Genomic DNA, 458,406 nt, shown 5'->3' with positions numbered 1-458,406 from the left:
GCATGCCGGAAATTGAGAGCGCCGATGTCATGGGAATGGCATTGGGAATCGCGGCATTGGCAGGAATGACGATGGAAGCGACGAGCGCTCCGGCAAAAGCCTGCAGGATCAGGATCGTGGCCAGTACCTTCCGGCTGCGTGATGCGCGCGCCCTGTTGGCTAGAAGGACGCCGGCGAGCATGAAATAGCCCGTGGCCGCGCTGGCATGATAAAGCAGGATGCGGGCGACCATATCTTCGCGCACGGGTGGCACGAACATTCCGGCGACCCACAGCAGGGCCGGAATTGCAATCCAGCCGCCGAGTTTACGCTGCTCGAAGCACAAGAGGCCCGCGAGCCAGAAACCGAAGGCGGAAAGCGCCAGCGTATTGCCGACCTGAATGGACAGAAAACTGGAAATATCTCCGCGAAACGCCACCATGACAGTGCCGAAGCCTGTGGCGAGGAAACCAGCCGCGAAATAGAGATTATGCCGGCGGGAAGGGCGGTGCAGCCACAGCGTTCCCAAAAGCACGGCAAGGGTGAACGTCTCCGCCGCCCATAGTAACGTGCTCGTCTTTGCATCCAGCATTGCAAAATCCTATCTGCGCCATCATGCGGTAAAAGCGGGTCCTTTCGCACAAGGTGCGTTATGCCCGCTGGAATTGTTGAGCTGCCATTTCGCCCGGATGGGGCCATCCCCTGACGGGAACCGGAAATTCGCTGGCCAGTATCAGCAGCAAATACTAACGAGTTCTTGCCGGTGAGAAGTTATATCTGTGCATGGCGGGCGATTTTTGCCCTCGTCGCGTGTCATAGTAAAAAAATGGTGGCGGTGAGGGAAAGAGGCCTGAGCAGCCCGCCCGGTTCGAAAGCGCCGCCAACGTCGGGCCTCACGGCCTGCAAACGCTGTTGAGCCGTTAAGGATATGCGGCTTCGTGTCTTGAAGTACGGGGCAGGGACACTCTATGTAGGGAGAATGAAGGTTAGAAGTGATTCCGGAGCGGTTTTCCGCGAAGGGCAGAGTTTGACAAAGGACGGACATGAAAAATCCAGTTGATACCGCCATGGCTCTGGTGCCGATGGTCGTAGAGCAGACCAATCGCGGCGAACGCTCCTATGACATATTTTCCCGTCTTCTCAAGGAACGCATCATTTTCCTCACCGGTCCGGTGGAAGACCAGATGGCCTCGCTCGTCTGCGCGCAGCTGCTTTTCCTTGAGGCTGAAAACCCGAAGAAGGAAATCGCGCTCTATATCAATTCGCCGGGTGGCGTCGTGACCGCCGGCATGGCGATCTACGATACGATGCAGTTCATCCGCCCTGCTGTCTCGACGCTTTGCGTCGGCCAGGCCGCATCCATGGGTTCGCTGCTCCTGGCCGCTGGCGAAAAGGGAATGCGTTTCGCTACCCCGAATGCCCGCATCATGGTGCACCAGCCCTCCGGCGGTTTCCAGGGACAGGCTTCGGATATCGAACGTCACGCCCGCGACATCATCAAAATGAAGCGTCGCCTGAATGAAGTCTACGTGAAGCACACCGGCCGCACGCTGGAAGAGGTTGAAAAAACCCTTGATCGCGACCACTTCATGGATGCAGACGAGGCGAAGGACTGGGGTGTGATCGACAAGATCCTGACCTCGCGCCAGGAAATGGAAGGCGCCGCCGCGAATTAAGGCGCGACGCTTTTTGACGTTTGTTTGACCCCGCAAAGTCATTTCGGGGCTTTCAACCGCAACAGAAAGCGATATTAGTGTATATAAAGGCTGTGTTGAATTTTTATGACGTGGCCTTTGGTTTGATGGGGAATTCGTTGCAGCCGGTTATCAGCTCATGTATCTGATACCGGTTAGTACCCCGGGAAACGAGGCGGATACGGCGATGCACCCCAAGGGCGGCCGTATCGGCGGGCGGTAAGTTGACCGCGATCCGTTTGGCGGACCTGCGGCGTGCTGGAAGGAAAGAGATATGAGCAAAGTCAGCGGCAGCAACGGCGGCGACTCTAAAAATACACTCTATTGTTCATTCTGCGGCAAGAGCCAGCACGAAGTCCGGAAACTCATTGCCGGACCGACGGTATTCATCTGCGATGAATGCGTCGAATTGTGCATGGACATCATCCGCGAGGAGAACAAGACGTCGATGGTGAAGTCGCGCGAGGGTGTTCCCACCCCGCAGGACATCATCAAGATCCTCGACGAGTATGTCATCGGCCAGAAGCAGGCGAAGAAGATCCTGTCGGTGGCCGTTCACAACCATTACAAGCGCCTCGCGCACGCCTCCAAGAATGGCGATGTCGAGCTTGCGAAGTCGAACATCATGCTCGTCGGTCCGACGGGTTGCGGCAAGACCTATCTTGCCCAGACGCTCGCCCGCATCATCGACGTTCCCTTCACCATGGCAGACGCAACGACGCTGACCGAAGCCGGTTATGTCGGCGAGGACGTGGAAAACATCATCCTGAAGCTGTTGCAGGCTGCGGATTACAATGTCGAACGCGCTCAGCGCGGCATCGTCTATATCGACGAAGTCGACAAGATTTCCCGCAAGTCGGACAACCCGTCCATCACGCGCGACGTGTCGGGCGAGGGCGTTCAGCAGGCGCTTCTGAAGATCATGGAAGGCACGGTCGCTTCCGTTCCGCCGCAGGGCGGTCGCAAGCATCCGCAGCAGGAATTCCTGCAGGTGGATACGACCAACATCCTGTTCATCTGCGGCGGCGCGTTTGCCGGCCTCGACAAGATCATCTCGGCCAGGGGTGAAAAAACCTCGATCGGCTTCGGTGCGACCGTCAAGGCGGAAGACGATCGCCGCGTCGGCGAAGTGCTGCGCGAACTGGAGCCGGAAGATCTGGTGAAGTTCGGCCTCATCCCGGAATTCATCGGCCGTCTGCCGGTTCTGGCGACGCTGGAAGACCTCGACGAGGATGCACTGATCCAGATCCTGTCCGAGCCGAAGAACGCGCTGGTCAAGCAGTACCAGCGCCTGTTCGAGATGGAAGATGTGGAACTGACATTCCACGAGGACGCCCTGCGCGAGATCGCCAAGCGGGCGATCACCCGCAAGACGGGTGCCCGCGGTCTGCGCTCGATCATGGAAAAGATCCTTCTGGATACCATGTTCGAACTGCCGACGCTGGAAGGCGTGCGCGAAGTGGTGATTTCCAACGATGTCGTCAGCGGCATCGCTCGCCCGCTTTACATCTATGCGGATCGTCAGGAAGAAAAGGCCAACGTTTCGGCTTGATTGGCTGATCCGTCGCTTTGATCAATTCGGAAGGCCCGCACCCGTGCGGGCCTTTTCCGTTGTGCCAGGTGCGAAACTTGCAGCTAACTTGGCGGAACCCGATTTTGCGTTTGGAGCGGATTGCGCTTTGCTGATAAAGTCTTAAAACTGATTTGCAGCGCGATATGACGGAAATGTGAATTACCGTCGGCGACCCGGTTCCTGATCCTTGGGGATAACCGGAAATGTCGGGAGTAATAGCCGGCGCTGGATTTTGTTTGAATTTCACGGCCGTGCCGGTGCGCGGGGCCGTCTCTTCCGGTGACTTGAAATCGGTGTTTCGAAACTCCACTTTCAGTCTCGAGAAATGAATATGCCGGACGCCCCAAGATGTTCGGCAAAGTGTCCCGAAAGGGACCATGAAAGGAAATGATATGACGAACATCACGTCTGCGGCATCCGGCGGTATCTATCCGGTACTTCCCCTGCGCGACATTGTCGTTTTCCCGCATATGATCGTTCCCCTGTTCGTCGGGCGGGAAAAATCCATTCGCGCGCTCGAAGAAGTCATGGGCTCGGACAAGCAGATCATGCTTGTCACCCAGATCAACGCGAGCGATGACGATCCGGCTCCGGACGCCATCCACAAGGTCGGCACGGTCGCCAACGTTCTCCAGCTGCTGAAGCTTCCCGACGGCACCGTGAAGGTGCTGGTGGAAGGCAAGGGCCGCGCCCAGATCGACGCCTATACCGACCGCGAGGATTTCTACGAGGCGTCTGCGACGCCGCTGCAGGAACCTGCCGAAGACCCGGTCGAGATCGAGGCGCTGTCGCGTTCCGTCGTTTCGGAATTCGAGAGCTATGTGAAGCTCAACAAGAAGATTTCGCCCGAGGTTGTCGGTGCTGCCGGCCAGATCGACGATTATTCGAAGCTGGCCGACACGGTCGCTTCGCACCTGTCGATCAAGATCACCGAAAAGCAGGAAATGCTGGAAACCGTCAGCGTGAAGCAGCGGCTTGAAAAAGCGCTCGGCTTCATGGAAGGCGAAATTTCCGTGCTTCAGGTCGAGAAGCGTATCCGCTCGCGCGTCAAGCGCCAGATGGAGAAGACGCAGCGCGAATATTACCTGAACGAACAGATGAAGGCGATCCAGAAGGAACTCGGCGACGGCGAAGATGGCCGTGACGAGATGGCCGAACTGGAAGAGCGCATCGCCAAGACGAAGCTCTCCAAGGAAGCCAAGGAAAAGGCTGAAGCGGAGATGAAGAAGCTTCGCCAGATGAGCCCGATGTCTGCGGAAGCAACCGTCGTGCGCAACTATCTGGACTGGCTGCTCAGCCTGCCCTGGGGCAAGAAGTCGAAGGTCAAGGTCGACCTTAACAGCGCCGAGGCGATCCTCGATCAGGATCATTTCGGTCTCGACAAGGTCAAGGAACGCATCGTCGAATATCTGGCCGTGCAGGCGCGCGCCACCAAGATTCGTGGCCCGATCCTGTGCCTCGTCGGTCCTCCCGGCGTCGGCAAGACCTCGCTCGCCAAGTCGATCGCCAAGGCGACCGGCCGCGAATATGTGCGTATGGCGCTGGGTGGCGTGCGTGACGAGGCGGAAATCCGCGGTCATCGCCGTACCTATATCGGCTCCATGCCGGGCAAGATCGTTCAGTCGATGAAAAAGGCCAAGAAGTCCAACCCGCTGTTCCTGCTCGATGAAATCGACAAGATGGGCATGGATTTCCGTGGCGACCCGTCGTCGGCTTTGCTGGAGGTTCTCGATCCGGAACAGAACTCCACCTTCATGGACCACTACCTTGAAGTGGAATACGACCTGTCCGACGTGATGTTCGTGACCACGGCCAACACGCTGAACATTCCCGGCCCGCTGATGGACCGTATGGAAGTGATCCGCATCGCCGGTTACACGGAAGACGAAAAGCGCGAAATCGCCAAGCGTCACCTGTTGCCGAAGGCGATCAAGGAACATGCCCTGCGTCCGGAAGAGTTCTCGGTCAGCGATGACGCTCTGATGATCGTGATCCAGCAATACACCCGCGAGGCGGGCGTGCGCAGCTTCGAGCGCGAGCTGATGAAGCTTGCACGAAAGGCCGTGACCGAGATCATCAAGGGCAAGGTCAAGTCCGTGGAAGTCACCGCAGCCAACGTTCCGGATTATCTGGGCGTTCCGCGGTTCCGCCACGGTGAGGCCGAGCGCGAGGATCAGGTCGGTGTCGTCACCGGTCTGGCATGGACGGAAGTCGGCGGTGAGCTGCTCACCATCGAAGGCGTGATGATGCCGGGCAAGGGCCGCATGACGGTTACCGGCAACCTCAAGGAAGTGATGAAGGAATCCATCTCGGCAGCGGCATCTTATGTCCGCTCGCGCGCCGTGGACTTCGGCATCGAGCCGCCGCGTTTCGACAAGAGCGACATCCATGTTCACGTTCCGGAAGGTGCGACCCCGAAGGACGGTCCGTCCGCCGGCGTTGCCATGGCCACCGCCATCGTCTCGATCATGACCGGTATTCCGGTCTCGAAGGATGTGGCGATGACGGGTGAAATCACCCTGCGTGGTCGCGTGCTGCCGATTGGCGGCCTGAAGGAAAAGCTGCTTGCCGCGCTTCGCGGCGGCATCAAGAAGGTGCTGATCCCGGAAGAAAACGCCAAGGACCTGGCGGATATTCCTGATAATGTGAAGAACGAGATGGAGATCATCCCGGTTTCGCGCATGGGTGAAGTCATCAGGCACGCGCTGCTTCGCATGCCCGAGCCCATCGAGTGGGACGGCAGCATCGAAACACCCGTTATCGCCACGGTCGATGGCGTTGACGAGGGCGGTCAGACGATCGCGCATTGATTGCCGCATCGTTGCGAAAGCCAGAATCGGTTTTCGCAACAGCAATGCATAGATTCAATGTGTTAGGTGCCGAAAGGCACTCCGCATCGCCGAAGCTTGCACAACTGGTGCGAAATTGGCACGTTTAACGGAAAGGCCGGCAGAAATGTCGGCCTTTTTTGTGAAAAACCCCGCAGACCCCTTGTTTTTCAGGCGATTCCAGCGCTTTTGAGTTGCTGCGCGCGGATACAGACGTATTCTGCGCCGGCTTAATTTGAGTCGTTTCAAACCATTGAAAGGGGTGGAAACATGAACAAGAACGAGCTCGTCTCTGCTGTTGCCGAAAAGGCTGGTCTCACGAAGGCAGATGCTGCTTCCGCTGTTGATGCCGTATTCGAAACCGTACAGAACGAACTGAAGAGCGGTGGCGACATCCGTCTCGCTGGCTTCGGCAGCTTCTCCGTTAGCCGTCGTGAAGCCTCCAAGGGTCGTAACCCTTCCACGGGTGCTGAAGTCGATATCCCGGCTCGCAACGTACCGAAGTTTTCCGCAGGCAAGGGCCTGAAGGACGCCGTCAACTCGTAAGGTTTCCGGAAAGCCGTGACGTCCGGCGGCGGGCGGGCGGCTTTTCAGGTTCACGAGGAAACATGTTTTGACGCCCTGACGCCATCATGCCGGCACGAAAACCGGGCGGCTTTTCGAAAAAGCATTTTTCGGATAGCCCAGTTTTTCAACCCGGCAAGATGTACTTGAAAGTAGGGGAACGCGCCTGTGTAGCCCCCATCCGGTCACACGGCGTTCCGATACGCGGAATGTGCGCACAAACAGGAAAGCCCGGCCTTTATGGCCGGGCTTTTTGATTCTCCCGACAGGAAATGTCATGCCGCTGTCACGTCCTTGACGCAGAAGCCATGGGGTACTTTTTTGGATCCAAGGGGGATTTATAATGGCGTTCCGATTTTCTCACATGGCTTTGACTGCTGCTCTGCTTACGTCCGCTGCCTTTCCAGCCGCCGCCGAGCCGGTTTTCAATCGCATCGCATCGTTCCCGGTTGTAAAGAACCTGCCCGCGGACAAGGACGCGAAGTCCGTCACGTCAGCTGAAATCGTAACCGCCAGCGAAGATGGCAAGACGCTGATCTATTCGGACAGCCCGCTTGGCGGCATTGGCTTCATTGACATCACGGACGCAAAGGCCCCCAAGGCCGGTGGCGCATTGCTGCTCGAAGGTGAGCCGACCTCGGTTGCCGTTGCCGGCGCCAAGGTTCTGGCAGGCGTCAACACCTCCGAAAACCGGGCCAAGCCATCCGGCAAGCTGGTAACGGTCGACATCGCCACCAAGAAGATCGAGGCGAGCTGCGATCTCGGCGGCCAGCCCGATTCCGTCGCAGTTTCCCCGGACAAGACCTTCGCCGCCATTGCGATCGAAAACGAGCGCGATGAAGAGGTGAACGAGGGCGCCCTGCCGCAGATGCCCGCCGGCTATCTGGTGACGGTCGGTCTGAAGAACGGCGTTGCCGACTGCGCGACGCTGAAGAAGATCGACGTGACCGGCCTTGCCGAAATCTCCCCGGAAGATCCGGAGCCTGAATTCGTCTCGATCAACGCCAACGGCGAGATCGCGCTCACCCTGCAGGAAAACAACCATATCGTCATCATCGACGGCAAGACCGGCACGGTGAAGACGCATTTCTCCGCCGGCACGGTCGATCTGGAAGGCGTCGACACGAAGACCGACGGCCAGCTCAAGTTCGCCGACAAGCAGGAAGGCCGCAAGCGCGAGCCGGATGCCGTGAAGTGGCTGGACAATGACCGCATCGTCATCGCCAATGAGGGTGACTGGCAGGGTGGTTCGCGCGGCTTCACCATCTTCGACAAGACTGGCAAGCTTCTTTATGAAGCCGGTGCCACCCTCGAGCACGCGGCCGCCAGCATCGGCCACTATCCGGAAAAGCGCTCCAAGGCCAAGGGTATCGAACCGGAAGGTCTGGAAGCGGCGACCTTCGATGGCCAGAAGTACTTCTTCGTCCTTGCCGAGCGCGCTTCTCTCGCTGCGGTCTACAAGGATACCGGCGCAAAGCCGGAATTGGTCCAGCTTCTGCCCTCGGGCATTTCGCCGGAAGGCGCTGTCGCCATCCCGTCGCGCAATCTTTTCGTCACGGCCAATGAGGCCGATCTCAACGAAGATGGCGGCGCCCGCTCGCATGTCATGATCTATGAGCGCGCAGAAGGCCAGATCGCCTATCCGCAGCTCGCTTCTGCCACCGTCGACGGCGCGCCGATCGGCTGGGGCGCTCTCTCCGGTCTGGTGGGCGACGCCGAAAAGCCGGGCATCCTCTACGCCGTGTCCGACTCGGTCTACAGCAACCAGCCGTCGATCTACACCATCGACGCAACGAAGAAGCCCGCCACCATCACCAGCGTCCTGCGCATCAAGCGCGACGGCATCGCAGCCCAGAAACTCGACATCGAAGGCATCACGCTTGACGGTAAGGGTGGCTTCTGGCTGGCCTCGGAAGGCGACAGCGCCAAGCTTGTCCCGCATGCGCTCTACAACGTCAACGCCAAGGGCGAGATCAAGGCTGAAATCGCGCTTCCGAAGGAACTGCTGGCCGGCGAAACCCGCTTCGGTTTCGAAGGCGTGACCATGATCGGCAAGGGCGACGACGCAACGCTGTGGATGGCCGTGCAGCGCGAATGGGGAACGGACGAGAAGGGCTTCGTCAAGCTCGTCTCCTACAATCCGAAGTCCAAGGAATGGGGCGCCGTGCGTTACCCGCTCGACAAGACCGAGGCAGGCTGGGTCGGCCTTTCTGAAATCACCGCGCAGGGCGAATATGTCTACATCGTAGAGCGTGACAACCAGATCGGCGACAAGGCCAAGATCAAGAAGCTCTACCGCGTCGCGATCGCTGACCTAAAGCCAGGCAAGATCGGTGGCGAATTGCCGCTGGTGGCCAAGCAGGAAGCGCATGATTTCCTGCCCGACCTCAAGGCCCAAACCAACGGTTATGTCGTCGACAAGCTGGAAGGCTTCACCTTCGACAAGGCAGGAAAGGCCTATGCCGTTACCGACAATGACGGCGTCGACGGTTCTTCCGGCGAAACACTGTTCTTCACGGTCGATTTGAAGGCGATCAACTGATCGCTGCGAATAGAATCGCAAAATGAGAAAAGCCGGGCAAAGCCCGGCTTTTTTATGTGGCGGAATGGCTCCATGCGCAGGAGGCCGATTCCGCACGGCGAGTCGCATACCAGCCGTCAAAGCCGGCGTGGCTGCTTCGTTATCGAATTACAGAGGGTTTTGTCCGGGGAGCGTCCGCAAAAGTGCTGCGGGCCAGATCGAAAAGGATCAGCGCCCCATGGAATTCCTGCTTTTGGGAGTATTGTCTTTTTCAGAGTCCTGCTGGACCCAGCGGAAAAAAATATAAACAGGCAGCGCAATAAGCGCGAGTGTTACAAACGCGTCGAGCGACATGGTTTCATCCATCATTTATACCGTTCATCATGAAACGGCTCGAAAACAATGCCTGAAATCTCTTTAAAAAGTCTAAATCTGCTTATTTTCCGGTATGTTGCGGGTTGGCACATCTATCGGGGCGGGGCTGTGTGAATGTGGAACAGAAGTACCGATCTGGCATAGGTGCAAGGAGGAACGGGCTGCTCGACCTGTCCGGGAGCTCAAGCAGGCGCTGAATACGGGGCAGGGATGTCTGATTCCCGATGCCGGAATTTACGGCAAAGCGAAACAATAACCGAAAGGCATTCGGCTCGTTGGTACTTTGATTTGAATGGTTTGGAAAATGGTGGGCGATGAGAGACTCGAACTCCCGACATCCTCGGTGTAAACGAGGCGCTCTACCAACTGAGCTAATCGCCCTTCGCGTCCTGCGGATCATGTCCGCCGCGTCGGTGGCCGTGATGTATTCGGATCGGAAAAAAACCGCAAGGGCTTTTGTGAAGTTTTTTGTATTTTTTTCCGGACGGCTTTGTCTGTTGCTGGATGTTACCGGCAAAAAGCCGGGAACTGCGGGCTTTTCGGTAAAAACAACGCCAGCCGTCATATTAGGTGGCGTGCGAAAATTGAGTTTTGGAGGCCGCGGCTGTGGACAAGTTTTTTGTTTTTGTTGGGAAAAGCCCGGAAAACCGGGCATTTGCCGTGGTGCCGGTAAAAGGCCTTTCGGTTTTTCCCGATCAAAATGAAAAAGCTTATTCTTTTGTCGTGAAACCTGCTTGACACCCCCGCACGAACGCCGTAGTTAGCCGCTCAACGAACAGCCGAGGCTGGTTCGTACGGCGGGACAAGGTCCTGTCCGTCAGGATAAGCGGGTGTAGCTCAGTTGGTTAGAGTGCCGGCCTGTCACGCCGGAGGTCGCGGGTTCGAGCCCCGTCACTCGCGCCATCCTGATCCTCGGAAATTACGCAGACGCAAGTCTGTGGAGCGCGGGTGTAGCTCAGTCGGTTAGAGTGCCGGCCTGTCACGCCGGAGGTCGCGGGTTCGAGCCCCGTCACTCGCGCCATTTCTCTTCATGAAATGACTCCTCAACGAAGTAAACAGGCACTGCCTGGCCACCTCGGCAATGGCGATTTCCTCGCCTGATTCCGGCGTCTTTGAGCGCGGTTTTTCCTGCTGTTTTCAGTCAAGTTTCGATATGTGAAGATCGTCACTTCGCGGCCATTTTGCCGTAAAATTCGTGTGACTTTTTTGCGGTTGCGTCGTTCATTCGATTATTATTATATTTTAGGGACTTAGCCCGGAAATGTGGCCCAAATTTGCGGCAATTCCGGCAATATTGTTGCCAATCAATGCGGCAGGTGTCTTGAAATGGTGCCTAAACTCTTGCAGAGAGAGCGCGGCTGCGCTAACCACTTTGGCGTTGCAACATATTTGTGCGCCTTGAGACTTGTCAGTCGCAAAGGCAGGTCCGGCACCCGGCCGGGCAGGGAAGAGACCATGACTGAACTCCTCAGTTCCTATATTCCGATCGCAATATTTATCGGTATCGCTCTTGTCATTGGCCTGGCGCTTCTCATCGCGCCTTTTGCTGTCGCCTATAAGGCGCCGGACCCGGAAAAGCTCTCCGCTTTCGAGTGCGGTTTCAACGCCTTCGACGACGCCCGCATGAAGTTCGATATCCGGTTCTATCTGGTATCTATTCTCTTCATCATCTTCGATCTGGAAGTCGCCTTCCTGTTTCCGTGGGCTGTGTCCTTCGGTGATATGGGCTGGTTCGGTTTCTGGTCTATGATGGTGTTCCTCGCCGTTCTCACCATCGGCTTTATCTATGAGTGGAAGAAGGGAGCGCTGGAATGGGCATGAGCCAGAGCGACACCGCGCTCGTTGCGCCGCAGCCGAAGGGGATCATCGATCCCTCGACCGGCAAGCCGGTTGGCAGCAACGACGCCTATTTCACGGACATCAACGACGAGCTGGCCGACAAGGGCTTTCTCGTTACCTCGACCGACGAGCTGATCACCTGGGCGCGTACCGGTTCCCTGATGTGGATGCAGTTCGGTCTTGCCTGCTGCGCCGTTGAAGGTCTGATGCAGGCTTCCGGTCCGCGTTACGACATGGAGCGCTTCGGCGTTGCCCCGCGCGCTTCGCCGCGCCAGTCGGACGTGATGATCGTCGCGGGAACGCTGACCAACAAGATGGCGCCGGCGCTGCGCAAGGTCTACGACCAGATGCCTGAGCCGCGTTATGTCATCTCCATGGGCTCCTGCGCCAATGGCGGCGGCTATTACCATTATTCCTACGCTGTCGTGCGTGGCTGCGACCGCGTTGTGCCGGTGGATATCTACGTTCCGGGCTGTCCCCCCACGGCGGAGGCGCTGCTTTACGGCGTGCTTCTGCTGCAGAAGAAGATCCGGCGTACCGGTACGATCGAGCGCTAAGGGCAAAGGACGGATTTAGGAATGAGCGAAGCTCTCAACGATCTTGCTGCTTACGTTAAGGAAGCACGTGGTTCTCTCGTGGTCTCGGCCGATATCGCCTATGGCGAACTGACGCTGAACACGACGACGGAAAGCGTTATCGCGCTTTTGACGTTCCTGCGTGACGATGTGCAGTGCGGTTTCGTCAACATCATCGATATCTGCGGCGTCGACTGGCCGCAGCGCGAGAAGCGTTTCGATGTCGTCTATCACCTGCTGTCGCCGCGCCAGAATCTGCGCGTGCGTATCAAGCTGCAGGTGGCGGAAGACGAGGGCGTTCCCTCGGCTACCCCCGTTTACATGGGCGCCGACTGGTTCGAGCGCGAAGCCTGGGACATGTATGGCATTCCTTTTGAAGGCCATAAGGACCTCCGCCGTATCCTCACCGATTACGGTTTTGAAGGCCATCCGCTGCGCAAGGATTTTCCGGTTACCGGCTTTGTGGAAGTACGCTACGATGACGTTCTGAAGCGGGTTCTTTATGAACCGGTCGAACTGAAGCAGGAATTCCGCAACTTCGATTTCCTCTCTCCCTGGGAGGGGACTGATTATGTTCTCCCGGGTGATGAAAAGGCCAAGCAATGAGCCAAGCCCCCGCGACAGAGCACGGACAATGTCTTTGCGGCGCCGTTGGCTTCAATGCCAGCATCGGCGCCCGCGAATTCGGCGTTTGCCATTGCTCCATGTGCCGCCGCTGGTCCGGTGGCACGTTTCTGGCTGTCGAATGCACTGATATCGCCATCGAGAACGAGGAACACCTCGGTGTTTATACCTCGTCGGAATGGGGTGAGCGCTGCTTCTGCAAGACTTGCGGCAGCACGCTTCTGTGGCGTTCAAAGGATGGCAAGCATTTTGCCGTTTCGTTGCAGGCTTTCGACAACCCTTCCAGTTTCCGTTTTGTGTCGCAGATTTTCACAGATGAGAAGCCTTCGAGCTATTCGTTCGCCGAAACCACACAGAACATGACCGGCCCCGAATTCATCGCCATGATCACCTCGGCGGAGCACTAGAATGACTGAGCATAACGTCCGCAATTTCACGATCAACTTCGGTCCGGAACATCCCTCCGCGCACGGCGTGCTGCGTCTGGTTCTGGAACTGGACGGCGAAATCGTCGAGCGCGTCGATCCGCATATCGGTCTTCTGCATCGCGGTACCGAAAAGCTGATCGAAACCAAGACCTATCTGCAGGCCGTTCCCTATTTCGACCGTCTCGACTACGTCGCGCCGATGAACCAGGAACATGCTTTCGCGCTCGCCGTCGAAAAGCTGCTCGGCCTCGAAATCCCGATGCGCGGCCAGCTGATCCGCGTGCTTTATTCGGAAATCGGCCGCATCCTGTCGCACATCATGAACGTCACCACGCAGGCCATGGACGTCGGCGCGATGACGCCGCCGGTCTGGGGCTTCGAGGAACGCGAAAAGCTGATGGTGTTTTACGAGCGCGCCTGTGGCGCCCGTATGCACTCGGCCTATGTCCGTCCGGGCGGCGTGCATCAGGATCTGCCGCCGGAACTGGTCGAAGATATCGGCAAATGGTGCGATCCGTTCCTGACCGTTCTCGACAATATTGCTGGCCTGTTGACCGACAACCGCATCTACAAGCAGCGTAACGTCGATATCGGCGTCGTCTCGCTGGAAGATGCCTTCGCCTGGGGTTTCACGGGCGTGATGGTGCGCGGTTCGGGCGCTGCCTGGGATTTGCGCCGCGCGCAGCCCTACGAGTGCTACTCCGATCTGGAATTCGATATTCCCGTCGGCAAGAACGGCGACTGCTATGACCGTTACCTGATCCGCATGCAGGAAATGCGCAGATCGGTGAAGATCATGAAGCAGTGCGTCGAGCTTCTGTCCGGCAAGCATCGCATCGGCCCGGTATCCTCTCTTGACGGTAAGGTGGTTCCGCCCAAGCGTGGCGAGATGAAGCGTTCGATGGAAGCGCTGATCCATCACTTCAAGCTCTACACCGAAGGTTATCACGTTCCCGCCGGCGAAGTTTACGCTGCCGTCGAAGCGCCGAAGGGCGAGTTCGGCGTCTACGTGGTCGCCGACGGTTCGAACAAGCCCTACCGCTGCAAGATCCGCGCGCCGGGTTATGCACATTTGCAGGCGATGGATTTCCTGTGCAAGGGCCATCAGCTTGCCGACGTTACAGCCGTTCTCGGCTCCCTCGACATCGTGTTCGGGGAGGTCGACCGCTGATGCGTCTGCCGCTGGCCATCCTGGCTTTTCTTGCTGCGGTGTCGACCTCCGTTCTCGCCCAGACGGCGACGGACGAGGGGGCGTATCGCTGTCAAGCAGTGGCGGTTCCACCATCAAGCAGCTTCTGTCATCGGGATACGAGATCAAGGCCTCGGTTCCGAACGGCAGCAAGTTCATCGTGTTCATGCAGAAAGACAAGGCGGCTTACGCCTGCGAATTCGTCACGGTGGCGAGATCGCGTTGTGAGACGTTAAACTGAAAAGGCGTGAGGAAGTATGTCCGTTCGTCGACTAGCCGAAGATCAGTTCCAGCCCGTGGCGTTTGCCTTCAACGCGGATAATACCGTTTGGGCGGAAAAGACGATCCAGAAATATCCAGAGGGACGCCAGCAATCGGCGGTTATCCCGCTGCTCATGCGTGCGCAGGAGCAGGACGGCTGGGTTACCCGCGCCGCCATCGAGAAAATCGCCGACATGCTGGATATGGCCTATATCCGTGTCCTGGAAGTGGCGACCTTCTATACCCAGTTCCAGCTGAAGCCGATCGGCACACGCGCCCACGTTCAGGTCTGCGGCACCACGCCCTGCATGCTGCGCGGCTCGGAAGCGCTGATGGATGTCTGCCGCAAGAAGATCCATCACGATCCGCTGCACACCAACGACAGCGGCACGCTGTCGTGGGAAGAAGTGGAATGTCAGGGCGCCTGCGTCAACGCACCGATGGTCATCATCTTCAAGGACGCCTATGAGGATCTGACGCCTGAACGCCTGGAAGAGATCATCGACACGTTCGAGGCAGGCAAGGGCGATACGGTCAAGACCGGCCCGCAGATCGACCGTCACGAGTCTGTCCCCATCGGCGGACTGACGACGCTGACCGAAGAGATCAAGCCTGATCGTTCCAATCTCGACAAGCCCGCTGAAGCGCCTGCCGCCGCAGCGCCGGCACCCGCACCATCTGAAGCCGCCAAGCCCAAGACGACTGCGCCGGAGGCTGATGCCAAGCTGAAAACGCCGGTAACCGCGCCCAAGGCTGCCGAAGCCAACGCCAAGGCCGCCGAGAAGGAAGCCACGGGTTCTTCGGAGGCGGGAAAACCGTCGCTCGAATCCGCGGATCGCCCGGCCGCCATCGAAAGGCCGGCGACACCTGACGACTTGAAGCTTATTGCAGGCGTCGGTCCGAAGATCGAAGGTACGCTCCATGAGCTTGGCATCTTCACCTTCGTGCAGATCGCCGGCTGGAAAAAAGCCGAGTGCGACTGGGTTGACGGTTATCTGAATTTCAAGGGCCGCATCGAACGCGACGAGTGGATCAAGCAGGCCGAGGCGCTCGCCAAGGGTGGCGAAGCCGAGTATATCAGGGTCTTCGGCAAGAAGCCGCGGTAAAGGGTGAAGCATGTTAAAAGATCAGGATCGCATCTTTACCAATCTCTACGGCCTCAAGGACAAGTCCCTGAAGGGCGTGAAGGCGCGCGGCCATTGGGACGGTACCAAGCAGATCATCGAAAAGGGTCGTGACTGGATCATCAACGAGATGAAGGCTTCCGGCCTTCGTGGTCGTGGTGGCGCAGGCTTCCCGACGGGTCTCAAGTGGTCCTTCATGCCGAAGGAAAACGACGGCCGTCCGCATTATCTCGTCGTCAACGCCGACGAATCCGAGCCCGGCACCTGCAAGGACCGCGAAATCCTGCGCAACGATCCGCATACGCTGATCGAAGGCTGCGTGATTGCCGGTTTCGCCATGGGCGCGCACACGGCCTATATCTACGTTCGCGGCGAATATATGCGCGAGCGTGAAGCCCTGCAGGCGGCCATCGACGAATGTTACGATGCGGGCCTGCTCGGCAAGAACAACAAGAACGGCTGGGATTTCGACATCTACGTCCATCACGGCGCAGGTGCCTATATCTGCGGCGAAGAGACGGCTTTGCTCGAAAGCCTCGAAGGCAAGAAGGGCCAGCCGCGCCTTAAGCCGCCGTTCCCGGCCAATATGGGTCTTTACGGCTGCCCGACCACCGTCAACAACGTTGAATCGATCGCCGTTGCGCCGACTATCCTGCGCCGTGGCGCTGCATGGTTCTCGTCGATCGGCCGTCCGAACAATGTGGGCACCAAGCTGTTCATGGTATCCGGCCATGTCGAGCGCCCCTGCACCTTCGAAGATGCGCTGGGCCTGTCCTTCCGTGAGCTGATCGAGCACCATTGCGGTGGCATTCGCGGCGGCTGGGACAATCTGCTCGGCGTCATTCCCGGCGGCGCATCCTGCCCCATCGTACGCGGTGAGGACATGAAGGACGCCATCATGGACTTCGACGGCATGCGCGAAGTGAAGTCGTCCTTCGGCACCGGCGGCATGATCGTCATGGACAAGTCCACCGACGTCATCAAGGCGATTGCCCGCATCGCGGCTTTCTTCAAGCACGAAAGCTGCGGCCAGTGCACGCCGTGCCGCGAAGGCACCGGCTGGATGTGGCGCGTGCTGGAACGCATGGTGAAGGGTAACGCGCAGAAGCGCGAGATCGACATGCTGTTCGAAGTGACGAAGCAGATCGAAGGCCACACCATCTGTGCGCTTGGCGACGCCGCCGCATGGCCGGTACAGGCGCTGATCCGCAATTTCCGTCCGGAAATCGAAAAGCGCATCGACCAATACACCTACAGGGCCATGGATGATGGCGCTGTTCTGGAAGCTGCCGAATAAGCTTTTCGCAGTTTGCATGCGGCGCGGGGATGATCCCGGCGCCGGAAAACCATGAAGCGCCTGGCCGACGAGATTAAGTGTCGGGCGCGATTAAGGATTTGTTGCGGACCGTGTGAGAGACACGGGACGAACAGGCAACAGGACGTAAGTAGAACCATGGCAAAGCTCAAGGTTGACGGTAAAGAGATCGAGGTTCCGGATCATTTCACGCTGTTGCAGGCGTGCGAGGAGGCTGGTGCTGAAGTTCCGCGCTTTTGTTTTCATGAGCGCTTGTCGGTCGCGGGTAACTGCCGCATGTGTCTCATCGAGGTGAAGGGCGGACCGCCCAAGCCCGCCGCATCCTGCGCCATGGGCGTTCGCGACGTTCGCGGCGGCCCGAATGGCGAGTTGCCGGAAGTTTTCACCAACACGCCGATGGTCAAGAAGGCCCGCGAAGGCGTGATGGAGTTCCTGCTCATCAACCACCCGCTCGATTGCCCGATCTGCGACCAGGGCGGCGAATGCGACCTGCAGGACCAGGCCATGGCCTTCGGTATCGCCGGTTCGCGTTACGCGGAAAACAAGCGTGCGGTTGAAGACAAGTACATCGGCCCGCTCGTCAAGACGGTCATGAACCGCTGCATCCACTGCACGCGCTGCGTCCGTTTCACCACTGAGGTGGCCGGCATTGCCGAACTCGGCCTCATCGGCCGCGGCGAGGATGCCGAGATCACCACCTATCTCGAACAGGCGATGACCTCCGAGCTTCAAGGCAACGTGGTCGACCTTTGCCCGGTCGGCGCGCTCACCTCCAAGCCTTTCGCCTTCACCGCCCGTCCGTGGGAACTGAACAAGACCGAAACCATCGACGTGATGGACGCTCTCGGTTCGGCCATCCGCGTCGATACCCGTGGCCGCGAAGTTATGCGTGTCATGCCGCGCGTCAATGAAGCGATCAACGAAGAGTGGATTTCCGACAAGAGCCGCTTCATCTGGGATGGTCTGAAGACCCAGCGTCTCGACCGGCCTTACGTTCGCAAGGATGGCCGTCTGCAGCCCGCAAGCTGGGGCGAAGCCTTCGGCGCGATCAAGCAGGCGGTTGCCGCCACCAGCGGCAGCAAGATCGGCGCGATTGCCGGTGACCTTGCTTCCGTCGAGGAAATGTTCGCGCTGAAGTCGCTGCTGGCGTCGCTCGGCTCGGCCAATGTCGATTGCCGTCAGGATGGCGCAGCGCTGGATCCGTCTTTGGGTCGCGCCAGCTACCTGTTCAATTCCACCATCGAAGGCATCGAGCAGGCGGACGCGCTGCTGATCGTCGGTGCGAACCCGCGCTACGAAGCGGCCGTGCTCAACGCCCGCATCCGCAAGCGCTGGCGCCGCGGTGGTTTCCCGATCGGGGTGATCGGTGAAGCCGGTGAGCTGCGCTACAATTATGAATATCTCGGCTCCGGCGCGGAAACGCTTTCGGATCTGGCCAACGGTTCGCACAGCTTCGTTGAGAAGCTGAAGTCTGCCAAGAACCCGCTGATCATCATCGGCCAGGGCGCACTGGCACGCGCCGATGGTGCGGCTGTTCTCGCTGCTGCTGCGAAACTCGCCGTTTCGGTTGGCGCTGTCAGCGAAGAATGGAACGGCTTCTCGGTGCTTCACACCGCCGCTGCCCGCGTCGGTGGTCTCGATATCGGCTTCGTGCCGGGCGAGGGCGGTGTTGCTGCTGCCGAAATGGTAACGTCCATGGACGTTCTCTTCCTGCTCGGCGCCGATGAAATCGACCTTTCGAACAAGGGCGCCAAGTTCACCGTCTATATCGGTAGCCACGGCGACCATGGTGCGATGCACGCCGACGTCATCCTTCCGGGTGCAGCCTATACCGAAAAATCCGGTATCTGGGTCAACACCGAAGGCCGCGTTCAGGTGGGTAACCGCGCCGGTTTCGCACCGGGCGAGGCCCGTGAAGACTGGGCGATCCTGCGTGCGCTTTCCGACGTGCTCGGCAAGAAGCTGCCGTTCGACTCGCTCTCGGCGCTGCGCGGCCAGCTTTATGTCGCGCATCCGCATCTGGCCGAAACCGACGAGATCGTTGCCGGTAATGGCAAGGATATCGAGGCTCTTGCCGCTCATGCGGGTAGCCTCAACAAGTCGGCGTTTGCCTCGACCGTAAAAGACTTTTATTTGACGAACCCGATTGCGCGCGCATCCGCCGTCATGGCCGAGTGTTCCGCATTGGCCCGCAACAATTTCCAGGCTGCGGCAGAGTAAGGGTAGGGGATTATGGAATCGTTTTTCTGGAGCTACGTCTGGCCCGCGCTGATCATGGTCGGCCAGTCCCTGTTGCTTCTCGTTTGCCTTCTGGTGGCCATCGCCTTCCTTCTGCTTGCCGACCGTAAGGTCTGGGCAGCCGTGCAGTTGCGCCGTGGTCCCAACGTCGTCGGCCCCTTCGGTCTGTTTCAGTCCTTCGCCGACCTTTTGAAGTTCATCCTGAAGGAGCCCGTCATTCCGGCGGGCGCCAACAAGGCGGTCTTCCTTCTGGCGCCGCTGGTTGCCGTGACTCTGGCGCTTGCCACCTACGCGGTCATCCCGTTTGCCGATGGCTGGGTCGTTGCCAATATCAACGTCGGCATTCTCTACATTTTCGCGATTTCCTCGCTTGAAGTGTACGGCATCATCATGGGCGGCTGGGCTTCCAACTCGAAGTACCCGTTTCTCGGCGCGCTTCGTTCCGCAGCGCAGATGGTGTCCTACGAAGTGTCAATCGGCCTCGTCATCGTCACCGTTCTGCTTTGCGTCGGCTCGCTGAACCTGACGGACATCGTTCTGGCCCAGCGCACCGGCCTCGGCACGATGATCGGCCTGCCTGCCTCGTTCCTTGACTGGCACTGGCTGTCGCTGTTCCCGATGTTCATCGTGTTCTTCATCTCGGGCCTTGCCGAAACCAACCGTCCGCCCTTCGACCTTCCGGAAGCGGAATCGGAACTGGTTGCCGGTCACATGGTCGAATACGGCTCCACGCCCTACATGATGTTCATGCTCGGCGAATATGCTGCGATCGTCCTGATCTGCTGCCTGACGACGATCCTGTTCCTTGGCGGCTGGCTGCCGATCGTGGATGTGTGGTTCCTGAACTGGATCCCGGGCATCGTCTGGTTCGCGCTCAAGGGCTGCATGGTTTTCTTCATGATCGCTCTGGTGAAGGCCTTCGTTCCGCGTTACCGCTATGACCAGCTCATGCGCCTTGGCTGGAAGGTGTTCCTGCCGCTGTCGCTCGCCATGGTCGTTATTGTTGCATTCGTATTGAAGCTGACGGGGTGGGCCGGTTGATGTCCGTACTCCTCGCTCAGAAATCTGGAGTTTGAGATGGCAAGCCTTTCCCAAGCCGTCAATTCACTGTTCCTCAAGGAGTTCGTCGGTGCGATCTTCCTGACGATGCGCCACTTCTTCAAGCAGAAGGCGACGGTGAACTATCCTTTCGAAAAGGGCCCGGTGTCTCCGCGCTTCCGTGGCGAACATGCGCTGCGCCGTTATCCCAACGGTGAAGAACGCTGCATCGCCTGCAAGCTGTGTGAAGCTATCTGTCCCGCTCAGGCGATCACCATCGAAGCCGGTCCGCGCCGCAATGACGGCACCCGCCGCACGGTGCGTTACGACATCGACATGGTGAAATGCATCTATTGCGGTTTCTGCCAGGAAGCCTGCCCGGTCGATGCCATCGTCGAGGGCCCGAACTTCGAATTCGCGACGGAAACCCGCGAGGAGCTTTATTTCGACAAGCAGAGGCTTCTCGACAATGGCGACCGCTGGGAGCGTGAAATTGCACGCAACCTCGCACTGGATGCGCCTTACCGTTAAGGCGCAACCGTCTTTCCGGGGAGACCCCGGGAAGCGAAGAAAGAGTAAAAGAGCCTGCACGGTTATCGCCGGCGGGGACGAAACGGGTAGAGCGCGCGATTGTGCGGTCTTTGCCCGGATGAGGACAAAAAGGCACCAACATGGGTCTGCACGCTGTATTCTTTTATATATTCGCTTTCGTCGCCGTGGCGTCTGCGTTCATGGTCATCGCATCGAAGAACCCTGTTCATTCGGTGCTGTTTCTGATTTTGACCTTCTTCAACGCAGCCGCGCTGTTCCTGCTGACGGGGGCCGAATTCCTCGCCATGATCCTGCTCGTCGTTTATGTCGGCGCGGTCGCGGTGCTGTTCCTCTTCGTCGTCATGATGCTGGATGTGGATTTTGCAGAGCTGCGTTCCGGCGTGCTGCAATATGCGCCGATCGGCGCGCTGATCGGTATCATCCTTGCGGCTGAACTGATTGTCGTGGTCGGCGGCAGCGTGCTTAACCCGCAGGCGGCCAAATCGATCACCATGCCGATCCCGTCGCCGGCCGTGCGCACCAATACGGCGGCGCTGGGCGATGTGCTCTATACCAACTACGTCTACTTCTTCCAGCTTGCCGGTCTCGTGCTGCTGGTGGCCATGATCGGCGCCATCGTGCTGACGCTGCGTCACCGCACCGACATCAAGCGGCAGGATATTTCCACGCAGGTCGGCCGTGACCCGAAGACCGCCGTCACCACGGTCAAAGTCAAGCCGGGCCAGGGCATCTGAAGGCGCGAACGGATCCAAGGAAACAGAATATGGAAATCGGTCTTTCCCACTACCTGACGGTCAGCGCGATCCTCTTCACGATCGGCATCTTCGGCATCTTCCTCAACCGGAAGAACGTCATCGTCATCCTCATGTCGATCGAGCTCATCCTGTTGGCGGTCAACATCAACATGGTTGCGTTCTCGGCTTTCCTGAACGACATCGTCGGCCAGGTCTTTGCACTTTTCATTCTGACCGTCGCAGCCGCCGAAGCGGCCATCGGTCTTGCAATACTCGTTGTCTTCTACCGCAACCGCGGATCGATCGCCGTCGAAGACGTCAATATGATGAAGGGCTGATAAGGCTATGATCTACAAGGCTATCGTCTTTCTTCCTCTGATCGGCTTCCTGATCGCCGGCCTGTTTGGCCGGTCAATCGGCGCCAAGGCCTCGGAATATGTCACCACCGGCCTGATGATCGTGGTCGCCATCCTGTCGTGGATCGTCTTCTTCAGCGTCGCGCTTGCCCATGGCGAGCCGGGCGAGGTGATCAAGGTCACCGTGCTGCGCTGGATCCAGTCCGGCGGCATCGACGTCGAATGGGCGTTCCGCATCGATACGCTGACGGCCGTCATGTTCGTCGTCGTCAACACGGTCTCGACGCTGGTGCACCTCTATTCGATCGGATACATGCACCACGATCCGCATCGTCCGCGCTTCTTCGCCTATCTTTCGCTGTTCACCTTCGCCATGCTGATGCTGGTGACTTCCGACAACCTGCTGCAGATGTTCTTCGGCTGGGAAGGCGTGGGTCTGGCGTCGTACCTGCTGATCGGCTTCTGGTTCAAGAAACCTTCGGCGTCTGCTGCGGCCATGAAGGCGTTCATTGTCAACCGCGTCGGTGACTTCGGCTTCATTCTCGGCATTTCCGGCATCTTCGTGCTGTTCGGCTCGATCAATCTCGAAACCATCTTCGCTGCCGCCGGCACCTATCTGCCGGCCGAAGGCGCAGCCTCGACCGAAACCGTCATCAACCTGTTCGGCATGCATCTTGACAAGGCCAATGCGATAACGGGCGTCTGCCTGCTGCTGTTCATGGGCGCGATGGGTAAATCGGCGCAGTTCCTGCTGCACACCTGGTTGCCGGACGCGATGGAAGGCCCGACCCCGGTGTCTGCCCTCATTCACGCCGCAACCATGGTTACCGCCGGTGTCTTCCTCGTCGCCCGCATGTCGCCGCTGTTTGAATTGTCGCCGACTGCGCTGACCGTCGTGACGCTGATCGGTGCCATCACCGCCTTCTTTGCGGCGACCGTTGGTCTCGTGCAGAACGATATCAAGCGCGTGATCGCTTATTCGACCTGTTCGCAGCTCGGTTACATGTTCGTGGCGCTCGGCGTCGGCGCCTATGGTGCGGCCGTGTTCCACCTCTTTACGCACGCCTTCTTCAAGGCCCTGCTGTTCTTGTGCGCGGGTTCCGTCATCCATGCCGTCGATGGCGAGCAGGACATGCGGTACATGGGCGGCCTGCGCAAGCATATCCCCATCACCTTCTGGACCATGACCGTCGGCACGCTGGCGCTCACCGGCGTCGGTATTCCGGGCACGATGATCGGCTTTGCCGGCTTCTTCTCGAAGGACGTCATCATCGAATCCGCTTATGCGTCCCATTCGGTGCTGTCAGGTTTCGCTTTCACGCTGCTGGTTATCGCGGCGCTGTTCACCAGCTTCTATTCCTGGCGTCTGGCATTCATGACCTTCTTCGGCAAGCCGCGCGCTTCGGCCGACGTGATGCACCATGTGCATGAATCGCCGATGGTCATGCTGATCCCGCTGTTCATCCTGACGGTCGGCGCGATCTTCGCCGGTGTGCTTTTCGAAGGCCATTTCTTCGGTGAGGAATATGCCGAATTCTGGAAGGGCGCGCTGTTCATGCTTCCGGAAAACGAAATCCTCGAAGAGTTCCACCACGTCCCGCTGTGGGTGAAGTGGAGCCCGTTCTTCGCCATGGCGCTTGGTTTCGTGACCGCCTGGTACATGTACATCAAGTCGCCGGAAACGCCGAAGCGTCTGGCCGAGACCCATCGTGGCCTCTACCAGTTCCTTCTCAACAAGTGGTACTTCGACGAGCTTTACGACTTCCTGTTCGTGCGTTCCGCAAAGGCGCTTGGCCGCTTCCTGTGGAAGAAGGGCGACGTGGCCGTCATCGACCATTATGGACCGAACGGCATTGCAGCGCGCGTGGTTGACGTGACCAACCGCGTGGTCCGCCTGCAATCCGGTTACCTTTATCACTATGCCTTTGCGATGCTGATCGGCATCGCGGCGCTTGTCACCTGGATGATGCTCGGGAGTGCGTTTTGATGACCGATTGGCCCATTCTTTCAACGGTCACCTTTCTGCCGCTCGTCGGCGTGGTGCTCTTGCTGCTGACCAACGAGAACGGCCCTTTCGGGCGCCGCAACATTCTCAACGTCTCGCTGCTGACGACCGTTTTCACCTTCCTGGTTTCGCTGTTCGTCTGGATCGGCTTCGATAATTCGAACCCCGGTTTCCAGATGGTGGAAAAACACGCATGGTTCGGCAATATCGCCGCCTATCATCTGGGCGTCGACGGCATCTCCATGCTGTTCGTCATCCTCACCACCTTCCTCATGCCCTTCTGCGTGCTGGCAAGCTGGCAGTCCGTTGAAAAGCGCATCAAGGAATACATGATCGCCTTCCTGCTTCTGGAAGTCGTCATGATCGGCGTCTTCGTGGCGCTCGATACGGTTCTGTTCTACGTCTTCTTCGAAGCGACGCTGATCCCGATGTTCATCATCATCGGCGTCTGGGGCGGCAAGGATCGCGTCTACGCATCCTACAAGTTCTTCCTCTACACGCTGCTTGGCTCGGTTCTGACCATGCTCGCCATCATGGCGATGTACTGGCAGGCTGGCACGACCGATATGACGGAACTTCTGAAATATGGCTTCCCGGCCGGCATGCAGACCTGGCTCTGGCTTGCCTGTTTTGCGGCCTTCTCGGTCAAGATGCCGATGTGGCCGGTGCACACCTGGCTGCCGGACGCCCACGTTCAGGCGCCGACCGCCGGTTCGGTCATCCTTGCCGGCGTCATGCTGAAGCTCGGCGGTTACGGTTTCATCCGTTTCTCGCTGTCGATGTTCCCGTTGGCATCGGATTATTTCGCACCCTTCGTCTTCACGCTGTCGGTTCTCGCCATCATCTACACCTCGCTGGTGGCAATGATGCAGGACGACATCAAGAAGCTGATCGCCTATTCCTCCGTTGCCCACATGGGTTACGTGACCATGGGCATCTTCGCCGCCAATGTGCAGGGCGTGCAGGGCGCAATCTTCCAGATGTTGTCGCACGGCATCGTGTCAGGCGCGCTCTTCCTCTGCGTCGGCGTCGTTTACGATCGGCTGCACACCCGCGAGATCTCGGCCTATGGCGGTCTCGTGAACAACATGCCGAAATATGCCGTCGCCTTCATGATCTTCACCATGGCCAATGTCGGTCTGCCCGGCACCTCAGGCTTCGTCGGTGAATTCCTGACGCTGATCGGCGTATTCCGCGCCAACTCGCTGGTCGCACTGTTTGCTGCAACCGGCGTCATCCTCTCGGCCGCTTATGCGCTGTGGCTCTACCGCCGCGTGATCTTCGGTGCGCTCGAGAAGGAAAGCCTGAAATCGATGCTCGATCTGTCGACCCGCGAAAAGATCATCCTTTACCCGCTGGTTGCTCTGACGATCTTCTTCGGCGTCTATCCGGCTCCGGTTTTCGATGCAACCGCCGCATCGGTCGATCTTCTGGTAAACAACTATACGGCTGCATTGCAGGCGGCGCAAAATGTTGCGCTTTCTATGAATTGACGACAGGACCCGTTGGACATGACCGCTGAAATTCTTTTTGCCAGTCTGCACATCGCGACGCCCGAGCTGATCCTTGCGGTCGGCGCGCTGGCGCTGCTCATGATTGGCGTCTTCTCGGGCGACAAGTCGACAACGACGGTCACGGGCCTTTCCGTGGCCCTGCTGCTCGTCGTCGGTCTCTGGATCGTCTTTGCTCCCGCTTCGGGAAAAGCCTTCGGCGGCGTTTACGTCGCCGATGCCTTCGGCAATTTCATGAAGATCCTGGCGCTGATCGGCTCGATCACCGCCATGATCCTTTCCGTCGGCCAGAGCCGTTTTGAACCGGTCGGCCGGTTCGAATATCCGGTGCTTCTGGTGCTGGCCACCCTCGGCATTCTGCTGATGATCTCGGCCAACAACATGATCTCGCTGTATATGGCGCTGGAGCTGCAGTCGCTGGCGCTCTACGTCATCTGCGCCATCAACCGGGAAAGCCTGCGCTCCACGGAAGCGGGCCTGAAATATTTCGTTCTCGGCGCGCTCTCCTCCGGCATGCTGCTTTACGGCATGTCGCTGGTTTACGGCTTTACCGGCAATACAGGCTTTACCGAAATCGCCCAGGTTCTGGCGTCGGAAACCCGCTCGCTCGGTCTGGTCTTCGGCCTCGTCTTTGTGCTGGCCGGTCTGGCGTTCAAGATTTCCGCCGTGCCATTCCACATGTGGACGCCGGACGTTTATGAAGGCGCGCCGACCCCGGTCACCGCCTTCCTGTCCGCCGCCCCCAAGATCGGCGCCATGGCGATCCTCGTGCGCATCGTCGTCGAGGCTTTCCAGCCGGTTTTCGCCGACTGGCAGCAGATCGTTGTCTTCATCTCCATCGCTTCCATGCTGCTCGGCTCGTTTGCGGCGATCGGCCAGAAGAACATCAAGCGCCTGATGGCCTATTCCTCCATCGGTCACATGGGTTACGCGCTGGTTGGTCTTGCGGCCGGCACCGAAGCCGGTATCTCGGGCGTCATCCTTTACATGACCATCTACATGGTCATGACGCTCGGCACCTTCGCCTGCATTCTTTCCATGCGCCGCAAGGAAATCGGCAATGTCGAAAATGTCGAGGATCTGGCCGGGCTTTCGTCCACCAACCCCTTCATGGCGGTTGTGCTGACGATCCTGATGTTCTCGCTTGCCGGCATTCCGCCGCTCGCCGGCTTCTTCGGCAAGTACTACGTCTTCCTCGCCGCCATCGAAGCGAAGCTTTATCCGCTCGCCGTCATCGGTGTGATCGGCTCGGTCGTCGGCGCGTATTATTATATCCGCGTCGTCAAGGTCATGTGGTTCGATGAAGCCAAGGGCAGTTTTGAACGTCCGGCCGGCGAACTGAAGATCGTTTATGCGCTCTCGGGACTATTTGTCGTAGCCTTCGTCGTCTTCGGCGGTGCGCTCGGCAATGCGGTCACGGTTGCGGCAAAGACGTTCTTTTGAGCAACACACAAAAGCATACGGGCCGGATGTCCATCGATGACTTCCGGCACGAGGCGATGGCGGAAACGCCATCGACCAATATAGAATGTTTTGCCCGGGCAAGGGCAGGCGATGGCGGCAATCTCTGGATCACCGCCATCCGCCAGACCGGCGGGCGCGGGCGTCGTGGCCGGCCATGGGTGTCCGAACCCGGCAACCTCTACGCCTCGCTTCTTCTCATCGATCCGGCTCCGATGGAGCGCATAGGCTCATTGCCGCTTGCCTTTGCGCTTGCCGTTTACCGCGCCATCCGCGCCGTTCTGCCGACGGGTGGCGAGCCGCTTGAAATCAAATGGCCGAACGACGTGCTGATCGGCCGCCGGAAGACCTGCGGCATTCTGATGGAAGCCGAACTTCTGCCGGATGGGCGGCGCGCCATCGTCATCGGCATCGGCATCAACATCGCCCATAAACCGGAAAACCCGCTTTATCCCGTCACCATGCTGTCCGAACACGGCGCGTCATGTTCTCCCGACGAGCTATTCGCGCATCTGTTCCGCGAAACGGCGGATGTGCTGCAAAGCTGGGATGAGGGCAGGGGCGTTTCCGGTGTCATGGCCGGATGGCGGGCAGCGGCCTGCGGTATCGGCGAACACATCACCGTCAATTTTCCGGATCGCTCGATCGGCGGGCGTTTCGTCGGAATTGATGATAATGGTTATCTTCTGCTGGATGAGGACGAGGGCGCAAGGCGCTCCATCGCCGCCGGCGACGTGTTTTTCGGATGAGGTGAAACGGTGCGGCTTTAAAGCCCCGCGCCGAACCTCTTCCCATAGGTTGGAGTTTTCCTGCAGCTCATGAAAAGCAGGGGTGACAGACTGGTTCCGCATCGGCCCGGTCGATCAGATGGTTTAACAGGTCCGATGCTCTAAACGGGCGGCTGGGCGCGGCATACTGCCGTCGCCAGCGCGCTCTCGTGAATGGATAAGAAGAACAATGGCTAAACAGGACGAACTGGTGTTTTTGCCGCTTGGCGGCGTCGGCGAAATCGGCATGAATCTGGCGCTTTACGGCTACGGACCGGAAAGCAAGCGCCAATGGATCATGGTGGATTGCGGCGTGACCTTTGCCGGTCTCGATCTGCCGGGCGTCGATCTGGTTCTGCCCGACATCAGCTTCATCGCCGAGCAGAAGAAGAACCTCAAAGGCATCATCATCACCCACGCCCACGAGGACCATTATGGCGCGCTGAACGACCTGTGGCCCGGCCTCAACGTTCCGGTCTATGCCTCGGGTTTCACCGCCGGCATGCTGGAGGCGAAGCGCGCCTATGAGGGCAGCCGCGCCGAAATTCCGATCACCCCGTTCAAGGCGGGTGACCGCATCAATGTCGGCCCCTTCGAAATCGAGGCCGTCGGCGTCAACCACTCGATCCCCGAACCGATGTCGCTGGTCATTCGCACGCCGCTCGGCAACGTCATCCACACGGGCGACTGGAAAATCGATGAAGCGCCGTCGCTCGGCCCGTTGACGGACGAGGCCCGCTTCCGCGCCATCGGCGAAGAGGGCGTGCTGGCGCTGATGTGCGACAGCACCAATGCGCTACGCGACGGCGTATCGCCATCGGAGCACGAGGTTTCCGAAGGTCTGCAGCAGATCATCGAAAATGCAGAGGGCCGGGTGGCCATCACCACTTTCTCCTCCAATGTCGGGCGTATCCGCTCCATCGCGCAGGCAGCGGAAGCGGCTGGACGTGAAGTGCTGCTGCTTGGCTCGTCGCTGAAGCGCGTCGTCAACGTCTCGCAGGATCTCGGCATCATGGAAGGCATCAAGCCGTTCCTCGCCGAGGACGAATATGGCTATATCCCGCGCAACAAGGTCGTCGTCATTCTCACCGGTTCGCAGGGCGAGCCTCGGGCGGCACTCGCCAAGCTTTCGCGCGACGAGATGCGCAATGTGGCGCTTGCTGCCGGTGACACGGTGGTGTTTTCCTCGCGTGCCATTCCCGGCAACGAAAAGGCGATCATCGAAATCAAGAACGGTCTGATAGAGCAGGGCATTCATATCGTTACCGACAATGAGGCCTTGGTGCATGTCTCGGGCCATCCCCGCCGCAACGAGCTTCTGCGGATGTACGAATGGACGAAGCCGGAAATCGTCGTGCCGGTGCATGGCGAGGCGGCGCATCTGGTGGCGCAGAAGGAACTGGCCGAACAGGCCGGCATCTCGCAAGTGCCGAAGGTTCGTAACGGCAACATCCTGCGTCTGGCGCCCGGTCCTGCGGAAGTCATCAATGACGCGCCGCACGGCCGCGTCTTCAAGGATGGCAACCTCATCGGCGACCTGGACGAGATGGGGATCAGTAATCGCCGCAAGCTTTCTTTCGCCGGCCATGTCTCGGTCAACGTGCTGCTGGACAGCCGTTTCGACTTCCTCGGCGATCCCGATGTCGTGCCTTTCGGCCTGCCGGAGTTTGATGACGAAGGCGAGGACATGGAAGATACGCTCTATGACGCCGTTCTCGGCGCCGTGGAAAGCATTCCCCGTGCCCGCCGCAAGGATCTGGCGCTGTTGCGCGAGGCAGTGCGCCGCGCGGTGCGTGCCGCTGCCAACCAGGCATGGGGCAAGAAGCCGATCGTGACGGTTTTCGTCACCAAGGTCTGAGCCGGAAGGCACCGAATTTTCAAGCTGTCATGTCCGGATCGTTCCGGGCATGACAGGAGAGCCGTTCCTTATCGCTCTCTCGCTTCTTCGCGGCTTTTTGCGCTTCTTGCAGGGAAGTGATTCCGGTTCGCGAATGAATGGGTTACAAGGAACGCATTACGCAGGAGGACGTCATGCCGCTTCTTTCGGTCTTCGCCATTTATTTCATCGTCTGGTGGACGGTGCTTTTCATTGTGCTGCCGATTGGCCTTCGCACCCAGGAGGAAGAGGGCGAGGTGGCACTCGGCACGGTCGCCAGCGCACCGTCCCGGTTCAGGGGCGGGCGGATCGTGTTGTGGACGACCCTGATATCGGCTTTGATCTGTGGGCTCTGGTACGGCGGAACCTGGTGGTTCGGCGTCAGCATGGACGACCTGCCGAGAATTATCCCGGTTTTCGACTGAAGCACATCGCGCAAGCCCGGCCTTTTACGGCACGCCGCAAAATCTTGCAGCGTGGCGGGCTTCGTGACGCGATTTAAGGCAACCTGCGGCGTGGCCGTATCGCGAACGGTTCGCCACAGGGCGGATCGGGACAGTCATATGGATGTCATATCTATCGTGCACACACCATAAGCGTGTCTGGTGGTCGATTCACGGCCATAATTTAACCGGAATAACGATCCGGAGTTGTGGTCGTGTGCAGAAAGCAAAAAAAAACAAGGCATTTCAGCCTTGTTTTTCAGGTTTCGCGTGATCTGTAACCGTTACCGGGGCAGCGACAAGCGCGCCTAAGACCTAATCCTCCCAAGACTGACCGCGAAAACGGCAAGAATTTAGACTTCCTGCCTCTTTTGTGAGCTAAAGTTAGCCCAATCACCCATGCTTGTCATCTCATTTTTTGCATATTTGTTACAGTCGGCAAAAAATTCCCTGTGGTGCAATTTGTCGCACCGGATCAAGAATAATATTCCGGCCAAAGCGTTTTGACGCGAATTAGCTATCGCGAAAATGCCACGAAATCGCCTTAGCCGCTCTTTGCATGGCGGGTTTTCTTCTTGGTCAGAAACGGCTATGTACGGCGCCAATATCCCTCTATTCGGGGCGATTCCCGCGCCTTTGCGCGTTGTCGCCCATACCAATGGAAGCCGTCATGCGTCTCAGCCGTTATTTCATGCCCATCCTGAAGGAAAACCCCAAGGAAGCGGAGATTGTCTCCCATCGCCTCATGCTGCGTGCGGGCATGATCCGGCAGCAATCGGCTGGCATTTATTCCTGGCTGCCGCTCGGCAAGCGCGTGCTCGACAAGGTCAACAGGATAATCCGTCAGGAGCAGGACCGCGCGGGCGCCATCGAGCTTCTGATGCCGACGCTGCAAACGGCCGAGCTGTGGCAGGAAAGCGGCCGTTATGACGATTACGGCAAGGAAATGCTGCGCATCAAGGACCGTCAGGATCGCCAGATGCTCTACGGCCCCACCAATGAGGAGATGATCACCGACATCTTCCGGTCCTATGTGAAGTCCTACAAGAACCTGCCGCTGAACCTCTACCATATCCAGCTGAAGTTCCGCGACGAGGTGCGCCCCCGTTTCGGCACCATGCGTTCGCGCGAGTTCCTGATGAAGGACGCCTATTCCTTCGATCTGACCAAGGAAGACGCGATCCACTCCTATAACAAGATGTTCGTGGCTTATCTGCGCACCTTCGAGCGCCTTGGCCTGCGCGCCATTCCCATGCGCGCCGATACCGGCCCGATCGGCGGCAACCACAGCCACGAATTCATCATTCTGGCCGATACCGGCGAATCCGAAGTTTTCTGCCACAAGAACTTCCTCGACCGTGCCATCCCCGCCGACGATACCGATTTCGATGATGTTGCGGCACTTCAGGGCGTTTTCAACGAGTGGACGACCGAATACGCCGCCACTTCGGAAATGCACGACGAGGCCGCTTATGATGCCATCCCCGAGGGTGAGCGTCTTTCCGCGCGTGGTATCGAAGTTGGCCACATCTTCTATTTCGGCACCAAATATTCCGAGCCGATGGGCGCCAAGGTGCAGGGTCCTGATGGCAAGGAACACCCCGTCCACATGGGTTCCTACGGCATTGGCCCGACACGCCTTGTTCCCGCCATCATTGAAGCATCGCATGATGAAAATGGAATCATCTGGCCGGCTTCGGTCGCTCCTTTCGATGTCGTCATTATCAACATGAAGGCAGGTGACGCGGCCTGTGATGCGGCTTGCGAAAAGCTGTATTCCTCGCTCTCCAACGCGGGCAAGGATGTTCTTTATGACGACACCGACGACCGTGCGGGCCAGAAATTCGCCACTGCGGACCTGATCGGCGTGCCGGTGCAGATCATCGTCGGCCCGCGTTCAGTTGCGAACGGCGAAGTCGAGGTGAAGGATCGCAAGACCGGCGAACGTGAAACCGTCACAATCGAAGCGGCAATGAACAAGGTGCTTGGCTAAGCGCGGAACGGTGAAAAGTGTGGAGCGGGTTTCGCCTGAAATCCGCTCCAGCTTTATGAGATCACGATCCGCAAAAACCGGGGTCGGTTTTTAAGGAAAACCGGCCTTGCAAGTCCAGATCAGGGAGACGACATGGCAAAAGCCGAGGTTGACAAGGGTGCGGCTCCTTCCGCCCGGGAAAAGACCGCCCGGCCGTTTTCCGCTTTCGAACGCATGGTGGCGTGGCGCTATCTGCGGTCGCGGCGCAAGGAAGCGTTCATTTCCGTCATCGCCGGCTTTTCCTTCGTCGGCATCATGCTGGGCGTCGCGACGCTCATCATCGTCATGGCTGTCATGAACGGTTTTCGCACCGAGCTGATTTCGCGCATTCTCGGCATCAATGGTCACATGATCGTTCAGCCGATCGATCAGCCCTTCAATAATTATGATGAGCTGGCGAAGAAATTCTCCGCCATTCCTGGTGTCACCATGGCTTTGCCGCTGGTGGAGGGCCAGACCTTGGCCTCCGGTCGCGGTGGTGCTGGCTCCGGTGCGCTGGTGCGCGGTGTGCGTCAGGAAGATATCGACAAGATCAAGGAAGTCGCCACCAACATCAAGACCGGCGATCTCGTCGGCTTCATGGCGGGCGACGGGGTTCTGGTCGGCTCAAGGCTTGCCGCCCAGCTGGGTGTGACGGCGGGCGACGATATCACCCTCATTTCGCCGGAAGGCGATGTGACGCCGATGGGCGTTAACCCGCGCGTCAAATCCTACAAGATTTCGGGCGTCTTCGAGATCGGCATGTCGGAATATGACGCGTCGATGATCTATATGCCGCTTTCAGAAGCCCAGCTTTATTTCAATGCCGAAGGCCTCGTGCAGTCCATCGAGCTTTACGTCAGTCGCCCTGATAATGTCGACGGCATCCGGCCGCTGGTGGAGCAGGCGGCCGAGCGGCAGATTTATATCACCGACTGGAGACAGAGAAACCAGACCTTCTTCTCCGCCCTGCAGGTGGAAAGAAACGTGATGTTCATGATCCTCACCCTCATCGTTCTGGTGGCGGCGCTCAACATCATTTCCGGCCTCATCATGCTGGTGAAGGACAAGGGCAGCGATATCGCCATCCTGCGCACCATGGGCGCCAGTTCCGGCGCTGTCATGCGTATCTTCTTCATGACGGGGGCGGCGATCGGCACGGTCGGCACCTTTGCCGGTGTGGCGCTCGGCGTCCTTGTCTGCCTCAACGTGGAATCCATCCGGCAGTTCTTCTCCTGGGTGTCAGGCACGGTGCTGTTTGATCCGCAGCTCTATTTCCTCAGCCAGCTTCCGGCCGAAATGGATATCAGCGAGACCATTACCGTCGTCATCATGGCGCTGACGCTTTCTTTCCTGGCAACCATCTTTCCGGCATGGCGGGCTTCCAAGCTCGATCCGGTGCAGGCCCTGCGTTACGAATAAGGACCGCTTCACAATATGGCAAAAAAATCAGTGCTGCGGCTTACCGGCGTCGAGAGGACCTATGGTCAGGGCGAGACGTCGCTCTCTATCCTGCGCAAGGCCGATTTCGAGTTGAAGAGTGGCGAGATGGTGGCGCTTGTCGCCCCCTCGGGCACCGGCAAATCCACGCTGCTGCATCTGGCCGGGCTTCTGGAACATCCAGATGCCGGCGAGGTCTTCATCAATGGCGCGCCGTGCAACGGTCTGCCCGATGAAAAGCGCACAGCAATCCGCCGCAGCGACATCGGTTTCGTCTACCAGTTTCATCATCTGCTGCCGGAGTTTACTGCGGTGGAGAATGTGATGATGCCGCAGCTCATCGCCGGTTTGACGCAGGGCGAAGCCCGCAAGCGGGCCAGCGCGCTGCTTGATTACATGCGCGTCGGCCATCGCGGCGAACATCGCCCGGCCGAACTTTCCGGCGGTGAACAGCAGCGTGTGGCCATTGCGCGCGCGGTTGCCAATGCGCCGCTTTTGCTGCTCGCCGACGAGCCGACCGGCAACCTTGACCCGGAGACCGCGCATTATGTGTTCGATGCGCTCGAGGCGCTGGTGCGCCAGTCGGGCCTTGCAGCATTGATCGCCACCCACAATCACGAGCTTGCCAACCGCATGGACCGCCGCGTGACGCTCGCCGACGGCAAGATCGTCGACTTCTGATCGTGCCGGTATAAGGCGATGACAGCGACGCCTTGGCGATCTGTTTTGCGGGTGAGTCTATCCGTTCTGCATTTCCCGCAAGACCACTCGTCCTTCCACAATTGAATTTTTTTACCGAACCCGGAGGTTTTTTACCTCCGGGTTTTTTCGCTTTGGAGTCAGGGGCTTGCCATTCGTGGAAACGGAACCCCAGCCGATTCTGTCGCGTTAGCAAGGGGAATATCAGTAAAAGCCTGTTGACAATCGAACGAAATGAGAACAAAAATAGAACATAACGAGTAAGGAGAGACCAATGACTGATTTCATCCGTGACGTTGCCGCTTTCGCTTCCATCGCTGTGTTTGTCGCCAGCTTTTCGGTGATCCTCACTGCCCTGTGAAGGGCGCGCCGGCGCAGAAGCCTGTATAGACGCCGCAAGGCGGTGGACTTTGAAGGCCGGAAATCGGAAAATCGCCCCCTCGATTCAGAATGACAGGATGACGATATGGGCGAGACGGCTGTGCGTGGAGAGACCTCTGACAAAACGCTGAAAACGCCCGGTTTTGTCCATCTGCGGGTTCATTCCGCTTACTCCCTGCTTGAGGGGCGTTGCCCCTCAAGAAGATCATGTCCAAGGCCGTTGCGGACGGCCAGCCGGCCATTGCCATTACCGACACCAACAATCTTTTCGTCGCGCTGGAGTTTTCCGAAAAGGCGCGCGATGAGGGCTTGCAGCCGATCATCGGCTGTCAGGTGTCTATCGACATGCAGGATGCGGCGGATGATCGCCGCAACCACAACAGCCACCTCGCCAAACTTCCCGCCATCGTACTTCTGGCTGCTGATGCCGAGGGGTACGAGCGGCTGGTAGATCTGATCAGCCGCGCCTATCTGGAAGGCGAGAGCGGCGGCCAGTCCGTGCATATTACCCGCGCATGGCTGGAGGAAGCCTCCAATGCCGGGCTGATCGCGCTGACGGGCGCCTCCGGCGGCCCGGTGGATATGGCCCTGAAAGAAGGGCACACGGCGCAGGCCCAAGAACGCCTGCTCGTGCTGAAATCACTCTTCGGTGACAAACTCTACATCGAATTGCAGCGCCAGTCCGGTTTCGACCGTGCCCATGAGCGGCGTATGATCGGGCTGGCCTATGAACATGATATTCCGCTCGTCGCCACCAATGAGGCGTTCTTCCCCTCGAAGGCCGATTACGAGGCGCATGACGCATTGATGGCGGTGGCGCATAACGCCATCGTTTCCGATGACAGCCGGTTCCGGCTGACACCCGACCATTATATGAAAAGCCGCGAGGAGATGACGGCGCTGTTTGCCGACCTTCCCGAGGCGCTCGAAAACACCGTCGAGATCGCCTTGCGTTGCTCGTTCGTGCTGAAGAAGCGCGGGCCGATCCTGCCGCGCTTCACCGGTGCCAGCGACGATCCCGAAGCGGCGCAGCGGGCAGAGGCCGAGGAGCTTCGCCGTCAGGCCGTCGAGGGTCTCGATCATCGCCTCGCGGCGCTCGGCATGGCGCCGGGCTACACCGAGCAGGACTATCGCGAGAGGCTGGATTTCGAGCTCGGCGTCATTGAACGCATGGGTTTTCCCGGTTACTTCCTGATCGTTGCCGACTTTATCAAATGGGCCAAGCTGCAGGATATTCCGGTTGGCCCCGGCCGCGGTTCGGGCGCCGGCTCGCTTGTGGCCTATGCGCTGACCATCACCGACGTTGATCCCCTGCGCTTCTCGCTGCTGTTCGAACGCTTCCTCAATCCCGAACGCGTATCGATGCCCGACTTCGATATCGACTTTTGCCAGGACCGCCGCGAAGAGGTGATCCGCTACGTGCAGCGCAAATATGGTCGCGAGCAGGTGGCCCAGATCATCACCTTCGGTTCGTTGCAGGCGCGCGCGGCATTGCGCGACGTCGGCCGCGTGCTGGAAATGCCCTATGGGCAGGTGGACAAGATCTGCAAGCTGGTGCCCAACAACCCGGCCAATCCGACGCCGCTGTCAAAAGCGATCGAGGAAGAACCGCGTCTGCAGGAAGAGGCGGACAAGGAACCGGTCGTCGCGCGGCTGCTGGATATCGCCCAGAAGATCGAGGGGCTTTACCGGCACGCATCCACCCACGCCGCCGGTATCGTCATCGGTGACAGGCCGCTGTCGAAGCTGGTGCCGATGTATCGCGATCCGCGCTCGGACATGCCGGTCACCCAGTTCAACATGAAATGGGTGGAAAGCGCCGGCCTCGTCAAATTCGACTTTCTCGGCCTGAAGACGCTGACGGTGCTGAAGGTGGCCGTCGATTTTGTTGCCAAGCGCGGCATCAAGGTCGATCTCGCCGCTATCCCGCTGGAAGACGCCAAAACCTACGAGATGTTGTCGCGTGGCGAGACCATCGGCGTATTCCAGGTGGAAAGTGCGGGCATGCGCAAGGCGCTGATCGGCATGCGCCCGGACTGCATCGAGGATATCATCGCGCTGGTGGCGCTTTATCGTCCCGGCCCGATGGAAAACATTCCGGTCTATAATGCCCGCAAGCATGGCGAGGAGGAGCTGGAATCGATCCATCCCACCATCGACCACCTCCTGAAGGAAACGCAGGGCGTTATCGTCTATCAGGAACAGGTGATGCAGATCGCCCAGGTTCTGTCAGGTTATTCGCTCGGCGAAGCCGATCTTCTGCGCCGCGCCATGGGCAAGAAGATCAAGGAGGAGATGGACCAGCAGCGCGAGCGTTTCGTGGACGGCGCCATCAGGAACAGCGTGTCGAAGCCGCAGGCCAACACCATCTTCGACCTTCTGGCGAAATTCGCCAATTATGGCTTCAACAAGAGCCACGCGGCCGCTTACGCCATCGTTTCCTATCAGACCGCCTATATGAAGGCGCATTATCCGGTAGAGTTCCTCGCGGCCTCCATGACGCTCGATATGGCGAATACGGAAAAGCTCAACGATTTCCGTCAGGATGCCGGCCGCCTTGGCATCGAGGTCGTGGCACCTTCGGTGCAGACTTCCTTCCGCCAGTTCGAGACGGGCGAAAACCGCATCTATTATTCGCTGGCCGCCATCAAGGGTGTGGGCGAGGGCGCGGTCGAACACATCGTTGCGGTGCGCGATGGCAAGCCGTTTGCGAGCCTTGAGGATTTCTGCCTGCGGATCGATCCGAAGCAGATCAACCGGCGTGTGCTGGAAAGCCTTATCAACGCCGGTGCTTTCGATTGTTTCGGTCGCGACCGCGCCGAGATGATCGGCGGTCTGGACCGTATCATCGGTTATTCGCAACGCGCGCAGGAAAGCCGCGTCACCGGCCAGTCGGATATGTTCGGCTCCGGCGGTGCGAGTGGCCCGGAAAAACTCCTCCTGCCTGCCTTCCAGACCTGGCTCGCCTCGGAAAAGCTGTTGCGCGAATATCAGGTGCTCGGTTTTTACCTCACCGCCCATCCACTCGATACCTATCGCCCCGTACTGGAGAAGTTGCGGGTGCAGAATTTCGCCGATTTTTCTGCGGCGGTGAAGCAGGGAGCGACCGCCGGACGTCTGGCTGGCACCGTCACCGGCAAGCAGGAGCGCAAGACCCGCACCGGCAACAAGATGGGCATCGTCACCTTCTCCGACGCGTCAGGCCAATATGAGGCGGTGCTGTTTTCCGAAGGGCTCGCCCAGTTCCGCGATCTGCTCGAGGTGGGTAAATCGCTTGTCATCACGGTGCAGGCGGAAGAACGCCCGGAAGGCATCGGCCTTCGTATCCAGACGGCGCAATCGCTGGAGGAGAAATCCGTGCAGATGCAGAAGGCGTTGCGCGTCTATGTGCGTGATTCCGGCCCGCTGAAAACCGTCGCCCGCCATCTCAACACCAAAGGTGACGGCTCGGTCTATTTCATCGTCATCAAGGATGAGGGCAGCCGTGAGATCGAGGTGGAGCTGACGGAGAAATACCGTATTTCCCCTGAAATCGCCGCAGCACTTCGCTCCGCCCCCGGCGTTGTCGATGTGGAGCTGGTGTAAGGCTTCTGGGCCTTCACACGTTACTCACACCGGCCCTTCCTTCGTCACGGTAATGAAGTCCGTTCCCGTGCCCGTCTCCATCTGGTGACTGAGGTCGGAGACGGTGATCGAGCTGCCGGTTGAGAGCTCCTTCTCGATACGGGAGCGAATTTCAGCCGGTATTTCGAGGCGGCTTAGCACCGCGCTCAGCTGGTCGAAGCCACCAGGGGCCTCGGTAACAGTAATACCAAGCCGTTTGCGGGCAGCCGTCGGCAGGTGGTTTTCCAGCGTCAAGCCGTTCCATTCGGCGGTTCCGGCGGCGCGGTTAACGGCAACCGCCTCGAAGAAATGGGTTCCGAGCGCCACCTCAGGATCCTTGATGTCGATCGCAGCCTCAAATAGTGGCTTGAAATCCTGGCGCACCATGATCTGGCCGCTCAGTGGATGGTCTTCGCCGGCGGAAGCGTAGAGCGCTGTTACGAAGTCGTCGGTCAAAAGCGGTCCGGTGGTTTTCAGCCCTTTCCAGCGCTTGAAACCGTTGATGGCGCTGGTCGTCATCTCGCCAGTGTAGCCGTCCGGTGAACCGGCATCGAAACCGAGACGGGTCAGTACGGCCTGAATATCCATCACCTTTTCCCGCTCACCGCGCCGGGTGATGAGAATGCGTAAGGGGGAGGGGTCCTTGCCCTTGGCCATCGGTTTGATGGATTGCGTCTTTTCATTAACGGCGACCTCGACCGTTCCCAACGCGGAATCGAAGGTCGCCGGGCGCAGCTCGACATCGGATAGAAGCAGCTTGCCATCATCGGCATCGCCGCGCGGCTCAAACAGGGCCGGATGCTGCACGAAGCGCAGCGAGACCGGCCGCTCGGTGATGATGACATGCACACCGTAGCGGGTCTCCCCGAACAGCGATTGCGCGAATTTCGGCGGCAGGCGTACACAGCCGTGCGAGGCGGGATAATTCGGTACCTTGCCCTCGTGCAGCGCGATGCCGGACCATGTCAGCCGCTGCATGAAAGGCATGGGTGCTGCCGAATAGATGTTCGATTCGTGGTATTTGCGCTTTTCCAGAATCGAGAAAATGCCGCTCGGCGTCTCGTGTCCGGCCTTGCCAGTGGAGACTTTCGATGTGGCAACGATCTCGCCGTTTTCATAGAGCGCCAGCGATTGATCGCTTTTCGAAACGACGATCTGTAGCGACTTGTTGTCGGCGGCAAGCGCCGGAAAGGCAAGAATGCTGGCCGACAGCATGCCGGTCAGAAGACGGAAGCGAAGAGACATGACGCAATACACCACATGCACAAAACTTCGTTTACTCAACCACGCGAAGTTTAATGAAGTTTAAGGATGCGGCGTCTGCCGCTTCACTAATTTGTGTAAGCGCTAAAATAAGGGGGAGGTGTTGCAGGCCAGCGGGTTTCCCGGAGTTCACGTGCGGCGGGGCTGCTATTTGCGCGTGCCGAAGGTGTAGCCAGTCTCGACGCTGCCCTTGCCGAATTTGTCGCGCAGCTTGTCCATGGCCGCTTCCGCCGCCGCCCGCCGTTCCGCCTGCCTGTCGACGAGATCGGGAGGGTCGGCAAGGCCTGCATCGTGCAGATCGCTGACCCCGATGCCGATCAGGCGGAATTTCGTGCCGTCGGTTTCTTTCTCCAGCAGTGAAAGGCCGGTGCGGAATATCCGGTCGGCAAGCTGGGTGGGGTCATCAAGCTTGCGGTTGCGGGTGCGGAGTTTGAAATCGGCCGTCTTCATTTTCAGCACCACCGTCTGACCGGAAATGCCGCTCTTCTTCAGCCGCCAGGCGACCTTTTCGGAAAGCGACCGCAGGATCGGCACGAGGTCCTCGTGCCGGGAAATATCGTTGAAGAAGGTGGTCTCGGAAGAGACGCTCTTTACCGGGTCGTTATTGTGCACATGCCGCTCGTCAATGCCGCGCGAAAGTCGGAACAGCCGCTGCCCCATCACGCCGTAGCGGCGCATCAGGTCGCCTTCCTCCATTTCCTGCAACTGTGCGATCAAGCGGATACCATCCGCCTGCAACGTGGCTGCAAATGCCTTTCCAACGCCCCATATGGTGGTGACAGGCCGCGTCGCCAGAAAGGAAAGCGCCTCCGCTTCGCCGACCACCGAAAAACCGCGCGGTTTTTGCAGGTCGGATGCGACCTTGGCCAGAAACTTGCAATAGGACAGGCCGGCCGAGACGGTCACACCCACCTCTTTTTCCACCCGTTTCACGAATTTCGCCAGCACCCGGGCCGGGGGATCGTGATGCAGCCTCTCGGTTCCGGAAAGATCGAGAAACGCCTCGTCTATGGAGAGCGGCTGCACGAGCGGCGTCAAATCCTGCATCATGGTTCTGATCTGGCGTCCGACGCGGCTGTATTTTTCCATATCTGGCCGGATGACCACCGCGTCCGGGCAGGCTTCCAGCGCCTTGAACATCGGCATGGCGGAGCGCACGCCCTGAATGCGGGCAATGTAACAGGCGGTGGAAACCACGCCGCGCTTTCCGCCGCCGATGATTACCGGTTTGTCGGCAAGCTCGGGATTGTCCCGTTTTTCAACGGAAGCGTAAAAGGCGTCGCAATCGATATGGGCGATACTGAGATCATAGAGTTCGTCGTGGTAGACAAGGCGCGGACTGCCGCAGGCGCGGCAACGCCTCAGGCCCGCTGGCTGGCCGGCCAGGCAGTCGCGGCAAAAACCGGGGTCATAATGGTGCGACGTGGACATGGACCGAAAACAAAACCAGAACGTCGCCGACCATACTCCGGCCGTGACCGTGGCTCAAGTGGCTGACCGGTCAATACTCACCCGAATCCAGCCCCGGGCCGGAAAAATGGTGCCAGGCGGCGGCCACCGTTTCGGGTGAGGTGTCAGTCGCCGTGCAGAAGGCCATAAGGTCGGGCTCGTGGCTCATCAGAAAATCGGTGAGCCCTGCTAGAAAACCGGGATCGTGGGCGGCCTGGCGCAGCATATTGGCCTGCAATCCGCTCAGCGCCAGAAAACGCGACAGCATGTCCGGTTCGTTTGCCAGCCAGCCAAGTATGGCGGCTGCCGTTTCTTGCGGATCTTTTCCGGCATTGCCTTTGTTTTTTGTGTCTCGCAGCATTTCTCTACCGAAGTTACCTATTTTGAAACCAAATCGTTCTAGCCTTGCGCAACAAATGGACGATGGAATCGGTTCTCTGACAACTTATATGTCTGGATGAAGGTTTCATAGCGAAACGGGGACTGCCCACCATGCCCAAACAGGTCATGATAGTCGAAGACAACGAGCTGAACATGAAGCTCTTTCGCGACCTGATCGAGGCGTCTGGTTACACGACGATCCAGACACGCAATGGCATGGAAGCGCTGGACCTTGCCCGCAAGCACCGCCCGGACCTCATTCTCATGGATATTCAGCTGCCGGAAGTTTCTGGGCTGGAGGTGACGAAATGGTTGAAGGAGGATGACGAGCTGCATGTCATTCCGGTCATCGCCGTCACGGCCTTTGCCATGAAGGGCGATGAGGAGCGTATTCGTCAGGGCGGATGCGAGGCCTATGTGTCGAAGCCGATTTCCGTTCCGAAATTCATCGAAATCATCAAGACCTATCTTGGCGATGCATAAGGCGGTTGGGGAACTGTTATGACGGCGAGAGTTCTGGTTGTTGACGACATACCCGCAAACGTAAAGCTTCTCGAAGCTCGGCTTGTCGCGGAATATTTCGACGTCGTCACCGCCGAGGATGGTTTCAAGGCGCTGGCGATCTGCGACCAGGAACAGGTCGATATCATCCTGCTCGACATCATGATGCCGGGCATGGATGGTTTCGAGGTCTGCGAACGGCTGAAAGCCAATTCGAAAACGGCGCATATTCCGGTCGTCATGGTCACCGCACTCGATCAGCCGTCCGACCGTGTGCGCGGCCTGAAAGCCGGCGCCGACGATTTTCTGACCAAGCCGGTCAACGACCTTCAATTGATCGCCCGTGTCAAAAGCCTCGTGCGCCTCAAGGCCGTCAGTGACGAATTGCGGCTGCGTGCCGAAACCGCGCGCGAGATCGGCATCGAGGAGATGCTGCGCAGCGACGGCCTCATGCAGACGCCGGGCCGCGTTCTGGTCGCCGATGGCCGCGCCAGCTCGCAGGAGCGTATCCTCAGGGCGCTGAAGCCGGTTGCTGAGGTCGATGTCGTCACCGAGCCGCAGGCGGCCCTGCTGAAGGCGGCGAGCAACCCCTTCGAGCTTGTCATCGTCAATTCGAATTTCGAAGATTACGATCCGTTGAGACTGTGTTCGCAGCTTCGCTCGCTGGAGCGCACCCGTTTCCTGCCGTTGCTACTGGTGGCGGAGCAGGGGGCGGACGACATGGTGGCGCGGGCGCTCGATCTTGGCGTGAACGATTATATTCTCCGCCCGATCGATCCTAACGAACTTGTCGCCCGGTCGCTCACGCAGATCAGGCGCAAGCGTTATAACGAGCATCTGCGGCTCAATCTTCAGCACACGATGGAGCTTGCCATCGTCGATGGGCTGACAGGCCTCAACAACCGCCGTTATCTCGACAATCATCTGAAGATACTTTTTGACCGCGCCGCTGTCCGTGGCCGCCCGATTTCCATCTGCATGACCGATATCGACCGCTTCAAGCTGGTCAACGATACCTATGGTCACGATGTCGGCGATGAGGTTCTGCGGGAATTTTCAGCGCGCATCCGCAGCACGGTGCGCGGCGCCGATCTCGCCTGCCGTTATGGTGGCGAGGAGTTCGTTGTTATCATGCCCGATACGTCGATAGAGCTTGCCGCAAGTGTTGCCGAACGCCTGCGGGCGATCATCGAGGACAAACCTTTTTACGTTCGCTCCATCGACCGTGAACTGAATATTACAGCATCGCTCGGCATTGCCACCAGCAGCGGGGCCTTCGGCGCGCCGGAAGAGCTTTTGAAGCAGGCCGACAAGGCACTTTATGAGGCGAAACACACTGGACGCAACCGCGTCGTGGCGGCGGCTGCCTGAAGACGCAGGTACATGACGCGGAAAATCCATGACGCCTATTTCGGACATTTGCCTGTTTCAATAGTCGCGTAAAGAACTCAAAGGGAATTGCGGGAAACGCCAAGTCCCTGACCTTGCCTGTATTTTATCCTATTGCAATGAAAGGGTGAAATTTAACAGGGTTAATAGAGTTCAAGTTGAAGAATACGTTGAATTCAATCTCCCATGGAACTATATTGTGCCAGCTTTGTATATTTAACCATATTTTCCAGGTGATGTATCTCTGGCTTAAGAATTTGTTGATTTTTATTTTACTTCTGCGCACACTCCCTATTGAGAGTAACAGTTCTTCCGGCGGTTTTTCCGTCTAGTGATGATGAAATGACGGCGGATGACACCGCTGCGATTTCGTTCGTCAGGGGCTGGTATTGCGTAGTTCGAATGCCCCATGATGCTCAGGTCCGCCGCATCTCCTGGATCGTGGGGTCGGTCGGCTGACGATGTCCGAATCGGTTCCTCGTGCCGTAATCACATCGTTGGCCGACCGCCTTATCTCCCGAAATCTTTTTTGCTTGTGCTGCCGCTTATGGCTGAGGACATCCGGCTGGGCGCTCATGCAACGTGTTTGCGTTGCGGTTGAGGCATCTGGCTGATGAGGCGCTGGTAGAGCGTTTTCCCATCGCGTCGACATGCATCAACTGGATTCCCGCTGAAGTGCCGGAACGGGGCGGGTGCGATTCGTTGGCCTGTGCCGCATCCTGCGAGGCCGGTGGTGCGAGAAATGCCATTGGAGACACCTTATCTCAGCACAAACAAAAAACGCGCCCATTGGGCGCGCTTTTACCGGAGAACCCGATCAAGAATTACTTGATCTTGGTTTCCTTGAATTCAACGTGCTTGCGTACAACCGGGTCGTACTTCGTCTTCGTCATCTTGTCCGTGAACGTACGGCTGTTCTTGGTGGTGACGTAGAAGGTACCGGTGTCGGCTGTCGACAGCAGCTTGATCTTGATTGTTGTAGCTTTCGCCATGGTCGTCCTGCCTTTAAACAAAAGAGAAGCCGCAGGCGCTTCTCACCTCGGCTAAATCTGGCGCGAAACTACGTATCACGCCCGAAAAGTCAAGTCTGTTTTGCCCGGAAAACAAAACGGAAGCCATAAAGCACCACGTAAAGCCCGAAAAACACGGCAAGCGCCCAGGCGAAACCATCGGTGCCCGCAACATCCATGGAAATGCCAACGGCCTGGGGTCCGGCAATCGTGCCCATGGCGTAACAGAAGATGAAGGCGGCATTGGCAGCAACCAGATCCGCACCTTTCAGGCGCGATCCGAGATGGGTGAGGCCGACGGTATACATGCCGGATACGAGGCCGCCCCAGAACAGGAGCAGGGCCGCCACGAGGATCCATCTGTCCACCAGCAGGGGCAGCGCCAGCGTGCCACAGACGCCCGCAAAGGCCATCAGCGCCAGCATCGTGCGCCGGTCCTTCATCCGGTCAGAAAGCAGGCCGATCGGTATCTGGAAGACCATGTTGCCGATGCCCATCACGGTGAGGAGAAGTGCGGCCTGCGATTCGTTGAAGCCTTCACGGGTGGCGTAGATGGGAAAGAGCGAGAGACCGCCCGCCTGCACCGCGCCAAACACGAAAGCCGCCGCAGACGCCATCGGCACCAGCCAGATATAACGGGCGAAATGGTGGTTCGGCCTTTCGCTCAGCTCCGGGCTTTCGCCGCGCGCCAGGAAGATCGGGATCGCGGCAAGCAGGATGATCGCGGCGCCAACCAGAAAGGGCATGATTCCCTCGCTGCCGACCACGGAAAATAACAACGGGCCGACAGCAAACCCGACCGCAAGGCCGGTGGCGTAGATGCCAAGAACCATGCCGCGTTTTTTCGGCGGCGCGGTCATGTTGATCCAGTATTCGGAAAGGATGAACAGCGTGGTGGTTGCGCCATGGAAGACTATCCGCAGCGGAAACCACATCCAGAAGGCGTCAGCGAAATAAAAGCAGAGCGCACTCAGCGCCGAAACGACGACCGCAATCAGCATCGTTCGCGCCACGCCGAAGTCATGGGCGATCTTGCTGGTCACCGAGGCGGCCATCATCGCCGCGACGCCGGCCATAGCCGAATTCACCCCGATCATGGTGGAGGAGATGCCGCGCTTCTCAAGGATGATCGACAGGAGCGGCAGGCCAAGACCGATAGCCACGCCGACCGCACTGATGGCGGAAATGGCGGCGATCAGTGAGGGCCAGTGAATGGCGTCCGCTTCGCATTTCATTTGTGACATGACGGCCTTTATACAAAGTCTCGAATGAATCGGCCGTGGCGCGTGAAATAGAGCCGCGCGGGGCTTTCAAAGGGCAGTGACGGATCACCTATCATGAGTTTTGTGACATCTTCGAGAACCGTGCGTGTGATTTTCGGCATGTTCAGACCGGAAAGCTCTGTCATGTCAAGCCATTGCACGTTGTTCAGCTCGTCGGAATCCCTGATTAGCCGGGTATCCAGCCGCAACTCGTCGGCATAACAGCAAAAGAATCGCGTGTCGTAGCGCCTGATATTACCGGGCGGGGTGATGGCGCGCGCCACATATCGAAAACGGGAAAGGTCCGGACCGCCCCCGTCCATACCCATATCCACACCGGTTTCCTCGACAAGCTCGCGCGCGGCGGCAAGCGCCAGCGCCCTTGCTCCGGCAGCGCTCAGGCGGCGCGCGGCAGAGGAGGTGAGGCTGTGCAGCACGGCGGGGTGCAGATCGCTGGAAAAGGGCAGGGCGTGGTCGCGCGGATCACGTTTGCCGCCGGGAAACACATAAGCACCGGGCATGAAGACATGGGCGTTGCTGCGCCGGCCCATCAGCACCCGAATGGCAGGGCCGGAGCGGTCGAACAGGATGATCGAGGCGGCATCGCGCGGCCGCAGGGGGCCGCCCGCTGCTTCGGCGTTCGTGGGAGGCTGGGACACCTGCAAGCTCCTGTCCGCCGTCAGTGGGAGGAGCCGTCTATCTGCGCTTTCGGCTGTTTTTCGTCGAAGCCGTGCATCCGGAGCGCCCATTGCAGGCCGATGACGCCACCCTTGATCGGTTGCAGCGTCAAAAGTGCGGCCAGAATGGTGATCGGCACCCAGATAGCGAAATGTACCCACATGGGAACGGAAAGGACCATATCCGTCATCATGAAGCCGCCAACGGCGATGTGGCCGATGATGACAATGGAAATATAGGGTGGCAGGTCATCGGAGCGGTGATGATGCATTTCGGCACCGCAGGCCGCACAGGCGTCCACCGGCTTCAGAAAGGCCCGGAACAAGCGACCGCTGCCACAGGCTGGACAACGGTTGGCCATGCCCCGCATGATCGAGCGGCCAAGCGGCCGCTCCGCGCTGTTGTCTCCGAAGGTGACTGTTTCCGAGCCCCGATTTGCACTCATCCCTGTAATCCTTCTCCCGTTCTTAACCGCTTGCCGCGGTCTTGTTACCGTCGTCCTCTCGGCGGTCGCGTTCCGGGCTTGGCGGAAGGACGTGATGTCCGCCGGCCTGCCTTGTGGAACGACCGCGCGCCGACCGGCATCTTGCGCCCGGGGCTCAGCATTTCAAAGCGTAATGCACCCGCCAGAGGCACCGCTTCCGCAAGCCGCACCTGAACCGTATCGCCAAGCTGATAACCGAGACCCGTCTTTTCCCCCGTCAGAGCCTGATGCGCCTCGTCGTAGAGGAAATAATCGGTTCCAAGTGTAGATATAGGAACAAACCCGTCAGCACCAAACTGCGGCAGCGCGACAAATAGTCCCGCCTTGGTGACACCGGCGACACGGCCATCGAACTCTTCACCGACGCGTTCGGAAAGATGGTGCGCGATCAACCGGTTGATGGTGTCGCGCTCGGCGGCCATCGCACGACGCTCGAAGGTCGAGATTTCGGCGGCGATATCGTCCAGCGTCGCCTCTTCCTGCGGGGTGATGCCACCTTCGCCGAGGCCGAGCGAGCCCACCAGCGCACGATGCACGATCAGATCGGCATAACGGCGGATCGGCGAGGTGAAATGCGCGTATTTCATCAGGTTGAGGCCGAAATGGCCGATATTTTCCGGACTGTAGATCGCCTGGCTCTGGCTGCGCAGCACCATTTCGTTGACCATGATCTGGTGCGGCGTGTCGAGTGCGCGTGCCAGAATGCCATTGAAAGAATTGGCGCGCATCGCCACGCCCTTGGCCATGGAAATGCCGATCGTGCCGAGGAATTCGCGCAGCACCTCCTGCTTGGAAAGCGTCGGGGCATCGTGCACGCGGTAGACCAGTCGCTGCTTTTTCTTTTCCAGCGTCTCGGCGGCGGCGACATTCGCCTGGATCATCATTTCCTCGATCAGCTTGTGCGCGTCGAGGCGTTCGGGAATGACGACCTTGTCCACCGTGCCGTCGGGCCTGAGCTGGATCTTGCGCTCCGGCATGTCGAGTTCCAGCGGCTGGCGGCGGTCGCGGCCGCGCTTCATCACCGCATAGGCGTGCCACAGCGGCTTGAGGATAGGCTCCAGCAGTGTGCCGGTCTTGTCATCAGGGTTGCCGTCGATGGCCGCCTGCGCCTGCTGGTAGGAGAGCTTGGCCGCACTCTTCATCATGATGCGATGGAAAGTGTGACCCGCCTTGCGGCCTTCCTTGGAGAAGGTCATCCGCACCGCAAGTGCCGGGCGGTCGACGCCTTCCTTCAGTGAGCAGAGATCGTTGGAGATGCGTTCCGGCAGCATCGGCACGACGCGATCCGGGAAATAGACGGAGTTGCCACGCTTCAGCGCCTCGCGGTCGAGCGGCGCTGCGGGCCGCACGTACCAAGACACATCGGCGATGGCGACGGTGACGATGACACCATCAGGATTGTCGGACGAGGGGTCCAGTTCGGCATAGACCGCGTCGTCATGGTCCTTGGCGTCGGCCGGATCGATGGTGATGAGCGGCAGGTCGCGCCAGTCCTCGCGATGCGACATGCTGGCGGGCTTGGCGGCATCCGCCTCGGCCAGAACATTCGGCGGGAATATATGCGGAATACCGTGGGCATGGATCGCGATCATCGAGATCGCCTTTTCCGAGGCCACGGAGCCGACGACGGACAGAACCTTCGCGCGTGTCAGGCCGTAACGGCCGCTGTTGCGCGAGGTTTCCACCTCGATCAGATCGCCATCCCTGGCATCGCCGACGCCATCGGGATCGATGACCATTTCTTCGCCGCGCCGGTCGATCGGCATCAGGCGTCCGCCGCCGCCTTCCGTCTCCTTGAACACGCCAAGCAGCGCGTTCTGGCGACGGTCGATCAGCTTGACGACACGGGCGGTGTAGGCCGGGCCGACGCTGTCCTTGGAGGGGAAGATCTTTGCCAGAATGCGGTCACCGAGACCGGCGGCAGGGGCTTTCTTGCCGCGATCCTGCGACGACTGGCGAATGAGCACGGCAGGAGCCGCGCCCTGATCCTCGGGCCATTCCGCTGGCCGGCCGATCAATTCGCCGTCCTTGTCGCGGGTGGTGATGTCGAGAACCGTCACCGGCGGCAGGCCACCCGGCCGCGTCAGCGACTTGCGGGTCTTCTGCACCATGCCATCGGTTTCAAGCTCCTTCAGCAGCGACTTGAGCACGATACGGTCGTCGCCCTTCAGCCCGAAAGCCTTAGCGATTTCGCGTTTGGAAGCCTGCTGCGGATGCTCGGCGATGAATTTCAGCAACACCTCGCGGGAAGGCACCTCGCCATGGATGATGCCTTCACCTTCGTTTGCCCGCTTGCCGCGCCCGGTACGTCCGAAGCCGTCGCTGGCGGAACCCTGTCTCTGACGCGGCGCCTTGCTCACGATTCTGCCTTCTTGGGTTTGGCTGCGGCCTTCGGCTTGGCAGCCGTCTTGCTTTTCGTTGCGGCCTTGGCTTTCGTTGCCTTCGGCTTTGCGGCGGCGTCGCCATCGGCCTTCTTGGCAGCTGGCTTCTTGGCTTTGACGGGCTTGCCGCCGGTTCCGGTCTTGGCGATGCGCTCGGCAATCAGCACCAGCGACTCGTCCAGCGTCACCGATGCGGGATCCTGCCCCTTCGGAATGGTGGCGTTGACCTTGCCCCAGTTGACGTAAGCGCCATAACGCCCGTCGCGCACGGTGATCGGGCCGCCATCGGGATGGTCGCCCAGTTCCTTCAAGGCCGCAGGCGTGCCATTGCGGCCGCGTCCCGGTCCCTTGCTCTGCTTTTCGGCAATGACGGTGACGGCGCGATTAAGGCCGATAGAGAACACATCCTCGATGCTTTCAAGGTTCGCATAGGAACCGTCATGCAGCAGGAAGGGTCCGTAGCGGCCAAGGCCGGCCGAAATCATCTTGGCCGTTTCCGGATGCTTGCCGATATCGCGCGGCAGGTTGATGAGCGCCAGTGCCTTTTCGTGGTCGATGTCCTCAGGCTTCCAGCCCTTGGGCAGCGACGAGCGCTTGGCTTCCTTGCCGTCGCCGCGCTGGATATAGGGTCCGAAACGGCCAGAGCGCAGGGTCAGTTCTTCACCGGTCATCGGATCGGCGCCAAGTGCTTTCGGCTCGTTCGATGCCGAGGCTTCCGCTTCCGAACCGTCGGAGGTGAGCTGGCGGGTGAAGTTGCATTCCGGATAGTTGGAGCAACCGACGAAAGCGCCGTATTTGCCGAGCTTCAGCGAAAGATTGCCGGTGCCGCAAACCTGACAGATGCGCGGATCGGAACCGTCCTCGCGCTTGGGGAAGACCAGCGGGGCCAGAACCTCGTTCAGCGCGTCGAGCACGTTGGTGACGCGCAATTCCTTGGTATCTTCGATTTGCGCGAAGAAATCCTTCCAGAAATCGCGCAGCACCTGCTTCCAGTCCAGTTCGCCCGCCGAAATGCGGTCGAGCTTTTCTTCCAGATCGGCGGTGAAGTCGTATTCGACATATTTGGCAAAGAAGCTTTCGAGGAAAGCCGTCACCAGCCGTCCGCGAGAATGGGGAATGAGCTTGCGCTTGTCGATGACGATATATTCGCGGTCGCTCAGCGTCTTCAGCGTCGCTGCATAGGTGGAAGGACGGCCGATGCCGAGTTCTTCCATCTTCTTGATGAGTGAGGCTTCCGAGTACCGCGGTGGCGGCTCGGTGAAGTGCTGGCTGGCGTTGATCTTCTGCTTGGCGAGGTTCTCGCGCGCATTGATCTGCGGCAGACGGCCTTCGTCATCACCGTCGTCGCTCTGCTCGCCATCTTCCTTCTGGTCGGTATAGGCGGCGATGAAACCGTCGAAACGGATCACCGAACCAACGGCGCGAAGCCCCGCCGTTTCGCCGGCCTTGTCTGCCAGGATTTCTACCGTGGTGCGTTCGATTTCGGCCGACGCCATCTGGCTGGCGATGCCGCGCTTCCATACCAGGTCATAAAGACGCAGCTGGTCGGGATCGAGGAAACGCTTCACCTGATCCGGCGTGCGGTTGAAATCGGTCGGGCGGATCGCTTCGTGCGCTTCCTGGGCGTTCTTTGCCTTGGTGGAATAGAAGCGTGCCTTTTCCGGCACATAGCGGTCGCCGAATTGCTCACCGATGGCGCGGCGTGCGGCATCGATCGCTTCCGGCGCCATCTGCACGCCGTCGGTACGCATATAGGTGATCAGACCGACGGTCTCGCCGCCGATGTCGATACCCTCATAAAGCTTCTGCGCCACCTGCATCGTCCGCGAGGCGGAAAAGCCCATACGCGAAGACGCGGCCTGCTGCAGTGTCGAGGTGGTGAAGGGCGGGCCGGGATTGCGCTTGACGGGCTTCGCCTCGACCGTATCGACGATATAGGTCGCGCCTTCCAGCAGCGCCTTCAGGCGGTTGGCATCATCACCGGTCTTGATCGAGCGGCTTTGCAGCTTCTTGCCATCGGCGGAAACGAGCTTCGCCTCGAACTCGTCACCGCGCGGTGTCTTCAAAAGCGCGCTGATGTTCCAGTATTCCTCGGAGACGAAACGTTCGATCTCGGATTCGCGGTCGCAGACGAGACGCAGCGAAACGGACTGCACGCGGCCGGCGGAACGGGCGCCGGGCAGCTTGCGCCACAAGACCGGCGACAGGTTGAAGCCGACGAGATAATCCAGTGCGCGACGGGCGAGATAGGCGTCGACCAGCGGCACGTCGATGTCGCGCGGGTTCGCCATGGCGTCCAGCACGGCCTTTTTGGTAATGGCGTTGAAGACCACGCGCTTTACCGGCTTGTCGCCGAGAACGCGCTTCTTCTTCAAGAGATCAAGCACATGCCAGGAAATCGCTTCACCTTCGCGATCCGGGTCGGTTGCGAGAAACAGGCCGTCGGAGTCTTTCACCGCATCGGCAATGTCCTTCATACGCTTGGCGGATGCGCTATCGACTTCCCAGGACATTTCGAAGTCCTGGTCGGGCAGCACAGATCCGTCCTTGGCGGGAAGATCCCGGACGTGGCCAAAGGATGCAAGAACCTTGTAGCCGGGACCAAGATACTTGTTGATCGTCTTGGCTTTGGCCGGAGATTCTACGACGACGACATTCATGTTTTTTTCTCTGGGAACTGGTCCGTTAATATAGCCGGATTGCAACCGAGTGTCGCAACAAGGCCTCTTTATAATTCGACATGGACAGGTAATGCGCGCTGGTCAAGAGGCAAGGCCGATTTTATCGCTACGTGCGACCTGCAACCAATGGTTTCTGCATGATTGTATTGCAATCTTTGGTGAATTAGTTATGATTGGAAACATCATTCAATTTCTACTCAAAGCTCTTCATTTCAGGCTGTATTCGCAGGATAAATATATGGTCCCCGACGTAACAAACAATAAGGCCTATAATGAGGGAACCCGGGAGAATTTAGCCTATATCCGGCAGATGCTCGCGGAACTGAGGCTCGTCGCCAATCGCGAGGGCGCCGATATGCTGTGTTACCTGATTGAAATGGCCTATGTGGAAGTTGGCGATATTCAGAGCGGGCAGCGCAAGCTTTCAATCCGCGAGGAGCGAAACCCGCCCCCCGGCATGCCGGTTTAGCCGCCCGGCAATATCGAGTTCCAGAAGCACCATGTGAACGGTGGCCGCGGAAAACCCCGTATGGCGAATGATATCGTCCGTTTCGACGGGCGAGTGACCGAGGGCGGCGGCAATGACGCTGCGCTCATCATCCCTGGGCGGTGACATCTCCGTGTCGGCTATTGGTTCCTCGACCGTGCGGTCAAGGGGCAATTGCGGTTCCATCAGCGGCCGCAGCGCATCGAGAATGTCGGCCGCACCCGTGGTCAGCATCGCGCCTTCCTTGATCAGCCGGTTGGTGCCTTCGCAGCGCGCGTCGAGCGGGGAGCCCGGCACGGCGAAAACCAGCCGGCCCGCTTCGCCGGCAAGCCGCGCCGTGATCAGCGAACCGGAGCGTTCCGCCGCTTCCACGATGACGACGCCGAGCGAGACGCCTGATATCAACCGGTTGCGGCGGGGAAAATCCCGCGCGCGTGGTTCCCAGCCGAAGGGCATTTCGCTGATCGTCGCGCCGCCCTGATCGTAGATGTCCTGCAAGAGCCCGAAATTTTCCTGAGGGTAGGGACGATCGAGACCGCCTGCCAACATCGCCACCGTGCCGGTTGCAAGGCTTGCCCGGTGCGCCGCCGCGTCTATACCGCGCGCCAGCCCGGAAGCGATCGTATAGCCCGCACGACCGCAGTCGCGCGCCAGCATCGCGGCAAATTTCGCGCCGTTGATGGAGGCATTGCGGGATCCGACGATGCCGACGCATGGTCGTGTTGCGGTGGACGCCGACCCCTTCACGGCGATCAGCGGCGGCGCGCCGTCCAGCTGTCGCAGGGCGGGCGGATAGTCCGGTTCACCGAGGCCGACGAAACGCGCGCCGAATTTTTCAGCCGTTTCGATTTCACCTTCCGCTTCCGCCTGCGTGGTGATGCGCGGACTGCGCGAGGAACCGCCGCGCCTTGAAAGCTCGGGCAGGGCATCGAGCGCCTTTTCGGCGCTGCCAAAATGATTGATGAGTTCGCGGAAGGTAACGGGGCCGATATTGTCGCTGCGGATCAGCCGCAGCCAGGCCAGCCGCTGCCGCGCGGAAAGCTCTATGCCCTGCCGTTTCGTTTCCTCATGCGGCATGGCATATCCTCGAAAACGGGCTTCAGCCCTTTTGCCCGATCCTGCTTTCCGTGCCCGCCAGAAGCCGCGCGATGTTTTCACGGTGTTTCCACCAGGAAATCACGCTCAGCACCGTCACCAGCAAGGCCGTTTTTTCAGGTCCGAGGATCCAGAGGGCCACCGGGATCACAAGCATTGCCAGCAACGCCGACAGCGAGGAATAGCGGGTGATGAAGGCGGTCGCGAGCCAGATCAGCGCAAAGGCCAGCATCATCAGGGGGGCTGCGCCAAGAAGTACGCCGATATAGACTGCGACGCCCTTGCCGCCCTTGAAGCCGAGCCAGACCGGAAACAGATGGCCGAGAAATGCGAAGAAACCCGCAACCAAGGACGCCTCGTAACCCCAGAGCGCATTGGCGACGAGCACTGCCGCCGTACCCTTCAGCGCGTCAAGCAGCAAAGTCGCAGCGGCGAGCTTCTTGTTACCGGTACGCAGCACGTTGGTTGCGCCGATATTGCCGGAGCCGATCTTGCGCACATCCCCCAGCCCCGCCATGCGGGTGAGGATGAGGCCGAAGGGTATCGAGCCGAGCAGATAGCCGATCAGCGCCGCAAGCGCGAGAAGGGCAGGCGCCGTTTGCCAGTCAGTCAAAACACTCATTCAACGTTCCCTCTGTCGCGCGCCCGCGTGATCCTGTGTCCGTGATCTTATGCCAAGGAATGCACCGCTTTGCCAGCCACATAAGTGGCGACAGCGCGACCGCTGAAACGGGCATCCTCGAACGGCGTGTTCTTGGATTTTGACACCAGTTGATCCTTCGCGACCAGCCATGGCTCGTCGAGGTCGATCAGGGTGATATCGGCCTTTGCGCCAACTTTCAGCGTTCCGGCATCCAGACCGAAGATTTTCGCCGGGCGGGTGGAAAGCGCATCGATCAGCCGCATCAGCGGAACCTCGCCGCTGTGATAGAGGCGCAGCGTCGCCGCCAGCATGGTTTCCAGCCCCACCGCGCCGCTTGCCGCATCCGAAAACGGCAGGCGCTTGGTGTCCACATCCTGCGGGTCATGCGAGGAGACGATGATATCGATGGTGCCTTCCTTCAGTGCCTCGACCATGGCCTTGCGGTCGTCTTCGGTACGCAGCGGTGGTGAAAGCTTGAAGAAGGTGCGGTATTCGCCGATATCGTTTTCGTTCAGCGTCAGATGGTTGATCGAGATGCCGCAGGTGGCTTTTACGCCCCGCTGCCGGGCAAGACGAACCGCTTCAGCCGATTCCGGCACGGAAATCTTGGCGGCGTGGTAGATCGCCTGCGTCAGACCGGCAATGCGCAGGTCGCGCTCCAGCGGAATGATTTCGGCTTCCTTCGGAATGCCTGACAGGCCGAGCCAGCTTGCGAAAAGCCCCTCGTTCATGTCGCCGCCGCCAATATATTTGTCGCGGGTCTCGAGCGCGATCACCGCACCCAGTTCGCGCGCATAGGTCATGGCGCGGCGCAGCACCAGCGTGTCGGAAAGCGCCTTGCGACCATTGGTGAAGGCAACCGCACCGGCTTCCTTCAGTAGGCCGATCTCGGTCATTTCCTCGCCGTTGAGGCCCTTGGTCAGCGCCGCTGCGGGATGGACGTTAACGAGCGCCTTGTCGCGCGCCGCCTTTTTTACATATTCGACCAGAGCTATGTCGTCGATAACAGGGTCGGTGTCCGGCATCACGATGATGCTGGTGACGCCGCCGGCCGCTGCCGCGCGCGAGGCGGATTCGATGGTTTCGCGGTGTTCGCCACCCGGCTCGCCCACGAAAACGCGGGCATCCACCAGACCGGGAACGGCCAGCAGTCCCTTGCAGTCGCGAACTGTCGCACCTTCGGGAGCGCCCTGATTGTGGGCATCCTTGCCGGAGGCCAGGATCGTGCCGTCGGCGCCGATGACGATGCTGCCGGCCTCATCCAGATTGCGGGAGGGATCAACGATGCGGAGGTTTTTGAGAACGGTCACGGCACTCATACGCGCTCACCCTGATTTTGCGAGACAAGCAGGGTTTCCATGACAGCCATACGCACGGCAACCCCCATTTCCACCTGGCTTTCGATGACGCTCTGTGGACCATCAGCCACTTCGGAGGAGATTTCCACGCCGCGGTTCATCGGGCCGGGGTGCATGACCAGCGCGTCTTCTTTCGCCGCCTTCAGCTTTTCGGCATCAAGACCATAATAGTGGAAATATTCGCGCACCGAAGGCACGAAGGAGCCGGACATGCGCTCGCGCTGCAGGCGCAGCATCATCACCACATCGGCGTTCTTCAGACCTTCCTTCATGTCGTGGAAGACTTCGACGCTCATGTCGCGGATGCCAGAAGGAAGAAGCGTGGCGGGAGCCACGACACGTACGCGCGCACCCATCTGGTTGAGCAGGATGATGTTGGAGCGGGCGACGCGTGAATGCAGCACGTCGCCGCAGATCGCCACCGTTATTCCCGACAGGTCACCCTTGGCGCGGCGGATGGTCAGCGCGTCGAGAAGCGCCTGCGTCGGGTGTTCATGCTGGCCGTCGCCGGCATTGACCACGGAGCAGGCGACCTTCTGCGCGAGAAGGGCTGCGGCACCGGCCGATGAATGACGCACGATCAGCACATCCGGGCGCATGGCGTTCAGCGTCATCGCGGTGTCGATCAGCGTTTCGCCCTTCTTCACCGAAGAATTGCTGACCGACATGTTCATCACATCGGCACCGAGACGTTTTCCGGCCAGCTCGAAGGAGGACTGCGTTCGCGTCGAGGCTTCGAAGAACAGGTTGATCTGTGTGAGGCCCCGGAGCGTCGAGGTTTTCTTCTCGCGCTGGCGGCTGATTTTCACCGCTTCATCGGCCTTGTCGAGAAGCAGGGTTATATCCTGATGGGAAAGCCCCTTGATGCCGAGGAGATGGCGATGGGGAAAATAGACCATGGAAATTGTCCTCCGGGTCGCAATAGTCAACGGGTCTATAAAGACAGGTGGCTTTGCGGGCAAGCATGCGATAAGCCGGGTTTTGGCATATACACGCAATAAAGCACGAATCCCGATAGAAGGATGCGAATGACAGGCATGAACCGGACAGAAGAATCGCTCGCCGAACTAAACCAGCCTAGCCTATGGTCCGGTATCAATGCCTATCGTTCCGATCCGCTGATCGTCGACCTCACCTCCGGCCTGTCACGCAATCTGAGGGACGAGTTCGACCAGCTCGGCCGTTACGTCACATCGCACGAAGCGCAGGAGCTGGCGCGCATGGCCAATCAGGGCGTGCCGCAGCTGCACACCCACGGCCCGCGCGGCGAACGTCTCGATCAGGTGGAGTTCCATCCCGCATGGCACGCGCTGATGCGCCGCTCCATGTCATCAGGTCTTCATTCCAGCGTCTGGGAAAATGCAGCCGAAACGCGTGGAAACGAACACAAGGCCCGCGCCACCAAATTTTATCTGACCTCGCAGCTCGAGGCCGGGCATCTCTGCCCGCTGACCATGACCAGCGCCTCCGTTGCCGCCATCATGACCTCGTCGCGCGTGCAGAAGGAATGGGTGCCGAAGATCCTGTCGCGGAAATATGATTCCTCGCAGAAACCGGCCTTGCAGAAAACCGCCGTCACCGTCGGCATGGGCATGACGGAAAAGCAGGGCGGCACGGATGTGCGCGCCAACCGCACCACGGCGGAGCGGGTGGGTGAGGGCATCTATCGCCTGTCCGGCCATAAATGGTTCCTCTCCGCGCCGATGAGCGATGGTTTCGTCATGCTGGCGCAGATGGGCGACGGCATGGGTTGTTTCCTTGTGCCGCGTTATCTGGAAGACGGTTCCGCCAACGGCCTGCATTTCCAGCGCCTGAAAGACAAGCTCGGTAATCGCTCCAACGCTTCTGCCGAAGTCGAGTTCACCGATGCTTTCGGTTATCTGCTGGGCGAGCCGGGCAGTGGTGTGCGCACCATTCTCGACATGGTGACGCTGACGCGGCTCGATTGCGCGCTCGCATCATCAGGCATGATGCGCGCTTCGCTGGCGGAAGCCGTGCATTTCGCACGCGGCCGTTCGGTGTTCGGCAAGACGCTGGTCAGCCAGCCGATCATGACGCGTGTTCTTGCCGACATGGCGCTGGACGTTGCAGCCGCGACGGCGCTGTCCTTCCGGCTGGCGTCGGCTTTCGACGCCGCCCGCAACAATGCCGCCGAGGCGGCCTATGCGCGAGTGATGACGCCCATCGTGAAATACTGGTGCTGCAAGATTGCGCCGGCGCTGATCTACGAGGCCATGGAATGCCTTGGCGGCAACGGTTACGTGGAAGAACGGCCGATTGCCCGCCACTACCGCGAAGCGCCGGTCAATGCCATCTGGGAAGGCTCCGGCAATGTCATGGCGCTGGATGTGCTGCGCGTTCTCCAGCGCGGCAAGGATTTGTTCGATCTCGTTTTCCAGACGCTGGAGCGTGACCTCGGACCCGCCGGTAAAAAGACCACCGACGTCCTGCGCGCCGCAATCGCGCTTGCCGAACGTGACGAAGGGGCGGCCCGCCTGCTGGTCGAGCAGTTTGCGCTTGCTGCCGCTGCCGCCGAGCTTTGCCGGCTCGGCGCGGGCAAGATCGCCGATGCCTTCCTCGAAACCCGTCTGGCGGGTGGCTGGCGGCATACTTACGGCATGCTCGATTCCCGCTTCGATCCGAATTATATAATCGATCTTCTGTATCCGCCCGCGTCCTGAGCGACAAAGGGCGGATGACGGTTGTTGCAATCCCTGCGGGAGGGGGCTCGGATTTGAAAAAAAGCAGTGGCGTGGGGCGTAGTTCTATCGGTCATGACATCTTCGCGTGTCGATGCGCGGCAACGAAGGGTGGCTGCCCATGCTGACTTTTCGTTCCGCCCGCCCCGAAGATGAGGACGCGCTTTACGCCATAAGCCTTGCGACCGGCGATGCAGGGCACGATGCGACCCCGCTTTATCGCGATGGCCGCATGGTCGGGCATATCTATTCTGTGCCCTATCTGCATTTGTGGCCCGATGCCGTTTTTGTGGCGGAGGACGAGGAGGGTGTCTGCGGTTATATCGCCGGCGCGCTCAACACGACCTTACATGACGAGCGGCTAGAACGGGAGTGGTGGCCGCATCTGCGCACCCTTTACCCCGACCCCGGTGGCGACCCGCAAACATGGAATGCCGACCAGCGCCGCGCCCATTTCATCCATCACCCGCGCCACACACCAACCTGGCTCACCGATCCGTTTCCGGCCCATATCCACATGAACCTTCTGCCGCGCACGCAGGGCAAGGGTGGCGGCACGCGGCTTTTGTCGCGCTGGCTCGATATGGCGAGACAAAACAACGTCTATGGCATCCACCTCGGTGCCAGCGAACGCAACGCAGCGGGCATGCGCTTCTGGGAAACCCGCGGCTTCAAACGTCTCGAAAGCCACGAAACACCCGGCACCGTGTGGTTTGGTATGGCGCTGGAATAGAACCCGAAGATGACGTTATCCGCGTAGCTTCAATATGGCCGCGGCGACCGCCACTTCGGTGCCGGCGAGGCCGGTTGAGCAAAAAAGGGTGGTTGTGTCGGCACTGCGTTGCCGCACTCTATTTTCTGAAATGATTGACGCCAGATCCTCGACCCGTTCTTCGTGGCTTGTTCCGGCAAGAAAGAAGGGAGAGGCGTAAGCGTGCATCTGTTCGGGAGAATCGGTCGCGATACGATGCGCCATTTCGGCGACATCCAGATCGATTTCATGTCCACCTAGTGTTTTGGGACCAACGGTGTTGATATGAACTCCTGGCTTCAAGTCCTTCGCGTGAAGAACGGGCATTGAACTGCTTGTCGCACAAATGACGATATCGGCACCACGAACGGCTTCTGCGACGCTGCCGACCGCTTCGATGTCGAGGCCCAGATGCCGCTGCATTTCTTCCACGAAAGCATTGCGATTTTTTGCGTTGCGGCTGTAGACCCGAACGCGTGAAAGCCGCCGGACCGCTGCCGCTGCGGCAAGTTGTGCCCGTGCCTGAAAACCGCTTCCAACAACGCCGACAGTGGTTGCATTCGCATCGCTCAGGTGCCTAATAGCGACGCCACCGATCGCGCCGGTGCGGATCGCGCCAAGTTTCTCGCCGATAACGATGCCTTCCAGCTTGGCGGTTTCCGTCGACCACACCGCGACGATTTGCGAGTGGTGATCGCCATTGAAAGTATCGTAGACGCGAAAGCCTGCAATCGGAGCGCTGCCCAGAACGCCTCCCACGGTGAAAACGAGATCGCCTTTGCCGGGAAAAGTGACGTGATGCCGTGGTGGAGAAATCATCCGGCCTTGCGCCTTTTGCCGGATGGCAGTTTCCACCGCATCGATGGCGACCGGCATGATGGCGCTGCCTGTCAAATCCTGATCCGTCAATATTGTCGTCATGGCGTTTCCTCTGGAATCGTCGCATCGTAAAATATTAAGCAAAGTTGAGGTCAAGCGGTCTGCCGGCAAAATTCCCTGTCGCCCGTGCGCTTGTCATCCACAGGAACCTTCTCTTCAGCCGCACCGCTGCATTGTCCTTGCCTTCACGCTTTGTTAACTCCTTGGGGAGGCCTTTTTAGAAAACGGGTAGAAAAGCATGCTGGCGACCGCAGAGGTGATTTCAGCCGACAGACCGGAAAAGCGCATCACGGATCGCGCTGCGACCGAGAAGGCGATTTTCGATGCGGCGCGGTCGCTTCTGGCTGAAGAGGGTTTTCAGGGTTTCGGCATCAATGCGGTGGCCCGTCGCGCCGGCTGCGACAAGCAGCTCATCTATCGTTATTTCGGCGGTCTGGACGGTCTGATCGAGGCGATCGGCGAGGATCTCGGATCCTGGGTGAAGGACCGTATTCCGGAAGACACCGGCGGCATGTTCCTTTTGACCTATGGCGATCTCATGGAAAAGCTGGCGCTTTATTTCATCGATGCGCTGCGCAGCGATCCTCTCGTCTGCAAGATCATCGCCTGGGAAGTGTCGGACGGTTCGCCGCAGGTGAGGCGGCTTGCCGAAGCTCGTGCGAAATCGCTCGGCAAATGGCTGGAGCGCATGCGCGGTTCGCTGGCAGCGCCGAAGGGTGTGGATACCGCTGCCGTCAACGCCGTGTTGTTCGCCGCCATCCAGCACCTCGTCATTTCCGCTGCAACCAGCGGCCAGTTTGCCGGCGTGCCGCTCAAATCGGACAAGGACTGGGACAAGATCATCACCGCCGTCAAAAGGCTGGTGCGCGGCGTTTACGGCTGAACCCCTTACAGGGAGCAGGCGAGACCGTTGTCTTTAATTGGCCTGCCGGCATTTAACGAAAAATTAGCCATGTTTTCACCCGCCCGGCAACCGTCCGGCGGGATTTTCCGTTGCCCTGACGAGGAGTTTTTCCACACCCCACCCAGCCGCGTTAACCATAACTCCAGCTTTCATTTGCGTCGCCAGGGCTGCGGGTCCAGTGTGAATTAACGAAGTGTTAACCATGCGCAATGACTGCGCACAAGGGAGCCGCAAGTGAGCCGCTGGACAGCTTTAGGCGTCATGATGACGTTTTTTGTGATGCTGCCGTTGGATATCGACGTGCCGGCGCTGAACCTTTGCCTAATGGCACTGGCGCGCTGGGCGGTGCTTGCTGGCATTCCCGATACGGTTTTTGTGCGGGGGCAGACGGCATGAAGTGGTTTTTGATCCTCTGGGCCGGTCCCGTCGCATTGCTGGGTAGCTGGTACTGGCTTTCCTATTACGACATGAGCTTCGGTTTCTACATGCTGACCCGCCAGACGCATGATCTGGTATTTGCGATTTACGGCAATATTCTCGGCCTGCCACCCGAAAGCCTGCCGCCGCTGGTGGCGCGCGCCATCGCGGTCGACAGCCTGATCGTTTTTGCTATCCTCGCTTTCCGCAAGAGAAAGCAGATTGCCGCCTGGTGGCTTGGCCCTCAGCCTGCCGAGCGGGCGAGGGTCGAAAGCCTGTCCAGCGCGCCCTGAAGAATGAAGCTTGCGGCTGCCGAATCGATGCGTTCGGCCCGTTTGGCGCGCGACACGTCCATTTCCAGAAGCACACGTTCGGCGGCGACCGTTGAAAGCCGCTCATCCCAGAAAATGAAGGGCAGGGCGGTTTTTTCACCCATGGTGCGAACGAAGGCGCGTGTTGCCTGCGCGCGTGGTCCGGCCGATCCGTCCATGTTTATCGGCAGGCCGATAATGAAGGCGGCCACCTTCTCCTTCTCGGCAAAGGCCAGCAGCACCGCTGCATCCTGTGTGAATTTTACTCGCTTGAGGACGGGGCGCGGTGTCGCGAAGCGCCGCGACAGGTCCGACATGGCAAGCCCGATGGTTTTCGTGCCAAGGTCGAGGCCGGCAATCGCCTGTGCGGGCTGGAGCGTTTCCGCAAGTTCCTCGATGGTGAGTATCGCCATGTCGCGTGCTGCCTCTTATCGTTTGCGGACGAATTCGGTGCGCAGCACCAGACCCTTGACCGCATCGTGTTTGCAATCGATCTCTTCCGGATTTCCGGTCAGGCGGATCGATTTGATGACGGTGCCCTGCTTGATGACCGTATTGGTGCCCTTGACCTTCAGATCCTTGATCAGCGTGACAGAATCGCCGTCCGCAAGCACATTGCCCGCCGCATCCAGCACTTCCGAAGCTTTCGCCGCTTCGGCGGCAATTTCGGAAGCCGGTCGCCATTCGCCCGTCACCTCGTCATACACATATTCGTCATCGTTTGCGGCCATTTTGGCTCTCCTGAAAATCTGTGGTGGGGTTGTCCGGCCGTCCTACTGCATAATTCCTTAAACCGGAATCGATTTAAGGACAAAATGTTGCGGCCTATGAAAGTTTTGCGGCGTCGCTTGTGTGTCGCGAATTGCACGCGGCACCCTGCGCCACGATATACCGGCAATACAAAGGAGTAGTTTCATGAAAATCACCTGGCTCGGCCATTCCGCCTTCCGTCTTGAAAACGGCGACGCGAAAATCCTCATCGATCCATTCTTCACCGGCAATCCCGGATTTGCCGGACAGGATGCGAAGACAGCGGCGCAGGGCATCACCCATATTCTCCTGACACACGGCCATGGCGACCATGTCGGCGACACCGTTGAGCTTGCCCGAGAAATGGGCGCGACCGTGCTTGCCAATGCCGATCTCGCCGCCTGGCTTGCCGCCAAGGGTGTCGCGAAGATCGATATGGGCAATACCGGCGGCACGGTGCATTTCGACGGATTTTCCGTCACCTTCACCAATGCGCTGCATTCGTCCGCCCAGATCACCGAGGATGGCGTGTCCCATTCGCTCGGCAGCGCCAATGGCCTGATGCTGCATTTCGAAGACGGCCCGGCCGTCTATCATATGGGCGATACGGATATCTTCTCCGACATGAAGCTCATCAACGAATTGCATCAGCCGGATATCGGCTTGGTGCCGATCGGTGACCGCTTCACCATGGGTGGTGCTGTGGCGGCACTGGCCTGCCAGCGCTTCTTCAAGTTCGGCAATGTCATTCCCTGCCACTACGGTTCCTTCCCGATCATCGACCAGACGCCGGAGAAGTTCGTGGCCGGCATGGAAGGCTCGGAAGCGCGCATCCATACGCCGAAGCCGGGCGATATACTGTCCTTCTGACATTTTGCTTTTAGGCATGTCGTTACCGCAAAAGCGCTTCACACTTTGACGCGACATGCTTTCTACCGTTGCGAATGGCGGGCATGGTGATTATAGCGGGTAGGAAAATTCCTACCGGAGTAGAACCATGTCCGTCGATCTCGCCACCGTAAAGCGCGTTGCGCGCCTTGCCCGTATCGCTGTCAATGAAGAAGAAGCACAAAATATGCTCGGTCAGTTGAACGGCATACTCGGTTTCGTCGAGCAGCTTTCGGAAGTGAATGTCGACGGCGTCGAGCCGATGACATCAGTGACCCCGGTGGATATGAAAAAGCGTGCCGACGTGGTGACTGACGGCAACAAGGCGGAGGACATTGTCGCCAATGCGCCTGCGACCGACCGGGACTTCTTCATGGTTCCGAAAGTGGTCGAATAGTCCGACCGCCGTTTGCCGCCCGATTTTTCCAAGATTTCGAAAGCCGTTGCCGACCATGACCGACCTGACGAGCCTGACCATTGCCGAAGCCCGCGAAAAGCTGAAGGCGAAAGAATTTTCCGCCCTTGAGCTGACCGATGCCTACCTCTCCGCCATCGACGCCGCCAACGGCGCGCTGAACGCCTATGTCGTAACCACGCCTGAAAAGGCGCGCGAAATGGCGAAAGCCTCCGACGGCCGCATCGCCGCAGGCTCTGCAGGCGAGCTGGAAGGCGTTCCGCTTGGCGTGAAGGACCTTTTCGCCACCCGTGATGTGCACACGCAGGCGTGTTCGCATGTTCTCGATGGCTTCAAGCCGAAATACGAATCCACTGTCACCCAGAACCTCTGGGATCAGGGCGCCGTCATGCTCGGCAAGCTCAACATGGACGAATTCGCCATGGGCTCGTCGAACGAAAGCTCCTGGTACGGTCCGGCCATCAACCCCTGGCGCGCCAATGGTTCCGAGCAGAAGCTGGTGCCGGGCGGTTCTTCCGGCGGTTCGGCCGCTGCCGTTGCCGCGCATCTGTGTGCAGGCGCCACAGCAACCGACACCGGCGGCTCCATCCGCCAGCCGGCAGCCTTCACCGGCACCGTCGGCATCAAGCCCACCTATGGTCGTTGCTCGCGTTTCGGCATCGTTGCTTATGCTTCCTCGCTCGATCAGGCGGGTCCGATCGCCCGTGACGTGCGCGACGCTGCGATCCTGCTCAAGACCATGGCGAGTGTTGACGCCAAGGATACGACTTCCGTTGATCTGCTTGTGCCGGATTACGAAAAGGCCATCGGCCAGTCGCTCAAGGGTCTGAAGATCGGTATACCCCGGGAATACCGCGTCGACGGTATGCCGGATGAGATCGAAAAGCTCTGGGCCAAGGGCGTCGAGTGGCTGCGCGATGCCGGTGCCGAAGTCGTCGATATCTCGCTGCCGCACACCAAATACGCGCTGCCTGCCTATTACATCGTCGCGCCCGCGGAAGCCTCATCCAACCTTGCCCGTTATGACGGCGTGCGTTACGGCCTGCGCGTCGACGGCAAGGACATTGCCGACATGTACGAAAAGAGCCGCGCCGCCGGTTTCGGCAAGGAAGTGCAGCGCCGCATCATGGTCGGCACCTATGTGCTGTCGGCCGGTTATTACGACGCCTATTACCTGAAGGCGCAGAAGGTTCGCACCCTCATCAAGCGCGATTTCGAAAACGTCTTCCATGAGGGCGTCGACGCCATTCTCGCACCGATCACCCCGTCTTCCGCCTTCGCGGTCGGCGACGAGGAACTCGCCTCCGACCCGGTGAAGATGTACCTTCAGGACGTTTTCACCATCACGGTCAACATGGCTGGTCTTCCCGGCCTTTCGGTGCCTGCCGGCCTCGACGGAAAGGGCCTGCCGCTCGGCCTGCAGCTCATCGGCAAGCCTTTCGAAGAGGAAACCCTCTTCAAGACGGCCCATGCCATCGAACAGGCCGCCGGCAAGTTCACGCCCGCCAAGTGGTGGTAAGTGGTCTAGCGGAACCCAGTTCCTGAATATTTGGCGGGCGGTAGCGATTGCTACCGCCCGCTTATTTTATCGATTATTCAGCTCACCTCGCACGAGTTCCAACCCACGCATGGTGATGCGGTAAGGCTTGCCGCCCGAAGAGGCGATGGCCCGCTTCCGTTTCAGTTTGCGGAAGGTGAGTAGATCGAGGCCGCTGAAAATCCAGCCGTCGCGCGTGTAGAGGGCGAGTTTTTCGATTTTGTGGTGGTCGTCTCGAACGAGTTCGATGCTGCCGCCCTGGGCGAGCAGGTGAAGAATGCGCTGTTCGGCGCGAGAAATGTCCATTTTCGGAAATCCGGTCGGCGTCATTTAGACGCGTGCAAACAAACCCGGGTGCCGTTAGGGCATCCGGCTCGGTTTCAGCATGGCCCGGCGCGCAAGAAACTTGCGGGCAGGGCCGTTACCGGGACTCCGATTGAGCGAACATAAAAACTCCTTGCGTACTCTTTTTGGTTAGCGGGAGAGACCGGCGCGGTCAAGTCCGGCGCACATCACCGGTCGGAGACTTTACGAGGGAAGAGCAGGGATGCGGTGCGGAAACCGCACTGGCCGAATCGCGCGACCGATGCTTTACTTCGGTCGGCCATGGAGGGTGCGGCTTGATCGTCATTCGCAATGCGCATGAGCAGGAAGCGGAGGTTCTGGCGGCCATCGGCCTCAGGGCATGGCGGCAGGCGACGATGGCGCTCGGCATCACCACACCGCTTTACGACAACGCTGCCAGCGCCTTTTCCAATTTCACCCGTTCATCCTGGGTTGCCATCCGGGTGGCGGAATTTGGCGGTGCGGTTGCCGGATGGGCGGCGCGGGAACATTTCAACGAGGCGATTTCCGATTTCTGGATCGATCCGGACTTTCAGCGTCGGGGTATCGGCAGTCTCCTGCTCGCGGACATCGAACGGCAGATATTGCAAAGGGATTTCGAAACCATCCGGCTTGAAACCCATGCGCAGAACGAACCGGCGGTCGCCTTTTTCAGGCACCACGGTTACAGCGTCCACTGGCTCTCCGTCTCCTATGCGCCGAAGCTTGACCGCGACGTGCAATCCGTCGGCCTGCAAAAGCAGCTGGTCGAGGTCGAGAGCGGCCTTTACGGGCCGGGGTTCTGAGACAGCCTCTGCAGGCCGTTCACAAGCCGTATCGGCCAGTCCGGCATGATGGCGAAGGAGGCGACAAGGCCTGCCTGCAATATCACGATGGATATCAGGATGCTGCGGAAGGGTTCCTTGCGGGTTTTGTGCCGCAGAAGTTGTTGCGCCGAGATCGCGCCCATGCTGCCGCCCACGAGAGCAAGCGATAACAGCGTGCTTTCCCGAATGCGCCAGCCGCCGTTTCCTGCCGCCCGCTTGTCCCACCAATAGACAAGAAAGACGAAAAGATTGAAGGCGATATAGGTCATGAAACAGAGAGCGATCATCGTCATGGCGTGAATTGAAATTCAGAACCGTAAAAAATACGTATGCAGCGCCGCCGAAAACCCGGCGCTTCGCGTGACAGGGCGCAAGATGTCTTGCGCCCGCGCGCCATATGTTCTACCCACCAGAGCCAAAGAACCCGTATTTCGTGAGCTTCAGATGACCCTTGTAGACGTGCGCACCCCCGACCCGAAACGCTTCATTCCCGGCGCCACCGGCGATTGGGAAATCGTGATCGGCTTGGAGGTGCATGCGCAGGTTCTCTCCAATTCCAAACTGTTCTCCGGCGCTTCGACCACCTTCGGCAATGCGCCGAACTCCAACGTGTCGCTGGTGGATGCCGCCATGCCCGGCATGCTTCCCGTCATCAACGAGGAGTGCGTCAAGCAGGCGGTGCGCACCGGTCTTGGCCTGAAGGCGAAGATCAACAACCGTTCGATCTTCGATCGCAAGAACTACTTCTATCCGGATTTGCCGCAGGGCTACCAGATTTCGCAGTTCAAGGCCCCGATCGTCGGCGAGGGCATCATCACCATTTCGCTCGGTCCGGACCGTCAGGGCAATTTCGAGGATATCGAGATCGGCATCGAACGCCTGCATCTGGAGCAGGACGCCGGCAAGTCCATGCATGACCAGCACCCGACCATGTCCTTCGTGGACCTGAACCGTTCGGGCGTGGCGCTGATGGAAATCGTTTCCAAGCCGGATATGCGCTCGTCGGATGAGGCAAAGGCCTATCTCACCAAGCTGCGCTCCATCGTGCGTTATCTCGGCACCTGCGACGGCAACATGGACGAAGGCTCGATGCGCGCCGACGTCAACGTCTCCGTGCGCCGTCCCGGCGAAGGCTTCGGCACGCGCTGTGAAATCAAGAACGTCAACTCCATCCGCTTCGTCGGCCAGGCCATCGAATATGAGGCGCGCCGCCAGATCGCCATTCTGGAAGACGGCGGTGCCATCGATCAGGAAACTCGCCTGTTCGACCCCGGCAAGGGCGAGACGCGCTCGATGCGCTCGAAGGAAGATGCGCATGACTATCGTTATTTCCCCGATCCGGACCTGCTGCCGCTTGAATTCGACGATGCTTTCGTCGAGGCGCTGAAGGTCGATCTGCCGGAGCTTCCCGACGACAAGAAGGCGCGTTTCGTGGCCGATCTCGGCCTGTCGATCTATGACGCCTCGATCCTCGTTTCGGAAAAGGCGATTGCCGATTATTACGAGGCCGTTGCTGCCGGTCGCGATGCGAAGGCTGCCGCCAACTGGGTCATCAACGATCTTCTTGGTGCGCTGAACAAGTTCGGCAAGGATATCGAGACGACGCCGGTTTCGCCGGAACAGCTGGGTGGCATCATCGACCTCATCAAGGCCGAGACCATTTCGGGCAAAATCGCCAAGGATGTGTTCGAAATCATCTGGAACGAGGGCGGTAACCCGGCTGAAATCGTCGAGACGCGCGGCATGAAGCAGGTGACGGATACCGGCGCCATCGAAAAGGCCGTGGATGAAATCATCGCCGCCAATCCGGATCAGGTCGAGAAGGTGAAGGCGAAGCCGACGCTTGCCGGCTGGTTCGTCGGCCAGGTCATGAAGGCGACGGGCGGCAAGGCCAACCCGCAGGCCGTGCAGGCGCTGGTGAAGGCCAAGCTCGGCATTGAGGACGAGTAAGAATTGTGAGCCGGGGTCACCCTCGGTAGGCGGTTGTGAGAGACCGGAGGTCTCTCGTCCGTCATCCTCGGGCTTGACCCGAGGATCTAACGACCCACAAGGTCGAACGTGCTTAGATCCTCGGGTCAAGCCCGAGGATGACGTCGAGTGCGGGGGTCTGACATCGCTTCTGCCGGGACGAGGTCCCGGCATTTCTGTTTTTAGACGGAGCCATCATGTTTTTCATTCGCACGGCAAGTCTGCGAGACATTGAGCCGGTACGCACCTTGCTCGCCACGACCTGGCACGCGACCTATGACGCGATCTACGGCGCCGACAAGGTGAACGAGCTGATTGCGGCTTGGCATTCGCCGCAGGCCATGAAGGACCGTGTTGAGAAAAAAGGTGGCGAGTTTCTGGTGGCTGATGATGGTAAGCGGATTGGCGGTATGGCCTATGGCTCCATGTCCACCAAAATGGTGAAGACGGCCCTGCTGCACCAGCTTTATGTGGCCCCGGAATTCCAGCGCCAGGGCGTCGGCCGCGATCTCTTTGCCGAACTCGAAACCTGCTTTCCGGATGCGGAAATCATGCGTCTTGAAGTCGAGCCTAAAAATACTGTCGCAATCGCCTTTTATGAAGGCGTCGGTTTTGCCGAAGTAGATCAGATCGAGCGCATGGCGGGCATCGAGGGTTTGCCCGGCATCGTAATGGAAAAGAGCCTGAAACGATGAATGCGACACTGGACAAGCTGATAATCCGCACGGCAAGGCAAGAGGATGTTCCGGCGCTCGCCGCCATCTATGCAGCCGACGAGGTCGGGGGCCATGGCGATACCGCCGACGGATCGGCGCAGCCGGATTATCTCGCGGCTTTCCGCGACATAGATGCATCGCCCACCGAGACGCTCTACGTGGCTGAACTGGAGGGGGAGGTCGTCGGCACATTTCAGACGGCCATCCTGACCAAGCTCATCGGGCGCGGGGCGAAATCCATGATGATCGAGGCGGTGCAGACGCGGTCCGACATGCGCGGCCGCGGCATCGGCGCAGTGATGATCAATTATTGCCTTGAGGAAGCGCGGCGCAGCGGTCTGAACGCCGTGCAGCTCACCTCAAACATGGCCCGGCTGGATGCGCATCGCTTCTACGAGCGGCTGGGTTTCGAGAAGCGGCATTTTGGCTTCAGGATGAAGCTGAAATAGCGCGGATATATCTCGAAATGCTGGACAATTGTCGCAGGTGGCGGCATAAGCTTTTCTTGTGCCGTGCGACTAGAAAATCGCTGCGGTGCATTCAAGCCCGAGGAACGCATAATGAAGACTCTCCTGACGCAAATCTTCACCTGGTGGAACGGCCAGACGATCGGAACGCGGTTTCACACCTGGCGTTTCGGCAAGAAGGTCGGACAGGACGAGTTGGGCAACACCTATTACGAAGGCGGCACGACCTCCTGGGGCATGCCGCGCCGCTGGGTGATCTACAACGGTTATGCTGAAGCTTCGGCCATTCCGCCCGGCTGGCATGGCTGGATGCATTACCGCACCGACGTGCCGCCGAGCCAGGAAACCTACGTTCCGCGCGAATGGCAGAAGGCGCACCAGACCAACCTCACCGGCACGTCCAAGGCCTATCGCCCTCAAGGGTCGTTGGCTGTGGCCGGCGAGCGCCCGCGCGTGACCGGCGACTACGACGCCTGGACCCCCGGCAACTGAGAATTGTGATGCGCGGTGTTGTGCAAAACGCCGCGCTTACGCCGGACCTCACCGGTTTTTGCCACATTCCGCCCTTACGCGTTGATCCGGTCGTCGTCTCGACACAGGCAATTTTTTGGAGACATATCGTATGAGGATATTCACGCGGGATCGCTCTTTGCGTGCGCTGACAGTGTCGCTGTTTGCGGCGGTCTCTGCCGTCATCCTCATTTCGCCCGTCTCCGCTGCCCGTCTGGAAAACCGCGTCGCGGTGTTTTCCGGTATCGACAAGATCACCGGCCGCATCACCTCTTTCGATGTCTATATTAACGAGACGGTGCAGTTCGGCGCGCTTCAGGTGACGCCGAAGGTCTGTTATTCCCGCGACCAGACGGAAACCCAGAAGATCGACGCCTTCATCGAAGTCGATGAAATCACGCTCGACCGCAAGATCCGCCGGATTTTCACCGGCTGGATGTTCGCCGACAGCCCCGGCCTCAACGCCGTCGAGCACCCGATCTACGACGTCTGGCTGACGGGCTGCAAGCAGGACTCCACTGTTCCCGCTCCCTCTACGGCAAAAAAATAACCTTACGTTATGATTTTTAGAGCATTTCCAGTAAAAGTGCGTAGCGGTTTTACGTCCGGAAAATGCGTAAAAACAAAAAGTTAGAGCACGTCTAGCGATTCCGTTTAAACCGGACGTGCTCTAGAACTGCAGGTTGGGCCGGTTGACGGCCTGATCGAGCATTTTCGCATATTGCTGCTTCGGCACGTCGATTGCGCCGAATGTCTTCAGATGCTCGGTGGTGAATTGTGTGTCGAGTAGCACGAAACCGCTCGCCCTCAGCCGTTCCACCAGATGCACGAGACAAATCTTGGAGGCGTTGGTGCGGCGGGAAAACATGCTTTCGCCGAAGAATGCGGCTCCGAGCGACACGCCGTAAAGCCCGCCGACCAGTTCCTTGCCGTCCCACGCCTCGACGCTATGGGCGTGGCCGATCTGGTGCAGCTCGGTGTAGAGCTTGCGAATGGTGGAATTGATCCAGGTGCTCGGCCTGTCCGGCGCTGCCGCAGCACAGCCCGCCATCACCGCTTCGAAAGCGGTGTTGAAGCGTATGTCGAACGGCTTCCTGCGCATTGCCTTGGTAAGGCTTTTGGAAATGTGGAAATCATTGAGCGGGATGATACCGCAGATCTCGGGCTCGACCCAGAAAAGCTCTGGGTCATCTGCCGAATCGGCCATGGGAAACAGGCCGGCGGAATAGGCGCGCAGCAATATATCGACGGTTATGCCGTTATTTCTGCTGCGCCGCCCAACCATATCGTCTTAGTGAGACGCATCACCGGCCAGGTACTTCTCCAGCCAGTGAATGTCGTAATTGCCATTGAGGATATCTTCGTTCTGAAGAAGATCCTGGAAAAGCGGTAGAGTGGTCTTGATGCCGTCGACGACGAACTCGTCCAGCGCCCGACGCAGACGGCGGATGCATTCGTCACGGTCGCGACCGTGAACGATCAGCTTGCCGATCATGCTGTCGTAATAGGGCGGGATCTTGTAGCCCTGATAGGCACCCAGATCGACGCGTACGCCAAGACCGCCCGGCGTGTGGAAATAGGTCAGCGTGCCGGGGGAGGGAACGAAGGTACGCGGGTCTTCGGCGTTGATTCGGCATTCGATGGCATGGCCATGGAATTCGATATCCGCCTGCGTGACCGACAGGCCCTGGCCTGAAGCGACCCTGATCTGTTCCTGCACGAGATCCATGCCGGTGATCGCTTCCGTGACCGGATGCTCCACCTGAAGACGGGTGTTCATTTCGATGAAATAGAACTCGCCGTTTTCATAAAGGAACTCGATGGTGCCGGCACCGCGATATTTCAGCTTGCGCATGGCGTCGGCGCAGATTTCGCCGATCTTCATGCGCTGTTCGACGGTCAGCGCCGGTGAATTGGCTTCTTCCAGCACCTTCTGGTGACGGCGTTGCAACGAGCAATCGCGTTCGCCAAGGTGAATGGCATTGCCTTCGCCATCGCCAAAAACCTGCACTTCGATATGGCGCGGCTTGCCGAGGTATTTTTCCATGTAGACGGCGTCGTTGCCGAAGGCTGCTGCCGCCTCGGAGCGGGCAGTCGCAACCGCCTCTTCCAGATCGGCTTCGGTCTTCGCCACCTTCATACCGCGACCGCCACCCCCCGCCGTTGCCTTGATGAGGACCGGGAAGCCGATCGTCCGGGCAATTTCGAGCGCGTTTTCAGGCTTCACTTCGCCATCCGAGCCGGGAACGACGGGAATGCCGAGTTCCTGTGCCGTCTGCTTGGCGGTGATCTTGTCGCCCATGATGCGGATATGTTCGGCGGTCGGTCCGATGAAGGTGATGCCGTGCGCGTCGAGAATATCGGCGAACTTGGCATTTTCCGACAGGAAGCCGTAACCGGGGTGAACGGCGTCCGCACCGGTGATTTCGCAGGCCGCAACGATCTGGTGGATGTTGAGGTAGCTGTCACGCGAGGGTGGCGGGCCGATGCAGACGCTTTCGTCGGCAAGGCGCACATGCATGGCGTCCGCGTCGGCCGTGGAATGCACGGCGACTGTCGGAATGCCAAGCTCCTTGGCAGCGCGCAGGACGCGCAGCGCAATCTCGCCGCGGTTGGCTATGAGGATCTTCGAAACCATGCTGAACCGCCTTTATTCGATGACCACGAGAGCTTCACCATACTCCACGGGCTGTGAGTCGTTGACGATGATTTCCACAACCTTGCCGGACTTGGGGGCCGGGATCTGGTTCATGGTCTTCATGGCTTCGACGATGAGGATGGTCTGGCCTTCCTTGACAGTCGCGCCCACTTCGATGAAGGGACGTGCGCCCGGAGCAGGCGACAGATAGACCGTGCCGACCATCGGAGAGGTGACGGTGTTGGCCGGGTTGCGGGCAGGCGCTGCGGAGGCCGCAGGTGCTACAGGTGCTGCAACAACCGCCGCTGCAGGGGCTGGCGCCGGTGCTGCGTAGTGGGCGGGCGCCGAGGCATAGACCGTGGCTGGCGGAGCGGCGCGGGAAACGCGGATGCGCAGGTCTTCCTGCTCCACTTCGATTTCCGAAAGGTCGGTATCGTTGAGGATATTCGCGAGCTCGCGGATCAGTTCCTTGTCGATACCCTGTTTCTTTTCAGACATGACAAACCCTATTCTTTGTTTCTTTTTATGCCGTGATGTTTTTCAGCGCGTGAAGCGCCATGATATATCCGTATGGTCCGAAACCGCAGACCATGCCCTTCGCGGCGGGCGATACCATCGATTTATGACGGAATTCTTCCCGCGCGTGGATGTTGGAAATGTGCACTTCCACGACGGGTGTGGAAATCGCACGAATGGCGTCGTGTAGCGCGATCGAGGTGTGGCTGTAGGCACCGGGATTGATGACGACGCCCGCCGCCCTCTCGCCCGCCTCATGCAACCAGTCCACGAGCACGCCTTCGTGGTTGGACTGGCGGAATTCCACTGCGAAGCCGAGATCGGCACCAGCCGCAAGACAATCGTTCTCGATGTCTTTCAGCGTCTTGCCACCATAGATACCCGGTTCCCTTTTTCCCAGCATGTTGAGATTGGGGCCATTGATGACGATGATGATGTTGCTCATTCGCGTTTCCATAAGAAAATCAGCGACACCTATAGACTGCGCAGCCGTCAAGGAAAAGCCCCCGAAAGCCGTAAAGAGCCGGGAGGCCCGGCATCCACAGGGAATGCGGGAGCTTTTTCGGCAATCAGGAGCAGGTGGCTTTTCCGCAGGTGCGCATATTGGCGATTTTTTCCTTCAGCGGGTCCGCACCAACAGCGCCGAAAACGGCCTCGTTGCCGACGATATAGGACGGCGTTCCGGTGATGCCGAGGCTGTTGGCGAGCTTGTAGGTTTCCTGCACCTGCGCGTCGTTGGGGTTTTCAGCCATCGACTTGCGGATGTCGGCTTCCTTGAGGCCAAGCGAGGTCGCGACTTCCATGGCGCTGTCCTCATTCGCCCGTCCGCGGCCGCCGAGCAGGGCGCGTTGGAACTCGGGATACTTTGCCGGGGCAAGCAGCTTGACGGCGTTGGAGACCCGATGGGCTGCGACCGATTCCGGCCCGAGGATCGGGAATTCCTTGAGGACGACGCGCACCTTCTTGTCGCTCTTCAGAATATTGTCCATGTCGCCCATGGCGCGTTTGCAATAACCGCAATTGTAATCGAAGAACTCGACCAGCGTGACGTCGCCGTCCGGATTGCCGAGCGCCAGATCATATTTCGATTCGAAGATGGTCTTCTGGTTGTCGGCAACCGCTTCCGCGGCCTTGGCGTTGCGGGTCGCATATTGCTTGCGTTCCAGCGCGTCCTGAACCTCAAGCATGATCTCGGGGTTCTCGATCAGATATTGCTTGATGAACTCGCCCATTTCCTTCTTCTGCTTCTCATCGAGAGCATGCGCGGGCAGCGAGACGAAAACCGTCGAAAGGGCCGTCACGCTGGCGAGAAGGGTTGAACGGAGAAGATGCGCCATATCGGTCCTCATACTGTGCGGCCAATGCCTCATGAATGTTATGATGCAATTACCTTACTTTAAGCCAAATGCCATACGGCAAAAATAGTTGTCCGCATTATGGTCGCACGATTGTGAAGAGTGTGATTCTGCGGCAAGTCTCTGAAATACGGTTCAGGAAAGAGCATACCCTTGGTAACAATGTCGAAGCGGAGCGCAGTCGAACCCTTTCATGCCATGGATATCCTGGCGGAAGCGAACCGGCGACGGCAGGCGGGGCGTCCCGTCATTTCCATGGCGGTCGGCCAGCCTTCCCACCCGGCACCGAAAGCCTCGCTGGCGGCTGCACAGGAGGCGCTGAAGCATGGGCGGATCGGCTATACCGACGCGCTGGGCCTGCGCGAACTGCGTGAAGCCATCGCCGGCCATTACCGGCTGCGCCACCAGATCGCTGTCGATCCCGCACGCATCGCCGTGACCACCGGCTCTTCCGCCGCCTTCAATCTCGCTTTCCTCAGCCTTTTCGATGCCGGCGATCACGTCGCGATCGCAAGGCCCGGCTATCCCGCCTATCGCAATATCCTGAAAGCGCTCGGCCTTAATGTCGTGGAAGTGCCTGTCACGGCCGAAACCGGTTATACGCTGACGCCAGCCAGCCTGGAGCGGGCGGAGACCAGAGCGGGCTGCAAGCTGAAGGGCGTGCTTCTGGCAAGCCCGGCCAATCCGACCGGCACGGTGACTGGTCGCGAGGCGCTGAAAAGGCTCGCAAACTATTGCGAAAGCCGCGACATGGCCTTCATTTCCGACGAGATCTACCACGGCCTTACCTTTGTCGGCGAGGAAACGAGCGCGCTTGAAATCACCGACAATGCCGTCGTCATCAATTCCTTCTCCAAATATTACTGCATGACCGGCTGGCGCATCGGCTGGATGGTCCTGCCGGAAAATCTCGTCCGTCCGGTCGAATGTCTGGCCCAGAGCCTCTACATCTCACCGCCGGAACTTTCGCAGCTTGCCGCGACCGCCGCCTTTTCGGCGGCGGAGGAGCTGGACGTCTACCGGGAAAGCTACCGCACCAACCGCGATTTCCTGATGGCGCGCTTGCCGGAAATCGGCCTGCCGCTCGCGTCTCCGATGGATGGCGCTTTTTACGCCTATGTCGATACCAGTCGTTATTCCAACGACAGCATGGATTTTGCCAAGCGGATGCTTGCGGAAATCGATGTGGCGGCGACGCCAGGCATGGATTTCGACCCGGAGGAGGGCCACCGCGCTCTGCGCATTTCCTATGCGGGTTCGGTGTCGGATATTGCCGAGGCCGTGGGACGTATCGCCGGCTGGCTGAAATAAGCCCCGATTCGTCTTTCCCTGTCGGGGATCAGGCGGGCGTGCAGCCGAAGGTGCTGGCAAACGCCTTTTCGCCCTTGGTGGTGAAGGTCAGCACGCGGCCGTTTCCGTGTCGTAGCCAGTCGCGCTGCTGCATGGCTGCAAGCAGCGATGCGCCAAGCCCGCCACCGAGGTGATGGCGGCGTTCGCTCCAGTCCAGGCAATGCAGACAGACCGGGCGCCGTGCTTTTTCCAGCGGCGAAAGGTCGATGCCAAAGCTTGCGAAGAAATCGCGTCCGCTATCCGTCAGCGTAGGGTCGTCGCCTGACGTCACAAACCCGTTTGCAACGATGGCGGAAAGCAGCGCCACGCCGCTTTCTCCGGCCAGATGATCGTAACAGATGCGCGCTTCGCGCAGCGCCTTGTCTTTTGGTCCGGTGCGCACGCGCACCGCGCCAGTGCGCTGGGCAAGCCCCATCAGCGCTTCCAGAACCTGTGCCACATCCTCGTCGGAAAGTCGGAAATAGCGATGACGCCCCTGTTTTTCCGCCTTCAGTAGCTGCGCGTCGGAGAGTTTCGCCAGATGCCCGCTGGCGGTCTGCAGGGTCACGCCTGCGGCTTCCGCAAGTTCGCTTGCCGTCAGCGCGCGCCCATCCATCAGCGCCGTCAATATGTTGGCGCGGGCAGGGTCGCCGATCAGGGCGGCGACATTGGCGATCAAGGGTCCGTCTTTCATAGTTCGATGATAGCCGAAGCATTGATGTCAGGCAATGGCGTAAACAGGAGAGGCAGAACACGAGGAGACTACCGATGCTGACCTGTTTCATCCGCTACGAGATCGACCCCTTCAAGGTCGATGCCTTCGATCAATATGCCCGCAACTGGGGCGAGGCGATACCGCGCTGCGGCGCCGATCTGATCGGTTATTACGCGCCGAAGGAAGGATCGAGCACAATTGCCTATGGCGTCTACAACATTGAGAGCCTCGCTGCTTACGAGGCCTACAGGGCGCGGCTTGCCGCTGATCCGGCAGGGGCGGGAGAATTATGAATTCGCCCGGCGCGGGCAGTTCATCCGCCGTGAGGACAGGCTTTTCCTACGGCTGGCGTCCGCTCCCCACGCGGGAGGCGCAAGATGATTGCCGTCATCTTCGAGGTCTGGCCGGCTGAGGGCGAGAAACAGCATTATCTCGATATTGCCGCCAGCCTGCGGGCCGAACTCGAAACCATCGACGGCTTCCTGTCCGTCGAACGATTTCAAAGCATTACCCATCCGGACAAGATGCTTTCCCTGTCGTTCTTCCGGGATGAGGAGGCGGTGAAGGCGTGGCGCAACACCGCGCCGCATCGCGCAGCACAGGCGCTGGGCCGGTCCGGCGTCTTTTGCAATTACCGGCTGCGTATTGCTTATGTGATGCGGGACTATGGTCTGCGGGAGAGGGAGGAGGCACCGCCCGACAGCAGACAGGTCCATTCGGCGGATGCGCAAGTGCAGTGCTGATAGCCTTCAGCATCAGTTTTTCTTCAAGCCGAGCCAAGGCTTTCTGGTTCGAACTCGCTGCCGAAACCGGCTATAGATAGGGTGGATTACGGATAGAGAAGGGTCGCCACGAGGCGGTTCGCCCGATGGGAACGGAGAAAAGAACAATGTCGGCAGAAAAAGTGGCGATTGTGACGGCAGGCGGCAGCGGCATGGGCGCGGCCGTGGCGAAACGTTTAGGCGCTGATGGTTACAAGCTTGCGATCCTGTCGTCCTCCGGCAAGGGAGAGGCGCTGGCGAAGGAACTGGGCGGTATCGGCGTCACCGGCTCCAACCAGTCCAATGACGACCTCAAACGCCTCACCGATCTCACGCTCGAAAAATTCGGCCGTATCGATGTGCTGGTCAACAGTGCAGGCCATGGCCCGCGCGCCTCCATCCTCGATATCACTGACGAGCAATGGCACACGGGTCTCGATGTCTACCTGATGAACGTCATCCGCCCGACACGGATCGTGGCTCCGTTCATGGTGAAGCAGAAGGCCGGTGCGATCGTCAACATCTCGACCGCCTGGGCTTTCGAGCCGAGCAGCATGTTCCCGACTTCCGCCGTGTTCCGCGCCGGCCTTGCCTCCTACACCAAGATTTTTTCCGATACCTATGCGGCCGACAATGTGCGCATGAACAATGTCCTGCCCGGCTGGATCGACAGCCTGCCCGCCACGGAAGAACGCCGTCAGGGTGTGCCGATGCAGCGTTACGGAACGAGCGACGAGATTGCCGCAACCGTGGCGTTCCTCGCCTCGGAAGGTGCGGGTTACATCACCGGCCAGAACATCCGGGTTGATGGCGGCCTGACGCGGTCTGTCTAAGGGGCAGGGATAACAAACGAGATATTCGTCTAAAGCGAAAGCGCCGGCTATATGTCGCCGGCGTCACGGTCGATGCCAGGCCTCCCCACATTCGACGTCATCCTCGGGCTGGACCCGAGGATCCATCCCGCAACCGGTCATGGGTCCTCGCCTCAAGGGCGAGGATGACGCAGGAGAGGGAGAGGAGTGCACCTTAAAGCAAAACGCCCGCAACATGGTTGCGGGCGTTTTTGTTTTAATGCGTTCTATCAGAAGAAGCCCTTGCGCTGCCACCAGCCGCCCTTGCGCGGCTTCGGCTCGTCGCCCTCAGGGTTGGCAGGCGTGCCCGAGGAGGTCACTACCGGCTCCGAACTCGAGACATTGCTGCCCCGGTTCGCACGAACCTTTTCCTCGCTCGCCGGCGCTTCGGCTTCCGGACCGAGATCAGCCGAGGCTTCACCCACTTCATCGAGCGCAACATCGACGACGGTTGCGGCAACGACTGCTGGCTCAACGATTACCGGCTCGACCGTCTCAACGACTTTGGCTTCTACTTCAGCCTGCGGCGCGTCTTCGGTCTTGGCCTTCGCCTTGCGGGTGCGGCGCGGTTTCTTCGGTGCTTCCGTTTCCACAACGTCGGCAACCACACCTTCCACCACTTCAGCGGCGGCAGGCTCTTCGGTTACGGGCGCCGGGACGGAAACCACGTCGCTTTCGCCTGCCGTTTCGCCTTCGTCGTCGGACTCGGTGCCTGCGGCATCGAGAGCCTCGTCTTCAGCACGGTTGCGACGGCCGCCACGCTTGCCACGACGGCGACGCTTGCGCTTGCCGTCTTCGTCAGAGGTTGCAGCCTCGTTTACGCCGTTTTCATCGGCATCGTCTGCGGCCTCATCGGTTTCGATGCCATCTTCGTCGTCCGCATCATCAGCTTCGGCGTCATCACCAGCCTGGGCATCAACTGCACCGTTCTGGTCGTTCTGTCCGCCCTTGCCACGACGGCGACGACGACGCTTGCGCTTGCGCTTGCCATCTTCACCATTGTCGCCCTGCGGCTGCTGCTGGCGCGGCTCGCCGGCCTGTGCCTTGACGATTTCTTCCTCGTCTTCGTCCTCTTCCACCTCGGCGACGAAATCGTCTTCCTCTTCCACGAAGCTCGGGAGCATCTGGATAAGGCTTTCGATCTTCACCGGATTTTCGACGGCCTCACCGCGATCGATGGCGAAATGCTGCGCGCCGACGCCGGAATCGGCGGCGATGATGATCGATACGCCGAAGCGGCCTTCATAATCGACGATCGTGCCGCGCTTGTGGTTGAGCAGGTAGAGCGCCGTGTCCGGCGTGCTGCGAACCGTGATGTTGTGGGTGGTGTTGCGCAGCAGATATTCCTCGATACCGCGCAGAACGTGCAGCGCGACGGAGGATTCCGAGCGAACATGGCCCGTGCCGCCACAATGCTGGCAGACCTGCGTGGTCGATTCCAGCACGGAAGCGCGGATGCGCTGGCGCGACATTTCCAGGAGGCCGAAATGCGAGATACGTCCAACCTGGATGCGTGCCCGGTCGTTTTTCAGGCAATCCTTGAGCTTCTTCTCGACGGAGCGGTTGTTGCGCTTTTCTTCCATGTCGATGAAGTCGATGACGACAAGACCGGCAAGGTCGCGAAGGCGCAGCTGGCGGGCCACTTCTTCGGCAGCTTCGAGATTGGTCGTCAGCGCCGTTTCCTCGATGGAATGCTCGCGGGTCGAACGACCCGAGTTCACGTCGATGGAAACCAGCGCTTCGGTCTGGTTGATGATGAGATAACCGCCCGATTTCAGCGTCACCTGCGGCTGCAGCATCCGGTCGAGCTGGGCTTCGATGCCGGAGCGCGAGAAGATCGGATGAATGTCGCGGTAAGGCTGAACCACCTTGGCGTGGCTCGGCATCAGCATCTTCATGAAGTCTTTGGCTTCACGGTAGCCTTCTTCGCCCGAAACGATGATCTCGCTGATATCCTTGTTATAAAGGTCGCGGATCGAACGCTTGATGAGCGAGCCTTCCTCGTAAACGAGGCAGGGCGCCGTGGAGTTCAGCGTCAGCGTGCGGACGTTTTCCCACAGACGCATCAGATATTCGAAGTCGCGCTTGATCTCGACGCGGGTACGGTTGGCGCCTGCGGTACGCAGAATGACGCCCATGCCCTGCGGAACTTCCAGATCGCGCGCGATTTCCTTCAGGCGCTTGCGGTCGGTCGGCTGGGTGATCTTGCGGGAAATGCCACCACCGCGCGCCGTGTTCGGCATCAGCACGGAATAACGGCCGGCAAGCGACAGATAGGTGGTGAGTGCCGCACCCTTGTTGCCGCGTTCTTCCTTGGCAACCTGTACCAGAAGGATCTGGCGACGCTTGATGACTTCCTGAATGCGGTACTGCTTGCGCGGCTTGCGCGCAATGCGATCGGGAACTTCTTCCATCGCGTCTTCGGCGCCAACGGATTCGATCACTTCCTTTTCGTGATGGTCGTCATCATCGTCGTCATCATCGTCGTCATCATCGTCATTGCCGCGGCGAAGACCTTCGACTTCCTCGGAAATCGTATCGGTATCGACCATCGCGGCCATTTCGCCGCCGGTGCTGCCGTCTTCGTCAGACGACGCTTCGGCGGTCTCGGAAACGGCTTCTTCTTCCGCTACCTTCTTCTTGGCGCGGGGGCGGCGGGTACGCTTCTTCGGTGCTTCTTCGGCTACAGCCTCGACGACCACGGCCGCTACATCCTCGGAGACCTCTTCGGCAACCGCAACGGTTTCCTCTACGACCACGGTGGCTTCCGCGGTTTCGCTTGCGGCAACGATGCCGACATCGGGCTGGTCCACCTGCGACAGATCAACAGCCGGCGCGCCCGGTTCAGGGGCATCAGCCGATTCGAAGTCGTCGCTGCGGCGATGGTCCTCGGCTTCCGCCTTCAAGAGGGCCTGACGGTCGGCAAGCGGGATCTGGTAATAGTCGGGGTGGATTTCCGCAAAAGCGAGAAACCCGTGGCGATTTCCACCGTAGTCGACAAAGGCCGCCTGAAGGGAGGGCTCAACCCTCGTGACCTTGGCAAGGTAGATATTGCCGCGGATCTGTTTCTTGTGCTCCGATCTGAAATCGAATTCTTCGATCCGGTTCCCACGGACAACGACTACGCGTGTCTCCTCTTCGTGGGAGGCGTCGATAAGCATTTTGTCTGCCATGTAAGCTGTGCTCCTCGGCGCAGCCTTGTTTTATACGAGAACAGGCCCGCCACACGGACGAGCCTTTCATATGAGTGCAAGGATGTGCCGGAAATGAAGTCTCCAGCCGGGCCTCTGTAAACTGGCAGCATCCGGACCGACGGCGAGGCGCTTGGCCTGCTCCTGGTATCCGGTTCATGTGAAAACTGCTGCGACATCATTGGCCAGGCGGAACGACAATAATATATAGACCCCTTGGGATCCGATGAATTTGCTCTCCTCAGAGCAGCGGTGGCATTGCCACCGGGTAGGTCTCCGGCCACGGCCGGAATTGATCCAGTTTCAGGATAAATGTAACGACGGCAGATGATTGCCCGTTTTGCAGCGCCAGCGTCTTTTTCGATTGGCAGCCGGCGGGCATCTATCCCGTCAACACTTTTAACCCTCATCCTTGTTGTATGTTTTCTCTGTCATAATAGCAATAGGCTGGCTAAATATGCCATATTATTGGTGGAATTTCCGGGTTAACAATTGGTTCACCAACGCCTGCGATTGTGGGGCGCAAACGCGCAAACACTCGTCCGGTGTGGTTGAAATTGCGACGTTCCCGGCAGTTTGCCGCACCATCTATGAAAAATGACAGAAATACGGAATTTCTTGAAGACCATGAATTTCACGCGCAGCGCAGCGATATTCGATGGGGTAGGGCCGCTCGGCGCGCAGATCGCGCGGCTCGCGGGTGCCCTTGTCTTGCCGGTCGTTTTTTCGGTCGTCGCATCCGTCTCCTCAATCCCGCAGGCCTTCGCCCAGAAGCCGCTCGTCGCCCATCAGGCGCGCATTGTCGGCGACGAAGCGCGCACGCGCATCGTTCTCGATTTTGCCGAGGAGCCGGAATTCGACATTCATTATCTCGATTCGCCCGCCCGCATCGTCGTGGACTTTCCGGCGGTGAATTTCACCTTCCCCGCATCCGATCTCAAGCCGACCGGACTTTTTTCGGACATCCGCTTCGGCAGCATGGGGCAAAACAGCGCCCGCATCGTGCTGACGGCAAAAAAACCGGTTCAGGTGACGGTTGCCGAAACGAAGAAGGGCGAGGACGGGAAATCTTTCCGTTTCGCGCTGGATGCGGAGATCACCACCAAGGCCAAATTCGCCGAACTGGTGAAAGAGCAGCAATGGCGGGCGCCTGCACCGGTCTCCACCGCCGCGATTACGCCTGACGACAAGACATCGCGGTCGTCCGAATTCGTCATCGCGGTGGATGCGGGCCATGGCGGCATCGACGCCGGTGCCTCCGGCGGCGTGACCGGCACGGAGGAAAAGGTCATTACGCTGACCTTTGCCAAGGAACTCGTTGAGCGGATGAACAGGGAACCCGGCATCAAGGCGTTCCTGACGCGCGATTCCGATACGTTTCTCGCCCTGTCCGAACGGGTGACTATCGCCCGGCAGAACAATGCCAACCTGTTCATTTCATTGCACGCCGATACCCTGAAGCAGAAGGGCATCCGTGGCGCCACCGTTTATACATTGTCCGACCGGGCCTCGGACCGCAGGGCGCAGGAGCTGGCGGAGCGTGAAAACAAGTCCGACCAGATCGCCGGTGTTGCCGCCTCCAGTGAGCCGCCGGAAGTCGCCGACATTCTTATGGATTTCACCCGCCGCGAAACGCAGGCCTTTTCGGTGACGCTCGCCGAAAACATCGTGTCATCCTTCGAGGGGCAGGTCGGCCTCATCAACAATCCGCATCGCTATGCCGGTTTCATGGTGCTGCGCGCCCATGATGTACCCTCGGTGCTGCTGGAACTCGGCTTTCTTTCCAATCCGGAAGACGAAAAACTGCTTCTCGACGGGGAATGGCGCAAGAAGGTCGCCGATACGCTGGCAACCGCGGTTGGACGATACCGCGCCAAAGCCATGGCGAACGGCGGCTGAAGTGTCGGGTGGGTGAGCGGCGATGCTGTTGCCGCCGTGCCCTTCGCGGCCGAAAAGCTGTTCAATTCTTGGGCCTTGCGGACGATTAGGGAGGAGAAGCCCTATTTTACTCACATTCGCCGCGTTACTGCGGAAGCGGATTCTGTGGCGATCCGCCATTGCGGCTGGAGCCGCGATTGCGGCAGTCGGCCCGGTAACATATCAGCGAATGCTGTCGTTCCGGCTTGTCATCGAAGGTATGGTGTGCAAAACGGCACGCGATATGCAAGGATGCGCCCGTATCATCGGGCGTTGATGGTTACGATCCGAATTATCGGTAGCTTGGTATGATCAGACTGATTGGATATTTTTTCGGCTTGGCGAGCGTGCTCTTCCTGTGCGCAGCCGGCGCCGGTGCGATTTATTTGCACGGCGTGACGAAGGACCTGCCGGATTACGCAGTTCTGAGCACCTATGAGCCGCCGGTGACGACCCGCGTGCACGCCGGCAACGGTGCGCTGATGGCGGAATACGCCCATGAAAAGCGCCTGTTCCTGCCGATCCAGGCTATTCCGGACCGGGTGAAGGCGGCTTTCCTTTCGGCGGAAGACAAGAATTTCTACAACCATCCGGGTGTGGACATCTGGGGTCTCGGCCGTGCTGTTCTCGTCAACCTGCAGAATATCGGCTCCGGCCGTCGTCCGGTCGGCGCTTCCACCATCACCCAGCAGGTGGCGAAGAACTTCCTGCTGACCAACGACCAGACCTTCGACCGCAAGCTCAAGGAAGCCCTTCTGTCCTTCCGCATCGAGCAGACCTATTCCAAGGACAAGATCCTCGAGCTTTATCTCAACGAGATCTTTTTCGGCCTGAATTCCTACGGTATCGCCGGTGCGGCACTCACCTATTTCAACAAATCGGTGACGGAGCTGACGATTGCGGAGACCGCCTATCTCGCATCGTTGCCGAAGGGCCCGGCCAACTACCATCCGATCCGTCGCGAAAAGGCGGCGCTGGAGCGTCGCAACTGGGTGATCGACCGCATGGCCGAGAACGGCTACATCACGGTCGGTGATGCGGAAGATGCCAAGAAGCAGCCGCTTGGCGTCAATCTGCGCCGCGGCGGCGCGCATATCTTCGCGTCTGATTATTTCGCCGAGGAAGTCCGCCGCCAGATCGTAGAGAAATACGGCGAACAAGCGCTTCTCGAAGGTGGCCTTTCGGTCCGTACCTCTTTCGATCCGCAGATCCAGATGGAGGCGCGCAAGGCGCTTCAGGACGGTCTGGTGCAATATGACGAGCGTCGCGGTTTCCGCGGACCCGTCGAAAAGATCGAGACGGCCGGTGATCGGACGGCGGCGCTCGCCAAGGTCAAGGGCCTGCGCGACGTTCCCGAATGGAAGATCGCGGTGGTCCTCGCCGTTGCTGCCGATGGCATCGATATCGGTGTGCAGGTCGACCCCGATTCCGAAGATGGCGACAAGCGCACGCGCGGCCATATCTCCGCTGAAAACATGCGCTGGGCCTATCGTGATGCAGCCGGCAAGAAGCCGACCGCCAAGTCGCCGGTTGGCGTTCTGGCGGCAGGTGACGTCATCTATGCACAGCCGCTTTCCAATTCCGGCAATGAATACCGCCTGCGCCAGCCACCCAAGGTGCAGGGCGGCATGATGGTGATGGACCCGCATACCGGCCGCGTGCTGGCCATGGTCGGCGGCTTCTCCTATGCGCAATCGGAATTCAACCGCGCCACGCAGGCGATGCGTCAGCCCGGTTCTTCTTTCAAGCCGTTCATTTATGCGGCCGCACTCGACAACGGCTATACGCCGGCATCGGTCATTCTCGATGCACCGATCGAGGTGGTTTCCGGCGGTCAGGTCTGGAAGCCGCAGAATTACGGCGGGGGTTCCGCAGGTCCCTCGACCCTGCGTCTCGGCATTGAAAAATCCCGTAACCTCATGACCGTGCGTCTGGCGCAGGACATGGGCATGAATCTGGTGGCGGAATATGCCGAACGCTTCGGCATCTACGACAAGATGCCGCCGCTTCTCGCAATGTCGCTGGGTTCCGGTGAAACGACCATCATGCGCATGGTCTCGGCCTATTCTGTCATCGCCAATGGCGGCAAGCAGATCAAGCCGACGCTGATCGACCGCATTCAGGACCGTTACGGCAAGACGATCTTCCGGCATGAGGAGCGCGCCTGCGAGGGCTGCAACGCGACGAGCTGGCAAAATCAGGACGAGCCTGTGATCGTCGATAATCGCGAGCAGGTTCTCGATCCGATGACCGCTTACCAGACGACCTCCATGCTGGAAGGTGTTGTGCAGCGCGGCACGGCAGCGGGCAAGATCAAGGTCGATCTGCCAGTTGCCGGCAAGACGGGCACCACCAACGATGAAAAGGACGCCTGGTTCGTCGGTTACACGCCGGACATGGTTGCCGGTCTTTATATCGGCTTCGATCTCGCCCGCACCGCTCGGTCGCGGCGGCACCGGCGGCTCGCTGTCGGCACCGATCTTCGGCGAGTTCATCGCGGATGCTGCCAAGCACCTGCAACCGAGCAAGTTCATCGTGCCTGAGGGCATGAAGTTCATCGCCGTCAACCGCAAGACCGGCATGGCAGCTTCGGAAGGCCAGCCGGACACCATCATGGAAGCCTTCAAGCCCGGCACCGGCCCGGCTGACACCTTCTCGGTGATCGGCGCGGATGGCATGTCGCAGGACGATATCCTGAAGACCTCGCCACAGGCGCAGCAGGCCATCACCGGCGGTGGCGGCGGTCTTTATTGATACCAGTCTTATGTTTGGCGGGGGGCGCGGGTCTTTACATCCGCGCCCCCCGCATTTATTTGAGCAACCAGTTTCAATGAAGGCGAAGAACCAGCGAAATGCGCAATGAAATTGTGAACGTAGTCGACGAAATCAAGCAGGCCATAAGCCTGCTGAGGAGGCATCTTTGACTGGGACCAGGCGATAAGACGACTGGACTGGTTGAATAACAAGGCAGAGGATCCGACCCTCTGGAACGATGCCACCGAAGCGCAAAAACTGATGCGCGAGCGCCAGCAGCTGGATGACAGCATCAATGGCGTCAAGGCGCTCGAGCAGCAGCTTAAAGACAATGTCGAGCTGATCGAACTCGGCGAGATGGAAGGCGACGACGAGATCGTCAAGGACGCCGAGGACGCGCTGAAGGCGCTGAGGAGCGAGGCGAACCGCCGTCAGGTGGAAGCCATGCTTTCGGGCGAGGCCGACAGCAACGATACCTATCTCGAAGTGCATTCCGGCGCCGGCGGCACCGAAAGCCAGGACTGGGCCAACATGCTGCTTCGCATGTATACCCGCTGGGCCGACCGCGAAGGCTTCAAGGTCGAAGTGCTGGAAGTTCATGACGGCGAAGAGGCCGGCATCAAGTCCGCGACGATCCTCGTCAAGGGCCACAATGCTTTCGGTTGGCTGAAGACGGAATCGGGCGTGCACCGCCTCGTCCGCATTTCGCCCTATGACAGCAATGCGCGTCGCCACACATCGTTCTCCTCCGTCTGGGTTTACCCTGTCGTCGACGATCTCGATCCAGATCGACATCAACGAGAGCGATTGCCGCATCGACACCTATCGTTCGTCCGGTGCAGGCGGCCAGCACGTCAACACCACCGATTCGGCCGTGCGTATTACCCACATACCGACCGGTATTGCCGTGGCCTGCCAGCAGGAACGGTCGCAGCACAAGAACCGCGCCAAGGCGTGGGACATGTTGCGCGCCCGCCTCTATGAGGTGGAGCTGCAAAAGCGGGAAGATGCGGCAAACGCCCAGGCCGCGTCCAAGACCGATATCGGCTGGAGCCACCAGATCCGGTCCTACGTTCTGCAGCCTTACCAGTTGATCAAGGACCTGCGCACCGGCGTGGAAAGCACCGCACCCGGCAACGTGCTGGACGGCGATCTGAACGAGTTCATGGAAGCGGCTCTCGCACACCGCATCAGCGGCGGTGCAGACGTGGACGTGGCGGATATCGACTAAGACGCTGCAATGCGTCGACTGGAAAAAGATCGCCCCTCGCAATTATCTTGCGAGGGGTTTTTCGTTGGAGGACATGCATGAAACAGGCGCTTCTTATCGTCGACGTCCAGCCGAGCTTCAACCCGCCGGCCTTGCTGGTGGCGGACATATCCGCACTGGCTGCGACCATGCCCAGCATCGCCACAGTCGAGCGCCATGATGAAAGCGTGACACCTTTCGAGCGGCAACTGGGCTGGAAGCCGGGCAGGGACGACTGCTCACTGGTTCCGGCGGACCGGATTTTCATCAAGCACGGTTACGCGCCGCCAAGGGAGGCGATCGACCATCTCCTGTCCCTGAAACTCGACAGGGTGCTGGTCTGCGGTATTCAGGCGGATACCTGCGTGCTGGCGGCCGGTTTTGCCCTGTTCGATGCGGGGCTTCATCCCACGCTTCTGCCATGGCTGACGGTCGGTTCCAGCCTTGACCGCAGCGGTGCACTCGGCGCCAGATTATGGAAACATCATTTTGGCGCGGTTCTCTCCGGGCCGCATGAGCTGACGGATAGCCAATAAGCCGCCATCCCGATCAGTTCGAGGCTTTTTCGATTTTCATATCGCCGAGTTCGTCGATCAGGATCGTCCAGCTTTCCGCTTCCCTGATCGTCGGGTCCGTTTTCAGATAGACGGTGACGAACAGGCCGGGTGAGGCGGATGCACCATTCGAGCTCTCGGGACGAATATCCGTGACGTAGGATTTCATCTGGTTGAACTCTTCCAGCTCGATATTTTCGAGAAGGTTCGGTCCGTCGGCAGTAATGGCGATGCGTTGCAGGTAGACCTTTGCGGTGCCATCGTCCTGGCGGATTGCAACCACCTTGTAATAACCGCGTGTAGGTGTCGCAGGTGGCGGCCGCAACTGGCCGTCAGTGCCCTTCACCGGCTCTAAACTATGATCTTCCCACATGCCGCTGCTGACAACGAAGATTGCCGAAACCGGCAACGTGTCGATCGCTTCCGTCTGCGCCCGTGCGGGAAGCACGGCGGCGGTAGCAAGAATGAGGGCAGCGAGGAGAGGTCTTTTAAAGTGCATGGCCATCGTCAGTGGTTGGCGTCAATTGTTGAATTGTTCAGCGAGAACCCGGTCGGACCAGGAGCGGTCCGGGTCCGAGAGAATTCTGGCCGTTCTGTCCTGCGATTGTGCAATTCGCACATGCCGCACGGATTTCACCTCGGTGTGGTCGGCCACCGCGTTTACCGGGCGTTTATCCCGCTCCAGAACGTGAATGTCGACCGTGACCTTGTTCGGCAAAAGCGCGCCGCGCCAACGCCTTGGCCGGAAGGCGCTGACGGGGGTGAGCGCCAGAAGTGGTGATTCGAGCGGCAGGATCGGCCCATGGGCGGAGAAGTTATAGGCCGTCGATCCCGCCGGCGTCGCCACCATCATGCCGTCACAGATCAGCTCTTCCAGCCGCATCTTGCCATCCACCTCGACACGAAGCTTGGCGGCCTGGTGCGATTGCCGGAACAGGCTGACCTCGTTCATGGCAAGTGCCGTGAATTCATCGCCGTCGGAATCCGTCGTTGTCATACGCAGGGGATGGAAGTCATTGCCGGTCGCCACCGCGATACGCTCGACCAGGCCGTCCACCCGGTAGTCGTTCATCAGGAAGCCGACCGATCCCCGGTTCATGCCATAGACACGCTTGCCGGAATTCATCGTCTCGTTGAGGATTTGCAGCATGAAACCATCGCCGCCAAGCGCCACGATCACTTCCGCCTCATCGAAGGGCGTGTTGCCGTAAACGCCTTTCAGCTCCTCCAGCGCCCTCTGCGCCTCCTCGGTTGCGGAGGCGACGAAGGACAGTGAACTGTTAGAATGCGACATCCGCTTCCCTCGACAACGACGCACACCGGAAGCGGCATGCGGACGATGCTGTAACCTGTTGAAGTGGCTCACAATCTCAAAACGTCGATAAAACGGTCGATCGCAAGCCACAAGACGCATCCTTGGTACATGAAGACGGCGGCAGGCGACAAGGCCTTTCGGGCGGGCAGGCGTTCCCTCCCGGCGTGTTTGCGCCGGGCCGGTCCACAGCTTCTTGGTTTCCGGCCCGCGACAAGGGTTGCGATGCGGAGCGGCGTGAGGCAACTTGCGCCAAACAAGCGGTATGACGAATGGCAGGAGACGGGCGTGGCGCTGAATTACAATATCTACGATGTCTTTACCGAGACCAAATTGGCGGGAAATCCGCTGGCGGTCATGTATGACGCGGATGGTCTCGACCAAGTGACGATGCAGGCGATTGCCCGGGAAATGAACCTCTCCGAGACCGTTTTCGTCAACCGTTCGGGCAACCCGGCCCATGCGGCTTCACTGCGCATCTTCACGCCATCAGGCGAACTGCCTTTCGCCGGCCACCCGACGGTTGGTGCCGCGATTGCGATTGCCGAGCGCAATCGTAAGGATGGCGATGACGACATCGACATGGTCTGCGTGCTGGAGGAGCAGGTGGGCCCGGTGCGTTGTGCGGTGAAGATACGCGCCGGTGCGGTCAGCTTCGCCGAATTCGACCTGCCGCGCAAATCCTCCCGTGTCACCCTGCCGCTCGATCACACCGCTCTTGCCGATGCGCTGGGTGTGAGCGAAGCTCATCTCGGCTTTGAAAATCACGTACCGTCGATCTGGACGGCTGGTGTGCCGTTCCTGCTGGTGCCGTTGCATAATATCTCGGCCGTTCGCGATATGGATTTCGACGCCAATCTGTGGCTGCGCACTGCGCCGTTGGTCGAAGGACGCCTGGCGGCGGCCTATATCTACTGTCGTGGCGGCGTCAATCACGCGGCGAAGTTCCATTCCCGCACGTTTTCCCCGGAAATGGGGATTTCGGAAGATCCCGCCACCGGCTCTGCGGCTGCGGCCCTTTCCGGCGCTATCCACCATTTCGACGGTCTGACCGACGGCCATTATCCGCTCTTGATAGAGCAGGGCGTGGAGATGCAGCGGCCTTCGCACATCCACCTGCGCATGGACATCAAGGACGGCGAAATCGCTCGCGCCCGCATCGGCGGCCACGCCGTCCGCGTTGCGTCGGGCACGTTCGAGATTTGAGACGAACCGCCGTTTGATTGTCCCGCACCATCCCGCGTCACACACCGGGATGGCCGTCCTTGACATATATCCCGACGAGGGTTTTAAATTCGCGCGCATCTCCGCGAACCGGCGGAGACTTGCGCACCAGATCATGGTTTTTAGCACATAGAGGTCCCAATGCGCCGAGTCCCTTCTCACGAAAATCACCTTGGAGTTTCTGAGAAGTTGAGGGTTCATGCGCACTTTGAATCTGGGCATCCTTGCCCACGTAGACGCAGGCAAGACTAGCCTTACGGAGCGTCTCCTTTTTGACACCGGCGTAATCGACAGGCTGGGCAGCGTCGATACCGGCAATACACAGACAGACAGCCTCGAACTGGAACGGCAACGCGGCATTACGATCAGAGCCGCTGTCGTGTCCTTTACGATTGGCGATACCGTCGTCAATCTCATCGATACGCCCGGCCATCCCGATTTCATTGCGGAAGTCGAGCGGGTATTGGGTCTGCTCGACGCAGCCGTGGTTGTGGTTTCCGCCGTGGAAGGCGTGCAGGCGCAAACGCGGATACTGGTGCGGGCGTTGCAACGTCTCGCAGTCCCATTCGTATTCTTCATCAACAAGGTCGATAGCCCCGGCGCGCGTTATGACGAGGTTGTGCAAAACCTCGCCGATCAGTTGAGGGTGCGCCCGATCGCCATGTCGACTGTCACCGGCGCTGGCGGCAAGTCCGCGCGGGTGGAGGCACCGGATGCGAGGAGCGAGCCATTTTTCTCCATCCTCTGCGAAATCCTTGCGGAGAATGACGAAGACCTGCTGCGCGACTATCTTCTGACGCCAGACCGTGTGGAACCCGTAAGGCTCAAGCGATCGCTCGCGCATCAGACCGCCCAAGGGTTGGTGCATCCGGCATTTGCCGGTGCGGCAATGACGGGAGCCGGCCTGCCGGCTCTGATATCCGCCATCGTCGACATGCTGCCTGGCCGTCACCCCGATCCAGAGGGCGAAGTGTCCGGCAAGATCTTCAAGATCGAGCGCGGATGGGGCGGAGAAAAGCTGTCATATCTGCATCTGACATCCGGAACCGTCCAGGTCAGGCAATATCTGCCTTTGCCGCAGGGACCGGCAAGAGTGACCGGAATACAGTTGTTCGAGGATGGTCATGTTCACAATTCGACGCATCTCCGTGCCGGTCAGATCGCCCGCGTCACCGGCCTTGCGAGTGCCCGGATCGGCGACAGGGTTGGCGCGGACGCGGTTGCCGACAGCCCGTTTCATTTCGCTCCACCCACGCTTGAAACGCGCGTCGTTTCCCGCCGTCCAGCTGAGCACGCGGCGCTCTGGCTGGCGCTGAACCAGCTGACCGAGCAGGATCCGCTTATCGGATTGCGAAGGAACGAGGAGACGAACGAGGTTTTCGTATCGCTCTATGGCGAGGTGCAAAAGGAGATCATCCAATCGGAACTGTTGACGGGTTTTGGCATCGAGGCTGAATTTGAGGACAGCACGATTATCTGCGTGGAAAGGCTGGCAGGTATCGGGCACGGACTTCAAACCATCTTCAAGGCACCAAACCCCTTTATCGCTACCGTGGGATTGCGGGTCGAGCCAAGACCGGATGGTGCTGGCAACAGCTTCGCACTGGAGGTGGAGGTGGGCCAGATGCCCGCAAGCTTTTATCGAGCGGTCGAAGAGACCGTATTCGAAACGCTGAAGCAGGGCATTTTCGGTTGGCGGGTGGTGGATTGCCATGTCGCCATGACGGCTGCCCGGCAGAGTGCACCGTCAAGCACGGCTGCCGATTTCCGGCAGCTGACACCATGGGTGCTGGCAATGGCGCTGAGCGAAGCGCAAACCTATGTTTGTGAACCGATCGATCACTTCCACCTTGAAGCGCCGGCGGCAGCGATGACACGCCTGAGCACCGTTCTCGCCAAAGCGGGTGCAGTCACCAGAAACGCCGTTATCTCCGGTGGCATGACAAGGCTTGAAGGGACGATAGCGTCGGCAATGGTTCAGGGTATTCAGCAGCAGGTGCCGGGGCTGACGGGTGGCATGGGCGCGATGGAAACGTCGTTCAGCCACTATGCGCGAGCGGATAATCCGCCGCCGCCGCGCCGGCGGTCGGGTGCTGATCCGTTCAATGAGCGCGATTATCTGCTGAGCCTGCGCCGAAATGCAGAATGACCGCCGCGGAAATCAAATATTCCGCGACGGTCATTTTTCATAGCAGACTTGAACAGGCAACGCGGAGAGGGATGCTCTCCGCGTGACCTCCTGTCAGTTGAACCGGCCCGCGGCATGGGCAAGCATCGTATAGACCTTGCCGGTATCGGAGGTGAGGTAGGACTGGGTGACTGTCCGGTCGCGATCCGTGCGGGCCACATCGGCAAGCAGCTTTTCGAAATCGGTGATGTAGCGGTCCACGGCGGTGCGGAACTCAGCTTCCCGTTCGTATTTACGCTTGATTTCGTCAAACGTCGTCTGGCCCTTCAGCGTGTAGAGGCGACGGGTAAAGACGTCGCGCTCGCCGCGCTGGTAACGGCGCCACAGTTCCACAGACGCATCGTGGTCGATGGCGCGGGCGATGTCGACGGAGAGCGAGTTCAGCGATTCCACCATGTGCCGCGGATTGCGGGTGTCGGCCGCACGCGTCGGCTGCTGTTCGGTGCTTGCGCGGGGTGCGGAAGCGGCAGTCGTTTCCTGCGAGGCGCCACGCAGAAGATCGCTGATCCAGCCACCGCCTTCTTCACGACGTCCGGCGGGAGCGGCAGCGGGAGCCGGGGCAGGTGCCTGACGGTTCTCGACCTGGCGGTTTTCAAGCGGCAGGGCGCCGCGCAAGGCAGGGGCAGCAGCAGGCTGCGGCTGTGCCGGGCGCTGTTGTACCGGAGCGGCGGCTGCCGGCTGCGGACGCGTCTCCACGCGGCGTTCAGCAGCGGGCTGGGTCGCGGCGATGGCACGGGCCACCGGTTCGGACACTTCCATCTGGTGGGTCGAACGACCGACAAGCTGGGAAATATCCTGCAGGGCCTTGATCTGCTCGGAAACGGCGCGGCGCATGGCGGCAGCGCTTTCCTTGGCCTCTTCCGGCAGGTCGAACGCGCCGCGCTTCAGTTCCGCGCGGGTCGCATCCAGCTCGCGGCGGATGTCGTGGCTGGAGCGGCGGATTTCGTCCGTCGCGCCGGCGAAACGGCTAACGGCTTCCTCGACGGCCTGACGCAGCGTTTCCTTGAGGTTGGCGGCGGCGGCATTCGATTTTTCCGAGGCGCTGCCCAGAAGATTGTCGACTTCCGAAAGCGAGGATTCGACACCGCCGCGCAGGCGGTTGACCAGCTCGTCGGAATATTTCTGCGCGTCGGACAGCGTGCTTTCGATCGAGCGGCTGGCATCCTGACCGGCGGAGAGCAGGGCGCCTCGCATGGTCTGTGCCGCCGTGCGGGCGCGCTGTTCGGTCTCGTCGAGCGAGCGGCCGATATCGGTGAAGGATGCCTGCAGGTTGTCGCGCAGATTGCCGGCAACGTTCTGCGAACGCTCCTCGGCTTCGTTGAGCGTGGTTTCCACGACGCTGACGACGCCGCGCATGGCGGTCTCGATTTCTTCGGAACGCTTGACGAGGCCGACGGACAGGCTGCGCAGCGCATCCTGACGTTCCTCCAGCGTGCCGACGAGGCTCGACTGCGCCGCATTGAGCAGCTCGGAGGCCTGGCTCAGCACCTTGGAATGTTCCTCGAAGCGTCCAACGATGCCGGCAACCTGTGCCAGTGTCTGGCCGGAAATATTCGACAGACGGTCGATCTTTCCTTCGAGCAGGCGGCTGGAGCTGGACACCATGTCGGCGGCCTGCGAGGCGGATTCGGAGAAGCGGGTCGCCGACGCGTTCAACGCCTCGTCTGCCGTGCCGAATTCTTGCGCGGCGCGCTCGACGGCGGTGTTGAAGTTGGTGGCCGACTGCTCGACGATCTCGGCCATGCTGTTATGGGTCTGCGACAGCATATCCGTGCTCTGGCGGGTGGCGGCGACGAGCTTGTTTGCCACATCGCTGCCCGCACGGGCGTATTTGTCGATACCCTGTTCAACGGCATCCGCCATGGCGGTATGGGTCTGGGACAGCATATCCGTGCTCTGGCGGGTTGCCGCGACAAGCTTGCTCGCCGCATCCGTTCCTGCCGTGGCGTAGTCGCTGATCGCCTGTTCCACCATGCCGACCATGCCGCTGTTGCTCTGCGACAGAAGCTCGGCGCTCTGCTGAGCGGCCGAAACGATTTTTTCGGCGGCTTCGCGGCCAATGGTGGCGTATTCGTCGACCACCGGCTTCGCTTTTTCTTCGATGAGGCGCGACAGTTCGGCGGAACGGCTGGCCAGCATCGAGTTGAGTTCGCGGGTGCGGTTGTCCAGCGCCGAGCGGATGGATTCGCCACGCGCATCGAGGGCGGATTCCACACCGGACAGGGTCTCGGAAATGACGCCGACCTGCGAACGCACGACGGCCTCAGCTTCCGCAACCTTGTTGACGATGATGTTGCCGGCTTCCGAGAAGGTCTGGGCGACGGCAGCCGCCTGACCGGAAAGACGTGTCTGCGCATCCGAGATGCGATTGACGATCTCGCCGGAGCGTTCCTCGATGGCCTTTGTGAATGCCTCGTTCTTTGCCTGCACCTGTTCGGCGAATTCCGAGCCGGTCTTCGCGAGCAGGGCCGAGGAGCGAGCTGCTTCTTCGTCAATGCTCTGGGTGGCGGAGATGACCGCGCCGCGCAGGCCGACGGCGAGATCGCTCGCCTTGCCTTCGATGGTGCGGTTGACGTTTTCAAGGCCGATCGTCAGCGCCCGGTCCATGGTGCCGAGGCGTTCGTCGATGCGGGCCGAGCCAGCATCGAAGGTTTCCGCCAGACGGTTGGTGCGGCTTTCGAATGTATCGGTGACGCGTATTGCCTGCTCGTCCAGAATGCCGGTGATGCGCTGAGCGGCATCATCGCTGGTGCGAGCAAAGGCGGCTGTCTTGTCTTCCAGAGCGTCGGCAAAGCGTCGGCCTGCATCCTCGATCGAGGTGTTGACGTTGCCGAGATCGCTCGAAACGCGCTCCTGCAGCGTACCGAGCGAGGTCTCGATGCGCGCGCCGGTCTCGTCGAGCCTGCCCGTGACGCTTCCGATCGAGGTTTCGATCCGCGAGGAGAGCGCATCGGTCGCGCCGCCGATTTCACGGGCGGCTTCACCGATCTTGACGGCGATATCGCCAGCGCTGTTGCGAAGACGTTCTTCCAGCGTCGCCGCACTGCCGTCGATGGCCTTCTGCAACGTTTCCTGCTGGGTTTCGAGCGAGAGTTCGAGCATGCTGGCGCTGGATGCGACGGTGGTGCCGATCATCATCGCCTGTTCGGAAAGCATGTCGCCCATCTGGGTCGTCGCCGAGCTCAGCGTCGCCGCCATATCCGCGTGGCGCTGGTCGAGCGCGGTGCGGATATCCTCATGCGATTGCGAGAGGTTGGTTTCGAGACGGGAGACGCCTTCTTCCACCGTCTGCGCAAAACGGCTGCTGCCGTCTTCCACAACACTTTCGATGCGGTTGGCTGCACCCGAGACGCTCTGTTCGATCAGGCCGCTGTTACGCTCAAGCGAGCCGGCGATGCGTTCAGCCTGCGAGCCGAGCATGGTTTCAAGCCGCTCGTGTCCGCTGGCAAGGGCGTTTTCAAGCGTGAAGGCGGTCGATTCCAGTCGCTGGCCGACGCCGGCCGCGGCCAGCGAAAGCGATGCGGTTCTGGCGTCCATAGCCTCGGCGATCCGTTCCTCAACACCCGAAATCGTCATATCGAGCGCCATGGTGCGGCTGTCGAGCGCATCGGCGATGCGTTCTTCGGCACCGGAGACAATGCCGGAAAGGGCAGCGGTGCGGCTGTCCAGAGCGCCGGCAATACGATCTTCAACCCCGGAAACTGCGGTATGAAGTGCTGCGGTGCGGCCGTCGAGGATGTCGGCAATCTTTTCCTCGACACCGGAGAAGCTCATGTCGAGCGCCATGGTGCGGCTGTCGAGCACGTCCGTGATCCGCTCTTCCGCGCCGGAAACGACGTTCTTCAGCGAATCCGTGCGGCTGTCGAGTGCGCCTGCGATACGGGTCTCGGCTCCGGCCACCAATTCGCCAAGGGCGGCGGTACGCGTGTCGAGCGCTTCGGTGATTTTTTCCTCGGCGCCAGAAAACGCCATGTCGAGCGCCATGGTGCGGCTGTCCAAGGCGTCGGCGATGCGTTCTTCCGCACCCGAAACGACGGCGTTGAGTGCAGCGGTGCGGCCATCCAGCGTTTCGGCGATACGGGTTTCGGCACCGGCGACCACGTCGCCAAAGGTTGCCGTGCGGCTGTCGAGCGCGCCGGCGATCTTCTCTTCAGCGCTGGCCACAATGCCGGTGAGGGCGGAGGTGCGGTTGTCGAGCGTTTCGGACAGTCTCTCCTCGACATTGGCGAATGTCATGTCGAGCGACAGGGTGCGGCTGTCCATCGTGTCGGCAATACGTTCTTCGACACCGGAAATCGCGCTGGAAAGAGCAGCGGTGCGGCCATCCAGCGTTTCGGCGATACGGGTTTCCGCGCCGGAAACAACGTCATGAAGGGCGGCCGTGCGGCTTTCCAGCGTGTCGGAAATGCGGTCCTCGATACCGGAAACAGCGCCGGTGATGGCGGCGGCCCGGGTTTCGAGCGTTTCGGAGAGACGACGCTCGACATCGGCAACGACGCTGTTGATCGCAGCTGCGCGTTCGTCAAGCATCGCGGCGAGACGTTCCGCCGTGCCGGAGACGGAGCCGGTAATCGCCAGCGAACGGCTGGCAAGCGCCTCGTCAAAACGGTCCTGGCTGGCCGAAAGCGCGCCGAACAGGGCATTGCTGCGTTCCGCCAGCACGCCGTCGATCTTCTCGTGCGAATTGGCGAAGGCATCGGTGATTTCAGCGGTGCGCTGGCCGATTGCGTCGCTGAACTCGCGGGTGCGGGTTTCCAGCGCGCTTTCGAGCATTTCCTGGCCGGTGCCCAGTGCGGTTGCGAGCGCAAGCGACTGATCGGTCATGGTGTTGCCGATGCGCTCAAGACCGCTTGTCAGCATGGTATCGAGGGCTTCGGAGCCGCCGGCAACGGTTTCGTTGATCCGGGCAAGGCTTTCCATCAGCTTGCTGTCGAGGCTGCCCGCGCGCTGGTCGAAGGCGCTGGCGAAGTCCGCCACATGTTCGTCGAAGGCCGAATTGACCTGGCCGACCGTCGCCTGCAGCCGTTCCTCGTAGAGGCCGGAGCGGAGATCGAGATCCATGATCGCATCGTCGGCCGTGCTTTGCAGGCTCTGGCGGAAGGAGAGGCCTTTTTCCTCAAGCGTCGTGGAGAGCTTGTCGAGCACGTTATCCAGCGAACCGCCGATGATCTGCTGGCCGCGATCGATATTGCGGTTGAGTTCGAGCGTGCGCGTCGACAGCGTCTCGTTGAGCTGGCGAGTGCGTTCCTCGAGCGCGCTATTGAGGCTTTCCGCACCGCTGTCGAGTGTCGAGGCGTGGATCGCGAACCGCTCGAGCAGGACTTCGCCGCGCTCATCCAGCGTCGAGGTGAGGTTGTGCAGGCGCATGTCGAATTCGCTGGAGAGCGTCGCGCCCGAGGAATTCAGTGCCTGAAGCAGGTTTTCGGTCTTGGCGGCGATCAGGCTGCCCATCGCTTCGGTCGATGCGCGCGATTTTTCAAGCAGCGCAGCCGAGCGTGTGTCGATCATCGAGGCGAAGGCCTCGCCAGTGGTGGAAAGCCGCATCGAAAGCTCTTCGCCGACGATGGAAAGCTCTTCCTTGATCTGTTCCTGCGCGCCAACGATGGAGGAGCGGATACGCTCTGCGTGGTTGACGATGGCGTCGCGCTCGGCGGTCAGTTCCTGCACGAGGCTGCGCACGCGCAATTCATTGTCGGCATAGCTGCGCTCAAGCGCGTTGACTTCCGAATGGACGAGGGTTTCGAGTTCCGTCGCGCGGGCAATGGTGCGCTCGATGCCATCATTCATGGCCGAGACTTCGCGGCGCACGGCCTGACCAACGGACATGATCCGGTCGGACGCGACCGTTTCGGGTTCGGCAAGGCGAAGGGCGACTTCGGCCATCGAGCGGGCAGCGTTACGCAGATCGCGGGCGCGGGCCATCATGATCGCGAAGGCGAAGAACAGCATGACCGGAACGACGATGCCGACGACGATCGCCATCAGGCCGGGAATTGCGGCGACGTCGGCGACCGAGCCGATATTCCACAGCGCGTTGCCATAGATGAGGTGGGCGATGCCGAGACCGCCGAGCGCCCAGATCACCGACATGATCGTCGCGTTTCTGAGCGCGCCGCCGATGGAGCCGCCTTCAAGCGATTTCAGGATCATGGCCGGGCTGCGCTTGGAGCCGTCATTGGCCGCTTCCAGATTGGGCGATTTGGGAGCCTGTTCGACAGGCGCTCGCGCAGCCTCGGGAGCAGGGGTCTGTCTGCTGGCTTCCTTCAATCTGGCCTCCGGCTGCTTTGGCGCTGCAGTTTTCCGCGTCTCCGGCTTGTCTTCGAAAGCACCGAGCTGCAAGGCGTCTTCCAACGCCTGAAATGCAGTCTCGTCGACAGAGTCGCTGATCTTGTTATTCGCCATGCGGTTACGCCTCGTTACACATACGCCCGGCTTCATGCCGTTTGACCACTTGCAACCAGCAAGCGGACTGCCGCCATCATGCCAGCGGAACATTATCCCGTTAAAGAGAACAATTCCGCCATTACCAAATCCCGAATTGCTGGTGGTCCAGCTTTCGGGCGAAATTACATCACTGTGCCGGAATAACAAAGCTTGAGCATAAGCCTTGTCGGAACGGCAGTACCGTAGTGACACATTTAGGTGTTCGAAACAATTAATGCGGGTTTGCCGCAGCAGCGAAGTGTCGGCTTTTTAACAGTTTTTAAACCTGAGTTTCGCGTTGAACGCCTTGTTTCGCATAAGTTTAACATAAATTAACCATAGCAGAAGATTTTCGCCCGCGTCACGCCGTAATTTAAGCCGATAGCACCGGCTTCAATGCGTAAATACGACACAGATGTGACACGAAACAGGAAACGGCGAGACAAAGGAATTTCAGACATGGCAGCGGTCAGTATTGCGTTCGAAGCTCCGGATAATTGCGGTGGTGCGCCGGCCGCCGGTGTAAAACCAATCGATTTCGATCATCTCGCCCGGCAGACGATGGGCGACAAGGAACTGGAAATCGAGGTGCTGCAACTCTTCAGCCGCAACGCCCGCGCTGCCCTGCATGAAATGGCCGGTGCTGACGACAAGACCGTCAAGGCGACCGCCCACCGTCTGAAAGGCGCCGCACAGGCAGTTGGTGCCTCCGCTGTTTCCACGGCGGCGGCAGCGGTAGAGGACAAGGGCAACGACAGCGCGGCGATCGCCAGGCTTGCCGCAGCCATTGTCGAAGCGGAAAACTTCATCCTCAAGCTCTGCCGCTAAGGCAAATCCAGTCAAATTCACCATTTTGCGGGGCCGGTTGCGCTTGGCGTCCGTGATAAGCGGGTTGCCAAGGCGAACCGGCCTTTCTATGTGTTTGTTTAGAACAGTTCTTAGACACCATTTTGGATTTCCGGCATGACAAAACTGACCATCGTTGCCTTTGACGGCACGCCCCATGAACTCGACGTGAGCAACGGTTCCACCGTCATGGAGAATGCCGTGCGCAACTCCGTACCCGGCATCGATGCGGAATGCGGCGGCGCCTGTGCCTGTGCGACCTGTCATGTCTATGTGGATGATGCATGGGCGGAACGCGTCGGTGGACCCGAGCCGATGGAAGAAGACATGCTGGATTTCGCCTTCGAGGTCCGCCCCACCTCGCGTCTTTCCTGTCAGATCAAGATGAAGGACGAGCTTGACGGTCTTGTCGTTCACGTTCCCGAACGTCAGGGCTGACAGCTCTCCCTACATTACGCGCCATAGAAAAAGCCCCGCTCACCTGGTAGCGGGGAGCGGGGCGAGGCGGGTACGCAGCATGCAAGCGAGGGAGGAAACACCTGCGAGCCTCAAGTGCGCACCGGGAGAACCGGAGGTGGTTCCAAACGCCAGACCCGCTGCGGGTTGCCACCGTTCTGAACCATACAAGCAAGCTACAATGAGTCTCGCCGACGGCACCATGACGAGAAGTCACGGGTGATATCGGACATGACGTAACGTCATGTTTACGTTGCGTTGTGCGTTTACGGGAAAATGCGGCGAGCGGCCGCTCAGCGCCGGTTCTGGCCCTGCTCGATCCGGTTCTTCAAAAGCCGGGTCATGCGCGCATCGAAGTTTTTCGATTCCACTATATCGAAGCGCAGCTGATCCTTGTCGTGCTCGTCCATGACGGTCTGGGTGATCTTGCCGACCATTCCCTGCAGGGTTTCACAATCTTTTTGCGGACGAAGCGCCGTCAATTGCCTTTCGAGCGAGCGGGCATGGGTGCGGGCGATTTCCGCGTGCCGTTCCTCGTGGCGCTTGATATCGGCAAGCAGCGTATCCCAGATGAAGGCCAGCTCCGCGGTGGTGCGACGACGGTTTTTCCATTGCGGCAGGAGGATACGGGTGTTCAGCAGCACCTTGGTGGTTCCGACGCTGCACATGCCGTTTTTCTCGACATAGGTGAGTTCGCCGCCAAATTTGATCTCGGTCGCACCTGGATGGCGCGCCCCGGTGTTGTGCGTCAGGGGGCCATGTTTGGAAAGCTGCCTGTCGAGGTCGGCGGCGGTTTTGCCGTTGATCGTAAAATAGGAATAGGTCTTGCGGACGATGGTTTCGGAAAAAGCCGATCCGGGCATGGAAAGGGCCAATACGCCAGCGAAAACGGCGCAAAGAGCACGTGAAGATATGGTCATGACCCGGCCTTCCGGTTGAACTTGAAAAACGTTTGCTGCATAGGCGGAGCGGAACTTATAAGAATTGGCATAACACTCCGTATATTCCCGAAAGGCGCGTGTTACGTGATAACAGCCGGCAGCAATGTGTGGCAAGCGGCCCATGGTCGCTCCCTGAAACTTGATGGACGTGGCCGTATTATGGCCATCGTCAATGCGACGCCCGATTCCTTTTCGGATGGCGGCCGTTATCTCGCCGTGGATGCGGCTTTTTCCCATGCGCTGACCTGCGTGGAAGAGGGTGCCGATATCATCGATATCGGCGGCGAATCTACCCGTCCCGGTGCGGCTGAGGTGACGGCAGCTGAGGAACAGGACCGGGTGCTGCCGGTCATCGAAAGGCTGCGCCGCGAGACGGATGTTCTGATTTCCGTCGACACCTACCGCGCATCGACGGCAAGGCTGGCGATCGAGGCGGGAGCGCACATCGTCAATGACGTGTTCGGCCTGCAGAAAGACGGGGACATGGCGGGTGTGATCGCCGCCGCACGCGCAGGCGTCTGCATCATGCATACCGGCCGCGACCGGCAGAAGCTTGCCGATGTCATTGAAGACCAGTTCGAATTCCTCAACCGCTCGCTCGAGATCGCCGAGGACGCAGGTATCGCCCGTGATGCCATTGTGCTTGATCCGGGCTTCGGTTTTGCCAAGGATGAGCGCGAAAATGTCGAGTTGATGGCACGCTTCGGCGAACTTGCCGCTTTCGGCCTGCCGGTTCTGGCCGGTACGTCGCGCAAGCGTTTCATCGGGTCGCTGACGGGCAGGGATGCGGCCCAGGAACGCGATATCGGAACAGCGGCGACCACAGCGATCCTCAGGCTGGCGGGTGCCGCGATTTTTCGCGTGCACAATGTCGCCGCAACACGCGATACGCTGGCAATTGCCGATGCGGTTCTTGCCAAAGCATCGGCAAGGCCCGATGCATAGATCAATAGATACCGGAGTGCCGCATGCTTCGAAAGAAGTCGGCTATTTCGGTAAAACCCCCGCCATGGAGGCGATGCGATGAGCCGCTACACCATCATTCTGAAAAACTGTTCCTTTTTCGCCCGTCATGGCCTTCTCGAGCAGGAGGAGGTGCTGGGCCAGCGCTTTTTCGTCGATGCCGAGATGGAAGTTGAAGCGGGCGACGCGCTGGAAACCGACGATATCGAAAATACCGTCGATTATGGCGTCGCTTTCGCTGTCATCGAAAAGATCGTTGTCGGCCAGCGCCGCTATCTGATCGAGGCATTGGCGAACGATATCGCCAAGGCGCTACGTGCGCGTTATCCGCAAATTGTCTGGCTGCGGATCACGGTGCGTAAACCTTCTGCACCGGTTCCCGGCATTCTCGATTATGCGCAGGTGAGTGTTGAACACCGTGCCTGACAGGATGACCGTTGCTGCATTGGGCCTTGGCGGCAATATCGGCGATCCGGCCGCCGCAATGGCCAGAGCCCTGCGCGAACTCGATGCGCATGGCGACTGCCGCGTGCTGGCCGTCTCCGGGCTTTATCGCACGCCGCCCTGGGGCAAGACCGATCAGGCGGATTTCTTCAATTGCTGCGCTTTGGTCGAAACCTCGCTTGCCGCTCCCGCGCTGTTGCAATTATGCCTCGACATCGAAAAGGGCATGAAGCGGGTCAGGACCGAGCGCTGGGGGCCGCGTACCATCGATATCGATGTGCTGACCTACGGTGATGAAGCTCTCGTTACGGAAAGCATCGAAGTGCCGCATCCGCGTATGACAGAGCGCGCTTTCGTGCTGATACCGCTTGCCGATATCGCACCCGATCTCGAAGTCCGTGGTAAACCCGTGCGGGAATGGCTGCAGCAGGCGGATAAAACCGGCATCATCAGCGCAGACGAAAAACGGGAGTGGTGGACACTCCCGCTTGGCGATGGCTGAAATGATAGTCGCTTTTACGGCTTGATCGAACCGACGGCGATCTGGTCGATATCGCGCGCGAGCGTCACGCCGATCACCGGGATCATCTGGTCGGCGACCTTGACGGAAATGGTGATGTTCATCGAATTGTCGTTCGAGACGCGGGCAACCATGGCGCCGTTGAGCTTGGCGCGATTGATGCCGACAACCACCTTGTCGCCGCTGACTTGCCCGGAAATGATGTCCAGTCCCTTGCCTTCGGCGCCATCGAGGAACTTGCCCTCGTAAGAGCCGCCCTTCTGGCTGATGACGGCGGACATGGGCTGGCTGAAGACTCCGACACGGCAGGTGCCGGCGAGCTTGATGCCGGTCTGCTTGTCGGCAAGCGGTTCGCCCGTCAGGTCGCAGGTGAATTTGGTGCCCTTGTATTTGCCGGCGACGATTTCGCCCGGGCCTTTCCAGCTTCCGGCCACGGAACGGAAAAACACGTCGTCGCGATCGCGCGGTGCGGCATGGACATCAGACAGGCCGAAGCCGCTGACGGACAATATGGCGGCAAGTCCGCCCACAAGCGAAAAGAAGCGCGAATACATGATACTTTCCCCGGCGAAGATGCCTGTTCGATAAGCGGCAATCTACCGGCGGAATGGTTAATGCTTGGTTTATTTCGGCCTAATTTGCGGCTTCGTCCGTAACCTTTTGATCCGCATATGCCCGGCCGATCAGGCTTTCTGACCGGTTTTTCCACCGCCGAGATCGGGCGTCAGGTCGGACATGAAATCACCTATCCCCGGTCGCTTCACCGCCTTGAACGGCAGCGGGCGGCACAGATCCATCGCCGCAATACCGATTCGCGCCGTCATCAGGCCGTTGATGACACCTTCGCCGAGGCGCGCGGAGAGTTTCGAGGCAAGCCCGTGGCCGAGAACCTGCTGGGCAAGCCCGTCGCCGACGGCGATCGACCCCGTGACGGCGAGATGGGCGACGACATCGCGCAACAGCTTGAGCATGCCGAGCGTGCCGGGACGGCCGCCATAAAGTTCCGCCATGGCCCGCACCAGCCGAGTTACCTCGAACAGCACATAAGCGAGATCGACCACCGCGCGCGGGCTGACGGCGGTGACAACGGAGACACGTTTGGAGGAATTGAGGATCAGGGCGCGGGCCTGCCGGTCAAGCGGCACTAGCAATTCCCGTTCGGCAAGCTCGATCAGATGCAGGCCGTCGATCACGTCGTTTTCGGTTTCCTTGAGTGCGGCGCGCCCCTTGGCGGTTTCGGCGCGGTGCGACAGAACCGCATTGAGACGGGTGATGATGGCGCGCGCGGGTTTCGGGTTTTTATCGAGGCTTGCCGTCTCCGCGTCGGCTTTCAGCGATTGCACGGCATTGAGCCGCATGATGCCGAAGACTTCACGCCCAACCAGAACGAGGACGGCAAAAAGCGCCACGAGGAGGGCGATGCTCGCCGTGTAACCCAGCCAGTCGGAGCGGGAAAACAGATTGCGGATAAGCTGATCTGCCCAGAGCCCGAAAGCGAGCGAGAACAGCACGCCAAGCGCACCGAGCGCGAGTTTGCCGAAGGAGAAGCGGCTCTTTTTCGGCACCGCCACTGGCAATGCGGCGGCATCGATCTCTTCAGGCGCGAAAAAGGGATCATCCTCATCGGGCGTCAGAGAAATTTCGGCATCGAAACTGCGCGGTGCGCGTTTCTGCGTAGCGGTCGGCCGCGCCGTCTCTTCGGTTTCTAGCGCGAAAGCGGCCGGGCGACGTGTCTGCGGATCGTTTGGTGTGGGAGCCTTCATGCGAGCTTGTCTCCAAACAGGAACTGCATGGCGCGGTCGAGCCTTATGTGGGGAACGGAAAGCCGGATGCCACCGCTGCCCGGCTCATCGATATTGGGCGGGCGGAAACGCACGACATTGACGTCGGGCAACGTTGCCTTGTCGCCATCCGTGTCGATGCTGCGGAAAAGCGGCTCCGGATCCTCCGGCAGGTCGCCGGGAAAGATTGCCGTCTTGCGATTGCCGTCGAATATCTCGCCGTTGATGGTTTCTCCCGCCATCGGCGTGCCGACGATGACCGGAAGCTCGTGACCGTCCTGTCGCACGCTTGCTTCTTTGGTGGCGCGCACGGAAGCCAGCGCCATGACCTCGATGCCCGCACCATTCATGCCGATGGTGGTGATGGCGCGGTCCACCAGACGGCGCGTCAGCCGCTCCAGCCGGTCATGGCTCTCGTGATGCAGATGGTCGGCCTTGGTGGCGGCAATCAGCACCTTGTCGATGCGCCGGCCGAGCAGCGATGACAAAAGGCTGTTGGTGCCGGGGCGGAAACAGGCGAGAACATCGCCCAGCGCCCGTTCCAGATCCTGCACGGCCTCGGGGCCGCGATTGACCGCCTGAAGCGTGTCGATCAGCACGATCTGCCGGTCGAGACGGGCGAAATGCTCGCGGAAGAAGGGTTTGACGACAATCGACTTGTAGGCGTCGTAGCGCCGCTCCATCATGGCGCGCAGCGACCCTTTCGGCGCTTTTTCGTCGGTTAGGCCCGGCAGCGGCGCGAATGTCAGCGCCGGCGATCCTTCAAGGTCGCCGGGCATCAGCAGACGGCCCGGTGGCAGCGTCGACAGAGAACGCTCGTCGGATTTGCAGGCGCGAAGGTAGGCGGCGAAGCTTTCTGAGAGGCGGCGTGCCGTCATCTCGTCAGCGGGGGCGTTGATATCGAGAGACGCGGCGATTGCCAGCCATTCCTGCGCCAGCTCGGCGCGGATACCGTTTTGCGCCAGTGCCACGGTATTGTCGCTGAACTGTTTGTAATCCTGCGAGAGCAGCGGCAGATCGAGCAGCCATTCGCCGGGATAATCGACGATATCGATGGAAAGTTTTCCGGCGGAAAACCAACGGCCCCAGCCGCTGGCGCTCTGGTAATCCAGCGTGATCCGGAGTTCCGAGATCGCCCGTGTCGAGATCAGGCCAGAGCCTGTCGCGCACCAGCGCCTGAATATGGTCCTCATACTGAAAACGGGGAATGGCATCGTCCGGCTGCGGCTCCAGCCGCACATTGGAGACGCGCCCCGACCGCATGGCTTCAAAAAGCGGCAGGCGGCCGCCATTCAGAAGGTTGTGGACGAGGGAGGAAATGAAAACCGTCTTGCCCGCCCGCGAAAGGCCGGTGACGCCAAGCCGCAATGTCGGATGGGTAAGGGTGCTCGCACGGTCGGCCAGATTGTCGAATGCGATAAGCGCACTGTCCGTCAGGGACGTAAGAGAAGGCGGCAATGGCAGTTTCCCAGCTGTTTTTCACGGTCACGGCTTCAATATAGGAAGGGGCGACTGCCCAAAAAGAAGCGCGACAGCGGATTTTCTGTGGGCCATCTTCGGCAACGTCTTGATCGCACGCCGCTGCGGTTATTTGCCGGGCGAGAGAAAATCGACCAGCCGCCAGCGATTCTTGCCGTTCCCGGCGCTGTCGTCGTGATCGAGCACTGCGAGACCCGATGTCGGAAAACCGGAGGGCAGGGCGGCGTGCAGCAGATCCTCGCCGATCATCGCCTCCAGCGTCGCCTCCATGGTGGGATTGTGCCCGACCAGCATCACCGACCCCACATCCGTTTGTGCGTCGATGAGCGAGAGATAGGTTTCGCTGCTCGCATTATACATCTCATCGATATAGACGATGTCGATGCCCTCATTGAAGGCCCGTTGCCAGGCCTGTGTGGTCTGCCGGCAGCGCGTGGCGGTTGAGGATAAAAGCACGTCCGGGCGGTAGCGCCGGTCGGCGGCAAGATCGGCGATGATCTCCGCTTCGGCAAAACCCGCCTCGTTCAATCCCCGGTCGAAATCACGCTCTCCCGGTGCCGCCCAGGCGGCCTTGGCGTGGCGCAAAAGATACACTCGGCTCGGAGAAGATGCTGTCAAGGGCGGGGACCGACGTTCGAATGGGAGGCAATGGAGGAATGCTACAGGATAGGGTTGCAGGACCGCAAGTCCTCTTTCCTGTTGGTAAGTCGCGTTTAAGTGATTCAAGAAGAGATCGCTTGAATACGAATAAAGGATAAAAATTAGTCATTTAGATGATTTTTGTGTCAGTTTTAAAAATGCCTGAAAACTGATCTGTAGACTTGAATCAGCCTATATCATTGGAGTATACACCGCCGCATTGAGATGTTCTTCGAGGAGAATCGCGTTGAGTGAGAAGATCGATCTTAGCAAATATGTGCTCTCGGAAGACGACGAGTTCATGAATGCAAACCAGCGGGCCTACTTCCGCGCGAAGCTGGTCGCCTGGCGAAACGACATCCTGAGAGAAGCGCGCGAGACCCTCGGACATCTCGCCGAAGAAAGCGCCAATCATCCCGACCTAGCGGACCGGGCATCTTCTGAAACAGACCGGGCGATCGAACTTCGCGCCCGCGACCGCCAGCGCAAGTTGATCTCCAAGATTGATTCTGCCCTTCAGCGGATTGATGACGGCACTTACGGTTACTGTGAAGAAACGGGCGAGCCCATCGGCCTCAAGCGTCTCGACGCCCGCCCGATTGCGACCCTGTCCATCGAGGCACAGGAACGTCATGAGCGTCGTGAAAAGGTCTACCGCGACGAATAAGGTGGTGCGTTGTTCCCGCCGCCACGGCGAACGGGTCAGCGAACAGACTGGAAATGACAAAAGGGCACGGAATTGTTTCCGTGCCCTTTTTGCTGCCTTGAATTCTTGTCCGCCGAAAGGCGTGAGCCTGTCAGCGGTCGCGGGTGACGGAAAGCTCACCGAAAATGCGCGCCATTTCCTTCTGCATGTCACCATCCGGTGTGGCGCCGGTAACGGGTGGTGAGACAGGTTCGGTTTTGGGCTTTTCCGCAGCGGTGGCAATTACCTGTTCGTTGTCCGCATCCTTGCTCTTGGCGATCTCCGCTTCGAGAAAGCTTTCGAAATCGATTGCGAGGTCATCGGAAAATTTCGGCTCGGCGTTGGCGGAGGCGACAGCCGGATTTTCGGACTTAGGCGCGAAGGGCGCAGGCGGCGTATCTTGCCCCGGTTTCAGGCCGGGCAGAACGCGCTCCCGCGCGGCGTCCAGAAAATCTGCGGCATTCGATTGGTCGATGACCGGTTCGCGCGCGGCAAAAACCGGCGGAGCAAGCACCGCAGGCCGTTCTTCCGGCACCGCTGCCTGTACAGGGGCAGGCGGCTGAGGAGCCGGCGCGAAAGGCTCGGCTCGGCGCTGTTCCTCTCGTTCGGCAGGCATATCGAGTGATGCGGCGGCAAGCGGCAAAACGGCAGCGGCCGGAGCAGCTGCAATGACCGGTGCCGGTGCTGGTGGTGGCACGGGACGAGCGATGTCCCTGTCCTGTACGGCTGGTCTTGCCGGTGCAACAGGCTCGCGTGCCGTCATGGGCGTGGATACGGGTTGCGGCGGAGCTGGCGGGCGCGATGTAGCGGGTGCAGGGGCAGGTGCCGGACGGGCAACCGGGGCGGGCGCTTCAGGCCGCTGTGGCTGCCTTACGGGCTCTTCCGGCACGGCAGCCGGGATTGCCGCTGCAAGTGGCTGCTGCGGCAAAGCGGGGCGGCTTTCCCGAGTAATCGACGGCTCGGCTCTTTTCGCTTCGCTTTCCTGACGCGGCAGCGCCTTCAGTTCCGCTTCCTGCGGTTCGCGCACTTCCCTGACAATCGGGATAGCGCCGATACCGCTCTCGATGACGATATCGGTTGGACCGCCGATCATGACCAGATGCTCGACATTGTCGCGGCGCACCAGCACCAGGCGGCGCCGGGCGTCTACGGCCGTCGCGTCGAGAACCTGCAGGCGCGGCTGCCGGTTACGGCCGCCACGGATAAAGGGGGCCGCACCGCCGCGCCTGCGCAGGATCCAGAGAGCGATCGCCAGAACGAGGAGGGCCACACCGACACCGACAACGGCGACGATGAGATTGTTTCCATAGGTGCCGATAAAATCTTCCATCATGGAGATCATCCCTTCAGATTTTTTCGAGCAATTAATATTGCCGTGGTTCTTATAGTGTGAACGTAAAGCAGGAAAAGACGATTTTTTTGGGCGAGACACAAGGTTTATCCGCCTTCATCCCATTGAAATGCAAAACCGGTTGGCGCGCTTTCGGTTCCCTTATCGCCTGAAAGGGCCGCGCATTGTGCTTTCAGGCCGTTTCCCTGTGCGTTTTTAAGCCTTTGTGTCGTGGCGGAGCTTTTTGATGGTCAAGCGAGTTGCTACAAGAAATTCTGCTGCCCGATTCCGTAAGGAGCCGTGGCTCACCGAATGACGACCTGCAGGACTGCGAGGCCAAGATGACACGGGTGCGCGAGACAAGCGACAACGACCTTCCGCTGGTGGACAGGCGTGCCCGTTCCGGCACGGTCTTACGCATTCTGCTTCTGGCGCTGGTGCTGATCGCGGCGGCGGCCGCCTTCGTCTATTTCAAGGATCAGCTGGAAAACGAAATCGTGCTCGGCATTCTCGGCGTGCTGGCGATGATGGGCATCTTCTTTCTGGTATCGTCGATCATCGGTTTCATCGAGGTTATGCCGCAGTCGCAATCGGACGGGCTTGCCCGCCGTTTCCTGTCGGCCCACCCGGATGGCACGCTGATCACCGATGCCAAGGGGCATATGGTCTACGCCAACGCCACCTATTGCCGCATGAGCGGCACCACGAAGGCGAGCGACATCCAGAGCCTCGAGACGCTGTTGTCGCGCAGCCGGGAATCGACAGAGGCGCTTTATCGCCTCATCAACGTTCTGCGCGAAGGCCGCGATGGCTACGAGGAGTTCCGGCTGCTGAAACCGCTCGGCGAAGCCGCTGCGACCGCCGGGCCGCACTGGTACCGGCTGAAGGGGCGGGTGCTGAAGGATGCGGGCGGTGAAGACCTGCACGTCTTCCAGATCGCCGACATCACGCCGGAGCGCGAGGACCAGGAGCGTTTCTTCCGCGAATTGCAGAACGCCATCGATTACCTCGACCATGCGCCGGCCGGTTTCTTTTCCGCCGGCCGCAAGGGGGAGATCGTTTATCTGAACGCCACCCTGTCCGAATGGCTCGGCATCGATCTGGCGCAATTTTCCCCAGGCTCGATGACGGTATCGGATATCGTCGCCGGCGAAGGCATGGCGCTGATCGAATCGGTTCATCCGCAGGGCTCGGCAAAGCGCACCGAAATCCTCGATCTCGATATGCGCCGGGTGAATGGCCAGAGCATGCCGGCCCGCCTCGTGCATCAGGTTACCGCCAAGGATGGTGCGCCGGGTGAAAGCCGCACCATCGTTCTGATGCGTCCCAAGGGGCAGGAGGACACGGAATCCTCCTCCGCGATGCGCTTCACGCGTTTCTTCAACAACACGCCGATGGCGATTGCGTCACTCGACGGGGAAGGCCGCATTCTGCGTATCAATGCGCCGTTCCTCAAGCTGTTCTCCGGCGTCGTCGGGCGTGACGATATCGATCGCGGCGTGGTTCTCGAAACCGTCCTCCATGACAATGAGAAACCCAGGCTCGAGCAGGCGCTGGCCGAGGCGAAGGACCGGCAGGGCGACATCGCGCCGTTCGATTCCCGCCACCCGAGCGACGAGGGCCGGCATTTCCGTTTCTACGTCAACGCCGTCATCGATCAGGACGACGAAGCCCCGGAAGAGGTGGCGATCGTTTATGCCATCGAGGTGACCGAGCAGAAGGCGCTCGAAACGCAGATGGCGCAGACGCAGAAGATGAACGCCGTCGGCACGCTGGCGGGCGGTATCGCCCACGACTTCAACAACGTGCTGACAGCCATCCTGCTGTCTTCCGACCATCTGCTGTTGCAGGCGCGGCCCGCCGATCCGAGCTTCGCCGACCTCATGGAGATCAAGCGCAACGCCAACCGCGCCGCGGTTCTGGTGCGTCAGCTCCTCGCCTTCTCTCGCAAGCAGACGATGCGCCCGGCGATCCTCAATCTGACCGATGTGATCGGCGATCTGCGCATGCTGGTCGACCGGCTGATTTCCGGCACCAATGTCAAGCTTGAGGTGGATTACGGCCGCGATCTGTGGCCGGTGAAGACCGACCTGTCGCAGTTCGAGCAGGTGCTGATCAATCTTTGCGTCAATGCGCGAGACGCCATGCCTGATGGCGGCAAGATCACCGTCCGGACGCGAAACGTCGAGGCGAAGGAAATCGCCGCGCTTGGCCGACCCGAATTCCCGGCGGAAGACATGGTCATGATCGAAGTTGCCGACAACGGAACCGGCATTCCGCCCGAGATCATGGACAAGATATTCGAGCCTTTCTTCACGACCAAGGACGTTGGCAAGGGCACCGGTCTCGGCCTGTCGATGGTCTATGGCATCGTCAAGCAGTCCGGCGGTTACATCTATCCCGAATCGGAAGTGGGCAAGGGCACCGCATTCCGCATCTACCTGCCGCGCCATGTGGTGGAAGTGGTACACGTTCCGGGCCAGCAGCCCGGCGAAGCGGCGCTCGCTCCGGTGGCTCTGCCAGAACCGGTGAAGGAAGAGCCGCTCGATCTGACCGGCAACTCTGCTGTCGTCCTTCTGGTGGAGGACGAGGAGGCGGTGCGGCGCGGCGGCAAGCGCATGCTGGAAACCCGCGGTTACACCGTTCACGAGGCGGGTTCGGGTGTCGAGGCGCTGGAAGTGATGGAAGAGCTGGAGGGCAAGGTCGATATCGTTGTGTCCGATGTCGTGATGCCGGAAATGGACGGTCCTTCGCTGTTGAGGGAGTTGCGCAAATCCTATCCCGACCTGAAATTCATCTTCGTTTCGGGTTACGCCGAGGATGCGTTTGCGAAAAACCTGCCGGCGGATGCCAAATTCGGCTTCCTGCCGAAACCCTTCTCCCTGAAACAGCTGGCGATCGCCGTTCGCGAAATGCTCGACAACAAGGAATGATGGCGCATCACGCGGGCGGTGGTGGCCAGTTCCGCTACCACCCGCGATTCCCATGCAGGCGCTTGTATCAAGGCTGAAATGACGTCGGGAAAGGCGGACATCACCATGCTTTCCCGCGGCACTATCGCAAGTTCCCCGTTTTTCCCGAGGTTTGCCTCTTCGCAAACGCAATAGTGATTGCACCGTTTCACAGGGGGCTTAAAATCGCATCTTAACGACCTAGATATGAAGAGGCGAAGTTCTCCCTCTGGCGATGAGCTGTCGGTTTGAGAACGGTTTGGAGAATGATGAAAGATGATCGCTGAGCCGATCTACATGCAGGGCGAGGGCGACGGGGAAGACGGCGGTACGAACCGCGGAACGTCCGTTATCACCCGCGTCAAGCCAAAGACGAAAAGACCGAATTTGTACCGTGTTCTTTTACTGAATGACGATTACACTCCAATGGAGTTCGTCATCCATATTCTGGAGCGTTTTTTCCAGAAGGATCGCGAAGCGGCGACCCGTATCATGCTGCACGTGCATCAGCACGGCGTCGGCGAATGCGGGGTGTTTACATATGAGGTCGCAGAGACGAAAGTAAGCCAGGTCATGGATTTCGCCCGACAGCACCAGCATCCGCTGCAATGCGTCATGGAAAAGAAATGAGGATCGCAACGTGCCAACTTTTTCCCCAAGTCTCGAGAAGGCGCTGCACCAGGCACTGACCTTTGCAAATGAGCGTCACCACGAATATGCGACGCTGGAACATCTCCTTCTGGCGCTGATCGACGACGCGGATGCCGCGGCCGTGATGGGCGCCTGCAACGTCGATCTCGATGCGCTGCGCAAGACCGTCAGCGATTACGTCGACAACGAACTAACCAACCTCGTGACCGGTTACGACGAGGATTCCAAGCCCACATCCGGCTTCCAGCGGGTTATCCAGCGGGCTGTCATTCATGTGCAATCGTCCGGCCGCGAGGAAGTGACCGGCGCGAACGTGCTCGTCGCCATTTTTGCCGAGCGCGAAAGCCATGCCGCCTATTTCCTGCAGGAGCAGGAGATGACCCGTTACGATGCGGTCAATTACATCTCCCACGGCATCGGCAAACGTCCGGGCACGTCGCAGACGCGCGCGCCGCGTGGCGCTGACGAACCGGAAAGCGAAAACAAGGCGAGCCGCAGCAATCCCGAGGAAGAAGGACCGTCCGCGAAAAAGCAGCAGGACGCGCTGAAAGCCTATTGTGTCAACCTCAACGACAAGGCGAGGAACGGCAAGATCGACCCGTTGATCGGCCGCCACGAAGAGGTCAACCGCACCATCCAGATACTCTGCCGCCGCTCCAAGAATAACCCGCTTTATGTGGGCGATCCGGGCGTGGGCAAGACGGCGATTGCCGAAGGCCTCGCCAAGCGCATCGTCGAAGGCAAGGTGCCGGAGGCGCTCGCCAATGACACGATCTTCTCGCTCGACATGGGCACGCTGCTTGCCGGTACCCGCTATCGCGGTGATTTCGAGGAGCGGCTGAAGCAGGTCGTCAAGGAACTCGAGGAGTTTCCGGGCGCGGTTCTGTTCATCGACGAAATCCACACCGTCATCGGTGCGGGTGCCACGTCGGGCGGCGCGATGGATGCATCGAACCTGTTGAAGCCGGCGCTGTCCTCGGGCGCGATCCGCTGCATCGGTTCGACCACCTACAAGGAGTACCGCCAGTTCTTCGAAAAGGACCGTGCACTCGTGCGTCGTTTCCAGAAGATCGACGTCAACGAGCCGTCCATCGATGACGCCATCGCTATCATGAAGGGCCTGAAGCCTTACTTTGAGGATTATCATCACCTGAGATATTCCAACGAGGCAATCAAGGCTGCCGTGGAACTGTCGGCCCGCTACATTTCCGACCGCAAGCTGCCGGACAAGGCGATCGACGTGATCGACGAAACCGGTGCGGCGCAGATGTTGCTGCCGGCGTCCAAGCGCCGCAAGCTGATCACCGAGCGGGAAATCGAGGCAACCATCGCGACGATGGCCCGCATTCCCCCCAAGACCGTTTCCAAGGATGACGAGATGGTTCTCGCCAACCTTGAAAAGGAACTGCGCTCGGTCGTTTACGGTCAGGACATCGCCATCGAGGCGCTTGCCACGGCCATCAAGCTGGCGCGTGCCGGCCTGCGCGAACCGAACAAGCCGATTGGCTCCTATGTCTTCTCCGGCCCGACGGGCGTGGGCAAGACGGAAGTGGCCAAGCAGCTTGCCGCCTCGCTCGGCGTCGAGATGCTGCGCTTCGACATGTCGGAATATATGGAACGCCATACCGTGTCGCGTCTGCTCGGTGCACCTCCCGGTTATGTCGGCTTCGATCAGGGCGGTCTTCTGACCGACGGCGTCGATCAGCATCCTCATTCCGTGGTGCTGCTGGACGAGATCGAGAAAGCGCATCCGGATATCTACAACATCCTGTTGCAGGTGATGGACCACGGCTCGCTGACCGACCATAACGGCAAGAAGATCGACTTCCGCAACGTCATCCTCATCATGACGACTAATGCGGGCGCTTCCGAAATGGCGAAATCGGCCATCGGTTTCGGCTCTTCGCGGCGCACGGGCGAGGATGAAGAGGCGATCAACCGCCTGTTCACGCCGGAATTCCGCAACCGTCTGGATGCGATCATTCCGTTCTCGCCGCTGCCGACCGCCGTTATCCACAAGGTGGTGCAGAAGTTCGTAATGCAGCTCGAGACCCAGCTCTCCGAGCGGAATGTTACCTTCGACCTGCACGAGGACGCGATCTCCTGGCTGGCGGAAAAGGGTTACGACGAAAAGATGGGCGCCCGCCCGCTGTCGCGCGTGATCCAGGAACACATCAAGAAGCCGCTCGCCAACGAAATCCTCTTTGGCAAGCTCAAGAAGGGCGGCGTTGTCAGCGTCACCGTCGGCAAGAAGGATGACGGCTCCGACGGTCTCATACTTGAGGTTCTGCCGGAGACCGCGCCCGTGAAGCCGAAGCCGGAAGCGGAGCTGAAGGCCGCCAAGTCTCCGGGCAAGGCGTCGAAGGCCAAGGCGAAACCTGCCTCGAAGGCGGCGATTGCCAATGAGGAGGCGGATGTCCTGGTCGCCGAGGCGGATAAGCCCGACGAGGAGAGCAAGCCGCGCCGTAAGGCCAACACGGTGCCGAAAGTGCCGAAGAAGAAATGATGGTGGTCTTTTGACCGATAAACCGGTGCCGGGCGAAAGCCCGGCATTTTCATGTATAGTGGATCAGCAATGCAGACTGCCGACAGCGATACCATCCCCCTGCGAGGCTGGTTTTTCAGGGGAATGCGGGGCATATTCTCGCTGCCCTCGCTCATTCTCATGACATCCTTCGTCGGTTTCAGCGCCTTCGCGCTGGAATCGGGCGTGGCACGCGGCGAAGCGGTCTTCATGACGCTGATGATCTGGGCTTTGCCCGCAAAGATGATCCTGATCGGCTCCATGGTCGGCGGCGCCAATCTCGCCGCCTGTTTTCTGGCGGTGACGCTGTCATCGGTTCGGATGATGCCGATGGTCGCCTCCATCGTTCCGGAAATGCGCGGCGCGAAGACGCCGACATGGATTTTGCTGTTTCTTTCCCATTTTGTCGCGATCACGGCCTGGGTCTTCGCCACGCAGAACCTGTCGAAGGTGCCGCGTGAGGCCCGCGCCGCCTGGTTCGCCGGGTTTGGCATCACGCTTACCGTCGTCAATGCCATCATCGTCGGCCTTTGTTACGGCGTCGTTGCCGCCTTTCCGCCGCTGGTCGCCGGCGTGCTGTTCTTCCTGACACCGGTCTATTTCGTGGCATCGATCTGGGCGACCGCCCGTCACTCCGTCGTCAAGGTCGCCTTCGTCATCGGGGTGATCGCCGGGCCTGTCTTTGCGGTAATCGCGCCCGAATTCGACATTCTTTACGCCGGGATCGGCGGCGGCACGGTGGCCTATCTGATCGACCGTTTCGTCTTCCGCCGTAGAATCACCCCCGTCTCACCGGAGAGCGAACCATGATGACCGAACAATGGTGGGCGCCCTATCTCTTCATCGCGATTGCCGGCTGGCTGGCGACCGATTTTTGGCGCTGGCTCGGCGTTCTCGCCGGCAATCGGCTGAAGGAGGATTCTGAGGCGCTTTATTGGGTGAGGGCGGTCGCCACCGCACTCGTCATGGCCGTCACCGCCAAGCTGATCGTCTTTCCAACCGGAACGCTTGAGGCTTCACCACTATGGCTACGCATCGGCGCGGCCGCACTCGGTTTCATAGCGTTCCTGGCCGCCGGCCAACGCGTCATTGTCGGCGTGGCCGTCCCGATCCTCATTCTCGCCGGCGGGTTGTTCGCGCTCGGTTTTTAATACTCGTCTTATCCGAATATTAAGCCCGCTGACCTAGCTTTCCGCTGACTGGAGCTGGGGACAATTCCATGAAGTTATTTATTGCGGAACGCTTTGTACTGTACGTCATTTTGATATTATTCATTGTCGACGTGGCATTGATTGCGATGAGAGGCATTGAGGTCGACTATGCCGGATATTCTCTGTGCCTGGCGGTGGGTGCCGGGGTTTTCCTTCTTGGCCAGTTCTACCGGGTAAGCGAGCGTGATCTTCGCATAGCAGCTGCACTTGTTTCCGCTGGGCTGTTCATCCTTTTCTCGCTGGCGGGCTCTGTGTTTAATTATATGTTCCTGCCGGTTCAGTTTCCGGCGATCGATCCCCTGTTGTTACGTGTGGATGCGGCGCTCGGCTATAATTGGCGGGATGTCGTTATCTGGGCTGCTACCCATCCGTGGATCGGCAAAACGTTATTCTGGGTCTACGCTACGTCGCTGCCGCAACTGCTGTTGATCGTCATCATGTTGGGTTTTACCGGCAAGGATCGGATGCTGCACCATTTTCTAGTAACTGGGGTGCTTGGCGCTCTCTCCAGCATCGTCTTTTGGATATTTTTTCCAACTTACGGCGCTAAAGCCTATCTGGATCTGCCACAATGGGTCACCGAGACAATTCCAATGGCGGTCAACCCTGCCTATGGACAGGAACTGATGCGATTGGGGCAGGAAGGCGTAAGCTATCTCACACCTAAAAACGTGCTGGGATTGATCGGCTTCCCGTCGTTTCACATCTTCATGGCGGCGATGTCCGTCTGGTTCGTTCCGCGTCACTGGCTGGTGGTAGCGGTGATTTTGCCGCTAAATCTCTTGATGCTGCCTGCCGTTCTCGTTCAGGGCGGACATCATCTCTCGGATATTTTTGGCGGCCTCGTCGCTTTTGTTATCGTTTGCGCAGCCTCGAGCCGTCTGCTCAACTGGCTGTCGGCAAAGGAACGGGCCGGCGAGGCGGCAGCCGTTCCTGCCCAGGTCTTCGCGGCGGAATAATCGCCCCGGTTTTCGTACTCGCGCGCCTCCGCAACAAGCCGGTCCGACAGAAGCCGGGCCGATGTGGTCATCTCGTGGAGGCATCGCCACTGTGGCTGCACATCGGAGCGGCGACATTCGGTTTCATCGCATTCCTGGCGACCGGCAATCGCGTCATCGTCGGCGTGGCCGCGCCGATCCTGCTCCCGGCCAGCGGGTTGTTTATAATACTTTCCTTATATGAATATTAAGCTAAATGCCCTACTTTCTCGTTGATTGGAACCGGGGCGGCAATTCCATGCGACTCTTTGCGGCAGAGCGTTTTGTACTTGGCTTTATCGCCATCTTATTCGTTATCGATACGGTACTGATCGCTGTCAAAGGTATCAGGGTTGACTACGCCGGATATTTATTATGCGGATCGATGGGCGCCGGCGTTTTTATTCTCGGTCAGTTCTATCGCAAAAGCGGGCGTGATCTTCGCATCGCTGCCGCGCTAATCGCAGGCGGACTGTTCATTCTTTTTACGCTTGTTGCCTCCGTTTTTAACTACATGTTCCTGCCTGTCGCTTTCCCGGCGATTGATCATGCGCTTTTCCGTGTGGATGCGGCCTTCGGTTATAGTTGGATGGGCATCGTCACTTGGGCGGCGACACACCCATGGATCGGAACGATCCTGTTTTTCGTTTATGCGACGTCGCTGCCGCAGCTTCTGGTGATCGTGATAACGCTAGGTTTTACTGGCAAGGCACGGATGTTGCACCACTTCCTGGTGATGGGGGTGCTGGGTGCATTTGCAAATATCGTCTTCTGGATATTCTTCCCGACATTCGGACCGTCCGCCTATGTACAGCTACCGCAATGGGTTTCGCAGGCCATCCCCTTGGCGGTTGATGATACGTACGGGGAGGAGTTGAACCGTCTTATAACGGAGGGTGTGAGCTATCTCACACCTAAAAACGTACTCGGTCTGATCGGTTTTCCATCATTCCATATCTTCATGGCGGCTATGTCGGTCTGGTTTGCACCTCGTCACCGTTTGGTGATAGTGGTGATTTTGCCGCTAAATCTCTTGATGCTGCCTGCCGTTCTCGTTCAGGGCGGACACCATCTTTCGGATATTTTTGGTGGCCTCGTCGCTTTTGTTATCGTCTGCGCAGCCTCGAGCCGTCTGCTCAACTGGCTGTCGGCAAAGGAACGATCCGGCGAGGCGGCAGCCGTGCCGGCTCAGGTCTTCGCGGCGGAATAATCGCCCCGACTTTCGCTCTCGCGCGCCTCAGCAACAAGCCAGTCCGACAGGAGCCGGGCCGATGCGGTCATCTCGTCCGCTTCCACCAGCCAGTAATATTTTTCCGTATCGGCAGCACGGTCGAAAAGCACGGTCAATTGACCATCGGCGATTTCGTCGCGAAGAAGTGCTGTCGGGCAAAGGCCAATGCCCTGTCCGGCCTTAAGAGCGGTCACCAGCAGGTTGAAATCCGCGAAGATGGGACCGGCGCCCTGTGGCAAGGGCATGCCCGCGGTTGCCAGCCAGTCCCGCCATGCCGTCTCGCTGTCGTCATGGAGCAATTCCGCCCGTAGCAGGCTTGCGACATCATCGAATGGGCCGGATTTCGTGGCGTAAGCGGGTGCGCATGTCGGGCGCGTCTCGGCACTGAAAAGCGCCACGGCTTTCTGCGCGGGGCGGGTGCCATGAACAATGTTTAGATCCGCCTCGGTTGCGTGATGCTTGCCGGAATAGCTGATCGACACCTGTATGTCGGGATGCAGCGCCCGAAAGCGGGGAAGGCGGGGTGTCAGAAAATGCGCAACCACTGAAGGCAGGCTGGCAAGGCGAACGACGGTACGGTCGCGACGCCGGCTGATCTGTTCCGCACCGGAAGCGATCTGTTGCAAACCGGACGAAACCGTCATGCCGAATTCCTGACCCGCCGCGGTGAGCCTCACGCCTCTTGCGTGGCGTTCGAAAAGCGGCACGCCGAGCCATGATTCCAGATTGCGCACATGCTGGCTGACGGCGGTTGCCGTCATACCGAGTTCCTGCGCGGCCAGAGAAAAACTTGCTCTTCTGGCGGCGGCTTCAAAAGCGCGGAGGGTGGCGACCGGGGGTAGTTTCATGATCCCGCGAGGCTAAGTCAGACTTGGCCTGAGCGCAAGAAAAACCCATCTTGTCAGGCAAGCATCCATGCCGCAATTTCGCTTCGACATCTCATCACCCCGAGGATCTCATGACCCCCATGCCTGTTGCCGAACCCGCTGATGCCGCTGCGCGCCGCGCCGTCCGTCCCGTCGTCGTTTATCCGAACGGCACACTTGAGACACCGGACCTTGCGCGTCTGGAACAGGCGAAAAAGGGCATGGTGAAGATCGACGAGGTCATCGTGCCACCGCGCGACGGCCGCACCTTCAATGTTCCGAAGGGGCACTTCTTCCGCATCGTCAGCATTGAAGGTCCGCAGGTGGGGGATTTGAACCTCTGGAACGCCCATGATCTGACGGAGCGTTTTTTCAGCGGCAAGACCCGCGCGCTGCATGCCACCCATGTTTCCGTCGGCAACCGGCTGTGGAGCAATCTGCCATCCTTGCGGCCGATGGCGACCATCACCCAGGATACGCTGTCATGGTACGGCTGGGACGAAGACGGCGGCGGCGTGCACGACGTGATCGGTACCCGCTGCGATCCCTATACCAACAAGCTTTTGAGCGGTGGCGATTACCACCATTGCTGCCATTCGAACCTGACGAATGCGCTTGCCTCGGCCAGGGGCCTGTCATTCGGTGAGGCGGAACCGCATGTGCAAGATGTTCTGAACGTCTTCATGTGCACGGGTTTCACCACCGACACGCATCAATATTTCATGAAAGCAAGTCCGGTGCGGCCGGGCGACTATCTGGAGTTTTTTGCGGAAATCGATCTCATCGGCGCGCTTTCCGCTTGCCCCGGCGGCGATTGCAGCGCCTCCCATTCCAGCGATACGGCAGCCTGTTATCCCTTGAAGGTAGAGATATTCCGCCCGGATATGGCGGCGCTTGAAGGCTGGCCGTGGCCGGAGAGAAATGCCTATCGCAATCCGGAATGATCGGTTCGAAGGTCTCTCCTCCGTCGTGCTCGGGCTTGTCCCGAGCATCTGCAAGCGTTTGATTTCACGATACGTGGTTGGATCCTCGGCACAGGGCCGAGGATGACGTCGCATGCGCGGCGGGATCAGGAAGCGAGCGCCGCCTTTATCTTCTCCGCATGGGCCTTCAGCACCTCGCCATCGGCCATCGCGCCGGAATGCGGCTTCAGCGGCTCGCCTTCCTTGCGCGGGATGACGTGGAAGTGCAGGTGGAATACGGTCTGGCCAGCCGCCGGTTCGTTGAACTGGGCGACAAAGACGCCATCCGCGTCGAAAGCTTCCTTTGCCGCGACCGCCAGTTTCTGCACCACGGGGATGGTCTTTGCCAGCACTTCCGGGTCTGCATCGAGCAGATTGCGTGAACCGATCTTCGGAACGACCAGCAGATGGCCGGGAGCCTGCGGCATAACATCCATAAAGGCCAGCGTGTGTTCGTCCTCATAGAGCTTGTGGCTCGGAATTTCGCCGCGCAGGATTTTCGCGAAGATATTGTTGTCGTCATAGGCGCTGGCCGTCATCGGTGGTCTCTCCTCATGCGGACTATTCGTCCGGTTCGTGTTCCTGTCGCTCGCCCTTGCGGAAGGGCGTGTGGTCTTCCAGATAGTCGCCGATATGCTCGACTTCTTCGCGCTCGCGCTGAAGATAGTCGGCAATGGCGCGGCGCAGACCCGGATGAACGATGAAATGCGCCGAATGGGTGGTGACGGGCACATAACCGCGCGCCAGCTTGTGCTCGCCCTGCGCACCCGCTTCCACCCGCTTCAAACCTTTCGACAGCGCGAAATCGATCGCCTGATGGTAACAGACCTCGAAATGCAAAAAGGGGTGATCTTCGATGCAGCCCCAGTGACGTCCGTAAAGTGCATCCGAGCCGATGAAATTGATGGCGCCGGCGATATAACGCCCCTCACGTTTGGCCATCACAAGCAGAACGTCGTCGGCCATGCGCTCGCCGATCAGCGAATAGAATTCCCGCGTCAGATAGGGTCGTCCCCATTTGCGTCCGCCGGTATCCATGTAAAAGGCGAAGAACTGGTCCCAGATGTCTTCGGTCAGGTCACTTCCGGTCAGCCAGTCGATCTCGATGCCGTTTTCCAGCGCCGCGCGACGTTCCTTTTTCAGCCCCTTACGCTTGCGCGAGGAAAGGGCGTCGAGAAAATCGTCGTGGTCGCGATAACCGTCATTGATGAAGTGGAACTGCTGGTCGGTCCTGTGCAGGAAATCGCGTGGCAGAAGGGCGGAAAGATCGTTCTCTTCGAGAAATGTGACGTGCGCGGAAGAGACGCCGATTTTTTCCGTCACCTGGGCAAGGCCGGAGGCCAGAAGCGGCTTGAAGCGCGTTTCATCTTCGGTTTCGGACACCAGCAGCCGCGGCCCACTTGCCGGTGTGAAGGGCACCGAACATTGCAGTTTCGGGTAATAGTGCCCGCCAGCCCGTTCGAAAGCATCCGCCCAGCCGTGGTCGAAGACATATTCGCCCTTGCTGTGGTTCTTCAGATAGGCCGGAATGGCCCCGACGAGCGCACCGGAAGCGTTTTCGAGAAGCAGATGGTGCCCAAGCCAGCCGGTCTTGGCCGTCGCCGATCCGGATTCTTCCATCGAGGAGAGAAATTCATGGGAAATAAATGGGTTGTACGGTTTTCCTGACGTATTGCGCGATGTTCCGGAAAGCCGTTTCCAGCTTTCCGGATCGATATCCCCAAGGGATTGCGCAACGCGAATGGAATAGTCTTCTGTCATGCCGAGGCGGACGGGTTCTCTCTGGGGTCGAAACCTTCGAATGTCATCTGGTCCGCATATTTATAGGTAGTCTCGCGCGCATTTTCATCCCTGACAGTCCAGGTAATCACCGGAAGCCCAAGTTTTCTTTGCGCCTCGATGAAACTGTTAGGCAGGTGACCCCAATGGTAGGAGATGAAATCGAGCCCCACATGCATTGCTTCGTCGTGTTTGAAGAAGTCTTCCGGCTTATCGCCCTCGGCGGTGAGGCCAAGCGGCCAGGGCGAACCCGCAGCCTTCAGGTCCCTGAGGAGATGATGGTCGAAGCTCATCAGGGCCACATGGCCCCTGTAGCCTTCGAGGTCCTCCAGCACCGCTTCGGCAAAGCCGTCATCGACGCCTTCGCCCTGGCGACCCTTCAGCTCGATCACCAGCGGCACCTTGCCGGCGCAGAGCGCCAGAAGCTGCTTTAGCGTCGGGATGCGGTCCTTGGTCTGACCAACGGAGAGGAGCGACAATTCAGCGGAGGTATGTTCGCGCACGTCGCCCTTGATGCCCGTCAGCCGGGCCATGTCGTCGTCGTGAAAAATCACCGGCACGCTGTCGGCCGCCAGCTGGACGTCGCATTCGATGGCGAAACCGGCATCGATGGCGCGGGAAAAGGCGGAGAGCGTGTTTTCCCAGGCCGCCTTGTTCAGATCGTGATAACCGCGATGGGCGACGGGCTCGGCCGTCAGCCAGGAAAGTTTAAGCGTCATACGTCGATTTCCACGATCGCGTCGATCTCGACGGCGGCGTTGAAGGGCAGGCAGGCCATGCCAACGGCGGCGCGCGCATGCTTGCCGGCGTCACCGAGAACGTTGGCGAGCAGGTTGGAAGCGCCGTTGATGACGAGATGCTGTTCGACGAACTCCGGAACCGAGGCAACGAAGCCGTTGAGCTTGAGGATACGACGGATTTTCGACAGGTCGCCGTTCAACGCTGCCTTGACCTGTGCGAGAATGTTGACGGCGCACAATTCGGCGGCGCGCTGGGCGGTTGCAACGTCAACATCGCGGCCAACGAGGCCCGTCACCGCAATCTTGCCTGATTCCATCGGCAGTTGACCCGATACATAAAGAAGATTGCCGCTGATGGTGAACGGAACGTAGTTTGCGGCAGGTGCTGCTGCTACGGGCAGAGTAAAGCCCAGTTCCTTGAGGCGGCCTTCGATGACGTCCGACATTTTCGTCTCCGGTTTTGTTGTAAATCCTTCAAGAATCCGGCATTCAGAAGATGTTGATCCAAAAGCCGGGCGGTTGCTTGTACAATATGAGCGGCGAGTCCAACAGGAGATATTGCATGTTTGTCAGGAAGCTTGGTTTCGTTGCCGCAACAGGGCTTATGACCGGCCTGTCGAACGGTGCCAATGCCTTGCCCGTCACGGTTCCGGATCTCGTTGCCCACCGCGCGGTCTATGATCTCGAACTCAAGGATGCGTCCGACCGCTCCGGCATCGAGGGCATGACGGGCCGCATGGTTTATGAGTTCACCGGCTCCGCCTGTCAGGGTTACAAGACGGACTTCCGTTTCGTGACCCAGATCAACACCGGCGACGCGGTTCGCATGACCGACCAGCAGACGACGACCTTCGAGGACATGGCGAAGAAGAAGTTCACCTTCGAGACCAAGTCCTACACCGACGACAAGCTGGACAAGGAAGTGCAGGGCGCCGCAATCGACAACAAAGAGGGCGTGAAGGTCGATCTGATCCGCCCGGATGCCCGTCAGGTCGATCTCGTCGCCAGCGAATTTCCGACGGAACATATGTTCCAGGTCATCGAAAATGCCAAACAGGGAAAGCGCATCTTCGAATCCCGCATTTTCGACGGTTCGGATGACGGCGACGAAAGCCTGATCACCTCCACGCTGGTCGGCAAGTCGCAGATGCCGAAGGACGGCGACGCAGAAGCCGGCAAGGCGGGCGAATTCGGCAAAGCCGCGTTCTGGCCGGTGACGATCGCCTATTACAACGACAAGACCGGCACCGATTCCCTGCCGATCTACCGCATGTCCTTCAAGCTTTACGACAACGGAATCACCCGTGACCTGACCATGGATTACGGCGATTTCGTTCTGACCGGCAAGCTTGCGAAGCTTGATATCCTCAAGCCGGAAACCTGCGAAAACAAGCCGGTTCGCTGAAAGGCGGGCCGTTTGCGCGGTTTTTTCGCATAAATGCTTGCTTTTTATCTGAGGCGACTGTATGCGCCTCACCATTCCACACGCGAAGCTTGGGATGTTCCGGGAGAAATCCGGTTCGTTCCGCCCGGTGGTGTCGATGAAAATCGGCGCTGTTCGCTTCGCGGGGGTTAAACCGGAAAAGGAGTAACTAGGCATGGCATTGCCCGATTTTTCTATGCGTCAGCTTCTGGAAGCTGGTGTTCACTTTGGTCACCAGACGCATCGCTGGAACCCGAAGATGAAGCCGTACATCTTCGGCGACCGTAACAACATCCACATCATCGATCTGGCTCAGACCGTTCCGATGCTGTCGCGCGCCCTTCAGGTCGTGTCCGACACCGTCGCTCGTGGCGGCCGCGTTCTGTTCGTTGGCACCAAGCGTCAGGCGTCCGAAATCATCGCCGACAGCGCAAAGCGTTCGGCCCAGTACTACGTCAACTCCCGCTGGCTCGGCGGCATGATGACGAACTGGAAGACGATCTCCAACTCGATCCAGCGTCTGCGCAAGGTCGACGAGATCCTGAACTCGGAAGGCACCGGCTATTCCAAGAAAGAGCGTCTGACCCTCGAGCGCGAACGCGAAAAGCTTGAAAAGGCTCTCGGCGGTATCCGCGATATGGGCGGCGTTCCGGACCTGATGTTCATCATCGACACCAACAAGGAAAAGATCGCGATCGAAGAAGCCAAGCGTCTTGGCATTCCGGTTGTTGCGATCATCGACAGCAACTGCGACCCGGATCACATCGACTTCCCGATCCCCGGTAACGACGATGCATCGCGCGCCATCTCGCTCTATTGCGACCTGATTGCCCGCGCTGCCATCGACGGCATCGCACGTCAGCAGGGCGCTTCCGGCCGCGACATCGGCGCTTCGGAAGAAGCTCCGATCGAGCCCGCGCTCGAAGACGAGGCTGGCGCCTGATTTAGGCCCTGTCAGGCGGCGATTTCTTAATCGCCGTCTCCTCGACCAGGATATGACAAGGCCGTCAAAGACCGTAAATGGGTTGACGGCCTTGTTCGTTTCAAACCGCTCCGTCAGGGCTTGCGTAAAGTCTCTGGCGTTTTGATGCGGATGAAATCCGGTGGCAGCCTTCATAACGCTGTCACACTTGAGCGGCACCCATCATTTCGATGTATGGAGACGCCGCAACACTTGGGAATACGCATGCTCCTTTCCTGAAATCGTCCCCGGTTTCAAAGGGTGTGCGGCCGGGTACACTCATCACCCAGAACTTCGGCACGGCGAATTCAGCCGGCTGACCGATCGAACCGATAAGAGGCAAACAATGACCGAAATCACAGCCGCAATGGTGAAGGAACTGCGCGAGAAATCCGGCGCAGGCATGATGGACTGCAAGAAGGCTCTTGCTGAAACCAATGGCGACATGGAAGCGGCGATCGACTGGCTGCGCGCCAAGGGCATCGCGAAGGCCGACAAGAAGTCCGGCCGCACGGCTGCCGAAGGTCTGATCGGCGTCGCCACCATGGGTCACAAGGCTGTTGTTGTCGAACTCAACTCCGAAACCGACTTCGTTGCCCGTAACGATGCGTTCCAGGATCTCATCCGCGGCATTGCCCAGGTAGCGCTCTCCACCAATGGCACCGTCGACGCTGTCAGCGCCGCCACCTATCCGGCAACCGGCAAGTCCGTTGCCGACAGCATCAAGGATGCGATCGCCACCATCGGCGAAAACATGACGCTGCGCCGTTCGGCTGCGCTCGAAGTCGAGCACGGCGTTGTCGCGACCTACGTGCACAATGCTGCCGGCGAAGGCATCGGCAAGCTCGGCGTTCTCGTTGCCCTGAAGTCGGTCGGCGACAAGGCCGTTCTGAGCTCCATCGGCCGCCAGGTTGCCATGCACATCGCTGCAACCAACCCGCTCGCCATCCGCGCCGAGGAAGTCGACGCAGCCGTGGCTGAGCGCGAACGCAACGTCTTCATCGAGCAGGCCCGCGGATCCGGCAAGCCGGAAGCCATCATCGAAAAGATGGTTGATGGCCGCATGCGCAAGTTCTTCGAAGAAGTCGCTCTTCTGTCGCAGGCTTTCGTCATCAACCCCGACATCACTGTCGGCGCTGCCGTCAAGGAAGCTGAAAAGGAAGCTGGTGCAGCCATCGAAGTGACGGGCATGGTTCGCCTGCTGCTCGGCGAAGGCGTCGAAAAGGAAGAAAGCGATTTCGCAGCAGAAGTCGCCGCAGTCGCCAAGGGCTGATTATATTTACCCAATCTAGGGAAAACGGGAGGGCATCGCGTGACAACGCGGTGCCCTTCGTGTATCCGCGTTTCGGTTACATTTCCGAGGAGTCATGATGTCTTCCAAGCCGATCTACAAACGTGTTCTTCTCAAGGCTTCCGGTGAAGCCCTTATGGGCGACCAGGGTTTCGGTATCGATGTGGCGGTTGCAGACCGGATCGCCTCCGATATTGCCGAAGCGAGGGCGATGGGCGTTGAAGTCGGCGTTGTCGTCGGCGGCGGCAATATTTTCCGCGGTGTCGCCGTGGCGTCCAAGGGTGGCGACCGTGTCACCGGCGACCATATGGGCATGCTGGCCACCGTCATCAACGCGCTGGCGCTCGCAACCTCGCTCCGCAAGCTCAGCATCGACACCGTCGTTCTGTCGGCAATCGCGATGCCTGAAATCTGTGAAAGCTTCTCGCAGCGCGCAGCACTCCACCATCTCGCGCAGGGCCGCGTGGTGATTTTTGCCGGCGGTACCGGCAACCCCTTCTTCACGACCGATTCTGCCGCAGCGCTGCGTGCCGCGGAAATGGGCGCCGAAGCGATCTTCAAGGGCACCCAGGTGGACGGCATCTATTCCGCCGATCCGAAAAAGGATCCGACAGCCACCCGTTTCGACGAACTGACCCACAGTGAAGTGCTCGGCAAGGGTCTGGCGGTCATGGATATCGCGGCTGTGGCGCTCGCTCGCGAGAATCACATCCCGATCATTGTTTTCTCGATCCACGAGAAGGGCGGTTTCGCGCAGATATTGACCGGCGGTGGCCGCAAGACCATCGTGCACGACAAATAATCAAAAAACGACGTCGCCCCTGTGGCGGATTCCGGCCGCCACGGCCGATAGAGATGGAGTATCAAGATGAGTGGTATTGACCTCAACGATATCAAGCGCCGCATGGATGGTGCCATCAATGCATTCAAGAGCGATATCGCATCGCTTCGCACCGGCCGCGCTTCGGCCAATATTCTCGATCCGGTGACTATCGAGGCCTATGGTTCGCGCGTTCCGCTCAACCAGGTCGCAAACATCACGGTTCCGGAGCCGCGTATGCTCGGCGTCAACATCTGGGACAAGTCGATGGTCAATGCCGTCGACCGCGCCATCCGCGATCCAATCTCGGCCTCAACCCGATCGTTGATGGCCAGAACCTCAGAATTCCGCTGCCTGAACTGAACGAAGAGCGCCGCAAGTCGCTCGTCAAGGTGGCCCATGACTATGCCGAGAAATCCAAGGTGGCGATTCGCCATGTACGTCGCGACGGTATGGATGGTCTGAAAAAAGCCGAAAAAGACGGCGATATCGGTCAGGACGAAAGCCGTGCCCAGTCGGAAAAGGTGCAGAAAATCACCGACGACACGATTTCGGAAATTGAGCGCTTGCTTGGCGAGAAGGAAAAGGAAATCATGCAGGTCTAGTATCGCTTGCGATAGACCTGTATTTTATTCGTTTTAATTCCGCGCTGCCTGTTACTGGATCGATATGCCGACGACGACACGTTCCTCAATACCCGAGCACGTCGCCATCATCATGGATGGAAATGGGCGATGGGCAAAACAGCGCGGTCTTCCGCGCGTGATGGGGCATCGCCGCGGGGTAGAGGCTGTGCGCGAAACCGTGCGCGCGGCCGGAGACTGCGGTGTCCGCTATCTCACGCTGTTTGCCTTCTCATCGGAAAACTGGCGCAGGCCCGAATCCGAGGTGAGCGACCTGATGGGGCTTTTGAAGGCTTTCATCCGGCGCGACCTTGCGGAACTGCACCGTGAAAACGTCCGTGTGCGCATCATCGGCGACCGACAGGGGCTGAAAAACGATATTCGCAGCCTTCTCGAAGAGGCGGAACATACGACGGCTGGTAACACCAAGCTGACGCTGGTGATTGCCTTCAATTATGGAAGCCGCGACGAGATTGCCCGTGCGACGATGGCGATCGCCCGTGATGTCGCCGACGGCCGGCTGGACGCGGCATCGATTACGCCGGAGATGATTTCGGCGAGACTCGATACATCAGGAATGCCGGATCCCGATCTGATCATCCGCACCAGCGGTGAGGAACGCCTGTCGAACTTCCTGCTCTGGCAGGCCGCCTATTCCGAGTTCCTGTTCGTTCCCGAATATTGGCCCGACTTCGACCGGCAGCGATTCTTTTCCGCAATAGAGCAATATGCAACGCGTGATCGCCGTTTCGGCGCTCTGGCCGAGCAGGTTGCCGTGGCAGGCGCCTGATGAGCCGTGAACTCAGACTGCGGATCGTGTCCGCAATCGTCATGGCGGCGGTCATATTGGCCGCGACCTGGTATGGCGGCATTCTGTTCCGCATCGTGGCCGGTCTGCTGGCGATTCTCATCTATTATGAATGGTCGACGATCACCCGCCTGTCGGAGACCAACTCCACCGGCAATGCCTGGGGCTGGTTTGCGGTCGCCGTCATTGCCGGCAACACGATTTTCGGCGAACCCTCGCTCGATCTGCCGCTGCTGTCAGGCTTTACGCTGACCGCTGCACTTTTCCCCGTTTTGCGCGGCAGGAACTGGTGGCTGGTGGGCGGTATCGTTTATGCGGGTCTGAGCGGCATATCGCTTGCCGCCATTCGTGGTGACGAGCTGACCGGTTTCGTCGCCATCCTGTTCATTTTCGCAGTCGTCTGGTCGACGGATATCCTCGCTTATTTCGTCGGACGCGCCATCGGCGGGCCGAAGCTTGCGCCGGCGATCTCGCCGGGCAAGACTTGGTCGGGTGCTGTCGGCGGAGCAGTTGCGGCGTTGATAGGGGGAGGCGCGGTGTCGTTTGCCTATCACGGCAGGATCAGCCTGCTGCTGCTTGGGCTTGCCCTCGTCCTTTCGATATTCAGTCAGATCGGCGACCTTTTCGGATCCTTCGTGAAGCGGCGTTTTCAGGTCAAGGATTCGAGCCATCTTATCCCTGGCCATGGTGGCTTCATGGACCGGGTTGACGGTCTTGTTTTCGCCTGCTTTACGGTATTCCTCATTGCTTTCGTGCATGCGGCGGCAACCGGCGACGTGCCCGGATCGGGCGGCGGCCTGTTGCCGGGCTTTTAAGCGGCGCGCAGGGTCATGAAATAAAGGGCAGATTGTCATGAACACAGTAATGGCGGCGACCGGGTTTTTGACCGGCTACATCGTGCCCTTCGTCCTCGTCCTTTCCCTGCTCGTTTTTGTTCACGAAATGGGCCACTACCTTGTCGGCCGCTGGAGCGGCATTCGCTCCACCGCCTTTTCCATCGGTTTCGGCCCGGAGCTGATCGGCTTTACCGACCGGCATGGCACAAGGTGGAAGATTTCCGCCATACCGCTCGGCGGCTACGTAAAATTCTTCGGTGACGAGGATGCCTCCAGCAAGCCGGATAGTTCCGGCCTGTCGCATATGTCACTGGAGGAGAGGGCGCAGACGCTTTCCGGTGCAAAGCTCTGGAAAAGAGCGGCGACGGTTGCCGCAGGACCTATAGCCAACTTCATTCTCGCCATTCTGATCTTTGCGGTGCTGTTCGGTGTCTATGGTCGGATGATTGCCGATCCCGTCGTGGCGGAAGTGCGTGAAAACAGCGCGGCCGCCGCAGCCGGTGTGCACCCCGGGGACCGCCTGGTGGCGATCGACGGTGAAAAGGTGAAGACGTTCGAGGATGTCCGCCGTTATGTCGGCATCCGGCCGGGCACGCCGATCACCGTGACCGTCGAAAGGGCGGGCGAGGAGCTGAAGTTGCCGATGGTTCCGACCCGCACCGAAACCACGGACCAGTTCGGCAACAAGCTGGAAATGGGCATCATCGGCATCGTTACCGACCAGAGCAGCGGCAATTTCCGTCACATCGAGTATTCGCCGTCTGAGGCGCTGCTCGAGGGCGTGCGCGAAACGGGCCATGTCATCACCGGCACTTTCAACTATATCGGCAACCTCGTGACCGGGCGCATGAACGCCGATCAGCTCGGCGGACCCGTCCGTGTCGCGCAGGCTTCCGGCCAGATGGCGACGCTCGGCATTTCGGCCGTCATCCAGCTTGCCGCCGTTCTTTCCGTCTCGATCGGTCTTCTAAACCTGATGCCTGTCCCGGTTCTGGACGGCGGACATCTGGTGTTTTATGCAATCGAGGCCATCCGTGGAAGACCGCTTGGCGCCGGTGCGCAGGAGGTTGCCTTCCGTATCGGCATGGCGATGATTTTGGGTCTTATGGTTTTTGCAACATGGAATGATATCAGCAGCTTGATTGGCTGAGGATAGTGTTTTAACGGTTTTGTTAGTTGGTTGTTTACCTTGTTTTTATCCCGAAGTGGCGAATGCGCCACTCTGGATCACGAAGTAAACAGAATTTAACGTTCTGACTTGCTTGTAGGGGAAAAGCAGGTAAAACGACGCACATGGCCGGAGTCGGGTTCCGCCCGCTGAGGGACAACGTAAAAAGGTAAGAATTGAAATGAAGGCTGGTTCAAGATTTTTGAACGCGGTGTCGGCGGTTGCGCTGTCTGCTGGTGTTTCTTCGGTTGCGGGCCTTGGCGTGCTTGCCTCTGCTGGTGTTGCGAATGCAGCCGTCATCAGCAAGATCGATGTTCGCGGGGCCGAGAGGTCCGGTGCGGACTCCGTGCGCTCCAACATCACCATTGCGCCGGGTAAGAACTTTTCCAATTCGGATATCGATGAATCGGTGAAGCGTCTTTATGCCACCGGTTACTTCTCGAATGTCTCCATGCGCGTTTCCGGCAGCACGCTGGTCGTGACTGTGAATGAAAACCAGCTCGTCAATCAGGTGGTGTTCAACGGCAACCGCAAGATCAAGGACGACAAGCTCGCTGGCATCGTGCAGACGCAGCCGCTCGGCCCGTTCAATCAGGCTATCGTGACTGCTGACATCGCCCGCATCAAGGAAGCCTATTCCGCGATCGGTCGCAGCGACGTCGAAATCACCACCCAGACCGCTTCCGTTGGTCAGGGCCGTGTGAACATCGCTTTCGTTATCAATGAGGGCGAGCGTACGAAGATCGGCCGCATCGATTTCGTCGGCAACAATTCCTACAGCGATGGTCGTCTGGCCGCTGTCATCAATACCAAGAAGTCCAACATGCTGTCGTTCCTGACGCGCAAGGACGTCTATAATGAGGACAAGCTGCGCGCCGACGAAGAGGCGCTGCGTCAGTTCTATTACAACCGCGGTTATGCCGACTTCCGGGTCGTGTCCTCCGACGCTGTGCTGGACGAGTCCAAGAACGAATACAACATCTCCATCACGGTTGATGAAGGCAAGAAGTACGACTTCGGTAACGTCGCAGTCGAATCGACTGTTCCGGGTGTCGACGGTTCTGAGCTTCAGGGTCTCGTGGCAACTCACCAGGGTGCAAGCTACAGCGCCAAGGAAGTCCAGCAGAGCATGGAAGCGATTTCCAAGCGCGTCGCCGGCGAGGGTTATCCTTTCGCCCGCGTAACGCCGCGCGGCGACCGCGACATGGCAGGCAACACCATCGGTGTGACCTACATCGTCGATCAGGGCGAGCGCGCCTATGTCGAACGCATTGAAATCCGCGGCAACACACGTACGCGTGACTATGTCATTCGTCGCGAGTTCGATATTTCCGAAGGCGATGCATTCAACCAGACGATCATCACGGCTGCGAAGCGTCGTCTTGAAGCGCTCGGTTATTTCTCGAAGGTCAACGTCTCGACCGCCGGCGGCAGTGCGCCTGACCGCGTCGTCATCGTTGTCGACGTGGAAGACCAGTCGACGGGTTCGTTCGGTATCGGTGCGGGTTATTCTCAGAACGACGGCGTGCTGCTTGAAGCCTCCATCGAAGAGAAGAACTTCCTCGGTCGTGGCCAGTACATCCGTCTCGCTGCTGGTGCGGGCGAAGACGATGCGCGCAGCTATACGCTGTCCTTCACTGAGCCTTACTTCCTCGGTTACCGTCTGGCCGCAGGTTTCGATCTGTTCAAAAACCAGAGCAAGAACGAAAGCTACTATAACTACGACGAGCAGGGCTTTGCACTGCGCGTGACGGCGCCGATCACCGAGAACCTCTCGACGACGTTCAAGTACACCTACAAGCAGATCAACTACGAAGGTAAGAGCGGTTACGACCAGAACGGTAATCTTGCTCAGCCATATGTTGATTTGATTGACAAGAATGGCGGCGACTGGACGCAGTCCATTATCTCGAACACGCTGAACTACAATACGCTCGACGACCGCAACATGCCGCGTGAAGGCTGGCAGGCTGCGCTGACGAACGAATTTGCCGGTCTCGGCGGTGATTCCGAATATTACAAGATCTTCGCCAAGGCGCGTTATTACTACACGCTTTCGGATGAATACGACGTCATCGGCTCGCTCACCGGTCAGGCCGGTCATGTCATGCCGACAGGCGACAATCTGCTGGTATTCGATCAGTTCAAGTTCGGCGGCCGTCAGGTTCGCGGCTTCAAGAACGATGGTATCGGCCCGCGTATCGGTACGGACTCCATCGGCGGCACGACCTACTTTGCGGCTTCAGCTGAAGTTACGGCTCCGATGCCTGGTATTCCGGAAGATTTCGGTCTTCGTCTCGCTGGTTTTGTCGATGCCGGTACGATGTATGGCAACAAGGTTTCCACAACGCAGACTGTCAAGGATGATAACTCCATCCGTGCATCCGCCGGTATCGGTGTGATGTGGGCGTCGCCGTTCGGCCCGATCCGCGTCGACTACGCGGTACCGATCGCCAAGGAAGACTATGACGAGGAACAGCGTTTCCGGTTTGGCATGTCCAACACTTTCTGATATCGGCAGTCCAGAACTGCAACTTTGAACGTTCTGGAGTTTCCGTCTGATGGAATACAACGCCTTTTTTCCGCCCCACGAGGGACTGCGATTGAGAGACATCGCAGACCGTTTTGGGGCGGAACTGTCTGATGACGCGGCGGGAGAGCGGATCATCAGGTCCGTAGCACCGGTCTACCGGGCAAAACCCGACCAGCTCTGCTATATTCTCTCGCGCAAGAACCGCGATGAGTTGCCGACCTGCGAGGCCGGCGCCGTCATTTGCGACGCGGCACTCGCGGATTTACTTCCGTCTCACATTCCGGCACTGATATCGAAAAACCCGCACACGCTTTTTGCGCAGGTGGGCGCCTTGTTGCATCCTGCCGCCATGCGTCCCGGTATGATTGTGGCGATGGAAGCCGAAATTTCCCATACCGCGCATGTCGATCCGTCGGCAAAACTGGAGGCGGGCGTGATCGTCGAGCCGCTCGCCGTGATCGGTGCTGGCGCCCATATCGGTGCAGGCACGCGGATCGGCCCCGGTGTCATCATCGGCCCGGATGTGCAGGTCGGGCGCGATTGCACCATCGCCGGCGGCGCGAGCATTCTTGCCACTCTCATCGGCAACAATGTGATTATCCACAACGGCGCACGTATCGGTCAGGACGGGTTCGGTTATGCGCCCGGTCCGCGCGGCATGCTGAAGATCGTGCAGATCGGCCGGGTCATCATTCAGGACAATGTCGAGATCGGCGCCAATACCACGATCGACCGCGGCACCATGGATGACACGGTCATCGGCGAAGGCACCAAGATCGACAATCAGGTTCAGATCGGCCACAACGTTCGCATCGGCCGCCATTGCGGCATCGTCAGCAAGGTCGGCATTGCGGGCAGCACCCGCATCGGCGACGGCGTGATGATCGGCGGCGCGGCGGGTATCAACGGCCATATCACCATCGGTGACGGCGTGCAGATCGCGGCAATGAGCGGTGTTGTCGCCGATGTTCCGGCTGGCGCGCGTTATGGCGGTACGCCTGCGCGGCCGATGAAATATTTCCTGCGCGATATGGCCGACATTCTGGCACGCGCTGAAGGGCGTGATAAAAAAACAGGAGAAAAAAACGATGACTGAAGAAACTAAGACGACGCTCGGCGCGGCTGACATTCTGGAAGTCATGAAGCTTTTGCCGCATCGTTACCCGTTCTTGCTTATCGACAAGATCATCGAGATCGATGGTAATAATTCGGCGATTGGCATCAAGAATGTGACGGTCAACGAACCGCATTTCACCGGTCATTTCCCGGATCGCCCGATCATGCCGGGCGTTCTGATCGTCGAAGCCATGGCCCAGACGGCTGGTGCGATTTGCGCCCGCAGCCAGGGTGAGGGTGGTTACCTGGTCTATTTCATGACTATCGACAATGCGCGCTTCCGCAGACCTGTCGTTCCGGGCGATCGTCTCGAAATCCACGTGGTCAAGCAGCGCCAGCGCGGCAATGTCTTTAAATTCCATTGTGAGGCGAAGGTTGATGGCGCGCTCGTGGCGGAAGCCGATGTCGGCGCGATGATGATCCCCGAGGGCCAGCAGCAATGAGCACGATAGCGGCCTCGGCCAAAATCCACCCGACGGCCGTTGTCGAGGATGGTGCGGTCATCGGCGAAAATGTCGTCATCGGTGCCCTGAGCTATGTTGGCGCGAAAGTCACGCTGCACGACGATGTCAAGCTGCACAATCATGCCGTCGTTTCCGGTCTGACCGTTATCGGCCGTGGTTCAGTTATCCATCCCATGGCAATCATCGGCGGTACGCCGCAGGCGGTTCGCCATGATGGCTCGGAAACCTCGCTCGAGATTGGCGAACGTTGTGTCATGCGCGAAGGCGTGACGATGAATGCCGGCAGCTCCGATGGCGGCGGCAAGACCATCGTCGGCGACGACAACCTGTTCCTCGCCAACTCACATGTGGCGCATGATTGTCTCCTCGGCAGCCATATCATCATGTCCAACAATGTGATGCTGGCGGGACATGTGACCATCGAGGACCGGGCTATTCTGGGCGGCGGCTGCGCCGTGCACCAGTTCACCCGCATCGGTCGTCAGGCCTTCATCGGCGGGCTGTCGGCGGTCAATTACGATGTCATTCCCTATGGCATGCTGAACGGCAATCCCGGCATACTCGGCGGCCTGAATGTCGTCGGCATGACGCGTGCCGGTATCGACCGCGCGGATATTCACAAGGTCAGGCGCGTCTTCAAGCAAATCTTCGAAGGCGAAGGCGCCATCCGCAGCAACGCAGCCGCGATTGACCGCGCAGAATATCTCGATTGCCCGCAGGTAATCGAGATCCTCGATTTCATTGGTGCGGACAGCGACCGCGCGCTCTCCTCGCCAAACCGGGGCAAGTGAGCCGTGGCAGGCGGCGGACGTCTCGCCATCGTGGCCGGCAGTGGCCAGCTGCCGCTCCATGTGGCGGCGGCGGCGCGCGAAATGGGGGAAAACCCCTTCATTGTACAGCTGCGCGATGATTCCCGGTTTGACTGGAGCGGTTTCGACAATGCCGTAATCAGCGTCGGAGACGTGGCCGGGCTTGGCCGACTGCTGCGCGAAAACCAGGTAGACCGCGTCGTGCTTTCCGGCGCCGTGGCGCGCAGGCCCGAGTGGCGGGAAATCCGCCCCACAATCGGCATATTGCTGAAATTGCCGTCCATTGTCCGCACCCTGCTTTCCAGCGGAGATGACGCGGTTTTGCAGATGGTCATCAAGGTCATCGGTACGCTCGGCGCAAAAGTCATCGGCGCCCACGAGATTGCACCCGGCCTGCTTGCTACGACCGGCGCTTTCGGTACGCATAAACCTGCCCAGGACGATCTGCGTGACATACGCAAGGCCGCGCAGGCCGCACTTGCGCTTGGCACGCTTGATGTCGGGCAGGGCGCGGTCTCCGTTGGCGGCCGTATCGTCGCACTGGAGGGCGTGGAGGGTACGGACGCGATGCTGGCACGCGTCGCGGCCTTGCGCGCTGAAGGCCGCATCTCGCCCCGCCGCAAGGGTGTTCTGGTGAAGCTCTGCAAGCCGCAGCAGGATATTCGCGCCGACTTGCCGACCATCGGCGTGGAAACGGTGGAGAACGCGCAAAAGGCCGGGCTGGCGGGTATTGCCGTCGAAGCCGGACGCGCGCTGGTGCTCGATCGCGATGAGATGTTGAAGGCGGCCGATCAGGCGGGCATATTCGTCTGCGGTATCGATACATCACTCGATGGAGACATGATGGGCGGAGGCATGACGGAATGACGGCAACGTTGAAAGTGGCGGTCATAGCCGGCGAGGTCTCCGGCGATCTTCTGGGCGCGGATCTGATCCGATCCCTGAAAGCCCGGTATGAGGGACCCATCGAGCTGATGGGCGTCGGCGGCGAGGCGCTTGAGGCGCAAGGGCTGGTCTCGCTGTTCGATTATTCCGAGCTTTCCATCATGGGGTTCACGCAGGTCCTCAAAAAACTGCCGAAGCTGATTTCGCGGATCAACCAGACTGCGCAGGCGATCATAGCCGCAAAGCCGGATATTCTGCTGATCATCGACAGCCCGGATTTCACCCATCGCGTCGCGAAAAAGTCCGCAAACAATTACCGCATCTGCCGGTCGTCAATTATGTCTGCCCGAGCGTCTGGGCGTGGAAGGAATATCGCGCCACCGCGATGTTGTCCTATGTCGATCATGTTCTGGCGTTGCTGCCCTTCGAGCCGGAGGCGATGCGGCGTCTCGGTGGTCCGCCGACAACCTTTGTCGGCCATCGCCTCAGCGTCGATCAAGACGTGCTCTCCGTGCGGCAGAGGCGGGCAGAACGGCCGCTTCCGGCACAAGGCGAACCGAAAACCATTCTGCTCCTGCCGGGGTCACGCTCCACCGAAACGACACGGCTGATGGAGCCGTTTCAGGAGGCCGCAAAAGCCTATGTCGAGCGCAATGGCCCGACGAGGTTTCTGCTGCCCACCGTATCGCGCCAGGAAAACCGCATCCGTGAGTTGGCAGCGGCATGGCCGGAAGATATCAGGCCCGAAATCGGCATCGATCCCGCCTTCAAATGGAATGCGTTTGCTGCAGCTGACGCCGCGATTGCCGCCTCCGGCACTGTCATTCTCGAACTCGCGCTCGTCGGTGTGCCGACCATATCGGTCTACAAGACCGACTGGATTTTCACCATGCTGAGCAAGCGGGTGAAAACCTGGACGGGCGCGCTTCCGAACCTGATTGCCGACTATGTCGTCGTACCGGAATATTTCAACGAGGTGGTGCGGGCAGGCTCGATGCTGCGCTGGGCCGAGCGGCTGTCATCCGACACCACCGAGCGTCGGGCAATGCTGGATGGTTACGCTCTGGTGCAGGAGCGTCTACGCACTGAGGTGCCCCCAGGCGAAACCGGGGCACTCATTCTTCTCGATGTGCTGAACAGCCGCAAACAGCAAGGTTGAGCCGGCAGCTATCCTGTCTGGCTCTTATTGGACGCCACGTCGGGCAGGGCGCATTTTCCTTCTCCGAAACAATATCCAACAAAAAAGGCCGGCGGATAAAACCCGCCGGCCTTTTGATATTGGACGGTTTCCCGACTTAGCGCTTGGAAACCGGAACGTAGTCGCGCTTGCCGGCGCCCGTGTAGAGCTGGCGCGGACGGCCGATGCGCTGCTGCGGGTCTTCGATCATTTCGTTCCACTGCGCGATCCAGCCGACGGTGCGCGCAAGCGCAAACAGCACGGTGAACATGGTCGTGGGGAAGCCGAGCGCCTTCAGCGTGATACCCGAATAGAAATCGACATTCGGGTAAAGTTTCTTTTCGACGAAATAAGGATCGGAAAGGGCGATCTTTTCCAGTTCCAGCGCGACCTGCATGATCGGATCGTCGGAGTTGCCGGTGGCTTCCAGCACTTCGTACATCGTCTTCTGCATGATCTTGGCGCGCGGGTCGTAGTTCTTGTACACGCGGTGGCCAAAGCCCATCAGGCGGAACGGATCGTTCTTGTCCTTGGCGCGGGCGATGTATTCCGGAATGCGGTCGACAGAGCCGATCTCGTTCAGCATGTTGAGTGCGGCTTCGTTGGCGCCGCCATGTGCGGGACCCCAAAGGCAGGCGATGCCCGCAGCAATACAGGCGAACGGGTTCGCACCCGACGAGCCGGCAAGACGCACCGTGGAGGTGGAAGCGTTCTGCTCGTGATCGGCATGCAGGATGAAGATGCGGTCCATGGCGCGGGCCAGAACCGGATCGACCTTGTACTCTTCGCAAGGCACGGCAAAGCACATGTGCAGGAAGTTGGAAGCGTAATCGAGGTCGTTCTTCGGGTAAACGAAGGGCTGGCCGATATGGTACTTGTAGGCCATGGCGGCGATCGTAGGCATCTTCGCGATCATGCGCAGCGAAGCGACCATGCGCTGGTGCGGATCGGTAATGTCGGTCGAGTCGTGATAGAAGGCCGAGAGAGCGCCGACCGTGCCGCACATCACGGCCATCGGATGTGCATCGCGACGGTAGCCGGTGAAGAAGCGGCTCATCTGCTCATGCACCATGGTGTGGCGCGTAACGCGGGTGTCGAAGTCCTTCTTCTGCGCAGCCGTCGGCAATTCGCCGTAGAGCAGCAGGTAGCAGGTTTCGAGGAAGTCACCCTGTTCGGCGAGCTGCTCGATGGGGAAACCACGATGCAGGAGAACACCTTCATCGCCGTCGATATAGGTGATCTTGGATTCGCAGGAGGCCGTCGAGGTGAAGCCCGGGTCGTAGGTGAAGGAGCCCGTGTGCTTGTACAGCGTGGCGATATCGACGACGCTTGGTCCAATCGTGCCTTCCCTGACCGGGAGTTCGACCTGTTTTTCGCCAAGTGTCACTGTAGCGCTTTTTTCCGTCATACTGATCCTCCGAAAACATGCGGGTGGGGGCGCTGAGACACGCCCCGCGGTTAAGCGTCTACCGATTAGCTATATGATCCTTGCGCAGATGCCAAGCTATCCGAAGGTCAAATTGTGCATTGCGGCAAACGCAATCCTGTTGCTTTGGGCATTCCCGACAGTAGCAATTCAATCTCGGTCAACACACCGTTAAAGTAAAGGATTGCAATCCCCAACGCTGGTCTGCAAACCTGTTCCCGGTGCGGCAAGGGGCGGTGGGGATTGCTCGGTCAAGGGGAAAAACAGCATTTCGGATATGCTGAAACGATGCAGGGCGAAATGCCCGGCACGCGGGAGATTCTGTTTCCTCTTCGCAGGACCAGCGATGCCGCGACATATGAGATGGCCGCCATTATTCCCGAGCGAAATCTCCTCAATGTCGTCGCGGAAAAAATCGCCGCATGTTTGGCCGAGGAGCGTGCATTCGGCCACGATTTTCTTTTCGTTCCCGTCTCTATCGGCTGCGGGGCGATACTCTGGTTTTCTCTCGATGCCGCGCCTTCTTCGCTCGTTCTGTTGATCGTATTTTTGCTTGTCGCGAGTCTGGCGCTCTATGTGAGATATAGCTCCGGTGTCGCGGCGGCGGCCTGCAGCATTTCCGCCTTTGTTTTGCTCGGCATGCTTCTGGCCGATTTCGAAACCAGGCGGGCGGGAACCGTGGTGCTGGATACCCCCGTCACCACCATCATCACCGGCACGGTGGTACGCCGGGAGGTCGATGCGCGCGGCTTCTGGCGATACGTGGTTGACCTGACTGCGACGGAAGGGCCGACATTGTCGCGTCCGCCGCAGAGAGTCTCGGTGCTTGCGCGCAGCGGCGGCGAGCCGGTCATGCTCGGTGCCACCCTTCGCGGCAAGGCGCGCCTCTCGCCGCCATCCGGCCCGGCCTTGCCGGGACTGAACGACTTCGCCTTCACATCTTATTTCAGAGGCATAGGTGCTACCGGCTATTTTTATAAGCCGCCGCAGACGCTTATCTCACCTTCAGGTGATATTGCCACGGAAAAAGGCTGGCTGGAATGGGCCGATATGCGGCTTTACAGCCTTCGCAGCGCAATTGCCGAGCGCATCCGCGCCACCATCGGCGGCGATGCCGGCGCTTTTGCCGCCTCTATCGTCACCGATGAGAGACAGGCCATATCGGGCGAGACCATGGAGGCGTTGCGACTCTCCGGCCTTGCCCATATCGTCGCCATATCGGGACTTAACATGGCGCTGGCGTCGGGCATATTCTTCGTTGGCCTGAGACTGGCCTTCAGCCTGTTTCCCGCCTTTGCGCAGCGTTGGCCTGTGAAGAAGATCGCGGCTTTTGCGGCGCTGCTGATGACGCTTGCCTATTATCTCATTTCCGGTTTCGCCGTGTCTGCCGAACGCGCCTGGCTGATGATGTCGGTAATGCTGATCGCGGTTCTTTTCGACCAGCCGTCGCTCAGCCTCAGAAACGTTGCCATTTCCGCTCTGGTCATTCTTGCTTTTTCGCCCTCGGAAATCATGGGGCCAAGCTTCCAGATGTCTTTTGCGGCCACCATAGCGCTCGTTTCGGCCTATGCGTTCTGGAGCCGGTGGCGCATCGATCGCGAGCGGCTGTTCATCGGGCACAAGCCCGCATGGATGAAGGTGGCGGAAACCGTGGGTGCAATCATTGGCGGCGTTGTCACGACGTCATTGATTGGCGGCCTTTCGACAGCGATCTATTCAGCCGAGCATTTCCATCGTGTCACCACCTATGGACTTTTCGCCAATCTGGCCGCGATGCCGCTGATGTCGCTGATCGTCATGCCTTTCGCTCTTCTCGCCATGCTGCTGATGCCCTTCGGGCTTGATGCGCCATTCCTGAAGATCATGGGTTATGGCATGGCTCTCGTCATTGAGGTCGCAAACGAGGTGGCATCGTGGGGCGGTAGTGCTGCGACCGGGCGTCCGCATGGCTGGTTCATCGGTGTCGCTTCGGCCGGTTTTCTGCTTTTGACATTGCTGCGCAGCCGGCTTGCGCTTCTCGGCATTCCGGTTCTGCTCTTTGCCTTCGGCCTCTCGGCGATCGTCGCCTATCGCGACCTGCCTGATCTGCTGGTCCACGAGGACGGTGAGCTGGTGGCGATGGTGGAGGATGGCAAGGTCTTTACCACAAAAGCACGGCCGCCGGGCTTTGTGTTCGGCCAATGGCAAAGAGCGCTCATGCTGCCGGAAAAAAACGTTCCGCCGGTATTTGTAAAAGGGGAGGGCATAACAAATAACGCTGGTTCAGGTTCCGGCTCGAAATCGAGACTGTCGCCCGAAGACATGACGGTGGTGGCGCGGGAGATGACAGCGGCTCTCAGAGACTCCAAGGCCGGTGTTTTCACCTGCAGGAAAGACATGTGGTGCGCGGCAAGCGCGGCAAGCGGCGAGTGGATCATCGTTCTGGAAGACGGCCGCTTTGCCGGAAAAGCCTGCGATATAGCCGACATTGTCGTCGTTTCCCGCAGGACCTCTTTTTCACAGTGCCGCTCGGGCGCGTTCCTGCTCAGCCGTGACATTTTGCGGCGTATCGGCTCGGTGGAGATAGATTTCGCGGATAAGGCGCAGGAAGGGGTCGTTGGTCGGCTGCGCGCCGCAATCTCCGGGACGGACAGGTCCTGGAGCCAACATCGTTATTACGACTGGAAAAGCGGACGTTTCGACCACGACCTGCCGCAATCCGTCATCCGGTTGCTGGCGGGGTCGTAGTGACCGCCGCCAGCATGAATTATCAAACCTTGATGCGCAGATCGGTGGTCAATTCGCCGATATCGCCGATTTCCTGTTCATGCGACGCGTCGCGCCAGCGCTCCTTCAAGCCGGCCTCGTACCACTCCTGCATGGCGGGCAGGGCGAGCAACCTATCGCAATAGGCTTTCGCCGCAGGCGAAAGATCCGCGCCATAGGTCTGGAAACGGAATGCGACCGGGCAGAAAAAGGCATCGACCGCCGTGAATTTTTGACCGGCAAGATAGGGCCCGCCAAATTTCGCAAGGCCTTCGCTCCATAGCGCATCGATGCGCTTTATGTCGGCCGCCAGCCCGGCATCGCCAACCTTCGGCTTTATCCTGACGCCGACCGACATGGGATAGAGATTGCGCAGCGAGGAAAAGCCGGCATGCATCTCGCTTGCGGCCGACCGTGACCAGGCCCTTGCCTTCGTGTCGCTTGCCCAGATGCCCTGGTGTCTTTCGGCAAGGTACTCGGCGATCGAAAGCGTTTCCCACACCGTTACACCATCGTCGACAAGGCAGGGCACCTTGCCGGTTGGCGAAAATGTGGTGAAGGCGACGCCTTCGCCGAATGGAACGAGCTTTTCATCGAAGGCGATACCGAGTGTGCGCATCAACACCCACGGCCGCAGCGACCATGAAGAATAGTTCTTGTTGGCGATATAAAGATCGTACATGGCGTATCTCCCGGATATGACGCGCATTTCTACACCTGCCAAGCGTTCACGGAATATCGAAAATATTCCATGGCACCCATAAGCGCTGTTGATGAGTGGTAAAACGGAGTACGGAGAGCTGCATCCTGCGATATGTCACCAGCGGGTGGCAATGAAGAACTCAGCGCACGACGAGATTGAACAGATTCGCGCAGCCTTGCCCAAAGCCCCTCGATCGTTCCCGCGCCGATGGCACCAGAAGCATGTTTGCCGTTGCGCTTACCGCGAAACAGAAACATTGAGGCGAAAGCCGCATCTGAATTTTACGGGGCACGGTAAGCCGATCCGCCGGGTGACACACATCTTCCGTATACCAGCAGACCGTGCCTCATTCGGCACCAGCCACACCCACTTGCACGAGTGTCATCTTCACAATGACACCCGTTACAAAAAGGGGTGACGGCCGGTTCCATTGGATCAATGGTAACGGCGGATCAGCCCCACCAGTTTACCCTGGATTTTCACCCGGTCCGGTCCGAAGATGCGGGTCTCATAGGCGGGGTTTGCTGCCTCGAGTGCAATGGACGCGCCCTTGCGGCGGAAACGCTTCAGCGTCGCTTCCTCGTCATCCACCAACGCCACGACGATATCGCCGGGATTGGCGGTGCTGCCATTGCGGATGATGACGGTGTCGCCGTCGAAAATGCCGGCCTCGATCATCGAATCGCCCTTGACCTCAAGAGCGTAATGTTCACCCGTGCCGAGCATGTCCACCGGAACGGCCACATCATGGGTGTTGTTCTGGATGGCGGAAATCGGCACACCGGCGGCAATGCGGCCCATGACAGGCACGGTGACGGCCCCGACGAGATCGTTGGCCGGCGTCTTGGGGGCAGGGGCCGCTTCCGGCGCCTTGGGCTTGCCAAGGCTGCCTTCGATGACGCTCGGCGAAAAGCCGCGCTGCGGCCTTGCGCCCGGCGTATAGGCCTCAGGCAGCTTGATGACTTCCAGCGCTCGCGCTCTGTTAGGTAGCCGGCGAATGAATCCACGCTCTTCGAGCGCAGTAATCAGCCGGTGGATGCCGGATTTGGAGGCAAGATCGAGTGCGTCCTTCATTTCATCGAAGGAGGGCGGCACGCCGGACTCTTTCATTCGTTCATGAATGAAGAGAAGCAATTCCTGCTGTTTGCGCGTGAGCATGAGGAAAACACCCTTTAGAATCGTCGTGGAAGTCGCGAAACAAATACAGAACGGACACTATATGTTCCATATGTGTTCCGCAATCCCCTAAAATTTCGTGAAGCTGCTATCTGTTGTTTTGATGATTTGCTTCTTTGCGCCTGATTGTGCTTTTCTGCGGTCCAAATCGTTCAGGCATGCCCGGACGGAGCGCCAGCGCAGGAAGCAGGTCATGATGAAATCCCATAACGTCGATCATCTCGTTCTGCCGGTACAGGATATCGGCGTTGCCGTGAAACGTCTTGCCAGCCTTGGATTTACGGTCGCACCGGAGGCTCTTCATCCCTTCGGCACGCAAAATGCCTGCGTTTTTTTCACCGACGGCACCTATCTGGAGCCGCTCTCAGTTGCTGATCCGGCTAAGTATACTGCCTCAGTGGACAAGGGAGATGTGTTCACCGGCAGGGATCGGGCTTTCCGGCAGCGCGACGGGCAGGAGGGTTTTTCTGCCCTCGTCGCCAGAACCGAAGACGCACTTGCCGACCATGACAGGTTCCTGACCTCTGGCGTGTCGGCGGGCGATGTATTCCAGTTTTCGCGGCCGGTGCGGATGCCTGACGGGTCGCAAAGCGAGGCGGCGTTCCGGCTGGCTTTCGCGGCAATCGGGGCTGCGGCGGATTTCTTCCTGTTCAGTTGCCAACGGCTGCAAGCATTGCCGGGCGATCGCACGGCGCTGGAGCGCCATGCCAACGGGGTCTCCGGACTTAGCGAAATTGTCCTGTTTTCCGGCGATGTTCCGAACGCGGCGCGCCTGATCGAAACGGTCTTTGGCTGTGAAGGCAATGTGTCTCCGAATGGTGATATGGTTTTCGCAACCGGCAACGCCCGTATCAGACTGACCGAAAAGCCGGCCTTCAGCGGACACGCCCTGAATACTCCGGATAGGGGCGACGGCGGATTGTGCGGTGCGGGCATCGTCTTTCTGTCATACGATCTTGCCGTGACAGAGGCTGCGCTTGCTGCTAATGGCGTGTCCTGCGCAAAAGCGGGCGGCCGTCTGGTGGTGCCTGCGGCACCCGGTCAGGGCGTTGCCTTCGCCTTCGAGGAAAAATGATGAGCGTTACGAACAATCTCAAAGTCACCGCCGGCGATGGCGCCAGCAAGGTTTCCTTCTCCAACGCCGAGCGTTTTTCGCTGATTGCCGGCCCCTGCCAGATGGAAAGCCGCGAGCACGCCTTCATGATTGCCGGCGTCCTGAAAGAGCTTTGCGACAGTCTTGGGATCGGGCTTGTTTACAAGTCCTCCTTCGACAAGGCGAACCGCACCTCGCTTTCCGGCAAGCGCGGCATCGGCCTTGACAATGCGATGGAAATTTTCGCCGACCTCAAGAAGGAATTCGGCTTTCCGGTTCTGACCGACATTCACACCGAAGAGCAATGCGCCATCGTTTCCGAAGTGGTGGACGTGCTGCAGATTCCGGCCTTTCTCAGCCGCCAGACCGATCTTCTCGTTGCCGCCGCCAAGACCGGCCGCGTCATCAACGTCAAGAAGGGTCAGTTCCTGGCTCCCTGGGACATGAAAAACGTGCTCGCCAAGCTCAATGAGAGCGGCAATCCGAATGTACTCCTGTGCGAGCGCGGCGCGTCCTTCGGTTACAATACGCTGGTCTCCGACATGCGCTCCTTGCCGATCATGGCTTCGCTCGGCGCGCCGGTCGTGTTTGACGCCACCCACTCGGTGCAACAGCCGGGCGGGCAGGGTGGCTCCACGGGCGGACAGCGCGAATTCGTCGAGACTTTGGCACGCGCGGCGGTCGCCGTCGGCGTGGCCGGCCTCTTCATCGAAACCCATGAAGACCCGGACAATGCGCCTTCCGACGGCCCCAACATGGTGCATCTGAAGGACATGCCGAAACTGCTCGAAAAGCTTCTGGCTTTCGACGCCATCACCAAAGCCTGAGGGCTGGCCGTTGCGGCGGGCACCGTTTGTGCCAATCGATTTTAAATGGCGGGCGGGCCGTTTCCGCCGTCCGCCGTCATTGTAATTTCTTCGCCATCGTCTAAGACAGGCGACGGAAAATATCTGTTCCATTCCCAAGGGAGAGACCATGACTGCCATTACCGATATCATCGCGCGCGAAATTCTCGACAGCCGCGGCAACCCGACCGTTGAAGTCGATGTCTATCTCGAAGACGGCTCCATGGGCCGCGCCGCCGTTCCTTCGGGCGCCTCCACCGGCGCGCATGAGGCGGTTGAGCTGCGCGATGGCGGCAAGCGTTATCTCGGCAAGGGCGTGGAAAAGGCGGTCGAAGCCGTCAATACGGAAATCTTCGACGCCATCGGTGGTTTCGACGCCGAAAACCAGATCCAGATCGACCAGATGATGATCGCGCTTGACGGTACGCCGAACAAGTCGCGCATCGGCGCCAACGCCATCCTCGGCGTATCGCTTGCTGTTGCCAAAGCTGCCGCTGAAGCCTCCGGCCTGCCGCTTTACCGTTATGTCGGTGGCCCGAACGCGCATCTCCTGCCGGTTCCGATGATGAACATCATCAATGGCGGCGCGCATGCCGACAACCCGATCGACTTCCAGGAATTCATGATCCTGCCGGTTGGCGCGGACAATATCCGCGAAGCCGTGCGCATGGGTTCGGAAGTGTTCCATACGCTGAAAAAAGAACTGTCCGCACAGGGCCACAACACCAATGTCGGCGACGAGGGCGGTTTTGCACCGGGTCTCGAAAGCGCACCGGCTGCGCTCGATTTCATCATGAAGTCGATCGAAAAGGCTGGTTACCGTCCGGGTGAAGACATGTTCATCGGCCTCGACTGCGCCTCGACCGAATTCTTCAAGGACGGAAAATACGTTCTCGAAGGTGAAGGCCGCACGCTGGAGCCGGGCGCGATGGCTGAATATCTGGCCGAACTGGTCGCGAAATACCCGATCATCTCCGTCGAAGACGGCATGGCCGAAGACGACTGGGATGGCTGGAAGGCCCTGACCGATCTCGTCGGCAACAAGTGCCAGCTGGTGGGCGACGACCTTTTCGTCACCAACTCCGCACGTCTTCGCGACGGCATCAAGATGGGTGTCGCCAACTCCATCCTCGTCAAGGTCAACCAGATCGGTTCGCTTTTCGAGACGCTGGATGCGGTCGAAACGGCGCACAAGGCCGGTTACACCGCCGTCATGTCGCACCGCTCCGGTGAAACGGAAGATTCCACCATCGCCGATCTCGCGGTCGCCACCAATTGCGGTCAGATCAAGACCGGCTCGCTTGCCCGTTCCGACCGGCTCGCAAAGTACAACCAGCTTATCCGCATCGAGGAAATGCTGGGCCCGCAGGCCGCTTACGCCGGCCGTTCGATCCTGCGCGGTTAATTCGCGTCTGGATTTGCGATATGGCCCGCCGCCTGGCGGGCTGAGGTTGGTGAAAGATGTGTCCACGCATGGGACGTCATCCTCGGGCCTGACCCGAGGATCCACCTTCCAAGCCGCCTATGGATCCTCGCCTCAAGGGCGAGGATGACGTGGTGGAGAGGAGAGCTCTCCTTGCAAACGCAGCCCGCCTCCCGGCGGGCTTTTTTGTGTCTATCTGTCGCCCGGAAATTAAGGTCAACGGATAGTTAAACAATCCGCATTAGTCTTGAGACTCACATTATGCGTTTTAAGGCTTCTCTCCGGCATGTGGACCAGACATCATAAAAAGAGACGATTCTGGCCGTTTGATCGTTCCGGCCATCACGATCGCTTTTCTTTCCTATTTCGGGTATCATTCCATCCACGGCGACTTCGGGCTTCAGGCAACGGAGCGGCTGGAGCGGCAGCGTTTGGCGAGAACGGCGGAGCTTGCCAAGCTGACGCAGGCGCGTGTGGCGTTGGAGCGGCAGGTGGAATTGTTGAGCGACGGCTCGCTGGAACGTGACATGATCGACGAGATTTCCCGTTATCAGCTCAATATGTCCCGTACCGACGAAATCGTCATCATGAACACCTACTTCTAATTAACTGAAATCAAGTTAATTAATCATTTGTGATTTATTCACAGCACCTTAGCGTGAATATGTGCCATGCGTTTAAAGCATTGCTGCATGGCATTTTCTTGCATATGGTACGCGCCACTCTATCCATTCAAACGGCAACTCAGGGAGGGATGAATGGCGCCGCGAAAACCAGCGACCGTATCCGGCCGAAAGACAACGGCAAAGGCTGCAACCGAATTCACCGGTAAGAACAGCCCGGAATTTACGAAGGAAGAAGAGCTTCACGCTTACCGTGAAATGCTCCTTATCCGCCGTTTCGAAGAAAAGGCCGGCCAGCTTTACGGCATGGGCTTCATCGGTGGTTTCTGTCACCTCTACATCGGTCAGGAAGCCGTTGTTGTCGGCATGCAGATGTCGCAGAAGGAAGGCGATCAGGTCATCACCGCTTACCGTGACCACGGCCATATGCTGGCCTTGGGCATGAGCGCGCGTGGCGTCATGGCCGAGTTGACCGGCCGCAAGGGCGGCCTGTCGAAAGGCAAGGGCGGCTCGATGCACATGTTCTCCAAGGAGAAGCATTTCTACGGCGGCCACGGCATCGTCGGCGCGCAGGTTTCGCTCGGAACCGGTCTTGCCTTCGCCAACCGCTATCGCGGCAATGACAGCGTTTCCGTGACCTATTTCGGTGACGGCGCGGCCAACCAGGGCCAGGTCTACGAGAGCTTCAACATGGCTGCTCTCTGGAAGTTGCCGATCATCTATATCGTCGAGAACAACCGTTATGCCATGGGCACCTCGACTGCCCGTGCTACCGCCCAGTCGAACTATTCGCTGCGCGGCCAGTCCTTCGGCATTCCCGGCATTCAGGTGGATGGCATGGATGTGCGCGCCGTCAAGGCCGCCGCTGATCAGGCGCTGGAACATTGCCGTTCCGGCAAGGGTCCGATCATTCTGGAAATGCTGACCTACCGTTACCGCGGTCACTCCATGTCCGACCCGGCGAAATACCGTTCGAAGGACGAAGTGCAGAAGATGCGCTCCGAACATGACCCGATCGAACAGGTCAAGGCACGCCTTGTTGAGCAGGGCTGGGCAAGCGAAGAAGAACTCAAGGCCATCGACAAGGATGTCCGTGATATCGTCGCCGACAGCGCCGACTTTGCCCAGAACGACCCAGAGCCGGATGCATCCGAGCTCTACACCGACATTCTGCTCTGATCGGGAAAGGGAAACCCATGCCAGTAGAAATTCTTATGCCCGCCCTTTCCCCGACCATGGAGGAAGGCACGCTTTCCAAATGGCTTAAAAAGGAAGGCGACAAGGTCACCTCCGGCGACGTGATTGCCGAGATCGAGACCGACAAGGCGACCATGGAAGTGGAAGCCGTGGATGAAGGCGTCATCGGCAAGCTCTTGATCGATGCCGGCACCGAAGGCGTCAAGGTCAACACGCCGATCGCCGTTCTCATTCAGGAAGGCGAAAGCGCTGCCGACATCTCTTCTTCTGCCAAGAAGGAAGAGCCGAAGGCGGAAGCTGCAAATTCCGGTTCGGACGCCGCAGGCGGCAAGACCCGCGAAGCAACTGAAGAGCCGAGCGCTGCCAAGGAAGCCGCCAAGGTTCCGGCAGCACCCAAGATCGAAGTCGCTGCCGATCCGGATATCCCGGCCGGCACGGAAATGGTGATGACGACGGTGCGTGAAGCACTGCGCGACGCCATGGCCGAAGAAATGCGCGCCGACGAAAAAGTCTTCGTCATGGGTGAAGAAGTCGCCGAATATCAGGGCGCCTACAAGATCACTCAAGGGTTGTTGCAGGAATTCGGTGAACGCCGTGTCATCGACACCCCGATCACCGAGCACGGTTTTGCCGGTATCGGCGTCGGTGCGGCGATGACGGGCCTGAAGCCCATCGTCGAATTCATGACATTCAACTTCGCCATGCAGGCGATCGACCAGATCGTCAACTCGGCCGCAAAGACGCTTTACATGTCGGGTGGCCAGATGGGTGCACCGATGGTGTTCCGCGGTCCTTCGGGCGCTGCTGCCCGCGTTGGCGCCCAGCATTCGCAATGTTACGCCGCATGGTACAGCAACATCCCCGGCCTCAAGGTCGTCATGCCTTACACGGCAGCTGACGCGAAGGGTCTTCTGAAGGCGGCTATCCGCGATCCGAACCCAGTCATCTTCCTTGAGAACGAAATTCTCTACGGCCAGAGCTTCGAAGTTCCGAAGCTTGACGATTTCGTACTGCCGATCGGCAAGGCGCGCATTCACCGCAAGGGCAATGATGCGACCATCGTTTCCTTCGGTATCGGCATGACCTACGCGATCAAGGCGGTTGCTGAACTCGAAAAGCTCGGCATCGACGTCGAACTGATCGACCTGCGCACCATCCGTCCGATGGATCTGCCCACCGTCATCGAATCGGTCAAGAAGACCGGTCGTCTGGTCACGGTCGAGGAAGGTTTCCCGCAGTCATCGGTTGGTGACTTCATCTCCAACCAGGTCATGCGCGCTGCTTTCGATTATCTCGATGCGCCGATCCTGACGATCGCCGGCAAGGACGTTCCGATGCCTTACGCGGCAAACCTCGAAAAGCTGGCTCTGCCAAACGTCGATGAAGTCGTTCAGGCTGTCAAAACCGTCTGCTACAAGTAAGGGGAGATGATTTTGAGTAAAATTAAACAAATCCTCCCGGCAACGGAAAACTGGTATCGCGTTCTGGGTTCCAAAGGGGCTCCTCAGTTCGAGCGTGTCGTCTTTTGGGCGATAATCAATGACGGTGAAGGCGATGTGATTGCTGGTGTCCCGCGTGAGTATATCGGCGTTATCGGCGCGGTTAGCGAATGGCTGAGCGATGTCGCCGGATATATCGAAGTCTCGCCGTCGCAGCTGGATCGGCTGGCGGAACATCCTGAAGAGTTGGAACAATATAATCTCGTTTGGGGGGACTAGTCATGCCTATCAACATCACCATGCCTGCCCTTTCTCCGACGATGGAAGAGGGCAATCTGGCCAAGTGGCTGGTCAAGGAAGGCGACAAGGTCGCACCCGGTGACGTGATTGCCGAGATCGAGACCGACAAGGCGACCATGGAAGTGGAAGCTGTCGATGAGGGCATCGTTGCCAAGCTCGTCGTTGCCGCTGGCACCGACGCGGTCAAGGTCAACGCCCTGATCGCCATCCTCGCTGCAGAAGGCGAAGATGTGGCCGAGGCGGCAAAGGGCGGCAATGCCGCTCCTGCTCCTGCTCCGTCTCAGGCCAAAGCCGAAGCGCCGAAGGAAGAGAAGACCGAAGCTGCGCCAGTCAAGGCTGAGCAGGTGGCTGCACCTTCCGCACCGGCGCCGGTGGCAAAGTCCGGCGAGCGCATCTTCGCTTCGCCGCTTGCCCGTCGTCTTGCCAAGGACGCTGGTCTCGATCTTTCAGCCGTGTCCGGTTCCGGCCCGCATGGCCGCATCGTCAAGACCGACGTGGAAAAGGCTGCCGCTTCCGGTGGTGCGAAGGCAGCTCCTGCCGCCGCAGCATCCGCAGGCGCACCGGCTCCGGCACTTGCCAAGGGCCCTTCCGAAGAAGCTGTTCTCAAGCTGTTCGAACCCGGCTCTTACGAGCTGGTGCCGCATGACGGCATGCGCAAGGTCATCGCCAAGCGTCTGGTCGGATCCAAGCAGACCGTTCCGCATTTCTACGTTTCCGTGGATTGCGAACTGGATACGCTTCTGGCGTTGCGCGCTCAGCTCAACGCGGCCGCTCCCGAAAAGGACGGCAAGCCGGCCTACAAGCTTTCGGTCAACGACATGGTCATCAAGGCGCTGGCTCTTTCGCTGCGCGACGTGCCGGATGCCAACGTCTCCTGGACGGAAAGCAACATGGTCAAGCACAAGCATTCGGATGTCGGCGTTGCCGTTTCCATTCCGGGTGGCCTGATCACGCCGATCATCCGCAAGGCGGAAGAGAAGTCGCTCTCCACCATCTCCAACGAGATGAAGGACTACGGCAAGCGTGCGAAAGAGCGCAAGCTGAAGCCCGAGGAGTATCAGGGCGGCACGACGGCCGTGTCCAACATGGGCATGATGGGCGTCAAGAGCTTCTCCGCTGTCATCAACCCGCCGCATGCCACCATTCTGGCGGTCGGCGCGGGCGAACAGCGCGCTGTCGTGAAGAACGGCGAGATCAAGATCGCCAATGTCATGACGGTCACGCTTTCCACCGACCACCGCTGCGTCGATGGCGCGCTCGGAGCCGAACTGATCGGCGCCTTCAAGCGCTACATCGAAAACCCGATGGGCATGCTGGTTTGATCGGAGAATAATATGGCGAAGTCGGTCCTCTGCTTTGGCGATTCCCTGACATGGGGACATGATGCGGAAAAGGGTGGCCGGCACAGCCATGACGATCTTTGGCCGAGCGTCTTGCAAAAGGCGCTCGGACCGGACGTGCAGGTGATCCATGAAGGGCTGGGCGGCCGCACCACCGCCTATGACGACATGACTGCCGATTGTGACCGCAATGGCGCAAGGATTCTGCCGACGCTTCTGCACAGCCATGCGCCGCTCGATCTGGTCATCATCATGCTCGGCACTAACGACATGAAACCGTCGATCCACGGATCGGCTATCATTGCCATGAAGGGCGTCGAGCGGCTGGTGAAGCTGGTCCGTAACCACGTCTGGCAGGTGCCGGACTGGGACGTGCCGGATGTTCTGATCGTCGCGCCACCGCAACTGTGCGAAACGGCCAACCCCGTGATGGGCGCGATCTTTCGTGATGCGATCGATGAATCGGCGATGCTCGCCCCGGTCTATCGGGATCTGGCCGACGAACTCGATTGCGGATTTTTCGATGCCGGGTCCGTTGCCCACACGACGCCGGTGGACGGCGTTCATCTCGATGCTGAAAACACGCGGGCCATCGGGCGCGGGCTGGAACCCGTCGTTCGCATGATGCTCGGACTTTGACAACAATTCTCGTTTCGGAACGGCATGCCGTGACCCGATAAGACAAGGTAGGAATCCTATGGCTCAATCTTATGACGTCATCATCATAGGCTCGGGACCGGGCGGCTACATCGCCGCAATCCGTGCAGCCCAGCTCGGCATGAAGGTTGCCGTCGTCGAGCGCGAGCACCTTGCCGGCATTTGCTCCAACTGGGGCTGCATTCCGACCAAGGCGCTGCTGCGCACCGCCGATGTCCTGCATACGGCTCAACACGCCAAGGATTACGGCCTGACGCTCGAAGGCTCGATCAAGCCTGATGTCAAGGCGATTGTCGCCCGTTCGCGCGGCATTGCCGCTCGCATGAACAACGGTGTCGGTTTCCTGTTCAAGAAGAACAAGGTCGATATCATCTGGGGTGAAGCAAAAATCACCAAGCCGGGCGAAATCGTCGTCGGCAAGTCCACCAAGCCGGTGGTTCAGCCGCAGGGTCCGGTTCCGAAGAACGCGCTGGGTGAGGGCACTTACACTGCCAAGCACATCATCGTCGCCACCGGCGCCCGTCCGCGCGCGCTTCCGGGTATCGAGCCGGATGGCAAGCTGATCTGGACCTATTTCGAGGCAATGAAGCCGGAAGAACTGCCGAAGTCCCTGCTCGTGATGGGTTCGGGCGCGATCGGCATCGAGTTCGCCAGCTTCTACCGCACCATGGGCGTTGACGTTACCGTCGTCGAGATCATGAGCCAGGTGATGCCGGTCGAAGATGCGGAAATTTCCGCCTTCGCCAAGAAACAGCTGGAAAAGCAGGGCATCAAGTTCCATCTGGAAACGAAGGTTTCCAAGGTCGAGAAGGCTGCGAATTCCGTCGCCGCGACGCTGGAGAAGAAGGACGGTTCGTCCGAGAAGATCACCGCTGACCGGATGATTTCGGCCGTCGGCGTTGTCGCCAATATCGAAGGCATCGGCCTTGAGGCTGTCGGCGTGAAGACCGATCGCGGTTTCATCGTCATCGACGGTTACGGCAAGACCAATGTACCTGGCGTTTATGCCATCGGCGACGTTGCCGGTCCGCCGCTGCTCGCCCACAAGGCCGAGCATGAGGCCGTCGTCTGCGTCGAGAAGATTGCCGGTCTGCCGAATGTTCACCCGACTGACAAGGCCAAGATCCCCGGCTGCACCTATTGCAACCCGCAGGTTGCCTCGGTTGGTCTGACGGAAGCCAAGGCGAAGGAACTGGGCCGCGATATCCGCGTCGGCCGTTTCTCTTTTGCGGCCAACGGCAAAGCCGTGGCGCTCGGCGAAGATCAGGGCATGGTCAAGACCATCTTCGACAAGAAGACCGGCGAACTGATCGGCGCGCACATGGTCGGCGCGGAAGTGACCGAGCTTATTCAGGGCTTTGTCGTCGCCATGAACCTCGAGACGACAGAAGAAGAACTGATGCACACGATCTTCCCGCATCCGACCATTTCCGAGTCGATGAAGGAAAGCGTGCTCGACGCCTACGGACGTGTGCTGAACGCATGATAGCCCCACGATACCCGGCATTGTCTAACTATGCCGGGTGTCCCATATGTCTCAACGCAGGTTCTTTAAGGGAGTGCGGGAATGGAAAATATCGGCTGGATTGCGGCAATCATCATCGGCGGCCTTGCCGGCTGGCTTGCCGGAAAACTCATGGATATGCGTTTCGGCATCTTCATGAACATCGTCCTCGGCATTGTCGGTTCGGTCGTTGCTGTTGCCGTACTTCGCACCTTCGATGTCTTCGTTCAGGACAGCAGGCTCGGCTATTTCGTAACGTCTTTCGTCGGCGCCAGCCTGTTGTTGTTTATCGCGAAGCTGGTCAGGCGCTGACAAGGCTGGTGTCCGGAAAGGGGCTTACGCTTTTTCTGGAATTGTTCTAAAGCATCGCGTCAATAAATGTGATGATCGCGGCAAGCGATAGAAGCAGGTTTCTTATGGTCACTATTCTCGACAGGACTTCGTCCGACGAAAAGCGCATCCGCCACCCGGAAAAGGTGCATCGGCCCGATACCGAGGTCATGCGCAAGCCGGAATGGATTCGCGTCAAGGCTCCGACGTCCAAGGGCTATCACGAGACGCGCGAACTGGTGCGCAGCCACAAGCTGGTAACCGTGTGCGAGGAAGCCGGCTGTCCGAATATCGGCGAATGCTGGGAGAAGAAACACGCGACCTTCATGATCATGGGCGAGATCTGCACCCGTGCCTGTGCCTTCTGCAACGTCGCGACCGGCAAACCCAATCCGCTGGATATGGATGAGCCGGAAAATGTCGCCAAGGCCGTTAAGCAGATGGGCCTCTCCCACGTCGTCATCACTTCGGTTGACCGTGACGATCTCGCCGATGGTGGTGCTGAGCATTTCGAGAAGGTGATCTGGGCGATCCGTGCGGCGTCTCCCAACACGACCATTGAAATCCTGACCCCCGACTTCCTGAAGAAGCCCGGCGCGCTTGAACGTGTCGTTGCGGCGAAGCCCGATGTCTTCAACCACAATATGGAAACCGTTCCGGGCAATTACCTCACGGTCCGCCCCGGCGCGCGTTATTTCCATTCCGTGCGCCTGTTGCAGCGGGTGAAGGAACTCGACCCCACCATGTTCACCAAATCAGGCATCATGGTCGGCCTTGGTGAAGAGCGTAACGAAGTGCTGCAGTTGATGGACGATCTGCGCAGCGCCGACGTGGACTTCCTGACCATCGGCCAATATCTGCAGCCGACCCGCAAGCACCACAAGGTCGAGGCCTTCGTCACGCCGGAAGAATTTAAGTCCTATGAGACGGTCGCCTATGCCAAGGGCTTCCTCATGGTCTCTTCCAGCCCGCTGACCCGCTCTTCGCACCATGCCGGCGACGATTTCGAGCGCCTGCGCGCAGCCCGTGAGAAGAAGCTTCTGGCCGCTGCTGAGTAAGTGCTGATCGGGGGCGGTTAGATTGCTCGCAAACGGCGCAATCTCTCTCCTACGTCATCCTCGCCCTTGAGGCGAGGATCCATAAGCGCAGAAGACGTCATCCTCGGGTCTAGCCCGAGGATGACGTCGAATGTGAGGTGAGGTTTGTTGTGAAGCCTCAACCTGATTTGCGGCGTTCACCTGAACTCCAGGCTGCAGCCTTCTCCGGCCGATGCGCCCGCATGCACAGGATGACGCTCAGTACCACCGAGCAGATCGCCACGATCTCTATGAGCGTCGGGCCGCGCCCCTCCCAGATGAAACCGTAAAGCAGCGCAAAAGCGTTTCGAACAGGATCATCTGCCCGACCATGGTGAGCGGTAGCAGGCGGCTCATGCGGTTCCAGAGGGCGTTGCCCAGAATGGACGCGGTGAAACCGAGGCCGGCGGCGATGGCCGCGAAGTGCAGCCAGTCCCCTGAACTATGACTTCCCCCGCCGAAGGCAAAGGCAGGGATTGCAAGCGCCAGAGCAAGCCCGCCGGTCACAACGCCGGTCATCATGTTCCAGTCGTCGGCACTGACATCGTGAAGGCGTGTCAGCCAGCGGGCATTGCCGACCGCAAAGGCCGTCCACGAAGCGAGCGCGCCAAGCGCACAGGCAAGTCCCACAAGACGCGAGACATCCAGCCCCGCATCGCTTTCCGTCAACGACTGCCACGAAATGCCAACAATACCGATGGCGCCAAAGGCGAGCGAAGGCCACAGTCGCCTGAGCGACACCGCGCCATGATCGCGACTGCCGATGATAGTAACGGCGACGGGCAGGAAACCGATGATGATAGAGGTGAAGGCGACACCGCTCAATTTCACCGCCGTCGATATGAAGACATAATAGGCGATGTTGCCAATCATGCTCAGCCAGCCGAGCGCAATCCACTCCTGTGCACCGAAATGGGCAGACACCTTTTTCAGGCGCGGTCCGATGATGATGAGCGAGATCAGCCCGTAGGTCAGGTAACGGGCCGTCGACAATTGCAGGGCGGAAAAATCCGGCACGAGTTTAGGGGCGAGAAAGATCGCTCCCCAGAGCGCGCCCGCCATTATGCCGTAAAAAACACCGAGGCTTGTCTTGTTCATGTCATCTCACATCCGCATTCACGATTGCCCGCGATGTGCCACAGCCCTTTGCAGCTGTCTTGACAAAAACTCCTGAGCGACGATGTCGGGTGGTTTCAGTGAACCCCGAAAGCCCGGCGATAGGCGGCGGGCGTTTCGCCCATCGCGTTGCGCATGGCACGCGTCAGCGCCGTCTGGTCGGAAAAGCCGGCCCGCAGGGCTATTTCGGCAATCGGCAGGGTGGATTGGCGCAGCAATGCGCAGACCTTGTCCAAACGCAGCTCCGCCAGCCAGCGGTGAGGGGAGAGACCGAATTCTTCGAGAAACAGCGCATGCAGGCGGCTGTCGCTGATCGCGGTACAGGATGCGAGCGTCTCGATGGTCCAGGGAAAAAACGGCTCCGCCCTGACGATCTCGCCGAGCGCGCGCAGGCGGCGGCGGGGATCGGTTCTTTCACTCGCAAGGCTGTCGACCAGCAGTGGCGCCCAAAGACCGGCAATATCCTCTCGTGGTCCATCCGACCCGATGACACCGCGCATATAGGCGATCAGTTGCCGTGTATCCTGCGCAATATCGAGAAACGGCATGCAAGAGAATCTCTCAAGCACCTGCTCAGGAACCGCACCTTCGTCGATATCGACGACCAGCGACCGGTTGATCGTCGTTGCTTCCTGGGTATGCGGTGCGTCGCGATGGATGAAGACCGCGCGCCCGGTGGACAACTCGTCCTGTCGTCCTGCGACATCGATCCGCAGACGCCCCGAGACCGGAAGAACGATCTGCACGAAGCTGTGCCGTTCCTTCGGTCTTTCCTGCGTATAGGTTCTGATATCGGCGGATGCGGTTATCATGAGATTGTCATTTCCATCGTGCAAAGAAACGGCCGCCTCGAAAAGCGGCCGGTTTCAGTCCTTGATTATGACATCGTCTTGAAGATTGGGCCAGCCGGCTTTATCGATCAGCATTGCTGGCCGGCGTCTAACATTCTTCCTTGGCGGTCGATTCGCCGCGTTTGCGCTTGCGCAGAACCGGCTTGTTCTCTCTCGCCTCGCATTTCGCAACGTCGATGAGATAGGCAAGCATCGGCATGCTGTTCATCGATGCGAGTTGCTTGGCGGATTCGAGAAGGTTGATGATGTTGGAAAAATCGTCCATCGGCTCACTCAGTGGCTCAAAGCGGTTATGTATCGGGTGTGAACCCAGAGATGAATACGCGGGGTGAAATTGGGAGCTACCGGCGCGTTTGCATCCAATGGGTGTAATATTAGTGGCAAATAAATAGCAATCCCTGTGAGGGAGTTGCAATAGTTAAATTTCCGTAATGGTCATGCGTAACAACAATATCGCTCCAGGGCGGATATCCGCGCGGCAGGACAATATTCCAACGGTTATGACGAGGTTTACGCTATGCCGCACTATCTTGATAGAGCCGAAGACGCAGCAAATATCATTGCCGTGGCGCAACGCATCATGGTCGTCGGCTGTTCGGGTGGCGGCAAGTCGACGCTGTCGCAAAAGCTCGCGTCCGCTTTCGGGCTTCGTTACATTTCCATGGATCGCGAGGTTTTCTGGTTGTCCGGCTGGCAGGCACGCCCGCGCGAAGAGCAGCGGCAGAGGATCGCCGTCATCGTTACCGAAGACCGATGGCTGATGGACGGCAGCAATCCGTCGTCGTTCGACATGCGCCTGCCGAGAACGGATATCGTTCTTTGGGTCCGCATGCCGCGCTGGCTTTGCCTGTGGGGCGCCATCAGCCGAATCATCAAGGGTTATGGCAAGGCGCGGCCTGAAATGGCGGTGGGTTGCCCCGAAAGAATGGACCTCGATTTCCTGCGTTATATCTGGAATTTCGAACGCCGCCACGCGCCGATCTTCGAGCAGAATTTCAAGGTTTATGGCCCCAACGTGCCGGTATTCCAGCTAAAAAGCCGAAAACAGCTGCGCCGCCTTCTTGATCTTCTTGTTATCGAGGATTAACTGCCGCTCATGCCACAGTTCGAAACGCATCGCCTTGTAAAACACTCGCCCGACCGCATGTACGACCTCGTCGCCGATGTGGAGAAGTACCCGCAGTTTTTGCCTCTTTGCGAAGCGCTGGTCATCCGTTCGCGCAAGGAGAGGGATGGCAAGGTGCTGCTGGTGGCGGATATGACGGTGGGCTACAAGGCCATCCGCGAGACCTTCACCACGCAGGTTCTGCTGAACCCGGCCGAGCGCGCTATCGACGTCAAATACATCGACGGCCCATTCAAGTTCCTCGACAATCGCTGGCGTTTCGAGGCTGCCGAAGGCGGCGGCTCGGCCGTTCACTTCTTCATCGACTACGAATTCAAGAACCGTCTACTCGGCGCGGTCATGGGCTCGATGTTCGACCGGGCCTTCCGCATGTTTGCCGAAGCCTTCGAGACCCGCGCCGATAAAATTTACGCGGACCCGGCCTGATCGAGGGCAATCAGCATCTCAAGCGCGGTTCTTATGGTCGCAAGACGGATTTCGGTACGACCGATCTCGCCGTAACGCATTTCGTGATGCAGGATTTTGCCGTTGCGCGCCATGGCGGCCAGATGCACCAGCCCCACCGGTTTATCGGTCGAACCGCCACCCGGACCGGCAATGCCTGTCACGGCCACGGCAAAATCAGCCCGTGAACGGAACAGGGCGCCATGCGCCATCTGCAACGCCGTCTGCCGGGATACCGCGCCGAAACTTGCCAGCGTTTCCGTGCCAACCCCCAGCATGTCCATCTTGGCTTCATTGGTATAGGTGACGAAACCGCGATCGACGACGGCGGAGGAGCCGGCGATTTCCGTCAGCGAACCGGCGATCAGACCGCCGGTGCAACTTTCTGCCGTGGAGACCATGAAGCCTTTGGCGGTAAAACCGGAAACGATCCGCCGCGCCAACTCTTCTATGTCAGCCGGAAACAGGCTCATAACGGTCTGCCCCTGTAAACGACGGTAGCGGTGGCGATCGCTGCGATGCCTTCCCGGCGACCGACGAAACCGATCGTCTCGTTGGTGGTCGCCTTGACGGAGCAGCGCTCAAGCGCAATGCCGAGTATTTCCGCCAGCTTCTCGCGCATGGCCTGCCGGTGCGGGCCGATGCGCGGCGCTTCGGCAATCAGCGACACATCCGCATTCATGATCGTGCCGCCATTGTCGCGGACTACTTTGGCTGCGTGTTCGAGAAAGATGCGCGAAGCGGCGCCTTTCCATTGCGGATCGGAAGGCGGGAAGTGATCGCCGATGTCGCCAGCACCACAGGTGGCAAGCAGCGCATCCGTCAGCGCATGCAGCGCCACATCGGCATCCGAATGGCCTTTCAGCCTCTGGTCATGTTCGATGAAGATGCCGCACAGCGTAACACCGTCTCCGGCCTCCAGCTGGTGTACGTCGTAACCATTGCCGGTGCGCACGTCAGGCATTGCATGAGAGAGCTTTTCATCGGCCATGGCGATATCCCGCTTCAGAGTGAGTTTCACATTGTCGACCGACCCTTCGGTCAGCGTCACCGGCAGGCCTGCCCATTCGGCGATCGATGCATCGTCGGTAAAATCGGTTTTTCCGGATTCGGCAGCGGCGCGGTGCGCGGCGAGGATTTTGCCATAACCGAAACTCTGTGGTGTCTGCGCCGCATAAAGCCCCTGTCTGGAAACGGTCTCCACGACAGAATCACCTGCGCCGCGCTTCAATGTGTCGGTGACGGGGAGAGCGGGGAGAACGCCACTCGCACCGGCCCGATGCAGAGCCACGATGCGCTCCAGCATGTTCATGGCGACGAAAGGCCGCACGGCATCGTGGATCATCACATGCGTCAGATCCTGCGAGGCAAGAGCTTCCAACCCGGCCAGCACCGATTGCTGGCGTGTCGCACCGCCCGTAACGGTGACGATCCGCTCACCGGCATTCAGCCGTTCGATGATCGGCGACAGCAGTGCCGTATCGTCGGCATGGATGACGACCACGATCGGGGAGGCATCGCCCCAGCCAAGAAAGGTCGACAGCGTATGCTCGATCACGGCTTTGCCGCCGATGGGGCGATATTGTTTCGGCCCTTCCTCGGGGGAGCCGGCTCTTTCTCCGCGTCCTGCGGCGACGATGACGATGCCGAGTTTCATAGTACTTTCCTGCATTGGTCTTATGCTTTGCACGCAACCCTCAATGGTTGACAGTCCTGCTCTAGCGTTTCAAAACCCGGATGGCCAGCCCGATAAGACGCGGTATCTGCCCTGCATGCTGCAGGATCGGTGGCCCTTGCTCATTCGAACCTGCACAAATTGCTGTCGACAGCAAAAGAGGCAGGCAGGCGCTTAGCAAATAAAAGATGCAACCCACTAAAAGTGCTTGGCAAGCGCGCAAACACTGTCTAAAAATAATGCATATAACCCTTCTGCACGAAAGATCATCAGTTGCCCCCTCCGGAGTTGTCAGAACCGTTTAGCATCGGCTCAGTTACGATCCGTAATCGCGCGGTGCTGGCGCCCATGTCGGGCGTGACGGATCTGCCGTTCCGGCAGCTCGCCTGGCGTTATGGCGCCGGCCTCGTTGTTACTGAAATGGTGGCAAGCCGCGAACTCGTCGCCAACCGCGGTGAGTCCTGGGCGCGGCTGAAAAACGCCGGCATGGTTCCGCATATGGTGCAGCTTGCCGGACGCGAAGCGCATTTCATGGCCGAGGCGGCAAAGATTGCAGCCGATAATGGCGCGGGGATCATCGATATCAACATGGGCTGTCCCGCCAAGAAGGTGACGGGCGGTTATTCCGGTTCGGCATTGATGCGCGATCCCGATCATGCCCTGTCGCTGATCGAGGCGACGGTCGGTGCGGTCGATGTGCCCGTAACGCTGAAGATGCGGCTCGGCTGGGACGAAAACACCATCAATGCCCCCGAAATTGCCCATCGCGCCGAAGCGGCGGGGGTTCAGCTCATCACCATTCACGGCCGCACCCGCATGCAGTTTTACGAAGGTCGCGCGGACTGGGACGCCATTCGCGCCGTGCGGGACGTGATTTCCGTGCCGTTGATTGCCAATGGCGATGTTGAGACCGCCGCGGATGCGCGCGAAATCCTGCGCCGTTCCGGCGCGGACGCCGTCATGGTTGGTCGCGGCGCACAGGGCCAGCCCTGGCTGCCGGCGGTTCTGGCAGGACATGCCGCGCCGCAACGCGACGAGATCGCCGGCATCGCTGTCGAACATTACGACATGATGCTGGAATTTTATGGAAGGGAAGCCGGTCTTCGGCATGCCCGCAAACATCTGGGCTGGTATCTCGACCGTTTCGCGCCGGAGATCACCACACCTGACAAGGCTCAAATCATGACATCGCGCGATACGGGGGAGGTGGCGGATCTGCTGCGCTCCGCCCTGTGCAAAAATGCGGGCGAAGCCGCAAGGAAGGCCGCATGAGCGCTGATAAACATAGCCCGGCAGACGCGGATCCGCTTGCCATGGCAGTTCTCAATGCGGTGCAGAACCCCGTCATTCTCGTGGATGCCGAAGGTTTCATCGCGTTTGCCAATTGGGAAGCCGAAGCCTTTTTCGGGGCGAGCGCCTCCCATCTCGCCCGCTACCGCGTCTCCACCTTCATTCCCTTCGGCAGCCCGCTGCTTGCGCTCATTGATCAGGTGCGGGAACGCCGCGCGCCGGTGAATGAATACCGGGTCGATCTGAGCTCGCCGCGGCTTGGACAGGACAAGCTGGTCGATCTTTATGTTGCGCCTGTTGTCAGCGAAGCGGGATCGGTGGTCGTCGTCTTCCAGGAAAGGTCAATGGCCGACAAGATCGACCGGCAATTGACCCACCGGGCGGCTGCGCGCTCCGTCACCGGCCTTGCCTCCATGCTGGCGCATGAGATCAAGAACCCGCTTTCGGGCATTCGCGGTGCGGCACAGCTTCTGGAGATGTCGGTCCCGGACGAGGACCGCGCCTTGACCCGACTGATCTGCGACGAGACCGACCGCATCGTCTCACTGGTCGACCGTATGGAAGTGTTTTCTGATGAGCGGCCGGTGGACCGCGTGCCGGTCAACATCCATTCGGTGCTCGACCATGTGAAGGCCATCGCCAAGGCAGGGTTCGCCCGCAATATTAAGATCTCTGAAAATTACGATCCGTCGCTGCCGGCGGTCTATGCCAATCGCGACCAGCTGGTGCAGGTTTTTCTCAATCTGGTGAAGAATGCGGCGGAAGCCGTCGGTAACCAGCCGGAGGGTGAGATTCTGCTGACCACGGCCTATCGGCCCGGCATGCGTATGTCGGTGGCCGGTAGCCGGGAGCGCATTTCGCTGCCGCTGGAATTCTGCGTGCACGACAACGGGCCGGGGGTTCCGGCCGATCTTTTGCCGCATCTCTTCGACCCCTTCATCACCACCAAGACGAATGGTTCGGGCCTGGGCTTGGCACTTGTCGCCAAACTCATCGGCGCCCATGGCGGCATTGTCGAATGCGACAGCCAGAACCATCGCACGACTTTCCGCGTATTGATGCCCGTCTCGCCGGAAGTGGCGCTGGACGACCGCATTTTGCCGAACACGACAGGAAATGACCTATGACAGCTACTATCCTCGTCGCCGATGATGATGCCGCGATCCGCACGGTACTCAACCAGGCGCTCAGCCGTGCCGGTTACGACGTGCGCATCACGTCCAATGCCGCAACGCTCTGGCGCTGGGTTTCTGCCGGCGAGGGCGATCTGGTCGTGACAGATGTCGTGATGCCGGATGAAAACGCCTTCGATCTTCTGCCGCGCATCAAGAAGGCCCGTCCGGACCTGCCGGTTCTGGTGATGAGCGCCCAGAACACCTTCATGACGGCGATCAAGGCCTCGGAGAAGGGCGCTTACGACTACCTGCCCAAGCCATTCGACCTGACGGAGCTGATCGCCATCATCGGCCGCGCCTTGTCGGAGCCGAAGCGCAAACCCGCCAAGCTGGATGACGACATGCAGGATGGCATGCCGCTCGTTGGCCGCTCGGCGGCGATGCAGGAAATCTACCGCGTTCTCGCCCGCCTGATGCAGACCGACCTGACGCTGATGATCACCGGCGAATCCGGCACCGGCAAGGAGCTGGTGGCGCGCGCGCTGCATGATTACGGCAAGCGCCGCAACGGTCCCTTCGTCGCCATCAACATGGCGGCAATTCCGCGTGACCTGATCGAGATCCGAACTGTTCGGCCATGAGAAGGGCGCCTTCACCGGCGCGCAGAACCGCTCGACCGGCCGTTTTGAACAGGCCGAGGGCGGAACGCTGTTCCTCGATGAAATCGGCGATATGCCGATGGACGCCCAGACACGTCTGCTGCGCGTGTTGCAGCAGGGCGAATATACGACGGTCGGTGGGCGCACGCCGATCCGTACCGATGTCCGCATCGTTGCCGCCACCAACAAGGACCTGAAACAGTCGATCAATCAAGGCCTCTTCCGCGAGGACCTCTATTACCGCCTGAACGTCGTGCCGCTGCGGTTGCCGCCGCTGCGCGACCGTGCCGAGGATATTCCCGATCTCGTGCGCCATTTCATCCAGCAGGGTGAAAAGGAAGGACTGGAAGGCAAGCGTTTCGAGACCGAGGCGCTGGAAGTCATGAAGGCCTATGCCTGGCCGGGCAACGTACGCGAGCTGGAAAACCTAATCCGCCGGCTGATGGCGCTTTATCCGCAGGAAGTCATCACCCGCGAAATCATCGAGCAGGAATTGCAGTCGGATGTTTCAGACAGCCCGCTCGACAAGATGGCGGTCCGCACCGGCTCGCTGACCATTTCGCAGGCGGTCGAGGAGAACATGCGGGACTATTTCGCAAGTTTCGGCGAAGGCCTGCCTCCTCCAGGTCTTTACGACCGTGTACTGCGCGAACTGGAATATCCGCTGATTCTCGCCGCGCTGACGGCGACGCGTGGCAACCAGATCAAGGCCGCCGATCTTCTCGGATTGAACCGCAATACGCTGCGCAAGAAGATCCGCGAGCTTGGCGTTTCCGTCTATCGCAGTTCCCGCCCCAGCTGAGAATGTTGACAAGGCCGCAGTTGTCGTTGCATTTTCGCCACATTGTGTTGCTTGGAAAACACTAGGATGGAGAGAGATTCGCCGGCACGAGGCGGATTCACCCATTTTCGCAAATGTGGTGCTGGCTAGTCAGCGATTGGGAGAAATGCATGCGGAAACCCGCCGCCGAAAAAGCCGTTGCCGAAGACGCAGCGGGAATGGTGGTAGCCGATCGCAGGATGTCTTTCGCTCTGCCGGGGCTGGTGCTTGCCGGCGTCGCCCTTATTTGCGCCATCCTCACCCTCTTCGTGCTTCTGGGCGTGACGCCGATTGCGCCGACATCGAATGTCGTCATCGCCTCTGTTGTCATCAACTCGATCTTCGTGATCGGGCTGATGTTCCTCATCGGCCGGGAAATCAACCGCCTGCTGAAGGCGCGCAAAAAGGGCAGGGCAGCTGCTCGCCTGCACGTCCGCATCGTTGTGCTGTTTTCCATCGTGGCGATCACGCCGGCCGTTCTCGTCGCCATCTTCGCCAGTCTGACGCTGAATGTCGGTCTCGACCGCTGGTTCTCCCTCCGTACCCAGTCGATCGTCGATTCCTCCAGCAATATCGCCCAGGCCTATATGATGGAGAATGCCGGTTATCTTCAGGGCCAGACCCTGTCGATGGCAACCGACCTCGACCGCAACCGCGCACTGTTCTATCTCGACCGCACTGGCTTCGTTGATTTGATGACCCGTCAGGCCAAGGGCCGTGGCCTTCTTGGTGCGTTTCTGGTGCAGGAAGACGGTGACGCGGTCGCGCAGGCCGATATCAAGACGGAAAAGCCGCTTCCCGCCATCCCGCACGATGCGCTCGAAAAGGCTGCTGCCGGTCAACCGACCCTTATTCCGCCTGGTATTACCAATCTCGTCGGTGCCATCATCAAGCTTGAGGGCATCAACGGCACCTTCCTTTACACCGTGCGCGCCGTCGATCCCAAGGTGATGGGCGCGATGCGGCTGATGGAGGAGAACCGCGCCGAATACAAGGCGATGGAAGCGGGCCGCGCGCCGCTGCAGATCGCCTTTGCGATCCTCTATCTCGGTTTCGCGCTGATCGTGCTTCTCGCGGCGATCTGGACGGCGATTGCTGTCGCCGACCGCATCGTGCGACCGATCCGTCTTCTCATCAGCGCCGCAGACAGTGTTGCTACCGGCAATATGCATGTGCTGGTTCCCGTTCGCGCCGTTGATGGCGACGTCGGGCGTCTGTCGCGCACCTTCAACAAGATGGTCTCGGAACTGCGCAGCCAGCAGGAGCAGATCATTGAGGCGAAAGACGATATCGACGATCGCCGCCGCTTTATCGAGGCGGTGCTGTCGGGCGTTACCGCCGCCGTCATCGGTGTTGACGAGAACCGCAAGATCACCATCGTCAATCCTTCGGGCGAAGAGTTCCTGGCGCAGACCTCCGAGCAGCTTATCGGCGCGGAACTGTCGGAGATTGCGCCTGAGATCGAAGAAGTCGTCACCGAGGCCAACACCTGGTCGCGTGGCAACTTCCGCAAGCAGATCAACATCATGCGACGCGGCAAGGAGCGTACCCTCAATGTGCAGGTGACGCGCGAGGATGCCCGCGACAGCCGCGACAGCTACGTCATCACGCTCGACGACATCACCGATCTCGTCATCGCCCAGCGCTCGACCGCATGGTCCGACGTTGCGCGGCGCATCGCCCACGAGATCAAGAACCCGCTGACGCCGATCCAGCTTTCCGCCGAGCGCATCAAGCGCCGTTTCGGCAAGCAGATCGATGAAAGCGACCGCGCCGTTTTCGACCAGTGTACGGATACCATCGTCCGGCAGGTTGGAGACATCGGCCGCATGGTGGACGAGTTCTCGGCCTTTGCGCGCATGCCGAAACCGACGAAGGAAAAGTCGGACCTGCGTTCGATTTTGAAGGACGCGGCATTCCTGCGCGAAATCAGCGCCGCCGACACGAAATTTACGACGGAGCTGGGTGACATTCCGCTGGAGGGCATGTTCGATGCCCGCATGCTGGGACAGGCCTTCGGCAACCTCATCAAGAATGCGACGGAAGCGATCGAGGCGGTGGAAGGCGAAAAGCGGCCGGGTAAAATCCTGGTGCGTGCATCCTTCGATGAAGCCAACTCCCGTTTCGTGGCTGATATCATCGACAATGGCCGCGGCCTGCCCGTCGAGAACCGTCACCGCATTCTCGAACCCTATATGACGATGCGGGATAAGGGCACGGGCCTCGGCCTCGCCATCGTCAAGAAGATCATTGAAGAGCATGGCGGATATCTGGAACTCCACGATGCCCCGCCGGAGTTCGACCATGGCCACGGCGCCATGATCAGAGTGCTGCTGCCCTATATCGAGGCGGTCGGCGGCAAAAATAACAAGGAAGCAGCATATGGCGTCTGATATTCTGGTCGTGGATGACGAAGCGGATATTCGCGAAATCGTGGCGGGTATTCTTTCCGACGAGGGCCACGAGACGCGTATGGCGTTCGACAGCGACAGTGCGCTGGCCGCCATTTCGGAACGCGTGCCGCGTCTGATCTTTCTCGACATCTGGATGCAGGGGTCGAAACTCGACGGTCTGGCGCTGCTGGACGAGATCAAGAGCCGCCACCCCGATATTCCGGTGGTCATGATTTCCGGTCACGGCAACATCGAAACCGCCGTCAACGCCATCAAGCGCGGTGCGTTCGATTTCATCGAAAAGCCGTTCAAGGCGGACCGCCTTATCCTGATTGCCGAACGGGCGCTGGAAAACTCCAAGCTGAAGCGCGAGGTTCAGGAACTCAAGAAGCGCACCGGTGATGCGGTTGAACTCGTCGGCGCGTCGCTCGCGGTTTCGCAGCTTCGCCAGACCATTGACCGGGTAGCGCCGACCAACAGCCGCATCATGATCCTCGGCCCCTCCGGTTCCGGCAAGGAACTGGTGGCGCGCATGGTGCACAAGAAATCCTCGCGGGCCACCGGGCCTTTCGTGGCGCTGAATGCCGCGACGATTACGCCCGACCGCATGGAAATTGCGCTGTTCGGCACGGAAGGCCTGCCCGGACAGCCCCGCAAGGTAGGCGCCTTGGAGGAAGCCCATCGCGGCGTTCTTTATCTCGATGAAGTCGGTGAAATGCCGCGCGAAACGCAGAATAAGATCCTGCGCGTGCTGGTCGACCAGCAATTCGAGCGTGTCGGCGGCGGCAAGCGGGTGAAGGTGGATGTACGCATCATTTCCTCGACGGCCCATCACCTCGAAAGCCTGATCGCCGAAGGCCAGTTCCGCGAAGATCTCTATCATCGTCTCGCCGTGGTGCCGGTGAAGGTACCGGCGCTGTCGGAGCGGCGTGAGGATATTCCTTTCCTCGTCGACATGTTCATGCGGCAGATTTCCGAGCAGGCCGGCATCCGTCCGCGCAAAATCGGCGATGACGCCATGGCCGTTCTCCAGACGCATGACTGGCCGGGCAACATCCGCCAGCTTCGCAACAATATCGAGCGGCTGATGATTCTGGCGCGTCCCGAGGGCGGCGAAGCGCCGATCTCGGCCGACATGCTGCCGGCGGATATCGGCGACATGCTGCCGAAGATTTCGGCGCAGGGTGACCAACACATCATGACCCTGCCGCTGCGTGAGGCGCGTGAAATGTTCGAGCGGGACTATCTGGTCGCCCAGATCAACCGTTTCGGCGGCAATATTTCGCGAACGGCGGAATTTGTCGGCATGGAAAGATCGGCACTGCATCGCAAACTGAAATCTCTCGGCGTATAAGAGACGAAGGCCAAGTCGCCGTAATCGATTATTCCGTCAGAGAGACAGTATGAAAGTTATCATTTGCGGCGCAGGGCAGGTGGGTTACGGCATCGCAGAGCAATTGTCGCGTGAGGATAACGAAATATCGGTGATCGATACCGCCGCGTCGCTCATTGCCGCCATCACCGAGACGCTGGATGTGCGCGGTTATGTCGGTCATGGCGCCCATCCCGACATGCTGGCGAAGGCTGGTGCGGATCAGGCCGACATGATCATCGCCGTGACCTTGCATGACGAGATCAACATCGTCGCCTGCGAGGTGGCGCATGCGCTGTTCAGTGTGCCGACCAAGATCGCCCGTATCCGCGACCAGAGCTATCTGAAGCCGGAATATGCCGATCTCTTTAGCCGCGAGAACATGTCGATCGACGTGACGATTTCGCCGGAAGTCGAAGTCGGCAAGATGGTGCTCAGGCGCATCGCCTTTCCGGGCGCCACCGATGTCGTGCGTTTCGCCGACGATACGATCTTTATGCTGGCGATCGAATGTATGGAGGACTGCCCGGTCATCAACACGCCGCTGCAGCAGCTTTCCAACCTCTTTCCGGACCTGATCGCGACGGTGGTGGGCGTCTACCGGAACGGCGTCCTCAAGGTCACGCATTCCTCCGAACAGTTGCGGGCGGGCGATCTCGCCTATGTGATCTGTCAGCGCCAGCATGCCCGCCGTACCCTCAGCCTCTTCGGCCACGAGGAACAGGAGGCGCAGCGCATCGTGATCGCGGGTGCCGGCAATATCGGCCACTTCGTCGCCCACAAGATCGAGGAGATGCAGCCGAAAACGCGGGTGAAGATCATCGAGGCGGATCGGGACAGGGCTGTTGCCGCATCCGAGCAGCTCAGCAACACCATCGTCATGCACGGTTCGGCGCTGGACCAGAAGATTCTGATGCAGGCCGACATTCAGGATGCGGACCTGATCGTGACGCTTACCAACAACGACCAGACCAATATTCTGGCGGCCGTGATGGCCAAGCAGCTCGGCTGCAAATCCAACCTTGCGTTGTTGAACAGCTCGTCCTTTCACGATGTCGCGGCATCGCTCGGTCTCGATGCCTATATCAACCCAAGGGCCGTCACCATTTCGCGTGTTCTCCAGCATGTGCGCAAGGGCCGCATTCGTTCGGTTTACGCCGTCCAGCGCGGGTCGGCGGAGGTGATCGAAGCGGAGGCGCTGGAGACGTCGCCGCTGGTCGGCCAGTCATTCCGTGACATCGATATGCCTGATGGTGTGCGCATCGGCGCGATCTATCGCGACGGCGTGGTGATACGCCCGGATGGCAGCACGAAAATCAAGGCGAAAGACCGCGTCGTGCTGTTTGCATCCGCCGATGCGGTGCGCGACGTGGAACAGCTTTTCCGGGTTTCGATACAATATTTCTGACTGTTTCGGATCGAAAAAGCGGGTCAATACTTGTACTCATTCGGCTGTTTTCGCCGTTGCGGAACAGGGCACGATTTGATACCAGAGGTGCTGGTCAGCCAAGCGGGGGACAAGACTTGGTCGGCTTATTATTGATTGATTATTTTCCGGTATCCCTGCCGGCAAAAAAGAAAGAAGCGGCGCCATGGCGGAACGTTCTCAAAACCTTCAGGATCTTTTCCTCAATACCGTTCGTAAGCAAAAGATTTCGCTCACGATTTTTCTGATCAACGGCGTCAAGCTGACGGGCGTTGTCACATCCTTCGACAATTTCTGCGTGCTTTTGCGCCGTGACGGTCACTCGCAGCTTGTCTACAAGCATGCGATCTCCACCATCATGCCCGGCCAGCCGATGCAGATGTTCGAGAGTGAAGAAGGCGCGGCCTGATCCGGCTCCCTCAACGGTATCTTCGACATAAGCTGACCCGGACCGGGAACATTTCCGGTCCTATCAGGTTAATCCCGATAGTCGCCCGCACCGATGCGGTCGGCTACAATTTCCTTTCTTGATAAGGCTGAGCCAATTACGACGCGCGACACCTCGAACGAATCGATCATTCCCGAGCAGGAAAAACACCGCGACGACATGCATGCGGTGGTTATCGTGCCTGTCCTCAAGCAGCAACGCGAAAGTCGCGATGCAGCCGTGGGTCCGGTTTCTCCGGTGCGGTCTGTCGAAGCCAAGCTTGAGGAAGCAAAGGGGCTGGCGCTCGCCATCGATCTTGAGGTGACTCAAGGGCTCATCGTGCCGGTCAACCAGCCGCGCCCGGCCACATTGTTCGGAACCGGCAAGATCGAGGAAATCGGTCATCTCCTGGATGAAACCAATTCCGGTCTGGTGATCGTCGATCATCCCTTGACGCCGGTGCAGCAGCGCAATCTTGAAAAACAATGGAATGCCAAGGTCATCGACCGGACCGGTCTCATCCTTGAAATCTTCGGCCGCCGTGCTTCCACCAAGGAAGGCACGCTGCAGGTCGATCTGGCACACCTGAACTACCAGAAGGGCCGCCTCGTCAGAAGCTGGACCCACCTTGAACGCCAGCGCGGTGGTGCGGGCTTCATGGGTGGTCCGGGTGAAACGCAGATCGAGGCCGACCGCCGACTGCTGCAGGATCGTATCGTCAAGCTGGAACGCGAGCTGGAGCAGGTGGTGCGTACCCGCCAGCTTCACCGCGCCAAGCGCCGCAAGGTGCCACACCCGATCGTGGCGCTGGTCGGCTACACCAACGCCGGCAAATCCACGCTGTTCAACCGCATCACCGGTGCTGGCGTCCTGGCGGAAGACATGCTGTTCGCCACGCTCGATCCGACATTGCGCCGCATGAAGCTGCCGCATGGCCGCACGGTCATCCTGTCCGACACGGTCGGTTTCATCTCCGATCTGCCGACGCATCTGGTCGCTGCCTTCCGCGCGACGCTGGAAGAGGTGCTCGAGGCCGATCTCGTTCTGCATGTGCGCGATATGTCCGATCCGGACAATGCCGCCCAGTCGGCGGATGTGCTGCGCATTCTCGGCGATCTCGGCATTGACGAGAAGGAAGCTGAAAAGCGCATCATCGAGGTCTGGAACAAGGTCGATCGTCTCGAACCGGAAGCGCATGACGCCATCATCGAGCGTGCCGAAGGCCGCGCCAATATTCGTGCTGTTTCAGCCGTTACGGGCGAGGGCGTCGATGCCCTGATGGATGAGATTTCGGGGCGTCTGTCCGGTGTCCTGACGGAAACGACCGTTGTCCTCTCCGTCGAGCAATTGCCGCTGATCTCCTGGGTCTACAGCAATTCCATCGTCGACAGCCGTGAAGACCATGAGGACGGATCGGTTGCGCTCGATGTGCGGCTGTCGGAGGCGCAGGCCACCGAACTGGAACGGAAGCTCGGCAAGGCAACCGTCCGCGAGCGGGAAGACTGGGAGCAGTAAGCGCTCCGAGAACGATGGCGGAGCTTACCTCACACTCGACGTCATCCTCGGCCTTGTGCCGAGGATCTGCCAACCTCTCGTAAAATCGATACGTCGCAGATGCTCGGGACAGGCCCGAGCATGACGACGGAGAGGCTTCGGCCTTCGTTACCAGTCTAGGGGAGCGCCGGGCGCTCTTACTTTTCCGGCATATCCAAGTGATCAGGACAAAACCGTGTCGAGCGAGCGTTCGATGCGTTTCGCCGCTTGCCACAGGTCTTCCATTCGCTCAAGGCTCGCCTCTTGCAGCGTCTCGCCATTTTCGGTGAGCGACGTTTCTATGTGATTGAAACGCCTGCGGAATTTCGTATTGGTGCCACGCAGCGCGTCTTCGGGGTCTGCCTTGACGTGGCGGCCGATATTGACGAGCGCGAAGATAAGATCGCCGAGTTCGTCCGAAACCTTCTCCGGTTTCCCCTCGGCCATCGCCTCGCGCAGTTCGGCTATCTCTTCCTCGATCTTGTCGAGAATGGGAGCGGGATCCGACCAGTCGAAACCGGCGCGTGCGGCCTGTTCCTGTAGCTTCAGAGCCTCGGTCAGCGCCGGCTGGCTGCGCTGCACGCCGCCCAGAAAACCGGCCTTGAAATCCTCGGTAATACCCCGGCGGGCGCGGCGCTCTGCCCGTTCGCGTTTTTCCTCGGCCTTGATCTGGTCCCATTGCAGCTTGACGCTCTCAGGCGTATCGGCACCAGAGACAGCGAAGACATGCGGATGGCGGCGGATCATTTTCGAGGTGACGGCCTCAACCACGTCGCCAAAGGCGAATTCGCCCCGTTCCTCGGCAATGCGGGAATGGAAGACCACCTGCAACAACAGGTCGCCCAGCTCATCGCAGAGATCGTCCATATCCTTGCGCTCAATCGCGTCGGCAACTTCGTAAGCCTCTTCGATGGTGTAGGGCTTGATCGTCTCGAAGGTCTGGACGACGTCCCAGGGGCAACCGGTTTCCGGCTGGCGCAGGGCTTCCATGATCTCGATCAGGCGGGAAATATCCTTCAAGGCTTCCATAGTGTCTCAAACCTTCATTCTTTGTTTTTACGCATTGTCCTGATGGAAAACCGCTACGCAGTTTTCCTGGTAGTGCTCTTAATTCAGCGGAATGTCGTTGCCGCTCTTTGACGACTGGTAGTTACGGGAAAGATCGTCATACGCGGCTTTGATACGGGCCGTCTGCGCCTTCAGTTTGCTTTTCAGCGGATCGTCCTCACTCTCCACCAGATCGGCGATGAAGAAAGAGTTCCAGAAGGCGTTGTTGCGGCGATATCCACCCGGCTCCAGCCCGAAAACTTCCTTGAGGATTTTCAGGTCGTGCGGGATGGCGAAAGCGTCGCGCAGATCCTCGTGGCTGAAAAAGGAGTAGAAATTGTCGAAGCCCGCCCAAGTGATGGCGGACATGCACATGGTGCAAGGTTCATGGGTGGAAAGGAAAATCAGCTCCTTGGTATTCGGTTTTTCGCCCAGTTCGTAAAACCGTTTCAGCGCATGCACTTCGCCATGCCAGAGCGGGTTTTCCAGCTCGTTATTCGTCTCGGCGATCACCAGCGACAGGTCGGATTTGCGCAGGATCGCCGCACCGAACACCTTGTTTCCAAGGCTGACGCCGCGCGCCGTCAAGGGCAGGATATCGTGTTCGATGACATCGAGAAGACGGGCGGCGATGGTGGAATTGGTCAAGGGTCTGATCCTTCGTGCCGCTTTACCGGAAGCGGTTTTCGCATGGAGAAATCGACGAAAATGGTCCTCTCTTGTTCGGCGCGAGGGCCTGGTTTGTCAAGGGATTCTCAGCGGATTCCCATGCCTCAGACAGGGGCGAAAAACGGCTGCCGGTTGGTTTTCCTCAAAAACAGGGGTCTTCGAGAAATAAAAATCCAGGTGCCGGAAAGGCTTGAATTTCTGTTTCTTCAATCTTGCACCGCAATGCGGGATATATGTCCAATGCACAACGAACATGATTTTTCCGCAGCTGGCGACCGCCTTTCTACCTTCCCCGCTTTCTTCCGGGTTGAGGGACGGCAGGTTGCTGTTTTCGGCAATGGCGACGAAGCTTTTGCGAAGGTTAGGCTCCTTGCCAACACCAATGCGCATATCGTTGCCTATGCCGACCAGCCGGAAACGGATTTTTCGCGCTATCTCAACGAAAATCGTATCGATCATCGAGCTCAGGGTTTCGCCAGCAAGTTGATCGAAGGCGCAACGCTGGTTTTTGCCGCCACCGGAGACGAGGCGCTGGACCGCGAGATCGTTACGGCTGCACGCGCGAAGAAAATCCCCGCCAATGCGGTGGATCAGCCGGAATTCTGCGATTTCTTCACGCCGGCGATTGTCGCCCGCGCGCCCGTCGCCATCGCCATCGGCACCGAAGGGGCAGGGCCGGTTCTTGCCCAGATGATCCGCGCGCGTATCGACCAGATGCTCTCGCCGTCGCTTGGCAAACTTGCGCGCCTTGCCGTGCAATATCGTGACGCCGCCGAGCAGAATGTTCCCAAGGGAGCCTTGCGGCGCAATTTCTGGCGGCGGTTTTTTTCCGGCGCTGTCGCGGATGCTGTTGCCCTCGGCGATACGCTTTCCGCCCGCGATGCCGCTGACCGTCTGCTGCAATCGCCCGAACGCAGCGAAGGCCGTGTCTGGCTTGTCGGCGCCGGTCCGGGTGCTGAAGACCTGTTGACGCTGCGCGCGCAGCGCGTGCTGATGGAGGCCGACGTCATCGTTTATGATGCGCTGGTGCCGCAGGCGATCGTCGATATGGGCCGCCGCGATGCCGAAAGGTTGTCTGTCGGCAAGCGCAAGGGCTGCCATACGAAGTCGCAGGACGAAATCAACCGCCTGCTGGTGCGTCTCGGCAAGGACGGCAAGCGCGTCGTTCGCCTCAAATCCGGTGATCCGCTGGTCTATGGCCGGGCGGGCGAGGAAATGGCGGCGCTGCGCAATGCCGGTATCGGCTACGAGATCGTGCCCGGCATCACCTCCGCCTTCGCCGCCGCTGCGGATTTCGAATTGCCGCTGACGTTGCGCGGTGTCGCCTCGTCGCTGATTTTCACCACCGGCCACGATCTGACCGGCGATGTCTTGCCCGATTGGGCACGTCTCGCCGTTTCCGGCGCCACCATTGCCGTCTATATGGGCCGCAGCGTTGCAGCCTCGGTCGCGACAAGGCTGATCGAGGCAGGTCTCGGCGTGGAAACGACTGTGGCCGTCATCGAAAATGCCAGCCGCGCGGATCGCCGCCTGCTGCATGGCACATTGAACGATCTGCCCGACCTCGAACATCGCGATGAACTGACCGGTCCGGTCATGGTCATCATCGGCGATGCGGTGGCGGGCGCCAATTTCGGCAGGTCCGAGGCGCTTGCGCTTGGCTCAAAGCCAGCGAACCTCAAACGGGAGTATGCAAATGGCTGACAAGGTTTTGACCGCCAACCGCCTGGGCGATGGTATCGCCGTCTGGCTCGACGCCAATGGCGAATGGACGGAGAACCTGCAGGGTGCGATCGTTGCGCGCCATGCGGAGGCCGTTGCGTCGTTCGAGGAAATCGGCAAGCGCGATTTTTCCGCCAACAAGGTCGTCGACGTGAATATCGTCGATGTCATTGAGGAGAACGGCAAGCTTTGGCCGACCCGTCTTCGCGAGCGCATTCGCGCCGCTGGCCCGACCATGCACTATGCCAACGGCTTCAAGCCGGCCGATGCAGCATTTATCGCAGTCTGAGGAAGAATATGTACCGTTACGACGAATTCGATCACGCATTTGTTGAAGGCCGCGTGGCACAGTTTCGCGATCAGGTAGAGCGCCGGCTGTCCGGCGAGCTGGCCGAGGACGCGTTCAAGCCGCTGCGCCTGATGAACGGCGTATACCTCCAGCTCCATGCCTACATGCTGCGCGTCGCCATTCCCTACGGTACGCTGAATTCCAAGCAGATGCGGATGCTGGCCCATATCGCCCGCAAATATGACCGGGGTTATGGCCACTTCACCACCCGCCAGAACATCCAGTACAACTGGCCGCGCCTTTCCGACACGCCGGATATCCTGTCCGAACTGGCGAGCGTGGAAATGCATGCGCTGCAGACTTCAGGCAACTGCATTCGCAACGTGACGGCCGATCATTTCGCCGGTGCTGCTGCAGACGAAGTCGCCGATCCGCGTCCCTATGCGGAAATTCTGCGCCAATGGTCTTCCGTACATCCGGAATTCTCGTTCCTGCCGCGCAAGTTCAAGATCGCGGTAACGGGTGCCGAGCGCGATCGCGCCGCCATTCAGGTTCACGATATCGGCTTGCACCTGAAAAAGAACGACAAGGGCGAGATCGGTTTTGCCGTTTATGTCGGTGGCGGTCAGGGCCGCACGCCAATGATCGCCAAGAAGATCCGCGATTTCCTGCCGGAAGAGGACCTCTTGTCCTACACCACGGCTGTGATGCGCGTTTATAACCTGCACGGCCGCCGTGACAACAAGTACAAGGCGCGCATCAAGATCCTCGTGCACGAGACGGGTGCGGAAGAGCTGGCCCGTCAGGTCGAGGTAGAATTCGCGGAACTGAAAAACACCGAATTGAAGCTGCCGGATGCGGATATCGCGGCGATCACCGCCTATTTCGCGCCGCCGGCATTGCAGGACCGCCCCGAGGGATGGGAAAGCCTGGCGCGCTGGAAGCGGGCGGATGAGGGTTTTGCCCGCTTCGTCGAGCAGAACGTTGCACCGCACAAACATCCCGATTACGGCATGGTGACGATCTCGCTGAAGCCGATCGGCGGCATTCCCGGCGACGCGACCGACGAGCAGATGGAACTCGTCGCCGACATTGCTGCGGAATACGCCTTTGACGAAATCCGCATCAGCCACGAGCAGAACATCATCCTGCCGCATGTGGCGCTGGCCGATCTCGAACCGGTCTATCGCGCGCTGGTGGGCGCGGGGCTCGCCACCGCCAATGCCGGGCTGATCACCGATATCATTGCCTGTCCCGGGCTGGACTATTGCGCGCTTGCCAATGCGCGCTCCATTCCGCTGGCGCAGGAAATCTCCACCCGTTTCGGCGCGCATGAGCGTCAGTTGGAAATCGGTGAGCTGAAGATCAAGATTTCCGGCTGCATCAATGCCTGCGGCCACCACCATGTCGGCCATATCGGCCTTCTGGGCGTGGAAAAGAAGGGTGCCGAACTCTACCAGATCACGCTTGGCGGGTCGGGCGACGAAAATACCTCGATCGGCGAGATCATCGGTCGCGGTTTCGAGCCGGAAAAAGTGACCGACGCGGTGGAAACCATCGTCGACACCTATCTGGGCTTGCGCCTTTCGAAGGAAGAGAACTTCCTCGAAGCCTATCGCCGTGTCGGACCGCAGCCTTTCAAGGATGCGCTCTACGGTTCCGCCGCTGAAGCCGCCTGAGGAGATCGACATGACGAAAATCTGGAACCGCGACGGCTTCGTGGAAAACGATCCGTGGGTGATTGAAACGGAAGAGGTGAAGGCTGGTGCTGAGCAAAAGCCGGTGCTGCAACTTGCCGATTTCCTTGTTCGCGCCGCCGAAAGCAACGATATCGGCCTCGGCGTTCTGATCGCGCCGGCCGACGATGTCACCCGGCTCGAGCCCTATCTCGACCGTATCGAACTCGTCGCCATCAGCTTTCCCGCTTTCAACGACGGCCGTGGTTTCAGCCACGCCTCGCTGCTGCGCAGCCGTCTTGATTTTGCGGGTGAGGTGAGGGCGGTCGGTGATGTGCTGATCGATCAGGTGCCGCTAATGCTGCGCACCGGCTTTACCAGCTTTGCGGTGACGAACGACACGGCGATCCGTCGTCTTTCCGAAAATCGCCTGCCGGAGATCCCGGTCTATTACCAGCCGACGGCTCGGCCGGCGAGTGGTGGTGAGGCCTATAGCTGGCGTCGCCGTGCGGCCCAATGACACGTTGCGTGGAAATATGAGTTTCGGATACATATTTTCCGCGCATGGCAGTATTGATATTCTCATGCCTTCAAACCGCGACAAAAATGGTATAATTGCCCGGTCGAAGAATGTCGCTTATCGAATGAATGGACGGAACCTGAAATGAACGCGCCAGCCAAGACGGAAGATTTCGCGATCAAGATACCTGATGGTGTTTACGCCGAGACGGTTTTGTCGGTGGAGCATTATACGGATCACCTGTTCCGTTTCCGCATGACGCGTCCGGCCGGCTTCCGTTTTCGATCAGGCGAATTCGCCATGATCGGCCTGATGGTCGGCGAAAAGCCGATCTACCGCGCCTATTCCATCGCCAGCCCGGCCTGGGATGAGGAACTGGAATTCTTCTCGATCAAGGTTCCGGATGGGCCGTTGACCTCCCATCTTCAGGCGATCAAGCCCGGCGATACCGTGCTGATGCGCAAGAAGCCGACGGGTACGCTGGTTCTGGATGCGCTGACACCCGGCAGGCGGCTTTACATGTTCTCGACCGGCACCGGCATTGCGCCTTTCGCAAGCCTGATCCGCGATCCGGATACCTATGAAAAGTTCGAAGAGGTCATCCTCACCCATACCTGCCGCGATGTGGCCGAGCTGAAATACGGTTTCGATCTGGTCGAGGAAATCCGGAACCATGAATTCCTGAACGAGATCGTTGGCGACAAGCTCAAGCATTACGCGACCGTGACCCGTGAGGATTACCCCTTCCAGGGCCGTATCACCACGCTGATCGAGAACGGCAAGCTGTTTGCGGATCTCGGTGTTCCCGCACTCAATCCCGAAATCGATCGCGGCATGATCTGCGGTTCTTCGGCCATGCTGAGGGACACCAAGGAACTGCTTGAAAAGGTTGGCCTTACTGAAGGCGCCAACAACAAGCCTGCCGAGTTCGTCATCGAGCGCGCTTTCGTCGGATAATCCGACGTCCGATTAGGTTTATGAAGGAGGCCGCAAGGCCTCCTTTTTTATTGCGCGTCACTGAGACGACGGACGTCACGATGCCCAGAAGTCCGGCGCTGGCGAGAAATATCTCTGCCCGTATCTGGTTGCATTGGCACGACAGAAACATAAGTCCTTCGATGTTTTGGTCGTTGCCGAACAGGCCGGAGGAACGTTTCGCGGTGCAAGCGAGTTAGTCTTCGTGGAAAAAAACGGATACTCGCCATGAAGACCAAGGCTCTCGCAATTTTATTTTCTGCCGGATTGCTCGGCGCACAGCCCGCACATGCGGATGAACGCGAATTCCTCTCGTCGCTGAAAGGCACATGGGCGGGCAAGGGAACCGTAATTACCCGGATCGGCACGCCGCCGATCAATGTGAATTGCACGCTGAATTCCAATGCGGGGGCATCGTCGCTCAACATGTCCGGCACTTGCCGGGGACTTCTCGTCGTAAGGCGCGCAATCGCCGCCGATCTCTCGGCGAAGGGTGGCCGCTATAGCGGTGCTTACACCGGCCCTTCCGGTCGTCCGTCTGCCCTTTCCGGCACAAGGCAGGGAAACGCAATCAACCTCACGGTTCGCTGGAACCGCGATATCAACGGTGACCGCGTCGCCGCCATGACCATTGAAAAGGTTGGCGACAACGGCCTGCGGCTGCGCACCACCGACAAGGATGGCAGGACCGGCAAAACGGTGGTGACGAGCGATATCCGGCTGGTACGCTGACGCAGCCGGTAGTGAATGACGGATGAGGTGCTCCGGGTATTTAGCTGAATTCGAGCAGCAAAGGGCAGTGATCCGAGACCTCCGGCTGTCTCACCACATGGAAGTGATCGACGTTCACAGCTGGATTGACCAGCATGTAGTCGGCATAACGGTTCGCTTTGGCATAATGCGAGGTCCGGGTGTCGGTAAAGCCTCGTGTCGTGACAAGTTCGATGAGATCCAGTTCCCTCAGCACAGTGAAGGTCTCGCTGTCAGGCAGGACATTAAAATCACCGCAGACGACGATCCGGTCGCCATCTTCAGCAATGTTTTTGACCAGTTGCACGAGGCGTTTTGCCTGCGCCAGACGGGTGGGGATATCGTGTTTGCCGTTGAGGTCGCGCAGCCCATGCATATGGGCGATGACGGCCGGCTGACCGGTGGTGAAGTCGAAAACCCTGATGGCGTGGCCCGTGCGTGACCGTGGATGATCGCCGTATCCGTCCGCAGAGAAATTGCCGTGCACGAACCCTTGCGCCTGCGCAACGATGGCGATGGACTTACGCACGAAGGTCGCCAGCCCCCATTGGGAAGGATATCTAGTCTCGCCGTGCCAGAGATCACCCTGCGCCGCCGGACAGAAGATCGCTAGATGATCCGGCAAGGCCTCGGCGATTTCGTGGAAGAAGTTCGCCCTCTGCGGCAAGTCGATGCCGTGATCGCGGTAGCTCAGCCAGTCCTGCAAGGCAGTCGGTGTGTGCACCACCTCTTGCAGGCAAAGAATATCGGGATCGGATGAGGAGATATAGGGAACAATCTCGTCATGAAGTTTTCCGCCCCAACCATTCAGGCAAATCAGACGCATTTACACTCCATACCCGCTTGATTGCGGCATCCGTTTTAGCATGGAACTTGTGACGATCAATCGTGTGTGGCGAGGTCGAGAAACGTTGCCATCGTAACGAAAAAGGCCCGGATCGCTCCGGGCCTTTGTATGTGCCAGTCGTCTGCTGTTTCGCTAAATTACATCTTCGGCAGCAGCACCTTGTCTATGACGTGAATGACGCCGTTGGATTGCTTGACGTCAGCGATGGTGACGTGAGCAACCGTGCCGTTCTCGTCCGTCAGGGTAATTTTACCCATGCTTTCCTTGGCCTTGAGCACGCAGCCGCCGACCGTCTTCACGTCATGCTCACCTTTGTCGTCCTTGATCATCTTTTCGATGGCGGTTGACAGTGCATTGGCGGCAACCACGTGGCAGGTCAGCACTTTGACCAGCTTTTCCTTGTTCTCCGGCTTCAGAAGATCGTCGACCGCACCCTTCGGAAGGGCCGCGAAAGCTTCGTTGGTCGGGGCGAACACCGTGAACGGACCTTTGCCTTGAAGCGTTTCGACAAGACCGGCGGCCTTCACCGCTGCGACGAGCGTGGTGTGGTCTTTCGAGTTCATCGCATTTTCAACAATGTTCTTGTTCTCGAACATCGCGGCGCCGCCAACCTTGGGGTTTGCGGCATAAGCGGAAACCATGCCGATGGAAAGAGCTGCGGCCAGCGTCAGGGCGCGAACAGAAACTTTGTACATCGTTATTCCTCCTTGGTGACATCCTCGCCCCGAAAGGTAGTCCTTCCAGTGGCCGCTATCGGTCATCCGTAGCAACACAAGAGACGGAAGTTGGCCCCGCGAAGTTTCAGGCAAGCCAGGAAAAATGATAAATAGCTGATTTTAAAAAGGATTAACTGCGTGCCTGTTACAGGCGACGCGCAGTACCCGAAGCCACGATCGGGCCGGTGGGAAGGCCGGTGGGCGAACCACCGAACGGCTCAAGGCTGACGGCGAATACGGAACCTTCACCGAGGCTACCCTGTATCTCGGGCGAAATGACCATGTCGGCATCAACAGCCGCATTGATTATACCGAGTGATTTTGGATTGCCCGCCGGTGGCACCAGCCACAGTTCGAGCGACCGGCGTTCGCCGCCATCTGCTGCAACGGGCGTGATCTTCAGGCGTCCGCTCGACGCGTCGTAGGACGCCACGAGATCGATCACGTTGCCGGGGGCGGTGAGGTTGGCAACGAGTGGTGCCGCTTGTCTGCCGCCCGGCGGAAGCAGACCCAATACAAAGGCTATCGCGACGACAGCCGCAAGCGACGAGACAAGCGATACGCCGCGCCAGAAGACGAGCGACTGCCAGAGCGAACCGGCGGCATTATCGGGGCGATCGGCGAACAGGCGCTTTTCGATGCGGTTGAACACCGCGGCATCGGGGGCAATCTCGCCATAGGCATCGTTGAACGTCGTGGTATCGGTCTGCCAGCGCTCCACGAGGCGCTGAAAGTCGGCATCATCAGCCATGCGCTTTTCGACCATCCGGCGCTTTTCCAGCGAAAGAAGGCCGAGCACGTATTCAGCCGCCAGGACTTCATCCTGCGGAGTGTTGCCATGACTATGTTCGCCAGATGTCATCGTTCCATGCACTCTCCTCAGTTTCAGCAGGCTGCGGCGAAGCCATGTCCGCACCGTGTTGAGCGGCGCATTCATCTCCTCGGCCAGTTCCGCATAACTCAAACCCTCCACATAGGCTCGCCGCACGGCAGCAGCCTGATCCGGCCGCAACTCCTCCATGCATCTATCGATCCGCCGGCCTTCATCGCGCATCACGATTTGCATTTCCGGGTCGGGGGTCGATTGGTCTTCAAGGTCCAGCACGGTATCGATGTCGTCGCTCACGGGCTTTCGCGCCCGGATGAGATCGATACAGTGGTTTCGAGCGACAGTGGCGAGCCAGGCCAAGGCATGCCCCGAACGACTTGCGAAGGAATTCGCTCTCTGCCAGATCCTGACATAGATTTCCTGTAGCGCCTCTTCCGCATCCGTCCGGTCTTTCAAGATACGGATGCAGATCGCAAAAAGTTTCGGGCTGGTTGCCTGATAAAGTGCGGAAAATGCGGAGCGGTCTCCGAGCGCAACGCGCCCGATCAGGACAGCAATTTCGTCGCCTTGCATCCTCGCACTCTCCATATCTTCCCTAAGTTAGACAAGCAGGATCGAAAAAACGCAAGCCCTTGCAGCGAGAAAGCCCGACAAGGCCCCACTGCGATTTCTTCAATGAAAAAAGGCCCGGATCGCTCCGGGCCTTCGTATGTTGGTTTGCACTGATGCCTTATTCAGCCGCTTCGGCATAAGCCTCCATCGGCGGGCAGGTGCAGATGAGGTTGCGGTCGCCGTAGACATTGTCGATGCGGTTGACCGGCGACCAGTATTTGTCGATGCGGAATGCGCCGGGCGGGAAGCAGCCCTTTTCGCGGCTGTAGGGACGATCCCACTCGCCGACCAGGTCTTCCACCGTGTGCGGTGCGTTCTTCAGCGGATTGTTGGTCTTGTCCGCACGGCCTTCCTCGATGTCGCGAGCTTCCTCACGGATCGCCAGCATGGCATCGCAGAAACGGTCGATTTCCGCCTTGGTCTCGGATTCCGTCGGCTCGATCATCAGCGTGCCGGCCACCGGCCAGCTCATGGTCGGCGCATGGAAACCACAGTCGACGAGGCGCTTTGCAACATCGTCCACCGTCACGCCGCAGCTGTCCGCTAAGGGCCGGGTGTCGATGATGCACTCATGCGCCACACGTCCGGTTTCGGACTTGTAGAGCACGTCGTAAGCGCCCTTCAGCCGCTCGGCGATATAGTTGGCGTTGAGGATCGCCACCTTGGTCGCCTGCGTCAGCCCTTCGCCGCCCATCATCAGGCAATAGCTCCAGGAGATCGGCAGGATCGAAGGCGAGCCGAACGGGGCAGCCGAAACCGCACCTTCACGACCGTCCGTCGTCGGATGGCCGGGAAGGAAAGGAGCAAGATGCGCCTTGACGCCAATCGGCCCCATGCCCGGACCACCGCCGCCATGCGGAATGCAGAAGGTCTTGTGCAGGTTGAGGTGGGAAACGTCCGAACCGATATCGCCGGGACGGGCAAGGCCGACCATGGCGTTCATGTTGGCGCCGTCGAGATATACCTGACCACCGTGCTTGTGGGTGATCTCGCAAATCTCGCGAACCGTCTCCTCGAACACACCGTGAGTGGACGGATAGGTGATCATGCAGCACGAGAGATTTTCCGCATACTGCTCTGCTTTTGCACGGAAATCATCGATGTCGATGTCACCATTGTCTCGCACCTTCACCGGCACCACTTTCATGCCGACCATCTGTGCGGAGGCAGGATTGGTGCCATGCGCCGAGGTGGGAATGAGGCAGACGTCGCGATGTGTGCCACCGTTGGCAAGGTGATAGTTGCGGATGGTCAGAAGCCCCGCATATTCCCCTTGCGCGCCGGAGTTCGGCTGCATGGAGAAGGCGTCGTAACCGGTGACCGAGCACAGCTTTTCGGAGAGATCGTCGATCATTTCCTTGTAGCCGAGCGCCTGATCGGCCGGCACGAAGGGGTGGATGTCGGAAAATTCCGGCCAGGTGATCGGCAGCATCTCCGCCGTCGCATTGAGCTTCATGGTGCAGGAACCGAGCGGGATCATCGAGCGGTCGAGCGCGAGATCGCGGTCCGAAAGACGACGGATGTAACGGGTCATCTCGCTTTCGGCACGGTTCATGTGGAAGATCGGATGCGTCATGTACTGGCTGGTGCGCAGCAGTTCCTTCGGCAGACGATATTCCGGCTCGAAATCCGAAATCGAGAAATTGCCGCCGAAAGCACGCCAGACGGCCTCAAGCGTCGCCGGGCGGGTGCGCTCGTCAAGGCTCATGCCGATCTTGGTCGCGCCGACCTTGCGCAGGTTCACGCCTTCCGCGACAGCCGAGCGCAGGATGACGCCCTGCATGTGGCCGACTTCGACGGTGATGGTGTCGAAGAAGGTTTCCGGCTCGATGACGTAGCCGAGCTTTTCCAGACCCTTGGCCATAAGCACGGCCTTCTGGTGGGTCTGTTGGGCAATCGCCTTGATGCCCTGCGGGCCGTGGAAGACACCGTACATCGATGCCATGACGGCGAGCAGCACCTGCGCCGTGCAGATGTTGGAGGTGGCCTTTTCGCGGCGGATATGCTGCTCGCGGGTCTGCAGCGACAGGCGATAGGCACGGTTTCCGCGCGCATCAACCGAAACGCCGACAAGACGTCCGGGCATGGAGCGCTTATGCGCATCCTTGACGGCCATATAGGCGGCATGCGGGCCACCGTAACCGACCGGAACGCCGAAGCGCTGCGAGGTGCCGATGGCGATATCCGCGCCCATTTCACCGGGTGATTTCAGCAGCGTCAGCGCCAGAAGGTCGGCGGCGACGGCGGCGATGGCGCCGGTCTGGTGCAGACGGGAAATCAGGCCGGAGAAGTCGCTGACATGGCCGTGGGTGCCCGGATACTGGAAGATCGCGCCGAACACGTCGACCGGATCGAGATCGGTGAACGGGTTGCCGATAATCACCTTCCAGCCGAGCGGTGCCGCGCGGGTTTCGATCAGCGCGATGGTTTGCGGATGGCAATTGGCATCCACGAAGAAGGCGGTTGCCTTGGATTTGGCGACGCGTTGGCACATGGCCATGGCTTCGGCAGCTGCCGTCGCTTCATCCAGCAGCGAGGCGTTTGCGACATCGAGACCGGTGAGGTCGCAGACCATGGTCTGGTAGTTCAGCAGCGCCTCAAGACGGCCCTGGCTGATTTCCGGCTGGTAAGGCGTGTAGGCCGTGTACCAGGCCGGGTTTTCCAGAATGTTGCGCTGGATGACCGGCGGCGTGATGGTGCCGTAATACCCCTGGCCGATCAGCGAGGTCAGGACCTGGTTCTTGTTGGCCGTCTCGCGCAGACGATCGAGCGCTTCGCGTTCGGTCAGCGCCGCACCCCAGGTGAGCGGCACCTTCTGGCGAATGGAGGTTGGAACGGTGGCGTCGATGAGCGCGGCGAGGCTTTTGTAGCCAACGACCTTCAGCATCTCTGCCATTTCCGACGGCGATGGCCCGATGTGACGCCGGTTGGCGAAATCATAGGGCTGATAGTCGGTGAAATGGAATTCCGTGGGCGTCGTCATTACGCGATCAGCTCCTTGTAGGCTGCTTCGTCGAGCAGCGTCTCGGCATCTGCCGGATTGGAAAGCTTCAGCTTGAAGAACCAGCCGGCGCCCTGCGGGTCCGAATTGACCAGTGAGGGATCGTCGACGATGGCCTGGTTGATTTCCACCACTTCGCCATCCAGCGGACAATAGACATCGGAAGCCGCCTTGACGGATTCAACGGTCGCTGCGTCACCATCCTTGGAGAAGGTGGCGCCCACTTCCGGCAATTCGACGAAGACGAGGTCGCCAAGCTGTTCAGCGGCGTGGCTGGTAATGCCAACGGTGGCGATATCGCCTTCGAACTTCAGCCATTCGTGTTCTGCGGTAAATTTCAGCATCGTATTCTCTCCGGAGATGGGATGAAGATTATCGTTTATAGGTGGGCTTGATGAAGGGCAGGGCAGCGACGGTGACGGGCAGATATTTGCCGCGCACTTCCGCAAAGATCGCCGTACCGGGAGCCGTGTAGGCCGTTGGCACGTATCCCATGGCGACGGGACCTTCGACCGATGGGCCGAAGCCGCCGGAGGTCACTTCGCCGATTTCCGTCTTGCCCTCGGCATCCGCGAAAAGCTTGGAATGGCCGCGCACCGGTGCCTTGCCCTCGGGCTTCAGGCCGACACGGCGGCGCGATGTGCCGTCTTTCAGTTCGCCGAGAATGCGTTTCGCGCCCGGAAAGCCACCTTCGCGATCGCCACCTGCGCGGCGCGCCTTCTGGATCGCCCATTCGAGCGAAGCTTCGATGGGGGAGGTCGTGGTGTCGATATCGTTGCCATAAAGACAAAGGCCAGCTTCGAGACGCAGGCTGTCACGCGCGCCGAGACCGATCGGCTCGCAATCGGGATGTTCGAGCAGGGCCCTGGCGATCTCTTCAGCCTTTTCGGCGGGCACGGAGATTTCAAAACCGTCCTCACCGGAATAACCGGAGCGGGAGACGATGCAGGGTACGTCGTGCAGCGGAATTTCCAGCACGTCCATGAACTTCATTTCCGACACGCCGGCCCACAGTTCCGCCAGAACCGCTTCCGCGCGAGGTCCCTGCAGCGCGATAAGCGCCCGGTCGTCAAGAAGGGTAATCTCGCAGTCGCCGGAAAGATGCGCCTTCATATGAGCGACATCGGCGTGTTTGCAGGATGCATTGACGACGACAAAAAGATGATCGCCGCGATTGGTGATCATCAGGTCATCCAGGATGCAGCCGTTTTCATCGGTGAAGAAACCGTAGCGCTGGCGGCCTTCCTTGAGGCCGAGAATGTCGACCGGCACCAGCTTTTCGAGCGCAAGTGCGGCATCGGCATTGTTGCCGGATTTCGCCTTCAGGATCACCTGGCCCATATGGGACACGTCGAACAGGCCGGCGGAGGTGCGGGTCTGAAGATGTTCCTTCAGAACGCCGGCCGGATATTGAACCGGCATGTCGTAACCGGCAAACGGCACCATGCGGGCGCCAAGCGAAAGATGCAGGGAATGCAACGGCGTGATGTCAAGCTCGGCGGTATCGTCCAAGGACGCCTCCAGGGTTGCGCGAAAGATCGCGCGGGCTCAGGTCATGACGCGAGAAACGCGCCGGGTTCAAGAGCCCCCTCTGTCCTTGTCGCCTGAGATTGTTATCCCTTCGGCGAGCCGTCCTTATGAAAGGTGGCTTCTCTCCAGAGTTCCGTCGTCACCGCTGGTCCTTTTGCCTGAGAGTTTCCGGGGCGGTTGCTCCTTCGGCACCGCATTGAAGCGGTTTCTCCCAACGATGATGCGACGCTCATTATCTTCGAAGGCCCATTATTGGCAAGGACGAAATGACGCATCTGAACAGATTTTTGCTCCATCTGCGCCATCGCCGGCGCGATAGGCAGTGAGTTTCATGGATTTGGGGCGGTGTCAGTTGGATTTTCTCTCCGGCAGGCCCTTCCGTTTGGTCGAGGCGAAATCCTCAAGTTCTTTTTCTGTCATGGACTTCTTCATGTTTCTTGAAGCACCTTGTAAGCTTGATTTCTTGATTTCACCGCGTTTGGCAGCCAGCGCCGCGCCCGCGGCTTTCTGCTGGGCTTTCGATTTAGCCGGCATGTCGGATCTCCTTCCGAAAAGGTTCTTATCGACAGGGAAATGCCGCCCTGTGGCGATTGTTCCGTTGAGCGGTTGGGCCTGCGGCAAATTTCCCCTTTGAAATCGGAAGGAAAGAGGGGTATCGCCAGAATATGGACGCAAATCGAAATCGACGGCTGACAGGGGTGGAGAGAATGCTTCGCATTTTCTGCGCGATGCTGATGTTGTCGCTGGGTTTTGCCCACAAGCCAGCGCTCGCCGCGGCACCTGCCGTTATTTTGGATGAGAGCTACCGGCTGCCGGATGGCACCTTTGCCGAAATCTGCCTCGGCCACAGCGGCGGCGTGAATGCCTCGCACGCCAAGGACGGCCCCGCCCATTCCGGCGACGCGATCCTGTTTTGCGAGGCGTGCCTGCTGGCGTCGTCCATTCTGTTGCCAGTGCCCGATGCGACGGGCTGGCTCAGAACCGAATTCGCCTGGCTCGAAAATCGCTTATCCGCGGAATGGAGCTTCCGCTCCGTCCTGACGATCCGCAACCCGTCCGCACGCGGCCCTCCATCGCTGTCCGCCTGATCTCTTCGTTTCACAGGATCATCGCCGCCCGTAGGTGGCACGGAGCGACTGTCGAGGCCAAATTGGCCGCAGTCGCAGGGACAAGACAAATGAAAACTACCAAGATCATCACCTGCACCCTGTTCATCGCCTCCGTCTCGACGGTGCAGGCCTTCGCCCACACGACCTTCGTTGACGGTTCGGCCGAACAGGACAGCACCATCGTTGCCGCACTTCAGGTGCCGCATGGTTGCGATGGCGGGCTTGCCACCACCGAAGTGCAGATCAAGCTGCCGGAAGGCTTCATTTCCGCCAAGCCGCAGCCAAAGGCCGGCTGGGAACTGGAAATCATCAAGGGCGACTATCAGAAGGCCTACAAGAACCACGGCCAGGAGATCAAAAGCGGGCCGGTCGAAATCCGCTGGAAGGCCGGCAACCTGCCGGACGAGTTCTACGATACCTTTGCCGTGCAGGGTAAAATCTCCGGCATAGAAGTGGGGCAGGATCTGCCTTTCAAGGTGACGCAGCTTTGCGGCGACAAAGGCAAGGTTTCCTGGGACGAGGTGGCGGCAGCGGGCGTCGATCCGCATTCGCTCAAAAGCCCGGCCCCGACCATCCGCGTCACCGCGAAGGAACATGCCGGCGGGCATGACCACTCCGCCATGAATATGGATATGGGCATGAACATGGATGTCGTGAAAGCCGGCGACCTCGAGCTTTCCGCCGGCGCGACGAAGGCCATGCTGCCCGGTCAACCCGTGGGTGGCGGTTATGTGACCATCAAGAATACCGGGTCCAGCGACGACAAGCTGATCGGCATCGAATCCTCCGCCGCCGGCCGCGCTGAAATTCACGAAATGGCCATGGTCAACGAGATCATGAAAATGCGCAAGCTGGACGACGGCGTCGTCATTCCCGCCGGTCAGACCGTGGAACTGAAGCCTGGCGGCCTGCACATGATGTTCTTCAACGTGAAGAAGCCCTTTGCCGAAGGCGACAAGGTGCCCGTGACGCTGGTCTTCGAAAAGGCAGGCAAGGTAGAGATCGTGCTGTCCGCAGGCTCAGCCAAGGGCGGCGACCACCAGCATAATTGATCAATGAAAAGCGGCTACCGGAACGCGTGACAGGTCCGGTAGCCGCAAGCTTTTCGTCTATTATATTGTTTTTCAGTGCCGTGGCGGAAAAGGCGTAAGGTCGACCGCCTCCGTGAGTTTTCCTGCATTCGGTCGGAAATATTTAGAAAATCAGGCTGACACCAGCCTGAAAGCTGAAGCCGGCTCAATACCGTGCCGTTCTTCAGAAATGAAATGAAAATATCTAGATATCAACTTGATCCAAAACGGTATTTTTTGATCGTTTTGTCGATCCGTTTTCCTCATATGCCTCGACGGCCTGCTCCAACGTCGCCTGTGGTTCCTGACGCTGGCTGGCAACGGTCAGGAAATAGAGCGTCAGAGCCGGCGGTTTAATCGCCGTCATGAAGGCTTTAACCTGGAAGTCGTCGCCCTGTTCGGCCTTACGCGCCAAGGCGTGAATAGCCTCTTCGACCTCGGTTTTACGCGGCACGCGCTGCGATGGCTTCACTGCTTCCAGCGCATAGGCTGCCGTATTCGCAGAAACGGAATAAACCTGTGTCATCCAACCTCCGGCCATCTTCGCCGACCCCGAAAAACTGGAGATTAGCACTCGCGTCTTGTCGGAAGGCTAAATCGCGGGCTTGCAATTTAACCGTATTTTAATGGATGAAAGCGCTGGGCAAAGGGGTTTCACCGGCGATTGCTATGGTCTAGAAATGCCTTGGACAGCCCGGTCCGACAATTTCCTCCGGAGACAATCCCGCAATGGTGAATATCGCTCTTGTCGCCACAGGCGGCGCAATCGGTTCCGTGTTCCGCTATCTGGTTGGCGTCTGGAGTGTGCGGCTGACCGGGCCGAATTTCCCTGGGGAACGTTCACCGTCAATGTGGTTGGTTCCTTCCTGATCGGCCTGCTGGTCGAGCTTGTGGCAAGGCGGCTGAACGCATCTATGGAAATGCGCCTGTTTCTGGTTACCGGCGTGCTTGGCGGCTTCACCACGTTTTCGTCCTTCTCGCTCGACGCGGTAGCGCTTTTCGAACGCGGCGCGCTCGGCCTTTCGGCGGTTTACATCATTGCAAGTCTGGTGGTTTCCATTGCAGCGGTTTTTGCCGGGCTGGCCTTGGGCCGCAGTTTGTTCTAAAGGCTTGCTCCAAACAGTGCGCCAGAGAACAGTGCGCGCGATCAAGACAGAGAGACTGGAAATTTCATGGCAGGTATCGAGCATATCAAGGTCGAGGCCGACGAGGCCGGTATGCGCCTCGATCGCTGGTTCAAGATTCACTATCCGGGCCTGGGGTTCGGGCAGCTGCAAAAGCTGCTGCGCTCCGGACAGGTGCGTGTGGACGGCGGCCGGGTGAAGACGGATGCACGGGTGCAGCCGGGACAGATGGTGCGCGTACCGCCGGTTGATTCCGACCTCAAGGTAAAAAGTGGGCCGATCGGATCGAGAGACCTCAAACATTCGGCAGACGGCGAGCTTCTGGCACGCATGCTGCTGCATGAAGACGACAAGGTTTTAGTGTTCAACAAGCCGGCCGGCATTGCCGTGCAGGGCGGTTCCGGCGTCAACCGCCACATCGACGGGCTTCTGGAAGCATGGACCAGCCCGAAGGGCGAAAAGCCGCGTCTGGTGCACCGTCTGGACCGCGATACATCGGGCGTGCTGGTTGTTGCCCGCACCCGAGGTGCTGCGCAGAAGCTGACGGCCGCTTTCCGTGAGCGCGACACCAAGAAGACCTATTGGGCGCTGGTTCGTGGCGTGCCGCGCAAGCATCAGGACAAGATTTCCACCTGGCTCGTCAAGGAACAGACCCCTGACGGCGACCGCATGCGCATCGCCAAGCATGGCGAGGAGGGGGCGGATCACGCCATTTCCTATTATCGTGTTATCGATACCGCCGCGCAGAACCTCGCCTGGCTGGAAATGGAGCCCTATACCGGCCGTACCCACCAGCTTCGCGTTCACGCGCTGCATATAGGACACCCGATCATCGGTGATCCGAAATATTACATCGACGATCCCAACTGGGATTTTCCGGGCGGCGTACAGAAGCGCCTGCATCTGCATGCCCGCCACATCGATATTCCGCACCCGAATGGCGGCCGGCTTCGCGTCAGCGCGCCTTTGCCGCCGCATATGGTGCAGACTTGGAACCTGCTCGGCCTCGACGTGGCCGATGGCGACAGGGAAGGCTAACAGCCGATGAAACTGGTTCTTTTCGATTGCGATGGCACGCTGGTGGATAGTGCGGGTCTGATCCATGCTGTCATGTCCGATACCTTCGCCGATTTCGGAAAGCCGCGTCCGGATATCTCCGAGACCAAGGCGATCATCGGCCTCACGCTCGACATCGCCATCGCCCGCATGCTCGGCAAGGCGCATGTGGACGACGAGGCGAGGGCGATGACGCAGCGTTATCGGGAGATCTACCATCCGATCCGCGCCCGCCCGGGCATGGTCGAGCCGCTTTTTGACGGCATCGCGCCCCTGATCGACACGCTCGCCAAACGCGACGACGTGCTGATCGGTGCGGTCACCGGCAAGGGCCGTCGCGGACTGACCCATATTCTCGAAACCCACGGTTTTGCCGAACATTTCATCGTGTCGCGCACGGCGGATGATTGCCCATCCAAGCCGCATCCGGCCATGGTGATGGAATGCTGCCATGAAACCGGCATGGTTCCGGCCGACACCATTGTCATCGGCGATGCGGTCTATGACATGCAGATGGCAAAGGCCGCGGGCGCAACGGCCATCGGCGTCGCCTGGGGATACGCCTCGGTCGATGACCTCTGGAAAGCAGGCGCCGACGCCGTTGTCAGCCACCCTCGCGAAATTCCGGCCTATGTTCCCGCCGGGATTTCTGGAGTGACTTTTTCTATTCGACTGATGAGGACCTGCCATGCGTGATCTCCTGAACGACCTTTCGGAAGGCCCTCAGCCACCCCGATCCGATCCTTCGCGCGCAAATCCAGATGCAGCGGCCCTTGCCGAAACGCTTCTACAAGGACGTTACCGTTGCTGACGTGGAAGACGGCGCTTTCACCATCCATCTCGATGGCAAGCCGTTGCGCACGCCCGCGAAGAAGCCGCTTGTCCTGCCGTCGAAGGCGCTTGCGGATCTGCTTCGCGACGAATGGGATGCGCAAAAAGAAGTGGTGAACCCGGTCGTCATGCCGGTCTCGCGACATGTCAACACCGCCATTGACGGTATCGCCAGCGATACCCAGGCGGTTTTCGAGGACATCCTGCGTTTTTCCTCCTCCGATCTCCTGTGCTACCGCGCAGGCCAACCGGAAGCGCTCGTGGAGCGGCAGGCGGACCATTGGGACCCGGTGATCGACTGGGCAGCCAATGTTCTCGGCGCCCGTTTCATTCTCGTCGAAGGCGTCATGCATCGCGATCAGCCCCGGGAGGCCGTTGCGGCCTTTGCGGTAACGCTCAGGAAATACGATACGCCGATCGCGCTTGCCGCCCTGCACACCATGACGTCGCTGACAGGCTCTGCCATTCTGGCGTTGGCACTGGCGGAAGGGCAACTGACGCTGGAGGAAACCTGGACGCTGGCGCATCTTGACGAGGACTGGACAGCCGAACATTGGGGTGAGGACGAGGAGGCGCAGGAGCGCCGTGCCACCAGGCTCATCGACATGCGGGCAGCACTCAACGTTCTGGAGGCGTTGAAGAGCGCTTCTTGACGCTTTTTTAACCCTGATGATCGAATATGCGGTTACCTCACGTTAGGGGAGCCGCAGATCATGAACACCTCGCTGAAACGCCTTGGCATTGTTGTGCTGGCGTGTTTCACGCTCATGTCTTTCAGGCTGGAACCGGAAGCGACCAGTGGCGACCGGCTGCTTTACGATGTGCGCGGTGCATTTGTTGCGGCACGGCCGGATGTCGCGCCGGCATTGATGCAATCCATCCATTCACAGCTACAGAACGCGATCAAGACGACGGCGCGTGGCGAAATCAGACCGCGCGTGGTGCTGACCATCCGCCTTGCATCCGTCACACGCGCGCCGTTCCTGTTCGGAGAACGGGCGTCTGCCAAGGTCATCGTTCGTGCCGCGGCGGTAGCGACGGGCGAGGTGATTGCCGAGGCGAAATTCACCGCCACTGTCGTCAGCCTCGACAATCAGTCGATTGAGCAAGATCTCGCTTATGGCGTTGCGGAGCGCGTGATCCGCGAGTTCAGGCTCAACCGACCCGGCCCGACGACGCTTGCGACGGCACTGTTTCCGTGAACAGAGGCGGTCCCCATATGGCGTTTAAACGGGTTTCATAAGCAGGCCCGTGGCCAGGGATTGGAAGGCTTCGACAGCCTTCGGCAGCACCTTCTCCGGTTCGTCGCTGGCGGCGATCCAGAGCGCGGCATTGAGTGCAGCGCCGCTTAAAAGCCGGGCCGCAGCTTCTGCGTCGACCGACTTGAGAACCCTTTGTTCGATGAGCCGTTGCACCGTTCGTTTGGTCGCCTGCAGACAGCTACTCTGGCTCGGCCATTGCGATGGATCACCCAACACCGCGGGCCCGTCGAGCAAAACGATGCGTTGCACTTCCGGATCAAGCGCCATCTCGATGTAGGCGGCTCCCTCGGCCAGCAAACCTTGCCAATTGTCCCCGGCCTGTGCCCCGATCTCCTGGGCGCGCGAAGCCATTTCAGAATCGATCTGATCGACCACCGCCGCCAGAAGCCCGCGTTTATCTCCGAAATTGTGGTAAAGCGCCCCGCGCGTCAGGCCGACGTCGGCGGTCAACTCGTCCATTGACGCGGCGGAATATCCCTTTTCGGCGAAAATCTTTCGTGCAGCCGCGATCAGCTTTACGCGATTTTCCTCCATCGTTTCGGCACGTCGTTTCGCCATCGTTCCCTCAATTTCACATACGTTGCGTATATGGGCTTGACATACGGCGTGTATGCTACCTATTTCAGATACGTACCGTATATCAAATAAGGCGAGGTGTGAAGCTCTCGAAGTGTCACGCACTTGGCCCTTTGGATGCCATTTCACCACGAAGAAGAGAGATCAAAAATGACGAAGCGTGAAGCAATCTTTCCCGCAAACAGACACGCTCTTTACGAGGAGCACGGCTATTCGGCCGCCATTCGATCCGGTGATCTTTTGTTCGTTTCCGGGCAGGTCGGTAGCCGTTCCGATGGAACGCCAGAACCCGATTTTGAGCGCCAGGTGCAATTGGCTTTCGAAAATCTCAGAGCCACACTGGACGCAGCAGGCTGCACATTTGACGATATCGTCGATGTGACGACCTTCCATACCGACCCCGAGAACCAGTTCGGAACAATCATGGCCGTCAAGCAACAGATTTTCAGCACGCGGCCTTACCCAAACTGGACCGCAATCGGTGTGAACTGGCTCGCTGGCTTCGATTTCGAGATCAAGGTTATCGCCCGCATACAGTGATGTCAGGTCAGGCCTGAAACGGCGGCGCCATAGGGCACCGCCGGTTTACTTCTTCATCCTTATCCTAGCCGCTCGGCATGCCACTTCAAATGGTCATCCATGAAGCTGGAGATGAAATAATAGGAGTGGTCGTAGCGATCGTGCATGCGCAGCTTCAAGCCGATATCGGTGCCTTTGATCGCCTCTTCGAACAGCCAGGGGCGCAGGCCGTTTTCGAGGAAACTGTCGGCGGTGCCCTGATCTATCAGGAATTCGGGAAAACGCGCGCCGTCTTCGACCAGCGAGCAGGCATCATATTGCCGCCATGCGGCCCGGTCCGTGCCAAGATATTTTTCCAGCGCCGGTTCAGACCAGTCGGCGGAGGAGGGGGCGACGATCGGGGCGAAGGCAGAGCAGCTCTTGAAGCGGTCGGGGTTCTTCAAGGCGATCGTCATTGCACCATGGCCGCCCATCGAATGGCCGAAAATACCCTGACGGCTCATATCTGCGCGGAAATGCTGGCCGACGAAGGCCGGCAACTCTTCCGTCACGTAGCTGTACATCTGGTAGTGTTCCGACCACGGCTCCTGCGTGGCGTCCAGATAAAAGCCGGCGCCCTTGCCCATCTGCCAGTTGGTCACTTCATCAGGCACATCGTTGCCGCGCGGGCTGGTATCCGGGCAGACGACGATCAATCCCAGTTCGGACGCCATGCGGCGATATTCGCCCTTTTCCATGACGTTGGCGTGGGTGCAGGTGAGGCCGGAGAGATACCAGACAACCGGGCAAGGCTCGCGGATAGCTTTCGGCGGCACATAGACCGCAAAGGTCATTTCGCAGTTCAGGGTTTCGGATGGGTGCGAAAATACGCCCTGCATGCCGCCAAAGGCGGTATTCTGCGAAATGATATTCATCAAGCCATTCCTTATGAAGAGTTTTTCGGTTCAGCCCGCAAGCGCGACCGCGGCGTTGACTGCCGCGGCCACCAGAACCGTGTTGAAGAAGAAGGAGACGATGGAGTGCAACAACGTGACCTTGCGCATCGGCGTCGTGGTCACCGCCACATCCGATGTCTGCGCCGTCATGCCGATCACTACCGCGAAATAGAGGAAGTCGTAACCGCACGGCTCTTTCGTCGCCGGAAAATCCATGCCGCCGCGGTGCTGGCGCTTGCCATCAACGGTTTCGGGACGCCAGTAGAGATGGGCGTAATGCAACGCGGTCATGGTGTGGATGGTCAGCCACCCGAAGATCACGGAACCGAAGGCTAGAAGCAGCGTCCAGACCGTTTCGCCGCTATGGTTGAGCGCCTGGAACAGCGAAACGACGGCGACACCGACGGCAAGCAGCGTAATAGCGATGATGGCCATGGCGGGCAGGTCGTCACTGTCGGCATGTGCTTTCAGGTGCTGCGCCGTCAATTTCGGAAGCCGGAAGGCCACCAATCCCAGATAGGTCAGGAAAAACAGAACGGCGGCAATTTCGATGGCGAGTGGCCGCGCGAATGCCAGTGCCAGACCAAGGCCGAGGGCACCAACAAGAAAAGCGACGACAAAAGGCTTATGGCGGCGATAGGCGTTGCTTTGCGGATTGACCGGGGTCATGGGCGGCACCTTGTCTGTTTGCACGGTCATTTTTTGACACGGCGGCAGAAACGGTCAAGCGTCTCCAGAAAAGCGGAACGGTCGCGCGGCGAAAAAGCCGCATTATATCCCTTGCTCTCACCGGTTTCGCGCAAATGTGCACCAAGGTCGCGCATCGCTGTCGCCATGCCGATATTGGTTTGGTCAAAAACGCGGCCGGTCGGCCCCGTCACCAGCGCGCCTTTTGCCACACAGCGTCCGGCCAGCGGCACATCGGCGGTGATGACGATATCATTTTCACCGGCGCGCTCGGCAATCCAGTCGTCAGCCGCATCGAAACCGGCCGATACGATGACGTTTTTCACCATGGGATCGCGCGAAGGGCGCAAACCGGAATTGGCAACAAAGGTCACTTCCAGCCCATGCCGTTCCGCCACCTTGAGAATCTCTGGTTTCACGGGGCAGGCGTCGGCATCGACATAGATTTGCGGGTTCTGCGACATGGGTACTCTTAGCGGATAATTTCTGCCACGCTTTTAAGGGCAAAAGCCGCGATTACCAAGCCCGCCATCTGCGAATTATGGCGTGACGCCAGACAGGGAGCGCACTTGCGACCACTGTGCAACTCGGATATGTTCGCTTTATGTTCTTTACGTGAGAGATGTCCGATGCTGGAAGAATTCATCGTGCAGGCCAAATCCGCCACCTATGTCGGTGGTGGCGACAAATCCGCGACGCCCACCCGCCTCGGGTCACACGACCTTGGTTATCAGAGTGGCGACTGGCATTATATCGACAGCTATTTCGGCGGAACCGACTTCATCGGCCAGGAGGTTGTCTGGCATCAGGGCGTTCCCAAGTGGGCCATGAGTTATTACGGCCGCATCATCCGCCCCGAGGCGATTGACGGCACGGTGGCGGGCAGGGTGATCCAGCGTTCGCTCTCCACGCTTTACAGGCAGGGGCGATTTCTCGGTGGCTTCACCCATCAGGTCGAAAACATGGTCTATGTCGATACCAATGAGGGTGAATTCCGGTCTTTTACCGGCGTCGAGCGGATTTATCGTGACGGCATCGAGGCATATCGGCTCGACTACCATGGCGGCTTGATAAAGGCTTAGTTGCTGTGGCCGGAAGGTTTGAGTGGGGACGATGATGCTTCATCGCCCCCTTTTTCGTTTCAGATCAACCGGGCTGCTTCGTCTTGCGCAGGTAAGGAAGAACCGTGTCATAGGAGCCGAAACGGGCAATGGCATCCTCGTTCGAGACCGCCGCGGTGATGATGACATCCTCGCCCTGCTTCCAGTTGGCCGGCGTCGCTACCTGATGTTTCGAGGTCAGCTGGATGGAATCGATCGCGCGAAGAATTTCATCGAAATTGCGGCCGGTGGTCATCGGGTAGGTGAGGACCAGCTTGATCTTCTTGTCGGGGCCGATGACAAAGACGGAACGCACGGTGGCGTTATCTTCCGGGGTGCGGCCTTCGGAACTGTCGCCAGCGCCCGCCGGCAACATGTCGTAGAGCTTCGCCACTTTCAGGTCCTTGTCGCCGATCAGCGGGTAATCGACGTTAAAGCCGGTCGCGGTGCGGATGTCGTTTTTCCACTTTTCATGGCTTTCGACCGGATCGACCGAAATGCCGATGATCTTGACGCCGCGTTTTTCGAATTCCGGCTGCAGGCCGCCCATCGCGCCAAGCTCCGTGGTGCAGACCGGCGTGAAATTTTTCGGATGTGAAAACAGGACCGCCCAGCCGTCGCCGATCCAGTCGTGAAAGCTCACCGGACCATGCGTGGTCTCGGCGGTGAAATCGGGTGCAATGTCGTTGATACGCAGGCTCATCTGGTGGTTTCTCCCTAATGATTTGAATTGAAATCCTGAAGGTTTTGGCAATCCGTGTCCGGCGCAGAAGCTTAGAGTTTCTGCGTGAAATGGCCAGCCATTTCCCAACTGATATAGGCCGGGCAAACGACAGGCCAATGACCTGTCATGGAAACGCGCGAGGATTGTTTTCGTTCGGGCAAGCGCCTATTCTGACGTGGTGCCTTTTCCTGCCGGTGCAAAAAGCTGACGCTCGACCATAATGAGCCAACAGTCTCCAAACAGATGCGATGGAGAACAGCAATGACGATCACCATTACCGCTTTTGAACGCTCGCCCGATGGTGGCAGGGGGCTGGCCCGTGACACGCGCGTCCGCTGGGCACTGGAGGAGGTGGGCCAGCCCTATGACGTTCGTCTTCTTTCCTTCAAGGCGATGAAGGAGCCGGAGCATCTGGCACTTCAGCCGTTCGGGCAAATTCCGAGCTATGAGGAGGATGATCTTGTCCTGTTCGAGTCCGGCGCGATCATTCTCCATATCGCGGAGCGCCATGCCGGCCTGTTGCCGCGGGATGCGAATGCACGGGCACGGGCAATAACATGGATGTTTGCTGCACTCAGTACGGTGGAACCGCCAATCGTCGACCGCTCGGTTGCACGGTTTCTGGAGGGTGACCGGAGTTGGTATGAGGAGCGCCTGACGATCGTCGATGAGCGTATCCGCACGCGGCTTGGCGAACTCTCCCGCTACCTGGGTGACGATGACTGGCTCGACGGCGCCTTCAGCGCCGGCGATCTTTTGATGATATCGGTGCTGCAAAGGATAAAAAGCTCGGGCATCCTCGACGAATATCCGAACCTTTCCGCCTATGTGGCCCGCGGCGAGGCGCGTCCGGCCTATCAACGTGCCTTTGCCGACCAGCTGGCGGTTTTCAAGGCTGCCTCGACCGTCTGAACGTCGCTCTATGGCGAGGGCCCGAACGTGCAGACCCTCGCCATGTTTCTACGGAGAACTGCTCGCCATCAAAGGCTCCCACAGCCGCTCGCGATCGACCCCGGTGTGGAGATCTATCACGACCCGAGTGCCGTTTTTAATTCGCCGCCGTAAAATGTCGGTACGGTCGGGATTTGCCCTGAGCGCACCGCCATCGTGAAGCGCCTGCAGCCGCGAGCGCGAAAGTCCCAGCTCTGACGCCAGCAGACGGTCAAGGCGGATGCTCGTCAGAAACGGCACCGCCAGATCGATCTCCGCCCTTGTACAATCGAGCCTCGTCCAGTCGGGAGGTGCGCCCATGATCGTTTTTTCGATATCGAATTCGGGGAACTCATCGACGCGTTGCGATTTGCGCCTCAAAGCCTCGATATTGAATGTCTCCGCCCGTATCCATAACGGATCGTTGGACTGCAGCGCCTCAAGGGCGGCAGGCGCTATATCGCGGACATTCTGTCGCTCGAAGATTGGTCGGTTCCAGGTCTTCTCGCAGGTCAGGCATCGGTAGATAAGCCAGGCGTCGAGTTTGCGGCCATTGGCGTTGAGCCGGATTTTACCGCTGGATTGAAAGGCCCTCAAGCCACCGCAACCGCTGCACGCTATCCATGGCTGGGGTGCCGTTCGGGGAATAATGGTCCATTGGACCCGAAGTGTGTCGCACATATCGTCTTGGTCTTCCGTTCGGAAGTCCACCAAGATGGTGCATGAGAAAACCCTTGCGGGACGGCGTGGCGATGTTGTGGGTGGCTGAAGAGCTTAAGGCAGCGGACTGCACAAGGCACATTTTAACAATGCCAGACCGGTCTCTTGCCACCACCCGATGAACATGATCATACGCCGACAGCATGTTGCTATCCGGCAGTACGGGGTGAAACTGGATTGAGACCGGTATTTACTTAGGCAAAGTCTACCTCGATGCGCCAACGCTCTTCGGTGCCGACGATAACAAATGATCCGCCCGAAATGGAGTCTCCTCCGTCTCTGGTAGCTGAAAACCGTTGCGCTGCGGTTTTTATGCAACTTCGGGTGATTGGCGCACTCTCCATCGCAAAGCGTATTCCGACCGATGTCTTCTTGATCGAAGCGGAAATCTGCGATATCGGTAATGTTGAGGTACGTACATCAAATTTCGAAAACCGCACAAATGCGGGCAAAACAGAACAACTGACAGGTGAGCAATATCCGGGCCGTTCTGTCCGGTGAAGCTGATGGGGAACAACAGGATAACGTCAAAAAAGGAGGGGTATAATGACGGCATTCGAACTCAATCCGGAATTCGCCATAACAGATGAGCAATCGCTTCGCGGGTTGTTCGAGGCGACCCATTCTCTGGCAATATTGAAGTGTCAGGATACCATTGGCGAGCATGCGCGGGAATTTATCAGGCGCTCCCCATTCCTGTGCATCGGAACGCAGAATCTGCAGGGAAGCGCCGACGTCAGTCCTCGCGGCGACCCTGCGGGCTTCGTCAAGATCCTTGATGAACGCACACTCGCAATACCGGATCGACCGGGCAATAATCGTCTGGATACGCTGACCAATATCATCGCCAATCCAAGCGTCGGGCTGCTGTTCGTCATACCGGGATTTGACGACACATTGCGTGTGAACGGGCAGGCGACACTGGCAACCGACCCGGAACTCCTGAAAAGCATGAGCATCAATGATCGTGCACCGAAACTCGCGATCGTCGTCCGGGTGAGCGAGGTTTTCATGCATTGCGCCAAGGCATTTCGACGGTCGCATTTGTGGAGCCCGGATCATTTTCAGGATCGCTCCGAGATGCCGTCCCTTATCAAGATCATTCTGGATGAAACGACAGGCGCGCCCAGCAACAAGGATGAGATGCGGAAAATGGACGACGATCTGGAAAAGGATTACCAGAGAACACTTTATTAGTCGCCGGCGCTCCGTCCGCGTTCACAAATTCCCTCGTCTATTTTCGAGGGGAGGTTGCTTCGCGCCTGTTATCCGTGGCTGCCAGATGGGGAACCATACGCCGAAGCGTCGGGTCCCTGCGGATGAAATGGTGCCACAGTGCCGCGATCACATGAAGAAGCACGATCACTGCTGCGAGATACGCCAGTGTAGCGTGAACGTCAGTCCAGAAAGCCTCGGCTTGATCGGAGATCGCCATGGGCAGACCCGGCACAACGATGAGATCGAAGACGTAACTGGGAATCTGTAAGGGAGAGGTTGATGCGACTGCCCAACCGGCGAGGGGAACGGCAAGGGTAAGGAACAGCAATGCAGCGTGAGCGGCCCGCGCGGCTAACCGGGAAACCAGACCTTCACCCTCAAGAGCCCGCGGTTTCCTGCTGAAAACCGACCAGATGACACGCGGCACGGCCAGGGCCAGCACCAGAAATCCTATCGACTTGTGATACTGAAAAAGGTCGAACTGAAGTACCGGATCGATATTGTCGCGGCTCATCAGGTATCCCAGCGCAAGCTGCGCGAGGAAAAGCACCGCGATCGTCCAATGGAAAGCGATAGCCACCAGTCCAAAGGAGACGGGGGTGTTGCGCCACTTCCGTTCAACCGCCGGTGCACTATCGAAATGATCCTCAAGATGTTGCATCGGTCAACTCAGCTGTTGATAGGTGTCTTTGGCAATGGCGTCCATGCGGTCGGACGGCAGGCTGCCGACCAGCGCACAGCGGATCGTTTCATCGTCCCAGGACACGGTTTCAAGCGACCCGACACTGGAGCGCCGCATGGCGCTGTCGCTCGAGTCCGCCGCAGCCACGATGTAAAGAGTGACACGCTGCCCGCCTTTGTCTTCATACATAAGCTGGGCGGCCGCACCTTCGGAGCTGGGGAGCACCCGGCCGCCGACAAGGGAGAGGCCATGGCGGGTGAGGTCGGGGATGTTCAGTTTACGATCCAGCCGCTTCGACAGCCATTTCGGCAGGCTCGCAGCGTTCTCGGCATCGGCCCGGATTTCCACCGGATGCAGAACCTCGCTTGCAAACAACTTATGTGCCTGCGTCGCATCCGCCACGATGGAATGGGCAGGTTCGGCGACCTGAGACACAAGTCCGCGTCCGAACCAGCCGCCCGTCAGCCCGACCGCCAGCACAAGAACGGATGCCGCCGCCATGTTGCGCCAGTTGGCGCGCTCCGCGCGCAAGCGCCGCTCGATGCGGTAAACATCGAGGCGCTCGGGTAAAACACCGGTATCAAGAGGGCTATAGAGAGCCGTCAGTGTCGCATTCTGCTGCTGCCACATCTCCACCTTGCGTGCATCGGCCGGATTGGAGGCGAGGTGGGCGCGAACGACATCGCGTCGCTGGTCTTCGAGCTGCCCGTCGACATAGGAGATCAGATCGGCTTCGGTTATCTGCGGCTCGCTGCCAGTCATTTTATCACCTTGAGATTGGGCTGGTCTTCTTGGGTCATTCGGGCCAGGGCCGTTCGGGCTCGCCCCAGACGGGACATCAGAGTGCCCAACGGAATTTCAAGAACATTTGCCGCTTCCGCATAACTCAGACCTTCGACGACGACGAGGAGCAGCGCCTCGCGGTGTTCGCCGGACAGTTTTTCGATGGCGCGGGCCATTTCGGCAAGCGCTACCCGACCCGTCTGCGCCGCCGGCACAAACAGCTGTTCCGCAACGTCGTCAATCGGGACTTGCGACGGCCGGCGATTGCGGCCACGCAGATTGTTGCGGTAGACGTTGACCAGCACCCGGTACAGCCAGGGGCGCAAAGGCCCCTGCGGTCGCCATAACGCCTTTTTACGGATAGCTCTTTCCAGACAGTCCTGGACGAGATCGTCAGCCGTGTCACGGTCGTGCGTCAGCGCATTCGCATAGCGTCGAAGCGCCGGTATGCTACTTGTAATCTCGTCCAGAAAATCCGGCATGGGTGCTATTCCTTGGCAACGTGCCAAACGCCGCCGACGCCATCACCAGTGACATCGCCTGCCTTCTTGTCCATCTGCCAGCGATATAGCGGCTTTCCGTCATGCGACCACTGCATCGTGCCATCCTTGCGGGCGATTGGTTTGTAGTCGCCATCCGCCTTGTCGGTTTTGGAAGCCGCGAGCGGCGGCCATTTCTTCGCACAGGCATCATAGCAGGCCGAAGAGCCGGCGGCATCATTGTCGAATGTATAAAGGGTCATGCCTTTGGCGTCAGTCAGGATCGTGCCCTTGGTCGTTGCCTTTTCAACCACCGCGCCACCGGCGTAGGGTTCGGCAAGGGCGGCGGTGGAGGCGAGCGCCAGAGCGCCGGCCAGAACGAGATGATGTACACGCATGGGGATAGTCCTTCGAGAGGTAACGGGCCGGACAACATGTCCGATATTAGACAGAACACCGGCCAGCGGCACTTAATCCCGCCTCACCGATTTTTTTTTGACGTTCCTTCGTTTTTATCTGACGCCCTTCAAATCGATGTCGAACGCGACCGTATTCGAATAGAGCGGCACACCGACACCCATGCCATAGGGCATCCGGGGCACATTGCCGGTGACGTGGAAGGTGACGGATCCCTTTTGCTGCTCGACGAATGTTGCGTGAAAGGTTTCGGGTCTGGAGACGCCTCTGGCTGTCAGGATGCCTTCGACCACCGCGCTGCGCGGTCCGTCCTGCGTAACGCGGTTGGAGCGAAATACGATCTGCGGATAGGTGGCAATATTAAAAACCGCACTGGATCGCAGGAAATTTTCCACCCGCTCCTGCCCCGTCTTGACGCTGGAAGGGTTCAATTTGATTTCCACGAAGGATTTGGACGGCTGGTCCGGATCGATATCGAAGCGGCCGGATATATCGGGGATTGTGCCCTTGATGCCCGGACCGGCAACCTGGTCAATTGAAAACGCGATGTGAGAGGCGGGGTCGATACGGTAACGTCCGGCTGCGGACGAGAACGGGCTGGCAGATACCGGCGTGCAAGCCAATGTCACAAGCAAGAGGGTGAGGGAATAGGGGTATTTCACGGCGCAGGCTCCTTTGTGAATACGTCGTCGTACTCAGGAGAACACCGCGGTAAACTATTTAATCCCACGCAAGTTGCGGCAGATCATCAAAATCCCTGCCGCCTGATCGAATGCGATGACCGCATTTGCCACCGCCAGCCGGCGCGTATGCCTTTCGACCTCATGCAAAAAGAAAAGCCGCCGATGATGCCTGTATCACCGGCGGGGTTGTCGGAATGATTACGGAGACAGTTCCTCGAGAGCCTTGCCTCTGGTCTCAACCGCAAACAGTGCCGTGATGATGGCGCCGACAACGAGGATGGCCGCGAAAATCACGAAGACATACTGGATGCCCATCGAAGCCATGGTGAAACCAACGACGATCGGGCCGGCCGAGGAGCCGAGGCGCAGCCACGCGCTGCCCGTTCCCGTTCCGAGCGCCCGCAGGCGGGTCGGATAGATTTCCGCTGAGTAGAGATAGAGCGAGAAGGTCACCGTCTGGACGATGGCATAGGCAAGACCGCCAAGCACCAGAACCTGCTCGGCCGAGGTGGCTCCCAGCCATGCGAGAACCAACAGAGGGATCGGCGCCAGAAGCAGGGCGCCCATGTACCAGCGCTTCCGCCCGACTTTGTCGATGAGGAGCGCGCAGATGATGGCGGCGATGACGCCTCCGACCGATGTCAGGAAACCGTAGAAAATGCTGGTCTGGAGCGGCAGATTGAAGACCTGACGATAAAGGGTCGGCAGCCAGGTGATCGTGCCGTTGGCAACCGTATAGGCGGTAAACCACATGGCCCAGATCGAAAGCGTGCGCTTCAGGTAGATGCCCTGGAACAGTTCCTTCCAATCAGATTGCCGTTTTACGGTCGAGGCAATGATCTTCGGCTCAGGCAATTCCTTGCCGGCGGCCAGAGCGCTTGCTTCCATTTTGGAAACGATTGCATTGGCCTCATCATAGCGACCGTTGGCCGCGAGCCAGCGTGGGGATTCCTTCAGGAACCAGCGTAACGGGATCATCAGGATTGCCGGAACGAGGCCAACGATGAACATCGCCTTCCAGCCATATACCGGCACCAGGAAGTAACCGATCAGGCCTGCACCGACGAGGCCGAGAAGGAACATGACCTCATAAAGCAGGAAGAAACGGCCGCGCCCCTTCGAGCCGATGAGCTCGTTGATATAGGCGCTGGCAACCGGCACTTCGCCACCCGTTCCGATGCCCTGCACGAAGCGGAATGCCATCATCATGCCGGCACCCGCGGCAAATAGGCAGGCGACATCCATGCTGACGAACAGAAGGATGGTGAACAGCAGGACCTTCAGACGTCCGATCTTTTCGGCGAGCCATCCGAACAGGATCGCACCGACCAACTGACCAAGATAACCCATGGAGAGGATCATCCCGGTCTGCGAAGGCGTCAGGTTCCATTCCTTGACGAGAACGGGCATGGCGTAGGCGATGGCGATCACGGTGTAACCGTCGAAGAAGGTCGCTGCACCGACGATATTGCGGGCCCAGAAGACCTCGCGTGTAATGGGAAGGCGCTCCAGACGGGCGCTGATATCGGCTTGAGGATCGGCAACGCGCGCCGTCTCAGCCTGCATGGGCTGCATGATGTTCAATATTTCCTCCATCCGTCGCTGGCGCGTTACTCTCTCCCGGCCAGGGACGTCCTCTGCTCGTGTTTATTAGTGTGTTTCAGGGCTTCCTGTCAGCGCAATGTTCTGTTTGTCGGTGAATGGAGCAAAAGGGAGCGTGTGTCGGCGCCGAAGACTGATCCGACTATCGAGCCGCAATGCAGTCGGCATCTGCTTCCCATGGTCTCCTCCCATCGGAAAATCGCCCCCGCGCTGAACGACACGGGGGCGACAACTGTCTTATTCGGCAGCGATGAGCTGCTGATCGACGCGACCGATACCGGCTGCGTCGAAGGCCGCGAAGATTTCCTTTTCGGCCTTTTCACCGAGGTTCTTCAGCGGCTCACGGATCGTGGCATGGTCGAGAATACCGCGGTGGACGAGACCGAGTTTGAGCGCAACGGTGCCTTCCATGTGCGAACCGCGATGATAAACGGCGCGGGTGACCGGTAGGAGCTGCTCGAAGATCTTCCGGGCTTCGGGGTAGTTCTGCGCCTTGCCGGCTTCGATGAGATCCACCAGAAGTTCCGGTGCGATATTGCCGTAACCGACCAACAGGCCGTCGACGTCGAACATTGTCGGCAGCAGCCATTCGTCATGGCAGGAGAGGACCTGCAGTTTCGGATTGGCCTTCTTGAGTTCGGGAATTTCAACGTACCAGCGCTTCATGTTGCGCACGCCGTTCTTGGTGGCGACCACGCCATCCTGCGTAGCGATTTCGAGCTGGGTGTCGAGATCGTAGCTGGCTTTCGTCACATCCGGATACTGGAACAGGATTTCCTGCAGACCGGATTCTTCCCAGATCGCCTTGTAGCGGCTCTGCGGCGCGCCTTTCTGATAACCGAAGCGCAACCAGCCGTGGTTCGGATAGACGAGAGCACCGGTCGCACCGGCAGCCTTGCACTTCTTGGCTTCTGCTGCCGCGACCTTGGTTCCTTCACCGGTAATCCCGGCAATGATCGGAATTTCGCCGTTCACGGCTTCAACATAGGTATGGATGAGGGCGAGCCGCTCTTCTTCCGTCAGGAAGGTTCCTTCGCCGGCATGGCCGAGAATGACAAGGCTTTTCACCCCCTTGATGGACACCAGCCATTTGGCGAGACGGGCGTTAGCCTTGTGATCGACGTTGCCGTCGCGATCGAAAACGGTGACGGGGGCGGGGCTCAGGCCGCGAAGGTCCATGGTGGTCATAATTTCTCCTCCTAAGATTTCGCCAATCACATTCAACCGGCGAAGGGAACGATATCGGGAACGTTCCCAATATTGATTTGATCGCTTCGGCTGTCAAGTGATAGAACAGAAAAATCAGGATGCGGGCCGGTGAGGGGCGATTCGATGAAAAGTGACAAACCCGATGTTATCTCGCCGTCGCGCGTTACGATCCTTGATGTGGCAAGGGTTGCCGGCGTGTCGAAATCCAGCGTTTCCCGCTTTCTGGATGAGCGCATGCCGAAGTCGGATAGCGAAACCGCGCGCCGGGTGCGCCAGGTGGCCGCCGAACTGGGTTACGTTCGGGACGTCTCGGCCTCATCCCTGCGGAGGGGCAAGACCGGCATGGTTGGCGTTATCGTCCCGCGTCTGACGGATACCGTCATGGCCATGCTCTATGAGGCGCTGGCGCATGCGGCCGCACGGGCAGGTCTCTTTACGATCGTTGCGACGACGGATGATGAACCGGGGGCGGATCTTCGGGCTGCCGAGGCACTTCTGCGTCGCGGTGTCGACGGATTGATCCTGTCCACCGCGCGAGACGGCGACACGATCACCGACGAACTCGTTGATCGCGGCGTTCCCTTCGTTCTCGCCTTGCGTACCGACGGCAAGTGTCGCTCTTCCATCGGAGACGACCATCTCGGCGGTTACCTCGCGACACGGCACCTGATCGATCTCGGGCATAGACACATCGGACTGATCGCCGGCCCGTCCTTTGCATCGAGCGCGCGAGGGCGCGTTGAGGGCTACCACAAAGCGATGTCGGAAGCCGGGATAGACGTACAACCGCAATGGATCAGGGAATCGACCTTCGGCATCGAATCCGGCGGTGAAGCCGCGCAAAGCCTGATGGCCCTTGCAGATCGGCCGACCGCGATCTTTGCGGTCAACGATAACACGGCCATCGGCGCCTTGTCCGCACTGACACGGCTGGGACTGTCCGTTCCCGGTGATGTCTCGCTGGTCGGTTACAATGACATCCCGATCGTAAGCCACCTGCCGACGCCGCTGACATCGGTAAAGGTGCCGTTCGAGCAGATCGCCACCGCGGCTTTCGAACTGCTTTCTGCAGAAAAAGTCACCGCACGCGACCGCATCCGCATAGCAACGCCAACACTCATCCCGCGACGGTCGACAGCAGCTGTTTAAGCGGGGCAGGGAGCTGTCTTCGGAGATGCGAGTTCCGCCCGCTATTCTATCGACGTCTCGACTGCCGGGCGGAATCCATAAACAATATAATGCGCCTTAGTACGCCGTCTGTCGTACGTTCCTGATTGTCGCTGCAATGGCCAGATCGCGCTGCTCGTCCTCACCATCCCCGTTCCACGCCGCCGAAAGACAACCGTAAGCGAATGCCTGATCAAGCAGGCGACGCGGATCGACATCCAGACTGCGGGAGAAGGCATCAGTCATCTTCACGATGCGTTGGGGGTCGAGACAAAGATCGTCCCTGTCAGCCGGATCATAGAACATGTTGACGGCGCCAAAGCCGACTTCACCAACGAGACCGACAGGATCGATCACCAGCCAACCACGACCGGAGAGCATGATGTTCTCGTGATGCAGATCACCGTGCAGCCCACCCAGCCGGGTGGCAGTGCTCAGCAATTGATCGGCAAGAATGGCCGCCTCGACATAGTCGGTTTGCAGACCTGCATTCTGGTCTTCACGCGCGCGTTCAAACAGGGCCTCGAAGCGGTCCCGAATTGGGAGGAGGGCGGAGGGCAGGGGCTCATTCGATGCGGAGTACAGTTCAGCCACGAGTTCCGCGGCAATCGCAGTCGCCGCATCGTCACCCTGCTCGGCAACGACGTGGGAGAGCATGCGACCTCCCGCATATTCGAGCAGCAGCATGTTGTCCTCACGGCCGAGCAGCCGCACGGCGCCTCTGCCATTGCGCCACGCCAGATAGTCGGCGCCACGCAACTCGTCAGCAATATCTTCTATGGGTTTCAATACCTTGACTATTGCTGTGGAACCATCCGGCATCTGAACTTTCCAGATGCGGCTTGAAAAGGTGTCCGCAATCAGAAGCGGTTGGGAAACATTCCAATCAGCGGGGAAATCAGACGGCATTCACATCGGCTCCAAGTCAAAGGGTCCAGTCGCAGGTCGACGGCGCCACGATTACGATCTGGTGGTGATCAGAATAGGGGAAATAATGCCTGAAGACTGTTTCCGCTATGGTTGTCCGATCAAAAAACTGCCATTTTTACGGATGACCAGTGCTCGTCATTCAATGAATGATTGAGGGTGTCCGTGACGAAATCCATTGGTTTGCTTGCAGGCTTCGCGCTGCTTACGTTTTGCAACGGGGCGTCCGCCGCAGAGAATTTCCTCTACACCAGCTCCGGCGAGCTTGAAGCCAACCAACGGGTTCTCGAGCGCGGGGATATCGGTGGCGTGCAAATCGTCTACAACTGGCGGAAGCTTGAACCGGAAAAAGGCAAATATGATTTCTCCGTCATCGAGAAGGACCTCGCCGTCACCGATCGCCTGAAGAAGAAACTCTTCATTCAGGTGCAGGATCGCTTTTTCGAGGCAACGGCCAGAAATGTGCCGGACTACCTTCTGACGGACCCCGCATATGGCGGCGGATTGGCGCCGCAATTTGATAATCCCGGCGAAAACAAGCCTGTCGGAGACGGGTGGGTTGCCATGCAATGGAACCCCGCATTACGCGATCGTTTCCAGAAACTATTGGCTGCACTGGCAGAAACCTTCGACGGCCGCGTCTATGGTGTCAATCTGCCCGAAACCTCGATTGATCTGGCAACCAACAACCCGCCAGCCGGCTTTTCATGCGACGCCTATTTCCATGCCGAGATGGAAAACCTTGCTTTCGCTCGACAGGCATTCTCCAAATCGAAAGTCGTGCAATATGTGAATTTCTGGCCCTGCGAATGGGATAACGACCATAAATATATGAGCCGGCTGTTTGATTATGCCGCCAAGAATAATGTCGGCCTTGGTGGACCCGACATCGTGCCGGGCCGCAAGGCGCAGATGAAAAACTCCTATCCTTTCTTCAATCAATACAAAGGGAAAATCGACTTTGTTGGCATGGCGGTTCAAGAGCCAACACTGACCTACAAAAACCCCAGGACAGGCAAGCCCTTCACCAAAGATGAGTTCCAGACATTCGCGGAAGACTTTCTTGGCGCCGATGTCATTTTCTGGAGCAGCGCTTCGCCCTGGCTTAAAAAGTAAGGCTCAATGGCATAGGGCACCGCAGAATCTTCATGAACGGCGAGGGCAGTGCCGTGTCTTTCAAGGGCATAGATCCTCGATCGTGCTATCTCAGCCTGCAGATCATATCCCAGCGATCAAGGCCCGGAGCGTAGGCATTCGGCGTGACCTTGGTTGGAGTGAAACCGAGTTTTTCGTAGAACCCTTTCGTATGTTGACTGGTGTTCAGCGTAATGGTCTCTATTTCGGGAATGCTTCTTGCCTGATTGAGCCGGGCTTCTGCGAGTGATCGACCAAGACCCTTGCCGTGGTAGTCGCCCGCAATCATTCCCCATGAGAAAAATGCCGTCTTTTTCTCCGCCATCACCTGCAGCCCTCCGCAGCCGACTATGGCATCGCGAGCCTGCAGAACGAGATAGAAATGCTCCAGGACAGGAGATGCAAGAAATTCAACATATTGCGATCGCTCATCAACGGCGAAAAAATGAGGAACATTGGAGTCGAACACGGCCAAACAGGCCGGTTCGTCTTTGATGGCATAAGGTCGAGATGTAATTGATAACACCGAGATAGCCCAAGTCATGTGTTGTTGAATCGTCGACCACGACATGATCATAAGCCGTGAGGAGAAGTCCAGTCACTGGCTGGCCAACCGGCTCTCCGGTTGCAAGGGAAGGGAGGGGATAGATCGCAGCCACCGTAACAACCGTGGAGAGCGGGACGCCTCATCATTCGAGATGGCAATCACCAGCATCTAGCTCCTAACCTATAAGCGATGGCGGCTTTGCGCCAACGCCGGACATTGCGGCCGGCGCAAAACTCCTTATTCTGCAATATCGCAAAAGCCGGAAAACAGTTCGCACTTTAATTCGGAATTTCGCGACTGACCAACGACCAGATTAGGTACACCAAGCGGCAGCCCATTAGGTGCCATACCGGAGATAAAGCATGTTCACCCATGTCATGATCGGCAGCAACGACTTGGAGCGGGCCAGAGCCTTCTACGATGCCACGTTCGCTGCGCTGGGAGGCAAGCCGGGCGAGATGGATGCAAGGGGCAGGCTAATCTATGCCCACGAGGGCGGTAGACTGATGATCACGAAACCGATCGACGGCAAGCCGGCGACAGCTGCTAACGGTGGGACTATCGGTATTGCCGCCGCAAGCCAGGACCGTGTTCTCGCTTGGCATGAGGCCGGTACAAAGCATGGTGGCACGGCGATCGAGAGTCCTCCCGCAGAGCGTCCAAACGGGTCTTTCGTCGCCTATCTTCGCGATCCGGACGGAAATAAGCTCACCGCCCGGTCTCAGCCGACGAAGTGAGATCGGCGTAAGCGGCACATAGTGGACAGCGTGGTCGATGCTAAGAGGCGAGTTAGGCGTGCCGTTCGGCCGACTTCTCTCATGGCTGTCGCGAGTGCGTTCTGTATCGGCGATAATGAAACACCGGGGGGGCTTTAGAGTTCTTCTTCGGCAACAGTAAGCCTCTCGCCTCGGCTGGCCTTTGCCAATTTGCCATCCTCGTCGATCTCAGCCAGTTCCTCGCCTTCGTGTCGCACACTCATGAAGGCGACGATCGCAACGATCGCTGCGAGAAAGATCGCACTCGTTATGATCGTGCCGAGGCCGAGGCCGCCATATTGCGCAGGCTGAGACATCAGATCGCCAAACGATGCACCCAGCGGCCTGGTCAGAATGTAAACGAGCCAGAAGCCGAGTATAGGATCGAGGCCAAGGAAGAAGTAGCCGAAGCTGAGCGAGATAATGACCGTGCCGAACAGGACGCCGGCCGCCAGATAACCCAACGCGAATTTCTCTGCGACCAGATCGCCGGCTGCCGTGCCGAGCGCGAAGGTGAACAGAATGGCGAGCCAATAGAAGGCCTCGCGCCGCCCGGTGAATATCGAGTGGATCGAAAGCGTCCGCTCCGTTTGGGACCACAGCAGGAAAGTCAGCGCCAACGCGATCGAGAAAGCAATCGTGGTATCCAGCAGCGGCGCATGGAAGTTGTCGACCAGATTGTCGGTAATCAACGTGCCAACAATGCTGATCAGTACCACGGAAAGCCAGTAAGAGGCGGGAACATATTTCTTCTGCGCAAATTGCCAGATCAATGCGGCAACCAGAACGGCGGACATGATCAGCGATGTCGCCGTCAGGCCCAGGCCCATTTGCACATTGAGATAATCGGCAGCCGTTTCACCCATGGTGACGGCCATCAGTTTGATGAGCCAGAAATCGGTCGTGACGCTGGGAACGCGATTGTAAACAGCAGCTTTGGTGGTCGGTGCAGACATGGCGAGTATCCTTGCATGGGCGTCGAAAGTCTCGGAGGGCAGTTCGGGCGAGGGTGACACTGTTCGCCGCCCGCCTATTGAGCAGGCTGAGCCGGATTGCTGAGAACCGTCATAAGAGCGGCTAGCGTTTTGCTGACTTTGTCAGCCGATGGAGCGGATTGACGCAGCGCTTTCAGCGCGGTGTCGGAGGCAGCGTCAATATTGCTCCAGTCGTGCTGGTTTAGCGGCCGGATTGCGGTCTCGGCCTGGTCCCATGCCGTTTCATAGTCGGTGATGCGCTTTGCTGCGCCGGCAAGGTCACCCTTGGACGCAAGGGTCTGGACATCGGCTATGATTGTCCTGAACGATGACAGATCGCCAAGGCCAACCGTTTCGGCCGGTGCGGTACTGGTGTAAAGTTCAAAACTCGTGAATGCCGCCACAGGAGCGGCAATGAGCGCGATGGCAAGCAGAATCTGTCTCATCAGCGGATTTCCCCGGAATTCTGGCGAGACGAGGAAGGCATCACTTCCACTCGCCGGTTGTACGGCACGCCTGCGGTAGCGCGATACGCTCGCTGCTTTGCCAGTGGCGTACGGCTGGCCTGCTTTGACTACACGGGTTCAATTAGCTGAGAATTAGAGCGGACGTTGGCGTGGCGCCGCGCGTCAGCCGGCTGCAAATTCCGCGTGAATGCGGCGGCCAGTAATGGTACCGGCCGCCGCCTTTTTCATTTCTGCGGGACCAGATGGGAGACAATCGCCTTGCCACCCTTGTCCGCGTAGGCCAGATGGACCTTCTCGCCGACACGCAGTCGGGTGCGGCAGGTGACATCAAGCACAGCACGGCCAATGCGGCGCATATGCGATAGCGGACGGTCATGAGCAATGCTCCTCTGCGAACTCGATAAAACCATGTGACGCCAGCAGAATTAGGAGGGTCTTAGATGATAGGGCTTAGTGCGGTCGGGCTGCACCAAAATCTGTGCAGCCGCACGCGTTTAGGTTATTCTGAAACATGCGTATTCTTGTAATCGAAGATGATGTCATGCTCGGTCGAGCCCTCGTGCAAGCCCTCGATGATGCAGGCATGTCGGCGGACTGGGTGCGAGACGGACAACTCGGGGATGAGGCCGTTGCCGTTGGCGGGCATGGTCTTGTGTTGCTCGACATCGGCTTGCCCGGCCGGTCGGGTCTGGAGATTCTGCGCTCGTTGCGGACGGCCGGTGACAAGAGGCCGATCCTGGTGATCACCGCCCGTGACGAACTCGATGATCGTGTCGCGGGGCTTGACCTTGGGGCCGACGACTACCTTGTGAAGCCGTTCGAGGTCAAAGAACTACTCGCACGCATGCGAGCGGTGTTGCGCCGAAATGGCGGCCAGGCGGTTTCTATCCTTTATACGAGCGAGATCGAACTCGATCTATCCAGCCATGAGGTAAAATATCGTGGGTGCTGCGAAGTGCTGCCAGCGCGCGAATTTGCACTGCTTCAGGCATTGCTGGAGCGCCCGGGAACCATTCTATCCCGCGCCCAGCTTGAGGAAAAGCTCTATGGCTGGGGCGAGGAGGTGGAGAGCAACGCCATCGACGTGCTTATCCATTATGTAAGACGCAAGTTCGACAAGGATATCATACGCAATGTCCGAGGGGCCGGCTGGATGGTTCCCAAGTGATAAACACCATATCGATCCGACGCACAGCGTTCTTATGGCTCGCGGGCTTGATGGCGATCATCGGTGTCTGCGCGGCGACTACGTCATACCTCCTCGTTCAGAACGAAGCATCCGACTTCCTCGACAATCAACTGCGGCAGATCGCACTCTATGTCGGAGATGCGCGTTTATCGCCAGCAACAGGCCCGGATAGCGTTGCGCTGCACGATCCCGAGGACGACTTCGTCATCCAGGTCTGGGATGTTGCCGGCAAGCCCTCGCGACTATCGCATCCTGCCGTTGATATTCCTCGGCAACAGGCGACCGGGTTTGCCGATATTTCGACCGGCAGCGACAATTGGCGCGTCTACACGCTGGCCGCGCCGGATCGAACGGTTCAGGTTTCTCAGGATACAAGCGTTCGGCAGGAGCTGGCGACCAATGCAGCGCTTCAGGCGGCGCTTCCGATCGCGGTTCTGATTCCATTGTCACTGCTGACACTGAGCTGGATCATCGACCGGATCATGGCGCGGCTCAATCGCCTGGCCGTCGCGGTCGCCTCCCGAGACACGACGGTGGACAGCCCTGTTCCGACCGACGACGTGCCCGCTGAAGTCATCCCCTTTGTCAGCTCGATCAATCTATTGCTCGCCCGGCTCCGCGCATTGCTGGAAAGACAGCGGCGGTTCATCTCGGATGCGGCCCATGAATTGCGCACGCCGCTCTCGGCGCTGCAAATTCAAATCGACAACCTTCGGCATGACGACCGGGACGGCCGATTTTCACAGCGTTTGACGGAGCTCGAAGCAGGAATCGGGAGGGCCACCAGCCTGGTGAGCAAGCTCTTGCGCCTCGCGCGCTACGACGCCCACGAGACCGCACCCGCGCCGCAGCCGATCGATCTCGTCCAGCTTGCTCTGGATACAGTCGCACGCTTGACCCCGCTTGCCGGGAGCCGGTCGATCGACCTCGGCATTACCCGCCAGGATCCGGCCGTCACGATCGGCGCGCTCGCCGATTTCGAGATCATTCTTGAAAATCTCGTCGAGAACGCAGTGCGCTATACTCCGCCAGGCGGAACCGTCGATGTCGCGGTGGAGGTTGCCGGGCAGGAGGCACGAATTGAGGTTCGCGACACCGTCCCCGGCATCGCGCAAGAAGAGATGCCCCGCGTCTTCGAGCGGTTCTTCCGCGCAAGCCCCCAGGATAGTGAGGGAAGCGGCCTGGGGCTGGCGATCGCGAAGGCGGCGGCCGAAAGACAAGGAGCAGGGCTAACACTTGCCATGCGCAGGGACGGAGCAGGCCTCGTAGCATGCCTCATTGTACGAATGGCTGTTGGAACAGCTGTCAAAGCTGATTAAAGACGCAACGTCTCTGGCCCGATAGAAATGCGACACTCGCTCATCGGATCAGCCCTGACAGAACCGGATTGCCCGTTTGCAAGGGGAGGGCGGATGACAGAATCCCTCCTTCGGCTTTAGCTTCTTCAGTCATCTGTCTGCATATCCCAGTTAACACTTCATTCAGTGGTTTTGTGAAATCTAAAATACGCAGGTTCCAAAGTTTCATCGGCGGGGCTGGTAGAACAAGTGGATCCAACGCGCCCTGCCTTATGGCGGCCCAGAACGGATATCCGCTTGTCGCTCTATGAGGAGGGGCACAGCTACCCGCGATGTTCCATTGTATGTTTCGCTGGCTTCCTGCGCGGACAGCTGGAGGAGCGCTTGCCCTGAGGCTATTCATGTCTTTCCTGAAGAATACCAAAATCAAAACCAAGGTCGTATTTGTCATATCACTGATGAGTTTGATGTCCCTTTCCGGGCTCAGCTACGTCAGCTTGCAGTATAAAAATACCGATAATGTTTACAGCGACTTCATCGCCAATGAGGCGCTTGCTGCGGTGCTGAACGCCCGGACCAGCGGCAATCTCAATGCACTCGGCATGCAGATGCTTCGCGCCAGCCTCAATGAACCGACGAGCAGCGATTTCGAGGCCGCCGTCAAAACCTTCAAGGCCGACCGGAAGCAACTCGAAGAACGGCAAAATAAAATCATGCAGCTGGTGCCGGCCCGCACGGATGCCGCTCGCGATATCCTCAAGGGCGTTGCCGAGGTCGAGGACATCGGCAATCAGGTCATTTCTCTCATGCAGGCGGGAAAAAGCGCCGAAGCACAGCAGATGGCGCTTAACGTCCTTCGGAAAATAACCGAAGTCTCCCCGAAAATCAGCGCGGGCAACGAGCAGCTCATCCAGGTCATGAATGACGGAAGAGAGCGCCTAACGGCCAGCACCAACACGACAATCTGGACGGCTCTGGTCAGCATAGCATTTGTTTCTCTGGCATTGATCGCACTCGGCCTGTTTATCTCCTCCCGTGGCATCACGACCCCGATTGCGCGGCTTCGCGAGCGTATGGGATCGCTGGCGGCCGGTGATACGGCCAGCGAAATCGCCGGAATGGATCGCAGAGATGAAGTTGGCCAGATGGCAGCTGCGGTTCAGGCATTTCGCGAGAGCGCAATTGAGCGCCTCCGGCTTGAGAATGAAACGAAGGCCAATCGGTCAACTTCGGAGAAGGACCGGATCGAGCGCGAGAAACAGAAGGCGAAGGAAGCTGCCGACGTGCAATTCGCCGTCGACAACCTTGCCGCGGCCCTTTCGAAGATCGCTCAGGGTGACGTTACCTACCGGATCGTTCAACCGTTCGTATCCAGCCTTGACGGCATTCGCGGTGACTTCAACAGGGCTGCGGAACAGCTGCAATCGACCCTGAATCAGGTGGCGCAGAACGCGCGCGGCATCGACTCCGGCGCCAACGAAATCAGGGCTGCGGCAGACGATCTGGCGAGACGCACGGAGCAACAGGCGGCAGGCGTTGAAGAGACTGCGGCAGCGCTGGAAGAAATCACCACGACGGTGAAAGATTCCACGAAACGGGCGCAGGAAGCGGGTCATCTCGTTGGCCGTGCAAAAGTTGGCGCGGAAAAGTCCGGAGAAGTGGTGCAGAAGGCTGTCGCCGCGATGGAGCAGATCGCGACATCCGCCAATGAGATCTCCAACATTATCGGCGTGATCGACGAGATCGCCTTCCAGACCAACCTTCTGGCATTGAATGCCGGCGTGGAAGCTGCCCGTGCCGGTGAAGCGGGCAAGGGCTTTGCCGTTGTCGCTCAAGAGGTTCGCGAACTGGCGCAACGTTCCGCCGGCGCCGCCAAGGAGATCAAGAATCTGATCACGACATCGAACGGTCAGGTTCAGCAGGGCGTGCAACTGGTTGGCGAAACCGGCAGGGCGCTGGAGTTGATCGTCACGGAAGTGCAGGAAATCAACCGGCACGTAGCGGCGATCGCGGAATCGGCGCAGGAACAATCCTCCGGCCTTCAGCAGATCAATACCGCTGTGAACCAGATGGATCAGGACACGCAGAAAAACGCCGCCATGGTGGAGGAAAGCACCGCCGCGAGCCACGGGCTGGCCCGCGAGGCGTCTTCGCTCAACCGGCTTCTCGCCCAGTTTAAACTGTCGGAAGGCGGTTATAGCGTCGCCTCCGCGTCGGTTCGTACGGCCTCTCCCGCCGACAGGCCTGCAGTTTCTCCCGCTCGTGCCCTCGGTGGAAAGATCAAGGCCGCGTTCTCGGGCAATGCTGCACTGAATACCTCCCCGGACAATTGGGAAGAGTTTTGATAATCGCGGATCTTTCACGTCTGATGTCGAGTGCGGGACTGAAAGCATTGTTGTAAACGCTTGTACCGGCAATTGGACGCTGATTGCCGGTACTTGCTGATGGGCGATGTACGAATGCATTTATTGCGGAGGACCTCAAGTTCGCTTCGCTTTCGGCATGGCGGCAGCCTGATCACGGCTGGTCTGCACCTAGTGTGGCATAGAGGTGGCAGGAGGGTTCATAATCTCTGATGTACAGCGTTTGCAATCCAGCCTGTGGTCGTTAGGTATCGGATATCTGCACGGTAACGTGCTCATGGCAACACTTCGACGCTGAGGTCTGATCTTTGTTGGGATTTTGCGACAACAGGCCGCGAGCGATGACAGATAGCATGTGAAGATAAAATCTACGCCTGGAATGGAGTGCAGATGGAACATCAAAGCAACAGCAGCAGACAGGTAATTTCCACTGTTCCGGACGTTTCCATCCTCCCTATCACACAAGCGACGGCGGCAACCTTCACCGATCTTTTTATCGGTCTTACATTTCTGTGCTTCATCCGCTCGGGCACGAAGAGAGTGATCTGTCCTGTTCAGGGTGAATTGATCGCCGGTGAGGGGGATCTATTGATTTTTCCTTCCGGTTCGATGGTCACGCTGGAAAATCGTCCCTTACCGAATGCCGATTACCGGGCGGATGGCGTGTATTTCGCAGATGACATGGTCGATGCGGTTTTCGCGCATCTGCCACGGTACAACACTTTACCGGGTATACAATTGCTGCGGGCGGCGTCTCATGGGCCGTCTGAAATTCTCGATCTTATCAGGGAAACTCTCGATAGGGACGACCTGCCGCCGCCGATTAGACGGCACCGGTTGCTGGAGCCGTTGATCTGGTTGCAACACAACGGTGTTCAACTGCCGATCCGGCAGGAAAACCAGCCATGGAGCAAATTGCGCAGCCTGATCGAAACCGATGTCAGCAAGCCATGGCGCATCGCGGAGGTCGCCCGACATTTCGCGACGAGCGAAGCGACCTTTCGGCGGCAGCTTGTCAAATCTGGCCTTGGCTTTGCACAGATCCTGCTGAACACGCGCCTTGAAAAGGGGTTGGCCCTGTTGCAGACGACACAGACACCCATTTCGCAGGTTGCGTTGGAATGCGGTTTCAAAACGCCCTCTCACTTTTCCGATGCCTTTCGTAAAAGGTTCGGAATTAAGCCTAAATTGATCAGATTAGCGGAGAATTGACCGTTTTTCGATAGTATTTGAGCGACAGCTGGAAGCGGTTCTTCGAACGGAGGGCTATTCCGTCGAGCATGATCAATCGTCCAGAAAGGGTACTCAATCATGCTGAAGACTGCATCTATTTCCGGTTTCCTGCTTGCCGTTGCCATGACAACAACGGCAAGCGCGCAGGATTTCAGATTATCCAGCAGTTCGATCGCGGAAGGTGCGCAACTCTCCACGGCCTTCGTTTTTACCGGGTTCGGTTGCAATGGCAGCAATCAATCTCCGCAATTGTCTTGGTCTGGCGCACCGGAGAATACAAAAAGTTTTGCGGTTACCGCTTATGACCCGGACGCGCCGACCGGCTCTGGATGGTGGCATTGGAACGTCGTCAATATACCGTCCTCGGTGACATCTCTGGACCTTAACGCAAGCGGCAGCCGGACAATGCCGAAGGGATCCGTCGAAATTGCCAATGACTATGGATCGGTCGGGTTCGGTGGCGCATGCCCGCCTCCGGGTGAGGTTCACCGCTATGTGTTCACCGTGCATGCTCTGGCGACAGAGCGTCTGGAGTTGCCTGAAAACCCGAGCAATGCGCTGGCCGGATTTATGATCGGCGCGAACACGATCGGAAGCGCCCGCATTACGGCAGTCTATAACAGATAATAAGCGCGCCCGAAGGCAGGCGGCCATATGCCGCCTGCGCCATTCCCCGCGTCATCATCACGGATAAGCCGTCGCACCGTCCGGCTTACGGGTAATCTTTCGCTCCCAATGAATATAGTCTTCATTCTGCAGCGCTTTTTCGTCGATCTCCAGACCCCAACCCGGTCGGTCGGGACGAAGCTCCATATGGCCGTCAACGGGCATATATGGATCGGTGGCCCATGGCGCGTGGACATGGGGCTTGAACTCCAGCAGCTTGAAGTTCGGCTGTGCGACGCAGAAGTGAATATTGACCGCGGTTGCGAGTGGACCCATGGGGTTGTGCGGCGCGATGGTGACGTAGTGCGCTTCCGCGATTGCTGCGATCCGTCGCATTTCGGTGATGCCGCCCACGACGCAAATGTCGGGCTGGATGATGTCAGCGCCGCGCGCAGACAGCAGGGAGAGAAATTCGAAGCGGTTATACAGCGATTCACCCGTTGCCAAAGGCACGTTGACCTTCGCCTTCAGCTCCGTCCAGGCGGGAATATGTTCGGGCCGGATCGGCTCTTCGTAAAATAGCGGATCGTAGGGCGCGATGGCTGCCGCAAGCTGGACCGCCTGATAGGGTTCGAAGATTTTGGCATGCGCATCGAAGGCGAATTCGAAATGGGACGGGGTCAATTCGCGGATCCTGCCGAACCAGTCGCCTGTTTCCTTGACAAGTTCGCCCCAGCGTCCGGCATGAAGGTCGCGCCGGTAAGGGCTCAGCTTGAATGCCGTATAGCCATAGGTTTCATTGAGCTCGAGTGTCTGGTCCCGTGCCGCTTCCGGATCGGGTGCGGTATAGACACCGCAATAGACCTTTACCCGGTCGCGTACATTTCCGCCAAGCAGCATGTAGACCGGAAGGCCGGCCGCCTTGCCGGCGATATCCCATAACGCATGGTCGATTGCCGAAATCGCGGCAAGGCCGAGTGCGCCAGGCGGGAAGCGGCATTGCTGGTTAAGCTTGAGGATAAGGAATTCAACCCGACGCGGATCTTCTCCCTCGATTTGGTGAAAGAGATACTCGAAAAGTGGCGGCAAGGCCCAGTCCGGGCCGTGATTGTAACATTCACCCCAGCCTGAAATACCCTCGCTTGTCTCGATTTTCAGAAGCAGGCGCGGCCGGTCGTCCACGCGCTGCATGTATGTCTTGAAACCTGTAATATGCATGAATGTTGGTCCTCAGGCCGCGCGGCTCTTTGCCGAGACATTGTCGACGATCGCCCGCAATTCAGCGTGCTCCGCTTCGGTAAGACGTTCGACGCCGGGAATGCGCACCGGGCCGACATCTGTTCCAAGCATGCCGAGCGCTTCCTTGACGACGGTGACATTGGCGCCGTTGTGATACTTCGTGCGAAGCACCTCGAAGCCGGCGATGTCGTCGATGAGGGCGCGTGCCGCTGCAAAATCGCCTTTTTCCAGCGACTGGTGGATCGCATGGGAAAATTCCGGGAAGACGTTCACGAGACCCGAGGTGAAGCCGCGCGCACCCAGAGCGTAGAAGGCGGGTGCCCATCCTTCTGCCAGACCGCAGACCCAGATCGCCGGTGCGTCCTTGGTCGTGCGGATCACCTCGGCAAGAAGCATCAGATTGCCCGAAGCAAATTTGATGCCGGCAATGTTCGGATGCAGCGCAAGTTTGCGAAAATCGGTCACAGAAAAAGTATCGCTGCGGACATAGGCGATGACGGGAACCGTCGAGGCTTCCGCCAATTCGAGAAAATATTTTGCCTGAAAGCTCGGGCCTGCAAAGGGATCCATAGGGTGATGACCCATAATGGCGTCCGCGCCTTCGGAAATGGCGTCGCGGGCCAGCGCCTTCGCCTCGGTCAGCGAACGGCCGACGGCAGCGCTAACGAGGGACCTTCCGTCGGCAGCCCTGATGGTTGCGGCATGAACCGCACGCACCTCTTCCATGGTGAGGGTGAAAAACTCACCGGTATTGCCGGCGGCCATTAGGTTGTGAACGCGGGCATCAGCAAGACGCGATATCAAAGCCGAAAGCTTGGCCGTGTCGATGCTGCCATCCGTTTTATAAGGTGTTACGGGTACGCCCGATATTCCGGTCAGGGCCGTGCGGATTTTTTCCATTGCCTCGGTCACGTCAAATGTCCTCATTTTTCTTGAATACGATGTCGAGATAGGTGTCGCCGGAACGCACGACGTGATCGCGCATAACCCGCTCGGCCTGGTCGCTGTCGTTTGAGATAATTGCCGCAGCAATCGCGGCATGTTCGGCCAGCGCCTTGCCGCGCTCGAGCGGATCCGAGTGGATGATGCGGCGGATACTGGCGTCATAAAACTGCTGGCGCTCGATCATGCGTGAGAGATATTGGCACCGCGAGGCGATATGGATCTGTTCGTGGAAGGTCTCGTTCAGCGTAATCAGATCGTCGGCAATGCCGTCTTCCGTTGCCTTGTTCATCTGCGCAACAATTTCCTCAAGCCTCCCTGCCTCGTCCCTGCCGATGCGCTTGGCCGCAAGATGGGCAATCATCGATTCCAGTGCTGCGCGCGCAAGGATCATCTCTTCGGCCCAACCGGCGTTGAAACGGATAAGCACGCCGCGACGCGGAAGGGTTTCCACCAACCCTTCGGTCTCCAGCTGACGCAATGCTTCCTTGATTGGGGTGGTGCTCACGCCAAGCTGCTCGGCGAGCTGACGTTCGTTGACCCGCTCATCGGGCGCAAAACGTCCCGAAAGGATCGCCGTCCTCAGCGACTTGTGCACGTGGTCGCGCAATGTTGTCAGAAACCGCGGGTCGATTTTTTCGATACGGTCCGCACCAATCTCTGTCGATGCCTCTTTTTGCATGCGCCGAAATTCCCCCGTTGACGACAAAACTGTTTTGTGAGATCTGGTATATCAGATTTCAGATCGATGTCGATATGAAAATTGCACACTGAACGACGTTCGGTGTGTCTCGGGGAGGAGAAACATGACTATGAAGAAACGTAGTTTCCTGATCGCTTCGGCCATGGTGGCATCCACTTTTCTGATGCCCGCTGGCGCGTATGCCGCAACGCCGGAAGACCAGCTTGTCATCGCGACGAATATGTCATCGATGCGTGGCCTTGATCCCAACGAGATCAACCAGCTGGAATCGGCTGAGGTTGTTGCAAATCTCTATGAGCGGCTGATCGTTCTTTCCGCCGAAGACATCACCAGGCCGCAGCCCGGCATTGCTGAAAGCTGGACGGTGTCGGATGACGGCAAGAGCTTCACCTTCAAGGTCCGTTCCGGGGTAAAGTTTCACTCCGGCAACCCATTGACGGCAAAGGATGTCGAGTGGTCGCTACGCCGGCTGGTCAAGCTCGGCCTCGCGCCTTCCGTAGATCTGCGTCAATGGGGTCTGACGGACAAGAATGTCGATGAGTTGGTCAAGGCGACGGACGATAAGACTGTTGTGCTGCAGACGCCGCAGGTATGGAACCCCAATCTCATCCTGTTTTCGCTTGCGAGCTTCTCGACCTCTATTCTCGACAGCAAGCTTCTCATTGGAAACGAGAAGAACGGCGACTTGGGCAGGGAATTTCTGCAGACGAATGATGCCGGCTCCGGCCCCTATTCGCTGAGAACCTGGCGCGTCAATGATCTGCTGATTTCCGATGCCTTTAAGGATTACTGGCAGGGCGCCCCGAAAATGCGCCGCGTGGTCCTGCGCCACATGCCTGAATCGTCCGGCCAGCGGCTCCAGCTCGAGGCTGGTGACGTCGATGTCGCGACACGCCTTTCGTCAACGGACCTTGCTGCGATCGAGGCGGGCGGCAAGGCCGACGTACAGAAGACGCCGGGCTTTGGTTTTTATTATCTCGCCCTCAATCAGAAGGACGAGATACTGTCCAATCCAAAGGTCCGCGAGGCGTTCCGGTATCTGATCGATTACGATGGCCTCGCCAATACCGTCATGAAATATTACGGTATCAAGCAGCAGACAATCATCCCGGGCGGTCTGCCGGGCGCAAGCAGCGAAAATCCCTATAAGCTCGATATCGACAAGGCAAAGCAGCTGCTTACCGAGGCGGGTTATCCGAACGGTTTTTCCAAGGTCTATTTTGCAACGCCAGTTACACCTGAATATGAGGTGGCCCAGTCGTTGCAGGCCAATGCGGCCAAGGCCGGCATCAAGCTCGACCTGCAGGGCGGCGACCATATCGGCAAGTTCCGCAACCGAGAATTCGAGATATTTTCGGCGCGCACCGGTGAACGTTTGCCTGATCCGCATGCCGTGCTCGCATCCTACGCTACCAATCCGAACAATGCCGATGACGCCAAGCTTTCGGGTCTGATGGCCTGGCGCACTGCCTGGGATGTCCCGGAGGACATTCAGAAAATGGTGACGGCTGCCGCCCATGAGACCGACCAGCAAAAGCGCACCGATCTCTATGCCAGGATCAACAAGGCCTATCTTGCGGCGTCGCCTGCGCTCATCACCTCGTTCCAGCGCACGGATGCGAAGGCCGTGCGCAAGGAGGTCAAAGGCTATGTCGGCCATTCGACCTGGCTGACCCGCTGGGACACTGTCTCGAAGGACAAATAAGCGTTCCGTTCAAGGAGAATGATGTGAGCATCTCACAAATATCCGCAGGCGCTCCGGCGAGCGCCGTGGTAGCGCTTGGCGCGCTGCGCAAGGTGGCGGCATCTTTTGCCGTCATTCTGACCACGTTGCTCGGCCTGCTCGTCATCACTTTCGTTGTCGGGAGAATGGTGCCCGCCGATCCGGTCATTGCCGTGATCGGCGATCAGGCCGACCATGAGACCTATGAACGCGTTTATAAGGAGATGGGGCTCGATCAGCCGCTTTACGTGCAGTTCGCAACCTACCTCGGCAACGTGGCGCATCTCGATTTCGGTCAGTCGCATGTCACCAAAAATCCGGTCGCCCGCGATCTTGCTCGCGTTTTTCCCGCAACGCTTGAACTTGCCACGCTGGCAACGATCATCGGCGCCGGTCTCGGCATCCCGCTCGGCATTGTCTCCGCCGTGCGAAAAGGTACGTGGGTGGACAATGTCGCGCGTATCGTCGGTCTTTTAGGCTATTCGACGCCGATCTTTTGGCTAGGAACCATCGTCATTCTCGTCTTTTATGCCAAGTTCGGGCTTATTCCCGGCAGTGGCCGCCTCGATGTCTACAATGAGGGGCTGGTTGAGGGCCCGACAAATTCCATTCTTGTCGATGCCGCGCTGGCAGGCGAATGGGAGGTCTTGCGGGATGCTCTGCGCCATATCGCAGCGCCGGCGCTTATCCTCGGTTATGCCGCCATGGCCTATCTCAGCCGCATGAGCCGGAGCTTCATGCTGGAGCAGTTGCGGCAGGAATATGTGCTGACCGCCAAGGCGAAAGGGCTTGGCCAAAGAGCAATCGTCTGGCGACATGCTTTCCGCAATATCCGCGTGCAGCTTCTCACTGTCGTTGCGCTTGCCTATTGCGGGCTGCTGGATGGAACGGTGCTGATCGAAACGGTCTTCGCCTGGCCGGGGCTCGGGCAATATCTCACCTCGGCCTTGTTCTTTGCGGATATGAACGCCGTGCTTGGCAGCGTGCTGCTGATCGGCATCATCTCCATTGTCATCAATCTTCTGTCGGACCTGACTTATCGGTTCCTCGATCCGCGTACCCGGTGACATCATGACGACACGTTATTTCAATGACCTGCACAATTGGTTGATCAACGAGGAATTCTCCTCGATGCGTCAGGCGCGGCTTCACAAAGCCTATGTCCTGTGGCTGAACCTGATTGCCAATCCGCTTGCTTTTGCCGGTTTTCTGGTGGTGCTGGCACTGGTTCTGCTCGCGACCTTCGCACCGCTCATCGCCAGTCACGACCCGGTGCTTCAGGATCTGACGATGACGCTGAAGCCTCCTTCCGCCGATCACTGGTTCGGGACGGACGAATTCGGCCGCGACGTTTATTCGCGGCTCGTCTACGGTGCCCGCACGACACTCTATATCAGTATTCTGGTGACCGTCATCGTCGCGCCGATCGGCTTCGCCGTTGGTGCGACGGCCGGCTATCTCGGCGGATGGGTCGATGTGGTCCTGATGCGCATTACCGATATATTCCTGTCCTTTCCGAGCCTGGTTCTGGCGCTCGCCTTCTCGGCGGCACTCGGTCCCGGCATTGAAAACGCGGTCATCGCCATCGCGCTCACTGTCTGGCCGCCGATTGCGCGTCTGGCGCGTGCCGAAACCCTGACGTTCCGCTCGGCCGATTTCGTTGTGGCGGCGCAGTTGCAGGGGGCGGGCATGGGCCGCATTCTCTTTCGCCACATCGTGCCGCTTTGCGCGCCCTCGATTGTAATCCGCCTTACGCTCAATATGTCGAGCGTCATCTTGACGGCTGCGGGACTGGGCTTCCTTGGACTTGGCGCACAGCCGCCGATGCCGGAATGGGGTGCCATGGCGGCCTCCGGGCGCCAATATCTCCTCGATGCCTGGTGGCTGACAACGGTTCCCGGCCTCGCCATTCTTCTGGTCAGTCTCGCCTTCAATCTGCTTGGCGATGGACTGCGCGACATCATGGATCCTCGCAATGCCTGAACAGCTAAAACCGATCCTCTCGGTCAAGAACATGTCGGTGCAGTTTCCGACGCTCTCCGGCGTGGTCAACGCGGTTAAAGACGTTTCGCTCGAAGTCGGCCGGGAAAAGGTCGGTATCATCGGCGAATCCGGCTCCGGCAAGAGTACGACGGGGAGGGCGATCATGCGCCTGCAGCCGGCGACTGCCCGTGTGGTGGCCGACGAGATGCGCTTTGAGGATGTCGATCTTCTCAGCGCCAGCGAGGCCGACATGCGCGCCATCCGTGGAAGCCGGATTTCGATGATCCTTCAGGATCCGAAATATTCGCTCAATCCCGTCATGACGGTGGGTGAACAAATCGCCGAAACCGTCATCCTGCATGAACGGCTTGGTAAAAAGGCGGCGCGTGAGCGCACGATCGCCATGCTGGAACGTGTCAACATCCGCGATCCGCAACGCGTTTTCGATCTCTATCCGCACGAAGTCTCGGGCGGCATGGGACAGCGCATCATGATCTCGATGATGCTGATTTCCTCGCCGTCCCTGATCATCGCCGACGAACCCACCTCGGCGCTGGATGTCACGGTGCGCCAGCAGGTCTTGTCCATTCTCGACGACCTGATCAGCGAGCGCAATATCGGGTTGATCTTCATCTCGCACGATCTGAACCTGGTGAAAAGTTTCTGTGATCGCGTCGTCATCATGTATGCGGGCCGTATCGTGGAAACTTTGCAAGCCTCAAGGCTCGACGAGGCAACCCATCCCTATACCCGGGGATTGCTCAATGCCCTGCCGAGCCTCGATCATCCGAGGGACCGGCTGGAGGTTCTCAAACGCGAGGCAAGCTGGGGGGAGGCGTAAAATGTCCATCATATCGGTCAATGATCTTGCTGTGTCCTTCGGTAGCGGGCGCGATTTCAGGCAAGTGGTGAAAAGCGTTTCCTTCGATGTAGAGCAGGGTGAAACCTTCGGTCTCGTCGGTGAAAGCGGTTGTGGTAAATCGACGGTTCTTGGCGCTCTCGCCGGCCGCATCAAGAACTGGACGGGTTCGGTCTCCATCGATGGGGAGATAATCGGCCCGACGCGGTCACGTTCGCAGCTCGCCCGACAGCAGATGGTGTTTCAGGATCCTTTCGGATCATTGCATCCACGCCATACGATCGGTCGCACGCTGCTTGAACCGCTCGAAATCCATGGCCTGGACAACCGGCAGGAGAGGGTGGAGCAGGTTCTGCGCGATGTCGGGCTTCCAGTTATCTTCCGGCACCGTTTCCCGCATCAGCTTTCGGGCGGTCAGCGCCAGCGTGTTGCCATCGCACGCGCGCTCATCCTCAAACCGCGCATCCTCTTGCTCGATGAGCCTACCTCCGCGCTGGATGTTTCCATTCAGGCCGAAATCCTCAATCTCCTCAAGGATCTTCGGGAGAGGGAGAAACTGACCTATATCCTCGTCAGCCACGATATGGCGGTCGTCGCCCACTTGTGCAATCGCGTTGCGGTCATGCAGGACGGTACGTTTGTCGAAGTGGCGTCTCGCGAGCAACTACTGACCGGAAATGTCCGGCATTCCTACACGAGCACGTTGCTGGACGGCAGCAGGGGATATGTTCCTTCGCGCAGCAGGTTGGCATCGTAAGCTGCGCCAAATGCGTTGGCCAGTACAGGCCAAGCGATCAGGACGAGCGTGAATTGCGGCTTTCGACGGAGCTGGAAACGAGGGCATGCTGCATGCGATCCAGTCCTTCGACCAGAAGACGACGGGGGCAGCCGAAGTTGAGGCGTATATAGTGCCCGTATGCCTCTCCGAATTCCGACCCGGCGCTGAAGCCAACCTTTCCGTGTTCGAGGAAAAAGGCTTGCGGGTCGGGTTTCAGGTCGAGAGCGGCGCAATCCAGCCAGGCGAGAAAAGTCGCTTCCGGTTTGATCATCCTGATACCGGGGAAACGGTTGGCAATTTCAGCCGAAAGAAAATCGCGATTGGCTTCGATATAGGCGAGCATCTCTTTTTGCCATTTTCCGGCTCGGGAAAATGCCGCAAGCGTGGCTTCAAGTCCCAATATGTTGACGCTGTCCACCATGCCGAGCCTTGAGGCGACGAATTTTTCGCGGATGGTCCTGTTGGCGATGATGGCGAATGCGGTTTTGAGGCCGGCGATGTTGTAGCTCTTGCTTGCCGCCATCAGTGTGATCGTTCGATCAGAGGCATCGGCTGACATCGTTGCGATCGGCACGTGGCGAAGGCCGTCAAAAAGCAGATCGCAGTGAATCTCGTCGGAGATAATCAGCGTATCGTGCTTGCGGCAGAGTTCCGCCATTACCCGCAGTTCATCGTGGGTGAAGACTTTGCCGGTAGGATTTTGCGGATTGCAGAGAAGGAAGGCTTTCGATCTGGCAAGTTCCGTCTCGAAAGCGTCAATGTCCATCGCCCAACCCTCATGAGCTGGGGTCAAGGGTGCCTCGCGGTGTACGAGGTTCCAGTGCCCGGCGGCATTGAGGATGGGCCGGTAAACCGGTGTCTGGACCAGAAGGCCGTCGCCTTGCCGCAACATCGCCTTCAGGGCCATGTTGAAGCCCGGCTCTACGCCTGGCAGGAAAACGATATGCTCGGGCGACACCGCCCAGCCATATTTCGCCTGCATGTCGGCGACGATCCGGTCACGCAACTCATCCGTGGCAACGCCGTAGCCGAGTAACGGGTGGTCCAGCCGCTCGCGTATGGCGTCGATGATTTCGGGTGCGGCCGGAAAATCCATGTCGGCAACCCACATCGGCAAGACGTCGGCGGGATATTTGCTCCATTTCGAACTGCCGGTTCCGCGACGATCGTATACAGCATCGAAATTGGTCATTTCCCTCAAATTCCTCTGATTATTCCGCGAGCGATGCGGATCGAAGATCCGGTTACGTCGCGTGCCCTGCTGCTGGTCAGAAATACGGTGACGAGATCGCAGCTTGTGCCCGAAACGAGGGCTTTCTTGCCGGAAATCGGCAAAGCCGTCAGTTCAACAGCTCCAGTTTGCGTGCCTGACGCTCGATCAGCTTCTCGACTTCTTTCACGGCAAGTGCGCCCAGCGCCGCGCCCGGACGGCGTTGGGCGGCGCTGGCAATGGCGCCCCGTTTTGCCAGAATGTATTTTCTCACGGCCAGCCCGAGACCAGGTTGCTGTTCGTAACGCATCAATGGCAGGTAGGCATCGAACAGATCCTGCGCGGCTTCGTATTTGTCCTCATTGCTGAGGCGGACCACATCGACCATCATTTCCGGATAGGCGAAACCGGTCATGGCGCCGTCGGCGCCGCGCTGCATTTCTTCGGTCAGGAAAACGCCGGCATTACCGCACAGGATCGAGGTGCGACGACGACCCCTCGCTTCCGCCTCACGCAGATCGGTGATCTTCTGCAGGCCCGGCCAATCCTCGTGCTTGAGCATGACGATGCTGGGATGGGCCTCGAAGATGGTGCCCAGCGTTTTCGAAGTGATCTGGACGCCGGTTGAGAGCGGGAAATCCTGCAGCACGACGGGCACGTCCGTTCCGACCGTCTCGACCACATTGCGGTAATAGGTGATGATCTGCTCGTCGGTGCGCAGCGAGGACGGCGGCGCGACCATGACACCGGCGACGCCCAGATTCATCACAGCCTTGGTCAATTCCCCTAGTGCGGCAAGGCCAGGCGCCGAGACGCCGACCACCACGGGTTTGCCTGACGAGCGTTTCAGCGTCAGCCGCGTGACCTCGATCGATTCCGCCTGTGTGAGCTTCGGCGCTTCCCCCATCATGCCGAGGATCGTCAACCCATCGGCACCCTTTTCATAATAGAAGTCGACCATGCGGTCGATGCTGGCGCTGTCGAGCGAACCGTCTTCGGTAAACGGGGTGCAGGCGATGACAAAGACGCCTTTTGTGCTGGAATTGATCAGGGTCATGCGATGTTCCTATTCGAACCAGTGGAATTGACCGCGGCGGACATAGTCTCCCGAGCCGGGCTCATTGACGATCTCGCGACCGTTCCAGGCAAGTCTGCCGCCCAGATAGGTACGGGCAACGGTGACGGTAAATTCGCGACCGTCAAAGGGGCTCCAGTTCAGTTCATCATGGGCCTTGGACGAATCCCAGATCTGACGTTCCTGTGAGAGAATGGCGAGATCAGCATCGGCCCCGATCCGGAGGGCACCCTTTTCAGGCCAGAGGCCGAAGAACTTCGCCGGGCGTTCGCATAATTGCTCCACGGTGATGGCGGCGGCATCGAGGCCCCGGCCGGCGGCAGCCGTATAAAATGCCGGCAGAAGCGTTTCCAGACCGGGCACGCCTGCGCCCGCATCGAAGATCGACGGGGTGAACTTGTTGTCGATCGGCCAGCTGGAATGGTCGGAGCTGACGAAGGCAACCCTGCCAGCCTCGATTTCTTCCCAAAGCGCATCGATCTGGCCGGGGCGGATCGGCGGGTTCACCTTCATTTTCGCCCCGAGTTCTGCACCGTCCCGGTCGGGATCGAACCACAGATAGTGCACGCAAAGTTCACCCGTCGCACGGAAGCCATCGGCCAGATAATTGTCGACCAACTGGAAACCGCGAGCCGTGGTGAGATGCACGATATGCGCATGGGCGCCGACGGCGGCGCCAAGTTCGAGGAATTGCGCCGTTGCGGCAAGTTCCGCAGCCGGCGGCCGGCTTTCGGAATGGGCGGCGATACCGTCGCGGCCCGCGGCTTTGGCGGCGGCAATATAGGCACGGACGATTTCCTGATCTTCGTTATGGACGCCGAGCGGGATGGTTGTTTCCGCCAGCGCGTTGAACGTGGCGAGTATCTGTTCGGATGCGATGCGGGGAAAACGGGTTGGGCTGCTTTCGAACGTGGAGATCTTGAACGCCACGACGCCGTTTTCGATCAGCGGTTCGATATCGGCGGTGGACTGGCCGGGCATGATCGTGCCGTAAAGCGCAACATTGGCGTGGGCATGTTCGCGAATTGCCGCGACCTTGTCTTCAAGGCGGGCAACGGTGTTGAGCGGGGCCGGATTGTCATAGGGCATGTCCACGATGGTGGTGACACCCCCGGCAATGGCCGAACGGGTCGTTGACCTTATGCCGGGCAGGCCGCCATAACTCGTCGCGTGGGTCTGACCGTCGATGACGCCGGGAATGACGAGGTCGCTGCCCGCGTCGAAGCTTTCCGCCGCCTCCGGCGCAATACCTGTTCCAATTGAGACGATCTTTCCGCCTTCAATGCCCAGCCAGGCGTTTTGCAGAGGGCCTTCCGGCAATATCAGCGTGCCGCGCACTGTCAGGTCGAGTGTCATCTGGCGGTTTTCCTATATCCCAGATCCAGGGTGGTGCAGGCCAGCGCCACGCCGGCCTGCACGGGGTCGATTACGGGTATGCCGAGACTGTCCTGGAGTGCCTCACGATAGGAACCAAGCCCCGCGCAGCCGAGGATCAGGACATCCGCACCGTCTTCGTCGCGAAGCTTCCGGCCGGTGCGGGACACGACGTCCACGACGTCGCTCGCCATCAGTTCCACGACCGTCTTGTCTATGGAGCGGTCTCCGGCCAGACGGCGATCGAGTTCGAGGACTTTGAGATACCGCAGGTGCCTGTCGATTGAGGATTGCCCAAGCGAGATGATGCCGAAGCAGCTGCCAAGGCCGAGTGCCGTCAGATAGGCGGATTCGGCAATGCCGAAGACGGGGCTTGCGGTGCACCTGCGCACTTCTGCTATGCCCGGATCGGAGAAACAGGCCAGAACGAATGCATCCGCAGATGAGGCCGTAACGGCCTCGATGATGTTGGGTATGACGGCTGCGACATGCTCATCCGTCTCTATGCCGGGGGGCGATTTCGAAAGCTCGATGCATTCGATCGTGTGGCGCGTTGCGGCGCGTACCGAACCGAGGCATGCTTCCATCGATTTCGTGACGGAAACGGAACTGTTGGGATTGATGACGAGAATCTTGGTCAAAAACGCACCCGTGAAATTGTCCGCGCAGGGACGTGTTGCGCGAATTAGATATATTACGTAATATATTACGAACCCGATGGTGTCAAAGTCTGTTTGGTGCGATTGGCGGGATCAAATTCCATGATAGAAGTCGAAATCTTCTCCTTCGTGTGACGGGGAAGATCCACGGGCAGGGGGACGGAGACGGATTTGGACAGAATGGAAAAACTGGCGGTCTTGCCGGAGAAACGTGGAAAATCGCTGACGGAGCAGGCCTATGCGATATTGCGCGAACGCGTGATCATGGGCGAGCTTGCGCCGGGTGTGGATGTCTCCGAACCCGAACTGGCCGAGCAGTTGCAGATGAGCAAGACGCCGGTGCGCGAAGCGCTGGCACGGCTGTGCGTCGAGGGGCTGATGGAAGCCTTTCCCCGCCGGGGCTATCGTGTGACCCCGGTTACTCTGAAGGACATGAATGATCTTTTTGCCATTCGCGGGGCGCTTGAAGGAACTGCGGCGGCGCTGGCTGCGCAGAACTTGACGGAGACGGAACTGGAAACGCTCGATGGGCTGGCTGACACCACCTATATCGTCGGCGAAAATGTCAGCACGAAAACCTTCGTTGCCTCGAACGAAAGGTTCCACTCGGCGATCGCAAGCGGTTCGGGCAATCCGCGCCTGCATTCGCTGGTCATGACCCATCTGGAAGAATGTGCGCGGCTTTTCTACATGGGAACGCGCGTTCGCGACATCAATCCGGAAACGACCAACGATCATCACCGCATCGTTGCATTTCTTCGCCAGCGCGACAGCGAGAAGGCGCGGCTTGCGATGATCGAGCACAACGAAAATACCCGCAAGGGATTGCTCGCCGCCATGGTCGCCAATCCGCAGTCGGGCATCTCGCTGTAACGGGCAGTGTCTCCGCTTCGTCAGTCGGTCTCCTTGAGCAGATGTCCCGGCGCGTATTCGCGGTAGACGGCTTTTGGCGGGATGTAGTCCGTAGGCCTGACGGCGCTGCCGATCTCCATACCCGTACGCGCCTTGCGCAGATGCCGCCGGGCGGGATCGGCGATTGGCACGGCATCCAGAAGGCGTCGGGTATAGGGGTGCTGCGGATCGCCGAAAATCTGCGCGCGCGATCCGGTTTCGACGATCTCTCCCAGATACATCACCGCAACCCGGTGGCTGACGCGTTCCACCACCGCCATGTCGTGGCTGATGAAGAGATAGGCGATTTTCAGGCGCTCCTGAAGCTCCAGCATCAGGTTGACGACCTGCGCTTTGATCGACACGTCGAGGGCGGAAACTGCCTCGTCGGCGACGATGAGCCCCGGGTTCAGCGTCAGGGCGCGGGCGATGCTGATGCGCTGGCGCTGGCCGCCGGAAAATTCGTGTGGGAACCGGCGTGCCATATCGGCTGTCAGCCCGACATTTTCCAGAAGCTCCACCGCTCTCGCTCTGGCGTCGTTCCCACTGGCCAGCCCATGCGCGATCATCGGTTCGGCGATCGCATCACCAACGCGCATGCGCGGATTGAGGCTGGAGAATGGATCCTGGAAGATCATCTGCATTCGCTGCCGCTGCCGGGTGAGATCGGCAGTCGACAGGTTGCGGATATCCTGCCCGTTGACGCGGATCGTTCCACCGACCGGTTCGACCAGCCGCAGGATCGAGCGGCCGGTGGTGGATTTGCCGCAACCGGACTCGCCGACGAGCGAAAGCGTTTCGCCTTTATTAAGATGGAACGAAACATCCTCCACGGCATGCACCCGGGCGCTGACGCGGCCGAATATGCCGCTCCTGATGTCGAAGCGCGTCACAAGGTTCTTCACCTCCAGCACTGGCGTCTGAAGAGCCGGCTGGACCTGCCGTTCCGCAAGGGCGACACCGGTTTCGACATCAACGAGCGGAAAAGTGGCGGGATTTTCCCGGCCGGCCATCGAGCCCAGTTTTGGAACGGCGGAGAGCAGCGCGCGGGTATAATCGCTGCCCGGCCGAGCGAAAATTTCCTCCGTTGCGGCCGTCTCCAGCGCGCGCGAGCGGAACATCACGACGGTTCTGTCGGCAATTTCGGCGACCACGCCCATATCATGGGTGATGAAGAGAACACCCATCTTCTCCTCGTCCTGCAGGCTTTTGATAAGCTCGAGGATTTCCGCCTGAACGGTGACGTCCAGGGCGGTCGTGGGCTCATCGGCAATCAAGAGGGTCGGGCGGCAGGACAATGCCATGGCGATCATCACGCGCTGCAGCGTGCCGCCGGAAAGCTGATGGGGATATTCATCGAAACGTTTGGCGGCGGACGGTATGCGGACGCGTTCGAAAAGGCGGATGGTTTCCGCACGCGCCTCTGCGGCGGTGACCGGGCGATGGCGGCGAATGGCTTCGGCGATCTGCCGTCCAACGCTCAGGACGGGATTGAGAGACGTCATAGGTTCCTGAAAGATCATCGCGATGCGGTTGCCGCGAATGTCCTGCATCTCGCGTTCCGGAAGGCTCAGCAAATCGCGACCTTCCAGTTCGATGCGGCCGCTGACGCGGGATGTCTTTTCGGGCAGAAGCCGCATGATAGACATGGCGGTAACGCTTTTGCCCGAACCGGATTCTCCGACGATGGCAACGGTTTCCCCGGCGTTCACCGCAAGGCTCACATTGTTGACGACAGGCTCCCACGCGCCCTTCCGCCAGAAGGATGCGGTGAGGTTTTGCACGGAAAGAACGGTCAATCGGATGGCTCCTGCAGGTCTGGCAAAAGAAAAATGGTACCCTCATAACGACGGTATTTGTAAGATACTACGTAAGATATTTCAGCTTGCCAAGGATGTTCCAATCAACGAGGATGATTTCAAAGATGGCAAAATTACCGGGAGATCAATGTCCTATGGGTGACGACATTCGCAAAGCCGTTCTTCTCACGCCGTTCGAATTGAGCGAGATGTTGAAGTCCGGCGCGGATGTGACGGTGTTGGCGGTCCATTCGATCAACCCCTATACCGGCCAACCCTCCTTCATGGGCCGGCGTATTGAGGGTGCAGTCGATACCGAAGCCTATAGCGACTTCCAGTCGCCGCCGTCCTTTGAAGGCGGGCAGCGCCCGCTTCCCGACATAGAGACGCTTCAGGAAAAGGCTCGTCGCTGGGGATTGCGCCCGCAAGCCACGATCGTTGTTTATGACGGCGACCGAAGCATGACGGCGGCGCGCGCATGGTGGGTGCTGAAATGGGCGGGCCTGAAAGATGCGCGTGTTCTGGATGGAGGTTTTCCCGCCTGGGTATCCGCCGGGCTGCCGACAACCGAGGCGGTCGTCGTGCCTCAGCCGGGCACGATTGAATTTTCGCCCGGCCATATGCCCGAATTCGGCGCGGATGATGCCTTGCTGCTTGCTGAGGATGGTGTGTTGCTGGATGCGCGCATCCGGCCGAATTATATCGGCGGCCCTGTTGCCGAGGGTCAGCCGGTGCGCGGCCATATTCCGCATGCCGTCAGTGCGCCGGCGCCGGACAATGTCACGGATTACGGCAATTTCACCGATAGCGCGACTTTGAGGGAGATGTATCGGGCGCTCGGTGTGGACGGCACCCGCAAGGTCGGGGTCTATTGCGGTGCAGGCATGTCTGCGGCGCACACGGTTCTCGCGCTCGCCGCCATCGGAGTATCTGCCGCCATGTATCCCGGATCGTGGTCGGCGTGGATATCGGATCCCTCGAGGCCGGTCGTCACGGGGGCGGATCCGGCTTGACGGTGTGATGCTAAATAGCCGGGCTTTCTTGGGGCAATATTTTCCCGCCTGGGCAAATGGTAGGCAAGATTTGCTTATTTGGCACAAAAAATATGCGTAAATACTCTTTGTCCAAATTCTCGCCACTCAGCTTTACAGTCAATGCCCTCACTGGTATATTTCGTAGTATATCAGATGAGGGCGGCGTTGCCGCGAGCGCGGAAAATTCGGGTGCTTCAAAAGAAGCCGACGGTCAGGGAAGGGTGGTAATATGAATATCTGGAAGGGTTTTGCAGCGGCTATGGTCGCGGTGCCGATCGTTGCGGCTGGTCCTCTTGCCCATGCGCAGGATCAGTCGAAAACGCTGGTTGTCGCGGTTCCTTCCGATCCGGTTGGCCTCGAACCCGGCGGCAACAAGGCGGAGCCGGTCGGCAGCGAAATCATCCTCAACGTGTTCGATACGCTCGTCGCGTGGACGGCGCCGGATTTCAAACAGATCGAAGGCCGGCTGGCCACGAGCTGGACGATCTCCGCCGATGGCAAGGAGTTTGACCTCAAGCTGCGTGAAGGCGTTAAATTCCAGGATGGCACGCCGTTCGACGCGGCTGCGGTCAAGTTTTCGCTGGAGCGCACTAAGACTGCCAACCCCTATGTCAAGGCCACCTTCGATCTGATCAAGGACATTACAGTTGTGTCTCCGACAGAGGTGAAGATCACCCTTTCGGCGGCATATCCCGCCTTCCTCTCCATTCTCGCGCAACCGCAATCGGCCATCGTCAGCCCAACTGCGGTGGCGAAGCTGGGCGACAAGTTCGCGACCAGCCCGGTTGGAACCGGTCCTTTCATCTTCAAGGGCGCGCAGGCCGACACCAATGTGGTGCTGGAGGCCAATCCGGACTATTTCCGCGGTGCGCCGAAGCTTTCTAAGATCATCTACCGCGTCATTCCCGATGCCTCCACCCGCCGCCTCGAGCTTGAAAGCGGCGGGGTCGATGTCGTCCAGCAGCAGGGCCAGCTTTCGGCGATCGCCGCAGAAGACATCGCGGCGCTGAAGACCAACAAGGATGTGAAGATTCTCGAAACCTCGAGCCAGATCATCCGCCAGCTAGAGTTCAACAACAGCAAGACGGACGGACCCTTCGCGGATATTCGTGTTCGTCAGGCCATCACGCACGCCGTCGATTACGACGGGCTGCTGCAGGGGGTCTTCGGCGGTACGGCCGAGCGTGTCTACGGCCCGCTGACCAGCAACAGCTGGGCGTTCAATCCGAAGATGAAGGAACTTGCTCCTAAATACGATCCGGAGCTTGCCAAGAAGCTGCTGACGGAGGCGAAGGTCGATCCGTCCAGCCTAGATCTGAAGCTTTACAGCTTCCAGGGTCCTCTGTGGGGTGCCGTCGCCACCTTCGTTCAGGCAAACCTTGCCGATATCGGCGTCAACGCCACCATCCAGCAGACGGAATTTCCGGCGCTGCGTGCATTGCAGACCTCCGGCCAGTTCGACGTGGCGCTGGACGGCCGTCAGCCTTGGTACAACGACCCGGATGCCCATATCACCATCGGTTACCTCTCCTCGCTCGCCAACACCGCCATGACGTTCCGCATGCCGCAGGACAAGGCGCTGGACGATCTCATCCTTAAGGCGCAGCAGACCTCCGACGCGGAAGCCCGCAAGCAGCTTTATTTCCAGGTGCAGGAAAAGATTGCCGAAAAAGTGCCCGGCGCTTACCTCTTCAGCCCGAAGCTCATCGTCTTCCTGCGGTCGAATGTCGAAGGCCTCGTGGTCAACAGCGCGCCGCCGCTCAATGAATATTGGTCCGTCTACAAGAAGTGACGGTCTTCTTATAAAATCGAGGCGGGCTGCCATTTAAGGCTGCCCGTTTCCGTGTTTGTTCGCCTCGGCGGCGGACGATCTGGCAAATGAGTTGGAGAGCATGGCGAGTTTCATCATACGCCGGCTGATCGCGCTGATACCGGTCCTCTGCATCGTGCTGGTGATCGTGTTTTCGCTGGTCAGGCTGATCCCGGGCGATCCGGCCGTGACGCTTCTCGGCCCGGGGGCGACGCAGGAGCAGATCAATGCGCTACGCGTCCAGCTCGATCTCGACCAGCCGATGGTCCTGCAATTCGTAAATTACGTTCTGGGCCTGTTTCACGGAGATATGGGCTTTTCCCTGAAATCTGGGGAGCCCGTTGCCCGCGAAATCCTCAGCCGTCTTCCGGCCACGATCGAGCTTTCGGTTCTCGCCACCCTCGTTGCGATCGTGTTCGGTATTCCGATCGGTGTGCTTTCCGCCGTGCGGCCCAACTCGATCTTCGATCACGTCACCCGCGTCGTTTCGCTGGTGGGCGTGTCCATGCCGGCTTTCCTGCTGGCGCTCATCCTGCAATTGATCTTCGCGACCTATCTCGGCTGGTTGCCGGTTTCGGGCCGGATGAGTTCTTTCGTGACGGCTGAGACTGTGACCGGTTTCGCCGTGCTTGACGGCATCATAACCGGCAATCCGGCTGCCGCCTGGAGCGCCGTTCAGCATCTCATTTTACCGACTGCGGTGCTGGCTGCCTTTCTCGCGGCGACGCTTGGCCGTTTCGTGCGCAACACCATGCTTGATGTGATGGGGGAAGACTTCATCCGCACGGCAAGGGCCAAGGGGCTTCGCCGCGCCGATGTCGTGCTCAATCACGGCCTGCGCAACTCGCTGCTACCGGCGATTACGGTCATCGGCCTGAAGTTTGCCGAAATGCTCGGCGGCGCAATTCTGACCGAAACGATCTTCGCCTGGCCGGGTGTCGGCCGTTACATGTTCGAGGCCATCAAAAACCGCGACTATCCGGTCATTCAGGGAACAACGCTTGTCTTCGCGCTGCTTTTCGTTCTGACCTCGATCGTGGTGGATTTGCTATATGGCGTTCTCGACCCGCGCGTCCGCAAGAAAATGAAGTGACCCATGCGTGAACTCCTTGTCTTTCTGCGACGCAACACGCTGGCCGTTGTCGGCCTTGCCATCCTTGCCGCGCTGGTCGCCATCATCACCCTCGGCCCCGTGTTTTCGCCCTACACACCGACCAAGCTCGACATTCTGCACAAGCTGGAGGGGCCAAGCTTCACGCATTGGCTCGGCACGGATGCCTTCGGCCGCGACGTGCTGACCCGCATCATGTACGGCGGCCGCGCGACACTGACGATCGGCGTCGGCGTGGTGGCTATCGCCTTCGTCATTGGCGTGTTTTTCGGAATGCTGGCGGGTTTTACCGGTGGTTGGCTCGATAGCGTCATCATGCGCATCGTCGATGCGATCCTCGCGTTCCCGGCGCTGGTGCTGGCAATCGCGCTTGCCGCCGCCTTCGGCCCGAACCTGCAGAACGCCATGCTGGCCGTTGCGATTACGCTTGCACCACAATTTGCCCGGGTGGCGCGCAGTCAGGCCTTGACCATATCCGTCAAGCCTTATGTTGAGGCCGCGATTTCCCTGGGGTTGCCCACCCACCGTATTCTGCTGCGCTATATCTTCGTGAACGGGCTTGGGCCGCTCCTCGTCCAGTCGACGCTGGCGCTCGGCAGCGCCATTCTCCAGACCGCGAGCCTCGGCTTTCTGGGGCTGGGCGCGCAGCCGCCGCTTGCAGAATGGGGTGCGGATGTCTCGGCCAACCTCCAGTATGTCCGCAGTTCGGCGTGGGTTGCCCTTGCGCCCGGCATGGCGATCCTGCTGGCCGTGCTGTCCTTCAACCTGATCGGTGACAGCCTGGCGGATTGGCTCAATCCACGTCGCCGCAGCGAACTCGAGTGAGGCCATCCGTGAAGACACTCGCCATCAGCCTCGAAAAAGTGGATTTCCTGCCGCCGACGCGGGTGACCGATGACACTAGCGTCCTGACATTGAAAAACCTCGTTTTTGAACCGCTGCTCAAATGGGCAGATGGTTTTGTTCATCCGGCCCTGTTCGACGGCTGGACCCACTCGCCAGATGGTCGTGAATGGCGTTTCACCATCCGCAAGGGCGCGGTCTTCCATGATGGCAAGCCGTGCGTTGCGGACGACGTCCTCGCCTTCATCGACGGAATTCTTGAGGCGGTGGATACTTTCGGCATGAAATGGTCCTATGCGCGTTACCTGAGGGATGCGCGGATCACGGCAGAAGCAAACGATGTCGTGCGTGTCGAAAACCCTGAGCCGATTGCCGATATTCTCGACATCTTCTCCGAATTTTATCTCTGCCGTTTCGATGCCGCAGGGCGTCCCATCCTCGGCACGGGCCGATACCGGGTCATGGAATTCGAGCCGTTGAAACACGCCGTGCTGGAACGGGTGAGGGACGAGCCCAGTCCCCTTATTATCACCGTGCTGGCGGAGAAAAGTGCCGATCTTCGCTACGACCAGTTGAAGGGTGGTCTCGTCGATGCCGCCCTTAATCTGGAGCGGGTGGAGGGACGGCTTGCCTTTGACGACGCCTTCCAGTGGGGCAAGGCGGTGAACACATTGTCCGTCATGTATTATCTGAATTGCAATGAGGGGATTTTCCGCTCGGCCAATGCGCGCCTCGCGGTCAACCATGCGGTGGACACGGTCGCCATGGCGCAGCAGATATTTCATGGTCTGGCCGTGCCGTCCTCGTCCATTGTCAGCCCTTTCCACCTGGGCATGGCCAAAGCGGATTTAACGCCGATCGCCTACGATCCCGAAAAGGCGAAACGCCTGCTTGATGGGGTCGAAACGGGTGGACGGATCAGGTTGCGTACGCCGACTTGCATGCCCGAGCGCGCGCCGGAAATGAGCCGCTTTGTGGCGGAAGCGCTGGAGGCTGTGGGCCTTGCGGTCGACATCGAAACGGAGCCGGACAGGCCGGAATATGCCCGCCAGATCGGCCGCAAGGACATGGGCGACATGGCGATTTTCGATTCATCGCCACATAGCACCTATCGCATCCTGAATGACAAGATTTCCAGCGAAACCAAAGCCGTCTGGTGGCAGGGCTATGACGATGCCGAGACGGAAACGTTGATCAAGACAGCGAATCGCGCCGTTAGCGATGCCGAACGGGAAGCCACCTATGCGCGCTGCCTGACGAGGCTTCACCGAGCCCCGCCCTGGCTATATCTCGTGCATCCGGTTGACGTATTTGCGGCGCGCAAGGGTATCGGCGGGCTTTGGATCGACCACAAGGGCACACTCAACATCCGCTGAGCCGAGGACAGGACAATGGAAAAAGACTATTCAATCACCTTCTTTTATTACGACGACATACATGCGGTCGCGCCGTTTTATGAGAGGGTGCTCGGTCTCGAACTGGTGCTGGATCAGGGCCTCGCCCGTATCTATCGCATCGCCGGCAAGTGCTATTTCGGCATCGTTGACGGCAATCGCGGTCATCTGAAACATCAGGAAAAAAGCGCCGTGCTTTTGACCATCGTGGCGCAGGATGTGGAAGGCTGGCACAAACGCATGCAGGAGGCCGGGGTAAAGGGTCTTTCCGGGCTGCTGCGCGGGACCTATTGCGAACACTTCTTTTTCGAGGATCCGGCCGGTTACGCGGTCGAGATCCAACGTTTCCACAATCCGGATATAGCGAAGCTGTTTTGATGACGAGCAAAGATCACACAGCACTGGCGGCATTGCGCGATCGGCTTCTATCCATGGCGCGAGAATTCGGGCGGACGGCGCTTTTTGCGTTGCCGGATGGCTCGGCCGTGAATTTGGAAACCGGTTATATTCCGCTGCTCGTCAATTTCAGCTTCGAGGATAAGGCCGCGAAGGGCCTGCGGAAGCTGAAGGATCAGAACGCACCGGAACCGCCGGTCTATTTTTCGGCGCTGGAAATGGTGCGGGACAATGCCGCACTGCTGCTGGCTGGTGAAACGGGAAGCGGTAAAACGAGCTTTGCCAAACATCTGGCGCTGCAGCTCGCCGAGGGCGGCCCGGTCGCAACAGCCTTGCCGCGAAACGATCTCGGCGCTGTGCATGAGGAACGTTTGGGGCTTGCAAACATCCTGCCGCTTTATATTGCCGTAACCGCTGGCAAAACCTTCGCTGAATTACTGGACGCGGCCTGCCCGGCTGCGGATGCCTTTTTGTCCGACAAGGCATATGCGGATTCCGAAACCTCCTGTCTGCTCATTCTGGATGGCATCGAAGCGGCGGGTGCCGATGATCCCGCGCTCATAGATCATGCGCTGGCCTTTCAGGCGCGCCATTCCCGTATCCGCCTGCTTGCGCTCGGCGAGATTTCCGTCGTCAAGGGCTGGGCGCTGCCATCCGCCATTGCGCAATATGATCTTCTGCCACTGCTCAGGGTCCAGCGCCGCGATGCGGCCCGACGGCTGGCCGGGCTTGATCTGGACGCCACGGGTATCGCCCTAGGTGATGCGGCTGCGAACCCCGCCCAATTCGCGCTTGCAATAAGCGCGGGCAATGCTGGCGATGTTGCAGAGGCCATCGTGGATGCATGGCTTGGCCGGATTGCAGGCGACAAGCAGACCGGCAATTTCTTGTGCGGGCTGGCTTTCGATGCGCTTGCCGGAACGCTCGACGATCCTTCGGTGCTGCCGGTCATGCGTGTGCGCCAGTTGCTGGCGGCCCGGCATCTGGCTTCCCGGCCGGTTGAAGAGGCCGTTCGGCCGTTTCGCGAACAGCCCGCGATCTGGACACCCGTGCTGAAGAGCCTTGCTGCGCGATTTTCCCGGCCGGAGAAGATCCATGCTCTCGCGGAGGCGCTCGTTTCCGGTGAAGGGGTGAAAGTGTTGCGCGGAGCGCTTCTCGCAGCCGATTTCGTTGCCGAACCCGGCGGGTTGCGCGAAAATGTTGCGAGCCACCTTCTGGAGATTGTACGTGAAGGCGCTCTTTCCGCGCGGGAGCGGGAAAAGGCGGGTCGCAAGCTTTCCATCTGGGGCGATCCGCGTAATCTGGAAGCTCTGGCAACCGTGCCGGGTGGCATATTCACCTTTGGCTCGCATGCTCATCTCAACTCAGCACCGCCGCATCAACTGGCAGTGGGCAACTTCCGCATAGGGCTTTATCCCGTGACGAATGCCGCCTACGGCGCCTTTATCAGGGAGACGGGGCAGCTCTGGCGTAGTCCCGACGGATTTGCCGAAGACAGGCGCAGTGCGCCGGCGACTGATCTGACCTGGCACGATGCGCGCGCTTATTGCCACTGGCTGACCCTGCGTTGGCGGGATGAGGGACGTATCGGAACTGACGAGATCGTCCGCTTGCCAACGGAGCCGGAATGGGAACGTGCGGCGCGCGGCGATCAGCCGGATGCTGGCGGCGACAGGATTGTCTATCCCTGGGGCAGCGTCTGGCAGGATGATGCCGCCAATTCGGAGGAGGCGGGGTTCAACAACACCTGCGCTGTAGGCCTTTTTCCGAAAGGCCGCTCTATTTACGGCTGTTACGATATGGCAGGTCAGGTCTGGGAATGGTGCACGACGCTTTGGGGCGAGGACATGGCAACGCCCAGCTTCAAGTACCCCTATCGCGACGATGGCCGGGAGGTCCCGGAAGCGGCCCCTTCCGTTCGCCGCGTGCTGCGGGGAGGTTGCTTTTCGAGCGGCTTGCAAAAAGCCTGCTGTACATATCGGGGTAGCCTTGAGCCTGACGGCTTCTGGCGGGGCAACGGCTTCCGCATCGTCGTTTCACAGGTACGGGGCCAATAGTCTTATGTATGGCACGAAGGCACTTTCGCGAGCGATCTTGTTGTAGGAGCTTCATGAAGGGTGGCGAAAAAGTGCCTGGACCCCATAACGGGCCTCGACCCGCTGTTGCGGAATGTCAGGGCTGATGATCGGGTCATCGTGTGAAACTCCGTAACGTTGGGAGTGGAGGGGAGGGACCAGTGACGCGGACCGGAAAGACCGTCAAAGGCGTATCATTTGATATGCTTCGCCAGCCCACCTGCCGAGCAATCTCCTACTCTTTCGCCATCGTTCAATGAAACAACATTTCCGGGTGGGTTCTGAAAGGAATGATCGTGAGATTTTCTTTCATCACGTTATGGGCCGGAGATGCGCAACGAAGATTGAGGGCGAATATATAATTCAGCACAATTTTTGGTGCCTCGCCGCATACGTAGCGAAATAAAATTCCGCAAGAAATGTTTTCTTTGATGGTCGAGAAGAATTTTCTTCTTAGGGACATTCCGTTTTGCCCCGATGCTTTCGCTATCGAAACGACGCTTCTGAACGGGGATTTTCATGACGATAGGACGCCGCCAGTTCAATAAAATGCTTCTTCTGGCAACCGCGGGAACAGCCCTGCCGGGTTCGGTGTTTGCTGCAAACACCAACACAGTCCGGCCCGTATCCGGGGGTACGCTCAAGCTGCTCTATCGTGTAGATCCCGGCAACGCTCTTTTCGCCATCAATACATCATCGGGTACCGGACAGGCGATCGGCCCGAAGATCGTGGAAGGTCTTCTGACATTCGATTTCGACCTAAATCCACAGCCTCTGCTGGCGACGGAATGGTCCGTTTCGGACGACCATCTGCGCTATACGTTCAAACTCCGCCCGAACGTGAAGTGGCATGACGGCGAAGATTTCACATCGGAAGACGTCGCCTTTTCGATCCTCCGGCTGAAGGAAGCCCACCCACGCGGCCGCATCACCTACCAGAACGTCAAGGAAGTGGAAACACCGGATCCCCTGACCGCCATCATCGTTCTGTCCAAACCGGCACCGTTTCTGATCGCTGCGCAATCGAGTTCGGAATCTCCGATCGTGCCGAAGCATATTTTTGAAAAGCTGAAGCCTGCCGATGGCCAGACGCTGCAAACCGCCATTGGCACAGGCCCCTTCAAGTTGACGGAATGGACGCCGGGCAGCCACCTGATCTTCGAACGAAACCCCAACTATTGGGACGCGGGCAAACCCTATCTTGATCGCATCATTCTTCGCATCATCACCGACCCGGCTGCGCGGGCGGTGGCACTGGAGACTGGCGAAGTCGATATCGGCGACAATCCGGTTCCGCTGGCGGATCTCGAACGGTTGAAGCAGAACCCCGATCTTGTCGTGGATACGAAGACCTATGCTTATGCCGGTCCGCAGCAACAGCTGTTCTTCAACTACGATAACGAGATATTCCGCAAGAAAGACGTGCGCCTGGCGATTGCAAAGGCGATCAATATCGATGAAATCGTCAATGTGGCGCTCTTCGGTTATGGGCAGATCTCACCGAGCCCCGTAAGCACCGCCCTGCCGAATTGGTATGATGCTTCGGTCAAGGCCCACGCCTATGACCCGAAAGAAGCGGAAAAATTACTTGATGCCGCCGGGTATCCCCGCAAGGGCGATGGCAAACGTTTTGCAGCACGGTTGACCTACAATTCATATCTGACGCCCGGCTATGCGGATGTCCTCCGCGGCCAGCTTGAAAAGATCGGTATTGCCGTCGAAATCCGCAAATACGACCTTCCGACCTATCTCAAGACTGTTTACACGGACCGCGCCTTTGATCTGGTCGTGGAATCCCTTTCCAACACATTCGATCCGTCGCTTGGCATTCAGCGGGCTTATTGGAGCAAGAATTTCAAGATCGGCCTACCCTTTTCCAATGCCGCCAACTACGCCAATCCAGAGGCGGATGCGCTGCTTGAGGCCGCCTCCATTGAGCCAGATCCAAAAAAGCGCTGGGTGTCCTGGAGCAGGTTCCAGCATCTCATCCATGACGAGGTCGCCTCCGTCGATCTTGTCGCGGCGGGAAGCCAGATCGTGGCGCGCAAGCGGGTCAAGAACTACGTCACGGGCGCGCAGGGTCTCAACTGGAGTTTCGGCGATCTGTGGCTCGACCCGACCGCTTGAAATTCGACCTAAAAATCCAAAATTGTCAGGAGGATACGGGATGTCCGCACAGTCCATAACCAAAGATCGTCTCATCGAATGGCTGGCAGACAGCAGGGAACTTGCCGTTCTCGACATTCGCCCCGCCGAAGAGGTGGGATATGCCTCACCGCTGTTTGCGACCAATCTTCCGGCTGAAAGGCTGGATGCGGAAATTGATCGCTTCATTCCGCGCTCTGTGGTGCGCACCGTTCTGGTGGATGACGGGGAAGGTGGCGCGGAGCAGGCGGCGGAACGTCTTGCCGCCAAAGGCTGGAGCGATATCCATTTTCTGCGTGGTGGCATTCCGGCCTGGATAGAGGGTGGTATCGACCGCTTGCCGACATTCGATGTTCCCGGCGTTCCTTTCGTTCAGAAGGTGCGGGGGGAAAAGAACACGCCCGTGGTTTTTGCCCGCGAACTGAAAGCGTGGCAGGAAGCCGGTGAGGATGTTGTCGTCATCGACACCCGCACGTTGCCCGAATATGAAAAGGCTCACGTTCCCGGCGCCATCGGCGTGCCGGGCGCAGAACTTCTATTGCGTTTTGCCGATCTCGTGCCTTCGCCCAAAACAAGGGTCGTCGTATCCTGCGCGGGGCTTCCGCGTGCCATTCTCGGTGCGCAGACATTGATCGACGCCGGCGTCGACAACGATGTCAGCTACCTGCACGATGGTACACGCGGCTGGACGGATGACGGGTTTGAACTGGAAACAGGGCTTTCACAGACATATCCGCTTGTCAGCGTTAATGCGAAAGACGTTGTAAAGACGCATCTCGAAGCATTCTCCAAGCACGATGACCTGCTTTTCATCGACCGTCCGACGACCGAGAAATGGCTGAAGGACACGGCACGAACGACCTATTTCCTTGACGTCAGAACACCGGAAGAGTTCGCGGCCTCCCATCTGCAAGGTTCGATCTCGTCGGAAGGCGGGCAGCTTCTTGGTGTCGCCTATCGCACCATTGCCGTGCGCGGCGCACGCGTCATTCTCGTGGATGACCTCTTGGGCGCCCGCGCCAGGGTGGTGGCCCATTGGCTGAAACGCCGGGGCTTTGAAATCGCGCTTCATCTGCACGACTTCGAACAGGGTGCCGAAGCTGCCGCCGCATAGCCCAGCCTGATATTCGCCAAACTGCTGCACAGACAGGAATTTGTAATGACCGATGCCAGCCAAGCCTGGGGTTCTGCGCCCAGCAAGCGTTTTGACACGATTGCCGAGACGTTTAGGAGGCTTTTTTCCGAAATTGGCAAAGACGCCATACGATACGATCTGGATCGCGAGCTTCGTTTTGATGACTATGAAGCTTTGAAAAAGGCTGGTTTTTCCAGGCTGCGCCTGCCGGAAAAATTTGGCGGCCTGGGTCTGACGCTTCCGGAGCTTTTTGGCCTGATCATCGAGCTGGCGGAAGCGGATCCCAACCTCACCAATGCTTACCGCAGCCACCTGGGGTTCACGGAGGATTTGCTCAATGCGACACCCTCCGCATGGCAGGATGGGTGGTTGGAGCGGATCGGACATGGCGAAACGATCGGCAGCGGCTTTTCGGAACTCGGAGATGCCCGGCTCGGAACATATTCCACCCAGCTCACCCGGGATGGTAGCGGTTGGCGGCTGAACGGTGAGAAATATTACACGACTGGCTCGCTCTACGCCGACTGGATTACGCTCGGGGCCGTGGATGGCGATGGCGTACCGGTTGGCGCGCTTGTGCCCACCAAGGCGAAGGGAGTTGAGATTCTCAACGACTGGGATGGTTTTGGACAGGCGCTGACGGCCAGCGGCACGGCGCGTTTCACCGACGTGGCGATTTCCGAAGAGCTCATCAAGCCCAGCGCACTTCGTTTCAGCTATTCAGGCGGTTTCTTTCAACTCGTCCATCTGGCTTCACTCGCCGGTATCGGCCGCGCAGCCGCCGCCGATATTGCCCGCCATGTGTCGGAACGCAAGCGGGTCTATCAGCGTAGCAACGCCTCGCGTTTTGCCGAAGACCCGCAAGTGCTTCAGGTCGTGGGACGGGTCAGGGGCGCGGCCTACAGCGCCGGCGTCATCGTGTTAAAAGCGGCAGAAGCTTTACAAGCGGCCTATGACGCCAATCTATCCGGAGATGAAGAGCGCATTGCTCTGGCAAACCGAAACGCAGACCTTGAAATCAGCCAATCGGTCACGGTCGTCAGCAACCTTATCCTCGATGCATCCACAGCCCTCTTCGATGCGCTTGGCGCTTCGGCGGCAAAACGCAGCAACGGTCTGGACCGCCACTGGCGAAACGCCCGCACCATAACCTCGCACAATCCCCGCATCTACCACGACCGCATCGTGGGAGATTTCGCCGTCAACGGCACCTCACCGGCTCCGCATGGAGGTGTTGGCATAGTACCGCGGACTGAGAGCGAAAAACAGACGCAAGAGCAAGATGAAACAATGACGGGACTCGATCAGGTTCGGCCATGGTTCAGATAGATATTCGGACGTGGCTCTCTCTTTCAAGCCTTCCATGCTCTCCCAACGACGCCAATCCGCAGGTGCATTTCGAGACGACCGGTCCGGAAATATGGCGGGATACCGAAGGGGACGTAGACATCCTTGTCGGCACGGTGGGTACGGGCGGCACGGTACCCTTGCTCTATCGTCGGCACCGAAACGCGCTTGTCGCGATCAATGGTGGTCTGGTCTATAACGGCTATCTCGACGTCGCCCACCGTTTCTTCCTGAAGGCCCACGACGATCCGCGTCATCCCCGCCATATCGAGCCGCCGGCCGATGCCGGGACTTAAGCGTTTTTTTGCTCCGAGGGCAGAAGATCAGCGTGATGGGCACGAGCGACATCAGGGTGCGAGCGCAAACGGCTCTTCAGGTGGTTCTGGCCTACTTCCCGGAAGATAGGGTTCAGCGGATCAACCGTGATGCCGCGTTCGGAGCGTTTCAGCTCATCCGGCAATTGGATGACCGGGATGGTGGCGTCATAGCGCGAGCCAAGGAAGAAGGCGACGGAGAAGCGCTCCACGCCCGCTGGAGGCGCCACGACATCATGCACGTCTGCCCGCACGAAGCCGTTGGTGGCGAGTTCCAGCAATTCACCGGTATTGATGATAAAGGTGCCGGGCACCGGCGGCGCCTCGATCCACTCACCCGTTTCGGCTTGTACCCGTAGCCCGGGCGTCGTGTCCTGAAGAAGCACGGTAACAAAGCCGCCGTCCTTGTGAGCGCCAACGCCCTGATCGGTTTCAGCGACATCTCGGCCCGGATAGCGGATGATTTTCAGAAGCTGCGTTGGCTGCGGCTCGTAAATCTCGGCAAAGACATTTTCCGGCTGCCCGAGAGCCTCGGCAATCGCCTTCAGGAGATCGATGCCGATCCGCGTCACCTCCGCCTGATATTGCAGCAGCAGAGGTTTGAGTTCCGGCAAGGCTTCCGGCCATTGGTTGGGTCCGAACAGCCGCTTCCACGGCGGGGAGTCGGGACCGATTTTCACCGGTTCGCCTTCGGTATTGATATCGAGCTGTTCGCGCCAGTCGCGCTCGCCGCGTGTGTGTTCCTGCCCGGCCCGGTTATAGCCGCGGAAATGCGGTGATTTCACCATCTCGATCTTGAGCTTTTCCTCGAGCGGCAAGGCAAAAAAACGCTTCGAGGTTGATACAACGTCTTCAAGCAGCCGTGGATCGACGCCGTGACCGATGAGATAGAAGAAGCCATGGTCATGCAGGACACCGCGAAGGTCGCTGACAAAGGCAGCACGCTCTTCCGGCGAATGGAAACGGGAAAAGTCGAGAGTGGGCAGCGAAGTCGTATTTTCGAGGGGCGCAGTGTGTAATGTCATGTCCTGTTTCCGGGTATTTTGAGTTTGCTCGTTTGGCCGGCATGCGGCGCTTACAATGGCCCCATCTATTTTTTCGGCTCGTCAGGCGGCCAGCGCCTGTCCTCCGCTCAGATGATCCCGGATCGCCGACGTCAGCTCCGTCACGCTGGAAAATTGCCGGTTATCCAGATCGATGACGTGGAATTTGACAGCGATAAACCGCAGCTTGTCGTCGTTCGGCACAGCGATGCCGACAGGCAGCCCCTGATATTCGATCGTTTGTCTTTGCATTTCGCTTCTCCGTATGGTCGGGTTTTCTCGGTTGGCTGGCGGCCCGTCTTTCGACAGGGCCCGCATTCGTGGCGGAGAAAAGCGACAACACGGTCCGGAGTTGCGGATACGATTTGATGTCGATGCAGACGAAATGGATGCAAAGGCCATATCCGAAATCCCTTAGCGTGATAATTTTCTACAAAAAATATATACAAACATGACGCAAAAAACCACCGGATTTGACGGAAAAATGGAAGAAAAATCTATATTTCTCAAAAATCGGGAGCATGCGTAGGCAACTATCTCAATAATTTCCATTAGGGGGATTATCATTCCTTCAGGCCGGGTTCTTTCGCAGAAGGCGCTCCAGCCACAGGCTATACCGGGACGCGCCAAAGCAGATGGCGAAATAGACGAGAGCCACAAGCAGATAGGCTTCGTTGTAAAATCCAAGCCAACCCGGATCGGTCGCCGCAGCACGGGCGGCGTTAAGCAGGTCGAAGACGCCGATCACGGCGAGCAGGGACGTGGCCAGCAAAAATCCGATTGCCAGATTGACCATGCCGGGAATGACGATCCGCAATGCCTGGGGCAAGACGACGAGATGCATGGTTCGCCAGTAACCAATCCCCAGCGCGGTCGCCGCCTCCTGTTGACCGGATGGTATCGCCTGCAGGCCGGCACGCACGACTTCCGCAACATAGGCGGCCCAGAATAGAGTGATCATGATCATCGCCCGGATCATCTTGTCGAACTGCGCATCCGGCAGCGCCATCGGCAGGATCAGCATGGCGACATAAAGGATCGCGACCATGGGCGTGCCGCGCATCACCTCAATGTAGACGATGGAAAGGGTGCGCACTCCTCCAAGTCTGGAGCGGCGGGCGAGCGCCAAAAGGATTGCGAGCGGCGTCGCAGCCGCAAAGCAGATGGCCCAGACGAAAAGTGTCACCGGCAAGCCGCCCCATTGGTTGGACGGAACAGGTGGGCTACCAAAACCGCCTGTCAGCAACATCCAGCAAACCAGAGCCGCGACCGGCCAGACCAGCAGCAACTCCTTGCGCCAAAAACGCGGGAGCGCGCTTGTGACGAGCAGGGCCGCAAGAATGAGGATGACGAGGGCCGGGCGCCATTGGAGTTCCGGCGGGTAGAAGGCAAACAGGATGAAACGCAGCTTGGCGGTTATGAAAGCCCAGCAGGCACCATCACGCATTGCGCAATCCGCTGATGTTCCACTCCATGTTGCGTCAAGCAGAGCCCACCGGGCAAGGGGTGGCAGAAGCCATGCCAATGCTGCCAGCGTCAGAAGTGTGACGATAGTGTTGGCAAGCGTGCCAAGGAGGCCAATTCGCAACTTGGTGAGTGGTGCCTGAACCGGCTGTCGGGGGATGTTTCCGGCGGACTTGGTCATCGTGTCGTTCCCTTCAGCGCAACCCGCCTGTTGTATTGATTCATGAGCGCGGAAACGATCAGGTTGATACTGAGATAGGTGCCGATGAGGATCATGAGTGCCTCCAGCGACTGGCCGGTTGTATTGGCGGTGGTGTTGACGATGCTGACGAGGTCCGGGTAACCGATCGCGACCGCGAGACTGGAATCCTTGGTCAGGTCGAGATAGCTTGATGTGGTGAGCGGTGTGATGACGCGCAGCGCTTGCGGAAGCACGATCAGCCGCATGATCTGCCCATTATGCAGACCAAGCGCGCGGGCGGCCTCCCACTGACCGCGATTGACCGACTGGATACCAGCCCGGACAATCTCTGCGATTGCGGCGGAAAATTTGACGATCAGACCCGTCAGCAGTGCTGCAAATTCCGGGGTTAGATTATATCCGCCTCGAATGTTGAAACCGGCCAATGCGGGCGTTTCAAGCGTGAAGTTCGCGCCTAGCGCGTGGAAAATGGCGAGGGTCGCAGCGAGAATGGCGACTATGCCGATGGTCATTGTGCGCCCGTTCAACCTTTTCAAACGCGACAATGCGAAGAGCGGAAGGCCGATGGCAATGACAAGGATGGCCAGAACGACCGGTCCGTTGAGCGGGAGACCCTCCATGGAGACCGTTGGCACGTAGACGCCGCGATTGGTCAGATAGATCGATCCGAGCAATGCGCTCGCCTGGCGCGGCGCCGGAAACGCCTTGGCGAGTGAAATCCAGAAGAACAGTTGCAGCAGGAGCGGCGTATTGCGGATCAACTCCACATACCATCGCACGAGGGAGGCGAGGAGCAGGTTTCCGGACAGGCCTGCAACGCCGAGGATCACACCGAGAATGGTCGCGAATATGCAGCCGAACAGCGCCACTTTCAGCGTGTTGAGCAGGCCAGCGAGCATGGCGCGAAGATAGGGATCGCCGGCAGCGAAAGCGATCGGGCTTTCGCCGATTTCGAAGTTCGCGGAACGCCAGAGGAAATCAAAGCCGGGTGAAACGCCGATGCGTGTCATCGTCGTCGTCACGTTAATCCCGAGATAGACGAGCAATACGACGAACGATGCGATGATTGCCAATTGAGCGATGGGGCGATGACCCCACCACATGAGGAGCCGACGATAAATGCCGGGCCTTCGAGGGCCCGGCGCTACAATTATGGACATCTGTGAAGGCTCGGCCGTCTCAGCGGAAGGGTGGCGAATAGAGTAGGCCGCCATCCGTCCACAGACGGTTGTAGCCACGATCCCAACCAAGCGGCTTCAGATGCCGGTCGAAGATTTCACCATAGTTGCCGACCGTCTTGATGATGTTGTAGGCCCATTTGGGATCAAGACCGATTGCTTCTGCAAGCGAAGGATCGACACCGAGGAAGCGCTGGATCGCCGGGTCCGGAGACTTCAGAAACTCATCGACATTCTTCGAGGTAATGCCCCATTCTTCAGCCTGGATGGTGGCGTTGACGGTCCAGTTCACGATTTCGAGCCAGCGGTCGTCACCGCCTGCAATAGCGGGCGCCAGCGGTTCTTTCGACAGCCGTTCGGGCAGGACGACATAGTCGTCGGGTTTCTTCAACTGGGTGCGCTTGCCGACCAAATCGGACGAATCCTGCGTGATGGCGTCGACGCGGCCGGACTCCAGCGCTGCGATAAACTGTCCCGTGTCCTCGATCGTCACCGGAGTGAACTTCTTGCCGGTCTTGCGGAAGAAGTCGGCGACATTGAGTTCGCCGGTCGTGCCGCTCTGAGCGCCGATGGTGGCGCCATCGAGATCGGCGGCCTTGGTGACGCCGAGGTCTTTACGAACCAGAATGCCCTGGCCGTCATAGAAAATCGTTGGGCCGAAGTGGAAGCCCAGTTTGAAGGCACGGGTAACGGTGACCGTGACGCCGGAAAGCAGGATATCGAATTCGCCGCTCTGCAGCGCTGGCAGGCGCTGCTGGGGGGAGGAGTTAGTGAATTCAACCTTGTCCGGATTACCGAAGACGGCGATGGACAGCGCGCGGCCATAATCGATGAAGAAACCTTGCCAGCGGCCATTGCTGTCCGGTGAAAAGAAGCCCGGCGTGGTGCCAACACCGACCTTGATCGTGCCGCGCTGATTGATCTTGTCGAGTGTCGGACCGGCATGAGCGGTCCCGGACAATGCTGCACTCGCAAGCAGTGCAGCAGCGATGGCCGACTTGATGAAGCCGCCGATAAATCCCTGAGATGACATTTAAAAATGCTCCTGATGATGATCAGGTTCACCGCCCGCCGATTGATCCCCCGGTGGGCCGAAACCTATTATCATAGTAATTTTATGGATTTTATAAACGAGGGATCGATTGCCCAGATTCCGGGCGTTTGGAAAAGGCAATTGCTTATTTTTCGGATTGTGAGCACGGAGTTACTCCGAGGCTCGTGTCATGCGCGCTCGATGGAGGCAAGGAGTGCCCAGCTCGAACCGGAACGGCAGCGACGCATTGGCGGTTTCGGTATCCGCAGTCGGATTGACCGAGGCATCGTCTCGTTTGATGTTGGCGAAAGGCTCCGCCCGACGCCGTCAAGGTGATTGAAAGCTCACGCTGGCTTCTGTGGTGTCTCTGCGCAGGATTGCCGCAGGATCACTTCTGTCGGCACGATGATCGAGCGCGCATCCTCGCCAATTTTTCCATCGATGCGGTGCAGTAGCAAATCGACCGATTGTTGTCCGAGAGCGGTCAAATCCCACCGGATTGTCGTAACCGGCGGCTCATGGGATTGCGCCACTTCGGTGTCTCCAAAGCTGACGACCGATATATCTTTCGGGATGCTCAGGCCGCGGGAACGGATGGCGCGCAATGCGCCGGAAAGTGCCTGACTACCGGGCGTCATGATGGCGGTCGGCGGCTCCGGGCTCATGAGGAGGGCAAGGGTTGCGGCGTAAGCTTCCGTGCTTGTGCGACACTCCGGACGAATGAGGCAGCCTGAAAAATCCAGCCCGGCTTCATTATAGGCCTGCTGCATGCCGGCAACCCGCTCAAGCCCCGGGCGCAGGTAACCCGCAGCGGTGAGCACACCGATACGACGATGCCCGAGACTGATAAGATAACGTGCGGCGGCATGCGTGCCACCGCGATGATCCACCGTGACGTTATCGATTTCTGCTGGCGCCTGACGATCCAGAATAACGACCGGCGCATCCAGAGCCTCAAGCGATTGGGCGAGATCGGGGTGGGTTTCTTCGCCAAAACAGATCACCGCACCATCGATGCGTTTTTCACGCAGCAGTGAAAGCAGCTCCTGCTCCCGTCGCGGATCTTCGCGGGTGCTGGCCATCAGCAGCGTATAACCGGCCTGCGCCAGCCTGGCTTCGGCACCAGCCACCACATGCACGTAGAGGAGATTGACAAAATCGCCCACAAAGAAACCGATCAGCCGGGTCGCTTCGAGTGATTTTGTCGGCGTGCGCCCGTGGGGCTGGTAATCAAGCTCTTTCACCGAGGCGAGGACACGCTTGCGCAGGGCATCGCTCACTCTGGCGCTACCGGCAACCACACGGGAAACGGTGCCAATGGAAACATTGGCATGTTTCGCCACGTCCTGAATTGTTGCCCGCTCCGGTCTGCCTGTCGTATCGTTCATGCGCGCCTTTCCAAGGGGTCGGTCAAACCTGTTCACCCGGTTCCCGGATGAAAATCAACCATCTTCCAGCGCGCTGGAGATACGCGCGAGAATATCGTCGCGCTGCGCGACATCGTACCAGCGCAGAACCACGACCAGATCCTTTGCCGAATCCGCGACCACGAGATTGGATATTCCCGAGCCCCATATCGCATCTGGTGAAAGACCGGGAATAGTACCACCCGCATTGGTCCACCACATCAAGCCGAAGGAGGGGTTGAGCAACGTGGGCACCGCGACCTGCTGAAACCATGCCTGCGGTAGAATGGTTTTGCCATTCCAGTCACCCTTGCGGGCATGAAGCAGCGCCAGACGGGCGAGATCGAAGGCAGATATGATCAGTCCTCCGCCCCAGTGGCCGCCACCCGCGACAACAGCGACCGTCTTTCCATCAATCTCGATGCTGGATGTGTCATATCCATGCCAGCGCCAATCGCTGGATGCGCCTATCGGATCCATTATTTCCCGACGAAAGACGTCTTCGAGATTTTCACGGAAAAGCAATGTCAGTGCGAAGGCCAGAACATTGACCCTGACGTCGTTGAACTCCCAGTAGCCACCCGGCTCGAATGTCGGTCTCGGTGTTCCCTTCTTCGGGGCATCGGCGCGCTTGGGCACAGCGCGGTTCCAGTCAATGCTGTCCGGGATACCCCAAAGCCTGCCGCGCCACTCGCTGGTCATGGTCAGAAGATGGCGCCACGTTACCGTGCCGTTCGGTGCTTCGGAAAAAGCTACGATATCGACCGATGCTGCGACTGTGTCGTCAAGCGATCGGATCAGGCCGCGAGACAGCGCCAGTCCGGTCAAAGCCGATAATGCACCCTTGGTAACACTGAAGGCCGTATCGGTGCGGCCCGGAGTTCCCCAATATGCAGCGATCTCGCCGTGGTGCAGGACGAGGCCTGTCGCCGGTCCACGCGGGGGTAAAGGCCCGGCCAGACGACCATGTTCGCCTTCCTCATATTCGATGAGGTTTTCGTCAAGCTTGAAGGATGCAATGTCCACCGGCAGATGCGTTTTCCATCCAGCCACGACATCGATGATCGGGCGAAGTCGGGGATCGGCAACGAATATTCCATTAGCCGGCGAACCGCCCTCCAAAGATTGCTGCAGAATGGTGGTGTCGGACATTGTTTGTCTCCCTTGGGCTTGCCTCCATTTGACGCCATTCCCGCACGGTACTGAAGGTACGGATGACGCTATATCTCGATCACTGGAAAAAAATTTTCCGAAATTTTCTGAAAAAATAAAACTTAATCTCTATAGAAATTGTCGAATTTTGTCATGCTTGAAAGGAGGAAAGATCTGTAATTCGCAGCTAAGGACATCACAGTGACGACAATCCTGATAACCGGGGCCAGCGGCGGCGTGGGCACACGCATGAGGCAATTGCTTCGCGGGCACTATGATCACATTCGGCTGACGGATATTCGGGAACCCGATAATCTCCAGCCCAATGAAAGCTTTGTTGCCGCCGACATATCGAATTTCGAGCAGGTGTCCCGTGCTGTCGAAGGTGTAGATGGCATTGTCCATTTCGGCGGTTTGCCGCTGGAATTTGCCTGGGATGATATGCTGCAGGCCAATATTGTCGGTACCTACAATATCCTTGAGGCCGCGCGCATTGCCGGTGTGAAGCGTTATGTTTTTGCTTCAAGCAATCAGGTCGTTGGTTTCTATCGCCGTGACCGGCGACTTGGCACAGACGCCGTTCTGCGCCCAAGTAGCCGCTACGGGGTCACCAAGGCTTTCGGTGAATCGCTTGCAGCGCTTTATGCCGACAAGCACGGTATCCGGTCTCTGTGCATTCGCATCGGGCGGGTGTGGGACAAGCCTGAAGATGTGCGTCGCCTGTCGATCTGGATCGCACCGGAGGATCTGGCGCAACTGGTGCGCATCGGCCTCGACCATCCCGATCTTCACTATGATATTGTCTATGGGGTCTCGGATAATGCCGCCAGCTGGTACGATAACCGTCGTGCAACGGAGCTTGGTTATCGACCTGCATTTCGTGCGGAGGATTTCCGCGAAGATGCGATTGCAGCTGAGGCGCTGAAAACGCTGGATCCGGTTGCCGACCATTTCATGGGCGCAAAACTTGCCGCGATCGATTTCGACGGCGATCTTGAGCGGGCAGGGCGATGATTTCGGTATCGCACCTCACCGCACTCGATGCGTCCCCTGAAGATTTTATCCGCCATGCGGCCGATGCCGGTTTCGATGGCGTGGGATTGCGGATCAACCCGCCAGCCCACACCCCCGACCAATGGCCGGTTGCGGGAGATATCAAGCGGGCAAAAGCGCTACGGCGCATTGCCGATGACCTCGGTATCGCGGTTCTGGAAGTAGAAACCTTCTCGATATGGCCCGATTTCGCGGCAGCAAAACTTTTGCCGGGGCTTGAGGCAGGAGCGGAACTCGGGGCGAGTTTTGTGCTGTCCGCCGGCATTGATGAGGATCAGCCTCGTCTTATCGAAAATTATGGCCAGCTATGCGATGCCGCCGCCGGGTTCGGCCTTACTGTTGGTCTGGAATTCATGCCGTTTCGGCCTATGGCGACGTTGGACCATACCTTGCGGACAATCGAGGCGGTCAATCGTCCAAACGCAAAGCTTCTGATCGATACGCTGCACCTCGACCGTTCCGGCAGTACCGTTGGCGATATCACAGGGCGGGTTCTCGATCAGCTCGGTTATGTCCATCTATGCGATGCCATCGCCGAACGGCCGTCACCGGAGAAATTTGCCGAAGAGGCGCGTAATGCCCGTTTTTACCCCGGGGAAGGGGCGTTGCAGCTCGCCGATCTGGTGAAGGTGTTGCCGCACGAAACCGCTTACAGCGTCGAGGCTCCCAATCCCCGTTACGCGCATCTGCCACCTGCCGAACGTATCCGGATTGCCGGCGAGAAAACCCGAGCCTTTTTCAACAACATCCGTGCGCAAGCGCCGGAAGAAAGAACAAGCCATGCTCTTTGAACTGCGTACCTATACGGCCGTGCCGGGTCGTCTTCCCGATCTTCTCAAGCGCTTTGAGACCATCACGCTTGGCATATGGGAACGCTTCGGCATTCGCCAGGTGGGTTTCTGGACGGTGCAGATCGGCGAGTCGAACGTGCGGCTCTATTACATGCTGCAATGGGAATCGCTGGCCGAACACGAACGCATCTGGAACGGCTTTATGGCCGACCCCGAGTGGCTGGCCCGCCGTGCCGAAACGGAAAAGAACGGCCCGCTCGTCGCCTCCGTGGTTAACGCCATTCTGGAACCGACCGCTTTCTCCGCATTGAAATAAAACCCTTTCACAAAACATATTCACCGAAGGAAATGCCATGACGTTTTCGAAAATTTCACTCATTGCTGCCGGTATTATCGGTCTTTCCGGCCTTTCTGCACAGGCTGACGAACTTGCGGATATCAAGGCTCGCGGAACGCTGGTCTGCGGTGTTATCGGCATCAGCGAGCCTTATGGCTACGTCAATCCCAAAACCCAGGAGGTTGAGGGCTATGAGGTCGATCTCTGCAAGAAGCTGGCTGAAAAGCTGGGCGTGAAGGCCGAACCCAAGGTCACTTCTTCCGAAGCGCGACTGCCCGAACTGCTACAGAGCCGCATCGATATCCTTGCTGCCCTGATTACTTACAGCGAAGAGCGCGCCAAGCAAATCGACTATAGCAACTCCTATCTGGTTGAGCCTTTCCGATATCTGGTACGCACGGATTCGGGCGTGAAGAATTTCAGCCAGCTTGAAACGGCCCGTATCGCCAATGTGAAGGGTTCGCTGCTGGAAAAAGTCACCAAACAGCGTTTCCCCGGTGCGACCAATATTTCGTTCGAAGACCAGTCCTCTGCCTTTCTCGCCTTGCAGCAGGGCAAGGCAGTGGCGCTTGCCGGCCGCGAGACGACGCTCAAGGCGCTTCAGAACCGCGCAGGTGACACTGCCGCCGCGACCGAATTTGTGGAAGAGCCGTTGCTTGTCCAGCGCACGGGTTTTGCCCTGCGCAAGGGCGAGGAAGGCCTGCTGAAAGAAGTCAACGCATTCCTCGCAGAACTGGAAGCCTCCGGTGAAGCGCAGAAGCTGTTCGACAAGTGGATCGGCAAGGACTCGGCCTTCAAGCTGACCCGTAGTTTCAAGGTTGGCGATCCGATCACCAACTGAAACGAACCATGATGCCCGGCCTGTCCGGGTCGGGCATCGACACATGACGAAAGCGATACGGGCATCATGGATTTCAGGACCATTCTGACAGGCGAATACGGCGAGTTCCTATTGGAGGGTGTGCGCCTGACGCTCATGCTGTTTGTGTCGAGCTGGGTGCTGTCGATATCGGTGGCGCTGCTGCTGACGTGGATCGGTAATCTCCAGCTGAAATCCGCCCGTTTTCTGGTTCTGGCCTATGTCGAATATCACCGCAATGTGCCGTTGCTGGTGCAGCTGTTCATCTGGTATTTCGCCATACCGCAGCTTTTTCCCGCAAAGCTCAATCTGCTGATCAACAGTTACAATGCCGAATTCTTCTATGCGCTAATCGCCATCGGTCTTTGTAATGCCGCCTATGTCTCGGAGGACTTGCGAAGTGGCCTCAGGGCTATTCCCAAGGTGCAATACGAGGCGGCGCGGGCCGCAGGCTTTTCCTATAGCGGATCGCTGATCTGGATTATCCTGCCGCAGGCGTGGCGGCTGGCGTTGCCGCCACTGGTCAACCAGTCACTCGTCCTGTTCAAATCGACGAGCCTTGCGGCCGTGATCGGCGTTGGTGAACTCAGCTATCAGGCCCGGCTGATCGAGAGCCAGAGCTTCCTGATCTTCGAAACGTTCACGGTGATCACTATCGCCTATCTGGCGGGAAGTATTCCGCTCATGCTGCTGGGTCGTCATCTCGGCAAAAGCAGCCGGTTTCAGGAGCGCTGATCCCTCATGATGGATATTCTCTCTGATTACGGACTGTTCCTGCTTCTTGGCGATTACAGCCGCGGCATCATCGGTGGCCTTGCGCTGACAATCCTGATTGCTGCGGTCACTCTCGCGCTGACATTTCCGTTTGCACTTGGCGTTGCCCTGATGCGCACCAGCGGCAACAAATGGCTATCGCGCGCTGCCGCCTGCTTCGTTTACGGCATGCGTGGCATTCCTCTCCTTATGCTGATCCTGTGGATTTACTTCTTTCTGCCTGTTGTGGTCGGCGATATCCTCAACCCATTCTGGACAATCGTTGTCGCTCTCGTGATTTTTCAGACGGCTTATCTCTCGGAGGTTTTTCGCGCCGGGATCGAGGCGATCCATCCGGGGCAGGGCGAGGCGGGTCTGGCATTGGGATTGCGGCGACCGGTCATTCTCATGAAGATCATTCTGCCGCAAGCGCTGGTCAATGTCATTCCGGGTATCATCAGCCAGTTTACGATGATCATCAAGGAAACCTCGCTCGGTTACGTCATCGCACTCAACGAGCTGACGTTTTCGGCGGCGCAGGTAAGCAGCACCCTGATGACGCGGCCAATGGAGGTCTACATCATTCTGGCGACCATCTACTTCATCGTATGTTTTGCAATGTCGTCCTGCGCACGGTTTCTCGAACACCGCATTGCTGCGAGACGAAGTGGCGGCCAGACGGTCGCGAGGGCAGCGGCATGATCGAGTTTCAGTCTGTCACGAAAAGCTTCGGCCAGTTCAGGGCGCTGGACGGGGTTTCCGGCATCATCGGGCGAGGTGAGGTGGTGACGATTTGCGGCCCGTCCGGATCCGGAAAATCGACGCTCGTTCGCACGATAAACCGGCTGGAGGAGATCGATACCGGTCTCATTCTGGTCGGTGGCGAAGATGTCGCCGCAAAGACCGTCGATATCGATGTGCTGCGGCGGCACATCGGTTTTGTTTTCCAGCAATACAATCTTTTTCCGCATCTGAGTGCACGCGACAATGTCGTGGTGCTGTTGCGCCGTATTCAGGGGCTTTCCCGCCGTGATGCCGAGGAAAAGGCAATGCAGCATCTGGCGCGCCTTGGGCTGGAAAGTTTTGCCGATCGAATGCCCGCAAAACTTTCCGGCGGACAGCAGCAGCGCGTCGCGATAGCACGGGCACTTTGCATGAACCCCGAAATTCTGCTTCTCGACGAACCGACAAGTGCGCTCGACGCCGAAATGTCGGGCGAGGTGCTGCAACTGCTGCGGTCACTTGCAGGCAGCGGCATTACCATCGTCTGTGTGACGCATGAGATGCGTTTTGCCAGGGACGCGGCCGATGCCGTGTGGTTCATGGCCGATGGAAAGCTGTTACAGGCTGCAAGCCCGCGCGAGTTCTTTGGCGGCCATGCGCATCCTCGCGCAAAAGCGTTTCTTCAATCCGTTTTGCAATCCTGAGAGCCGGCCTGACGCCAACTTCTTCAGGCAGGTGGAGATATTCCCATGAGTTATTTTCCGGACGGTCGCAGGCCGATTATCGCCATTCACATGAGCGACATTCAGGCGGAAAGGCTGCGCAGGCATTCATCGCAGCCGGTGGTGATCGAATATTCGAAGTCGACCGAGCCGTGGAATGTGCCGCCGGAGGCGGATTTCCTGGTCACATTCATGCGCGGCTGGGCAAAGGCCCCACGGACTGCGCCGCCGGGCTGGCCGCATGGGCTGAAATGGATTCAGGCGGGCTCGGCTGGACTTGATGCTTTCCCGAAGTGGTTTTTCGAGGGGGTTCCGGTGTCAAACGGGCGCGGTATCCAGGCCATCGGTATCGCCGAATATGTGCTGACCGCAATTCTTCTGCACGAAAAACGTCTCGACCAAACGATTGCCCGCTCTCCTGCCGACTGGCGCGAACACCCTCTGGGCGGCCTTGCAGGAAAAACGGTTGGTATTCTCGGCTTTGGTGCGATCGGCAGCGCTGTTGCACAGCGCGCCTTGGCATTCGGAACACGCGTACTCGCCTATCGCCGCTCGGCGCAGCCAGCCGATATGGCAGGTGTCGAACTGGCGCGGACGCTGGAGCAACTGGCGGCGGAAAGCGACCATCTGGTCGTTGCATTACCGCTGACACCCGACACGAAGCACATAATCGACAGCGGTTTTCTGGCGCATAGCAAGCCGGGACAGCATTTGATCAACGTGTCGCGTGGTGCGCATGTCGACCAGCAGGCGCTTCTGGCTGCACTGGACAAAGACACATCAAGAGCGGCCACGCTGGATGTGACGGACCCCGAACCATTGCCGGAGGGGCACCCCATCTACAGTCATCCCGGTATTCGCCTCACACCCCATACATCTGGCCAGACCGAGCGTTTCGAAGATCTGCTGACCGCAAAAATTTTCGCCAATCTCGACCGGTTTCTGGCCGGCCAACCGTTGATCGATCAGGTCGATCCGCAGAAGGGTTATTAAAATACCATGACAAACCGGATCGATCTCGAAGGGCGTTTTGCGGTTATCACTGGCGGGGCAAGCGGAATCGGTCTTGAAACCGCACGCCGTTTTGCGGCTTCGGGCGCTCATGTGGCGCTGTGGGACCTGAACGAGAAAGATGGCCGGCAACTATGTGCGGAAAACCCGGATTTTTCGTTCTATAAGGTCGATGTCAATGACGAGCATTCGGTCGACTCTGCCGCTGCCGCAACTGCGGAAGCGTTCGGCCGTATCGATATCCTCGTCAATTCGGCGGGCATCGGCAATTTTCGCCACACTGTCGCGGGTTATCCCGTCGACGCCTGGCGGCGGATCATCGACATCAATCTGACTGGCACTTTTATGTGCTGCCGCTCAATTGTTCCCTTCATGCAAGTCAACAATTACGGGCGGATTATCAACATATCCTCCATTGCCGGAAAAGAGGGACCACAATTCGCAGCGGCTTATTCCGCCGCCAAGGCTGGCGTGATTGCGTTGACGAAATCTCTTGCCAAGGAACTGCTGGAAACCGAAATCCGGGTGAACACCATCACTCCGGCGGCCGTCGAAACCGCTCTCTTCGCGCAGATGAGCGAGGAGTCACAAAATGCGTCCAGAAGCCGCATTCCACTCGGGCGCCTCGGCCAGCCACAGGAGGTCGCGGCAATGATCGCCTGGCTGGCATCGGAGGAATGCTCGTTTTCTACCGGCGCTGTCTTTGATCTTTCGGGTGGCAAGGCGACATATTGATTTTTTTGGAGAATCTTCCCCAAGTGCATCATGCCTGTTTTACAGGGTAGGGGATCAGGCCTCCTCCTGCAAATGGGCCTTGAAGGCTTCGGCCGGGGTTCTATAGTTCAGGCACTTTCTCGGCTGGTCGTTGAGAATGTGTGTGAGCTGGTTAAGCGTCGCCTGCCGTACCGCGATCAAAGGTGAAGCTCTGACGCGCGAAGGCGGGCAGGGAAGAGAATGCACGAATGATTTTGTCCATGATCGGACGCGAGTGCCGGCTCGGGTTCTTGATCAGAACGGTATAGCGGCTTTTGCGCTCAACGAGTGATGTGGCATTGGCATGGCCAAACGGACGCTCCAATATGATGAGGTCGCCCTCCCAATGACCAAACTGCGATCTGTTTCCAATGAAATCAGGCCTTTGGCCGATACGATGGCTTGCTGGAAAAACACCATCGCGCGGTTTTCTGGAGCGGAGAGGACGACGCTTGCGGCGCGCTTCCGGCAGATATTGATAGAGGCCGAGCGCATAATCTTCCTTGCTGTAAATGAACCGGTAGATCGTTTCGGCGGACACGCGAACAGGGCTTATTCCCTCCGACAGCAGACGCCCGGCGATCTGCTCGGGAGACCATCGAGCCTTGAGTTGACGGATGACGTCGGCTCGCAGATCCGGATGGCGTCGCAGCTTGCGCAAGCGTCTTCGTCGCTCGCGGGTCAGTTGATCAGCGATCGTCCCGAAGTAACCGGTGTACTGGGGAAGCTCACGGTCATGGAAGGTGTTGCGACGGATTTCGCGATAGATGGTTGAACGATGACGTCCCAGCCGCCGGGCCATCTCATTGATCGCGACTTTCTGATCAACGAGACGGTGAAGAAGACGACGATCGGCGAGTGAAATCATTGGCATGTCGCACTTGGAATTAGAATGTACCCCGCCACAAAACAACAATCGCATAAGATAGATTATGGAACCTGATGATCATTTCAGCTGTGTTGCATTCCGTGCCACAATGGCATTTTACGCCGTAATGACGTTTCGCGGTTAAATGTCATTATGACTGTTTCTTTTTTCAAACCTCCTGAGATGGTCCGTGCGCGGTTCCGGGAGATAGTCAATGCGTCCTTTCACTTGAAACGAAACATGCCGCTCAATCTCAGTTCTACATCGTTGCCTGATAGGATTCCTGGCTCATCTCCGAAACGAAGCCGCCGTCAGTCAGGTTGATAAGTCTTCGACATGGACATCGGCCGTGAGCTTCGCAACAGACATGCTGCGATATGCTGGGAACGCTTCGGGTGTTCGCGCGTCTGAGATCACGGTGCAGGGCTCACCCGTCGAGGACAATGCGCCCGCGACGAGCTCGAAACGATCGTCCAGCCGGGCGGCCATGCGGTGCACCGATGAAGGCGCACCCTCGCCTACCATGCCGCGCCGGTTTCGTGGTTGGCGGGTCTCACTTTCCGATGCCATATTGCTACTGAAAAATCGTTCAAACGGACGCCCTAAGTAGGTGGTTTCCACTGCTCCATTTGACTAAGAATTGATTGTTGCTCTTCGCCAATCGAGCGCTACGCGGAACCGCGTAGCGTCAGGGTATGTGGGAAAAAGCTGTGGCGATATGAGCGCCGACCGCTTTCGATCGACTTGCTGGTTATATTGTCGGCATCCAGCGAGGAATTTTGCCATGCCGAGAGTTGCAGGCTCTTGAATCCCACTTCGTGTGCAAATTGTGCCGTGTCTTCCGTATACTCGGCATAGAACCCAATCCGCATTTTTCTTTCCTTTCCGGTTGCGCATCCACTCAGGACGGCGGATTTGAAGAGGCTAGTCCCGGAGAGAAGGTCTGGTAACGTGCAAAATTCCTTGATTAGTGTGCAAAAAATGCTCACATGTTTTGATCGGGTTTGGGGTAGACTTTGTCGAAGTATACAGGCTCGTCGGACGCGGTGATACAATGACCCGTAATATACCTCCTCTGACTGCATTGAAGGCGTTCGAAGCAGCCGCACGCTTGGGCAGTCTGAACTCCGCGGCAGAAGAGCTGCAAATCCACCGAACGGTCGTCGGAAGACACATCCGCAACCTCGAGAGTTGGCTTGCCGTGAAACTGACAAGCAACTCGCACGCGGAAACCTTGCTAACGGTGGAGGGACGCCATTATCTGGAAAGGATCTCAGTTGCTCTTAGCGACATCGAGCGCGCCACTGAAGCGCTCCGCCCATCGGATATGCCTGAAATAAGAGTATGGTGTGGACCCGGGCTCAATAATCTCTGGCTCATGCCCCGGCTATATGAAAGCCGTGATAAATTCACCATGCGGTGCGTATTGCTGAGAACGATTGAGCTTCCAGATTTTCGCCGGTTCGATGCCGATGTCGCTATTCATTTCGGACGCGGTTACATGCCTGGCAGCAAAGCGGAGGAATTGGCTAGGCCGCGCATTCTTGCGGTGGCCTGTCCGGAATTTGTAGCGAAAGCTGGGCCGCTCAACTCTCCTGCCGATCTTCTTAATGTCCCTCTTCTGCATGAACAGTCCTCAGAATGGTGGACGAAGTGGTTCCAGGCGAACGGTATCCACGGGACGCCCAAGCTGCAGGGTGACCGCCTAGGCCATTCACACGTCGCGATTGAGGCTGCGGCACTCGGTCAAGGTGTGGCTCTTGCGAACGAAATCATGGCTCAATCCGGCCTTAGAAGCGGCCGACTTGTAGAAGTCGTGCCTACAAACACACATTTCGGATCGTATTATTTTTACGCGGCAAAGGACAGATGGTGGCAGCCGACGATTAGTTGGTTTCGCGACTGGCTCGCAACAGAAATGCAATCGACATTGTCGGGTAGGCGATGATGTTCGAAGTAAACCGAGCTTGAGCTGCTGGCCAATACAATTCGATGGGTTAAGGTCAGGCAATGGAATATCCGCCACCTCCTCGGCGTGGATCACGGTCATGCCGCTGTCGTAGGAGAATTCCCAGAGATACTCCGCCCCTCCCCGGATACGGAATCGAAACGCGAACGCCCGGACGTGAGCCACTTTGTCGACTGGCTCGTCGCAGAAGCCGGGAAAGCCACCGATTTTAGCAAGCGGCGCGTATTCTTGCCCTAAATCGGCGCTTTTCGAGAAGTGCCCCCGATCGTCTTAGTGCGGGCCAACGCATCCGCGAGATCGTTCCCTGAGATAAAGCAACAGGCGCGGCTCTCATGGCATGCAACAAATAGACTACGTGTTGCGACTGACGTCCTGCGAAAAGCAACAAATGAGCTCAGAGCCGCTATGCAACACCATATTTTAACTTGGTATGTTGAGAGCCTTGGTAGCAGAACGCATTCGGCCTACTCACTCACCCAGCTACAGGACCGAAACTGCACTCTTTGGAACTAAATGATCGATTGACTGACGCGTTTTCGCGCTACATCGACGCGCAACGCGTCCTTTCACCTGCAACGAAACATACCACTCAATCTCGGTTCGATATCGTAGCCGCTGGCCACAGAGACTATTCACCGGGCAACTTCACATTCATATCGTAGGAGCAGCCGATCAGCGTTTTGCCCGGGTGGCTGCTGACGGTCGAAATATTGCGTGTGATACGCGTGGTGATGGTCCAGCCGGTTTCCTGATCCTTTTCGGCCTTGTTTGTCAGCTCGCGCTCTCCAAGAAATTTGCTCGATCCTGGAAAGCTGTTCGGAATCTTTTCCTGACGCGCTAATTCGGTGGGATCGGCAACATCGAGAACCGCAAGCACGGCATTGGCGCTGAACACGATGGTACTGGTTTTATGGCCGGCAATTTCAATCGGAGACGGAAGCCGATATTGCGACAGGAGTAGGTTGTTGGATTCCTGTTTCTTCCAGCCTCTTTTTTTGAAGCCGCCATCCTCGTCACTCAGGGTTACGGAAAACCCCATATACTGGGGCGCGTCGAGTTTGCAGTTGATGGCATCAACGATATTTACGGCGTCCGGATCATACTCTTTTTCGGCTTGAGCCAGAGCCGTGGTCAGTATCAGGAATAGTCCCGTGAGCGACATGCGCGCTATCATTTTTCAATCTCCATGCTTTGAACCCACCCTGCACATTTTGAGATCAGCCGACAGCTATTTCAGCGATTTGATTAATGCGGGATCATCGGTAGTCTGTATCGGTGTTTTCGCTGTCCAAGGATGAGTCATGATTTTCAAGCGCATCATCGCAGGCATAGTCGATCTCATCCTGCTCTTCGGCGTGGCGTTTGCGCCGACATTGATCGCAGCAGAATGGCTGCCGCAATATATGGATGCTCCGGCGGGACAACCGCCGACGCCGCTTATGGGCATCACACTTTTATGGCTGGCATTGGTGTTGTTTTGTTATTTTCCAGCCTTTGAGAGCAGCGCATTGATGGCCACTCCCGGAAAACTTCTCATGCAGTTGAAAGTCGTCCGGCGCACTGGCGAAAGGCTGACTTATACACAGGCGCTGTACCGCATGGTGTTTGGTCCGCTCGCAATATGGTTCCTGCCCTGGTATCGCGACCAATATTCGGGAGGGGCCATAGTAAAGGACCGATGACCTCGTGAGGCGTCGGCGGCAGGTCAGGATGAAACGTCGGTAGACGAAGGTTCGCAGCCTGTTGCGCAGGTTAGTATTTTTCCGCTGTGCTCTGGCGATTGGGTCATGTGAGTGCAGTTCAATCGCGGTAAATCCGGCGGCGATCAGGAGCGGCGTCAGCATCTCGGGCCGCAACCCCTGCCCGAACGGAAGCGCCTTCATGATTGCGGCATGGTGGCTGCTCTGGGCACCGTCATAGTTCCTGTCGGGCCCCACCAGGCGATCGATGAGCCGGATCAACAGGCTTGCAACACGTCCTGCCGGTTTTGGCGTTGCCCAGTCGCCATCGAAAAACAGAAGGCTGCCGCCGGGACGGAGCAGCCTGAACCACTCGCGGAAAGTCGCCTCGGGCTCAGTCAACGTCCAGACCAGATGCCTGCAAATGATCGCATCATAGGATTGGTCCGGTTCCATGGTGTTTTCGGCATCCGCCATGATGAAACGCAGCCTTGGTTTCCCGGCATGTTTGGCCCGCGCGACGGATAACATCGCCTCCGAAAAATCGAGGGCCGTGACGTCGTGGCCGAGATCGTGAATGAGCCGCGTCACCTCGCCGGTGCCACAGGCCAGCTCAAGGATGCGTTTTGGCTCAGTGCCCACCAGATCCCGGATCGGTTTCTGCCATGCATTTGCCTCCGGGCCGGCTGCGATCTTATGTCCAAAAGCCAGATCGAAAGTCTCGGATCTTTTCGACCAATAATCGCGGATTTCCTCCTTGAGATCGAAATTGCCGCCATCCATCGGTTAGTCCTCTATGTATCGAATATTGTTGTAGAAATTCTCATTCGGAAGTGTCGAATAACGCATTGAGCGTTGCGACCGTCACGGCGATTGCGACACCGGGCCAGATCATCAGGCTTGGATGGTCGAAGATGAAAACGCGATATTCGAACAGCATGGAACCCCAGTCCGGTTTCGACGGATCCGCACCGAGGCCGATAAAGGCGAGCGAAGCATAGGCAGAGACGGCAAAACCCGCCTGATTGCCGCTATGGGTAACCATCAACGGCAGGATGTTTGGCAGAAGATGGCGAATGATCATCCTGAATGGTGGAACCCCCAGCGCTTCCGCCGCATGAACGAAGGTTTGTCCAAGCACGCGCTGGCTGAGTGAATGGGCAAACAGCGCCGTCGGTCCTATGCCGGCAAGGCCGAGCGCTACTCCCGCTGTCATCGGCGTCAGGCCGAAAACCGCTGCTGTCGTCAGCGCGATGATCAACGTCGGAACGGTGATGAAGAATTCGCAGCAGCGCAACAAAGCGCGCTCCTTCCAGCCACCCAGTACGGCAGCGCTGGTACCGAGCAACGTTCCTCCGGTAAAGGCGATGAAACCGACCGAGAAAACCACCAGCGCCGTACGCCATCCGCCCGCCATGATGCGGGAAAGAAGATCGCGACCAAGGTGGTCGGTTCCAAGCAGATGGCTCGCCGTCATGCCCGAATGGCGGGCAAGAATATCCACGGCATCCGGGTCATATGGCTGCCAGAAGAGGCTCGCAAGCAGGAACAGGAGCAATGCGGCAAGTGCGAAATACCGGATCATCGGGTGAGCCGGGGATCGAGAAAACGTTGAAGTGTCTGAACGATAAGGTTCATGACGAGCAGCCACAGCGCGATGACCATGACATAGGCCTGCAACACCATCTGGTCACGAACTGCGATGCTTTGCACGAGAAACTGGCTGAGACCCGGAAGATTGAAGAGAATTTCCATGGTCGCCGTCGAGCCGATCACCCAGCCCGCCTCGGAGCGCACCGCCGAAAGCAAAGCGTAAAAAGCGCCACGATGCGCGTGACGCCAGAGAGCTTGCCGGCGCGAAAGCCCCTTGGCGAGAGCGGTGCGGAAATATGGCTGCCGCATCGTTTCCAGCATGTCTCGCCGATAGACGCGTGCGAAAACGGCAGCCGAATGCGAGGCTATCAGGATGACAGGCAACACGACCGCGGTAGCGTCAGTCGCGAAGGGACGGATCCACCGTAGCTGGACACCGAGAACCCAGAGCAAAACGAGCCCGAGCCAGAAGCCGGGCACTGCCTGGACGAAAACTGAAAACGCGCGGCTGGCCCGGTCAAAAATTCCACTTGGTCGCGCCGCCGCAAAGAAGCCGATCGGCACAGCGACAGCGATGGCGATGAGCATGCCGGAAAGGCCGAGCATGAGCGAGATGGGAAGACGCTCGCGGAACTCCGCAAAAACGGGTTCGCCGGTGCGGAAGGACCGCCCCCAGTCACCGCTTACAAAATCCGCAAGCCAATGCAGATAGCGCAGAAAAAGGGGCCGATCGAGGCCCCATTCTTCCCGGAGCGCGGCCACGGTTTCACTCGTGGCCGTCAAGTTCCAGACCCTGATGGCAATTTGCACCGGATCGGCGGGCATCAGGGCAATAAGCGTGAAGGATGCGAGCGAAAGCGCAAGCATTGCCAACACCGAGCGTATGCCGAACCGGAACAATTGCATCAGAACTTACTTGGCCTCGCCAATGTCGGCTCGCAGGACGTAATAGTCCGAGCCCCAGGGTTCGTAATTCTGGAGCCGTTTCGAAAGACCGACATACCAGACCGGCGAAACCAGGAAGGAGGCCGGAACGTCCGTGAACAGTTTTGCCTGCGCATCGAGAGCGATTGCGGCCCGCTCATTAGCCTCACCAGCCGTGGCAAAGCGGTCGAGGATGGCATCGAAATCCGCAGAAGCATATTTCGCATAGTTGAGCGAAGCGCCGCTGCGCAGCATGGAGTTGAGGAAGAAGGCCGGATCGCCATTGGGCGCGGTGTGTTGCGCCCAGAGTGCGATATCGAATTCGCCGGCGGCCGCCACATCCTGAATGTTTTCAACGACCTTCGTGTCAAGCTGGATGCCGACCCGGGCGAGCTGCGCCTTCACCACAGGCAGCATGGTCACGAGATCGGGGCGCTGCGGATAGGTGATGGCGAGCAGGCGTAGCGGCACGCCATCCTTTGCGCGGTTCCCTGCCCCGTCCTTGACCCATCCCGCCTCATCAAGAAGCACTTCGGCTTTTTTAATGTCTGTCGGCCGGGGCTGCTTTCCGGCAAAGGGGAAGTAGGCTGCATAAGCGCCGGTTGCCGGCTCACCGCCGTTGATCGCGGCAGCCAGTTCCTTGCGGTCGAAAGTCAGGTCCAGCGCCTCGCGCACTTTGATGTCGGTGGTAATCGTCCGTTTCGTATTGAAGAAGGCGAGATATTGATAACCAACCGGGAAGGACTTGATCGTCAGGTCCGGATTGGCCTCCAGCCGCTTCACGACCTCCGAAGGTAGTCCGAAGGCGAGGTCCAGTTCGCCCGCTTCCAGCGCAAGGGTTATGCTCTGCGCGTCGCCGAACCTGCGGAAATCGACAGGAGACCGGGAACCTGCATCGGTAAAATGCGTATTCGGCGCCAGTTTAAGCGACGTATCCGCCTTGAAATCCGCGATCTGATACGGCCCGGTGAAAAGAGCCTTGCCATCGGCGGCAGGCGTATAGGCAACCAGCGGCCACTCCGCAAACAGCGCCTGCAGGAAGGAAACAGGCTTCTCCGTGGTGATGTTGAGCGTCAGCGCGTCGGCCGCTTTAAAGTCCAGCTTTCCACCCGTCGCGAGCGCCGCCTTGTTGGTTGCGAAAGTATGCTCGAAACCGGCAGCAAGCGCTGCTGCCGTTACCGGAGAACCATCGGAAAAGGCGCGGTCCGGTTTCAGCATCACGGTCCAGGTCAAATCGCCGGTACGTTCGGCTTTATCGGCAAGATCAGGCACAAGCCTGCCATCCTTGTCGACGGTAAAGAGGTTTTCACCCACGCCGTGACTGACGAGAGCCCAGCCGTTCGAGCCCTTTGCCGGATCAAGGCCGCTCGTGATGTAGGTGGCGCCAACGCGCAATGGTTCGGTGGCGAGGGCATTGGCTGCCGCTCCCGTGATGAAAGCCGCAAGCCCGGCTGCCGCCAGACGCGAAAAGCTCTTTGCCGACATTATGTTTCCTCTCATGCTATTCAGATAGATTGCGCAGCCGCTGTTTGCGGCCGGTCGGGTGATAGGCAAAATCGTCGACGACACACCCGCCAAGCAGGTGTTCGGCAACGATGCGATCGACAGCTTCCTCGGTAACACCGCCGTAATAGGTGCCTTCGGGAAAGACCTGCATGACCGGCGCAAGGTTGCAGGGGCCGAGACAGGTCGATTTGGCCGTCATGGTGCCGTCGCCGGTTACCCTGAGCTTCTGTCGTTCCTGCTGGTTGCGCAGATGACCCCAGATCACATCCGCACCCGCCGAATTACACGGGCCGCCCTGACAGACGAGAACGCGGCGTTTCTGCGCAGGCACCAGCGACCCCTCGCCCGCCGGACGCACTGAGGATGAAAGATCAAGCGCCTGCGCCGTTTCGGCGAGGTCTTCGAGAAGACGTACCATCAGGGCGCTGGAGGTGGGGTTGGCCGCTATTGAAAGCGATGGCCACGGGCGCGAATCCGCCGCCCGCCATCGTTTCAGGGTTTTGATCAGCCAGTTGTGAAAGCTCGGCTCCAAGGGCAGCATCAGCGGCACGAGGAGGACATCGCCGACATCCTCCTCGATAAGCTCGAACAGCGCTTCACGCAAAGACGGCGTGCCTTGCTCGGTGAACGCGAAACGAACGATTTTCGCTCCGCGCAGCTGGCCGGTAAGCGCTGCCAGACGCCGCATGTCCTGATGCGGTGCTGCCGCAAACGCCGATTTGGCGACAAGCAGCACGGCGTCGGGCGCGGATGGCTCTCGATTGGTTGGTTCGGTTTCGGTTGTCACAATGCCTCATTCACGAGGCGGCAACGAAAATGACGGGCCTCCAGCGGAATGCCGGAACAGCCATCATCCCCATGGCACCCCCCGACCACGGAATTACAATTTGTCAGGCAGGTCTCCTGGCTTGCGGGTCAAAGCCACCTCGCCCGTCTTCCCGGCATTGCTGCCAGTGACATCGTGGGCGATCGGCTCACCGCTTACAGTTGCGGGACAGCTCCGGGTTTTCACCGGATTCCTCTTAGCTTCCACCGGGTGGCGGAAGAACCATGACGGAGCGAACCTACACTGCCGCCGGTCGCTGTCAACCGCCTGCACGGGTAGTTCAACTTCGATATGAAAGACCTCTTCGTTTGCGTGACTGTTATGTTATAAAGTAACGTATACATAGCGCACATCACCAGTCAAGCCTCAGCTTTACGATGTGATGCCACGTCGGTTCACGCACCGTCTTCCCTGACGCAGAGGCCAACCACATAAAGGAACGTGACTCATAATAAAGTTATTTTATATCAATATATAAATAGAATTTTCTAATGTAATTTATAGCTCGCCGGACGCCTCCCGGCGTCTCTGCTCGAGTTCTTCGCTATAGCGCCTCAGCGTATGGCTCTCGGTGAGCAGGCCAACCGGGCGGTTCTCGATCTTGTCGTTGACAACGACCAGTGCTTCGCTCTCCGCTGCATCGAAGGCTGCCGCTGCCTGGCGCGCATTCATTGCCGGCAGCAATATGTCGTTCTTGTAGTGCAGATAGGTTTCGAGGCTGATCGTTGAGGGATCGCGATCCATCGGGTCGGCGTAGATTTCGGGTACAAGGACGATACCGGCATAACGCCCGTCATCATGGGTCATGATCACCCGTTGCGTCGAACCGAGCGGAAACTTCTCCTTGAAGGCCGGAAGACCCATGCTGACATTGGCCTTGCGAATATCGGCGCGCATCATCTTGCCCACCGTCAGGTCGCGTATCCAGCCGATATCATGGGCGCTGCGAATGCTTTCGCCCCTGAGGTGAAAACGCCAGGTCGCGAAGGAGTAACCGAAGGTCGTGCGCACCACCAATGACGTCGTGATCACGGCGGCAAGTACCAGAGCCGTGATCTGGAAGTCCCCCGTCAGTTCCAGCGCCAGAAACGTCATCGTCAGTGGACCGCCGATAATGGCGGCGGCAAAGGCGCTCATGCCGACCACGGCGTAAACAATCGGTGATGTCGAGCCGTAACCGATATAGGGCGCGCAGAGCGCGAAAATCTTGCCGATCAGCGACCCCATGAACAGCGAGGCGAAGAACAGGCCGCCGCGGAAATTCGAGCCGATGGAAATGGCGCTGGCCGCCGCCTTCAGCAGGAATAGCCCGGCCAGCCCGTATATCGTCAGGTCGGCATCGATGTTGAGATGCAACGCGCCATGGCCGCTCGACAGGACCTGCGGTGAAACCAGTGCAAGGCCACCCACCGCCACGCCGCCGATTGTTGGGCGCAGCCAACCGGGGATCGAGCTTTTGCGGGCCGTTTCCTCGATAAGCGATACCGTCTGCATCAGCACGATGCCGATTACCGCACACACCACGCCGAGAAAGATGGCCGGTACATAATCCGGCGGCGTAACACGGCTGGCATCATAGATATCGATCGACAGGCCGTGCCCGCCGATAAGCCCCGCCACGATGCTCGCCACCAGCGCCGACACGATGAGCGGCGCGAGCGTTACAACGGTATAGGTGCCGATGATGAGTTCTATGGCGTAGAACGCCCCGGTCAAAGGCGCGTTGAAGGCCGCAGCGATAGCGCCCGCAGCACCACAGCCGACGAGGATGCGCATGTCCCCTCGCCTCAGCTTCAGCTTGATACCGATCTTGGAGGCCACACCGCTGGCAATCTGCGTATAACCCGCTTCAAGCCCCACCGACGCGCCGAAACCGTTGGAGACGATGTTCTGTACGCAGACGATGATGCTGTCCGTCAGCGACAGACGGCCGCCATGCAGCGCATTCGCCTCGATCGGGTCGACCATCGGCTTTTTGCGGGTCCTCGAAAGAATGAACAGGATCAGGCCGAGCACGATGCCGCCGATGATCGGCCCGGAAAGCACGACCCAGCCGGACAGATCGCTGCTGCTCAGCCGCTCGACGCCGAAGACCAGCACATGCAGCGCCGTGCTTAGTGCGCCGATCAGCGCCACCAGAAGGCCCGCCGCAATGCCGATGACAACGGCGAGAGCCACCAGCCCCAGTTCGCCGCGCCGGAACATCGCCCGCAGGCGGCTGGCGCGCAGATTGTCGAAGAAGCTCGCCATACTGGGTGCACGGAAAGGCCTGGTCGACATGCTGTTCCTTTTCAGGCGGGATTAGGGCGCTTCGATCTCGATTTCGACTTCGAAACGCATCTGGTCGTAACCCGGTTCGACATGATCGGGCGTTTCGCGCATCACCGTGTCATAATCGAGCGGAATATGCATATGGGTCAAGATCGCCCTTTTGGGGGCTAATCTTTCAATCCATCCGAGCGCCTGTTCCAGCGAAAGATGGCTGGGGTGATAACGGTGCTGCAACGCATCGATGACGAGAACATCAAGGTCGGCAAGCTTGGGCAGGCTGTCGGCCGGAAAATCGCTGACATCGGTGCAATAGGCGACATCGCCGATGCGAAAGCCGAGCGAGTGCACGTCGCCGTGCTGCTGCATATGCACGCCGAAAGGTATCGGCCCGCCTGCCCCGTCAACGATCAGGGTCGCGTCGATATCGGCGATGACCCTCGGTTCGACGATGGGCGGATAGCTGCTGCCTGAAGGCGTTTCCAGGCAATAGGCAAAACCATCCCATATGCGCGCCATGGTGATGGGATCGGCATAGATCGGAATGCGGTTCTTCTGGATCGCGAAATAGATGCGCAGATCGTCAATGCCGTGCAGATGGTCGGCATGGGCGTGGGTATATAGAACCGCATCAACCGCCTCCACCTTCGCGGCAATCATCTGCTCGCGAAAATCCGGGCCAGTGTCGATGACGACAGTGGTCTTGCCGCCATCGGGTCCGATCTGCTCCACCATGAAGGCCGTGCGCGTGCGCCGATTTCTGGGGTTATCAGGGTCGCAGGCACCCCAGTCGCCGTTGATGCGCGGCACGCCGGGAGACGAAGCGCATCCGAGAACCGTAAAGCGGCGACGGTAGATTGCCACACCTACACCCTTGTCATCTTCGAAAAGCAGCGGAAGGCGTTCTCGGTAGTGATTTCCGCCATGCGCTCGAACGAGATGCCGTGTACCTCGGCCAGAACTTCCGCTGTGTTGACGACGTAAGAAGGCTCGTTGCGCTTGCCGCGCCAGCGCTTCGGCGCAAGATAGGGCGCATCGGTTTCAACGAGCAGCCTGTCCAGCGGCACGGTGGCGGCGATATCGCGGATATCCTGCGATTTCGGGAAGGTCAGGATGCCGGAAAAGGACACGTAACCGCCAAGTTCGACGCCGGCTTTCGCGAGATCGGGGCCGGCGGAAAAGCAGTGCAGGATGAAGGGAAATGCCCCCTTCTCACTCTCCGCGCGCAAAATCGCAGCCATATCGTCATCGGCGCTGCGGCTGTGGATGACGAGCGGAAGCTTGGTTCTCCTTGCCGCCTCGATATGGCGAATGAGACCGGTCTTCTGGTCTTCCGGCTTCTGCGTGTCGTAGAAATAATCCAGACCCGCCTCGCCGATCGCCACGATCCTGTCGTGGCTTTCCGCCAGCCGCACAAGGTCGTCGGCCGAAATGTCGAGTTCTTCGTCGGCATTATTGGGGTGCGTGCCGACCGAGCAGAAAACCGAAGGGTATTTTTCCGCAATCTTCAAAAGCTCGGGTAGGCGGCGCACCCGCGTCGAGATCGTCACCATCTGGGCAACGCCGGAAGCATGAGCGCGGGCGATGATATCGTCGCGCTCCGCTTCGAAATCGGGAAAATCCAGATGGCAATGCGTATCGATCAGCATGGGTGTCGCCTTCACGCTTCCGGTGCGACGTAACGCGGGAAGACCGGCTTCGGTGCCTCAAGCGGCGTGCCCGGAACGAGACGGCCGGCCTCACCGAGTGCAGCGAAGTCACGCTTGTCGGCGGCAGCCGCAACGAGATCGAGCAGCTTTTCGCAAGAGCCAGGCATGAAGGGCTGCAACAGGATGCCGATCTGGCGAACCACTTCCGCCGTTACGTAAAGCACGGTGCCCATGCGCTCGGGATCGGTCTTCTTCAGAGCCCACGGCTCCTGAGACGCAAAATAGCGGTCGGTTTCCGAGACGACGGCGATGATGGCCGCCAGCGCGCGGTGAATGAGCTGCTTGCCCATCTCCTCACGGCAGACCGCAAGCAGCCCGTCGGCGGAGGCGAGCATCGCCTTGTCTTCATCGGTGAATGCGCCGGGCGCCGGGATCTGGCCATCGCAATTCTTGACGATCATCGACAGGGAGCGACTGGCCAGATTGCCGATGCCATTGGCGAGATCGGCATTGATGCGGGTGGCGATGCCCTCTTCGCTGTAGCTGCCGTCTTGCCCGAAGGAGACTTCGCGCATGAAGAAATAGCGGACCTGATCGAGACCGAAATGGCTGACGAGATTGGCCGGATCGACAACATTGCCGAGCGACTTTGACATCTTCTCGCCCTTGTTCAGCACAAAGCCGTGCGCGTAAACGCGCTTGGGAAGCGGCAGCTTCGCACTCATCAGGAAGGCAGGCCAATAGACCGCATGGAAACGGATGATGTCCTTGCCGATGATATGCACGTCGGCAGGCCAGTATTTCGCCCGCGGACCGTTCTTGTCTTCGATGTAACCCGTGGCGGTGATGTAGTTGGTCAGCGCATCGACCCAGACATACATGACATGCTTCGGATCGTTTGGAACCTTGATGCCCCAGTCGAAGGTGGTGCGGGAAATCGACAGGTCCTTGAGACCGGACTTCACGAACGAGATGATTTCATTGCGACGCTCGGCCGGACCAATGAATTCAGGGTTCTCCTCGTAGAGCTTCAGCAGCTTGTCCTGATATTCGGAGAGCTTGAAGAAGTAGCTTTCTTCTTCCACCCACTCGACCGGCGTGCCCTGCGGCCCGTAGCGAACGCCGTCAGTGCGCACTTCCGTCTCGTCCTCGGCGTAATAGGCCTCGTCGCGCACGGAATACCAGCCGGCATAGCTGTCCTTGTAGATGTCGCCGTTATCGGCCATCAGGTTCCAGATATTGCGCGAGGTCTCGTGGTGACGCTCTTCCGTGGTGCGGATGAAATCGTCGTTCGAGGCGTTGAACAGCTTACCCATCTCGCGGAACTGGTCGGAGTTGCGCTGCGCCAGCTCTTCCGGCGAAATGCCTTCCGCCCGCGCCGTCTGCTGCATCTTCTGGCCGTGTTCGTCGGTGCCGGTCAGGAAGAAAACATCCATTCCATCCAGGCGCTGAAAGCGTGCCATGGCGTCCGTCGCGATCAGTTCATAGGCATGGCCGATATGCGGCTTGCCGTTAGGATAGGAGATCGCGGTGGTGATGTAGAATGGTGTCTTGTCTGTCATGACTGTCTATCGACTTTACAGGCTGTTTTTTTGGATAGACCGCTCTTAAACGATTGTTCGCAACAGCGAAAGCAAAAGCGTACGTTCTGTCCGATCTCTTGGGCCTCACACGCCGCGAATATCTTCCAGAATGGAAAGCACCATCTGCTTCTTGTCGAGATTATAGGCCTGCGCCACGGTGATACGTTCCGAAAGCGTCGAGGAAAGGCGTGCGTGTTTTTCCGCCATCGCGATATCGCCCGCCATTGCCGCCGCCCGTGCCCGCGCCATCAGCTCTTCCGTCACATGTTCCATGAAGAAGCCGAGAACGATGTCGCCATCCTTCTGCGCCAGAACCTCGGCGAGCTTGTGCATCTGCTTGCGTGCGCCGGGCCCGTCAGCCGCCATGACCGAGGCAAGCGCCTCGACGATGTCGGAACCGCCATAATTCATCAGCTTCAGCGCCTGCGCGACGCTGCCCTTGGAGTCGGCAAGCAGGGCATCGCGTTTTTCACCGCTGGCACTGATGCCGAGATGTTCGAGGGACCGCACCATATCCGCATCCGAAAGCGGCAGCAGCCGGAGCGGCATGCAGCGCGAGCGAATGGTCGGCAGCAACTTTCCCGGCGCATGCGACAGAACGAGGAACATCGCCCGCTTGGGCGGCTCTTCCAGTATCTTCAGGATGGCGTTTGCGGCATTGCGATTGAGATCGTCAGCCGGATCGATGATGACGATGCGCCAGTTGCCGGTGCCAGAAGTCTGCGAGAAGAAATGCCCTGCCCGCCGCACCTCATCCACCGTGATCGCCGATTTCACCCGGCCGGTCTTTTCATCGACCGGACGGGTCAGATGCAACAGATTATGCGATGCGCCGGAGGTAATCTGCCGGCTGACGAGCGATTCCGGATCGGGATCGGCCAGGAAATCCGGTGCTGAAGCAGGATCGGGATGGGCGAGCACATGGTTGGCGAAACGGAAGGCGAGCGTGGCCTTACCGATGCCTTCCGGGCCTTCGATCAGAATGGCGTGGTGTCCCTTGCCGGAGCGATAGGACTGCGCCAGAAACGCCTCCGCTTCGCCGTGACCGAAAAGCTTCGTGTTCTGCTGCGGCGCGATAGCGCCCTCGAGAACGCCCTGAACCTCACTCATGCTTGGTACTCGCCGCAGTCTCAAGCCGCTCAAGCATTGGCTCCACGAACGACATCACGTCTTCGGCAACCTTTTCTTCCGGCTGGTCGGCATTGACGATCCGACAGCGACGCGGCTCGGCAAGCGCGATATCCAGATAGGCTTCGCGCCGCTTTTCGTGGGTCTCGATTTCCTCTTTTTCGAACCGGTCCGGCGTAGCACCCTCATCCGCACGCTTTCTGGCGCGGGCAAGACCTTTTTCGGCGGCGATGTCGAAGATCAACGTCAGTTCCGGCACGACGCCATCGATCGCGACCCGTTGCAGCGTCTCGATGAAGTCCGGTTCCAGATTGCCGGTAGTACCCTGATAGACGCGGGAAGAATCGAGAAACCGGTCACAAAGCACGATCGCGCCCTTCTCCAGTGCCGGGCGAATGACTTCCTCGACATGGTCGTTGCGCGCCGCCGCAAACAGGATAGCCTCCATGCGCACGCCGAAGGATTCCGCAGCGCCCGACAGGAGAACATGTCGAACGGCCTCCGCCCCCGGCGAACCGCCCGGCTCACGAGTTACGACCACATCGAAACCACGGCTGCGAAGCACCTCGGCAAGCGTGCGAATCTGCGTCGACTTGCCGGCACCCTCGCCGCCTTCGAAGCTGATGAACAATCCGGTCTTTTCGGCCAATGTCACTTCCTGCGCGGGATTTCTCAAAATTCGGAAATGCCTGTTTACAGCATGGAACCGAAAAGTGTGAAGCGCTTTTCAGAAAATCCGGTGCATGAACAAAAGCATAGGGAAAGCCGTGGTTTGTCGGATAGGCCGTCAGAGCCAGAACAGCAGCAATTCCTTGAGCGCACCCGCGGCATTCTGGGTAAGTGTGCCCTTGCCGACTGCCGCCTTGGTATAAAGCGGCACCTCCCGCAATAGCCGTTCGCCCGAAAAGATCTTGAGCGTTCCGACATTCGCACCGTTATCGAGCGGCGCATTCAGTGGCCAGCGATAGACGATCCGCCCGGAAATTCGCTCCGGATTGTTGACCGGCACCAGCACGCTGATGTCTTCCCTCGGCGAGAGATCGATATGCGAGACATCTCCGCCATAAACGCCAACGGAACCAACGGCTTCATCCTTGGCAAAAAGGTGGCGTTTCTCGAAAGCCGTCAGCCCCCAGTCCACCACCCGGCGCGCCTCTTCCTGCCGCGTCTTGTCGTCAACGATGCCGCCAAGTGCCAAATAGACCCGGCGGCCTTCGCGCTCGGCCGAAACGACGGCTGCGAAACCGCTGCCTTCCGCAAAACCAAGCCCCAGACCGTCTATGCCGCTGCCCAGTAGCGTGTTCTTGTTGCGCTGGAAAATCCGGTTCCATTCGAAATCCGGCTTGGTGAAAAGCCCGTAGCGATCAGGATAGGTATCGTGCAGATGCTGCGCGAGACGCACCATGTCCTTCGCGGTCGTCTGGTTGCCCGGATCGGGCAGCCCCGTCGAATTGGCAAAAATGCTGCGGTTCATGCCAAGTTCGCCCGCCCGCACCGTCATGCGTTTGGCAAAAGCGGCGTCGGAACCCGCCATGCCTTCGGCGACGATGATGCAGCCGTCATTGGCGTTCTGCACGATAATCCCGGTCAGGAGATCATTGATGCTGACGGAGGACTTCAGCGCAGCAAACATCGTCGAGGTTCGTGATGGCGCGCCACCCGTGCGCCAGGCATATTCCGAGACAGGATAAGAGGTCTCAGGCGTCACCTGCCCCTTGACCAGCGCATCCAGCATCACTTCCACCGTCATCAGCTTGGCGAGCGAGGCTGGCGGAAAGGACTGGTTTTCATTTTGGGAAAGAAGCACCGTACCGGTCTCGGCATCGATCATATAGGCCTGTTCGGCCTTGGCGATGAATGGTGCTGCTTGCGAATACGCCGGGCCGTTGCCGAAAACTGCAAGGATTGCCGCCGCAACGACTGAACAAAAAGAGCGATGAATGGTCTTGCGCATGAAACCGCCCAACTTTGCCCTGCCGCAACCGGCCACTCGCACCGAGAGCGCGACGCGAGTAATCCTTCAACCTGTCAGCGCACAGCCTGCTGACGCTTGACATGGGCCAGTATGGACTGCTCGTTCAGCGCTCCACGATCGACGAGAACACTGTCGAAGGCGCGCGAGGTCTTGGATACCGTAGCAGATTCTTCGGAATAGGCCGCCGCATATTTGGAGGTCGGCGTCGGCACGCGCAGATAGTTGCCGCCTGGCGCTGCCGGTTCACGCATGAAATTGCCTTCCGGGCGTTCTGCCAGGAACGGGCCGATTTCCGGCAGAACCGCAAATTGCTCAAACGACGGCGCAGGACCATTGACCAGCGGCATTGCCTGAAGCGCCGCATTCCTCTTGGAACCGACGAGAGCCGTCTGGGTGGAGGCGCCATAGTTCCCGCCGGAAGCTGGAGCCGGAACGAATTTCGGCGAAGCTGAAGCCACCATCACACCGGTGGCGATCTGTCCTTCCGGCGCGACGCCCGGAGAGCGCGACCCCTTGGGAATATAGGACGCCATCAGATAGGGCATATCGTGTCCGTCAAGCGGCGCGCGACCGGCATATTGCACCCGCACATTCGCCGTTCCGGTTGCCTTCATGTCGAGAAGATCGGCCGTCTTGCTGGAAACGTCGATCAGGCGGCCTTCATGGAAGGGACCGCGATCGTTGACGCGCACCAGAACCGAAGCGCCATTTTCCACGTTGGTGATGCGCGCATAGCTCGGCAGGGGAAATGTCGGATGCGCAGCGGACAGATGTTCCTTGTCGTAGACTTCGCCATTCGCCGTCAGGCGGCCATGGAAGGCGGAACCATACCAGGAAGCGAGGCCGGTCTTGTTGTAACCCGGCTCTTCTTTCGGAAAATAACGGCGACCCTTGACGGTATAGGCATTGCCGAGAAGCTCGCGTCCGCCGCCTTTGGGGATGTTCTGTCCGTCGGCAACACGCGGGCTGGCTTTCACGCCATATTCCGATTCGGAGAAATATTCCTTGCTGCGCTTCTGCTTCGGCTTGGTCTCGGAGGTGGTGGAACACGAAGCTGTCGCGGCGCAAAGCACGGAAATTGCAAGCCACTTCACGCCTGATCTGGCGTTGATGCCGAGTTTCTTGACCGTAGATTTCAAATCGTCTGCCCCACGCTGCTTGCAGGCTCGAAGAACCGCACCCTCATTTGCCTCGATGCTTGCCCCTGCCATCGAAGCACCTAACAGTCGCTTAATCTTGTGCATAACGTGGCGAAAATGCGAACGACTTCTGCAAATTCGATAAAATTGTAACGAACGTGGTTAATGATTCATGTCTTTTCTGCGGTCGGGAGGGCGCAATTTACCCGCAAGCGGGCCTCTCTCCCGGCTTTCGTTTTCAAGGAACAAATGAAACGTGGCCGCGTTTTCTACCCGCAAACACACGAGCTCCGCCGGTTTTCGGCTGAGGGAGGGAACATGATTAAGTCGTTAAAAGCCGCCGGTCTCGCGCTCGGCATCGCGTTGGTATCGATCGCCGCGCCTATTCCGGCAGGCGCGCAGGACATGGAGCTGAGAATAGGCCCGGACGGCATTCGCCCTGTCATCCGCGACCGTGACCGCGACATGGACCGCCGAGACATGGATCGCCGAGGCCCACCCCGCATGCGCGGCTGCAGCGAACGCGAAGCCCGCGCCGCCGCCCGCGAATCCGGCCTGCGCGACCCCGAAGTCGTGCGCGTCACCCCTCGCCGCGTCGTGGTGGAAGGATATGGTCGCCGCGGACCCGAGCGCATCACATTCGCAAACGAACGGGGCTGTCCCGAAATCTGACTGGATCGATACATGGAACCCGCCGAGAGGCGGGTTTCTTCATTCTGGGCAGTCCCAGAACACGCACGAAGCCAAGCGACGACGCAACGAGCGCTCCGCTTTTTTAAATGATCATTTTTGAATTGATTGGCAGATGGGGTGGGATTCGAACCCACGGTACGCTCTCACGCACGCCGGTTTTCAAGACCGGTTCCTTAAACCACTCGGACACCCATCCTTCGGTGGTGAGGCTTTATAGCGGTTTGAAAATGGCCGTCAATCCCGCCGGAGCAAGCGGGCGCAACCTCTCGTTCCCGGTTTGCAGGTCATTGTCCGGGTGTCGTTACCGGCGGCAACAGAGACCCCTCGCCCGAAGGAAGTGCCGGGATTGGCTGGGGCGAGTCGATGAAGGCCAAGCTCAGGACGATTGCAACAAGCACCAGCAAAAGCGCCACGAAGAAGATTCCGGATTTATCCATGCGTCTGCTCATGTCCGGTTATGTTAGGGGCGAATATGTGCAATTCGAGGCAATAGAAAGAATAGAGCGGCATCCTGTCAAGTTGCCTGACAGATTTCGCCAGTTCATCCTCCCAAAATCTCCTCGCCTGAGCAAAATTTATGCGTCGGCGTACTGTTTGGGACGGAAGTGGCCTATCGCGTCAGCAATATTGTCATTTATATAGCCACATCGCTCCCGGGCATTGCCCAACTTTCCCCGAGCGATCAACCTTGCCCCGCCCGTTTGCGGGGCTTTTTTCTTTTATACTGCCGAAAAAATACGACCGCCACATAAAGGCTGATGCGTGAAAACCCGCGCCCGTTTACCGGCTTGATCGTTCAGACCCCGATACTCGGTCCGCCATCGCCATGTCGGCCGCCGCCCCGAAGAATATCTTCGAAAAGGTTCAGCAATGCCGGCGGCAAGGTGTCGGACAACTCAGTGATGATCTCATTGGCGCGATTATAGGAATAGATGGCGCTGAGTGTCAGCACCAGCAACACGATCCACGGCCAGATCGGTTTGCGCCTCGGCGGCGCTCCGTTCGGTTGTTGCGGTACAGTCATCACGGCACCTTCCGTTCAGGCCTTCACGCGCGGTTCGCCTCCCGGCGCATAGGCGGTTTTTTGCAGGAAGCGGAATATGTTGCCGCACTGGCCGCAGCGGATCATGAATTGCGCCGGATCGACCGAGGCGCGCTCGGTGCGAAAACCGCGCGGCATTTCATCAACGCGAAAATCGAGGTCGTGACGGCCCTTTTCATCCGATTCCGACACCTCCGCAAAACCCTGATGGCCACATTTGGAACATTCGAGTTTCCGGGAATATCTGTCGCGCGCTGCCATATGCCGTCCTTTGCTTGCACCTTATCAGGTAGCAGCGGCAAAACATCATTTCAATGGCGATCGCCGCAGGTTAAAGCTTTGCCTGTCTATTTCCAGTGTGGAAAACGCGTCCGGCGGCAAGAACGAATTTGGAAGCTCATGCAGAACGAAAGACCCCTGCTTTCATCGTCTCTGATACGGCGCGCCGCCATCTTCGCCGTCATTATTCTCGGTTTTGTCGCGGCCCTCAATATCGGCGTCAAATGGTACGGCGATCGGATCCTTCAGGCGGGCCATACGACGGCGACCGACGCGGTGGAGATCACAATCGGCAATGACCGGCTGAAACTCGCGAAAAACACGTTGCGAGTACCCTCGGAGCGTCATGACGGCGAACGCGAGCGGGCAGACCTTTATCTGACCTGGCCGGGTCTTAGGGGATACGAGGATGCCAATCGCGCGGTTTTCGACGATCCGGCACAGGCGGCAGGGCTGATCTTCATCCAGCTTTCGCAAAGCACCATGTCCGAGGACATGTCCGGCCGTTTCGCGCCGATCTATGCCCGGTTGACGGAAGGAGAGCCGGTGCCGCTGAAACACGGCCTCGTGCTGCACCGCCTGCGTGCCGATTCTGGCTACGGCAAGGAAGTCATACTGACCGGAAAGCGCGAGGGCGAAAGCGACTATGTGGTGCGCTGCCTTCTGCCGCAGACACCGCAAGAGGCGACAGGCAGCGACTGCCAGAGGGATATCCACGCCGGTCAGGACCTCAGCCTGTTCTACCGCTTTTCCGCCAGCCTGCTGCCGCAATGGCAAAAGCTTGATGCGGATGTGAAACGCTACATCGAGCAACGCCTCGTAAAAGACTGAAATCCGTGAAAAGGCGCGTGCCAGATTGCGCCTGAAAAGTCGCATTTTATGGAGCGTGGATACCTTTCATAAACCACTTGGTAACGCCATCCCGATAAAGTTTCTCCCCGGAGCACTCGGGCGGGGCGCGTCCGAGCGGAATAGAAATATGCGATTGAAGAGTTCAGCAGTGTTGAAAAGTCTATTTGGGGCACATTCGCGTAAAGCGGGTGCGACGTCTTTGGTAAGGTTTGTTGCGTTGACCCTTGCTGCAGCGTTCATAACCGCAACATCGGTTGGGACCGCACAGGCGGACCCGAAATATGCGGGCATCGTCATCGACGCCAAGACCGGCAAGGTTCTCTACGGCGAGGATCCGGACGGTCTGCGTTATCCCGCATCGCTGACGAAGATGATGACACTTTATCTGACGTTCGAGGCGCTGAATTCCGGGCGTATCTCGCTCGATTCCAAGGTGCCGGTCTCGGCCAATGCCGCCAAGGAGCCGCCTTCCAAGCTCGGCGTGCGCTCCGGTGGCAGCGTCACGGTCGAACAGGCCATTCTTGCACTCGTTACCCGTTCCGCCAACGACATGGCCACCGCGCTCGGTGAATATGTCGGTGGTTCCGAAGACCGTTTTGCCCGGATGATGACCGCCAAGGCCCGTGCGCTTGGCATGACCCGCACGACCTACCGCAACGCCAACGGCCTGCCAAACACGGCGCAGATGACGACGGCGCGCGACCAGGCCCGCCTCGGCATCGCCCTTCGTCAGCATTTTCCGCAATATTACGGCTATTTCTCCACCCGCACTTTCAATTTCGGCAAGCAGGTCATCGGCAACCACAATCGTCTCGTTGGAACCGTGCGCGGCGTCGACGGCATCAAGACCGGTTATACCCGTGCCGCCGGCAGCAATCTCGCAACATCGGCGCAGATCGATGGTCGCTCCATCGTTGCCGTCATTCTCGGTGGTCGCTCCAGCGCCGCCCGCGACGCCACCATGCGCAAGCTTGTAGCGACCTACCTGCCGCAGGCCTCGCGTGGCGGCAGCAGCAACCTGATCGCACAGACGCGGTCGATGCCGGTTGAAGAGCCCGTCGCGGTGGCCGTGGCTGCAACTGTTCCCTCCGTAGCAGTCGCTGCAACCGATTCCGGCCTTCCGCATGCCGGGCCTGTACCGCAGACCCGTTACGAGGACGCGCCGGTTACAGCCTTTGCAGGCTCCTCTTCCAATCCGGCCGTTAAGGCCATGGAAGCCGCCACCTGGCAGAAGGGCAAGGATCCCATTCCTCAGGTGCCCGTCGCGCCGGACCGTAAGTTGATTACCAACTCGACTAAGTTGGACAACATCACCACCGCATCCACGCCGGCATCTGCACCCTCCACCGCTTCTGTTTCGGCAAAAGCCGAGGCTCCGCAGGGCGGCTGGGTGATCCAGATCGGCGCATCGCCGGATGAAAACTCCGCGCGTGGCCTGTTGCAGAATGCACAGGAAAAAGGTGGCGCTGCCCTTCGTTCCGCAAAACCCTTCACGGTCGCCTTCAATAGAGATGGCTCCCAGGTCTACCGCGCCCGTTTCGGCGGCTTCGACGGCCAGAACGCCGCGGTAAATGCATGCAATGCATTGAAAAAGAAAGGCGTCAGCTGCTGGGCGTCACTCCAGTAATCGACGTTCGCGCAGGCGGTGGCTCACGGTTGAAACATCGCCTGTCTCCTCGAATTGTGTAATGTGTAGCGAGGCTTTCCAAGATGGCAGTTAACGAGAATTATTCGGACATTGCGTCTGGCAACGGGCAAAGCAGTCTGTCGGTTCTGCATCCCATTCACGAGGCGGCAATGCGTATTGCCGATCTCGGTCTCAACCGTTCCAAGGCAAAGACGCGCGATCTCGTCAGCCTGCTTCTGTCACATGGCGCCCGCGCCTGGCGCGCCAATCAGCCGGAAGCCAACATCCACCTTCACGTCGGCCGCCGCTCCGGGCGCGCGCCGGTCCATATCCGGATCCGCTGAACTAACCTGACCGGACAAGACAAAGAAAAACCCCGCGGAGCCTGTGCGCCGCGGGGTTTTCTGTTGATTGGCGATGGGGAAATGAGGCGGCTTACGCCTCGCTCTCCGGTGTTTCCGGTGTTTCCGGCAGATTGTCAGCCACATCTTCACCGTTGCCGTTTTCCGCCTCATCGTCGCCTTCCGGCTCGTTGATGCGTTCCACGGAAACCACCTTCTCATCCTTGGCGGTGGAGAAGATCGTCACGCCCTTGGTCGCGCGGCTGGCAATGCGGATGCCGTTGACAGGCACGCGGATGAGCTGACCGCCATCGGAAACCAGCATGATCTGGTCGCCTTCGTCCACGGGGAAGGCAGCGACGAGTTCGCCGATTTCCGTCGTCTTCGAGGTGTCGGTGGCGCGGATGCCCTTGCCGCCACGGCCCGAGGTGCGGAAGTCGTAAGAGGACGAGCGCTTGCCGAAGCCCTTCACGGAAACCGTCAGCACGAATTCTTCGCGCGCCTTCAGCTCCTGATAACGCTCTTCGCTGAGTTCGCCCTCTTCCGTCACTTCTTCGCCAACCAGTGCGATATCTTCCTCATCGACGCCTGCGGCACGCCGCTCGGCAGCCGAACGCTTGAGGTAAGCGGCACGCTCCCACGGTTCGGCATCCACATGACCCACGATGGTCATGGAGATGATGCGGTCGCCGTCGGCCATGTTGATGCCGCGCACGCCGACCGAATTACGACCGGCAAAGACGCGCACATCGTCCACAGGGAAGCGGATGCACTGGCCGAGTGCCGTCGTCAGCAAGACGTCGTCATGTTCAGTACAGGTCTCGACGGAGAGGATTTCATCACCCTCCTCGTCAAGCTTCATGGCGATCTTGCCGTTGCGGTTGACCTGCACGAAATCGCCGAGCTTGTTGCGGCGAACCGTACCGCGTGTCGTCGAGAACATCACATCAAGCGTTTCCCAGGTCGTTTCATCCTCGGGCAACGGCATGATGGTGGTGATGCGCTCGCCGGGTTCCAGCGGCAGCATGTTGATGAGGGCCTTGCCCTTCGACTGCGGCGTGCCGATCGGCAGGCGCCAGACCTTTTCCTTGTACACGATGCCGCGCGAGGAGAAGAACAGCACCGGCGTATGGGTATTGGCAACGAAGAGACGGTTGACGAAATCTTCGTCGCGCGTCGCCATGCCGGAACGACCCTTGCCGCCGCGACGCTGCGCCCGGTAGGTGGTCAGCGGCACACGCTTGATGTAGCCGAGATGCGAAACGGTGACGACCATATCTTCGCGGGCGATGAGGTCTTCATCGTCCATGTCGGGGCCGCCCTCGACGATCTCGGACCGGCGTGGTGTGCCGAACTCGTCGCGAACGGCAGTAAGCTCGTCCTTGACGATCTGCATGATGCGCAGGCGCGAAGACAGGATATCGAGATATTCGCTGATCTCAGCGCCGATCTTGTTCAGCTCGTCGCCGATTTCATCGCGGCCAAGCGCCGTCAGGCGGGCAAGGCGCAATTCAAGAATGGCGCGCGCCTGCTCTTCGGACAGATTGTAGGTGCCGTCTTCGTTGATACGGTGGCGCGGATCGTCGATGAGAAGGATCAGGCTTTCCACATCCTTCGCCGGCCAGCGCCGCGTCATCAGTTCCTCGCGGGCCGTAGCCGGATCGGGAGCGTGACGGATAACGCGGATGACCTCGTCGATATTGGCGACCGAAATCGCCAGACCGACCAACACATGCGCGCGGTCGCGCGCCTTGCGCAGCAGATATTTGGTGCGGCGGCTGACGACTTCCTCACGGAATGAGACGAAGGCGCGCAGCATGTCCAGCAGCGTCATCTGTTCCGGCTTGCCGCCGTTCAGCGCCACCATGTTGCAGCCGAAGGAGGTCTGCAGCGGCGTGTAGCGATAAATCTGGTTCAGGATGACTTCGGCATTGGCGTCGCGCTTCAGTTCGACGACGACGCGATAACCCTGACGGTCGGACTCGTCGCGCAGGTCGGAAATGCCCTCGATGCGCTTTTCCTTGACCAGCTCAGCCATCTTCTCGATCATCGTCGCCTTGTTCACCTGATAGGGAACCTCGGTGATGATGATCTGCTCGCGGTCGCCGCGCATCGGCTCGATGGTCGCACGGCCGCGCATGATGACCGATCCGCGACCCGTCTCATAGGCCGAGCGGATGCCGGAACGCCCCATGATCAGCGCGCCGGTCGGAAAATCCGGACCGGGAATGATCTGCATCAGTTCGAGCAGCTCGATCGCCGGATTGTCGATGAGGGCAATACAGCCGTCGATGACTTCAGAGAGATTGTGCGGCGGGATGTTCGTCGCCATGCCTACGGCGATGCCGCCTGCCCCGTTGACCAGAAGGTTCGGGAACTTCGCGGGAATGACCGTCGGCTCGTGCAGGGTGCCGTCGTAGTTGTCACGGAAATCGACGGTTTCCTTGTCGAGATCGTCGAGAAGCGAATGGGCTGCCTTTTCAAGACGGCATTCGGTGTAACGTTCAGCCGCCGGCGGATCGCCGTCGATGGAGCCGAAGTTGCCCTGTCCGTCGATCAGCGGCAGGCGCAGCGACCAGTCCTGCGCCATGCGCGCCAGCGCATCGTAAATCGCCGCATTGCCGTGCGGATGGAATTTACCCATCACGTCACCGGTGACGCGGGCGCATTTGACGTATTTCTTGTTCCAGTCGATGCCGAGTTCGGACATGCCGTAAAGAATACGGCGATGAACCGGCTTCAGACCGTCACGGACATCGGGAAGTGCGCGGGACACGATAACGCTCATGGCGTAATCGAGGTAGGACCGCTGCATTTCCTCAATGATGGAAATCGGTTCAATGCCTGGCGGAAGTTTTCCGCCGCCGGGGGGCTCTGGTCAGTCAAAACGGATCACATTCTCTGTTAAGAATCGGATGGATTTTTATAGCGGAAACAGCCACGTTAAGCCAATTTCCCGGCGAGTTTTGAACAGTCTTTTGCGTCATTTGCAAGACATACACCGCTTTTCACCATTTAGGTCGGCAAAAGCGCCGTCGCTCCCTTTTAAAGCGTGTACGACTTGCGTAGGCTCCGGCCTAAAAACAGAACAGGTGGGGAAATAATGGCCAGCAGCGAAACGCTCATCAACGCGCTTACCACACTTCTGGTCACGCTCGACCCGCCCGGACTTGCGCCCGTATTCCTCGCACTCACGGTTGGAATGACGCGCAACCAGCGCGCCCAGGTCGCGTTGCGCGGTTCAATCATCGCGTTTGGCATTCTCGCCGTCTTCGCCCTGTTCGGTCTTGCAATCCTCAACCTTCTCGGCATTTCGCTCGGTGCGTTCCGCATCGCCGGCGGTCTGTTGCTGTTCTGGATTTCCTTCGAGATGATTTTCGAAAAACGCCAGGAGCGCAAGGAAAAGACCTCCGAGATCGCCATCACGAAAGACCATCTGCACAATCTGGCGGTCTTTCCGCTGGCCCTGCCGCTGATTGCCGGACCGGGCGCCATTTCCGCCACCGTGCTTCTGGCGGGAACGATGAAGACCACGCTCGAAATGGTCGTGCTTATTCTCATCCTCGCCTTCGCCATGGCCCTCGTCTACGCCGCTTTGATCGTTTCGGAACGCATGGACCGATTTCTCGGCAATACCGGCCGCGCAATCCTGACGAGGCTGCTTGGCGTTCTCCTCGCCGCCCTTTCCGTGCAATTCGTGGTGGACGGCATAAAATCGGCCTTCGCGTTCTGACGGTCACATCCGCGCAACAAAATGCCGCGACCGGCCGATATAGCGAAAAATCCACCCTTTAAATCCGGCCCCCGTCTCGGTTAAAAGATGCGCATCTTTTCCGCACCAGAAAGCTTGCTCCATGCGATCCACGCTGCGCCGCCTCATCCCGGATGCCGCTCCCGTCAGTCACAGGGAAAGGCTGCGCACGGCTACCGGCGCATTCGTCGGTATTTTGCTGACCGGACTGTTGGGCAGCCTTGCTTTCCGCTTCGACCCGACCCTGCCTGCCATGATCGCGCCGATGGGCGCCTCGGCGGTGCTTTTATTCGCCGTGCCGTCCAGCCCGCTGGCGCAGCCCTGGTCAATCCTTTGCGGCAATCTCGTTTCGGCTTTCGTGGGCGTGACGGTGGCGCTTCTCGTTCCGGATATCTTCCTTGCCAGCGCGCTCGCCATCAGCCTTGCCATTGCCGCCATGATGGCACTGCGCTGCCTGCACCCACCGAGCGGCGCGGTAGCGCTGACGGCCGTTCTCGGCGGCCCCGCCGTGCATAGCCTCGGTTATGGCTTTCTCCTCTGGCCCGTCGCCGGAAACTCCCTGATCCTGCTTGCCGTGGCGCTCGCCTACAACAATGCCACCGGCCGCACCTATCCGCACGGTCTGCGGTTGGGGAAAGCGAGCCACGGCACGGCAGACCCGACGCCAATCCAGAAAATCGGCTTTTCTTCCGCCGATCTGGACGAGGTGCTGAAGGAATATGACGAGGTTCTGGATATCGATCGCGACCAGCTGGAGACCATTTTGCGCAGGACCGAACTACGCTCCTGGCGCCGCCGCGCCCTGCATCTCGATTGCGCCAGCGTTATGTCACGCGATGTGGTTGGCGTTGCTCCTGATGATAGCCTGCGCCACGCCCATGCCCTGATGCACAACCATCATTTCAAGGCGCTACCCGTCACCAATGACAGCGCCGAAATCGTCGGCATCGTCACCCAGACGGACTTTCTGGAAAAGGCGAGCTGGAGAAACGGCCGCCCCTCCATCGGTTTTCTGCAGCGGCTGCGCCTCATCCTCTCAGGTGCAAGCGCACCCAACGATACCGTCAAGGATATCATGACATCGCCGGTCAGAACTGTGCGGCCGGAAACGGCGATAGAGGAAGCGATTATCCGTTTTGCGGAGGAAGGGCTGCATTACCTGCCGGTGATCGACGCCAACGGCAAGATGGTGGGTATTCTGTCGCAATCCGACGTCATGGTTGCGATGCTGGCGGACAAGGCCGCGGCATAAGCTGCCGCAACCTTAAAATAAAACACTCTCGGTGCGCTTGTTCAGACCCGCTGACTATCGTCTGGCCTTCAAAAGGCGCTGCCACAGCGTGCCGCCGAAAAACCGCCCAAGCACGACGAAATAGGCGATGATCAGTGCGAAGGCGAAAAGGGCGGGCATGCCATTCAACTGGAAGCCGTTTGGTGTTCGTCCGCCCGCAACCGATGCGACGATGAATCCGGCGGCGAAAAACGCCGTCCAGAAATCGAGGAAAAATGCCAGTATGATGCGCCAGGTGGCAGGCTGTTTGGGTACCGTTTCGTCACTCATGCCCGTCTCCTGTTGCTTCACCCGTCATTTCCCGTCCGATCAGAACGGGATATCGTCGTCCATGTCGTTGGAGAAGCCACCGGAAGGCTGGCTGCCGCCACGGGAAGAAGAGCCACCGCGCGCTGCCGGCTGCTGGTCGTAACCGCCACCGTAGTTACCGCCGCCGCTGCCATAATCTCCACCGCCGATGTCACCACCGCTGCGGCCACCGCCGCCGCCTTCGCCGCGACCGTCAAGCATGGTCAGCGTGGAGTTGAAGCCCTGCAGCACAACTTCGGTGGAGTAACGATCGTTACCGGTCTGGTCCTGCCACTTGCGCGTCTGCAACTGGCCTTCGATATAGAGCTTGGCGCCCTTTTTCACATATTGTTCGACAACCTTGCACAGGCCTTCGTTGAAAACCACGACGGTGTGCCATTCGGTCTTTTCCTTGCGCTCGCCGCTGTTGCGGTCGCGCCAGGTCTCCGAAGTGGCAATACGCAGGTTGGCGATCGGACGGCCGTCCTGCGTCCGGCGAATTTCGGGATCGGCGCCAACGTTCCCAATCAGAATTACCTTGTTTACGCTACCAGCCATCTCGTCATCCTGTCCGCCGGCGATCATGACCGGCAATTGCATTTCAAAAAATTCCGCACACAATAACCATCGCCGCCCGTAAAGGGCACCGCAACCGGGAACAATCCACAGCGAATAATCCCGACATTCAAACAGCGTATATTCGCACTTGCAATTTGTTCCTTTTTTGTTCTATTGAATCGTGAAATTCGAGTCAAGTGAGCCGAAAAGCCATCGACCGATAGGGAATAAACCTCGACACGTCCGGTTGCGTCACTACATAAGGACGCGCCGCCATCAGGCCTGTTATTTTTGTCCGAGCTTTATCATGAGTGAATTGAAGACGATTTCCATCCGCGGTGCCCGTGAGCATAACCTCAAGGGCATTGATCTGGATCTGCCGCGTAACAAGCTGATCGTCATGACCGGGCTCTCCGGCTCGGGCAAGTCTTCGCTTGCCTTCGACACGATCTATGCCGAGGGCCAGCGCCGTTATGTCGAGAGCCTTTCGGCCTATGCGCGCCAGTTCCTCGAAATGATGCAGAAGCCGGATGTCGACCGTATCGAGGGTCTGTCCCCGGCGATTTCCATCGAGCAGAAAACCACCTCGAAGAACCCGCGTTCCACGGTCGGCACGGTCACGGAAATCTACGACTATATGCGCCTGCTGTTTGCGCGTGTGGGCGTACCCTATTCGCCGGCCACGGGCCTGCCGATCGAAAGCCAGACCGTCAGCCAGATGGTCGACCGCATTCTTGGCTTCGAGGAAGGCACGCGCCTTTATATTCTCGCACCGATCGTGCGTGGCCGCAAAGGCGAATATAAAAAGGAACTCGCCGAGCTGATGAAGAAGGGCTTCCAGCGCGTCAAGGTGGATGGCCAGTTCTACGAGATCGCCGACGTTCCCGCCCTCGACAAGAAATACAAACACGATATCGACGTGGTGGTGGACCGCGCCGTCGTGCGCCCGGATATGGCAGCACGCCTTGCCGACAGTATCGAGACCTGCCTCAAGCTGGCCGATGGGCTGGCAGTAGCGGAGTTTGCCGACAAGCCCCTGCCGCCGGAAGAGACTGCGGCCGGTGGCTCCGCCAACAAATCGCTCAATGAGACCCATGAGCGCGTGCTGTTTTCGGAAAAATTCGCCTGCCCGGTCTCCGGTTTCACCATTCCGGAAATTGAGCCACGGCTTTTCTCCTTCAACAATCCCTTCGGCGCCTGCCCCAGCTGTGATGGCCTCGGCTCGCAGCAGAAGGTCGATGAAAACCTGATCGTTCCGGAACCGGCGCGCACCCTGCGCGACGGCGCCATCGCCCCCTGGGCCAAGTCTTCGTCGCCCTATTACAACCAGACGCTGGAAGCGCTGGGCAAGGCCTTCGATTTCAAGCTGTCGAGCAAGTGGACGGACCTTTCGAAAGAGGCGCAGCACGCCATTCTTCAGGGCACCGACGACAAGATCGAGTTCAACTATCAGGACGGCGCGCGCTCCTACAAGACAGTGAAGAATTTCGAAGGAATCGTTCCCAATCTGGAACGTCGGTGGAAAGAGACCGACAGCGCCTGGGCGCGCGAGGAAATCGAGCGTTACATGTCGGCAGCCCCCTGCCCGGCCTGCGCCGGTTATCGCCTGAAGCCGGAAGCGCTCGCCGTCAAGATCAACAAATTGCAGATCGGCGAAGTCACCCAGATGTCGATCCGCATGGCGCGCGACTGGTTCGAAACGCTGCCGGAAAATCTGACCGCAAAGCAGAACGAGATTGCGGTTCGCATCCTCAAGGAAATCCGCGAACGCCTGCGCTTCCTCAACGATGTCGGGCTGGATTATCTCAGTCTGTCGCGCAATTCCGGCACGCTTTCCGGTGGCGAAAGCCAGCGTATCCGGCTTGCCTCGCAGATCGGCTCCGGCCTTACCGGCGTGCTTTACGTTCTCGACGAACCGTCCATCGGCCTGCACCAGCGCGACAATGCCCGCCTGCTCGATACGCTGAAGCACCTGCGCGACATCGGCAATACCGTGATCGTCGTCGAGCACGACGAGGATGCCATTCTGACGGCTGATTATGTCGTGGATATCGGCCCCGCCGCCGGTATCCATGGTGGTCAGGTGATCGCCGAAGGCACGCCGCAGGAGGTGATGGCCAATCCGAAATCGCTGACCGGCAAATATCTCTCCGGCGAACTCGGCGTTGCCGTGCCGGCCGAGCGCCGCAAGCCCAAGAAGGGTCGCGAGATCAAGGTTTTTGGTGCACGCGGCAACAATCTGAAAAATGTGACTGCGGCTGTGCCGCTTGGTGTCTTCACCGCCGTTACCGGCGTTTCGGGCGGTGGCAAATCCACCTTCCTGATCGAGACGCTCTACAAGTCGGCGGCCCGTCGGGTGATGGGCGCGCGCGAAATCCCGGCCGAACACGACCGCATCGATGGTTTCGAATTCATCGACAAGGTGATCGACATCGACCAATCGCCGATCGGTCGCACGCCACGCTCCAACCCCGCCACCTATACCGGCGCATTCACGCCAATCCGCGACTGGTTTGCCGGTCTGCCGGAAGCAAAGGCGCGCGGTTACGCACCGGGCCGTTTCTCCTTCAACGTCAAGGGCGGTCGCTGCGAAGCCTGCCAGGGCGACGGCGTCATCAAGATCGAGATGCACTTCCTGCCGGATGTCTACGTCACCTGCGACGTCTGCCACGGCAAACGCTACAATCGCGAAACGCTGGATGTCGCCTTCAAGGGCAAATCCATCGCTGACGTGCTGGATATGACGGTGGAAGAAGGCGTGGAATTCTTCGCCGCCGTGCCGGCGGTGCGCGACAAGCTGCAAGCGCTGTTCGATGTTGGCCTTGGTTACATCAAGGTCGGTCAGCAGGCCAATACGCTGTCCGGTGGTGAGGCCCAGCGCGTCAAGCTCGCCAAGGAACTGTCGAAACGCTCCACCGGCCGCACGCTCTACATCCTCGATGAGCCGACCACGGGCTTGCATTTCCACGACGTCAACAAGCTCCTGGAAATGCTGCAGGCTCTGGTGGATCAGGGCAACTCCGTCGTGGTGATCGAGCACAATCTCGAAGTCATCAAGACGGCCGACTGGATCATCGATATCGGCCCTGAAGGCGGCACGGGCGGCGGCGAAGTGGTGGCAACCGGCACGCCGGAAGACATCGTCAAGGTCGAGCGCTCCTATACGGGTCACTTCCTGAAGGAACTTCTCGAACGCCGGCCGGCCGGGAAACGCGAGGCTGCGGAATAGTTCGCAGCCTTTCCAGATAAGGGTTCGAAAGGCCAGCGGCCGGAGGAGGAACAGCATATGTCGACATCAGGCACGATCCGCACCGGTATTGGCGGCTGGACCTTTGAGCCATGGGAAGGCACGTTTTATCCGGAAAAGCTGCCAAAGAAACGCCAGCTCGAACATGCCAGCCGGCAGTTGACGGCAATCGAGGTGAACGGCACCTATTATAGCAGCCAGAAACCCGAAACCTTCGCCAAATGGGCGGCGGACGTGCCGGAGGATTTCATCTTTTCCCTGAAGGCAAGCCGCTTCGTCACCAATCGCAAGGTTCTGGCCGAAGCGGGTGAATCGATGACGAAGTTCCTGACGCAGGGCCTGACGGAACTCGGGTCCCATCTCGGCCCGATCCTCTGGCAATTCGCACCGACGAAAAAATTCGACGCGGATGATTTCGGTGCGTTTCTGGCGCTACTGCCAGAAAAACAGGACGGCATTAGCCTGCGCCACGTCGTCGAAGTGCGAAATCCGACATTTCAGGTGCCGGAATTCATCGATCTTCTCGCAAAACACAAGGTCGCTGTCGTCTGCGCCGACCATCACGACTATCCGATGTTGCCTGATGTAACCGCCGATTTCGTCTATTGCCGCCTGCAAAAAGGCGAAGACGATATCAAGACCTGCTACCCGAAAGCCGGGATCGACCATTGGGCGAAACGGGTCAAGACCTATGCGGCAGGCGGCGTGCCCGACGATCTGCCGCTGATCGCACCTGACAGACAAGTCGAAAAGACCCCGCGCGACGTCTTCGCCTTCTTCATCACCGGCGGCAAGGTCAATGCGCCGAACGGTGCGCAGGTGCTGCAAAAGGCGGTCTGAGCGGCTCTGACCGCTGCTCCCGATGGTCACGTCTTATTACCGTCATCTCGTAGCGGCTAGAATGCCGGCTAACATCTCAAGACCTCTATCGTCTTCAAAGGGTTGGCCGGAAATGACTGTGATTGAAACGGAACGCTTGCGCCTGCACCACTGGCGGGACGATCATTTCGAAGCCTTCGCCGCAATGCAGACCGACCCGGACGTGATGGCCGATCAGGGCGGGCCGGTGAGCCGCGATAAGAGCAGAGAGAAATTCGAGCGTTACCGCACGGCCGAGCGCGAGCACGGCATTGCCCGCTGGGCGGTGGAAAGTCCTGATGGCGTCTTTCTCGGTTATGCCGGTGTCATGCCGCGTCTAGCCGAAGATCATCCGCTTGGCAGACACCGCGAAATTGGCTGGCGGTTCATACGGCAGGCCTGGGGAAACGGCTACGCGACCGAAAGCGCGAGGGCTGCGCTGGCGCATGCGGCTGATGGCGCGTGTCTCGCCCGGATATTCGCTTATACAAGTCCCGAGAATATCCGGTCCCAGGCCGTTATGTCGCGCCTTGGCCTGATACGCGAACCTTCGCTGGATTTTTCGGCTCCCGGTCATATCGACAGGGAATGGCACGGGCTGGTCTGGGTTGTTCCCTGAGAGGCTTTCCATCGCCCGCGGGAACGCTGCCCGACACAACTTTGTCAGCACGAAAAATCAAACGAAGGCCGTTGCCAGCCTCAGCCCGCCATCTCTTTCGTCGGGTTGAAATCGATAGCCGCGAAAGCCGCCTCGATCACCTCGGTTCCGGCGCCCGGCCGGGTGGCGTCGCTGGAAAGGATCTGCCGGAAACGACGCGCACCGGGCATGCCCTGGAACAGGCCAACCATGTGGCGGGTAACGTGGTTGAGACGCCCGCCTGCAGCGATGTAGTCGGCGGCATAGGCCATCATGGCGTCACGTAGCCCCATCCAGTCCGGTTGCCGGGCCTCTTCGCCATAGATGCGATGATCAACATCGGCGAGGATGGATGTGTTGTGATAGGCGGCGCGGCCAAGCATCACGCCATCCATATGCTGCAGATGGTCACACGCCTGATCGAGATCGGCGATGCCGCCATTGATGCCGATGAAGACGTCAGGGTTCTCCCGTTTCATGCGATAGACGAGCTCATAATCGAGCGGCGGCACTTCGCGATTTTCTTTCGGCGAAAGCCCCTGCAGCCAGGCCTTGCGTGCATGGATCCAGACCGCGTCGGCGCCCGCCGCGACAACCCGCGCCAGAAAATCCGGCAGCACGGCTTCCGGCTCCTGATCATCAACCCCGATACGGCATTTCACCGTGACTGGCACCTTTGCAACGGCCTTCATCGCTACCACGCATTGCGCGACCACTTCTGGCTCGCGCATCAGGCAAGCACCAAAGGTGCCGGATTGCACCCGGTCCGAAGGGCAGCCGACATTGAGGTTGATCTCGTCATAACCGTAATCGCCGGCGATCCGCACCGCCTCCGAAAGCTTGACGGGGTCCGATCCGCCGAGTTGCAGCGCCACTGGATGTTCCTGATCGTGATAACCGAGAAGCCTGTCACGCTGGCCATGAATAATGGCGTCGGCGACGATCATTTCGGTATACAGCAGCGCACGCTTCGACAATTGCCGGTGCAGAAATCTACACCTCGTATCGGTCCAATCGATCATCGGGGCCACGGCGAAGATTTTTTCGCCGTTTGCAAGCGCTTGTCTGTACATGGATTAACCTCTTTGCGCCGGCTTCTACAGCAAAGGACCGCAAAAAGCCAGTTTTGCAATCGAAGCCATTTTGAACTGGAAATCGCCCCGGAATCGCGGGACAAGACTTGCACCTCCAGAATAATAGACGACAGGAAATCCCATGGCCGCCACCGTCATCCCCGCTCCGAAACCCGTTCTTCTGCCCGTGGAGGGCACAAGCGATATGTTCCCCGTGCGGCGGGTCTATTGCGTCGGCCGCAATTATGCCGATCACGCCATCGAAATGGGCCATGATCCCTCACGCGAACCGCCCTTCTACTTCCAGAAGAACCCGGACAATCTGTTGCCAGCGGGGCAGGATTTCCCCTACCCGCCGCTGTCGTCGAATGTGCATTACGAAGTCGAGTGTGTCGTGGTGCTGAAAAGCGGCGGCGCAGATATTCCGGCAAGCGAAGCGCTGAGCCACGTCTGGGGTTACGCCGTCGGCATCGACATGACACGCCGCGATCTGCAGGACGGCCTGAAGAAAATGGGCCGCTCCTGGGAAGGCGCCAAGGCGTTTGAATATTCCGCGCCGGTCTCCGCCATCGTTCCGGCGGAAAAGATCGGCCACCCTGCCACGGGCGCGATCTGGCTCGATGTCAATGGCGAACGCAAGCAGACGGGTGATCTTGGCCAGATGATCTGGAAGGTGCCGGAGGTGATTGCCGAGCTTTCCAAATTGTTCACGCTTGCCGCCGGCGATGTCATCATGACCGGCACGCCGGCTGGCGTCGGCCCAATCGTGCGCGGTGACAAGATCGAATGTGGCGTCGAGGGTGTCGGCACCCTATCCGTCACCGTCGCCTGATCGCCATCAGCGAATAATCCAGAGGGAGGAACCCGCCATGCCGCTTTATCGTCTTGCTGACCGGGTGCCGCAAACCCCAGCGCCGGATCGCTACTGGGTAGCACCGGATGCGAATGTCATCGGTTCGGTGACGCTCGGTGAGGATGTCGGCATCTGGTTCGGCGCGACCCTGCGCGGCGATAACGAACCGATCCGCGTCGGGCGCGGCACCAATATTCAGGAAGGTGCGATGGTGCATAGCGATCCAGGTTTTGCAGCTGTCATCGGCGAAATGTGCACCATCGGCCACCACGCCATCGTGCACGGCTGCAGCATCGGTGACAATTCGCTTGTCGGCATGGGCGCAACGATCCTGAACGGCGCGAAGATCGGCCGTAACTGCCTTGTCGGCGCCAATGCGCTGGTGACGGAAGGCAAGGAATTTCCGGACAACTCGCTGATCGTCGGATCGCCGGCAAGAGCCATCAGAACACTGGACGACGAAGCTGTCGCCGACCTTCGCCGCTCGGCGGAAAAATACATCGAGAACTGGAAGCGTTTTTCGAAAGATCTGGCGATCATCGAAAAATGACGGATGGCGGGCACCGATGCCCGCCCGCTACAAACGGCGCTAGGCCGCGCAGGCGGCACAGAGGCCGCGAATTTCGATGGTGGTCTTTTCCGCCTTGAACTTGCTGTCCTTCACCCAGCGCTCAAGGCGATGGTCGATCTCGTGATCGTGGAACTCGGTCACCTGCCCGCAGGATCGCAAATGGCAAACGCCACCGTTCCGTGATGGTGCGAGCAGCATTCAGCCTGCGTATGGGTGCAGGCAACAAAGGCGTTGAGGCTCTCGAGCCGATGCACAAGGCCGTATTCGACAAGCTTTTCCAGCGCCCGATAGACCTGCAACGGCGCGCGGAAACCATCGTCGCGCAGCTTGTCGAGGATGACATAGGCGCTGAGCGGCGCATGCGCATTCGACAGGGCATTCATGACCAGCGACTGGTTTTTGGTAAGGTTCTGCGCATTCATGACTTGCCTCCTTCATTCGCGGAGCGGGACAAACCCGGCGCCGGCAACAGGCTTATAACGAACAGGATCACTGCGGCAACCACGATGGATGGGCCGGATGGCGTGTCGTAGGTCAGCGATCCGAACAGGCCACCGACGACGGCAACCGCGCCGATCAGCGAGGCGACCACCGCCATCACCTCGGGCGTGGCGGAAAAACGTCTTGCGGTCGCCGCCGGTATGATGAGCAGCGATGTGATCAGCATGATGCCGACCACCTTCATCGCAATGGCGATCACAAGCGCCATCAACAGCGTGAAGATGAGCCTGGAGCGTTCCGGGTTCAGCCCCTCGGCCTCGGCCAACTCGGTATTGATGGTAGAGGCCAAGAGCGAGCGCCACAGGAAGACCATGGAAACTAGCACCACAAGTCCACCGCCCCAGATCAGCGCGATATCGCTGCGGGTGACGGCGAGAATATCACCAAACAGGAACGAGACGAGGTCGATACGCACCCAACTCATGAAGGCGACGATGACGAGACCGATAGCCAGTGCCGAATGGGAGAGTATGCCGAGAAGCGCATCGGAAGAAAGCGCCTGCCGACGTTGCAGAAAAATCAGCAGGATCGAAACGGCCGACGCCACCAGAAAGACGCTGACAATAAGGTTGAGCTGCAAAAGCAGCGACAAAGCGACGCCAAGCAGAGCCGAATGGGCCATCGTATCGCCGAAATAGGCCATGCGTCGCCAGACGACGAAGCAGCCAAGGGGACCGGCGGTGAGCGCGACACCAATGCCAGCGACCATGGCGCGAACGAAGAAATCGTCAAACATGCCGCTCTCCCTGCTGTTGGTTTGAAGTGGCATGTCCGTCATTGCCGTGGTCATGGTCATGGCCGCAACCGCATTCGCCGTGGTCATGCTGATGCTCATTATCATGCGCGTGATGATGATGACCGTCATCGGGGTGGCAATGTTCAGTCACCGAACCGTCCGCATGCTGCACCCGGCCATCGGGCAGATGGGTGTGATCGTGATTGTGGCTGTAAACGGCAAGGCCCTTGGCCGCAGCGCCACCGAACAGCCGCATATATTCGGGACTCTGGCTCACCATCTGCGGTGTTCCCCGGCAGCAGACATGACCGTTCAGGCATATCACGGTGTCTGTCTCAGCCATCACCACATGCAGGTCATGTGAGATTAACAAAATTCCGCAATTACTTGAATTTCTGATATTTTTTATCAGTTCATAAAGCGCGATCTCGCCGGAAAAATCGACACCCTGCACGGGTTCGTCCAGAACCAGCAGATCCGGCTTGCGCGCAATGGCGCGGGCGAGAAGCGCACGCTGGAATTCGCCGCCGGAAAGATGCTGTACTTCCGCATTGGCCAGATGCGCGATGCCCGTGGCGTTCAGAGCGGCGTCGATTTCGCGCGCGGGCAGCGGCCCGGTCAGCGTCATCAGCCGGCGTACCGAAAGCGGCATGGTCCAGTCGACCGAAAGCTTCTGTGGCACGTAACCGACCCTTAGACCGGCAATACGCGACACCTCGCCTTCGTTCGGCTTCAAGACGCCGATCGCCATTTTCGCACTGGTGGATTTGCCCGAACCGTTCGGCCCGATCAGCGTGACGATCTCGCCTTTGCTGACGGAAAACTCCACGCCGCGCACAAGCCAGCGGCCATTGCGCTGCACGCCGGCATTGGCAAGTGAAACCAGTATTTCGTTGCCCTTGTGGGCGGAATGAAGCATGGGATTGTCCGATCGGCGATGTTGATTACCGCTATCGCATACGTTATAGAGTTACGCAATAAATGTAATAACATAACTATACTTCTTCAAGTGGAGTGCATTTCATGAGATCGTTCGTGATCCCGCTCATGGCGTCGGTCGCAATAGCGGCGGCGGCCTCCGGCGCCACAGCCGCGCCCAATGTCGTGGTCTCGATCAAGCCTGTCCATTCCCTGGTCGCGGCGATCATGCGCGGCGTCGGCGAACCGCAACTCATCGTCGATGGTGCCGCCTCCCCACATACCTATAATCTGCGGCCCTCCAATGCGCGCACGCTGGAAAAGGCCGATCTGGTCTTCTGGGTCGGACCGGGACTGGAAGCCTTCCTGCAGAAGCCGCTGGAGGCGCTGACCAGCAAGGCAACTGTCGTGGAACTGGAAGACGCCAAGGGGCTGGAAAAGCTTCCCTTCCGCGAAGGCGGCCCTTTCGAAGCGCATGACCATGGCGAAGAAAGCCATGGGGAACATGCCGGCCACACGGACGGCGAAGGCGCTCACGATCATGGACACGATCATGCGCATGATGACGGCGACCACGAACACGGCGCATACGACACCCATCTTTGGCTCGATCCGGCCAATGCCAAGGCCATGGCCCAGACGATCGAAACCGCACTGATTGCTGCCGATGCCGGCAATGCCGAGACCTATCAGGCCAATACGAAAAAACTGATCGACGATCTCGATGCGCTCGACACCGAGCTGGCGGAAACGGTGAAACCGGTAAAGGACAAGCCCTTCATCGTCTTCCACGACGCCTATCAATATTTCGAGCACCGTTACGGCGTGAGAACGGCGGGATCGATCACCGTCAGCCCCGAAACCCTGCCCGGCGCGGATCGCGTCAAACAGATGCAGGAAAAAGTTCGCCAGCTTGGCGCGACCTGCGTTTTCGCCGAACCGCAATTCGAGCCGAAGCTGGTCTCGGTCATCACCGAGGGTACGGCGGCGAAATCGGCAACGCTCGATCCTGAAGCGGCAACGCTGACGCCTGGCCCCGATCTTTATTTTCAGCTGATGCGCGGCATTGCCGGTTCGCTGAAGAACTGCCTGTCCTGATCCGCGGATGCGATACGCCGTTTACGGCTTCGGCGCCATTGGGGACCAGACCGGACGGTTGATGCTCTGCAGCGTTTCCGGCGGCGCACCGTTGATGCGGGCCAGCAAAGCCTTGGCAAGCTCCCTGCCCGCAAGCTTGATGTCCTCGTTGACGGTATGGATTTGCGGCTGGATCCAGTTCAGAAACTCGGCGGATTGTTTCGATACAATGTCTATATCTTCGCCGATCCTGACGCCTGCGGCCTCGAAACCCGCGACAAGCGCAATCGTGCTGCTGCCGCTGATCGAGACAATGCCATCGGGACGATCGTCCGATTGCATCATGCGCTGACCGAAATCACGGATCTGGTCGAGCGGTGTCTCGATTGTGATGGTATCCAGCGGGAATTCGGAAACGCCGAAATCCCTTATCCCCCGATTGAACCCCCTGCGGGCGTGGTCGTGGAACGAAAACCGCGATGGCGGCACGATGATTGCGATCCTCTTTCGCCCCAATTGCGCCAGCCGCTGCACAGCCTCATAGGCATAAGTCTCATTGTCGAAATCATGATAGGCATGCTCGATGCCCATATCCGACCGCCCGTGGGTGACGAACGGCATGTTGCGCTCCGTCATCAGACGGACGCGTGCATCGTTCGGCTCGATCTTCGAGATGATGACACCGTCCGCCGAGCCGGTCTCCAGAATGTAGCGGATCGGCACCATGGAATCTTTGACATGGGTATGAGGGGTGACGACGAGGTGATATTGCGTCGCCGACAGGACCTCGGTGATGCCGAACACCATCTGGCTGGTGAAACCCATCAACTCCTCGTCGACGCTCAGCACCAGCGCAATCACATTGGTCTTGCCGGTGCGAAGGCGCACACCCGCCCGGTTCGGCTGGTAGCCGATCTGTTGGGCGATCAGCCGCACGCGCTCCTTGGTTTCGGCGCCGATGTCAGGTGCATCCTTCAGCGCCCGCGACACGGTGGTAATGCCAAGACCCGTCATATAGGCGATGGTCTTCAAGGTCGGGCGCTCGCCCATCGTTGCGGGTACTTCGCCCCTGCCGGATTTCCCAGTATCGTTCATGTCATTTCGCCACGCTTTACCGAACGATAATCATAGATAGCTTTTACCCTCTTGCAAAGGCAAACGTCGCCGGTGGCTGCTGAGCCGGATCCGGTGTTCGGTCATTTTCGCTATAACGATATAGGTCAGAAAAAATATCGCTCGCGGTTGGGTCGCGCGCCAGATCAGTCGACCCTGCGAAATGTCTGTTTTGGAGCTGCGATAATCTTTATTTATGAGATTAAAAAACTATATCAAATAACTGATATTAAATTATAAAATAAAAACGAATTGAGATTGATCAACTCTACGGGTCTTGGATGATACCTGCTTCCACTTTTTGCGCTGGAAGTTTCATCCCGAAGGCATGACGGAACGATTGTTTTACGGTAACGTTGCCGGAGGGAGGAGACAGAAAAGCCGAGTGAACCGGGCCGAGGCCGGTTTGCGGGCATCCGTCTTCCCCAGATTCTGACACAAGCCTGCATCATAATGCCGGCTCATCCAGTGAATTCATATATGCAGGGTCCGATCATGATTTCTTCTTCCACGCCCGAAACCGTCATCGATCTGGCCGGGCTCTGGCGCCTGGCGTCGGTGGAAGGAGACCATGCGACCGACATGCCCGTTCCGGGTGACATCCACAGTGCACTCAAAAATGCGGGCATCATCCCCGATCCCTATCACGGCGCCAATGAAAACGCGGTGCAATGGGTCGCGCAGCGGGACTGGATCATTGAGCGGACATTCATTCTCGATGACGCCGATGCCAGCTGGTATCTCGATATCGACTATCTCGATACCGTCGCCATCATCTTCGTCAACGATGTGCCAGTCCTAAGCTCCGACAATTGCTTCCGCCGTTACCGTCCCGATATCTCGCGCGCCGTGCGACCTGGTGAAAACACCATTCGCATCCATTTCCATTCCAACATCACCGCCGGTGCGGAGCGGCAGGCGCGTCAACCGTTTTACATTCCATACCACGAAGGCAATTCGCCGATTGCCAATGGCAACATGCTGCGCAAGCCGCAATGCCATTTCGGCTGGGACTGGAATATCGCCATTGCGCCGCTCGGCCTCTACGGCAAAATCCTGCTGAAGCGCCTCGATACCGCCCGCGTCGAACATGTCGTCACCTCGCAGCACCATGTCGAGGGTGGCGTCGAGTTGCATGTGGCCGTCACGCTGTTTGCCGAAGGCCCGGCAAGCCTGCCGCTCTATCTTTCGCTCAACGATGACAGGCTGCGGCTCGATTGCGGCGTTGGTGCCGGTGAGACGGTGGTGCGTCATGTCTTCTTCGTGGAAAATCCCGCACTCTGGTGGCCGGCGGGCAGCGGCGAACAGACGCTCTACACACTGACAGTGGATTTGCCGGATGAAACCGTCACCCGCAAGATCGGCTTCAGGACCATCGAACTTCTGACGGACAAGGATGAGGCCGGCAGCCGCTTCGCCTTCCGCATCAACGGCCGGGAAATCTTCTGCCGGGGCGCCAACTGGATTCCCGCCGATGCGCTCTATTCGCTGACGAGCCGGGAAAAGACCGAAGACCTCTTATGTTCGGCGGTCGAAGCCAACATGAACATGATCCGCGTCTGGGGCGGCGGTTTTTATGAGGAAGACTGGTTTTACGATCTCTGCGACCGTCTCGGCCTTCTGGTCTGGCAGGATTTCATGTTCGCCTGCAACCTGTACCCCTGCAGCGAGGACTTTCTCGACAATGTCGAACACGAGGTCGACTATCAAGTGAAACGCCTGTCCTCGCACCCGTCGGTCGCGCTCTGGTGCGGCGACAACGAGCTGGTGGGCGCGCTGACCTGGTTCGATGAGCCCCGTAACAACCGCGACCGTTATCTCGTGGCTTACGACCGCCTCAACCGCACCATCGAAAAGGCGCTGAAAAAAGCCGCCCCCGAAGCGCTCTGGTGGCCTTCCAGCCCGGCTTCGGGTTATCTCGATTATGGTGATGCCTGGCATGCGGATGGTTCCGGCGACATGCACTATTGGTCCGTCTGGCACGAGAACAAATCGTTCGACAATTACCGTTCGGTGAAGCCGCGCTTCTGCTCCGAATTCGGTTTCCAGTCCTATACCTCCATGCCGGTCATCCGCACCTATGCGGAAGACAAGGACATGAATATCGCCTCCCCGGTGATCGAGTTGCACCAGAAGAATGTCGGCGGCAACGAGCGGATCGCCGGGACTATGTTCCGCTATTTCCGCTTCCCGAAGGATTTCGAAAATTTCGTCTATCTCAGCCAGGTTCAGCAGGCGTTAGCCATCCGCACGGCTGTCGATTACTGGCGCTCGCTGAAACCCCATTGCATGGGAACGCTTTACTGGCAGCTCAATGACACCTGGCCGGTCGCCTCCTGGTCGAGCCTCGATTATGGCGGCGGCTGGAAGGCGCTGCATTATGCCGCCCGCCGGTTTTTCCAGCCGGTCTCGGTTTCCGCCATTCCCTCGGAAGACGGGCGCCGGTTGAGTTTCTCCATGGTCAATGACACGGCGGAAGATGTCGAGATCGACATGAACATCGTCGCGCTCACCATGGAGGGCAACCGCGTCCCGCTGAAATCCGCCAATGGCACATGCGTAACGGACAAGGCTGCGACACTGACCGAAATCGACATGGACACCCTGCCGGAAGGCTCCGTGCTTGCGTGGAACTTCATCGCCTCCAACGGCATGACCGGCGAAGGCCATCATGTACGCGACACCTACAAGGCGCTGGAGCTTCAACCTGCCGGACTGACATTCACCGTCAAGTCGTTGAAAAACGGCCAGTTCGAAATCGATGTCACGGCCGCCGGTCTTGCCCTCTTTGTCATGCTGGAGGCCGATCAGCCCGGACGTTATTCCGACAACCTGTTCGATCTCGCCGCCGGCGAGACGCGCCGCATTATTTTCACCCCGAAGACGGACAGCGGACAGCCGCAGTTCCGCATCTTCGATCTTCATACCTGCCAATCCTCGCATTGAAACCATGCGGCGAAAGGCTTAACCATCCTTCTTGAAACGGCAGGCGACGTCACGCCTGCCCTCATCTTTTAAAAGTTTGCCGGGTTCTCCGGCAACCATTCATCAGCAAGTGGAGGAAGACCCATGGTTTGGCAACCGGCCGAAAACCGATACACATCCATGAAATACAATCATTGCGGAAAGACCGGCCTGAAGCTGCCGGCGATCTCGCTGGGGCTCTGGCACAATTTTGGCAATGACACGCCGCACCAGACGAAACAGGCCATTTGCCGTCGCGCCTTTGATCTCGGCATTACCCATTTCGATCTCGCCAACAATTACGGCCCGCCGCCCGGCAGCGCGGAAACCGCCTTCGGTGAAATCCTGAAAACGGATTTTGCCGGATACCGCGACGAAATGATCATCTCGTCCAAGGCCGGTTACAACATGTGGCCGGGTCCTTACGGCGAATGGGGCAGCCGCAAATATCTGATCTCGTCCTGCGACCAGAGCTTGAAGCGCATGGGGCTGGATTACGTCGATATCTTCTATTCCCACCGTTTCGACCCCAACACGCCGCTTGAGGAAACCTGCGGTGCGCTGGACCAGATCGTGCGCTCCGGCAAGGCGCTTTATGTCGGCATTTCGTCCTACAACTCGAAACGCACCCGCGAGGCCGCCGCCATCCTGAAGGATCTTGGCACGCCCTGCATCATCCACCAGCCGAGCTACTCGATGATCAACCGCTGGATCGAGGAAGATGGTCTGGTCGATACGCTGGAAGAGCTGGGCATCGGCTCCATCGTGTTTTCGCCACTGGCACAGGGCATGCTCACCACGAAATATCTCGGCGGCGTGCCGGAAGGCAGCCGTGCGTCGCAGAGCAAATCCCTCAACCCGGCCTTCCTCAACGAGCGCAACGTCGAAAACATTCGCGCGCTCAACCGCATTGCCGAGCGGCGCGGCCAGACGCTGGCGCAGATGGCGATTGCCTGGGTACTGCGTGGCGGTCGCATCACCTCGGCGCTCATCGGCGCAAGCCGTGTCGAACAGGTGGAAGATTGCGTGAAGGCGCTCGACAATGCCGATTTCTCTGCCGAGGAACTGGCCGAAATCGACCGTTACGCCAAGGACGCGGATATCAACCTCTGGGCAAAATCTGCTGAGCGCGTTTGATGTTTGAAACAGGCCGGCCGGTTTCCACCGGGCGGCCTGACCACCCTATAACACGACACGAAATCTCCAACTGAAAGATTAACGTCCGCACCTAACCATTAACAACCATTACATAAATGTAATTTTAAGTTCAGTTTCCGTTCATTCGTTTATTCGTAAATTCTCCTCATCGAAACACGAGAGGAGACTTCCATGAAAAAGTTCGTCACCATTCTTCTGGCCGCCACCGTTCTCGCAGCTCCGTTGGCTCAGGCACAAAGCCGTTACGACGATCGCCATCGCGGCGTCACCATCGATCGTCAGATGCATACGAAAAAGGTCATCATCAAGAAGCATCGCTGGGATCGCGGTCAGCGCCTTTCGCCGGCAGAGCGTCGTCATTTTGTCGACCGCCGCGATTATCGCCGCTACCGTCTTGCCGAGCCGCGCCGTGACCAGCGCTGGGTGCGCGTCGACAACCAGTTCCTGCTCATCAACGCCGTCAGCGGCCTGATCGTCGGCCTCGCTGCCACTCGCTGAGTGAAGTCATCGGATGAAATGAAAAGGCCCGCTTGCGCGGGCCTTTTGTCGTTTATCGTTTCAGCCGATCAGAAAATGTCGGCGCCGCTGCCCCATGGGCCGTGCGGCTTGTCGACGCCGTCGGTGCGTTCGAAACCATGCGCGCCAAAGAAGTCGCGCTGCGCCTGGATGAGGTTGGCGCTGCCGCGGGCGCGGCGATAGGCGTCAAAGTAACCAAGCGCCGAAGCGAGTGCCGAAACCGGCAGACCCGACAGAACCGCGTAGGAAACCACACGGCGCAGAGCAGCGTCGGTGTCCTTGACGATGCCGGAGAAGGCAGGCGTCACGATGAGGTTGGCTACATGCGGATCCTTGGTGAAGGCCGAGGTGATCTCATCGAGGAATTCCGAGCGGATGATGCAACCGGCGCGCCAGATGCGGGCAATGGTCGGCATCGGCAGGTTCCAGTTAAACTCCTTCGATGCGGCAGACATGATCGCGAAGCCCTGTGCGTAAGCACCAACCTTGGCGGCCAGAAGCGCGCTTTCCAGATCGGCGATGAAGGCCTTCTTGTCAGCGGGCGTTGCTGCGACGGTCGGCAGGCCGAAGATCTTCTCGGCAGCTTCGCGCTCGTCCTTCTGCGAGGAGAGAATGCGGGCAGCCACGGCCGCCTCGATGGCGGTTGCGGCGACGCCCATGTTCTGCGCCTCGATGACCGACCACTTGCCGGTGCCCTTCTGGCCGGCCTTGTCGAGGATCAGATCGACCATCGGCTTGCCGGTGATCGGATCGGCGGCGCGCAGAACCTTCTCGGTGATTTCGATCAGGTAGGAGTTCAGGCGGCCCTTGTTCCATTCGGCGAACACGTCAGCGATTTCGACGGCGCTCATCTTCAGGCCGTCACGCAGGATGCCGTAGATTTCGGCGATCATCTGCATGTCGGCATATTCGATGCCGTTATGGATGGTCTTGACGAAATGGCCAGCGCCGTCATTGCCGAGCCATGCCACGCACGGATCGTCATTGTACTTGGCGGAAATGGAGGTCAGCACCTTTTCGACGCGCTTCCAGCTATCTTCGGTACCGCCGACCATGATCGACGGTCCGTGACGCGCACCTTCTTCACCGCCGGATACGCCCATGCCGATAAAGGTCAGGCCGCTGTCCTTCAGATTGTCGAAACGGCGGATCGTATCACGGAAGTTGGCGTTGCCGGCGTCGATCATAATGTCGCCGTTTGCCAGATGGGGTTTAAGGATTTCCATCTGCTGGTCTACCGGATCGCCGGCCTTGATCATGATGATGATCGGGCGCGGAGGGCGAATGGCGGCGACGAATTCCTCGATGGTTTCGCAAGGGATCAACTGACCCTGCAATTCCCCAGCTTCGGCGTAGAATTTTTTCGTCGCTTCAGGGGTTCGGTTGAATACGGCAATCTTGTTGCCCTTTTCCGCGATGTTCAACGCCAGGTTCGAGCCCATGACGCCGAGACCGATCAAACCGATTTCTGCCTGTTCCACGGATGTGCCTCCATCTTGCTTTTAGGTGGTCGTGTTGTGGCACTGTAATCACCAAACGGCAAGGCTGAGGGCGACTGAAACGATTAAATTTTGATGACGCAAATCAGCTTTGCATATTTGTATAAGGTCGAAGCAGGCTCGAAACGGAAACCGCGCCTTTTTTGTCTTATGAAGGCCGGGGCCTGTCATCGCCATCGTCCAGCGCCCGCCAGGCGGCCCCATCCATATCCTCATATTGCCCTGATCGCACCGACCACAAGAAGGCGAAAAGCCCGAGCGCACCGAGAAACAGGGCGACGGGAATGAGATAGATCAGCATGTTCATGCCGGTTGCGCCCCCTCGCCCGCAAATCCCGTCATCACCGCTTCGTTCTTTGAAACGGGCTCGGCCGCTCCCGCAAGGCGCAGGGCATTGGCAACGACGATCAGCGACGATGTCGACATGGCGATGGCAGCGATCATCGGCGTCGCATAACCGGCAATCGCAATCGGCACGGCGATGATGTTGTAGCCGATGGCAAGGGCGAAGTTCTGCCGGATGAGCCGCCCGGCCCGGCACGACGTCTCTATCGCGAAAGGAACAGCGTCGAGATCCTCATGCATGAACACGAAATCGGCAGCCTGCCGGCCGATATCGGCGGCGGTGGCAGGCGCCGTGGAAACGTGGGCTGCGGCAAGCGCCGGGGCGTCGTTGATGCCGTCGCCCACCATCAGCACCTTGCGTGCCTCACTCGCCAGCGCCGCACACCGCCCCGCCTTGTCTTTCGGCGACAGGTCCGCGTTCCATTTACCGATCCCCAGACGCTGTGCCATGGCTTTGACCGCGGCTGCACGGTCGCCGGACACGATTTCCTGCACCAATCCCCGCGCAGAAAGATCACGCAGTGCCTGCACTGCGCCGGGACGCGGATTGTCTTCGAAACCGAACGTCGCCAGATGCCGACCGTCGAGGGAGAGCACCACTTCCGACCGCGCATCGCCATCTTCCGGCAGTGTATCTTGCGGACAAGCAAACCGGCGGTTGCCGAGCCGGTATGTTCCCGCCGCCGTCAGAGCCTCGACGCCGGAACCGGGAATTTCTTGCACCGCGTCGTAGACCGGTAAAATTCCGGCATAGGTGGCATACAAAGCTTTAGACAGCGGGTGGCGCGAATGGGCGGCGAGGCCAGCCGCAATCGCCATAGTTGCGGGTTTCACGTCGCCGGTTTCCACCAGCCGAGGTTTTCCAACCGTCAGGGTGCCCGTCTTGTCGAATAGCACGGTGTCGATTTCGGCCAGTCGCTCCATCGCCGAACCTTCCTTGACCATGATGCCATGCCGGAAGAGCCGCCCTGCCGCCACCACCTGCACCACCGGAACGGCGAGACCAAGCGCGCAGGGGCAGGTGATGATGAGAACCGCAATCGCAATCAGCATAGCCTGCTTCCAGTCACCGCCAAAAATGCCCCAACCGAGGAAGGTCACGAGAGCAAGAAGATGCACGACGGGCGAATAATAGCTCGCGGCGCGGTCGGCGATGCGCCGGTAACGCGCCCTTCCGCCTTCTGCCGCTTCCATCAGCCCGATCACTTCCGAAAGAAACGAATCCTTTGCCGATGCGGTTACTCGTGCGGTCAATGAACCGGTGAGATTGAGCGTACCGGCCTGAAGCAGATCACCCGCCTCTACCCGGCGCGGCGCGCTTTCGCCGTTGACGATGGACATGTCGAGATCGCTGCTGCCGCTGATGACCATCGCATCTACGGCCACGCGGTCACCGGCGGCAATTGCTATCGCCATGCCGGGCTGGACATCGCCAAGCGGACGATATTCCCGCGTCCCGTCCTCACCGATAACGGTTGCGCCGCGTGGTGAAAGCCGGGCCAGGCCCGCAATGGCCGAACGCGCCCTGTCACGCATGATATGGTCAAGCGTGCGGCCAATCAGCAGGAAGAACAGCAGCGACACGGTCGCATCGAACCACGCATGTTCGCCATGATGAATGGTCTCCCACAGCGAGATTGCGTAAGAGAGCGTGATGGCGAGCGCAATCGGCACATCCATATTGGTGCGGCCATGCTTCAGCGCATTCCACGCCGACTGGTAAAAGAAGCGACCGCCATAGATCAGCGCCGGCGCGGCGATCAGCGCCGAAATCCAGTGAAACATGTCGCGCGTCGCCGCATCGGCCCCGGACCAGACGGAGACAGACAGCAGCATGATATTGGCGGAAGCAAAGCCGCAGAGTGCCACCGCCCGGATCAGTTGCGAGCGCAACGCGTCCGAGGCATCCTGTCCACTCGCGAAAAGATGCGTGGAATATCCCGTCGACAGAATGGCACGGGCGAGGTCGGCGGGGTCTGTTCTGATGCCGTCGATCTCCTCCCTCCAGACAATCGCCACCCGTTTGGAGGACAGGTTCACGCGCGCCTGCTCCACTTGCGGCAGACGGCGGAGCGCGGTCTCAACGGTGGTAATGCAGGCGCCGCAATAAACGCCGGGCACGCTGAGATCGGTCTGGCGCAACCCCTGCCCCAGATCGCGGCTTGCCAGCATCAGCTCCTCTGATGATGGCGGGTTAACCGGCTCGCCAAGTTGAAGCGATCCTTCCGTTCCGGGTGCGCAGCAACTCATTTTCGCCCCCGGATGACCGCGATCCGCGTGCCCTCATGCACAATGATCCTGCCGTCCTTGACGGCGGTGACCTCGACGATCCACTGGCCTGGCAACATGTCGTGCTTGGCCGTGAAGGCACCGGTGGAAACCGGCGTCAGTTCCATGTCGAAATTCTGGTGCTCGCCGACCGGACGGCGGAAATGTGCCGTTACCGTGTCCGTATCCACAGGACCGGTATCGGGATGAAACACTTCGTAGCGCACGGTTTTTTCATCCACCACCAGCCTGCCCTTGATGCCGGTCGCAGCCCTTGCCTTGGCGGCCTCGGCCTTGGCGTTGAACTGCTGGCTGGCGACGTAGGTATTGGGCACCACCAACCCGCTCCAGCTGGTAACGGCATTCCACGCCATCACCATGTTGACGGTAATGATGGTTCCGAAGAACAGCACCATCACGCCCAGCATATGCCAGCCAGTGAAAACAAAGCCGGACGTCTGGCGATTGGTCGTTGTCATTTTTTCACTCCCGGAGCGTTGAAGACGGCATCGTAACGGGCCGTTTCATGGCCACCCGTATCGCTGACGATGAATTCGAAATTTTCCGCAGCCCGCGCCACATCCCCGCCCGGCAGGGTGACGAAGACCTTCAGCGTCGTCGCCTCGTCCGGCTCCACCGTCACTTCGAAGGCGCGCGCGGCTGCGTCCGGCATGCCGTTGATCTTCATCACCGCATTCGGAATACCCTCGATCGTCAGACTTATCGTGCGCGGTTGCGGCACCATATTGAGGATGCGTACGGTATAACCGTTGCGGATCGACCCGTTCGATTCCAGCACATATTGCGGATTGCGGTCATGCAGCACATTGAGCGCCAGCCGCTCGCGCGTCACCAGCGCCACCAACAGGCCGATGCCGACGGCAGCCCAGATCGCCGTGTAAAGAAGCGTGCGCGGGCGAAAGACGATGCGCCAGTCGAAATGGCGAATGCTGTTTTTGAAACTGCCGTCCTCCTCGCGCACATTGGCGGGACGGATCGCGTGCCGGCCGTTGTCGGTCGCAAGCGCCATGTTGGACTGGTATTCGGACAGCGTTGCATAGGCGATCAGCCCTCGCGGCTTGCCGATCTTGTCCATCACCCCATCACAGGCGTCGATGCAGAGCGCGCAGGTGATACATTCCAGCTGCTGCCCGTCTCTGATGTCGATGCCCATGGGACAGACCGCCACGCAGGCGTTGCAATCGACGCAATCGCCGATGCTCTCCCCTGCCGCGGCTGCCTTTTTTGCATGCCGAGAACGTGGTTCGCCGCGCCAATCATTATAGGTCACGACCAGCGAATTCTCATCCAGCATCGCCGCCTGAATACGCGGCCAGGGACACATATAGGTGCAGACCTGCTCTCGCATCAGCCCGCCGAAAACGTAGGTCGTGGCGGTGAGGATCGCGACGGTGGAATAGGCGATCATCGGCGCCTGCCCCGTCATGAACTCCATCGCCAGCGTCGGCGCGTCGGCAAAATAAAAGATCCAGGCGCCGCCGGTCAGAACGCCGATCACCAGCCAGATCGCATGTTTCAGGACGCGTTTGCGCAGCTTGTCGAATGTAAAGGGCGCGGCATCCAGCTTCATGCGGGCATTCCGGTCGCCCTCGATCGCCCGCTCGACGACCAGAAACAAATCCACCCAGACGGTCTGCGGACAGGTGTAACCACACCATGCGCGCCCCACGGCGGAGGTGACGAGAAACAGCCCCAGCCCCGCCATGACCAGCAATCCCGCGACGAAAAAGAACTCCTGCGGCCATATCTCGATGAAGAAGAAATAAAAGCGTCGGTTGGCAATATCGATCAGCACCGCCTGATCGGGCGCGTAAGGTCCCCTGTCCCAGCGCAGGAACGGCGTCAGATAATAAATCCCGAGCGTTACGAGCATTACCAGCCACTTGAACCGCCGGAACCGGCCCTCGGCGCGCTTGGGAAAAATCTTCTTGCGCGCTTCATAAAGCGGCTTGCGCGTCTTTGCGGAATTGACGGCTTCCGCTTCCAGCCTTTCGACGGGCTGTTGCGGGCGGTCCTGTCCGGCGGGATAGATGTTCATGTTAAGGAGTCCGTTTTTATCTCCTTGCTTTCTCCCATCTCACCGGCAAAACATCCTTGACTTACATCAAGTGAAGACAAAGTGGCGCAGCAAGGGCCTTACACTGGAGCGGGGGCCTGCACCTGAACGGGGAGGATGAAATGCCTGTCATGCAGTCGAGAATCATTCATCTGTCGGTCGAAAAACCGTGGAGCCATGTCTATGATTTCACATCCGATCCGCAGACCATGCCACGTTGGGCCGCCGGTCTTGCGGGTGGCCTCAAAGCGGACGGCGAAGACTGGATCGCCGATGGCGGTCCGCTTGGTGAAGTGCGCGTCAATTTCGCGCCGACAAACGAATTCGGCGTGGTAGACCATGTCGTCACATTGCCCGATGGCCTGAAGGTCTATAACGCGCTGCGGGTGACGCCGAATGGCAGCGGCGCTGAAGTAAGCTTCACGCTGCTTCGCCTTCCGGGCATGACGGACGAAGATTTCGAACGGGATGCGCAAATGGTCCGGGCAGACCTCGAAACATTGAAGTCACTGCTCGAAACGGAATGATGGAGAAAACGATGACCACCAATACCAACGACCGGCGGATCGATTACGTCGAATTCAATGTGACCGATATCGAGCGCAGCAAGGAATTTTACGGTGGCGCTTTCGGCTGGTCCTTCAAGGATTATGGTCCACAATATTGCGAATTTTCCGACGGCCGGCTGACCGGCGGTTTCACCACCACCGCACCGGTCTCTGCCAAGGGCGGGCCGCTTGTCATTCTCTACGCCGCCGATATCGAGGATATGCAACGGCGCGTCGAGGCAGCCGGCGGACAGATCAGCATGCCGCTTTTCGAATTTCCGGGCGGACGGCGCTTTCACTTCACTGATCCGGACGGCTATGAACTGGCCGTCTGGTCGAAAAGCTGATCGGCAGGAGCCCCCCATGACTTTGACTACGCCGCCTTTTTCGTTGGTCGGCATCGATCATGTCGTCTTCATCGTCGACGACATGATGCGGGCGCTTGATTTTTACCGGAACGTGCTTGGGTGCAGGGATGGTTACTCCTACCCTGCTCTCGGGATGGAACAAGTCTGGTGCGGAAATGCCTTGATCGTACTGTGGGATGTCACACACCCCGGTGGCACAAAAGCTGCTCCGCCGGTCGCCGGAGGACGTAATGTCGATCACATCTGCATAGCGACCGGTCCTCTGAACCATGACGCGCTTCGCGCACATCTGGCGAAATTTAACGTTACGATAGAACAGGAAGCCTTTCACGGGGGTGCGAGAGGAATGGGACATTCGTTCTATTTGCGTGATCCTTTCGGCAACAAGATCGAGTTGAAAGGACCTGCCGAATATCCGGATGGACGGGCGGAAAACGCCTGATCTAAACAATAAAAAAGGGCGCCTCCTCGGCGCCCCTTCTTTACATTCCGCGTGCTTCACTCACCACCACCCAGCGAATGCACGAAGATCGCAAGCTGCTTGACGGTCGTATCGCCAAGCCGCGCGCCCCAGGCGGGCATGACGCCGTGCTTGGGCGAACGTATCTGCGCGACGATCCCCTGCTCGCCATTAGCTTTCAGCCAGATGGCATCGGCAAGGTTGGGCGCACCGAACTCGCGGTTGCCCTTGGCGTCATCGCCATGGCACGAAGCGCAATTATCGGCGAAGACCTGCTTGCCGGGTTCCACCAGCGCGGGATTGGAAGGCTTGCCCGTCAGGCTGACCACATAGGCGGCGACTTCGCGGATTTCGTCTGACTTGAGGATGTCGCCGAAGGCCGGCATTTCCGACAGACGCGTATCGGGGTCGTCGGCAAAACGAATACCGTGCTTTACCGTCGTATAGATGTCCTCGACACTGCCACCCCACATCCAGTCGTCGTCGTTGAGGTTGGGATAACCCTGCCCGCCTTCAGCGCCCGAACCGTGACACTGGATGCAATTGACCTTGAAGGCAGCGGCGCCACCAGACAAAGCAAATTGCCGTAGCGTCGGGTCGGCCTCGATCTCGGCAAGCGAGGAACTGGCGATCCTGTCGGCATAGACACTCTGCGCCTGCTTCGCGTCAGCCATATCGGCGGCGATCTCGCCACGGCTGCTCCAGCCGAGCAGCCCCTGCGTCGCACCACTGATCAGCGGGTAAGCCGGATAGGCAATGGTGTAACCGATTGCCCAGAGGATCGTGAAATAAAAGGTCCAGACCCACCAGCGCGGCATGGGATTGTTCAGCTCGCGAATACCGTCCCATTCGTGGCCGGTGGTTTCGACGCCGCTGATGTCATCGATGTGTTTTTCGGACATATCCTAGTCCTCCTTAAGCGGAATGCTGGCGGCATCGTCCGCGGCTTTTTTCGATCCGGGACGAAGGGTAAAAACGACGACACCGGCGAAGAACAGGGTCATGGCAAGTAGGCCCCAACTGTCGGCGAAGTGGCGCATGGCCGTGTAGGTTTCCATCGTTTCGCCTCCTCACCGATATCCGGCGGCATCGTCATAGGTCGAGAAATCGACCAGCGTGCCGAGCATCTGCAGATAGGCGACCAGCGCATCCATTTCGGTGAGCTTGGCCGGATCACCATCGAAATCACCGACCTTGGCCTTGGGATAGCGCGCTAGAAGCTCGGTCGTATCCGCGTTCGGATCGGCCTGGGCGGCAAGATCGACTGCGGACTTCTCGATCATCTCATCGCTGTAAGGCACACCGACAGCGCGGTTCGCCTTCAGCTCCATCGAGATATCCGTAATCTTCAGCGGCGTTGTCTTGAGGAACGCGTAGGACGGCATGATCGATTCCGGCACCACGGAGCGCGGATCGGCCAGATGCTGCACATGCCATTCGTTCGAATAGCGATCACCGACGCGGGCAAGATCGGGGCCCGTGCGCTTGGAACCCCACTGGAACGGATGGTCGTACATGGATTCCGCCGCCAGACTATAGTGCCCGTAACGCTCCACCTCGTCGCGGAACGGCCGGATCATCTGGCTGTGGCAGACGTAACATCCTTCGCGGATGTAGATGTTGCGCCCGGCCAGTTCCAGCGGCGTGTAGGGCCGCATGCCTTCCACTTTCTCGATGGTGTTTTCGAGATAGAAGAGCGGTGCGATTTCCACGATGCCGCCAATCGAGACGACCAGCAGCGAGCCGACCAGAAGCAGCGTGGCGTTGCGTTCGATGACGCCGTGTTTGTCGAGTATTGACATCGACCCCTCCTTATTCGGCAGGCTGCAGCGAAGGTGCGGCGTCGTTGCGGACGCCCTCCTCGCGTTGATGACCGAGGATGGTCATCGTGACGTTGTAGGCCATGATCAGTGCCCCGCTGAGGAACATCAGGCCGCCCAGCGCACGCATTACGTAATAGGGGAACAGGGCCGCGACCGATTCCGCGAAGGAATAGACGAGGAAGCCCTGGCTATCGTATTCGCGCCACATCAGCGCCTGCTGGATACCGGCCACCCACATGACGGCGGCGTAGATGACGATGCCGAGCGTGGCGAGCCAGAAGTGCCAGTTGACCAGTTGCAGGCTGTAGAGACGGTCCCTGCCCCAGAGTTTTGGCGTCAGGTAATAGATCGCGCCGAAGGTGATCATGCCGTTCCAGCCGAGTGCGCCCGAATGTACGTGGCCGATGGTCCAGTCGGTATAGTGGCTGAGCGAGTTGACGGCCTTGATCGACATCATCGGCCCCTCGAAGGTCGCCATGCCATAGAAGGCCACCGCCATCACCATCATGCGCACGATGGGATCGGTGCGGATCTTGTCCCACGCACCCGAAAGCGTCATCAGGCCGTTGATCATCCCGCCCCAGGACGGCATCCACAACATGATCGAGAACACCATGCCGAGCGTCTGCGCCCAGTCCGGCAGCGCCGTATAATGCAGGTGGTGCGGACCGGCCCAGATGTACATGAAGATCAGCGCCCAGAAGTGGATGATCGACAGTCGGTAGGAATAGACCGGGCGGTTCACCTGCTTCGGAATGAAATAATACATCATGCCGAGGAAGCCGGCGGTGAGGAAGAACCCGACGGCGTTGTGGCCGTACCACCATTGCGTCAGCGCATCCTGCACGCCCGAGAAAGCCGAGTAGCTTTTGACCCCGAGGAAGGACACGGGCACCGCCAGATTGTTGACGATATGCAGCATGGCAATGGTGACGATGAAGGAGAGGTAGAACCAGTTCGCCACATAGATATGCGGCTCCTTGCGCATCAGGATCGTACCGAGGAAGGTGACGAGATAGGCGACCCAGACGATGGTCAGCCAGATATCGACATACCATTCCGGCTCGGCATATTCACGACCCTGCGTGATACCGAGCAGATAACCGGTGGCGGCCATGACAATGAAGAGATTATAGCCCCAGAAGACGAACCAGCCGAGATTGCCGCCAAACAGGCGCGCGCGACAGGTTCTCTGCACGACATAAAATGACGTCGCGATCAGCGCATTTCCCCCGAAAGCGAAGATCACCGCAGAGGTGTGCAGCGGCCGCATCCGGCCGAAGTTGAAATAGGGTGCGATGTTAAGATCGGGAAAGGCGAGCTGAAGCGCCACCACGACACCGACCAGAAAACCGACGACGCCCCAGAACACGGTGGCGACGACGCCGTATTTCACCACCTCGTCGAAATATTCCGACTTGAGGCGGGCACGCGCGGCCGGATCGACAGGCGCGAAGGAGACACGGCGCAGCAGAAGCACCGTGCTGACCAGCAGTGTAAAGAACAGCACCCACATATGGGCCGCGAAAAGACTGTCATGGGCGAAAGCCGCCCCAAGCAACGCGAGAAAGGCCCCGAGGGCCACGATCGCGGTTTCTAACGTGTAATTCATTGTTGGTTTCCCCCAACGTGCAAGCCGACCGACGAAAGGCACGGCGCGCTTTACGAAGCGGAAACGGGCCTTTGCGTCGGTTGGAGCATTGCCACCGGCGGGGGGAAGCCACCTTGATCCAGATCAAGAAAGCCAAGCTGTCGCAGCGCCGGCAAAACCGCGCCGGGGTCTAGCGAAAACAATTGCGTTGGAGCAAAAAAAGAACGGGTGCTTCAGCCCTTCATCTTCAGGGGCAATCCCGCCGCAACGAAATAGACCTCGCCGACCACGGCAGCAACACGCTGGTGCAGGCGGCCGGCATGATCGCGAAACTCTCGCGCCATTCGGTTTTCCGGCACGATACCAAGACCGACCTCGTTGGAGACGACAATCAGCTTCGACTTCGTCGAAGCGATCGCTGCCTCGAGTGCGGCGAACGCCGTCTCTATGTCGGCCTCTTCCATCATGAGATTGGTGAGCCACAAGGTCAGGCAATCGATGAGGATGACATTGTCCGGCCCGTCGAGCCGCGCGAGCACGGCGGCGATATCGACCGGTGCCTCGTGGGTGGTCCATTCCTCGCCGCGCCGCGCCTGATGATGGTCGATGCGATCGCGCATCTCATCGTCCCATGCCCTGCCGGTTGCCAGATAATGCAGACGCCCGCCGGCATTGCCCGCAAGTTCCTCGGCAAAACGGGACTTGCCGGAGCGCGCGCCGCCAAGAATGAAAACGGAGCGGTTTTTATCTGTCATGAGGAACCTGAAAGAAAAGGATAAACGGACCGGCATCATTGCGATATCGCAAGCCAGAAGCAGCTGGTCATGAAGGGAACGATTCGTAGAAAAGGCGTCCCCCGGTTGTTCATGCCGGACTGCCGATGATACCGGGCCGGAGACAACAAGACCTGTCCGCACGATGCAGGACACATAACAGCCTTGGCAACCCCGGATGCCGGAAACACCGGTCCTGACAAAAGGCTAGGTGCGAACGGCCATTCTGTCAATCGACCGGTGATATCGACGGGAAATCAAAGCGGAACCGGTACGCAAAACCTGAACCCGGAACCGGCAGACCTTCGTCCGCGCCGGAATTGATAAAGCCACTTGGTTACCGGAACGTTAGCAGAAAGTGAAATGGCGAAGCTGCAACGCGGCGGGAGAATATGTGCCCATGGCGGCGGCCGCCATTGCCTTGCCATGGCCTTCAAATCAATATGCTTTCGAAGATCGCAAACAGCAAGGTGACCTGCCCGTGATGACCGTCATGGACTACGTATCGATCGTCGTTTTTATCGTGTTATGGGCTACCTATACCTACCTCACGACGGGAACGACGCTGTTTTCGAGAACCAGCCTCAATCAGGCCATGGCGGAGCGTCGTCGCGACTGGATTTACAATTCGCTCAAACGCGACCTGAAGATGATCGACACCCAGATCATGGCGGGCTTGCAGAACGGTACGGCCTTTTTCGCATCCACCTCGATCTTCGCCATCGGCGGCTGTTTTGCGCTGCTGGGGGCGACCGATCGGGTAGAATCGGTCTTTCGCGACCTGCCCTTCGTACATTATGCCGGACGCACGGCCTTCGAACTGAAGGTCATGGGGCTCACCTGTCTGTTCGGCTATTCGTTCTTCAAGTTCGGCTGGTCCTACCGGTTGTTCAACTATTGCACGATCCTGTTCGGCGCCATCCCCATGGTCCACGACGTCAATGCGGATCGCGAAGCCGCCGAGCGCGCCGCCGAAAACGTCATAAAGATGAACATCATCGCTGCTAAGAACTTCAACGACGGCCTGCGGACGATCTTTCTGTCGATCGGCTATCTCGGCTGGTTCATCAGCCCCTATGTCTTCATCGCCAGCACCGTCATCATCATCGTGGCGCTGTTGCGCCGTCAGTTTTTTTCCGAAGCCCGCCGCGCCATCATGGACAGGACCGGGCCTTGAAATAGCCGCACTTCACGGGCCAAGCCCTGAACGGACAACGGCTCCAGACAGCTGAAACAGCGGGAATTATGGAAACAATCACAACCGCAACCGATACCCGCCGCAAAGGCCGCATAGGCGGTCTCGATACACTGCGCGGGCTCGCCCTCATCGCCATGGCGTCCTACCACTTCACGTGGAATCTGGAATATTTCGGCTATCTCGATCCCGGTACGGCGACCACTGGCCTGTGGAAACTCTATGCGCGCGCCATTGCAAGCTCGTTCCTGTTCCTGGCCGGTTTCAGCCTGTTTCTCGCCCATGGCAAAGCCATAAACTGGCCGTCCTTCGGCAAGCGTTTTGCAATGGTGGCGGGTTCGGCGCTGCTCATTACCGTCGCCACCTATTTCGCCTTTCCGGACAGCTTCATCTTTTTCGGCATCCTGCACAATATCGCCGCCGCAAGCCTCGTCGGACTGTTGTTCCTGCGCGCACCTGCGCTGGTGACGCTGCTTTTCGCAGCACTTGCCTTTGCGCTGCCGCACTATGTCCAGTCCGATCTGTTCAACAGCAAGTGGCTGGCCTGGGTTGGATTTTCCACCATGCCGCCGCGCTCAAACGATTATGTGCCGCTCCTGCCCTGGCTTGCGCCGTTCCTCGCCGGGCTTGCTGTTTCGCAATTCGTTACGCCGCGCAATTGGCTGGACCGTTTTCGAAGCCCAAGCTCACCCCGCAATCTGATAGCAAGTGCGGGCCGTCACAGCCTTGCCTTTTACCTCATCCATCAGCCGGCCCTGATTGGCCTCGTCTATGCCGTGTCGCTCGTTGCGCCGCCTCCGCCTGTCGATCAGGTCGAGCTTTACAAATCGAGCTGCGAGAAAAGCTGTGTCGAACAGGCGAACGGTGTGGAATTATGCCAGCGCTTCTGCGGCTGCACGCTGGAAAAGCTGCAGGCGGAAAGCCTGTTCGACATCATGATGGAAGGCAAACTCAACACCGAGCAGCAGACGAAGGTAAGCGATGTGGCGCAGCAGTGCACGGTTGAGGCGCAGTAGCGCTTTTGGTCTGTTAGACTGGCCGACGTAAATGGAGCGTTACCGCCCCACACTCGGCGTCATCCTCGGGACAAGCCCGAGGATGACGGATGGAAAGGTTTCACCTTCCGCAGGCAATCTGAAAGCCGTCACGTCAAGCGCAATAGCGGGACCCCTTGATCAGGTCCCGACGCCGATTTCGGCAAGCCGCGTGAGGCAAGCTTCCTCGACATTGTCGAGTTCGGCCAGCGTCTCTTCGATGTCCTTGCGCTTTTGCCGGAGATCGGCGCGCTTTTCATCGACCTTCTTCATCAGAAGCACAAGCTGGCCCGATCGCCCGGCGGCTCCTTGTAGACGTGAATAATCTCGCGAATTTCCGCGATCGTGAAACCGATACGACGGCCACGCAGGATTTCCTGAATGAGACGCCGGTCCGCAGACCTGAAAAGCCTCGTGCGCCCGCGTCGCTCAGGGTGAATGAGGCCCTCATCCTCGTAAAATCGCAAGGTGCGGGTGGAAACACCGAATTCGCGTGTCAGTTCGGTTATGCTATAATACTTGTCCAAGGGCCTATCCGATTCATAACCGGACAATTATTATTTGACCTTCACGTAAAAGTCAATTTTTGCCCATCATTTTCGCCTCTTCGGCCTATCCGGAAATACCGTACCACCAGGTGGCGATGCCCAGAAAGGCAAAAAATCCGACAATGTCTGTCACCGCCGTCACGAAGACGGCAGAGGAGACGGCTGGGTCCGCCCCGAACCTGTCGAGAACCAGCGGAATGAGAATGCCTGCCAGCGCTGCCGCCAGCATGTTGAGACACATGGCTGTCGCGATGATGCCGCCAATATGGATATCCTGAAACCACACGCCGGCGACAATGCCGATGGCACAGCCGAACAGCAGGCCATTCAGGATGCCGACACCCGCTTCGCGCCTGATAATGCGGGCGGCGTTGTGAATATCGAGGCTTTTGGTGGCAAGTGCCCGAACGGACACGGTCATGGTCTGCGATCCGGCATTGCCGCCCATGCCGGCAACCGTCGGCATCAGGATCGCCAGCGCAATGATCTGCTGGATCGTCGCGTCGAACAGGCTGATGACGGAGGCGGACAGGAAGGCGGTAAGGAGGTTGACGGCAAGCCACGGCACGCGCGAACGCGAAGTGCTGGCGATGCTGTCAGACAATTCCTCGTCGCCCACGCCGCCAAGGCGCAGCAAATCCTCTTCGGCTTCTTCCTGAATGACGTCGACCACGTCATCGATGGTAAGCACGCCGACCAGCCGGCCGTTATTGTCGACTACGGCGGCGGACAGAAGGTCGTATTGCTCGAAAAGCTGCGCCGCTTCTTCCTGGTCCATTTCGGCCGGAATGGAGTGGTTGGTCTCGTGCATGATCGTTTCGATCTTCACCTGACGCTTGGCGCGCAGCACCCTGTCGAGATCAAGCGCCCCGACCAGCTTGAAGGTGGGGTCGATGACGAAGATCTGTGTGAAGGAGTCAGGCAATTCCTCTTCTTCGCGCAGATAATCGATGGTCTGCCCCACGGTCCAGAACGGCGGCACGGCGACGAATTCCGTCTGCATGCGGCGGCCGGCGGAACTTTCCGGATAATCCAGCGCCCGCATCAGCCGCACCCGTTCGGTGAACGGCAATTGCGAGAGGATGTCCTCGCGATCCTCGTCGTCGAGGTCTTCGAGAATATAGACCGCGTCGTCCGAATCCAGCTCGCCGATACCGGCGGCGATCTGCTCGTTCGACATCTGGTCAACGATATCGAGACGGATGCCCTCATCCACCTCGGTCAGCGCCGTCATGTCGAAATCGGAACCCAACAGCCGCACGAGTGCATGGCGTTGTTCCGGCATGATGGATTCGAGTACGTCGCCGAGTTCCGACTCATGCAGCCGCGCCACGTTCTTGCGCAGGAAAAGCAGATCGCGGTCGGCAATCGCCGCCCCCACCATCGCCAGAAAATCCGAGCGGACGGAGCCGTCCTCGGCATAGATATCGGATGGTGCCTCTGTCGGTTTCATCTCTTCGGGCGCGAGAAGATCGTCGTCACGGTCTGTCATCTGGCGTCCCCTTCTCTAAATGCCGCAGTGCACGAATTTGCAGGCAGAATGGCGTTAAAAAGTATATTGTCAACAACCGGATAGGCGAAAAACAACAGGCTCCGGAACTGCGACGGAAATGTCATGAACCGCCCCTTTGCGAGACCATGACTGAAGAGCGCAGCACTCAATGATCATGCGTCAGCGGGCACGGTGCCTCAATTCACACAACGTCCATGAAGCCGTTGCCGTTCCGTAAGGACCGGGAAGATAGAGATTGACATATGTCGCCCATAGACGATTCTGAAAGAGCTTTTTTTATATATGATCGGCCACCGCAAAACGGTATCCACCCTGCGGTCGATCAGAAAAATTTCAGGACAATCACGACAATGAGCAAGACGGATTTCATCGGCAAGGCATCCGCCGCCGCAGGTGGCTGGGGCGCGCTTAAAAGCGTTGGCAAACGGCTGATGGAGTCAGGTGCGCCGATTTCCGGTGCACGGGCGCTATTGAAGGCAAACCAGCCGGATGGATTCGACTGCCCGGGTTGCGCATGGGGCGATCCCGAACACGGCTCCTCGTTCGAATTTTGCGAAAACGGCGTCAAGGCGGTCGCGTGGGAAGCGACGGAAGCCCGGGTGCCGCCCGATTTTTTCGCCACCCGCACCGTCTCAGAACTGCGCGGCTGGTCTGACTATGAACTGGAAAAACAGGGCCGCCTCACCCACCCGGTGCGATACGACCGGGCAACCGATAAATATCTGCCGGTGTCCTGGGACGATGCCTTTGCCGAAATCGGTGAGGTCCTCAAAAGCCTCGACAGCCCGGATAGGGCGGAATTCTACACATCCGGCCGTGCCTCCAACGAGGCGGCCTTCATCTATCAATTGATGGTGCGGCTTTACGGCACAAACAATTTCCCCGATTGCTCCAACATGTGCCACGAGGCGAGCGGCGTCGGTCTCAAAGCGTCGATCGGCGTCGGCAAAGGCACGGTGCTGCTCGAGGATTTCGAACAGGCGGACGCGATTTTCGTAATCGGCCAGAACCCCGGCACCAACCACCCGCGCATGCTGGGCGACCTGCGCCGCGCCGCCCTTCGTGGCGCGAAGATTGCCGTCTTCAACCCGATCCGTGAAAAGGGTCTGGAACGTTTCGCCGACCCGCAGGACAAGATCGGGATGATCACCGGCGGCAACACCAAGATCGCCACCAATTATTACCAGCCGCGACAGGGCGGCGACATGGCTGCGGTGCGCGGCATGAGCAAGGCGATCTTCGCCGCTGACGATGCAGCAAGGAAGGCTGGAGAACCCGCCATCATCGATTACGATTTCATCGCCGAACATGCCGTGGAGTTCGAAGCCTACCGCGCCGCCGTCGAGGCAACGACGTGGGAAACCATCCTCGACCAGTCCGGCCTGACCCGCGCGGAAATCGAGGAAGCGGCCCTTATCTACATGAATGCCGGCTCGGTCATCACCACATGGGCAATGGGCGTCACGCAGCACCGCCACTCGGTCGTCATCGTCCGCGAGATCACCAATTTCATGCTGCTGCGCGGCAATATCGGCCGTCCCGGTGCCGGTCTTTGCCCGGTGCGCGGCCATTCCAACGTGCAGGGTGACCGCACCGTCGGTATTGACGAGAAAGCACCGCCTGCCCTTCTCGATGCGCTGGAAAAGGAACTCGGCGTTTCCATGCCGCGCAAGCCCGGCCACAACACTGTCGAGGCCGTTGCCGCCATGCTGGATGGCAAGGCGCAGACTTTCATTGCGCTCGGCGGCAACTTCCTGCGGGCGACGCCCGACAGCCCGCTGATCGTCAAGGCTTTTGAAAAGCAGAAACTGACGGTCAATATCGCCACCAAACTCAACCATTCGCATCTGGTGCCGGGCGAAACCTCCTTCGTGCTGCCCTGCCTGGGACGCACGGAGATCGACCGCAATTCGGCGGGAAAGCCACAGATCGTCACGGTCGAGGATTCCATGAGCATGGTGCATGGTTCCGGCGGCATCAACCCGCCTGCCTCGGACGAACTGCGCTCTGAAGTCGCCATCGTTGCCGGCATCGCGCAAGCGACGCTCGGCAATGTTCATGTCGACTGGAAGGCGCTTGCCGATGATTACGATCTCATCCGCGACATGATCGAGCGGGTCATCCCCGGTTTCGACAATTTCAACGAGCGCGTCCGTGTGCCGCGCGGTTTTCACCTGCGTAATGCCGCGGCCGAACGGGAATGGAACACGCCGGCGAAAAAGGCCACTTTCTATAGCGGCCCGCTGCCCGAACAGACCGAGCACCAGCAGGCGCTCAGCCGCAACGACCTTTTTGTGCTGCAGACATTCCGCAGCCACGATCAGTACAACACCACGATCTACGGCATGGACGACCGTTATCGCGGCGTCTATGGCGAGCGTCAGGTCATCTTCATGAACCCTGCGGATATGGAGGCGCTCGGCGCCCATTCCCGCCAGCGCGTCGATGTCATCGGGGAATTTGGTGACGGCGTGGAGCGCATTGCCGAGAACTTCCGGCTGGTTCCCTACAATATTCCGCGTGGCAGCGTCGGCGGCTATTATCCGGAACTGAACGTGCTGGTGCCGCTGACGAGTTACGGCGAAGACAGCTTCACGCCGACATCGAAATCGGTGCTCGTCTCCTTCCGTCTGCGTCCGGATGCGCCTTGATGGATGAGGAGCAATCCGCAGCTTCCTTCATGGCGGCAGTGGAGCAAATCGTGCAAGGGTCCTCGCAGGCGCTTAACGCCACGGGCGCGGCTATCGTGCTGGCAATCCAGCTGGATATCGCCACCGACAGCCGCAGCATCGCGAACCGGCTGGGGCTTGCGCACGCGCTCGTCCTGCGCGAAATCTCGGCCCTGTCGCCGCGTTTCGTGCGGGTGACGAAACGTGATGTCCGCACCCAGCGCAGCTTTCTGGAGGCGACGGCGGAGGGGCAAGCACTTGTCACGCCGCCCTCCCGGATTTGAAACGAACGGAGCATTTCCTTGGCAATCAGGCCGATCCTGCCCTACCCCCATGCCGGTCTCTCCGAGATCTGCGCGCCGGTGACCGATTTTGACGACCACCTGCAAACGCTGGTCACGGATTTGATCGACACAATGCGTGCCGCCCCCGGCGTCGGCATCACCGCGGCCCATATCGGCGTAAAACAGCGCGTTTTCGTGCTTGAGCTGACACCGGGAACCGTGCTCACCTACATCAATCCCGAAATTCTCGGCCAATCCGCGCAAACCATGCGGCATGTGGAAGGCAGCGTCTCAATGCCGGGCTTCACCGAAGAGGTGGAAAGGCCGTCCGAGATCGAGGTCAGGTTTCAGGACGTCTCAGGCATGGAACATCGGCAGAGCGCCGAGGGATTTCACGCCATCTGCATCCAGCACGAGATCGATCAGCTGGACGGCGTCTTCTGGCTGAAGCGCATCTCGAAGCTGAAACGCGACCGGCTGGCAAAAAAATGGGAAAAATCCCGAAAACCGTGATGATCAGCCGGTAATCGACAGCGTGAACTCCGCGTCGCCCTTCAGCGTGTTGCTGACGGTGCAGATATCCTCGGCCATATGCGCAATCGCCGTGCGGGTCGCCTCGTCGAAATCCCCTTCTATCTCGATCCGTATATCAAAACGAACGATCCGTGACGGCTCTTCATCCGCCTTTTCGCCGGAGACATCCACCGTGACCTTTTCGAACCGATCGAGCAGACCCATGCGGCTCGCCGCAATCCGGGCGCTGAGCGCCAGACAGGCGGCAAGCGACGAATAAAGAAGGTCGATGGGATTAAAACCCGGTTCTGAGGCCCCTGTCACCACCGTCAGCGCGCCACCGGTCGCAGTCATGACATCCGGGCGTCCGAGACGCCCAAGCATAACGACGGCTCCCGTGGGTCGCTTTTTAATCCTGAGCTGTTTCACGTCCTGTCCCATCTCTTGATTTCACCGCATGGAACCAAAACTAGCCTCGCGCTTTTACTCACGCAACGGTGAACGACCGTTGAGAATTGATTGAAAAGGGAGCTGGGACATATGGTTACATCTACGCTCGTCAGCATTCTGATCACCTTCCTGGTGATCGTGCTCGTCTTGTGGCTCATCGCACGACTGCCCGTGGGCGGCGGCGCGAAACAGATCGCGCAGATCATCGTCATCATCATCGGCATTATTTCGCTGCTGAAATATCTCGCCGTCTTCTGATGTCCCGGCAATGCGCGAACAAAAAAAGGCGGCGAAAGCCGCCTCTTTTTTGTGTGCAGTTTTCAAAGCCCCGAAGATTACTGGTGCGGCTCGAACTGGTAGGTTTTTTTAAGGGTGATATCACGAACGCTGCCGAGACCGAGAAACGGCGTATTGTCGGCATCGAAGATCGCCCTGCCCTTCGCCACGATCCAGCGGCTCGAACCGTCAGGCAGATTGACCTTGTAGCGCTGGTCGAAGAACACGCCAGTGGTGATGCTTTCGAAAATCGCCTGCGCCACCTGGTCGCGCATTTCAACATCGATTCTTTCGAGAATATCCTCGATCGTCACACCGCGCGATGCGACCGCTTCGGAAAATCCATGACATTCCGCGGTGATGGCATCCATGATCAGCCTGTTGTCGGAAATGCTCCACATATAATAGCCGAGCGCATTGTCTGAATCCGTTTTCTCCCCCATCACGAAAACCTCCAGACAATTTTTCCTGATAAACGCTAACATCAGACCTCTAATATTCCACCCCTTGTTTTAAGGGGGTATTTAACCGGCTACTACAACGTGCATCGATATCCACCGAAATTTATTGACGCCCGATCCGGATACCGGTCTCGAAAACACGATAAATTCCAGGAAGCCGTCGCAAAGCCAACCGCTTGCACCTACATGACTTTGTAAGGAAATTTCGAAGGAGGCTAATATGCTGCGAACCGCTCTTACTTTTGGATTGCTGTCGGCAACTGTCTTTCTCGCCGGGTGCCAGACGTGGGAAAGCCCTTATCGCGGGAACGGATGGCGGATGGATCAGGTCATGGATGGCGACCCCTATCGGGTCGGTGACGGCAATCATCAGGAAAACGGCACGGCTTCGAACATTATTCGCCGCTAGGGCAATTCCAGTAAAAGTGCGTGAAGGTTTCACGTCCTGAAAATGCGTGAAACTAAAGATAGGGAGCGCGTCCAACGGTTTTGTTTAAACCGGACGCGCTTCAGGTCGTCAAAAACGAATGACGGATTTCACCGGCGTCAAAGGTTTCTTCTTTTTTGGGGGAAAGCAAAGCCAAACCATTGGCAGAAAAAGAAAAAACCCGCCGAAGCGGGTTTCTTTTGGTGCGGTCGAGAAGACTCGAACTTCCACGGGTTGCCCCACAGCGACCTCAACGCTGCGCGTCTACCAATTCCGCCACGACCGCATCGTGGTAGGCGTCGACTTGCGCCGACGGGGGTGCATGTAGCAAAAGGATTTTCGGTGCACAAGAGCGTCGTGACAGTTTTTTGAAATTAAAAATCGCCCCGGCCCACCCTATATGCAGGAAGCCCGGAAATGCTGGGGTTGCGGCCTTGTCGTCATTTTGCGAGAAGGCTGTGGAAAGGACTTTTTCATGCTCACACGCACGGATATCGAGACAAATATGTTGCCGGTCGCCGGCTCGCCGCCCGTTCGCTGGCGAATCTCGGAAGGTCTCGTGCCTTACGAACAGGCGATAGAGGAGATGGAACGAGAAGTTGCCGCCATCGCCAACGGTGAGGCCGATGAACTCGTCTGGCTTCTGGAACACCCGCCTCTCTATACCGCAGGCACCAGCGCCGACGCTGTCGACCTCATAGAGCCGGATCGTTTCCCGGTCTTCGCCACGGGTCGCGGCGGTGAATATACCTATCACGGGCCGGGACAGCGCGTCGTTTACGTCATGCTCGACCTGAAGCGGCGGCGGCAGGATGTCCGCGCCTATGTGGCAGCGCTAGAAAACGTCATCATCCGCACGCTCGACAAGATGAATGTCCGTGGCGAGCGGCGCGAGGACCGGGTCGGCGTCTGGGTCAGGCGTCCGGAAAAACCGCTGCTTCCCGGTGGAGGCATGGCCGAGGACAAGATCGCCGCCCTCGGCATCCGCCTGCGCAAATGGGTAAGCTTCCACGGGCTGTCGATCAATGTCGATCCAGACCTCACGCATTTTTCCGGCATCGTTCCCTGTGGCATCAGCGCCTATGGTGTCACCAGCCTTGTCGATCTCGGATTGCCGGTTATGATCGGCGACGTCGACGTTCTGCTGAGTGAGGCCTTCGAGGAGGTTTTCGGCCCGGCAGTGCCCGAAGCCGGCTCCGGCGGCTGAACCCGCCGCAACCTTTGCCGCTATCAGGTGTTTCCAACATCGATCACCATAAGAGGAGGAACGACCATGTTCACAACGTCAGCCTATGCCTGCGATGACGGTTCTTCACCGATGAAGCTCGCGACCATCAAGCGTCGCGATCCCGGCCCGCGCGATGTCGAAATCGACATCGAATTCTGTGGCGTCTGCCATTCCGATATTCATACGGCCCGCAGCGAATGGCCGGGATCCCTCTACCCCTGCGTTCCCGGCCATGAAATCATCGGCCGCGTCGGCCGGGTGGGTGCGCAGGTTACCAAGTTCAAGGCGGGTGACCGCGTCGGCGTCGGCTGTATCGTCGACAGTTGCCGTGAGTGCGCAAGCTGCGCCGAAGGGCTGGAGCAATATTGCGAAAACGGCATGACCGGCACCTATAACTCGCCGGATAAGGCGATGGGCGGCGGCGCGCATACGCTTGGCGGTTATTCCGCCCATGTGGTCGTCGATGACCGCTATGTACTCAATATTCCCGAAGGGCTGGATCCCGCCGCCGCAGCACCGCTGCTCTGCGCCGGCATAACCACCTATTCGCCGCTGCGGCACTGGAACGCTGGTCCCGGCAAGCGTGTCGGTGTCGTCGGTCTCGGCGGCCTCGGCCATATGGCAGTCAAGATCGCCAATGCTATGGGTGCAACCGTGGTGATGATCACGACGTCACCCGGCAAGGCGGAAGATGCGAAAAAGCTCGGCGCCCATGAGGTGATCATCTCGCGCGACCCCGAGCAGATGAACAAGGCCGCTTCCAGCCTCGATCTCATCATCGATGCGGTTGCCGCCGACCACGACATCAACGCCTATCTTGCGCTGCTGAAGCGGGATGGTGCGCTGGTGCAGGTCGGAGCGCCTGAAAAGCCGCTATCGGTGCACGCGTTCAGCCTCATCCCCGGCCGCAAGACTTTTGCCGGTTCGATGATCGGCGGTATTCCGGAAACCCAGGAGATGCTGGATTTCTGCGCTGAAAAGGGCATCGCCGCCGAAATCGAGATGATCAATATCGATCAGATCAATGACGCTTATGAACGCATGATAAAAAGCGATGTGCGTTATCGCTTTGTCATTGATATGAAGAGCTTGCCGCGCCAGAAGGCCGCCTGACCTTTCGAGGAGGGGCGCCTTCTGGCGCTCCTTTTCCTCGTTGGACCTTTTGGTTGAAAGCGCAGCCCGATCCATGACCAGCCAGACCGGTTTCAACGATGTCGCCAAGGGCATGACCATCATGGCCGGCTGCATGTTCGTGCTGCCAATCATGGATGCCATTGCCAAATACATGGCAGTAAGCGGGGGGATGTCGCCGGCGCAGGTGACCTTTTACCGCTTCTTTTTCCAGCTTCTGTGCACCCTGCCCCTGCTGCTTCTGATGTCGCCGAAAGCGCTGTTCAGCGCTAAACGGCCGTGGATGAACTGCCTGCGTGGCGTGCTGCACGCAGCCGCCAGCCTGATGTTCTTCGCCGCCGTCAAATACATGCCGCTCGCCGATGTCTTTGCGATCTATTTCGTCGAGCCCTTCATGCTGACGATGATGTCTGCCCTCTTCCTCGGGGAGAAAGTCGGCTGGAAGCGCTGGATGGCGATTGTGGTGGGTTTCGGCGGTGCGCTGATCGTCATTCAACCGAGTTTCGAAATCTTCGGCTGGACATCGCTTCTGCCGGTCGCCTGCGCATTTTTGTATACGCTCTATCTGTTCCTGAACCGCGCCATCGGCGATGCCGACAGCCCGCTCGTCATGCAGACCATGTCCGGCATTGCCGGCACGGTGTTCATGGGCGTGGCACTGCTGGCCGGTCACGCGCTTGGCGACAAGGATTTCGCCGTCTCGCTTCCGCAATCCGGCTTTACCCTTTTTCTGCTCATCTTGCTGGGATCGATATCCGGCTACATGCACCTGCTCATCGTCAGGGCATTCAGGATGGCGCCGCTGTCGCTGCTGGCACCGTTCCAGTATTTCGAGATCATTTCGGCGACGGTTCTCGGTTACGCGCTGTTTTCGGATTTCCCGACGCCGTCGAAATGGCTCGGTATCCTCATCATCGTCGCATCCGGCCTGTTCATCATCTGGCGCGAACGCGTGCAGGCTCAAGCGAACCCGCCGCTCGACGGGCAATGACGCCCAGAACGCTTTCAGGCGCCCGAGGGCTGCGGCCCTTCGTCGTGATGGTCCTGCGCCTCCACGAGGCTGCCGAGCAGCCACAGCGAAACCTCGGCGGCCTCTCCGGCGGATTTGAAGCGATATGAGCCGCTATATTTCGGCGTATCGAAAAAGGTGACAACGAAACCGTCACCGCTTTCCAGACTTTCGACCCTTATCCGCTCGGGATCGATCATCAGGCACACATAATGGGATCCCATATTGCGCATGAAGCCGGCCTTGTTGTCGTGCAGCCGCACGAAGGCAGCACCACCATCCACCGTCATATGTAGGCTTCTGATCGCCTCATTGGGAAAAGCGCGGGCGAAATCCATGATCGCCTGCCCCACATCGTGGCTGTTATCCTCATCCGTCGCCCGCGTCATGCGCCAGGCATAAACAGCGAAGACCGCAAGCAGCACGAAAACGATAATCCAGATCGCAATACTCATCCGGGACGCTCCCTCAGCACCGAAACATCACGATTCGCGAATCGAAACGATGCGAACCCGGATCAGGGTCATAAAGGCCGAGGCTTGCGTGAAGTGTGGCTTCGCGAAAATGGCATAGATTCATCCACACCGCGCGTGGGAATCAGAAACGCTTGAGGAAAGACGCTCTTGCCAGCAGCCATTGCCGACGAAGCTGCGACAGTTGCACTTCGCCTTCGAACACGCCTGCCCCCGCCTTTCTGGCCGCGGCGATGACCGGACCGGACAAAGCGACGGGAAGATAGGCCGCAAAGATATTCCTGGAAATCTTCGCGCGTCTCGCCTTCTCGATATGATCCAGCGCATGCGTTGCGAAAATCTCGATGGCGATGCCGATGCGCTGCTTGTCGTCACCTTCGAGAAACGTCTCGCGATCGAGCCCGGCAGCCGCCAGCATGTCGGCGGGAATATAGACCTGCCCGCGACGCCGGTGCAGCGGCATCAGCAGCAGAATACCGGCCATGGCCTGCGCCACACCCGCATGTCCCGCCGCTTCCGCGCTGGCCGACGCATCTTCCGGTGAAAGCACAAGGCTTGCAAGCTGAATCAGCGCCGAGGCGGTCTCCCCGGCATAACCTTCAAGGGCGTTGCGATCCTCGAACAGGTCGTCATAGAGATCGAAGATACGCGCCTCGATCATATTGGAGAGCACCGTTCGCGGCAGGCGATATTGCTCGATCGTGGTCAAAAGTGCCGTGGCAACCGGGTGGGACTGGCTGTCGCCGTGCGCATTACCTTCCAGAAGGTCACGCCACCATTGCATGCGCACTTCACCGGGCAGCGCCTCGCGCACGGAATCACGGATACGGGCGATTTCGGCATTGAACGCATAAAGTGCTGCGAGTGCGGCGCGCCTGTCGGCCGGTGACAGAAGGCAGGCGAGATAGCGGTCGCGATCAGTGTCGCGCAGCGTCGCGAGGCAGACGTCGAGATTTTCTGTGGGTGCCATGGTTCCCCGCGCGAAACGTCCTGTCAGCCTTCGACCGCAATCAGCGCAGCAGCCACGGCGCGCGATTCCGAAAGCATGATGTTATAGGTGCGCACGGCAGCACCCGTACTCATCGGATCAACCGAAATGCCCGCTGCCCTGAAGGCCTCGCGCAATTCCTTCGGCAAGACCCGCATGCCATCGCCCGTGCCGATCAAAAGCACTTCGATATCCTGCGCATCGGCCAGAACCTTGTCGAAATGCGCAAGCGTAAATTCCTTCACATCGACAGGGCTCCAGCCGTGAATGCCCGAAGGCAGGCACAGAAGCGAACCGCGATGCGACATTTCGGCAAAGCGGAAACCGCCATTGCCATAGGCATCAATGGGCGCCCGGCCGGGAAAATGGGCCGGGCGTATTTCGATCCCGCCGGCCATCAGACGGCAGGCTTGCCGCCGATGGCGTTGGTCTTGTCGTCCTTCTCGTCTTCCGCATCCTTGTTATCGGGACGCAGCTTGAAGGCGATCAGCACCGGAGCGGCGATGTAGAGCGACGAGAACACACCGATACCGACGCCGAACAGCATGGCGAAGGTGAAGGAGCGGATGACTTCGCCACCGAAGAGATACAGCGACAGAAGCGCCAGAAGCACGGTCAGACCGGTAAGGATCGTACGCGACAGCGTCTGGTTCAGCGACACATCGATGATCATCGACAACGGCATCTTTTTATAACGCCTGAGGTTTTCGCGGATACGGTCATAGATGACGACGGTGTCGTTCAGCGAATAACCGATGATCGTCAGGATCGCCGCGATACTGGTCAGGTTGAACTCTATCCCGAGGAAGACGAACAGGCCGATGGTGAAGACCACGTCGTGCACCATCGAGATGACCGCGCCGAGCGCAAACTGCCACTCGAAGCGAACCCAGATGTAGACCATGATCGCCGCCATGGCGAGCAGAACGCCGATAGTAGACGTGACGGTCAGGTCACCCGATACGGCTGGGCCAACCACTTCCACGCGACGGAAATCATACTTGTCCTGCAGTTCGCCGCGCACCAGGGTGATGGCAGACTGCTCGGCATTTTCGCCACCGTCCTGCGCCTGAATGCGGATGAGAACGTCCTGCGGCGTGCCGAAATTCTGCGCCTGGATTTCACCGAGGTTCAGCTGGTTCAGACGCTCGCGGATGTCTGCGAGATCGGCTTCACCCTGCTTGGCGCGCACTTCGATGACCGAGCCGCCCTGGAAGTCGATGCCGAGGTTCAGGCCCTTGCCGATGAAGCCGCCGACACAGGCGAGCATGATGACGCCGGTGATCATGAACACCACGCGACGGTAGCGCATGAACGGAATGTCGCGGCCATCGAACATGGCGGTGCGAACACCCTTCGGCAGATGTTTCGGACGGCTGCGGCGAACCCAGTAGCCGAACATCCATGCCGTCAGCGTATAGGCCGTGAAGACGGTGGTGATGATACCGACCGCAAGCGTGACGGCGAAGCCCTTGACGGGACCGGTGCCCATGTAAAACAGCACGCTTGCCACGATCAGGGTCGTCAGGTTGGCGTCGATAATGGTCGCAAACGCTCGCGTGAAGCCGTTATCCAGCGACTGGATCAGCGGTTTGCCGCTCTTCACCTCCTCGCGGATTCGCTCATAGATCAGAACGTTGGAATCCACCGCCATACCGATCGTCAGAACGATACCGGCAATACCTGGCAAGGTCAGCGTTGATCCTATCACACTGAGGACAGCGAGCAGCATGACGACGTTGACGATGAGCGCAATGTTCGCGAGCAGGCCGAAGAAGCCGTAGAAGACGAACATGAAGATGAGGACGCCGACGGCGCCGATGACGCTTGCCGTCAGACCGGCGGTAATGGAGTCGTTACCGAGGCTTGGGCCGACGGTGCGTTCCTCAACCACGGTCAGCGTGGCCGGAAGCGCACCTGCGCGCAACAGCACTGCGAGGTCGTTGGCGCCCTGAACCGAGAAGCTGCCGGAAATCTGTCCCGAACCGCCGATGATCGGCTCGCGGATAACAGGGGCGGAGATGACCTGGTTGTCGAGCACGATGGCGAAAGGCTTGCCGACATTCTGCTGCGTCGCCTGCGCAAAGCGCTGCGCGCCGCGGCTGTCGAAGCGGAAGGTGACAACAGGTTCGTTGGTCTGCTGGTTGAAGCTTGCCTGCGCGTCGACGAGATTGTCGCCGGAAACGAGTGCGCGGCGTTCCACCAGATAGGGAACCGGCGGGTCGTCCTGCGAATAGAGAACCTCGGACGTTGCGGGCGGACGGCCGTTCATCGCTTCCTGCACCGGCATCGTCGTGTCGACCATGCGGAAGGACAGCTTTGCCGTCTGGTTGAGAAGCGATTTCAGGCGCTGCGGATCCTGAAGGCCCGGCACCTGCACGATGATGCGGTCGGAGCCCTGACGCTGGATGAGCGGCTCGGTGGTGCCGACTTCGTCAACGCGGCGGCGCACGACTTCGATGGACTGCGAAACGGCCGAGGACAGGCGGTAATCGACGCCTTCATCTGTCAGGTTGAGCCGCAGCAGATTGTCGCCGCCGTCGCTCATCGTCACTTCGGTGATGGAACCGCCGACCAGCGTTCCGGCGGACACCGGCAGCGTCAGATCGCGAAGTGCGGTTTTGGCCGCTTCGTATTGAGCGGGATCGCTGATGCGAACCTGAATCTGCTGGCCGTTGCCGGTCAGGCCCGAATAGCGGATGTTGGCATCGCGAAGCTGCGTGCGCACATCACCCACGATGGTTTCGAGACGTTCCTTGACGATGTCGGAACGCTCGATCTTGAGCATGATGTGCGAACCGCCCTGAAGGTCGAGACCGAGCGTTACCTTATTGTTCTTGTACCAGGCAGGCATGCTCTCCAGCTGTTTGTCCGAAAACAGGTTTGGAGAGGCGATGACGACGCTTGCCAGCACAAGCAGCCAGATGAAGACTGTTTTCCAACGGGAAAAATGAAGCATTTCGATCTCGGTCAGGGTTGGGGTTGCGCGATTGGCGCAACCCGTCAAACTTCGGAAGCGGGCGTTCGGTTATCCGGCAGGATCAGGAAGCGGCTTCCGTCTTGACCACTTCGCCCTTCACGCGCACTTCGGCAATGTATGCACGAGCGGCACGGATTTTCACGCCTTCGGCGATTTCGACTTCGAGTTCGTTGTCATCGATGACCTTGATCACCTTGCCGACGATGCCGCCGCCGAGAACGACCTGATCGCCACGGCGAATATTGGTCAGCGTTTCCTGGCGCTTCTTCATCTGCGCGCGCTGCGGGCGGATAAGGAAAAAGTACCAGACCACCATAAGCGGCGCAAACAGGAAAAGCATTTCAAGGCCGGACCCGAAGGCCGATGCGCTGCCCGTCGCGTCCTGGGCAAAAGCTTGACTAATGAACATATAAAACTCCTCAACGATTACAGCACGACCTCGTATGCCGCCCCAGCTTTCAAGCCGCCGGAATATAGTGGGGAACGCCGGGATTGCAACAGATGCAGGCCCCCCGCCGTACCGATTCCGGACCTCTTAACCTTTATGGGCTGGAAACGCCATGCTAGGCCGGGCCGAAAACATCGTTTTGAACACCAGATAAGCGGAAGAAACACCATGATTCGAGAAGAGACGGCCACCCTGCTTCTTGCCGAACTGCGTAGACTGAACGTTGCCGTGGAACGGCTCGCCGGCCCAGCACCCGCCATAAACGACTGGAATGCAGCGGATTGCTTCGTCTGGGTGCCGGTCAATTCCTTTTTGCAGCCGGTTTCCCGCCCGAACCGTATCGCGCTGAAACTCATTCGCGGCGTCGATCATGTGCGCGACATCCTGCACGAAAACACGCTGCGTTTTGCCGATGGTTTTCCCGCCAACAACGTGCTCCTCTGGGGCGCACGCGGCATGGGCAAATCCTCGCTGGTAAAGGCCGTTCACGAAGATGTGCGCGCCGCAAGCGGTGTTCCCCTGAAGCTGGTCGAGGTGCATCGCGAGGATATCCACACCCTGCCCGCTTTGCTCGATATATTGAAAGCCTCGGGTGAGCGCGTCATCGTTTTCTGCGATGACCTCTCCTTCGATCACGACGACACGGCCTACAAGTCGCTGAAGGCAGCGCTCGATGGCGGCATCGAGGGGCGGCCGGACAATGTGCTGTTTTACGCAACCTCCAACCGCCGTCATCTTCTTCCCCGCCACATGATGGAAAACGAGCAATCGACCGCCATCAATCCTTCGGAAGCGGTGGAAGAAAAGGTCTCGCTGTCGGATCGCTTCGGCCTGTGGCTCGGCTTCCACAAATGTGGCCAGGAAGACTATCTGACGATGATCGACAGCTATGCGGCGCATTTCGATCTCGGCCTCGATCACGACACCCTGCATCACGAAGCGCTGGAATGGGCGACCACACGCGGTGGCCGCTCGGGCCGCGTCGCCTGGCAATATATTCAGGATGCCGCCGGGCGCCTGAGAAAATCGATCGACAGATAACGCCACCGTGACATCAGGCGAGAGCCGGTGTCGTTGCGGCTATAGGCGTTGTCGTATTCCCGACCGCCACATCGCCCGCCAAATGGTTTGCTGCACATATCCGGCGTAACGCCGGGTATCTGCGGCGGGCGGTGATCAAGAGACAGGCGACGTTTGTCCAAACGCGCCGATTGCTCTTCTTTCCATCCCTTCGCCGATTGAGATTCCGCGCGAGCCGCATACCGGTTCGCGCATGAGTTTTGACGACACCCTGTCCGCGGAGGAGCGGGCCGGCATTGGTGTTCAACCCAAGGAGGAGATGGATATGAGCAAAAACAGAGGCGTCGTTTACCTGAGGCCCGGCCAGGTCGAGGTCCGCGACATCGACGACCCGAAGCTGGAGGCGCCGGATGGCCGCCGTATCGAGCATGGTGTCATTCTCAAGGTTATTTCTACGAATATCTGCGGTTCCGACCAGCATATGGTGCGCGGCCGCACCTCGGCGATGCCCGGCCTCGTCCTCGGTCATGAAATCACCGGCGAAGTCATCGAAAAAGGCGTCGACGTCGAGATGCTTGAAATCGGCGATATCGTGTCGGTGCCGTTCAACGTTGCCTGTGGTCGCTGCCGCTGCTGCAAGTCGCAGGATACCGGCGTCTGCCTGACGGTGAACCCCGCGCGTGCCGGCGGCGCTTACGGTTATGTCGATATGGGCGGCTGGATCGGCGGACAGGCCAGATACGTCACCATCCCCTATGCCGACTTCAACCTTCTGAAATTCCCCGACCGCGATCGCGCAATGTCCAAGATCCGCGACCTCACCATGCTCTCCGACATCCTGCCGACCGGCTTCCACGGTGCGGTCAAGGCAGGCGTCGGCGTCGGCTCCACGGTCTATGTTGCGGGCGCCGGCCCGGTTGGTCTCGCGGCTGCCGCCTCCGCCCGTATTCTCGGTGCTGCCGTCGTCATGGTCGGTGATTTCAACAAGGATCGCCTTGCACACGCCGCCAAAGTCGGCTTCGAGCCCGTCGATCTTTCCAAGGGCGACCGTCTGGGCGACATGATTGCCGAGGTCGTCGGCACCAACGAGGTGGACAGCGCCATCGACGCTGTGGGTTTCGAAGCACGCGGCCATGCGGGCGGCGAACAGCCTGCCATCGTTCTCAACCAGATGATGGAAATCACCCGCGCTGCCGGCTCTATCGGCATTCCGGGCCTTTACGTCACCGAAGACCCCGGCGCGGTCGATGCCGCGGCAAAGCAGGGCAGCCTGTCGCTACGCTTCGGCCTCGGCTGGGCAAAGGCCCAGTCCTTCCATACCGGCCAGACGCCAGTGCTGAAGTACAACCGTCAGCTCATGCAGGCGATCCTGCATGACCGCCTGCCCATTGCCGACATCGTCAACGCCAAGATCATCGCACTCGATGATGCCGTGCAGGGATATGAGAGCTTCGATCAGGGTGCTGCAACCAAGTTCGTCCTCGATCCGCATGGCGATCTGCTGAAGTCGGCCTGATAACGGCGGTTCAAGACCCACACTATTGGAAACACCCGCGACAACATTTGTCGCGGGTGTTTTTTGCCTGCATTCGCACTGTCACCACCAGGTGAAAATCATGGGTCGACCACAGGCATCGTCTCCAGCTCGGAGATAGCCAGCGATGAGAGGTAGGGCCGGAACAGGCTGGATACCTGCCGAAGCCCCCAGTCCAGTTGCTGCGGCCCGAACTCAGTAACGCCTTCCTGCAGGTTGAGGTAAGCCGCCCAATAGGTCGAGACGATCCATAGATTTGTAAGAAGCGCCGCCCGCTCGCTTTCTGGAATCTCTGCAAGCCCCGCCTTCTCCATCCGGCTGACGATTTCGGCGACGGCAAGGCGCATGGCCGCACTTATGTTGCGCACCGGCTCCACCAGCGCCGGGGCGGAGGAAACAAGACCGACAAGATCGCGGAACAGGAAGCGGTAGTTCCACACCAGCGAAAACCAGAACCGCAGGAAGCCGGCATATGTCGACGCGGCACCTTCGTCCTCTTCGTCGATCCTGGCGACAACCGCCAGCGCATCGGCCTCAAACAGGGCAAACAGAGCCAGCACCAGCGCCTCTTTGGTGCGAAAATGGTAATAGAGATTACCTTCATTGATATTCACCACTCTTGCGATCTCGGCCGTCGTCACATGATCAGGCCCTCGCTCGTTAAACAGTTCGAGAGCAGCGTTGAGAATTCTTTGCCGTGTGGGAGAAGGCCGCCCGGTTTCACTTTTCTTCATTGATCCTCGCCCCACTATTGAAACCTAAGGCATGCACCTTAAATGATTAAAATAAGGTACACACCTTAACAGAGAAGTTTGACTGTTCAACGCGAATATAAGGACCTGCATATGTCCGGCACCGACCTTCGCACGCCGCCCCCGGATACGTCCGGCGCGGTATCCGTCTCCAGATTTGGCACGGCGCGTCTCGCCCTCTCGCTCATCCGCAATCCGCTTAAGGCATTGCCACCGGCGATTTTCAGCGAACCGGCGGTCTTTCTCCGTCTGGGCGGCGGGATGCGGGTACATCTTGCCGATCCCGTGCTTATCCACGAGGCTCTGGTCAAGAACGCCCATCTGCTTGGCAAGGGCGAGGACGTGCGCCGGGCGCTCGGCCCCGCACTCGGGCAAGGTCTTCTGACCGCCGACGGCGATCACTGGAAATGGCAACGACAATCCGTTGCCGCCGCCTTCCGGCACGAGAAACTGCTGGAATTGTTACCCCTCATGGTCGAGGCGGCGCAGCGAACGGAGTTGCGCTGGCGCTCGTCACCTTCCGGCGACATCGATATCGGCCATGAAATGATGCGGACCACCTTCGACATCATTGTCGAAACCATGATGTCCGGCGGCAACGGGATCGATATCGGACACGTCGAGCAAAGCATTACCGACTATCTGAAACCGACCGGCTGGACCTTCGCACTCGCCATGCTGGGAGCACCGGAGTGGCTTCCCCATCCCGGCCGGCGCAAGTCCCGCGCCGCTGTCGATTATCTGCGCTCCAGCCTGTCGACAGTGATCGCGGGCCGGCGACAAAACCCCGTCGACAGGAACGATCTGGTTTCCATGCTGCTTGAGGCGAAGGACCCGGAGACCGGGCGCATGATGAGCGATAAGGAAATCATCGACAATCTGCTCACCTTCATCACCGCCGGTCACGAAACGACCGCGCTCGGTCTTGCGTGGACATTCCACCTGCTATCGCAAAACAGCGATGTGGAAAGCAAGGTCATCGAGGAAATTGGGACCATCACCGGTGGGAAGCCCGTCGCGGCAGAGCACATCGCCCAGCTGACCTATACCAGACAGGTGTTTTCCGAGGCGATGCGGCTTTACCCGCCTGCCCCGGTCGTCACCCGCACGGCATTGCAGGACTTCAAACTCGGCGACCATGATATTCCGGCTGGAACAGTTCTTTATGTACCGATCTATGCAGTCCACCGGCACACGGCACTATGGGACGAACCGGAACGCTTCGACCCTTCACGTTTCGATCCGGAAAAAACCAAGGCGCGCCATCGTTACGCCTATATGCCTTTCGGCGCAGGTCCGCGCGTCTGCATCGGCAATGCATTCGCGATGATGGAAGCCGTCGCTATCCTTACGGTGCTGCTACAGAACGTTCACCTCGAAAACAGATCTGCAACACTTGCAGAGCCGCTCATGAAAGTGACGTTACGGCCGCAGAACCGTCTGATGATGCGGGTCACCAACCGAAAAAACAAATCGCCCGCGACGTGAACCATCGCGGGCGATTATTAATTCTAAAAACTCAGTCGTCACCTGATGGTGACGATCACAGGTCGACGTCGAGGATCGCCATGGAGAAGTTGTACGAGCGGTCGCCGTCCTCGTCATCGATGTAGACAACGCCGAGGAACTCTTCGCCAAGATACACTTCGGCGGAATCGTCTTTGCGCGGACGCGCCTTGACAATCATCTTCTCGTTGAAGGTGCGCTTGAAATAGGCGTCGAGTTTTTTGATTTCGTCGGCTTTCACCACTATTCTCCTGTGCGGTTCGGGTTGGGCCGCTTTTGGCATGGGACAAAGGCCAAAGTAAAGTGAAAGCGGCGCATCATCCGTGTCTTCCACACGGACGAGCGCAATATTCACCACCTGTCAGATATCGGCTCCGATGACCTGATCCATCAGACGCGAGGGTTCCGAACACCCTGCTTCTCCCACCACGCGCGCCGGCACACCGGCAACGGTGGTCTTCGGCGGGACCGCTTTCAGCACCACCGAACCGGCGGCGATGCGCGAGCATGTGCCGATCTCGATATTGCCGAGGATTTTCGCGCCTGCCCCGATCATCACGCCGTTGCCAATCTTCGGGTGACGGTCTGCCCCCTCCTTGCCGGTGCCGCCGAGGGTGACGCCATGCAGAATGGAGACGTTGTCACCGATAATCGCCGTTTCGCCGACCACAAGCCCGGTGGCATGGTCAAGGAAGATGCCCTTGCCGATGCGTGCTGCCGGATTGATATCCGTCTGGAAAATGCTCGACGAGCGGCTTTGCAGATAAAGTGCCAGATCCCTGCGGCCCTTTTGCAGCAGCCAATGGGCAAGGCGATGGGTCTGGATGGCCTGAAACCCCTTGAAATAAAGGAGCGGCTCCATGAAGCGCGTGCAGGCGGGATCACGGTCGTAAACGGCCTGAATATCGACGCGCAGCACGCTGCCCCATTCCGGCCAGTCATCCAGCATGTCCTGGAAGGTCTGGCGCAGGAGAACGGCCTGCATGTCGGGATGATCGAGGAGTTCGCAGATGCGATAGATCACACATTCTTCAAGAGACCGGTGATTGAGGATCGTCGAATAAAGGAAAGCGGAAAGCAGCGGGTCCTGCGCCACGGCGCTTCGCGCCTCATGCAGCAGGCTGCCCCAGATCGGATCGACGATCGCCAGCTGTTCGGGCTGACGGGCCTCGGTACGTGCGACCATGAATGGTCTCCTCGTTTGCAGTGGTCGTTCTTTATACAGAAAAAGACGTGCATAAGAAATGGGATTCGAATGACGACTTTAAAGGCGGCAAGGCTTCAGTTTTTCTTCATGCAGCATGAAAAACCGTTTCTTGCCGCGCCCGCTCAAAGCGAGTGGTAAAACTCCAGAACCGCCGCCTTGAACACCCGGTCGCCAACGGCCAGCATATGGTCGCGGCCGGGGATGTCGATTGCCCGCGCATGCGGCATGATCGCCGCAAGTTCCGCACCGGACCCGGCGATATCGTCGTTGGTTCCGACCGCAATCAGCGTCGGCGCGTCGATCTTTTCCGCCTGTTCGCGTGTGACGAGAACCCGCGAGGTCTCGATACAGGCGGCAAGCGCCAGCCGGTCGCTTTTCGTCTGGTCGGCAAAGGCGCGGAACATACGGCCGCGCTCATGGGTGACGACATCGAGCGAGGGCGCCAGAAGCGCCTCGGCAATCGGATCCCAATCGCCCACGCCTTCCACCATGCCGATGCCGAGCCCGCCGAACACCAGCGAGCGGACACGCTCGGGATGGGCCATGGCCAGAAAGGCCGAAATGCGCGCACCCATCGAATAACCCATCACATGGGCCTCCGCGATGCCGAGATGATTGAGCAGCGCCACCGCATCACCGGCCATGACGGGCGGATAATAGGCTTCCGGATCATGCGGCTTGTCACTTGCGCCATGGCCGCGATTGTCGATGGCGATCACCCGGTAACCCGCATCACCCAGCGTTTTCAGCCAGCCGGGATGCACCCAGTTGACGTTGGCGCTGGAGGCAAAGCCATGAATCAACAGCACCGGATCACCCGCGGGATCGCCCTCGTCAAAATAGGCAAGGCGAAGGCCGTCATGGGAAAAATCGGAAAATTGCGGCGTGTTGAGATTCATCAAGGACATCCTTTTTGCCGGACCATATGGCAGGAAATCGCAATTTTGAACATGTTTTCCTGACGATTTTTATGGAGATGCAATGCGTTTGAGGCTACATATCCGCAGCAATGAGCCCATGCTCGATGACGATCTGCGGCTTAACCACGATATTGCATTTGGAGACAAGCATGGCCGGGCATTCCATTCCCCACTTCCAGAACGATGGCGGACACAGCGTAATCGAGATCGGCGTCAAGGAATTCATGTGCACCGGTGCTTCGGTGCCTTTCGATCATCCCCACATCTTCATCGACATGGGCGACGACAACGAGAAGGTCTGTTCCTACTGCTCCACCCTGTTCCGCTACAATCCGTCGCTGAAGGCCGAGCAGACCAATCCTCCGGGCTGCGTCTTCCATGTGAAGGCCGCCTGACCTTCCATCTATCCTGATCGGGGCGCACCATGCCCATCAAATCCGTAGCCATTGTCGGTGCCGGCATCGCCGGTCTCACCGCTGCCCTCTCTTTTGCCCGGCACGGCGTCGGCTGCGACATCATCGAACAGGCCGGCGAACTGGCAGAAGTCGGTGCGGGCCTGCAGGTGTCGCCGAATGCCGCCCGCATCCTCGCCGAACTCGGCGTGCTGCCCGAGATCGAGGCACGCTGGACCGAGCCGGTCAGCGTTGATCTCGCCGACGGAAAATCGCTTGCCACGCTGTTGTCCCTACCCGTGGGCGCTGCGGCACGCGCACGCTGGGGCGCACCCTATGGCGTTCTTCACCGCTCGACACTGCAAAGCGCGCTTCTCGATGCGGTGACGCGCAATCCGCTCTGCCGCCTGCATCTCGGCAAACGCATCGAAAACGCCACAGCGGATATTATTGCCGCTACCACGTTCCGCGATCATGACCTGATCGTCGGTGCTGATGGTGTCTGGTCGGTCGCCCGTTTTGCCGTCCCCTCCGCTCCCGTCGCCACTTTCTCCGGTAATGTCGCCTGGCGCTTCACCGTTGCCGCAAAAGATGTGCCTTCAGCCATCAACAAAAGCGCAGTCACGGCCTATCTCGGTTCGGGCGGCCATATCGTCGCTTATCCGCTGAAGGAAGTCGGCGGCTTCAACATCGTCGCCATCGCGCTTGGCGCCGATCCCGGTGCAACATGGCGAGCCGAATCGAGCGGTCAGCAGAAGGCCATGCTGTTGGAACAGTTTCGTGGCTGGAGCCCGGATATCGTCCGGCTGCTGGCATCCTCGGAAAATCCGACCTTCTGGCCGCTTTATCAGGCCGGTCCCGGACGCTGGCACAATGGCCGCGATACGGTGCTGATCGGCGACGCCGCCCATGCGATGATGCCCTTTGCCGCACAGGGAGCGGCCATGGCCATCGAGGACGCATTCGAACTGGCAGGCAAGCTGGCCGGCACATCCTTGCCCGCGCCGCAAGCCCTTGCCGCCTTCGAGGCCCTGCGCCTTCCGCGCATAGAAAAGGCCCGCAAGCGGGCCTCTCTCAATCGTTTCGCTTATCATGCCACAGGCCCTGCCCGTCTCGCCCGGAACTTCGTCTTTTCGACGCGTCCGACGGAAGCCTTCCTGAAAGACTTCGACTGGCTTTACGGCTACCGCGCCAAGGGCTGAGGTTAAATCTCAGCCGCGGCGGCAAATCCGGCCTCAAGATCCTTCTTGAGGTCGGCGATATCTTCAAGCCCGACCTGCAGGCGGATCACCGGTCCCTCCGACGGGCCCTTGGCGATGGTCCTGTCGACAAGCGATACCGACACGGCAAGCGATTCGTATCCGCCCCAGGAATAGCCGAGCCCGAAGAAGGTCAGCGCATTCAGAAAAGCTGCCGCCGTCTCTTTGTATTTGCCTTCTTCCGCCTTCAGCACGAAAGAAAACACGCCGCTTGCACCCTTGAAATCGCGCTTCCACAGATCGTGTGTCGGAAAGCTCGGCAGGGCCGGATGCAGAACAGTCACCACATCGTCGCGGCTTTCCAGCCAGGTGGCGATATCGAGGGCGCTTTCCTGGTGGTGCGCCAGCCTGATTCCCATGCTGCGCATGCCGCGCAGGATCTGATAGGCATCATCCGGCGTCACGCAGATGCCGAGATTGGTGTTGGCCTGATAAAGCGCCTTCCAGTGCTTTTCATTGGCCGAGACGAACCCCATCAGCACATCGGAATGCCCGGAGGGGTATTTGGTCGCGGCGTGAATGGAGACGTCGACGCCGAAATCGAGCGGCTTGAAATAAAGCGGCGTCGCCCAGGTATTGTCCATCGTCACCACGCAACCGTGCCTGTGGGCGATTTCGGTGATCAGCCGGACATCCTGAATCTCGAACGTGTTGGAACCCGGTGCTTCCAGATGCACGAGCCTCGTATTCGGCCGGATGAGAGCCTCTATGCCGGCGCCGATCGCAGGATCATAATACTCCACCTCCACACCGAGCTTCTTTAGCATCGTATTGCAGAAGCGGCGCGTCGGAAAATAGACCGAATCGACGATCAGCGCGTGATCGCCTGCACCAAGATAGGCCAGAAACGGCACGGTGATCGCCGCAAGACCCGACGGCACGAGGATCGTTCCGGCGGACCCTTCCAGCTCGTTGACGAGATTGCACAGCGCATCGGTCGTCGGCGTGCCGTGGGTGCCGTAGGTGTATTTCTGATTTTCGGTCGAAAGCGTCTCGGCGTCGGGGAAAAGCACGGTGGAGCCGCGCACGATCGGGGGATTGACGAAACCGAAACAGTCCGCGGGATCGTTGCCGCCATGGGTCAGGCGCGTATTCACACCTGCGGCGGAAAGCAGGTCATTTGTCTTGGTCATTTCAGATCAGCTTTCGAAGGGATATTGACGCGAGCGACAATGCGGAGAGCCGAAGGCAAGGTCAAGTCCCGAGAACCATCCGCCAAACCAGCAATTGATCCACTTCGTAACAGCATACAAGAAGTATACAAAAATCGTGCAAGTGCAATTTTTCGCAAAAATATGCTTATATTTTCACCCTTTGCACACTTCCCGACCAAAAATTGGAAAATTCCGTTTTATAGGCACAATTATTGCCAGCACGTCTTGACCCCGCTGCCAATTACGATTGTGATAGAAAAAGCGGATCGAAAAGATCTTGCTGAAGGGGGGAGCTGGGGCAAAAACAATATGCCGGTCCTCTTCCGATTGACGATAACAAACAAAGGTTGGGAAAAATGAAAAAGGCAATTCTGTCGGCCGTTATCGGCGCAGCAGTTTTGGGAGGAGCCTCGGTCGCTTCGGCTGCGACGCTTCAGGACGTGAAGTCGAAAGGTTTCGTCACCTGCGGTGTGAGCGCCGGCATTCCGGGATTTTCCAATCCCGATGACAAGGGCGAATGGTCCGGCATCGACGTGGACTATTGCCGTGGTATTGCCACTGCGGTTTTCGGCGATCCTACCAAGGCTAAATTCGTCGCTCTTTCGAGCAAGGACCGTTTTCCGGCGCTCCAGTCTGGCGAGGTCGACGTTCTGACCCGTAACACCACCTGGACGATCAGCCGCGACACCTCGCTCGGCTTCAACTTCCGCACCGTCAACTACTATGACGGCCAGGGTTTCATCGCCAAGAAGGGCCTCAACGTGAAGTCCGCTCTCGAGCTTTCCGGCGCCGCCGTCTGCGTTCAGACCGGCACGACCACCGAGCTCAATCTTGCCGACTATTTCAAGACCAACAATCTGCAGTACAACCCGGTCGTTTTCGAAAAGGAATCCGACGCGACGTCTGCATATGACTCCGGTCGTTGCGACGTTTACACCACCGACCAGTCCGGTCTTTACGCCATCCGTCTCAAGCTGAAGAACCCGGACGACAACGTCGTTCTGCCTGAAGTCATCTCCAAGGAGCCGCTTGGACCGGCCGTTCGCCAGGGCGACGACCAGTGGTTCGACATCGTCAGCTGGGTTCACTACGCGATGGTCAATGCCGAAGAACTGGGCATCACCTCCAAGAACGTCGACGAGCAGAAGAACAGCGCCAACCCCGATATCAAGCGTCTGCTCGGCACTGAAGAAGGCACCAAGATCGGTACCGATCTCGGCGTAACGAACGACTGGGCCTACAACATCGTCAAGAAGGTCGGCAACTACGGCGAAGTCTTCGACCGTAACGTTGGCGCCGGCTCGCCGCTGAAGATCGAGCGTGGCCAGAACGCGCTGTGGACCAAGGGCGGCCTGCAATACGCACCGCCGGTTCGTTGATCGGCCCCATCGTTGGCTAAAGACTGAAGGGAGGCTGGGCAATGCCCGGCCTCCACTTGAAATTATACAATAAGCTCGCAAAGAGCATATAAAAGGGAAAGGTGCCTATGGCAGGCAACGCGGTCAGTTCGCAACGATCGCGCGCGCAAAGCGCGTCGTCATTTATCAACGATCCACGTATACGCGGAATTTTCTATCAGGTTCTGACAGTCGTCATCCTGGCCGCCTTCGTCTGGGTCATAGTGACGAATACGATCACCAATCTTCAACGGTCAAACATTTCGTCCGGCTTCGGCTTCCTCAACGGAAGAGCCGGTTTCGATATCGGCCAGTCGCTGATCGCTTATACCAGCGACGCGACCTATGGCCGGGCATTGCTCGTTGGTATTCTCAACACGATCCAGGTCGCATTTTTCGGCATCATCGCCGCCTCGATCATCGGTTTCATCGTCGGTATCGCCCGGCTGTCCAACAACTGGCTGATCTCCAAGCTGGCGCAGGCCTACGTGGAAATCTTCCGCAACATCCCGCCCCTGCTCGTCATCTTCTTCTGGTACAAGGGCGTCATCTCGGTTCTGCCGCAGGCACGCGATTCACTGGTGCTTCCGCTCGGAAGTTACCTCAACAATCGCGGTTTCTTCTTTCCCAAGCCGCTTTGGGGAGACGGTACGTGGCTGATACCGCTCGCCTTTCTGGTCGCCGCCGTCATCAGCTTCTTCATTTACCGCTGGGCAAAGGCCAGGCAGGAGAAAACCGGCCAGCAGTTCCGCACCGGGATCACGGCCACACTTCTCCTCATCGGCCTTCCCGCCGCGACATTTCTCGCGCTTGGCTCGCCGCTGACCTTCGATTACCCGATTGCCGGACGGTTCAACCTTGCGGGCGGCGCGGTCGTTGCACCTGAATTCATGTCGCTGTTTCTGGCGCTTTCCTTCTACACCGCCTCCTTCATCGCCGAGATCGTTCGCGGCGGCATCAAGGCCGTGGCGAAGGGACAGACCGAGGCAGCGGAGGCGTTGGGTCTTCGCGCCAGCACGACGACACGTCTCATCGTCGTTCCGCAGGCGATGCGCATCATTATCCCGCCGCTGACAAGCCAGTATCTCAACCTGACCAAGAATTCCTCGCTTGCGGTCGCTGTCGGTTTCGCCGACATCGTCTCCGTCGGCGGCACGATCCTGAACCAGACGGGTCAGGCGGTCGAAGTTGTCGCTATCTGGCTCGTTCTCTATCTCTCGCTGTCCATTCTCACGGCCTTGGTCATGAACTGGTTGAACGCGAAAATGGCCCTGGTGGAGAGATAACAGATGACAACAAGCAATCACGCTTTCGTGCGCCACACCATTGAAGAAGCCAAACCCGCGCCTTCAAGCGCGGTTGGCATCGGCCATTGGCTGCGCACCAAACTTTTCGCCACGCCGAAGGACACCGTCCTTACGGTTCTTGCCATCGCGTTCCTCGCCTATCTTCTGCCGCCAATCTTCAAATGGCTGTTCGTAGACGCGGCATGGACCGGCACGGATCGCATCGCCTGCCTGACCGCCTCCCAGGGCGGCGCGCTTCCCGATGGCCAGTCGGGGGCCTGCTGGGCCTTCGTCTCGGCGAAATTCGGCCAGATCATGTTTGGCCGTTACCCCATCGACGAGCGCTGGCGGCCTATCCTCGTGATGGTGATGTTCACCATCCTGTTGATACCGATGCTCATCCCGAAAGCGCCATTCAAGCGGATCAACACGCTGGCGCTTTTCATCGTCCTGCCGGTCATCGCGTTTTTCCTTCTCATCGGCGGCGTCTTCGGCTTGCCGGTGGTGGAAACGCAGCTCTGGGGCGGCCTGATGGTCACCCTGATCCTGTCGTTCTTCGGAATAGCAGTATCCCTGCCCTTCGGCATTCTTCTGGCACTCGGCCGGCGGTCGAACCTGCCTGTCATCAAAATGCTGTGCGTGCTTTTCATCGAAGTTATCAGAGGCATTCCCCTGATCACCGTGCTGTTCTTCGCCAGCATCATGCTACCGCTGTTCCTTCCTGATGGATGGACCTTCGACAAGTTCCTGCGCGCTCTGGTCGGCGTGTCGCTCTTCTCCTCGGCCTATATGGCAGAGGTGATCCGTGGCGGCCTGCAGGCCATCCCGAAAGGTCAATATGAAGGGGCGGATTCGCTCGGCCTGAACTATTGGCAAAAAACCCGACTGATCGTATTGCCGCAGGCGCTGAAGCTCGTCATTCCGGGCATCGTCAACACCTTCATCGGGCTTTTCAAGGACACGTCGCTGGTCTCGATCATCGGCATGTTCGACCTGCTCGGTATTGTCACACTCAACCAATCGGATGCGAACTGGGCGACACCCGTCACCGCGATGACGGGCTATATTTTCGCCGGGTTCATATTCTGGATATTCTGCTTCGGCATGTCGCGTTATTCGCTGTTCATGGAACGGCACCTCGACACCGGGCATAAACGATAAGGGACGCTCAAAATGGCAGAAACCCAAACAAAAAAACTGGCCGTTTCGACAACGGACGTGGCGATCGAACTCGTCGGCATGAACAAGTGGTATGGTGACTTCCACGTCCTGCGCGACATCAACCTGAAAGTGATGAAAGGCGAGCGCATCGTCATTGCCGGCCCTTCGGGGTCGGGCAAATCGACCATGATCCGCTGTATAAACCGGCTGGAAGAACATCAGTCCGGGCTGATCAACGTCGATGGCATCGAGCTTACCAACGACCTGAAAAAGATCGACGAGGTGCGTCGTGAAGTCGGGATGGTGTTCCAGCACTTCAACCTCTTCCCGCATCTGACGATCCTCGAGAACTGCACGCTGGCACCGATCTGGGTTCGCAAGATGCCCAAGAAGGAAGCCGAAGAAGTGGCGATGCACTATCTGAAGCGCGTCAAGATCCCCGAGCAGGCGCACAAGTACCCCGGCCAGCTTTCCGGCGGCCAGCAGCAGCGTGTGGCGATTGCCCGCTCGCTGTGCATGAAGCCAAAGATCATGCTGTTCGATGAGCCGACCTCGGCGCTCGACCCGGAAATGGTCAAGGAAGTGCTGGACACCATGGTCAGCCTTGCCGAAGACGGCATGACGATGCTGTGCGTAACCCACGAAATGGGTTTCGCCCGCCAGGTCGCCAACCGCGTCATCTTCATGGACCAGGGCCAGATCGTCGAACAGAACTCGCCTGCCGAGTTCTTCGACAACCCGCAGCACGAACGCACCAGACTGTTCCTCAGCCAGATTCTGCATTGATCATTTAACAAACGTCTGGAACGAGCGTTTTTCAACTTGCGAACTCAAAAACGGGACCTCACGGTCCCGTTTCTTTTAGGAGACTAAACGGAAGACCGCAAATGAAGCCGGGTTATCTTTATTTTTTGTTCCGATCCAAGCAACAATACTTGAAATTATAATTGGCTATGTCGATATATTTGTAGCGACGATTTGATCGCGGCCTTGGATATATTATGAAATGGATGGTTTGCTTGTATTTCTAGGAGACGTATTAAGCGGCATGATATCCAGCAGTCCCTCGAAATCAATTTTTGTGCGGTGGATCGCATACGCGATCAATGCAATCATAGTGATACTCATGGGTCTTTTGATTTATGGAAAATACCTGACTTGATTTTCGCTGGCCGACATCAAAGAGAAACCACACGTTTCGCAAAGCAATTGATGCCGAGCCATATTGCTTAAGAAAAACAGCACTACTCCAACCGATTAACCATCTGTTACGAAACAAGAATCCTTGTTTTGCAGGGCTTCTAGCGGCCTATGTCATTTTTTTGTCAAATCATGCATTTTTCCGCTTGCGGACCACGGGGAGCCTGACTATAAGGGCGCCACACCACAAGCGCACGCGCCCTTCGTCTATCGGTTAGGACGTCAGATTTTCATTCTGAAAAGAGGGGTTCGACTCCCCTAGGGCGTGCCACTTGCTTTCGTGTACTCTTCCCCAAACTGCCCATACTGCTTGAAAAGCACTCATCGTTTTCCGTTTGGGTCACAGCTCTTGCCGTTACGGCGATGGATTGCCCGAAACCAATTTCCCTGTCGCATCCCGAACCATCAGCTCCGTGGCTTGCTGACGCCGGCTAAGGCTTCGCAAACCGCTGACATCCGTTCGGCACGGTAAAAGCCCCGCTTTTTCGGTAGACGATAGGGGCGTTATTTCAAAGTCTTGGCGCTTCCATCACGGTTTTCCACAGCCCTCAGGCCTTGCTTAAAAAAACTCGCCGGGAAGCAAGAAAAATCGATTTTTCCGCTTGCGGACCACGGGGAGCCTGACTATAAGGGCGCCACACCACAAGCGCACGCGCCCTTCGTCTATCGGTTAGGACGTCAGATTTTCATTCTGAAAAGAGGGGTTCGACTCCCCTAGGGCGTGCCACTTGCTTCTCCTTGAAAATCAGTACTCTGCATTAAAATCTTCACGCGATGCGTGAGAATGAAGACGCATGCCGTTTCCGACCGTCCGTAAGCTTTTCCCGTAAAATACAAGTTTGATCCGCAGCCCCGTCAGGGTGCGAAAGCCGCGTCCAGAACGCGCAGCTGCACACGCCTCTGGCCCTGCCATAGATCGGCGCCCACGGTGCCTGCGACGTGGATGGACCTCCCACGCGCATTCAGCAGCATCTGCCCCAGAGGCGCCTCTGCGGCGCGGAATGCGATGCCGTCCAGCCGTGAGCCATCCATGGCCTCCAGCGTGATCTTGACGTGGGCCGTGCCGACGAGACGCACATCACGCAGCCGGTGGGCAGGCACGGCGAAGATCGGCTGCGAATGGCCCGATCCGTAGGGACCGGCCTGTTCCAGCTGGTCGACAAGCTGCAAGGTTGCACCGGACGCGCCGATCGCGCCGTCGATCTTCAGCACGCTGCTTTCCACCAGCTCGCTCACCGTCTTTACGGCGGCCTCCTCGAAGAAGGTCCGGAGTTTGCCGAGATTGGCGCGTTCCACCGTCAGGCCGGCGGCCATGGCGTGACCGCCGCCCTTGACCAGCAATCCCGCATCCACGGCAGCGCGCACCATCCGGCCCATATCGAAACCGTTGATGGACCGGCCGGAGCCGGTGCCCTTGCCGGAGGGATCGAAGGCAATCGCGAAGGCCGGGCGACGGAAACGATCCTTAAGCCGTGAGGCGAGAAGACCGACGATACCCGGATGCCAGTTTTCCCGGGCGGTGACGATGACGCCGGCGCCAGATCCGTCACCATATTCGTAAAGCGCCTCGGCTTCGGCTTCCGCCAGCATCGCGGCTTCCATCGCCTGGCGCTCGCGGTTCAGCTCATCCAGCTTTTCGGCAATCACGTCCGCCTGTGAAGAATCGTCAATGGTGAGCAGGCGGCTGCCGAGTGCCGCATCGCCGATACGTCCGCCGGCATTGATGCGCGGCCCGATCAGGAAACCGAAATGATAAGGCGTCACCGGCCCACCCAGCCCCGCCTTCTTGAACAGCGCGGCAAGCCCCGCATTGTTCATGTGGCGCGCGGCAATCAGCCCCTTCACCACATAGGCGCGGTTCAGCCCCTTCAGCGGCACCACGTCGCAAACAGTGGCAAGGGCAACGATATCGAGAAGCGCCAGCAGATCGAGCGTGAAGGCCTGCCTGTTGCGCCTGTCCTTCAACAGCCGCAACGTCGCAACCAGCACCAGAAACACCACACCAGCGGCGCAGAGATGCCCCTGCCCCGAAAGATCGTCTTCCCGGTTGGGATTGACCAGCGCCACCGCCGGCGGCAGTTCCGAACCGACCTGATGGTGATCGATCACCACCACATCGGTTCCCGCATCCCTGGCGGCATGCAGCGATTCATGGCTGGTCGAGCCGCAATCGACGGTCACGATCAGGGTCGCGCCATTGGCGGCAAGCTGCTGCATCGCCGCCGGGTTCGGCCCATAGCCCTCGAAAATCCGGTCGGGAATATAGATTTCCGGCGTCAGCCCGAAATGCGCGAGAAAACGATACATCAGCGCGGAAGAGGCTGCGCCGTCGACATCGTAGTCGCCGAAGATCGCGACCTTCTCTCCCGTCTCGATGGCGCGGACCAGCCTTTCGGCCGCCTTCTCGCAATCGGTCAGCATGTGCGGATCGGGCATCAGCGAGCGGATGGTCGGATCGAGGAAGGCCAGAGCCTCATCCACGCCCACCCCTCTCCCGGCCAGCACCCGTGCAATCAGTTCGGGAATGGCGTGGATCTGGGACATGGCCAGCGCACGGTTCTGTGCGGCCTGATCCAGCCGCGAAACCCAGCGTTGCTCTGTCGCCGACCGCTCCACGCTCAAAAACGCGCGGGCCACGGTATCGGCCGGCTCCATCATTGCCATCCTGTCCATCGTCCTGTCATACGAGTGCGCATCCGCGCCTTGTCATGACAACGGGCTAAATGGCGATGGCGCCTTTTTCAAGCAAAAACGCCCGTATGGGCTTTCACACCGAAAAAATCGAGAAAAACGGGCTGACGATCGAAACGGCGCCGACCAGCAGCAGCAGGGAAAACACCGCGAGTGAACACCAGTTGCGCTCATATTCGGCAATATCGAATTCCATGCTTCGAATATTGTCGTTGGCATTGTGGGGCCGTGCCCGATGATGGGCGGCCAGAACGCCTTCGCGCTTGCTGTCCTTGAAAAGGATAATCGATGTCACGGCCACGCCTCCCTCGCTTGGTGAACATGATTAACCATAGAGCCGAATCGCGTTGTTTTCCAGCGGTTCTGCGGCCTTGCCCTCAAATTTTATGGCGACCGTGTGACGAGCGTCGAAACAGGTGTTTCAAACAAGAAAAGACCGCGCCTCCATGTGGAAACGCGGTCTTCGGGTTCAAAAAAGGTCTGAAACGTCTCAGGTCCGCTCGATGCGGATGACCTGCGGTTCGCTGACCAGATATTTCTCGTTCTTGATTGCCTTGACGGCCTTGCGGATCGCATCTTCCATCGTCGCATGGGTGACGAGAATGATCGTCTGCGGCGCGCCTTCGACATGCACACGCTGGCGCTGCACGATGGATTCCAGCGAGATGTTATTGTCAGCCATGCGGCTGGCGATGGAGGCGAAGACACCCGCCTGATCCTTTACCGTCAGACGGATGAAATAACCGCCCTCATGGCTCTTCATCTTGGCACGACGATAATCGGCAAGCGATTTCGCCGGACGGCCGAGCACCGGAACCTGCTGGGCGCCGGGACGGCTCTTGGCGATATCGGCGATGTCGCCGAGCACGGCGGAAGCCGTGGCATTGCCGCCTGCACCCGGACCGACCATCAGCAGCTCGCCGAGAATATCGGATTCGATCGCCACCGCATTGGTCACGCCGTCAACCTGCGCGATGACGGAATCGAGCGGCACCATGGTCGGATGCACCCGCTGCTCGATGCCGGATTCGGTCACCTGCGCCACACCGAGAAGCTTGATGCGATAACCGAGATCGGCAGCCGCCTGAATGTCCTCGCTGGAGATATTGGTGATGCCTTCGAGATAGATATCGTCGGCCGAAATCTTGTTGCCGAAGGCAAGCGTGGTCAGAATGGCAAGCTTGTGGGCGGTGTCGTTGCCCTCGATGTCGAACGCCGGATCGGCCTCCGCATAACCCAGCCGCTGCGCTTCCTTGAGACAGGCCTCGAACGACAGTCCTTCCTTCTCCATCTTGGTCAGGATGTAGTTGCAGGTGCCGTTCATGATGCCGTAGATGCGCGACACATTGTTGCCGGTGAGAGATTCACGCAGCGCCTTGATGACGGGGATACCGCCGGCCACGGCAGCTTCGAAATTGAGCAGCGCTCCCTTGTCTTCGGCAATCGTCGCCAGTTCGACGCCGTGCTTGGCAAGCAGCGCCTTGTTGGCTGTCACCACATGGAGACCGCGGGAGAGTGCGGCGCGCACGGCCTTTTCCGCCTGCCCGGAAGCACCGCCGACCAGTTCGACCAACACGTCGATATCGGCTTCGTTCGCAAGCTGCTCCGGCGTATCGAACCAGGCAATACCCTTGAGATCAATGCCACGGTCGCGCGAACGGTCGCGCGCGCTCACCGCAATAATCTCAATCGCGCGTCCGCAGGTGTTTGCAAGTTCGTTGCTTCTCTGCTGGAGGATGCGCACGAGCGAAGCGCCGACAGTGCCGAGCCCCGCTATGCCGATTCTCAATGAATCTGCCATGGGTATGTTCCTGATTTGCTGGTGATGGTGACGGCCGGGACCCGGCCGTCTTCGGTTGCCCTTATCTGTGGGCATTGAGCGAAACGACATTGTGCATCGTTTCGTCAGCGCTCGACAGGAAACGCTTCAGATTGCGCGCTGCCTGACGAATTCGATGCTCGTTTTCCACGAGCGCGAGGCGGACGTAGTCATCGCCCATCTCGCCGAAGCCGATGCCGGGAGCAACGGCGATATCGGCCTTCTCGACCAGAAGCTTGGAGAACTCCAGGCTGCCGAGATGGCGGAATTTTTCCGGGATTTTCGCCCAGGCAAACATCGTAGCAGCCGGCGGCGGAACCTCGAAACCGGCCTTGCCGAAAGTATCGACCATGACGTCGCGACGGCGGCGATAGACATTGCGCACTTCGGCGATGTCGGAGCCGTCACCGTTCAGGGCGTGCGTTGCCGCAACCTGGATCGGCGTGAAGGCGCCGTAATCGAGGTAGGACTTCACACGGGTCAGCGCCGCGATCAGCCGCTCGTTGCCGACGGCAAAGCCCATGCGCCAGCCGGGCATGGAGAAGGTCTTCGACATGGAGGTGAATTCCACCGCAACGTCGATTGCACCGGGAACTTCGAGAACCGAAGGCGGCGGATTGTTGTCGTCGAAATAGATTTCCGAATAGGCAAGGTCGGACAGCACGATGAGCTCGTGCTTCTTCGCAAATGCGATCACGTCCTTGTAGAAATCGAGCGAAGCCACATGCGCCGTCGGGTTCGACGGGTAGTTGATGATCAGCGCCAGCGGCTTCGGGATGGAGTGGCGCACGGCGCGCTCCAGCGGTCCGAAGAAGCTGTCATCCGGCTCCACATTCATCGAGCGGATGACACCGCCCGCCATCAGGAAGCCGAAGGCATGGATCGGATAGGTCGGGTTCGGACACAGGATCACGTCACCAGGCGCGGTGATGGCCTGCGCCATATTGGCAAAGCCTTCCTTGGAGCCGAGGGTCGCGACGACCTGCGTATCGGGATTGAGCTTCACACCGAAACGGCGAGCATAATAGGCGGCCTGCGCGCGGCGAAGGCCGGGAATGCCCTTGGACGAGGAATAACGATGGGTACGAGGGTCCTGAACGACTTCGCAAAGCTTGTCGACAATCGCCTTTGGAGTCGGAAGGTCGGGATTGCCCATGCCGAGATCGATGATATCGGCCCCGGCCGCTCGCGCGCTCGCTTTCAAACGGTTGACCTGTTCGAAGACGTATTGCGGCAGACGCCGGACCTTATGAAACTCTTCCATCACTTTCCTCATGGAAATGGACCGGTTCTGCCGGCCCATAACGAAGTTCGTTCTTGTTCTCAAACGCCGCCGACACGAACCGATCCGGCAGGCGCTATTCATTGTACCGCAAAGCACTGGAAAACCTACAGGGGTTTTCTCGGTCCGTGCGGCATCGCGATCATCCGCCCTGTGCTTCCGGCAAGGCCTTTTCAGCCACCCGGCAGGGCGGATCGCGCAATATGTTCAGGAAACTTGCATAACGCCAGATTCTTGGAAAATGCAAGGCAGACCATGCTCAAGAACGGCCATTCCGGCCGTTCAGCCGCGCTCGCCCTTCACAATTGCCGCGCGGATGACCGAAAGCACCCGCTCCGGCTTGATATCCGTGCAGATCAGCTGGCTCGGATGCCCGTCCCAGTCGCCCGGCGGAAAGGCGCGTCCATCAGGCTTCTGAATGGTCTGGCCATCGGCAAGACCGCCGCAGACGACGCGGATCGGCCCGCTGCGGGTCTCGAACAAATCAGGCGCGACGAGATAGACGCAGGCGCAGCTGTCATGCACGACCATGCCGTCGCCCGTGCGGGTCTTGTAGAAATCGATGTAGAATTGCGACAGATCGGAGAGCAGCTGCACCGGCTTGCCGCCGGCTTCTGCCATCTCTGCCATGAAGGCGCTGGTCATCACCGTTTTCGTCGTCACGTCGAGGCCGACGACGACCACACGCCAGGGCGCGGTGAAGACCAGATCAGCCGCTTCCGGATCGCCGTGAATATTGGCCTCGGCCGCCGGCGACACATTGCCGTTGATGTCGAAGGCGCCGCCCATGACGATCACCTGCTTTACCAGTGCGGCAAAATCCGGCTCTTCGCGCAGCGCCAGCGCCAGATTGGTCATGCGGCCGACGGCGATCAGCGTTACCTCACCGGGATGAGCCTTGACCGTCTCGATGATGAAGCGATGCGCCGGACGCGGATCGAGCGGCAGGTCGATGGTCTCGGGGATATCGATATCGCCGAGACCGTTTTCGCCGTGAATGAATGTCGGCCAATGGCCTTCCTTGCGGGCAGGATCGAAGGTCACGCCGGCGCCTTGCGCAACCGGTGCCGTCATCTGCCATTCCCGCTTGAGGAACAGTGCATTGCGGGTGGTGATATCGATGGGCGCGTTGCCGAAGACGGTGGTGACGCCGATCAGATCGATATCGGGGTGGCGATGCAGGAACAGAAGCGCCATGGCATCATCTACACCGGGGTCCGTATCGAATATCACTTTATGCATAATGTCCTCATCCTGATGTCTCGCCATCGCCTCTCCTGGCGACACGCCACGGAAACATACCCATAAGCGGCAACACCGCAATCCCCCTTCCCGCCGCAGATCGGAGAGAAAAATATTGCGTGGTGATCTTTTCGGTGAAAGAAGAGGCCCTCTCCCCACCGCCTGCTCGGACATGCCAAGTGCAAGACATCGCCCTCAACGTTTTTCTCGTTCTCTTCTGCGTCGCCATCTTTGCCGGATTTATCGATTCCATTGCAGGCGGCGGTGGTCTCATCACCATTCCGGCAATGCTGATCATGGGGATTCCGCCGCTGGACACGCTCGGCACCAACAAGCTGCAATCGCAGTTCGGCTCAGCTTCAGCCACCATCGCCTATGCCCGGCGCGGCCACGTCAATCTCAGGGAACAATTGCCGATGGCCATCATGGCCATGCTCGGCGGCATGCTCGGCGCGGTCACCGCCGCCTTCGTGCCGTCCGATCTCCTGCGCACCATCATGCCGTTCCTGTTGATCGCCATCGCCCTCTATTTCGCCTTCAAGCCGCAGCTCAGCGATACCGACAGCCATCGCCGCATCACGCCGTTCGTGTTCGGCCTTAGCGCCGCACCGCTGGTAGGCTTTTATGACGGCGTTTTCGGCCCCGGCGCGGGTTCGTTCTACATGCTGTCCTTCGTGGCGCTTGCCGGTTTCGGCATGCTGAAGGCAACCGCTCACACCAAGCTGCTGAACCTCGGTTCGAACTTCGGCGGCTTCGTCGTTTTTGCGGCTGGTGGTGCGGTTCTCTGGAAGCTCGGCCTTGCCATGGGCGTCGGCCAGTTCGTCGGTGCGCAGATCGGATCGCGTTTCGCGATGAAAAACGGCGCGAAGATCATCCGCCCGCTCCTGGTTCTTTCCTGTCTGGCAATGGCGACGAAGCTTCTCGCGGATGCATCATCCGCCTGGTCGATCGCAACGATCTGGGAAACCATCTTCCCTAAATGACAAGAGGATAAAACGGCTCGACGCCTGGCGTTCGAGCCGTGGACCTTACGCCGTGGCGCGGCGGCGTCTGCGATCGGCGATTTCCCGGATGACCACCATTGCGCCAACCAGCTTGTAGTTGGAGGAGTAGCAGGGTGACATTTCGAGAGACTTCACGATCGTATGGCCGTCATGATCTTCGGCATAGGTATATTTCGACGTGCCGCCCTTGAAGCAATTGTCGAGCCGTTCCCGCAGGTCGTTCTGAAAACGGTGCACACCGACAAGCTCGGCGATATGGCACCCTAGAAGCCCTTCCGACGAATTACGTGGAAACGCTTCGAGACCATTGGCGAAGGACACCCGGTAGCCGGGAGAAACAACGACCACAGGCTCGTCGAGGTCGTTCAGCATATCCTCATCGAGAATGAGATGGCGGTGATGCCACTCCAGACTGTCCTCGTCCTCGTCGCCGATGACCTTTGCCTTTAGCGGCATGCCGACATAGCGATCGACAAGTGTTCTCAGAAGCTCGGAATTGCGCTGCACGCAGCCGAGATCTTCCGCCTCGTGGTTGAGGAGATCGATGGCGAAACGAAACTGCTCGCGAATGTCCTCGGAACTGCCGGTCTGACGCCCGATAACCCGGTCAAGCAGCAGCTCCAGTTCACGCTCCAGCACTGCGATCTTGTCGGCCTCGTTCTTGCCAACGGCTGATTGCAGTTCCGTATAACGCAGCCAGAACAGCTCAATCAAATCTTTCAACCCAACTCTCCCTGAACGGGCAAACAGCCCGCTCCCAATCCGAATGGATAGACACTTATCCCCTGATTATAGCGTCTGTGCATTTAAAAATGACGTAACGACACGCAGGACCGCCGCAGGGATTACTCTCTAAAATATCATAGCTGCCGCTATTTTTTCAATTTCGATAATCCATGAACGAAAAATGAGGTTCCACTAATATGGAAAAATACCGAAATACACAAATTCACGACCGATTTTTGTAAATGATCACGAGAAATCCGGCCGCGTGGCAAATGCCTCAGATCTGGTGTTTCACGTCCCAGCGGTCGTGATACCACAGCCATTGTTCGGGATATTCGCGGACCCAGCTTTCCACCTTGTCGTTCAAAAGCTGCGCCGTCGCCTGAATATCGACATTGCCTTTTTCATCGCGCGGGATATCGACCTTCGCCTCAATCTCCAGCCGGTAGCGGTTGTCCGGCAGGCGCACGCAGCGGGCAGGATAGACATCGCAGTTGAACTGACGCACCAGCTTGGCAAGCAGCGGGTTGGTGCGAACCTCATGGCCGAAGAACTTCGTCGTCAGCCCCTTGCTGAACTTCTGGTCGACGAGCACGCCGACACCGCCGCCCCTTTCCAGCTGCCGCGCAAGCGCGAAGGAAGAACCGGCATGTGAAGGCACGAGATTGCCCATGCGTTCCTTGCGGAACTTGAACACCTTGTCAGCCACGAAAGGATTGTTCGGCGGACGGAACAGCACCGTCACGTCAAGACCGAAGGCGGAACTGGCCACCGGCAGCAATTCGAAATTGCCGCTATGGGCGGTAAAGACGATGAAGGGCCGCGGATTGTCGCGCAGTTCGAGAAAGGTCGGAATACCCTCGACGCGAATACGACCCGGCTCGCTATTTTCCGGATCGAAATCGAACAGCCGGTCGAGAAAGACATATTCCGCCGCAAGCCGCCCCATATTGCCCCAGCTGTCCATTGCGATGGCAAGGCGCTCTTCTTCGGATTTCTCCGGAAAGGCGCGCGCCAGATTGTACAGCATCAGCCGGTGGCGGCCGGTTTTCGGCCCCACGAAGCGCGCCAGCCTGTCGGCGGCGCGAATTCCCGCGTCAGCAGGAAATATCTTCAGCAGGTTGAGAAGGCCGAAGGCAAACGTCGCGATCAGCCATTGCCGGAAATGGTCCAGCTTCAGGACGATCCGCGTAATGAACAGTTTCAAGGCGTCAATCCATCCGCAGAACGATTTTGCCGAACACCTGGCGGGTTTCCATGCGTTCCAGCGCCCGGTCGATATCCTCGAAGGTGACTTCGGTGTCGATAACCGGATGAACGATGCCACGCGCCATCTTCTGCATGGCGTTGGCCATGTTTTCCATACGGCAGCCAAAGGAACCGAGCAGCTTCAGCTGCTGCTGGAACAGCATCATCAGGTTGATGTCGGTGGACACGCCTGACGTGGAGCCGCAGGTGACGAGACGGCCGCCACGCTTCAGCGAGAACATCGAGGCCGCGAAGGTGTCCTTGCCGACATGTTCGAATACGACGTCGACACCTTTCTTTTTCGTCAGCTTGCGCACGACGCCTTCGAAACGGTCGGTCCGGTAGTTGATGACGTGATCGGCGCCGAGAGCCTTTGCCCGTTCGATCTTGTCGTCCGAACCGACTGTCGTGATGACGGTGCAGCCCATCTTCTTGGCAAGCTGGATCGCCGCAGTGCCGATGCCGGAACCGCCCGCATGCACGAGGATCGTTTCGCCGGACTCAAGCTTGGCATTGTCGAACAGCATGTGCTCGACCGTGCCGAAGGTCACGGGTGCAAGCGCTGCGCCGATGGCGTCGACGCCATGCGGTGCGGGAACGAGCTGGCGGGCCGGAATATTGATCTTTTCCTGCGCAAAGCCGTCGAGATGGAAACCGTGCACGCCCTGAACATGTTCGCACAGATTGTCACGGCCTTCACGACAGGGCTTGCAAATACCGCAGGTGCGCGCGCCATAGATCGCAACGAGCTGGCCCGGCAGCACATTCGAAACGCCGGGACCGATGGCCTCCACCACGCCGGAGGCCCTCAGCACCGATGGTGAGCGGCATCTTGCGCTTGGCAAAAGCCATGCCGCGCCAGCCCCACACGTCGATGTGGTTCAGCGCCACGGCCTTGACGCGCAACGTCACCTCACCCGGTCCCGGTGCATCCGGTTCGGGCAGGTCCACTTTTTCGAGCTTCCGGTCGTCGACGAGTTGAAGAGCGCGCATATTTTTAGTCCTTCGCCCGGAGGCGTTTATCTCAAAAGTAATTCCAGCAAAACTCTGTAACGGTTTTGCGGTCGGAATGCGTAATCAAACAAGCGAGAGCGCTTCCGGAGCTTCGTTCAGGCCGGAAACGCCTCTGTTTTCTGGCGGAGCTGACTAGGCCGGTTCCCGCGTCATGACAAGGCTTGCATTCTGCCCGCCGAACCCGAAGGAGTTGGAGAGCACGGCGTTCACCGTCGAGTCCCGCTTCACATTCGGCACCACGTCGAGCGTGATGGTCGGGTCGGGGTTGTTGTAGTTGATCGTCGGCGGCAAGGTGCCGGTCAGCATGGTCTGCAGCGAGAACACGGCTTCCACCGCGCCGGCCGCCGTCAGCGTATGGCCGATCATCGACTTGTTGGACGACAGCGGAATGTCTTTCAGACCTTCGCCGAAGACAGCGAGCATCGAGCCATATTCCATCTTGTCATTTTCGGGCGTCGAGGTGCCGTGGGCGTTGATGTAGCCGATATCGCTTTCAGCCACGCCTGCATCGGCCAGCGCCGCGCGGATCGTCGCAATAGCCGGGCCGCCATCGGGCGAGGAGCGCGTGCGGTGGAAGCTGTCAGCCTTTTCACCGGCGCCCTTGATGATGCCGAGAACCTTTGCGCCGCGCGCAATCGCCGATTCCAGCGATTCCAGCACCAGCGTTGCGGCACCTTCGGCGATCACGAAACCGTCGCGATCCTTGCTGAACGGCTTGGAGGCCTTTTCCGGCGGCTCGTTTTGGGTAGACAGCGCCGACAGCAGCGAAAAGCGGATCAGCGCCTCGGCGCTGACCGAACCGTCGGTCGCAACCGTCAGTGCCCGCTCGGTGCGGCCCTGACGGATCGCCTCGACGCCGAGCTGGATTGCCGTTGCACCCGAAGCACAGGCAGTCGAGAGCGTGACCGGCAAACCGCGCGTGCCAAAACGGTCGGACAGACGCTCGGAAATCGCGCCGAAAAGTGCCGCTTCCTGAAACGCCGGATCGGGACGCTGACGGAAAGCCGTCAGGAACCGCTCATAGGCGTCACCCGGCTGGGCGGCCGGCGGAGACCGGTCGGCAAGCTCGAAACGGGCGCTCCATTCAGGCTCGATCGGTGGCGCGGCCAGAAACAGCGGGCCGTCGAAATCACCAGAGATGCCGGCCTGCGCCAGCGCCTCGATGGTCGTCTCGCGCGCAAAGGCATAGGAGCGCTCGACGGAATTCGGAACCGGGATGTCGATGAAATCGACCGTGCCGCTGATGCGGGTGGAAAGGCCTTCGGTCGGGAAGCGGGTGATCTTGTGGATGCCCGATTTGCCAGCCGTCAGAGCCGCCCAGTTATCGGCAAGCCCCTGGCCCAGCGAAGTGATGATGCCCATGCCGGTGACGGCGACGATCGGGCGACCGAGATGATCCTTGAAATTGGAAGTCATGGTCTTTTCTCCTCACACGTCACGGGACAGAACGGCGACACCTTCGCCGCGCACATGGCCGACGGTGGTGACAACAGCTTCGCTGGCCGCCTCGCCCATTGGCTTTTCCTGAGCCGCATCGAAAGTAGGCACCTTCGCGCCGCTTTCAAGCGTCAGGGCCGCAAGCGCGAGGCCAAGCGGAAACTGCGCTTCAAGTCCATGGCCGGTGATACCGCCGAAACCACGGATGGCAGCCTGCGGCAGGGTTTTTTCGAGAATATTCTTTTCGCGCCGTGTGACGTCGTCATAACCGCTCGCACCGGAAAACACGACGGTCGCCGCACTGTCCTTTGCGGGGGCAAGCAGGCGCTCCATGCGCTTTTCCATCTTGCCCTCATCGCGGCTGCCGCGATCGCCCTCGATGGCGTCGATGCGGGCATAGATGCGCGCGCCACGTTCGCTGGCATGCTTGCGCGATTCCAGCACCAGGAAGGCGCCCAGAGAACCGGAAATCATGCCGCCGCCGTCCTGGCCGCCACGCGACCACAGCGGCTGCCAGTCGCCCTGCGCATGCGCGCCGATGGCTTCAAACAGCAGGATCATGTCCGGACGCTCGGCCGAGAAGGCGCCGCCCACCAGCGCATGGCTGGATTCGCCGGAACGGATGCGGTGGAAAGCGGTTTCAACGGCGGAAATACCGGCCGCTTCTTCGCCCATGAAGGTGCGGGAGGAACCGGTGACCTTGTGCACGATGGAGATATTACCCGCCATCAGATTGGAAAGCTGGGCGAGAAACAGGGTCGGGCGCAGTTCCGTCGTCAGCTTCTCGTTGAGCAGCACTTCACGGTCGTTGCGCTTCAGCGCCTCGTCAACGATGAGTGTGTCAACATTGATGTCGCGCTCACCGCCGCCGGCAGCGACGATCATGTCCATGGTGGCGCAGGCTTCAGTGTTTTCCTTCAACCCTGCATCGTCGAGCGCAAGACCGGCGGCGAATACGCCGAGACGCTGCCAGTTTTCCATCTGGCGCTGATCGCCGCGCTTGGCGATCTGCGTGGACCAGTCGATCTCCGGCATGGGATGGACCGGATAGGGTTTGAACTTTTCGGTCTCGACCACCGTTTCCGGCGCCGCAGTTCCCGAAAGAAGCGCAAGATGCGCCTGGCTGCCGACGCCGTGACAGGTCACGATGCCGACCCCTGTTATCACCACATCATTGTCAGATTTCATCGTCTGTCATCCTTTGCAGCCGGACCGTTCAAGCGGTCACGGCTATCCAACAGCGGTCGCAAACGACCACTCCATGCGTTGCGGAATAAAGCGCGCGATGCGGATTGGCAATGGTGAAGGCCCGATCCGCCGGCACAAGCCCACGATTTTCGTGCATCAAAACCGGGTCGAGGGGAAAAATGCCCTCTCGCGGCATCAGCGGAAACGCTTATTTCTGCGCATCCGCGGCAATCGCCGCCATCAGGCCGACTTCCTCAGCCCGCTTCTTGACGATAGGCGCCAGCGGAATTTCGCTGAAGGGCATCGTCCTGAGCTTCAGCTGCGCGTCACAGACCTTCTTGCCTTCGCAAGTGATCTTCGCCTTGGTGACGGCAAAACCGGAACCGTCATGCTCCAGCACGGCCTCGATATCGAGAACCGCACCCGGTTCCACGAAGGTGCGCATCTTGGCGCCATCGACCGACATCAGGAACGGCATGGACGAAAAATCGCTGAACGCCAGAACCAGCATGCCGGAAGCCTGCGCCATGGTCTCGATCAGAAGCACGCCCGGAACCAGCGGCATGCCAGGGAAATGTCCCTCGAAAACCGGGCTCTTGTCGGGAACGATGGACTGCGCCTTCAACGTGCGCGTCGTCATGTCCACGGCCTCGACCTTGTCGATCATCTGAAAATATTCAAGCAGCATCCGTCCGGCCCGTCTCTGGTCGGTTACGACCCGCCTTGAAGGTCAGGTCCAGAAAAAGAAATGCCCGCTCGAAGCGGGCATTATCGCCTCAGCCCTTGGCTGCGCGCAATTCGTCGATCTTGGCGCAGAGGTTCTTCAGCACGAAATATTCTTCGGTGGTAACCTTGCCTTCGTTGACTTCCTGCGTCCACTGCTCGAGCGGAATCTTGATACCGAATTCCTTGTCAATGGCGAAAACGATATCCAGAAAGTCGAGGCTGTCGATGCCCAGATCGTCGATCGTGTGGCTTTCCGGCGTAATGGTTTCGCGGTCGATTTCGCTGGTTTCGGCGATAATGTCGGCAACCTTGTCGAATGTAGCTGTCACGCCCATAATCCTTATTGTCGTTCGTATTAAATATCTTGTCTGACGCACCACATAGGCAAGTCGCACAAAAAAGCCAATGGTTTCGTGACGAGAGTTTGAAATTTGCCTTAAAACTGTTGCCTAAACAGCAACCGAATGGCGGCCACGCCCACTGCCGAGATAGGCATCGAAGGTTGCCGCAATATGACGGACAAAGGGTTTGCCCGCCTCCGTCACGGCAAAAACATCGGCATCCAGCCGCACCACACCGTCTCTGTCGCCCCCTGCGAAAAGCTGCGCCTGCACGCTGACCGAATGGCTGGCCCTGCCGAAGCGTTGCTTCAACTCGCGCAGATCGAGCGAAAAATCGCACATCAGCCGCTCGATGACATGCGAGCGCAGATGATCATCCTCGGACAGTTCTATCCCCTTGATGACGGCGAGACCGCCCTCGTCCACCATCCGCTGATACTCCCCCGTCGCCACCATGTTCTGCACGTAACCCTGCGGCAACCGGCCGATGGAGGATGCGCCAAGCCCGATCAGGGCATCGGCCGTATCGGTTGTATAACCCTGAAAATTCCGCCGCAGCTCCCCTGCTTCGGCCGCCTGAGATAAGGTGTCGGTGGACTTGGCGAAATGATCGATCCCGATTGCCCCGTAACCAGCCTTACCAAGCATCTCTCCCGCCATCGTCATCTGGCGGTAGCGCTCGGCAATATCAGGCAAAGCCTGTTCAGGGATCATCGACTGGTGTTTTTTCATCCACGGAACATGCGCATAACCGAAAAGTGCCACCCGGTCCGGATCGAGCGAGATGATCTGGTCGACCGTCTTTTGCAACGTCTCGCAGGTCTGGAACGGCAGGCCGTAGAGAATGTCGCAATTGACCGAGTGAACACCCCTCGCCCGCACGGCGTCCACCACCGATTGCGTCTGCGCGAAGGTCTGTATCCGGTTGATGGTTTTTTGCACTTTGTCATCAAAGTCCTGAACGCCGAGGCTTGCCCGCGTCATGCCGATGGCGGCAAGCGCATCATAACGGCTGTCATCGAGATCGTTCGGGTCCATTTCCACGCTGATTTCAGGTGCCAGCCCGAAGGTGAAATGGCCCTTCAGACAGTCCATCAGGCTGACCATGTCCTCAGGCTTCAGCATGGTGGGAGAACCGCCGCCGAAATGTACGGCACTCACCACGGCATCCGGTGAAACGAGCGCGCCAACGGTCGCAATTTCCCGTTTAAGTGCTTCAAGATAAACGGCAATCGGCTCGTATTTCAGCGTGTGTTTGGTGTGGCAGGCGCAGAACCAGCACAGCCGGTCGCAATAGGGAATATGCAGGTAAAGCGATATCCGGTTCCGGTGGCCGAGATCGCCGAGCCAGCGGCGATAGGTGCCGTTATCGATTCCTTCGTGAAAGTGCGGCGCGGTAGGATAGCTCGTGTAACGCGGCACGGCGCCCGAATATTTGCGAAGAAGTTCGGTATTCATCACCGGATTTGCCTTTTATCAAGAAAATGTCGATTTCCTCTCTTTCAGTAACGGCTGCGACAGTTTGCAACTTTGACTTCAATCAAATCGCACCTTAAGTTCTTGCTAAAGTAGACGCGGGGGCGACGACTACGCGGCGCAAGCCTTCGAAGATACCGGATTTTACACCTCCGGTCGCATTCGTCCCTTAAAGCCAGCATCGGAAAAGGCTTATGGACACGCTGCAGAAGACCATCCACAATTCGGAATATCCCGCCGTATGCCGCTCCTGCGAGGCGCGCCACGGCGGTCTTTGCAGCACGTTGACGCCACAGCAACTCTGCGACCTCAACCGTCATTCCAGCCGTAAAAAACTGGAAGCAGGCAATGAGCTGCTTGCCCAGGGGGAGCTTGTCAGCTCCTACGGCAACATTCTCAACGGCGTGGTGAAACTCTCGAAGATGATGTCGGATGGCCGCCAGCAGATCGTCGGCCTGCAATTCGCACCGGATTTTCTCGGCCGCCCGTTCATGGCGGAAAGCAAGATGACGGCGGAAGCCGCAACCGATGTGGAAATCTGCCTTTTCCCGCGTCGCATTGTCGACCGCATGGTTTCCGAAGTGCCTGACATGGAGCGCAAGCTGCACAGCCAGTCGCTGAAGGAGCTGGATGAAGCGCGCGACTGGATGCTGACGCTCGGCCGCAAATCGGCACAGGAAAAGGTTGCCAGCTTCCTTTATATGATCGCCACCCATATCGACCCGGCAAAAGACGACAAATCGTCCTTCGACCTGCCGCTGTCACGCGCCGATATTGCCGATTTCCTCGGTCTCACCATCGAAACAGTTAGCCGGCAAATGACCAAGCTGCGCAAGGAAGGCACCATCCGCATCGAGAACAACCGCCATATCACGGTGCCGGACCTCGATATGCTCAACGAAGCCGCCGGCAACGACTGACCGACCGCTTTCGCGCTGCCTTCATTGTCCCTGCAGCGCGGATTTACCAGAATAAATATGCGGCGCCCTCGCCTCGGCGGGCACGAGCGCAAAACCGGCAAGAACCAGCAGAGCGGCGATGCATTTCATGATATTTCACCCTGTCTCCCGCTTTTTCAGCGGCCTGTTTGTTATGCCCGCATCATAAGCGGCAAACCGCATCCATCCGCTTAAGATCTTGGGTAAGCGGATGGTTCAGAGGCAGGGTAAAGAAGGGGTTATGAGAGCGGTTGGGAACACAACGAAGCCCAAGGATCTAAACACGTCGATAAAATCAAAACGTTGCAGATCCTCGAGACAGGCCCGAGGATGACGTAGGAGTGTTTGGCGAGGGTCACCATCAACTTCCATATCATAGACGGTGTCCGGAAATTTAAACCGAATAGCCGTGGGACAGGCCAGAGAATGGCGAACGGTAGGAACTTACTGCGGTGCGGGTGTCGCGACCGGCTTCTGGTTTTCGGCAAGCGCCCGCAGTTCCGCGACGCGGCGCTTGTATTCCGCTTCCGAAATCTGGCCGTTGCGGCGTGCAGCGCCGAGGCGCGACAGGTTCGATTCCATTTTGGACGCCTCGTCGTCGCCCATCTGGCTGCCGGCAGCCGTCATCGGCGCTGAAAAGCTTGGATAGGTGCCGGTGTCGCGTCTCTGGCTCACGGCATTGTCGCTGACGGGGCGCGGGCCGACGATTTGGGCTTGCGGATGGGGCATATGGGCGGGAGCGACGATAGGTTCCGGGGTCTTGCAGGCGGCAAGCACGCTGACGAGCATGACGCCGGAGAGCGAAAGGACAGCGATTCTCGCGGCGTTTTCCGCATATGTTCCCCATGTGCCCATGTGCTTGCCCATCGTCATGTTCCGCCTGTAAAGATATCGCCGATATCGAATTCGACTGCGGTTCGGCCCTTTGTGGCCTCCCCTTGCTGGTGGAACTTGTATTCGTTTTCATGCAGAATGTGCAAACACAAATTTGGTGGAGGACGGCGCATGGCAGGTGTTGACGGCGGGGCAGAGAAAAAGGGTGGCAAAACGCCCGGTTTCGACGCTACTTCCGCCGAGGCTTACCTGATCCGCGATCCGGAAACCTTCGCGATCAACATCGCTCGTGCGCTCGAAAACCTCGGCAAGGCCGCATCCGAATGGCTGGCACCCCGCGAACGCGGTGAAATTCCGCAGGCCAGCACCGATCCGATGACCGATCTCGTCAAGACGCTGTCCGATGTCGCCGAATACTGGATGGCGGAACCGAAACGCTCCATCGAAGCACAGACCCACCTGCTTTCCAGCTATTATGATCTCTGGGCAAAATCGGTGGCGCAGTTTTCCGAGGATGCCGATTCGTCCTCAGCAAAGGCTGCTGAGGACCGGCCCTGCCGAGCGCAGGAACAGACGTTTTGCGGATGCGGACTGGCAGGCCAATCCGTTTTTCGATTTTCTCCTCAAAGCCTATCAGACCACCGTCGGTTTTGCCGACCGGATGGTGATGGAAGCCGAAGGGCTGGACGAGCACACCCGCACCAAGGCCCTGTTTTACATGCGGCAGGTGATGGAGGCCCTCTCACCGGCCAATTTCGTTTTCACCAACCCGCAAGTGTTCCGCGAAACGGTCGCCTCCAGCGGCGCCAATCTCGTCAAGGGCATGGCGCAACTCGCCGAAGATGTTGCGGCCGGTCATGGCCACCTGAAACTGCGCCAGACCGATTACAGCAAATTCGTCATCGGCCAGAACATTGCCGTTACGTCAGGCAAGGTGGTTGCCAGAAGCCCGCTCTGCGAGATCATCCACTACGCGCCGACGACGAAAAAGGTCTTCAAACGTCCGCTGCTCATCGTGCCGCCATGGATCAACAAGTTCTACATTCTCGATCTCAACCCGCAAAAATCCTTCGTCGGCTGGTGCCTCGATCAAGGCCATAGCGTGTTCATGGTCTCGTGGATCAACCCCGATGCGCAACTGGCCGACAAGGGCTGGGAGGACTATATCCGCGACGGCATCGACTTCGCCCTCGACACGATCGAGGAACGGACCGGTGAAAAGGAGATCAATGCCATCGGTTATTGCGTCGGTGGCACGCTTTTGTCCTCGGCGCTGGCCCTGCATGCGCAGGAAGGCGACGGGCGCATCCGCAGCGCCACGCTTCTCGCCGCCCAGACGGATTTCATCCATGCCGGCGACCTCAAGGTCTTTATCGACGAGGGCCAGCTTGCAGCGCTCGACAGGCACATGCAGGCGGTCGGTTATCTCGACGGCTCGATCATGGCCACCGTCTTCAACATGCTGCGCGCATCCGATCTCATCTGGCCTTACGTGGTCGACAATTATCTGCGCGGCACAGAACCCCTGCCCTTCGATCTCCTGTACTGGAACTCTGATTCGACCCGGGTGACAGCCGCCTGCCATTCATTTTATCTGCGCAATTGTTACCTCGAGAACAATCTCGCCCGCGGGCTGATGCGCGTGGCGGACAAGCGGATCAATCTCGGCGACATCAAAATCCCGGTCTACGATCTCGCCACCCGCGACGACCATATCGCGCCGGCCAAATCGGTCTTCACCGGTGCTGCACTGTTCGGCGGGCCGGTGGAATTCGTGCTCGGCGCCTCCGGCCACATAGCGGGCGTCATCAACCCTCCGGAACTTGAAAAATACCAATATTGGACAGGCACATCACCATCCGGAGACTTCGATGCCTGGCAGGCCTCCGCCAACGCCCATAAGGGCTCCTGGTGGGTACACTGGCAAAACTGGATCGAAGCCCAGGATGGTGAAAAGGTGAAGGCGCGAAAACCGGAAGACGGCAAGCGCCCGGTGCTCGGCGACGCGCCGGGAACCTATGTCCTCTCCTGACGAAATCTGCCCGCCCTCACCTCTCACCTTTCAGGCCACATGCTCTTCACGCCCCCGCTCGTTCCCGCCACGCTGATCGCCCGCTACAAGCGTTTCCTCTTCGATGCCGTTCTGGAGGACGGCACGGCGATCATCGGCTCATGCCCCAATACCGGCTCCATGCGCGGGCTGACTGCGCCGGGATCACGCATCTGGATTTCCGAACATGACAGCCCGACCCGCAAGTATCGGCACATGCTGGAAATGGTCGAGGCCGATGGCACCGTCGTCGGCATCAATACCGGCATGCCGAACCGGCTGGCGGAAGAAGCCATCCTCAATGGCCGCATCCCGCAGCTTGGCGGTTATTCGACGATCAGGCGCGAACAGAAATACGGTCGCAATTCCCGCATCGATTTCCTGCTTTCTGAAATCGGGCGACCGGACGCCTATGTGGAAGTGAAGAACGTGCATTTCATGCGCGAAAAGGGACTGGCTGAATTCCCTGATACCGCCACCAAGCGTGGGACCAAACATCTGGAGGAGCTGGGCGACGCAGCAGAGGCCGGTCACCGCGCGGTGATGCTTTACCTCATCCAGCGCGACGATTGCGACCGGCTGCGCATCTGCGACGATCTGGACCCGGTCTATGCGCTGGCGTTTCAGCGGGCCATGGCGCGCGGCGTGGAGGCCTATGCGGTGAAATGCAGCGTTTCCCCGGCACAAATTTCGGTCAGCGGAACGGTTGCGATGGACGAATGGCGTCCGGCTGCATTATGAACGGAGATGTAAAAAGACAGAAAGCACTATCATGGTCACCTATATCGAAGCAGCCTCCGCCCCGTTGAAGAATACTGGCGTCATCCGCCTCTATACCGCGGAAGATTTTGACGGAATGCGCAAGGCGTGCCAGCTGACGGCGCGTTGCCTCGATGAATTGGCGGCAATCGTCAAGCCGGGCGTGACGACTGACGCCATCGACCGTTTCGTGTTCGAGTTCGGCGCCGATCATGGCGCGCTGCCAGCAACGCTGAATTACCGTGGTTATACCAAATCCGTCTGCACCTCGATCAACCATGTGGTCTGCCACGGCATTCCGGATGCGAAGCCGCTGCGCGAAGGCGAAATCGTCAATATCGACGTCACCTATATTCTGGACGGCTGGCACGGCGATTCGAGCCGTATGTATCCGGTCGGCACGATCAAGCGCGCCGCCGAACGCCTGATGGAAGTGACCTATGAATGCCTGATGCTCGGCATCGCGGCGGTGAAGCCGGGTGCGCGCACCGGCGCGATCGGTGCGGCAATACAGGCCTATGCGGAGGCGGAGCGCTGCTCGGTGGTGCGCGATTTCTGCGGCCACGGCGTCGGACGCCTGTTTCATGACACGCCCAATATCCTGCATTACGGCCGCCCGGATGAAGGCCCGGAAATCCGCGAAGGCATGATCTTCACCATCGAGCCGATGATCAATCTTGGCAAACCGCATGTGAAGGTGCTCTCCGATGGCTGGACGGCGGTAACGCGCGACCGCTCTCTGTCCGCGCAATACGAACATGCTGTCGGCGTAACAGCCACCGGTTGCGAAATCTTCACGCTGTCGCCGGGCGGCTTTGACCGTCCGGGTCTGCCGCCACTCGCATAAGGCCAGACCGCCTATGGCAAAACGCCCCACCCCGCCTCCCGCCGATCTTTCCTCAATCTCCGGCTTTCAGGCGGGAAAGGGCGAGCTTTTCGACGGACCGGATGAGCGTGGATTTTTTGCCGAACCGAGAAGTGCTGTAAAAAAGACCACGGAACGCCCCGCAATCATTGCGGAGCCGGAAGCGGAGATCGCCCACTATCACGGTCACCGGGACAGGTTGCGGACACGTTATCGCGATGGCGGCGATGCCGCCCTTGCCGATTACGAATTGCTGGAATTGCTGCTTTTCCGGTTGATCCCGAGGCGCGATACCAAACCCATCGCCAAGGCGCTGATCGCCCGCTTCGGAACGCTTGGCGGCGTGCTCGGCGCGCCGTTGCCGCTGTTGCAGGAGGTGAAGGGCGTGGGCGAGGCCGTGGCGCTCGATCTGAAGCTTGTCGCCTCCGTTTCCCAGCGCATGCTGAAAAGCGAAATCCGCAACAAGCAGCTTCTCGGCTCCTGGTCCTCGGTCATCGAATATTGCCACGCCGCCATGGCCCATGAAACGCGCGAACAATTCCGCATCCTGTTCCTCGACAAGCGCAACGTCCTGATCGCCGACGAGGTACAGGGTCAGGGAACCGTGGACCACACCCCGGTCTATCCGCGTGAAGTGGTGCGCCGCGCCCTCGAACTTTCCGCTACAGCCTTGATTTTAATCCATAATCATCCGAGTGGAGACCCGACCCCTTCGCGTGCGGATATCGAGATGACCAAAACCATCATCGATACGGCAAAGCCGCTCGGGATCGCGGTTCACGACCACATCATCATCGGCAAGGACGGCCACGCAAGCTTCAAAGGGCTTCGGCTGATCTGAAATCCAGCGGTGCCGAGGTGAAGGATTTTCCCCGCCTGCAACCCATAAGAGCGGCATCAATACAAAATTAACACCTATAAATTAGCATTTCCGAAAATAAGAATAAAGGCATCGGACCTTGATGCCTAAAGGAACGGGGGTGCTTTATGTTTAATGGAGTGCGTTTCTTTCGTGATCGATCCGGCTCGTCTGCTGTCGAGTTCGCCATCGTCGCACCGATATTCTTTCTCGTCCTGCTGACCATGATTGCCTACGGCATCTATCTGATGGCTGCCTATTCGGTGCAGCAGATCGCCGCCGACGCGGCAAGAACGGCGGTTGCCGGGCTGAATACGACCGAGCGCCAGCAGCTTGCCAGGGATTTCATCACCAAAAGCAACCTCAATTACGCTTTCATGGACAAGACGCGTTTCACGGTCGATGTCGCCACCGATCCCGCCAATGCCAACCAGTTCACGGTCAAGGTCGAATATGACGCCCGCGATCTGCCGATCTGGAGCCTCTACAGCTACACCCTGCCCGAGCCGGTCATCCGGCGTTTTTCAACCATCCGGATCGGAGGAGCATGACATGCAAACTATCTCTTCTTTGCTTCCCCGTTTCCTCAAAGATCGCAGGGGCAACATCGCCATCTCGGCGGGGCTCACCGCACCGCTTTTCATCGGCATTCTGGCGCTCGGCGTCGATTATGGCTACCTGACCCTGCAGAAGCGGCAGTTGCAGCAGACCGCCGATCTTGCGGCCATCTCGGCGGCGGCCAGTGCCGCCGACCCCGAAAAGGCGGTCCAGCAATATTTTGCCCTCAACGGCATGAATCTCGGGGTCAAGACACCGAACGGTCTCCTGACCGTGAACGGCCTTGTACCTTTCGACCCCTTGAACGAATTTGCCAAAAGTAACGGTTACGCTGAGGTCGTCAAAGGTCACTACGAGCCAGACGCGACCCTTCCGGTCGGCCAGCGGTTCGTCGAAAACGCGCTTCCAACCAATGCGATGAAAGTGAACATCGTCGAGAAGGGCCAGATATTCTTCGCTTCCGCCTTCACCACGCCACCCAAAATTTCGGCGATCGGCACTGCCTCATCTCAAAAGATCGCGGCATTTTCGGTGGGATCGCGACTGGCAAGCCTCGATGAAGGAATTTTGAACAGCCTGCTTGGCGGCCTGCTCGGCACCACGGTTTCGCTCAAACTCATGGATTACCAGGCGCTTCTCGCAGCCGATGTCAACGCGCTGCATGTCGTCGAAGCGCTTGCCATCGATCTCAACCTGACAGCCGGCACCTACAAGGATGTTCTGAAGACGGAAATCACCTACGGCAAATTCCTCGACGCGCTGACGAAGACCACAGGTCTGCAGCCGGCGGTCGCCAACATTCTGAAAACGCTGGCAAAAACCGCCAACAAGAGCAACATCACGCTCAAGCTTGAGGAAATACTCAATCTCGGCCCGTTCTCGGACAAGCTGATCGGTAGCGGCGAAAACCTCAAGGTCACCGCGGGCGTTTTCGATCTTCTCAACGCCGCCGCCGTGGCGGGCAATAGCGGCAACCAGCTGGCACTCAATCTCAACGCCAATCTTCTCGGTCTCGCCTCGGTCAAGACGACGCTCGCCGTCGGAGAGCCGCCTGTCGAGACGCCGTCGCTCGCCGTCGGTGGTCAGGGCACCGTGGTGCGCACCGCACAAACCCGGCTGGCGGTCAGTGTCGTGGTCGACGGGCTGCAGGCGATTGCCGGCCTCAAGGTCAATATTCCGCTCTATGTGGAAGTTGCCCATGCCGAAGCACGGCTTGCCGACATTCGCTGCACGGGTGGCGGACAGGGAACCGTCGACGTCGAGGTCGTTCCCGGCGTCGTCGAAATCGCACTCGGCAATGTCGACACCTCGGCCTTCGCCAATTTCGGCAAGGACCCGCGTGTCACCAAGACTGCAATCGTGGACTCGGCCCTGCTCGCCATCAATGGCAGCGCCATGATCAATGCCACCAACATGGCGAAAACCAAACTGACCTTCACGCAGTCGGATATCACCCAGGCGAAGATCAAGAGCGTCTCCACCAAGGATACCGTTACCACTCTTGTCAGTTCACTGCTGAAGAACCTCAATCTGGATATCAGGCTTCTCTTCCTCAATCTCGATCTGGGAGGTCTGGCGGGCATCCAGTCAGCGCTTGCCAACACGCTTTCGTTGGTCACCGCACCGGTCGATCAGCTGCTCTACAACGTGCTGCTGGTACTCGGCGTCAAGATCGGCGAAGCCGATGTGCGGGTCACGGATGTTCGCTGCCAGCAGCCGGCGCTGGTGCAATAATCAGTCCGACAGCCACAAAAAAGCCGCCAGGAGATATCCCGGCGGCTTTTTTGTTTGATCGGTCTTTATATCAGGCGGTGGCAATCGCCAGACGCTTCTCGTCCCGGCCGCTCTTCATGCGCTCGGACAGAAGGAAGGCCAGTTCCAGTGCCTGATCGGCGTTGAGACGCGGATCGCAATGGGTGTGGTAACGATCCGACAGCAGATCCGCCGTCACGGCGCGCGCGCCGCCGGTGCATTCCGTCACGTCCTTGCCGGTCATCTCGATGTGGATGCCGCCCGGATGCGTGCCTTCGGCGCGGTGGATCTGGAAGAAGCTTTCGACTTCCGACAGGATGCGCTCGAACGGACGCGTCTTGTAGTGGTTGAGCGTGATGGTGTTGCCATGCATCGGATCGCAGGACCAGACAACCTTGCGGCCCTCCTTCTCCACAGCACGGATGAGCTTCGGCAGGCTGTCCGCCACCTTGTCGTGGCCGAAACGGCAAATCAGCGTCAGGCGGCCCGCCTCGTTTGCCGGGTTCAGCGCGTCGATCAGCTCGATCAGATTGTCAGGCGTCAGCGACGGTCCGCACTTCAGGCCGATCGGGTTCTTGATGCCGCGGAAATATTCCACATGCGCGTGGTCGAGTTGACGCGTGCGGTCGCCGATCCAGATCATGTGGCCGGACGTGGCATACCAGTCGCCGGAGGTCGAGATCGACGCGGGTCAGCGCCTCTTCGTAACCGAGCAGCAGGGCCTCGTGGCTGGTGAAGAAATCGGTTTCGCGCAGGCTCGGATTGTTCTCCGCGCTGATGCCGATCGCCTGCATGAAGTTCATTGTCTCGGAGATACGATCCGCAAGCTTGCGGTAACGGTCCGCCTGCGGGCTGTCCTTGATGAAACCGAGCATCCACTGGTGAACGTTTTCAAGGTTGGCGTAACCGCCCATCGCGAAAGCGCGCAGCAGGTTGAGCGTCGCCGCCGACTGACGATAGGCGTCGAGCTGGCGCTCCGGGTTCGGAATGCGCGAGGCCTCGTTGAATTCGATGCCGTTGATGATGTCACCACGGTAGGACGGCAGCGTCACGCCATCAAGCACTTCCACGTTGGAAGAACGCGGCTTGGCGAACTGGCCGGCAATACGGCCGACCTTCACGACAGGCAACTGCGCGCCATAGGTCAGCACGACAGCCATCTGCAGGAAAGCGCGGAAGAAGTCGCGGATATTGTCCGCGCCATGCTCGAGGAAGCTTTCGGCGCAATCGCCGCCCTGCAGCAGGAAGGCGTTGCCTTCGGCCACATTGGCGAGCTGCTTTTTCAGACGGCGGGCTTCACCGGCAAAAACGAGCGGCGGATAGGTCGCAAGCGTGGCTTCCGTTGCCGCAAGCGCTGTCGCGTCAGGATATTCGGGAACCTGCTGGATTGGCTTCTGCCGCCAGCTACCGGGGGTCCAATTCTGTGCCATGTTCTTACCCTTTTCTCGCCCGCGCACTTTTGCGCGACCGCCTCGAAAAATTGAGCGGCTTATAGCTCCAAGCACAGGCTTTGCATAGCCGATGTCAGGGCCATCCGGCCCATTCCGGCCGTTTTGGGCGCTCAACGCGCATAAAAGTCAATTCAAACGATTTAACAAACCAACCACCACCCGAAAAACATCGGTTTTCAGGTGGTGGCAGGCAAATTCGGAGACGCGATTATATCACGGCTGCGACGGCGCTACACGCGCTCACCGTTCACCACGCGGTAGCTCGGCGAATACATCGTCACCAGTTCCTCGGCAGCCGTCGGATGAACCGCCATGGTGCGATCGAAATCATCCTTGGTGCAGCCGGCTTTCAGCGTGATGCCGAGAAGCTGCGCCATCTCGCCCGCCTCGTGGCCGAGAATATGCGCACCGACGACCTTGCGGTCGGCAGCGTTGACGATCAGCTTCATGATCGTCTTTTCCTGACGGCCGGAAAGCGTCGCCTTCATCGGGCGGAATTGCGCGCGATAGACTTCCAGCTCCGGGTACTTCCGGCCCGCTTCCTCTTCGGACAGTCCTACCGTGCCGATTTCCGGCTGCGAGAACACCGCTGTTGCAATCAGCTCGTGATCCGGCTTGGTTGGGTTGTTCTTGTATTCGGTCTCGATGAAGCACATGGCCTCGTGGATCGCCACCGGCGTCAGCTGTACCCGGTCGGTGACGTCGCCCAGCGCGAAGATATGCGGCACGTTCGTGCGTGAATAATCGTCGACGATGATTGCGCCACGCGCATCCACTTTCACACCGGCATTTTCAAGACCGAGGCCCTTGGTGTTCGGGTCGCGGCCAAGCGCCAGCATCACCGTGTCGACGGCAAGCGTGCCATTGTTCTTGGTGCGGGCCTGCAGTGCGCCCTCACCCTTCGTCACTTCCTCGATGATATCGCCCAGCAGGATCTTGATGCCCTTGGCTTCCATCGCTTCATGAAGGCCCTTGCGCATGTCGTGGTCGAAGCGCGAAAGGATTTCCTTGCCGCGATATATCAGTGTCGTTTCGACGCCGAGACCATGGAAGATATTGGCGAATTCCACGGCGATATAACCGCCGCCGGCAATCAGGATCGATTTCGGCAGCTCTTCCAGATGGAAAGCCTCGTTGGACGAAATCGTCAGCTCATGGCCAGGCAACGCCTTGTGTTCGTTCGGCGTGCCGCCGACGGCGATGACGATGCGCTCGGCGGTGAAGGTCTCGCCGGTCTTCGTCAGCTTCACGGTATGCGCGTCGACGAGTTCCGCACGGCTGTCGAAAATATCGGCCTTAGCGTTATCAAGACCCTTGCGGTAAAGCCCTTCGAGACGGGTAATTTCCTTGTCCTTCGCCGCGATCAGTTTTTTCCAGTCAAAGCTGCGCTCGCCGACGCTCCAGCCGTAACCTTCGGCATCCTCGAAATGTTCAGGGAATTGCGAGGCATAAACGAACAGCTTCTTCGGCACGCAGCCGCGTATGACGCAGGTTCCGCCGTAACGGTATTCCTCGGTGATCGCCACGCGCTTGCCGAGCGAAGCCGCCACGCGGGCGCTTCGCACACCGCCGGAACCGCCACCGATGACGAAAAGATCGTAGTCATAAGCTGTCATAGTCAAAACCCCTGATCAAACCACACGCCATCGGCCTCAAGACGGGCTGCGGCGCATTCAAGGCACATATAGGTGCTGCGACGCACAAATGAAAAGCCCGACCTTGCGGCCGGGCTTTGAATATTTCTGAACCTGAGCGTTTTGGGCCCAATGCTCTATGTCCCGCACTCAGGGCTTGTGAGCAGGAGCGCCGCCCGTATTGCTCTGATCGGCCGGAAGTGGCTTCAGATCGGCGCCAGCTACCTTCTGCAACTCAGCCATGCTGGAGGTGTTGAGGTCACGGTTGATGCCGGCGGCCCATATGTCGGCGGCCTTCATCAGTTCGCGCGTGGCGATCGGGCCGTCCTTCAGAAGCTTCTTGCCAGCTTCGCTGCTGTAGAAGGTGGAAATGGCCTTCAGCTCTTCAACAGAGAAGGCACGCGCATAAGTGAGTGCTGCTTCGCGTTCCAGATCGGCGCGGCGCGGTGCAAGCTCAAGCGCCTTGGCGTCGACAGTCGCGGTGATCGCGTCCTGCACATTCGGCGAAGCCTGAATGAGTTCGGCCTTCAGACGCTCTGCCAGACCCGGCAGAATATCGTCGAAACGGTCTGTAACGCCAAGAGAGGCGATCGCCTGCCGTGCGGCGGCGATGTGCGCTTCCGAAATTTCCTGAGCGCGTACGGCAGTACCGAACACGATGCCGGAAATGAGGATCGAAGCAGCGGCAGCTTTGCCCAGTCCCGCTAGTTTGATCATGAAAATCTCGCTCCTGTTATACTGCCTGCATCACGCGGGCGCCTTCAGGACCCGCGATGATGGCAAGCGATGCCAAATTTATGAAAAGTCCGTGCTCGACAACACCGGGAATCGTGTTCAGCTCGCGTGCAAGCGCTTCTGCATCAGGAATACGGCCAAAAGATGCGTCGAGAATGAGGTGTCCGCCGTCCGTCATGAAGGCGCCGTCGCCCGACGAACGCATCGTCAGATCGCCCGACAGGCCGGACCGTGCCGCCAGTTTTTCGATGGCGATCCGCGTCGCCACCTGACCGAACGGATTGATTTCGATGGGAAGCGGAAAGGCGCCAAGCGTCTCCACAACCTTGCTCTGATCGGCGATGACGATCATGCGGGCGGATGCCGCCGCCACGATCTTTTCGCGCAACAGCGCGCCGCCGCCACCCTTGACGAGCCGCAGCCCGTAATCCACCTCGTCCGCGCCATCGACGGTCAGGTCCAGTTCCGGCAATTCGTCGAGGGATTTAAGCGGCACGCCAAGCTCCACGCACAGACGTGCGGTACGCTCGGATGTCGGTACGCCCTCGACCCTCAACCCTTCGGCAACCTTTTCCGCCAGAAGCCTGACGAATTCCTCTGCCGTCGAACCCGTGCCGATACCAAGCCGCATCCCGTCCTGTACATGGGACAATGCGGCCTCGGCGGCCTTGATCTTCATCTGGCGGGCATCCATGTGCCTGAAACTCCGGTAGCTTTGTCGTCGCCGTGCTGTTTACACGGGTCGAAAGCCAAACGAAAGCCTTTTTCAAGGCAACGAACAGAACGTTGTGGTGCGGTTGCAAAGCGAAAGCCGTTTGCCTAGGCTTGGCCGCAACGAACGTACCGATACCAACGCCAAAAGCATTCTCCGAGAGGCCAGTTCCCGTGACATCCCGCCCGCTCTCCCCGCTCGCCATCTTCGACCTCGACGGCACCCTGGTCGACACCGCCGCCGACCTCGTTTCGAGCCTGAACCACACCATCGCCGCCGCCGGCCTTGCTCCCGTCACCTATGACGACCTGACGCATCTCGTCGGCCAGGGCGCGCGCGTCATGATCAAGCGGGCCTTCGCGCTTAGGCAGACGGAATTGCCGGAAGCCGAACTCGAACCGCTCTACGAGCGCTTCATCACCCACTACCGCGCGGAAATGCCGGGCGAAAGCCGCCCCTACCCCGGCATCGTCGACACGCTGGATGCGCTCTCGGCAGCCGGCGTCACGCTTGCGGTCTGCACCAACAAGACCGAAATCCTCGCTTTGCCGCTGCTCGAAAAACTCGATCTCACCCGATATTTCGCCGCCATCACCTGCGGCGATACCTTCTCCTTCCGCAAGCCCGATCCGCGCCACATTCTCGGCACCATCGAAAAGGCCGGCGGCGACCCGCAACGCTCGGTCATGGTCGGAGACAGCATCAACGACATCCTCGCCGCCAGGAACGCCGCGGTGCCGTCGATCGGCGTTACCTTCGGTTATTCGGATGTGCCAATGACCGAACTCGAACCGGACGTCGTAATCAGCGATTTTGCTGTACTGACGCCGGAACTGTTCGAGCAGCTGGTCGCAAAGGGCGCCGCTGCGGCCTGAGACGGCAGACCGGACCACAAATGAAAAAGCGCCGTTTCCGGCGCTTTTTTATTGATGAGATTTTGATCAGATCGACGCGGCCCGCGCCTTCGTCGTTACCGCAAACGCCTTCTGGACGTAGCTGTCGCGGTCGTAGACGTCGTCGAAGAACTGCACCTTGCCGTTCTTGTCCGGCCAGGCGGTGAAATAGGCAATGTAGACCGGTATCTTCACCGGCACCTGCACCGCGCGGTTCTTGCCCGCTGCAATCTGCTCATTGACCTTGTCGACGCTGGTGCCGAGAACGGCGGCGGCCATGCGGCGCGGATCGACCAGACGGATACAGCCATGGCTCAGCGCCCGCATGTCGCGGTTGAAGAAGCTCTTGGCCGGCGTGTCGTGCATGTAAATGGCATGCGCATTCGGGAACAGGATTTTCAGGTCGCCCAGCGCATTGTCGCTGCTCGGCGGCTGGCGCACGGAAACGGCGTTGGTCGAGCCGAACCAGTTGACGCTGGTGGAAGAGACCGCGCGGCCACCCACCTGAACCTCGTAACCCAGCCGGTCGAGATAGGACGGATCGCGGCGCAGCTTCGGCAGCATCTCGTTGACGATGATCGACTGCGGCACACCCCAATAGGGGTTGAATTCGACGGTCTGGATTTCGTCCTGGAAGAAGTAGGTCTGGTTGGCCTTGGAGCCGACCACCACCTTCATGCCGAACTGTTCCTGTCCGTCATTGTGGTAATAGGCCATGAAGGCGGGCTGGTTAATCAAGACGTAGCGCTGGCCAAGGTCGGCCGGCAGCCAGCGAATCTGCTCCATCGCCACCTGCACCTTGGCAATACGGGCATCGTTGCTTTCGCCAACCATGGCGCGCACGGTGGCGCGGCCGATGACACCATCAGGCTTCAGGCCGTTTTCACCCTGGAACGCCTTCACCAGATCAACGAGATCAGGTGTATAGTCCGGCGTCTGCTGGTAACCGGAAATGATCGCCGCATGTTCCGCCTTGAAGGCAGGCGAAGCGCGATGTTCGATAGCCTTGACGACATTGGCCATCTCCGCGCTGCTATTGCCGGGTTTCAGCACCAGATCGGCGGGAACCTTGACGGTGTGGGCGGGATCGCTCTCACCGCACAACTGCGCCAGCTCGGCCTTCAGCGCCAGATATTCGGCGTTCGAAGGTTCGCGGCTGCGCAGGTAAGCGGCAACATCGGGGCTGAGGCTCGCAAGCTTCAGCACGGATGCAAGGTTGACCGTCTTGCGCTTGAAATCGTGGTAACCGGACAACCGGTTCGGATCGACGCGGCCGCGGATCGTGTCCTGCACATAAGCCAGAACCTTGGCGGAAAGTGCCAGCTCGAACTGCATCTGCGCACGCTGATAGGCGTCGGAGGTCGATGCGGAGGCCACTTCCACCGGCGTACCAGACGCATTCGCGCCGGCGCTGATGCTGGCGGTCACATCCTTTGCGGGCACTGAAATGCTGTAATCGGCCGGATCGAGACCGCTTTCGCCAACCGTCTCGAGAAATGCGATGACGGCATTCGCGCGCGCAGTCAGTTCGCCTTCCGAAACCCACAGCGTCTTGCCGCCGGCGCCGTAGTAAGCCTCGAGCGCCTTGCCGATTTCGGGCGTGGCGCTGAACTTGATATTGGCGAGACCCTCGCCGAAATTGGCGGTGTTCACGGCGCGTGCGGTATCGGCCTTGTAGTCGTAATAACGCGGGCCGGAAACACGCGGCAGAGGCTCGGGATCGGATGCATCGGCGCTTGCGCTCGGTGCCGCCCTCGACGGCGAGGTGACGATACCGGCCGGCGGCAATTCACCGCGATCGCGCGCAACCTTGCCAGGCCCGCCACGCAAAAGGTCCATCAGCGTTACCGCTCCGGCGCTGCCGGGAAGAGCGGCGGAAACGGAAAGACCGAGAGCCAGCACCAGCGCTGCCGATGTTTTTCCAGATGTGACTTGCAATTTGATCCTCGTAGCACCCAGCGCCGCCAACGAAGACGGAGCATCCAGTTTCATGCTTGTCTAGCCGATAGACGGCCCGTTGAAAAGAAAACGCCCGAAGTCCAGAACAGGACCGAAATGAACCTCATGATACGGCCAAAGCCATAAAAACGTAATTTCCAGAATTGGCGAGAATGGTTAAATTTCTATTTATTTCATTCACTTTGCCGTGCTTGGCCGCCCCGCCCCACCCTCACAAAACCCCGGTTCTCCGGCCTTTTGTCGACGTAGTAAAAATGACACGCCAAGGTCTTTTTCTCCACCGGGCAAGTTGAACGCCCAAATCGCCTTGTGGGGCGGGAAATATCTGCCCAGCAGGCCTCGCAGCGCTTTCATTGCCGGCGCGATGATTCTATATATCGGCGCGCGCAAGGCGGGCGAAGGTGCCGTTTTGGCGGAGGAAAACGAGTAAAAAGGCAAGACTGATGACAGCCACACGGACGGAAACCGATACATTTGGACCCATTGAAGTTCAGGCCGATCGCTATTGGGGCGCACAGGCGCAGCGCTCGCTCGGCAACTTCAAGATCGGCTGGGAAAAGCAGCCCGCTTCTGTCGTTCGCGCGCTCGGCATCGTCAAGCAGGCAGCGGCCCGCGCCAACATGGCCCTTGCCGGCCTCGACCCCAAGGTCGGCGACGCCATCATCGCGGCCGCACAGGAAGTCATCGACGGCAAGCTGACTGAACATTTCCCGCTCGTCGTCTGGCAGACCGGTTCCGGCACCCAGTCGAACATGAATGCCAATGAGGTGATTTCGAACCGGGCAATCGAAATGCTCGGCGGCGAAATGGGCACCAAGAAGCCGGTTCACCCCAACGACCACGTCAATATGAGCCAGTCCTCGAACGACACCTATCCGACAGCGATGCACATCGCCTGCGTGGAAGAGATCGTTCACCACCTGCTGCCGGGCCTCAAGCACCTGCACAAGGCGCTGGAAGCCAAGGTCAAGCAGTTCGAGCACATCATCAAGATCGGCCGCACCCACACGCAGGATGCGACGCCGCTGACGCTCGGCCAGGAATTTTCCGGTTATGCCGCGCAGGTCGCCTCGGCTATCGCCAATATCGAACTCACCCTGCCGGCACTTTCCAAGCTCGCCCAGGGCGGCACGGCAGTTGGTACGGGCCTCAATGCCCCCATCGGCTTTGCTGAAAAGGTCGCCGACGAGATTTCCAAGATCACCGGCCTGCCCTTCGTGACCGCGCCGAACAAGTTCGAGGCGCTCGCCTCGCACGATTCCATGGTCTTCTCGCATGGTGCGATCAACGCCGCAGCCGCAGCGCTGTTCAAGATCGCCAACGACATCCGCTTCCTCGGTTCCGGCCCGCGCGCCGGTCTCGGCGAATTGTCGCTGCCGGAAAACGAACCCGGCTCGTCGATCATGCCGGGCAAGGTCAACCCGACCCAGTCCGAAGCGCTGACGCAGGTTTGCGCCCATATCTTCGGCAACAATGCAGCGCTCTCCTTTGCCGGTTCGCAGGGCCACTTCGAGCTGAACGTCTATAACCCGATGATGGCCTACAACTTCCTGCAGTCGGTTCAGCTTCTGGGCGACGCGGCAGTCTCCTTCACCGACAATTGCGTCGTCGGTATCGAGGCCCGCGAAGACAACATCCGGAAGGGCGTCGAAAACTCGCTGATGCTGGTGACCGCGCTGAACAGCAAGCTCGGCTACGACATCTGCGCCAAGATCGCCAAGACCGCACACAAGAACGGCACGACCCTGCGCGACGAGGCCGTCGGCGGCGGATACCTCACCAACGAGGAATTCGACCAGTATGTGCGCCCGGAAAACATGATCGGGCCGAAATAAGCCTGTCAGAGTTTATCGCTGGAATAGAGAACGGGCCTTCGGGCCCGTTTTTTGTTTGTTCGATTGACGGATGAGCAATGAGACCGTGGTGTGGGGCCAAAACATAGGGATGTCCCAGTACTGACCGCTCTTGGTGTTTTTAAATCGTCCTCGTAAACTGTTCGTCCGCAGAGAATGCCGAAACCAGGTGCGCGATTGAGGATGACATCATGATTTGCCGTCGCAGCCTGCTTCTAGGTGGCGCGTTCCTCGCCACGGCCATGAAAGTCCCAAATCTGTTTGCGCAAGGCGATCGGCCCCGGATTTCGCTTTGGCCCGGCCCGCCTCCGGGAGGCGGTGGTCCGAACGGCGTCCCGGATATCAGCAAAAAAGGCGCTGTCACCAACATTGCCGTACCGAGCCTGGAGGTGTTCGCTCCCGCAAAGCCAAATGGTTCCGCAATGATCATTGCAGGTGGCGGTGGATATAAACGCATCGAGGAAGGCAAGGAGTCCTATCCCGCCGCACGCTGGCTCGCGGCTAGAGGCATTTATGCTTTTGTCCTCACCTACCGTCTTCCGATTGAAGGATGGGCTGCTGGACCGCTGGCGCCGCTTCAGGATGCGCAGCGCGCATTTCGTCTGGTGCGTGCACGCGCTTCGGACTGGCAGATCGATCCGCACAGGATCGGCGCACTTGGCTTTTCTGCAGGCGGGCACTTGATGGGGCTGGCCGCCGCCCGCTCGGCTTTTGCGCCTTACGAAGCAGTCGATGACATCGACAGGCAATCAGCCCGGCCGGATGTTGCGGCCCTGATCTATCCGGTCATCACGCTTGCAGCACCCTATGACCATACATCGACCCGGAGGTCGCTTATCGGCAGGCACCCGACAGACGAGGCAACACGAGAGTGGTCAGTGGAAAGCCATGTGAGCAAAGATTGCCCTCCGGTCTTCCTCACGCAGGCGGATGACGACCGGATTTCCGATCCCGCCAATAGCCGTATCATGCGAGAGGCCTGTGAAAAGGCTGGTGTGGATGTCGAGTTTCATCCAATCGCATCCGGCGGCCACGGCTTTGACATGGGCAAGGCCGGCACCCCGACAGAGGAATGGCCAAACTGGTACGAGGTGTGGTTGCGGAGACAGAACTTTCTGGCATGAGGTATCCCGGCGATCCACCGCACCGTGCATCTTCGGACTAGTTGTACCCTCTCCTCCGTCATCCTCGGGCTTGACCCGAGGATCCATAACCGCCGAGCAATGGATCCTCGGGTCAAGCCCGAGGATGACGGAACAAGACGCATCGTCGAAACTTTGGCGGCGAGTGCGTGCACCAAAAAAAAGGGCCGCTGTCGCGACCCTTTTCATATTCTTCAAACCGTCAAACCAGCCGGCTCTGCTCCACCGCTGCTTCAACGAAGCTCGCAAATAGCGGATGCGGATCGAGCGGGCGGCTCTTGAGTTCCGGGTGATACTGCACACCGATGAACCATGGGTGGTCAGGATATTCCACCGTTTCCGGCAGGACACCATCAGGAGACATGCCCGAGAAGACGAGGCCGCAATTCTCCAGCCGGTCCTTGTAGTCCACATTCACCTCGTAGCGGTGACGGTGGCGCTCGGAAATATCCGTGGTGCCGTAGATTTCGGCGATCTTGGTGTCTTTCTTCAGCGCCGCCTTGTAAGCGCCGAGACGCATGGTGCCGCCGAGGTCGCCCTTCGACGAACGCTTCTCCAGCTCGTTGCCCTTCACCCATTCGGTCATCAGACCAACGACGGGTTCCGCCGTCGGGCCGAATTCGGTGGACGAGGCATTTTCGATGCCGGCCAGATGACGGGCTGCTTCCACGACCGCCATCTGCATGCCGAAGCAGATGCCGAAATAGGGCACGTTACGCTCACGCGCAAACTGCGCCGCCCTGATCTTGCCTTCGGAACCGCGCTCGCCGAAACCGCCCGGCACGAGAATACCGTTGACCTTTTCGAGATAGGGGGTCGGATCTTCCTTTTCGAAGACTTCCGACTCGATCCACTCCAGCTTGACCTTGACGCGGTTGGCAAAGCCACCGTGATGCAGCGCCTCGATCAGCGATTTATACGCATCCTTGAGGCCGGTATATTTGCCGACGATCGCAATCGTTACCTCGCCTTCCGGCGTGCGGATGCGGTTGCAGACCTCTTCCCAGTCTTCCAGACGCGGCTTGGGGGCAGGCTCAATGCCGAATGCCGCCAGTACCTCGTCATCAAGACCTTCGCGGTGATAGGCAATCGGCACGTCGTAGATATTGGCCGCATCCAGCGCCTGGATGACGGCGGAAGGACGCACGTTGCAGAACAGCGAAAGCTTGCGGCGTTCCGCTTCCGGGATTTCCCGGTCGGCGCGCACAAGCAGAATGTCGGGATGAATACCGAGAGCCTGCAGTTCCTTCACGGAATGCTGGGTCGGCTTGGTCTTCAACTCACCGGCTGCCGGAATGTAAGGCATCAGCGTCAGGTGAAGATAGATTGCGGTGCCGCGCGGCAGGTCGTTGCCGAGCTGGCGGATCGCCTCCATGAACGGCATCGCCTCGATATCACCCACCGTGCCACCGATTTCGCAGATGACGAAGTCGTAATCGTCATTGCCTTCGATCACGAAATCCTTGATCTCGTTGGTGACATGCGGAATGACCTGAACGGTCGCGCCGAGATAGTCGCCGCGGCGTTCCTTGTCGATGATGTTCTTGTAGATGCGGCCAGTGGTGATGTTGTCTGTCTTGGTCGCGGAACGCCCCGTGAAGCGTTCATAGTGGCCAAGGTCGAGGTCCGTCTCGGCACCGTCGTCCGTCACGAACACTTCACCGTGCTGGGTCGGGCTCATGGTGCCGGGATCAACGTTCAGATAGGGGTCGAGTTTGCGAAGCCGCACCCGATAACCACGGGATTGCAGCAATGCTCCGAGTGCCGCGGCCGCGATGCCCTTACCTAGAGAGGAGACCACGCCGCCTGTGATGAATACATATCGCGCCATGGGATTCACCGGATACCTTTTTACCTCTGATTCCGCCAGCCCAAATTTCATGCTGTTGCAAATTCGCTGTTGACGAATTCACAATTCAGCTGGCCGGAATACGAACAAAAGAAAACCGGCAGGCTTTTGGCCTGCCGGAGCGTTAAATCATAACCGGGCTTATTGACCGGTCGGAACTGCGTTCGGATCGGCGGGCTTTGCCGCTGCCGGAGCGGGAGCCGTTGCGCCAGCAGTGGCCGGAGCCGTCTGCGCAGGTGCTGCAGCGCCGCTGTTGGTCGGAACGCCATTTTCAGCCGGAGCCGGTGTTGCCGGCGTCTGTGCCGGGCCGAGCGTGTCGAGAATGCCGTTGCCCTGGCCTTGCGTGGCCGGAATACGGTTCAGAATATCGGTCGGGCGCGCTTCGTACCGGGTCAGAAGACCAAGTCCGAGCGACGTCACGAAGAACAGCGCGGCGAGGATACCCGTCGTGCGGGTCAACGCATTGGCCGTTCCGCGAGCGGACATGAAGCCCGAACCGCCGCCGATGCCGAGGCCGCCGCCTTCGGAACGCTGGATCAGAACCACGCCGACAAGCGCCAGCACGATCATGAGGTGAATAACAATCAAAACGGTCTGCATGACAATCCATTCCATGCCCCGCGCGGAGCACTACAAAGAAGGTTTCGCGGCTCTTTACATGAGGCGAAGGCTTATTCCAAGCCCCTTTCCCGCCACTGTGACAGGAAAGCTTGTCTCAAGCCGTCAGTTGCTCGTATGCCGCATAGATGGAAAGGAAGTCGGAGGCTTTCAAGCTCGCGCCGCCGATCAGTGCGCCGTCGACATTCTCGACGCCCATCAGTTCGAGTGCATTGGCAGGCTTCACCGAGCCGCCGTAGAGAATACGCATGGTCTTGCCTTCACCGCCGAAGCGCTTGACCAGCTCGTCGCGCATGAAGGCATGGGCCTCGCGCACATCCTGCGTCGTCGGCGTCAGACCGGTGCCGATCGCCCAGACAGGCTCATAGGCGATGACTGTGTTTTCAGCGGTCGCCTCATCCGGCAGCGAGCCGGCAAGCTGGCGCTTGAGAATGTCGAGCGTCTGGCCCGCCTTGCGCTCATCCGCCGTTTCGCCGATGCAGACGATGGCGATGAGATCGGCCTCATGCGCGGCAACGGCCTTGGCGCGAACCAGATGATCCGTTTCGGCATGGTCTGTGCGGCGCTCCGAATGGCCGACGATGACATGGGTGCCGAAGCAATCGGCGATCATCTCGGCGGAAATGTCGCCCGTATGCGCGCCGGAAACATTCTGGTGGCAATCCTGCCCACCGATCATCAGCGGGCTGTCGTCGCACAGCGCGGTTGCCACATAGAGAAGCGTCGAAGGCGGGCAGATCAGCGCATCCACCTTCTCGGAAAGCGCGCCCTTGACGCCCTCAGCCATGGCCTTGATCTGATCGAGCGACGAACGGGTGCCGTTCATCTTCCAGTTTCCGGCAACAAGCGGTCGAACATTCGGCGTCATGCGTATCCCATTCCCTTTGTCTCGGAGAGCCGCTTGCACGGGCACCCCTTCCCTCAACCGCTCCGCGGCCCCTAATCGCGACAGAAACCCTGCCGGAAATCCCGGACTATGTCTTTAAACGCAGCCGGTAACAAATGGTACAAAAAATCGGCCCAGAGGTTCAAAACGACGGTCAATTTGCCGAAATGAGCTTCTGTCGGGCAAAAAAAAGCCTCAGCGGCTCAGGATCCAGTTCAAAACCGTGCGCCAGTCGGTCATGCGCACCGGCGTTCCGTGGCTGCCGGTCTCGAAAAGCGTGAAGCGCACCGGTTCACGCGCCTTCAGCAAGGAGCGGAAGATCGTCGCTTGGCTGTCGGCGGAATAGACCTTGTCGGCGCTGCCATGCGTGAACCAGACCGGCTTCTTCGCTTTCGCAAAGGCGCTCTTTGGAAAATCGGGATCGACCGCGCCGCCGAGGATCGCCATGCCCTTGAGATTGTCGACGACGGCCTTCTCTCGGCTGATGCCGTAGCAGATGAAGCTGCCCATCGAGGCGCAGGCCAGCACCACCGGCTTGCCGCCGGATTTGCGGGCCGCATCGGCAATCAGCGCGGCAACATCGGCAACGCCCTTTTCGTCGAAGGACCGCACGCTTGGCACGTAATAGGTACCGCCATTGGCAACAGCGAGATTTTTCAGCCGGTTGAAATTGCCGCCAAACGTATAGTCGTTCATGCCGAGACGCCGGTCGCCACCGCGCCCGTGGATGAAGATCACGGTAAAGGCCTGACCGGATGACGGCCCGACGCGGCCGACCTCAAGCGCCCTGCCCTCAACCGTCACGGTTTCCAGTGCCTGCGCGTTCTTTGGTGCCATATCCACATATTGCCGTTTCACCCGGCGCTCCGGCACCTCGTCGCGGCCGTTGATGTCGCGCATCTCCTGATAATCGATCACCTCAGATGCGCCGCCATCAGCGGTGGAAAGCACCGTCTGGCTGGAAAAAAGCTCGTCCTTGAACGGCCGCAGCGGCCCGTCCGCCGCCCCGGCACCGCCCGGCATCGCCGCAACAGTCAGGCAGAAAAGAGTACAAAACGTGAAATGAGCTGTGGACATGACTTGGTTAACCGTTCATTCGTGGCTGCGAGACTTGCCATTGCAAGGGCGGCAGCGCAATCCTCCTGTTGCGAAACCCTGACATAGTCGTGACATAGGGTGCGCCGCGTTAGGCCATACGCCTTACACGTTTGGCGCTATAATCGCCCCTATTGGCATACTGATTCGCTTGGCGAAATTCTGACGACACGATTTTTGAACCTTGGACATGATGGACGACAGCAACGATCTCTTCTCCGGTCTTCCGGCAGCACGAAACAGCGAAACGGAAACGAACGATGACGCGGTCAAACCCGTGAAGGCCCCGGTATCCGCAGCCGCAAACGTGAACGTGCAGCCGATACCCGCAACCGTTGCGGCCGTCACGACGCCCCCGCCTCCGGCGCCCGTGTCACCTTCCGGTGATGACTACGGCGCGTCGTCGATCCGCGTGCTTGAAGGGCTGGAGCCGGTGCGCATGCGGCCCGGCATGTATATTGGCGGCACCGATGAAAAGGCGCTGCACCACCTCTTCGCCGAAGTCATAGACAACTCCATGGACGAGGCCGTCGCCGGCCACGCCAATTTCATCGAGGTCCATCTCGATATCGAAGGTTTCCTGACAGTCACGGACAATGGCCGCGGCATTCCCGTGGAAAACCATCCGCAGGTTCCGGGCAAGTCCACACTCGAAGTCATCATGACCAAGCTGCATGCCGGCGGTAAATTCGACGGCAAGGCCTATGAGACCTCAGGCGGCCTGCACGGCGTCGGCGTTTCCGTGGTCAATGCGCTGTCCGATCTTCTGGAAGTGGAAGTCGCCCGTAACCGCAAGCTTTACCGCCAGCGCTTTTCGCGCGGCGCGCCGATCGGCGGACTGGAAGAACTGGGCGACGTGCATAACCGTCGCGGCACCCGCGTGCGTTTCCACCCGGACCCGCAGATTTTCGGTGATCATGCCAAGTTCGAACCGGCCCGCATCTTCCGCATGGCCCGCTCCAAGGCCTATCTCTTCGGTGGCGTCGAAATCCGCTGGAGCTGCGATCCCGGCATGGTGCCGGCGGGCGGTGAAATCCCCGAAAAGGCCGTGTTCCATTTCCCCGGCGGTCTGAAGGATTATCTTGCGGCCACGCTCGGCAAGGAATTCACCGTTACCCGCGAGATTTTCTCGGGCCGCACCGAAAAGACCGGCGGCCATGGCGCGCTGGAATGGGCTGTCACCTGGTATGGCGGCGACACGCAGGTCCATTCCTATTGCAATACCATTCCAACCCCCGAAGGCGGCACGCATGAGGCCGGTTTCCGCATCGCGCTCACCAAGGGCTTGAAGAACTATGCGGAGCTGACGCAGAACAAGCGCGCTAAGGAAATCACCACGGACGACGTGATGATTTCGGCAGCGGGCATGCTCTCGGTCTTCATCCGCGAGCCGGAATTCGTCGGCCAGACCAAGGACAAGCTCGCAACCGTCGAAGCCCAGCGCATCGTCGAAAACGCGCTGCGCGATCCCTTCGACCATTATCTCGCCGGCAATCCGGGTGAAGCGGACAAGCTGCTCGACTGGGTGATCGAACGCGCCGAAGAACGTCTGCGTCGCCGCAAGGAAAAGGAAGTCAACCGCAAGACGGCGGTGCGCAAGCTGCGTCTGCCCGGCAAGCTGGCAGACTGCTCCCAGAACACGGCTGAGAATGCCGAGCTTTTCATCGTCGAGGGTGACTCGGCTGGTGGCTCGGCCAAGCAGGCGCGCAACCGCGCCAATCAGGCCATTCTGCCGCTACGTGGCAAGATCCTTAACGTCGGTAGCGCCAGCCGTGAAAAACTCTCGGCCAACCAGCAGATCGCCGATCTCATCCAGGCGCTCGGCTGCGGCACGCGCACGAAGTACCGCGAAGAAGATCTGCGGTACGAGCGCATCATCATCATGACCGATGCCGATGTCGACGGCGCCCATATTGCCTCGTTGCTCATCACCTTCTTCTATCAGGAAATGCCGGAACTCATCCGCGGCAACCATCTCTATCTCGCCGTGCCACCGCTCTATGTCATCCGTCAGGGTGCCAAAAGCGCCTATGCACGCGACGACGCCCACCGCGCCGAATTGATGGAAACCATGTTCAAGGGCAAGAAGGTCGAAATCGGCCGCTTCAAAGGCCTTGGCGAGATGATGGCGGCGCAGTTGAAGGAAACCACCATGGATCCGGAAAAGCGCACCCTGCTGCGTGTCGAGATTGATGATGTGGATTTCGAAGGCACCCGCGAGGCGGTGGACAATCTGATGGGCACCAAGGCGGATGCCCGCTTCCGTTTCATTCAGGAACGTGCGGCCTTCGCGGATAATCTGGATATCTGAGGGTCAATCTTTGCCCATTTGTCCCGGCCAGTCATAACCGGCCGGGACGTTTTGACTCACGCCGCAGCCACATGGTCGCGAACGCTCAGAATGCGGTCGATCAAACCCCATTCCAGAGCCTGTTCAGCCGTCATGAAGAAATCCCGGTCCATGGCGGCTTCCAGCTTTTCATAGTCGCGCTTGCAGTGCTCGGCATAAAGCCGCGTCATGCGATGTTTCGTCTGCCGCATTTCCTCGGCATGGATGAGCATGTCCGAAGCCTGCCCCTGAAACCCGCCAAGCGGTTGATGAATATGGATACTGGCATTGGGCAGTGCGGCACGCTCGCCCGGCTCTCCCGCCATCAGCAGGAATGACCCCATCGAGCGGGCCGTTCCCATGCACAGCGTGTGAACCGGCGCGCGGATGTAGTGCATGGTGTCGTACATTGCGAGACCGCTCGTCACGACGCCACCCGGCGAATTGATGTAGAGATGGATCGGTTTCTTCGGATTTTCCGCCTCGAGAAACAGCATTTGTGCGCAGACCAGCGCCGAAACCGTGTCGTTCACCTCGCCGTTGAGAAAGATGATCCTTTCCCGCAGCAGCCGGGAATAGATGTCGAAAGACCGTTCTCCCCTTGAGGATTGTTCGATTACCATAGGGACGAGTTGCATCGCTTCGCGCATGGCGAACTCCTGTCGGTTGAAAATGTCGGGAAAACGCGCCTGATCAGGCGGCGAGTACGGGTAGCGAACCGTTGTTGTTTGCGGCAGCCTTGGTCATTCGGCCGGTATTCACGACATCCATATCGTGGATGATCCTGAGGCTGGTGCCGCCATTTGCGTTCGGTGCGATCCTGAAGGTGACTGTGCTTTCCAGAAATGGCGGAACATCGTCGCGCATCCTGTAACAAACCTCCCGCCCCGGCGTGACATTGATCGCCTCGGGTTCGGCCAAAGCCTCCTTCGGCAACCAGTGTTCACGGAACGCCGGAATGCTGATCGCCCGCCAGACCTTTTGCGGCGGCGCATCAAGATCATATTCAAGCTCGATACCGGGTTTTGGTGCTGTGGGCATTTCCCTGTTCATTGATCCATATCCTTCAGCAAGAGCTTGAGTGCTTCTACGCGTTGCGGCCAGTAGGCGCGGTATTTGCCAAGCCACGCCGCAATCCGTGTCAGTCCGTCTGGATCGACCTCGTAATTGACGAAACGACCCTGCCGCCTTTCAACCACCAGCCCGGCACCCCGCAGCACCGCCAGGTGTTGCGACATGGCCGGCTGGCTGATGTCGATGCCTTGGCGCAAGGAGGAGGCGTTCATGGCGCCATCCGCCAGCTTTTCGAAAATGGCGCGACGTGTCGGATCGGCGAGCGCCCGGAAAATATCATTCTCTGTCATGGCAACACATAAGCACAGACTTATACGATTCGCAAGCCTCCTGTTTTCGTTCGGCAAGCCGGCTTCAGCCCGGCCCACCTCAAATAATACTTGTCCTACTAAGTATTACCGCCAGAATTACAGCCAGCCTTATCGATTCTTAAACGTTCAACCAGTAACTCATATACCTGCGCGAAATGGTCTCGCTGTCTCTCGCCGGCCGGTCCGGCATGTCCTTCCATCCCCCTATGAAGCAATTGCTAGCGCCGTGCTCCGATGCCGGTGTTTTGGAGAATGAGGATGTTTTTGAAAACCGCTACCGCCCGCAACATGTTCGCCATCGTTTTCGCCGGAGTTTTGACGACCGTCGCGACTGCCGGTGTGCTTTTATGGCTTTCCTATCGGGCGGTGGAAGAACGCTCGATCTCCGAGATGCACAACGCCGCCAATACCAGCGCCGCCAATGTCGAGACCTTCTTCGCGCACGCGACGACGCTTGGCGCGAACATGCGCTCGGCACTTCATACCGAGAAGGAAACCGGCAATCCGAACCGCGCGGCCATCGACCGCCTGTTCAAACGGCTTCTCGAAGACAGCCCCTTCGCCGTGGGCATCAGCACCGGCTGGGAACCCAACGCCTTCGACGGCAAGGACAAGGAATTCGCCAACACACCGGGCCACGATGCGACCGGCCGTTTTGTACCCTATTACGCGCGCAAGGATGGAAAGGCGGTCCAGGAGCCGCTTGTCGACTACGAGACGCCCGGAGCGGGCGACTACTATCTCGTGCCGCGCCGGACCGGCAAGGACCTGATGACCGAACCTTACGTCTATCCCATCAACGGCAAGGACGTCTTCATGACGTCGTTCATGGCGCCGCTGATGTTTAACGGCAAGTTCGGTGGCGTGATCGGTGTCGATATCGCGCTCGATTCTCTTTCGTCCGACCTCGCCAGGCTGAAACCGCTCGGAGAGGGATATATCGCACTTCTCAGCAAAGACGGCAGTATCGTCAGCCACCCCGATGCCGGGACACATGGCAAAGCCCTGAAGGATTCCGGTCTGGATGCGACCGCATGGCAGGCCATGATCGACAATCCGGGTGTTGCCCGCGAACTGACGGATGCCGCCGGCGTCCGCCACATGATGCTGGCCGTGCCCGCCCATGTCCTGCCGGATACGACCTGGTTCACCATCGTCTCGGTGCCGAAATCGATACTTTTCGCGCATCTTTCGACGCTCGCCCTCACCTCCATCGCCGTCATCGCCATCGCCACCGGGCTTATGGTCGCGATAGGCTGGCTGCTTGCCGCCCGCTTCGGCAAGCGTCTCAACAGGGTCATATCCGCAACCAGCCAGATCGCGGAGGGACAGACGAACGTGGATTTGTCCGAAGCCCGTCACCGCGACGAAATCGGCGAAATGACACGCTCGCTTGCCGTATTGCGCGATGCGACGATCGCCAAGGTGCGCCTTGAAGACGAGGCCGAGCGCAACCGGGCGCTTACCGATGAGGAACGGGCAGAACACGCCGCGGAGGCCGCCGAACGCGACCAGCAGACGCGCAATGCGGTGGAGGCGCTGGCCGAGGGCCTGCAGAAGCTCGCCGACGGCGACATGACCCACCGCATCGAAAAGACCTTCGCGGGATCGCTCGATCAGGTTCGCCATGACTTCAACGCCTCGCTCGAAAAATTGCAGTCGGCACTTCGCGCCGTCAACAGAAACGCCGAGGCCATCCGGTCCGGCTCCGAGGAGATCCGCACGGCGTCCGATGATCTTGCCAAGCGCACCGAGCAGCAGGCCGCTTCCGTGGAAGAAACGGCGGCTGCGCTGGAGGAGATAACCACGTCTCTCAAGGACGCGACATCGCGTGCCGACGAGGCAGGCCAGCTTGTCGAGCGCACCCGCGTCGGGGCAGCAAAATCCGGCGAGGTCGTGCGCCGCGCTGTCCAGGCGATGAGCGGTATCGAAAGCTCGTCGCGCGCGATTTCCAACATTATCGGCGTCATCGACGAGATTGCTTTCCAGACCAATCTGCTCGCACTGAATGCGGGCGTGGAAGCAGCGCGGGCGGGGGAAGCGGGCAAGGGTTTCGCCGTTGTCGCCCAGGAGGTGCGCGAGCTGGCGCAACGCTCCGCCAATGCCGCCAAGGAGATCAAAGCGCTCATCACCAAGTCCGGCGAGCAGGTCCACATGGGCGTCACCCTTGTCGGAGAGACCGGCGCTGCGTTGGCGGAGATCGTTGACCAGGTGCAGGAGATCGACCGCAACGTGACGGCGATCGTCCGCTCATCGCGCGAGCAGACGACCGGGCTGAACGAGATCAGCTCGGCCGTGAACTCCATTGATCGGGGCACGCAGCAGAATGCCGCCATGGTTGAAGAACAGACGGCGGCCAGCCACGCGCTCGCAAACGAGGTGGCGGCACTGAACCGGCTGATCGCGCAGTTCCGGTTGAGCGAGGGTGAGGTCACTCAGGTTCGACCTGTCCACGCTGAAGAGGCAAACCAGCGCCCTGCTCTCTCAGACGCCCGCGCCCTGGGCAACAGGCTAGGCAGGGCTTTCGCCGCGAAATAGACTTGCCGGAGCTGCCAGAGACCCAAAGGCGTTGCTGGCGGCCTCCTCTGGCATTCTGCATCCGTGTGTGAACGCTTTATGCCCTCGCGCGTTTTCACCCGGCCTGATAATCTTCGGGCCGGGAGTGATCAAAACAAGTGACTGCATTTACGGTCTTTATCGTCATGGTGCTGCTGGTCGTCGGACCGAGCCTGTTTGTTGTCATCAGCAAGCAGCGGGAAAAGGCCATTCCCAAACGTCCCTCAACCGCCCTGCCCGTTACCGAGGATGCCACCAGGCTCGATCGGCACTGGCAGTCGATTAGGAACGGCTGGAACGAGAAGAACGCGCTCTGCCTGCTGCATTCCAATCTTGATGCCTTTGCGGTGCGCGTGGCGGCGGCGCGGGCGGCGGGGCGCAGCCTCGATCTCATGTATTACATGTGGAATGCCGATCTGACCGGGCGGCTGATGATGCGCGAAGTCATTGCCGCCGCAGACCGCGGCGTGCGTGTGCGGCTGCTGCTGGACGATCTCGGCGTCTCCATCTCCGACCGCATCTTCCACGCCATCGACAGCCATCCCAATATCGAGCTGCGGCTGTTCAACCCCACGCGGGCGCGGGAAAACATCCTGTACCGAAGCCTGGAACTGGTCCTCAGGTTCCGCAGCGTCAACCGGCGTATGCACAACAAGGCGTGGATCGCCGACGGGCGGGCCGTGATCGTCGGCGGCCGCAATATTGGCGATGCCTATTTCGATGCCGCCGAACGGGCGAATTTCCATGATTTCGACATTCTCGGTTTCGGCAGGATCGTTGCCGACGCCACCGAAATCTTCGACGATTACTGGAACAGCGCCGTTTCCGTGCCGGTGCGCTCGCTTCTGGCGCGCAGGCCGAGCAAGCTTGCCAGATTGCGGCGCGAGCTTGCTGCGCTACCGAAAAGCGAGGCCGCCAAACCCTATCTGGAGCGCGTCGAAAGCCAGTATGGCAGCGGCCATTTCCTGATGTCGGATCGCCTGCACTGGGTTGATGAGGCGGACGTGCTGGCAGACCCGCCCGAGAAGGCGGCAGGCAAACGCCGCAACGGCCATAATTTCCTGATGGAGAGCCTGCTGCCGTTGCTGCAGGCGGCAAGCGACAGCCTGCACATCACCTCCCCCTATTTCATTCCCGGCAAACAGGGCCTGGCTATTTTCCTGAATCTTGCCGAGGGCGGCGTGTCGGTCGCGATCCTCACCAATTCGCTGGCTGCGACTGATGTGGCCGCCGTTCACGCCGGTTATGCCCGCTATCGGAAACCGCTTTTGCTGGGTGGGGTGCGCCTGCATGAGTTACGCGCGCAGGCGGACCAGCCAAGCTTCACCCTGCGCGGTTCGGGACAGGCGAGCCTGCATACCAAGGCCTTCACCCGCGATGGCAAGACCGGCTATATCGGCTCGCTCAATTTCGATCCGCGCTCCGCCTCGCTCAACACGGAAATGGGCGTTGTTTTCACCTCAGCCCCGCTGGTTGCCCGCATGGACGAGATATTCAGCGAACAGATCCGCCGCTCGATGAGCTTCGAACTGGATATCGACAACGGCAACCACCTCCTCTGGATGACGGAGGAACAGGGACAGCCGAAAACATACCGGCGCGAACCGGACGCTGCCATCAGCCGCCGGATCGTCGCGGGCATCATGCGTTTCCTGCCGCTTGAATCGCAGCTCTGACCTATCGCAGTTTTGACGAAGAGAAGTCGGCTCAGGCCGCCGGTCTCACCCCGGCCTTGGCCAATTGTATCTGCACCAGCGTATCAAGGTTCTGGTTGACGCGGCAATAGAACTCCTCGTCGATGAAGGGCCGCAGCATGAAATCGTTGCCACCCGCCTTCAGGAATCGCGCCGACAGCAGCCGGTTGGTGGAGGAGGAAACGCCGATGATACGCAGCTCGTGCGACCCACGCACGGTGCGGATGCGCCGTGTCAGTTCGAAGCCGTCAATATCGGGCATGTTGTAGTCGGTGACCACCAGCCCGATATCGGGATTGGCCTTCAGGATTTCGAGCGCCTTTGCGCCGCTATCGGCAAGGCTGACACGGAAATTATAACGCTTGAGGCGGCTGGAAAGCAGCGCCCGCGCCGTCGGGCTGTCATCAACGATCAGCACATGATGGCGGTGGTTGGTGAGGAACCGGCAGATGGATTCCGTCAGCATGTCCACGGCGAAGATATTGTCTTTCAGAATGTAGTCGACCACATTCTTGGCGATCAGCGTTTCGCGGGTCGCCTCGTGAAAGGTGCTGGTGAAAACGATGGTCGGGATCGAAAGATCGATCAGATATTCCAACGCCTCACCATTTTCCGCCCCCGGAAGGTTGATGTTGGAAATAGCAAGCGTCACGGGTTCGGCGGAGTGTTCGTAACACGCCTGCAACTCCTCGAAGTTGCGGCACACCTCCACGGAAACCCCCAGCAGCTCCTTCAGGCGCAAGCTCACCATCTGGGTGAACACATTGGTATCTTCCGCCAGCAAAATGCGGCAATTGGTAAAAGGCACACCCGAATATTGCATGCCCGTAATGCCTAGAAAATTCATTTTGTCCCCAGTCCCCCGTCGTCCTTCAGGGGAAATTAGCAGGCGTATTTTTCAAATTAATTAATAACACTTTTGCCGGAAAACAGTTGGCGCACATGCTTACCCAAAAGAAAACACGGCCCCCAAAAGAGGGCCGTGTTTTAAATGCGGACAGGAAAATGTCTCAGGCGCGCAGCAGCGCGTTTTCGGTGTCGAAGGGGCTTTCTTCCACCACTTCGGCATCATAAAGCGTGCCGAGAATGCGGATTTTCAGCTTCGTACCGATCGCCGCATATTCGGGTTTCAACATGGCAAGCGCGATGGACTTGCCGACGCGCCAGCCGAAACCACCGCTGGTGACGCGGCCGGCAAGTGCGCCGTTTTCGTCGGAGATCGCTTCCGAACCGCGCGCATCCACATCCGTATTGCCCGATACGGTCAGCGTCGAGAATACCGACTTCAGACCGGCCTCCTTATAGGCCACCAGTGCATCGCGGCCGATGAAGCTCTTCTCCGGGCGCAGGAAACGGTCGAGACCGGATTCATAGGCGTTGTATTCCACCGAAAGCTCGCGGCCCATGTTACGATAGGACTTTTCGAGCGACATCGACACCATGGCCCGGATGCCGAACGGCTTGATGCCGAATTCAGCGCCCGCTTCCATCAACTGGTCGAAGATGTAGTTCTGCATCTCGATCGGATGGTGTAGTTCCCAGCCCAGTTCACCCACGAAGTTGACGCGCAGCGCATGCGCCGTCGCCACACCCACGGAAATCTGCTTCGCGGTCAGCCAGGGGAAATCCTTGTTCTCGAGGCTGGTGCGGGTCAGCTTCTTCAGGAGATCGCGCGACTTCGGACCGGCAAGCACCAGCACGCCGTATTTCTGGGTGATCGGCTGCAGCACGACTGAACCGTCGGTAGGCGCAAGCCGCTGAAGCACATCATGATCGTGCGCCTCAAGACCGCCGGCAGACACCAGATAGAACCGGCCCGGTGCCCATTCATAGACGGTGAATTCCACCTTCACCCCGCCATTCGGCGTCAGAAGATGCGTCAGCGCGATACGACCGCGCTTCTTCGGCACGATATTGGCCAGAATGCTGTCCAGCCAGGCGCGTGCGCCTGGGCCGGATACTTCCATCTTGGCGAAGGCCGACATATCAAGCACGCCGACATTCTGGGTGACGTTCTTCACCTCGTTGCCGACATGTTCGAAATAGTTCGAGCGGCGGAACGACCATTTCTCGACGATACGGCCATCATCAAGCGGCGGCGCGTAGTTGTGGCTGGTGATGACATCAGCACCGACGCCGAGGTCTTCCTCGCGCAGTGCATAGCCTTCCGGCGCATACCAGTTGGCACGCTCCCAGCCGTAAACGGAGCCGAACACGCCACCGAGCTTCTTCAACCGGTCGTAAACCGGTGTCGTCTTCAGCGGACGGGCGGCAGAACGCTCTTCATCGGGATAATGCATGGTGAAGACGTTGGCATAGGCTTCCTCGTTCTTGGCGATGAGGTAGCCTTCCGTTGCGTGAGGTCCGAAGCGGCGCGGATCGACACCCATCAGATCGAGCGTCGGCTCGCCATCGACGATCCATTCGGCAAGCTGCCAGCCAGCACCACCGGCAGCGGTGATGCCGAAGGAATGGCCTTCGTTCAGCCAGAAGTTCTTCAGGCCAGGTGCCGGACCAACGATCGGGTTACCATCGGGCGTATAGGCGATAGCGCCATTATAGACCTTCTTGATGCCCACTTCGCCAAAGGCCGGAACGCGCACCATCGCCGTTTCGATATGCGGCATCAGACGGTCGAGTTCCTCCTGGAACAGCTCATATTCGCTGTCGTCAGAGGGACCGTCGACATAACAGACCGGCGCGCCGACTTCATAGGGACCGAGGATAAGGCCACCGGCTTCTTCACGCATGTACCAGGCCGAATCCGATTCACGCAGAACGCCCATTTCCGGCAGGCCCTGACGGCGGCGTTCAAGAATGGCCGGATGCGGCTCGGTGACGATATATTGATGCTCGACCGGAATGACCGGAATGTTGATGCCAACCATCTCGCCGGTCTTGCGGGCAAAGGAACCGGTGCAGGAGATGATATGTTCGGCGATGATTTCGCCCTTGTCCGTCGTCACCTTCCAGTGACCGTCCTCGAGTTGCTCGATGGCGGTGACGGTGGTGTTGCGGTAGATGGTGGCGCCATGGTCGCGCGCGCCCTTGGCGAGCGCCTGTGTCAGATCAGCGGGCTGGATATAACCGTCATCCGGATGCTGGATCGCACCGAGCAGGCCGTCGGTCTCGCACAGCGGCCAGATTTCCTTCACCTGTTCCGGCGTCAGCATGTTGACCCGCACACCGATGGTCTCGGCAATACCGGCATAATACATATATTCGTCCCAGCGATCCTTGGTGCGGGCGAGACGGATGTTGGAAACCTTGGAGAAGCCGACATTCATGCCGGTCTCTTCCTGAAGCTCCTCATAGAACTTCACGGAGTATTTGTGGATCTGGCCAACCGAGTAGCTCATGTTGAACAGCGGCAAAAGACCGGCCGCATGCCAGGTGGAACCCGACGTCAGCTCCTTGCGCTCGATAAGGACGCTGTCGCTCCAGCCCTTCTTGGCAAGATGATAAAGCGTCGAGACGCCGACAACGCCGCCACCGATCACCACCGCCCGTGCATGTGTCTTCATTTACAGAACCCCTAAAAAGCGCCGGCATTGCCTGTCGTGCTGCCAAATCGATGGGAGGGAATATGAAGCGCTCGGCGGCCGTTCAGCCGCCTGATTGCGACATGGCCATAGGGTGCTGCGACAGGGGAGAAAATGCTGTTGCCGGGGTTGGCTTTTGAACTGCTGCTATCCTCTTTTGGAGATGGCAGCAAAGATATCGGAAAACATTCGGCGGGAACGGATCGGGTATTTGACCCGTAAAGCACGCGACGGGCCGGGCTTGCGGACTATCTGTTCTGTAACTGCATCTGCAGCCCCCGCACATCCGGACCATCCAGTTTCAAACCCTTGAGGACGTCATTGCCGGGAACGATGATCGAGTCCTTGAAGACAGGACCACCTGGCAGATTGTGTATTCCGCCACCCCCACCGGGCGGTGGCGGTGGCGGTGGATAACCACCGCTGCCACACGGCGGAATGCGATAGATACAATCGACAGTGAATTGCTCAAGTCCACCTGCAGCCATAGAAGGGCGGACGGCGTCCTGTGCACCTGCTAAAGAAGGGAAAAACATACCGAAGAGGAAAATGGCCAGTCTCATTTCGCAACCTCCAGCGAAGACGCACATATCTTGGCGCGATCTTTCACGTCCTTGCCGGCAGCAGCTTTTGCCGCTGCATCCAACCACGCGGGCGTACTGTTGCGCATACCTATGGAAACACTGTTGAAACCTACGACAAGCGGCCTTGCAAACTGGCGATCGGAAAAGAGGCCGGAACTGTTGGTGCGGCGGAAGGAACTCTTATTGTCGGCGATATTTTCAGGCTCCGGCAGCTGGCCCTGCGGGCTTGTGGTCGCAGCCGTGGCCGCGCGATCCATATCATTCTGAAGGTCGCCCTTGTCGCCTCCTGCATCAAGGAAAGCCAAGCGACCCCGACCGTTGGTGACCTTAACCCCGCGTGTCAGAAACGCCTGACGGACAACAAACAAGCGAATGTCGTAAAGATAGCGTGGACCACAATCCTCAGTCTCCGCAGTTTCCAAAATGTCGCGCTTGAGAATATATGACAGTTTCGCCCGAAGATATTCGTCGGCACAATAGACCTCCGTATATTCATCATTGCAAAACGCCATCAGCGCATTTTGCGCATGGAAGGCGTTGATCGCGTAGGTCTGAACATTCTGAAGTTCGATTTCCTCGACATCCGCTCTTGCCCCACCGAAAGCAATATTGCGAAGAAGCCCCACTATGCCCTCCTTGCGTTCTATCTTGATGACGGGAAAAAGCGCATCCTTCACCTCCACACCGGAGGCTGTTCCATCCGTTGCAACCTCCACACGGGGTTGAGCAGCGGAGAGTGTCCTCTTATCATCCAGCCAGACACTGTCCCCGAAGTAAGGCGCCTCCGACTTCACCCCAAAATAGCCCCTTAAATTTGGTATTTGGGTTATCTTGACGTATCGGCCAATGAAGGGCGAATCTTTCACAAGGACGGGTAAAGACTTGAATTTGTGACCTGAATCGACAATTTCCGCGATAATGTCTCCCACATAAATATCCTCCTGCGGAGGATATACCGGCTCGATGCCCAGCCTTTGAATGGATCTCGTTCCAGCGCTTCGGCAGGTAGTCATTGGTCACGTCCGTCTCGCCCATCAGGAAAAACAGACCGGCCGAGCCGATAACCGCGCCTGCCGTCAGAAGGGATAGTCTGGCGGCATGGGGCCGCAACCACGTCCAAAAGCCCGTCAGCTTTTCGCCGAGCGATGTTTTCGCAGAAACAGGGCCCGGAGGTTGGGCAGGTTGGGCATTTCCATCAATTGGATCCGACATATGAACCCCGAAAGAAAAAGAAATAAACTAAACAATAACCGCAATATATCAACTTGAGGTTTAAGCGACAATACAGTCACAGCGGGAATTTCTATTATATTTTTACGACAACAGGCTTGCGGATACCAGTTTCACGCAGCCGAAAATTGCGGACAAAATCATCATCCGCCGCCGCCGGGCCGGGTCCCGCACCCACCCCACGCCGACCATTTTAGGCAGGGCTGCGGCGCAGATCGCCGCAGCCGCAGCCAGTCAGTTATCCTTGGTCGCGTTTTTTGCTGTCGCCTTCGTGTCCGGAGCGATCTTGTCGCCCGCTTTTCCGGCATCCTTTTCCGTCCTCGTCCCGGCATCCGCCGATGCCGCACCCGTATGTGCCACCACCGCCTTGTCGCCCTCTTCCGAAAGCAGCGCTGCCAGCATGTGCGGGTTGGTATCGCCTTCTACGTGGATATTGAGGTTGCGCTGCGGGAACGGGATGGCGATCCCTTCCTCGCGGAAGCGCTTGAGGATCGCGATCCTCAGTGCGTTTTTCACGCCAAGCCCGGTGGAGAGATCCGCGAGGTGGAAACGCAATTCGAAATCCAGCGAGAAATCACCGAAACGGACGAATTCCACATGCGGTTCGGGGTTGCGCAGCACCGGCGGCTGGGTGCGTACCAGTTCCAGCAGAATATCCATGACCTGCTGCGGATCGGCCTCATAAGACACCGAAACCGGAATTTCCGCGCGCATGATGCGATTGCGGTGCGTCCAGTTGCCGACAGAGGAATTGATGAGTTCCGAGTTCGGCACGATGATCGACTGGCCACGGAAGGTTTCGATCTCGGTTGCGCGCACGGAAAGCCGCTTGACGGTGCCTTCCGTCGTGCCCGTCACCACCCAGTCACCCACCTTGAAGGGGCGCTCGACCAGCAGGATGAGGCCGGAGACGAAGTTCGAGACGATGTTCTGCAGGCCGAAACCGATACCGACGGACAGGGCAGACGCAACCAGCGCCAGGCTGGAGAGGTTGAGGCCGGCGGACGAGACGCCGAAAATCGCCGCAACCGCGATGCCGAGATAACCGATGCCAGTCTTGACCGAGTTGCGCACGCCGGCATCCACCTGCCCGCGCGCCATGACGTTGCTGTCCAGCCACTTCTGGAACCAGCGCGTGATGATGTAGCCGATGGCGAAGACGAGAACGCCGCCGAACAGGCCGATCAGCGAGATGGAGGCATTGCCGACGGTGATGCCCGTCAGCAGCCGGTAGGCCCAGCTTTCGATGTCGCCCGGCTGGAAACCCCACGAAAACAGGATCAGCGGCACGCCGAAGGCAAGCGCGATGACATAGATGCCGAGCCCCGCGACAAGACCCGCCTGATCGAGCGCAACCGGACCGAGACCGTAACGCCGCCCGAGATAACGACCCGCCAGGGATTCGGAAAAAGGCGCCCTGCCTTGAAATCGCCTTGCCCGAGAGAATGCCGATATACATCGTCGCCAGCACGGCGCCGGTGGCGACGATCTGCGTGGCGAGGAAGCGTGCCAGTCCCACATAACCCGTCAGGCAGGCGCCGATGAGAACAAGCCCGCCGACCCTGAGCAGAATGACGAGCCAGCGCGGCAGGCGCTGGTTGCCGGTCTCGTAATCCTGCCCTTCGCCGATAACCGGGCGCAGGAATGACACGGTGAGCAGGATGATGCCGATAATGATCGAGGCGACGAAACTCTTGGCAACGGTGACGATCAGCGGCGAATAAAGCGTCTCGCTGATTGTGCCGAACAGATAGTCCAGACCGTTGACGAGCGCCATCAACAGCACCGCCGAAGACAGCGTATGTGCGCCCTTGTTGGAAACCTTCAGCAGTCGCCATTCCGGCTGCGTTGGCGCAAAGATCGCATAGCTCAGCCGCGACACGAAATAGACGAAGCCCGTGATCGCCATGGCCCCGAACAGGATCGGCGCTATGTCGGAACGCAGCACGTTGAAATTATCGAGGAAAAACGCCGAAGTCACCAGGAACAGGAAAAGCGACAGCGACTGCACCATGGTCGACCAGAACGCCACCGAAAGCCGCCGCAGATAGGATGGCTCGCCCGTAAAGGCCCGCCTTTCCATGCGGCTGCCGAAAAAGCGGTAACCGCCCACCAGAAACAGCAGCGCCGCCATAATCGACAGCATCACCGCCCCGAACATCGGCAGGCGTTTGTAGTTCCAGACGAAACTCGTCCAGCTGCTGAAGGCGTTGTTGAGGTTGGTCAACTCGCTCAGGAAGGCGGAAGTGGCGTCGCCCAGCGTCTGGCCGGAGACTTCGGTGCGCTTGAACAGCGTGGCGGCGAAAAGCGCCCGGCGAACCGCCGTGATGTTGTTGGAAATCTGCGCGGCATTGGTGGCGGTGCTCTCCACCTCACCGGCAATCGCATTGACCTCGGCGCGCTCCGCCGTCAGCCGGGAACGCTCCTCCGTCACCATACTCGCTTCCGGTGGCTGGCCGTCCGCCGGGGCAGCACCAAGCGCGTCCAGACGTGTCTTGATCTGGTCGAGACGGGTCCGCAGCTTGGTGTTGGCGGCGGCCGCATCGGCAGCAATGGTGTCGGCGCGTCCCTTCAGGTCCACCAGCTGTACATCATCGCTGCGGCCCGCCTCCATCTGTCTGGCAATCGCCGAAACATCTGCCTTCCATTTTTCGAGATCCGTCCGCGCCTGCTCGATGATGGACGCCTGGATCGCGACCGGGGCGGGCGTTGTCGCGTCCTGCGCCGATGCCAATGTTGCGGACGACAGAAAGCCGCCAAAGAGGGAGAGCAACATGACCATTATCGCGGCCATGGCGGCCTTTCGCCGCCGGCCGGACTCCAGCCCGCTGAACACCCGCCTACCGTCAATCAATCCGCCAAACATCAACCGCACATCCATGCCTTTCGCCTCTTAACTCCGCATCAGGCTATTTACCGCCTGCAGCGCGGAAAACCACCCGCAAAAAGCGAGGTTTTCGGGAGTTTACCTTGCTTTTCACCCAGAGAATCATCACCTTCGATAGTGCAGCAATCATGGGAGGAAATCATGGAATCTGCTGGTATTGGCTGGTTCGCAGCTATCATCATCGGTGGTGTCGCCGGGTGGCTCGCCGAACAATTCATGAAAAGCAATATGGGTGTTTTCATGAACATCCTTCTTGGAATCGTCGGCGCCATCGTCGCCAACGCTATTCTCTCGGTATTCGGAATCGTTTTGACCGGTTGGCTCGGTTATCTCATCGCCGGCTTCATCGGCGCCTGCATCCTCATCGTTATCGGCAGAGCCTTCCGACGCGGGTGAGTAAAAAACAAAATCCGTAAAACCCCGGATTTCCAGGCTTTTCCAGCGCGGCTGAAATTTTTTCGTCACAAAAATCGAAGAAATTTCATTTCCGCGCTGGACAACCCAAAACTTCCCCTTTATATGCCCCCTCACACCGCCACACGGTGTCGGTCGGGTGATTAGCTCAGTTGGTAGAGCAGCTGACTCTTAATCAGCGGGTCGTAGGTTCGAGCCCTACATCACCCACCAAATTCTCTTAAAATGACAAGACGTTGCGGTGCTAAGTTAAAGCATCGCATCAGCGGCGGGGACTAGAAAAAATAGTCCGCCTTCGGCAACGCCGGGCCGCGTATCCGCGCCAGCGGACCTCCCTTCCCAGACAATCTACAACTTCGTTTTCGGTGCGCTTTCCGCCCCGATAAAACGCGGCCCCAATGGCCGCCCGGCAATACGGCTTCCGAATTCCTCGGTAAAAGGAACAGGCGCTGCCCGCTTCACCGCTTCGATGGCAGAATCGATGAACGCCTGCCGTCTCGGGCTATCCTCCTGTGGGCGCACAGCGGTAACGACCACCTTGCCCCGTATCTGTCCGTCCCTGTGCAGAATGAACTGTAACGTCACCACAAGCCCCTCCGTGTCTTCCGGCGGCACCCAGCATGCGTAGATCGCATCGAACATTTCGTCGAGATTGTTGGCCGGGGTCGGATCTTTACAAGCCCGCGACTGGCCTGAAGCCTGCGTCAGAAAGCCTGCGAACACGATGGCGAATGCCACAAGACCCGGCAGCCTGAAGCCGCGGAAAACCGAAAACGAACGGTTGATCAAATCCAGTATCCTCTATCGGAAAGAAATCCGCCTGCCTCACCAACTAGTCAACACCATTTTTACGAGTTGATTTCGTCAGTAGAAACTATCGGGATAGTTGTTTATTTCGATAAACATAAAATACGATATTCATCGCAACAGCGAAACATCCACAAACATATCCATATAAAATTGAGTAAAAATAACAACAACAATTAAAATAATCAAAAATACGAAATACAATAAATATAAATATACTTACATACCACAAACAAAACTTGGAATGGTGGTAAAAATTGCCATGTGTTTAATTATGCATTCCTAATTATCGAAATATATTGGCCGACACGAAAAAAACTCCGCATAATCACACCTTCGCCCTTTAACCAATACCGGCAGTTTGCATTGCAAACCGCCGGTTTGGCTGTATGCATTGCCCGGCCAGAACATTGGCGTAATGGGGGATATCATGACATCAAAATGGGTAGTGGCGGCATTTTTCGGGGCTGCGCTGACGGTAGCGGGTGCAGCACAGGCGGACGACCTGGTCTTTACGCTGAAGAATGGCACAGGCTCCGTTCTCAACGCCTTCTACACCTCGCCGGTGGGCGTCGATAACTGGGAAGACGACGTTTTCGGAAAGAAGGCGCTTGGTCCGGGCGAAACGATGGAAATCACCATCGCCGATGGTCGCCGCGTCTGTAAATACGACATGCGTTTCGAATTCCAGGGCGATGCGCTGGAAGACCTCGAGGATACGCAGAACCTGTGCGAACTCGGCGAATACACCATCACCGAATAATAAGCCGACAATAACGGCCCTGCCCGATCAAGGCGGGGCCAGCACCCACGAGCGGCCTTCAAAACATATCTGCCGCTGTGGCAACACCGGTTTCTCGCCAGAGCGGCCGAAACTGCGAAATATCAGCGTGGCAATGCCACCCGCTCCGCAAAGCGGTCTCAATCATCCTTATGATTGGCGCGATGAGATTAATCGTCAACATATTGCTTTTCGTTCTCGGCGCAGTCGGAAGCGGGGTATGTGCGTTTTTACTGTCGGGGACGCTTGCCGATTCCGGACTTCTCGGCTCCTGTTTCGAGGGAAGCTGCGCTTATGCAGCGCTTTTTATGGTGCTGCCCGTCACATGGTTCGTGCTTTTTGCGCTTTACGTCATGGCGCTGCTGGTCTGGAGACGGAAACCTTTCCGGAACGGAAGGCTCTGAAAAGCGCGCATTGGTGCCGCCGCTACCGGGCGTTCGTTGACAGCCATCGAGACTTGCCGTTAACGTCCCGCCTGCTGGGGGATTCGCTGCCAGTGATATGTGGGCCTGCCCGATATCACCGGCCTCTGAATGTGCATGTTTCCGACTTGCGCTTCGTGTAACGACGGGCATGACGGAAAACAGGGAGACCAAACGATGCGGGCCGCAATTAATTCTCCATCGCTTTCTATCGACACCATGGACTATCAGGCCGAGTGCCAGTTCGCGCTGGAACCTTCCATTCAAGGGCTGATCGAAAAAGCAGAAGACGCCGGCTGGAACCGCCAGCAGGCCGCACTTGCCATCGTCGCACTCGCCAGCGAACATTTGAGCGACATGCTCCCGGGCCTGACCGTACCGGATCACCGCCCCCTGTCCTGATCCCCTCCTTCCGGTCGGGCCTGATCAACGCCCGGCATCATCCCCACAAATCGATTGAGCCAGCCGGAGCGCCTACCGTCGCGCCCGCAAGGGCGTTCGACGCCTCCGTGGCGGGGCCGCACAGGGTGGAACCGCTCTGCGCGCCACATTGCTCTCCTAGATTGATCGCGCGCCTCACCGGTCGTCCCTGAGGCATTTCGGCTGCCCTGGCGGCAACGCTGCCATAGTGTTGACATACACAACTAATAATGAGAACATAAAGTGAACATTATGGAGGTCAGCGATGAACGCAGCAGACGCAACCATAGAAAATGCCCTGTCCGTGGTCGCCCGGTCCCGCGATATGCGTGAGCGCGCACTTGAGCGGCGACGGGAATTGCAGCGACGAACGGAAGTCATCATCGCCCGGCCGCTCTACGTGCTGAAAAAGAACGAAGGGCCAAAGCAATTGTCGCTGAAACTCGACAGCTAGTTTCTGACAGGAAGCCTGCGGGAACGGGTGACAAGCGGCGGATCGCGAGAGCGAAGATCACTGGTCCGAGCTATTCGCCAAAAGCAAAATCCCGTGCGGATCACCTCGCGCACGGGATTTTCAGAATGAAGAGATCATTGTCTTGTCTATTGCATGCGTTGCATTGCGGCTTCGGGTTCGCCGGTCGTCGCAACCGTTGCCGCCGGAAGGCGATCGGTCTTTTTCAGGATGACGATAGGCTTCTCCACCGGATCCGTCGGCGGAACGATGCTTGCGGTTTTGAATTCACGGTCGACAGCAGGAACGGAAGCGTTGATCCTTTCATGACCCATGCATTCCGCGAACGCTGCACTGGCGGAAAAACCAAGGACAGCGGCGATAATGAGAACTGATTTCATGTCATTCTCCCTTCGCTTTCGTGGTGATCTCCCAGAATAGGGGGAGACGGTCCGGATTGAAAATCACACTTTAGAGATATCTAAAGTTGTCGATCATTGCGGCAGTCGTCGTCATCGGTGGGCAATGGCGCGATGTTTCAGGCGTATCGCCGTTATTTTTTCCGCACATCCAGCGGATTTTGGCAAAGAGGCCTGCGGAATATCATCGCCACATAACTTCCCTTGAGGGAAATGAGGCTTGGCTTGTAAGTCGTTGCCTTTGCCGCGTTGGCGGCGTTTATCGTTCTTGCGTCAGAGGAATTATGCTGCATGGCACGCCTCCTTCCATAAGCGATAACGAAAAAACACCGTACTTGTTCCCGAAGCGGTTCCTGTGGCCCGAGGGAGGGCAAGGCGCCGCCGCGTGTTTATTCTCCCCGCCGGGGAGAGCGTGGCCCGAAGGGTCCGATTAGGGGAACCCTCACCGAATATCGCGGCCTTACTCCCTCAACCCGCTGCCGCGACCTTCTCTCCGGCGGGGAGAAGGCGACACGCCTCACCCTCCCGGCACCTATCCAGTACCCACGCTTGAAATTTTCGCCCGAAACCTCTATATGACGGGGCGAGAGGACGACCTCGGCCATTTTGGCGACAGCATGCGGGACGGCCCGGTCACATACCGGAGAATAAATTGCGTTCCCTGCCCGATCGTATCCGCCACGCTCTCAGCTTCGAAATCATCGGCCTTATGCTTATCGTGCCGCTGGGCGCATTCGTATTTCACATGCCCATGGAAGACATCGGCATAGTCGGCCTCGTCAGCGCCACGCTCGCGACCGCCTGGAACTATCTCTACAATCTCGGCTTCGACCATGCCATGCAGCGCCTGAAAGGCACGACGCTGAAGACGCCCGCCATCCGGGTCGCACATGCCCTGCTGTTCGAACTGGGCCTGCTGATCGTGCTGATGCCCTTCATCGCCTGGTATCTCAACATCAGCCTTGCCCAGGCGCTGGTGATGGATATCTCGTTTGCGCTGTTCTACGTGGTCTATGCCTTTGTGTTCAACTGGGGCTACGACCGGCTTTTCCCGCTGCCCGAATGGCAATCGCAGGACGCCGTCTGACCGACGGCGGCCCCGGCACATGACGGCTGCGTTTCAGCGCAGCGAAGCCTTGAAAAAGCGGATGACTTCGCCGTTCAATCGCCGATGGAACTCGGTCCGGTCAAACCCCGGAACATCGCCGCATATCTGGGGCAAGGCTTTTTCCATCTCGGCAGGGCAAGGCGTTATGAACGAAAAATGCCCTGCCCCATTCACCGTCTGATAGTCCGGCTTTACCGGAAGATCGTCGCGCAGCCCTAAAATATCCTCCGGCATAACACCGTCGCCGCCGCGCTCCGAACTCCAGAGCTGGACGGGGATCTTGATATTTCGCAGATCATCCGGCCCCGGAAAGGCATTCAAGGGGTCTGCGACGACCACAGCCTTCACCCGCGCATCGTGAACCCGATCCTCAGGCGCAGCGGTTCTTTCCAGCATCTGCGCACAGACCGCCGCTTGCCCGTCCGGGCACGGCAATCTGGTGTTTGGAAAATCTGGAACGCCACCGGCGAGCACCAGTGCCGTATAACCACCGCGCGAAAATCCGAAGACCCCGATGCGCCCGGCATCGATGAAACGGGCATCGCTCCAATTTGCCAGCATATGGTCGAGCAGGCGGACGATATCGGCCGGTCTTTCGGTCAGCGCGGAAAGCTCGCCTGCCCGCTTCATATCAATGGCATTGTCGCCGGGATGATTGATTGCTGCGACAATGAAACCGGCATCGGCCAGCGCCGCCGCCGTATCCCGGTGGCTGAAATAGGTGCCGCCGAAACCGTGGGAGATAATGACGAGCGGATATTGCCCGTCAACAATAGGGCAGTCACGCACCGCAGGCAGAACGAAGGGACCGATACGGGTCTCCACTGGTGCAGCCGCGCAGGGCGACCAGACCGCCGCCCTTAAGGAAGCCTCGCCGCCAGTGGATGGAACCTCGATCAACCGAAGACCGGCTGCCAAAACGGTGCCCGTCCCGGACAGCGCAGAAACAAGCAAAAGGCAAAGCAACACCAGAAATCGCATGACGGACTCGCGGATCGAACACATTGAGCACAAGACCGTTATCAACCGGCCTCGTCAGGAACTTAGGGCAATCTCGTGTAGCGGCAATGACCGTCGTGAAGGTTTGGAGTGTTTTCGCTTTTCCTAGAGTCGCAAAAACACTCTAACTCTTTGTTTTGTCGTATTTCCGGGCAGAAAATCCGAGTCCATTTTTCCTTGGAATGCTCTAAAGCGACTTCAGCGTCCAGGCCACGATGTCACGGGTGGCGGCGGCGAAGGCCTGGTCCAGCGCCTTCACGAAATTGGCGTTGCCGGAACCGCTGACGCGGGCGCTGGCACGGAACACTTCCTGCGCCTTCACCGAGCCGTTGCGGTCGTTCAGAAGCTTCACCGACATTTCGATATTGGCGATGTTCTTGCTCGTATCCACCTCGAAGGCGCGGATATCGGTCACGACCTGATAATCGATCGCCAGCCCCTGCCCCGGACGGCCGACGCCACCGAGCTTGCCGGTATCCTCGAAGGCTTCCACGAGCTTGGATTGCACCATGCGCGGCAGGCGGTCGCTCCATTGCGAATTGCCAAGATATTGCACTTCAGAGCCGGAAAGGCGCACCACGATGTTTTCGCTGTCCAGCGCCTTCAGCGCCGTCGGATCGGCGATCAGCAATTGCCGGCTTTTGAGCGAAGGCCCGTGCGTCACGGTCGCCGAAGACACGGAGAGATCGAACGTGTCGTTCGAAGGGGTTCCCGCGCAGCTCGCCATCGCAACAGCAAGCAGCGGCGCCAGAAGCAGGGCACGGCGCCTTTGGCCGTTCATCAGTCGTGTCATAGGCCCATACCCCTTTTAACGTCTTGTTCTGCCGTCATATTGTTTCACGGTGTCGCCGCCGAAAATCAACCGCTGCGGATCGCGGTCAAGATTGGTGATGGCATTGTTTAGATTGTCGACCGTCTGCCGCGTGCTGCCGATCAGCGCCTGGAAATCCTTCAGGCCCGAACCGGAGAAGCGGGTGAGATTGTCGGCAATCGGCCCGATCCGGGCATTGAGATTGTCGGCCACGGCCTTGAACGAAACCAAAGTCTCCCGCGCCTTGGCAAACAGCGAATTGGCATCGTCGGTTCCAAGCATGGTGTCGACCTTGACGAGAATGCCGTCGACACGGCTGGAGGCGAGGTTCAGCTTGCGGCCCATGTCGGTGAAGTCGGAAACCGCCTGGTCGATATCGGCGCGGCGGGCGCCGACGTCGTCGGCGATCCGCTTGAAGTTCGCCACCGCATCGCGCGCATCGGCGGTCGCTGCGGAAACATCGTTGACCACGGTGCCGACCTTGGCGGGATCGACGGAGGCCAGAAGCTCATCCGCGCGCTTCACCACGGTCTGCACCTGCGTGCTCGCCGCCTCGAAATTGCGCGTCGTGCTCTGCACCGTCTCCATGATGCCCTGGATATCGCTGGAAGCGGAAGCAACGTCCTTCGTCACCTTGTCGACATTCGACAGGATGGAATCGATCTTGCCGGCATCCACCGCCTTCACCAGATCCTCGATCGCAGTCAGTGTACCGTCGAGGCGCACCGAAACCGATTGCACGGTGGTGGAAAGCGAGCTGAGGCTGGCGATGAAGCTCTTGATGCCGTCGGAATTGGCGGCCAGCGCATCGGAGAATTTCTCGGCATTGCGCACCGTCTGCGTCAGCGGCCCACGGGCATCCTGCACGAAACCCTGCAATTCGCCGATGGCGCCATCGGCGCGTTTCAGGATCTTGTCGGCAGTGGCGAGAAGGTTGGTGACGCTGGAAAGATCGGCCGTCAGCTCGGCCGGAACGCCGCTCTCGACGGCTTTCTGCAGGATACGCTCGTCAGCCTTGTTGCCGCCGGAAAGCTCGATATAGGCAGCGCCCGTCAGGCCCTGGATTTCAAGCACGGCGCGCGTGGAAGGGAACACCGGCGCATCTGCCTGTACCTCGGTAAAGGCGATGGAATAGGCCGGATCGTCGCGGTCGATGGCAAGGCCGCGCACCGTACCAACAGGAATGCCGTTGAAGCGCACCGGAGAACCGACGGACAGGCCGTTTGCGGAGCCGGGAATACGCACCACGAGCTGCGCTGTTGGACCACCACGGCCGAATTCCGCCATCCAGTAGACGAAGCCGAATGCGGCGGCGATCACGATCAGCGTGAAAATTCCGACTATGGTGTAGTTCGCCTTGGTTTCCATGCTTCTCGTTACTCCACCGGATTTTCGTGTCTGCCGTCCGGAAGAACAACAGAGCGCGCCCGTTTGCCGCGGAAATAGGACTGCACCCACGGGTCGTCACAGGCAAACATGTCCTGCAGCGTCCCTTCCACCAGCACCTTCTTCTGCCCGAGAACCGCAATACGGTCGCAGACGGAGAACAGGCTGTCGAGGTCGTGCGTCACCATATACACGGTCAGGCCGAGCGGATCGCGCAAGCGCGAAATCAGCATATCAAATTCCGCAGCCCCGATGGGATCGAGACCGGATGTCGGCTCGTCGAGGAAGACGAGATCGGGATCGAGCGACAGCGCCCGGGCAAGGGCAGCGCGCTTGATCATGCCGCCTGACAGTTCCGACGGGTATTTATCGCCCGCATCCGGCTTCAGGCCCACCATCTCGATCTTCAGATAGGCAAGCTCGTCCATCAGCTTTTTCGGCAGGTCCAGATATTCCCGCATCGGCAACTGGATGTTTTCCTTCACCGTCAGGCCGGAAAACAGGGCACCCTGCTGGAAAAGCACGCCAAGGCGCGTGTCGAGCATCACCCGCTCCTCCTCGCTCGCCTTGTCGTAATCCGTGCCGAGAATGCGGATCGCACCCGCCTGCCGCGGCAGAAGCCTCAGAACGGTGCGCATCAAAACCGACTTGCCGGAGCCGGAAGGGCCGATAAAGCCCAGAATTTCGCCGCGATAGACATCGAGGTTGAGATTTTCGAGCACATTCGTGCCGTTGAAACCAACGGTCACGCCCTCGACGGAAAGCACCACCTCGCGGCCGTCTTTTGCGGTTTTGGTCTGCTGCTGTGTCTGGTCCAGTGTTTCCAACGCGCCCTCCCTAGAAATCGATGGCTGCGTAGAAGATGGCGAAAAGGCCATCCACCAGAATGACGACGAAGATCGATTTGACCACCGACGACGTGACGTGTTTGCCGAGCGATTCCGCCGAACCGCCCACTTTCATGCCTTCAACCGCGGCAACGATGCCGATGATGAGCGCCATGAACGGCGCCTTGATCATGCCGGCGGCGATGGTCGATTCCTCGACCGCACCATGCAGGCGCGACAGGAACACCTCAAAGGTGATGCCGGAATAGAGAAGCGTGACGATGGCCGCGCCGAAAAGTGCGGCGAAATTGGCAAGGATGGTCAGAAGCGGCAGCGCGATCGTCAGCGCGACAAGACGCGGAAACACCAGCACGCCGACGGGGTTGAGACCGATCACCTTCAGCGCGTCGATCTCCTCGCGCATCTTCATCGAGCCGATTTCCGCCGTGATCGCGCTGCCGGAGCGGCCGGCAATCATGATTGCGGTCAGGAGAACGCCGATTTCGCGCAATTGCAGAATGCCGACCAGATCGACGACGAATACTTCCGCGCCGAAATAACGCAACTGGAAAGCGCCCTGCTGGGCGATGATGGCGCCGATCAGAAACGACATCAGCATGATGATCGGCACGGCGCGCACGCCCATATGGTCGATCTGGTTGACGATGGCCGCCGGCGACACGCCGCGTCCGCGCCCGAGCTTCATCTGCGCGCCGCGCACCGCGGAGCCGAGAATATACATGCCCGCCAGAAAATCCGCGCCGTTCTGGACGACGGCCTGACCGACCGGCGCGAAGATGCGCTCGACAAGTCCCACCTTGGCGGCAGGTTCGCCCTCCATCGTCGCCTTGTCCGGCAATTGGCCGATCAGATCCTCGATGCGCTTGTTGCCGGTGAGCGTGACGGTTACGCCATTCGCCTCCAGGTCGCCGCGCAATCGCTGGATGACCCACGCGCCTGTCGTATCGATTGCCTCGACGGATGAAAGATCGATCTCGACAGGACCGGTGGCCCTGCTTTTCTCGATCTTTTCGAGGCTTGCAAAAATGCCGGAAAGATTGCTGTTGCGCCAGGAACCGGACATGACATACCGCTGGCCGCCGCCGGAGACGGCGCCGTCTTCGGTGATTGCGGCCGGGTTCGCCTGTTGCCGTGTGTCCTGATCTTGCATAATGCTCCGAGCGAGTGCAGCCGTCACGAGATTCTTAAGGGTTTCATAACGTTTCGGTCTTCGGCAAGCCACAGTGACGGCCGACAATTCGTGATAAATTTGGCGTCATGTGTCGTTTGTCGCCCAATCGGAAGTGAAAAAACATGCCCCGTTACCTTCAAGCCACAACAGAACGCTTTCCCGTCGCCGGCAGCTTCACCATCTCACGCGGCACCCGCACGCATGCGGATGTCGTAACGTGCACCATCCACGATGGTTCCTTCGCCGGCATTGGCGAATGTGTGCCCTATTCGCGTTATGGCGAGAGCATCGAAGGCGTCGTTGCCGATATCGAGGCGATGGCTGAGCGGATCGCCGCCGGCCTGACGCGGCAGGAATTGCAGCAGGTGATGAAGCCCGGCGCCGCCCGCAATGCGGTGGATTGCGCGCTCTGGGATCTGGAAGCCAAAATGAGCGGCAAAAGCGCTGCTGAACATATTTTCGGACAGGCGGCAAAACCGCTCGTCACCGCCTACACCATCTCGCTTGCCGATCCCGAAACCATGGCCGCCAAAACGGCGGAAAACGCCGCACGCCCGCTGCTGAAGATCAAGACCGGAACGACGGATGACGAGGCAAGCCTGCGGGCCGTGCGCGCCGCAGCCCCTGAGGCACACATCATCATCGACGCCAATGAAGGCTGGAACGACGACAATATCGAATATTATCTGAAGCTTGCGGCGGAGCTGAACATCGCGCTTATCGAACAGCCGCTGCCCGCCGACAAGGACGCCATTCTCGCACGCATCGACCATCCGGTCCCGATCTGCGCCGATGAAAGCGTACATTCCACCAAGGACTTGGCAGGCCTGCGTGACCGCTACGATGCGATCAACATCAAGCTCGACAAGACCGGCGGCCTGACGGAAGCGCTTGTCATGAAGGCGGAGGGAGAACGGCTCGGCTTCACCATCATGGTCGGCTGCATGCTCGGCACCTCGCTCGGCATGGCCCCCGCCGTGCTCGCCGCCCAGGATGCGGCCTTTTCCGATCTCGACGGCCCGCTGATTCTGATGCAGGACCGGCAACCCGGCCTCGTTTACGAGGGTTCGCTGGTTTATCCGCCGCGGCCGGAATTGTGGGGGTAAAAGCCGTCGTTCGGGTTTCGCGCAGAATTGGGGACACCGTGGCTGTATTCGCACCATCTCTCAAGTGTCTGGCAACGAAGTCGCTGAGAAAGGTCTAAAACCTCGCCCCGTCATGCCGGGCATGACCCGGCATCCAGCCACGGCGCGTCTGCGCCGTGAGAAGAGTCTTACGCGATCAAAGACTCGATCGCGCTGGATCCCGGCTCAAGGCCGGGATGACGGCGTGCGGATAATGCCGCCTCACCAGACGCGTCGTTGCATGAAGGCTTGCCATCCGCACCGGCCAGCCAACCCCAATCAGGCCGCGTGCTTGCCGATCAGCCCCGGAATGTCCACCGGTTCCATCTCATCCGATGTGCGCTCGGAGGCGTCGCTTGTCTGCATCCAGGTGATCAGCTCGAAAGTGCCATCGGCATTTTCGGCAATCGCCGTGCAGCTTTCCACCCAGTCGCCGGTGTTGATGTAACGGATGCCGTCCATGTCTTCCATGACAGCATGGTGAATGTGACCACAGATCACGCCGTCGACATTGTTGCGTCGTGCCTCTTCGGCAACCACGCGCTGGAATTCGCCGATGAAGTTGACGGCGTGCTTGACCTGCAGCTTGGCCCAGGCCGAGAACGACCAGTAAGGCAGGCCGATGCGGCGGCGCACGGCGGCAATGGCGATGTTGATCGCAATCGCCGCGTCATAGGCCCAGTCACCGAGATAGGCGAGAAGGCGGGCATTGCGCACCACCACGTCGAACTCGTCGCCATGGATGACCAGATATTTCTTGCCGTCGCCCGCCTCGTGGATCATGCGCTCGGCCACTTCGATGCCGCCGAAATGCATGCCGGGAAACTCGCGCAGGAACTCGTCGTGGTTGCCTGGAATGTAAACGATGCGCGTTCCCTTGCGGGCCTTGCGCAACAGCTTCTGCACCACGTCGTTGCAGCCCTGCGGCCAGTACCAGCTGCGGCGCAGGCGCCAGCCGTCGATGATGTCGCCGACCAGAATGATCGTCTCGGCTTCGTGATGTTTCAGAAAATCGAGCAGGAAATCCGTCTTGGCCGCCTTGGAACCGAGATGGACATCCGAAATGAAAAGCGTTCTGAACTGTCTGGTTTCAATTTGACCGGCCACGGATTTCATCCCCCTGTTCGGTTGCGTCCCTGCGGCTTTCTTCCCTCTCAGAACCAGACTCGTGTTGCAGCAACATGACAATGGCCCGTTTTTATACGGAATATGACTGATGGCATCACGAAAACGCGAATAAGCCATGCCCGCATTTGCATAAGGAGGCGGCAAATAACGGCTGTACCATGGGAAAGTTTGTTGTATTCAGAGGGCCGGAATTGAACCAGACATGACGGTGGAAGACATGACCTCTCACGATAAGAACAACACGCCCGCCAACACGGCAAAGGCCGACATCGAGGAACAGGCGCTCTTTTTCCACCGCTACCCGCGCCCCGGCAAGCTGGAAATCCAGGCCACCAAGCCGCTCGGCAACCAGCGCGACCTGGCGCTTGCCTATTCACCCGGCGTCGCCGCCCCTGCCTCGCCATCCATGAAAATCCGGAAATGGCGGCGGAGTATACCGCCCGCGCCAATCTCGTCGCGGTCATTTCCAACGGCACGGCGGTGCTCGGACTCGGCAATATCGGCCCGCTCGCATCCAAGCCTGTCATGGAAGGCAAGGCCGTCCTCTTCAAGAAATTCGCCGGCATCGACGTTTTCGACATCGAGATCGACGCGCCCGGTATCAACGACATGGTCTCCACCATCGCCGCGCTGGAACCCACCTTCGGCGGCATCAACCTTGAGGACATCAAGGCGCCGGAATGTTTCGAGGTGGAACGCCAGCTGCGCGAGAAGATGAACATCCCCGTCTTCCACGACGACCAGCACGGCACGGCGATCATCGTCGCCGCCGCCGTTACCAATGCTTTGGAACTGGCCGGAAAATCGCTTTCGAGCGTCAAGATCGTTGCCTCCGGCGCCGGTGCGGCAGCCCTTGCCTGCCTCAACCTGCTCGTCGCCATGGGCGCAAACAAGGACAACATCTGGGTCCACGATATCGAGGGTCTCGTTTATGAGGGCCGTAACACGCTGATGGACGAGTGGAAGGAAGTCTACGCCCAGAAGACCGACAAGCGGGTTCTGGCCGACTCGATCGACGGCGCCGATGTCTTCCTCGGCCTTTCGGCGGCGGGCGTGCTGAAGCCGGAACTGCTGGAGCGCATGGCGGAAAATCCGCTGATCCTCGCTCTCGCCAACCCCAATCCGGAAATCATGCCGGAGGCGGCCCGCGCAGCGCGTCCGGATGCGATGATCTGCACCGGCCGTTCGGATTTCCCGAACCAGGTCAACAACGTTCTCTGCTTCCCCTATATTTTCCGCGGCGCGCTGGATTGCGGCGCAACCACCATCAACGAGGAAATGAAGATGGCCGCCGTGCAGGCCATCGCCGAGCTTGCCCGCGAGGAAGTCTCCGAAGTCGCCGCCAAGGCCTATAGCGGCGAGACGCCGATCTTCGGCCCGAACTACCTCATTCCCTCACCTTTCGATCCGCGCCTCATCCTGCGCATCGCGCCGGCTGTCGCCCGTGCCGCAGCGGCAAGCGGCGTCGCCGCCCGGCCGATCACCGATTTCGAAGCCTATTTCGACCAGCTGAACCGTTTCGTCTGGCGTTCCGGCTTCATCATGAAGCCGGTCTTCAATGCCGCCAAGGCGGCCGAAAAGAAGCGCATCATCTTTGCCGAAGGCGAAGACGAGCGCGTGCTGCGCGCCGCCCAGGTGCTGCTGGAAGAAGGCACCGGCATCCCGATCCTCATCGGCCGTCCGCAGATCATCGAAACGCGCCTGAAGCGCTTCGGCCTGCGCATCCGCCCGCATACGGATTTCGCCGTGGTCAACCCGGAAGACGATCCGCGTTACCGCGACTATGTCGATGATTATTTCGCCCTCGTCGGCCGCGCCGGCATCAACCCGGAAGCCGCCCGCACCATCGTGCGCACCAACTCCACGGTGATCGGCGCCCTTGCGGTGAAGCGCGATGAAGCGGATGCGCTGATCTGCGGCCTCGAAGGCCGTTATGACCGGCACTTGCGCGACGTGAACCAGATCATCGGCAAGCAGGAAGGCGTGCGCTCGTTTGCGGGTCTCAGCCTGCTCATCACCCAGCAGGGCGCGCTGTTCCTCACCGACACCTTCGTCAACAACGATCCGACCTCCGAGGAAGTGGCGGAAATGGCCATTCTCGCGGCCAAGGAAATCCGCCGCTTCGGCATCACGCCGAAGATCGCACTCGCCAGCCATTCCAACTTCGGCTCGCGCGATTCGAAAGCGCCCGCAAAATGCGCCGCGCCCTGAAGATCGTGCAGGCGGCGGCACCGGAACTGGAAGTGGATGGCGAAATGCAGGGCGGCTCCGCACTTTCGGAAGCGCTGCGCAAGCGTGCGATGCCGAACAGCGTGCTGACCGGTGAGGCAAACCTTCTGGTTTTCCCGAACCTCGATGCCGCCAACATCACGCTCGGCGTCACCCGCACGCTGACGGAAGGTCTGCATGTCGGCCCGATCCTGCTCGGCAGCGCCCTGCCCGCCCATATCCTGTCGCCCAGCGTCACCTCGCGCGGCGTCGTCAACATGGCGGCATTTGCCGTCGTGCAGGCATCGCACCCTTCGGTGTGATGTTGCCGGCGTATTAACGCAGTTTTGAACATGCTGTTGCCGCATTGCGGCAACAGCTTATGTTATCTTCCTGAAACATGGATTTCCCGAAGCATAACACCCTCGCCCTGACGCGCGGGATATCGAACGGATCGAACAATTGACCCGGCGCCGCAGCCGCATCATCGGCTTTCTGCTTCCCCTTGTTTTTGTCGCGCCGGCCGCCGCTTTCGCGGACGAGGTCTGCGATACACTCTATGCGCAATTGCGCGAGCCGCCGCGTGTCATCGGCAACACGGCCGAGGTGCGGCGTTACGCCAACGCGCTCACCCGCCAGAACATCGAAATCCGCAAAATCAGGAACGATTTGCGCCGCTACGGCTGCTCATCGGCAAGCGTCACCGTTTATGGCAACCCCAATGCCGATCTCTGCGCGCAGATCAGCGACGCGATGGCGGATGCGCAGAGCGAACGCGACGCCATCATCCGTGACCGTGACGATGCGATGGCGGCCCAGAGCAGCGATGATGGTGACATCCGGCGCCAGCGCATCCTCGCCGCCCTCGATGCCAATGGTTGCGCCGCCATGCCGGACGCAGATACGCAAGTGCCGCCGGCCTCCAACGTGACCCGTTATCCCGAAGCCTTCGGCCAACCGGGCAATCCACAGGGACAGGCAGGGCTTTCGCCCTACCCCAATGCAGCAGCTGAAGGTGGGCTGAGAACGCTGTGCGTACGTACCTGCGATGGCTCGTTTTTCCCCATTGCCTCCAACGCATCACCACTCGATTTCCGCGCCCAGGCAGAACAATGCCAGAAGATGTGCCCCGGCACGGAGACGGAGCTTTATTTCCACTCCATGGCGGATCAGGAAACGGCCGACATGATCTCGGCCGAAACCGGAAAACCCTACAAGGACCTGCCGACCGCCTTTGCCTATAAGAACGCCTCGACAAAAGCGCCGAACTGCGCCTGCAACATGGCCGCTTATCACGAGGAGATGAAGGAGCAGGAGAGCGCCCGGCCGGAAGGTGGAAAACCCTATTCCAGCATCACGACCATTCCGTCACCACAGGGTGACAAGACTGACAAACCCGCTGAGCAGCAGGCCGCAAAGCCGCCGGAACAACCGGTTCCCGAACGCGACTACGACCCGAACAACAGCAACGTCCGCGTCATTGGCCCGAAATTCCTGCCCGACCAGACAGGCCGGATCGACCTGAAGAACCCGGCGCTGAAGGGCATACAGCCGCAGCAATAACGGCGCGGGTGTGCACCCGTTACGAAGCGAGTGAGCACGAAGCTCCCTCATGGTTTGATGGCAAGGTTGGAAAATCTCTCCTTCGTCATGCTCGGGCCTGTCCCGAGCATCTGCAACCTATCGTTTTTTATGACATGTTGGCAGATCCTCGGGACAAGCCCGAGGATGACGTCGAGTATGGATGGAGGTGTGAGCCGTCTAAGGAGCAGGGTTACCCTCCGCGCGCCTTACCGCCCGCCCCAGCGATTGCGAAACACCAGCTCCTCCAGCGGCACCCGCTGCCGCCAGCCCTTCACCGCCAGTTCCGGTTCGGTGTAAAGCGCATCGACGCGGCCGAGGCACAACCATGCGACGATTTCGATGTGGTCGGGAATATCGAGAATGGCGCGAATGTCGCTGTCGTGGAAAATGCTGACCCAGCCGACGCCTATGCCTTCGGCGCGCGCCGCAAGCCAGAGATTCTGGATGGCGCAGACGGTGGAATAGACATCCGTGCGTGGATTGTGGGTGCGGCCCAGCACCACCTTGCCACCGCGTGTCGGGTCGCAGGTGACGCAGATGCTGAGCGGCGCCTTGCGGATGCCCTCCAGCTTCAGGCTGCGATAAAGTGCCTGCTGCTCCCCCTCGAACATCGCCGCCGCCTCGCCATTGGCACGGGCGAACGCAACCCAGGCCGCCTGCCTGACGGCACCATCCGTGATGAGCGTGAAATTCCACGGCTGCATGAAACCGACGGAAGGCGCGGAATGCGCCGCCTTCAGCAAACGCTCGACCACATCGTCCGGCAATGGATCGGGCAGGAACTGGTCGCGCACATCGCGGCGGGTTTCGATGACACGGTAGATCGCCTCGCGCTCCTCCTCGGAAAACGGGCGAGCGGGCGAAAGCGCATAATCGAACGCATTGGCATCGAGTGAACTGGTCGCGAGCGGATCGGTCGGCATCGTCTATCCCCAACAATGCTGGCGCGCCGCCACGAAAACCGGCTCCGGTTTCCGCCTGCACGACACGCTTCTTCAACAACCTGCCGCCGTCCACGCGGGCCAGTCTATCCTGTCAGGCCGGTCTTCTGACTCGGCATCATCCGCCCGCTTTCGCCTTCCCGAATTGCTTCAGTGGCATCAGAAAAAGGGCATCCGCCTCACAGCGCTGGGCACGTTCCGGTTTCGCACCGGATTCCCGATTCTCCCGCCGCAAATGGCGGGCACCTGACGCAAGAACCTATGGGCAAGAAAGCTTGCGAATACAAGCATATTGCAGAGCGATGCGGCAATGTGACCATGGCGAGCCCCCTCCACCTCCGTCATTCCGGCCTTGAGCGGAAATCCAGCCAGCCCAAGTCCTTGGGCTGAAAAGAATCCTTTCGCCGCGCAGACGCGCGTCGGCTGGATGCCGGATCAAGTCCGGCATGACGGAAGCAGCACTCCTTATCACATCACTCCACGGGGAAATAACGCACATAGGCGAACTCGTCACCATCGGGTGACCAGTTGGGCGAGTTCATCGTTCCCTGCCCGCCAAACAGCTCGAACAGCGTTTCGACATTGCCGCCATCCAGGTCCATCAACCGCACGCGTACATCAAGATCGCGCGGATGGTCGAAGACATCGGCGTCATAGGAGACGAACACCACCTTGTCCCCCTTGGGAGACGGATGCGGGAACCAGTCGCCATAGGCACTGTCGGTGATGCGCTCGACGGCCGAGCCATCCACCCGCACGCGCCAGATCTGCATCAGGCCGGTGCGGCTGGAATTGAAATAGATCCACCCGCCATCCGGCGAATAATCCGGCCCGTCATTGCGGCCCTCACCACGGGTAAGGCGCGTCTCAACACCGCTGTCTATGTCCATGGAATAGATATCGAAAACCTGATCGCGAATGCCGCAATAGGTGAAACTTTTCCCGTCCGGCGACCAACCGTGCCAGTAGGAAGGAAGGTTCTTCGTCATCAGCCGCGGCGTGCCGCCCGTGGACGGTAAAAGATAGATGGCGCTCTTGCCGAACTCCACCTTGTCGGAAATGGCATACAGCGAACCATCAGGCGAAATGCCGTGGTCGTTGTTGCAGATCGTAGCAAAGCCGGTATCGACCTTCTCCGGCGAAGTATCACCGGCAAGAGACAACCGATAGAGCAGCCCTTCAGCGTTCAACAGCAGATATTTTCCGTCCGGCGACCAGTTCGGCGCCTCGAACAGCGCAGGCGTCTGCCAGATCACCCGCATCTGTCGGGTGCGGATGTTGAAGATTTCGATGGAACTGCGCATGCTGCCTCCCCGGCCTGTCGATAGTCTGGATCGGGACGTGACGCAGATATTCCATTTGCATCCACCGCCGCCGTGATTATGATCCTATTGCCGCAGGCACCGTCCTGCAAATTCAAATCGGAAAAAACAGCAGCGTTCCGGCACCGCCCGCGCCCCTGCCCGTTTCTCCCAGATCCGAGGTTCCGCGATGAATAACATCGCCGATCACGGCATCCGGTTCGGCCGGATCGCCGCAATGCTTCCTGTCAAGAATATCGAAAAAGCCCGTGATTTTTATGTCGGTGTGCTCGGCTTCGAAAAGACCTTCGAAAACGGCAATCCCGTCGGTTTCATGATCCTGAAACAGGGCAACGCCGAGCTGCACCTGACATTGCAGCCCACGCACAAGCCGGCGCCCTTCAATGTGGCGCATATGCTGGTCAGCGACGTCGACGCGCTGCACGCGCTTTGCAAGAGCCACGGGCTACGCATCATCAAGGGCCTGCAGGACAAGGATTACGGCCTGCGTGCCTTCGTTTTCGAAGACCCGGATGGCAACCGCATCGATGTGGGGCAGGTTATTTGAGACGAGGAAGCGGCGCGGCGCGTCCCCGCCATTGATGGGGACGCCAAGAGGCTCCTCACACGCGACGTCATCCTCGGGCTTGACCCGAGGATCCACCGTTTCAACCGCGTATGGATCCTCGCCTCAAGGGCGAGGATGACGGAGAAAAAGAATTAATCTCGCCTTCCAAAGGCGAGACCCCTTCGCGCCACCCTTCGACTACCTGTCCCGAAACCGGTTGGTGATCGGGTAACGGCGGTCGCGGCCGAAGTTCTTCTTGGTGATCTTCACGCCGGGTGCGGATTGGCGGCGCTTGTATTCGGCGAGATAGAGCAGATGCTCGATCCGGTGCACCGTCGCCACATCATGGCCACGTGCAAGGATTTCCTCGACGGACATTTCCTTTTCCACCAGGCACTCCAGAATGTCGTCCAGCACCGGATAGGGCGGCAGCAGATCCTGGTCGGTCTGGTTGGGACGCAATTCGGCAGACGGCGCCTTGGAGATGATATTGGCGGGGATCACCTCGCCGGAAGGCCCGAGAGCGCCCGGCGGCACATGGCCGTTGCGCCATCTGGAAATGGCGTAGACCTGCATCTTGTAGAGGTCCTTGATGGGGTTGAAGCCGCCATTCATGTCGCCGTAGAGCGTGGCATAACCCACCGACATTTCCGACTTGTTGCCGGTTGTCACCACCATCGAGCCGAACTTGTTGGAAACGGCCATGAGGATGGTGCCGCGTGCGCGGCTTTGCAGGTTTTCTTCGGTGATGCCCTCTTCCGTGCCCTCGAAAAGCTCTGACAGCGCCGACATGAAACCGTCCACCGGCTCGGCAATCGGCACGATATCGTAACGGCAGCCGAGAGCTCTCGCGCAATCGGCGGCGTCCTTCAACGAATCCTCGGAGGTGTAACGATAGGGCAGCATGATGCAACGCACCCGCTCCTCGCCCAGCGCGTCTACCGCAAGTGCGGCGCAGATCGCCGAATCGATGCCGCCGGACAGGCCGAGAACGACGCTCTTGAAGCCATTCTTGTTGACGTAATCGCGAAAGCCCAGCATGCAGGCGCGGTAATCCGCTTCCTCACCATCAGGAATTTTCGAGAACGGTCCGCTTTCGCAGCGCCAGCCTTTTTCCGTGCGTTTCCAGTCGGTGACAGCAAGTGTCGCCTCGAACTGGCTCATCTGGAAGGCGAGCGACTTGTCGGTGTTGAAGGCGAAGCTCGCGCCGTCAAATACCAGCTCATCCTGTCCGCCAAGCTGGTTGGCGAAGACCAGCGGCAGGCCGCTTTCGATAACCTGTCTGAGCGCCACCTGATGGCGCACATCCAGCTTGCCGCGATAATAAGGCGAACCGTTCGGCACCAGCAGGATTTCCGCCCCGCTTTCGGCCAGCGTTTCGCACACGCCCATATCGTTCCAGATTTCCTCGCAGATCGGAATGCCGATCCTGATGCCACGGAAATTATAGGGACCGGAGATCGATCCTTCGGCGAAAACGCGTTTTTCGTCGAACTCGCCATAGTTCGGCAGGTCGATCTTGTCGCGCAGCGCAATGATCTTGCCGCCATCCAGAAGCGCCACCGAATTGTGCCGGCCCGCCTCACCCTGACGCGGAAAACCGATGACAATGCCGGGTCCACCATCGGCGGTCTCCGCAGCCAGTTCTTCCACCGCCTTCAGGCAGGCCTTCAGAAAAGCCGGCTTCAGCACCAGATCCTCAGGCGGATAGCCGGATATGAAAAGCTCGGTCAGAAGCAAGAGATCGGCGCCCTGCGTTGCCGCATCTGCCCGTGCCTCGCGCGCCTTGGCGAGATTGCCCGCCACGTCGCCAACTGTCGGATTGAACTGCCCGACGGCAATTCTGAGATGGTTTTTGATGTCGTGTCTGTCGCTCATGACTTTTCAATACCGCGCCCGTGGCCGCTCCGCAACGCGGCAATTGCATGCCGCGCCGCCTCGGCTCATTCAAGCCGGAAGGGACGCGTTCAAACCGTGGTTGGCGTTCACACGAAGGTTATCGCCGCGCCTGTCAGATTCCGCAAAGTTCATGTCGCGTTCATCGCGCTTATGTGACAGTTACATGACAGTTTTGCGACGCCCCGATTCACCCTCCCGAATTGCGCGGCGCCGCCTCGCAATACCGGAGTATGAGTTTGAGACATTCGGCGCCAAAAACAACGGCTTCCGAGAAGGATGAGTTTGCCTTTTCGCCTGCATGGACGCGGAGCCTTTCCAAGCTTTCGGGCACGGCCTACACGCTCGCCAATCTGACGTTGTCGTCGGTCGTACTGGTCGTGGCGCTGGAATGGATCGCCCGCGGCTCTCTGGGTGATGTCGGTGCTTTCCTCACCTCGTCTGCCCGCCCCGGCGTGACCACCATTGCCGCCGTCCTGCTCATTCTCGTGGCGCTGGACTCAATCCTCGGCCGTCGTTACCTGTCGCTCATTGCCGTTGTGCCGCTCTGCGCGCTGACGGGGCTGATTTCCGCCCAGAAACAGACCTATCTCTCCGATCCGCTTTATCCCTCCGACCTGCTGTTCGGCCGGCAGATCCTCGAGCTTTTGCCGACCATGCTCAAAGCCCAGCCGCTGACGGCGGTGCTGGTCGGTCTTGGCCTTTTCATGACTATTGCGACTGTCGTCGCCCTCTGGCTGCTGGCGCGGCGCCACTCGCCGGTGTTGCGCTGGCGTGAACGCGCCGCAGGTCTTGCGCTGGCACTACCGCTTCTGGCCGGCCTCGCCTCGCTGATGGATTATTCAAATTACTCGTGGGTTCGAGATCGCCTCAACATCATTCCCATGATGTGGGATCAGCAGGAGAATTACCGCCACAACGGTTTCCTGCTGGCCTTCACCTTCAACATTCCGATGGCGAATGTCTCCGCACCTCAGGGCTACGGCCAAAACATCATTGCCGACCTGACATCGGAACCCGCCGCCTTCGCCGCCAACAAGGGTGACTATCCCGACATCATCATGTTGATGAGCGGATCGCTGTGGGATCCGACGCGGCTCGAAAACGTGAAGCTCTCCGCCGATCCGATGCCGACCATCCGCGCCAAACAGTCCGGCAATGTGTTCTCGCCGGAATTCGGCGGCATGACGGCGAATGTGGAATTTGAGGCGCTGACCGGTTTTTCCAACGCCTTCCTGCCCTATGGCAGCATTCCCTACCAGCAATATATCCGCCGCCCGGTGCCCTCGCTTGCCAGCTTCTTCCGCGGCGAAGGGTATTCGGCCATCGCCATGCATCCGTTTCAGGAATGGTTCTGGAACCGCAAGGAGGTCTACAGGAATTTCGGCTTTGAGGAATTCCGCTCGGAAGAGACATTGCCGCCGATGGAAAAGCGCGGCAACTTCGCCTCCGACGACGCGCTGATAGACGAAATCATGGCAACGACCGAGCAGGCGCGCAACCCGCTCTTCCTCTTCGCCGTCACCCTGCAGGGACACGGGCCTTACGAGGCAGGCCGTTATGCCAGCGACACCATCGGCGTGGAAGGCGATCTTTCGCCTTCGGCATCGCAGGCGCTCGCAACCTATTCGCAGGGCGTGGTGGAGGCTGACGACGCCCTTCTGAAACTGATGCGCTGGGCAAAGAAGCGCGACCGCGAAACCATCATCGTCCTCTTCGGCGATCACCTGCCGCCGCTTGGCCAGACCTTCGTCGAAAGCGGCTACATGCCGGGCATGGTGGCCAGCCGCCGCGCACCGCTGAAGGTGATGAAAAAGGAACACGAGACGCCGCTCGTCGTCTGGTCCTCGAAGAAGGGTGTGCGCAAGAATATCGGCACCATCAGCCCCGCACTTCTGCCCTATCACGTGCTGAAGACAGCCGGATTCTCCGACCCATTCTACACGGGAACACTTGGCGAGGTTCAGCAGGCGTTTTCCGTCATCGACCGGCATATGCTGGTGGCAACGAACGGCAAGGCCCTGCCCGACTGGTCGATTGCCCCGAATTCCATTCCCGACGTGGTGCGCGACTACCGCCTGCTGCAATTCGACATGATGTTCGGCAAGCAATATGGCCGCGAGCGCTTCTTCCCCGGCTTCAACTGGCTGAACGAGGCCGCACCCTCCGCCTGATGCTTCGCAACGCCTGAACCACATGGCGGTGAAAATCGTTTGAATTTCACCGCCATGCGGGTTTATCTCGATAAAGGCCCGCACAGAACCATCAGCAACCGGAGACATACCGTGTCTGATATTTCCGACTATATCGTTTCGCATTTCAAGCGCTCCTCCCGCGAAATCGGCGAGGTGGAGCAGCGTATTCTGGAACTGGCGCAACAGAAAAAACTGATCTCCAGCGACATCAATGCCGAGTTTTCCGCCGGCGCGAGCCTTGGCGACCGTTTCGCCGACAACATCGCAAAGGTCGGCGGCTCCTGGGGGTTCATCCTCAGCTTCTGCTTTTTCCTGGTGGTCTGGGCCATCGTCAACACCATCGTTCTGACCACCGGCGCCTTCGACCCCTACCCGTTCATCTTCCTCAATCTTCTGCTCTCCATGCTGGCGGCCATACAGGCGCCGATCATCATGATGTCGCAGAACCGGCAGGCCGCCCGCGACCGTTTCGAGGCCGCCAAGGATTATGAGGTGAACCTGAAAGCCGAGCTTGAGGTGCTGTCGCTGCATGAAAAGATCGATGTGAAGGTGCTGGCCGAACTGGCTGCACTGCGCCAGGATCTCGCCAGCCTTCACCGCCACGTCACCCGCAAAGAAGACTGAAGCGGGAAACTCCATCCCCGCTTTTCCCCGCCCCGTTGCGCGCTGTTATCTTGAACGCAGTCCTGCCGGGTGGATGCCAGACGTGGCAAAAACCGAAGGACGGTTCTGATGGGGACGGTGGCGCGTTCGTGACGACAGAACCATCTCGCAAAGTGCGGTGCACGGCCTTTGCGAGATACGGCACTCTGGAAAGGCCCGGCTGCGCAACGCATCCGAACTACACCAACCTCAACTAAAGCGCCGCCGGGCAATCGCCCGACGCCCTCTCCATCCATCCCCCCGCCCGGCAGCGCCGTGCGGGATGAAGCTGTTGGGTTTTTAGAGCATGGTGGACGGGCGCGCGTGGGGCTTACCCCCTCTGCCCTGCCGGGCATCTCCCCCACAAGGAGGGAGATCGGCAAGAGGCGCTACCACCGCTTCACGCGCAAGCTTCGAGATGGGCGAGACCTTGCCGCATATCGATCTCCCCCCTTGTGGGGGAGATGCCCGGCAGGGCAGAGGGGGTGGCCCCAAGCGCCTTAAGTCCACTGCGAATGGACAAACTGCTGAAAGTTCACACACAGTTACAGATCCGTCAGATTATTGCGCTACAGATTGACGCAGGCGTTTGTTGCATTGCACTCTTGCGGGCAAGGCTGACAAGGGAATCACTTCCCCTCGTCAAAATGGCATCACGACCATTTCGCGGCAGCGCCACACCGGATGCAACATCCGGTTATCGCAATGCATTCTGTTCCGGGGTTTTCATGTACCAGTACGATCTGATTGTTATCGGCAGCGGTCCGGCGGGAAGACGAGCCGCCATCCAGGCCGCCAAGCTCGAAAAGAGGGTTCTGGTCATCGAGAAGGGCAGCCGCGTCGGCGGCGTTTCCGTGCACACCGGCACCATTCCTTCCAAGACATTGCGCGAAACGGCGCTCAATCTCACCGGCTGGCGCGAGCGTGGCTTTTACGGCCGCGCCTACCGCGTCAAGCAGGAGATCGACGCCGACGATCTACGCCGTCGCCTGCTCATCACGCTCGACCACGAGGTTGAGGTGCTGGAACACCAGTTCGCCCGCAACCGCGTACAGCACGTTCGCGGCACGGCAAGCTTTGTCGATGCCAACACCATGAAGGTGGTGAAGAGCGACGGCGAAATCATGAACGTCACCGGCGCTTCCATACTTCTCGCCATTGGCACACGGCCCTACCGGCCGCCGCATATTCCCTTCGATGGCGAAGCGGTGCTCGATTCGGACGAGATCCTCGAGATCAAGGAACTGCCGCGCTCCATGGTCGTCGTTGGCGCAGGCGTCATCGGCATCGAATATGCCACGATCTTCAGCGCGCTGGACACACAGGTGACGGTGGTGGAACCGCGCGAGACCATGCTGGAATTCATCGACAAGGAAATCGTCGAGGACTTCGCCTATCAGCTGCGCGACCGCAACATGAAGCTGATCTTCGGACAGAAGGCGGAAAAGGTGGAACGCGACGAAAGCGGCAAATGCCTCGTTTCGCTCAGCAACGGACGTGTCCTGAAAGCCGAGACCGTGCTGTTTGCCGCCGGCCGCGTCGGCGCGACTGATACGCTCAACCTTTCGGCCTGCGGGCTGGAAGCCGACAGCCGTGGCCGCCTGAAGGTCGACCCCGAGACCTTCCAGACAACGGTGCCGAACATCTACGCCGCCGGCGACATCATCGGTTTCCCGAGCCTTGCCTCCACCTCCATGGAACAGGGCCGCATCGCCGCACGTCACGCCGTCGGCGCGCCGGCCGGCGAACCACCACAGTTCTTCCCCTACGGCATCTACGCCGTGCCGGAAATCTCCACCTGCGGCCTGACGGAAGAGGAAGTCACCGAACGCGCCATTCCCTATGAATGCGGCATCGCCCATTTCCGCGAAACCTCACGCGGCCATATCATGGGCCTCGACAGCGGGTTGTTGAAGATGATCTTCTCGTTGAAGACCCGCCGCCTGCTCGGCGTCCACATCGTCGGTGAAGGCGCCACCGAACTGGTGCATATCGGCCAGGCCGTGCTGAACCTGAAAGGCACGGTGGAATATTTCGTCGAGAACACCTTCAACTACCCGACCCTTGCCGAAGCCTACAAGATCGCGGGGCTGGATGCCTGGAACCGCATGGGTGAGTTGAAGAAGGATTGACGTTAGCTGTTACGGGTGGAGGAGATGGCGACGATGCCAAGCGATTGCTTGTGGCAAACTCGTAGCATCCCCACCCCGTCACCCCGGACTTGATCCGGGGTCCAGTGCGATCAAGTCCTTGATCGCGAGAGACTTTCTTTCACGGCGCAGACGCGCCGTGACTGGATGCCGGATCAAGTCCAGCATGACGGAGGAGAGGCTTTCCGCTCCGACACTTCACCGTGCAAACTAGACCGCCGACGGATACAAAAACCTCTCCGTTGTCACCCTCGGGCTTGACCCGAGAATGACGACGATCTTTTTGCAGTCCCGACGTAGACCGAACAACCAACTCACCATCGAATACTATACCGCGCACTCACTCCGGGCCGGAACTGATCGGCATACCCCTGATCGAGCGTTCCGCGCACCGTCAGGTGATCGCCGATCTTCTGCTCCACTGCCACGCCGCTGCTGAATTCGTTGAAGCTGTTGCGGCTTGCGCCCGTCAGCACGAAGGCGGTGCCGGTTTCCGCGCGGGAAAGACGCAGCGACTGCGAAACGTCGAGGCCGTTCCATTGCTGCGCCGTGCCATCATAACGCACGGTGAAATTGCGGTTCGCTTCGATATCCAGTTCCGGCGTGACGATACGTTTCTGCCGCGTGGTCATGGAAACGCTGCTCGAACCCGTCAATGCGTTGAACAGGACCCCGACATCGCGGGCAAGCGAGACACCCGGCAATTGCTCCGCCAGAAGTGTGACATTGCCCCACAACCGTACCGGCGTATCCACCAACTGACCGGTCTTCGAGGCACTCATACCCATTTCCAGCCCCGCCCTGATCGGCGTGTCGACCGGCAGCTTCGCGCCGATGCGCGCCGTATAGGAACGATCGGAATTCTTCACCGGCTTCCAGATCAGCTCGGCCTCATCTGCATGGGCGGCAGTACCAAGCGCGGTGAACAGAGAAAACAACAGGGCAGAGCCCGTTCGTGGCGACATATCTTGTCCCCTGGCAAATTAAGGGCGCACCGGGAGAACCCGGCAAGCACGGTAAAAGCGGAGGCCAATAGTTTTTGGCAGCGATGACAGCCGCGCGACGGCGGCCCCTATTTCCTGCACGGCCGCATCAGGCGGCCGAGGCAAATCATGCTGCGCAGGGTGCCAGATGAACGGGAGATGAACAAGAGCAGATGCAGCAAAAAATCATGCTGCACCGCATTGTGATCAAAACGAAGGTTACGGAACGCGACGGCTGCTATTTGTCTACGGCCGGGCCGACACAACGGGCCAAAACATCATCCACCACCGCGCCTAGAGGCCTCGATGTGTCAACAACAGTTGCATTGACGGGAAGGTCTTCTTTCGTCGCATGCAGTTGCAGGACAAATTGCCGTTCGGCCGCGTTTCCGCCAAACTCGTCCTCTGGCCGCTCCGCGAGCCGCCTCTGCAATGTGACTGAATCGACGTCCAGAACGAAGACGTCATCGAACACATCGATGAAACGGTGAAAATTTCTCGAACCGCCACAGAAGAAGGTCACCGGGTAACTTTGATCCGCCGCAAGCAAATGAACTTTTCCGACATTCCAAAGATGGTGCCGATGATGGAAAGCCGCGTCCAGATTGTCCGGTAAATACAGGCTGAGATCGAGCGGCTCGCCGGTTTCAGGATCACCTTTGTATGCCAGTTCACGGTCGCCATGAATGACGTGGTAGCCGCGCCGCTGCAGTTCGGTGGCAACCGAAGTCTTGCCGGCTCCAGAGACGCCCTCGATCAAATAGTTTCTGACGCCCATGGCACTCCCGTTCGACATTTCCCAGGTTCGTGTGGCGATGTTACCAATGCCTTCTCACCCGGCGGCCACGGTCTCGAACGATAATAATGGAGGATGACGCAACGATGTCGGAAGGTTCAAACCTTTGGCATAAGCCGGGCATCCCTGTTGCAAAACGCCACACGGCCCAAACAAAAAAGGCCGCAGCTTTCGCCACGGCCCTTCAATTCAATCAGCTTCCACTGAAGAAGATTATTCGGCGTCGCCTTCGGCGGCCTTCTTCTTGGCCGGAGCCTTCTTCTTCGGAGCGGCTTCTTCGCCTTCAGCAGCGTCGTCAGCCTTGGCAGCAGCCTTTTTCTTGGCCGGAGCCTTCTTCTTGGTGTCTGTTTCTTCTTCGCCGTCGTCAGCCAGAAGCTCTTCCTTGGAAACGGTCTTGTCCGTTACCGAGATTTCGGAGAGCAGCTTGTCAATGACCTTTTCTTCGAAGATCGGAGCGCGCAGCGAAGCGGAAGCGCCGGGCGTGTTGCGGAAGAAATCGAGGATTTCCTTCTGCTGGCCGGGGAACTGCTGCAGCTGCTGGAACAGCGCGCGCTGCATTTCTTCTTCGGTCACTTCAACACCGGCCTTTTCGCCGATTTCGGAGAGAACGAGGCCGAGACGAACGCGACGTTCAGCAAGCTTGCGATATTCTTCGCGGGCTTCTTCTTCGGTCGTGTCTTCGTCAGCGAAGGTCTTGCCGGACTGGGCGAGATCGGTGTTGATCTGGCGCCAGATGTTGTCAAACTCGGCGTCAACGAGGCCAGCCGGTGTGTCGAACTTGTACATCTCGTCGAGCTGGTCGAGGATCTGACGCTTGACCTTCTGGCGGGTGACGTTGCCGTACTGGCTTTCGATCTGGCCGCGAACGATTTCCTTCAGCTTTTCAGCCGATTCGAGACCGAGCTTGGTTGCCAGTTCGTCGTTGATTTCGACTTCGGCGGCAGCAGCAACTTCCTTGACGGTGACGTCGAAGGTGGCGTCCTTGCCAGCAAGGTTCGCAGCCGGGTAGTCGGCCGGGAAGGTCACGGTGATGGTCTTTTCGTCGCCGGCCTTGACGCCAACGAGCTGGTCTTCGAAGCCGGGGATGAAGCGGCCAGAACCGAGAACCAGTTCAGCGTCTTCAGCCGCGCCGCCGTCGAAGGCAACGCCGTCAACCTTGCCGAGATAGTTCATGGTGACGCGGTCGCCGTCGGCGGCCTTGCCCTTCTTGGTCTCGTAGGTACGGGCGCTTTCAGCGATCTTGAGGATCTGCTCGTTGATTTCGTCTTCGGAGACTTCAACAACTTCGCGGGTAACCTTGATACCGTCATTGGCCTTCAGTTCGATGGCCGGGATGATTTCGTAGGCAACGGTGAATTCGAAATCGGTTTCGGCCGAAAGGATCTTTTCGGCTTCCTGCTCGTCTTCGGTCATGGAGATCGCCGGCTGCGTTGCAGACTTCTCGCCGCGGCTGGAGAGGATTTCGGAAGGCTTTTCACGAACCAGCTCGTTGACGAGGTCAGCCATGATGGACTTGCCGTACATCTTCTTCAGATGGCCCATCGGCACCTTGCCGGGACGGAAGCCGTTGATGCGAACCTTGTCCTTGGCGTCAACCAGGCGCTCGTCCAGACGGGCCTTCATGTCGGCAGCCGGAATAACGACCTTGAGTTCGCGCTTCAGGCCTTCAGCCAGCGTTTCGATAACCTGCATTTTCTCAAACCTTCACATCATGGCGGCGGTGCTCAGACAGCCGTTGGTTTACTTTCGAGCACTGCGCCGGAAACATCGTTCCCCGGCCGTGGCTTCCATTATTTCTTCACACAAGCGCCTGCCGGACAAAATTGCGCTCGCGCCCGAGACAAGGGCGCGAGGGGGATGATGAACCCCGAAGCTCCCTGCATCACTAAAGATGCACTCTGGCACAAGCGTGGCACAGCCATGCTTTGCTTGTGGTGCGGGTAGAGAGACTCGAACTCCCACGCCGAAGCGTTGGTACCTAAAACCAATGCGTCTACCAATTCCGCCATACCCGCACGTTGGGCGGCGGTATGTCACAATGTTCTGGAAGGGTCAAGCACGCCTTGTCCCCTGCCTTTCGTTTCATCAGGACTTTTCTTACCGTCCGCTGCGGCGACAAAAGACGACGAGCACGCTTTTGCCAAACCGCGCCCGGGCAAAAGGCAATAGCGCGGCCGCAAAGCCCTGCCAAACAAGGGCCGGAGAATGACAGGCCCGCCTCTATCTTCCCCGCCCGGCCACATGAACCCTCGATAGGAGAAGCGCGCAACATTTATGCGGCTACATGACATTATATATAGGACGTCCCGCCTGTCGTTTTGCGAGAACATTGCGCCTTCGACCGAATCCCGTACGCGAACGGCCTTTGCACCCCGCTCTCGCCCTGCCCGCCCGTTCCATTCGGCCGGACCGCACGGCTGGGTAGCGGCAGATGCCGGCGAGTTCACCAAAAGCACACAAATTGGTCACAAATTATGCATTAATCGCCGCAATTGGGGTCATTTACCGGCTTGCATTGCATTTCATGCATAGGTGGCATCTTGCTTTGTCTGTTTTTGTTTTGATTAAACCGATTATATTCATGGTCATACAGAGATCGAGTTCAGCCACCGACCCAATCCTCCCAAGACGGGCCGGAGATGCTGGACAGCACGAAGAGGAAGATGACAATGAACATTACACGCTCGCTGACCAACTGGCGCAAGTATCGTCAGACCGTAAACGAACTCGGCCGCATGACCGACCGCGAACTGAGTGACCTCGGCATTGGCCGTCAGGACATCCGCCGCGTTGCACGCACCGCCGTCGGCATCTAATACGCTCCGCCGCTTGAATGCGGCGGATGTGAGACGACCCTCCCAAAAGGCCAGAGGCTCCCCGCCTCCGGCCTTTTTTTCGTTTTGGGCATCCTCTCGGAATAGAGCCATTCCGCCGCATCTGCATGCGCGCGTGACAAACAGATGAAAAAAGCGCCGATCAGATAGGTCGCTACTGAGACGCGGAGGGAGGCAGACAGCCCTTTCAGCACCGTTCAGGGCAGAAAAAGCCGGCTCGACACCGCCCAAACCTGCAAAATCCCTCAAAACCGCCCGAAAGACAGGCATTTCCGCTCATATTTTGCCCATACGATACTCAAAGCCGTAAAATTAGCCGACATAGTGCACAAATGCATGGCAGTAGCCTAAAATCTGCACTGCACAACATGGCTTAATGTCTATATATAAAACCTCAACAGCCGAGAGCACAGAAACACTGAGCCGGCCGACGAAATCAAAGAAAGATTGAGGACACGATCATGAACCCTATCCGCATCGCAAAGAACTGGATCTCCTACCGCCGCACGATCAACGAACTCGGCAGCCTCTCCAACCAGGCCCTGAGCGACATCGGCCTGACCCGTTACGACATCCGTAACGTAGCTTCCCGTTCGTTCCGCTAAGGCGTAAACGATCGTCCCGCTGCCCGACCTCCAGGGCGCGACGATTGAGCGACAGGTAAAAGAAAGCGGCGCCTCTGGCGCCGTTTTTGATTCTGGCGGTATCTGCGGGAGTGAGTCTTCCGTTGCGGCCTATAACGAGCGCCAAAGGCGACCGATAAAGTCTCGGCGGCGCGGCACATTTCTTCTCCCCGCCCGGGGAGAAGGTGGCCCGAAGGGTCGGATGAGGGGGGCAAGCTCTCCGCATCTCACAACCCTTGCCCCCTCATCCCGCTGCCGCGACCTTCTCCCCGGCGGGGAGAAGAAAGCAGGACGCAACCGCTCGTTCCACAGACACCCTACGACAATCCCCATCAGCCCCCCACCCGCAAAAACATTTGGCTGTCGCGGCCATGCGTGGTAGTGCATCGCCCTGAAAAACGCGTCCTTCGGGACCTGCGCGGAACAATCACTCGAAAGACAGCCGCCGGACGGGGCCTCTGCCCCCGCGCGGCCTATGGACGCCAGTATGCAAGACAAGACCTATTCTCCCATTCACGTCGTGGGCGGCGGACTGGCCGGTTCGGAAGCCGCCTGGCAGATCGCTGAGAGCGGCGTTCCCGTCATCCTGCACGAAATGCGCGGCGTGCGTGGCACGGATGCGCATAAGGGCGATACGCTGGCGGAACTGGTCTGTTCCAACTCCTTCCGCTCCGACGATGCGACTGCGAACGCTGTCGGCGTTATCCATGCCGAAATGCGGCTTGCCGGATCGCTGATCATGGCCTGCGCCGACAGGCATCAGGTGCCGGCCGGCGGCGCGCTTGCCGTCGATCGCGACGGATTTTCGCAGGCCGTGACGGATAAGCTCGAAAGTCACCCACTGGTGACGATCCTGCGCGAAGAAGTAACCGGCCTGCCGCCGAAGGAATGGGGCAGCAGCATCATCGCCACCGGCCCGCTCACCTCGCCGGATCTGGCGGCGGCGGTTCAGGCGCAGACGGGTGAGGATGCGCTGGCCTTTTTCGACGCCATTGCCCCCATCGTGCACCGCGACAGCATCAATATGGATATCTGCTGGTACCAGTCGCGTTACGACAAGGTCGGCCCCGGCGGCACGGGCAAGGATTACATCAACTGCCCGATGGACGAGGAACAATACAACGCCTTTATCGACGCGCTGATCGCCGGCGACACGGTGGGTTTCAAGGAATGGGAAGGCACGCCCTATTTCGACGGCTGCCTGCCGATCGAGATCATGGCCGAGCGCGGCCGCCAGACACTGCGTCATGGCCCGATGAAACCGATGGGGCTGACCAATGCCCATAACCCCACCGTCAAGGCCTATGCCGTGGTCCAGCTTCGCCAGGACAACGCGCTCGGCACGCTCTACAACATGGTCGGTTTCCAGACCAAGCTGAAATACGGCGCGCAGGCGGATGTGTTCCGCATGATACCGGGTCTCGAAAATGCGGAATTCGCAAGGCTGGGCGGCCTGCACCGCAACACCTATATCGATTCCCCCATCCTGCTCGATCCGTCGCTGAAGCTGAAATCGCGACCGGACCTGCGTTTCGCCGGCCAGATCACCGGCTGCGAGGGTTATGTGGAAAGCGCATCCGTCGGGCTTCTGGCCGGCCGTTTCGCCGCTGCTGAACGGAAAGGCGAAGCCCCGAGCCTGCCGCCCGCAACCACCGCGCTTGGCTCGCTTCTCAACCACATCACCGGCGGCCACCTCTCCTCGAACGACGAGCCGGGCAAACGCTCCTTCCAGCCGATGAACATCAATTTCGGCCTGTTCCCGGAACTGGAACCGGGCTCCATCGTCAAGCCTGATGGCGTGAAACGTTTTCGCGGCAAGGACAAGACAATTATGAAACGCCAGCTGGTTGCAGCAAGGGCATTGAAGGATTGTGCGGAGTGGCTCGGCGGAAACAGGGACGAGACACACGCGCTTTGAGGCCGCTCAGTCGGCTTTGAATGGCGAGCGTTTAAGATTCCACTTTGCAAAATCCGATTTGCCGCTCTGGTACGGATATCGCTGGGAAAAGAACGGGTTAACAGCCGCAACATATTCGAATTTGAGCGTGATATCGGCGAGGACCGAGATCAGCGGCTGGTAGCTGTAGCGACCGGAGACGACGATGACAGCCTCCTGAGCAACGAAACCGTTGGCAATCACGGTTTTCTCCCACGGCACATCTTCGGCAGAGCCCAGAAAATTGTGGGCGGGAAATTGCAGCCGGGCGACCTTATCCACCAGTTTGACGCTTCTCAACGTCAGGTCGAGTTTGCCCGTCTGGAGAATGCCGCTGCCGGAAAGCACGACGAAACTCGGAACCCCCGTGCGCACCCTTTCCTCGAATTCAGGAAATCTTGCCGCCCAGCGCGCTGAATTGTCGACGATCGTCATGAACCGGTCATAGCTCAGCCAGCCCCGCCCGATCTCAATGACCACCGCAAGCATAAGGACGAGCAGCGGTGCCAGAAGCCCCATTTCCACCGCCGCAGCGCCAGAGCGGCAACGGCCAAAACCAGCAAGACGCAAAAACCGTGTCGTCTTTTTCATTCGGTCACCCGCACGGCAGTGATCGCCAGGGAAATGTTGCGCAACTGATGAATGCCCCCCGTGTCCGGCACGAGGATACGCGTCGTCGGCATCAAAAAATTCCAGTTGTAACCGATCGCCAGAATGTACTGCCCGGCGGTATCGGCGAGCGGGCGGAAATCGTTCGCGATCGGTGTGGGCACCTTGGCTTCGGCAATATCGTCGTCGGGAATCGGCAAAAGGGCAATCTTGAGATTGGTTTCGTCCGTCCCTCCAATGAAATGGGAGGCGATTGCCTTACGCAGCGCAATCTCGGTCGCCGGCCTGCCGTCGGCCGCCGCCTTGCGGAGATACTCGATGCCCGCATTCGAGGCAAAAGAGAGATAGAGATAATAGAGCATCAACAGGCCGATTTCGAGCGTCCCGAAAATCAGTCCAAAAAACAGCGGCAACAGCAGCGCCGTCTCCACCGCCGTTGCCGCCTTTCGGTCGCCAAACAGCCGGTAACATGCCCCATGCGTGAACCGGCATCCGCGCGGGTCACCGCAGCTTTTATCCTGACGCGGGGAAAGAAAAGACTTCATCTCAGCCTTCTTCCATTCGATCCACATAGATAAGCTGGAAGCCCGTGATGATGCCGCCGAAGCTGTCGCTCAGTCCGGTAGCCTCGATCGTCACCCGATAGATGGAGTAAGCCTTGACCCTGAAACTGTAATCCCTCGGCGTCCAAGCGATATTGTTTTTATCCTGAGCCATTTCCCACACCTTCTGCTGAGGTTTCAGGGTGGGGAGCCGTTGCTGTAGCGAAATCTTGATTCCGTTCGTTTTTTTCGACGTCCTCGACGGCCCGGCGCCCATTATACCAAACCATGATCTTATATATCCCGGGGTGAAGCTCGACATCCTTGTAGATCGAGCTATTGGCTTCGATATTTTTTTTCTTGCCGGGCGCCGGCGGTCCCCAGTCGCTGTCGAGTTCCATGACATAACGGGTTGGCAATGAGAGCTCGGTGCCCGCCTTCTTTTCAATTTCGTTCTTGTCGGTGGTCTTTACCTTATTGGCCTCCTTCAGCGTGCAGGCCAAGTCGTTCGCGGTGGGGGCCCCGTTGAGTTTCTTGCTCTCCATGCCCGCCGGATAACCCTGCCAGTTGTGATTGCGGCGGCAGCAGGGGCTGCTCCAGTCCTGCAACTCGACGCCGGGTCCGGTCCCGCCATCCCATCCGATTTCCGAATATGGATAGACACCCCAGCAGCCGCCGGGGGTTTCCTTGGTGACGCCGTTTTTCAGAACTCGCTCGACGCCGAGAGCGTTGCTCTCGAACATATTGTCGATGATGACCGCATCGTCCTCGGGATAGGGCGGGATGCCTTCGCAGGACTCATCTAGGCGATATTTCAGCTTATCGAGATTGAACATCTCCGAGAAAATCAGACCGTAACTGAACTCAGCCTTGATCTTCGTCGTGGTCCAGTCCACCTCCACCTGGCGCGAGAGGACCTTTTGCTTGGTGGATTGAATCATGGCATCGAAGGCCGCGGCCACATTGTCACGCCTGACGCGGTCAAGCAACGTATAGGTGCGCGTGGGCTTGGTGGCTCTTTCGCACGCCATCGCCATGACCCGCTTGGACTGGCTGTAATATGCCAGCGCCCTGCCGCCTTCAAAAAGCAGCCCAAGCAAAATGATGAAGACCGGCAGCAGCAGCGCGGTCATGATGGCGAAGGTGCCCGCGCGATCTTTGAGGAACGACGAAAACGGCGCCCTTTTCGATGCTGCTTTTGTTATCCATCTGCTCGTCATCAAAACACCGTCTCATGTCGCTCATCGCCATGGGAAAGGCGCGCTTTGAAAAGCGGCAGCCCTGGCTTTCTGCGACGTTTAAAAATACCCGGCTGACGCCGGTCGCTTGAAAATTGCGCGCTGGTCGCCGACGGGGCTGCTTTTCGAGCAACCTCGCCTGACCACTGAAAATACAGGGGTCAATTAACACGCAAACCGTAAATCAAAGCTCAACCGGAACTCAAAAATATGAAGCAAATTCATATTCTTAATTTATTTATTAATAAATTAGCGAGTATCTAAAGGGGCATGTGACCGACTGACGGCAGTGCGGGATTTCATTTCACGGCCACTTCCGAAAACACAAACTTTGGCTCGCCCCTTGTCCCTCCAGCCAAGCTCGGGCAAAACAGCCCTGTTCAATCACAAGACAATGCCAGGAGATAAGATATGGACGTTCGCGCCGCAGTTGCCATTCAGGCCGGAAAGCCGCTTGAGGTCATGACCGTTCAACTCGAAGGCCCTCGCTTCGGCGAAGTGCTGATCGAGGTCAAGGCGACCGGCATCTGCCACACCGACGATTTCACGCTCTCCGGTGCCGATCCGGAAGGCCTGTTCCCAGCCATCCTCGGCCATGAGGGCGCCGGCATCGTCGTTGACGTTGGCCCGGGTGTTACCTCGGTCAAGAAGGGCGATCACGTCATTCCGCTCTATACGCCGGAATGCCGCGAGTGCTATTCCTGCACCTCGCGCAAGACCAATCTCTGCACCTCCATCCGCGCCACCCAGGGCCAGGGCGTGATGCCCGACGGCACCAGCCGCTTCTCGATCGGCAAGGACAAGATCCATCACTATATGGGCTGCTCGACTTTCTCGAACTTCACGGTCCTGCCGGAGATCGCCCTTGCCAAGATCAATCCTGACGCCCCCTTCGACAAGGTCTGCTATATCGGCTGCGGCGTGACGACCGGCATCGGCGCCGTCATCAATACCGCCAAGGTAGAGATCGGCTCGACGGCAATCGTCTTCGGTCTCGGCGGCATTGGTCTCAACGTTCTGCAGGGCCTGCGTCTTGCCGGCGCCGACATGATCATCGGTGTCGATATCAACAATGACCGCAAAGCCTGGGGCGAGAAGTTCGGCATGACCCACTTCGTCAACCCGAAGGAAGTCGGCGATGACATCGTGCCCTATCTCGTCAACATGACGAAGCGCAATGGCGACCTGATCGGCGGTGCGGATTACACGTTCGACTGCACCGGCAATACCAAGGTCATGCGTCAGGCGCTGGAATCTTCGCATCGCGGCTGGGGCAAGTCGGTCATCATCGGCGTTGCCGGTGCCGGTCAGGAAATCTCCACGCGTCCGTTCCAGCTGGTCACCGGCCGCAACTGGATGGGCACCGCATTCGGCGGCGCGCGCGGCCGCACCGACGTGCCGAAGATCGTCGACTGGTACATGGAGGGCAAGATCCAGATCGATCCGATGATCACCCACACCATGCCGCTCGAAGACATCAACAAGGGCTTCGAGCTGATGCACAAGGGCGAAAGCATTCGCGGCGTTGTGGTCTATTGATCGACTAATAACAATAGCAGGCGCGCGCGCCGCGCGTCTGCCATTCATGCAAATATGACTTGATGCAAATATGAACAGCTTCGCACCTTGCAGCCGTACCGATTAACGGGACGGTAAATCTATCGTCGTATGCCAATATTGCGCGGTGGAGTTGAAAAACCTCTCCCCGCCCGAAACGACGCCAGATAGCGGGAGCGACCTCTGAGAACCGTACCGATCGACAACGGAAATCGCGTCGCTGCCGTTGCCCTTCTGACGAAAGGTTTTCCGGAAAAGAGCGAAGCCTTCTGGGCGCTCGGGATATCCCTGATAAGCGACCATCACCAGCGGCAGAACCTCGGCGCCATCGGGCAATTGCTGATGAAGGGCGACGATGCCGTGGGCGTTCTCTTGACGATCCGAAGCCGCCTGCCCGATACCGACAGGACAGTCGTCAACCTGTCCAGCTGGTATGTCGAGCCATCCAGCCGTTGGTTTGCACCGCGTATGCTGCAAATGGCAACATCCTCCGACGAAGACATCTTCACCGATCTCACCCCATCGTCCGAAGCCTGCAAGCTGAACGAGAGACTGGGGTTTGCAACGGTAACGAATTACACGCTCTTTTATCCCTTACCGTTAAGGGCGTTTGGCCCGGCTGGCGCGCGACTCCGCCCGCTTGCCGAGGTGGCGCAGGGCACGCTTTCCGCCGCTACGCGCGACATGCTGGAGGATCACGCGCGTTTCGGCTGTATCGTCGCGGTCATGGAGACGGATGGCCGCCATTATCCGCTGGTGTTTTTAAAAACCACGACCAAGAGACTGCCCTCCGCGCGCCTCATCTATTGCGAGGACCGGCAGGTCGCGCAAAGGCACATTTCGGCAATCGCCCGCCATCTTCTTGGCAAGGGCCGGCTTGCGGTGACCATAGCGGCTTCCGATCAGGAGCGAGACGCCGGCGGGTTTGCCATACTCAAATCCTCGCCAATACAAGTAAAGGGCGCATGGAACCCACGGTTTATTAACGAAACATACTCAGAATTGGTGTTATTGCCACCCTGGGTATTGGGACGCACTTGAAAAGCCAGCGTTAAAACCTTGCCTGCAAAGAAGAAAATGCGCTTCGGCCAGGATTTGTCCCGAACGCGAACGAGCGGAGAATGAGCATGCTTTCAGCCAAACTTAGGGAAGTCGATGTCTCGGAGACCGTTTACTCCTATCTCTCGCAGCGTTTTCCGGCACACGCCCCTTTTGCGGCCGATACGCAATTGCTTGAAGGCGGCGTGATCGATTCGCTCGGTTTTCTGGAATTGATGATCTTTCTCGGCGAAGGTTTTGGCATCATTCTCAATGACGAACATTTCACCCCGGAAAATCTCGGCACGCCGGCCGATCTGATCGCCTTCGTTTTGCAGGAACGGCGGAAATGACACCCCACGTCCTGCTGCACCACCTGCTCACCGCGCGGGCGGAAAGCGGCGATGAGGCGCTCGTCTACAAGGAAAAATCGCTGAGCTATCGCGAATTTTCCGAAGCGGCGGCGCGTTGTGCTGCGGCATTGCGGGAAGCGGGAACGGAACGCGGCGACCGGGTCGTCATCTTCCTGCCGCGCGGCATCGAGGAATGCTGGTCGATCTTCGGCGTGAGCATGGCATCCTGCGTTTTCGTGCCGGTCAATGCACTTTTGAAGGCGCAGCAGATCCGCCATATCATCAGGGATTGCGGCGCGAAAATCGTCATCAGCAACGCTTCGATGGTGGACGAGCTGAACGTTGCGCTGGAAGACCTGCCCGAGGTCAAGGTGTTGCTGGCGGAAGACATCGACAGCCGCTCGATGGCACCCGCCAAAGCCTCGACAGCGATCGGCGAAGACCTTGCGGCGATCCTCTATACCTCCGGCTCCACCGGCTCGCCCAAGGGCGTCATGCTGTCGCATCGCAATCTTCTGGCCGGAGCGCGTATCGTGCGCACCTATCTGGAGATCACCGGCAAGGACCGCATTCTCTCCATCCTGCCCTTCAGTTTCGATTATGGCCTGAACCAGCTGCTGACGGCGGTGGAACAGGGTGCAACGACGATCATCTCCACCTTCCGGCTCGGCGACGACATCGTCCGGGATCTGCGCGACCATGCCATTACCGGGCTTGCCGGCGTTCCGACCGTCTGGGCAATCCTGACGCGAGCAGCGCCGTTGCTGGCGAAAACGCCGTTGCCGCAGCTGCGCTACATCACCAACTCCGGCGGGCGCGTGCCGCAGGAAACCGTCAGGGCGTTGCGTGAAAAGTTGCCGGACACGAAAATCTACCTGATGTATGGCCTGACCGAGGCCTTCCGCTCCACCTTTCTGCCACCGGAAGAAATCGACCGTCGCCCGACCTCCATCGGCAAGGCCATTCCGGAATGTGAAATTTTCATCGTCACCGCTGAGGGACAGAGGGCAAAACCGGGCGAACCCGGCATTCTCATCCATCGCGGCCCGACCGTTTCGCTGGGTTACTGGAACCGGCCGGAAGATACCGCCAAGGTGCTGCGCCCTCACCCTTTCATTCCGGCTGAACGCGGCGGCGAAACCGTGTGTTATTCCGGCGATCTGGCGGTGGAAGACGTGGACGGCTTTTTCAGCTTCGTTGCCCGCAACGACGCGATGATAAAATCATCAGGCTATCGCATCAGCCCGACCGAGGTGGAAGAAAGCCTGATGTCGACCGGCCTCTTCCAGCAGGTCGCCGTCATCGGCCTGCCGGACCCGTTTGCGGGTGAAAAGGTGCATGCCGTGGCAACCGCCGCCAACGAGAATATCGATGTTTCGGCAGCGCTCAAGAAAGCCGCCGAAATGCTCGCCCCCTTCATGATCCCGCGCGCCATCGAACTGGTCGACCGGCTTCCGGTCACGGCCAATGGCAAGGTGGATTACCGCGCGCTGGTGCGTGAACGGACAGACAATGGCGCCCACGGATAAACCCCAAAGCCACGGCCCGGCCCTTGCAGCCGCGCAATTCACGGTCAACGAAAACGATCTTGTCATCGGTGGCCTTGCGGTGCGCGATATCGTTGCCGAGACCGGAACGCCGTGTTTCCTTTATGACGCGAGCACCATGCGCCGCGCTTATCGGAATCTCGCAACCGCGCTCAGTGGTTTTGCCGATATCTACTATTCGGTGAAAGCAAATCCCCTGCCCGCCATCATCTCCCTGTTCCACGAAGAGGGTGCCGGTGCGGAAATCGCCTCCGTTGGTGAATATCGCGCCGCCATCAAGGCCGGTGTCGCGCCGGGAAAAATCATCTTCGCCGGCCCCGGCAAGCGCCAGGCTGAATTGCTGGAAGTGATCGAGGGCGGCATCGGCGAAATCCATATCGAGAGCGCCGAGGAAATCGCCCGCATCGAAGCCATCGGCAAGCCGGTCAAGGCCTCGATCCGCATCAATCCGGTGCCGGATGCCCAGGCCGGCGCCATGCGCATGGGCGGCAAGGCCACGGCCTTCGGATTCGACGAGGAAGAGCTGGAAAATATCCTGCCGCTGTTCAGGGGCACCAGGCATATCGATCTCGTCGGTGTCCATATTTACGGCGGCACGCAGATCCTCGACGCCGACATGCTTGTCTCCCAATGGAGACACTCCATTCTGCTTGCGGCGCGCATGGCCGAAATGCTTGGCAGGCCACTTGAAACCATCGATCTCGGCGGCGGCCTCGGCATCCCCTATTTCACCGGAGAAACGCCGCTCGATCTAGCAGCAGTCAGCGCCGCCATTCCCGCTCTCAAGGCCTTGATGCAGGCGCATCCGCTGATTGCCGATGCCCACGTCATCGTCGAACCCGGCCGTTTCCTTGCCGGTCCCGGCGGTATCTACGTGGCGGAAGTGAATTCGGTAAAGACCTCGCGCAGCACCACCTTCGTGGTGACGGATGGCGGCATGCACCACCATCTGGCAGCCTCCGGCAATCTCGGCCAGATCGTCAAACGCAACTACCCCATCATCGCACCGGCCATGATGCAGGCGGATTACGACGAGACGGCAACCATTGTCGGCCCGCTCTGCACCCCGCTCGACACACTGGCCCGCAACGCCGCCCTGCCGAAGCTTAAGGCCGGCGATCTCCTCGCCATCCTGCAATCGGGAGCCTATGGCGCCAGCGCCAGCCCCGTGGGTTTTCTAAGTCATCCGGCGGCGAAGGAAGTGCTGGTTGAGGATGGTGCGTTTGAGGTGATCGGGCGCTGATCACCCCCGCAACAACCTGTCGCCTACCGCGAATTTCGACTTCAGCAGACACTCATCATATTCCGCCTCGGCATCGGAATCGAACACAATGCCGCCGCCGACATTGAAGACCGCGCGGCCACCGTCGAACAGGGTCAGCGTGCGGATTGCCACCGAAAAGCGCATCTCACCATTCGGGGACATGAAGCCGATCGCGCCGCAATAGGCGTCGCGCGGCGTCTGTTCCAGTTCGCGCAGTATCTTCATCGCCCACATTTTCGGCGCGCCGGTAACCGAACCGCAGGGAAACAGCGCCGCGAAAATACCTTCCACCGTCACGTCAGGCAAAAGCTTCGCCCGCACATGGCTGACCATCTGGTGCACGGTGGGATAGGTCTCGATATCGAACAGTCGCGGCACGTCGAGACTGCCGACCTCGGTGATGCGGGAAATATCGTTGCGCAGGAGATCGACGATCATGCGGTTTTCGGCGAGCGTCTTTTCATCCTCAAGCATCGCCGCGATAATCGCGCGGTCCTCTTGCGCATTCGCGCCGCGCGGCGTCGTGCCCTTCATCGGATGGGTTTCGATAAAACCTTGCCCGTCGACCGAGAAAAACAGTTCCGGCGAGCGTGACAGGATGACAGGTCCGCCAAGATCGACCAGCGCGCCATATTTGACCGGCTGGCGCTCGACCAGCGACCAGAAGGCCGTGAGCGGATCGCCGCTCCAGCGCGCATGGACCGGCATGGTCAGATTGCCCTGATAACAGTCGCCCCGGCGCAGATGCCCGTGCAGCCGCTCGAAGCGCTGGCAATATTCTTCTAGGCTCCATGCGGGCACAGGATCGGAAAGAAATGCATCCGCATCCGGCAGGTCTGCGGGACGCGCAAACCACCCCTCATCCGGCTGCGGGCCGGAAAAGACGCCGAAGCGAAGGAACGGCACGTTGCGCGGCTCGGTCGCAAAAGGCGCAAGCTTCGGCTCGAACAGGAAACCGGCCTCGTAGGACATATAGCCGGCAAGGTATTTCCCGGCGCGGCGCAGCTGCTCCATGCGCTTCAGGGCGGCAAAAAACGCCTCCGGCTCGTCCGCGACGATGATCTCTTCCGGCTCGGTGAAGGCTGTCACCGTGCCGGTCGTGTCATCCCGGAAAAGAACGTAAGGCGCATGTGCCAAGGAAAGCGTCCGAAACAGGAGAAAGGTCGGGAAATGTCAGAGCGGGTCGATATCGCCCCGCGCCCACATCTCGATGGTTTCCGCATAAAAATCGGCGAAACGGCCTTCCTCAATCGACTTGCGGATACCCTGCATCAGCTCCTGATAATAGGCAAGATTGTGCCAGGAGAGCAGCATGCCGCCCAGCGCCTCGTTGGAGCGCGTGAGATGATGCAGATAGGCGCGGGAATAATCACGCGAGGCCGGGCAGTTGGATTGCTCGTCCAGCGGGCGCATATCCTCGGCGTGGCGGGCGTTGCGGATATTGACCCTACCGCGACGGGTAAAGGCAAGCCCGTGGCGGCCGGAGCGCGTCGGCATCACGCAGTCGAACATGTCGATGCCACGCGCCACGGATTTCAGGATATCGTCAGGCGTACCGACGCCCATCAGGTAACGCGGCTTTTCGGTGGGCAGAACCGGCAATGTGATGTCGAGCATGCCCAGCATCACATCCTGTGGTTCGCCGACGGCGAGACCGCCAACCGCGTAGCCCTTGAGATCAAGCTCCTTCAGGCCTTCGGCGGAACGAATGCGCAGATCCGGCTGGTCGCCGCCCTGCACGATGCCGAACATGGCCTTGCCAGGCTGTTCGCCGAATGCGACGCGGCAGCGCTCCGCCCAGCGCAGCGACATTTCCATGGCGCGCTCGATTTCCTTGCGCTCGGCCGGCAGCGCGATGCATTCATCGAGCTGCATCTGGATGTCCGAATCAAGCATGCCCTGAATTTCGATCGAGCGTTCCGGCGACATATGGTGCAGCGAACCGTCCACATGGCTCTTGAAGGTCACACCCTTCTCGTCCAGCTTGCGCAGGCCGGAAAGCGACATGACCTGAAAACCACCGCTGTCGGTGAGGATCGGATGCGGCCAGCGGATAAGCTCATGCAGGCCGCCGAGCCTTGCCACACGCTCCGGGCCGGGCCGCAGCATCAGGTGATAGGTATTGCCGAGAATGATATCGGCCCCCAGTTCGCGCACCTGATCGAGATACATGGCCTTGACGGTACCAACCGTGCCAACAGGCATGAAGGCGGGCGTGCGGATGACACCGCGCGGCATGGCGACTTCGCCGAGGCGCGCGCCGCCACTCGTGGCTTTCAGGGTGAAGGTGAATTTGTCGTGCATCAGTTCTTCCGGAACAACAGGCTGGAATCGCCATAGGAATAGAAGCGGTATCCGGTTTCGATGGCGTGCTTATAAGCGTCACGCATCGTTTCGAGACCGCAGAAAGCCGAAACGAGCATGAACAGCGTCGATTTCGGCAGGTGGAAATTGGTCATCAGAATATCAACCGCGCGGAACTGGTATCCGGGCGTGATGAAGATGCCGGTCGCGCCGGACCATGGCTGAACGACGCCATTTTCGTCGGTGGCGCTTTCGATCAACCGCAGCGACGTGGTGCCGACAGAAACGATCCGCCCGCCGCGCGCCTTGACCGCATTGAGCTTAGCGGCCGTTTCTTCGGAAACATGGCCGATCTCGAAATGCATCTTGTGATCGTCGGTATCGTCGGACTTCACCGGAAGGAAGGTACCTGCCCCTACGTGAAGTGTAACGAAGTGCCGTTCGATTCCGGCCTTGTCCAACGCCTCGAAAAGATCAGGCGTGAAATGCAGCCCGGCGGTGGGGGCGGCAACGGCACCCTTCTCGCGGGCGTAAATGGTCTGGTAATCGGTCTGGTCCTGCGCATCTTCCGGTCGTTTGGCGGCGATATAGGGCGGCAGGGGAATATGACCAACGGAGGCAATCGCCTCATCGAGCACCGGGCCGGAAACGTCGAAAAGCAGCGTGATTTCGCCCTCCTCGCCCTTTTCCTCGACGGTGGCTTCGAGATGCGCAAGGCCGCAGGCATTGTCGCGCTCGTAACCGAAACGGATGCGGTCACCCTGCTTGATGCGCTTGCCGGGCCGCGCGAAAGCCTTCCAGCGCGACTGGTCGGCACGCATGTGCAGCGTGGCCGAAACTGCCGTTTCCGGCGCGCCTTCACGCAGCCGCACCCCTTCAAGCTGGGCGGGAATGACGCGGGTATCGTTAAACACCAGCGCATCGCCGGGTTTCAGAAATGATATCAGATCGAAGACGCGATGATCTTCCATGCGGTCCACATTCGGATCGACCACCAGCAGGCGCGCACTATCGCGCGGGTTCGCCGGGCGAAGGGCGATATTCTCCTCGGGCAGGTCGAAATCGAACAGGTCTACACGCATGAAACGGGCTCTCGAAAATATCAAAACCCGCCCTGCATGGCATGGGGCGGGTGAAGGCTGATGACGGCGGAGAGGTTCGATACCTTCTCAATATTCAGACCGCTCCGCAGTCGCCTGCGGAGCGGTCTGATGCATTGTCCCCTCAGGCCGCAGAAGCAAGCTTGATGGAAACGATCAGATCGGGATCCTTCACAGGCTCGCCGCGCTTGACCTTGTCGATGGCTTCCATGCCTTCGATGACCTGGCCCCAAACGGTGTACTGCTTGTTCAGCCAGGGCGAGATCGGTGAAGCAGATGAAGAACTGCGAGTTGGCGGAGTTCGGGCTCTGCGAACGGGCCATGGAGCAGGTTCCGCGAACGTGCGAAATGGCGGAGAATTCGGCCTTGAGGTCCGGCTTGTCCGAGCCGCCCATGCCGGCGCGGGCCGGATTGAAGCTTTCCGAACCCTTCTTGCCGAACTTCACGTCGCCCGTCTGGGCCATGAAGTCTTCGATGACGCGGTGGAAAACGACGCCGTCATAAGCGCCTTCCGAAACGAGTTCCTTGATGCGGGCAACGTGGCTAGGGGCAACTTCCGGCAGCAGCTGGATCACGACCTTACCGGTCGTCGTTTCCATGATGATGGTGTTTTCCGGATCCTTGATCTCGGCCATGGTTATTCTCCTCTGTTCGGGCTCTATTGCCCTACCTTACTTTTTGCCGACGGTGACCTTGATCATCCGGTCGGGGTTGGAAACTTCGCCGTTGCCGCCGGCGCCGCGCTTGATCTTGTCCACGGCTTCCATGCCGGACACGACCTTACCGACCACGGTGTACTGACCGTTCAGGAACGGACCGTCGGCAAACATGATGAAGAACTGCGAATTGGCGGAATTCGGATCGCTCGAGCGGGCCATGCCGACCGCGCCGCGCGTGAACGGCGTCTTGGAGAATTCGGCCGGAATATCCGGCAAGTCCGAACCGCCAGTGCCGGCGCGCTGGGCGTTGAAGCCCTTCTCCATGTTGCCGTATTGCACGTCGCCGGTCTGCGCCATGAAACCGTCGATGACGCGGTGGAAGGCGACATTGTCATAAGCGCCCTTTTTCGCCAGCGCCTCGATCTGCGCAACGTGCTTCGGCGCAACATCAGGCATCAGCTCGATGACAACAGGGCCGTCCTTCAGCTGGACAGTCAGGAATTCGGCGGCCGACGCGAAGGTGCTGGCGGCAAGCGCGCCCGCAAACAGGGCGCCAGCAAAGGCAAATCGAACGAGTTTCATCGGATTGGCTCCAGAATGTAGGGCTGAAGTCAGCGCTTCAGCTTGGCGTTGAGGGCTTCAAGCACGGCTTTGGGAACGAAGGCATCCACATTGCCGCCCATGGCGGCGATCTGCCGGACCAATGTGGCTGTAATGGGTCGCGACGATGTGCCCGCCGGCAGGAACACGGTCTGTATATCAGGCGCCATCTGGCGGTTCATGCCGGCCATCTGCATTTCATAGTCGAGATCGGTGCCGTCGCGCAGGCCACGCAGCAGAAGACGCGCACCATGCTGGCGGGCGGCATCCACGACCAGATTGTCGAAGGAAACAACCTCCATGCGCGCCACCTCGCCCGGCAGGCTTTCGGAAAGCGCCCGTTTTATCAGCGCCGACCGCTCCTCGAAGCTGAACAGCGGTGCTTTTCCGGGATGGATGCCAACGGCGACGATGACTTTCGACGCCACGTTCAGCGCCTGGATAAGCACATCCAGATGTCCGTTGGTCATCGGATCGAAGGATCCTGGATAAAAGGCAATCGTCATATCGCTCTCAGGTGGTGGGCGTTATGTGCCGCCTTTTGTCATGGAGATGGGCGCGGCGCAAGACTTTTGCAACCTGAGTCCCCACCCGGCGCGGTCTGAACCACGGATGAATGCGCCGTTCAGTGCGGTTTCAGGGCTCATTTATATAAATACACACCATCGGGAAACCGAAACGCCCCTCACCCGTTAAGCCTCCGGAGAAATGAAAATGCTGGCCTTTATGATCGTCTTTTCGGTCATCGCATCATTCGCAGCCGAGTATCTTTTCCTCGAATGAGGCCAGTCGCCGGTTTCCTGAACGCCAGATGAACAAGCCATTCAAGGAAGTTTCACAGGCGCGATGCTAATCGATTTTTAAGGTTGACGCGGAACATGATCAGACGTGGCGCGTTAATATCAAACCAAAGGAACAGACAGATGTTTGTAAGAGAAAAACAGTCTACTTCGGCGAAAATCAGCGTCATCAGCACCGCCTGGACAGTACTGGTCATCGCAATGGTAGCAACAACGTTTAGCCTTTATGAGCAAAAGCCTGCCGCACAGGGACCGGACTATCCGCAGATGACTGCCCGCTACCAGTCCATGACCTATTACTGATAGAGGACTAGGATTTCCTCGCCACTCACGGAGACGATATCATGTTCACATTTCTGACTCTGCTTCTCGCCCTGATCAGCATTATGTTCGTAACATCGATGATCTCCGCCGTTGCCGAGATGCGACGGGAAGACGAGGAGTTCAAGGACACGGTCAGGCGCAACCGCGCCTTCTGACCGCGCCGTTTAACCGCGATTGACCGGCTAACCGCTTTTCAGAAGATGATTCTCCGCAACCGCCTGGGCGCTCCGGGCGGTTTTATTTTGCCGCCTTACGGGCCGGCGCGGCGAAGATGACGGCGCAAAAACTTGCGCCCAATCACACAAGCGTTTTCAAAACCCCGTTTTTCCAAGGCAAATTCCCTTCAATTTCCCTTTGGATTGATTTAAGGAACGCCGATACGTTGCGGGCCGGACGGCTGGCGACCGCAATGACGTTCCTGTGAGGTTTGCATAACGATGCTCGATTCCCTGAGAAATGCTTCTCGAACCATGGCAGCCAAACTGCTGCTTCTCCTGCTTGTTGTTTCGTTTGGCGTCTGGGGCGTCTCCGCATCACTCGTCACCGCCAATTCGCACGCGGTCATGACCGTGGGCGACCAGACGGTCAGCCCTCAGGAATTCCGTCTCGCTTATCAGCGTCAGGTTTCCGATCTCAGCCGCCAGTTCGGCACGAGACTGACGACCGAACAGGCCAAGGCATTCGGCATCGACCGGCAGGTGTTCAGCCAGCTTGCGGCGGGTGCCTCGCTTGACGAACTGGCCTCGAAGATGAATCTCGGCCTTTCGGAAGACCGCCTCGCCAATCTCATCGCCGAAGACCCGGCCTTCAAATCGGTCAACGGCCAGTTCGACCGTAACCTGTTCAGCGAACGGCTGCGCAATTCCGGTCTGCGCGAAGACGACTACATCAAGGAACGCAGCAAGGTTGCGGTCAGAAGCCAGATCGTCGAAGCCGTTTCCGATGGTTTCAAGGCGCCGCAGGTGCTGGTGGATGCGCTCAAGCAATATCGCAACGAGCAGCGCTCGGTCGATTACGTCATCCTGTCCAACGCCGTCATCCCGCCGATCATGGCGCCGGGCGACGACGTGCTTGCCCCCTGGTTTGAAACCAACAAGGCGAAATATCGCGCGCCTGAATTCCGCAAGTTCACCTATGTGAAGCTGGAACCATCAGACATTGCCGATCAGGCTTCGGTGACGGATGCGCAGATCGCCGATTATTACAACAGCCACAAGGACAGCTTCCGCACTGCCGGTCGCCGCACCGTGGAGCAGCTGACCTTCCCGGACAAGGAAATGGCCGAAGCCGCCGCCGAGCAGATCCGCCTCGGCAACACCACCTACGATCAGGTGGTGAAGGATCAGGGCAAGACCGCCTCCGACGTGACGCTTGGTGAATTCACCAAGGACACGATCCCCGACCATTCGATTGCCGATGCGGCTTTCGCCGTCCAGAAGGATGGCGGCGTGTCTCCGGTCGTCGCCGGCTCCTTCGGCCCGGTCATCCTGCGCATCACCGGCATCAAGCCGGAAACGACCCGCACGCTGGACGAGGCGAAAGAAGACATCCGCAAGGACCTCGCAACCGCCGCTGCCGCCGAAGAAGTAACCAATGTGCACGATCGCTATGAAGACCTGCGCGCCGGTGGTTCCTCGCTCGCCGATGCGGCAAAGCAGCTGAACCTCAAGCCCGTCACCATCGACGCCATCGATACCGCTGGCCTCGATGAAAAGGGCGACGCCGTTCAGGGCCTGCCCTCACCGCAGCTTGCACAGGAAGTATTCAAGACCGAACCCGGCACGGAAGCGCTGCCGATCAATCTCGGCCGCGAAGGTTACATCTGGTTCGATGTCGACCAGATCATTGCCGCCCGCGACCGCACGCTTGCCGAAGTACGCGACGATGTCGTGGCCGACTGGACGGCGGAACAGCAGCGTACCGCGCTTGCCACCAAGGCCGACGAGCTTAAGGCACGCGTCGAAAAGGGCGAAACGCTGGAAGCCGTTGCCGGCGAACTCGGCCTCGCCGTCGAGCAGAAATCCGGTCTTCGCCGTACCAGCGAAGATGCGATCTTCGGCCGTCAGACGATCACGGCGGTGTTCTCCGGTGCTGAAGGCATGACGGGCACTGCGGCAGACGCCGACGGTTCCAGCCGCATCCTCTTCAAGGTCACGGCAGTCGACACCAACGCGCCTGCCGATGCGCTTGCCAATGACGATCAGCAGTTCGCCGCCATTGCCCGCGCGGCCGGCGACGACATGCTCGACCAGATGGTCAACCGCCTGCAGAACGACTACGGTGTGACGATCAATCAGGCCCTCGCCGATCAGGCGATGGTCGGCTTCTAATCCGGGGGGCGGAAACAATGGCCGAACTGAAGCCGCTGATCGCCAAGGTCGCAAACGGGGAAAGCCTGAACCGCGAGGAATCGCGGGCGGCTTTCGACATTCTGATGTCGGGCGAAGCCACCCCGTCGCAGATCGGCGGTTTCCTGATGGCACTGCGCGTGCGCGGCGAGACGGTGGACGAGATCGTCGGCGCCGTCTCCTCCATGCGCGCACGCATGCTGCCCGTTTCGGCTCCCGCCAATGCCATCGACATCGTCGGAACCGGCGGTGATGGCATCGGCACCTATAATATCTCGACGCTGGCCTCGATCATCGTTGCCGGCACGGGCTTGCCGGTTGCCAAGCATGGCAACCGGGCGCTGAGTTCCAAATCCGGCACGGCCGATGCGCTGTCCGCACTTGGCGTGAAGCTGGATATCGGTCCTGATCTCATCGCCCGCTGCATCGCAGAGGCGGGTCTCGGCTTCATGTTCGCGCAGCTGCACCATTCGGCCATGCGCCATGTCGGCCCGAGCCGCGTCGAACTCGGCACACGGACGATCTTCAACCTGCTCGGCCCGCTGTCCAACCCGGCGGGCGCAAAACGGCAGTTGCTCGGTGTATTCTCGCCGCGCTGGCTGGTGCCGCTTGCCGAAGTGCTGCGCGATCTCGGCTCGGAGAGCATCTGGGTCGTGCATGGCGACGGCATGGATGAGGTAACGACCACGGGCGTGACCCATGTGGCGGCGCTGGAAGATGGCAAGATCCGTACCTTCGACCTGACGCCGAAGGATTTCGGCGTTGAACCGGCCCAGATGAACGACCTGAAGGGCGGCGACGGCATTGCCAATGCGGCA

413 protein-coding genes, 9 tRNA genes, 26 pseudogenes and 3 riboswitches (2 of these 451 running past the window's edge) are annotated in these 458,406 nt (G+C 59.1%); of the genes and pseudogenes, 244 read left to right on the top strand and 204 right to left on the bottom strand.

Translation table 11 applies throughout. The features are described from left to right. A protein-coding gene (locus RBH10_RS16660) for a diguanylate cyclase (protein ID WP_045015945.1) crosses the window boundary here: on the bottom strand, positions 1–571 show its beginning. Its footprint begins 677 nt before the window's first position; the window shows 571 of its 1,248 coding nt (coding positions 1–571); its start codon is at positions 569–571; its stop codon lies beyond the left edge, outside the window. Positions 572–1,022: 451 nt separating this feature from the next. Between RBH10_RS16660 and clpP the strand changes: the two genes are divergently transcribed. The 5 genes from clpP (at position 1,023) to RBH10_RS16635 (ending at position 9,180) form a co-directional block, all read left to right on the top strand. Next, positions 1,023–1,655 (top strand): ATP-dependent Clp endopeptidase proteolytic subunit ClpP, encoded by a 633-nt coding sequence (gene clpP, locus RBH10_RS16655; RefSeq protein ID WP_003496491.1) that lies wholly within the window; start codon positions 1,023–1,025, stop codon positions 1,653–1,655. Between the two features lie 292 nt (positions 1,656–1,947). Then, positions 1,948–3,225 (top strand): ATP-dependent Clp protease ATP-binding subunit ClpX, encoded by a 1,278-nt coding sequence (clpX, locus tag RBH10_RS16650; protein WP_045015946.1) that lies wholly within the window; start codon positions 1,948–1,950, stop codon positions 3,223–3,225. A 413-nt stretch (positions 3,226–3,638) separates the two neighbouring features. Continuing rightward, on the top strand, positions 3,639–6,056 hold the full coding sequence (gene lon, locus RBH10_RS16645; RefSeq protein ID WP_045015947.1) for an endopeptidase La: 2,418 nt from the start codon (positions 3,639–3,641) through the stop codon (positions 6,054–6,056). A 288-nt stretch (positions 6,057–6,344) separates the two neighbouring features. Further along, positions 6,345–6,620, top strand: coding sequence for a DNA-binding protein HupB (gene hupB, locus RBH10_RS16640; protein ID WP_003496481.1), 276 nt, complete (start codon positions 6,345–6,347; stop codon positions 6,618–6,620). Between the two features lie 361 nt (positions 6,621–6,981). After that, on the top strand, positions 6,982–9,180 hold the full coding sequence (locus tag RBH10_RS16635) for an esterase-like activity of phytase family protein (RefSeq protein ID WP_281036458.1): 2,199 nt from the start codon (positions 6,982–6,984) through the stop codon (positions 9,178–9,180). Positions 9,181–9,387: 207 nt separating this feature from the next. On the opposite strand, the gene RBH10_RS16630 is transcribed toward RBH10_RS16635, so the two are convergent. Both RBH10_RS16630 and RBH10_RS16625 read right to left on the bottom strand, forming a co-directional pair. Continuing rightward, positions 9,388–9,528, bottom strand: a complete 141-nt coding sequence (locus RBH10_RS16630) for a hypothetical protein (protein WP_281036459.1) — start codon at positions 9,526–9,528, stop codon at positions 9,388–9,390. 311 nt (positions 9,529–9,839) lie between these two features. Next, a tRNA-Val gene (locus tag RBH10_RS16625) sits at positions 9,840–9,915 on the bottom strand. 17 nt (positions 9,916–9,932) lie between these two features. On the opposite strand from RBH10_RS16625, the gene RBH10_RS16620 reads away from it, so the two are divergent. From RBH10_RS16620 to dnaE, 26 genes and pseudogenes are all read left to right on the top strand, one after another. Next, positions 9,933–10,238 carry a hypothetical protein gene (locus tag RBH10_RS16620; protein ID WP_306180710.1) on the top strand — a complete coding sequence of 102 codons (306 nt, stop codon included), beginning with the start codon at positions 9,933–9,935 and terminating at the stop codon, positions 10,236–10,238. A gap of 122 nt (positions 10,239–10,360) precedes the next feature. Beyond that, positions 10,361–10,437, top strand: a tRNA-Asp gene (locus tag RBH10_RS16615). Positions 10,438–10,478: 41 nt separating this feature from the next. Beyond that, positions 10,479–10,555: transfer RNA gene (locus tag RBH10_RS16610), tRNA-Asp, on the top strand. A gap of 434 nt (positions 10,556–10,989) precedes the next feature. Continuing rightward, complete coding sequence (locus RBH10_RS16605) at positions 10,990–11,355, top strand: NADH-quinone oxidoreductase subunit A (protein ID WP_003512653.1); 366 nt, start codon at positions 10,990–10,992, stop codon at positions 11,353–11,355. Beyond that, a complete protein-coding gene (locus tag RBH10_RS16600; protein WP_281036461.1) occupies positions 11,346–11,930 on the top strand; it encodes an NADH-quinone oxidoreductase subunit B family protein in 585 nt (194 codons plus the stop codon). The genes RBH10_RS16605 and RBH10_RS16600 overlap by 10 nt, the downstream gene beginning before the upstream one ends. Positions 11,931–11,951: 21 nt before the next feature. Next, positions 11,952–12,554, top strand: coding sequence for an NADH-quinone oxidoreductase subunit C (locus tag RBH10_RS16595; RefSeq protein ID WP_045015950.1), 603 nt, complete (start codon positions 11,952–11,954; stop codon positions 12,552–12,554). Further along, positions 12,551–12,979: a GFA family protein gene (locus RBH10_RS16590; RefSeq protein ID WP_281036462.1), complete on the top strand. Its 429-nt coding sequence runs from the start codon at positions 12,551–12,553 to the stop codon at positions 12,977–12,979. Before RBH10_RS16595 ends, RBH10_RS16590 begins: the two co-directional genes overlap by 4 nt. Before the next feature lies 1 nt (position 12,980). Beyond that, positions 12,981–14,171: an NADH-quinone oxidoreductase subunit D gene (locus RBH10_RS16585; RefSeq protein ID WP_306180709.1), complete on the top strand. Its 1,191-nt coding sequence runs from the start codon at positions 12,981–12,983 to the stop codon at positions 14,169–14,171. Further along, a pseudogene (locus RBH10_RS16580) lies at positions 14,171–14,430 on the top strand (hypothetical protein). The gene RBH10_RS16585 and the pseudogene RBH10_RS16580 overlap by 1 nt, the downstream one beginning before the upstream one ends. 16 nt (positions 14,431–14,446) lie before the next feature. Further along, positions 14,447–15,556, top strand: a complete 1,110-nt coding sequence (locus tag RBH10_RS16575) for an NADH-quinone oxidoreductase subunit E (RefSeq protein ID WP_281036464.1) — start codon at positions 14,447–14,449, stop codon at positions 15,554–15,556. A gap of 10 nt (positions 15,557–15,566) precedes the next feature. Further along, positions 15,567–16,871, top strand: coding sequence for an NADH-quinone oxidoreductase subunit NuoF (nuoF, locus tag RBH10_RS16570; RefSeq protein ID WP_020810944.1), 1,305 nt, complete (start codon positions 15,567–15,569; stop codon positions 16,869–16,871). 156 nt (positions 16,872–17,027) lie between these two features. After that, positions 17,028–19,109, top strand: coding sequence for an NADH-quinone oxidoreductase subunit NuoG (gene nuoG / locus RBH10_RS16565; RefSeq protein WP_281036465.1), 2,082 nt, complete (start codon positions 17,028–17,030; stop codon positions 19,107–19,109). 12 nt (positions 19,110–19,121) lie between these two features. Next, a complete protein-coding gene (gene nuoH, locus RBH10_RS16560) occupies positions 19,122–20,168 on the top strand; it encodes an NADH-quinone oxidoreductase subunit NuoH (RefSeq protein WP_013635951.1) in 1,047 nt (348 codons plus the stop codon). 36 nt (positions 20,169–20,204) lie between these two features. After that, positions 20,205–20,696 (top strand): NADH-quinone oxidoreductase subunit NuoI, encoded by a 492-nt coding sequence (nuoI, locus tag RBH10_RS16555; protein WP_003512679.1) that lies wholly within the window; start codon positions 20,205–20,207, stop codon positions 20,694–20,696. Between the two features lie 140 nt (positions 20,697–20,836). Beyond that, positions 20,837–21,451, top strand: a complete 615-nt coding sequence (locus tag RBH10_RS16550; protein WP_045015955.1) for an NADH-quinone oxidoreductase subunit J — start codon at positions 20,837–20,839, stop codon at positions 21,449–21,451. A 29-nt stretch (positions 21,452–21,480) separates the two neighbouring features. Next, complete coding sequence (gene nuoK / locus RBH10_RS16545) at positions 21,481–21,789, top strand: NADH-quinone oxidoreductase subunit NuoK (protein ID WP_003496445.1); 309 nt, start codon at positions 21,481–21,483, stop codon at positions 21,787–21,789. Positions 21,790–21,796: 7 nt separating this feature from the next. Beyond that, on the top strand, positions 21,797–23,794 hold the full coding sequence (gene nuoL / locus RBH10_RS16540; protein ID WP_281036466.1) for an NADH-quinone oxidoreductase subunit L: 1,998 nt from the start codon (positions 21,797–21,799) through the stop codon (positions 23,792–23,794). Next, entirely contained in the window at positions 23,794–25,305 is a 1,512-nt protein-coding gene (locus RBH10_RS16535) for an NADH-quinone oxidoreductase subunit M (protein WP_281036467.1), read from the top strand. Before nuoL ends, RBH10_RS16535 begins: the two co-directional genes overlap by 1 nt. 18 nt (positions 25,306–25,323) lie before the next feature. After that, entirely contained in the window at positions 25,324–26,766 is a 1,443-nt protein-coding gene (nuoN, locus tag RBH10_RS16530; RefSeq protein ID WP_045016436.1) for an NADH-quinone oxidoreductase subunit NuoN, read from the top strand. 26 nt (positions 26,767–26,792) lie between these two features. Beyond that, entirely contained in the window at positions 26,793–27,533 is a 741-nt protein-coding gene (locus RBH10_RS16525; RefSeq protein WP_281036468.1) for a biotin--[acetyl-CoA-carboxylase] ligase, read from the top strand. Between the two features lie 208 nt (positions 27,534–27,741). Next, positions 27,742–29,409: a ribonuclease J gene (locus tag RBH10_RS16520; protein WP_045015959.1), complete on the top strand. Its 1,668-nt coding sequence runs from the start codon at positions 27,742–27,744 to the stop codon at positions 29,407–29,409. A gap of 137 nt (positions 29,410–29,546) precedes the next feature. Then, positions 29,547–29,852, top strand: coding sequence for a DUF1467 family protein (locus RBH10_RS16515; RefSeq protein WP_045015960.1), 306 nt, complete (start codon positions 29,547–29,549; stop codon positions 29,850–29,852). A 688-nt stretch (positions 29,853–30,540) separates the two neighbouring features. Next, on the top strand, positions 30,541–31,863 hold the full coding sequence (gene proS / locus RBH10_RS16510; RefSeq protein WP_045016437.1) for a proline--tRNA ligase: 1,323 nt from the start codon (positions 30,541–30,543) through the stop codon (positions 31,861–31,863). Between the two features lie 132 nt (positions 31,864–31,995). Continuing rightward, positions 31,996–33,303 carry a lipoprotein-releasing ABC transporter permease subunit gene (locus tag RBH10_RS16505; protein ID WP_281036469.1) on the top strand — a complete coding sequence of 436 codons (1,308 nt, stop codon included), beginning with the start codon at positions 31,996–31,998 and terminating at the stop codon, positions 33,301–33,303. Between the two features lie 15 nt (positions 33,304–33,318). Beyond that, the gene (locus RBH10_RS16500) at positions 33,319–34,002 is read left to right on the top strand and encodes an ABC transporter ATP-binding protein (protein ID WP_045015962.1); all 684 of its coding nucleotides are present in this window, start codon (positions 33,319–33,321) and stop codon (positions 34,000–34,002) included. A 526-nt stretch (positions 34,003–34,528) separates the two neighbouring features. Then, positions 34,529–37,986: pseudogene (dnaE, locus tag RBH10_RS16495) on the top strand (DNA polymerase III subunit alpha). 24 nt (positions 37,987–38,010) lie between these two features. On the opposite strand, the gene RBH10_RS16490 reads toward dnaE, so the two are convergent. The 3 genes from RBH10_RS16490 to RBH10_RS16480 all read right to left on the bottom strand — a co-directional run bounded on the left by RBH10_RS16490 (position 38,011) and on the right by RBH10_RS16480 (position 41,077). Next, the gene (locus RBH10_RS16490) at positions 38,011–39,249 is read right to left on the bottom strand and encodes a L,D-transpeptidase family protein (RefSeq protein ID WP_281036471.1); all 1,239 of its coding nucleotides are present in this window, start codon (positions 39,247–39,249) and stop codon (positions 38,011–38,013) included. Between the two features lie 165 nt (positions 39,250–39,414). Beyond that, the gene (locus RBH10_RS16485; RefSeq protein ID WP_281036472.1) at positions 39,415–40,698 is read right to left on the bottom strand and encodes a DNA polymerase IV; all 1,284 of its coding nucleotides are present in this window, start codon (positions 40,696–40,698) and stop codon (positions 39,415–39,417) included. A gap of 70 nt (positions 40,699–40,768) precedes the next feature. Continuing rightward, positions 40,769–41,077: a DUF3572 domain-containing protein gene (locus tag RBH10_RS16480; RefSeq protein WP_045015966.1), complete on the bottom strand. Its 309-nt coding sequence runs from the start codon at positions 41,075–41,077 to the stop codon at positions 40,769–40,771. Between the two features lie 131 nt (positions 41,078–41,208). On the opposite strand from RBH10_RS16480, the gene RBH10_RS16475 reads away from it, so the two are divergent. After that, positions 41,209–41,580 (top strand): response regulator, encoded by a 372-nt coding sequence (locus RBH10_RS16475; protein ID WP_003496409.1) that lies wholly within the window; start codon positions 41,209–41,211, stop codon positions 41,578–41,580. A gap of 18 nt (positions 41,581–41,598) precedes the next feature. Further along, positions 41,599–42,969, top strand: coding sequence for a PleD family two-component system response regulator (locus RBH10_RS16470; protein WP_045015967.1), 1,371 nt, complete (start codon positions 41,599–41,601; stop codon positions 42,967–42,969). Between the two features lie 842 nt (positions 42,970–43,811). Here the strand turns inward: RBH10_RS16470 and rpmG are convergent. From rpmG to topA, 6 genes are all read right to left on the bottom strand, one after another. After that, positions 43,812–43,979, bottom strand: a complete 168-nt coding sequence (rpmG, locus tag RBH10_RS16465) for a 50S ribosomal protein L33 (RefSeq protein WP_003496403.1) — start codon at positions 43,977–43,979, stop codon at positions 43,812–43,814. An 89-nt stretch (positions 43,980–44,068) separates the two neighbouring features. After that, positions 44,069–45,232 (bottom strand): MFS transporter, encoded by a 1,164-nt coding sequence (locus tag RBH10_RS16460; protein WP_281037362.1) that lies wholly within the window; start codon positions 45,230–45,232, stop codon positions 44,069–44,071. Positions 45,233–45,249: 17 nt separating this feature from the next. After that, the gene (locus tag RBH10_RS16455) at positions 45,250–45,876 is read right to left on the bottom strand and encodes an NUDIX domain-containing protein (RefSeq protein WP_372339806.1); all 627 of its coding nucleotides are present in this window, start codon (positions 45,874–45,876) and stop codon (positions 45,250–45,252) included. 62 nt (positions 45,877–45,938) lie between these two features. After that, positions 45,939–46,382, bottom strand: a complete 444-nt coding sequence (locus RBH10_RS16450) for a DUF983 domain-containing protein (RefSeq protein ID WP_281036474.1) — start codon at positions 46,380–46,382, stop codon at positions 45,939–45,941. A 44-nt stretch (positions 46,383–46,426) separates the two neighbouring features. Then, positions 46,427–48,781, bottom strand: a complete 2,355-nt coding sequence (gene rnr / locus RBH10_RS16445; protein ID WP_281036475.1) for a ribonuclease R — start codon at positions 48,779–48,781, stop codon at positions 46,427–46,429. After that, positions 48,778–51,462: a type I DNA topoisomerase gene (gene topA, locus RBH10_RS16440; RefSeq protein ID WP_281036476.1), complete on the bottom strand. Its 2,685-nt coding sequence runs from the start codon at positions 51,460–51,462 to the stop codon at positions 48,778–48,780. The genes rnr and topA overlap by 4 nt, the downstream gene beginning before the upstream one ends. 259 nt (positions 51,463–51,721) lie before the next feature. Here topA and RBH10_RS16435 point away from each other — a divergent pair, with 259 nt between their 5' ends. Then, positions 51,722–51,952 carry a hypothetical protein gene (locus RBH10_RS16435; RefSeq protein WP_045016448.1) on the top strand — a complete coding sequence of 77 codons (231 nt, stop codon included), beginning with the start codon at positions 51,722–51,724 and terminating at the stop codon, positions 51,950–51,952. On the opposite strand, the gene dprA is transcribed toward RBH10_RS16435, so the two are convergent. Genes dprA through RBH10_RS16415 form a run of 4 tightly spaced genes read right to left on the bottom strand, consistent with a single transcriptional unit; the run spans position 51,908 to position 55,965 of the window. Next, positions 51,908–53,047: a DNA-processing protein DprA gene (dprA, locus tag RBH10_RS16430; RefSeq protein ID WP_281036477.1), complete on the bottom strand. Its 1,140-nt coding sequence runs from the start codon at positions 53,045–53,047 to the stop codon at positions 51,908–51,910. The genes RBH10_RS16435 and dprA overlap by 45 nt on opposite strands. 22 nt (positions 53,048–53,069) lie before the next feature. Further along, positions 53,070–53,687, bottom strand: coding sequence for a glycerol-3-phosphate 1-O-acyltransferase PlsY (gene plsY / locus RBH10_RS16425; protein ID WP_281036478.1), 618 nt, complete (start codon positions 53,685–53,687; stop codon positions 53,070–53,072). Positions 53,688–53,734: 47 nt separating this feature from the next. Next, positions 53,735–55,027: a dihydroorotase gene (locus RBH10_RS16420; protein ID WP_281036479.1), complete on the bottom strand. Its 1,293-nt coding sequence runs from the start codon at positions 55,025–55,027 to the stop codon at positions 53,735–53,737. Then, the gene (locus tag RBH10_RS16415; protein WP_003512724.1) at positions 55,024–55,965 is read right to left on the bottom strand and encodes an aspartate carbamoyltransferase catalytic subunit; all 942 of its coding nucleotides are present in this window, start codon (positions 55,963–55,965) and stop codon (positions 55,024–55,026) included. Before RBH10_RS16415 ends, RBH10_RS16420 begins: the two co-directional genes overlap by 4 nt. Positions 55,966–56,094: 129 nt before the next feature. Here RBH10_RS16415 and RBH10_RS16410 point away from each other — a divergent pair, with 129 nt between their 5' ends. After that, positions 56,095–57,747: an acyl-CoA dehydrogenase family protein gene (locus RBH10_RS16410; protein ID WP_045015975.1), complete on the top strand. Its 1,653-nt coding sequence runs from the start codon at positions 56,095–56,097 to the stop codon at positions 57,745–57,747. Positions 57,748–57,886: 139 nt separating this feature from the next. Beyond that, complete coding sequence (locus tag RBH10_RS16405; RefSeq protein ID WP_281036480.1) at positions 57,887–58,498, top strand: GNAT family N-acetyltransferase; 612 nt, start codon at positions 57,887–57,889, stop codon at positions 58,496–58,498. A 15-nt stretch (positions 58,499–58,513) separates the two neighbouring features. Here the strand turns inward: RBH10_RS16405 and RBH10_RS16400 are convergent, their stop codons facing one another. After that, complete coding sequence (locus tag RBH10_RS16400; protein WP_281037363.1) at positions 58,514–59,437, bottom strand: ornithine cyclodeaminase family protein; 924 nt, start codon at positions 59,435–59,437, stop codon at positions 58,514–58,516. A gap of 196 nt (positions 59,438–59,633) precedes the next feature. On the opposite strand from RBH10_RS16400, the gene RBH10_RS16395 reads away from it, so the two are divergent. From RBH10_RS16395 to RBH10_RS16385, 3 genes are all read left to right on the top strand, one after another. After that, positions 59,634–60,278, top strand: coding sequence for a TetR/AcrR family transcriptional regulator (locus RBH10_RS16395; RefSeq protein ID WP_306180708.1), 645 nt, complete (start codon positions 59,634–59,636; stop codon positions 60,276–60,278). A 255-nt stretch (positions 60,279–60,533) separates the two neighbouring features. Beyond that, positions 60,534–60,695 (top strand): hypothetical protein, encoded by a 162-nt coding sequence (locus RBH10_RS16390; RefSeq protein ID WP_281037404.1) that lies wholly within the window; start codon positions 60,534–60,536, stop codon positions 60,693–60,695. After that, a complete protein-coding gene (locus tag RBH10_RS16385; protein WP_281036482.1) occupies positions 60,692–61,009 on the top strand; it encodes a DUF6105 family protein in 318 nt (105 codons plus the stop codon). The genes RBH10_RS16390 and RBH10_RS16385 overlap by 4 nt, the downstream gene beginning before the upstream one ends. On the opposite strand, the gene ruvX is transcribed toward RBH10_RS16385, so the two are convergent. Then, positions 60,961–61,440: a Holliday junction resolvase RuvX gene (ruvX, locus tag RBH10_RS16380; RefSeq protein WP_281036483.1), complete on the bottom strand. Its 480-nt coding sequence runs from the start codon at positions 61,438–61,440 to the stop codon at positions 60,961–60,963. The two genes, RBH10_RS16385 and ruvX, sit on opposite strands and share 49 nt — an antisense overlap. A gap of 15 nt (positions 61,441–61,455) precedes the next feature. Beyond that, a complete protein-coding gene (locus RBH10_RS16375; RefSeq protein ID WP_281036484.1) occupies positions 61,456–61,758 on the bottom strand; it encodes an alkylphosphonate utilization protein in 303 nt (100 codons plus the stop codon). A gap of 184 nt (positions 61,759–61,942) precedes the next feature. Here RBH10_RS16375 and RBH10_RS16370 point away from each other — a divergent pair, with 184 nt between their 5' ends. The 3 genes from RBH10_RS16370 to gatA all read left to right on the top strand — a co-directional run bounded on the left by RBH10_RS16370 (position 61,943) and on the right by gatA (position 64,599). Next, a complete protein-coding gene (locus RBH10_RS16370) occupies positions 61,943–62,647 on the top strand; it encodes a metal-dependent hydrolase (RefSeq protein ID WP_281036485.1) in 705 nt (234 codons plus the stop codon). Between the two features lie 127 nt (positions 62,648–62,774). Next, positions 62,775–63,062: an Asp-tRNA(Asn)/Glu-tRNA(Gln) amidotransferase subunit GatC gene (gene gatC, locus RBH10_RS16365; RefSeq protein WP_045015982.1), complete on the top strand. Its 288-nt coding sequence runs from the start codon at positions 62,775–62,777 to the stop codon at positions 63,060–63,062. Between the two features lie 55 nt (positions 63,063–63,117). Next, positions 63,118–64,599 carry an Asp-tRNA(Asn)/Glu-tRNA(Gln) amidotransferase subunit GatA gene (gene gatA, locus RBH10_RS16360; RefSeq protein WP_281036486.1) on the top strand — a complete coding sequence of 494 codons (1,482 nt, stop codon included), beginning with the start codon at positions 63,118–63,120 and terminating at the stop codon, positions 64,597–64,599. 66 nt (positions 64,600–64,665) lie between these two features. Here gatA and RBH10_RS16355 read toward each other — a convergent pair whose 3' ends face one another. Continuing rightward, complete coding sequence (locus RBH10_RS16355; protein WP_281036487.1) at positions 64,666–64,923, bottom strand: YjhX family toxin; 258 nt, start codon at positions 64,921–64,923, stop codon at positions 64,666–64,668. A 314-nt stretch (positions 64,924–65,237) separates the two neighbouring features. Between RBH10_RS16355 and RBH10_RS16350 the strand changes: the two genes are divergently transcribed. Next, a complete protein-coding gene (locus RBH10_RS16350; protein ID WP_281036488.1) occupies positions 65,238–65,747 on the top strand; it encodes a GNAT family N-acetyltransferase in 510 nt (169 codons plus the stop codon). Here the strand turns inward: RBH10_RS16350 and RBH10_RS16345 are convergent. Further along, positions 65,729–66,061: a DUF1294 domain-containing protein gene (locus RBH10_RS16345; protein WP_281036489.1), complete on the bottom strand. Its 333-nt coding sequence runs from the start codon at positions 66,059–66,061 to the stop codon at positions 65,729–65,731. The genes RBH10_RS16350 and RBH10_RS16345 overlap by 19 nt on opposite strands. A gap of 151 nt (positions 66,062–66,212) precedes the next feature. Here RBH10_RS16345 and gatB point away from each other — a divergent pair, with 151 nt between their 5' ends. From gatB to RBH10_RS16320, 5 genes are all read left to right on the top strand, one after another. After that, positions 66,213–67,718 (top strand): Asp-tRNA(Asn)/Glu-tRNA(Gln) amidotransferase subunit GatB, encoded by a 1,506-nt coding sequence (gatB, locus tag RBH10_RS16340; RefSeq protein ID WP_281036490.1) that lies wholly within the window; start codon positions 66,213–66,215, stop codon positions 67,716–67,718. A 215-nt stretch (positions 67,719–67,933) separates the two neighbouring features. After that, positions 67,934–68,431 (top strand): GNAT family N-acetyltransferase, encoded by a 498-nt coding sequence (locus RBH10_RS16335; RefSeq protein WP_306180706.1) that lies wholly within the window; start codon positions 67,934–67,936, stop codon positions 68,429–68,431. Beyond that, entirely contained in the window at positions 68,428–68,901 is a 474-nt protein-coding gene (locus RBH10_RS16330) for a GNAT family N-acetyltransferase (RefSeq protein WP_306180705.1), read from the top strand. The genes RBH10_RS16335 and RBH10_RS16330 overlap by 4 nt, the downstream gene beginning before the upstream one ends. Before the next feature lie 111 nt (positions 68,902–69,012). Further along, entirely contained in the window at positions 69,013–69,411 is a 399-nt protein-coding gene (locus RBH10_RS16325; RefSeq protein WP_045015988.1) for an NADH:ubiquinone oxidoreductase subunit NDUFA12, read from the top strand. A gap of 130 nt (positions 69,412–69,541) precedes the next feature. Then, the gene (locus RBH10_RS16320) at positions 69,542–69,979 is read left to right on the top strand and encodes a DUF2155 domain-containing protein (RefSeq protein ID WP_045015989.1); all 438 of its coding nucleotides are present in this window, start codon (positions 69,542–69,544) and stop codon (positions 69,977–69,979) included. Between the two features lie 120 nt (positions 69,980–70,099). On the opposite strand, the gene aat is transcribed toward RBH10_RS16320, so the two are convergent. The 5 genes from aat to RBH10_RS16295 all read right to left on the bottom strand — a co-directional run bounded on the left by aat (position 70,100) and on the right by RBH10_RS16295 (position 73,920). Then, complete coding sequence (gene aat / locus RBH10_RS16315) at positions 70,100–70,714, bottom strand: leucyl/phenylalanyl-tRNA--protein transferase (RefSeq protein WP_306180704.1); 615 nt, start codon at positions 70,712–70,714, stop codon at positions 70,100–70,102. A 6-nt stretch (positions 70,715–70,720) separates the two neighbouring features. Continuing rightward, positions 70,721–72,067, bottom strand: coding sequence for an acetyl-CoA carboxylase biotin carboxylase subunit (accC, locus tag RBH10_RS16310; RefSeq protein ID WP_306180703.1), 1,347 nt, complete (start codon positions 72,065–72,067; stop codon positions 70,721–70,723). A gap of 12 nt (positions 72,068–72,079) precedes the next feature. Further along, positions 72,080–72,565: an acetyl-CoA carboxylase biotin carboxyl carrier protein gene (gene accB / locus RBH10_RS16305; protein WP_281036494.1), complete on the bottom strand. Its 486-nt coding sequence runs from the start codon at positions 72,563–72,565 to the stop codon at positions 72,080–72,082. Positions 72,566–72,590: 25 nt separating this feature from the next. Next, positions 72,591–73,028 (bottom strand): type II 3-dehydroquinate dehydratase, encoded by a 438-nt coding sequence (gene aroQ, locus RBH10_RS16300; RefSeq protein ID WP_003496340.1) that lies wholly within the window; start codon positions 73,026–73,028, stop codon positions 72,591–72,593. Positions 73,029–73,152: 124 nt separating this feature from the next. Continuing rightward, positions 73,153–73,920: a DsbA family protein gene (locus RBH10_RS16295; RefSeq protein ID WP_045015993.1), complete on the bottom strand. Its 768-nt coding sequence runs from the start codon at positions 73,918–73,920 to the stop codon at positions 73,153–73,155. 171 nt (positions 73,921–74,091) lie between these two features. Between RBH10_RS16295 and RBH10_RS16290 the strand changes: the two genes are divergently transcribed. Next, on the top strand, positions 74,092–75,249 hold the full coding sequence (locus tag RBH10_RS16290) for a pyridoxal phosphate-dependent aminotransferase (protein WP_281036495.1): 1,158 nt from the start codon (positions 74,092–74,094) through the stop codon (positions 75,247–75,249). Positions 75,250–75,277: 28 nt separating this feature from the next. Here the strand turns inward: RBH10_RS16290 and RBH10_RS16285 are convergent, their stop codons facing one another. Further along, positions 75,278–75,961, bottom strand: coding sequence for a helix-turn-helix transcriptional regulator (locus RBH10_RS16285; RefSeq protein WP_281036496.1), 684 nt, complete (start codon positions 75,959–75,961; stop codon positions 75,278–75,280). A 74-nt stretch (positions 75,962–76,035) separates the two neighbouring features. Between RBH10_RS16285 and RBH10_RS16280 the strand changes: the two are divergent. The 3 genes and pseudogenes from RBH10_RS16280 to RBH10_RS16270 all read left to right on the top strand — a co-directional run bounded on the left by RBH10_RS16280 (position 76,036) and on the right by RBH10_RS16270 (position 77,576). After that, positions 76,036–76,363, top strand: a pseudogene (locus tag RBH10_RS16280) (NIPSNAP family protein). Next, positions 76,360–76,725 (top strand): antibiotic biosynthesis monooxygenase, encoded by a 366-nt coding sequence (locus tag RBH10_RS16275; RefSeq protein WP_281036498.1) that lies wholly within the window; start codon positions 76,360–76,362, stop codon positions 76,723–76,725. Before RBH10_RS16280 ends, RBH10_RS16275 begins: the two are co-directional and overlap by 4 nt. Before the next feature lie 146 nt (positions 76,726–76,871). Next, a complete protein-coding gene (locus RBH10_RS16270) occupies positions 76,872–77,576 on the top strand; it encodes an SDR family oxidoreductase (RefSeq protein WP_281036499.1) in 705 nt (234 codons plus the stop codon). Between the two features lie 248 nt (positions 77,577–77,824). On the opposite strand, the gene RBH10_RS16265 is transcribed toward RBH10_RS16270, so the two are convergent. Next, entirely contained in the window at positions 77,825–80,767 is a 2,943-nt protein-coding gene (locus tag RBH10_RS16265; RefSeq protein WP_306180701.1) for a ribonuclease E/G, read from the bottom strand. 645 nt (positions 80,768–81,412) lie between these two features. Between RBH10_RS16265 and RBH10_RS16260 the strand changes: the two genes are divergently transcribed. The 4 genes and pseudogenes from RBH10_RS16260 to RBH10_RS16245 all read left to right on the top strand — a co-directional run bounded on the left by RBH10_RS16260 (position 81,413) and on the right by RBH10_RS16245 (position 87,241). Next, positions 81,413–82,684, top strand: coding sequence for an N-acetylmuramoyl-L-alanine amidase (locus tag RBH10_RS16260; RefSeq protein ID WP_306180947.1), 1,272 nt, complete (start codon positions 81,413–81,415; stop codon positions 82,682–82,684). 326 nt (positions 82,685–83,010) lie between these two features. Continuing rightward, positions 83,011–85,456: pseudogene (locus RBH10_RS16255) on the top strand (penicillin-binding protein 1A). 98 nt (positions 85,457–85,554) lie between these two features. Further along, positions 85,555–86,687: pseudogene (gene prfB, locus RBH10_RS16250) on the top strand (peptide chain release factor 2). Between the two features lie 77 nt (positions 86,688–86,764). After that, a complete protein-coding gene (locus RBH10_RS16245) occupies positions 86,765–87,241 on the top strand; it encodes a cysteine hydrolase family protein (protein ID WP_281036503.1) in 477 nt (158 codons plus the stop codon). Positions 87,242–87,254: 13 nt separating this feature from the next. Here the strand turns inward: RBH10_RS16245 and RBH10_RS16240 are convergent, their stop codons facing one another. Continuing rightward, positions 87,255–87,758 (bottom strand): hypothetical protein, encoded by a 504-nt coding sequence (locus RBH10_RS16240; RefSeq protein WP_281036504.1) that lies wholly within the window; start codon positions 87,756–87,758, stop codon positions 87,255–87,257. A 21-nt stretch (positions 87,759–87,779) separates the two neighbouring features. Then, positions 87,780–88,553 (bottom strand): NAD kinase, encoded by a 774-nt coding sequence (locus RBH10_RS16235; protein WP_045016003.1) that lies wholly within the window; start codon positions 88,551–88,553, stop codon positions 87,780–87,782. 306 nt (positions 88,554–88,859) lie between these two features. Here RBH10_RS16235 and RBH10_RS16230 point away from each other — a divergent pair, with 306 nt between their 5' ends. Beyond that, positions 88,860–89,777: a PhzF family phenazine biosynthesis protein gene (locus RBH10_RS16230; RefSeq protein ID WP_281036505.1), complete on the top strand. Its 918-nt coding sequence runs from the start codon at positions 88,860–88,862 to the stop codon at positions 89,775–89,777. Positions 89,778–89,994: 217 nt separating this feature from the next. Further along, on the top strand, positions 89,995–91,944 hold the full coding sequence (locus RBH10_RS16225; protein WP_281036506.1) for a translation factor GTPase family protein: 1,950 nt from the start codon (positions 89,995–89,997) through the stop codon (positions 91,942–91,944). A gap of 93 nt (positions 91,945–92,037) precedes the next feature. Here RBH10_RS16225 and RBH10_RS16220 read toward each other — a convergent pair whose 3' ends face one another. Further along, positions 92,038–98,385 (bottom strand): hypothetical protein, encoded by a 6,348-nt coding sequence (locus RBH10_RS16220; protein WP_281036507.1) that lies wholly within the window; start codon positions 98,383–98,385, stop codon positions 92,038–92,040. A 480-nt stretch (positions 98,386–98,865) separates the two neighbouring features. Here RBH10_RS16220 and RBH10_RS16215 point away from each other — a divergent pair, with 480 nt between their 5' ends. Then, positions 98,866–99,234 (top strand): Hpt domain-containing protein, encoded by a 369-nt coding sequence (locus RBH10_RS16215; protein ID WP_281036508.1) that lies wholly within the window; start codon positions 98,866–98,868, stop codon positions 99,232–99,234. Positions 99,235–99,369: 135 nt separating this feature from the next. Beyond that, the gene (locus RBH10_RS16210) at positions 99,370–99,690 is read left to right on the top strand and encodes a 2Fe-2S iron-sulfur cluster-binding protein (RefSeq protein WP_045016007.1); all 321 of its coding nucleotides are present in this window, start codon (positions 99,370–99,372) and stop codon (positions 99,688–99,690) included. A gap of 311 nt (positions 99,691–100,001) precedes the next feature. On the opposite strand, the gene RBH10_RS16205 is transcribed toward RBH10_RS16210, so the two are convergent. Further along, entirely contained in the window at positions 100,002–100,628 is a 627-nt protein-coding gene (locus RBH10_RS16205) for a DUF922 domain-containing Zn-dependent protease (protein WP_281036509.1), read from the bottom strand. Positions 100,629–100,808: 180 nt separating this feature from the next. Between RBH10_RS16205 and folP the strand changes: the two genes are divergently transcribed. From folP to folK, 3 genes are all read left to right on the top strand, one after another. Beyond that, entirely contained in the window at positions 100,809–101,594 is a 786-nt protein-coding gene (gene folP / locus RBH10_RS16200) for a dihydropteroate synthase (protein ID WP_281037365.1), read from the top strand. Between the two features lie 78 nt (positions 101,595–101,672). After that, on the top strand, positions 101,673–102,038 hold the full coding sequence (folB, locus tag RBH10_RS16195) for a dihydroneopterin aldolase (RefSeq protein WP_003502532.1): 366 nt from the start codon (positions 101,673–101,675) through the stop codon (positions 102,036–102,038). A 4-nt stretch (positions 102,039–102,042) separates the two neighbouring features. Beyond that, a complete protein-coding gene (folK, locus tag RBH10_RS16190) occupies positions 102,043–102,558 on the top strand; it encodes a 2-amino-4-hydroxy-6-hydroxymethyldihydropteridine diphosphokinase (RefSeq protein ID WP_281037366.1) in 516 nt (171 codons plus the stop codon). Between the two features lie 14 nt (positions 102,559–102,572). On the opposite strand, the gene RBH10_RS16185 is transcribed toward folK, so the two are convergent. The 4 genes and pseudogenes from RBH10_RS16185 to RBH10_RS16170 all read right to left on the bottom strand — a co-directional run bounded on the left by RBH10_RS16185 (position 102,573) and on the right by RBH10_RS16170 (position 106,421). After that, on the bottom strand, positions 102,573–103,130 hold the full coding sequence (locus RBH10_RS16185; protein ID WP_045016011.1) for a hypothetical protein: 558 nt from the start codon (positions 103,128–103,130) through the stop codon (positions 102,573–102,575). Positions 103,131–103,259: 129 nt separating this feature from the next. Then, the gene (locus RBH10_RS16180) at positions 103,260–104,339 is read right to left on the bottom strand and encodes a YcjF family protein (protein ID WP_281036510.1); all 1,080 of its coding nucleotides are present in this window, start codon (positions 104,337–104,339) and stop codon (positions 103,260–103,262) included. Beyond that, positions 104,336–105,815 (bottom strand): annotated as a pseudogene (locus tag RBH10_RS16175) (YcjX family protein). Before RBH10_RS16175 ends, RBH10_RS16180 begins: the two are co-directional and overlap by 4 nt. 129 nt (positions 105,816–105,944) lie before the next feature. Beyond that, positions 105,945–106,421, bottom strand: a complete 477-nt coding sequence (locus RBH10_RS16170; protein ID WP_281036511.1) for a histidine phosphatase family protein — start codon at positions 106,419–106,421, stop codon at positions 105,945–105,947. A gap of 301 nt (positions 106,422–106,722) precedes the next feature. Between RBH10_RS16170 and dksA the strand changes: the two genes are divergently transcribed. Beyond that, positions 106,723–107,142 carry an RNA polymerase-binding protein DksA gene (gene dksA / locus RBH10_RS16165; RefSeq protein ID WP_003512796.1) on the top strand — a complete coding sequence of 140 codons (420 nt, stop codon included), beginning with the start codon at positions 106,723–106,725 and terminating at the stop codon, positions 107,140–107,142. A 130-nt stretch (positions 107,143–107,272) separates the two neighbouring features. On the opposite strand, the gene RBH10_RS16160 is transcribed toward dksA, so the two are convergent. Then, complete coding sequence (locus RBH10_RS16160) at positions 107,273–108,502, bottom strand: flagellar biosynthetic protein FliO (RefSeq protein ID WP_281036512.1); 1,230 nt, start codon at positions 108,500–108,502, stop codon at positions 107,273–107,275. Positions 108,503–108,831: 329 nt separating this feature from the next. Here RBH10_RS16160 and cckA point away from each other — a divergent pair, with 329 nt between their 5' ends. The 7 genes from cckA (at position 108,832) to RBH10_RS16125 (ending at position 118,014) form a co-directional block, all read left to right on the top strand. Further along, a complete protein-coding gene (cckA, locus tag RBH10_RS16155) occupies positions 108,832–111,423 on the top strand; it encodes a cell cycle histidine kinase CckA (RefSeq protein WP_045016015.1) in 2,592 nt (863 codons plus the stop codon). A gap of 294 nt (positions 111,424–111,717) precedes the next feature. Next, entirely contained in the window at positions 111,718–112,071 is a 354-nt protein-coding gene (gene clpS, locus RBH10_RS16150) for an ATP-dependent Clp protease adapter ClpS (protein WP_003512812.1), read from the top strand. 10 nt (positions 112,072–112,081) lie between these two features. Beyond that, complete coding sequence (clpA, locus tag RBH10_RS16145; RefSeq protein ID WP_281036513.1) at positions 112,082–114,598, top strand: ATP-dependent Clp protease ATP-binding subunit ClpA; 2,517 nt, start codon at positions 112,082–112,084, stop codon at positions 114,596–114,598. Between the two features lie 69 nt (positions 114,599–114,667). Beyond that, positions 114,668–115,426: an AzlC family ABC transporter permease gene (locus tag RBH10_RS16140; protein WP_281036514.1), complete on the top strand. Its 759-nt coding sequence runs from the start codon at positions 114,668–114,670 to the stop codon at positions 115,424–115,426. Beyond that, complete coding sequence (locus RBH10_RS16135) at positions 115,423–115,767, top strand: AzlD domain-containing protein (RefSeq protein WP_045016018.1); 345 nt, start codon at positions 115,423–115,425, stop codon at positions 115,765–115,767. The genes RBH10_RS16140 and RBH10_RS16135 overlap by 4 nt, the downstream gene beginning before the upstream one ends. A 68-nt stretch (positions 115,768–115,835) precedes the next feature. Further along, positions 115,836–116,786, top strand: coding sequence for a phosphatase PAP2 family protein (locus RBH10_RS16130; protein WP_281036515.1), 951 nt, complete (start codon positions 115,836–115,838; stop codon positions 116,784–116,786). A 277-nt stretch (positions 116,787–117,063) separates the two neighbouring features. Then, positions 117,064–118,014 (top strand): phosphatase PAP2 family protein, encoded by a 951-nt coding sequence (locus RBH10_RS16125; RefSeq protein WP_281037367.1) that lies wholly within the window; start codon positions 117,064–117,066, stop codon positions 118,012–118,014. On the opposite strand, the gene RBH10_RS16120 is transcribed toward RBH10_RS16125, so the two are convergent. Beyond that, complete coding sequence (locus RBH10_RS16120) at positions 117,993–118,883, bottom strand: LysR family transcriptional regulator (RefSeq protein ID WP_281036516.1); 891 nt, start codon at positions 118,881–118,883, stop codon at positions 117,993–117,995. The two genes, RBH10_RS16125 and RBH10_RS16120, sit on opposite strands and share 22 nt — an antisense overlap. Before the next feature lie 110 nt (positions 118,884–118,993). Between RBH10_RS16120 and RBH10_RS16115 the strand changes: the two genes are divergently transcribed. After that, positions 118,994–119,845, top strand: a complete 852-nt coding sequence (locus tag RBH10_RS16115) for an urea carboxylase-associated family protein (RefSeq protein ID WP_281036517.1) — start codon at positions 118,994–118,996, stop codon at positions 119,843–119,845. A 125-nt stretch (positions 119,846–119,970) separates the two neighbouring features. Here RBH10_RS16115 and RBH10_RS16110 read toward each other — a convergent pair whose 3' ends face one another. Genes RBH10_RS16110 through RBH10_RS16095 form a run of 4 tightly spaced genes read right to left on the bottom strand, consistent with a single transcriptional unit; the run spans position 119,971 to position 122,828 of the window. Continuing rightward, a complete protein-coding gene (locus tag RBH10_RS16110) occupies positions 119,971–120,402 on the bottom strand; it encodes an HIT family protein (protein WP_045016022.1) in 432 nt (143 codons plus the stop codon). 22 nt (positions 120,403–120,424) lie between these two features. After that, the gene (locus RBH10_RS16105) at positions 120,425–121,624 is read right to left on the bottom strand and encodes a GNAT family N-acetyltransferase (protein WP_281036518.1); all 1,200 of its coding nucleotides are present in this window, start codon (positions 121,622–121,624) and stop codon (positions 120,425–120,427) included. Beyond that, entirely contained in the window at positions 121,621–122,361 is a 741-nt protein-coding gene (locus tag RBH10_RS16100; protein WP_281036519.1) for a glycerophosphodiester phosphodiesterase, read from the bottom strand. The genes RBH10_RS16105 and RBH10_RS16100 overlap by 4 nt, the downstream gene beginning before the upstream one ends. After that, positions 122,358–122,828, bottom strand: coding sequence for a RidA family protein (locus tag RBH10_RS16095; RefSeq protein WP_003512829.1), 471 nt, complete (start codon positions 122,826–122,828; stop codon positions 122,358–122,360). Before RBH10_RS16095 ends, RBH10_RS16100 begins: the two co-directional genes overlap by 4 nt. A 158-nt stretch (positions 122,829–122,986) precedes the next feature. Between RBH10_RS16095 and RBH10_RS16090 the strand changes: the two genes are divergently transcribed. The 15 genes and pseudogenes from RBH10_RS16090 (at position 122,987) to lpxB (ending at position 137,278) form a co-directional block, all read left to right on the top strand. Next, positions 122,987–123,787 carry a cell envelope integrity EipB family protein gene (locus RBH10_RS16090; RefSeq protein WP_045016464.1) on the top strand — a complete coding sequence of 267 codons (801 nt, stop codon included), beginning with the start codon at positions 122,987–122,989 and terminating at the stop codon, positions 123,785–123,787. A gap of 61 nt (positions 123,788–123,848) precedes the next feature. Further along, positions 123,849–123,974 (top strand): hypothetical protein, encoded by a 126-nt coding sequence (locus RBH10_RS16085; protein ID WP_256387175.1) that lies wholly within the window; start codon positions 123,849–123,851, stop codon positions 123,972–123,974. Positions 123,975–123,980: 6 nt separating this feature from the next. After that, a complete protein-coding gene (gene rpsB, locus RBH10_RS16080) occupies positions 123,981–124,748 on the top strand; it encodes a 30S ribosomal protein S2 (RefSeq protein WP_045016025.1) in 768 nt (255 codons plus the stop codon). A gap of 364 nt (positions 124,749–125,112) precedes the next feature. Then, entirely contained in the window at positions 125,113–126,039 is a 927-nt protein-coding gene (tsf, locus tag RBH10_RS16075) for a translation elongation factor Ts (RefSeq protein ID WP_306180698.1), read from the top strand. A 97-nt stretch (positions 126,040–126,136) separates the two neighbouring features. Beyond that, entirely contained in the window at positions 126,137–126,859 is a 723-nt protein-coding gene (gene pyrH / locus RBH10_RS16070) for a UMP kinase (RefSeq protein ID WP_003502561.1), read from the top strand. 66 nt (positions 126,860–126,925) lie between these two features. Continuing rightward, positions 126,926–127,482 (top strand): annotated as a pseudogene (gene frr, locus RBH10_RS16065) (ribosome recycling factor). A gap of 64 nt (positions 127,483–127,546) precedes the next feature. Then, positions 127,547–128,290, top strand: coding sequence for an isoprenyl transferase (locus RBH10_RS16060; RefSeq protein ID WP_281036520.1), 744 nt, complete (start codon positions 127,547–127,549; stop codon positions 128,288–128,290). Further along, positions 128,290–129,123 carry a phosphatidate cytidylyltransferase gene (locus RBH10_RS16055; RefSeq protein WP_306180697.1) on the top strand — a complete coding sequence of 278 codons (834 nt, stop codon included), beginning with the start codon at positions 128,290–128,292 and terminating at the stop codon, positions 129,121–129,123. The genes RBH10_RS16060 and RBH10_RS16055 overlap by 1 nt, the downstream gene beginning before the upstream one ends. A 49-nt stretch (positions 129,124–129,172) precedes the next feature. After that, positions 129,173–130,294 (top strand): RIP metalloprotease RseP, encoded by a 1,122-nt coding sequence (gene rseP, locus RBH10_RS16050; protein WP_281037368.1) that lies wholly within the window; start codon positions 129,173–129,175, stop codon positions 130,292–130,294. A 199-nt stretch (positions 130,295–130,493) separates the two neighbouring features. Beyond that, the gene (gene bamA / locus RBH10_RS16045) at positions 130,494–132,824 is read left to right on the top strand and encodes an outer membrane protein assembly factor BamA (RefSeq protein ID WP_045016031.1); all 2,331 of its coding nucleotides are present in this window, start codon (positions 130,494–130,496) and stop codon (positions 132,822–132,824) included. Positions 132,825–132,873: 49 nt separating this feature from the next. Further along, positions 132,874–133,941: a UDP-3-O-(3-hydroxymyristoyl)glucosamine N-acyltransferase gene (gene lpxD / locus RBH10_RS16040; protein ID WP_045016032.1), complete on the top strand. Its 1,068-nt coding sequence runs from the start codon at positions 132,874–132,876 to the stop codon at positions 133,939–133,941. Continuing rightward, positions 133,934–134,404: a 3-hydroxyacyl-ACP dehydratase FabZ gene (gene fabZ, locus RBH10_RS16035; protein ID WP_045016033.1), complete on the top strand. Its 471-nt coding sequence runs from the start codon at positions 133,934–133,936 to the stop codon at positions 134,402–134,404. Before lpxD ends, fabZ begins: the two co-directional genes overlap by 8 nt. Further along, positions 134,401–135,216, top strand: a complete 816-nt coding sequence (gene lpxA, locus RBH10_RS16030) for an acyl-ACP--UDP-N-acetylglucosamine O-acyltransferase (RefSeq protein WP_281036521.1) — start codon at positions 134,401–134,403, stop codon at positions 135,214–135,216. The genes fabZ and lpxA overlap by 4 nt, the downstream gene beginning before the upstream one ends. 3 nt (positions 135,217–135,219) lie before the next feature. Beyond that, positions 135,220–136,101 carry an LpxI family protein gene (locus tag RBH10_RS16025; RefSeq protein WP_281036522.1) on the top strand — a complete coding sequence of 294 codons (882 nt, stop codon included), beginning with the start codon at positions 135,220–135,222 and terminating at the stop codon, positions 136,099–136,101. Continuing rightward, positions 136,098–137,278, top strand: a pseudogene (gene lpxB / locus RBH10_RS16020) (lipid-A-disaccharide synthase). The gene RBH10_RS16025 and the pseudogene lpxB overlap by 4 nt, the downstream one beginning before the upstream one ends. A 136-nt stretch (positions 137,279–137,414) precedes the next feature. On the opposite strand, the gene gltA reads toward lpxB, so the two are convergent. Beyond that, positions 137,415–138,704, bottom strand: a complete 1,290-nt coding sequence (gene gltA, locus RBH10_RS16015; RefSeq protein ID WP_045016037.1) for a citrate synthase — start codon at positions 138,702–138,704, stop codon at positions 137,415–137,417. Positions 138,705–139,010: 306 nt separating this feature from the next. On the opposite strand from gltA, the gene RBH10_RS16010 reads away from it, so the two are divergent. After that, positions 139,011–141,449 (top strand): ComEC/Rec2 family competence protein, encoded by a 2,439-nt coding sequence (locus tag RBH10_RS16010; RefSeq protein WP_281036524.1) that lies wholly within the window; start codon positions 139,011–139,013, stop codon positions 141,447–141,449. A gap of 22 nt (positions 141,450–141,471) precedes the next feature. Here the strand turns inward: RBH10_RS16010 and RBH10_RS16005 are convergent, their stop codons facing one another. Next, positions 141,472–142,149 (bottom strand): glutathione S-transferase family protein, encoded by a 678-nt coding sequence (locus RBH10_RS16005; RefSeq protein ID WP_281036525.1) that lies wholly within the window; start codon positions 142,147–142,149, stop codon positions 141,472–141,474. A gap of 456 nt (positions 142,150–142,605) precedes the next feature. Continuing rightward, positions 142,606–143,328, bottom strand: a complete 723-nt coding sequence (lexA, locus tag RBH10_RS16000; RefSeq protein WP_045016040.1) for a transcriptional repressor LexA — start codon at positions 143,326–143,328, stop codon at positions 142,606–142,608. Positions 143,329–143,539: 211 nt separating this feature from the next. Here lexA and RBH10_RS15995 point away from each other — a divergent pair, with 211 nt between their 5' ends. From RBH10_RS15995 to lipA, 12 genes and pseudogenes are all read left to right on the top strand, one after another. After that, entirely contained in the window at positions 143,540–144,421 is an 882-nt protein-coding gene (locus tag RBH10_RS15995; protein ID WP_281036526.1) for a VOC family protein, read from the top strand. Further along, positions 144,421–145,266, top strand: coding sequence for a 3-deoxy-8-phosphooctulonate synthase (kdsA, locus tag RBH10_RS15990; protein WP_281036527.1), 846 nt, complete (start codon positions 144,421–144,423; stop codon positions 145,264–145,266). Before RBH10_RS15995 ends, kdsA begins: the two co-directional genes overlap by 1 nt. Before the next feature lie 148 nt (positions 145,267–145,414). Further along, entirely contained in the window at positions 145,415–146,689 is a 1,275-nt protein-coding gene (gene eno / locus RBH10_RS15985; RefSeq protein ID WP_281036528.1) for a phosphopyruvate hydratase, read from the top strand. A gap of 304 nt (positions 146,690–146,993) precedes the next feature. After that, positions 146,994–147,312, top strand: a pseudogene (locus tag RBH10_RS15980) (septum formation initiator family protein). 153 nt (positions 147,313–147,465) lie between these two features. Continuing rightward, complete coding sequence (pdhA, locus tag RBH10_RS15975; protein WP_045016045.1) at positions 147,466–148,509, top strand: pyruvate dehydrogenase (acetyl-transferring) E1 component subunit alpha; 1,044 nt, start codon at positions 147,466–147,468, stop codon at positions 148,507–148,509. A gap of 17 nt (positions 148,510–148,526) precedes the next feature. Next, positions 148,527–149,948: a pyruvate dehydrogenase complex E1 component subunit beta gene (locus tag RBH10_RS15970; RefSeq protein ID WP_281036529.1), complete on the top strand. Its 1,422-nt coding sequence runs from the start codon at positions 148,527–148,529 to the stop codon at positions 149,946–149,948. A 12-nt stretch (positions 149,949–149,960) separates the two neighbouring features. Then, positions 149,961–150,245, top strand: coding sequence for a hypothetical protein (locus RBH10_RS15965; RefSeq protein ID WP_281036530.1), 285 nt, complete (start codon positions 149,961–149,963; stop codon positions 150,243–150,245). A 2-nt stretch (positions 150,246–150,247) separates the two neighbouring features. Further along, entirely contained in the window at positions 150,248–151,588 is a 1,341-nt protein-coding gene (locus RBH10_RS15960) for a pyruvate dehydrogenase complex dihydrolipoamide acetyltransferase (protein WP_306180696.1), read from the top strand. 12 nt (positions 151,589–151,600) lie between these two features. Next, positions 151,601–152,245, top strand: a complete 645-nt coding sequence (locus RBH10_RS15955; RefSeq protein ID WP_281036532.1) for an SGNH/GDSL hydrolase family protein — start codon at positions 151,601–151,603, stop codon at positions 152,243–152,245. A gap of 58 nt (positions 152,246–152,303) precedes the next feature. Beyond that, positions 152,304–153,749 carry a dihydrolipoyl dehydrogenase gene (gene lpdA, locus RBH10_RS15950; protein ID WP_281036533.1) on the top strand — a complete coding sequence of 482 codons (1,446 nt, stop codon included), beginning with the start codon at positions 152,304–152,306 and terminating at the stop codon, positions 153,747–153,749. A gap of 81 nt (positions 153,750–153,830) precedes the next feature. Continuing rightward, positions 153,831–154,079, top strand: a complete 249-nt coding sequence (locus RBH10_RS15945; protein ID WP_045016051.1) for a GlsB/YeaQ/YmgE family stress response membrane protein — start codon at positions 153,831–153,833, stop codon at positions 154,077–154,079. 104 nt (positions 154,080–154,183) lie between these two features. After that, complete coding sequence (lipA, locus tag RBH10_RS15940) at positions 154,184–155,155, top strand: lipoyl synthase (RefSeq protein ID WP_281036534.1); 972 nt, start codon at positions 154,184–154,186, stop codon at positions 155,153–155,155. A gap of 157 nt (positions 155,156–155,312) precedes the next feature. Here the strand turns inward: lipA and RBH10_RS15935 are convergent. The 3 genes and pseudogenes from RBH10_RS15935 to RBH10_RS15925 all read right to left on the bottom strand — a co-directional run bounded on the left by RBH10_RS15935 (position 155,313) and on the right by RBH10_RS15925 (position 157,405). Beyond that, positions 155,313–156,271 (bottom strand): annotated as a pseudogene (locus RBH10_RS15935) (DMT family transporter). 95 nt (positions 156,272–156,366) lie between these two features. After that, positions 156,367–157,101: an AraC family transcriptional regulator gene (locus tag RBH10_RS15930; RefSeq protein ID WP_281036536.1), complete on the bottom strand. Its 735-nt coding sequence runs from the start codon at positions 157,099–157,101 to the stop codon at positions 156,367–156,369. A 127-nt stretch (positions 157,102–157,228) separates the two neighbouring features. After that, positions 157,229–157,405, bottom strand: coding sequence for a hypothetical protein (locus RBH10_RS15925; RefSeq protein WP_281036537.1), 177 nt, complete (start codon positions 157,403–157,405; stop codon positions 157,229–157,231). Positions 157,406–157,657: 252 nt separating this feature from the next. Here RBH10_RS15925 and RBH10_RS15920 point away from each other — a divergent pair, with 252 nt between their 5' ends. Together RBH10_RS15920 and RBH10_RS15915 are read left to right on the top strand one after the other, a co-directional pair. Beyond that, a complete protein-coding gene (locus RBH10_RS15920; RefSeq protein WP_281036538.1) occupies positions 157,658–158,227 on the top strand; it encodes an AAA family ATPase in 570 nt (189 codons plus the stop codon). A 9-nt stretch (positions 158,228–158,236) separates the two neighbouring features. Next, positions 158,237–158,692 (top strand): type II toxin-antitoxin system RatA family toxin, encoded by a 456-nt coding sequence (locus RBH10_RS15915; protein ID WP_281036539.1) that lies wholly within the window; start codon positions 158,237–158,239, stop codon positions 158,690–158,692. Here the strand turns inward: RBH10_RS15915 and RBH10_RS15910 are convergent. Then, positions 158,674–159,183, bottom strand: coding sequence for a CinA family protein (locus RBH10_RS15910; protein ID WP_281036540.1), 510 nt, complete (start codon positions 159,181–159,183; stop codon positions 158,674–158,676). The two genes, RBH10_RS15915 and RBH10_RS15910, sit on opposite strands and share 19 nt — an antisense overlap. After that, complete coding sequence (locus RBH10_RS15905; protein ID WP_281036541.1) at positions 159,180–160,367, bottom strand: bifunctional 2-C-methyl-D-erythritol 4-phosphate cytidylyltransferase/2-C-methyl-D-erythritol 2,4-cyclodiphosphate synthase; 1,188 nt, start codon at positions 160,365–160,367, stop codon at positions 159,180–159,182. Before RBH10_RS15905 ends, RBH10_RS15910 begins: the two co-directional genes overlap by 4 nt. A gap of 306 nt (positions 160,368–160,673) precedes the next feature. On the opposite strand from RBH10_RS15905, the gene dusB reads away from it, so the two are divergent. The 8 genes and pseudogenes from dusB (at position 160,674) to hflX (ending at position 171,402) form a co-directional block, all read left to right on the top strand. Next, complete coding sequence (gene dusB / locus RBH10_RS15900) at positions 160,674–161,657, top strand: tRNA dihydrouridine synthase DusB (protein ID WP_372339791.1); 984 nt, start codon at positions 160,674–160,676, stop codon at positions 161,655–161,657. Beyond that, entirely contained in the window at positions 161,654–162,802 is a 1,149-nt protein-coding gene (locus RBH10_RS15895) for a nitrogen regulation protein NR(II) (RefSeq protein WP_306180693.1), read from the top strand. Before dusB ends, RBH10_RS15895 begins: the two co-directional genes overlap by 4 nt. Next, a pseudogene (ntrC, locus tag RBH10_RS15890) lies at positions 162,799–164,251 on the top strand (nitrogen regulation protein NR(I)). The gene RBH10_RS15895 and the pseudogene ntrC overlap by 4 nt, the downstream one beginning before the upstream one ends. A gap of 149 nt (positions 164,252–164,400) precedes the next feature. Continuing rightward, on the top strand, positions 164,401–166,662 hold the full coding sequence (locus RBH10_RS15885) for a PAS domain-containing sensor histidine kinase (RefSeq protein ID WP_281036543.1): 2,262 nt from the start codon (positions 164,401–164,403) through the stop codon (positions 166,660–166,662). Then, a complete protein-coding gene (locus RBH10_RS15880) occupies positions 166,652–168,016 on the top strand; it encodes a sigma-54 dependent transcriptional regulator (RefSeq protein WP_003512918.1) in 1,365 nt (454 codons plus the stop codon). The genes RBH10_RS15885 and RBH10_RS15880 overlap by 11 nt, the downstream gene beginning before the upstream one ends. Before the next feature lie 49 nt (positions 168,017–168,065). Beyond that, positions 168,066–169,442: a Trk system potassium transporter TrkA gene (gene trkA / locus RBH10_RS15875; protein ID WP_281036544.1), complete on the top strand. Its 1,377-nt coding sequence runs from the start codon at positions 168,066–168,068 to the stop codon at positions 169,440–169,442. 184 nt (positions 169,443–169,626) lie between these two features. Further along, a complete protein-coding gene (gene hfq, locus RBH10_RS15870) occupies positions 169,627–169,869 on the top strand; it encodes an RNA chaperone Hfq (protein ID WP_003496145.1) in 243 nt (80 codons plus the stop codon). Positions 169,870–169,962: 93 nt separating this feature from the next. Beyond that, positions 169,963–171,402, top strand: a complete 1,440-nt coding sequence (hflX, locus tag RBH10_RS15865) for a GTPase HflX (protein ID WP_281036545.1) — start codon at positions 169,963–169,965, stop codon at positions 171,400–171,402. A 201-nt stretch (positions 171,403–171,603) separates the two neighbouring features. Here hflX and mazG read toward each other — a convergent pair whose 3' ends face one another. Then, positions 171,604–172,449 carry a nucleoside triphosphate pyrophosphohydrolase gene (gene mazG, locus RBH10_RS15860; RefSeq protein ID WP_281036546.1) on the bottom strand — a complete coding sequence of 282 codons (846 nt, stop codon included), beginning with the start codon at positions 172,447–172,449 and terminating at the stop codon, positions 171,604–171,606. 78 nt (positions 172,450–172,527) lie between these two features. Next, complete coding sequence (locus tag RBH10_RS15855; RefSeq protein WP_306180692.1) at positions 172,528–173,115, bottom strand: deaminase; 588 nt, start codon at positions 173,113–173,115, stop codon at positions 172,528–172,530. A 261-nt stretch (positions 173,116–173,376) separates the two neighbouring features. On the opposite strand from RBH10_RS15855, the gene cysG reads away from it, so the two are divergent. From cysG to RBH10_RS15825, 6 genes are all read left to right on the top strand, one after another. Beyond that, positions 173,377–174,840: a siroheme synthase CysG gene (gene cysG / locus RBH10_RS15850; RefSeq protein WP_281036548.1), complete on the top strand. Its 1,464-nt coding sequence runs from the start codon at positions 173,377–173,379 to the stop codon at positions 174,838–174,840. After that, positions 174,833–175,147 carry a DUF2849 domain-containing protein gene (locus RBH10_RS15845; RefSeq protein WP_020012470.1) on the top strand — a complete coding sequence of 105 codons (315 nt, stop codon included), beginning with the start codon at positions 174,833–174,835 and terminating at the stop codon, positions 175,145–175,147. The genes cysG and RBH10_RS15845 overlap by 8 nt, the downstream gene beginning before the upstream one ends. An 8-nt stretch (positions 175,148–175,155) precedes the next feature. After that, a complete protein-coding gene (locus RBH10_RS15840) occupies positions 175,156–176,826 on the top strand; it encodes a nitrite/sulfite reductase (RefSeq protein ID WP_281036549.1) in 1,671 nt (556 codons plus the stop codon). Between the two features lie 10 nt (positions 176,827–176,836). Beyond that, positions 176,837–177,343 (top strand): DUF934 domain-containing protein, encoded by a 507-nt coding sequence (locus tag RBH10_RS15835; RefSeq protein ID WP_281036550.1) that lies wholly within the window; start codon positions 176,837–176,839, stop codon positions 177,341–177,343. 144 nt (positions 177,344–177,487) lie between these two features. Then, a complete protein-coding gene (locus RBH10_RS15830) occupies positions 177,488–178,300 on the top strand; it encodes a ferredoxin--NADP reductase (protein WP_281036551.1) in 813 nt (270 codons plus the stop codon). A 246-nt stretch (positions 178,301–178,546) separates the two neighbouring features. After that, positions 178,547–179,050 (top strand): hypothetical protein, encoded by a 504-nt coding sequence (locus RBH10_RS15825; RefSeq protein ID WP_045016069.1) that lies wholly within the window; start codon positions 178,547–178,549, stop codon positions 179,048–179,050. A gap of 40 nt (positions 179,051–179,090) precedes the next feature. Here RBH10_RS15825 and RBH10_RS15820 read toward each other — a convergent pair whose 3' ends face one another. The 8 genes and pseudogenes from RBH10_RS15820 to RBH10_RS15785 form a co-directional block, all read right to left on the bottom strand. Next, positions 179,091–179,894 carry an endonuclease/exonuclease/phosphatase family protein gene (locus tag RBH10_RS15820; RefSeq protein ID WP_281036552.1) on the bottom strand — a complete coding sequence of 268 codons (804 nt, stop codon included), beginning with the start codon at positions 179,892–179,894 and terminating at the stop codon, positions 179,091–179,093. A 158-nt stretch (positions 179,895–180,052) separates the two neighbouring features. Continuing rightward, complete coding sequence (locus RBH10_RS15815) at positions 180,053–180,610, bottom strand: fasciclin domain-containing protein (protein WP_045016071.1); 558 nt, start codon at positions 180,608–180,610, stop codon at positions 180,053–180,055. A gap of 166 nt (positions 180,611–180,776) precedes the next feature. Next, positions 180,777–181,493 carry an anti-sigma factor domain-containing protein gene (locus RBH10_RS15810; protein WP_281036553.1) on the bottom strand — a complete coding sequence of 239 codons (717 nt, stop codon included), beginning with the start codon at positions 181,491–181,493 and terminating at the stop codon, positions 180,777–180,779. Next, positions 181,490–182,033 (bottom strand): annotated as a pseudogene (locus RBH10_RS15805) (sigma-70 family RNA polymerase sigma factor). The gene RBH10_RS15810 and the pseudogene RBH10_RS15805 overlap by 4 nt, the downstream one beginning before the upstream one ends. A 157-nt stretch (positions 182,034–182,190) precedes the next feature. Beyond that, positions 182,191–185,055, bottom strand: a complete 2,865-nt coding sequence (gene gcvP, locus RBH10_RS15800; RefSeq protein ID WP_281036555.1) for an aminomethyl-transferring glycine dehydrogenase — start codon at positions 185,053–185,055, stop codon at positions 182,191–182,193. After that, the gene (gene gcvH, locus RBH10_RS15795; protein WP_065655405.1) at positions 185,055–185,417 is read right to left on the bottom strand and encodes a glycine cleavage system protein GcvH; all 363 of its coding nucleotides are present in this window, start codon (positions 185,415–185,417) and stop codon (positions 185,055–185,057) included. The genes gcvP and gcvH overlap by 1 nt, the downstream gene beginning before the upstream one ends. Positions 185,418–185,445: 28 nt before the next feature. After that, positions 185,446–186,585, bottom strand: coding sequence for a glycine cleavage system aminomethyltransferase GcvT (gcvT, locus tag RBH10_RS15790; protein ID WP_281036556.1), 1,140 nt, complete (start codon positions 186,583–186,585; stop codon positions 185,446–185,448). Between the two features lie 154 nt (positions 186,586–186,739). After that, positions 186,740–186,827, bottom strand: a riboswitch (glycine riboswitch). Positions 186,828–186,951: 124 nt separating this feature from the next. Further along, on the bottom strand, positions 186,952–187,137 hold the full coding sequence (locus RBH10_RS15785) for a DUF3008 family protein (RefSeq protein ID WP_281036557.1): 186 nt from the start codon (positions 187,135–187,137) through the stop codon (positions 186,952–186,954). 173 nt (positions 187,138–187,310) lie between these two features. Between RBH10_RS15785 and RBH10_RS15780 the strand changes: the two genes are divergently transcribed. Together RBH10_RS15780 and RBH10_RS15775 are read left to right on the top strand one after the other, a co-directional pair. Further along, positions 187,311–187,691, top strand: a complete 381-nt coding sequence (locus RBH10_RS15780; RefSeq protein ID WP_281036558.1) for a hypothetical protein — start codon at positions 187,311–187,313, stop codon at positions 187,689–187,691. An 89-nt stretch (positions 187,692–187,780) separates the two neighbouring features. Further along, positions 187,781–188,764, top strand: coding sequence for a copper chaperone PCu(A)C (locus RBH10_RS15775; protein ID WP_281036559.1), 984 nt, complete (start codon positions 187,781–187,783; stop codon positions 188,762–188,764). 223 nt (positions 188,765–188,987) lie between these two features. Here RBH10_RS15775 and RBH10_RS15770 read toward each other — a convergent pair whose 3' ends face one another. Further along, positions 188,988–189,308, bottom strand: coding sequence for a hypothetical protein (locus RBH10_RS15770; protein WP_281036560.1), 321 nt, complete (start codon positions 189,306–189,308; stop codon positions 188,988–188,990). Between the two features lie 203 nt (positions 189,309–189,511). Between RBH10_RS15770 and crcB the strand changes: the two are divergent. The 5 genes and pseudogenes from crcB to RBH10_RS15745 all read left to right on the top strand — a co-directional run bounded on the left by crcB (position 189,512) and on the right by RBH10_RS15745 (position 192,995). Beyond that, a pseudogene (crcB, locus tag RBH10_RS15765) lies at positions 189,512–189,888 on the top strand (fluoride efflux transporter CrcB). Positions 189,889–189,954: 66 nt separating this feature from the next. Further along, entirely contained in the window at positions 189,955–190,944 is a 990-nt protein-coding gene (locus RBH10_RS15760; protein ID WP_281036562.1) for an RluA family pseudouridine synthase, read from the top strand. Between the two features lie 6 nt (positions 190,945–190,950). Then, positions 190,951–191,658 (top strand): HAD family hydrolase, encoded by a 708-nt coding sequence (locus RBH10_RS15755; RefSeq protein ID WP_306180691.1) that lies wholly within the window; start codon positions 190,951–190,953, stop codon positions 191,656–191,658. After that, positions 191,651–192,446: pseudogene (locus RBH10_RS15750) on the top strand (ATP12 family chaperone protein). Before RBH10_RS15755 ends, RBH10_RS15750 begins: the two are co-directional and overlap by 8 nt. Positions 192,447–192,506: 60 nt before the next feature. Beyond that, entirely contained in the window at positions 192,507–192,995 is a 489-nt protein-coding gene (locus RBH10_RS15745; RefSeq protein WP_281036564.1) for a hypothetical protein, read from the top strand. 24 nt (positions 192,996–193,019) lie between these two features. Here the strand turns inward: RBH10_RS15745 and RBH10_RS15740 are convergent, their stop codons facing one another. Continuing rightward, positions 193,020–193,613, bottom strand: coding sequence for a TetR/AcrR family transcriptional regulator (locus RBH10_RS15740; protein WP_281036565.1), 594 nt, complete (start codon positions 193,611–193,613; stop codon positions 193,020–193,022). A 168-nt stretch (positions 193,614–193,781) separates the two neighbouring features. Between RBH10_RS15740 and RBH10_RS15735 the strand changes: the two genes are divergently transcribed. Beyond that, the gene (locus tag RBH10_RS15735; RefSeq protein ID WP_281036566.1) at positions 193,782–194,171 is read left to right on the top strand and encodes a RidA family protein; all 390 of its coding nucleotides are present in this window, start codon (positions 193,782–193,784) and stop codon (positions 194,169–194,171) included. A 59-nt stretch (positions 194,172–194,230) separates the two neighbouring features. Here RBH10_RS15735 and fghA read toward each other — a convergent pair whose 3' ends face one another. The 3 genes from fghA to RBH10_RS15720 are packed head-to-tail and all read right to left on the bottom strand — an operon-like array spanning position 194,231 to position 196,236. Beyond that, complete coding sequence (gene fghA, locus RBH10_RS15730) at positions 194,231–195,064, bottom strand: S-formylglutathione hydrolase (protein ID WP_281036567.1); 834 nt, start codon at positions 195,062–195,064, stop codon at positions 194,231–194,233. Between the two features lie 30 nt (positions 195,065–195,094). Then, positions 195,095–195,754: a DUF1345 domain-containing protein gene (locus tag RBH10_RS15725; RefSeq protein ID WP_281037369.1), complete on the bottom strand. Its 660-nt coding sequence runs from the start codon at positions 195,752–195,754 to the stop codon at positions 195,095–195,097. A gap of 26 nt (positions 195,755–195,780) precedes the next feature. Continuing rightward, entirely contained in the window at positions 195,781–196,236 is a 456-nt protein-coding gene (locus tag RBH10_RS15720) for a YaiI/YqxD family protein (protein ID WP_045018465.1), read from the bottom strand. 165 nt (positions 196,237–196,401) lie between these two features. Here RBH10_RS15720 and RBH10_RS15715 point away from each other — a divergent pair, with 165 nt between their 5' ends. Continuing rightward, the gene (locus tag RBH10_RS15715) at positions 196,402–196,854 is read left to right on the top strand and encodes a DUF5680 domain-containing protein (protein WP_281036568.1); all 453 of its coding nucleotides are present in this window, start codon (positions 196,402–196,404) and stop codon (positions 196,852–196,854) included. A gap of 64 nt (positions 196,855–196,918) precedes the next feature. Here the strand turns inward: RBH10_RS15715 and RBH10_RS15710 are convergent, their stop codons facing one another. Next, positions 196,919–197,575 (bottom strand): peroxiredoxin, encoded by a 657-nt coding sequence (locus RBH10_RS15710; protein ID WP_281036569.1) that lies wholly within the window; start codon positions 197,573–197,575, stop codon positions 196,919–196,921. A 282-nt stretch (positions 197,576–197,857) separates the two neighbouring features. Between RBH10_RS15710 and RBH10_RS15705 the strand changes: the two genes are divergently transcribed. Continuing rightward, complete coding sequence (locus RBH10_RS15705) at positions 197,858–198,508, top strand: glutathione S-transferase family protein (RefSeq protein WP_281036570.1); 651 nt, start codon at positions 197,858–197,860, stop codon at positions 198,506–198,508. 48 nt (positions 198,509–198,556) lie between these two features. Here RBH10_RS15705 and RBH10_RS15700 read toward each other — a convergent pair whose 3' ends face one another. After that, complete coding sequence (locus RBH10_RS15700) at positions 198,557–199,207, bottom strand: DUF1062 domain-containing protein (RefSeq protein ID WP_281036571.1); 651 nt, start codon at positions 199,205–199,207, stop codon at positions 198,557–198,559. Positions 199,208–199,459: 252 nt separating this feature from the next. Here RBH10_RS15700 and RBH10_RS15695 point away from each other — a divergent pair, with 252 nt between their 5' ends. After that, on the top strand, positions 199,460–199,747 hold the full coding sequence (locus tag RBH10_RS15695; protein ID WP_281036572.1) for a hypothetical protein: 288 nt from the start codon (positions 199,460–199,462) through the stop codon (positions 199,745–199,747). Between the two features lie 45 nt (positions 199,748–199,792). Next, positions 199,793–200,443 carry a pyridoxamine 5'-phosphate oxidase family protein gene (locus RBH10_RS15690; protein ID WP_045016094.1) on the top strand — a complete coding sequence of 217 codons (651 nt, stop codon included), beginning with the start codon at positions 199,793–199,795 and terminating at the stop codon, positions 200,441–200,443. 37 nt (positions 200,444–200,480) lie between these two features. Here the strand turns inward: RBH10_RS15690 and RBH10_RS15685 are convergent, their stop codons facing one another. The 7 genes from RBH10_RS15685 to RBH10_RS15655 all read right to left on the bottom strand — a co-directional run bounded on the left by RBH10_RS15685 (position 200,481) and on the right by RBH10_RS15655 (position 206,298). Continuing rightward, positions 200,481–201,125 (bottom strand): cytochrome b, encoded by a 645-nt coding sequence (locus RBH10_RS15685; RefSeq protein ID WP_281036573.1) that lies wholly within the window; start codon positions 201,123–201,125, stop codon positions 200,481–200,483. A gap of 3 nt (positions 201,126–201,128) precedes the next feature. Further along, positions 201,129–201,908, bottom strand: coding sequence for an anti-sigma factor (locus RBH10_RS15680; protein ID WP_281036574.1), 780 nt, complete (start codon positions 201,906–201,908; stop codon positions 201,129–201,131). Then, the gene (locus RBH10_RS15675; RefSeq protein ID WP_045016097.1) at positions 201,905–202,411 is read right to left on the bottom strand and encodes a sigma-70 family RNA polymerase sigma factor; all 507 of its coding nucleotides are present in this window, start codon (positions 202,409–202,411) and stop codon (positions 201,905–201,907) included. Before RBH10_RS15675 ends, RBH10_RS15680 begins: the two co-directional genes overlap by 4 nt. Positions 202,412–202,416: 5 nt before the next feature. Then, positions 202,417–202,806: a hypothetical protein gene (locus RBH10_RS15670; RefSeq protein ID WP_281036575.1), complete on the bottom strand. Its 390-nt coding sequence runs from the start codon at positions 202,804–202,806 to the stop codon at positions 202,417–202,419. A gap of 114 nt (positions 202,807–202,920) precedes the next feature. Further along, entirely contained in the window at positions 202,921–203,487 is a 567-nt protein-coding gene (locus tag RBH10_RS15665) for a YceI family protein (protein WP_281036576.1), read from the bottom strand. 219 nt (positions 203,488–203,706) lie between these two features. Further along, the gene (locus RBH10_RS15660; protein ID WP_281036577.1) at positions 203,707–205,092 is read right to left on the bottom strand and encodes an MFS transporter; all 1,386 of its coding nucleotides are present in this window, start codon (positions 205,090–205,092) and stop codon (positions 203,707–203,709) included. A gap of 255 nt (positions 205,093–205,347) precedes the next feature. Then, a complete protein-coding gene (locus tag RBH10_RS15655) occupies positions 205,348–206,298 on the bottom strand; it encodes a dihydrodipicolinate synthase family protein (RefSeq protein ID WP_045016100.1) in 951 nt (316 codons plus the stop codon). A 144-nt stretch (positions 206,299–206,442) separates the two neighbouring features. Between RBH10_RS15655 and RBH10_RS15650 the strand changes: the two genes are divergently transcribed. Continuing rightward, positions 206,443–207,468, top strand: coding sequence for a LacI family DNA-binding transcriptional regulator (locus RBH10_RS15650; RefSeq protein WP_281036578.1), 1,026 nt, complete (start codon positions 206,443–206,445; stop codon positions 207,466–207,468). Between the two features lie 96 nt (positions 207,469–207,564). On the opposite strand, the gene RBH10_RS15645 is transcribed toward RBH10_RS15650, so the two are convergent. Beyond that, positions 207,565–208,395, bottom strand: coding sequence for an APH(6)-I family aminoglycoside O-phosphotransferase (locus tag RBH10_RS15645; RefSeq protein ID WP_281036579.1), 831 nt, complete (start codon positions 208,393–208,395; stop codon positions 207,565–207,567). Between the two features lie 177 nt (positions 208,396–208,572). Between RBH10_RS15645 and RBH10_RS15640 the strand changes: the two genes are divergently transcribed. Beyond that, a complete protein-coding gene (locus RBH10_RS15640; RefSeq protein WP_281036580.1) occupies positions 208,573–209,529 on the top strand; it encodes a hypothetical protein in 957 nt (318 codons plus the stop codon). Positions 209,530–209,614: 85 nt separating this feature from the next. Here the strand turns inward: RBH10_RS15640 and RBH10_RS15635 are convergent, their stop codons facing one another. After that, positions 209,615–210,118, bottom strand: a complete 504-nt coding sequence (locus RBH10_RS15635) for a GNAT family N-acetyltransferase (protein WP_281036581.1) — start codon at positions 210,116–210,118, stop codon at positions 209,615–209,617. A gap of 338 nt (positions 210,119–210,456) precedes the next feature. On the opposite strand from RBH10_RS15635, the gene RBH10_RS15630 reads away from it, so the two are divergent. Then, positions 210,457–210,831 carry a VOC family protein gene (locus RBH10_RS15630; RefSeq protein WP_045016105.1) on the top strand — a complete coding sequence of 125 codons (375 nt, stop codon included), beginning with the start codon at positions 210,457–210,459 and terminating at the stop codon, positions 210,829–210,831. Between the two features lie 134 nt (positions 210,832–210,965). Here RBH10_RS15630 and RBH10_RS15625 read toward each other — a convergent pair whose 3' ends face one another. The 3 genes from RBH10_RS15625 to RBH10_RS15615 all read right to left on the bottom strand — a co-directional run bounded on the left by RBH10_RS15625 (position 210,966) and on the right by RBH10_RS15615 (position 212,646). Continuing rightward, complete coding sequence (locus tag RBH10_RS15625) at positions 210,966–211,805, bottom strand: hypothetical protein (RefSeq protein ID WP_281036582.1); 840 nt, start codon at positions 211,803–211,805, stop codon at positions 210,966–210,968. A gap of 74 nt (positions 211,806–211,879) precedes the next feature. Then, positions 211,880–212,269, bottom strand: a complete 390-nt coding sequence (locus RBH10_RS15620) for a hypothetical protein (protein ID WP_281036583.1) — start codon at positions 212,267–212,269, stop codon at positions 211,880–211,882. A 245-nt stretch (positions 212,270–212,514) separates the two neighbouring features. Beyond that, positions 212,515–212,646: a hypothetical protein gene (locus tag RBH10_RS15615; protein ID WP_281036584.1), complete on the bottom strand. Its 132-nt coding sequence runs from the start codon at positions 212,644–212,646 to the stop codon at positions 212,515–212,517. A gap of 155 nt (positions 212,647–212,801) precedes the next feature. Between RBH10_RS15615 and RBH10_RS15610 the strand changes: the two genes are divergently transcribed. The 5 genes from RBH10_RS15610 to RBH10_RS15590 all read left to right on the top strand — a co-directional run bounded on the left by RBH10_RS15610 (position 212,802) and on the right by RBH10_RS15590 (position 219,000). Beyond that, positions 212,802–213,458, top strand: a complete 657-nt coding sequence (locus RBH10_RS15610; protein ID WP_281036585.1) for a response regulator transcription factor — start codon at positions 212,802–212,804, stop codon at positions 213,456–213,458. A gap of 50 nt (positions 213,459–213,508) precedes the next feature. Further along, on the top strand, positions 213,509–214,798 hold the full coding sequence (locus RBH10_RS15605) for an ATP-binding protein (RefSeq protein WP_281036586.1): 1,290 nt from the start codon (positions 213,509–213,511) through the stop codon (positions 214,796–214,798). 380 nt (positions 214,799–215,178) lie between these two features. Next, positions 215,179–217,122 (top strand): methyl-accepting chemotaxis protein, encoded by a 1,944-nt coding sequence (locus RBH10_RS15600; RefSeq protein ID WP_281036587.1) that lies wholly within the window; start codon positions 215,179–215,181, stop codon positions 217,120–217,122. A 408-nt stretch (positions 217,123–217,530) separates the two neighbouring features. Further along, positions 217,531–218,352, top strand: coding sequence for a helix-turn-helix transcriptional regulator (locus tag RBH10_RS15595; protein ID WP_281036588.1), 822 nt, complete (start codon positions 217,531–217,533; stop codon positions 218,350–218,352). A gap of 144 nt (positions 218,353–218,496) precedes the next feature. Next, the gene (locus RBH10_RS15590; protein WP_281036589.1) at positions 218,497–219,000 is read left to right on the top strand and encodes a YbhB/YbcL family Raf kinase inhibitor-like protein; all 504 of its coding nucleotides are present in this window, start codon (positions 218,497–218,499) and stop codon (positions 218,998–219,000) included. 57 nt (positions 219,001–219,057) lie between these two features. Here the strand turns inward: RBH10_RS15590 and RBH10_RS15585 are convergent, their stop codons facing one another. Genes RBH10_RS15585 through RBH10_RS15575 form a run of 3 tightly spaced genes read right to left on the bottom strand, consistent with a single transcriptional unit; the run spans position 219,058 to position 221,842 of the window. Next, the gene (locus RBH10_RS15585) at positions 219,058–220,197 is read right to left on the bottom strand and encodes a mandelate racemase/muconate lactonizing enzyme family protein (protein ID WP_281036590.1); all 1,140 of its coding nucleotides are present in this window, start codon (positions 220,195–220,197) and stop codon (positions 219,058–219,060) included. A gap of 12 nt (positions 220,198–220,209) precedes the next feature. Next, positions 220,210–221,118: a dihydrodipicolinate synthase family protein gene (locus tag RBH10_RS15580; protein WP_281037370.1), complete on the bottom strand. Its 909-nt coding sequence runs from the start codon at positions 221,116–221,118 to the stop codon at positions 220,210–220,212. A gap of 13 nt (positions 221,119–221,131) precedes the next feature. Further along, complete coding sequence (locus RBH10_RS15575; RefSeq protein WP_045016114.1) at positions 221,132–221,842, bottom strand: GntR family transcriptional regulator; 711 nt, start codon at positions 221,840–221,842, stop codon at positions 221,132–221,134. Positions 221,843–221,966: 124 nt separating this feature from the next. On the opposite strand from RBH10_RS15575, the gene RBH10_RS15570 reads away from it, so the two are divergent. From RBH10_RS15570 to RBH10_RS15550, 5 genes are read left to right on the top strand one after another with little or no spacing between them, the layout of a single operon-like run. After that, entirely contained in the window at positions 221,967–223,568 is a 1,602-nt protein-coding gene (locus tag RBH10_RS15570; protein ID WP_281036591.1) for an ABC transporter substrate-binding protein, read from the top strand. A 23-nt stretch (positions 223,569–223,591) separates the two neighbouring features. Then, positions 223,592–224,653 (top strand): ABC transporter permease, encoded by a 1,062-nt coding sequence (locus RBH10_RS15565; protein WP_281036592.1) that lies wholly within the window; start codon positions 223,592–223,594, stop codon positions 224,651–224,653. 4 nt (positions 224,654–224,657) lie between these two features. Beyond that, entirely contained in the window at positions 224,658–225,569 is a 912-nt protein-coding gene (locus RBH10_RS15560; protein ID WP_281036593.1) for an ABC transporter permease, read from the top strand. After that, positions 225,562–226,410: an ABC transporter ATP-binding protein gene (locus tag RBH10_RS15555; protein WP_281036594.1), complete on the top strand. Its 849-nt coding sequence runs from the start codon at positions 225,562–225,564 to the stop codon at positions 226,408–226,410. The genes RBH10_RS15560 and RBH10_RS15555 overlap by 8 nt, the downstream gene beginning before the upstream one ends. A gap of 1 nt (position 226,411) precedes the next feature. Continuing rightward, the gene (locus tag RBH10_RS15550; protein WP_281036595.1) at positions 226,412–227,185 is read left to right on the top strand and encodes an ABC transporter ATP-binding protein; all 774 of its coding nucleotides are present in this window, start codon (positions 226,412–226,414) and stop codon (positions 227,183–227,185) included. Between the two features lie 37 nt (positions 227,186–227,222). Here RBH10_RS15550 and RBH10_RS15545 read toward each other — a convergent pair whose 3' ends face one another. The 4 genes from RBH10_RS15545 to RBH10_RS15530 all read right to left on the bottom strand — a co-directional run bounded on the left by RBH10_RS15545 (position 227,223) and on the right by RBH10_RS15530 (position 231,506). Next, positions 227,223–228,398, bottom strand: a complete 1,176-nt coding sequence (locus tag RBH10_RS15545; RefSeq protein ID WP_281036596.1) for a MalY/PatB family protein — start codon at positions 228,396–228,398, stop codon at positions 227,223–227,225. Positions 228,399–228,546: 148 nt separating this feature from the next. Then, a complete protein-coding gene (locus RBH10_RS15540; protein WP_281036597.1) occupies positions 228,547–229,473 on the bottom strand; it encodes a dihydrodipicolinate synthase family protein in 927 nt (308 codons plus the stop codon). Between the two features lie 9 nt (positions 229,474–229,482). Beyond that, positions 229,483–230,847 (bottom strand): dihydroorotase family protein, encoded by a 1,365-nt coding sequence (locus tag RBH10_RS15535; protein WP_281036598.1) that lies wholly within the window; start codon positions 230,845–230,847, stop codon positions 229,483–229,485. Beyond that, a complete protein-coding gene (locus RBH10_RS15530; protein ID WP_281036599.1) occupies positions 230,844–231,506 on the bottom strand; it encodes an aspartate/glutamate racemase family protein in 663 nt (220 codons plus the stop codon). Before RBH10_RS15530 ends, RBH10_RS15535 begins: the two co-directional genes overlap by 4 nt. 198 nt (positions 231,507–231,704) lie before the next feature. Between RBH10_RS15530 and RBH10_RS15525 the strand changes: the two genes are divergently transcribed. After that, positions 231,705–232,397, top strand: coding sequence for a GntR family transcriptional regulator (locus RBH10_RS15525; RefSeq protein WP_281036600.1), 693 nt, complete (start codon positions 231,705–231,707; stop codon positions 232,395–232,397). 20 nt (positions 232,398–232,417) lie between these two features. Here the strand turns inward: RBH10_RS15525 and RBH10_RS15520 are convergent, their stop codons facing one another. Continuing rightward, on the bottom strand, positions 232,418–234,214 hold the full coding sequence (locus RBH10_RS15520) for an ABC transporter ATP-binding protein (RefSeq protein ID WP_372339790.1): 1,797 nt from the start codon (positions 234,212–234,214) through the stop codon (positions 232,418–232,420). A gap of 155 nt (positions 234,215–234,369) precedes the next feature. On the opposite strand from RBH10_RS15520, the gene RBH10_RS15515 reads away from it, so the two are divergent. The 11 genes and pseudogenes from RBH10_RS15515 to RBH10_RS24895 all read left to right on the top strand — a co-directional run. Further along, a complete protein-coding gene (locus tag RBH10_RS15515) occupies positions 234,370–235,227 on the top strand; it encodes a sulfurtransferase (protein ID WP_281036601.1) in 858 nt (285 codons plus the stop codon). A 250-nt stretch (positions 235,228–235,477) separates the two neighbouring features. Beyond that, entirely contained in the window at positions 235,478–237,040 is a 1,563-nt protein-coding gene (locus RBH10_RS15510; RefSeq protein WP_281036602.1) for an ABC transporter substrate-binding protein, read from the top strand. 100 nt (positions 237,041–237,140) lie between these two features. Continuing rightward, complete coding sequence (locus tag RBH10_RS15505; protein WP_281036603.1) at positions 237,141–238,151, top strand: ABC transporter permease; 1,011 nt, start codon at positions 237,141–237,143, stop codon at positions 238,149–238,151. Positions 238,152–238,154: 3 nt separating this feature from the next. After that, positions 238,155–238,994: an ABC transporter permease gene (locus RBH10_RS15500; protein ID WP_281036604.1), complete on the top strand. Its 840-nt coding sequence runs from the start codon at positions 238,155–238,157 to the stop codon at positions 238,992–238,994. An 8-nt stretch (positions 238,995–239,002) separates the two neighbouring features. Continuing rightward, positions 239,003–240,388 carry an ABC transporter substrate-binding protein gene (locus RBH10_RS15495; RefSeq protein WP_281036605.1) on the top strand — a complete coding sequence of 462 codons (1,386 nt, stop codon included), beginning with the start codon at positions 239,003–239,005 and terminating at the stop codon, positions 240,386–240,388. 15 nt (positions 240,389–240,403) lie between these two features. Further along, on the top strand, positions 240,404–240,784 hold the full coding sequence (locus tag RBH10_RS15490) for a VOC family protein (protein ID WP_281036606.1): 381 nt from the start codon (positions 240,404–240,406) through the stop codon (positions 240,782–240,784). Beyond that, positions 240,784–242,859 carry an SUMF1/EgtB/PvdO family nonheme iron enzyme gene (locus tag RBH10_RS15485; RefSeq protein ID WP_281036607.1) on the top strand — a complete coding sequence of 692 codons (2,076 nt, stop codon included), beginning with the start codon at positions 240,784–240,786 and terminating at the stop codon, positions 242,857–242,859. The genes RBH10_RS15490 and RBH10_RS15485 overlap by 1 nt, the downstream gene beginning before the upstream one ends. 537 nt (positions 242,860–243,396) lie before the next feature. Next, the gene (locus RBH10_RS15480; RefSeq protein ID WP_281036608.1) at positions 243,397–245,004 is read left to right on the top strand and encodes an ABC transporter substrate-binding protein; all 1,608 of its coding nucleotides are present in this window, start codon (positions 243,397–243,399) and stop codon (positions 245,002–245,004) included. Between the two features lie 40 nt (positions 245,005–245,044). Continuing rightward, complete coding sequence (locus RBH10_RS15475) at positions 245,045–246,136, top strand: rhodanese-like domain-containing protein (protein ID WP_281036609.1); 1,092 nt, start codon at positions 245,045–245,047, stop codon at positions 246,134–246,136. Between the two features lie 45 nt (positions 246,137–246,181). Then, positions 246,182–247,486, top strand: coding sequence for an acyl-CoA dehydrogenase family protein (locus RBH10_RS15470; RefSeq protein ID WP_281036610.1), 1,305 nt, complete (start codon positions 246,182–246,184; stop codon positions 247,484–247,486). A 152-nt stretch (positions 247,487–247,638) separates the two neighbouring features. Then, a pseudogene (locus RBH10_RS24895) lies at positions 247,639–247,800 on the top strand (fatty acid desaturase); the annotation flags it as partial. Here the strand turns inward: RBH10_RS24895 and RBH10_RS15460 are convergent. The 7 genes from RBH10_RS15460 to RBH10_RS15430 all read right to left on the bottom strand — a co-directional run bounded on the left by RBH10_RS15460 (position 247,797) and on the right by RBH10_RS15430 (position 255,296). After that, a complete protein-coding gene (locus RBH10_RS15460; RefSeq protein ID WP_281036611.1) occupies positions 247,797–248,843 on the bottom strand; it encodes an isopenicillin N synthase family oxygenase in 1,047 nt (348 codons plus the stop codon). The pseudogene RBH10_RS24895 and the gene RBH10_RS15460 overlap by 4 nt on opposite strands. A gap of 81 nt (positions 248,844–248,924) precedes the next feature. Next, entirely contained in the window at positions 248,925–249,113 is a 189-nt protein-coding gene (locus RBH10_RS15455) for a hypothetical protein (RefSeq protein WP_281036612.1), read from the bottom strand. Positions 249,114–249,432: 319 nt separating this feature from the next. After that, positions 249,433–250,506, bottom strand: coding sequence for an amino acid ABC transporter permease (locus RBH10_RS15450; RefSeq protein WP_281036613.1), 1,074 nt, complete (start codon positions 250,504–250,506; stop codon positions 249,433–249,435). After that, positions 250,503–251,600: an amino acid ABC transporter permease gene (locus tag RBH10_RS15445; protein WP_281036614.1), complete on the bottom strand. Its 1,098-nt coding sequence runs from the start codon at positions 251,598–251,600 to the stop codon at positions 250,503–250,505. The genes RBH10_RS15450 and RBH10_RS15445 overlap by 4 nt, the downstream gene beginning before the upstream one ends. Positions 251,601–251,706: 106 nt before the next feature. Then, positions 251,707–252,738 carry an amino acid ABC transporter substrate-binding protein gene (locus RBH10_RS15440; protein ID WP_281036615.1) on the bottom strand — a complete coding sequence of 344 codons (1,032 nt, stop codon included), beginning with the start codon at positions 252,736–252,738 and terminating at the stop codon, positions 251,707–251,709. Positions 252,739–253,082: 344 nt separating this feature from the next. Next, on the bottom strand, positions 253,083–254,126 hold the full coding sequence (locus tag RBH10_RS15435) for a LacI family DNA-binding transcriptional regulator (RefSeq protein ID WP_281036616.1): 1,044 nt from the start codon (positions 254,124–254,126) through the stop codon (positions 253,083–253,085). A gap of 54 nt (positions 254,127–254,180) precedes the next feature. Then, positions 254,181–255,296 (bottom strand): serine hydrolase, encoded by a 1,116-nt coding sequence (locus tag RBH10_RS15430; protein WP_281036617.1) that lies wholly within the window; start codon positions 255,294–255,296, stop codon positions 254,181–254,183. Positions 255,297–255,497: 201 nt separating this feature from the next. On the opposite strand from RBH10_RS15430, the gene RBH10_RS15425 reads away from it, so the two are divergent. From RBH10_RS15425 to RBH10_RS15385, 9 genes are all read left to right on the top strand, one after another. Continuing rightward, a complete protein-coding gene (locus RBH10_RS15425; protein ID WP_281036618.1) occupies positions 255,498–256,310 on the top strand; it encodes an NAD(P)-dependent oxidoreductase in 813 nt (270 codons plus the stop codon). Further along, the gene (locus tag RBH10_RS15420; protein WP_281036619.1) at positions 256,307–257,140 is read left to right on the top strand and encodes a sugar phosphate isomerase/epimerase; all 834 of its coding nucleotides are present in this window, start codon (positions 256,307–256,309) and stop codon (positions 257,138–257,140) included. Before RBH10_RS15425 ends, RBH10_RS15420 begins: the two co-directional genes overlap by 4 nt. Next, positions 257,130–257,456: an NIPSNAP family protein gene (locus tag RBH10_RS15415; protein WP_281036620.1), complete on the top strand. Its 327-nt coding sequence runs from the start codon at positions 257,130–257,132 to the stop codon at positions 257,454–257,456. The genes RBH10_RS15420 and RBH10_RS15415 overlap by 11 nt, the downstream gene beginning before the upstream one ends. 37 nt (positions 257,457–257,493) lie before the next feature. Beyond that, positions 257,494–258,318, top strand: coding sequence for a transporter substrate-binding domain-containing protein (locus RBH10_RS15410; protein ID WP_045016150.1), 825 nt, complete (start codon positions 257,494–257,496; stop codon positions 258,316–258,318). 66 nt (positions 258,319–258,384) lie between these two features. Next, positions 258,385–259,071 (top strand): amino acid ABC transporter permease, encoded by a 687-nt coding sequence (locus RBH10_RS15405; protein ID WP_281036621.1) that lies wholly within the window; start codon positions 258,385–258,387, stop codon positions 259,069–259,071. A 6-nt stretch (positions 259,072–259,077) separates the two neighbouring features. Next, complete coding sequence (locus RBH10_RS15400) at positions 259,078–259,791, top strand: amino acid ABC transporter permease (RefSeq protein WP_281036622.1); 714 nt, start codon at positions 259,078–259,080, stop codon at positions 259,789–259,791. After that, the gene (locus RBH10_RS15395; protein WP_281036623.1) at positions 259,788–260,516 is read left to right on the top strand and encodes an amino acid ABC transporter ATP-binding protein; all 729 of its coding nucleotides are present in this window, start codon (positions 259,788–259,790) and stop codon (positions 260,514–260,516) included. The genes RBH10_RS15400 and RBH10_RS15395 overlap by 4 nt, the downstream gene beginning before the upstream one ends. Before the next feature lie 45 nt (positions 260,517–260,561). Then, a complete protein-coding gene (locus RBH10_RS15390) occupies positions 260,562–261,527 on the top strand; it encodes an NAD(P)-dependent oxidoreductase (RefSeq protein WP_281036624.1) in 966 nt (321 codons plus the stop codon). A gap of 6 nt (positions 261,528–261,533) precedes the next feature. Then, positions 261,534–262,280: an SDR family NAD(P)-dependent oxidoreductase gene (locus tag RBH10_RS15385; RefSeq protein ID WP_045016159.1), complete on the top strand. Its 747-nt coding sequence runs from the start codon at positions 261,534–261,536 to the stop codon at positions 262,278–262,280. 54 nt (positions 262,281–262,334) lie between these two features. On the opposite strand, the pseudogene RBH10_RS15380 reads toward RBH10_RS15385, so the two are convergent. Both RBH10_RS15380 and RBH10_RS15375 read right to left on the bottom strand, forming a co-directional pair. Continuing rightward, positions 262,335–263,220: pseudogene (locus RBH10_RS15380) on the bottom strand (IS30 family transposase). 372 nt (positions 263,221–263,592) lie between these two features. Then, positions 263,593–263,736: pseudogene (locus tag RBH10_RS15375) on the bottom strand (gfo/Idh/MocA family oxidoreductase); the annotation flags it as partial. 484 nt (positions 263,737–264,220) lie between these two features. Here RBH10_RS15375 and RBH10_RS15370 point away from each other — a divergent pair. Next, complete coding sequence (locus RBH10_RS15370) at positions 264,221–265,114, top strand: LysR substrate-binding domain-containing protein (protein WP_281036625.1); 894 nt, start codon at positions 264,221–264,223, stop codon at positions 265,112–265,114. A gap of 649 nt (positions 265,115–265,763) precedes the next feature. Here the strand turns inward: RBH10_RS15370 and RBH10_RS15365 are convergent. After that, positions 265,764–266,309 carry a hypothetical protein gene (locus RBH10_RS15365; RefSeq protein ID WP_281036626.1) on the bottom strand — a complete coding sequence of 182 codons (546 nt, stop codon included), beginning with the start codon at positions 266,307–266,309 and terminating at the stop codon, positions 265,764–265,766. 127 nt (positions 266,310–266,436) lie between these two features. On the opposite strand from RBH10_RS15365, the gene RBH10_RS15360 reads away from it, so the two are divergent. Then, positions 266,437–266,817, top strand: coding sequence for an RDD family protein (locus RBH10_RS15360; protein WP_281036627.1), 381 nt, complete (start codon positions 266,437–266,439; stop codon positions 266,815–266,817). Between the two features lie 12 nt (positions 266,818–266,829). Here RBH10_RS15360 and RBH10_RS15355 read toward each other — a convergent pair. The 13 genes and pseudogenes from RBH10_RS15355 to RBH10_RS15295 form a co-directional block, all read right to left on the bottom strand. Beyond that, positions 266,830–267,597, bottom strand: a pseudogene (locus RBH10_RS15355) (class I SAM-dependent methyltransferase); the annotation flags it as partial. Between the two features lie 40 nt (positions 267,598–267,637). After that, on the bottom strand, positions 267,638–268,399 hold the full coding sequence (locus RBH10_RS15350; RefSeq protein ID WP_281036628.1) for an ABC transporter permease: 762 nt from the start codon (positions 268,397–268,399) through the stop codon (positions 267,638–267,640). Beyond that, positions 268,396–269,313 carry an ABC transporter permease gene (locus tag RBH10_RS15345; protein WP_281036629.1) on the bottom strand — a complete coding sequence of 306 codons (918 nt, stop codon included), beginning with the start codon at positions 269,311–269,313 and terminating at the stop codon, positions 268,396–268,398. Before RBH10_RS15345 ends, RBH10_RS15350 begins: the two co-directional genes overlap by 4 nt. Positions 269,314–269,319: 6 nt before the next feature. After that, a complete protein-coding gene (locus RBH10_RS15340) occupies positions 269,320–270,816 on the bottom strand; it encodes an ABC transporter substrate-binding protein (protein ID WP_281036630.1) in 1,497 nt (498 codons plus the stop codon). Between the two features lie 16 nt (positions 270,817–270,832). After that, positions 270,833–271,624, bottom strand: a complete 792-nt coding sequence (locus RBH10_RS15335) for a (2Fe-2S) ferredoxin domain-containing protein (RefSeq protein ID WP_281036631.1) — start codon at positions 271,622–271,624, stop codon at positions 270,833–270,835. A gap of 88 nt (positions 271,625–271,712) precedes the next feature. Next, positions 271,713–271,905: riboswitch (cobalamin riboswitch) on the bottom strand. Between the two features lie 256 nt (positions 271,906–272,161). Continuing rightward, a complete protein-coding gene (locus tag RBH10_RS15330; RefSeq protein WP_372339789.1) occupies positions 272,162–273,943 on the bottom strand; it encodes a chloride channel protein in 1,782 nt (593 codons plus the stop codon). Positions 273,944–273,964: 21 nt separating this feature from the next. Continuing rightward, on the bottom strand, positions 273,965–274,795 hold the full coding sequence (locus tag RBH10_RS15325; RefSeq protein WP_281036632.1) for an MBL fold metallo-hydrolase: 831 nt from the start codon (positions 274,793–274,795) through the stop codon (positions 273,965–273,967). Between the two features lie 2 nt (positions 274,796–274,797). Further along, positions 274,798–275,580, bottom strand: coding sequence for a TatD family hydrolase (locus RBH10_RS15320; RefSeq protein ID WP_281036633.1), 783 nt, complete (start codon positions 275,578–275,580; stop codon positions 274,798–274,800). A gap of 11 nt (positions 275,581–275,591) precedes the next feature. Then, the gene (metG, locus tag RBH10_RS15315; RefSeq protein ID WP_281036634.1) at positions 275,592–277,142 is read right to left on the bottom strand and encodes a methionine--tRNA ligase; all 1,551 of its coding nucleotides are present in this window, start codon (positions 277,140–277,142) and stop codon (positions 275,592–275,594) included. A 105-nt stretch (positions 277,143–277,247) separates the two neighbouring features. Further along, complete coding sequence (locus tag RBH10_RS15310) at positions 277,248–278,273, bottom strand: DNA polymerase III subunit delta' (protein WP_281036635.1); 1,026 nt, start codon at positions 278,271–278,273, stop codon at positions 277,248–277,250. After that, positions 278,266–278,940, bottom strand: coding sequence for a dTMP kinase (gene tmk / locus RBH10_RS15305; RefSeq protein WP_281036636.1), 675 nt, complete (start codon positions 278,938–278,940; stop codon positions 278,266–278,268). Before tmk ends, RBH10_RS15310 begins: the two co-directional genes overlap by 8 nt. 138 nt (positions 278,941–279,078) lie before the next feature. Further along, positions 279,079–280,245, bottom strand: coding sequence for a D-alanyl-D-alanine carboxypeptidase family protein (locus tag RBH10_RS15300; RefSeq protein WP_281036637.1), 1,167 nt, complete (start codon positions 280,243–280,245; stop codon positions 279,079–279,081). Positions 280,246–280,319: 74 nt separating this feature from the next. Continuing rightward, positions 280,320–281,405 carry a septal ring lytic transglycosylase RlpA family protein gene (locus RBH10_RS15295; RefSeq protein WP_045016521.1) on the bottom strand — a complete coding sequence of 362 codons (1,086 nt, stop codon included), beginning with the start codon at positions 281,403–281,405 and terminating at the stop codon, positions 280,320–280,322. A gap of 318 nt (positions 281,406–281,723) precedes the next feature. On the opposite strand from RBH10_RS15295, the gene RBH10_RS15290 reads away from it, so the two are divergent. Beyond that, positions 281,724–282,077, top strand: coding sequence for a hypothetical protein (locus RBH10_RS15290; protein ID WP_281036638.1), 354 nt, complete (start codon positions 281,724–281,726; stop codon positions 282,075–282,077). A 127-nt stretch (positions 282,078–282,204) separates the two neighbouring features. Here RBH10_RS15290 and RBH10_RS15285 read toward each other — a convergent pair. The 4 genes from RBH10_RS15285 to RBH10_RS15270 form a co-directional block, all read right to left on the bottom strand. After that, positions 282,205–282,294: transfer RNA gene (locus tag RBH10_RS15285), tRNA-Ser, on the bottom strand. An 88-nt stretch (positions 282,295–282,382) separates the two neighbouring features. Beyond that, the gene (locus RBH10_RS15280) at positions 282,383–282,535 is read right to left on the bottom strand and encodes a hypothetical protein (protein WP_281036639.1); all 153 of its coding nucleotides are present in this window, start codon (positions 282,533–282,535) and stop codon (positions 282,383–282,385) included. A gap of 359 nt (positions 282,536–282,894) precedes the next feature. After that, positions 282,895–283,122 (bottom strand): hypothetical protein, encoded by a 228-nt coding sequence (locus RBH10_RS15275; protein WP_281036640.1) that lies wholly within the window; start codon positions 283,120–283,122, stop codon positions 282,895–282,897. A 15-nt stretch (positions 283,123–283,137) separates the two neighbouring features. Next, on the bottom strand, positions 283,138–283,401 hold the full coding sequence (locus tag RBH10_RS15270; RefSeq protein ID WP_045016268.1) for a hypothetical protein: 264 nt from the start codon (positions 283,399–283,401) through the stop codon (positions 283,138–283,140). A 138-nt stretch (positions 283,402–283,539) separates the two neighbouring features. On the opposite strand from RBH10_RS15270, the gene RBH10_RS15265 reads away from it, so the two are divergent. From RBH10_RS15265 to RBH10_RS15255, 3 genes are all read left to right on the top strand, one after another. Next, positions 283,540–284,250: a hypothetical protein gene (locus tag RBH10_RS15265; RefSeq protein WP_281036641.1), complete on the top strand. Its 711-nt coding sequence runs from the start codon at positions 283,540–283,542 to the stop codon at positions 284,248–284,250. 148 nt (positions 284,251–284,398) lie between these two features. Beyond that, a complete protein-coding gene (locus tag RBH10_RS15260; protein WP_281036642.1) occupies positions 284,399–285,898 on the top strand; it encodes a D-alanyl-D-alanine carboxypeptidase in 1,500 nt (499 codons plus the stop codon). An 83-nt stretch (positions 285,899–285,981) separates the two neighbouring features. Continuing rightward, positions 285,982–286,242, top strand: coding sequence for a hypothetical protein (locus RBH10_RS15255; protein ID WP_045016273.1), 261 nt, complete (start codon positions 285,982–285,984; stop codon positions 286,240–286,242). Positions 286,243–286,333: 91 nt separating this feature from the next. Here RBH10_RS15255 and gyrA read toward each other — a convergent pair whose 3' ends face one another. Then, a complete protein-coding gene (gyrA, locus tag RBH10_RS15250) occupies positions 286,334–289,081 on the bottom strand; it encodes a DNA gyrase subunit A (RefSeq protein ID WP_306180943.1) in 2,748 nt (915 codons plus the stop codon). 261 nt (positions 289,082–289,342) lie between these two features. Here gyrA and RBH10_RS15245 point away from each other — a divergent pair, with 261 nt between their 5' ends. Both RBH10_RS15245 and RBH10_RS15240 read left to right on the top strand, forming a co-directional pair. Then, positions 289,343–289,972 carry a MarC family protein gene (locus RBH10_RS15245; RefSeq protein ID WP_045016276.1) on the top strand — a complete coding sequence of 210 codons (630 nt, stop codon included), beginning with the start codon at positions 289,343–289,345 and terminating at the stop codon, positions 289,970–289,972. 121 nt (positions 289,973–290,093) lie between these two features. Further along, entirely contained in the window at positions 290,094–291,242 is a 1,149-nt protein-coding gene (locus tag RBH10_RS15240; RefSeq protein ID WP_281036643.1) for an HPP family protein, read from the top strand. A gap of 54 nt (positions 291,243–291,296) precedes the next feature. Here RBH10_RS15240 and RBH10_RS15235 read toward each other — a convergent pair whose 3' ends face one another. After that, positions 291,297–291,551 carry a hypothetical protein gene (locus RBH10_RS15235; protein WP_281036644.1) on the bottom strand — a complete coding sequence of 85 codons (255 nt, stop codon included), beginning with the start codon at positions 291,549–291,551 and terminating at the stop codon, positions 291,297–291,299. Between the two features lie 39 nt (positions 291,552–291,590). After that, entirely contained in the window at positions 291,591–292,169 is a 579-nt protein-coding gene (locus tag RBH10_RS15230; RefSeq protein WP_045016524.1) for a single-stranded DNA-binding protein, read from the bottom strand. A 265-nt stretch (positions 292,170–292,434) separates the two neighbouring features. Between RBH10_RS15230 and uvrA the strand changes: the two genes are divergently transcribed. The 3 genes from uvrA (at position 292,435) to RBH10_RS15215 (ending at position 296,851) form a co-directional block, all read left to right on the top strand. Beyond that, on the top strand, positions 292,435–295,356 hold the full coding sequence (gene uvrA / locus RBH10_RS15225; protein WP_045016282.1) for an excinuclease ABC subunit UvrA: 2,922 nt from the start codon (positions 292,435–292,437) through the stop codon (positions 295,354–295,356). 57 nt (positions 295,357–295,413) lie between these two features. Further along, positions 295,414–296,214, top strand: a complete 801-nt coding sequence (locus tag RBH10_RS15220; protein ID WP_281036645.1) for a DUF72 domain-containing protein — start codon at positions 295,414–295,416, stop codon at positions 296,212–296,214. Positions 296,215–296,326: 112 nt separating this feature from the next. Continuing rightward, positions 296,327–296,851, top strand: coding sequence for a GNAT family N-acetyltransferase (locus RBH10_RS15215; protein ID WP_281036646.1), 525 nt, complete (start codon positions 296,327–296,329; stop codon positions 296,849–296,851). An 80-nt stretch (positions 296,852–296,931) separates the two neighbouring features. On the opposite strand, the gene dusA is transcribed toward RBH10_RS15215, so the two are convergent. Beyond that, the gene (gene dusA / locus RBH10_RS15210; RefSeq protein WP_281036647.1) at positions 296,932–297,942 is read right to left on the bottom strand and encodes a tRNA dihydrouridine(20/20a) synthase DusA; all 1,011 of its coding nucleotides are present in this window, start codon (positions 297,940–297,942) and stop codon (positions 296,932–296,934) included. Positions 297,943–298,084: 142 nt separating this feature from the next. Here dusA and RBH10_RS15205 point away from each other — a divergent pair, with 142 nt between their 5' ends. Together RBH10_RS15205 and RBH10_RS15200 are read left to right on the top strand one after the other, a co-directional pair. Beyond that, positions 298,085–298,774 (top strand): fumarylacetoacetate hydrolase family protein, encoded by a 690-nt coding sequence (locus tag RBH10_RS15205; RefSeq protein ID WP_281036648.1) that lies wholly within the window; start codon positions 298,085–298,087, stop codon positions 298,772–298,774. A gap of 37 nt (positions 298,775–298,811) precedes the next feature. Next, complete coding sequence (locus RBH10_RS15200) at positions 298,812–299,345, top strand: gamma carbonic anhydrase family protein (RefSeq protein ID WP_281036649.1); 534 nt, start codon at positions 298,812–298,814, stop codon at positions 299,343–299,345. A gap of 39 nt (positions 299,346–299,384) precedes the next feature. Here RBH10_RS15200 and zur read toward each other — a convergent pair. The 3 genes and pseudogenes from zur to znuC form a co-directional block, all read right to left on the bottom strand. Continuing rightward, positions 299,385–299,788, bottom strand: a pseudogene (gene zur / locus RBH10_RS15195) (zinc uptake transcriptional repressor Zur). After that, positions 299,785–300,663, bottom strand: coding sequence for a zinc ABC transporter permease subunit ZnuB (znuB, locus tag RBH10_RS15190; protein ID WP_372339805.1), 879 nt, complete (start codon positions 300,661–300,663; stop codon positions 299,785–299,787). The pseudogene zur and the gene znuB overlap by 4 nt, the downstream one beginning before the upstream one ends. After that, positions 300,596–301,522, bottom strand: a complete 927-nt coding sequence (gene znuC / locus RBH10_RS15185; protein ID WP_281036651.1) for a zinc ABC transporter ATP-binding protein ZnuC — start codon at positions 301,520–301,522, stop codon at positions 300,596–300,598. The genes znuB and znuC overlap by 68 nt, the downstream gene beginning before the upstream one ends. A gap of 104 nt (positions 301,523–301,626) precedes the next feature. Here znuC and znuA point away from each other — a divergent pair, with 104 nt between their 5' ends. Then, positions 301,627–302,619 (top strand): zinc ABC transporter substrate-binding protein ZnuA, encoded by a 993-nt coding sequence (gene znuA / locus RBH10_RS15180; RefSeq protein WP_281036652.1) that lies wholly within the window; start codon positions 301,627–301,629, stop codon positions 302,617–302,619. Between the two features lie 21 nt (positions 302,620–302,640). Here znuA and RBH10_RS15175 read toward each other — a convergent pair whose 3' ends face one another. Beyond that, a complete protein-coding gene (locus RBH10_RS15175) occupies positions 302,641–303,693 on the bottom strand; it encodes a LacI family transcriptional regulator (protein ID WP_281036653.1) in 1,053 nt (350 codons plus the stop codon). A 498-nt stretch (positions 303,694–304,191) separates the two neighbouring features. Here RBH10_RS15175 and RBH10_RS15170 point away from each other — a divergent pair, with 498 nt between their 5' ends. The 3 genes from RBH10_RS15170 (at position 304,192) to RBH10_RS15160 (ending at position 308,331) form a co-directional block, all read left to right on the top strand. Beyond that, positions 304,192–306,657, top strand: coding sequence for a glycoside hydrolase family 2 protein (locus RBH10_RS15170; protein ID WP_281036654.1), 2,466 nt, complete (start codon positions 304,192–304,194; stop codon positions 306,655–306,657). A 123-nt stretch (positions 306,658–306,780) separates the two neighbouring features. Beyond that, positions 306,781–307,812: an L-glyceraldehyde 3-phosphate reductase gene (gene mgrA / locus RBH10_RS15165; protein ID WP_281036655.1), complete on the top strand. Its 1,032-nt coding sequence runs from the start codon at positions 306,781–306,783 to the stop codon at positions 307,810–307,812. Between the two features lie 192 nt (positions 307,813–308,004). After that, entirely contained in the window at positions 308,005–308,331 is a 327-nt protein-coding gene (locus RBH10_RS15160) for an RcnB family protein (protein ID WP_281036656.1), read from the top strand. Positions 308,332–308,399: 68 nt separating this feature from the next. Here RBH10_RS15160 and gndA read toward each other — a convergent pair whose 3' ends face one another. From gndA to ccoG, 5 genes are all read right to left on the bottom strand, one after another. Then, positions 308,400–309,830 (bottom strand): NADP-dependent phosphogluconate dehydrogenase, encoded by a 1,431-nt coding sequence (gene gndA / locus RBH10_RS15155; RefSeq protein ID WP_281036657.1) that lies wholly within the window; start codon positions 309,828–309,830, stop codon positions 308,400–308,402. Positions 309,831–309,996: 166 nt separating this feature from the next. Beyond that, positions 309,997–310,155 (bottom strand): cbb3-type cytochrome oxidase assembly protein CcoS, encoded by a 159-nt coding sequence (gene ccoS, locus RBH10_RS15150; protein ID WP_003515291.1) that lies wholly within the window; start codon positions 310,153–310,155, stop codon positions 309,997–309,999. Then, complete coding sequence (locus RBH10_RS15145; protein ID WP_281036658.1) at positions 310,152–312,443, bottom strand: cation-translocating P-type ATPase; 2,292 nt, start codon at positions 312,441–312,443, stop codon at positions 310,152–310,154. The genes ccoS and RBH10_RS15145 overlap by 4 nt, the downstream gene beginning before the upstream one ends. Then, complete coding sequence (locus RBH10_RS15140; protein ID WP_281036659.1) at positions 312,440–312,940, bottom strand: FixH family protein; 501 nt, start codon at positions 312,938–312,940, stop codon at positions 312,440–312,442. The genes RBH10_RS15145 and RBH10_RS15140 overlap by 4 nt, the downstream gene beginning before the upstream one ends. After that, positions 312,937–314,520: a cytochrome c oxidase accessory protein CcoG gene (gene ccoG / locus RBH10_RS15135; protein WP_281036660.1), complete on the bottom strand. Its 1,584-nt coding sequence runs from the start codon at positions 314,518–314,520 to the stop codon at positions 312,937–312,939. The genes RBH10_RS15140 and ccoG overlap by 4 nt, the downstream gene beginning before the upstream one ends. Positions 314,521–314,660: 140 nt before the next feature. Here ccoG and RBH10_RS15130 point away from each other — a divergent pair, with 140 nt between their 5' ends. The 3 genes from RBH10_RS15130 to RBH10_RS15120 are packed head-to-tail and all read left to right on the top strand — an operon-like array spanning position 314,661 to position 315,896. Further along, the gene (locus tag RBH10_RS15130; RefSeq protein ID WP_281036661.1) at positions 314,661–315,065 is read left to right on the top strand and encodes an SRPBCC family protein; all 405 of its coding nucleotides are present in this window, start codon (positions 314,661–314,663) and stop codon (positions 315,063–315,065) included. Between the two features lie 11 nt (positions 315,066–315,076). Then, positions 315,077–315,433, top strand: coding sequence for a VOC family protein (locus RBH10_RS15125; RefSeq protein WP_281036662.1), 357 nt, complete (start codon positions 315,077–315,079; stop codon positions 315,431–315,433). Positions 315,434–315,449: 16 nt separating this feature from the next. Next, entirely contained in the window at positions 315,450–315,896 is a 447-nt protein-coding gene (locus tag RBH10_RS15120; protein ID WP_281036663.1) for a VOC family protein, read from the top strand. A gap of 56 nt (positions 315,897–315,952) precedes the next feature. On the opposite strand, the gene ccoP is transcribed toward RBH10_RS15120, so the two are convergent. The 5 genes from ccoP to cobU all read right to left on the bottom strand — a co-directional run bounded on the left by ccoP (position 315,953) and on the right by cobU (position 320,083). After that, on the bottom strand, positions 315,953–316,816 hold the full coding sequence (gene ccoP / locus RBH10_RS15115; RefSeq protein WP_281036664.1) for a cytochrome-c oxidase, cbb3-type subunit III: 864 nt from the start codon (positions 316,814–316,816) through the stop codon (positions 315,953–315,955). Positions 316,817–316,819: 3 nt separating this feature from the next. Continuing rightward, the gene (locus RBH10_RS15110; protein WP_003502810.1) at positions 316,820–316,972 is read right to left on the bottom strand and encodes a CcoQ/FixQ family Cbb3-type cytochrome c oxidase assembly chaperone; all 153 of its coding nucleotides are present in this window, start codon (positions 316,970–316,972) and stop codon (positions 316,820–316,822) included. Between the two features lie 12 nt (positions 316,973–316,984). Then, the gene (ccoO, locus tag RBH10_RS15105) at positions 316,985–317,716 is read right to left on the bottom strand and encodes a cytochrome-c oxidase, cbb3-type subunit II (RefSeq protein ID WP_045016328.1); all 732 of its coding nucleotides are present in this window, start codon (positions 317,714–317,716) and stop codon (positions 316,985–316,987) included. Positions 317,717–317,726: 10 nt separating this feature from the next. Beyond that, positions 317,727–319,349 (bottom strand): cytochrome-c oxidase, cbb3-type subunit I, encoded by a 1,623-nt coding sequence (gene ccoN / locus RBH10_RS15100; protein WP_281036665.1) that lies wholly within the window; start codon positions 319,347–319,349, stop codon positions 317,727–317,729. A gap of 212 nt (positions 319,350–319,561) precedes the next feature. Next, on the bottom strand, positions 319,562–320,083 hold the full coding sequence (gene cobU / locus RBH10_RS15095; protein WP_281036666.1) for a bifunctional adenosylcobinamide kinase/adenosylcobinamide-phosphate guanylyltransferase: 522 nt from the start codon (positions 320,081–320,083) through the stop codon (positions 319,562–319,564). Positions 320,084–320,585: 502 nt separating this feature from the next. On the opposite strand from cobU, the gene RBH10_RS15090 reads away from it, so the two are divergent. After that, positions 320,586–321,278, top strand: a complete 693-nt coding sequence (locus RBH10_RS15090; protein ID WP_281037373.1) for a DUF599 domain-containing protein — start codon at positions 320,586–320,588, stop codon at positions 321,276–321,278. A 68-nt stretch (positions 321,279–321,346) separates the two neighbouring features. Further along, the gene (locus RBH10_RS15085; protein WP_281036667.1) at positions 321,347–322,312 is read left to right on the top strand and encodes a heparan-alpha-glucosaminide N-acetyltransferase; all 966 of its coding nucleotides are present in this window, start codon (positions 321,347–321,349) and stop codon (positions 322,310–322,312) included. A gap of 159 nt (positions 322,313–322,471) precedes the next feature. On the opposite strand, the pseudogene RBH10_RS15080 reads toward RBH10_RS15085, so the two are convergent. Next, positions 322,472–322,857: pseudogene (locus RBH10_RS15080) on the bottom strand (MerR family DNA-binding transcriptional regulator). An 85-nt stretch (positions 322,858–322,942) separates the two neighbouring features. Next, positions 322,943–324,370 (bottom strand): magnesium transporter, encoded by a 1,428-nt coding sequence (gene mgtE / locus RBH10_RS15075; RefSeq protein WP_045016334.1) that lies wholly within the window; start codon positions 324,368–324,370, stop codon positions 322,943–322,945. A gap of 371 nt (positions 324,371–324,741) precedes the next feature. Here mgtE and RBH10_RS15070 point away from each other — a divergent pair, with 371 nt between their 5' ends. The 3 genes from RBH10_RS15070 to RBH10_RS15060 are packed head-to-tail and all read left to right on the top strand — an operon-like array spanning position 324,742 to position 327,857. Further along, positions 324,742–327,042, top strand: a complete 2,301-nt coding sequence (locus tag RBH10_RS15070; RefSeq protein WP_281036668.1) for an FdhF/YdeP family oxidoreductase — start codon at positions 324,742–324,744, stop codon at positions 327,040–327,042. Continuing rightward, positions 327,042–327,344 carry a hypothetical protein gene (locus RBH10_RS15065; RefSeq protein WP_281036669.1) on the top strand — a complete coding sequence of 101 codons (303 nt, stop codon included), beginning with the start codon at positions 327,042–327,044 and terminating at the stop codon, positions 327,342–327,344. The genes RBH10_RS15070 and RBH10_RS15065 overlap by 1 nt, the downstream gene beginning before the upstream one ends. An 18-nt stretch (positions 327,345–327,362) precedes the next feature. Next, the gene (locus RBH10_RS15060; RefSeq protein WP_281036670.1) at positions 327,363–327,857 is read left to right on the top strand and encodes a peptide deformylase; all 495 of its coding nucleotides are present in this window, start codon (positions 327,363–327,365) and stop codon (positions 327,855–327,857) included. Between the two features lie 3 nt (positions 327,858–327,860). On the opposite strand, the gene RBH10_RS15055 is transcribed toward RBH10_RS15060, so the two are convergent. Continuing rightward, positions 327,861–328,286 (bottom strand): OsmC family protein, encoded by a 426-nt coding sequence (locus tag RBH10_RS15055; RefSeq protein ID WP_281036671.1) that lies wholly within the window; start codon positions 328,284–328,286, stop codon positions 327,861–327,863. 111 nt (positions 328,287–328,397) lie between these two features. Here RBH10_RS15055 and RBH10_RS15050 point away from each other — a divergent pair, with 111 nt between their 5' ends. Then, the gene (locus tag RBH10_RS15050) at positions 328,398–328,565 is read left to right on the top strand and encodes a Thivi_2564 family membrane protein (protein WP_003495928.1); all 168 of its coding nucleotides are present in this window, start codon (positions 328,398–328,400) and stop codon (positions 328,563–328,565) included. Positions 328,566–328,642: 77 nt separating this feature from the next. On the opposite strand, the gene RBH10_RS15045 is transcribed toward RBH10_RS15050, so the two are convergent. Continuing rightward, positions 328,643–329,068, bottom strand: a complete 426-nt coding sequence (locus RBH10_RS15045; protein WP_306180685.1) for a PAS domain-containing protein — start codon at positions 329,066–329,068, stop codon at positions 328,643–328,645. Between the two features lie 604 nt (positions 329,069–329,672). Beyond that, a tRNA-Leu gene (locus RBH10_RS15040) sits at positions 329,673–329,757 on the bottom strand. A 189-nt stretch (positions 329,758–329,946) separates the two neighbouring features. On the opposite strand from RBH10_RS15040, the gene lipB reads away from it, so the two are divergent. The 3 genes from lipB to RBH10_RS15025 all read left to right on the top strand — a co-directional run bounded on the left by lipB (position 329,947) and on the right by RBH10_RS15025 (position 332,821). Beyond that, on the top strand, positions 329,947–330,678 hold the full coding sequence (lipB, locus tag RBH10_RS15035; protein WP_281036673.1) for a lipoyl(octanoyl) transferase LipB: 732 nt from the start codon (positions 329,947–329,949) through the stop codon (positions 330,676–330,678). A 66-nt stretch (positions 330,679–330,744) separates the two neighbouring features. Next, positions 330,745–331,812, top strand: coding sequence for an NAD(P)-dependent alcohol dehydrogenase (locus RBH10_RS15030; RefSeq protein ID WP_281036674.1), 1,068 nt, complete (start codon positions 330,745–330,747; stop codon positions 331,810–331,812). Positions 331,813–331,885: 73 nt separating this feature from the next. Continuing rightward, positions 331,886–332,821 carry a DMT family transporter gene (locus RBH10_RS15025; RefSeq protein ID WP_281036675.1) on the top strand — a complete coding sequence of 312 codons (936 nt, stop codon included), beginning with the start codon at positions 331,886–331,888 and terminating at the stop codon, positions 332,819–332,821. A 14-nt stretch (positions 332,822–332,835) separates the two neighbouring features. Here RBH10_RS15025 and RBH10_RS15020 read toward each other — a convergent pair whose 3' ends face one another. The 5 genes from RBH10_RS15020 to yajC all read right to left on the bottom strand — a co-directional run bounded on the left by RBH10_RS15020 (position 332,836) and on the right by yajC (position 337,689). After that, positions 332,836–333,294 carry a hypothetical protein gene (locus tag RBH10_RS15020; RefSeq protein ID WP_281036676.1) on the bottom strand — a complete coding sequence of 153 codons (459 nt, stop codon included), beginning with the start codon at positions 333,292–333,294 and terminating at the stop codon, positions 332,836–332,838. Between the two features lie 142 nt (positions 333,295–333,436). Further along, the gene (locus RBH10_RS15015) at positions 333,437–334,282 is read right to left on the bottom strand and encodes a phytoene/squalene synthase family protein (RefSeq protein ID WP_045016352.1); all 846 of its coding nucleotides are present in this window, start codon (positions 334,280–334,282) and stop codon (positions 333,437–333,439) included. Positions 334,283–334,305: 23 nt separating this feature from the next. Continuing rightward, positions 334,306–334,698, bottom strand: a complete 393-nt coding sequence (locus RBH10_RS15010; protein ID WP_281036677.1) for an Mth938-like domain-containing protein — start codon at positions 334,696–334,698, stop codon at positions 334,306–334,308. Then, positions 334,698–337,259 carry a protein translocase subunit SecDF gene (gene secDF, locus RBH10_RS15005; protein WP_045016357.1) on the bottom strand — a complete coding sequence of 854 codons (2,562 nt, stop codon included), beginning with the start codon at positions 337,257–337,259 and terminating at the stop codon, positions 334,698–334,700. The genes RBH10_RS15010 and secDF overlap by 1 nt, the downstream gene beginning before the upstream one ends. Before the next feature lie 82 nt (positions 337,260–337,341). Then, positions 337,342–337,689: a preprotein translocase subunit YajC gene (gene yajC / locus RBH10_RS15000; RefSeq protein WP_045016359.1), complete on the bottom strand. Its 348-nt coding sequence runs from the start codon at positions 337,687–337,689 to the stop codon at positions 337,342–337,344. 207 nt (positions 337,690–337,896) lie between these two features. On the opposite strand from yajC, the gene RBH10_RS14995 reads away from it, so the two are divergent. Further along, entirely contained in the window at positions 337,897–338,769 is an 873-nt protein-coding gene (locus tag RBH10_RS14995) for an ATP-binding protein (protein ID WP_281036678.1), read from the top strand. Positions 338,770–339,073: 304 nt separating this feature from the next. After that, complete coding sequence (fdhA, locus tag RBH10_RS14990) at positions 339,074–340,264, top strand: formaldehyde dehydrogenase, glutathione-independent (protein ID WP_045016535.1); 1,191 nt, start codon at positions 339,074–339,076, stop codon at positions 340,262–340,264. A gap of 98 nt (positions 340,265–340,362) precedes the next feature. Here the strand turns inward: fdhA and RBH10_RS14985 are convergent, their stop codons facing one another. After that, positions 340,363–341,016, bottom strand: coding sequence for a TetR/AcrR family transcriptional regulator (locus RBH10_RS14985; RefSeq protein WP_281036679.1), 654 nt, complete (start codon positions 341,014–341,016; stop codon positions 340,363–340,365). A gap of 111 nt (positions 341,017–341,127) precedes the next feature. On the opposite strand from RBH10_RS14985, the gene RBH10_RS14980 reads away from it, so the two are divergent. Beyond that, positions 341,128–342,522 (top strand): cytochrome P450, encoded by a 1,395-nt coding sequence (locus tag RBH10_RS14980; RefSeq protein ID WP_281036680.1) that lies wholly within the window; start codon positions 341,128–341,130, stop codon positions 342,520–342,522. Between the two features lie 55 nt (positions 342,523–342,577). On the opposite strand, the gene RBH10_RS14975 is transcribed toward RBH10_RS14980, so the two are convergent. From RBH10_RS14975 to RBH10_RS14965, 3 genes are all read right to left on the bottom strand, one after another. After that, positions 342,578–342,781: a DUF3126 family protein gene (locus RBH10_RS14975; RefSeq protein ID WP_003502851.1), complete on the bottom strand. Its 204-nt coding sequence runs from the start codon at positions 342,779–342,781 to the stop codon at positions 342,578–342,580. Between the two features lie 120 nt (positions 342,782–342,901). Then, positions 342,902–343,726, bottom strand: coding sequence for a serine O-acetyltransferase (gene cysE / locus RBH10_RS14970; RefSeq protein ID WP_045016367.1), 825 nt, complete (start codon positions 343,724–343,726; stop codon positions 342,902–342,904). A gap of 143 nt (positions 343,727–343,869) precedes the next feature. Next, a complete protein-coding gene (locus RBH10_RS14965) occupies positions 343,870–344,646 on the bottom strand; it encodes an alpha/beta fold hydrolase (RefSeq protein WP_281036681.1) in 777 nt (258 codons plus the stop codon). 170 nt (positions 344,647–344,816) lie between these two features. Between RBH10_RS14965 and RBH10_RS14960 the strand changes: the two genes are divergently transcribed. Further along, on the top strand, positions 344,817–345,062 hold the full coding sequence (locus RBH10_RS14960; protein ID WP_045016369.1) for a zinc-finger domain-containing protein: 246 nt from the start codon (positions 344,817–344,819) through the stop codon (positions 345,060–345,062). A gap of 29 nt (positions 345,063–345,091) precedes the next feature. Further along, complete coding sequence (locus RBH10_RS14955; protein WP_281036682.1) at positions 345,092–346,261, top strand: FAD-dependent monooxygenase; 1,170 nt, start codon at positions 345,092–345,094, stop codon at positions 346,259–346,261. 2 nt (positions 346,262–346,263) lie between these two features. Here RBH10_RS14955 and RBH10_RS14950 read toward each other — a convergent pair whose 3' ends face one another. After that, on the bottom strand, positions 346,264–347,451 hold the full coding sequence (locus RBH10_RS14950; protein WP_281036683.1) for a cystathionine beta-lyase: 1,188 nt from the start codon (positions 347,449–347,451) through the stop codon (positions 346,264–346,266). A 39-nt stretch (positions 347,452–347,490) separates the two neighbouring features. Between RBH10_RS14950 and RBH10_RS14945 the strand changes: the two genes are divergently transcribed. The 7 genes from RBH10_RS14945 to RBH10_RS14915 all read left to right on the top strand — a co-directional run bounded on the left by RBH10_RS14945 (position 347,491) and on the right by RBH10_RS14915 (position 353,243). After that, complete coding sequence (locus RBH10_RS14945) at positions 347,491–347,832, top strand: hypothetical protein (protein ID WP_139020801.1); 342 nt, start codon at positions 347,491–347,493, stop codon at positions 347,830–347,832. Then, a complete protein-coding gene (locus RBH10_RS14940; protein ID WP_045016375.1) occupies positions 347,829–348,851 on the top strand; it encodes an amino acid ABC transporter substrate-binding protein in 1,023 nt (340 codons plus the stop codon). Before RBH10_RS14945 ends, RBH10_RS14940 begins: the two co-directional genes overlap by 4 nt. A gap of 107 nt (positions 348,852–348,958) precedes the next feature. Then, positions 348,959–350,155: an amino acid ABC transporter permease gene (locus tag RBH10_RS14935; RefSeq protein WP_045016377.1), complete on the top strand. Its 1,197-nt coding sequence runs from the start codon at positions 348,959–348,961 to the stop codon at positions 350,153–350,155. 3 nt (positions 350,156–350,158) lie between these two features. Further along, positions 350,159–351,316 (top strand): amino acid ABC transporter permease, encoded by a 1,158-nt coding sequence (locus RBH10_RS14930; RefSeq protein WP_281036684.1) that lies wholly within the window; start codon positions 350,159–350,161, stop codon positions 351,314–351,316. A 12-nt stretch (positions 351,317–351,328) separates the two neighbouring features. Further along, the gene (locus RBH10_RS14925) at positions 351,329–352,102 is read left to right on the top strand and encodes an amino acid ABC transporter ATP-binding protein (protein ID WP_003502869.1); all 774 of its coding nucleotides are present in this window, start codon (positions 351,329–351,331) and stop codon (positions 352,100–352,102) included. 610 nt (positions 352,103–352,712) lie between these two features. Further along, positions 352,713–352,787, top strand: a tRNA-Glu gene (locus RBH10_RS14920). Between the two features lie 381 nt (positions 352,788–353,168). Next, a tRNA-Glu gene (locus RBH10_RS14915) sits at positions 353,169–353,243 on the top strand. Positions 353,244–353,371: 128 nt separating this feature from the next. Here the strand turns inward: RBH10_RS14915 and recJ are convergent. The 5 genes from recJ to RBH10_RS14890 all read right to left on the bottom strand — a co-directional run bounded on the left by recJ (position 353,372) and on the right by RBH10_RS14890 (position 359,550). Continuing rightward, the gene (recJ, locus tag RBH10_RS14910) at positions 353,372–355,180 is read right to left on the bottom strand and encodes a single-stranded-DNA-specific exonuclease RecJ (protein WP_372339804.1); all 1,809 of its coding nucleotides are present in this window, start codon (positions 355,178–355,180) and stop codon (positions 353,372–353,374) included. Positions 355,181–355,283: 103 nt separating this feature from the next. Next, the gene (locus RBH10_RS14905) at positions 355,284–355,508 is read right to left on the bottom strand and encodes a hypothetical protein (RefSeq protein WP_306180684.1); all 225 of its coding nucleotides are present in this window, start codon (positions 355,506–355,508) and stop codon (positions 355,284–355,286) included. A gap of 189 nt (positions 355,509–355,697) precedes the next feature. Beyond that, positions 355,698–357,008 carry a homoserine dehydrogenase gene (locus RBH10_RS14900; RefSeq protein WP_045016385.1) on the bottom strand — a complete coding sequence of 437 codons (1,311 nt, stop codon included), beginning with the start codon at positions 357,006–357,008 and terminating at the stop codon, positions 355,698–355,700. Between the two features lie 61 nt (positions 357,009–357,069). Further along, positions 357,070–358,290 carry an LL-diaminopimelate aminotransferase gene (locus tag RBH10_RS14895; RefSeq protein ID WP_045016540.1) on the bottom strand — a complete coding sequence of 407 codons (1,221 nt, stop codon included), beginning with the start codon at positions 358,288–358,290 and terminating at the stop codon, positions 357,070–357,072. Positions 358,291–358,590: 300 nt separating this feature from the next. Continuing rightward, positions 358,591–359,550: a nucleoside hydrolase gene (locus RBH10_RS14890; protein ID WP_045016543.1), complete on the bottom strand. Its 960-nt coding sequence runs from the start codon at positions 359,548–359,550 to the stop codon at positions 358,591–358,593. Positions 359,551–359,729: 179 nt separating this feature from the next. On the opposite strand from RBH10_RS14890, the gene RBH10_RS14885 reads away from it, so the two are divergent. Continuing rightward, positions 359,730–360,533, top strand: a complete 804-nt coding sequence (locus tag RBH10_RS14885; protein ID WP_281036686.1) for a TSUP family transporter — start codon at positions 359,730–359,732, stop codon at positions 360,531–360,533. Between the two features lie 45 nt (positions 360,534–360,578). Here the strand turns inward: RBH10_RS14885 and RBH10_RS14880 are convergent, their stop codons facing one another. The 8 genes and pseudogenes from RBH10_RS14880 to hemN form a co-directional block, all read right to left on the bottom strand. Next, the gene (locus RBH10_RS14880; protein ID WP_281036687.1) at positions 360,579–361,277 is read right to left on the bottom strand and encodes a hypothetical protein; all 699 of its coding nucleotides are present in this window, start codon (positions 361,275–361,277) and stop codon (positions 360,579–360,581) included. A 280-nt stretch (positions 361,278–361,557) separates the two neighbouring features. Beyond that, complete coding sequence (locus RBH10_RS14875; RefSeq protein WP_372339788.1) at positions 361,558–362,487, bottom strand: lipid A biosynthesis lauroyl acyltransferase; 930 nt, start codon at positions 362,485–362,487, stop codon at positions 361,558–361,560. Between the two features lie 4 nt (positions 362,488–362,491). Continuing rightward, positions 362,492–363,521: pseudogene (locus RBH10_RS14870) on the bottom strand (zinc-binding dehydrogenase). Positions 363,522–363,674: 153 nt separating this feature from the next. After that, entirely contained in the window at positions 363,675–364,958 is a 1,284-nt protein-coding gene (locus RBH10_RS14865; protein ID WP_281036689.1) for a beta-ketoacyl-ACP synthase, read from the bottom strand. A gap of 12 nt (positions 364,959–364,970) precedes the next feature. Next, the gene (locus RBH10_RS14860; protein ID WP_281036690.1) at positions 364,971–366,167 is read right to left on the bottom strand and encodes a beta-ketoacyl-ACP synthase; all 1,197 of its coding nucleotides are present in this window, start codon (positions 366,165–366,167) and stop codon (positions 364,971–364,973) included. Positions 366,168–366,375: 208 nt separating this feature from the next. Further along, positions 366,376–366,855 carry a 3-hydroxyacyl-ACP dehydratase FabZ family protein gene (locus RBH10_RS14855; RefSeq protein WP_045016398.1) on the bottom strand — a complete coding sequence of 160 codons (480 nt, stop codon included), beginning with the start codon at positions 366,853–366,855 and terminating at the stop codon, positions 366,376–366,378. An 88-nt stretch (positions 366,856–366,943) separates the two neighbouring features. Next, a complete protein-coding gene (locus RBH10_RS14850) occupies positions 366,944–367,228 on the bottom strand; it encodes an acyl carrier protein (RefSeq protein WP_019566223.1) in 285 nt (94 codons plus the stop codon). Positions 367,229–367,342: 114 nt separating this feature from the next. After that, positions 367,343–368,692 (bottom strand): oxygen-independent coproporphyrinogen III oxidase, encoded by a 1,350-nt coding sequence (gene hemN, locus RBH10_RS14845; protein ID WP_281036691.1) that lies wholly within the window; start codon positions 368,690–368,692, stop codon positions 367,343–367,345. Between the two features lie 212 nt (positions 368,693–368,904). On the opposite strand from hemN, the gene fnrN reads away from it, so the two are divergent. After that, positions 368,905–369,630, top strand: a complete 726-nt coding sequence (fnrN, locus tag RBH10_RS14840; RefSeq protein ID WP_281036692.1) for a transcriptional regulator FnrN — start codon at positions 368,905–368,907, stop codon at positions 369,628–369,630. Positions 369,631–370,092: 462 nt separating this feature from the next. On the opposite strand, the gene RBH10_RS14835 is transcribed toward fnrN, so the two are convergent. Further along, complete coding sequence (locus RBH10_RS14835) at positions 370,093–370,515, bottom strand: hypothetical protein (RefSeq protein WP_281036693.1); 423 nt, start codon at positions 370,513–370,515, stop codon at positions 370,093–370,095. A 138-nt stretch (positions 370,516–370,653) separates the two neighbouring features. On the opposite strand from RBH10_RS14835, the pseudogene RBH10_RS14830 reads away from it, so the two are divergent. From RBH10_RS14830 to RBH10_RS14805, 6 genes and pseudogenes are all read left to right on the top strand, one after another. Next, positions 370,654–372,514 (top strand): annotated as a pseudogene (locus RBH10_RS14830) (PHA/PHB synthase family protein). 39 nt (positions 372,515–372,553) lie between these two features. Then, a complete protein-coding gene (gene sfsA / locus RBH10_RS14825) occupies positions 372,554–373,273 on the top strand; it encodes a DNA/RNA nuclease SfsA (RefSeq protein ID WP_281036695.1) in 720 nt (239 codons plus the stop codon). A gap of 31 nt (positions 373,274–373,304) precedes the next feature. Then, positions 373,305–374,138, top strand: a complete 834-nt coding sequence (gene map / locus RBH10_RS14820; protein ID WP_045020106.1) for a type I methionyl aminopeptidase — start codon at positions 373,305–373,307, stop codon at positions 374,136–374,138. Between the two features lie 13 nt (positions 374,139–374,151). Then, a complete protein-coding gene (radC, locus tag RBH10_RS14815) occupies positions 374,152–374,997 on the top strand; it encodes a DNA repair protein RadC (RefSeq protein ID WP_281036696.1) in 846 nt (281 codons plus the stop codon). Positions 374,998–375,143: 146 nt separating this feature from the next. Next, a complete protein-coding gene (locus RBH10_RS14810) occupies positions 375,144–375,566 on the top strand; it encodes a TadE/TadG family type IV pilus assembly protein (protein WP_045020110.1) in 423 nt (140 codons plus the stop codon). Position 375,567: 1 nt separating this feature from the next. Beyond that, complete coding sequence (locus tag RBH10_RS14805; RefSeq protein WP_281036697.1) at positions 375,568–377,307, top strand: TadG family pilus assembly protein; 1,740 nt, start codon at positions 375,568–375,570, stop codon at positions 377,305–377,307. 70 nt (positions 377,308–377,377) lie between these two features. Here RBH10_RS14805 and RBH10_RS14800 read toward each other — a convergent pair. The 4 genes and pseudogenes from RBH10_RS14800 to rpiA all read right to left on the bottom strand — a co-directional run bounded on the left by RBH10_RS14800 (position 377,378) and on the right by rpiA (position 381,839). After that, positions 377,378–378,755, bottom strand: a pseudogene (locus RBH10_RS14800) (class II 3-deoxy-7-phosphoheptulonate synthase). 251 nt (positions 378,756–379,006) lie between these two features. Further along, positions 379,007–380,392 (bottom strand): glutathione-disulfide reductase, encoded by a 1,386-nt coding sequence (gene gor, locus RBH10_RS14795; protein WP_281036699.1) that lies wholly within the window; start codon positions 380,390–380,392, stop codon positions 379,007–379,009. A 168-nt stretch (positions 380,393–380,560) separates the two neighbouring features. Next, a complete protein-coding gene (locus tag RBH10_RS14790) occupies positions 380,561–381,127 on the bottom strand; it encodes a DUF2059 domain-containing protein (protein ID WP_045020118.1) in 567 nt (188 codons plus the stop codon). A 16-nt stretch (positions 381,128–381,143) separates the two neighbouring features. Continuing rightward, a complete protein-coding gene (gene rpiA / locus RBH10_RS14785; protein WP_045020120.1) occupies positions 381,144–381,839 on the bottom strand; it encodes a ribose-5-phosphate isomerase RpiA in 696 nt (231 codons plus the stop codon). Positions 381,840–382,030: 191 nt separating this feature from the next. Between rpiA and gph the strand changes: the two genes are divergently transcribed. Further along, complete coding sequence (gene gph / locus RBH10_RS14780) at positions 382,031–382,732, top strand: phosphoglycolate phosphatase (RefSeq protein WP_281036700.1); 702 nt, start codon at positions 382,031–382,033, stop codon at positions 382,730–382,732. Between the two features lie 66 nt (positions 382,733–382,798). Here gph and RBH10_RS14775 read toward each other — a convergent pair whose 3' ends face one another. Further along, positions 382,799–384,652, bottom strand: a complete 1,854-nt coding sequence (locus RBH10_RS14775) for a murein L,D-transpeptidase (RefSeq protein WP_281037376.1) — start codon at positions 384,650–384,652, stop codon at positions 382,799–382,801. A gap of 500 nt (positions 384,653–385,152) precedes the next feature. Here RBH10_RS14775 and fumC point away from each other — a divergent pair, with 500 nt between their 5' ends. Together fumC and RBH10_RS14765 are read left to right on the top strand one after the other, a co-directional pair. Continuing rightward, positions 385,153–386,544: a class II fumarate hydratase gene (gene fumC / locus RBH10_RS14770; RefSeq protein ID WP_045020128.1), complete on the top strand. Its 1,392-nt coding sequence runs from the start codon at positions 385,153–385,155 to the stop codon at positions 386,542–386,544. A gap of 209 nt (positions 386,545–386,753) precedes the next feature. After that, the gene (locus tag RBH10_RS14765; protein ID WP_281036701.1) at positions 386,754–387,686 is read left to right on the top strand and encodes an alpha/beta hydrolase; all 933 of its coding nucleotides are present in this window, start codon (positions 386,754–386,756) and stop codon (positions 387,684–387,686) included. Between the two features lie 220 nt (positions 387,687–387,906). On the opposite strand, the gene RBH10_RS14760 is transcribed toward RBH10_RS14765, so the two are convergent. The 4 genes from RBH10_RS14760 to RBH10_RS14745 form a co-directional block, all read right to left on the bottom strand. Then, positions 387,907–389,535 carry a CTP synthase gene (locus RBH10_RS14760; protein ID WP_045020543.1) on the bottom strand — a complete coding sequence of 543 codons (1,629 nt, stop codon included), beginning with the start codon at positions 389,533–389,535 and terminating at the stop codon, positions 387,907–387,909. Positions 389,536–389,694: 159 nt separating this feature from the next. Further along, complete coding sequence (gene secG / locus RBH10_RS14755; RefSeq protein WP_045020544.1) at positions 389,695–390,153, bottom strand: preprotein translocase subunit SecG; 459 nt, start codon at positions 390,151–390,153, stop codon at positions 389,695–389,697. 115 nt (positions 390,154–390,268) lie between these two features. Then, positions 390,269–391,039 (bottom strand): triose-phosphate isomerase, encoded by a 771-nt coding sequence (gene tpiA / locus RBH10_RS14750; protein ID WP_281036702.1) that lies wholly within the window; start codon positions 391,037–391,039, stop codon positions 390,269–390,271. A gap of 213 nt (positions 391,040–391,252) precedes the next feature. Beyond that, a complete protein-coding gene (locus RBH10_RS14745; protein WP_281036703.1) occupies positions 391,253–392,134 on the bottom strand; it encodes an alpha/beta hydrolase in 882 nt (293 codons plus the stop codon). Between the two features lie 208 nt (positions 392,135–392,342). Between RBH10_RS14745 and parE the strand changes: the two genes are divergently transcribed. Further along, a complete protein-coding gene (gene parE, locus RBH10_RS14740; protein WP_281036704.1) occupies positions 392,343–394,463 on the top strand; it encodes a DNA topoisomerase IV subunit B in 2,121 nt (706 codons plus the stop codon). Positions 394,464–394,519: 56 nt separating this feature from the next. On the opposite strand, the gene RBH10_RS14735 is transcribed toward parE, so the two are convergent. Genes RBH10_RS14735 through RBH10_RS14725 form a run of 3 tightly spaced genes read right to left on the bottom strand, consistent with a single transcriptional unit; the run spans position 394,520 to position 395,845 of the window. After that, positions 394,520–395,131, bottom strand: coding sequence for an ATP-dependent Clp protease proteolytic subunit (locus tag RBH10_RS14735; RefSeq protein ID WP_045020136.1), 612 nt, complete (start codon positions 395,129–395,131; stop codon positions 394,520–394,522). A gap of 43 nt (positions 395,132–395,174) precedes the next feature. Continuing rightward, positions 395,175–395,534: an SRPBCC domain-containing protein gene (locus tag RBH10_RS14730; RefSeq protein WP_281036705.1), complete on the bottom strand. Its 360-nt coding sequence runs from the start codon at positions 395,532–395,534 to the stop codon at positions 395,175–395,177. After that, the gene (locus RBH10_RS14725; RefSeq protein ID WP_281036706.1) at positions 395,531–395,845 is read right to left on the bottom strand and encodes a helix-turn-helix transcriptional regulator; all 315 of its coding nucleotides are present in this window, start codon (positions 395,843–395,845) and stop codon (positions 395,531–395,533) included. The genes RBH10_RS14730 and RBH10_RS14725 overlap by 4 nt, the downstream gene beginning before the upstream one ends. A 279-nt stretch (positions 395,846–396,124) precedes the next feature. Between RBH10_RS14725 and RBH10_RS14720 the strand changes: the two genes are divergently transcribed. Together RBH10_RS14720 and RBH10_RS14715 are read left to right on the top strand one after the other, a co-directional pair. Further along, positions 396,125–398,404, top strand: a complete 2,280-nt coding sequence (locus RBH10_RS14720) for a methyl-accepting chemotaxis protein (RefSeq protein WP_281036707.1) — start codon at positions 396,125–396,127, stop codon at positions 398,402–398,404. A 137-nt stretch (positions 398,405–398,541) separates the two neighbouring features. Further along, positions 398,542–400,098 (top strand): phospholipase D family protein, encoded by a 1,557-nt coding sequence (locus RBH10_RS14715; protein WP_281036708.1) that lies wholly within the window; start codon positions 398,542–398,544, stop codon positions 400,096–400,098. Positions 400,099–400,129: 31 nt separating this feature from the next. Here RBH10_RS14715 and RBH10_RS14710 read toward each other — a convergent pair whose 3' ends face one another. From RBH10_RS14710 to RBH10_RS14690, 5 genes and pseudogenes are all read right to left on the bottom strand, one after another. Then, positions 400,130–400,963, bottom strand: a complete 834-nt coding sequence (locus tag RBH10_RS14710; protein ID WP_045020145.1) for a response regulator — start codon at positions 400,961–400,963, stop codon at positions 400,130–400,132. Positions 400,964–401,126: 163 nt separating this feature from the next. Next, positions 401,127–403,640: an FAD-dependent oxidoreductase gene (locus RBH10_RS14705; RefSeq protein WP_045020148.1), complete on the bottom strand. Its 2,514-nt coding sequence runs from the start codon at positions 403,638–403,640 to the stop codon at positions 401,127–401,129. Between the two features lie 266 nt (positions 403,641–403,906). Then, positions 403,907–404,221, bottom strand: coding sequence for a hypothetical protein (locus tag RBH10_RS14700; RefSeq protein WP_281036709.1), 315 nt, complete (start codon positions 404,219–404,221; stop codon positions 403,907–403,909). Further along, positions 404,218–405,171, bottom strand: a complete 954-nt coding sequence (locus RBH10_RS14695; protein WP_306180683.1) for a hypothetical protein — start codon at positions 405,169–405,171, stop codon at positions 404,218–404,220. Before RBH10_RS14695 ends, RBH10_RS14700 begins: the two co-directional genes overlap by 4 nt. 535 nt (positions 405,172–405,706) lie before the next feature. Next, positions 405,707–408,254 (bottom strand): annotated as a pseudogene (locus RBH10_RS14690) (mechanosensitive ion channel family protein). Here RBH10_RS14690 and RBH10_RS14685 point away from each other — a divergent pair. The 3 genes from RBH10_RS14685 to RBH10_RS14675 all read left to right on the top strand — a co-directional run bounded on the left by RBH10_RS14685 (position 408,247) and on the right by RBH10_RS14675 (position 408,986). Beyond that, a complete protein-coding gene (locus RBH10_RS14685; RefSeq protein ID WP_281036712.1) occupies positions 408,247–408,369 on the top strand; it encodes a hypothetical protein in 123 nt (40 codons plus the stop codon). The pseudogene RBH10_RS14690 and the gene RBH10_RS14685 overlap by 8 nt on opposite strands. Positions 408,370–408,500: 131 nt before the next feature. Continuing rightward, positions 408,501–408,755 carry a GlsB/YeaQ/YmgE family stress response membrane protein gene (locus RBH10_RS14680; RefSeq protein WP_281036713.1) on the top strand — a complete coding sequence of 85 codons (255 nt, stop codon included), beginning with the start codon at positions 408,501–408,503 and terminating at the stop codon, positions 408,753–408,755. 155 nt (positions 408,756–408,910) lie between these two features. Next, positions 408,911–408,986: transfer RNA gene (locus RBH10_RS14675), tRNA-Lys, on the top strand. 135 nt (positions 408,987–409,121) lie between these two features. Here the strand turns inward: RBH10_RS14675 and RBH10_RS14670 are convergent. Then, positions 409,122–409,562, bottom strand: coding sequence for a hypothetical protein (locus tag RBH10_RS14670; RefSeq protein WP_281036714.1), 441 nt, complete (start codon positions 409,560–409,562; stop codon positions 409,122–409,124). A gap of 448 nt (positions 409,563–410,010) precedes the next feature. On the opposite strand from RBH10_RS14670, the gene RBH10_RS14665 reads away from it, so the two are divergent. The 4 genes from RBH10_RS14665 (at position 410,011) to RBH10_RS14650 (ending at position 411,657) form a co-directional block, all read left to right on the top strand. Continuing rightward, on the top strand, positions 410,011–410,343 hold the full coding sequence (locus RBH10_RS14665; RefSeq protein WP_045020546.1) for a hypothetical protein: 333 nt from the start codon (positions 410,011–410,013) through the stop codon (positions 410,341–410,343). A gap of 170 nt (positions 410,344–410,513) precedes the next feature. Next, on the top strand, positions 410,514–410,765 hold the full coding sequence (locus RBH10_RS14660; protein ID WP_045020157.1) for a hypothetical protein: 252 nt from the start codon (positions 410,514–410,516) through the stop codon (positions 410,763–410,765). Positions 410,766–410,960: 195 nt separating this feature from the next. Continuing rightward, complete coding sequence (locus tag RBH10_RS14655) at positions 410,961–411,185, top strand: hypothetical protein (RefSeq protein ID WP_281036715.1); 225 nt, start codon at positions 410,961–410,963, stop codon at positions 411,183–411,185. Positions 411,186–411,468: 283 nt separating this feature from the next. Continuing rightward, positions 411,469–411,657: a hypothetical protein gene (locus RBH10_RS14650; RefSeq protein WP_003515469.1), complete on the top strand. Its 189-nt coding sequence runs from the start codon at positions 411,469–411,471 to the stop codon at positions 411,655–411,657. Between the two features lie 146 nt (positions 411,658–411,803). On the opposite strand, the gene RBH10_RS14645 is transcribed toward RBH10_RS14650, so the two are convergent. After that, a complete protein-coding gene (locus tag RBH10_RS14645; RefSeq protein ID WP_045020161.1) occupies positions 411,804–412,055 on the bottom strand; it encodes a hypothetical protein in 252 nt (83 codons plus the stop codon). A gap of 152 nt (positions 412,056–412,207) precedes the next feature. Beyond that, entirely contained in the window at positions 412,208–412,366 is a 159-nt protein-coding gene (locus tag RBH10_RS14640) for a hypothetical protein (protein WP_281036716.1), read from the bottom strand. A 359-nt stretch (positions 412,367–412,725) separates the two neighbouring features. On the opposite strand from RBH10_RS14640, the gene RBH10_RS14635 reads away from it, so the two are divergent. After that, positions 412,726–413,160, top strand: coding sequence for a PACE efflux transporter (locus RBH10_RS14635; RefSeq protein WP_281036717.1), 435 nt, complete (start codon positions 412,726–412,728; stop codon positions 413,158–413,160). 33 nt (positions 413,161–413,193) lie between these two features. On the opposite strand, the gene RBH10_RS14630 is transcribed toward RBH10_RS14635, so the two are convergent. The 5 genes from RBH10_RS14630 to RBH10_RS14610 all read right to left on the bottom strand — a co-directional run bounded on the left by RBH10_RS14630 (position 413,194) and on the right by RBH10_RS14610 (position 418,375). Continuing rightward, positions 413,194–414,162, bottom strand: a complete 969-nt coding sequence (locus tag RBH10_RS14630; RefSeq protein ID WP_281036718.1) for a dienelactone hydrolase family protein — start codon at positions 414,160–414,162, stop codon at positions 413,194–413,196. A gap of 205 nt (positions 414,163–414,367) precedes the next feature. After that, complete coding sequence (locus RBH10_RS14625) at positions 414,368–414,973, bottom strand: ABC-type transport auxiliary lipoprotein family protein (RefSeq protein ID WP_045020164.1); 606 nt, start codon at positions 414,971–414,973, stop codon at positions 414,368–414,370. A gap of 15 nt (positions 414,974–414,988) precedes the next feature. Beyond that, complete coding sequence (locus RBH10_RS14620) at positions 414,989–416,359, bottom strand: MlaD family protein (protein WP_045020167.1); 1,371 nt, start codon at positions 416,357–416,359, stop codon at positions 414,989–414,991. An 8-nt stretch (positions 416,360–416,367) separates the two neighbouring features. Further along, a complete protein-coding gene (locus RBH10_RS14615; RefSeq protein WP_306180682.1) occupies positions 416,368–417,204 on the bottom strand; it encodes an ABC transporter ATP-binding protein in 837 nt (278 codons plus the stop codon). A 10-nt stretch (positions 417,205–417,214) separates the two neighbouring features. Continuing rightward, positions 417,215–418,375, bottom strand: coding sequence for an ABC transporter permease (locus RBH10_RS14610; RefSeq protein WP_281036720.1), 1,161 nt, complete (start codon positions 418,373–418,375; stop codon positions 417,215–417,217). 143 nt (positions 418,376–418,518) lie between these two features. Between RBH10_RS14610 and dgcA the strand changes: the two genes are divergently transcribed. Then, positions 418,519–419,502: an N-acetyl-D-Glu racemase DgcA gene (dgcA, locus tag RBH10_RS14605; RefSeq protein ID WP_281036721.1), complete on the top strand. Its 984-nt coding sequence runs from the start codon at positions 418,519–418,521 to the stop codon at positions 419,500–419,502. 297 nt (positions 419,503–419,799) lie between these two features. On the opposite strand, the gene RBH10_RS14600 is transcribed toward dgcA, so the two are convergent. Further along, entirely contained in the window at positions 419,800–420,636 is an 837-nt protein-coding gene (locus tag RBH10_RS14600; RefSeq protein WP_281036722.1) for a UDP-2,3-diacylglucosamine diphosphatase, read from the bottom strand. Between the two features lie 229 nt (positions 420,637–420,865). On the opposite strand from RBH10_RS14600, the pseudogene RBH10_RS14595 reads away from it, so the two are divergent. After that, positions 420,866–423,179, top strand: a pseudogene (locus tag RBH10_RS14595) (NADP-dependent malic enzyme). Between the two features lie 139 nt (positions 423,180–423,318). Next, positions 423,319–424,419 (top strand): DUF2865 domain-containing protein, encoded by a 1,101-nt coding sequence (locus RBH10_RS14590; protein ID WP_281036723.1) that lies wholly within the window; start codon positions 423,319–423,321, stop codon positions 424,417–424,419. Positions 424,420–424,646: 227 nt separating this feature from the next. On the opposite strand, the gene bluB is transcribed toward RBH10_RS14590, so the two are convergent. Together bluB and RBH10_RS14580 are read right to left on the bottom strand one after the other, a co-directional pair. After that, positions 424,647–425,363, bottom strand: a complete 717-nt coding sequence (bluB, locus tag RBH10_RS14585) for a 5,6-dimethylbenzimidazole synthase (RefSeq protein ID WP_281036724.1) — start codon at positions 425,361–425,363, stop codon at positions 424,647–424,649. Between the two features lie 97 nt (positions 425,364–425,460). Beyond that, positions 425,461–425,646, bottom strand: a riboswitch (cobalamin riboswitch). Positions 425,647–425,854: 208 nt separating this feature from the next. Beyond that, positions 425,855–426,685, bottom strand: a complete 831-nt coding sequence (locus tag RBH10_RS14580) for a TolB family protein (RefSeq protein WP_281036725.1) — start codon at positions 426,683–426,685, stop codon at positions 425,855–425,857. Positions 426,686–426,872: 187 nt separating this feature from the next. On the opposite strand from RBH10_RS14580, the gene RBH10_RS14575 reads away from it, so the two are divergent. Beyond that, positions 426,873–427,250, top strand: a complete 378-nt coding sequence (locus RBH10_RS14575) for a VOC family protein (protein WP_281036726.1) — start codon at positions 426,873–426,875, stop codon at positions 427,248–427,250. A gap of 198 nt (positions 427,251–427,448) precedes the next feature. Here RBH10_RS14575 and RBH10_RS14570 read toward each other — a convergent pair whose 3' ends face one another. Continuing rightward, positions 427,449–429,128 (bottom strand): NAD+ synthase, encoded by a 1,680-nt coding sequence (locus tag RBH10_RS14570; protein WP_306180681.1) that lies wholly within the window; start codon positions 429,126–429,128, stop codon positions 427,449–427,451. 251 nt (positions 429,129–429,379) lie between these two features. On the opposite strand from RBH10_RS14570, the gene RBH10_RS14565 reads away from it, so the two are divergent. From RBH10_RS14565 to sthA, 3 genes are all read left to right on the top strand, one after another. Beyond that, a complete protein-coding gene (locus RBH10_RS14565) occupies positions 429,380–431,320 on the top strand; it encodes an LTA synthase family protein (RefSeq protein WP_306180680.1) in 1,941 nt (646 codons plus the stop codon). Positions 431,321–431,431: 111 nt separating this feature from the next. Beyond that, on the top strand, positions 431,432–431,965 hold the full coding sequence (locus RBH10_RS14560) for a DUF1003 domain-containing protein (RefSeq protein WP_281036729.1): 534 nt from the start codon (positions 431,432–431,434) through the stop codon (positions 431,963–431,965). A gap of 746 nt (positions 431,966–432,711) precedes the next feature. After that, on the top strand, positions 432,712–434,115 hold the full coding sequence (gene sthA, locus RBH10_RS14555; protein ID WP_045024776.1) for a Si-specific NAD(P)(+) transhydrogenase: 1,404 nt from the start codon (positions 432,712–432,714) through the stop codon (positions 434,113–434,115). Between the two features lie 332 nt (positions 434,116–434,447). Here the strand turns inward: sthA and RBH10_RS14550 are convergent, their stop codons facing one another. The 4 genes from RBH10_RS14550 to RBH10_RS14535 all read right to left on the bottom strand — a co-directional run bounded on the left by RBH10_RS14550 (position 434,448) and on the right by RBH10_RS14535 (position 437,927). Beyond that, the gene (locus RBH10_RS14550) at positions 434,448–435,098 is read right to left on the bottom strand and encodes a hypothetical protein (RefSeq protein WP_281036731.1); all 651 of its coding nucleotides are present in this window, start codon (positions 435,096–435,098) and stop codon (positions 434,448–434,450) included. A gap of 256 nt (positions 435,099–435,354) precedes the next feature. Further along, positions 435,355–435,894, bottom strand: a complete 540-nt coding sequence (locus RBH10_RS14545) for an AAA family ATPase (protein ID WP_281036732.1) — start codon at positions 435,892–435,894, stop codon at positions 435,355–435,357. Positions 435,895–436,125: 231 nt separating this feature from the next. Then, positions 436,126–437,604: a trigger factor gene (gene tig / locus RBH10_RS14540; protein ID WP_281036733.1), complete on the bottom strand. Its 1,479-nt coding sequence runs from the start codon at positions 437,602–437,604 to the stop codon at positions 436,126–436,128. 240 nt (positions 437,605–437,844) lie between these two features. Further along, positions 437,845–437,927 (bottom strand) — tRNA-Leu (locus RBH10_RS14535). 654 nt (positions 437,928–438,581) lie between these two features. Here RBH10_RS14535 and RBH10_RS14530 point away from each other — a divergent pair. The 3 genes from RBH10_RS14530 to trmFO all read left to right on the top strand — a co-directional run bounded on the left by RBH10_RS14530 (position 438,582) and on the right by trmFO (position 441,287). Continuing rightward, entirely contained in the window at positions 438,582–438,728 is a 147-nt protein-coding gene (locus tag RBH10_RS14530) for a DUF1127 domain-containing protein (RefSeq protein WP_071242764.1), read from the top strand. A gap of 479 nt (positions 438,729–439,207) precedes the next feature. After that, positions 439,208–439,351: a DUF1127 domain-containing protein gene (locus RBH10_RS14525; RefSeq protein ID WP_003515516.1), complete on the top strand. Its 144-nt coding sequence runs from the start codon at positions 439,208–439,210 to the stop codon at positions 439,349–439,351. Between the two features lie 493 nt (positions 439,352–439,844). After that, complete coding sequence (gene trmFO, locus RBH10_RS14520) at positions 439,845–441,287, top strand: methylenetetrahydrofolate--tRNA-(uracil(54)-C(5))-methyltransferase (FADH(2)-oxidizing) TrmFO (protein WP_281036734.1); 1,443 nt, start codon at positions 439,845–439,847, stop codon at positions 441,285–441,287. Positions 441,288–441,293: 6 nt separating this feature from the next. Here the strand turns inward: trmFO and RBH10_RS14515 are convergent, their stop codons facing one another. The 4 genes from RBH10_RS14515 to RBH10_RS14500 all read right to left on the bottom strand — a co-directional run bounded on the left by RBH10_RS14515 (position 441,294) and on the right by RBH10_RS14500 (position 443,676). After that, complete coding sequence (locus tag RBH10_RS14515) at positions 441,294–441,896, bottom strand: TadE/TadG family type IV pilus assembly protein (protein ID WP_281036735.1); 603 nt, start codon at positions 441,894–441,896, stop codon at positions 441,294–441,296. Further along, complete coding sequence (locus RBH10_RS14510; protein WP_306180676.1) at positions 441,893–442,345, bottom strand: TadE/TadG family type IV pilus assembly protein; 453 nt, start codon at positions 442,343–442,345, stop codon at positions 441,893–441,895. Before RBH10_RS14510 ends, RBH10_RS14515 begins: the two co-directional genes overlap by 4 nt. 115 nt (positions 442,346–442,460) lie before the next feature. Then, the gene (locus tag RBH10_RS14505; RefSeq protein ID WP_281036737.1) at positions 442,461–442,631 is read right to left on the bottom strand and encodes a hypothetical protein; all 171 of its coding nucleotides are present in this window, start codon (positions 442,629–442,631) and stop codon (positions 442,461–442,463) included. Continuing rightward, positions 442,618–443,676: a TadE/TadG family type IV pilus assembly protein gene (locus RBH10_RS14500; protein ID WP_281036738.1), complete on the bottom strand. Its 1,059-nt coding sequence runs from the start codon at positions 443,674–443,676 to the stop codon at positions 442,618–442,620. Before RBH10_RS14500 ends, RBH10_RS14505 begins: the two co-directional genes overlap by 14 nt. A gap of 429 nt (positions 443,677–444,105) precedes the next feature. On the opposite strand from RBH10_RS14500, the gene RBH10_RS14495 reads away from it, so the two are divergent. The 5 genes from RBH10_RS14495 (at position 444,106) to RBH10_RS14475 (ending at position 449,432) form a co-directional block, all read left to right on the top strand. Then, complete coding sequence (locus RBH10_RS14495; RefSeq protein WP_045024761.1) at positions 444,106–445,233, top strand: S-(hydroxymethyl)glutathione dehydrogenase/class III alcohol dehydrogenase; 1,128 nt, start codon at positions 444,106–444,108, stop codon at positions 445,231–445,233. Between the two features lie 300 nt (positions 445,234–445,533). Beyond that, the gene (locus RBH10_RS14490) at positions 445,534–446,292 is read left to right on the top strand and encodes a hypothetical protein (protein WP_306180942.1); all 759 of its coding nucleotides are present in this window, start codon (positions 445,534–445,536) and stop codon (positions 446,290–446,292) included. Positions 446,293–446,378: 86 nt separating this feature from the next. Then, a complete protein-coding gene (locus RBH10_RS14485) occupies positions 446,379–446,642 on the top strand; it encodes an acyl carrier protein (RefSeq protein ID WP_045024757.1) in 264 nt (87 codons plus the stop codon). After that, entirely contained in the window at positions 446,639–448,171 is a 1,533-nt protein-coding gene (locus RBH10_RS14480) for an AMP-binding protein (protein WP_281036740.1), read from the top strand. The genes RBH10_RS14485 and RBH10_RS14480 overlap by 4 nt, the downstream gene beginning before the upstream one ends. Then, positions 448,155–449,432 (top strand): type III PLP-dependent enzyme, encoded by a 1,278-nt coding sequence (locus RBH10_RS14475; RefSeq protein ID WP_281036741.1) that lies wholly within the window; start codon positions 448,155–448,157, stop codon positions 449,430–449,432. Before RBH10_RS14480 ends, RBH10_RS14475 begins: the two co-directional genes overlap by 17 nt. Here the strand turns inward: RBH10_RS14475 and RBH10_RS14470 are convergent, their stop codons facing one another. The 6 genes and pseudogenes from RBH10_RS14470 to coaD all read right to left on the bottom strand — a co-directional run bounded on the left by RBH10_RS14470 (position 449,433) and on the right by coaD (position 454,622). Beyond that, positions 449,433–450,590, bottom strand: a complete 1,158-nt coding sequence (locus RBH10_RS14470) for an aminodeoxychorismate synthase component I (RefSeq protein WP_281036742.1) — start codon at positions 450,588–450,590, stop codon at positions 449,433–449,435. A gap of 36 nt (positions 450,591–450,626) precedes the next feature. Next, the gene (gene tgt / locus RBH10_RS14465) at positions 450,627–451,757 is read right to left on the bottom strand and encodes a tRNA guanosine(34) transglycosylase Tgt (protein WP_281036743.1); all 1,131 of its coding nucleotides are present in this window, start codon (positions 451,755–451,757) and stop codon (positions 450,627–450,629) included. Beyond that, the gene (queA, locus tag RBH10_RS14460) at positions 451,757–452,839 is read right to left on the bottom strand and encodes a tRNA preQ1(34) S-adenosylmethionine ribosyltransferase-isomerase QueA (protein ID WP_281036744.1); all 1,083 of its coding nucleotides are present in this window, start codon (positions 452,837–452,839) and stop codon (positions 451,757–451,759) included. Before queA ends, tgt begins: the two co-directional genes overlap by 1 nt. 142 nt (positions 452,840–452,981) lie before the next feature. Beyond that, positions 452,982–453,492 (bottom strand): annotated as a pseudogene (locus RBH10_RS14455) (peptidylprolyl isomerase). Between the two features lie 36 nt (positions 453,493–453,528). After that, positions 453,529–454,098, bottom strand: a complete 570-nt coding sequence (locus RBH10_RS14450) for a peptidylprolyl isomerase (RefSeq protein WP_281036745.1) — start codon at positions 454,096–454,098, stop codon at positions 453,529–453,531. 29 nt (positions 454,099–454,127) lie between these two features. Then, positions 454,128–454,622, bottom strand: coding sequence for a pantetheine-phosphate adenylyltransferase (coaD, locus tag RBH10_RS14445; protein ID WP_281036746.1), 495 nt, complete (start codon positions 454,620–454,622; stop codon positions 454,128–454,130). Positions 454,623–455,039: 417 nt separating this feature from the next. On the opposite strand from coaD, the gene RBH10_RS14440 reads away from it, so the two are divergent. The 4 genes from RBH10_RS14440 to trpD all read left to right on the top strand — a co-directional run. Next, complete coding sequence (locus RBH10_RS14440) at positions 455,040–455,219, top strand: hypothetical protein (protein ID WP_045024739.1); 180 nt, start codon at positions 455,040–455,042, stop codon at positions 455,217–455,219. A gap of 41 nt (positions 455,220–455,260) precedes the next feature. Further along, on the top strand, positions 455,261–455,395 hold the full coding sequence (locus RBH10_RS14435; RefSeq protein WP_281036747.1) for a hypothetical protein: 135 nt from the start codon (positions 455,261–455,263) through the stop codon (positions 455,393–455,395). 282 nt (positions 455,396–455,677) lie between these two features. Continuing rightward, positions 455,678–457,570, top strand: coding sequence for a peptidylprolyl isomerase (locus RBH10_RS14430; protein ID WP_281036748.1), 1,893 nt, complete (start codon positions 455,678–455,680; stop codon positions 457,568–457,570). A gap of 17 nt (positions 457,571–457,587) precedes the next feature. After that, on the top strand, positions 457,588–458,406 hold the 5' portion of the coding sequence (trpD, locus tag RBH10_RS14425) for an anthranilate phosphoribosyltransferase (RefSeq protein ID WP_281036749.1). It continues 216 nt past the right edge of the window; only the first 819 of its 1,035 coding nucleotides appear in the window; its start codon is at positions 457,588–457,590; its stop codon lies beyond the right edge, outside the window.

The sequence above is a fragment of the Rhizobium sp. AN73 genome, assembly GCF_030757975.1.
In the GTDB taxonomy this organism is placed as follows: domain Bacteria; phylum Pseudomonadota; class Alphaproteobacteria; order Rhizobiales; family Rhizobiaceae; genus Agrobacterium; species Agrobacterium arsenijevicii.
The sequence above is the reverse complement of the archived record's forward strand: the minus strand, read 5'-3'. Positions and strand labels throughout refer to the sequence as shown.

What these genes read in the sequence shown, in the direction of transcription:
- RBH10_RS14835 (WP_281036693.1), bottom strand. Translation starts at nt 370,515, where the DNA reads ATGGGCAAGCACATGGGCACATGGGGAACATATGCGGAAAACGCCGCG.
- recJ (WP_372339804.1), bottom strand. Translation starts at nt 355,180, where the DNA reads ATGGCAATGATGGAGCCGGCCGATACCGTGGCCCGCGCGTTTTTGAGC.
- lpdA (WP_281036533.1), top strand. Translation starts at nt 152,304, where the DNA reads ATGGCTCAATCTTATGACGTCATCATCATAGGCTCGGGACCGGGCGGC.
- RBH10_RS14930 (WP_281036684.1), top strand. Translation starts at nt 350,159, where the DNA reads ATGACAACAAGCAATCACGCTTTCGTGCGCCACACCATTGAAGAAGCC.
- RBH10_RS15025 (WP_281036675.1), top strand. Translation starts at nt 331,886, where the DNA reads ATGACCAGCCAGACCGGTTTCAACGATGTCGCCAAGGGCATGACCATC.
- RBH10_RS16055 (WP_306180697.1), top strand. Translation starts at nt 128,290, where the DNA reads ATGAGCCGTGAACTCAGACTGCGGATCGTGTCCGCAATCGTCATGGCG.
- RBH10_RS16335 (WP_306180706.1), top strand. Translation starts at nt 67,934, where the DNA reads ATGTTTTTCATTCGCACGGCAAGTCTGCGAGACATTGAGCCGGTACGC.
- ccoP (WP_281036664.1), bottom strand. Translation starts at nt 316,816, where the DNA reads ATGTCCGAAAAACACATCGATGACATCAGCGGCGTCGAAACCACCGGC.
- RBH10_RS14575 (WP_281036726.1), top strand. Translation starts at nt 426,873, where the DNA reads ATGAATAACATCGCCGATCACGGCATCCGGTTCGGCCGGATCGCCGCA.
- RBH10_RS14720 (WP_281036707.1), top strand. Translation starts at nt 396,125, where the DNA reads ATGTTTTTGAAAACCGCTACCGCCCGCAACATGTTCGCCATCGTTTTC.
- RBH10_RS14665 (WP_045020546.1), top strand. Translation starts at nt 410,011, where the DNA reads ATGACATCAAAATGGGTAGTGGCGGCATTTTTCGGGGCTGCGCTGACG.
- RBH10_RS14995 (WP_281036678.1), top strand. Translation starts at nt 337,897, where the DNA reads ATGATTCGAGAAGAGACGGCCACCCTGCTTCTTGCCGAACTGCGTAGA.
- uvrA (WP_045016282.1), top strand. Translation starts at nt 292,435, where the DNA reads ATGAGTGAATTGAAGACGATTTCCATCCGCGGTGCCCGTGAGCATAAC.
- RBH10_RS16370 (WP_281036485.1), top strand. Translation starts at nt 61,943, where the DNA reads ATGAAAATCACCTGGCTCGGCCATTCCGCCTTCCGTCTTGAAAACGGC.
- RBH10_RS15230 (WP_045016524.1), bottom strand. Translation starts at nt 292,169, where the DNA reads ATGCAATTGCCGGTCATGATCGCCGGCGGACAGGATGACGAGATGGCT.
- RBH10_RS15450 (WP_281036613.1), bottom strand. Translation starts at nt 250,506, where the DNA reads ATGACCAAGTCCGCCGGAAACATCCCCCGACAGCCGGTTCAGGCACCA.
- nuoL (WP_281036466.1), top strand. Translation starts at nt 21,797, where the DNA reads ATGATCTACAAGGCTATCGTCTTTCTTCCTCTGATCGGCTTCCTGATC.
- RBH10_RS15610 (WP_281036585.1), top strand. Translation starts at nt 212,802, where the DNA reads ATGCGTATTCTTGTAATCGAAGATGATGTCATGCTCGGTCGAGCCCTC.
- mgrA (WP_281036655.1), top strand. Translation starts at nt 306,781, where the DNA reads ATGGTTTGGCAACCGGCCGAAAACCGATACACATCCATGAAATACAAT.
- RBH10_RS15440 (WP_281036615.1), bottom strand. Translation starts at nt 252,738, where the DNA reads ATGTCATCTCAGGGATTTATCGGCGGCTTCATCAAGTCGGCCATCGCT.
- RBH10_RS16330 (WP_306180705.1), top strand. Translation starts at nt 68,428, where the DNA reads ATGAATGCGACACTGGACAAGCTGATAATCCGCACGGCAAGGCAAGAG.
- RBH10_RS15490 (WP_281036606.1), top strand. Translation starts at nt 240,404, where the DNA reads ATGGAAAAAGACTATTCAATCACCTTCTTTTATTACGACGACATACAT.
- RBH10_RS16210 (WP_045016007.1), top strand. Translation starts at nt 99,370, where the DNA reads ATGACAAAACTGACCATCGTTGCCTTTGACGGCACGCCCCATGAACTC.
- proS (WP_045016437.1), top strand. Translation starts at nt 30,541, where the DNA reads ATGCGTCTCAGCCGTTATTTCATGCCCATCCTGAAGGAAAACCCCAAG.
- RBH10_RS16385 (WP_281036482.1), top strand. Translation starts at nt 60,692, where the DNA reads ATGAAGTGGTTTTTGATCCTCTGGGCCGGTCCCGTCGCATTGCTGGGT.
- RBH10_RS14530 (WP_071242764.1), top strand. Translation starts at nt 438,582, where the DNA reads ATGAACATTACACGCTCGCTGACCAACTGGCGCAAGTATCGTCAGACC.
- RBH10_RS14450 (WP_281036745.1), bottom strand. Translation starts at nt 454,098, where the DNA reads ATGAAACTCGTTCGATTTGCCTTTGCTGGCGCCCTGTTTGCGGGCGCG.
- RBH10_RS15245 (WP_045016276.1), top strand. Translation starts at nt 289,343, where the DNA reads ATGGCCAGCAGCGAAACGCTCATCAACGCGCTTACCACACTTCTGGTC.
- rseP (WP_281037368.1), top strand. Translation starts at nt 129,173, where the DNA reads ATGGCGGCGACCGGGTTTTTGACCGGCTACATCGTGCCCTTCGTCCTC.
- RBH10_RS14900 (WP_045016385.1), bottom strand. Translation starts at nt 357,008, where the DNA reads ATGGCAGATTCATTGAGAATCGGCATAGCGGGGCTCGGCACTGTCGGC.
- RBH10_RS14700 (WP_281036709.1), bottom strand. Translation starts at nt 404,221, where the DNA reads ATGAGACTGGCCATTTTCCTCTTCGGTATGTTTTTCCCTTCTTTAGCA.
- bamA (WP_045016031.1), top strand. Translation starts at nt 130,494, where the DNA reads ATGAAGGCTGGTTCAAGATTTTTGAACGCGGTGTCGGCGGTTGCGCTG.
- RBH10_RS15745 (WP_281036564.1), top strand. Translation starts at nt 192,507, where the DNA reads ATGAACACCTCGCTGAAACGCCTTGGCATTGTTGTGCTGGCGTGTTTC.
- RBH10_RS15925 (WP_281036537.1), bottom strand. Translation starts at nt 157,405, where the DNA reads ATGGACGATTTTTCCAACATCATCAACCTTCTCGAATCCGCCAAGCAA.
- RBH10_RS15840 (WP_281036549.1), top strand. Translation starts at nt 175,156, where the DNA reads ATGTACCGTTACGACGAATTCGATCACGCATTTGTTGAAGGCCGCGTG.
- RBH10_RS14620 (WP_045020167.1), bottom strand. Translation starts at nt 416,359, where the DNA reads ATGGAAACCAAGGCGAACTACACCATAGTCGGAATTTTCACGCTGATC.
- clpX (WP_045015946.1), top strand. Translation starts at nt 1,948, where the DNA reads ATGAGCAAAGTCAGCGGCAGCAACGGCGGCGACTCTAAAAATACACTC.
- RBH10_RS15560 (WP_281036593.1), top strand. Translation starts at nt 224,658, where the DNA reads ATGACGACACGTTATTTCAATGACCTGCACAATTGGTTGATCAACGAG.
- tsf (WP_306180698.1), top strand. Translation starts at nt 125,113, where the DNA reads ATGACCGAAATCACAGCCGCAATGGTGAAGGAACTGCGCGAGAAATCC.
- RBH10_RS15735 (WP_281036566.1), top strand. Translation starts at nt 193,782, where the DNA reads ATGACGAAGCGTGAAGCAATCTTTCCCGCAAACAGACACGCTCTTTAC.
- plsY (WP_281036478.1), bottom strand. Translation starts at nt 53,687, where the DNA reads ATGAGTGTTTTGACTGACTGGCAAACGGCGCCTGCCCTTCTCGCGCTT.
- fnrN (WP_281036692.1), top strand. Translation starts at nt 368,905, where the DNA reads ATGGACACGCTGCAGAAGACCATCCACAATTCGGAATATCCCGCCGTA.
- RBH10_RS14640 (WP_281036716.1), bottom strand. Translation starts at nt 412,366, where the DNA reads ATGCAGCATAATTCCTCTGACGCAAGAACGATAAACGCCGCCAACGCG.
- radC (WP_281036696.1), top strand. Translation starts at nt 374,152, where the DNA reads ATGGCAAAACGCCCCACCCCGCCTCCCGCCGATCTTTCCTCAATCTCC.
- nuoI (WP_003512679.1), top strand. Translation starts at nt 20,205, where the DNA reads ATGGCAAGCCTTTCCCAAGCCGTCAATTCACTGTTCCTCAAGGAGTTC.
- RBH10_RS15515 (WP_281036601.1), top strand. Translation starts at nt 234,370, where the DNA reads ATGGGTGACGACATTCGCAAAGCCGTTCTTCTCACGCCGTTCGAATTG.
- RBH10_RS14600 (WP_281036722.1), bottom strand. Translation starts at nt 420,636, where the DNA reads ATGAAATCCGTGGCCGGTCAAATTGAAACCAGACAGTTCAGAACGCTT.
- RBH10_RS14745 (WP_281036703.1), bottom strand. Translation starts at nt 392,134, where the DNA reads ATGTCCACAGCTCATTTCACGTTTTGTACTCTTTTCTGCCTGACTGTT.
- RBH10_RS15270 (WP_045016268.1), bottom strand. Translation starts at nt 283,401, where the DNA reads ATGGCAGCGCGCGACAGATATTCCCGGAAACTCGAATGTTCCAAATGT.
- RBH10_RS15420 (WP_281036619.1), top strand. Translation starts at nt 256,307, where the DNA reads ATGATTTCGGTATCGCACCTCACCGCACTCGATGCGTCCCCTGAAGAT.
- pdhA (WP_045016045.1), top strand. Translation starts at nt 147,466, where the DNA reads ATGGCGCCGCGAAAACCAGCGACCGTATCCGGCCGAAAGACAACGGCA.
- RBH10_RS15215 (WP_281036646.1), top strand. Translation starts at nt 296,327, where the DNA reads ATGACTGTGATTGAAACGGAACGCTTGCGCCTGCACCACTGGCGGGAC.
- rpiA (WP_045020120.1), bottom strand. Translation starts at nt 381,839, where the DNA reads ATGGATGCCCGCCAGATGAAGATCAAGGCCGCCGAGGCCGCATTGTCC.
- sthA (WP_045024776.1), top strand. Translation starts at nt 432,712, where the DNA reads ATGTACCAGTACGATCTGATTGTTATCGGCAGCGGTCCGGCGGGAAGA.
- kdsA (WP_281036527.1), top strand. Translation starts at nt 144,421, where the DNA reads ATGAGCGTTACGAACAATCTCAAAGTCACCGCCGGCGATGGCGCCAGC.
- RBH10_RS15200 (WP_281036649.1), top strand. Translation starts at nt 298,812, where the DNA reads ATGCCGCTTTATCGTCTTGCTGACCGGGTGCCGCAAACCCCAGCGCCG.
- lon (WP_045015947.1), top strand. Translation starts at nt 3,639, where the DNA reads ATGACGAACATCACGTCTGCGGCATCCGGCGGTATCTATCCGGTACTT.
- aat (WP_306180704.1), bottom strand. Translation starts at nt 70,714, where the DNA reads ATGGTTGGGCGGCGCAGCAGAAATAACGGCATAACCGTCGATATATTG.
- nuoK (WP_003496445.1), top strand. Translation starts at nt 21,481, where the DNA reads ATGGAAATCGGTCTTTCCCACTACCTGACGGTCAGCGCGATCCTCTTC.
- RBH10_RS16110 (WP_045016022.1), bottom strand. Translation starts at nt 120,402, where the DNA reads ATGACGGCCAGCGCCTATGACGACAACAATATCTTCGCGAAAATCCTG.
- RBH10_RS16505 (WP_281036469.1), top strand. Translation starts at nt 31,996, where the DNA reads ATGGCAAAAGCCGAGGTTGACAAGGGTGCGGCTCCTTCCGCCCGGGAA.
- RBH10_RS15725 (WP_281037369.1), bottom strand. Translation starts at nt 195,754, where the DNA reads ATGACCCCGGTCAATCCGCAAAGCAACGCCTATCGCCGCCATAAGCCT.
- RBH10_RS15330 (WP_372339789.1), bottom strand. Translation starts at nt 273,943, where the DNA reads ATGTCGACCAGGCCTTTCCGTGCACCCAGTATGGCGAGCTTCTTCGAC.
- RBH10_RS15485 (WP_281036607.1), top strand. Translation starts at nt 240,784, where the DNA reads ATGACGAGCAAAGATCACACAGCACTGGCGGCATTGCGCGATCGGCTT.
- znuB (WP_372339805.1), bottom strand. Translation starts at nt 300,663, where the DNA reads ATGACCATGACCACGGCAATGACGGACATGCCACTTCAAACCAACAGC.
- RBH10_RS15545 (WP_281036596.1), bottom strand. Translation starts at nt 228,398, where the DNA reads ATGACCAATTTCGATGCTGTATACGATCGTCGCGGAACCGGCAGTTCG.
- RBH10_RS14810 (WP_045020110.1), top strand. Translation starts at nt 375,144, where the DNA reads ATGTTTAATGGAGTGCGTTTCTTTCGTGATCGATCCGGCTCGTCTGCT.
- RBH10_RS14735 (WP_045020136.1), bottom strand. Translation starts at nt 395,131, where the DNA reads ATGCGCGAAGCGATGCAACTCGTCCCTATGGTAATCGAACAATCCTCA.
- RBH10_RS15265 (WP_281036641.1), top strand. Translation starts at nt 283,540, where the DNA reads ATGCAGAACGAAAGACCCCTGCTTTCATCGTCTCTGATACGGCGCGCC.
- RBH10_RS15435 (WP_281036616.1), bottom strand. Translation starts at nt 254,126, where the DNA reads ATGAACGATACGACAGGCAGACCGGAGCGGGCAACAATTCAGGACGTG.
- cysG (WP_281036548.1), top strand. Translation starts at nt 173,377, where the DNA reads ATGCACAACGAACATGATTTTTCCGCAGCTGGCGACCGCCTTTCTACC.
- RBH10_RS15120 (WP_281036663.1), top strand. Translation starts at nt 315,450, where the DNA reads ATGACTTTGACTACGCCGCCTTTTTCGTTGGTCGGCATCGATCATGTC.
- RBH10_RS16415 (WP_003512724.1), bottom strand. Translation starts at nt 55,965, where the DNA reads ATGGTCTATTTTCCCCATCGCCATCTCCTCGGCATCAAGGGGCTTTCC.
- RBH10_RS15830 (WP_281036551.1), top strand. Translation starts at nt 177,488, where the DNA reads ATGAACGCGCCAGCCAAGACGGAAGATTTCGCGATCAAGATACCTGAT.
- RBH10_RS15505 (WP_281036603.1), top strand. Translation starts at nt 237,141, where the DNA reads ATGGCGAGTTTCATCATACGCCGGCTGATCGCGCTGATACCGGTCCTC.
- RBH10_RS15480 (WP_281036608.1), top strand. Translation starts at nt 243,397, where the DNA reads ATGACGATAGGACGCCGCCAGTTCAATAAAATGCTTCTTCTGGCAACC.
- cckA (WP_045016015.1), top strand. Translation starts at nt 108,832, where the DNA reads ATGACACGGGTGCGCGAGACAAGCGACAACGACCTTCCGCTGGTGGAC.
- RBH10_RS15090 (WP_281037373.1), top strand. Translation starts at nt 320,586, where the DNA reads ATGACCGTCATGGACTACGTATCGATCGTCGTTTTTATCGTGTTATGG.
- RBH10_RS15525 (WP_281036600.1), top strand. Translation starts at nt 231,705, where the DNA reads ATGGAAAAACTGGCGGTCTTGCCGGAGAAACGTGGAAAATCGCTGACG.
- RBH10_RS16285 (WP_281036496.1), bottom strand. Translation starts at nt 75,961, where the DNA reads ATGAAAGACGGACCCTTGATCGCCAATGTCGCCGCCCTGATCGGCGAC.
- RBH10_RS14945 (WP_139020801.1), top strand. Translation starts at nt 347,491, where the DNA reads ATGCGGAGAGCCGAAGGCAAGGTCAAGTCCCGAGAACCATCCGCCAAA.
- rpmG (WP_003496403.1), bottom strand. Translation starts at nt 43,979, where the DNA reads ATGGCGAAAGCTACAACAATCAAGATCAAGCTGCTGTCGACAGCCGAC.
- accC (WP_306180703.1), bottom strand. Translation starts at nt 72,067, where the DNA reads ATGGTTTCGAAGATCCTCATAGCCAACCGCGGCGAGATTGCGCTGCGC.
- RBH10_RS15675 (WP_045016097.1), bottom strand. Translation starts at nt 202,411, where the DNA reads ATGCCGGATTTTCTGGACGAGATTACAAGTAGCATACCGGCGCTTCGA.
- RBH10_RS14895 (WP_045016540.1), bottom strand. Translation starts at nt 358,290, where the DNA reads ATGGAAGAGTTTCATAAGGTCCGGCGTCTGCCGCAATACGTCTTCGAA.
- RBH10_RS16235 (WP_045016003.1), bottom strand. Translation starts at nt 88,553, where the DNA reads ATGTCGCATTCTAACAGTTCACTGTCCTTCGTCGCCTCCGCAACCGAG.
- RBH10_RS15615 (WP_281036584.1), bottom strand. Translation starts at nt 212,646, where the DNA reads ATGCGCCGCATTGGCCGTGCTGTGCTTGATGTCACCTGCCGCACCCGA.
- RBH10_RS15770 (WP_281036560.1), bottom strand. Translation starts at nt 189,308, where the DNA reads ATGACACAGGTTTATTCCGTTTCTGCGAATACGGCAGCCTATGCGCTG.
- RBH10_RS16260 (WP_306180947.1), top strand. Translation starts at nt 81,413, where the DNA reads ATGAATTTCACGCGCAGCGCAGCGATATTCGATGGGGTAGGGCCGCTC.
- RBH10_RS14890 (WP_045016543.1), bottom strand. Translation starts at nt 359,550, where the DNA reads ATGCATAAAGTGATATTCGATACGGACCCCGGTGTAGATGATGCCATG.
- RBH10_RS15510 (WP_281036602.1), top strand. Translation starts at nt 235,478, where the DNA reads ATGAATATCTGGAAGGGTTTTGCAGCGGCTATGGTCGCGGTGCCGATC.
- RBH10_RS14855 (WP_045016398.1), bottom strand. Translation starts at nt 366,855, where the DNA reads ATGCTGCTTGAATATTTTCAGATGATCGACAAGGTCGAGGCCGTGGAC.
- RBH10_RS16135 (WP_045016018.1), top strand. Translation starts at nt 115,423, where the DNA reads ATGATGACCGAACAATGGTGGGCGCCCTATCTCTTCATCGCGATTGCC.
- dgcA (WP_281036721.1), top strand. Translation starts at nt 418,519, where the DNA reads ATGCCCCGTTACCTTCAAGCCACAACAGAACGCTTTCCCGTCGCCGGC.
- RBH10_RS15895 (WP_306180693.1), top strand. Translation starts at nt 161,654, where the DNA reads ATGAGCGCTGATAAACATAGCCCGGCAGACGCGGATCCGCTTGCCATG.
- RBH10_RS15955 (WP_281036532.1), top strand. Translation starts at nt 151,601, where the DNA reads ATGGCGAAGTCGGTCCTCTGCTTTGGCGATTCCCTGACATGGGGACAT.
- RBH10_RS15555 (WP_281036594.1), top strand. Translation starts at nt 225,562, where the DNA reads ATGCCTGAACAGCTAAAACCGATCCTCTCGGTCAAGAACATGTCGGTG.
- RBH10_RS15030 (WP_281036674.1), top strand. Translation starts at nt 330,745, where the DNA reads ATGTTCACAACGTCAGCCTATGCCTGCGATGACGGTTCTTCACCGATG.
- RBH10_RS14705 (WP_045020148.1), bottom strand. Translation starts at nt 403,640, where the DNA reads ATGAAGACACATGCACGGGCGGTGGTGATCGGTGGCGGCGTTGTCGGC.
- RBH10_RS15690 (WP_045016094.1), top strand. Translation starts at nt 199,793, where the DNA reads ATGACGGCATTCGAACTCAATCCGGAATTCGCCATAACAGATGAGCAA.
- RBH10_RS15400 (WP_281036622.1), top strand. Translation starts at nt 259,078, where the DNA reads ATGATGGATATTCTCTCTGATTACGGACTGTTCCTGCTTCTTGGCGAT.
- parE (WP_281036704.1), top strand. Translation starts at nt 392,343, where the DNA reads ATGATGGACGACAGCAACGATCTCTTCTCCGGTCTTCCGGCAGCACGA.
- RBH10_RS14935 (WP_045016377.1), top strand. Translation starts at nt 348,959, where the DNA reads ATGGCAGGCAACGCGGTCAGTTCGCAACGATCGCGCGCGCAAAGCGCG.
- RBH10_RS16620 (WP_306180710.1), top strand. Translation starts at nt 9,933, where the DNA reads ATGTCCGCCGCGTCGGTGGCCGTGATGTATTCGGATCGGAAAAAAACC.
- RBH10_RS15255 (WP_045016273.1), top strand. Translation starts at nt 285,982, where the DNA reads ATGGCAGTTAACGAGAATTATTCGGACATTGCGTCTGGCAACGGGCAA.
- ccoN (WP_281036665.1), bottom strand. Translation starts at nt 319,349, where the DNA reads ATGAATTACACGTTAGAAACCGCGATCGTGGCCCTCGGGGCCTTTCTC.
- RBH10_RS16275 (WP_281036498.1), top strand. Translation starts at nt 76,360, where the DNA reads ATGATTGCCGTCATCTTCGAGGTCTGGCCGGCTGAGGGCGAGAAACAG.
- RBH10_RS16460 (WP_281037362.1), bottom strand. Translation starts at nt 45,232, where the DNA reads ATGAAATGCGAAGCGGACGCCATTCACTGGCCCTCACTGATCGCCGCC.
- RBH10_RS15920 (WP_281036538.1), top strand. Translation starts at nt 157,658, where the DNA reads ATGCCGCACTATCTTGATAGAGCCGAAGACGCAGCAAATATCATTGCC.
- RBH10_RS16140 (WP_281036514.1), top strand. Translation starts at nt 114,668, where the DNA reads ATGCAGACTGCCGACAGCGATACCATCCCCCTGCGAGGCTGGTTTTTC.
- hfq (WP_003496145.1), top strand. Translation starts at nt 169,627, where the DNA reads ATGGCGGAACGTTCTCAAAACCTTCAGGATCTTTTCCTCAATACCGTT.
- fabZ (WP_045016033.1), top strand. Translation starts at nt 133,934, where the DNA reads ATGACTGAAGAAACTAAGACGACGCTCGGCGCGGCTGACATTCTGGAA.
- ccoS (WP_003515291.1), bottom strand. Translation starts at nt 310,155, where the DNA reads ATGAACATGCTGATCTATCTCATTCCCGTCGCCCTGTTTCTCGGTGCG.
- RBH10_RS15365 (WP_281036626.1), bottom strand. Translation starts at nt 266,309, where the DNA reads ATGATAGCGCGCATGTCGCTCACGGGACTATTCCTGATACTGACCACG.
- RBH10_RS14570 (WP_306180681.1), bottom strand. Translation starts at nt 429,128, where the DNA reads ATGAGCGACAGACACGACATCAAAAACCATCTCAGAATTGCCGTCGGG.
- RBH10_RS15585 (WP_281036590.1), bottom strand. Translation starts at nt 220,197, where the DNA reads ATGCATATTACAGGTTTCAAGACATACATGCAGCGCGTGGACGACCGG.
- metG (WP_281036634.1), bottom strand. Translation starts at nt 277,142, where the DNA reads ATGACAGACAAGACACCATTCTACATCACCACCGCGATCTCCTATCCT.
- RBH10_RS15410 (WP_045016150.1), top strand. Translation starts at nt 257,494, where the DNA reads ATGACGTTTTCGAAAATTTCACTCATTGCTGCCGGTATTATCGGTCTT.
- RBH10_RS15650 (WP_281036578.1), top strand. Translation starts at nt 206,443, where the DNA reads ATGAAAAGTGACAAACCCGATGTTATCTCGCCGTCGCGCGTTACGATC.
- RBH10_RS14485 (WP_045024757.1), top strand. Translation starts at nt 446,379, where the DNA reads ATGCTTTCAGCCAAACTTAGGGAAGTCGATGTCTCGGAGACCGTTTAC.
- RBH10_RS15755 (WP_306180691.1), top strand. Translation starts at nt 190,951, where the DNA reads ATGAAACTGGTTCTTTTCGATTGCGATGGCACGCTGGTGGATAGTGCG.
- RBH10_RS14550 (WP_281036731.1), bottom strand. Translation starts at nt 435,098, where the DNA reads ATGTCGCCACGAACGGGCTCTGCCCTGTTGTTTTCTCTGTTCACCGCG.
- RBH10_RS15475 (WP_281036609.1), top strand. Translation starts at nt 245,045, where the DNA reads ATGTCCGCACAGTCCATAACCAAAGATCGTCTCATCGAATGGCTGGCA.
- RBH10_RS15835 (WP_281036550.1), top strand. Translation starts at nt 176,837, where the DNA reads ATGACGAAAATCTGGAACCGCGACGGCTTCGTGGAAAACGATCCGTGG.
- eno (WP_281036528.1), top strand. Translation starts at nt 145,415, where the DNA reads ATGACTGCCATTACCGATATCATCGCGCGCGAAATTCTCGACAGCCGC.
- RBH10_RS14805 (WP_281036697.1), top strand. Translation starts at nt 375,568, where the DNA reads ATGCAAACTATCTCTTCTTTGCTTCCCCGTTTCCTCAAAGATCGCAGG.
- RBH10_RS16270 (WP_281036499.1), top strand. Translation starts at nt 76,872, where the DNA reads ATGTCGGCAGAAAAAGTGGCGATTGTGACGGCAGGCGGCAGCGGCATG.
- RBH10_RS16320 (WP_045015989.1), top strand. Translation starts at nt 69,542, where the DNA reads ATGAGGATATTCACGCGGGATCGCTCTTTGCGTGCGCTGACAGTGTCG.
- RBH10_RS15470 (WP_281036610.1), top strand. Translation starts at nt 246,182, where the DNA reads ATGACCGATGCCAGCCAAGCCTGGGGTTCTGCGCCCAGCAAGCGTTTT.
- clpP (WP_003496491.1), top strand. Translation starts at nt 1,023, where the DNA reads ATGAAAAATCCAGTTGATACCGCCATGGCTCTGGTGCCGATGGTCGTA.
- RBH10_RS16220 (WP_281036507.1), bottom strand. Translation starts at nt 98,385, where the DNA reads ATGGCGAATAACAAGATCAGCGACTCTGTCGACGAGACTGCATTTCAG.
- RBH10_RS14610 (WP_281036720.1), bottom strand. Translation starts at nt 418,375, where the DNA reads ATGCAAGATCAGGACACACGGCAACAGGCGAACCCGGCCGCAATCACC.
- RBH10_RS15670 (WP_281036575.1), bottom strand. Translation starts at nt 202,806, where the DNA reads ATGCGTGTACATCATCTCGTTCTGGCCGGCGCTCTGGCGCTCGCCTCC.
- lpxA (WP_281036521.1), top strand. Translation starts at nt 134,401, where the DNA reads ATGAGCACGATAGCGGCCTCGGCCAAAATCCACCCGACGGCCGTTGTC.
- RBH10_RS15570 (WP_281036591.1), top strand. Translation starts at nt 221,967, where the DNA reads ATGACTATGAAGAAACGTAGTTTCCTGATCGCTTCGGCCATGGTGGCA.
- RBH10_RS15575 (WP_045016114.1), bottom strand. Translation starts at nt 221,842, where the DNA reads ATGCAAAAAGAGGCATCGACAGAGATTGGTGCGGACCGTATCGAAAAA.
- RBH10_RS14940 (WP_045016375.1), top strand. Translation starts at nt 347,829, where the DNA reads ATGAAAAAGGCAATTCTGTCGGCCGTTATCGGCGCAGCAGTTTTGGGA.
- RBH10_RS14730 (WP_281036705.1), bottom strand. Translation starts at nt 395,534, where the DNA reads ATGAACAGGGAAATGCCCACAGCACCAAAACCCGGTATCGAGCTTGAA.
- RBH10_RS16515 (WP_045015960.1), top strand. Translation starts at nt 29,547, where the DNA reads ATGGGTTACAAGGAACGCATTACGCAGGAGGACGTCATGCCGCTTCTT.
- RBH10_RS15360 (WP_281036627.1), top strand. Translation starts at nt 266,437, where the DNA reads ATGATTTTCAAGCGCATCATCGCAGGCATAGTCGATCTCATCCTGCTC.
- RBH10_RS15705 (WP_281036570.1), top strand. Translation starts at nt 197,858, where the DNA reads ATGACGATCACCATTACCGCTTTTGAACGCTCGCCCGATGGTGGCAGG.
- RBH10_RS14960 (WP_045016369.1), top strand. Translation starts at nt 344,817, where the DNA reads ATGGCCGGGCATTCCATTCCCCACTTCCAGAACGATGGCGGACACAGC.
- RBH10_RS15345 (WP_281036629.1), bottom strand. Translation starts at nt 269,313, where the DNA reads ATGCAATTGTTCCGGTTCGGCATACGCTCGGTGTTGGCAATGCTTGCG.
- yajC (WP_045016359.1), bottom strand. Translation starts at nt 337,689, where the DNA reads ATGTTCATTAGTCAAGCTTTTGCCCAGGACGCGACGGGCAGCGCATCG.
- folP (WP_281037365.1), top strand. Translation starts at nt 100,809, where the DNA reads ATGGCCATCGTCAATGCGACGCCCGATTCCTTTTCGGATGGCGGCCGT.
- ccoG (WP_281036660.1), bottom strand. Translation starts at nt 314,520, where the DNA reads ATGAACATCTATCCCGCCGGACAGGACCGCCCGCAACAGCCCGTCGAA.
- RBH10_RS14980 (WP_281036680.1), top strand. Translation starts at nt 341,128, where the DNA reads ATGTCCGGCACCGACCTTCGCACGCCGCCCCCGGATACGTCCGGCGCG.
- RBH10_RS16500 (WP_045015962.1), top strand. Translation starts at nt 33,319, where the DNA reads ATGGCAAAAAAATCAGTGCTGCGGCTTACCGGCGTCGAGAGGACCTAT.
- RBH10_RS15015 (WP_045016352.1), bottom strand. Translation starts at nt 334,282, where the DNA reads ATGGCACCCACAGAAAATCTCGACGTCTGCCTCGCGACGCTGCGCGAC.
- RBH10_RS15600 (WP_281036587.1), top strand. Translation starts at nt 215,179, where the DNA reads ATGTCTTTCCTGAAGAATACCAAAATCAAAACCAAGGTCGTATTTGTC.
- RBH10_RS16090 (WP_045016464.1), top strand. Translation starts at nt 122,987, where the DNA reads ATGACCGGCCTGTCGAACGGTGCCAATGCCTTGCCCGTCACGGTTCCG.
- RBH10_RS15320 (WP_281036633.1), bottom strand. Translation starts at nt 275,580, where the DNA reads ATGCTGATCGATACGCATTGCCATCTGGATTTTCCCGATTTCGAAGCG.
- hemN (WP_281036691.1), bottom strand. Translation starts at nt 368,692, where the DNA reads ATGAATACCGAACTTCTTCGCAAATATTCGGGCGCCGTGCCGCGTTAC.
- RBH10_RS15205 (WP_281036648.1), top strand. Translation starts at nt 298,085, where the DNA reads ATGGCCGCCACCGTCATCCCCGCTCCGAAACCCGTTCTTCTGCCCGTG.
- RBH10_RS15605 (WP_281036586.1), top strand. Translation starts at nt 213,509, where the DNA reads ATGGCGATCATCGGTGTCTGCGCGGCGACTACGTCATACCTCCTCGTT.
- RBH10_RS15845 (WP_020012470.1), top strand. Translation starts at nt 174,833, where the DNA reads ATGGCTGACAAGGTTTTGACCGCCAACCGCCTGGGCGATGGTATCGCC.
- RBH10_RS15455 (WP_281036612.1), bottom strand. Translation starts at nt 249,113, where the DNA reads ATGCAAAGACAAACGATCGAATATCAGGGGCTGCCTGTCGGCATCGCT.
- RBH10_RS15635 (WP_281036581.1), bottom strand. Translation starts at nt 210,118, where the DNA reads ATGTCGTGGTCGACGATTCAACAACACATGACTTGGGCTATCTCGGTG.
- RBH10_RS15145 (WP_281036658.1), bottom strand. Translation starts at nt 312,443, where the DNA reads ATGAGTTGCTGCGCACCCGGAACGGAAGGATCGCTTCAACTTGGCGAG.
- RBH10_RS16120 (WP_281036516.1), bottom strand. Translation starts at nt 118,883, where the DNA reads ATGAAACTACCCCCGGTCGCCACCCTCCGCGCTTTTGAAGCCGCCGCC.
- RBH10_RS14645 (WP_045020161.1), bottom strand. Translation starts at nt 412,055, where the DNA reads ATGAAATCAGTTCTCATTATCGCCGCTGTCCTTGGTTTTTCCGCCAGT.
- RBH10_RS16630 (WP_281036459.1), bottom strand. Translation starts at nt 9,528, where the DNA reads ATGATGGATGAAACCATGTCGCTCGACGCGTTTGTAACACTCGCGCTT.
- ruvX (WP_281036483.1), bottom strand. Translation starts at nt 61,440, where the DNA reads ATGGCGATACTCACCATCGAGGAACTTGCGGAAACGCTCCAGCCCGCA.
- RBH10_RS15085 (WP_281036667.1), top strand. Translation starts at nt 321,347, where the DNA reads ATGGAAACAATCACAACCGCAACCGATACCCGCCGCAAAGGCCGCATA.
- RBH10_RS15340 (WP_281036630.1), bottom strand. Translation starts at nt 270,816, where the DNA reads ATGTCGGCAAAGAGCTTTTCGCGTCTGGCGGCAGCCGGGCTTGCGGCT.
- RBH10_RS14865 (WP_281036689.1), bottom strand. Translation starts at nt 364,958, where the DNA reads ATGACTTCCAATTTCAAGGATCATCTCGGTCGCCCGATCGTCGCCGTC.
- RBH10_RS16405 (WP_281036480.1), top strand. Translation starts at nt 57,887, where the DNA reads ATGCTGACTTTTCGTTCCGCCCGCCCCGAAGATGAGGACGCGCTTTAC.
- trmFO (WP_281036734.1), top strand. Translation starts at nt 439,845, where the DNA reads ATGGACGCCAGTATGCAAGACAAGACCTATTCTCCCATTCACGTCGTG.
- RBH10_RS16520 (WP_045015959.1), top strand. Translation starts at nt 27,742, where the DNA reads ATGGCTAAACAGGACGAACTGGTGTTTTTGCCGCTTGGCGGCGTCGGC.
- lpxD (WP_045016032.1), top strand. Translation starts at nt 132,874, where the DNA reads ATGGAATACAACGCCTTTTTTCCGCCCCACGAGGGACTGCGATTGAGA.
- nuoG (WP_281036465.1), top strand. Translation starts at nt 17,028, where the DNA reads ATGGCAAAGCTCAAGGTTGACGGTAAAGAGATCGAGGTTCCGGATCAT.
- RBH10_RS16010 (WP_281036524.1), top strand. Translation starts at nt 139,011, where the DNA reads ATGCAGGGCGAAATGCCCGGCACGCGGGAGATTCTGTTTCCTCTTCGC.
- RBH10_RS14495 (WP_045024761.1), top strand. Translation starts at nt 444,106, where the DNA reads ATGGACGTTCGCGCCGCAGTTGCCATTCAGGCCGGAAAGCCGCTTGAG.
- RBH10_RS15535 (WP_281036598.1), bottom strand. Translation starts at nt 230,847, where the DNA reads ATGACACTCGACCTGACAGTGCGCGGCACGCTGATATTGCCGGAAGGC.
- RBH10_RS16240 (WP_281036504.1), bottom strand. Translation starts at nt 87,758, where the DNA reads ATGCACTTTAAAAGACCTCTCCTCGCTGCCCTCATTCTTGCTACCGCC.
- RBH10_RS15460 (WP_281036611.1), bottom strand. Translation starts at nt 248,843, where the DNA reads ATGACATTACACACTGCGCCCCTCGAAAATACGACTTCGCTGCCCACT.
- RBH10_RS16400 (WP_281037363.1), bottom strand. Translation starts at nt 59,437, where the DNA reads ATGACGACAATATTGACGGATCAGGATTTGACAGGCAGCGCCATCATG.
- RBH10_RS14545 (WP_281036732.1), bottom strand. Translation starts at nt 435,894, where the DNA reads ATGGGCGTCAGAAACTATTTGATCGAGGGCGTCTCTGGAGCCGGCAAG.
- sfsA (WP_281036695.1), top strand. Translation starts at nt 372,554, where the DNA reads ATGCTCTTCACGCCCCCGCTCGTTCCCGCCACGCTGATCGCCCGCTAC.
- RBH10_RS14515 (WP_281036735.1), bottom strand. Translation starts at nt 441,896, where the DNA reads ATGAAAAAGACGACACGGTTTTTGCGTCTTGCTGGTTTTGGCCGTTGC.
- lipA (WP_281036534.1), top strand. Translation starts at nt 154,184, where the DNA reads ATGGTCACTATTCTCGACAGGACTTCGTCCGACGAAAAGCGCATCCGC.
- RBH10_RS16060 (WP_281036520.1), top strand. Translation starts at nt 127,547, where the DNA reads ATGCCGACGACGACACGTTCCTCAATACCCGAGCACGTCGCCATCATC.
- gcvP (WP_281036555.1), bottom strand. Translation starts at nt 185,055, where the DNA reads ATGACGACGCCCACGGAATTCCATTTCACCGACTATCAGCCCTATGAT.
- gcvH (WP_065655405.1), bottom strand. Translation starts at nt 185,417, where the DNA reads ATGCTGAAATTTACCGCAGAACACGAATGGCTGAAGTTCGAAGGCGAT.
- RBH10_RS15350 (WP_281036628.1), bottom strand. Translation starts at nt 268,399, where the DNA reads ATGATCCGGTATTTCGCACTTGCCGCATTGCTCCTGTTCCTGCTTGCG.
- RBH10_RS16535 (WP_281036467.1), top strand. Translation starts at nt 23,794, where the DNA reads ATGACCGATTGGCCCATTCTTTCAACGGTCACCTTTCTGCCGCTCGTC.
- RBH10_RS15625 (WP_281036582.1), bottom strand. Translation starts at nt 211,805, where the DNA reads ATGTCTGCACCGACCACCAAAGCTGCTGTTTACAATCGCGTTCCCAGC.
- RBH10_RS14500 (WP_281036738.1), bottom strand. Translation starts at nt 443,676, where the DNA reads ATGACGAGCAGATGGATAACAAAAGCAGCATCGAAAAGGGCGCCGTTT.
- RBH10_RS14965 (WP_281036681.1), bottom strand. Translation starts at nt 344,646, where the DNA reads ATGAATCTCAACACGCCGCAATTTTCCGATTTTTCCCATGACGGCCTT.
- RBH10_RS15740 (WP_281036565.1), bottom strand. Translation starts at nt 193,613, where the DNA reads ATGGCGAAACGACGTGCCGAAACGATGGAGGAAAATCGCGTAAAGCTG.
- RBH10_RS16595 (WP_045015950.1), top strand. Translation starts at nt 11,952, where the DNA reads ATGAGCGAAGCTCTCAACGATCTTGCTGCTTACGTTAAGGAAGCACGT.
- secDF (WP_045016357.1), bottom strand. Translation starts at nt 337,259, where the DNA reads ATGCTTCATTTTTCCCGTTGGAAAACAGTCTTCATCTGGCTGCTTGTG.
- RBH10_RS14655 (WP_281036715.1), top strand. Translation starts at nt 410,961, where the DNA reads ATGCGGGCCGCAATTAATTCTCCATCGCTTTCTATCGACACCATGGAC.
- RBH10_RS15655 (WP_045016100.1), bottom strand. Translation starts at nt 206,298, where the DNA reads ATGACCACCATGGACCTTCGCGGCCTGAGCCCCGCCCCCGTCACCGTT.
- RBH10_RS15715 (WP_281036568.1), top strand. Translation starts at nt 196,402, where the DNA reads ATGCTGGAAGAATTCATCGTGCAGGCCAAATCCGCCACCTATGTCGGT.
- tig (WP_281036733.1), bottom strand. Translation starts at nt 437,604, where the DNA reads ATGCAGGTTATCGAAACGCTGGCTGAAGGCCTGAAGCGCGAACTCAAG.
- RBH10_RS15310 (WP_281036635.1), bottom strand. Translation starts at nt 278,273, where the DNA reads ATGAGTGAGGTTCAGGGCGTTCTCGAGGGCGCTATCGCGCCGCAGCAG.
- RBH10_RS16095 (WP_003512829.1), bottom strand. Translation starts at nt 122,828, where the DNA reads ATGTCGGACGTCATCGAAGGCCGCCTCAAGGAACTGGGCTTTACTCTG.
- RBH10_RS15065 (WP_281036669.1), top strand. Translation starts at nt 327,042, where the DNA reads ATGGATGAGGAGCAATCCGCAGCTTCCTTCATGGCGGCAGTGGAGCAA.
- RBH10_RS15235 (WP_281036644.1), bottom strand. Translation starts at nt 291,551, where the DNA reads ATGAGTGACGAAACGGTACCCAAACAGCCTGCCACCTGGCGCATCATA.
- RBH10_RS15760 (WP_281036562.1), top strand. Translation starts at nt 189,955, where the DNA reads ATGGCAGGTATCGAGCATATCAAGGTCGAGGCCGACGAGGCCGGTATG.
- dusA (WP_281036647.1), bottom strand. Translation starts at nt 297,942, where the DNA reads ATGTACAGACAAGCGCTTGCAAACGGCGAAAAAATCTTCGCCGTGGCC.
- RBH10_RS16225 (WP_281036506.1), top strand. Translation starts at nt 89,995, where the DNA reads ATGCGCACTTTGAATCTGGGCATCCTTGCCCACGTAGACGCAGGCAAG.
- coaD (WP_281036746.1), bottom strand. Translation starts at nt 454,622, where the DNA reads ATGACGATTGCCTTTTATCCAGGATCCTTCGATCCGATGACCAACGGA.
- trkA (WP_281036544.1), top strand. Translation starts at nt 168,066, where the DNA reads ATGAAAGTTATCATTTGCGGCGCAGGGCAGGTGGGTTACGGCATCGCA.
- RBH10_RS16550 (WP_045015955.1), top strand. Translation starts at nt 20,837, where the DNA reads ATGGGTCTGCACGCTGTATTCTTTTATATATTCGCTTTCGTCGCCGTG.
- RBH10_RS14480 (WP_281036740.1), top strand. Translation starts at nt 446,639, where the DNA reads ATGACACCCCACGTCCTGCTGCACCACCTGCTCACCGCGCGGGCGGAA.
- RBH10_RS14760 (WP_045020543.1), bottom strand. Translation starts at nt 389,535, where the DNA reads ATGGCGCGATATGTATTCATCACAGGCGGCGTGGTCTCCTCTCTAGGT.
- RBH10_RS16345 (WP_281036489.1), bottom strand. Translation starts at nt 66,061, where the DNA reads ATGACGATGATCGCTCTCTGTTTCATGACCTATATCGCCTTCAATCTT.
- mgtE (WP_045016334.1), bottom strand. Translation starts at nt 324,370, where the DNA reads ATGACAGACCGTGACGACGATCTTCTCGCGCCCGAAGAGATGAAACCG.
- RBH10_RS16215 (WP_281036508.1), top strand. Translation starts at nt 98,866, where the DNA reads ATGGCAGCGGTCAGTATTGCGTTCGAAGCTCCGGATAATTGCGGTGGT.
- RBH10_RS16105 (WP_281036518.1), bottom strand. Translation starts at nt 121,624, where the DNA reads ATGACAGAAGACTATTCCATTCGCGTTGCGCAATCCCTTGGGGATATC.
- RBH10_RS16410 (WP_045015975.1), top strand. Translation starts at nt 56,095, where the DNA reads ATGACAGGCATGAACCGGACAGAAGAATCGCTCGCCGAACTAAACCAG.
- RBH10_RS14650 (WP_003515469.1), top strand. Translation starts at nt 411,469, where the DNA reads ATGAACGCAGCAGACGCAACCATAGAAAATGCCCTGTCCGTGGTCGCC.
- RBH10_RS15995 (WP_281036526.1), top strand. Translation starts at nt 143,540, where the DNA reads ATGATGAAATCCCATAACGTCGATCATCTCGTTCTGCCGGTACAGGAT.
- RBH10_RS15695 (WP_281036572.1), top strand. Translation starts at nt 199,460, where the DNA reads ATGCGCCAACGCTCTTCGGTGCCGACGATAACAAATGATCCGCCCGAA.
- RBH10_RS16005 (WP_281036525.1), bottom strand. Translation starts at nt 142,149, where the DNA reads ATGTACGATCTTTATATCGCCAACAAGAACTATTCTTCATGGTCGCTG.
- RBH10_RS15710 (WP_281036569.1), bottom strand. Translation starts at nt 197,575, where the DNA reads ATGAGCCTGCGTATCAACGACATTGCACCCGATTTCACCGCCGAGACC.
- RBH10_RS16480 (WP_045015966.1), bottom strand. Translation starts at nt 41,077, where the DNA reads ATGCTGCGAGACACAAAAAACAAAGGCAATGCCGGAAAAGATCCGCAA.
- RBH10_RS14660 (WP_045020157.1), top strand. Translation starts at nt 410,514, where the DNA reads ATGATTGGCGCGATGAGATTAATCGTCAACATATTGCTTTTCGTTCTC.
- RBH10_RS15125 (WP_281036662.1), top strand. Translation starts at nt 315,077, where the DNA reads ATGACCACCAATACCAACGACCGGCGGATCGATTACGTCGAATTCAAT.
- mazG (WP_281036546.1), bottom strand. Translation starts at nt 172,449, where the DNA reads ATGGAAGCCTTGAAGGATATTTCCCGCCTGATCGAGATCATGGAAGCC.
- RBH10_RS15370 (WP_281036625.1), top strand. Translation starts at nt 264,221, where the DNA reads ATGACCCGTAATATACCTCCTCTGACTGCATTGAAGGCGTTCGAAGCA.
- RBH10_RS16160 (WP_281036512.1), bottom strand. Translation starts at nt 108,502, where the DNA reads ATGATCTCCATGATGGAAGATTTTATCGGCACCTATGGAAACAATCTC.
- RBH10_RS15050 (WP_003495928.1), top strand. Translation starts at nt 328,398, where the DNA reads ATGGTTACATCTACGCTCGTCAGCATTCTGATCACCTTCCTGGTGATC.
- RBH10_RS15905 (WP_281036541.1), bottom strand. Translation starts at nt 160,367, where the DNA reads ATGAAACTCGGCATCGTCATCGTCGCCGCAGGACGCGGAGAAAGAGCC.
- RBH10_RS15405 (WP_281036621.1), top strand. Translation starts at nt 258,385, where the DNA reads ATGGATTTCAGGACCATTCTGACAGGCGAATACGGCGAGTTCCTATTG.
- RBH10_RS15785 (WP_281036557.1), bottom strand. Translation starts at nt 187,137, where the DNA reads ATGCCGGCTAAATCGAAAGCCCAGCAGAAAGCCGCGGGCGCGGCGCTG.
- RBH10_RS15020 (WP_281036676.1), bottom strand. Translation starts at nt 333,294, where the DNA reads ATGAGTATTGCGATCTGGATTATCGTTTTCGTGCTGCTTGCGGTCTTC.
- RBH10_RS14630 (WP_281036718.1), bottom strand. Translation starts at nt 414,162, where the DNA reads ATGCGATTTCTGGTGTTGCTTTGCCTTTTGCTTGTTTCTGCGCTGTCC.
- RBH10_RS15240 (WP_281036643.1), top strand. Translation starts at nt 290,094, where the DNA reads ATGCGATCCACGCTGCGCCGCCTCATCCCGGATGCCGCTCCCGTCAGT.
- nuoF (WP_020810944.1), top strand. Translation starts at nt 15,567, where the DNA reads ATGTTAAAAGATCAGGATCGCATCTTTACCAATCTCTACGGCCTCAAG.
- tgt (WP_281036743.1), bottom strand. Translation starts at nt 451,757, where the DNA reads ATGCACGACAAATTCACCTTCACCCTGAAAGCCACGAGTGGCGGCGCG.
- RBH10_RS14435 (WP_281036747.1), top strand. Translation starts at nt 455,261, where the DNA reads ATGTTCACATTTCTGACTCTGCTTCTCGCCCTGATCAGCATTATGTTC.
- nuoN (WP_045016436.1), top strand. Translation starts at nt 25,324, where the DNA reads ATGACCGCTGAAATTCTTTTTGCCAGTCTGCACATCGCGACGCCCGAG.
- RBH10_RS14985 (WP_281036679.1), bottom strand. Translation starts at nt 341,016, where the DNA reads ATGAAGAAAAGTGAAACCGGGCGGCCTTCTCCCACACGGCAAAGAATT.
- clpS (WP_003512812.1), top strand. Translation starts at nt 111,718, where the DNA reads ATGATCGCTGAGCCGATCTACATGCAGGGCGAGGGCGACGGGGAAGAC.
- RBH10_RS15810 (WP_281036553.1), bottom strand. Translation starts at nt 181,493, where the DNA reads ATGACATCTGGCGAACATAGTCATGGCAACACTCCGCAGGATGAAGTC.
- RBH10_RS15815 (WP_045016071.1), bottom strand. Translation starts at nt 180,610, where the DNA reads ATGTACAAAGTTTCTGTTCGCGCCCTGACGCTGGCCGCAGCTCTTTCC.
- RBH10_RS14955 (WP_281036682.1), top strand. Translation starts at nt 345,092, where the DNA reads ATGCCCATCAAATCCGTAGCCATTGTCGGTGCCGGCATCGCCGGTCTC.
- RBH10_RS14925 (WP_003502869.1), top strand. Translation starts at nt 351,329, where the DNA reads ATGGCAGAAACCCAAACAAAAAAACTGGCCGTTTCGACAACGGACGTG.
- RBH10_RS16295 (WP_045015993.1), bottom strand. Translation starts at nt 73,920, where the DNA reads ATGGCGCATCTTCTCCGTTCAACCCTTCTCGCCAGCGTGACGGCCCTT.
- gor (WP_281036699.1), bottom strand. Translation starts at nt 380,392, where the DNA reads ATGACAGCTTATGACTACGATCTTTTCGTCATCGGTGGCGGTTCCGGC.
- RBH10_RS15170 (WP_281036654.1), top strand. Translation starts at nt 304,192, where the DNA reads ATGCAGGGTCCGATCATGATTTCTTCTTCCACGCCCGAAACCGTCATC.
- RBH10_RS14505 (WP_281036737.1), bottom strand. Translation starts at nt 442,631, where the DNA reads ATGGCTCAGGATAAAAACAATATCGCTTGGACGCCGAGGGATTACAGT.
- RBH10_RS15010 (WP_281036677.1), bottom strand. Translation starts at nt 334,698, where the DNA reads ATGGCCGGCGGGATCGAAATACGCCCGGCCCATTTTCCCGGCCGGGCG.
- dprA (WP_281036477.1), bottom strand. Translation starts at nt 53,047, where the DNA reads ATGCCGCATGAGGAAACGAAACGGCAGGGCATAGAGCTTTCCGCGCGG.
- secG (WP_045020544.1), bottom strand. Translation starts at nt 390,153, where the DNA reads ATGCAGACCGTTTTGATTGTTATTCACCTCATGATCGTGCTGGCGCTT.
- RBH10_RS15390 (WP_281036624.1), top strand. Translation starts at nt 260,562, where the DNA reads ATGAGTTATTTTCCGGACGGTCGCAGGCCGATTATCGCCATTCACATG.
- RBH10_RS15290 (WP_281036638.1), top strand. Translation starts at nt 281,724, where the DNA reads ATGATTAAGTCGTTAAAAGCCGCCGGTCTCGCGCTCGGCATCGCGTTG.
- RBH10_RS16525 (WP_281036468.1), top strand. Translation starts at nt 26,793, where the DNA reads ATGTCCATCGATGACTTCCGGCACGAGGCGATGGCGGAAACGCCATCG.
- znuC (WP_281036651.1), bottom strand. Translation starts at nt 301,522, where the DNA reads ATGCTTCATTCCGCCCACAAGGGCAACGAAATACTGGTTTCACTTGCC.
- map (WP_045020106.1), top strand. Translation starts at nt 373,305, where the DNA reads ATGGTCACCTATATCGAAGCAGCCTCCGCCCCGTTGAAGAATACTGGC.
- accB (WP_281036494.1), bottom strand. Translation starts at nt 72,565, where the DNA reads ATGTCTGAAAAGAAACAGGGTATCGACAAGGAACTGATCCGCGAGCTC.
- RBH10_RS16100 (WP_281036519.1), bottom strand. Translation starts at nt 122,361, where the DNA reads ATGACGCTTAAACTTTCCTGGCTGACGGCCGAGCCCGTCGCCCATCGC.
- RBH10_RS16470 (WP_045015967.1), top strand. Translation starts at nt 41,599, where the DNA reads ATGACGGCGAGAGTTCTGGTTGTTGACGACATACCCGCAAACGTAAAG.
- gatA (WP_281036486.1), top strand. Translation starts at nt 63,118, where the DNA reads ATGACCGACCTGACGAGCCTGACCATTGCCGAAGCCCGCGAAAAGCTG.
- topA (WP_281036476.1), bottom strand. Translation starts at nt 51,462, where the DNA reads ATGAATGTCGTCGTCGTAGAATCTCCGGCCAAAGCCAAGACGATCAAC.
- RBH10_RS16185 (WP_045016011.1), bottom strand. Translation starts at nt 103,130, where the DNA reads ATGTATTCGCGCTTCTTTTCGCTTGTGGGCGGACTTGCCGCCATATTG.
- queA (WP_281036744.1), bottom strand. Translation starts at nt 452,839, where the DNA reads ATGCGTGTAGACCTGTTCGATTTCGACCTGCCCGAGGAGAATATCGCC.
- RBH10_RS15595 (WP_281036588.1), top strand. Translation starts at nt 217,531, where the DNA reads ATGGAACATCAAAGCAACAGCAGCAGACAGGTAATTTCCACTGTTCCG.
- RBH10_RS15415 (WP_281036620.1), top strand. Translation starts at nt 257,130, where the DNA reads ATGCTCTTTGAACTGCGTACCTATACGGCCGTGCCGGGTCGTCTTCCC.
- gltA (WP_045016037.1), bottom strand. Translation starts at nt 138,704, where the DNA reads ATGACGGAAAAAAGCGCTACAGTGACACTTGGCGAAAAACAGGTCGAA.
- hflX (WP_281036545.1), top strand. Translation starts at nt 169,963, where the DNA reads ATGCGGTCGGCTACAATTTCCTTTCTTGATAAGGCTGAGCCAATTACG.
- RBH10_RS15500 (WP_281036604.1), top strand. Translation starts at nt 238,155, where the DNA reads ATGCGTGAACTCCTTGTCTTTCTGCGACGCAACACGCTGGCCGTTGTC.
- hupB (WP_003496481.1), top strand. Translation starts at nt 6,345, where the DNA reads ATGAACAAGAACGAGCTCGTCTCTGCTGTTGCCGAAAAGGCTGGTCTC.
- RBH10_RS15385 (WP_045016159.1), top strand. Translation starts at nt 261,534, where the DNA reads ATGACAAACCGGATCGATCTCGAAGGGCGTTTTGCGGTTATCACTGGC.
- RBH10_RS15910 (WP_281036540.1), bottom strand. Translation starts at nt 159,183, where the DNA reads ATGAGCCTGTTTCCGGCTGACATAGAAGAGTTGGCGCGGCGGATCGTT.
- RBH10_RS15960 (WP_306180696.1), top strand. Translation starts at nt 150,248, where the DNA reads ATGCCTATCAACATCACCATGCCTGCCCTTTCTCCGACGATGGAAGAG.
- RBH10_RS15700 (WP_281036571.1), bottom strand. Translation starts at nt 199,207, where the DNA reads ATGTGCGACACACTTCGGGTCCAATGGACCATTATTCCCCGAACGGCA.
- folK (WP_281037366.1), top strand. Translation starts at nt 102,043, where the DNA reads ATGACCGTTGCTGCATTGGGCCTTGGCGGCAATATCGGCGATCCGGCC.
- RBH10_RS14860 (WP_281036690.1), bottom strand. Translation starts at nt 366,167, where the DNA reads ATGAAATCTGACAATGATGTGGTGATAACAGGGGTCGGCATCGTGACC.
- RBH10_RS16600 (WP_281036461.1), top strand. Translation starts at nt 11,346, where the DNA reads ATGGGCATGAGCCAGAGCGACACCGCGCTCGTTGCGCCGCAGCCGAAG.
- RBH10_RS15590 (WP_281036589.1), top strand. Translation starts at nt 218,497, where the DNA reads ATGACAACAACGGCAAGCGCGCAGGATTTCAGATTATCCAGCAGTTCG.
- RBH10_RS16130 (WP_281036515.1), top strand. Translation starts at nt 115,836, where the DNA reads ATGAAGTTATTTATTGCGGAACGCTTTGTACTGTACGTCATTTTGATA.
- RBH10_RS15780 (WP_281036558.1), top strand. Translation starts at nt 187,311, where the DNA reads ATGCTTCGCATTTTCTGCGCGATGCTGATGTTGTCGCTGGGTTTTGCC.
- RBH10_RS15630 (WP_045016105.1), top strand. Translation starts at nt 210,457, where the DNA reads ATGTTCACCCATGTCATGATCGGCAGCAACGACTTGGAGCGGGCCAGA.
- RBH10_RS16450 (WP_281036474.1), bottom strand. Translation starts at nt 46,382, where the DNA reads ATGAGTGCAAATCGGGGCTCGGAAACAGTCACCTTCGGAGACAACAGC.
- RBH10_RS15395 (WP_281036623.1), top strand. Translation starts at nt 259,788, where the DNA reads ATGATCGAGTTTCAGTCTGTCACGAAAAGCTTCGGCCAGTTCAGGGCG.
- RBH10_RS15970 (WP_281036529.1), top strand. Translation starts at nt 148,527, where the DNA reads ATGCCAGTAGAAATTCTTATGCCCGCCCTTTCCCCGACCATGGAGGAA.
- RBH10_RS14710 (WP_045020145.1), bottom strand. Translation starts at nt 400,963, where the DNA reads ATGAATTTTCTAGGCATTACGGGCATGCAATATTCGGGTGTGCCTTTT.
- RBH10_RS15720 (WP_045018465.1), bottom strand. Translation starts at nt 196,236, where the DNA reads ATGTCGCAGAACCCGCAAATCTATGTCGATGCCGACGCCTGCCCCGTG.
- RBH10_RS15685 (WP_281036573.1), bottom strand. Translation starts at nt 201,125, where the DNA reads ATGCAACATCTTGAGGATCATTTCGATAGTGCACCGGCGGTTGAACGG.
- fdhA (WP_045016535.1), top strand. Translation starts at nt 339,074, where the DNA reads ATGAGCAAAAACAGAGGCGTCGTTTACCTGAGGCCCGGCCAGGTCGAG.
- RBH10_RS15775 (WP_281036559.1), top strand. Translation starts at nt 187,781, where the DNA reads ATGAAAACTACCAAGATCATCACCTGCACCCTGTTCATCGCCTCCGTC.
- RBH10_RS15820 (WP_281036552.1), bottom strand. Translation starts at nt 179,894, where the DNA reads ATGCGTCTGATTTGCCTGAATGGTTGGGGCGGAAAACTTCATGACGAG.
- RBH10_RS16475 (WP_003496409.1), top strand. Translation starts at nt 41,209, where the DNA reads ATGCCCAAACAGGTCATGATAGTCGAAGACAACGAGCTGAACATGAAG.
- RBH10_RS14725 (WP_281036706.1), bottom strand. Translation starts at nt 395,845, where the DNA reads ATGACAGAGAATGATATTTTCCGGGCGCTCGCCGATCCGACACGTCGC.
- RBH10_RS15885 (WP_281036543.1), top strand. Translation starts at nt 164,401, where the DNA reads ATGCGGAAACCCGCCGCCGAAAAAGCCGTTGCCGAAGACGCAGCGGGA.
- RBH10_RS16485 (WP_281036472.1), bottom strand. Translation starts at nt 40,698, where the DNA reads ATGTCCACGTCGCACCATTATGACCCCGGTTTTTGCCGCGACTGCCTG.
- RBH10_RS15930 (WP_281036536.1), bottom strand. Translation starts at nt 157,101, where the DNA reads ATGATAACCGCATCCGCCGATATCAGAACCTATACGCAGGAAAGACCG.
- pyrH (WP_003502561.1), top strand. Translation starts at nt 126,137, where the DNA reads ATGTCTTCCAAGCCGATCTACAAACGTGTTCTTCTCAAGGCTTCCGGT.
- RBH10_RS15620 (WP_281036583.1), bottom strand. Translation starts at nt 212,269, where the DNA reads ATGAGACAGATTCTGCTTGCCATCGCGCTCATTGCCGCTCCTGTGGCG.
- RBH10_RS14765 (WP_281036701.1), top strand. Translation starts at nt 386,754, where the DNA reads ATGATTTGCCGTCGCAGCCTGCTTCTAGGTGGCGCGTTCCTCGCCACG.
- RBH10_RS15280 (WP_281036639.1), bottom strand. Translation starts at nt 282,535, where the DNA reads ATGGATAAATCCGGAATCTTCTTCGTGGCGCTTTTGCTGGTGCTTGTT.
- RBH10_RS15540 (WP_281036597.1), bottom strand. Translation starts at nt 229,473, where the DNA reads ATGACCCTGATCAATTCCAGCACAAAAGGCGTCTTTGTCATCGCCTGC.
- RBH10_RS16395 (WP_306180708.1), top strand. Translation starts at nt 59,634, where the DNA reads ATGCTGGCGACCGCAGAGGTGATTTCAGCCGACAGACCGGAAAAGCGC.
- RBH10_RS16085 (WP_256387175.1), top strand. Translation starts at nt 123,849, where the DNA reads ATGCGCCTCACCATTCCACACGCGAAGCTTGGGATGTTCCGGGAGAAA.
- cysE (WP_045016367.1), bottom strand. Translation starts at nt 343,726, where the DNA reads ATGGTCGCACGTACCGAGGCCCGTCAGCCCGAACAGCTGGCGATCGTC.
- RBH10_RS15300 (WP_281036637.1), bottom strand. Translation starts at nt 280,245, where the DNA reads ATGCGCAAGACCATTCATCGCTCTTTTTGTTCAGTCGTTGCGGCGGCA.
- RBH10_RS16420 (WP_281036479.1), bottom strand. Translation starts at nt 55,027, where the DNA reads ATGAGTGCCGTGACCGTTCTCAAAAACCTCCGCATCGTTGATCCCTCC.
- RBH10_RS15175 (WP_281036653.1), bottom strand. Translation starts at nt 303,693, where the DNA reads ATGAACGATACTGGGAAATCCGGCAGGGGCGAAGTACCCGCAACGATG.
- bluB (WP_281036724.1), bottom strand. Translation starts at nt 425,363, where the DNA reads ATGCCGACCGATCCGCTCGCGACCAGTTCACTCGATGCCAATGCGTTC.
- RBH10_RS16180 (WP_281036510.1), bottom strand. Translation starts at nt 104,339, where the DNA reads ATGAAGGCTCCCACACCAAACGATCCGCAGACACGTCGCCCGGCCGCT.
- RBH10_RS15880 (WP_003512918.1), top strand. Translation starts at nt 166,652, where the DNA reads ATGGCGTCTGATATTCTGGTCGTGGATGACGAAGCGGATATTCGCGAA.
- ccoO (WP_045016328.1), bottom strand. Translation starts at nt 317,716, where the DNA reads ATGTCAATACTCGACAAACACGGCGTCATCGAACGCAACGCCACGCTG.
- RBH10_RS14950 (WP_281036683.1), bottom strand. Translation starts at nt 347,451, where the DNA reads ATGACCAAGACAAATGACCTGCTTTCCGCCGCAGGTGTGAATACGCGC.
- RBH10_RS16575 (WP_281036464.1), top strand. Translation starts at nt 14,447, where the DNA reads ATGTCCGTTCGTCGACTAGCCGAAGATCAGTTCCAGCCCGTGGCGTTT.
- RBH10_RS14680 (WP_281036713.1), top strand. Translation starts at nt 408,501, where the DNA reads ATGGAATCTGCTGGTATTGGCTGGTTCGCAGCTATCATCATCGGTGGT.
- RBH10_RS15220 (WP_281036645.1), top strand. Translation starts at nt 295,414, where the DNA reads ATGTCGACATCAGGCACGATCCGCACCGGTATTGGCGGCTGGACCTTT.
- gatC (WP_045015982.1), top strand. Translation starts at nt 62,775, where the DNA reads ATGTCCGTCGATCTCGCCACCGTAAAGCGCGTTGCGCGCCTTGCCCGT.
- RBH10_RS14525 (WP_003515516.1), top strand. Translation starts at nt 439,208, where the DNA reads ATGAACCCTATCCGCATCGCAAAGAACTGGATCTCCTACCGCCGCACG.
- RBH10_RS15645 (WP_281036579.1), bottom strand. Translation starts at nt 208,395, where the DNA reads ATGCCGTCTGATTTCCCCGCTGATTGGAATGTTTCCCAACCGCTTCTG.
- RBH10_RS15140 (WP_281036659.1), bottom strand. Translation starts at nt 312,940, where the DNA reads ATGACAACGACCAATCGCCAGACGTCCGGCTTTGTTTTCACTGGCTGG.
- nuoH (WP_013635951.1), top strand. Translation starts at nt 19,122, where the DNA reads ATGGAATCGTTTTTCTGGAGCTACGTCTGGCCCGCGCTGATCATGGTC.
- lipB (WP_281036673.1), top strand. Translation starts at nt 329,947, where the DNA reads ATGCTCACACGCACGGATATCGAGACAAATATGTTGCCGGTCGCCGGC.
- cobU (WP_281036666.1), bottom strand. Translation starts at nt 320,083, where the DNA reads ATGACAGATAAAAACCGCTCCGTTTTCATTCTTGGCGGCGCGCGCTCC.
- RBH10_RS15825 (WP_045016069.1), top strand. Translation starts at nt 178,547, where the DNA reads ATGAAGACCAAGGCTCTCGCAATTTTATTTTCTGCCGGATTGCTCGGC.
- RBH10_RS14790 (WP_045020118.1), bottom strand. Translation starts at nt 381,127, where the DNA reads ATGATCAAACTAGCGGGACTGGGCAAAGCTGCCGCTGCTTCGATCCTC.
- RBH10_RS15915 (WP_281036539.1), top strand. Translation starts at nt 158,237, where the DNA reads ATGCCACAGTTCGAAACGCATCGCCTTGTAAAACACTCGCCCGACCGC.
- RBH10_RS16375 (WP_281036484.1), bottom strand. Translation starts at nt 61,758, where the DNA reads ATGGCCGCAAACGATGACGAATATGTGTATGACGAGGTGACGGGCGAA.
- RBH10_RS15275 (WP_281036640.1), bottom strand. Translation starts at nt 283,122, where the DNA reads ATGACTGTACCGCAACAACCGAACGGAGCGCCGCCGAGGCGCAAACCG.
- RBH10_RS15070 (WP_281036668.1), top strand. Translation starts at nt 324,742, where the DNA reads ATGAGCAAGACGGATTTCATCGGCAAGGCATCCGCCGCCGCAGGTGGC.
- RBH10_RS16115 (WP_281036517.1), top strand. Translation starts at nt 118,994, where the DNA reads ATGACCCCCATGCCTGTTGCCGAACCCGCTGATGCCGCTGCGCGCCGC.
- RBH10_RS16490 (WP_281036471.1), bottom strand. Translation starts at nt 39,249, where the DNA reads ATGTCTCTTCGCTTCCGTCTTCTGACCGGCATGCTGTCGGCCAGCATT.
- RBH10_RS14580 (WP_281036725.1), bottom strand. Translation starts at nt 426,685, where the DNA reads ATGCGCAGTTCCATCGAAATCTTCAACATCCGCACCCGACAGATGCGG.
- RBH10_RS16635 (WP_281036458.1), top strand. Translation starts at nt 6,982, where the DNA reads ATGGCGTTCCGATTTTCTCACATGGCTTTGACTGCTGCTCTGCTTACG.
- folB (WP_003502532.1), top strand. Translation starts at nt 101,673, where the DNA reads ATGAGCCGCTACACCATCATTCTGAAAAACTGTTCCTTTTTCGCCCGT.
- RBH10_RS15260 (WP_281036642.1), top strand. Translation starts at nt 284,399, where the DNA reads ATGCGATTGAAGAGTTCAGCAGTGTTGAAAAGTCTATTTGGGGCACAT.
- RBH10_RS16435 (WP_045016448.1), top strand. Translation starts at nt 51,722, where the DNA reads ATGGTCCCCGACGTAACAAACAATAAGGCCTATAATGAGGGAACCCGG.
- RBH10_RS14430 (WP_281036748.1), top strand. Translation starts at nt 455,678, where the DNA reads ATGCTCGATTCCCTGAGAAATGCTTCTCGAACCATGGCAGCCAAACTG.
- RBH10_RS14625 (WP_045020164.1), bottom strand. Translation starts at nt 414,973, where the DNA reads ATGACACGACTGATGAACGGCCAAAGGCGCCGTGCCCTGCTTCTGGCG.
- RBH10_RS15580 (WP_281037370.1), bottom strand. Translation starts at nt 221,118, where the DNA reads ATGGAAAAAATCCGCACGGCCCTGACCGGAATATCGGGCGTACCCGTA.
- RBH10_RS16205 (WP_281036509.1), bottom strand. Translation starts at nt 100,628, where the DNA reads ATGACCATATCTTCACGTGCTCTTTGCGCCGTTTTCGCTGGCGTATTG.
- RBH10_RS15680 (WP_281036574.1), bottom strand. Translation starts at nt 201,908, where the DNA reads ATGACTGGCAGCGAGCCGCAGATAACCGAAGCCGATCTGATCTCCTAT.
- RBH10_RS16590 (WP_281036462.1), top strand. Translation starts at nt 12,551, where the DNA reads ATGAGCCAAGCCCCCGCGACAGAGCACGGACAATGTCTTTGCGGCGCC.
- RBH10_RS14440 (WP_045024739.1), top strand. Translation starts at nt 455,040, where the DNA reads ATGTTTGTAAGAGAAAAACAGTCTACTTCGGCGAAAATCAGCGTCATC.
- RBH10_RS16585 (WP_306180709.1), top strand. Translation starts at nt 12,981, where the DNA reads ATGACTGAGCATAACGTCCGCAATTTCACGATCAACTTCGGTCCGGAA.
- RBH10_RS15110 (WP_003502810.1), bottom strand. Translation starts at nt 316,972, where the DNA reads ATGGAAACCTACACGGCCATGCGCCACTTCGCCGACAGTTGGGGCCTA.
- RBH10_RS14475 (WP_281036741.1), top strand. Translation starts at nt 448,155, where the DNA reads ATGGCGCCCACGGATAAACCCCAAAGCCACGGCCCGGCCCTTGCAGCC.
- fumC (WP_045020128.1), top strand. Translation starts at nt 385,153, where the DNA reads ATGACAGCCACACGGACGGAAACCGATACATTTGGACCCATTGAAGTT.
- tpiA (WP_281036702.1), bottom strand. Translation starts at nt 391,039, where the DNA reads ATGACGCCGAATGTTCGACCGCTTGTTGCCGGAAACTGGAAGATGAAC.
- RBH10_RS15945 (WP_045016051.1), top strand. Translation starts at nt 153,831, where the DNA reads ATGGAAAATATCGGCTGGATTGCGGCAATCATCATCGGCGGCCTTGCC.
- lexA (WP_045016040.1), bottom strand. Translation starts at nt 143,328, where the DNA reads ATGCTCACGCGCAAACAGCAGGAATTGCTTCTCTTCATTCATGAACGA.
- aroQ (WP_003496340.1), bottom strand. Translation starts at nt 73,028, where the DNA reads ATGAGCAACATCATCATCGTCATCAATGGCCCCAATCTCAACATGCTG.
- RBH10_RS15550 (WP_281036595.1), top strand. Translation starts at nt 226,412, where the DNA reads ATGTCCATCATATCGGTCAATGATCTTGCTGTGTCCTTCGGTAGCGGG.
- RBH10_RS15430 (WP_281036617.1), bottom strand. Translation starts at nt 255,296, where the DNA reads ATGTCCGACACCACCATTCTGCAGCAATCTTTGGAGGGCGGTTCGCCG.
- RBH10_RS14685 (WP_281036712.1), top strand. Translation starts at nt 408,247, where the DNA reads ATGACCATTATCGCGGCCATGGCGGCCTTTCGCCGCCGGCCGGACTCC.
- RBH10_RS15045 (WP_306180685.1), bottom strand. Translation starts at nt 329,068, where the DNA reads ATGTTAGCGTTTATCAGGAAAAATTGTCTGGAGGTTTTCGTGATGGGG.
- RBH10_RS15160 (WP_281036656.1), top strand. Translation starts at nt 308,005, where the DNA reads ATGAAAAAGTTCGTCACCATTCTTCTGGCCGCCACCGTTCTCGCAGCT.
- RBH10_RS16325 (WP_045015988.1), top strand. Translation starts at nt 69,013, where the DNA reads ATGAAGACTCTCCTGACGCAAATCTTCACCTGGTGGAACGGCCAGACG.
- RBH10_RS16125 (WP_281037367.1), top strand. Translation starts at nt 117,064, where the DNA reads ATGCGACTCTTTGCGGCAGAGCGTTTTGTACTTGGCTTTATCGCCATC.
- RBH10_RS16245 (WP_281036503.1), top strand. Translation starts at nt 86,765, where the DNA reads ATGAAACAGGCGCTTCTTATCGTCGACGTCCAGCCGAGCTTCAACCCG.
- RBH10_RS16605 (WP_003512653.1), top strand. Translation starts at nt 10,990, where the DNA reads ATGACTGAACTCCTCAGTTCCTATATTCCGATCGCAATATTTATCGGT.
- RBH10_RS14565 (WP_306180680.1), top strand. Translation starts at nt 429,380, where the DNA reads ATGAGTTTGAGACATTCGGCGCCAAAAACAACGGCTTCCGAGAAGGAT.
- RBH10_RS14850 (WP_019566223.1), bottom strand. Translation starts at nt 367,228, where the DNA reads ATGGGCGTGACAGCTACATTCGACAAGGTTGCCGACATTATCGCCGAA.
- gatB (WP_281036490.1), top strand. Translation starts at nt 66,213, where the DNA reads ATGACCCTTGTAGACGTGCGCACCCCCGACCCGAAACGCTTCATTCCC.
- RBH10_RS16265 (WP_306180701.1), bottom strand. Translation starts at nt 80,767, where the DNA reads ATGGCAGACAAAATGCTTATCGACGCCTCCCACGAAGAGGAGACACGC.
- rpsB (WP_045016025.1), top strand. Translation starts at nt 123,981, where the DNA reads ATGGCATTGCCCGATTTTTCTATGCGTCAGCTTCTGGAAGCTGGTGTT.
- znuA (WP_281036652.1), top strand. Translation starts at nt 301,627, where the DNA reads ATGAGATCGTTCGTGATCCCGCTCATGGCGTCGGTCGCAATAGCGGCG.
- RBH10_RS16355 (WP_281036487.1), bottom strand. Translation starts at nt 64,923, where the DNA reads ATGGACATTTCTCGCGCCGAACAGCGCATTCTTCACCTGCTCGCCCAG.
- fghA (WP_281036567.1), bottom strand. Translation starts at nt 195,064, where the DNA reads ATGAATATCATTTCGCAGAATACCGCCTTTGGCGGCATGCAGGGCGTA.
- RBH10_RS15130 (WP_281036661.1), top strand. Translation starts at nt 314,661, where the DNA reads ATGCCTGTCATGCAGTCGAGAATCATTCATCTGTCGGTCGAAAAACCG.